The 446,421-nt window shown below is 52.2% G+C and carries 410 protein-coding genes, 9 tRNA genes, 2 other RNA genes, 6 pseudogenes and 1 riboswitch; of the genes and pseudogenes, 173 read left to right on the top strand and 254 right to left on the bottom strand.

Annotated elements, in window-relative coordinates:
• Both E2L00_RS10395 and E2L00_RS10390 read right to left on the bottom strand, forming a co-directional pair.
• The coding region (locus tag E2L00_RS10395) for a transposase (RefSeq protein WP_167610749.1) at nt 1-262 on the bottom strand (262 nt) is incomplete at its 3' end.
• 44 nt (nt 263-306) lie between these two features.
• The gene (locus tag E2L00_RS10390) at nt 307-693 is read right to left on the bottom strand and encodes a hypothetical protein (RefSeq protein ID WP_236127717.1); all 387 of its coding nucleotides are present in this window, start codon (nt 691-693) and stop codon (nt 307-309) included.
• An 82-nt stretch (nt 694-775) separates the two neighbouring features.
• Here E2L00_RS10390 and E2L00_RS10385 point away from each other — a divergent pair, with 82 nt between their 5' ends.
• Together E2L00_RS10385 and E2L00_RS10380 are read left to right on the top strand one after the other, a co-directional pair.
• Nucleotides 776-1,237 (top strand): PAAR domain-containing protein, encoded by a 462-nt coding sequence (locus tag E2L00_RS10385; RefSeq protein WP_167610746.1) that lies wholly within the window; start codon nt 776-778, stop codon nt 1,235-1,237.
• Between the two features lie 10 nt (nt 1,238-1,247).
• Nucleotides 1,248-2,384 (top strand): PAAR domain-containing protein, encoded by a 1,137-nt coding sequence (locus tag E2L00_RS10380; RefSeq protein WP_167610743.1) that lies wholly within the window; start codon nt 1,248-1,250, stop codon nt 2,382-2,384.
• 793 nt (nt 2,385-3,177) lie between these two features.
• Here the strand turns inward: E2L00_RS10380 and E2L00_RS10375 are convergent.
• The 7 genes from E2L00_RS10375 to xerD all read right to left on the bottom strand — a co-directional run bounded on the left by E2L00_RS10375 (nt 3,178) and on the right by xerD (nt 10,268).
• Nucleotides 3,178-3,251: transfer RNA gene (locus E2L00_RS10375), tRNA-Gly, on the bottom strand.
• 95 nt (nt 3,252-3,346) lie between these two features.
• Nucleotides 3,347-4,108, bottom strand: coding sequence for an amidase activator ActS (gene actS / locus E2L00_RS10370; protein ID WP_167610740.1), 762 nt, complete (start codon nt 4,106-4,108; stop codon nt 3,347-3,349).
• A gap of 64 nt (nt 4,109-4,172) precedes the next feature.
• Nucleotides 4,173-5,690, bottom strand: a complete 1,518-nt coding sequence (gene lysS, locus E2L00_RS10365; RefSeq protein ID WP_167610737.1) for a lysine--tRNA ligase — start codon at nt 5,688-5,690, stop codon at nt 4,173-4,175.
• Between the two features lie 9 nt (nt 5,691-5,699).
• Nucleotides 5,700-6,798 (bottom strand): peptide chain release factor 2 gene (gene prfB / locus E2L00_RS10360; protein WP_167610734.1). Its coding sequence is split into 2 segments (ribosomal slippage): nt 5,700-6,722 and nt 6,724-6,798, totalling 1,098 coding nucleotides; the frame shifts between segments, so codons are not numbered across the junction.
• 94 nt (nt 6,799-6,892) lie between these two features.
• The gene (gene recJ / locus E2L00_RS10355; RefSeq protein WP_167610731.1) at nt 6,893-8,626 is read right to left on the bottom strand and encodes a single-stranded-DNA-specific exonuclease RecJ; all 1,734 of its coding nucleotides are present in this window, start codon (nt 8,624-8,626) and stop codon (nt 6,893-6,895) included.
• 6 nt (nt 8,627-8,632) lie between these two features.
• Nucleotides 8,633-9,349 carry a bifunctional protein-disulfide isomerase/oxidoreductase DsbC gene (gene dsbC, locus E2L00_RS10350; RefSeq protein ID WP_167610728.1) on the bottom strand — a complete coding sequence of 239 codons (717 nt, stop codon included), beginning with the start codon at nt 9,347-9,349 and terminating at the stop codon, nt 8,633-8,635.
• Nucleotides 9,350-9,371: 22 nt separating this feature from the next.
• Nucleotides 9,372-10,268: a site-specific tyrosine recombinase XerD gene (xerD, locus tag E2L00_RS10345; protein WP_167610807.1), complete on the bottom strand. Its 897-nt coding sequence runs from the start codon at nt 10,266-10,268 to the stop codon at nt 9,372-9,374.
• A 101-nt stretch (nt 10,269-10,369) separates the two neighbouring features.
• Here xerD and fldB point away from each other — a divergent pair, with 101 nt between their 5' ends.
• The gene (gene fldB / locus E2L00_RS10340; protein ID WP_167610724.1) at nt 10,370-10,891 is read left to right on the top strand and encodes a flavodoxin FldB; all 522 of its coding nucleotides are present in this window, start codon (nt 10,370-10,372) and stop codon (nt 10,889-10,891) included.
• A 7-nt stretch (nt 10,892-10,898) separates the two neighbouring features.
• Here fldB and E2L00_RS10335 read toward each other — a convergent pair whose 3' ends face one another.
• Nucleotides 10,899-11,321 carry a protein YgfX gene (locus E2L00_RS10335; protein ID WP_167610721.1) on the bottom strand — a complete coding sequence of 141 codons (423 nt, stop codon included), beginning with the start codon at nt 11,319-11,321 and terminating at the stop codon, nt 10,899-10,901.
• The gene (sdhE, locus tag E2L00_RS10330) at nt 11,302-11,568 is read right to left on the bottom strand and encodes an FAD assembly factor SdhE (RefSeq protein WP_167610718.1); all 267 of its coding nucleotides are present in this window, start codon (nt 11,566-11,568) and stop codon (nt 11,302-11,304) included. The genes E2L00_RS10335 and sdhE overlap by 20 nt, the downstream gene beginning before the upstream one ends.
• A 247-nt stretch (nt 11,569-11,815) precedes the next feature.
• On the opposite strand from sdhE, the gene ygfZ reads away from it, so the two are divergent.
• Nucleotides 11,816-12,802 (top strand): tRNA-modifying protein YgfZ, encoded by a 987-nt coding sequence (ygfZ, locus tag E2L00_RS10325; protein WP_167610716.1) that lies wholly within the window; start codon nt 11,816-11,818, stop codon nt 12,800-12,802.
• Between the two features lie 40 nt (nt 12,803-12,842).
• Here ygfZ and trhA read toward each other — a convergent pair whose 3' ends face one another.
• Nucleotides 12,843-13,496: a PAQR family membrane homeostasis protein TrhA gene (trhA, locus tag E2L00_RS10320; protein WP_167610714.1), complete on the bottom strand. Its 654-nt coding sequence runs from the start codon at nt 13,494-13,496 to the stop codon at nt 12,843-12,845.
• A gap of 158 nt (nt 13,497-13,654) precedes the next feature.
• Here trhA and E2L00_RS10315 point away from each other — a divergent pair, with 158 nt between their 5' ends.
• The 3 genes from E2L00_RS10315 to E2L00_RS10305 all read left to right on the top strand — a co-directional run bounded on the left by E2L00_RS10315 (nt 13,655) and on the right by E2L00_RS10305 (nt 16,621).
• Entirely contained in the window at nt 13,655-14,251 is a 597-nt protein-coding gene (locus E2L00_RS10315; RefSeq protein WP_167610711.1) for an HD domain-containing protein, read from the top strand.
• Nucleotides 14,252-14,294: 43 nt separating this feature from the next.
• On the top strand, nt 14,295-15,023 hold the full coding sequence (locus E2L00_RS10310; RefSeq protein WP_167610708.1) for a MurR/RpiR family transcriptional regulator: 729 nt from the start codon (nt 14,295-14,297) through the stop codon (nt 15,021-15,023).
• Nucleotides 15,024-15,187: 164 nt separating this feature from the next.
• Entirely contained in the window at nt 15,188-16,621 is a 1,434-nt protein-coding gene (locus E2L00_RS10305; RefSeq protein ID WP_167610705.1) for a 6-phospho-beta-glucosidase, read from the top strand.
• Between the two features lie 166 nt (nt 16,622-16,787).
• Here E2L00_RS10305 and E2L00_RS10300 read toward each other — a convergent pair whose 3' ends face one another.
• Complete coding sequence (locus E2L00_RS10300) at nt 16,788-18,254, bottom strand: HAMP domain-containing sensor histidine kinase (RefSeq protein ID WP_167610702.1); 1,467 nt, start codon at nt 18,252-18,254, stop codon at nt 16,788-16,790.
• Between the two features lie 3 nt (nt 18,255-18,257).
• Nucleotides 18,258-18,971 carry a winged helix-turn-helix domain-containing protein gene (locus tag E2L00_RS10295; RefSeq protein WP_167610699.1) on the bottom strand — a complete coding sequence of 238 codons (714 nt, stop codon included), beginning with the start codon at nt 18,969-18,971 and terminating at the stop codon, nt 18,258-18,260.
• A gap of 252 nt (nt 18,972-19,223) precedes the next feature.
• Between E2L00_RS10295 and E2L00_RS10290 the strand changes: the two genes are divergently transcribed.
• Entirely contained in the window at nt 19,224-19,466 is a 243-nt protein-coding gene (locus E2L00_RS10290; protein WP_167610696.1) for a pentapeptide MXKDX repeat protein, read from the top strand.
• A 59-nt stretch (nt 19,467-19,525) separates the two neighbouring features.
• Here E2L00_RS10290 and E2L00_RS10285 read toward each other — a convergent pair whose 3' ends face one another.
• The 8 genes from E2L00_RS10285 to E2L00_RS10250 all read right to left on the bottom strand — a co-directional run bounded on the left by E2L00_RS10285 (nt 19,526) and on the right by E2L00_RS10250 (nt 29,755).
• Nucleotides 19,526-20,269 carry an SDR family oxidoreductase gene (locus E2L00_RS10285; RefSeq protein WP_167610693.1) on the bottom strand — a complete coding sequence of 248 codons (744 nt, stop codon included), beginning with the start codon at nt 20,267-20,269 and terminating at the stop codon, nt 19,526-19,528.
• A gap of 229 nt (nt 20,270-20,498) precedes the next feature.
• Nucleotides 20,499-23,372: an aminomethyl-transferring glycine dehydrogenase gene (gene gcvP, locus E2L00_RS10280; protein ID WP_167610690.1), complete on the bottom strand. Its 2,874-nt coding sequence runs from the start codon at nt 23,370-23,372 to the stop codon at nt 20,499-20,501.
• Between the two features lie 128 nt (nt 23,373-23,500).
• The gene (gcvH, locus tag E2L00_RS10275; RefSeq protein ID WP_167610687.1) at nt 23,501-23,890 is read right to left on the bottom strand and encodes a glycine cleavage system protein GcvH; all 390 of its coding nucleotides are present in this window, start codon (nt 23,888-23,890) and stop codon (nt 23,501-23,503) included.
• 22 nt (nt 23,891-23,912) lie between these two features.
• Nucleotides 23,913-25,010 carry a glycine cleavage system aminomethyltransferase GcvT gene (gcvT, locus tag E2L00_RS10270; RefSeq protein WP_167610684.1) on the bottom strand — a complete coding sequence of 366 codons (1,098 nt, stop codon included), beginning with the start codon at nt 25,008-25,010 and terminating at the stop codon, nt 23,913-23,915.
• A gap of 435 nt (nt 25,011-25,445) precedes the next feature.
• Complete coding sequence (ubiI, locus tag E2L00_RS10265; protein WP_167610681.1) at nt 25,446-26,648, bottom strand: FAD-dependent 2-octaprenylphenol hydroxylase; 1,203 nt, start codon at nt 26,646-26,648, stop codon at nt 25,446-25,448.
• A gap of 12 nt (nt 26,649-26,660) precedes the next feature.
• Nucleotides 26,661-27,839: a 2-octaprenyl-6-methoxyphenyl hydroxylase gene (gene ubiH, locus E2L00_RS10260; protein ID WP_167610678.1), complete on the bottom strand. Its 1,179-nt coding sequence runs from the start codon at nt 27,837-27,839 to the stop codon at nt 26,661-26,663.
• Nucleotides 27,836-29,152 carry a Xaa-Pro aminopeptidase gene (gene pepP, locus E2L00_RS10255; protein WP_167610675.1) on the bottom strand — a complete coding sequence of 439 codons (1,317 nt, stop codon included), beginning with the start codon at nt 29,150-29,152 and terminating at the stop codon, nt 27,836-27,838. The genes ubiH and pepP overlap by 4 nt, the downstream gene beginning before the upstream one ends.
• Before the next feature lie 24 nt (nt 29,153-29,176).
• A complete protein-coding gene (locus E2L00_RS10250) occupies nt 29,177-29,755 on the bottom strand; it encodes a YecA/YgfB family protein (protein WP_167610673.1) in 579 nt (192 codons plus the stop codon).
• Between the two features lie 168 nt (nt 29,756-29,923).
• On the opposite strand from E2L00_RS10250, the gene zapA reads away from it, so the two are divergent.
• The 3 genes from zapA to E2L00_RS10235 all read left to right on the top strand — a co-directional run bounded on the left by zapA (nt 29,924) and on the right by E2L00_RS10235 (nt 31,116).
• Complete coding sequence (gene zapA, locus E2L00_RS10245; RefSeq protein ID WP_121263887.1) at nt 29,924-30,253, top strand: cell division protein ZapA; 330 nt, start codon at nt 29,924-29,926, stop codon at nt 30,251-30,253.
• Nucleotides 30,254-30,294: 41 nt separating this feature from the next.
• A non-coding RNA gene (ssrS, locus tag E2L00_RS10240) (6S RNA) lies at nt 30,295-30,478 on the top strand.
• A gap of 23 nt (nt 30,479-30,501) precedes the next feature.
• Nucleotides 30,502-31,116: a 5-formyltetrahydrofolate cyclo-ligase gene (locus tag E2L00_RS10235; protein WP_167610670.1), complete on the top strand. Its 615-nt coding sequence runs from the start codon at nt 30,502-30,504 to the stop codon at nt 31,114-31,116.
• 87 nt (nt 31,117-31,203) lie between these two features.
• On the opposite strand, the gene serA is transcribed toward E2L00_RS10235, so the two are convergent.
• On the bottom strand, nt 31,204-32,442 hold the full coding sequence (serA, locus tag E2L00_RS10230; RefSeq protein WP_167610667.1) for a phosphoglycerate dehydrogenase: 1,239 nt from the start codon (nt 32,440-32,442) through the stop codon (nt 31,204-31,206).
• 282 nt (nt 32,443-32,724) lie between these two features.
• Nucleotides 32,725-33,384, bottom strand: a complete 660-nt coding sequence (rpiA, locus tag E2L00_RS10225; RefSeq protein WP_167610664.1) for a ribose-5-phosphate isomerase RpiA — start codon at nt 33,382-33,384, stop codon at nt 32,725-32,727.
• Nucleotides 33,385-33,549: 165 nt separating this feature from the next.
• Between rpiA and argP the strand changes: the two genes are divergently transcribed.
• Nucleotides 33,550-34,449, top strand: coding sequence for a DNA-binding transcriptional regulator ArgP (gene argP, locus E2L00_RS10220; protein ID WP_167610661.1), 900 nt, complete (start codon nt 33,550-33,552; stop codon nt 34,447-34,449).
• 129 nt (nt 34,450-34,578) lie between these two features.
• Here argP and E2L00_RS10215 read toward each other — a convergent pair whose 3' ends face one another.
• The 7 genes from E2L00_RS10215 to tkt form a co-directional block, all read right to left on the bottom strand.
• The gene (locus tag E2L00_RS10215) at nt 34,579-35,316 is read right to left on the bottom strand and encodes an oxidative stress defense protein (RefSeq protein WP_167610658.1); all 738 of its coding nucleotides are present in this window, start codon (nt 35,314-35,316) and stop codon (nt 34,579-34,581) included.
• A 110-nt stretch (nt 35,317-35,426) separates the two neighbouring features.
• The gene (gene argO / locus E2L00_RS10210; protein ID WP_167610655.1) at nt 35,427-36,062 is read right to left on the bottom strand and encodes an arginine exporter ArgO; all 636 of its coding nucleotides are present in this window, start codon (nt 36,060-36,062) and stop codon (nt 35,427-35,429) included.
• Between the two features lie 134 nt (nt 36,063-36,196).
• Nucleotides 36,197-37,057, bottom strand: a complete 861-nt coding sequence (gene mscS / locus E2L00_RS10205; protein ID WP_167610652.1) for a small-conductance mechanosensitive channel MscS — start codon at nt 37,055-37,057, stop codon at nt 36,197-36,199.
• Between the two features lie 177 nt (nt 37,058-37,234).
• Nucleotides 37,235-38,314: a class II fructose-bisphosphate aldolase gene (gene fbaA, locus E2L00_RS10200; protein WP_167610649.1), complete on the bottom strand. Its 1,080-nt coding sequence runs from the start codon at nt 38,312-38,314 to the stop codon at nt 37,235-37,237.
• Between the two features lie 91 nt (nt 38,315-38,405).
• Nucleotides 38,406-39,569 carry a phosphoglycerate kinase gene (gene pgk / locus E2L00_RS10195; RefSeq protein ID WP_167610647.1) on the bottom strand — a complete coding sequence of 388 codons (1,164 nt, stop codon included), beginning with the start codon at nt 39,567-39,569 and terminating at the stop codon, nt 38,406-38,408.
• 48 nt (nt 39,570-39,617) lie between these two features.
• Nucleotides 39,618-40,637: an erythrose-4-phosphate dehydrogenase gene (epd, locus tag E2L00_RS10190; RefSeq protein WP_167610644.1), complete on the bottom strand. Its 1,020-nt coding sequence runs from the start codon at nt 40,635-40,637 to the stop codon at nt 39,618-39,620.
• Between the two features lie 303 nt (nt 40,638-40,940).
• Complete coding sequence (gene tkt / locus E2L00_RS10185; protein ID WP_167610641.1) at nt 40,941-42,932, bottom strand: transketolase; 1,992 nt, start codon at nt 42,930-42,932, stop codon at nt 40,941-40,943.
• A gap of 281 nt (nt 42,933-43,213) precedes the next feature.
• Between tkt and loiP the strand changes: the two genes are divergently transcribed.
• Both loiP and E2L00_RS10175 read left to right on the top strand, forming a co-directional pair.
• Nucleotides 43,214-43,972 carry a metalloprotease LoiP gene (loiP, locus tag E2L00_RS10180; RefSeq protein WP_167610638.1) on the top strand — a complete coding sequence of 253 codons (759 nt, stop codon included), beginning with the start codon at nt 43,214-43,216 and terminating at the stop codon, nt 43,970-43,972.
• A gap of 348 nt (nt 43,973-44,320) precedes the next feature.
• The gene (locus E2L00_RS10175) at nt 44,321-45,589 is read left to right on the top strand and encodes an OprD family outer membrane porin (RefSeq protein WP_167610635.1); all 1,269 of its coding nucleotides are present in this window, start codon (nt 44,321-44,323) and stop codon (nt 45,587-45,589) included.
• A 72-nt stretch (nt 45,590-45,661) separates the two neighbouring features.
• Here E2L00_RS10175 and speB read toward each other — a convergent pair whose 3' ends face one another.
• From speB to E2L00_RS21955, 4 genes are all read right to left on the bottom strand, one after another.
• On the bottom strand, nt 45,662-46,582 hold the full coding sequence (gene speB, locus E2L00_RS10170; protein WP_167610632.1) for an agmatinase: 921 nt from the start codon (nt 46,580-46,582) through the stop codon (nt 45,662-45,664).
• 179 nt (nt 46,583-46,761) lie between these two features.
• Nucleotides 46,762-48,738: a biosynthetic arginine decarboxylase gene (speA, locus tag E2L00_RS10165; protein WP_167610629.1), complete on the bottom strand. Its 1,977-nt coding sequence runs from the start codon at nt 48,736-48,738 to the stop codon at nt 46,762-46,764.
• Nucleotides 48,731-48,877, bottom strand: a complete 147-nt coding sequence (gene yqgB, locus E2L00_RS10160; RefSeq protein WP_167610804.1) for an acid stress response protein YqgB — start codon at nt 48,875-48,877, stop codon at nt 48,731-48,733. The genes speA and yqgB overlap by 8 nt, the downstream gene beginning before the upstream one ends.
• A 93-nt stretch (nt 48,878-48,970) precedes the next feature.
• Nucleotides 48,971-49,117: a hypothetical protein gene (locus E2L00_RS21955; RefSeq protein ID WP_420808843.1), complete on the bottom strand. Its 147-nt coding sequence runs from the start codon at nt 49,115-49,117 to the stop codon at nt 48,971-48,973.
• Nucleotides 49,118-49,697: 580 nt separating this feature from the next.
• Here E2L00_RS21955 and metK point away from each other — a divergent pair.
• The 8 genes from metK to ruvX all read left to right on the top strand — a co-directional run bounded on the left by metK (nt 49,698) and on the right by ruvX (nt 56,965).
• Nucleotides 49,698-50,852: a methionine adenosyltransferase gene (gene metK / locus E2L00_RS10150; protein ID WP_167610623.1), complete on the top strand. Its 1,155-nt coding sequence runs from the start codon at nt 49,698-49,700 to the stop codon at nt 50,850-50,852.
• A gap of 403 nt (nt 50,853-51,255) precedes the next feature.
• Complete coding sequence (locus E2L00_RS10145; protein ID WP_167610620.1) at nt 51,256-52,650, top strand: sugar porter family MFS transporter; 1,395 nt, start codon at nt 51,256-51,258, stop codon at nt 52,648-52,650.
• Nucleotides 52,651-52,720: 70 nt separating this feature from the next.
• Nucleotides 52,721-53,236, top strand: a complete 516-nt coding sequence (locus E2L00_RS10140) for a SprT family zinc-dependent metalloprotease (protein WP_167610617.1) — start codon at nt 52,721-52,723, stop codon at nt 53,234-53,236.
• Between the two features lie 91 nt (nt 53,237-53,327).
• Nucleotides 53,328-54,035 carry a deoxyribonuclease I gene (endA, locus tag E2L00_RS10135; protein ID WP_167610614.1) on the top strand — a complete coding sequence of 236 codons (708 nt, stop codon included), beginning with the start codon at nt 53,328-53,330 and terminating at the stop codon, nt 54,033-54,035.
• 154 nt (nt 54,036-54,189) lie between these two features.
• Nucleotides 54,190-54,921, top strand: coding sequence for a 16S rRNA (uracil(1498)-N(3))-methyltransferase (gene rsmE / locus E2L00_RS10130; RefSeq protein WP_167610611.1), 732 nt, complete (start codon nt 54,190-54,192; stop codon nt 54,919-54,921).
• A gap of 12 nt (nt 54,922-54,933) precedes the next feature.
• Entirely contained in the window at nt 54,934-55,881 is a 948-nt protein-coding gene (gene gshB / locus E2L00_RS10125; RefSeq protein WP_167610608.1) for a glutathione synthase, read from the top strand.
• A 101-nt stretch (nt 55,882-55,982) separates the two neighbouring features.
• The gene (locus tag E2L00_RS10120; RefSeq protein ID WP_167610606.1) at nt 55,983-56,546 is read left to right on the top strand and encodes a YqgE/AlgH family protein; all 564 of its coding nucleotides are present in this window, start codon (nt 55,983-55,985) and stop codon (nt 56,544-56,546) included.
• Nucleotides 56,546-56,965, top strand: a complete 420-nt coding sequence (gene ruvX / locus E2L00_RS10115) for a Holliday junction resolvase RuvX (protein ID WP_167610604.1) — start codon at nt 56,546-56,548, stop codon at nt 56,963-56,965. Before E2L00_RS10120 ends, ruvX begins: the two co-directional genes overlap by 1 nt.
• Here the strand turns inward: ruvX and E2L00_RS10110 are convergent.
• The 3 genes and pseudogenes from E2L00_RS10110 to E2L00_RS10100 form a co-directional block, all read right to left on the bottom strand.
• Nucleotides 56,956-57,426 (bottom strand): type II toxin-antitoxin system HicB family antitoxin, encoded by a 471-nt coding sequence (locus E2L00_RS10110; RefSeq protein ID WP_167610601.1) that lies wholly within the window; start codon nt 57,424-57,426, stop codon nt 56,956-56,958. The genes ruvX and E2L00_RS10110 overlap by 10 nt on opposite strands.
• Before the next feature lie 23 nt (nt 57,427-57,449).
• Nucleotides 57,450-57,631, bottom strand: a pseudogene (locus E2L00_RS10105) (type II toxin-antitoxin system HicA family toxin).
• 60 nt (nt 57,632-57,691) lie between these two features.
• Nucleotides 57,692-58,717, bottom strand: a complete 1,026-nt coding sequence (locus E2L00_RS10100) for a type IV pilus twitching motility protein PilT (RefSeq protein ID WP_167610598.1) — start codon at nt 58,715-58,717, stop codon at nt 57,692-57,694.
• 15 nt (nt 58,718-58,732) lie between these two features.
• On the opposite strand from E2L00_RS10100, the gene E2L00_RS10095 reads away from it, so the two are divergent.
• From E2L00_RS10095 to hemW, 5 genes are read left to right on the top strand one after another with little or no spacing between them, the layout of a single operon-like run.
• Nucleotides 58,733-59,437, top strand: a complete 705-nt coding sequence (locus E2L00_RS10095; RefSeq protein WP_167610801.1) for a YggS family pyridoxal phosphate-dependent enzyme — start codon at nt 58,733-58,735, stop codon at nt 59,435-59,437.
• Between the two features lie 22 nt (nt 59,438-59,459).
• A complete protein-coding gene (locus E2L00_RS10090) occupies nt 59,460-60,026 on the top strand; it encodes a YggT family protein (RefSeq protein WP_167610595.1) in 567 nt (188 codons plus the stop codon).
• On the top strand, nt 60,023-60,313 hold the full coding sequence (gene yggU / locus E2L00_RS10085; protein WP_201279366.1) for a DUF167 family protein YggU: 291 nt from the start codon (nt 60,023-60,025) through the stop codon (nt 60,311-60,313). Before E2L00_RS10090 ends, yggU begins: the two co-directional genes overlap by 4 nt.
• A 26-nt stretch (nt 60,314-60,339) precedes the next feature.
• Entirely contained in the window at nt 60,340-60,933 is a 594-nt protein-coding gene (locus tag E2L00_RS10080; RefSeq protein ID WP_167610589.1) for an XTP/dITP diphosphatase, read from the top strand.
• Nucleotides 60,926-62,062 carry a radical SAM family heme chaperone HemW gene (hemW, locus tag E2L00_RS10075; protein ID WP_167610586.1) on the top strand — a complete coding sequence of 379 codons (1,137 nt, stop codon included), beginning with the start codon at nt 60,926-60,928 and terminating at the stop codon, nt 62,060-62,062. Before E2L00_RS10080 ends, hemW begins: the two co-directional genes overlap by 8 nt.
• Nucleotides 62,063-62,157: 95 nt before the next feature.
• Here hemW and E2L00_RS10070 read toward each other — a convergent pair whose 3' ends face one another.
• Genes E2L00_RS10070 through trmB form a run of 3 tightly spaced genes read right to left on the bottom strand, consistent with a single transcriptional unit; the run spans nt 62,158 to nt 63,970 of the window.
• Complete coding sequence (locus E2L00_RS10070) at nt 62,158-62,874, bottom strand: YggN family protein (protein ID WP_167610583.1); 717 nt, start codon at nt 62,872-62,874, stop codon at nt 62,158-62,160.
• Nucleotides 62,875-62,924: 50 nt separating this feature from the next.
• The gene (locus E2L00_RS10065; protein ID WP_167610580.1) at nt 62,925-63,251 is read right to left on the bottom strand and encodes a YggL family protein; all 327 of its coding nucleotides are present in this window, start codon (nt 63,249-63,251) and stop codon (nt 62,925-62,927) included.
• Nucleotides 63,251-63,970 (bottom strand): tRNA (guanosine(46)-N7)-methyltransferase TrmB, encoded by a 720-nt coding sequence (gene trmB, locus E2L00_RS10060; protein WP_167610577.1) that lies wholly within the window; start codon nt 63,968-63,970, stop codon nt 63,251-63,253. The genes E2L00_RS10065 and trmB overlap by 1 nt, the downstream gene beginning before the upstream one ends.
• Before the next feature lie 154 nt (nt 63,971-64,124).
• Between trmB and mutY the strand changes: the two genes are divergently transcribed.
• The 3 genes from mutY (at nt 64,125) to mltC (ending at nt 66,770) form a co-directional block, all read left to right on the top strand.
• Nucleotides 64,125-65,213, top strand: coding sequence for an A/G-specific adenine glycosylase (gene mutY, locus E2L00_RS10055; protein WP_167610574.1), 1,089 nt, complete (start codon nt 64,125-64,127; stop codon nt 65,211-65,213).
• Nucleotides 65,214-65,215: 2 nt separating this feature from the next.
• Nucleotides 65,216-65,488 (top strand): oxidative damage protection protein, encoded by a 273-nt coding sequence (locus E2L00_RS10050; RefSeq protein WP_167610571.1) that lies wholly within the window; start codon nt 65,216-65,218, stop codon nt 65,486-65,488.
• Nucleotides 65,489-65,693: 205 nt separating this feature from the next.
• Complete coding sequence (gene mltC / locus E2L00_RS10045) at nt 65,694-66,770, top strand: membrane-bound lytic murein transglycosylase MltC (RefSeq protein ID WP_167610568.1); 1,077 nt, start codon at nt 65,694-65,696, stop codon at nt 66,768-66,770.
• Nucleotides 66,771-66,805: 35 nt separating this feature from the next.
• Here mltC and E2L00_RS10040 read toward each other — a convergent pair whose 3' ends face one another.
• A complete protein-coding gene (locus E2L00_RS10040) occupies nt 66,806-68,941 on the bottom strand; it encodes an ornithine decarboxylase (protein WP_167610564.1) in 2,136 nt (711 codons plus the stop codon).
• A 447-nt stretch (nt 68,942-69,388) separates the two neighbouring features.
• On the opposite strand from E2L00_RS10040, the gene E2L00_RS10035 reads away from it, so the two are divergent.
• From E2L00_RS10035 to E2L00_RS10025, 3 genes are all read left to right on the top strand, one after another.
• A tRNA-Phe gene (locus E2L00_RS10035) sits at nt 69,389-69,464 on the top strand.
• Between the two features lie 163 nt (nt 69,465-69,627).
• Nucleotides 69,628-70,887 (top strand): tyrosine-type recombinase/integrase, encoded by a 1,260-nt coding sequence (locus tag E2L00_RS10030; protein ID WP_167610561.1) that lies wholly within the window; start codon nt 69,628-69,630, stop codon nt 70,885-70,887.
• A 207-nt stretch (nt 70,888-71,094) separates the two neighbouring features.
• Nucleotides 71,095-71,652 (top strand): AAA family ATPase, encoded by a 558-nt coding sequence (locus E2L00_RS10025; protein WP_167610558.1) that lies wholly within the window; start codon nt 71,095-71,097, stop codon nt 71,650-71,652.
• 222 nt (nt 71,653-71,874) lie between these two features.
• Here the strand turns inward: E2L00_RS10025 and E2L00_RS10020 are convergent, their stop codons facing one another.
• The 10 genes and pseudogenes from E2L00_RS10020 to E2L00_RS09975 form a co-directional block, all read right to left on the bottom strand.
• Nucleotides 71,875-72,756: an integrase domain-containing protein gene (locus E2L00_RS10020; protein ID WP_167610555.1), complete on the bottom strand. Its 882-nt coding sequence runs from the start codon at nt 72,754-72,756 to the stop codon at nt 71,875-71,877.
• Nucleotides 72,757-73,693: 937 nt separating this feature from the next.
• A complete protein-coding gene (locus E2L00_RS10015; protein ID WP_167610552.1) occupies nt 73,694-73,909 on the bottom strand; it encodes a helix-turn-helix domain-containing protein in 216 nt (71 codons plus the stop codon).
• The gene (locus tag E2L00_RS10010) at nt 73,906-74,367 is read right to left on the bottom strand and encodes a hypothetical protein (RefSeq protein ID WP_167610549.1); all 462 of its coding nucleotides are present in this window, start codon (nt 74,365-74,367) and stop codon (nt 73,906-73,908) included. The genes E2L00_RS10015 and E2L00_RS10010 overlap by 4 nt, the downstream gene beginning before the upstream one ends.
• 288 nt (nt 74,368-74,655) lie before the next feature.
• Nucleotides 74,656-78,849, bottom strand: a complete 4,194-nt coding sequence (locus tag E2L00_RS10000; protein ID WP_167610546.1) for an NACHT domain-containing protein — start codon at nt 78,847-78,849, stop codon at nt 74,656-74,658.
• A gap of 77 nt (nt 78,850-78,926) precedes the next feature.
• Entirely contained in the window at nt 78,927-80,957 is a 2,031-nt protein-coding gene (locus E2L00_RS09995) for an RNA-binding domain-containing protein (protein WP_167610543.1), read from the bottom strand.
• 98 nt (nt 80,958-81,055) lie between these two features.
• The gene (locus E2L00_RS09990) at nt 81,056-82,204 is read right to left on the bottom strand and encodes a DUF3322 domain-containing protein (RefSeq protein WP_167610539.1); all 1,149 of its coding nucleotides are present in this window, start codon (nt 82,202-82,204) and stop codon (nt 81,056-81,058) included.
• Between the two features lies 1 nt (nt 82,205).
• Nucleotides 82,206-83,552: an SbcC/MukB-like Walker B domain-containing protein gene (locus E2L00_RS21870; protein ID WP_316280376.1), complete on the bottom strand. Its 1,347-nt coding sequence runs from the start codon at nt 83,550-83,552 to the stop codon at nt 82,206-82,208.
• A gap of 1,737 nt (nt 83,553-85,289) precedes the next feature.
• A pseudogene (locus tag E2L00_RS21865) lies at nt 85,290-85,484 on the bottom strand (ATP-binding protein); the annotation flags it as partial.
• A 5-nt stretch (nt 85,485-85,489) separates the two neighbouring features.
• Nucleotides 85,490-86,239, bottom strand: coding sequence for a DUF4194 domain-containing protein (locus E2L00_RS09980; RefSeq protein ID WP_182929615.1), 750 nt, complete (start codon nt 86,237-86,239; stop codon nt 85,490-85,492).
• 5 nt (nt 86,240-86,244) lie between these two features.
• Nucleotides 86,245-87,741, bottom strand: a complete 1,497-nt coding sequence (locus E2L00_RS09975; RefSeq protein WP_167610533.1) for a DUF3375 domain-containing protein — start codon at nt 87,739-87,741, stop codon at nt 86,245-86,247.
• A 692-nt stretch (nt 87,742-88,433) separates the two neighbouring features.
• Between E2L00_RS09975 and E2L00_RS09970 the strand changes: the two genes are divergently transcribed.
• Nucleotides 88,434-88,805 (top strand): Arm DNA-binding domain-containing protein, encoded by a 372-nt coding sequence (locus tag E2L00_RS09970; RefSeq protein ID WP_236127716.1) that lies wholly within the window; start codon nt 88,434-88,436, stop codon nt 88,803-88,805.
• Nucleotides 88,757-89,014: a phage integrase central domain-containing protein gene (locus E2L00_RS21950; protein WP_420808842.1), complete on the top strand. Its 258-nt coding sequence runs from the start codon at nt 88,757-88,759 to the stop codon at nt 89,012-89,014. Before E2L00_RS09970 ends, E2L00_RS21950 begins: the two co-directional genes overlap by 49 nt.
• Before the next feature lie 240 nt (nt 89,015-89,254).
• Here E2L00_RS21950 and E2L00_RS09965 read toward each other — a convergent pair whose 3' ends face one another.
• The 3 genes from E2L00_RS09965 to E2L00_RS09955 are packed head-to-tail and all read right to left on the bottom strand — an operon-like array spanning nt 89,255 to nt 90,566.
• Entirely contained in the window at nt 89,255-89,740 is a 486-nt protein-coding gene (locus tag E2L00_RS09965; RefSeq protein ID WP_167610530.1) for an Hcp family type VI secretion system effector, read from the bottom strand.
• Between the two features lie 18 nt (nt 89,741-89,758).
• Nucleotides 89,759-90,196 (bottom strand): hypothetical protein, encoded by a 438-nt coding sequence (locus tag E2L00_RS09960; RefSeq protein WP_167610519.1) that lies wholly within the window; start codon nt 90,194-90,196, stop codon nt 89,759-89,761.
• Entirely contained in the window at nt 90,174-90,566 is a 393-nt protein-coding gene (locus tag E2L00_RS09955) for a polymorphic toxin type 44 domain-containing protein (RefSeq protein ID WP_167610516.1), read from the bottom strand. The genes E2L00_RS09960 and E2L00_RS09955 overlap by 23 nt, the downstream gene beginning before the upstream one ends.
• Nucleotides 90,567-90,947: 381 nt before the next feature.
• Here E2L00_RS09955 and E2L00_RS21590 point away from each other — a divergent pair, with 381 nt between their 5' ends.
• Nucleotides 90,948-91,487, top strand: coding sequence for a replication initiation protein (locus tag E2L00_RS21590; protein WP_236127715.1), 540 nt, complete (start codon nt 90,948-90,950; stop codon nt 91,485-91,487).
• Between the two features lie 572 nt (nt 91,488-92,059).
• On the opposite strand, the gene E2L00_RS09945 is transcribed toward E2L00_RS21590, so the two are convergent.
• From E2L00_RS09945 to E2L00_RS09930, 4 genes are all read right to left on the bottom strand, one after another.
• A complete protein-coding gene (locus E2L00_RS09945) occupies nt 92,060-92,977 on the bottom strand; it encodes a LysR substrate-binding domain-containing protein (RefSeq protein ID WP_167610512.1) in 918 nt (305 codons plus the stop codon).
• Between the two features lie 59 nt (nt 92,978-93,036).
• Entirely contained in the window at nt 93,037-94,140 is a 1,104-nt protein-coding gene (locus E2L00_RS09940; RefSeq protein ID WP_167610509.1) for a porin, read from the bottom strand.
• 128 nt (nt 94,141-94,268) lie between these two features.
• Nucleotides 94,269-95,582 (bottom strand): anaerobic C4-dicarboxylate transporter family protein, encoded by a 1,314-nt coding sequence (locus tag E2L00_RS09935; protein ID WP_167610506.1) that lies wholly within the window; start codon nt 95,580-95,582, stop codon nt 94,269-94,271.
• A gap of 16 nt (nt 95,583-95,598) precedes the next feature.
• Nucleotides 95,599-96,756, bottom strand: coding sequence for an amidohydrolase (locus E2L00_RS09930; protein ID WP_167610505.1), 1,158 nt, complete (start codon nt 96,754-96,756; stop codon nt 95,599-95,601).
• A 590-nt stretch (nt 96,757-97,346) separates the two neighbouring features.
• On the opposite strand from E2L00_RS09930, the pseudogene E2L00_RS09925 reads away from it, so the two are divergent.
• Nucleotides 97,347-97,696, top strand: a pseudogene (locus E2L00_RS09925) (tyrosine-type recombinase/integrase); the annotation flags it as partial.
• A 253-nt stretch (nt 97,697-97,949) separates the two neighbouring features.
• On the opposite strand, the gene E2L00_RS09920 reads toward E2L00_RS09925, so the two are convergent.
• Nucleotides 97,950-98,258, bottom strand: a complete 309-nt coding sequence (locus E2L00_RS09920; protein ID WP_167610503.1) for an ArsR/SmtB family transcription factor — start codon at nt 98,256-98,258, stop codon at nt 97,950-97,952.
• A gap of 213 nt (nt 98,259-98,471) precedes the next feature.
• Here E2L00_RS09920 and E2L00_RS09915 point away from each other — a divergent pair, with 213 nt between their 5' ends.
• From E2L00_RS09915 to E2L00_RS09905, 3 genes are read left to right on the top strand one after another with little or no spacing between them, the layout of a single operon-like run.
• Nucleotides 98,472-100,115 (top strand): HAD-IA family hydrolase, encoded by a 1,644-nt coding sequence (locus E2L00_RS09915; protein ID WP_167610502.1) that lies wholly within the window; start codon nt 98,472-98,474, stop codon nt 100,113-100,115.
• A 2-nt stretch (nt 100,116-100,117) separates the two neighbouring features.
• Nucleotides 100,118-101,314 (top strand): cytochrome P450, encoded by a 1,197-nt coding sequence (locus tag E2L00_RS09910; protein ID WP_167610500.1) that lies wholly within the window; start codon nt 100,118-100,120, stop codon nt 101,312-101,314.
• Between the two features lie 15 nt (nt 101,315-101,329).
• Nucleotides 101,330-102,850, top strand: coding sequence for an MFS transporter (locus E2L00_RS09905; RefSeq protein WP_167610498.1), 1,521 nt, complete (start codon nt 101,330-101,332; stop codon nt 102,848-102,850).
• 183 nt (nt 102,851-103,033) lie between these two features.
• On the opposite strand, the pseudogene E2L00_RS09900 reads toward E2L00_RS09905, so the two are convergent.
• The 3 genes and pseudogenes from E2L00_RS09900 to E2L00_RS09890 all read right to left on the bottom strand — a co-directional run.
• Nucleotides 103,034-103,392: pseudogene (locus E2L00_RS09900) on the bottom strand (integrase domain-containing protein); the annotation flags it as partial.
• A 926-nt stretch (nt 103,393-104,318) separates the two neighbouring features.
• Entirely contained in the window at nt 104,319-104,786 is a 468-nt protein-coding gene (locus tag E2L00_RS09895; RefSeq protein ID WP_167610497.1) for a hypothetical protein, read from the bottom strand.
• 1 nt (nt 104,787) lies between these two features.
• The gene (locus E2L00_RS09890; RefSeq protein WP_167610495.1) at nt 104,788-105,663 is read right to left on the bottom strand and encodes a transcriptional regulator; all 876 of its coding nucleotides are present in this window, start codon (nt 105,661-105,663) and stop codon (nt 104,788-104,790) included.
• Nucleotides 105,664-106,648: 985 nt separating this feature from the next.
• Between E2L00_RS09890 and E2L00_RS09885 the strand changes: the two genes are divergently transcribed.
• Nucleotides 106,649-107,248 (top strand): helix-turn-helix domain-containing protein, encoded by a 600-nt coding sequence (locus E2L00_RS09885; RefSeq protein ID WP_167610493.1) that lies wholly within the window; start codon nt 106,649-106,651, stop codon nt 107,246-107,248.
• A gap of 300 nt (nt 107,249-107,548) precedes the next feature.
• On the opposite strand, the gene E2L00_RS09880 is transcribed toward E2L00_RS09885, so the two are convergent.
• Together E2L00_RS09880 and E2L00_RS09875 are read right to left on the bottom strand one after the other, a co-directional pair.
• The gene (locus E2L00_RS09880; RefSeq protein ID WP_167610490.1) at nt 107,549-108,040 is read right to left on the bottom strand and encodes a hypothetical protein; all 492 of its coding nucleotides are present in this window, start codon (nt 108,038-108,040) and stop codon (nt 107,549-107,551) included.
• 4 nt (nt 108,041-108,044) lie between these two features.
• Nucleotides 108,045-108,905 carry a winged helix-turn-helix domain-containing protein gene (locus E2L00_RS09875; RefSeq protein WP_167610487.1) on the bottom strand — a complete coding sequence of 287 codons (861 nt, stop codon included), beginning with the start codon at nt 108,903-108,905 and terminating at the stop codon, nt 108,045-108,047.
• A 592-nt stretch (nt 108,906-109,497) separates the two neighbouring features.
• On the opposite strand from E2L00_RS09875, the gene E2L00_RS09870 reads away from it, so the two are divergent.
• The 9 genes from E2L00_RS09870 to yjeJ all read left to right on the top strand — a co-directional run bounded on the left by E2L00_RS09870 (nt 109,498) and on the right by yjeJ (nt 120,406).
• On the top strand, nt 109,498-110,091 hold the full coding sequence (locus E2L00_RS09870) for a LuxR C-terminal-related transcriptional regulator (RefSeq protein WP_167610484.1): 594 nt from the start codon (nt 109,498-109,500) through the stop codon (nt 110,089-110,091).
• A 545-nt stretch (nt 110,092-110,636) separates the two neighbouring features.
• Nucleotides 110,637-111,194 (top strand): fimbrial protein, encoded by a 558-nt coding sequence (locus tag E2L00_RS09865; RefSeq protein ID WP_167610481.1) that lies wholly within the window; start codon nt 110,637-110,639, stop codon nt 111,192-111,194.
• Between the two features lie 55 nt (nt 111,195-111,249).
• Nucleotides 111,250-111,921 (top strand): fimbrial biogenesis chaperone, encoded by a 672-nt coding sequence (locus E2L00_RS09860; protein ID WP_167610478.1) that lies wholly within the window; start codon nt 111,250-111,252, stop codon nt 111,919-111,921.
• A 19-nt stretch (nt 111,922-111,940) separates the two neighbouring features.
• Nucleotides 111,941-114,520, top strand: coding sequence for a fimbria/pilus outer membrane usher protein (locus E2L00_RS09855; protein ID WP_167610475.1), 2,580 nt, complete (start codon nt 111,941-111,943; stop codon nt 114,518-114,520).
• Nucleotides 114,521-114,541: 21 nt separating this feature from the next.
• Nucleotides 114,542-115,507 carry a fimbrial protein gene (locus E2L00_RS09850; protein ID WP_167610472.1) on the top strand — a complete coding sequence of 322 codons (966 nt, stop codon included), beginning with the start codon at nt 114,542-114,544 and terminating at the stop codon, nt 115,505-115,507.
• Between the two features lie 238 nt (nt 115,508-115,745).
• Nucleotides 115,746-116,087, top strand: coding sequence for a hypothetical protein (locus E2L00_RS09845; RefSeq protein ID WP_167610469.1), 342 nt, complete (start codon nt 115,746-115,748; stop codon nt 116,085-116,087).
• A 65-nt stretch (nt 116,088-116,152) separates the two neighbouring features.
• Complete coding sequence (locus tag E2L00_RS09840; protein ID WP_167610466.1) at nt 116,153-117,436, top strand: HlyD family secretion protein; 1,284 nt, start codon at nt 116,153-116,155, stop codon at nt 117,434-117,436.
• Nucleotides 117,429-119,570 (top strand): peptidase domain-containing ABC transporter, encoded by a 2,142-nt coding sequence (locus E2L00_RS09835; RefSeq protein ID WP_167610795.1) that lies wholly within the window; start codon nt 117,429-117,431, stop codon nt 119,568-119,570. The genes E2L00_RS09840 and E2L00_RS09835 overlap by 8 nt, the downstream gene beginning before the upstream one ends.
• Nucleotides 119,570-120,406 (top strand): YjeJ family protein, encoded by an 837-nt coding sequence (gene yjeJ, locus E2L00_RS09830; RefSeq protein ID WP_167610463.1) that lies wholly within the window; start codon nt 119,570-119,572, stop codon nt 120,404-120,406. The genes E2L00_RS09835 and yjeJ overlap by 1 nt, the downstream gene beginning before the upstream one ends.
• Nucleotides 120,407-120,763: 357 nt before the next feature.
• Here the strand turns inward: yjeJ and E2L00_RS09825 are convergent, their stop codons facing one another.
• Together E2L00_RS09825 and uxaC are read right to left on the bottom strand one after the other, a co-directional pair.
• Nucleotides 120,764-122,308, bottom strand: coding sequence for an MFS transporter (locus tag E2L00_RS09825; protein WP_167610460.1), 1,545 nt, complete (start codon nt 122,306-122,308; stop codon nt 120,764-120,766).
• Between the two features lie 23 nt (nt 122,309-122,331).
• Nucleotides 122,332-123,738 (bottom strand): glucuronate isomerase, encoded by a 1,407-nt coding sequence (gene uxaC, locus E2L00_RS09820; protein ID WP_167610457.1) that lies wholly within the window; start codon nt 123,736-123,738, stop codon nt 122,332-122,334.
• A gap of 473 nt (nt 123,739-124,211) precedes the next feature.
• Between uxaC and uxuA the strand changes: the two genes are divergently transcribed.
• Nucleotides 124,212-125,282, top strand: coding sequence for a mannonate dehydratase (gene uxuA, locus E2L00_RS09815; protein WP_167610454.1), 1,071 nt, complete (start codon nt 124,212-124,214; stop codon nt 125,280-125,282).
• 245 nt (nt 125,283-125,527) lie between these two features.
• Here uxuA and E2L00_RS09810 read toward each other — a convergent pair whose 3' ends face one another.
• The gene (locus E2L00_RS09810) at nt 125,528-125,884 is read right to left on the bottom strand and encodes a TehB family protein (protein WP_167610451.1); all 357 of its coding nucleotides are present in this window, start codon (nt 125,882-125,884) and stop codon (nt 125,528-125,530) included.
• Between the two features lie 418 nt (nt 125,885-126,302).
• Here E2L00_RS09810 and E2L00_RS09805 point away from each other — a divergent pair, with 418 nt between their 5' ends.
• Nucleotides 126,303-127,343 carry an aldo/keto reductase gene (locus tag E2L00_RS09805; protein ID WP_167610448.1) on the top strand — a complete coding sequence of 347 codons (1,041 nt, stop codon included), beginning with the start codon at nt 126,303-126,305 and terminating at the stop codon, nt 127,341-127,343.
• Nucleotides 127,344-127,394: 51 nt separating this feature from the next.
• Here the strand turns inward: E2L00_RS09805 and E2L00_RS09800 are convergent, their stop codons facing one another.
• Nucleotides 127,395-127,898 (bottom strand): ESA_00282 family adhesion-associated protein, encoded by a 504-nt coding sequence (locus tag E2L00_RS09800; RefSeq protein ID WP_167610445.1) that lies wholly within the window; start codon nt 127,896-127,898, stop codon nt 127,395-127,397.
• A 102-nt stretch (nt 127,899-128,000) separates the two neighbouring features.
• Between E2L00_RS09800 and E2L00_RS09795 the strand changes: the two genes are divergently transcribed.
• Together E2L00_RS09795 and E2L00_RS09790 are read left to right on the top strand one after the other, a co-directional pair.
• A complete protein-coding gene (locus E2L00_RS09795) occupies nt 128,001-128,402 on the top strand; it encodes a hypothetical protein (protein WP_167610442.1) in 402 nt (133 codons plus the stop codon).
• Nucleotides 128,403-128,407: 5 nt separating this feature from the next.
• Nucleotides 128,408-128,794 (top strand): cytoplasmic protein, encoded by a 387-nt coding sequence (locus E2L00_RS09790; protein ID WP_167610439.1) that lies wholly within the window; start codon nt 128,408-128,410, stop codon nt 128,792-128,794.
• Nucleotides 128,795-128,809: 15 nt separating this feature from the next.
• On the opposite strand, the gene fucR is transcribed toward E2L00_RS09790, so the two are convergent.
• Nucleotides 128,810-129,526, bottom strand: coding sequence for an L-fucose operon activator (gene fucR / locus E2L00_RS09785; RefSeq protein ID WP_167610436.1), 717 nt, complete (start codon nt 129,524-129,526; stop codon nt 128,810-128,812).
• 229 nt (nt 129,527-129,755) lie between these two features.
• Between fucR and E2L00_RS09780 the strand changes: the two genes are divergently transcribed.
• Nucleotides 129,756-130,652 carry an SDR family oxidoreductase gene (locus E2L00_RS09780; protein ID WP_167610433.1) on the top strand — a complete coding sequence of 299 codons (897 nt, stop codon included), beginning with the start codon at nt 129,756-129,758 and terminating at the stop codon, nt 130,650-130,652.
• Between the two features lie 46 nt (nt 130,653-130,698).
• Here E2L00_RS09780 and exbD read toward each other — a convergent pair whose 3' ends face one another.
• Both exbD and exbB read right to left on the bottom strand, forming a co-directional pair.
• Complete coding sequence (gene exbD, locus E2L00_RS09775) at nt 130,699-131,124, bottom strand: TonB system transport protein ExbD (RefSeq protein ID WP_167610430.1); 426 nt, start codon at nt 131,122-131,124, stop codon at nt 130,699-130,701.
• 6 nt (nt 131,125-131,130) lie between these two features.
• A complete protein-coding gene (gene exbB, locus E2L00_RS09770) occupies nt 131,131-131,865 on the bottom strand; it encodes a tol-pal system-associated acyl-CoA thioesterase (RefSeq protein ID WP_167610427.1) in 735 nt (244 codons plus the stop codon).
• A 256-nt stretch (nt 131,866-132,121) separates the two neighbouring features.
• Between exbB and metC the strand changes: the two genes are divergently transcribed.
• Nucleotides 132,122-133,309, top strand: coding sequence for a cystathionine beta-lyase (gene metC / locus E2L00_RS09765; protein WP_167610424.1), 1,188 nt, complete (start codon nt 132,122-132,124; stop codon nt 133,307-133,309).
• A 162-nt stretch (nt 133,310-133,471) separates the two neighbouring features.
• A complete protein-coding gene (locus E2L00_RS09760) occupies nt 133,472-134,131 on the top strand; it encodes a DedA family protein (RefSeq protein WP_167610421.1) in 660 nt (219 codons plus the stop codon).
• Between the two features lie 36 nt (nt 134,132-134,167).
• On the opposite strand, the gene E2L00_RS09755 is transcribed toward E2L00_RS09760, so the two are convergent.
• Nucleotides 134,168-135,058 carry an AraC family transcriptional regulator gene (locus tag E2L00_RS09755; RefSeq protein ID WP_167610418.1) on the bottom strand — a complete coding sequence of 297 codons (891 nt, stop codon included), beginning with the start codon at nt 135,056-135,058 and terminating at the stop codon, nt 134,168-134,170.
• A 193-nt stretch (nt 135,059-135,251) separates the two neighbouring features.
• Between E2L00_RS09755 and yqhD the strand changes: the two genes are divergently transcribed.
• Both yqhD and dkgA read left to right on the top strand, forming a co-directional pair.
• Entirely contained in the window at nt 135,252-136,415 is a 1,164-nt protein-coding gene (yqhD, locus tag E2L00_RS09750; protein ID WP_167610415.1) for an alcohol dehydrogenase, read from the top strand.
• Between the two features lie 106 nt (nt 136,416-136,521).
• Complete coding sequence (gene dkgA / locus E2L00_RS09745; protein WP_167610412.1) at nt 136,522-137,349, top strand: 2,5-didehydrogluconate reductase DkgA; 828 nt, start codon at nt 136,522-136,524, stop codon at nt 137,347-137,349.
• A gap of 134 nt (nt 137,350-137,483) precedes the next feature.
• Here dkgA and E2L00_RS09740 read toward each other — a convergent pair whose 3' ends face one another.
• From E2L00_RS09740 to E2L00_RS09720, 5 genes are all read right to left on the bottom strand, one after another.
• On the bottom strand, nt 137,484-139,700 hold the full coding sequence (locus tag E2L00_RS09740; protein WP_167610409.1) for a YgiQ family radical SAM protein: 2,217 nt from the start codon (nt 139,698-139,700) through the stop codon (nt 137,484-137,486).
• Between the two features lie 128 nt (nt 139,701-139,828).
• Complete coding sequence (gene ftsP / locus E2L00_RS09735) at nt 139,829-141,241, bottom strand: cell division protein FtsP (RefSeq protein WP_167610406.1); 1,413 nt, start codon at nt 141,239-141,241, stop codon at nt 139,829-139,831.
• A 77-nt stretch (nt 141,242-141,318) separates the two neighbouring features.
• Complete coding sequence (locus E2L00_RS09730; protein WP_167610403.1) at nt 141,319-142,074, bottom strand: 1-acylglycerol-3-phosphate O-acyltransferase; 756 nt, start codon at nt 142,072-142,074, stop codon at nt 141,319-141,321.
• Nucleotides 142,075-142,165: 91 nt separating this feature from the next.
• Entirely contained in the window at nt 142,166-144,436 is a 2,271-nt protein-coding gene (gene parC, locus E2L00_RS09725; protein WP_167610400.1) for a DNA topoisomerase IV subunit A, read from the bottom strand.
• A 336-nt stretch (nt 144,437-144,772) separates the two neighbouring features.
• Nucleotides 144,773-145,177: a YgiW/YdeI family stress tolerance OB fold protein gene (locus E2L00_RS09720; RefSeq protein WP_167610397.1), complete on the bottom strand. Its 405-nt coding sequence runs from the start codon at nt 145,175-145,177 to the stop codon at nt 144,773-144,775.
• Nucleotides 145,178-145,426: 249 nt separating this feature from the next.
• On the opposite strand from E2L00_RS09720, the gene E2L00_RS09715 reads away from it, so the two are divergent.
• A complete protein-coding gene (locus tag E2L00_RS09715) occupies nt 145,427-146,008 on the top strand; it encodes an NAD(P)H-dependent oxidoreductase (RefSeq protein ID WP_167610395.1) in 582 nt (193 codons plus the stop codon).
• Nucleotides 146,009-146,039: 31 nt separating this feature from the next.
• Nucleotides 146,040-146,357 carry a putative quinol monooxygenase gene (locus E2L00_RS09710; protein ID WP_167610392.1) on the top strand — a complete coding sequence of 106 codons (318 nt, stop codon included), beginning with the start codon at nt 146,040-146,042 and terminating at the stop codon, nt 146,355-146,357.
• 216 nt (nt 146,358-146,573) lie between these two features.
• Here the strand turns inward: E2L00_RS09710 and parE are convergent, their stop codons facing one another.
• From parE to nudF, 5 genes are read right to left on the bottom strand one after another with little or no spacing between them, the layout of a single operon-like run.
• Nucleotides 146,574-148,469 (bottom strand): DNA topoisomerase IV subunit B, encoded by a 1,896-nt coding sequence (gene parE, locus E2L00_RS09705; RefSeq protein ID WP_167610389.1) that lies wholly within the window; start codon nt 148,467-148,469, stop codon nt 146,574-146,576.
• 46 nt (nt 148,470-148,515) lie between these two features.
• On the bottom strand, nt 148,516-149,091 hold the full coding sequence (yqiA, locus tag E2L00_RS09700; RefSeq protein ID WP_167610386.1) for an esterase YqiA: 576 nt from the start codon (nt 149,089-149,091) through the stop codon (nt 148,516-148,518).
• Complete coding sequence (cpdA, locus tag E2L00_RS09695; protein WP_167610383.1) at nt 149,091-149,918, bottom strand: 3',5'-cyclic-AMP phosphodiesterase; 828 nt, start codon at nt 149,916-149,918, stop codon at nt 149,091-149,093. The genes yqiA and cpdA overlap by 1 nt, the downstream gene beginning before the upstream one ends.
• 25 nt (nt 149,919-149,943) lie before the next feature.
• Complete coding sequence (locus E2L00_RS09690; protein ID WP_167610381.1) at nt 149,944-150,366, bottom strand: DUF1249 family protein; 423 nt, start codon at nt 150,364-150,366, stop codon at nt 149,944-149,946.
• Nucleotides 150,367-150,368: 2 nt separating this feature from the next.
• On the bottom strand, nt 150,369-151,001 hold the full coding sequence (gene nudF / locus E2L00_RS09685) for an ADP-ribose diphosphatase (RefSeq protein WP_167610378.1): 633 nt from the start codon (nt 150,999-151,001) through the stop codon (nt 150,369-150,371).
• Nucleotides 151,002-151,206: 205 nt separating this feature from the next.
• Between nudF and tolC the strand changes: the two genes are divergently transcribed.
• The 3 genes from tolC (at nt 151,207) to E2L00_RS09670 (ending at nt 154,720) form a co-directional block, all read left to right on the top strand.
• Complete coding sequence (gene tolC, locus E2L00_RS09680; protein ID WP_167610375.1) at nt 151,207-152,709, top strand: outer membrane channel protein TolC; 1,503 nt, start codon at nt 151,207-151,209, stop codon at nt 152,707-152,709.
• 176 nt (nt 152,710-152,885) lie between these two features.
• Entirely contained in the window at nt 152,886-153,554 is a 669-nt protein-coding gene (locus tag E2L00_RS09675) for a DUF1190 family protein (protein WP_167610373.1), read from the top strand.
• 5 nt (nt 153,555-153,559) lie between these two features.
• On the top strand, nt 153,560-154,720 hold the full coding sequence (locus tag E2L00_RS09670; protein WP_167610371.1) for a glutathionylspermidine synthase family protein: 1,161 nt from the start codon (nt 153,560-153,562) through the stop codon (nt 154,718-154,720).
• Between the two features lie 191 nt (nt 154,721-154,911).
• Here the strand turns inward: E2L00_RS09670 and ygiD are convergent, their stop codons facing one another.
• The gene (gene ygiD / locus E2L00_RS09665; protein ID WP_167610369.1) at nt 154,912-155,700 is read right to left on the bottom strand and encodes a 4,5-DOPA-extradiol-dioxygenase; all 789 of its coding nucleotides are present in this window, start codon (nt 155,698-155,700) and stop codon (nt 154,912-154,914) included.
• Between the two features lie 123 nt (nt 155,701-155,823).
• Here ygiD and zupT point away from each other — a divergent pair, with 123 nt between their 5' ends.
• Nucleotides 155,824-156,591, top strand: coding sequence for a zinc transporter ZupT (zupT, locus tag E2L00_RS09660; protein WP_167610367.1), 768 nt, complete (start codon nt 155,824-155,826; stop codon nt 156,589-156,591).
• Nucleotides 156,592-156,629: 38 nt separating this feature from the next.
• Here zupT and ribB read toward each other — a convergent pair whose 3' ends face one another.
• Nucleotides 156,630-157,283: a 3,4-dihydroxy-2-butanone-4-phosphate synthase gene (ribB, locus tag E2L00_RS09655; protein WP_167610365.1), complete on the bottom strand. Its 654-nt coding sequence runs from the start codon at nt 157,281-157,283 to the stop codon at nt 156,630-156,632.
• A gap of 94 nt (nt 157,284-157,377) precedes the next feature.
• Nucleotides 157,378-157,525, bottom strand: a riboswitch (FMN riboswitch).
• A 109-nt stretch (nt 157,526-157,634) separates the two neighbouring features.
• Here ribB and ubiK point away from each other — a divergent pair.
• Nucleotides 157,635-157,925, top strand: coding sequence for a ubiquinone biosynthesis accessory factor UbiK (gene ubiK / locus E2L00_RS09650; protein ID WP_167610363.1), 291 nt, complete (start codon nt 157,635-157,637; stop codon nt 157,923-157,925).
• 188 nt (nt 157,926-158,113) lie between these two features.
• Here ubiK and hldE read toward each other — a convergent pair whose 3' ends face one another.
• From hldE to E2L00_RS09635, 3 genes are read right to left on the bottom strand one after another with little or no spacing between them, the layout of a single operon-like run.
• On the bottom strand, nt 158,114-159,544 hold the full coding sequence (hldE, locus tag E2L00_RS09645) for a bifunctional D-glycero-beta-D-manno-heptose-7-phosphate kinase/D-glycero-beta-D-manno-heptose 1-phosphate adenylyltransferase HldE (RefSeq protein WP_167610361.1): 1,431 nt from the start codon (nt 159,542-159,544) through the stop codon (nt 158,114-158,116).
• Between the two features lie 49 nt (nt 159,545-159,593).
• On the bottom strand, nt 159,594-162,449 hold the full coding sequence (glnE, locus tag E2L00_RS09640; protein ID WP_167610793.1) for a bifunctional [glutamate--ammonia ligase]-adenylyl-L-tyrosine phosphorylase/[glutamate--ammonia-ligase] adenylyltransferase: 2,856 nt from the start codon (nt 162,447-162,449) through the stop codon (nt 159,594-159,596).
• Nucleotides 162,450-162,470: 21 nt separating this feature from the next.
• Nucleotides 162,471-163,769, bottom strand: coding sequence for a CYTH domain-containing protein (locus tag E2L00_RS09635; protein ID WP_167610359.1), 1,299 nt, complete (start codon nt 163,767-163,769; stop codon nt 162,471-162,473).
• A gap of 265 nt (nt 163,770-164,034) precedes the next feature.
• Between E2L00_RS09635 and E2L00_RS09630 the strand changes: the two genes are divergently transcribed.
• Together E2L00_RS09630 and E2L00_RS09625 are read left to right on the top strand one after the other, a co-directional pair.
• Nucleotides 164,035-164,655: a TIGR04211 family SH3 domain-containing protein gene (locus tag E2L00_RS09630; protein ID WP_167610357.1), complete on the top strand. Its 621-nt coding sequence runs from the start codon at nt 164,035-164,037 to the stop codon at nt 164,653-164,655.
• 66 nt (nt 164,656-164,721) lie between these two features.
• Nucleotides 164,722-165,963 (top strand): multifunctional CCA addition/repair protein, encoded by a 1,242-nt coding sequence (locus E2L00_RS09625; RefSeq protein WP_167610355.1) that lies wholly within the window; start codon nt 164,722-164,724, stop codon nt 165,961-165,963.
• A gap of 11 nt (nt 165,964-165,974) precedes the next feature.
• On the opposite strand, the gene bacA is transcribed toward E2L00_RS09625, so the two are convergent.
• Both bacA and folB read right to left on the bottom strand, forming a co-directional pair.
• Nucleotides 165,975-166,793, bottom strand: a complete 819-nt coding sequence (gene bacA / locus E2L00_RS09620) for an undecaprenyl-diphosphate phosphatase (RefSeq protein ID WP_167610353.1) — start codon at nt 166,791-166,793, stop codon at nt 165,975-165,977.
• Between the two features lie 109 nt (nt 166,794-166,902).
• On the bottom strand, nt 166,903-167,280 hold the full coding sequence (gene folB / locus E2L00_RS09615) for a bifunctional dihydroneopterin aldolase/7,8-dihydroneopterin epimerase (RefSeq protein ID WP_167610790.1): 378 nt from the start codon (nt 167,278-167,280) through the stop codon (nt 166,903-166,905).
• A gap of 107 nt (nt 167,281-167,387) precedes the next feature.
• Here folB and plsY point away from each other — a divergent pair, with 107 nt between their 5' ends.
• Nucleotides 167,388-168,005 (top strand): glycerol-3-phosphate 1-O-acyltransferase PlsY, encoded by a 618-nt coding sequence (gene plsY, locus E2L00_RS09610; protein ID WP_167610351.1) that lies wholly within the window; start codon nt 167,388-167,390, stop codon nt 168,003-168,005.
• A gap of 31 nt (nt 168,006-168,036) precedes the next feature.
• On the opposite strand, the gene tsaD is transcribed toward plsY, so the two are convergent.
• Nucleotides 168,037-169,050, bottom strand: coding sequence for a tRNA (adenosine(37)-N6)-threonylcarbamoyltransferase complex transferase subunit TsaD (gene tsaD, locus E2L00_RS09605; RefSeq protein WP_167610349.1), 1,014 nt, complete (start codon nt 169,048-169,050; stop codon nt 168,037-168,039).
• A 373-nt stretch (nt 169,051-169,423) separates the two neighbouring features.
• On the opposite strand from tsaD, the gene rpsU reads away from it, so the two are divergent.
• From rpsU to rpoD, 3 genes are all read left to right on the top strand, one after another.
• Nucleotides 169,424-169,639: a 30S ribosomal protein S21 gene (gene rpsU, locus E2L00_RS09600; RefSeq protein WP_001144069.1), complete on the top strand. Its 216-nt coding sequence runs from the start codon at nt 169,424-169,426 to the stop codon at nt 169,637-169,639.
• Nucleotides 169,640-169,802: 163 nt separating this feature from the next.
• On the top strand, nt 169,803-171,548 hold the full coding sequence (dnaG, locus tag E2L00_RS09595) for a DNA primase (protein ID WP_167610347.1): 1,746 nt from the start codon (nt 169,803-169,805) through the stop codon (nt 171,546-171,548).
• Between the two features lie 154 nt (nt 171,549-171,702).
• A complete protein-coding gene (gene rpoD / locus E2L00_RS09590; RefSeq protein WP_167610345.1) occupies nt 171,703-173,541 on the top strand; it encodes an RNA polymerase sigma factor RpoD in 1,839 nt (612 codons plus the stop codon).
• 51 nt (nt 173,542-173,592) lie between these two features.
• On the opposite strand, the gene mug is transcribed toward rpoD, so the two are convergent.
• The gene (mug, locus tag E2L00_RS09585) at nt 173,593-174,099 is read right to left on the bottom strand and encodes a G/U mismatch-specific DNA glycosylase (RefSeq protein WP_167610342.1); all 507 of its coding nucleotides are present in this window, start codon (nt 174,097-174,099) and stop codon (nt 173,593-173,595) included.
• Between the two features lie 126 nt (nt 174,100-174,225).
• On the opposite strand from mug, the gene E2L00_RS09580 reads away from it, so the two are divergent.
• Nucleotides 174,226-174,301: transfer RNA gene (locus E2L00_RS09580), tRNA-Ile, on the top strand.
• A gap of 102 nt (nt 174,302-174,403) precedes the next feature.
• Here E2L00_RS09580 and E2L00_RS09575 read toward each other — a convergent pair.
• The 13 genes from E2L00_RS09575 to E2L00_RS09515 all read right to left on the bottom strand — a co-directional run bounded on the left by E2L00_RS09575 (nt 174,404) and on the right by E2L00_RS09515 (nt 183,549).
• Nucleotides 174,404-175,237 (bottom strand): DUF4942 domain-containing protein, encoded by an 834-nt coding sequence (locus E2L00_RS09575; RefSeq protein ID WP_167610339.1) that lies wholly within the window; start codon nt 175,235-175,237, stop codon nt 174,404-174,406.
• Nucleotides 175,238-175,352: 115 nt separating this feature from the next.
• On the bottom strand, nt 175,353-175,694 hold the full coding sequence (locus E2L00_RS09570) for a TA system toxin CbtA family protein (RefSeq protein WP_167610336.1): 342 nt from the start codon (nt 175,692-175,694) through the stop codon (nt 175,353-175,355).
• A 20-nt stretch (nt 175,695-175,714) separates the two neighbouring features.
• Entirely contained in the window at nt 175,715-176,032 is a 318-nt protein-coding gene (locus E2L00_RS09565; RefSeq protein ID WP_063163856.1) for a type IV toxin-antitoxin system YeeU family antitoxin, read from the bottom strand.
• Nucleotides 176,033-176,050: 18 nt separating this feature from the next.
• The gene (locus E2L00_RS09560; protein WP_000691995.1) at nt 176,051-176,272 is read right to left on the bottom strand and encodes a DUF987 domain-containing protein; all 222 of its coding nucleotides are present in this window, start codon (nt 176,270-176,272) and stop codon (nt 176,051-176,053) included.
• An 8-nt stretch (nt 176,273-176,280) separates the two neighbouring features.
• On the bottom strand, nt 176,281-176,757 hold the full coding sequence (radC, locus tag E2L00_RS09555) for a RadC family protein (protein ID WP_167610333.1): 477 nt from the start codon (nt 176,755-176,757) through the stop codon (nt 176,281-176,283).
• Nucleotides 176,758-176,772: 15 nt separating this feature from the next.
• A complete protein-coding gene (locus E2L00_RS09550; RefSeq protein WP_050150730.1) occupies nt 176,773-177,231 on the bottom strand; it encodes an antirestriction protein in 459 nt (152 codons plus the stop codon).
• 51 nt (nt 177,232-177,282) lie between these two features.
• Nucleotides 177,283-177,570 (bottom strand): DUF905 family protein, encoded by a 288-nt coding sequence (locus tag E2L00_RS09545; RefSeq protein ID WP_394766041.1) that lies wholly within the window; start codon nt 177,568-177,570, stop codon nt 177,283-177,285.
• A 77-nt stretch (nt 177,571-177,647) separates the two neighbouring features.
• Entirely contained in the window at nt 177,648-178,121 is a 474-nt protein-coding gene (locus E2L00_RS09540) for a hypothetical protein (protein WP_167610330.1), read from the bottom strand.
• 21 nt (nt 178,122-178,142) lie between these two features.
• Nucleotides 178,143-178,838 (bottom strand): hypothetical protein, encoded by a 696-nt coding sequence (locus E2L00_RS09535; protein WP_167610326.1) that lies wholly within the window; start codon nt 178,836-178,838, stop codon nt 178,143-178,145.
• 182 nt (nt 178,839-179,020) lie between these two features.
• A complete protein-coding gene (locus tag E2L00_RS09530; protein ID WP_167610323.1) occupies nt 179,021-179,722 on the bottom strand; it encodes a DeoR family transcriptional regulator in 702 nt (233 codons plus the stop codon).
• A gap of 216 nt (nt 179,723-179,938) precedes the next feature.
• A complete protein-coding gene (locus E2L00_RS09525; RefSeq protein WP_167610320.1) occupies nt 179,939-180,760 on the bottom strand; it encodes a DUF932 domain-containing protein in 822 nt (273 codons plus the stop codon).
• 93 nt (nt 180,761-180,853) lie between these two features.
• A complete protein-coding gene (locus E2L00_RS09520) occupies nt 180,854-181,717 on the bottom strand; it encodes a GTPase family protein (protein ID WP_167610317.1) in 864 nt (287 codons plus the stop codon).
• A 188-nt stretch (nt 181,718-181,905) separates the two neighbouring features.
• Entirely contained in the window at nt 181,906-183,549 is a 1,644-nt protein-coding gene (locus tag E2L00_RS09515) for a UvrD-helicase domain-containing protein (RefSeq protein WP_236127714.1), read from the bottom strand.
• A 25-nt stretch (nt 183,550-183,574) separates the two neighbouring features.
• Between E2L00_RS09515 and E2L00_RS09510 the strand changes: the two genes are divergently transcribed.
• From E2L00_RS09510 to arsC, 7 genes are all read left to right on the top strand, one after another.
• The gene (locus E2L00_RS09510; RefSeq protein WP_020899206.1) at nt 183,575-184,555 is read left to right on the top strand and encodes an IS5-like element ISKpn26 family transposase; all 981 of its coding nucleotides are present in this window, start codon (nt 183,575-183,577) and stop codon (nt 184,553-184,555) included.
• A gap of 224 nt (nt 184,556-184,779) precedes the next feature.
• Nucleotides 184,780-186,330 (top strand): methyl-accepting chemotaxis protein, encoded by a 1,551-nt coding sequence (locus E2L00_RS09505; RefSeq protein WP_049041500.1) that lies wholly within the window; start codon nt 184,780-184,782, stop codon nt 186,328-186,330.
• Between the two features lie 356 nt (nt 186,331-186,686).
• Nucleotides 186,687-187,040 carry an As(III)-sensing metalloregulatory transcriptional repressor ArsR gene (gene arsR, locus E2L00_RS09500; RefSeq protein WP_025376942.1) on the top strand — a complete coding sequence of 118 codons (354 nt, stop codon included), beginning with the start codon at nt 186,687-186,689 and terminating at the stop codon, nt 187,038-187,040.
• Nucleotides 187,041-187,087: 47 nt separating this feature from the next.
• Nucleotides 187,088-187,450 (top strand): arsenite efflux transporter metallochaperone ArsD, encoded by a 363-nt coding sequence (arsD, locus tag E2L00_RS09495; protein WP_049015829.1) that lies wholly within the window; start codon nt 187,088-187,090, stop codon nt 187,448-187,450.
• 16 nt (nt 187,451-187,466) lie between these two features.
• Nucleotides 187,467-189,218, top strand: coding sequence for an arsenical pump-driving ATPase (gene arsA, locus E2L00_RS09490; protein WP_031591994.1), 1,752 nt, complete (start codon nt 187,467-187,469; stop codon nt 189,216-189,218).
• 46 nt (nt 189,219-189,264) lie between these two features.
• Complete coding sequence (locus E2L00_RS09485) at nt 189,265-190,554, top strand: arsenic transporter (protein WP_031591992.1); 1,290 nt, start codon at nt 189,265-189,267, stop codon at nt 190,552-190,554.
• A gap of 12 nt (nt 190,555-190,566) precedes the next feature.
• The gene (arsC, locus tag E2L00_RS09480) at nt 190,567-190,992 is read left to right on the top strand and encodes a glutaredoxin-dependent arsenate reductase (protein WP_031591991.1); all 426 of its coding nucleotides are present in this window, start codon (nt 190,567-190,569) and stop codon (nt 190,990-190,992) included.
• Between the two features lie 159 nt (nt 190,993-191,151).
• On the opposite strand, the gene E2L00_RS09475 is transcribed toward arsC, so the two are convergent.
• The 5 genes from E2L00_RS09475 to E2L00_RS09455 are packed head-to-tail and all read right to left on the bottom strand — an operon-like array spanning nt 191,152 to nt 196,153.
• On the bottom strand, nt 191,152-192,690 hold the full coding sequence (locus tag E2L00_RS09475; protein WP_004201219.1) for an IS66-like element ISKpn24 family transposase: 1,539 nt from the start codon (nt 192,688-192,690) through the stop codon (nt 191,152-191,154).
• A 48-nt stretch (nt 192,691-192,738) separates the two neighbouring features.
• On the bottom strand, nt 192,739-193,086 hold the full coding sequence (gene tnpB, locus E2L00_RS09470; RefSeq protein ID WP_021563201.1) for an IS66 family insertion sequence element accessory protein TnpB: 348 nt from the start codon (nt 193,084-193,086) through the stop codon (nt 192,739-192,741).
• Nucleotides 193,083-193,487, bottom strand: coding sequence for an IS66-like element accessory protein TnpA (gene tnpA / locus E2L00_RS09465; RefSeq protein ID WP_003031976.1), 405 nt, complete (start codon nt 193,485-193,487; stop codon nt 193,083-193,085). The genes tnpB and tnpA overlap by 4 nt, the downstream gene beginning before the upstream one ends.
• A gap of 45 nt (nt 193,488-193,532) precedes the next feature.
• Entirely contained in the window at nt 193,533-193,841 is a 309-nt protein-coding gene (locus E2L00_RS09460; RefSeq protein WP_236127713.1) for a UvrD-helicase domain-containing protein, read from the bottom strand.
• The gene (locus E2L00_RS09455; protein WP_167610314.1) at nt 193,838-196,153 is read right to left on the bottom strand and encodes an ATP-dependent nuclease; all 2,316 of its coding nucleotides are present in this window, start codon (nt 196,151-196,153) and stop codon (nt 193,838-193,840) included. The genes E2L00_RS09460 and E2L00_RS09455 overlap by 4 nt, the downstream gene beginning before the upstream one ends.
• Nucleotides 196,154-196,445: 292 nt before the next feature.
• Between E2L00_RS09455 and E2L00_RS09450 the strand changes: the two genes are divergently transcribed.
• From E2L00_RS09450 to E2L00_RS09415, 8 genes are all read left to right on the top strand, one after another.
• Complete coding sequence (locus E2L00_RS09450) at nt 196,446-197,018, top strand: restriction endonuclease subunit S domain-containing protein (protein WP_050150707.1); 573 nt, start codon at nt 196,446-196,448, stop codon at nt 197,016-197,018.
• A 47-nt stretch (nt 197,019-197,065) separates the two neighbouring features.
• A complete protein-coding gene (locus E2L00_RS09445) occupies nt 197,066-198,673 on the top strand; it encodes a type I restriction-modification system subunit M (protein ID WP_167610311.1) in 1,608 nt (535 codons plus the stop codon).
• Nucleotides 198,673-199,893, top strand: a complete 1,221-nt coding sequence (locus tag E2L00_RS09440; protein ID WP_167610308.1) for a restriction endonuclease subunit S — start codon at nt 198,673-198,675, stop codon at nt 199,891-199,893. The genes E2L00_RS09445 and E2L00_RS09440 overlap by 1 nt, the downstream gene beginning before the upstream one ends.
• Before the next feature lie 58 nt (nt 199,894-199,951).
• A complete protein-coding gene (locus tag E2L00_RS09435; protein WP_167610305.1) occupies nt 199,952-202,867 on the top strand; it encodes a type I restriction endonuclease subunit R in 2,916 nt (971 codons plus the stop codon).
• A gap of 54 nt (nt 202,868-202,921) precedes the next feature.
• Nucleotides 202,922-204,358 (top strand): DUF262 domain-containing protein, encoded by a 1,437-nt coding sequence (locus E2L00_RS09430; protein ID WP_145550633.1) that lies wholly within the window; start codon nt 202,922-202,924, stop codon nt 204,356-204,358.
• Nucleotides 204,359-204,363: 5 nt separating this feature from the next.
• Entirely contained in the window at nt 204,364-206,307 is a 1,944-nt protein-coding gene (locus E2L00_RS09425; protein WP_167610303.1) for a DUF262 domain-containing protein, read from the top strand.
• A 94-nt stretch (nt 206,308-206,401) separates the two neighbouring features.
• The gene (locus E2L00_RS09420; RefSeq protein ID WP_167610300.1) at nt 206,402-208,609 is read left to right on the top strand and encodes an ATP-binding domain-containing protein; all 2,208 of its coding nucleotides are present in this window, start codon (nt 206,402-206,404) and stop codon (nt 208,607-208,609) included.
• Nucleotides 208,602-210,008: a tetratricopeptide repeat protein gene (locus tag E2L00_RS09415; RefSeq protein WP_145550668.1), complete on the top strand. Its 1,407-nt coding sequence runs from the start codon at nt 208,602-208,604 to the stop codon at nt 210,006-210,008. Before E2L00_RS09420 ends, E2L00_RS09415 begins: the two co-directional genes overlap by 8 nt.
• Before the next feature lie 71 nt (nt 210,009-210,079).
• Here the strand turns inward: E2L00_RS09415 and E2L00_RS09410 are convergent, their stop codons facing one another.
• From E2L00_RS09410 to E2L00_RS09395, 4 genes are all read right to left on the bottom strand, one after another.
• Nucleotides 210,080-210,700 carry an inovirus Gp2 family protein gene (locus E2L00_RS09410; RefSeq protein WP_167610297.1) on the bottom strand — a complete coding sequence of 207 codons (621 nt, stop codon included), beginning with the start codon at nt 210,698-210,700 and terminating at the stop codon, nt 210,080-210,082.
• Nucleotides 210,701-210,897: 197 nt separating this feature from the next.
• Nucleotides 210,898-212,322: a YfjI family protein gene (locus E2L00_RS09405; RefSeq protein ID WP_167610294.1), complete on the bottom strand. Its 1,425-nt coding sequence runs from the start codon at nt 212,320-212,322 to the stop codon at nt 210,898-210,900.
• Nucleotides 212,323-212,445: 123 nt separating this feature from the next.
• The gene (locus E2L00_RS09400) at nt 212,446-212,682 is read right to left on the bottom strand and encodes a helix-turn-helix transcriptional regulator (RefSeq protein ID WP_046694510.1); all 237 of its coding nucleotides are present in this window, start codon (nt 212,680-212,682) and stop codon (nt 212,446-212,448) included.
• 536 nt (nt 212,683-213,218) lie between these two features.
• Nucleotides 213,219-214,103: a hypothetical protein gene (locus E2L00_RS09395; RefSeq protein WP_167610290.1), complete on the bottom strand. Its 885-nt coding sequence runs from the start codon at nt 214,101-214,103 to the stop codon at nt 213,219-213,221.
• A gap of 378 nt (nt 214,104-214,481) precedes the next feature.
• Here E2L00_RS09395 and E2L00_RS09390 point away from each other — a divergent pair, with 378 nt between their 5' ends.
• Nucleotides 214,482-214,640, top strand: coding sequence for a hypothetical protein (locus tag E2L00_RS09390; RefSeq protein ID WP_103161909.1), 159 nt, complete (start codon nt 214,482-214,484; stop codon nt 214,638-214,640).
• On the opposite strand, the gene E2L00_RS09385 is transcribed toward E2L00_RS09390, so the two are convergent.
• The 10 genes from E2L00_RS09385 to E2L00_RS09340 form a co-directional block, all read right to left on the bottom strand.
• On the bottom strand, nt 214,637-215,251 hold the full coding sequence (locus E2L00_RS09385) for a Fic/DOC family protein (protein WP_172665411.1): 615 nt from the start codon (nt 215,249-215,251) through the stop codon (nt 214,637-214,639). The genes E2L00_RS09390 and E2L00_RS09385 overlap by 4 nt on opposite strands.
• A gap of 4 nt (nt 215,252-215,255) precedes the next feature.
• Nucleotides 215,256-216,572, bottom strand: a complete 1,317-nt coding sequence (locus E2L00_RS09380) for a tyrosine-type recombinase/integrase (protein ID WP_167610287.1) — start codon at nt 216,570-216,572, stop codon at nt 215,256-215,258.
• Nucleotides 216,573-217,262: 690 nt separating this feature from the next.
• A complete protein-coding gene (gene wecA / locus E2L00_RS09375; protein WP_167610284.1) occupies nt 217,263-218,273 on the bottom strand; it encodes a UDP-N-acetylglucosamine--undecaprenyl-phosphate N-acetylglucosaminephosphotransferase in 1,011 nt (336 codons plus the stop codon).
• Nucleotides 218,274-218,379: 106 nt separating this feature from the next.
• Nucleotides 218,380-220,560, bottom strand: a complete 2,181-nt coding sequence (etk, locus tag E2L00_RS09370; RefSeq protein ID WP_167610281.1) for a tyrosine-protein kinase — start codon at nt 220,558-220,560, stop codon at nt 218,380-218,382.
• Nucleotides 220,561-220,578: 18 nt separating this feature from the next.
• Nucleotides 220,579-221,028, bottom strand: coding sequence for an arsenate reductase/protein-tyrosine-phosphatase family protein (locus tag E2L00_RS09365; RefSeq protein WP_167610787.1), 450 nt, complete (start codon nt 221,026-221,028; stop codon nt 220,579-220,581).
• Nucleotides 221,016-222,155 (bottom strand): polysaccharide export protein, encoded by a 1,140-nt coding sequence (locus tag E2L00_RS09360; RefSeq protein ID WP_167610278.1) that lies wholly within the window; start codon nt 222,153-222,155, stop codon nt 221,016-221,018. Before E2L00_RS09360 ends, E2L00_RS09365 begins: the two co-directional genes overlap by 13 nt.
• A 120-nt stretch (nt 222,156-222,275) precedes the next feature.
• Entirely contained in the window at nt 222,276-224,369 is a 2,094-nt protein-coding gene (locus E2L00_RS09355; RefSeq protein ID WP_420808841.1) for a YjbH domain-containing protein, read from the bottom strand.
• On the bottom strand, nt 224,369-225,115 hold the full coding sequence (locus E2L00_RS09350) for a capsule biosynthesis GfcC family protein (RefSeq protein WP_236127712.1): 747 nt from the start codon (nt 225,113-225,115) through the stop codon (nt 224,369-224,371). The genes E2L00_RS09355 and E2L00_RS09350 overlap by 1 nt, the downstream gene beginning before the upstream one ends.
• Nucleotides 225,112-225,774, bottom strand: a complete 663-nt coding sequence (locus E2L00_RS09345) for a YjbF family lipoprotein (protein WP_275940755.1) — start codon at nt 225,772-225,774, stop codon at nt 225,112-225,114. Before E2L00_RS09345 ends, E2L00_RS09350 begins: the two co-directional genes overlap by 4 nt.
• A gap of 150 nt (nt 225,775-225,924) precedes the next feature.
• Nucleotides 225,925-226,185 (bottom strand): hypothetical protein, encoded by a 261-nt coding sequence (locus E2L00_RS09340; RefSeq protein WP_167610275.1) that lies wholly within the window; start codon nt 226,183-226,185, stop codon nt 225,925-225,927.
• Nucleotides 226,186-227,630: 1,445 nt separating this feature from the next.
• Here E2L00_RS09340 and E2L00_RS09335 point away from each other — a divergent pair.
• Complete coding sequence (locus tag E2L00_RS09335) at nt 227,631-228,689, top strand: adenosylhomocysteinase (RefSeq protein WP_201279375.1); 1,059 nt, start codon at nt 227,631-227,633, stop codon at nt 228,687-228,689.
• A 315-nt stretch (nt 228,690-229,004) separates the two neighbouring features.
• Here E2L00_RS09335 and E2L00_RS09330 read toward each other — a convergent pair whose 3' ends face one another.
• Nucleotides 229,005-230,435, bottom strand: coding sequence for a 6-phospho-beta-glucosidase (locus E2L00_RS09330; RefSeq protein WP_167610272.1), 1,431 nt, complete (start codon nt 230,433-230,435; stop codon nt 229,005-229,007).
• A gap of 13 nt (nt 230,436-230,448) precedes the next feature.
• Nucleotides 230,449-231,897 (bottom strand): PTS cellobiose/arbutin/salicin transporter subunit IIBC, encoded by a 1,449-nt coding sequence (gene ascF, locus E2L00_RS09325; protein WP_167610269.1) that lies wholly within the window; start codon nt 231,895-231,897, stop codon nt 230,449-230,451.
• A gap of 192 nt (nt 231,898-232,089) precedes the next feature.
• Here ascF and E2L00_RS09320 point away from each other — a divergent pair, with 192 nt between their 5' ends.
• The gene (locus E2L00_RS09320; protein WP_167610266.1) at nt 232,090-233,103 is read left to right on the top strand and encodes a LacI family DNA-binding transcriptional regulator; all 1,014 of its coding nucleotides are present in this window, start codon (nt 232,090-232,092) and stop codon (nt 233,101-233,103) included.
• A 21-nt stretch (nt 233,104-233,124) separates the two neighbouring features.
• Here E2L00_RS09320 and E2L00_RS09315 read toward each other — a convergent pair whose 3' ends face one another.
• The 9 genes from E2L00_RS09315 to E2L00_RS09275 all read right to left on the bottom strand — a co-directional run bounded on the left by E2L00_RS09315 (nt 233,125) and on the right by E2L00_RS09275 (nt 241,725).
• Nucleotides 233,125-234,156 (bottom strand): NADP-dependent oxidoreductase, encoded by a 1,032-nt coding sequence (locus E2L00_RS09315; protein ID WP_167610263.1) that lies wholly within the window; start codon nt 234,154-234,156, stop codon nt 233,125-233,127.
• A gap of 172 nt (nt 234,157-234,328) precedes the next feature.
• Entirely contained in the window at nt 234,329-235,174 is an 846-nt protein-coding gene (gene citG, locus E2L00_RS09310; protein WP_167610260.1) for a triphosphoribosyl-dephospho-CoA synthase CitG, read from the bottom strand.
• Nucleotides 235,152-235,691, bottom strand: a complete 540-nt coding sequence (gene citX / locus E2L00_RS09305; RefSeq protein ID WP_167610257.1) for a citrate lyase holo-[acyl-carrier protein] synthase — start codon at nt 235,689-235,691, stop codon at nt 235,152-235,154. Before citX ends, citG begins: the two co-directional genes overlap by 23 nt.
• 6 nt (nt 235,692-235,697) lie before the next feature.
• Nucleotides 235,698-237,221 carry a citrate lyase subunit alpha gene (citF, locus tag E2L00_RS09300; RefSeq protein WP_167610254.1) on the bottom strand — a complete coding sequence of 508 codons (1,524 nt, stop codon included), beginning with the start codon at nt 237,219-237,221 and terminating at the stop codon, nt 235,698-235,700.
• Nucleotides 237,222-237,231: 10 nt separating this feature from the next.
• Entirely contained in the window at nt 237,232-238,107 is an 876-nt protein-coding gene (citE, locus tag E2L00_RS09295; RefSeq protein WP_167610251.1) for a citrate (pro-3S)-lyase subunit beta, read from the bottom strand.
• Nucleotides 238,104-238,397 carry a citrate lyase acyl carrier protein gene (citD, locus tag E2L00_RS09290; protein WP_167610248.1) on the bottom strand — a complete coding sequence of 98 codons (294 nt, stop codon included), beginning with the start codon at nt 238,395-238,397 and terminating at the stop codon, nt 238,104-238,106. The genes citE and citD overlap by 4 nt, the downstream gene beginning before the upstream one ends.
• Before the next feature lie 22 nt (nt 238,398-238,419).
• The gene (gene citC, locus E2L00_RS09285; RefSeq protein WP_167610245.1) at nt 238,420-239,463 is read right to left on the bottom strand and encodes a [citrate (pro-3S)-lyase] ligase; all 1,044 of its coding nucleotides are present in this window, start codon (nt 239,461-239,463) and stop codon (nt 238,420-238,422) included.
• Nucleotides 239,464-239,467: 4 nt separating this feature from the next.
• Entirely contained in the window at nt 239,468-240,337 is an 870-nt protein-coding gene (locus E2L00_RS09280) for a fumarylacetoacetate hydrolase family protein (protein WP_167610242.1), read from the bottom strand.
• 23 nt (nt 240,338-240,360) lie between these two features.
• The gene (locus tag E2L00_RS09275; protein WP_167610239.1) at nt 240,361-241,725 is read right to left on the bottom strand and encodes a 2-hydroxycarboxylate transporter family protein; all 1,365 of its coding nucleotides are present in this window, start codon (nt 241,723-241,725) and stop codon (nt 240,361-240,363) included.
• Between the two features lie 295 nt (nt 241,726-242,020).
• Here E2L00_RS09275 and E2L00_RS09270 point away from each other — a divergent pair, with 295 nt between their 5' ends.
• Both E2L00_RS09270 and E2L00_RS09265 read left to right on the top strand, forming a co-directional pair.
• Nucleotides 242,021-243,658: an ATP-binding protein gene (locus E2L00_RS09270; RefSeq protein ID WP_167610236.1), complete on the top strand. Its 1,638-nt coding sequence runs from the start codon at nt 242,021-242,023 to the stop codon at nt 243,656-243,658.
• Nucleotides 243,648-244,337 (top strand): response regulator, encoded by a 690-nt coding sequence (locus E2L00_RS09265; RefSeq protein WP_167610233.1) that lies wholly within the window; start codon nt 243,648-243,650, stop codon nt 244,335-244,337. The genes E2L00_RS09270 and E2L00_RS09265 overlap by 11 nt, the downstream gene beginning before the upstream one ends.
• Nucleotides 244,338-244,381: 44 nt before the next feature.
• Here the strand turns inward: E2L00_RS09265 and E2L00_RS09260 are convergent, their stop codons facing one another.
• Nucleotides 244,382-245,902, bottom strand: a complete 1,521-nt coding sequence (locus tag E2L00_RS09260; protein ID WP_167610230.1) for a methyl-accepting chemotaxis protein — start codon at nt 245,900-245,902, stop codon at nt 244,382-244,384.
• A 292-nt stretch (nt 245,903-246,194) separates the two neighbouring features.
• On the opposite strand from E2L00_RS09260, the gene proP reads away from it, so the two are divergent.
• From proP to ygjG, 7 genes are all read left to right on the top strand, one after another.
• Nucleotides 246,195-247,700 carry a glycine betaine/L-proline transporter ProP gene (gene proP, locus E2L00_RS09255; protein WP_167610227.1) on the top strand — a complete coding sequence of 502 codons (1,506 nt, stop codon included), beginning with the start codon at nt 246,195-246,197 and terminating at the stop codon, nt 247,698-247,700.
• 190 nt (nt 247,701-247,890) lie between these two features.
• The gene (locus tag E2L00_RS09250; protein ID WP_167610225.1) at nt 247,891-249,459 is read left to right on the top strand and encodes an ABC transporter substrate-binding protein; all 1,569 of its coding nucleotides are present in this window, start codon (nt 247,891-247,893) and stop codon (nt 249,457-249,459) included.
• A 147-nt stretch (nt 249,460-249,606) separates the two neighbouring features.
• Nucleotides 249,607-250,656: an ABC transporter permease gene (locus tag E2L00_RS09245; protein WP_167610224.1), complete on the top strand. Its 1,050-nt coding sequence runs from the start codon at nt 249,607-249,609 to the stop codon at nt 250,654-250,656.
• Nucleotides 250,656-251,489: an ABC transporter permease gene (locus E2L00_RS09240; protein WP_167610221.1), complete on the top strand. Its 834-nt coding sequence runs from the start codon at nt 250,656-250,658 to the stop codon at nt 251,487-251,489. Before E2L00_RS09245 ends, E2L00_RS09240 begins: the two co-directional genes overlap by 1 nt.
• On the top strand, nt 251,482-252,318 hold the full coding sequence (locus E2L00_RS09235; RefSeq protein WP_167610218.1) for an ABC transporter ATP-binding protein: 837 nt from the start codon (nt 251,482-251,484) through the stop codon (nt 252,316-252,318). The genes E2L00_RS09240 and E2L00_RS09235 overlap by 8 nt, the downstream gene beginning before the upstream one ends.
• Nucleotides 252,305-253,027, top strand: coding sequence for an ABC transporter ATP-binding protein (locus E2L00_RS09230; RefSeq protein WP_167610215.1), 723 nt, complete (start codon nt 252,305-252,307; stop codon nt 253,025-253,027). Before E2L00_RS09235 ends, E2L00_RS09230 begins: the two co-directional genes overlap by 14 nt.
• Before the next feature lie 241 nt (nt 253,028-253,268).
• Nucleotides 253,269-254,663: a putrescine aminotransferase gene (gene ygjG / locus E2L00_RS09225; protein ID WP_201279365.1), complete on the top strand. Its 1,395-nt coding sequence runs from the start codon at nt 253,269-253,271 to the stop codon at nt 254,661-254,663.
• A gap of 150 nt (nt 254,664-254,813) precedes the next feature.
• Here ygjG and lsrG read toward each other — a convergent pair whose 3' ends face one another.
• Genes lsrG through lsrA form a run of 6 tightly spaced genes read right to left on the bottom strand, consistent with a single transcriptional unit; the run spans nt 254,814 to nt 260,560 of the window.
• Nucleotides 254,814-255,107, bottom strand: coding sequence for a (4S)-4-hydroxy-5-phosphonooxypentane-2,3-dione isomerase (gene lsrG / locus E2L00_RS09220; RefSeq protein WP_167610212.1), 294 nt, complete (start codon nt 255,105-255,107; stop codon nt 254,814-254,816).
• On the bottom strand, nt 255,104-255,994 hold the full coding sequence (gene lsrF, locus E2L00_RS09215; RefSeq protein WP_167610209.1) for a 3-hydroxy-5-phosphonooxypentane-2,4-dione thiolase: 891 nt from the start codon (nt 255,992-255,994) through the stop codon (nt 255,104-255,106). The genes lsrG and lsrF overlap by 4 nt, the downstream gene beginning before the upstream one ends.
• A gap of 11 nt (nt 255,995-256,005) precedes the next feature.
• Nucleotides 256,006-257,025 carry an autoinducer 2 ABC transporter substrate-binding protein LsrB gene (lsrB, locus tag E2L00_RS09210; protein WP_167610206.1) on the bottom strand — a complete coding sequence of 340 codons (1,020 nt, stop codon included), beginning with the start codon at nt 257,023-257,025 and terminating at the stop codon, nt 256,006-256,008.
• Entirely contained in the window at nt 257,022-258,032 is a 1,011-nt protein-coding gene (gene lsrD / locus E2L00_RS09205; RefSeq protein WP_236127711.1) for an autoinducer 2 ABC transporter permease LsrD, read from the bottom strand. Before lsrD ends, lsrB begins: the two co-directional genes overlap by 4 nt.
• Nucleotides 258,033-259,064 carry an autoinducer 2 ABC transporter permease LsrC gene (gene lsrC / locus E2L00_RS09200; protein WP_167610203.1) on the bottom strand — a complete coding sequence of 344 codons (1,032 nt, stop codon included), beginning with the start codon at nt 259,062-259,064 and terminating at the stop codon, nt 258,033-258,035.
• Nucleotides 259,061-260,560 (bottom strand): autoinducer 2 ABC transporter ATP-binding protein LsrA, encoded by a 1,500-nt coding sequence (gene lsrA, locus E2L00_RS09195; RefSeq protein ID WP_167610200.1) that lies wholly within the window; start codon nt 260,558-260,560, stop codon nt 259,061-259,063. The genes lsrC and lsrA overlap by 4 nt, the downstream gene beginning before the upstream one ends.
• 213 nt (nt 260,561-260,773) lie before the next feature.
• On the opposite strand from lsrA, the gene lsrR reads away from it, so the two are divergent.
• The gene (lsrR, locus tag E2L00_RS09190) at nt 260,774-261,742 is read left to right on the top strand and encodes a transcriptional regulator LsrR (RefSeq protein ID WP_167610197.1); all 969 of its coding nucleotides are present in this window, start codon (nt 260,774-260,776) and stop codon (nt 261,740-261,742) included.
• Between the two features lie 30 nt (nt 261,743-261,772).
• A complete protein-coding gene (lsrK, locus tag E2L00_RS09185) occupies nt 261,773-263,365 on the top strand; it encodes an autoinducer-2 kinase (protein WP_167610194.1) in 1,593 nt (530 codons plus the stop codon).
• Between the two features lie 182 nt (nt 263,366-263,547).
• Here the strand turns inward: lsrK and lptG are convergent, their stop codons facing one another.
• A complete protein-coding gene (lptG, locus tag E2L00_RS09180) occupies nt 263,548-264,627 on the bottom strand; it encodes an LPS export ABC transporter permease LptG (protein WP_167610191.1) in 1,080 nt (359 codons plus the stop codon).
• Complete coding sequence (gene lptF / locus E2L00_RS09175) at nt 264,628-265,728, bottom strand: LPS export ABC transporter permease LptF (protein WP_167610188.1); 1,101 nt, start codon at nt 265,726-265,728, stop codon at nt 264,628-264,630.
• A 277-nt stretch (nt 265,729-266,005) separates the two neighbouring features.
• Between lptF and pepA the strand changes: the two genes are divergently transcribed.
• From pepA to E2L00_RS09155, 4 genes are all read left to right on the top strand, one after another.
• Nucleotides 266,006-267,517, top strand: coding sequence for a leucyl aminopeptidase (gene pepA / locus E2L00_RS09170; RefSeq protein WP_167610186.1), 1,512 nt, complete (start codon nt 266,006-266,008; stop codon nt 267,515-267,517).
• 123 nt (nt 267,518-267,640) lie between these two features.
• The gene (locus E2L00_RS09165) at nt 267,641-268,099 is read left to right on the top strand and encodes a DNA polymerase III subunit chi (RefSeq protein ID WP_167610183.1); all 459 of its coding nucleotides are present in this window, start codon (nt 267,641-267,643) and stop codon (nt 268,097-268,099) included.
• A 6-nt stretch (nt 268,100-268,105) separates the two neighbouring features.
• Nucleotides 268,106-270,961 carry a valine--tRNA ligase gene (locus tag E2L00_RS09160; protein WP_167610180.1) on the top strand — a complete coding sequence of 952 codons (2,856 nt, stop codon included), beginning with the start codon at nt 268,106-268,108 and terminating at the stop codon, nt 270,959-270,961.
• A gap of 130 nt (nt 270,962-271,091) precedes the next feature.
• Nucleotides 271,092-271,598 (top strand): GNAT family N-acetyltransferase, encoded by a 507-nt coding sequence (locus tag E2L00_RS09155; RefSeq protein ID WP_167610176.1) that lies wholly within the window; start codon nt 271,092-271,094, stop codon nt 271,596-271,598.
• A gap of 41 nt (nt 271,599-271,639) precedes the next feature.
• On the opposite strand, the gene E2L00_RS09150 is transcribed toward E2L00_RS09155, so the two are convergent.
• The 3 genes from E2L00_RS09150 to rraB are packed head-to-tail and all read right to left on the bottom strand — an operon-like array spanning nt 271,640 to nt 273,725.
• The gene (locus E2L00_RS09150; protein WP_167610172.1) at nt 271,640-272,464 is read right to left on the bottom strand and encodes a topoisomerase II; all 825 of its coding nucleotides are present in this window, start codon (nt 272,462-272,464) and stop codon (nt 271,640-271,642) included.
• A 12-nt stretch (nt 272,465-272,476) separates the two neighbouring features.
• Nucleotides 272,477-273,241, bottom strand: coding sequence for a tRNA isopentenyl-2-thiomethyl-A-37 hydroxylase MiaE (miaE, locus tag E2L00_RS09145; RefSeq protein ID WP_167610169.1), 765 nt, complete (start codon nt 273,239-273,241; stop codon nt 272,477-272,479).
• A 58-nt stretch (nt 273,242-273,299) separates the two neighbouring features.
• Entirely contained in the window at nt 273,300-273,725 is a 426-nt protein-coding gene (rraB, locus tag E2L00_RS09140) for a ribonuclease E inhibitor RraB (protein WP_167610166.1), read from the bottom strand.
• A 99-nt stretch (nt 273,726-273,824) separates the two neighbouring features.
• Between rraB and argL the strand changes: the two genes are divergently transcribed.
• Together argL and argF are read left to right on the top strand one after the other, a co-directional pair.
• Nucleotides 273,825-273,893, top strand: a complete 69-nt coding sequence (gene argL / locus E2L00_RS21945) for a putative translational regulatory protein ArgL (RefSeq protein WP_420808845.1) — start codon at nt 273,825-273,827, stop codon at nt 273,891-273,893.
• A complete protein-coding gene (gene argF, locus E2L00_RS09135; RefSeq protein WP_167610163.1) occupies nt 273,890-274,894 on the top strand; it encodes an ornithine carbamoyltransferase in 1,005 nt (334 codons plus the stop codon). The genes argL and argF overlap by 4 nt, the downstream gene beginning before the upstream one ends.
• 185 nt (nt 274,895-275,079) lie before the next feature.
• Here the strand turns inward: argF and E2L00_RS09130 are convergent, their stop codons facing one another.
• Nucleotides 275,080-275,532, bottom strand: coding sequence for a NanQ anomerase/TabA/YiaL family protein (locus E2L00_RS09130; protein WP_167610160.1), 453 nt, complete (start codon nt 275,530-275,532; stop codon nt 275,080-275,082).
• Between the two features lie 358 nt (nt 275,533-275,890).
• Here E2L00_RS09130 and pyrB point away from each other — a divergent pair, with 358 nt between their 5' ends.
• The 3 genes from pyrB (at nt 275,891) to ridA (ending at nt 277,831) form a co-directional block, all read left to right on the top strand.
• Nucleotides 275,891-276,823, top strand: coding sequence for an aspartate carbamoyltransferase (gene pyrB / locus E2L00_RS09125; RefSeq protein ID WP_167610156.1), 933 nt, complete (start codon nt 275,891-275,893; stop codon nt 276,821-276,823).
• A 16-nt stretch (nt 276,824-276,839) separates the two neighbouring features.
• Nucleotides 276,840-277,301 carry an aspartate carbamoyltransferase regulatory subunit gene (pyrI, locus tag E2L00_RS09120; protein WP_167610154.1) on the top strand — a complete coding sequence of 154 codons (462 nt, stop codon included), beginning with the start codon at nt 276,840-276,842 and terminating at the stop codon, nt 277,299-277,301.
• A 140-nt stretch (nt 277,302-277,441) separates the two neighbouring features.
• Nucleotides 277,442-277,831, top strand: coding sequence for a 2-iminobutanoate/2-iminopropanoate deaminase (gene ridA / locus E2L00_RS09115; RefSeq protein WP_167610152.1), 390 nt, complete (start codon nt 277,442-277,444; stop codon nt 277,829-277,831).
• A gap of 69 nt (nt 277,832-277,900) precedes the next feature.
• Here the strand turns inward: ridA and E2L00_RS09110 are convergent, their stop codons facing one another.
• Nucleotides 277,901-280,291 carry a beta-N-acetylhexosaminidase gene (locus tag E2L00_RS09110; RefSeq protein ID WP_167610150.1) on the bottom strand — a complete coding sequence of 797 codons (2,391 nt, stop codon included), beginning with the start codon at nt 280,289-280,291 and terminating at the stop codon, nt 277,901-277,903.
• A 296-nt stretch (nt 280,292-280,587) separates the two neighbouring features.
• Between E2L00_RS09110 and treR the strand changes: the two genes are divergently transcribed.
• From treR to nrdG, 5 genes are all read left to right on the top strand, one after another.
• Nucleotides 280,588-281,535, top strand: a complete 948-nt coding sequence (treR, locus tag E2L00_RS09105; RefSeq protein ID WP_167610148.1) for a trehalose operon repressor TreR — start codon at nt 280,588-280,590, stop codon at nt 281,533-281,535.
• Nucleotides 281,536-281,654: 119 nt separating this feature from the next.
• A complete protein-coding gene (gene treB, locus E2L00_RS09100; protein ID WP_167610145.1) occupies nt 281,655-283,073 on the top strand; it encodes a PTS trehalose transporter subunit IIBC in 1,419 nt (472 codons plus the stop codon).
• A gap of 72 nt (nt 283,074-283,145) precedes the next feature.
• The gene (gene treC / locus E2L00_RS09095) at nt 283,146-284,804 is read left to right on the top strand and encodes an alpha,alpha-phosphotrehalase (RefSeq protein WP_167610142.1); all 1,659 of its coding nucleotides are present in this window, start codon (nt 283,146-283,148) and stop codon (nt 284,802-284,804) included.
• Between the two features lie 337 nt (nt 284,805-285,141).
• The gene (gene nrdD, locus E2L00_RS09090; RefSeq protein ID WP_167610139.1) at nt 285,142-287,280 is read left to right on the top strand and encodes an anaerobic ribonucleoside-triphosphate reductase; all 2,139 of its coding nucleotides are present in this window, start codon (nt 285,142-285,144) and stop codon (nt 287,278-287,280) included.
• Entirely contained in the window at nt 287,281-287,745 is a 465-nt protein-coding gene (gene nrdG / locus E2L00_RS09085) for an anaerobic ribonucleoside-triphosphate reductase-activating protein (protein ID WP_167610136.1), read from the top strand.
• Nucleotides 287,746-287,881: 136 nt separating this feature from the next.
• Here the strand turns inward: nrdG and E2L00_RS09080 are convergent, their stop codons facing one another.
• Together E2L00_RS09080 and E2L00_RS09075 are read right to left on the bottom strand one after the other, a co-directional pair.
• Nucleotides 287,882-288,925: a permease gene (locus E2L00_RS09080; protein ID WP_167610133.1), complete on the bottom strand. Its 1,044-nt coding sequence runs from the start codon at nt 288,923-288,925 to the stop codon at nt 287,882-287,884.
• A gap of 85 nt (nt 288,926-289,010) precedes the next feature.
• Nucleotides 289,011-289,661, bottom strand: a complete 651-nt coding sequence (locus E2L00_RS09075) for an NAD(P)H-binding protein (RefSeq protein WP_167610130.1) — start codon at nt 289,659-289,661, stop codon at nt 289,011-289,013.
• Nucleotides 289,662-289,761: 100 nt separating this feature from the next.
• Here E2L00_RS09075 and E2L00_RS09070 point away from each other — a divergent pair, with 100 nt between their 5' ends.
• On the top strand, nt 289,762-290,280 hold the full coding sequence (locus tag E2L00_RS09070; RefSeq protein WP_167610127.1) for a type 1 glutamine amidotransferase domain-containing protein: 519 nt from the start codon (nt 289,762-289,764) through the stop codon (nt 290,278-290,280).
• Here the strand turns inward: E2L00_RS09070 and E2L00_RS09065 are convergent.
• The gene (locus E2L00_RS09065) at nt 290,277-290,705 is read right to left on the bottom strand and encodes a YhbP family protein (RefSeq protein ID WP_167610124.1); all 429 of its coding nucleotides are present in this window, start codon (nt 290,703-290,705) and stop codon (nt 290,277-290,279) included. The two genes, E2L00_RS09070 and E2L00_RS09065, sit on opposite strands and share 4 nt — an antisense overlap.
• A 53-nt stretch (nt 290,706-290,758) precedes the next feature.
• Between E2L00_RS09065 and E2L00_RS09060 the strand changes: the two genes are divergently transcribed.
• Entirely contained in the window at nt 290,759-291,058 is a 300-nt protein-coding gene (locus E2L00_RS09060) for a GIY-YIG nuclease family protein (RefSeq protein ID WP_167610121.1), read from the top strand.
• 45 nt (nt 291,059-291,103) lie between these two features.
• Here E2L00_RS09060 and E2L00_RS09055 read toward each other — a convergent pair whose 3' ends face one another.
• Both E2L00_RS09055 and ubiT read right to left on the bottom strand, forming a co-directional pair.
• Nucleotides 291,104-291,610, bottom strand: coding sequence for a GNAT family N-acetyltransferase (locus E2L00_RS09055; RefSeq protein ID WP_167610119.1), 507 nt, complete (start codon nt 291,608-291,610; stop codon nt 291,104-291,106).
• A complete protein-coding gene (gene ubiT / locus E2L00_RS09050) occupies nt 291,604-292,128 on the bottom strand; it encodes a ubiquinone anaerobic biosynthesis accessory factor UbiT (protein WP_167610116.1) in 525 nt (174 codons plus the stop codon). The genes E2L00_RS09055 and ubiT overlap by 7 nt, the downstream gene beginning before the upstream one ends.
• 245 nt (nt 292,129-292,373) lie before the next feature.
• On the opposite strand from ubiT, the gene ubiU reads away from it, so the two are divergent.
• From ubiU to E2L00_RS09035, 3 genes are all read left to right on the top strand, one after another.
• Nucleotides 292,374-293,369 carry a ubiquinone anaerobic biosynthesis protein UbiU gene (gene ubiU / locus E2L00_RS09045; RefSeq protein WP_167610113.1) on the top strand — a complete coding sequence of 332 codons (996 nt, stop codon included), beginning with the start codon at nt 292,374-292,376 and terminating at the stop codon, nt 293,367-293,369.
• Nucleotides 293,370-293,377: 8 nt separating this feature from the next.
• Nucleotides 293,378-294,262, top strand: coding sequence for a U32 family peptidase (locus tag E2L00_RS09040; RefSeq protein ID WP_167610110.1), 885 nt, complete (start codon nt 293,378-293,380; stop codon nt 294,260-294,262).
• A gap of 102 nt (nt 294,263-294,364) precedes the next feature.
• Nucleotides 294,365-295,369 (top strand): luciferase-like monooxygenase, encoded by a 1,005-nt coding sequence (locus E2L00_RS09035; protein ID WP_167610107.1) that lies wholly within the window; start codon nt 294,365-294,367, stop codon nt 295,367-295,369.
• Between the two features lie 31 nt (nt 295,370-295,400).
• On the opposite strand, the gene mtr is transcribed toward E2L00_RS09035, so the two are convergent.
• The 18 genes from mtr to rlmE form a co-directional block, all read right to left on the bottom strand.
• Nucleotides 295,401-296,645, bottom strand: coding sequence for a tryptophan permease (gene mtr / locus E2L00_RS09030; RefSeq protein ID WP_167610103.1), 1,245 nt, complete (start codon nt 296,643-296,645; stop codon nt 295,401-295,403).
• Between the two features lie 161 nt (nt 296,646-296,806).
• Complete coding sequence (locus tag E2L00_RS09025; RefSeq protein WP_167610767.1) at nt 296,807-298,726, bottom strand: DEAD/DEAH family ATP-dependent RNA helicase; 1,920 nt, start codon at nt 298,724-298,726, stop codon at nt 296,807-296,809.
• A complete protein-coding gene (gene yrbN / locus E2L00_RS09020) occupies nt 298,719-298,796 on the bottom strand; it encodes a protein YrbN (RefSeq protein WP_099458804.1) in 78 nt (25 codons plus the stop codon). The genes E2L00_RS09025 and yrbN overlap by 8 nt, the downstream gene beginning before the upstream one ends.
• A 111-nt stretch (nt 298,797-298,907) precedes the next feature.
• A complete protein-coding gene (gene nlpI, locus E2L00_RS09015) occupies nt 298,908-299,792 on the bottom strand; it encodes a lipoprotein NlpI (protein ID WP_167610100.1) in 885 nt (294 codons plus the stop codon).
• Nucleotides 299,793-299,913: 121 nt separating this feature from the next.
• A complete protein-coding gene (gene pnp, locus E2L00_RS09010; protein WP_167610097.1) occupies nt 299,914-302,046 on the bottom strand; it encodes a polyribonucleotide nucleotidyltransferase in 2,133 nt (710 codons plus the stop codon).
• 247 nt (nt 302,047-302,293) lie between these two features.
• Nucleotides 302,294-302,563 (bottom strand): 30S ribosomal protein S15, encoded by a 270-nt coding sequence (gene rpsO / locus E2L00_RS09005; RefSeq protein ID WP_167610094.1) that lies wholly within the window; start codon nt 302,561-302,563, stop codon nt 302,294-302,296.
• A gap of 152 nt (nt 302,564-302,715) precedes the next feature.
• Nucleotides 302,716-303,660 carry a tRNA pseudouridine(55) synthase TruB gene (gene truB, locus E2L00_RS09000; RefSeq protein ID WP_167610091.1) on the bottom strand — a complete coding sequence of 315 codons (945 nt, stop codon included), beginning with the start codon at nt 303,658-303,660 and terminating at the stop codon, nt 302,716-302,718.
• Nucleotides 303,660-304,064, bottom strand: a complete 405-nt coding sequence (gene rbfA, locus E2L00_RS08995; protein ID WP_167610088.1) for a 30S ribosome-binding factor RbfA — start codon at nt 304,062-304,064, stop codon at nt 303,660-303,662. The genes truB and rbfA overlap by 1 nt, the downstream gene beginning before the upstream one ends.
• Nucleotides 304,065-304,133: 69 nt before the next feature.
• Entirely contained in the window at nt 304,134-306,821 is a 2,688-nt protein-coding gene (gene infB / locus E2L00_RS08990) for a translation initiation factor IF-2 (RefSeq protein WP_167610085.1), read from the bottom strand.
• Between the two features lie 24 nt (nt 306,822-306,845).
• A complete protein-coding gene (nusA, locus tag E2L00_RS08985; protein ID WP_167610082.1) occupies nt 306,846-308,351 on the bottom strand; it encodes a transcription termination factor NusA in 1,506 nt (501 codons plus the stop codon).
• A 27-nt stretch (nt 308,352-308,378) separates the two neighbouring features.
• Complete coding sequence (rimP, locus tag E2L00_RS08980; protein ID WP_167610079.1) at nt 308,379-308,831, bottom strand: ribosome maturation factor RimP; 453 nt, start codon at nt 308,829-308,831, stop codon at nt 308,379-308,381.
• A 207-nt stretch (nt 308,832-309,038) separates the two neighbouring features.
• A tRNA-Met gene (locus tag E2L00_RS08975) sits at nt 309,039-309,115 on the bottom strand.
• Between the two features lie 59 nt (nt 309,116-309,174).
• A tRNA-Leu gene (locus tag E2L00_RS08970) sits at nt 309,175-309,261 on the bottom strand.
• Nucleotides 309,262-309,309: 48 nt separating this feature from the next.
• Nucleotides 309,310-309,642 (bottom strand): preprotein translocase subunit SecG, encoded by a 333-nt coding sequence (gene secG, locus E2L00_RS08965; RefSeq protein ID WP_167610076.1) that lies wholly within the window; start codon nt 309,640-309,642, stop codon nt 309,310-309,312.
• A 231-nt stretch (nt 309,643-309,873) separates the two neighbouring features.
• The gene (gene glmM / locus E2L00_RS08960; protein ID WP_167610073.1) at nt 309,874-311,211 is read right to left on the bottom strand and encodes a phosphoglucosamine mutase; all 1,338 of its coding nucleotides are present in this window, start codon (nt 311,209-311,211) and stop codon (nt 309,874-309,876) included.
• The gene (gene folP, locus E2L00_RS08955; protein ID WP_167610070.1) at nt 311,204-312,052 is read right to left on the bottom strand and encodes a dihydropteroate synthase; all 849 of its coding nucleotides are present in this window, start codon (nt 312,050-312,052) and stop codon (nt 311,204-311,206) included. Before folP ends, glmM begins: the two co-directional genes overlap by 8 nt.
• Nucleotides 312,053-312,153: 101 nt before the next feature.
• Complete coding sequence (gene ftsH / locus E2L00_RS08950; RefSeq protein ID WP_167610067.1) at nt 312,154-314,091, bottom strand: ATP-dependent zinc metalloprotease FtsH; 1,938 nt, start codon at nt 314,089-314,091, stop codon at nt 312,154-312,156.
• 56 nt (nt 314,092-314,147) lie between these two features.
• Nucleotides 314,148-314,777: a 23S rRNA (uridine(2552)-2'-O)-methyltransferase RlmE gene (rlmE, locus tag E2L00_RS08945; RefSeq protein WP_167610764.1), complete on the bottom strand. Its 630-nt coding sequence runs from the start codon at nt 314,775-314,777 to the stop codon at nt 314,148-314,150.
• A gap of 125 nt (nt 314,778-314,902) precedes the next feature.
• Here rlmE and yhbY point away from each other — a divergent pair, with 125 nt between their 5' ends.
• A complete protein-coding gene (gene yhbY / locus E2L00_RS08940; RefSeq protein ID WP_167610064.1) occupies nt 314,903-315,196 on the top strand; it encodes a ribosome assembly RNA-binding protein YhbY in 294 nt (97 codons plus the stop codon).
• Between the two features lie 106 nt (nt 315,197-315,302).
• On the opposite strand, the gene greA is transcribed toward yhbY, so the two are convergent.
• Nucleotides 315,303-315,779 (bottom strand): transcription elongation factor GreA, encoded by a 477-nt coding sequence (greA, locus tag E2L00_RS08935; RefSeq protein ID WP_167610061.1) that lies wholly within the window; start codon nt 315,777-315,779, stop codon nt 315,303-315,305.
• Nucleotides 315,780-316,023: 244 nt separating this feature from the next.
• Here greA and dacB point away from each other — a divergent pair, with 244 nt between their 5' ends.
• From dacB to pmrB, 3 genes are read left to right on the top strand one after another with little or no spacing between them, the layout of a single operon-like run.
• On the top strand, nt 316,024-317,457 hold the full coding sequence (gene dacB, locus E2L00_RS08930) for a serine-type D-Ala-D-Ala carboxypeptidase (protein ID WP_167610058.1): 1,434 nt from the start codon (nt 316,024-316,026) through the stop codon (nt 317,455-317,457).
• 2 nt (nt 317,458-317,459) lie between these two features.
• Nucleotides 317,460-318,122, top strand: a complete 663-nt coding sequence (gene pmrA / locus E2L00_RS08925) for a two-component system response regulator PmrA (protein WP_167610055.1) — start codon at nt 317,460-317,462, stop codon at nt 318,120-318,122.
• Nucleotides 318,119-319,177 (top strand): two-component system sensor histidine kinase PmrB, encoded by a 1,059-nt coding sequence (gene pmrB / locus E2L00_RS08920; protein WP_167610052.1) that lies wholly within the window; start codon nt 318,119-318,121, stop codon nt 319,175-319,177. The genes pmrA and pmrB overlap by 4 nt, the downstream gene beginning before the upstream one ends.
• Before the next feature lie 51 nt (nt 319,178-319,228).
• Here the strand turns inward: pmrB and cgtA are convergent, their stop codons facing one another.
• From cgtA to rplU, 4 genes are all read right to left on the bottom strand, one after another.
• Nucleotides 319,229-320,401 carry an Obg family GTPase CgtA gene (gene cgtA, locus E2L00_RS08915; RefSeq protein ID WP_167610049.1) on the bottom strand — a complete coding sequence of 391 codons (1,173 nt, stop codon included), beginning with the start codon at nt 320,399-320,401 and terminating at the stop codon, nt 319,229-319,231.
• Between the two features lie 16 nt (nt 320,402-320,417).
• The gene (locus E2L00_RS08910) at nt 320,418-321,383 is read right to left on the bottom strand and encodes a DMT family transporter (RefSeq protein ID WP_167610035.1); all 966 of its coding nucleotides are present in this window, start codon (nt 321,381-321,383) and stop codon (nt 320,418-320,420) included.
• 100 nt (nt 321,384-321,483) lie between these two features.
• Nucleotides 321,484-321,741 (bottom strand): 50S ribosomal protein L27, encoded by a 258-nt coding sequence (gene rpmA, locus E2L00_RS08905; RefSeq protein WP_121267728.1) that lies wholly within the window; start codon nt 321,739-321,741, stop codon nt 321,484-321,486.
• 18 nt (nt 321,742-321,759) lie between these two features.
• Nucleotides 321,760-322,071 (bottom strand): 50S ribosomal protein L21, encoded by a 312-nt coding sequence (rplU, locus tag E2L00_RS08900; RefSeq protein WP_121267729.1) that lies wholly within the window; start codon nt 322,069-322,071, stop codon nt 321,760-321,762.
• Between the two features lie 261 nt (nt 322,072-322,332).
• Between rplU and ispB the strand changes: the two genes are divergently transcribed.
• Nucleotides 322,333-323,304, top strand: coding sequence for an octaprenyl diphosphate synthase (gene ispB / locus E2L00_RS08895; RefSeq protein ID WP_167610032.1), 972 nt, complete (start codon nt 322,333-322,335; stop codon nt 323,302-323,304).
• A 231-nt stretch (nt 323,305-323,535) separates the two neighbouring features.
• Entirely contained in the window at nt 323,536-323,799 is a 264-nt protein-coding gene (gene sfsB / locus E2L00_RS08890) for a DNA-binding transcriptional regulator SfsB (protein WP_167610029.1), read from the top strand.
• Nucleotides 323,800-324,266: 467 nt separating this feature from the next.
• On the opposite strand, the gene rnpB is transcribed toward sfsB, so the two are convergent.
• From rnpB to garL, 4 genes are all read right to left on the bottom strand, one after another.
• An RNA gene (gene rnpB, locus E2L00_RS08885) (RNase P RNA component class A) lies at nt 324,267-324,645 on the bottom strand.
• Between the two features lie 42 nt (nt 324,646-324,687).
• Nucleotides 324,688-325,833, bottom strand: a complete 1,146-nt coding sequence (gene garK, locus E2L00_RS08880; RefSeq protein WP_167610026.1) for a glycerate 2-kinase — start codon at nt 325,831-325,833, stop codon at nt 324,688-324,690.
• Nucleotides 325,834-325,886: 53 nt separating this feature from the next.
• Nucleotides 325,887-326,780 (bottom strand): 2-hydroxy-3-oxopropionate reductase, encoded by an 894-nt coding sequence (gene garR, locus E2L00_RS08875; protein ID WP_167610023.1) that lies wholly within the window; start codon nt 326,778-326,780, stop codon nt 325,887-325,889.
• A 32-nt stretch (nt 326,781-326,812) separates the two neighbouring features.
• Complete coding sequence (gene garL / locus E2L00_RS08870; protein WP_167610021.1) at nt 326,813-327,583, bottom strand: 2-dehydro-3-deoxyglucarate aldolase; 771 nt, start codon at nt 327,581-327,583, stop codon at nt 326,813-326,815.
• A gap of 521 nt (nt 327,584-328,104) precedes the next feature.
• On the opposite strand from garL, the gene garD reads away from it, so the two are divergent.
• Nucleotides 328,105-329,676: a galactarate dehydratase gene (gene garD, locus E2L00_RS08865; RefSeq protein WP_167610019.1), complete on the top strand. Its 1,572-nt coding sequence runs from the start codon at nt 328,105-328,107 to the stop codon at nt 329,674-329,676.
• Between the two features lie 72 nt (nt 329,677-329,748).
• On the opposite strand, the gene E2L00_RS08860 is transcribed toward garD, so the two are convergent.
• Nucleotides 329,749-330,003, bottom strand: a complete 255-nt coding sequence (locus E2L00_RS08860) for a biofilm development regulator YmgB/AriR family protein (protein WP_167610016.1) — start codon at nt 330,001-330,003, stop codon at nt 329,749-329,751.
• A gap of 641 nt (nt 330,004-330,644) precedes the next feature.
• Between E2L00_RS08860 and iraM the strand changes: the two genes are divergently transcribed.
• Nucleotides 330,645-331,001, top strand: coding sequence for an anti-adapter protein IraM (gene iraM / locus E2L00_RS08855; RefSeq protein ID WP_167610013.1), 357 nt, complete (start codon nt 330,645-330,647; stop codon nt 330,999-331,001).
• A 133-nt stretch (nt 331,002-331,134) separates the two neighbouring features.
• Here iraM and rsmI read toward each other — a convergent pair whose 3' ends face one another.
• A complete protein-coding gene (rsmI, locus tag E2L00_RS08850; RefSeq protein WP_167610010.1) occupies nt 331,135-332,010 on the bottom strand; it encodes a 16S rRNA (cytidine(1402)-2'-O)-methyltransferase in 876 nt (291 codons plus the stop codon).
• A 62-nt stretch (nt 332,011-332,072) separates the two neighbouring features.
• Between rsmI and E2L00_RS08845 the strand changes: the two genes are divergently transcribed.
• Genes E2L00_RS08845 through dolP form a run of 4 tightly spaced genes read left to right on the top strand, consistent with a single transcriptional unit; the run spans nt 332,073 to nt 335,672 of the window.
• Entirely contained in the window at nt 332,073-334,124 is a 2,052-nt protein-coding gene (locus E2L00_RS08845; RefSeq protein ID WP_167610007.1) for a penicillin-binding protein activator, read from the top strand.
• Entirely contained in the window at nt 334,082-334,477 is a 396-nt protein-coding gene (locus tag E2L00_RS08840) for a YraN family protein (RefSeq protein ID WP_167610004.1), read from the top strand. Before E2L00_RS08845 ends, E2L00_RS08840 begins: the two co-directional genes overlap by 43 nt.
• Nucleotides 334,478-334,496: 19 nt before the next feature.
• Nucleotides 334,497-335,087, top strand: a complete 591-nt coding sequence (diaA, locus tag E2L00_RS08835; RefSeq protein WP_167610001.1) for a DnaA initiator-associating protein DiaA — start codon at nt 334,497-334,499, stop codon at nt 335,085-335,087.
• A 9-nt stretch (nt 335,088-335,096) separates the two neighbouring features.
• A complete protein-coding gene (gene dolP / locus E2L00_RS08830) occupies nt 335,097-335,672 on the top strand; it encodes a division/outer membrane stress-associated lipid-binding lipoprotein (protein WP_167609999.1) in 576 nt (191 codons plus the stop codon).
• A 41-nt stretch (nt 335,673-335,713) separates the two neighbouring features.
• Here dolP and E2L00_RS08825 read toward each other — a convergent pair whose 3' ends face one another.
• The 12 genes from E2L00_RS08825 to pmbA form a co-directional block, all read right to left on the bottom strand.
• Entirely contained in the window at nt 335,714-337,624 is a 1,911-nt protein-coding gene (locus tag E2L00_RS08825; RefSeq protein WP_167609996.1) for a PRD domain-containing protein, read from the bottom strand.
• Between the two features lie 46 nt (nt 337,625-337,670).
• Complete coding sequence (locus tag E2L00_RS08820; RefSeq protein ID WP_167609993.1) at nt 337,671-338,819, bottom strand: lactonase family protein; 1,149 nt, start codon at nt 338,817-338,819, stop codon at nt 337,671-337,673.
• Nucleotides 338,820-338,877: 58 nt separating this feature from the next.
• Entirely contained in the window at nt 338,878-339,618 is a 741-nt protein-coding gene (dagF, locus tag E2L00_RS08815) for a 2-dehydro-3-deoxy-phosphogluconate aldolase (protein ID WP_167609991.1), read from the bottom strand.
• The gene (locus tag E2L00_RS08810; protein ID WP_167609987.1) at nt 339,615-340,733 is read right to left on the bottom strand and encodes a DgaE family pyridoxal phosphate-dependent ammonia lyase; all 1,119 of its coding nucleotides are present in this window, start codon (nt 340,731-340,733) and stop codon (nt 339,615-339,617) included. The genes dagF and E2L00_RS08810 overlap by 4 nt, the downstream gene beginning before the upstream one ends.
• Nucleotides 340,717-341,850, bottom strand: coding sequence for an amidohydrolase/deacetylase family metallohydrolase (locus tag E2L00_RS08805; RefSeq protein WP_167609984.1), 1,134 nt, complete (start codon nt 341,848-341,850; stop codon nt 340,717-340,719). The genes E2L00_RS08810 and E2L00_RS08805 overlap by 17 nt, the downstream gene beginning before the upstream one ends.
• A gap of 97 nt (nt 341,851-341,947) precedes the next feature.
• Nucleotides 341,948-342,589, bottom strand: a complete 642-nt coding sequence (locus E2L00_RS08800; protein ID WP_167609981.1) for a DUF4310 family protein — start codon at nt 342,587-342,589, stop codon at nt 341,948-341,950.
• Nucleotides 342,590-342,600: 11 nt separating this feature from the next.
• Nucleotides 342,601-343,377 carry a DUF4311 domain-containing protein gene (locus E2L00_RS08795; RefSeq protein ID WP_167609979.1) on the bottom strand — a complete coding sequence of 259 codons (777 nt, stop codon included), beginning with the start codon at nt 343,375-343,377 and terminating at the stop codon, nt 342,601-342,603.
• Between the two features lie 23 nt (nt 343,378-343,400).
• Nucleotides 343,401-343,697 (bottom strand): DUF4312 family protein, encoded by a 297-nt coding sequence (locus tag E2L00_RS08790; RefSeq protein ID WP_167610761.1) that lies wholly within the window; start codon nt 343,695-343,697, stop codon nt 343,401-343,403.
• 2 nt (nt 343,698-343,699) lie between these two features.
• Nucleotides 343,700-344,062, bottom strand: coding sequence for an SFCGS family glycine-rich protein (locus tag E2L00_RS08785; protein WP_121267746.1), 363 nt, complete (start codon nt 344,060-344,062; stop codon nt 343,700-343,702).
• A 17-nt stretch (nt 344,063-344,079) separates the two neighbouring features.
• Nucleotides 344,080-344,415 (bottom strand): glycine dehydrogenase, encoded by a 336-nt coding sequence (locus E2L00_RS08780; RefSeq protein ID WP_167609976.1) that lies wholly within the window; start codon nt 344,413-344,415, stop codon nt 344,080-344,082.
• A 531-nt stretch (nt 344,416-344,946) separates the two neighbouring features.
• Nucleotides 344,947-345,333: a cytochrome b562 gene (cybC, locus tag E2L00_RS08775; RefSeq protein WP_167609973.1), complete on the bottom strand. Its 387-nt coding sequence runs from the start codon at nt 345,331-345,333 to the stop codon at nt 344,947-344,949.
• 55 nt (nt 345,334-345,388) lie between these two features.
• Entirely contained in the window at nt 345,389-346,741 is a 1,353-nt protein-coding gene (gene pmbA, locus E2L00_RS08770; protein ID WP_167609970.1) for a metalloprotease PmbA, read from the bottom strand.
• Nucleotides 346,742-346,839: 98 nt separating this feature from the next.
• Between pmbA and yjgA the strand changes: the two genes are divergently transcribed.
• A complete protein-coding gene (yjgA, locus tag E2L00_RS08765) occupies nt 346,840-347,391 on the top strand; it encodes a ribosome biogenesis factor YjgA (RefSeq protein ID WP_167609967.1) in 552 nt (183 codons plus the stop codon).
• A gap of 199 nt (nt 347,392-347,590) precedes the next feature.
• Here yjgA and mpl read toward each other — a convergent pair whose 3' ends face one another.
• Entirely contained in the window at nt 347,591-348,964 is a 1,374-nt protein-coding gene (gene mpl, locus E2L00_RS08760; protein ID WP_167609964.1) for a UDP-N-acetylmuramate:L-alanyl-gamma-D-glutamyl-meso-diaminopimelate ligase, read from the bottom strand.
• A gap of 177 nt (nt 348,965-349,141) precedes the next feature.
• Here mpl and fbp point away from each other — a divergent pair, with 177 nt between their 5' ends.
• Nucleotides 349,142-350,140, top strand: a complete 999-nt coding sequence (gene fbp / locus E2L00_RS08755; protein ID WP_167609961.1) for a class 1 fructose-bisphosphatase — start codon at nt 349,142-349,144, stop codon at nt 350,138-350,140.
• An 89-nt stretch (nt 350,141-350,229) separates the two neighbouring features.
• Here fbp and E2L00_RS08750 read toward each other — a convergent pair whose 3' ends face one another.
• The 5 genes from E2L00_RS08750 to ytfQ all read right to left on the bottom strand — a co-directional run bounded on the left by E2L00_RS08750 (nt 350,230) and on the right by ytfQ (nt 356,526).
• The gene (locus E2L00_RS08750) at nt 350,230-351,783 is read right to left on the bottom strand and encodes a methyl-accepting chemotaxis protein (protein ID WP_167609958.1); all 1,554 of its coding nucleotides are present in this window, start codon (nt 351,781-351,783) and stop codon (nt 350,230-350,232) included.
• A 97-nt stretch (nt 351,784-351,880) separates the two neighbouring features.
• Entirely contained in the window at nt 351,881-352,882 is a 1,002-nt protein-coding gene (gene yjfF, locus E2L00_RS08745) for a galactofuranose ABC transporter, permease protein YjfF (RefSeq protein WP_167609955.1), read from the bottom strand.
• Entirely contained in the window at nt 352,869-353,900 is a 1,032-nt protein-coding gene (gene ytfT / locus E2L00_RS08740) for a galactofuranose ABC transporter, ATP-binding protein YtfT (protein ID WP_167609952.1), read from the bottom strand. The genes yjfF and ytfT overlap by 14 nt, the downstream gene beginning before the upstream one ends.
• 10 nt (nt 353,901-353,910) lie before the next feature.
• Nucleotides 353,911-355,410, bottom strand: coding sequence for a galactofuranose ABC transporter, ATP-binding protein YtfR (gene ytfR, locus E2L00_RS08735; protein WP_167609949.1), 1,500 nt, complete (start codon nt 355,408-355,410; stop codon nt 353,911-353,913).
• Between the two features lie 159 nt (nt 355,411-355,569).
• Nucleotides 355,570-356,526 carry a galactofuranose ABC transporter, galactofuranose-binding protein YtfQ gene (ytfQ, locus tag E2L00_RS08730; protein ID WP_167609946.1) on the bottom strand — a complete coding sequence of 319 codons (957 nt, stop codon included), beginning with the start codon at nt 356,524-356,526 and terminating at the stop codon, nt 355,570-355,572.
• A 401-nt stretch (nt 356,527-356,927) separates the two neighbouring features.
• Here ytfQ and ppa point away from each other — a divergent pair, with 401 nt between their 5' ends.
• Nucleotides 356,928-357,458, top strand: a complete 531-nt coding sequence (gene ppa, locus E2L00_RS08725; RefSeq protein WP_167609943.1) for an inorganic diphosphatase — start codon at nt 356,928-356,930, stop codon at nt 357,456-357,458.
• A gap of 80 nt (nt 357,459-357,538) precedes the next feature.
• On the opposite strand, the gene E2L00_RS08720 is transcribed toward ppa, so the two are convergent.
• The 3 genes from E2L00_RS08720 to tamA are packed head-to-tail and all read right to left on the bottom strand — an operon-like array spanning nt 357,539 to nt 363,395.
• Nucleotides 357,539-357,883, bottom strand: a complete 345-nt coding sequence (locus E2L00_RS08720; RefSeq protein WP_167609940.1) for a gamma-glutamylcyclotransferase family protein — start codon at nt 357,881-357,883, stop codon at nt 357,539-357,541.
• A 2-nt stretch (nt 357,884-357,885) separates the two neighbouring features.
• Nucleotides 357,886-361,665 carry an autotransporter assembly complex protein TamB gene (gene tamB / locus E2L00_RS08715; RefSeq protein ID WP_167609937.1) on the bottom strand — a complete coding sequence of 1,260 codons (3,780 nt, stop codon included), beginning with the start codon at nt 361,663-361,665 and terminating at the stop codon, nt 357,886-357,888.
• Nucleotides 361,662-363,395 (bottom strand): autotransporter assembly complex protein TamA, encoded by a 1,734-nt coding sequence (gene tamA, locus E2L00_RS08710; RefSeq protein ID WP_167609934.1) that lies wholly within the window; start codon nt 363,393-363,395, stop codon nt 361,662-361,664. Before tamA ends, tamB begins: the two co-directional genes overlap by 4 nt.
• Nucleotides 363,396-363,620: 225 nt before the next feature.
• Between tamA and msrA the strand changes: the two genes are divergently transcribed.
• Nucleotides 363,621-364,259: a peptide-methionine (S)-S-oxide reductase MsrA gene (msrA, locus tag E2L00_RS08705; RefSeq protein ID WP_167609927.1), complete on the top strand. Its 639-nt coding sequence runs from the start codon at nt 363,621-363,623 to the stop codon at nt 364,257-364,259.
• Nucleotides 364,260-364,568: 309 nt separating this feature from the next.
• Nucleotides 364,569-365,906: a polyamine export protein PaeA gene (gene paeA / locus E2L00_RS08700; protein WP_167609924.1), complete on the top strand. Its 1,338-nt coding sequence runs from the start codon at nt 364,569-364,571 to the stop codon at nt 365,904-365,906.
• A 37-nt stretch (nt 365,907-365,943) separates the two neighbouring features.
• Here the strand turns inward: paeA and E2L00_RS08695 are convergent, their stop codons facing one another.
• Nucleotides 365,944-366,849 (bottom strand): carbamate kinase, encoded by a 906-nt coding sequence (locus tag E2L00_RS08695; protein ID WP_167609921.1) that lies wholly within the window; start codon nt 366,847-366,849, stop codon nt 365,944-365,946.
• Nucleotides 366,850-367,177: 328 nt separating this feature from the next.
• Here E2L00_RS08695 and E2L00_RS08690 point away from each other — a divergent pair, with 328 nt between their 5' ends.
• The 5 genes from E2L00_RS08690 (at nt 367,178) to allS (ending at nt 373,168) form a co-directional block, all read left to right on the top strand.
• A complete protein-coding gene (locus E2L00_RS08690) occupies nt 367,178-368,401 on the top strand; it encodes an MFS transporter (RefSeq protein WP_167609918.1) in 1,224 nt (407 codons plus the stop codon).
• A 14-nt stretch (nt 368,402-368,415) separates the two neighbouring features.
• Complete coding sequence (gene fdrA / locus E2L00_RS08685; RefSeq protein ID WP_167609915.1) at nt 368,416-370,083, top strand: acyl-CoA synthetase FdrA; 1,668 nt, start codon at nt 368,416-368,418, stop codon at nt 370,081-370,083.
• Nucleotides 370,084-370,096: 13 nt separating this feature from the next.
• Nucleotides 370,097-371,359 (top strand): YlbE family protein, encoded by a 1,263-nt coding sequence (locus tag E2L00_RS08680; protein WP_167609912.1) that lies wholly within the window; start codon nt 370,097-370,099, stop codon nt 371,357-371,359.
• Nucleotides 371,360-371,423: 64 nt separating this feature from the next.
• Nucleotides 371,424-372,218 (top strand): oxamate carbamoyltransferase subunit AllH family protein, encoded by a 795-nt coding sequence (locus E2L00_RS08675; RefSeq protein ID WP_167609909.1) that lies wholly within the window; start codon nt 371,424-371,426, stop codon nt 372,216-372,218.
• Between the two features lie 11 nt (nt 372,219-372,229).
• On the top strand, nt 372,230-373,168 hold the full coding sequence (gene allS / locus E2L00_RS08670; protein ID WP_167609906.1) for an HTH-type transcriptional activator AllS: 939 nt from the start codon (nt 372,230-372,232) through the stop codon (nt 373,166-373,168).
• 55 nt (nt 373,169-373,223) lie between these two features.
• Here the strand turns inward: allS and E2L00_RS08665 are convergent, their stop codons facing one another.
• Entirely contained in the window at nt 373,224-373,430 is a 207-nt protein-coding gene (locus tag E2L00_RS08665; protein WP_121266826.1) for a DUF1107 domain-containing protein, read from the bottom strand.
• 338 nt (nt 373,431-373,768) lie between these two features.
• On the opposite strand from E2L00_RS08665, the gene E2L00_RS08660 reads away from it, so the two are divergent.
• Nucleotides 373,769-374,326: a YtfJ family protein gene (locus E2L00_RS08660; RefSeq protein ID WP_167609903.1), complete on the top strand. Its 558-nt coding sequence runs from the start codon at nt 373,769-373,771 to the stop codon at nt 374,324-374,326.
• On the opposite strand, the gene cysQ is transcribed toward E2L00_RS08660, so the two are convergent.
• Nucleotides 374,316-375,062: a 3'(2'),5'-bisphosphate nucleotidase CysQ gene (gene cysQ, locus E2L00_RS08655; RefSeq protein WP_167609900.1), complete on the bottom strand. Its 747-nt coding sequence runs from the start codon at nt 375,060-375,062 to the stop codon at nt 374,316-374,318. The two genes, E2L00_RS08660 and cysQ, sit on opposite strands and share 11 nt — an antisense overlap.
• A gap of 202 nt (nt 375,063-375,264) precedes the next feature.
• Here cysQ and E2L00_RS08650 point away from each other — a divergent pair, with 202 nt between their 5' ends.
• Complete coding sequence (locus E2L00_RS08650) at nt 375,265-377,196, top strand: bifunctional 2',3'-cyclic-nucleotide 2'-phosphodiesterase/3'-nucleotidase (protein ID WP_167609897.1); 1,932 nt, start codon at nt 375,265-375,267, stop codon at nt 377,194-377,196.
• Between the two features lie 137 nt (nt 377,197-377,333).
• Here E2L00_RS08650 and E2L00_RS08645 read toward each other — a convergent pair whose 3' ends face one another.
• A complete protein-coding gene (locus E2L00_RS08645; RefSeq protein WP_167609894.1) occupies nt 377,334-377,738 on the bottom strand; it encodes a winged helix-turn-helix transcriptional regulator in 405 nt (134 codons plus the stop codon).
• Nucleotides 377,739-377,826: 88 nt separating this feature from the next.
• On the opposite strand from E2L00_RS08645, the gene E2L00_RS08640 reads away from it, so the two are divergent.
• The 4 genes from E2L00_RS08640 (at nt 377,827) to ytfE (ending at nt 381,369) form a co-directional block, all read left to right on the top strand.
• Complete coding sequence (locus tag E2L00_RS08640) at nt 377,827-378,675, top strand: SDR family oxidoreductase (RefSeq protein ID WP_167610758.1); 849 nt, start codon at nt 377,827-377,829, stop codon at nt 378,673-378,675.
• A 64-nt stretch (nt 378,676-378,739) separates the two neighbouring features.
• Nucleotides 378,740-379,570, top strand: coding sequence for an AraC family ligand binding domain-containing protein (locus E2L00_RS08635; RefSeq protein ID WP_167609892.1), 831 nt, complete (start codon nt 378,740-378,742; stop codon nt 379,568-379,570).
• Nucleotides 379,571-379,647: 77 nt separating this feature from the next.
• Complete coding sequence (locus E2L00_RS08630) at nt 379,648-380,622, top strand: DMT family transporter (RefSeq protein WP_167609889.1); 975 nt, start codon at nt 379,648-379,650, stop codon at nt 380,620-380,622.
• A gap of 84 nt (nt 380,623-380,706) precedes the next feature.
• Entirely contained in the window at nt 380,707-381,369 is a 663-nt protein-coding gene (gene ytfE, locus E2L00_RS08625; protein ID WP_167609886.1) for an iron-sulfur cluster repair protein YtfE, read from the top strand.
• Nucleotides 381,370-381,417: 48 nt separating this feature from the next.
• Here ytfE and cycA read toward each other — a convergent pair whose 3' ends face one another.
• Together cycA and fklB are read right to left on the bottom strand one after the other, a co-directional pair.
• Entirely contained in the window at nt 381,418-382,830 is a 1,413-nt protein-coding gene (gene cycA, locus E2L00_RS08620; RefSeq protein ID WP_167609883.1) for a D-serine/D-alanine/glycine transporter, read from the bottom strand.
• A 435-nt stretch (nt 382,831-383,265) separates the two neighbouring features.
• Nucleotides 383,266-383,886 (bottom strand): BamJ family beta-barrel-assembly machinery protein, encoded by a 621-nt coding sequence (gene fklB / locus E2L00_RS08615; RefSeq protein WP_167609880.1) that lies wholly within the window; start codon nt 383,884-383,886, stop codon nt 383,266-383,268.
• Nucleotides 383,887-384,123: 237 nt separating this feature from the next.
• Between fklB and E2L00_RS08610 the strand changes: the two genes are divergently transcribed.
• Nucleotides 384,124-384,723: an OapA family protein gene (locus E2L00_RS08610; protein WP_167609877.1), complete on the top strand. Its 600-nt coding sequence runs from the start codon at nt 384,124-384,126 to the stop codon at nt 384,721-384,723.
• Nucleotides 384,724-384,789: 66 nt separating this feature from the next.
• Here the strand turns inward: E2L00_RS08610 and rplI are convergent, their stop codons facing one another.
• From rplI to rpsF, 4 genes are read right to left on the bottom strand one after another with little or no spacing between them, the layout of a single operon-like run.
• Complete coding sequence (gene rplI, locus E2L00_RS08605; RefSeq protein ID WP_167609874.1) at nt 384,790-385,242, bottom strand: 50S ribosomal protein L9; 453 nt, start codon at nt 385,240-385,242, stop codon at nt 384,790-384,792.
• A 41-nt stretch (nt 385,243-385,283) separates the two neighbouring features.
• On the bottom strand, nt 385,284-385,511 hold the full coding sequence (gene rpsR / locus E2L00_RS08600) for a 30S ribosomal protein S18 (protein WP_000135199.1): 228 nt from the start codon (nt 385,509-385,511) through the stop codon (nt 385,284-385,286).
• Between the two features lie 4 nt (nt 385,512-385,515).
• On the bottom strand, nt 385,516-385,833 hold the full coding sequence (gene priB / locus E2L00_RS08595; RefSeq protein WP_167609871.1) for a primosomal replication protein N: 318 nt from the start codon (nt 385,831-385,833) through the stop codon (nt 385,516-385,518).
• A gap of 6 nt (nt 385,834-385,839) precedes the next feature.
• Nucleotides 385,840-386,235 (bottom strand): 30S ribosomal protein S6, encoded by a 396-nt coding sequence (gene rpsF, locus E2L00_RS08590; RefSeq protein WP_121266840.1) that lies wholly within the window; start codon nt 386,233-386,235, stop codon nt 385,840-385,842.
• Between the two features lie 357 nt (nt 386,236-386,592).
• Between rpsF and yjfY the strand changes: the two genes are divergently transcribed.
• Complete coding sequence (gene yjfY / locus E2L00_RS08585) at nt 386,593-386,868, top strand: DUF1471 family protein YjfY (protein ID WP_167609868.1); 276 nt, start codon at nt 386,593-386,595, stop codon at nt 386,866-386,868.
• Between the two features lie 112 nt (nt 386,869-386,980).
• Here yjfY and yjfP read toward each other — a convergent pair whose 3' ends face one another.
• Nucleotides 386,981-387,709 (bottom strand): esterase, encoded by a 729-nt coding sequence (gene yjfP / locus E2L00_RS08580; RefSeq protein WP_167609866.1) that lies wholly within the window; start codon nt 387,707-387,709, stop codon nt 386,981-386,983.
• A 191-nt stretch (nt 387,710-387,900) separates the two neighbouring features.
• On the opposite strand from yjfP, the gene bsmA reads away from it, so the two are divergent.
• The 3 genes from bsmA to E2L00_RS08565 all read left to right on the top strand — a co-directional run bounded on the left by bsmA (nt 387,901) and on the right by E2L00_RS08565 (nt 390,774).
• Complete coding sequence (gene bsmA / locus E2L00_RS08575) at nt 387,901-388,230, top strand: biofilm peroxide resistance protein BsmA (RefSeq protein WP_167609863.1); 330 nt, start codon at nt 387,901-387,903, stop codon at nt 388,228-388,230.
• A 158-nt stretch (nt 388,231-388,388) separates the two neighbouring features.
• Nucleotides 388,389-388,664 (top strand): YdgH/BhsA/McbA family protein, encoded by a 276-nt coding sequence (locus E2L00_RS08570; protein WP_167609860.1) that lies wholly within the window; start codon nt 388,389-388,391, stop codon nt 388,662-388,664.
• Between the two features lie 178 nt (nt 388,665-388,842).
• Complete coding sequence (locus E2L00_RS08565) at nt 388,843-390,774, top strand: methyl-accepting chemotaxis protein (RefSeq protein WP_167609857.1); 1,932 nt, start codon at nt 388,843-388,845, stop codon at nt 390,772-390,774.
• A 7-nt stretch (nt 390,775-390,781) separates the two neighbouring features.
• Here the strand turns inward: E2L00_RS08565 and E2L00_RS08560 are convergent, their stop codons facing one another.
• The 15 genes from E2L00_RS08560 to nnr all read right to left on the bottom strand — a co-directional run bounded on the left by E2L00_RS08560 (nt 390,782) and on the right by nnr (nt 408,598).
• Nucleotides 390,782-392,416, bottom strand: coding sequence for an isovaleryl-CoA dehydrogenase (locus tag E2L00_RS08560; protein ID WP_167609854.1), 1,635 nt, complete (start codon nt 392,414-392,416; stop codon nt 390,782-390,784).
• A 102-nt stretch (nt 392,417-392,518) separates the two neighbouring features.
• Complete coding sequence (gene rlmB, locus E2L00_RS08555; protein ID WP_167609851.1) at nt 392,519-393,253, bottom strand: 23S rRNA (guanosine(2251)-2'-O)-methyltransferase RlmB; 735 nt, start codon at nt 393,251-393,253, stop codon at nt 392,519-392,521.
• A gap of 94 nt (nt 393,254-393,347) precedes the next feature.
• Nucleotides 393,348-395,792 (bottom strand): ribonuclease R, encoded by a 2,445-nt coding sequence (gene rnr, locus E2L00_RS08550; RefSeq protein ID WP_167609848.1) that lies wholly within the window; start codon nt 395,790-395,792, stop codon nt 393,348-393,350.
• Between the two features lie 38 nt (nt 395,793-395,830).
• Nucleotides 395,831-396,256 (bottom strand): nitric oxide-sensing transcriptional repressor NsrR, encoded by a 426-nt coding sequence (gene nsrR / locus E2L00_RS08545; protein ID WP_167609845.1) that lies wholly within the window; start codon nt 396,254-396,256, stop codon nt 395,831-395,833.
• Nucleotides 396,257-396,543: 287 nt separating this feature from the next.
• Complete coding sequence (locus E2L00_RS08540; RefSeq protein WP_167609842.1) at nt 396,544-397,842, bottom strand: adenylosuccinate synthase; 1,299 nt, start codon at nt 397,840-397,842, stop codon at nt 396,544-396,546.
• Between the two features lie 102 nt (nt 397,843-397,944).
• Complete coding sequence (locus tag E2L00_RS08535) at nt 397,945-398,142, bottom strand: DUF2065 domain-containing protein (protein ID WP_167609839.1); 198 nt, start codon at nt 398,140-398,142, stop codon at nt 397,945-397,947.
• 228 nt (nt 398,143-398,370) lie between these two features.
• Nucleotides 398,371-399,375 (bottom strand): protease modulator HflC, encoded by a 1,005-nt coding sequence (gene hflC / locus E2L00_RS08530; RefSeq protein ID WP_167609836.1) that lies wholly within the window; start codon nt 399,373-399,375, stop codon nt 398,371-398,373.
• Between the two features lie 2 nt (nt 399,376-399,377).
• The gene (gene hflK, locus E2L00_RS08525) at nt 399,378-400,634 is read right to left on the bottom strand and encodes an FtsH protease activity modulator HflK (protein WP_167609833.1); all 1,257 of its coding nucleotides are present in this window, start codon (nt 400,632-400,634) and stop codon (nt 399,378-399,380) included.
• A 73-nt stretch (nt 400,635-400,707) separates the two neighbouring features.
• A complete protein-coding gene (gene hflX / locus E2L00_RS08520) occupies nt 400,708-401,988 on the bottom strand; it encodes a ribosome rescue GTPase HflX (protein WP_167609831.1) in 1,281 nt (426 codons plus the stop codon).
• A gap of 74 nt (nt 401,989-402,062) precedes the next feature.
• The gene (gene hfq / locus E2L00_RS08515; protein WP_167609828.1) at nt 402,063-402,371 is read right to left on the bottom strand and encodes an RNA chaperone Hfq; all 309 of its coding nucleotides are present in this window, start codon (nt 402,369-402,371) and stop codon (nt 402,063-402,065) included.
• A 102-nt stretch (nt 402,372-402,473) separates the two neighbouring features.
• Nucleotides 402,474-403,421 (bottom strand): tRNA (adenosine(37)-N6)-dimethylallyltransferase MiaA, encoded by a 948-nt coding sequence (gene miaA, locus E2L00_RS08510; protein WP_167609826.1) that lies wholly within the window; start codon nt 403,419-403,421, stop codon nt 402,474-402,476.
• Nucleotides 403,414-405,273: a DNA mismatch repair endonuclease MutL gene (gene mutL, locus E2L00_RS08505; RefSeq protein ID WP_167609824.1), complete on the bottom strand. Its 1,860-nt coding sequence runs from the start codon at nt 405,271-405,273 to the stop codon at nt 403,414-403,416. The genes miaA and mutL overlap by 8 nt, the downstream gene beginning before the upstream one ends.
• An 8-nt stretch (nt 405,274-405,281) precedes the next feature.
• Complete coding sequence (gene amiB, locus E2L00_RS08500) at nt 405,282-406,604, bottom strand: N-acetylmuramoyl-L-alanine amidase AmiB (protein ID WP_167609821.1); 1,323 nt, start codon at nt 406,602-406,604, stop codon at nt 405,282-405,284.
• A 13-nt stretch (nt 406,605-406,617) separates the two neighbouring features.
• Nucleotides 406,618-407,079: a tRNA (adenosine(37)-N6)-threonylcarbamoyltransferase complex ATPase subunit type 1 TsaE gene (gene tsaE / locus E2L00_RS08495; protein WP_167609818.1), complete on the bottom strand. Its 462-nt coding sequence runs from the start codon at nt 407,077-407,079 to the stop codon at nt 406,618-406,620.
• Nucleotides 407,072-408,598 (bottom strand): bifunctional ADP-dependent NAD(P)H-hydrate dehydratase/NAD(P)H-hydrate epimerase, encoded by a 1,527-nt coding sequence (nnr, locus tag E2L00_RS08490; RefSeq protein WP_167609815.1) that lies wholly within the window; start codon nt 408,596-408,598, stop codon nt 407,072-407,074. The genes tsaE and nnr overlap by 8 nt, the downstream gene beginning before the upstream one ends.
• Between nnr and queG the strand changes: the two genes are divergently transcribed.
• The gene (gene queG / locus E2L00_RS08485; RefSeq protein ID WP_167609812.1) at nt 408,597-409,736 is read left to right on the top strand and encodes a tRNA epoxyqueuosine(34) reductase QueG; all 1,140 of its coding nucleotides are present in this window, start codon (nt 408,597-408,599) and stop codon (nt 409,734-409,736) included. The two genes, nnr and queG, sit on opposite strands and share 2 nt — an antisense overlap.
• A gap of 271 nt (nt 409,737-410,007) precedes the next feature.
• Here the strand turns inward: queG and E2L00_RS08480 are convergent.
• The 4 genes from E2L00_RS08480 to orn form a co-directional block, all read right to left on the bottom strand.
• A tRNA-Gly gene (locus E2L00_RS08480) sits at nt 410,008-410,083 on the bottom strand.
• Between the two features lie 36 nt (nt 410,084-410,119).
• Nucleotides 410,120-410,195 (bottom strand) — tRNA-Gly (locus tag E2L00_RS08475).
• Nucleotides 410,196-410,232: 37 nt separating this feature from the next.
• Nucleotides 410,233-410,308, bottom strand: a tRNA-Gly gene (locus tag E2L00_RS08470).
• A gap of 209 nt (nt 410,309-410,517) precedes the next feature.
• On the bottom strand, nt 410,518-411,063 hold the full coding sequence (gene orn / locus E2L00_RS08465) for an oligoribonuclease (protein WP_167609809.1): 546 nt from the start codon (nt 411,061-411,063) through the stop codon (nt 410,518-410,520).
• Nucleotides 411,064-411,175: 112 nt separating this feature from the next.
• On the opposite strand from orn, the gene rsgA reads away from it, so the two are divergent.
• The 3 genes from rsgA to mscM all read left to right on the top strand — a co-directional run bounded on the left by rsgA (nt 411,176) and on the right by mscM (nt 416,668).
• Complete coding sequence (rsgA, locus tag E2L00_RS08460) at nt 411,176-412,231, top strand: small ribosomal subunit biogenesis GTPase RsgA (RefSeq protein WP_201279361.1); 1,056 nt, start codon at nt 411,176-411,178, stop codon at nt 412,229-412,231.
• A 78-nt stretch (nt 412,232-412,309) separates the two neighbouring features.
• On the top strand, nt 412,310-413,275 hold the full coding sequence (gene asd / locus E2L00_RS08455) for an archaetidylserine decarboxylase (RefSeq protein ID WP_167609803.1): 966 nt from the start codon (nt 412,310-412,312) through the stop codon (nt 413,273-413,275).
• 57 nt (nt 413,276-413,332) lie between these two features.
• Entirely contained in the window at nt 413,333-416,668 is a 3,336-nt protein-coding gene (mscM, locus tag E2L00_RS08450) for a miniconductance mechanosensitive channel MscM (RefSeq protein ID WP_167609800.1), read from the top strand.
• Nucleotides 416,669-416,707: 39 nt separating this feature from the next.
• On the opposite strand, the gene epmA is transcribed toward mscM, so the two are convergent.
• Entirely contained in the window at nt 416,708-417,685 is a 978-nt protein-coding gene (gene epmA, locus E2L00_RS08445) for an elongation factor P--(R)-beta-lysine ligase (RefSeq protein WP_167609797.1), read from the bottom strand.
• Between the two features lie 328 nt (nt 417,686-418,013).
• On the opposite strand from epmA, the gene frdA reads away from it, so the two are divergent.
• The 5 genes from frdA (at nt 418,014) to E2L00_RS08420 (ending at nt 422,095) form a co-directional block, all read left to right on the top strand.
• Nucleotides 418,014-419,804 (top strand): fumarate reductase (quinol) flavoprotein subunit, encoded by a 1,791-nt coding sequence (gene frdA / locus E2L00_RS08440; RefSeq protein ID WP_167609794.1) that lies wholly within the window; start codon nt 418,014-418,016, stop codon nt 419,802-419,804.
• Between the two features lie 4 nt (nt 419,805-419,808).
• Entirely contained in the window at nt 419,809-420,534 is a 726-nt protein-coding gene (locus tag E2L00_RS08435; protein WP_420808844.1) for a succinate dehydrogenase/fumarate reductase iron-sulfur subunit, read from the top strand.
• Nucleotides 420,535-420,544: 10 nt separating this feature from the next.
• Nucleotides 420,545-420,940: a fumarate reductase subunit FrdC gene (gene frdC, locus E2L00_RS08430; protein ID WP_167609788.1), complete on the top strand. Its 396-nt coding sequence runs from the start codon at nt 420,545-420,547 to the stop codon at nt 420,938-420,940.
• Between the two features lie 10 nt (nt 420,941-420,950).
• On the top strand, nt 420,951-421,310 hold the full coding sequence (frdD, locus tag E2L00_RS08425; RefSeq protein WP_167609785.1) for a fumarate reductase subunit FrdD: 360 nt from the start codon (nt 420,951-420,953) through the stop codon (nt 421,308-421,310).
• 254 nt (nt 421,311-421,564) lie between these two features.
• The gene (locus E2L00_RS08420) at nt 421,565-422,095 is read left to right on the top strand and encodes a lipocalin family protein (RefSeq protein WP_167609782.1); all 531 of its coding nucleotides are present in this window, start codon (nt 421,565-421,567) and stop codon (nt 422,093-422,095) included.
• Here the strand turns inward: E2L00_RS08420 and sugE are convergent.
• Nucleotides 422,092-422,409 (bottom strand): quaternary ammonium compound efflux SMR transporter SugE, encoded by a 318-nt coding sequence (gene sugE / locus E2L00_RS08415; protein ID WP_167609779.1) that lies wholly within the window; start codon nt 422,407-422,409, stop codon nt 422,092-422,094. The two genes, E2L00_RS08420 and sugE, sit on opposite strands and share 4 nt — an antisense overlap.
• A 303-nt stretch (nt 422,410-422,712) precedes the next feature.
• On the opposite strand from sugE, the gene E2L00_RS08410 reads away from it, so the two are divergent.
• The gene (locus E2L00_RS08410; protein ID WP_167609776.1) at nt 422,713-423,309 is read left to right on the top strand and encodes a LuxR C-terminal-related transcriptional regulator; all 597 of its coding nucleotides are present in this window, start codon (nt 422,713-422,715) and stop codon (nt 423,307-423,309) included.
• Between the two features lie 39 nt (nt 423,310-423,348).
• Here E2L00_RS08410 and ecnB read toward each other — a convergent pair whose 3' ends face one another.
• The 3 genes from ecnB to efp form a co-directional block, all read right to left on the bottom strand.
• Nucleotides 423,349-423,495 (bottom strand): lipoprotein toxin entericidin B, encoded by a 147-nt coding sequence (ecnB, locus tag E2L00_RS08405; protein ID WP_167609773.1) that lies wholly within the window; start codon nt 423,493-423,495, stop codon nt 423,349-423,351.
• Between the two features lie 102 nt (nt 423,496-423,597).
• Entirely contained in the window at nt 423,598-423,732 is a 135-nt protein-coding gene (locus E2L00_RS08400) for an entericidin A/B family lipoprotein (protein WP_167609770.1), read from the bottom strand.
• Between the two features lie 88 nt (nt 423,733-423,820).
• Complete coding sequence (efp, locus tag E2L00_RS08395) at nt 423,821-424,387, bottom strand: elongation factor P (protein ID WP_167609767.1); 567 nt, start codon at nt 424,385-424,387, stop codon at nt 423,821-423,823.
• 40 nt (nt 424,388-424,427) lie between these two features.
• On the opposite strand from efp, the gene epmB reads away from it, so the two are divergent.
• Nucleotides 424,428-425,456 carry an EF-P beta-lysylation protein EpmB gene (gene epmB / locus E2L00_RS08390; protein WP_167609764.1) on the top strand — a complete coding sequence of 343 codons (1,029 nt, stop codon included), beginning with the start codon at nt 424,428-424,430 and terminating at the stop codon, nt 425,454-425,456.
• Nucleotides 425,457-425,500: 44 nt separating this feature from the next.
• Here the strand turns inward: epmB and E2L00_RS08385 are convergent, their stop codons facing one another.
• The 4 genes from E2L00_RS08385 to E2L00_RS08370 all read right to left on the bottom strand — a co-directional run bounded on the left by E2L00_RS08385 (nt 425,501) and on the right by E2L00_RS08370 (nt 428,617).
• A complete protein-coding gene (locus tag E2L00_RS08385; RefSeq protein ID WP_167609761.1) occupies nt 425,501-425,854 on the bottom strand; it encodes a DUF4156 domain-containing protein in 354 nt (117 codons plus the stop codon).
• 141 nt (nt 425,855-425,995) lie between these two features.
• On the bottom strand, nt 425,996-427,642 hold the full coding sequence (groL, locus tag E2L00_RS08380; protein WP_167609758.1) for a chaperonin GroEL: 1,647 nt from the start codon (nt 427,640-427,642) through the stop codon (nt 425,996-425,998).
• Between the two features lie 48 nt (nt 427,643-427,690).
• Nucleotides 427,691-427,984 carry a co-chaperone GroES gene (locus tag E2L00_RS08375; RefSeq protein ID WP_043081801.1) on the bottom strand — a complete coding sequence of 98 codons (294 nt, stop codon included), beginning with the start codon at nt 427,982-427,984 and terminating at the stop codon, nt 427,691-427,693.
• A gap of 135 nt (nt 427,985-428,119) precedes the next feature.
• Nucleotides 428,120-428,617, bottom strand: a complete 498-nt coding sequence (locus tag E2L00_RS08370) for an FxsA family protein (RefSeq protein ID WP_167609755.1) — start codon at nt 428,615-428,617, stop codon at nt 428,120-428,122.
• A 344-nt stretch (nt 428,618-428,961) separates the two neighbouring features.
• Between E2L00_RS08370 and aspA the strand changes: the two genes are divergently transcribed.
• From aspA to E2L00_RS08345, 5 genes are all read left to right on the top strand, one after another.
• Nucleotides 428,962-430,398: an aspartate ammonia-lyase gene (gene aspA / locus E2L00_RS08365; RefSeq protein WP_167609752.1), complete on the top strand. Its 1,437-nt coding sequence runs from the start codon at nt 428,962-428,964 to the stop codon at nt 430,396-430,398.
• Nucleotides 430,399-430,517: 119 nt separating this feature from the next.
• The gene (locus tag E2L00_RS08360) at nt 430,518-431,819 is read left to right on the top strand and encodes an anaerobic C4-dicarboxylate transporter (RefSeq protein WP_167609749.1); all 1,302 of its coding nucleotides are present in this window, start codon (nt 430,518-430,520) and stop codon (nt 431,817-431,819) included.
• Between the two features lie 99 nt (nt 431,820-431,918).
• On the top strand, nt 431,919-432,242 hold the full coding sequence (cutA, locus tag E2L00_RS08355) for a divalent cation tolerance protein CutA (RefSeq protein ID WP_167609746.1): 324 nt from the start codon (nt 431,919-431,921) through the stop codon (nt 432,240-432,242).
• On the top strand, nt 432,218-433,957 hold the full coding sequence (locus E2L00_RS08350) for a protein-disulfide reductase DsbD (RefSeq protein ID WP_167609743.1): 1,740 nt from the start codon (nt 432,218-432,220) through the stop codon (nt 433,955-433,957). The genes cutA and E2L00_RS08350 overlap by 25 nt, the downstream gene beginning before the upstream one ends.
• Before the next feature lie 46 nt (nt 433,958-434,003).
• Entirely contained in the window at nt 434,004-434,579 is a 576-nt protein-coding gene (locus tag E2L00_RS08345; protein WP_167609740.1) for a transcriptional regulator, read from the top strand.
• Here the strand turns inward: E2L00_RS08345 and E2L00_RS08340 are convergent.
• From E2L00_RS08340 to E2L00_RS08295, 10 genes and pseudogenes are all read right to left on the bottom strand, one after another.
• A complete protein-coding gene (locus E2L00_RS08340; protein ID WP_167609738.1) occupies nt 434,576-435,178 on the bottom strand; it encodes a LysE family transporter in 603 nt (200 codons plus the stop codon). The two genes, E2L00_RS08345 and E2L00_RS08340, sit on opposite strands and share 4 nt — an antisense overlap.
• A 48-nt stretch (nt 435,179-435,226) precedes the next feature.
• Nucleotides 435,227-436,066 carry an AraC family transcriptional regulator gene (locus tag E2L00_RS08335; RefSeq protein WP_167609735.1) on the bottom strand — a complete coding sequence of 280 codons (840 nt, stop codon included), beginning with the start codon at nt 436,064-436,066 and terminating at the stop codon, nt 435,227-435,229.
• Between the two features lie 287 nt (nt 436,067-436,353).
• Nucleotides 436,354-437,147: pseudogene (locus E2L00_RS08330) on the bottom strand (IS256 family transposase).
• 131 nt (nt 437,148-437,278) lie between these two features.
• Complete coding sequence (locus tag E2L00_RS08325; protein WP_338031909.1) at nt 437,279-437,656, bottom strand: hypothetical protein; 378 nt, start codon at nt 437,654-437,656, stop codon at nt 437,279-437,281.
• 20 nt (nt 437,657-437,676) lie between these two features.
• On the bottom strand, nt 437,677-438,495 hold the full coding sequence (locus E2L00_RS08320) for a hypothetical protein (protein WP_167609714.1): 819 nt from the start codon (nt 438,493-438,495) through the stop codon (nt 437,677-437,679).
• An 83-nt stretch (nt 438,496-438,578) separates the two neighbouring features.
• Nucleotides 438,579-438,965 (bottom strand): annotated as a pseudogene (locus E2L00_RS08315) (transposase); the annotation flags it as partial.
• A gap of 131 nt (nt 438,966-439,096) precedes the next feature.
• Complete coding sequence (locus tag E2L00_RS08310; RefSeq protein ID WP_167609729.1) at nt 439,097-439,498, bottom strand: hypothetical protein; 402 nt, start codon at nt 439,496-439,498, stop codon at nt 439,097-439,099.
• 1 nt (nt 439,499) lies between these two features.
• On the bottom strand, nt 439,500-440,684 hold the full coding sequence (locus E2L00_RS08305) for a hypothetical protein (protein WP_167609726.1): 1,185 nt from the start codon (nt 440,682-440,684) through the stop codon (nt 439,500-439,502).
• Between the two features lie 2 nt (nt 440,685-440,686).
• Entirely contained in the window at nt 440,687-441,217 is a 531-nt protein-coding gene (locus E2L00_RS08300; protein ID WP_167609723.1) for a PAAR domain-containing protein, read from the bottom strand.
• A 9-nt stretch (nt 441,218-441,226) separates the two neighbouring features.
• Nucleotides 441,227-441,751, bottom strand: a complete 525-nt coding sequence (locus tag E2L00_RS08295; RefSeq protein ID WP_236127710.1) for a PAAR domain-containing protein — start codon at nt 441,749-441,751, stop codon at nt 441,227-441,229.
• Between the two features lie 327 nt (nt 441,752-442,078).
• Here E2L00_RS08295 and E2L00_RS08290 point away from each other — a divergent pair.
• From E2L00_RS08290 to E2L00_RS08280, 3 genes are all read left to right on the top strand, one after another.
• Nucleotides 442,079-442,154, top strand: a tRNA-Phe gene (locus tag E2L00_RS08290).
• A gap of 649 nt (nt 442,155-442,803) precedes the next feature.
• On the top strand, nt 442,804-444,828 hold the full coding sequence (locus E2L00_RS08285; protein ID WP_167609720.1) for a lipase family protein: 2,025 nt from the start codon (nt 442,804-442,806) through the stop codon (nt 444,826-444,828).
• Nucleotides 444,812-445,582: a hypothetical protein gene (locus E2L00_RS08280; RefSeq protein WP_201279359.1), complete on the top strand. Its 771-nt coding sequence runs from the start codon at nt 444,812-444,814 to the stop codon at nt 445,580-445,582. The genes E2L00_RS08285 and E2L00_RS08280 overlap by 17 nt, the downstream gene beginning before the upstream one ends.
• A gap of 560 nt (nt 445,583-446,142) precedes the next feature.
• Here E2L00_RS08280 and E2L00_RS08275 read toward each other — a convergent pair.
• Nucleotides 446,143-446,421: IS3 family transposase (locus E2L00_RS08275; protein ID WP_167609717.1), on the bottom strand; the 279-nt coding region annotated here is incomplete at its 5' end.

Below are 446,421 nucleotides of genomic sequence, written 5' to 3'. Positions count from 1 at the left end.
CGAAGTACGCCGCGGCTTTTTTTAATATATCCCGTTCGTCAGTAACCCGCTTCAGTTCCTTCTGGAGTCGGCGGATCTCAGCCTGAGCATCTGACTGTTCTTTGTGGATGGAAGAGTCCGGCCCGTACTTCTTTATCCAGGCGTAAAGACTGTGGGTAGTGATATCGAGACGTGTTGCAACGCTGGAAACAGAATGGCCACGCTCAATAACCTGTTTGACTGCTTCAATTTTAAACGCTTCAGGATAACGCTTACTGCTCATGTCCACCTCTTTTTAAGCCATTTTAAATGACTCAGAGGTGTCTGTTAAACCCGTGGCGATTCAATTTCATCTCCTTCTTTCCAATACAACGGCGACTTAAAAACGAATGTTGATTTATCTATCAACTGCGCTTCAAGCTGCTTATTTTTCTGTTCAGAATCAAACAGCAACGTCTGCATTGTCACGGCTTCTATCTTGGCGTTAGCAAGTTCAACCATCAGATTAGCCAACTCAAGTTTGAGCGTAGCCTTGTCCAGTTCATCACTGTTATTCGCCAGCTTCTGAGTGATACTCACCGCTTTATCAAGGATTCCAACCGCAGCCGCCGTACTTGCCAATACACCTGCCATAACATCCCCTAACTGAAATTTACCGAAGACCAATTCCCACAATTTTACCGGATAACCTTCTGTTACGAAACGAAGTTTCACTTAGGTCTAATACTTGTTGCTCATGTGGTCATTGTTTGTAAAATAGCCACAGAAATTATTTCCATATCAAGTAGAGGGACTTATGAAGCAGTACACCAACGAACTTACACCAGAAATGCTGGCAGCTTTTGACGAATCACCATTTACAGCCGAACAACTCGCCGGAATGAACGATGAAGCCCGTTCTCTCATCGAAAAACAAAACGCCTACAATCTCGCTCATCCAGTTACAGCAGCTTATCTGATCGCTACAGAGGGCAGCTTGACACGTAATGGTGGGAAAGTTTTCAGTGAATATAACGGACGGCAGATCAAACTTGATGAGGGCACAGTGCTAAACGTGTCTCGTGTTGGCGATGAAGTGCGTTACCCAGATGGAACGTCCGCGAAGATCACCAATGGTGCGGGAAACACACCAGGCGAATCTATCGCCCTTGTTGGTAGCTCGCTTGATAACGGCGATGAAATTATTAGCTGCCCACAAAATGCCGGAAGAAGAGTAGTCCGGGCAGGGGAATCGTTGCCAGAAAACTTTCTGAAATAAGGCGGTCACTATGGCATCGGTTAACAGAGGCTGCACAGTTCACGGTAAGAACGTTGGTCTACACGGAGATAAAACATCTACAGGCGCACAATGTATTGCCGCCCGCCCCGGTATGTCTGTCATGGGCAAGTGGAAACTCTATATCGGCGATAAGACCACCCCTTGCCCTAAATGCGGGGAAGGGGGGGTGATAGTGAGCGGTGATCCTCGCTGCTCAAATAGCGCCGCAGTCGCGGTGGACGGTGCAGAAATCCACTGCGGTTGTCCACAGGGTACTAATTTTCTTATCGCGCCTGGCACAGTTGAGGTGAATACCCCTTCTTGGGCGATAGCGCCTGTAGAGCCAGTGCAGCACGCACAGGCAGCGAAGAAGCAAAACAGCTTTGCTGACACCTGCAAGCCAGAAGATAACCAGTTATTGAACGGCGTTTACATCTGGACAGAAATCACCGATGCAGGACACGCTTTCGTTTCAGTGCATGAAAATAACTCGATCTACGTATACACCTACGGGCGCTTTGGTAGGAAAGGCCCCGCTACATTAACGGGCGATGGGATTCTTAACTTCCTAACTGGCGATGATGCTCGTCTTTACTACCGCGAAGAACTCTACAAATACCAAGCGAGAGTATTCCAGATCGAAGACGTCACACCTGAGGAAACCCGCAGGATTTTTGAATCTCTATGGAACTCCGGTAAAACACCAGTTTTCACGGATGCGATGGGAGATCGTACTAAACGACGCGGAAAGGTGATCGACGTTTACGATCTGACTGGCAGCAACTGCACAACTCACACAGTGCAAGTGATCAGAGAGGCAGGGACTAAAATCTTCGATACCAGTTACACATCAACAACAACGCAACTTCGTATCGAAAATGAAGAAGATTTCACTATTCCCGTATCTTTACAGCGTTATTTGACGGAGAAGAGTGGCGCTCTGTCCTCAATGAACGTTTTGGAGGTAACCAGCGCGTTTAGAGAACAGTATCCGAACATCGAACACTTCAAACCAAGCTCTGAAAGCCTCACAGGGCAAGTGGAGGAAGGGCTTGCTAACAGTGCGTCAGCGGTTGGATCATCTTCGGGTTATTCTGGTGGCACAATTGGCGGCGTTTTAGGTGGTTCGTATGACATTGACGAATAAAGCAAAGGCTATCCTTCGATGGGGAGGCATTGCTTTAGTATTCGCCATCTACTCTATCGCCTTGATGATACCAGTGCTTGATTTTGGGCTAACCCGGAAATACAACGGCCCCCCTTCAACAGGTCAGATGGAAGCCCGTTTATGTGAAGCGATCATAGATGACTTATCGCGGTCAATGGATAACCTCTTAATCATTGCATTTGTCGGGAGCGCCATTTGCCTTGTTTTGGCCTTGCTTATCTTCAAGAAAGTGAGATGACCGCCAAAGGCTGGAGAGATCCAGCCTTCCCCCTTTTCCCTGATTTTAGACAATAGAAGCCATAAAGCCCCGTTGGTGATACAGCAACAAGCGGAGCGTAGCGACTTCATCAGATTGTCAGAGGGATCACACCTTATCAGGATAACCGTGTACCCTTGCGGGAGCGTGGCTGAAACGCTGATAGAGCCTACATGTCGTTTGTAGGTACGTTATCGCCATAAACCTGTTTACGTGGCTCACAGAGCCGCACATCGGGCTTGAATGCGTGTGATCAGTCTGCTGTAAGAGACAATGCCCGGATCAGGCTTTTCCTTCACGTTGTGCTATCGCGGTGTGAGGGCTATAACTGCCGCCGCCGAATAGTTATACTCTTACTTCCATAGTAACTATCCGTGACAACTAACAGTGTACCTCTTGTTGGTAAATTGTCGTTCAATGGTAGAACGATCACAGACAACTTATGTTAAGTAACTTGTTGATAGCGAAACACATTAAGCCAGTAACTGGCGGTGTTTTGCAACAAGGGGAGAGATCTGGAGCGGGTGAAGGGAATCGAACCCTCGTATGCAGCTTGGGAAGCTGCCGTTCTACCATTGAACTACACCCGCTTTTTGAGAAGCACCGGCATTATAACCCTCCGGCGTAAGGTGACAAGAGGGAATGCCGCTAAGTGATGGTATTTTAAACGGTTGTCTGGCTGTCGCTAGCAGGATGGCCTGCTGCCCTGCGGCGGTAAATATCGCTGCGGATCCAGTGCCGTAGCGCGGTAACGGATCTGGAAATGCAGATTCACCAAATCTGAGCCGCTGCTGCCCATCGTGGCAATTTTCTGCCCTGCACTCACCTTTTGCCCGTTATTCACAAGCGTGGTGTCGTTATGGGCATAAGCGGTGATGTAGTCTTCGCTGTGTTTAATCATCACCAGGTTGCCGTAGCCCCTTAGCTGATTGCCAACGTAAACCACCGTACCTGCTGCGGATGCATAGATCGGTTGCCCGCGAGCGCCGGCAATATCAATCCCTTTGTTCCCACCATCGCTGCTGGAGAACGGCTCGATAATTTTGCCGCTGGCTGGCCAGCGCCAGCATCTTGCACCTACCGGAGGAGCCGCGACTTTTGCCACGCTTGTGTTGCTGGACGAAGAACGAGGTTTTGCGGATTTCGCAACGGCTGTTTTTTTCTTTGCGGTGCTGCCGCCGCTGCGTTTTACACGGATTTTTTGGCCGATCTCAAGCGTATAAGGCGCGGATATACCGTTAAGACTTGCCAGTGCGCCGACGCTTGAGCCGGTCATACGCGAGATGCGATAAAGCGTGTCACCCCGTTTAACGGTATAAACCGATCCGCTGTAGCTGCCTGCTTTAGAAGTGCTGGCTTTATTGGATGAGCAGGCGGCAAGTAACAGGCCCAGAAGCAGGACGATGACATTACGTTTCCATTTACTGACGATGCTTTCCTTGCGCAAACCAGGCCTCTGAAACAAACACACAGGAGATATATTCCTCCCCGAAGGGAGGAACAAAAGCAGCTTACTTAACCGGACGCAGCGCAGGGAACAGGATAACGTCACGGATGGTGTGGCTGTTGGTGAACAGCATAACCATGCGGTCGATTCCTATGCCCAGACCGGCCGTAGGCGGCAGGCCGTGCTCCAGCGCAGTCACGTAATCTTCGTCGAAGAACATCGCTTCGTCGTCGCCTGCGTCTTTTGCAGAAACCTGGTCAGCAAAGCGCTGCGCCTGGTCTTCCGCATCATTCAGCTCCGAGAAGCCGTTACCGATTTCACGGCCGCCGATAAAGAACTCGAAGCGATCGGTGATCTCTGGGTTCTCGTCGTTACGACGCGCCAGCGGAGATACTTCTGCCGGATATTCAGTAATAAAGGTCGGCTGAATCAGATGGCTTTCTGCCACTTCTTCGAAGATTTCGGTCACTACGCGGCCCAGGCCCCAGCTTTTCTCAACTTTGATGCCGATGGAAGCCGCGATCTCCAGCGCTTTGCCCATATCATCCAGATCCGCAATGTCGGTTTCCGGACGGTATTTTTTGATTGCTTCGCGCATGGTGAGCTTCGCGAACGGCTGGTCGAAGTCAAAAATCTCTTCGCCGTATTGCACCTGCGCGGTACCAAGCACTTCATGCGCGAGCGTACGGAACAGGGATTCGGTCAGCTCAATCAGATCTTTGTAATCCGCATACGCCATATAGAGTTCCATCATGGTGAACTCTGGGTTATGACGCGGGGAAATACCTTCGTTACGGAAGTTACGGTTAATTTCGAATACGCGCTCGAAGCCGCCCACAACCAGGCGCTTAAGATAGAGCTCTGGCGCGATACGCAGGTACATGTCGATATCCAGCGCATTGTGATGGGTGATGAAAGGGCGAGCGGACGCGCCGCCTGGGATCACCTGCATCATTGGCGTTTCGACTTCCATAAAGCCGCGTTCAACCATGAAGTTACGAATGCCCGACATGATCCGCGAACGCACTTTAAAGGTGTTACGGGATTCGTCGTTGGAGATCAAATCCAGATAACGCTGGCGATAACGAGCTTCCTGATCCTGCAGGCCGTGGAATTTATCTGGCAGCGGACGCAGGGCTTTGGTCAGCAGGCGCAGCTCGGTACAGTGAACAGACAGCTCGCCGGTTTTAGTTTTAAACAGCTTGCCGCGCGCGCCGAGGATATCGCCGAGATCCCATTTTTTGAACTGCTCGTTGTAGATGCCTTCTGGCAAATCGTCACGGGCAACGTACAGTTGAATACGACCGCCAACGTCCTGCAACGTCACGAAAGATGCTTTACCCATGATACGACGAGTCATCATACGGCCAGCAACGGTCACTTCGATGTTGAGATCTTCGAGTTCTTCGTTTTCTTTACCGTCAAAGTCTGCATGCAGAAGGTCAGAGGTATGTTCACGACGGAAGTCGTTCGGGAAGGCAATGCCCTGCTCGCGCAGGCCAGCCAGCTTCTCGCGGCGAGCTTTGAGTTCATTATTAAGATCGACTGCCGCTTCGGTGCCCTGTGCTTGTTGTTCAGACATGTTGGTTCCTCATAACCCTGCTTTCAAACTTGCTTCGATAAATTTGTCCAGATCGCCATCCAGTACCGCCTGCGTGTTGCGGGTTTCAACCCCGGTACGCAAGTCTTTGATACGGGAGTCGTCAAGGACGTAAGAACGAATCTGGCTGCCCCAGCCGATATCCGATTTGTTATCTTCCGCCGCCTGCTTCTCAGCATTTTTCTTCTGCATTTCCAGCTCGTATAGCTTCGCTTTCATCTGCTTCATGGCCTGATCTTTGTTCTTATGCTGCGAACGGTCGTTCTGGCACTGGGTCACGGTGTTGGTCGGAATGTGGGTAATACGCACCGCAGATTCTGTACGGTTAACGTGCTGACCGCCCGCACCTGACGCACGGTATACGTCGATGCGCAGGTCGGCCGGGTTGATTTCGATATCAATGTCGTCATCCACTTCCGGATAGACAAAGGCGGAGCTAAAGGAGGTATGGCGACGGCCGCCGGAGTCAAACGGACTCTTACGCACCAGACGGTGCACCCCGGTTTCGGTACGCAGCCAGCCAAAAGCGTATTCGCCCTGAATACGAATAGTCACGGACTTGATGCCCGCGACTTCGCCTTCGGACTCTTCGATGATTTCGGTCTTAAACCCGCGCGCTTCGGCCCAGCGTAGGTACATACGCATAAGCATGCTTGCCCAGTCCTGCGCTTCGGTACCGCCGGAGCCTGCCTGGATATCGATATAGCAGTCGGCGCTGTCGTAATCGCCTGAGAACATGCGACGAAACTCAAGCTGCGCCAGTTTGGCTTCTAACTGATCCAGCTCGACAACGGCTTCGTTAAAGGTTTCTTCGTCGTCGGCTTCAATGGCCAGCTCCAGCAAACCGGAAACGTCATCCAGCCCCTGGGTCATTTGATCTAAGGTTTCGACAATCGCTTCCAGTGCAGAACGCTCTTTACCCAGCGCCTGCGCGCGTTCAGGTTCGTTCCACACATCAGGCTGTTCCAGCTCTGCGTTTACTTCTTCCAGGCGCTCTTTCTTGGCATCGTAGTCAAAGATACCCCCTAAGAACGTCGCTGCGCTCGGTGAGATCCTGGATGCGGTTTTTTACCGGGTTAATTTCAAACATGCTTAATTTCTTATGTTGATGTCAGAAGACGGAATGCGATCGTAAACCGGAAAGTTTACCGGAATTACGCTGCACTTTGTAGCACTGGTTGGCGTTAAATCGGCCAGAGGTGGTCTATCAAAAGCTGCACTGTTCTGTTGCCGCGAAACTCATTTACATCGAGCTTATAGGCCAGTTCCACTTCGCGCACGCTGTTGTCCGGCCAGCAGGTGGTATCGACGTTAAACGCGATGCCGTCCAGCAGCGGACCGCCGCCCAAAGGTTCAACCATCACCTTAAGGTGACGTTCCCCTACCAGGCGCTGCTGCAACAGACGGAATTTACCGTCGAATAACGGTTCCGGGAACATCTGTCCCCATGGCCCGGCATCGCGCAGCATTTCGGCAACGTCAAGCGTCATCTCCTGTGGCGCAAGCGACCCGTCGGACCAGATTTCACCCTGCAGCAGGGCAGGATCGAGCCATTCGCCCACCAGCTCACCGAAGCGCTGGCTGAACGCTTCGAAGTGCTTTTCTTCCAGCGATAATCCCGCAGCCATGGCATGACCGCCGAATTTTAATATCAGGCCGGGATTCAGCGTATCCAGCCGCTCCAGGGCATCGCGCATATGCAGCCCCTGAATCGAGCGTCCGGACCCTTTAAGGGTGCCGTCGCCAGCCGGTGCAAAAGCGATAACGGGACGGTGGAAACGTTCTTTAATACGCGATGCGAGAATACCAACCACGCCCTGATGCCATTCGGGATGATACATCGCGAGGCCATAGGGCAGCGCTTCATTGCTGCGCTCAAGCTTTTCACACAGGGTCAACGCTTCAATCTGCATGCCCTGCTCTATCTCTTTGCGCGTCTGATTGAGCGCATCAAGTTCGTTAGCGAGCATGCGCGCCTCGCCGATGTTGTCGCTTAGCAGAAGCGCCACGCCAACGGACATATCGTCCAGACGCCCCGCCGCGTTCAGGCGCGGCCCCAGGGCAAAGCCCAGATCGCTGGCCGCCAGTTTATGCGGCTCACGATTGGCAACTTCGAGCAGCGCCTTAATGCCCGGACGGCAAATTCCTGCGCGGATACGGCTCAGACCTTGCCAGGTGAGGATACGGTTGTTGGCGTCCAGCGGAACCACGTCAGCCACGGTGCCAAGCGCGACGAGATCGAGAAACTCAGCCAGGTTGGGCATTGCCAGCCTCTGCTGCTCAAACCAGCCGCAGCCGCGCAAATGTGCACGCAGCGCGAGCATCAAATAAAACGCAACGCCTACGCCCGCGAGTGATTTGGACGGAAATTCGCAGTCAACCAGGTTCGGGTTAATGATGGCTTCCGCTGCCGGGAGCTCCGTGCCGGGCAGGTGATGATCGGTTACGATCACCGGAATGCCCAGCTCGTGCGCACGTTCAACGCCGCTATGGGATGAAATGCCGTTATCAACCGTCAGAATCAATTGCGCGCCGCGGGCATGGGCCTGATCCACCACTTCCGGGCTTAAACCATAGCCATCATCAAAACGGTTCGGCACCAGATAGCCCACGTTTGTACCGCCGAGGCTACGTAATGCCAGCACGCTTAACGCCGTGCTGGTTGCGCCATCCGCATCGAAATCACCAACGACGATAATGCGCCGCCCTTCACGGAAAGCGTTGTGCAGGATTTCAACGGCCTGTTCCATGCCGTTGAGCTGCTGCCAGGGCAGCATTCCTTTTACGCTGCGTTCCAGGTCCTGTTCGCCACGCACTCCGCGGCTGGCGTAGAGGCGTTTTAACAGCGGAGGTAAACCCGCCGGTAAGACCGCCGTGTCATCCACGACCCGGCGGCGAAGTTGCGTTTGTTTTTTCACCAGTTATTAACCACTTACTTTGCTCAACTGCTGGTGCGCATCCAGCATTTGTTTCATCTCTTTCGGTCCCTGATAACCGGGAATCACCGTTCCGTTGCTCAGCACGATAGCTGGCGTACCCTGCACGCCAAACTGCACGCCGAGGTTGTAGTGATTAGCGATGTTGGTTGCACAGCTCGCAGCAGGCACCGCATCGCCTTTCATCGCGGCATCAAACGCTTTATTGCGGTCTTTTGCACACCAGATGGATTTCATGTCGCTTTCGGCCTGGCTTTGCAGCCCCTGGCGCGGGAAGGCGAGATAACGCACGGTAATGCCCAGCGCGTTATAGTCTTTCATCTCTTCATGCAGCTTGTGGCAATAGCCGCAGGTGATGTCGGTGAATACGGTGATAACGTGTTTTTCCTGCGGCGCCTTATAAACGATCATCTCTTTTTCAAGCGAGTTCAGTTTGCCTGTCAGCAGTTGATTGGTGACGTTTACCGGCTGTGCGCCGCTGACATCGTAAAGCGGGCCCTGAATAATATGCTTGCCGTCTTCTGTCACGTACAGCACGCCGCTGTCGGTCAATACAGTTTTCATTCCGCCAACGGGAGCAGCCTGAATATCCGCGCTCTGCACGCCCAACTTCGCCAGCGATTGTTTGATTGCCGCATCGTCAGCGTGAGCAAAACCGGAGACAGACGCCGCCAACAGCGAGAGCAGCAAGAGACTTTTTTTCATCATGATTCCTTTATCCTGGCACTCACGCCCGCGGGTGGTGCTGTTGATGTAGCTGACGTAAACGTTCGGTCGCTACATGAGTATAAATCTGTGTAGTGGACAAATCGCTGTGTCCAAGAAGCATCTGTACGACACGTAAATCCGCGCCGTGGTTCAGCAAATGCGTGGCAAAAGCGTGGCGCAGGACATGAGGAGAAAGCTTTTCGCTATCAATTCCTGCAATTACCGCGTAATGCTTGATGCGGTGCCAGAACGTTTGTCTGGTCATCTGCTGCGCCCGCTGGCTGGGGAACAGAACGTCGAGAGATTGCCCATTTAACAGCCACGGACGTCCGTGTTCAAGATAGCTTTCCAGCCAGTAGACCGCCTCTTCGCCCAGCGGCACCAGACGTTCTTTATTCCCTTTACCAATAACCCGCACCACGCCCTGACGCAGGCTGATATCGCTCATCGACAGGCCCACCAGCTCAGACACGCGCAGGCCGGTAGCATACAATAATTCCAGCATCGCTTTATCGCGTAACTCGATGGGCTGGTCGAGGCAAGGTGCCTGAAGCAGACGTTCAACCTGTGCTTCGCTGAGATCTTTCGGTAAACGCTGCGGTAATTTAGGTGAAGAAAGCAAAGCGCTCGGATCGTCATCGCGTGCTTTTTCACGGTAGAGATACTGAAACAAACGCCGAATAGCGCTTAACATACGTGCAGAGCTTGTGGCTTTATAGCCCCCTTCCAGACGCTCGGCAAACAGGGACTGGAGATCGCCCGCCTGCACCGACAACAACGTTAAGCTATGGCGCTCTAACCATTCCGCAACCATTTTCAAATCGCGGCGATACGAGGTTAGCGTGTTCTCAGCCAGATTTTTTTCGAGCCAAAGCGCATCAAGAAATTGTTCAATACGGGCCAGATCCTGTTCCACTGGAGCCTCACTTAAGCCTGAGTTGCGTCCATTATGCATGATGCGTAATGGGATCTGGTACACTTGCCAGCCTGCACGTTATTAAATGAGTTGTTATCGCTATGAACATTGGCCTTTTTTATGGCTCCAGCACCTGCTATACCGAAATGGCTGCCGAAAAGATTCGTGACATCATCGGCCCGGAGCTGGTGACGCTGCATAATTTAAAAGATGACTCCCCCGCGCAAATGGAACAGTACGATGTGCTGATCCTCGGCATCCCGACCTGGGATTTCGGCGAGCTGCAGGAAGACTGGGAAGCCGTCTGGGCGCAGTTAGATAACCTGAATCTGGCAGGCAAACTCGTCGCCCTGTACGGAATGGGCGACCAGCTAGGCTACGGCGAATGGTTCCTCGACGCGCTGGGTATGCTGCATGACAAACTGCTTCCCCGTGGCGCGCAGTTTATCGGTTACTGGCCAACCGAAGGCTATGAATTTACAAGCGCTAAACCTGTTATCGCCGACGGGCAACTGTTTGTTGGCCTCGCACTGGATGAAACCAACCAGTACGATCTGAGCGATGAACGCATTCAGAGCTGGTGCGAGCAAATTTTAAGTGAAATGGCTGACAGATTCGCCTGACGGAGGCCTAAGCCTGGCCGCTGCCGCTCGCCTGCTGTTGCAAAAGCAGGCGGCGTAAATCCCGCCACTCACCGCTATCCATGCTGTCGGCTGCCAGCCACAAATGCTGGCAACGGGTTTTGCGCGTCTGGCGGATTCGCAACATCATGCCGCTGCGTAACATCCACGGCGTGCCGACGATTTCCCACTCTTTATCCTGCCACTTCAGGTGATAATTGGTCAGCAGTTTGATCTCGCCCTGAGTCGCATGAATCCGACGCTGGCTGCGCACGCTGTCAAAAACAACCAGAGAAAGTAAAAGCATCCAGATAAGCGTATAGCTCATCGGCCACGGCAGAAGCAGCACAACCAGCGCCAGCAGCCCGTGGGCTAACAGGGATAACCACTGCGCCCGCCAGGAGACACGAAGATCAGATTGCCACAGGACCACGTTCTCTATTCCGTGTTTGGATAAGCTTCACCATACGCTGCAACGCTGAGTCTGCCGGTTCACCATAATTCATCAACCAGTTGAAAAGGTCAGGATCGTCGCATTCCAGAAGACGGATAAATAGCTGCTTATCCTCGTCGCTTAACGTGTCATATTCATGCTCAAAGAACGGCATAATCGAAATATCGAGCTCGCGCATTCCGCGGCGGCATGCCCAGTGAATGCGGGCTTTGTTATTGATATCCATCTGCTCTTTCCTGCTTAGACTTATGTGTAAAATACGAGTGATAGTGTAACGTGTTTTCTTCACGCGTATTACCTGAATGTTGCCATCTGCGCACTTTCTCTGAAGAAATAACCGCAACCGGCTCTCGTTACATTTACACTGCGAGCCAGCCCGAAACGGCACAATTCGCGCCATCAAACCGCTTGCATTAGCGGGCGGCTCTTTTACCATTAAACTCAAACATCTGTTGATTAACCCAGGAAAAATTATGGCTTTCAACCCGTTTCCTCCCCGTCAGCCCACGGCCGCGGCTCGCCTGCCGCTGACGCTGATGACCCTTGATGACTGGGCGCTCGTAAACGTGACTGGCGCAGATGCTGAAAAGTACCTGCAGGGACAGGTCACCGCCGACGTAGCAAACCTGGGCTCCAGCCAGCATCTGCTTTGCGCCCATTGCGACGCCAAAGGCAAAATGTGGAGCAACCTGCGCCTGTTCCATCGCGGCGAAGGTTTCGCCTTTATCGAACGTCGTAACCTTCAGGAAGCACAGCTGGCGGAACTGAAAAAATACGCCGTGTTCTCAAAGGTGACGATGACGCCAGACAACGAAAGCGTACTGCTGGGGCTTGCTGGTTTCCAGGCTCGCGCAGCGCTGGCGAATCTTTTTGCAGCCCTGCCGGATAAAGAAAATCCTGTCGTCCAGGACGGCGTTACTACCCTGCTGTGGTTCAACCTGCCTGCCGAACGGTTCATGTTGGTCACAGATGCCGCCACAGCGCAGACGCTAGTCGAAAAACTACGCGGCGAAGCACAGCTTAATGACAGCCAACAGTGGCTGGCGCTGGATATTGAAGGCGGTCTGGCGGTGATTGATAGCGCCAACAGCGCGCAGTTTATCCCACAGGCGACAAACCTTCAGGCGCTGGGCGGCATCAGCTTTAAAAAAGGGTGTTATACCGGCCAGGAAATGGTAGCACGCGCGAAGTTTCGCGGGGCTAACAAACGAGCGCTTTGGTATCTCGCAGGCAGCGCTTCCCGCCAGCCGGAAGCTGGCGAAGATCTGGAGATGAAAATGGGCGATAACTGGCGTCGTACCGGCACAGTGCTTGCTGCAAGCCAGCTGGACGATGGCCGCGTGCTTATTCAGGCCGTTATGAATAACGATCTCGAACCGGACACCGTTTTCCGCGTACGGGAAGACAACGGCAGCGAACTGGCTATTGAGCCGCTGCCTTATTCACTGGAAGAGCGTTAAAATCCTGGCCAATGCCCCTGTATCCCAGGGGCATTACGTATCAGCGAAGGTATAAATAGATAGCGAGGAAGTGGCATAGGCTGCCGCCCAGCACGAAACCGTGCCAGATAGCGTGATTGTAAGGGATACGCTTGCAGACATAGAAAATAACGCCCAGCGAGTAAATCACCCCGCCCGCGGCCAGCAACGTTACGCTGCCTGCATCAAGCTTCATCGCCAGTTGATAAACCACCGCAAGCGACAGCCAGCCCATCAGCAAATAGGTCACCAGCGACAGCATCTTGAAGCGGTGCGCAATGGTCAGCTTGAAGAGAATACCTGCCAGCGCGAGCCCCCAGATAACCACCATCATGCCGTGGGCAAAAGGTGAATCCAGCCCGACGAGCAAGAACGGGGTATAGGTACCGGCGATAAGCAGGTAGATGGCGCAATGGTCAAATTTCTTAAGCCAGCGTTTCGCACGCTGATGGGGAACGGCATGATAAAGCGTGGAGGCGAGGAACAGCAAAACCATGCTGCCGCCGTAAAGGCTATAGCTGGTGATTGCCATGGCGCTGGCGTTAGCGGCGATAGCCTGAACCAGCAACAGCACCAGCCCGACAATTCCGAACACCAGCCCGATACCGTGAGTGACACTGTTGGCTATTTCCTCAGCCAGTGAATATCCAGGTGCTTTGATTGGTTTGTCAGCCATAAGGCTACTCCAGGTGAGACTTAAGATGAAAAATGCAGCACGGCCAGCATAGCTGAGAATGATTCCAGTAAACACGTGTACGCTAAAATAAATCTGTCAGCGGCGTGAGGCACACCTGTACAATTGCCCTGGCTGCTTAAAATATCTGGAGAATAGCTATGTCCCCTCTCACCTTTGGCACGATGAGCGATGTTATTGCTTTTCTGATGGAAATCGACAAGCTCAAGCTTGTTGAGCGTCGGACAAAAATTATCGGCCATCGCCGTCAGGAAAATTCCGCCGAGCATAGCTGGCATTTTGCCGTTGCGGCGATGAGCCTTGCTCCTTTTGCGCCTGCGGAAGTCAATATTTCGCGGGTGGTACAAATGGCGCTGTTGCATGACATTGTGGAAATCGATGTGGGTGATGTTCTGGTTTATGATGTGGCCGCACGCGCAGCCGTAGCCGAAAAGGAAGCGGCGGCAGCGACGCGCCTGTTTGGTTTATTACCCGAGCCGCAAAGCCGTGAATTTCTCACGCTCTGGCTGGAATACGAGGCGGGTATAAGTGCCGATGCCCGCTTTGCCGGCGCGCTGGATCGCATTTTGCCTGTATTACAGAATCTGTATAATGAGGGGCAAAGCTGGCGCGAAAATAATATCTCTCTTGAGCAGGTGTTAACCCGTAATGCACAGGTGGGCGAAAGCTGGCCGGAATTATGGCAACATGTCGTCAGCCATTTATATGTTGCGCAGAAAAAAGGCTGGCTGCGCTAAACTTTCTTACCGGCTCACGGCTGTAACTTCAGGAAGATGTACGATGTTTACTCACGCGGCGATTGCTAATCTCAACGGCCTGGAAATGATGGTCTACAACTATGTCATTAAAAATCGTGACAAAGTAATGTACATGACCATTCGCGAACTGGCCGACGGCGCGGGCGTTTCCACCACTACCGTGCTGCGCTTTTGCCGTAAGCTGAACTGTGACGGTTATTCCGAGTTTCGCGTACGCTTTAAATTATATCTGGAACAAAACGATGAGCCGTTGACGAATTTTGGCCCCAGCGAAATAATTAGCTTTTTCAAAAGTACCAATAATGAAGAATTCGATAATTTAATCGCCCTTGCGGTTGATATTATTTGCTCATCTGAAAGGATTATATTTGTCGGCGCGGGGACCTCCGGTGCTTTAGCCAAATATGGCGCACGTTTCTTTTCAAACGTGGGTAAATTCAGCAACCATATTGACGATCCTTATTTCCCGGTCACCAATGATATGGCAAAAAATGCGCTGGCGATCGTGCTTTCTGTTTCAGGCGAGACGGAAGAGATCCTGCGCTTTGCCAGCCAGTTCAGCCTTCACAACTGTAAGGTGATGTCGATTACCAGCCACGAAAACTCAGCGCTGGCGAAGCTCGCTGATTTTAATATCTCCTGGCATATTCCGCTGACGCGAGTCGCTGGCGTCTATGACATTACCACGCAGATCCCCGTTATTTATATCTTAGAGACCATTGGCCGTAAACTGGCGAAAAAAATGGCGTAAAAAAACAGGCTGTTTTTTATATGTAACAAATCACGAAACGGATAATTTGTTATATCGTGACAATTACCTCTCCTTTGTTAGACTCCAGAGCAGGATTTATTAACGTAACGCCAGCTTGTGATGTATCGCACATTATTATTGGCGCTAACAACGGGATAAAAAATATGAAAAAATTGACCTTGCCAAAAGACTTTTTGTGGGGCGGCGCGGTTGCCGCGCATCAGGTAGAAGGCGGCTGGAATAAAGAAGGTAAAGGCCCAAGCATTTGTGACGTGCTGACAGGCGGCGCGCACGGGGTTCCTCGCGAAATCACACAGGAAGTTATTCCCGGTAAATATTACCCGAACCATGAAGCTATCGACTTCCACGGGCGTTACAAAGAAGACATTAAACTGTTTGCCGAAATGGGCTTTAAGTGTTTTCGTACCTCCATTGCCTGGACGCGTATTTTCCCTAAAGGCGACGAGCAGCAGCCAAACGAAGAGGGCCTGAAATTCTACGACGATATGTTTGACGAGCTGTTAAAGCACAATATCGAGCCGGTGATCACCCTCTCCCACTTCGAGATGCCTCATCACCTGGTCACGGAATACGGCGGCTGGACCAACCGTAAAGTCGTTGATTTCTTTGTTCGCTTTGCTGAGGCGGTGTTCGAGCGCTACAGGAGCAAAGTGAAATACTGGATGACCTTTAACGAGATCAATAACCAGCGTAACTGGCGCGCTCCCCTGTTCGGCTACTGCTGCTCCGGCGTGGTTTATACCGAACACGACAATCCGGAAGAGGTGATGTATCAGGTTCTGCATCACCAGTTCGTGGCAAGCGCCATGGCGGTGAAAATCGGCCATCGCATTAACCCGGAGATGCAAATCGGCTGCATGCTGGCGATGGTGCCGCTATACCCATTCTCCTGCAAGCCAGAAGATGTGATGTACGCCCAGGAATCCATGCGCGAGCGTTATGTCTTTACCGACGTTCAGCTGCGCGGCTACTACCCGTCTTACGTACTGAACGAGTGGGAACGCCGCGAGTTCAACATCAAAATGGAAGCGGGCGATGAGCAAATCCTGCGTGAAGGCGTGTGCGATTATCTCGGTTTCAGCTATTACATGACTAACGCCGTGAAGGCAGAAGGCGGGTCGGGCGATGCGCTGTCTGGTTTCCAGGGGAGCGTACCAAACCCGCACGTTAAAGCCTCCGACTGGGGCTGGCAGATTGACCCGGTTGGCCTGCGTTACGCGCTGTGTGAACTGTACGAACGCTACCAGAAGCCGCTGTTTATCGTCGAGAACGGCTTCGGCGCTTACGATAAAGTCGAGGAAGACGGTGCTATCAACGACGATTACCGCATCGATTATCTGAAAGCGCACGTTGCAGAGATGATAAAAGCGGTCACTTATGACGGCGTTGATCTGATGGGCTACACCCCGTGGGGCTGCATCGACTGCGTTTCTTTCACCACCGGCCAGTACAGCAAACGCTACGGCTTTATTTATGTTAACAAGCACGACGATGGCACCGGCGATATGTCCCGCTCGCGTAAGAAAAGCTTTAACTGGTACAAAGAAGTCATCGCCAGCAACGGCGAGAATCTGTAGGCAAGATGTAGCAGATCGCACCGCCACGTTGGCGAGCGGAGTAAACGGTGGATGGCGCCTGCGCCTATCCACCCTACGCAATCTTTCCTGATGCCTGGAAAGCGTCTCCACAACTTGCTAATCAGTTCGTAGGTCGGGTAGTACGCGCCAGCGCCGCCCGATCGACTCAAACCGGCAGCGCAAAGCGGAAACAGGCACCGTTATCTGGTTTCTCTACCAGCGTAATGTCGCTGCCGTGAAGCTGCAGCATCTGGCGCACAATCATCAACCCCAGCCCACCGACCCGCAACCGTGACTGGCTGGCGATAGACGGGCGAACGAAAAGCCCATCTTTTAATTCCTGCGGAATGCCGGGCCCGTTATCACTCACCTGCACCAGCACTTTCCCGCCCTCTTTCCACAAACGCACAGCTATGATGCCGCCTTCCGGCGCGTGGCGAATAGCATTGTCCAGCAGGTTGGTCAGCACGCGTTCGATCATCGCCAGATCGGCATCTATCAGCGGCAGAGCGGGCTGAATGTCGGCCAGCAGTTGCTGCCGCCGGGTTTGCGCCGCCAGTTCAAATTTTTGAAACACGTCCTGTAAAAGCTCGCCCAGAGAAAAATGTTCTTTTTGCGGTTTCACCACGCCATATTCCAGGCGCGCCAGTTCAAACAGCGACTGCGCAAGCGCCCCGACTTTCTGGCTCTGCCCAAGCGCGATGTCCAGATAGCGTTTTTTATCCGCTTCGGAAAGCGTCGCCGACATTACGGATAAACTTTCCAGATAGCCGTGCAGGGAAGTGAGCGGCGTACGTAAGTCATGGGAAATATTGGCGATAAACTCACGGCGCAGTTGATCCTGTTGCGATAAACGATGCCACTGTTCGGCAATGCGCCGTGCCATGGTGATAACACCCTGGCGCAGAAGGCTAATCTCATCGTTGCCTTTTCCTTGATGCAGCGGCAGCGCAGCCATCGTCCGCATCTCTTCCATGCCGCCGGTTTCCAGGGCGCGGACCTGATGAGAAAGCTCGCGCAGCGGACGGGTTATCCACCGAAAAGCCAGCCCGCCCACAATCAGCCCCAGCAGGGCAACCAGGCTGATGGAAAGCAGAACAATTTTCAGCAGGGCGGTAAATTGCGCATCGCTGTTTAACGCGCTGTAATTCTCACCCAGCAGAATAACGTACAGATAACCTTTGACCTGCCCGTTCTGGCGCATCGGTGCCACGCTAAAAACTTTCCTGCCTTCAAGGCTGCGCGGATCGTCGCCGTAAATGGGATACTGACGGCTGCTTAACGCCGTTTGTATCGGCTGTAAATCGACACGCTCGCGCTTCAGGTGCCCAACCGGCGCGCCGTCGCCAACGATATTACCTTGATTATCCAGCAGGTAAACTTCAACGCTGGGGTTTACGGCCATCAGGTGATCGAACAGTCTGCGCACTGATTCCTTATTAAGTCCATCCTGTCCGAGCAGCGGATAACTTTGGTTGATGTGCTGCGCCAGATCGCCAGAAAGCTGCTGGATAACCGCCTGGCTGTACTGCGTGCTGGTACGCACCTGTAACCAGCCCAGCAGCGCGCACGACGTCAGGAGCAAAAGCGCAAAAATCAGCGTCAGGCGTTGTGAAAGGGTAAGAGTTCGCATGGTTTACTCGTGCGGCTGTGCGGTGAATTTATAGCCTTTTCCCCAGACGGTACGAATAAAACTCGGCTCCGCCGGGTTGTCTTCAATCTTGATGCGCAGGCGATTGATATGCGTATTAACCGTATGTTCGTAACCTTCGTGTTCATATCCCCACACCTGGTTAAGCAAGTTGAGGCGGGAGAAAACTTTGTCCGGATTTCTGGCAAAGAAATAAAGAAGATCGAATTCGCGTGGCGTAAGTTCAACCGAAAGATGGTTAAGCTGCACGTCACGGGCCAGCGGATCGATAGTGAGCGCGCCGAAAGTGAGCGTGCCCGCATCAAGGCGCAGGTTGTGGCTCATGGCTTCCTGGCGGCGAAACAGCGCTTTGACACGCGCCACCAGTTCCAGCATGGAAAAGGGCTTAGCAAGGTAGTCATCCGCGCCAAGTTCAAGGCCGAGCACCCTGTGCGTTTCGCTGGAGCGGGCGCTGATCATAATGATTGGCGTATAGCGCGTCATGGTGCGGGCGTAGCGGCAAATTTCCAGACCATCCACGCCGGGCAGCATCAGGTCGAGGATTAACGCGTCCCATCCTCCCTGCTTAAGCTTTTCCAGACCGACATTACCGTCTGCGGCATGGGTTATTTCAAAACCCTCTTCCCGCAGATGCAATTGCAAAAGCTCAGCAATGTTCTCATCGTCTTCCACGATAAGTAGCTTTTTGTCCTGCTTCACTTATTAACTCCCACACGCGCCGCATAGTGAAAGTCTACACAACAAGCAGCCGGGAAGTTGTCACATTTTATTTAACTTTGCGTGAGGCATTGGGGAATAAATCTGGCCAATACTGGCTTCATCGCATCGTCAGCAAGCAGCGCGATAAGCCTGTATTGCATATTCGACCGGCCGTTATCCGCCTGCTATGGCTGCGCTTAACGCCCGGCTGAGTGGTAGTTAAAATTCCTCACCCATCAAAAGGTAAATAACATGAAAAAACTCTACGCTGTTTTTATGTGCTCCACGCTGGCTTTGGGAATGGCGGGCGCAAATGCTGCCGACACAATGAGCAAAGATAATATGTCGAAAGACAAAATGGGTATGTCCCACGATTGCAATAAAGACGGCATGAAAAAAGATTGTATGAAGAAAGGGTCAGTGCCGGAGCAGGACATGCATAAAGGCAGTATGTCGAAGGACGCCATGTCTAAAGATACTATGAAGAAAAACTAATATAACAGCAGCCTGGACAACGCTCCCCTGGCTTTGCTGGCGCTATCCAGGCTGTTTCTTTATTTTCCACCGGCCAAATCGATAAAGCTGCCGGTGACATAAGAGGCTTTTTGGCTGAGCAACCAGGCAATGGCCTCGGCAACTTCTTCCGGCTGCCCGCCACGCTGCATCGGCAGGGAAAACTTCACGCGATCGACCCGCCCGGCTTCGCCGCCCGATGCGTGCATATCGGTATAGATAAACCCAGGACGCACGCCGTTAACGCGAATGCCCTGCGCCGCAACTTCCAGCGAAAGCCCGGTGGTCAGCGTGTCTATCGCCCCTTTTGAGGCAGCGTAATCGACGTATTCGCCCGGCGAACCCAGGCGTGCCGCAGCGGAAGAAACGTTAACAATTGCACCGCCTTCTCCGCCGTGGCGATAAGCCATGCGCTTGACCGCTTCACGGCAACAAAGAAAATAGCCCGTAACGTTAGTTGCCAGCACGCGGTTGATACGATCCGCCGTCAGGCTTTCGATGGTGGATTGCTGGAAGAGAATGCCCGCGTTATTGACCAGGGCGGTGAGCGGGCCAAAAGCATGGTCGATTTCAGCAAACATCGCCAGCACCTGCAGTTCATCGGCGATATCGGCTTTGATAGCCATCGCTTCGCCGCCCGCATCGCGAATAGCATTGACTACTTCATCTGCGGCCTGCTTGTTACGCAGATAGTTAACGACGACCTTATAGCCGGAGCGCGCCAGCAGGATAGCGGTTGCTCTGCCGATGCCGCGGCTGCCGCCGGTGACGAGTGCGATTTGCATATTTCCCCCAGTTCACCAGATAAAACAAAGGGCACCGACGTGCCCTTAGATTGCTGACAAAGAAGGAAAAAGCGTGGTTTTTCCTTCTTTGTGGTTATCAGACGAAAATCAATCCATTGATTTTCCTTATTTTTTATTCGGTGGTATATGTTCAACCTGTGCTGGTTGAGAGTTTGTCATCAGTCTGAGGGCACCGACGTGCCCCTTATTTATATCTTATTGATAGCCTTTACTGATATTCGCTCATCGGCACGCAGGAGCAGAACAGGTTACGGTCGCCATACACATCGTCCAGACGCTTAACGGTCGGCCAGTATTTATTGCTGTGGCCCGTCGGGAAAACGGCCAGTTCGCGGGTGTATGGGTGCGCCCACTCAGAGACAATTTCATCCTGCGTGTGCGGTGCATTCACCAGCGGATTGTCTTCCAGCGGCCATTCTCCACGCGCTACGCGGTCGATTTCGGTACGAATAGTTAACATCGCGTCGATAAAGCGGTCCAGCTCCAGCTTGCTTTCAGATTCTGTTGGCTCAACCATCAGCGTCCCCGCAACCGGGAAGGACATGGTCGGCGCATGGAATCCGAAATCAATCAGGCGCTTAGCAATATCCAACTCGCTAATGCCGGTTTCTTCTTTCAGCGGACGAATATCGAGAATACATTCGTGCGCCACGCGGCCATTCGCGCCAGCGTAGAGAATCGGGAAGGCGGACTGCAGGCGGCTGGCGATGTAGTTGGCGTTCAGAATCGCCACCTGACTTGCTTTCTTCAGGCCTTCCGCGCCCATCATACGAATGTACATCCAGCTGATTGGCAGGATCGAAGCGCTGCCGAACGGTGCGGCAGAAACCGCGCCCTGCTGGGTCAGCATCTCTTCAATTTGCACCACGCTGTGGCCCGGCACAAACGGCGCCAGATGCGCTTTCACGCCGATTGGCCCCATGCCCGGCCCGCCGCCGCCGTGTGGAATGCAGAAAGTTTTGTGCAGGTTGAGGTGTGAAACGTCCGCGCCGATATGGCCCGGCGAAGTAATGCCCACCTGAGCGTTCATGTTCGCGCCGTCCAGGTAAACCTGGCCGCCTGCCTGGTGAACAATCTCGCAGACTTCGCGGATGGTTTCTTCGTAAACGCCATGGGTGGACGGATAAGTCACCATGATGCAGGAAAGCGCAGCGCCCGCCTGCTCCGCTTTCGCACGCAGATCCTGAAGATCGATGTTGCCCTGCTTGTCGCAGGCGACAACGATCACTTCCATGCCCGCCATTTGTGCAGAGGCCGGATTGGTGCCGTGTGCAGAGCTGGGGATCAGGCAGATATTACGCCCGGCTTCGTTGCGGCTTTCGTGGTAACGGCGAATCGCCAGCAGGCCAGCATATTCACCCTGCGCGCCAGAGTTTGGCTGCATGCAAAGCGCGTCGTAACCGGTCAGTTTCACCAGCCAGTCAGACAGCTGGGAAATCATCTGGTGATAGCCTTCCGCCTGGTTTGCCGGGCAGAACGGATGCAGTTCGGCAAATTCCGGCCAGGTGATGGGGATCATTTCCGCCGCGGCGTTAAGCTTCATGGTGCAGGAGCCGAGCGGGATCATCGCCTGGTTGAGCGCCAGATCTTTGCGCTCCAGAGAGTGCATGTAGCGCATCATCTCGGTTTCGCTGTGGTAGCGATTGAATACCGGATGAGCCAGAATTTCGTCTTCGCGCAGCATTGCCGCCGGGATAGACAGGCTGTCGCCAGCCACGTCCTGGTCCAGTTTGTCGATATCCAGACCGTGGTTATCGCCCAGCAGCACGTTGAACAGCGCCTGCACGTCTTCGCGAGTGGTCGCTTCGTCAAGCGTAATGCCTACCGCGCCCAGAATGTCGCTGCGCAGGTTGATTTCGTTTGCTTCGGCACGCGCCAGGACGGCGACTTTATCTGCCACTTCCACGCACAGCGTGTCGAACCAGTGTTTGTGGCGCAGCACCAGGCCTTTCTTTTGCAGGCCAGCGGCAAGGATATCGGTCAGGCGGTGAATGCGGCCTGCAATGCGCTTAAGCCCGGCCGGACCGTGGAACACCGCGTACAGGCTGGCGATATTGGCCAGCAGCACCTGAGAAGTACAGATGTTGGAGTTCGCTTTCTCGCGGCGGATATGCTGCTCACGAGTCTGCATCGCCATACGCAGCGCGGTGCGGCCCGAAGCGTCGCGAGAAACGCCGATAATACGGCCTGGCATGGAGCGTTTAAATTCATCACGCGCGGCGAAGAATGCCGCATGCGGGCCGCCGTAGCCCATCGGCACGCCAAAGCGCTGTGCGGAGCCGAAGACGATGTCTGCGCCCTGCTTACCCGGCGCGGTCAGCAGCACCAGCGACATAAAATCAGCGGCGACGCTTACCACAACTTTGCGTTGTTTTAATGCTTCAATGAGCGCGCTGTAATCGTGCACTTCTCCCGTGGTGCCAACCTGTTGCAGCAGCACGCCGAATACGTCCTGATGATCCAGCACTTTTGCTGCCTCATCGACGATCACGTCAAAACCAAAGGTTTCCGCGCGGGTACGCACCACGTCCAGCGTCTGCGGATGGATGTCAGCCGCCACGAAGAAACGGTTGGCGTTCTTCAGTTTGCTTACGCGCTTTGCCATCGCCATTGCTTCTGCGGCGGCGGTTGCTTCATCAAGCAGCGAGGCGGAGGCGATATCCAGACCGGTCAGGTCCAGCGTTACCTGCTGGAAGTTCAGCAGCGCTTCGAGACGGCCCTGAGAAACTTCTGGCTGATAAGGCGTATACGCGGTGTACCAGCCCGGGTTTTCCAGCATGTTACGCAGAATTACCGGCGGCGTTTGTACCGCGGTGTAGCCCATCCCAATGTAGGTTTTGAAGCGCTTATTGCGGCCAGCAATGGCTTTGAGTTCAGCCAGTGCGGCAAATTCTGTTGCCGCTTCGCCCACCTGCGGCGGCTGTGCGAGCTGAATATCAGCCGGAACAATGGTGGAAATCAGTTCATTTAAAGAACCCGCGCCCACGGTTTCCAGCATTTCGTGCTGCTGCCGGGCGCAGGGGCCAATGTGGCGGTCAATAAACGCTTCGTGGTTCTCAAGGCTACGTAAGGACTGGGTCATGAGCGGTGATTCCTGAAAAACATGCAGAACTTTAGCGGTGGATGGCGCGACGCTTATCCACCCTACAAAACAAGTCTTGGTGAACATCGTAGGGCGGGTAAGCAGAGCGTCACCCGCCAGATACAGTATTACTCGTTTTCCAACAGGGCTTCGTACGCGGCGGCGTCCAGCAGAGCGTCTAACTCAGATTCGTCGCTGGCTTTGATTTTAAAGATCCAGCCGCCGGTGTACGGCTCGCTGTTTACCAGCTCCGGCGCGCCTTCCAGTTCGTTGTTCACGGCGAGGATTTCGCCGCTGACTGGCGCATAAATATCGGATGCGGCTTTCACGGATTCCGCAACGGCGCAGTCGTCACCGGCGCTGACGGCGGTGCCCACTTCTGGCAGATCCACGAACACCATATCGCCCAGCAGCTCTTGCGCATGCTCGGTGATGCCTACGGTCCAGGAGCCATCCGCTTCTTTACGCAGCCATTCATGTTCTTTGCTGTATTTCAGTTCATTAGGCACATTGCTCATCGTTCTTTCCCTCTATCAAAATTTACTGTGCGACGGGCTTACCGGCGCGAACAAAAACAGGTTTAGTGACTTTTACCGGCATTTCGCGGTTGCGGATCTGGACGATGGCGGTGTCGCCGATGCCTGCCGGTACGCGCGCCAGAGCAATGCTGTAGCCAAGCGTTGGCGAGAAGGTGCCGCTGGTGATAATCCCTTCGCAGACGTTGCCGGATTCGTCGGTGAAACGAACGGGCAGCTCGTTACGTAATACGCCTTTCTCGGTCATGATCAAGCCGACCAGCTTCCCGGTGCCTTTTGCGCGCTGTGCTTCAAGCGCTTCGCGGCCGATAAAATCGCGGTCGGCAGGTTCCCAGGCCACGGTCCAGCCCATGTTTGCCGCCAGCGGAGAAACGCCTTCGTCCATTTCCTGGCCGTAGAGGTTCATGCCCGCTTCCAGACGCAGCGTATCGCGCGCGCCGAGGCCGCAGGGCTTAACGCCCGCTTCAACAAGCTGCGCCCAGAATTCTGCGGCTTTCTCGTTTGGCATGGCAATTTCATAGCCTGCTTCGCCGGTGTAGCCGGTGGTGGCGATAAACAAATCTCCCGCCTGCACGCCAAAGAATGGCTTCATGCCTGCTACCGCGTTGCGTTGCTCTTCGGTAAACAGTTTGGCGGCTTTTGCCTGGGCATTGGGGCCCTGCACGGCAATCAGAGCCAGATCGTCCCGCACGGTCAATTCAACGGCGAACGGCTCCGCGTGCTGGCTGATCCACTCAAGGTCTTTTTCACGGGTGGCGGAGTTCACCACCAGGCGGAAATAGTCTTCAGTAAAGAAATAGATAATGAGATCGTCGATAACGCCGCCGGACGCGTTCAGCATGCCGGTATAAAGGGCTTTGCCCGGCTGGGTCAGTTTGGCAACGTCGTTGGCGACCAGGTAGCGCAGAAATTCACGGGTGCGGCTGCCGTGTAAATCGACAATGGTCATGTGGGAAACGTCGAACATGCCCGCATCGGTACGTACCGCGTGGTGTTCGTCAATCTGCGAGCCGTAGTGCAGCGGCATCATCCAGCCATGGAAATCCACCATGCGCGCGCCGCAGAGATTATGTTGTTCAAACAAAGGAGTCTGTTGAGCCATCTTTTCCTCTTTAACCGACTGGTTAGCAGGCGTTTTTACGCTTTGCTTTTCGTCAGACGAAACCCGGCATCGCCACCGTTCCCGATAGCGACGCAAACGTTACCTTTACTCTGAACTTACCACCGAAAGGCGACGTAAACCATAAGGGTAAAACGGCCATTACATTAGCTTATGGCTAAAACGGGCGAGGCAACATGCAGAGTATTCGTCTGCAAAAATGCGAGGAAGCACGCATAAATCGGAAGCATTAAGCGCAGAAGTTAGAGTTAGCTAACATTTACGACCATTTCAGAAACCATTTCACTGCATCCCTGAAAAGGCCGCATTAAAAAATGTAATCCGAAATTGGCGGTGAGATTAGAATATTTCAAATGAGGGAGAGGTTCCCCTTCCCGGCTGGCGGAAAGGGAAGTGTGACGGAGTTAACGTTATGCTTTAACGTAGCCAGGAAGGTAAATCTTGCAGACCCATCGCCTGGCGGATCAATTTCTGCTTCACGCCGGGCAGCCTGTCCGCAAGCTTCAGGCCGATATCACGCAGCAGTTTTTTCGCCGGATTGCTGCCTGCGAATAAATCGCGGAAGCCCTGCATGCTCGCCAGCATCATTGCCGCGCTGTGCTTGCGGCTACGCTCGTAGCGCCGCAGATATAAATATTGCCCGATATCTTTGCCCTGGCGATGCGCACGACGAATTTCATCGATCAGTTCTGCGGCATCCATAAAGCCAAGGTTGACACCCTGCCCGGCCAGCGGATGGATGGTATGCGCCGCATCACCCACCAGCGCGAGGCGATGAGCCGCGAAATTACGCGCGTAGCGGCCCGTTAGCGGGAAGACCTGGCGCTCGCTTTCGAGGCTGCATAGCCCCAGCCGCATATCAAAGGCCACGGAAAGCGCCTGATTAAACGCTTCGGGCGTGGCATTTTGCATACGCTCCGCTTCCCGTTGCGGCAGCGACCAGACAATCGAGCACAGATGCGGATCGGAAAGCGGCAGGAAAGCCAGAATGCCCTCGCCGTGGAAAACCTGCCGTGCAACGGCCTGATGCGGCCGTGCGGTACGGATGGTGGCGACAAGCGCGTGCTGGTGATAATCCCAGAACGTGAGCGGGATATCGGCCTGATTCCGCAGCCAGGAGTTTGCGCCGTCAGCTCCCACGACCAGGCGGGCCGTCAGCATCGCGCCATCTTTCAGGGTGATAAACGCTTCGTTTTCTCCCCAGGCGACCTGTTGCAGTTCAGCCGGGGCCATAAGCGTAATATCCGGGTTCTGCTCCGCGCGCTGCCAGAGCGCATGATGGATTACCGTATTTTCGATGATGTGTCCCAGGTGGCTGAAACCATAGGTTTTATCATCAAAGGTAATTCGCCCGAAGCTGTCGCGATCCCAGACTTCCATGCCGTGATAGATGCTGGCGCGCCGGGCGATGATAGTTGGCCAGACGCCAAGATGAGCCAGCAGCTTTTCGCTGGCAGCGTTTATGGCCGAAACCCGCAGCGCCGGAGGAGCATCAGGAGCCTGCGGCTGCGGAGGCTGACTCTCCAGCACCGCCACGCGAAGACCGCTCCCCTGCAGGCCACAGGCGACCGCCAGACCCACCATGCCGCCACCAACAATCGCCACATCAACGCTTTGCAAATTGACTCTCCTTTAACGCGCCACCCAACCAAGGGTGCGCTGTGCCAGCACATCGCGTGCCGGAGTAAAATGTTCCATCGCCATCAGACCAAGGTTGCGCCCTGCCACCAGCGGCGCCCAGCGGTTGGCAAATAAATGCACCAGACCATCTGTTACGCCAATGGTGGCGGCTTTATCCATCGCCCGACGTTGTTGATATGCTGCCAGTACCGGATAACTGCCCGGATCCTGCTGCGCCTGCCAGGCGGCCGTCAGCGATTCCGCAAGCGATATAACGTCGCGCAAACCGAGGTTAAAACCCTGCCCGGCAATCGGATGCAGGGTTTGCGCCGCATTACCAACGAGCGCCACGCGGTGCGAAATCGTCTGTGAAGCGGTAGTCAGCGCCAGCGGGTAGATATTACGGGCGCCTGCCTGGGTAATACGCCCAAGCCGCCAGCCAAAAGCACGCTGCAATTCATTGCAGAATCGCGCCTCATCCCAGCTTTTCACCTCTGCCAGCGCATCCTGCGGATGACACCAGACCAGCGAACAGCGTCCGCCGGACATTGGTAACATCGCCAGCGGGCCATACTGAGTGAAACGCTCGAACGCACGGCCGTTGTGCGGCAGCGCGGTAGTAACGTTCGCAATGGCGCCGATCTGCCGGTAATCCTCTTGCTGCCAGGTAATACCGCACTGCGCCGCAAGCTGCGAGCGTGAACCATCTGCCGCGATCAGCAGCTTGCCTTCCAGCACGGAGCCGTTATCAAGCGTAACGCTAACGCGATTTTCTTCACGAGTGAAGGAAGCTACGCGCTGCGGGCAATGTAATGTGACGCCAGGGGCTTTACGCAACAGCGCAAACAGCCGCTGGCCGACATCATGCAGCTCAACCACCTGCCCCAACGCGCTAATTTGATAATCTTCCGCCTGCAGAGTGACAAAACCGGCGTGGCCTCGATCGCTCACGTGCACGGAAGTGATTGCGGTTGCGCAAGGCGAAATCGCAGGCCAGACGCCGATGTTAGTCAGCTGCTGGCAGGTGCCCTGCGCCAGCGCAATCGCACGCGCGTCAAAGCCGGGATGCGCAGCCGTCTCGGGCGCGGTCGCTTCTACCAGATGTACCGGCAGCTTGCCGCCCGTCATATGCGAGATGGCCAGCGCAAGCGTTGCGCCAGTCATGCCGCCACCGACAATTATCACGCTCATAGCTGACGCGCCGCGGTCATTAAGGCTTCGATTTCATCGGCAGATTTCACCACGCTCGCCGTCAGGTTTTCATTGCCTTCGGCAGTTATCACAATATCGTCTTCGATACGAATACCGATGCCCCGATACTCCGCAGGAACATCTGCATCCGGGGCGATGTACAAACCCGGTTCAACGGTGATAACCATGCCCGGCTCAAGCAGCCGGGAACGATCCGGACCATACGCGCCGACGTCGTGTACATCCAGCCCCAGCCAGTGGCTCAGGCCATGCATGAAGAATGAGCGATGCGCGTTATCGGCGATCAGTTGGTCAACGTCGCCATTGAGAATGCCGAGTTTCACCAGCCCGCTAACCATAATGCGAATAACCTCACCGGTGACGTCCTGCACGGAAGTACCGGGGCGATAAAGCTTCAGCGCGGTTTCCAGAGATTCGAGAACGATGTCATAAATCGCCCGCTGCGGCGCGGTAAATTTACCGTTCACCGGGAAAGTGCGGGTAATGTCGCCTGCATAACCTTTGTATTCGCAACCTGCGTCAATCAACACCAGATCGCCGTCGCGCATTTCGCTTTCGTTTTCGGTGTAATGCAAAATACAGCCGTTTTCACCGCTGCCAACGATAGTATTGTAGGACGGGAAGCGTGCGCCGTGGCGGTTAAACTCATGCAGAATTTCGCCCTCAAGCTGATATTCGAACATACCCGGGCAACATTTTATCATGGCACGCGTATGGGCCAGCGCGGTGATTTCCCCTGCGCGGCGCAGTACGGCAATCTCTTCTTCGGATTTGAATAGCCGCATCTCATGCAACCACGGACGCCAGTCGGTAAGCGTTGCCGGAGCGCAGAGATTCTGGCGAGAACCGCGACGCAGTTTATCCAGCGCGGTAAAGAGGATGCTGTCCGCATAAGCGTATTCACCCTGAGCGTGATAGACGACATCCAGACCGTTCAATAACTGATACAACTGCTCGTCGATTTCAGAAAAAGCTAAGGCCCTGTCCACCGCCAGTTTTTCCGGCGCGGCTTCCTGCCCCAGACGACGGCCAAACCAGATTTCGGCGGTTTTATCGCGCAGCCGGTTGAACAGCACGCTGTGGTTGTGATGTTCATCGCTTTTGATAAGAACCAGCACGGCTTCAGGTTCGTTGAAACCGGTGAGATACCAGAAGTCGCTGTTCTGGCGGTACGGGTATTCGCTATCCGCACTGCGCGTGGCCTCGGGAGCCGCAAAAATTAGCGCGGCGCTGGCCGGGGCCATTTTCGCCAGTAACGCCTGGCGGCGACGGAGAAATTCCTGCTGGGTCATTACACCTCCTGAAGCTTATTATCCTTAGTGAAGCGTAGGCTTACGCACTTCCGGCGCGGTTGGCACCGGGCGAGTAAAGGTGTCGTGGCAGAGCAACGCGGCAACGCGCACATACTCAACGATCTCTTCCAGCGACATTTCGAGCTCTTCCTGATCTTCGTCTTCGTCATAGCCAAGCTGGGCGATATTGCGCAGGTCGTCAATCGCCTCGCCGGTTTCGCCGGTGACTTTATCAAGCTTAGGCTGGGTGACGCCGAGACCAAGCAGGAAGTGATTCACCCAACCGGCCAGCGCGTCCGCACGGTCGAATACCGTGGTTTCGTCGCCGTCTGGCAGATAAAGCTGGAACAGGAAGCCGTCGTCTTCCAGCGCATCGCCGGTTGCAGCATGCATATCGCGCAGGGTATCGGCCAGGTTCTGGCTAAACGCCAGACCTTCATTCGTCAGGTCATGCAGCAGCGGTTGCCAGCTGCTGTCTTGATTACCGCCGCACAGCATGCCGCTGATTAATCCGTGCATTTCCGCAGGAGTAAGCCCCACGCCCTGTTCGTTCAAAAGTTGGCTTACGGCGTCGTAGCCTGGCATAGCGTTCTGTATAGACATGCGCATTCGTCATCGTTGGCAGGGATAGTTCATGTTATGCTACCACCAGGGACTCCGGGGCACCAGAAAAGGGCTTGTATCTTCATAACGGGGTAGCTATAGTGACGCCCCTTTCGTGACCTGCTAAAGGGTTACGACAGGCAGGCGAGTTAACAGCAGGAAGGTGGCATGTCTGCACAACCAGTCGATATCCAAATTTTCGGTCGTTCATTGCGCGTGAATTGTCCGCCTGAACAACAGGATGCGCTGAATCAGGCTGCGGTTGAGCTGGATCAGCGGTTGCAAGATTTAAAAGTTCGCACTAGAGTCACAAATACTGAGCAGTTAGTTTTCATCGCAGCACTGAATATTTGCTACGAATTAGCTCAGGAAAAATCGAAAACCCGTGACTACGCTGCTAACATGGAGCAGCGGATCAAAATGTTACAGCAGACCATTGAACAGGCACTCCTTGAACAAGGTCGCATAACAGACAGACAGGGTCCAAACTTTGAATAACGCTTCACAGTTGTCTATGGTAGAGTAACTGCGAAGGACAAATTTCTCTGAGATGTTTGCAAGCGGGCCAGTCCCCTGAGCCGATATTTCATACCACAAGAATGTGGCGCTCCACCGTCGGTGAGCATGCTCGGTCCGTCCGAGAAGCCTGAAGACAGTGACGCTGCATTCACCTTGAACCAAGGGTTCAAGGGTTACAGCCTGCGGCGGCATCTCGGAGATTCCCTCTTTCTACCCGGTCATCATGCATGACACACATATCGCAAATTCCACCCCCACATATTGTTTCAACGCTGCGCACAGAAATCCGCCAGACCATTCGGCAACGACGCCGCTCCCTCACCGATACCGAACAGCAAATCTTTGCCCAACAGGCTGCCGTGCGCATGCTGGCTTATCCGCCGGTGATGGATGCTGTCAGCGTCGCGGTGTTTTTGTCTTTCGATGGCGAGCTGGATACGCGTCCGCTGATTCGCGCGCTATGGCAGGCGGGAAAGGCCGTTTATCTTCCGGTGCTTCATCCTTTCAGTAAAGGCAGCCTGCTATTTTTACGCTACGACAAAAACAGCCATCTGGTCATGAACCGCCTGAAGATCCTTGAACCTAAGCTCGACGTGCGCAACGTTTTAGCGCTGGATAATCTGGATGTGTTGATTACGCCGCTGGTTGCCTTTGATGAGCAAGGACAACGTCTGGGCATGGGCGGTGGATTCTACGACCGTACTTTGCAAAACTGGCGGCAGCATGGTTTGCAGCCCGTTGGGCTGGCGCATGATTGCCAGCTAGTGCCGACATTGCCTGCCGAACAGTGGGATATTCCATTGCCCGCGGTGGTAACGCCCTCGCGGCTTTGGCAGTGGTAACGCCGGTGGATGGCGCATTCGCTTATCCACCCTGCGAAACGCAAATTGTAGGGCGGGTAAGCGTCGCGCCACCCGCCGTAAACCAACCTAGTAAAGCAGACGGGCGCGGATAGTGCCTGGAATGGCCTTCATTGATTTTAATGCGGCCTCAGCGACATCTTCCTCAGCATCAATATCTATCACCACATAACCCATTTTCGATGTTGTTTGCAGATACTGTGCGGCGATGTTGATCCCCTCCTCGGCAAAAATTTGGTTCAGCGCGGTCAGAATGCCAGGACGGTTTTCATGGATATGCAGCAGGCGGCTCGTGGTGCCGCTGTGCAGCGGCAGGGAAACTTCCGGGAAGTTCACCGCAGAAAGCGTTGAGCCGTTATCGGAATATTTAGCCAGTTTACCCGCTACTTCGAGGCCGATATTTTCCTGCGCTTCCTGGGTCGAACCGCCGATATGCGGGGTCAGGATCACGTTATCGAATTCGCACAGCGGAGAAGTGAACGGATCGCTGTTGGTTGCGGGCTCGGTCGGGAATACGTCGATTGCCGCACCGGCCAGATGCTTGCGGGCCAGCGCATCGCACAGCGCAGGGATATCGACCACGGTTCCGCGAGCATCGTTAATTAACAGCGCGCCCGGCTTCATCAGCGCCAGTTCGTTGGCGCCAATCATATTCTTAGTGGAGGCGTTCTCCGGTACGTGCAGGCTGACCACATCGCTCATATTGAGCAGATCTGACAGATGCTGCACCTGCGTGGCGTTACCCAGCGGCAGCTTGCTTTCAATATCGTAGAAAAAGACGTTCATGCCCAGCGCTTCTGCCAGAATACCAAGCTGAGTCCCGATGTGGCCGTAACCGATAATACCGAGCTTTTTGCCACGGGCCTCAAAGGAGCCCACGGCCAGTTTATTCCACACGCCACGGTGCGCCTTCGCGTTCGCTTCCGGTATGCCGCGCAGCAGAAGTAATAGCTGGCCAATAACCAGTTCGGCCACCGAGCGAGTGTTGGAAAAAGGCGCGTTAAAGACCGGAACGCCGCGTTTTGCCGCCGCATCCAGATCGACCTGGTTAGTACCGATACAGAAGCAGCCGATCGCGACCAGTTTTTCTGCCGCAGCCAGAACGTCTTCAGTTAAATGAGTGCGGGAACGTAAACCGATGAAATGGGCATCACGGATGGAGGCTTTGAGCGCATCGCTATCAAGCGCGCCTTTGTGATACTCGATGTTGGTATAGCCTGCCGCACGAAGGTTCTCGACCGCTTTCTGGTGTACACCTTCCACCAGCAGGAATTTAATTTTGTCTTTCTCCAGTGATACTTTTGCCATTTCCCGACCCTATTTTTCTGTGCTGTTGTGGTACTGCCTGTAAGTTACCCTGCCGTCAAAATATCAAAATCTACGCCTTCGGCAATATAAACGATTGCGTTGGGAGGATGTCGAAAAGGAATAAGAGGCGAGGAGTTAGCACAAAATGCTGGTCGTGAAGGCGTTCCAGGAAGGAATCACAGGTGTTTGGCAAAGATGTGACATATGTCACTAAATTTGCCGTTAAAATAATTTGTCATTTTTTATACGGATTGTTGGGACGCATGATGCGCCCCGGTCCGATCATTTTACGATGGTTTTCACGCCGTCAGCCGTACCGATCAGTGCGACATCGGCGCCACGGTTGGCAAACAGACCAACGGTTACCACGCCCGGCAGGCCGTTAATCGCGTTTTCCAGCGCCACAGGATCGATAATGCTCAGGCCGTAGACATCAAGGATGATGTTGCCGTTATCCGTTACCACGCCCTGACGGTACTCAGGGCGGCCGCCCAGCTTGACCAGCTTGCGAGCCACGCAGCTACGCGCCATTGGGATCACTTCTACCGGCAGAGGGAAATCCCCCAGGATATCGACCTGCTTGGATGCATCCGCAATACAGATAAACTTATCGGCCACCGACGCAATGATCTTCTCGCGGGTAAGCGCTGCGCCGCCGCCTTTGATCATCTGCATTTGTCCGTTGATCTCATCTGCGCCGTCAACGTAGATCCCAAGGGAATCCACTTCGTTCAGATCGTATACGGTAATACCGAGACTTTTCAGTTTGGCGGTGGAAGCGTCGGAGCTGGATACCGCGCCATCAATCTGGTGTTTGATGGTGCCCAGCGCATCAATAAAGTGCGCGGCAGTGGAGCCTGTACCCACGCCAACGATAGTGCCCGGCTGCACGTACTGGAGCGCTGCCCATCCGACTGCTTTTTTCAGTTCATCCTGCGTCATGGTTATTTGCCTGTGCTGTGAAAACTGACGCGCATTATAGAGCAAGCGCCGGGAGATTGTCCTTGCGAATGGCCGAACTCATCCGATCTTTGTGGATTTGGTCTGGATCGGTCACAAATTTATGTCATAGTGCTGGCACAACGAAAACAGGAGTCAGCTACAACAATGAAACGTCCGGACTACAGAACGCTACAGGCGCTGGATGCGGTTATTCGTGAACGCGGATTTGAGCGCGCGGCGCAGAAGCTCTGCATTACTCAATCAGCGGTTTCACAACGTATCAAGCAACTGGAAAATATGTTCGGCCAGCCATTGTTAGTGCGCACCGTGCCACCACGTCCCACAGAGCAGGGACAGAAACTGCTGGCGCTGTTGCGTCAGGTAGAGCTGCTGGAAGAAGAGTGGCTGGGCGATGAGCAAACCGGTTCAACGCCGCTGCTGCTTTCGCTGGCGGTAAATGCCGACAGCCTGGCAACCTGGTTACTACCGGCGCTTGCCCCGGTGCTGGCCGACTCCCCTATTCGCCTGAATCTTCAGGTAGAAGATGAAACCCGAACTCAGGAACGCCTGCGTCGTGGCGAGGTTGTTGGCGCGGTATCAATTCAGCCGCAGCCGCTGCCAAGCTGCCTGGTCGATCGTTTAGGCGCGCTGGACTATCTGTTTGTCGGCTCCAGAGACTTTGCCGCACGCTATTTCCCGAACGGCGTTACGCGCTCTGCGCTGCTGAAAGCGCCCGCGGTGGCGTTTGACCATCTGGATGATATGCACCAGGCTTTTTTGCAGCAGAACTTCGATCTTTCGCCCGGTAGCGTGCCGTGCCATATCGTTAACTCGTCAGAAGCCTTCGTGCAGCTGGCGCGCCAGGGCACTACGTGCTGCATGATCCCGCATCTGCAAATCGAAAGAGAAATAAACAGCGGCGAGCTAATCGATCTGACGCCAGGCCTGATGCAAAGACGCATGCTGTACTGGCACAGGTTTGCGCCGGAAAGCCGTATGATGCGCAACGTGACGGACGCCCTGCTGGAATATGGACATCGTGTACTGCGTCAGGATGCTGAATAAAAAAAATCCCGCTGTCAAAGGCGGGATTTTTTGTCCTGTCGGATGATGCTGGCGCTTATCCGACCTGCGATTTTGCAGTTTAACGGTTTTGTAGGATGGATAAGCGCAGGCGCCATCCACCACTCATTATCACTGCTGTTGCGCAGGCTGGCTCTGGGCGCGTTCCAGCTCAAACACCACGTCTACCTGATCGTCGAACTGAATGGTTTGCCGATCGTAAGTGTCTTGTGCAGAAACCGGTGCCGCAGCATCGGCTTTCATCATTCGCACCATAGGCGCTGGCTGATAATTCGAAACATGATAACGCACGCTGTACACCGGCCCCAGCTTGCTCTCAAAGCCTTCGGCTAACAGCTTCGCCTGATGGATTGCATCGTCGATGGCCGCCTTACGCGCTTTGTCTTTGTAGGCTTCCGGATGCGCTACGCCCAGCGAGACAGAACGAATTTCATTGAGGCCAGCTTTCAACGCGCCGTCCAGCAGCTCGTTCATTTTGTCGAGCTTACGCAGGGTCACTTCAACCTGGCGCACGGCACGATAGCCTTTCAGCTGGGTTTTGCCGTCTTTCAGGTAGTCATACTCAGGCTGCGTGCGCAAATTCGCGGCGTTAATGTCTTTTTTCTCAACGCCGCTTTGCTGCAGGAACGTCAGATATTGCGCAACGCGATCGTCAGCCTGCTTTTTGGCCGATGCCGCATCTTTAGCAGAGACGTTTACTTCAATGGCGAGCGTGGCAATATCAGGAACGGCGTCCACGCTTGCGGTGCCGGAAGTCACGACGTGCGGGCCATTTGGCAACTCATCCGCCAGCGCCGGAACCGAACCAAGCCCTACTAATGCAGCTAATGCCAGGGTTTTAAACTTCACTGTAATTCCTCCATGCTACGTTCCACTGTCATCACGTCTGGCTAAGAACGTGGACATCTTGGCAGCAAGCTTAGCCTGGAATGAAAACTTGTCTATCGGATAAAGGTGAATTAACCCGCCAGCGCTTTGAGGTGCTCAACGCCATCCCACGCCAGCTGCGAGGCGATAAACCACATCACCAGCCCTACCACAGCGTTAATGATCCGCTGGGCTTTCGCGGTCCGCAAACGCGGCGCCAGCCATGCGGCGAGGATCGCCAGGCCGTAGAACCACAGAATCGAAGCGCTGATGGTGCCCAGCGCAAACCAGCGTTTTGGTTCTTCAGCAAGCTGTCCGCCCAGGCTGCCCAGCACGACAAAGGTATCCAGGTAGACGTGTGGATTGAGCCAGGTCACGGCCAGCATGGTGGCGATGATGCGCCAGCGCCCCTGCTTCATAACTTCCGCCGAAGCCAGCTCCACGCTGCTGCTCATCGCCGTACGCAGCGCGCCCCAGCCGTACCACAGCAGAAACGCCACGCCGCCCCAGGTTACCATCGCCAGCAGCCAGGGCGATTTCATCAGGACAGCGCTGCCACCAAATATTCCGCCGCAAATCAGCACCAGATCGCTTAGCGCACAAAGCGAGGCAATCATCAGGTGATACTGGCGACGAATCCCCTGATTCATAACAAAGGCATTTTGCGGGCCAAGCGGAAGGATCATGGCGGCGCCTAAAGCAAGCCCTTGAAAATAGTAAAGTATCATGATGATGACTCTTCAATATGCGGTTACTGAAGAGCAGTGTACCCGGGAAGGAATATTAGCGGAAATGGATAATTTTAATGATTAATCAGTGGAGCTAATGATAAAAAAGGCCAGCCGGAGCCGGCCATAAGTCGTCACTGCTGCTCAGGCTCTTTAACACGCTTGAAGTTCACGTCCATCTGCGGATACGGAATGCCGATACCCTCGGCATCCAGCGCCTTCTTGACGCGCTCCAGCACGTCCCAATAGACGTTTTGCAGATCGCCGCTGTTGCTCCAGACGCGGATTACGAAGTTAACCGAAGAGGGGCCCAGCTCGTTCATGCGCACGGCCATCTCACGATCTTTCAGGATACGGTCGTCGCTGTTAATGATATCGGTAAGGATCTGACGCACCCTGTCGATATCTGCGTCGTAGGGCACGCCAATGATGAACTCGTTACGACGCACCGGCTCACGAGAAAAGTTCGTGATATTCCCGTCGATAATTTTCTTATTGGGCACCACGACAATTTTGCCGTCCGCGGAGCGCAGCGTGGTGGAGAAAATCTGCACGCTAACTACGGTACCGGCGGTGCCTCCGAGATCAACATACTCACCGGCACGGAAAGGACGGAAGGTTACCAGCAGGACGCCTGCTGCCAGGTTCGAAAGCGAGCCCTGTAGCGCCAGACCAATTGCTAAACCCGCAGCACCCAGTACGGCAATCACCGATGCGGTTTGTACGCCAACCCGGCCAAGAGCGGCAATCAGCGTGAAGGCGATAATGCCGTAGCGTACCAGGGCGGAAAGAAAGCCGGCTACCGTGGCGTCGATATGGCGCTTCAACATCAGGCGATTCACCGTGCCGGAAACGGCGCGGGCAACGATCATACCTACAATAATGATGGCAATAGCCGCGACAATGTTGACCGCATAGCTCAGCAGTAACGCCTGGTTGCGCACCAGCCAACCTCCGGCATTATGCACGCGCTCTACTACGTTGAGATCTTCCATTTACGGTTCCTTGTTCTTACCGAAAAATTGCGCCCGACAGGCACAGCTAAGACTTTAAAGGGTAAGTAAAAAGCGGTAAATGTGCCAGGTTGGTCACAAAAATGGCCGTTCAACGCAAAAAAATCGACAAAAAAGCCCGCTCGAGGCGGGCTTGATACAGCTATAAAGCGCTTTAAATTACAGAACGTCGACCGCGTTCAGCTCTTTGAAAGCCTGCTCCAGACGAACGATCATCGAAGACTGCGCAGCGCGCAGCCATACGCGTGGATCGTAGTATTTCTTGTTCGGCTGGTCAGCGCCTTTCGGGTTGCCCAACTGGCCCTGCAGGTAAGCTTCGTTTTCTTTGTAATAGTTCAGGATACCTTCCCATGTCGCCCACTGGGTGTCGGTATCGATATTCATTTTGATAACGCCGTAGCTCACGGAATCTTTAATTTCCTGAGCAGAAGAACCGGAACCGCCGTGGAAAACGAAGTTCAGGGAGTTGTGCGGCAGGTTGTGTTTCTTAGAAACGTATTCCTGTGAATCGCGCAGAATAGTCGGGGTCAGGACTACGTTGCCTGGCTTGTAAACGCCGTGCACGTTACCGAAAGAAGCAGCAATGGTGAAGCGCGGGCTGATTGCGTTCAGTTTGGTGTAAGCGTAATCAACGTCTTCTGGCTGGGTGTACAGCGCAGATGCGTCCATATGGCTGTTATCTACGCCATCTTCTTCACCGCCGGTGCAGCCCAGTTCGATTTCCAGGGTCATGCCGATTTTGGACATGCGGGCCAGGTACTTAGAACTGATCTCGATGTTTTCTTCCAGAGGCTCTTCAGACAGGTCAATCATATGGGAAGAGAACAGAGGTTTGCCGGTCGCTGCGAAGTGTTTTTCACCCGCGTCTAACAGGCCATCGATCCACGGCAGCAGTTTTTTGGCACAGTGGTCGGTGTGCAGGATTACCGGCACGCCATAATGTTCAGCCATCTGGTGCACGTGATGCGCGCCAGAGATTGCGCCCAGGATTGCTGCACCCTGAGGAACGTCAGTTTTCACGCCTTTACCCGCGATGAAAGCAGCGCCGCCGTTAGAGAACTGAACGATTACCGGTGCTTTAACTTTCGCAGCGGTTTCCAGTACGGCGTTGATAGAGTCGGTGCCTACGCAGTTAACCGCTGGCAGAGCAAAATTATTCTCTTTTGCTACCTGGAAAACTTTCTGTACGTCATCACCCGTGATAACGCCTGGTTTTACGAAGTCAAAAATCTTAGACATGGTTGTTTGTCCTGTATCGTCGAAACGTTTATGCCGCCTGAAATCTACGGGCGACAAGAAATCAACGGGCAGGATACCCTGCCCGTAATCATTACTTCTTAGCGCGCTCTTCGAGCATGGCTACCGCTGGCAGAACCTTGCCTTCCACGAATTCGAGGAATGCGCCGCCGCCGGTAGAGATGTAGGAGATTTTGTCTGAAATACCGAACAGGTCGATAGCAGCCAGCGTATCGCCGCCGCCTGCGATGGAGAACGCTTCGCTGTCGGCGATAGCGTTAGCAACGATTTCAGTGCCTTTACGGAAGTTCGGAAATTCGAATACGCCAACCGGGCCGTTCCACAGAATGGTTTTCGCGTTTTTCAGAATATCAGCCAGTTTCTGTGCAGAAACGTCACCCAGGTCCAGAATCTGCTCTTCATCTTTGATGTCGTTTACGGATTTCAGCGTAGCCGGTGCGGTTTCAGAGAATTCGGTCGCTACGCGCACGTCGGTTGGCACCGGGATATCGCAGGTCGTCAGCAGGCGTTTTGCTTCATCAACCAGATCTGCTTCGTACAGGGATTTGCCAACGTTGTGGCCTTGAGCGGCAACGAAGGTGTTGGCGATACCGCCGCCAACGATCAGCTGGTCAGCGATTTTGGAGAGAGAATCCAGCACGGTCAGTTTAGTGGAAACTTTAGAACCACCAACGATGGCAACCATCGGGCGAGCCGGATTGCCCAGGGCTTTGCCCAGCGCGTCCAGTTCTGCTGCCAGCAGCGGGCCTGCGCAGGCGATGTCGGCAAATTTGCCAACGCCGTGGGTGGAAGCCTGCGCGCGGTGAGCGGTACCAAACGCATCCATTACGAATACGTCACACAGCGCGGCATATTTTTTAGACAGCGTTTCGTCGTCTTTCTTTTCGCCTTTGTTGAAGCGAACGTTTTCCAGCACGACCAGTTCACCGTCGGCAACTTCAACGCCGTCCAGATAATCTTTAGCCAGACGAACATTCGCACCCAGCTTGTCTTTCAGGTAGTTAACAACCGGCAACAGAGAGAATTCTTCGTTGTACTCGCCTTCGGTCGGACGACCCAGGTGAGAAGTCACCATCACTTTCGCACCCTGTTTCAGCGCCAGTTCGATGGTCGGCAGAGATGCACGGATACGTGCGTCAGATGTCACTTTCCCTTCTTTAACCGGTACGTTCAAATCTGCACGGATCAGAACACGCTTACCAGCCAGATCCAGATCGGTCATCTTAATTACAGACATGGTGAATCCTCTCGTTGATTCTTAAAGTTTTGCGAACGCTTACGCGCCTTACCTGAAATCACTTGCGGCCATGACTAACGTCGTGTCGAGCATTCGGTTAGCAAAGCCCCATTCGTTATCGCACCAGACTAAAGTTTTAATCAGATGTTGCCCACTGACCCGGGTTTGCGTGCCGTCAACAATGGCGCTGTGCGGATCGTGGTTAAAATCAGTCGAGACCAACGGTAATTCCGTATAGTCAACTATACCATGAAATGTATCCTGTGCCGCTTTTTGCAGCAACAGGTTGACTTCACTGGCATTTACTGCATCCCTCACCGTCACGCTTAAATCGATGGCGGTGACGTTTATCGTTGGCACACGAACCGCAATCGCCTCAAAACGGTCATTAAATTGCGGGAAAATACGTGTGATGCCAGCGGCAAGGCGCGTATCAACCGGAATGATCGATTGACTGGCGGCGCGAGTACGCCTGAGGTCAGGATGATAGGCGTCAATAACCTGCTGATCGTGCATGGCGGAATGGATGGTGGTCACGGTGCCCCACTCAATGCCGAATGCATCATCAAGCAATTTAATAATTGGAATTATGCAATTCGTGGTGCAGGAAGCGTTCGAGACGATGCGATGTTCGGCTTTCACCTCTTTATGATTAACACCGAAAACTACGGTCGCGTCGAGATCGTTGCCGCCGGGATGGGAGAAGAGAACCTTTTTGGCGCCCGCTGCCAGATGGGCTTCGCCGTCTGCGCGAGTTCCAAAGACGCCGGTACAGTCCAGCACAATATCTACGTCCAGTTCGCGCCACGGCAGTGCTGCAATGGCAGGCTCATGAAGCAGGCGGATGGCGTCGCCCCCGACCCACAGCACATCGCGTTCCTGACGCACATCCCAGGCAAAACGCCCGTGGCTGGTGTCGTATTTCAACAGATGCGCCATTCCCGCAGCATCAGCCAGTTCGTTGATTGCTACAACGGTGATTTCCGCACGGCGACCGGATTCGTACAAAGCACGTACCACGTTGCGCCCAATGCGACCGAAGCCATTAATTGCGATGCGAACGGTCATATCTCTCCTGCCAGAATCCCTGAAACTAAGTGGCTGACAGAGTAATCCAGCAACAGCCTGAGGGGAATCCTCGCGCTCATGAAACTGCGAATGATTGCTTAATTGTCGAACGCTTAATCGACTGAAACGCTTCAGCTATGGTAAGCGAAACGCGGAATAAAAGGAACGCTGACGCGGAGCAGGCAGCCGTTCTTCTGACACAGGTCACATTTTTGGTGGAATAAATGAAACGGATAAGGGGACAGGGACGAATAATGAGCAAAAAAAACGGGCCGCCTGGGCGACCCGTTTACAGAGCATGCCTTACAGTACGGCTTTAGCCTGTTTCACCACGTTTTCAACGGTGAAGCCGAACGCTTCGAACAGAAGCTCTGCCGGAGCAGATTCACCGAAGGTGGTCATGCCCACAACCGCGCCGTTCAGGCCAACGTATTTGTACCAGTAGTCAGCGATGCTGGCTTCGATAGCAACGCGTGCCGCAACGGCTTTTGGCAGCACGGCTTCACGGTAAGCCGCGTCCTGCTTGTCGAACGCATCGGTAGACGGCATGGAAACCACGCGCGCTTTAATACCTTCGGCAGACAGTTGATCCCAGGCCGCCACGGCCAGCTCAACTTCGGAACCGGTGGCGATCAGAATCAGTTCAGGCTGGCCTGCACAATCTTTCAGGATGTACGCGCCGCGGGCGATATCCGCCAGCTGCTGCTCATTACGATCCTGCTGCGCCAGATTCTGGCGAGAGAAGATCAGCGCGGTCGGACCGTCATGACGTTCAACCGCGTATTTCCACGCAACCGCAGATTCAACCTGGTCACACGGACGCCATGTGCTCATATTTGGCGTCACGCGCAGGGCGGCAAGCTGCTCTACCGGCTGGTGAGTCGGGCCATCTTCGCCCAGACCGATGGAGTCGTGGGTGTAGACCATCACCTGGCGTTGCTTCATCAGCGCCGCCATACGCACCGCGTTACGGGCATATTCCACGAACATCAGGAAGGTGGAGGTGTACGGCAGGAAACCGCCGTGCAGCGCGATACCGTTGGCAATCGCGGTCATACCGAATTCACGTACGCCGTAATGGATGTAGTTACCGGCCTGGTCTTCGTTGATTGCTTTAGAGCCGGACCAGATGGTCAGGTTGGATGGCGCCAGGTCAGCGGAACCACCGAGGAATTCCGGCAGCAGATGTCCGAAAGCTTCGATAGTATTCTGGGATGCTTTACGGCTGGCGATTTTCGCCGGATTAGCCTGCAGACTGGCGATGAATTCCTGCGCCTTCGCAGCAAACTCAGCGGGCATATCACCTTTCATACGGCGGGTAAATTCAGCGGCTTCCTGCGGGAAGGCTTTGGCGTAGGCGGCGAATTTTTCGTTCCAGGCGGATTCTTTTGCCAGGCCAACTTCTTTCGCATCCCACTGCGCGTAAATTTCAGACGGGATTTCAAACGGCGCGTGGTTCCAGCCTAACTGCTCACGGGTCAGGGCGATTTCTGCGTCGCCCAGAGGAGCTCCGTGGGAATCGTGCGTGCCCGCTTTGTTTGGCGAACCGAAACCGATGATGGTTTTGCACATCAGCAGGGAAGGTTTGTCGCTAACCGCTTTGGCTTCTTCAACAGCGCGTTTGATGGCGTCGGCATCGTGACCGTCCACGCCGCGCACGACGTGCCAGCCGTAGGCTTCAAAGCGTTTTGCGGTGTCGTCGGTGAACCAGCCTTCAACGTGGCCGTCAATGGAGATGCCGTTGTCGTCGTAAAACGCCACCAGTTTACCCAGACCCAGCGTACCCGCCAGCGAGCAGACTTCGTGAGAGATGCCTTCCATCATGCAGCCGTCACCCATAAATACATAGGTGAAGTGGTCGACAATGTCGTGACCTGGACGGTTGAACTGCGCCGCCATAGTACGTTCAGCAATCGCCATACCTACCGCGTTCGCCACGCCCTGTCCCAGCGGACCGGTAGTGGTTTCCACACCGGCGGTGTAGCCCACTTCCGGGTGGCCCGGCGTTTTAGAATGTAGCTGACGGAAGTTTTTCAGCTCTTCAATCGGCAGATCGTAACCGCTGAGGTGCAGCAGGCTGTAAATCAGCATGGAGCCGTGGCCGTTAGAAAGGACGAAACGGTCGCGGTCAGCCCAGGCCGGGTTCTGCGGGTTATGGTTCAGGAAATCACGCCACAGGACTTCGGCAATATCGGCCATCCCCATAGGGGCACCCGGGTGACCGGATTTGGCTTTCTGTACTGCGTCCATGCTGAGCGCACGAATAGCGTTGGCAAGCTCTTTACGAGAGGACATTTTCACTCCAGATCGGATGGTTGAAGGTCACGCCTTGTTTTACGACTTGACTACTAAGCGTTATGGGCTACGCCCGAAAAGTGCCAACAATGTACCGCAAGCCGTGGGCCATGTACATGGAGCATCCTTTTGTCCCGGTAAGAAATCTCCGGGAAATGCTTGCATGTTGCGCAAGCGGCTGCGCTCGGTTAATTTTCTTCTTTATACTGTGCTTTCTCCACCGCCAGAACAGGCGTTGAGTTTGCCCCTGGGCCTAAGAAACTAATAAAGGAAGACCGGCCATGAAGATGCGCCCTATTTTGCTAAGCCTGTCGCTCGCCACCGCGCTGAGCGGCTGTCAGAACATGGACTCCAACGGTTTATTAACCTCCGGTGCCGAAGCCTTTCAGGCCTACACGCTCAGCGATGCGCAGGTAAAAGAGCTAAGCGATAAGTCTTGTACGGAACTGGACAGCAAAGCCACTCTTGCCCCCGCGGGCAGCGACTATGCCAACCGCCTGACAAAAATTGCCGGCGCGCTGGGCGATAACATCAACGGCATGCCGGTGAACTACAAGGTTTACGTCACTAAAGACATCAATGCATTTGCCATGGCGAACGGCTGTATCCGCGTTTACAGCGGCCTGCTGGACATGATGAACGATAACGAAGTCGAAGCGGTTATCGGCCACGAAATGGGCCACGTCGCGCTTGGCCACGTGAAGAAAGGGATGCAGGTTGCGCTGGGCACTAATGCCGCGCGGGTTGCGGCAGCGTCAGCCGGCGGCATGATTGGCAGCCTGTCGCAATCGCAGCTGGGCGATTTGGGAGAGAAACTGGTGAACGCGCAGTTCTCCCAGCGCCAGGAATCTGAAGCCGATGATTACTCCTACGACCTGCTGACAAAACGCGGAATTAACCCGATTGGCCTTGCGACAAGCTTTGAGAAGCTGGCCAAACAGGAAGAAGGTCGTCAGAGCTCAATGCTTGACGACCACCCCGCCTCCGCCGAACGTGCTCAGCATATTCGCGATCGCATGAGTGCGGATGGAATTAAATAATTAACTAACAGGAGGTGATATGGCCTCCTTTTTATCAACGCTTATACCGCACCAATTGTTAATTTAAGCGCACGGAACGTTAATTTATTACGCTTAGCGCAAAACCGCTATTTGCTCTTTTAATTAGCGGCAGACGAATGTTTTATTTTTATATTTTTCTCTATATTAAAACCTTTCATAGGTTAACTTCCCCGAATAATCCATAACGCCCTACGGCAACACCTCCGCGCACAGGTTGCGCCGCCTGAAATGTTCGGACGCATAATGTTTGCAATCAATAATAATTCAGGTAACTATCAATGGCGCAGTAATACAATTTAATATAATCCAGACAGAGATGCTCCCTCAGTGAAAAAAGAATATTCGTTAATTGCTTTAAGCCTGCTCATCGCAACACCTGCCTTCGCCAGTCAACAATACGACAGCAACGGTTTTATCGACGATAGTCATTTAAATCTCTTTTTACGCAATGCCTATATTAACCGCGACTATCGTGGCGGTGCGCAGGATAAAGCCGAATGGGGACAGGGTATTATCGCGACCTTTGAATCTGGTTTTACCGAAGGGCCGGTCGGTTTCGGCATTGATGGCATTGCCCAGTATGGTATACGCCTGGATGGCGGACGTGGTCGCAGCGGTGCGGGCGGTATCGACTTTTTCAAACAAGATGATGATGGTCGTGCGAAATCCGATCTGGCGAAATTTGGCGCTACCGCCAAAATGCGTATTTCGCATACCGTCCTGAGCTACGGTAATCAGCGTCCGGCACTGCCGATTGTTTACGCCGATGATTCACGGCTGCTGTATGAAAGCTTCACCGGCACGATGCTGACCTCAAAAGAGATCGACGGGCTGGAAATCAATGCGGGCTATCTGACCGATGAACAGCGCAAAAGCGACGATCGCCACGACAGCGGCCTGAAGAGTCTCTCTTTTGGTGGCGCGAGCTACCGGTTTAATGACCAGTTTAGCGGGGCACTGTACGCCTCTCACGTCGAAGAGGTTCTGAATAAACAGTACCTTGGATTTAACTTTAAACAGCCTTTCAGTAACGGACAGCAACTGGCGCTGGACTTCAACGGCTACAACTCCCGTCTGGACTCTGGCTATGCCGAGAGCCTTGATACCGGGCGCAGCAACACAATCTGGAGCCTGGCGGCAAGCTACGTCCGGGATATTCATACCTTTAAAGTGGCATATCAACAAAGCAGCGGCAGTACGAGCTATCAATACGGAAGCTATCGCGATCGGGGTGGTGTCGGAGATGGCGGTAACACAATCTGGCTGGCGAACTCATACTGGTCAGATTTTGACGGCGAAGACGAACGTTCCTGGCAGGCCTCTTACGGGCTAGATTTTTCCGGCCTTGGTCTACCGGGTCTGAGCTGGACTACCGCTTATGTCCGGGGCGATAACATCAAAACGTCGGCGTCCAGCAATGGAAAAGAACACGAGTGGTTCAACCAGGTGCAGTACCAGGTTCAGAGTGGCCCGGCAAAAGATCTGAAAATGAGGCTGCGTTACTCGGTATTGCGTGTTTCCGACAACGCCAGCGACTATAACGTCGGCGGCAACGAAATCCGCGCTTACGTAGAATATCCGCTTAATGTGTTCTGACAAAGCGAGCGATAGCTGACAGAAATAATGCTGCTGCGCATGCATCGCGCAGCAGCAGTGGACATATAAGGCTTACTCGCCTTTTTTCGCCGCCTGGATGTAGAGCATTTCCAGCGCAAGCGTAGCGCCGGCAAGCGCGGTGATTTCAGACTGGTCGTAGGCCGGAGCGACTTCAACCAGGTCCATCCCAACGATGTTCAGATCCTTCAGGCCGCGTACCAGCTTCAGGGCGCGATCAGAAGTCAGGCCGCCGATAACCGGTGTGCCGGTGCCCGGTGCAAAAGCAGGATCCAGACAGTCGATATCGAAGGTCAGATAAACCGGCATATCGCCAACAATCTGCTTAACCTGCGCCAGCACGTCATCAACGGTACGGTCGTTAACCTGGCCCGCATCCAGCACGGTAAAACCGTTATCTTTGTCAAACTCGGTGCGAATACCAATCTGCACCGAATGGTTAGGATCGATCAGGCCCTCAAGCGGTGCAGTATAGAACATGGTGCCGTGGTCGAACTCGCAGCCGTTAGAGTAGGTGTCGGTATGCGCATCGAAATGCACCAGCGCCATTTTGCCGAAGTGCTTAGCGTGCGCGCGCAGCAGCGGCAGAGTCACAAAGTGATCGCCGCCGAAAGAGAGCATACGCTTGCCTGCGGCCAGCAGTTTCTCAGCATGAGCCTGTAGGCGCTCGCTCATATCACGCGAATCGCCAAAGGCATACACCAGATCGCCACAGTCCACGACGTTCAGGCGCTCGCGCATATCGAAATTCCATGGGAAGCGGTTGCCTTCCCAGGCAAGGTTTGTGGAAACCTGACGGATAGCCGCAGGGCCATGACGACCACCCGCGCGACCAGAGGTAGCCGCATCAAAAGGAACGCCGGTGATCACCCAGTCGGCATCGCTGTCGTACGGCTGGAAGTTTAACGGGAAACGTAAAAAACCAAAGGCGTTAGAGACAAGGGAATTATCGTATTGATGGCCCAGGGTGTTCATTGTCTGACCTCTCGGTGAGTGAATTTATGTCAAAAAAAAGTCCCCTCCGCGTCGTTAAACCCGACGAGGAAGGGACTGGATACGTTTCGAAACTGCTTGTTGGCGCGGATTATCGCCGTAATTTCATCCGGGTTCAATAGTGCGTAATTCATACGCACAGTATAGAACAGACTTCGGGATTACTCGTCTTCCAGGTAAGTGTACCCGTACAGGCCCGCCTCGAACTCTTCCAGGAACTGCTGCTGCAAAGCGGCATCCAGATCGGTCTGTTTCACCTGATCGCGGAAGTGGGTCAGCAGGGTATTCGGGTCAAGCTGCACGTATTGCAGCATGTCCGCCACGGTATCCCCTTCATCAGAAAGCTCGACTTCCACGTTGCCGTCAGGGAACACGAATACGTCCACCGCTTCAGTATCACCGAAGAGGTTATGCATATTGCCCAGGATCTCCTGATATGCGCCAACCATAAAGAAGCCCAGCGGCGGCGGACTCTCCGGGTCGTATTCCGGCATCGGCATGGTGGTGGCTATACCGTCGCCATCGATGTAATGATCGATAGCGCCATCAGAGTCACAGGTAATGTCCAGCAGCACAGCGCGACGTTCAGGCGCCTGGTTTAGGCCTTCAAGCGGCAGCACCGGGAACAGTTGATCGATACCCCAGGCGTCCGGCATGGACTGGAACAGCGAGAAGTTGACGTAAATCTTGTCCGCCATACGCTCCTGCAGTTCGTCGATGATCGGGCGGTGCGCGCGGTTGCTCGGATCCAGCAGGCGCTGGATTTCATGGCACATGCTCAGATAAAGCTGCTCCGCCCAGGCACGCTCCTGCAAAGAATAGCTTCCCGCCGCGTAACCGGTGTGGATATCGTGCAGATCCATCTGGCTGTCGTGCAGCCATTCACGCAGCGAGCGGCGGTTGTTCGGCTCGTGCATTTCGCCCCAGGTTTCCCACATGCTTTGCAGCGCGCGCGGGGCGTCTGCCGCAGGCGCGGTTGGCGTAGTGTATTCGTTACGCTCGACGCCGATAATGTTCGACACCAGCACGGTATGGTGCGCGGTAACCGCACGGCCGGATTCGGTAATTACCGTAGGATGTGGCAGGCCGTGTTCTTCGCACGCGTCGCCAATCGCCCAGATAATGTTATTGGCATATTCGTTCAGGCCGTAGTTAACCGAACAATCCGACTGCGAACGCGTCCCTTCGTAGTCCACGCCCAGACCGCCGCCCACGTCGAAGCACTCGATGTTCACGCCCATCTTATGCAGCTCAACGTAGAAGCGCGCAGATTCACGCACGCCGGTAGCGATATCGCGAATGTTCGCCATCTGCGAACCGAGGTGGAAGTGCAACAGCTGCAGGCTGTCGATACGACCGGCTTCACGCAACATTTCAACCAGTTGCAGAACCTGCGTCGCCGCCAGACCAAATTTGGATTTTTCACCGCCGGAAGACTGCCATTTGCCGGAGCCTTGCGATGCCAGACGCGCACGCACGCCAAGGCGCGGCACCACGTTCAGACGTTCGGCTTCTTCCAGCACGATACGGATCTCTGACATCTTCTCGATAACCAGATAAACCTTGTGGCCCATTTTCTCGCCGATCAGCGCCAGGCGAATATATTCGCGGTCTTTATAGCCGTTGCAGACAATCACCGAACGCGTCATACCGGCGTGCGCCAGAACCGCCATCAGCTCGGCTTTAGAGCCCGCTTCCAGACCCAGCGGCTCGCCGGAATGTATCAATGATTCAATAACGCGACGGTGCTGGTTTACCTTGATTGGGTAAACGAGAAAATAGTTGCCGTTATAGCCGTAAGATTCGCGCGCACGTTTGAACGCCGCATTAATAGAGCGCAGGCGATGCTGTAGGATCTGCGGGAAACAGAACAGTGCAGGCAGGCGCTGCCCTTGCGCTTCACGGGCCTTGACCAGCTCAGCCAGATCGACTCGTGCCTCAGGGACATCCGGGTCCGGGCATACGGTAATATGACCCAGTTCGTTGACGTCGTAATAGTTATTGCCCCACCAGGCAATATTGTAAGTACGCAGCATCTTGCTGGCTTCCTGGGAACTCATGGCAACCTCCTGCATGGAGCGGTGTACATTCTGCTCGCCCACTGACGAACCCAAAACAGAAGAGATTTTGTCAGACATGGCGAACCTCAAATTTAAACGAATGTGCAAAACAGTTAACTACTATCGCAGGGGTATCCTGCAATAACAACCCATTAACAGCGCGTAACGGCAGCATAAGACGCTGACAGAAAAACTGTGCGACCGGTTTCTTTTTCATATCATTGTAAAACACGTAACCGAACTCCGTGGCACGGGTCGGCGAAACCAAGAGAAAACCCTTATCAAAGACAAGAGCGCCCAGGTACTGAAATTACAGGCGTGCGTTACCTGCCCTGGCGTCCTGAGAAGCACCGGGTCTGGTATAACATCGGCTGGGATGGAGCAAAGAAATGCAGTTTGCGAGGGGCAGTTGCACACAAGGGTTGTGCGTCAGATTCTGCGAATTACAGCGGTTCATCAATCGTATCACCTCCACGCATACGGTTTGGGTATGCGACAAGCCAAAGCTAAGAAAATTGCTCAGACTGATGACAACTCTCATCTGGGTAAGGCCCTGAAAGATGTCACCCCAAAAATTAACAGGAAAATCAATTTATTGATTTTCGCCTGATAACCATAAACAAGGAAAAACCACGCTTTTCCCTTGTTTATCAGCAATCTCAGCTAAGAAAATTGCTCAACCCGGCTGGAAGTGGGCAACACAAAACATGTGTGCTTATGAATGAGCCGCGCGCGCCGCTTTATACCCACAACGGGTGGAAAAAGCAAAAGATAAATCTATGCTTTGCCGGCGCCGTCAGGAAAAATTGCCGGGCCGTTTTATCCATAAGTGTGCTGAGTGAGAAAAATCACTGGCAATATGATTAAGGGTTAACCTAAAATGGCCGTCCAGATGTTAATCCATCTATACTGATTAACTGTTAGACTGCCTGTCGTTCAATCTGCGGCAATCCTCCCTAACATCAGCATATCGCACTGATGCGGGCGCCATTCAGCAGCAGTCTGTACTATACGAATTATTTTAGGGTGAAGAAAACATGGCTAAACACCTTTTTACGTCCGAGTCTGTATCAGAAGGGCATCCCGACAAAATCGCTGACCAAATCTCCGACGCGGTACTTGATGCGATCCTGGAACAGGATCCGAAAGCGCGCGTAGCCTGTGAGACGTACGTGAAGACCGGCATGGTGCTGGTTGGCGGCGAAATTACTACCAGTGCATGGGTTGATATCGAAGAGATCACCCGTAAAACGGTTCGTGAAATCGGCTACGTGCATTCTGATATGGGCTTTGATGCCAATTCCTGTGCCGTGCTGAGCGCCATCGGCAAACAGTCTCCGGATATCAACCAGGGCGTTGACCGTACCGATCCGCTGGAACAGGGCGCGGGCGACCAGGGCCTGATGTTTGGCTATGCAACCAACGAAACCGACGTGTTGATGCCAGCGCCTATCACTTACGCACACCGTCTGGTTCAGCGCCAGGCTGAAGTACGTAAAAACGGCATGCTGCCATGGCTGCGTCCGGACGCGAAAAGCCAGATAACCTTCCAGTATGACGACGGCAAAATTGTCGGTATCGATGCGGTCGTGCTCTCCACCCAGCATTCCGAAGATATTGAGCTGAAAACCCTGCAAGAAGCGGTGATGGAAGAGATTATCAAGCCGGTACTGCCTGCGGAATGGCTTAATGCATCCACCAAATATCATATCAACCCAACCGGTCGTTTTGTTATCGGCGGCCCAATGGGTGACTGCGGCCTGACCGGCCGTAAAATTATCGTTGATACCTACGGCGGCATGGCTCGTCACGGTGGCGGCGCGTTCTCCGGTAAAGATCCTTCTAAAGTGGACCGTTCTGCTGCGTACGCCGCGCGTTACGTGGCAAAAAACATCGTGGCCGCGGGTCTTGCAGACCGTTGTGAGATTCAGGTTTCTTACGCCATCGGCGTTGCTGAACCGACTTCCATCATGGTTGAAACCTTCGGCACCGAGAAAATCTCCACCGAGCAATTGACCCTGCTGGTGCGCGAGTTCTTCGACCTGCGTCCATACGGTCTGATCCAGATGCTGGATCTGCTGCACCCAATCTACAAAGAAACCGCTGCATACGGTCACTTTGGTCGTGAACATTTCCCGTGGGAAAAAACCGACAAAGCCGCCCTACTGCGTGAAGCCGCTGGCCTGAAATAATCCGCCACGGTTTTTCCTCTCAAAGGCCAGCTCCGCTGGCCTTTTGTTTTTGCACCTGCCGAAAAGCCCGTTTTTACCTGCCTCGTCTATACTTTCTTTCCAACGGACAAAACAGACTCAATGAAAGCGATTACATCGCGATAGCTAAGCTTTTCAATCGGATTACTCCCTCTAATTTTATCGGCTGCTGCATTTGTTACAACTCGTTTCGGTTTAGTCTGAAAAGGCAGCAAACAGCTTGCCGACAGCCTCCTTAATGCTATGTTTTAACTAGCTAAATAATACATACGGTTCTTGACGCTAGTGTAACCGATTACACTAGCGTGATTAGCATCACACTATTTTGCGCGACACTCGCCTACCCTTAACCACGAAAAAATTGATAATTCAACCGGAGGGCTTTATGCCTGACACTAAAAAACACGGGCGCTCTAATAAGAGCATGACGTTTTTCGTCTGCTTTCTTGCGGCGCTGGCAGGTTTACTGTTTGGCCTGGATATCGGCGTTATCGCAGGTGCCTTGCCGTTTATTGCTAACGATTTCCAGATAAGCTCACACACGCAAGAATGGGTTGTTAGCTCCATGATGTTTGGTGCCGCAGTAGGCGCCGTCGGCAGCGGCTGGCTTTCCTTCCGTCTTGGGCGTAAATACAGCCTGATGATCGGCGCCGTGCTGTTTGTGGCCGGTTCGCTGTGTTCCGCTTTTGCGCCGAACGTGGAAGTGTTAATTATCTCCCGCGTGCTGCTGGGTCTGGCCGTAGGCGTGGCGTCTTATACCGCTCCGCTTTACCTGTCTGAGATTGCCCCGGAAAAAATTCGCGGCAGTATGATTTCGATGTATCAGTTGATGATCACCATCGGTATTCTGGGTGCGTATCTTTCCGATACCGCCTTTAGCTACTCAGGTTCGTGGCGCTGGATGCTCGGCATCATCACCCTCCCGGCCCTGTTGCTGCTGGTTGGCGTGTTCTTCCTGCCGGACAGCCCGCGCTGGTTCGCCGCTAAACGCCGCTTCCACGACGCCGAACGCGTGCTGTTACGCCTGCGTGATACCAGCGCCGAAGCAAAACGTGAACTCGAAGAAATTCGTGAAAGCCTGCAGGTAAAACAAAGCGGCTGGTCGCTGTTCAAAGACAACAGCAACTTCCGTCGTGCGGTATTCCTTGGCGTTCTGCTTCAGGTCATGCAGCAGTTCACCGGTATGAACGTCATTATGTATTACGCGCCAAAAATCTTCGAAATCGCTGGCTTCACCAATACCACGCAGCAAATGTGGGGTACGGTTATCGTCGGCCTGATTAACGTGCTGGCGACCTTTATCGCCATCGGCCTCGTGGATCGCTGGGGACGCAAACCAACGCTGGTGCTGGGCTTCCTGGTTATGGCAACGGGTATGGGCGTGCTGGGCACCATGCTGCATGTCGGCATCCATTCCCAGGGCGCGCAGTACTTCGCCGTGGCTATGCTGTTGATGTTTATTATTGGTTTTGCAATGAGCGCCGGGCCGCTGATTTGGGTGCTGTGTTCTGAAATCCAGCCGCTGAAAGGCCGTGATTTTGGTATCACCTGCTCCACCGCCACTAACTGGATAGCCAACATGATCGTCGGAGCAACCTTCCTGACCATGCTCAACACGCTGGGCAACGCGAACACCTTCTGGGTCTATGCCGGTCTGAATATCTTCTTTATCGTTCTGACGCTGTGGCTGGTTCCGGAAACCAAACACGTATCGCTGGAACATATCGAACGTAACCTGATGAAAGGCCGTCCGTTACGTGAGATTGGCGCTCACGACTAAGCGAAAATAGCCCTTCTCCGTAAGGAGAGGGGCTTGCGCCTCGCCCCGCCCCATTTTATTCTCTGCCGTTATGAAATCCCCACGACTCCCTATTGCTGTCCAGCAGGCCGTTATGCGTTGCCTGCGGGAAAAACTACAGCAGGCAAATCTGCACTTAGGCCATGCCTACCCGGAACCGAAACTGGTGTATCAGCAACGAGGCACCGCCGCGGGCACCGCGTGGATGGAAAGCTATGAAATCCGTTTGAATCCCGTATTGCTGATGGAAAATCAGCAGGCTTTTATCGACGAGGTAGTGCCGCACGAGCTGGCCCATCTTCTGGTCTGGAAACATTTTGGCCGCGTGGCTCCCCACGGCAAAGAATGGAAATGGATGATGGAAACCGTGCTCGGCGTTCCCGCGCGCCGAACGCACCAGTTTGAAGTGCAGTCCGTTCGCAAGAATACCTTCCCCTATCGCTGCCGCTGCCAGCTGCATCAGCTTACCGTGCGCCGCCACAATAAAGTGCTGCGCGGCGAATCTGAATACCGCTGCGTGCAGTGCGGCGACCTGTTAAAACCAGAGCTTACGCCTCCCCGTAATTAAAAAATTAAGCGGAAAGTTTCCCAATCCTGCTGATTGAAACCGGATAAATCCTCAGGTAGGGTGCGGGCAGGTTTTAGTAAGGATTCTGGAAATGTCTCGCAAATATTTTTGGGCTGTTGCAGCTGTTGCAGCCCTTTCCTCTTTTTCCGCCTTCAGCACCGGTATTAACAGTTTCTCGCAGGCCAAAACCGCTGGCGTCAAAGTGAATGCCGACGCACCGGGCGATTTTTACTGCGGGTGCAAAATTAACTGGCACGGAAAGAAAGGCATTCCCGATCTCAAATCGTGCGGCTATAAGGTACGTAAAAACGAAAACCGCGCCACACGCATCGAATGGGAACACGTGGTTCCGGCCTGGCAGTTCGGCCACCAGCGTCAGTGCTGGCAGAATGGTGGAAGAAAAAACTGCGGCAAAGATCCTCTCTATCGCAAAATAGAGAGCGATATGCACAACCTGCAGCCCGCGGTCGGAGAAGTGAATGCCGACCGCAATAACTTTATGTATAGCCAGTGGAACGGTGGCGAAGGTCAGTACGGCCAGTGCGCAATGAAGGTCGACTTTAAAGATAAGATTGCGGAGCCGCCTGCCCGCGCACGCGGCGCCATCGCGCGCACTTACTTCTATATGCGCGATCGGTATCAACTGAAGCTATCCCGCCAGCAAACACAGCTTTTCGAAGCCTGGAACAAGCTATACCCGGTAAGCGCCTGGGAGTGCGAGCGAGACGAACGTATCGCTAAAGTTCAGGGCAATCATAACCCTTATGTGCTGCGGGCTTGCCAGGCACAAAACAGCTAACCTACACTAGCGGCAATTGTTAATTCTGTGTCGTGCTTTTACTCCTTCCTGAGGAGAGGATTAGGTTGAGGGTGTCAATATTGCCCCCAACCCGGCCCTCTTTCCGGCGAGAAGGGGAAAAGAGCCAGACCTTCTTAATCGGACTTAAATTTCCATGCGCATACCCCGCATTCATCACCCTGATCTACTTACTCCCGGCCAGGACGTGGCGCTCAGCGAAGATGCCGCAAACCACGTGGGCCGCGTATTACGCATGGGCGCCGGACAGGCGCTGCAGCTTTTTGACGGCAGCAACCAGGTCTTTGAGGCTGAAATTGTGCAGGCTGATAAGAAAAGCGTGCGGGTCAGAGTGCTTAGTGCAACCGCCGATGATCGGGAATCACCGCTGCACCTGCATCTTGGCCAGGTAATGTCACGCGGTGAAAAAATGGAATTTACTATTCAAAAAGCCGTTGAGCTGGGCGTGAACGTGATTACGCCGCTGTTTTCCGAGCGCTGTGGCGTGAAACTGGACGCCGAACGCCTGAATAAAAAGCTCGCCCAGTGGCGCAAAATCGCCGTTGCCGCTTGCGAACAATGTGGCCGCAACCGGGTACCGGAAATTCGCCCGGCGATAGATCTCGAAGCCTGGTGCGCGGAGCTTGATGAAAGCCTGAAGCTCAACCTTCATCCTCGTGCCAGCGCCAGCATTAATACCTTGCCGCAGCCAGTCGAACGCGTGCGTTTGTTGATTGGTCCGGAAGGTGGTTTAACGGCGGACGAAATTGCCATGACCGCACGTCACCAGTTTACTGATATCTTGTTAGGACCACGCGTTCTGCGCACTGAGACTACCGCGCTCACCGCCATCACCGCGCTTCAGGTGCGTTTTGGCGATCTGGGCTAAAGGAGAAGAAAAATGATCAAGCTCGGCATCGTGATGGACCCCATCGCACACATCAATATCAAGAAAGACTCAAGCTTTGCCATGCTGCTCGAAGCGCAACGCCGCGGTTATGAGATCCATTACATGGAAATGGCGGATCTATACCTGATTAACGGCGAAGCGCGCGCGCGTACCCGTCTGGTTTCCGTCGCGCAGAACTACGACAAATGGTATGACTTTGGCAGCGAGCAGGATATTGCGCTGGCCGACCTTAACGTCGTGCTGATGCGTAAAGATCCGCCGTTTGATACCGAATTCATCTACGCCACCTATATCCTTGAACGCGTCGAAGAACTAGGCACGCTAATCGTCAACAAACCGCAGAGCCTGCGCGACTGTAACGAGAAGCTGTTCACCGCCTGGTTTGCGGACTTAACGCCGGAGACGCTGGTGACGCGCAACAAAGCGCAGCTTAAAGCGTTCTGGCAAAAGCATGGCGATATCATTATGAAGCCGCTGGACGGCATGGGCGGCACATCCATTTTCCGCGTTAAGGAAGGCGATCCTAACCTCGGCGTGATTGCAGAAACCCTGACCCTGCTCGGCAACCGCTACTGCATGGCGCAAAACTATCTGCCTGCTATCGTCGATGGCGACAAGCGTGTGCTGATCGTTGACGGCGAGCCGGTTCCGTACTGCCTGGCTCGCATTCCACAGGGCGGCGAAACGCGTGGTAACCTGGCTGCCGGTGGCCGTGGCGAACCGCGCCCGCTGACTGAAAGCGACTGGGAAATTGCACGCCGCGTGGGCCCAACGCTGAAAGCCAAAGGGCTGATTTTCGTAGGCCTCGATATTATCGGCGATCGCCTGACCGAGATTAACGTCACCAGCCCTACCTGCATCCGCGAAATCGAAGCCGCGTTCCCGATTTCTATCACCGGTATGCTGTTTGACGCCATCGAAAAGCGCATCGCTGAGTGATTTTTAAACGGCGGTAGGGAAACCGCCAGTAGTGACAGCTAGCCGCTTTCCCCGCATACTGGACGCTGTCGCTTTTTCAACCGGGATCAGAACCTCTGACAATGAATTTACAGCATCACTTTCTTATTGCCATGCCGGCTCTCCAGGACCCTCTTTTTAAGCGCGCCGTAGTTTATATCTGCGAATACAACGAAGATGGCGCGATGGGGATCATTATCAATAAACCTCTCGAAAATCTTCAGGTTGATGGCGTACTGGAAAAGTTAAAGATCGTACCCGATCCTCGCGACCCTGCTATTCGTCTTGATAAGCCGGTGTTTATCGGCGGCCCGCTGGCCGAAGATCGTGGTTTTATCCTGCACAGCCCACCGGATCTGTTCGCTTCGAGTATTCGTATTTCTGACGACACGGTAATTACCACTTCCAGGGACGTGCTGGAAACCATCGGAACCCCAAACCAGCCGAAAGAGGTGATGGTGGCGCTGGGCTACTCCTCTTGGGAAAAAGGCCAGCTCGAACAGGAGATCCTCGAAAACGCATGGCTTACCGCTCCGGCAGATGCCGCCATTCTGTTTAATACGCCGATTGCCGAACGCTGGCGCGAAGCGGCGAAGCTGATTGGCGTTGATATCCATACTATGCCAGGCGAAGCGGGGCACGCGTAATGAGCAGTGGAACACTTTTAGCGTTTGATTTTGGCACCAAAAGCATTGGCGTAGCGATTGGCCAACGCATTACCGGCACCGCCCGCCCGCTCACCGCGCTAAAGGCGCAGGAAGGTTCGCCGGACTGGAACGCCGTGGAAAAAATTCTTAAAGAGTGGCAGCCAGACGAAGTCATCGTTGGCCTGCCGCTGAACATGGACGGCACGGAACAACCGCTGACCGCCCGCGCCCGTAAATTTGCTAACCGTCTGCACGGCCGCTTTGGTGTGAAGGTTTCCTTACAGGACGAGCGCCTCAGCACCGTTGAAGCCCGTGCAGGCCTGTTTGAACATGGTGGTTTCCGGGCGCTTAACAAAGGCAGCATTGATTCCGCTTCTGCCGTCGTTATCCTGGAAAGCTGGTTTGAATATCATCCCTGACTGGTTTTGCCGCAGGGCGTATCGGTAGCTGCGCTCTGCAGCTCATGCCTTGCCGCTACGGCCAAAAAGTGGCTGCGGTCCCGGTAACCTGATGCAGGTTTTTTCACTCGGAAATCAATGCGCTGTAACAGGGCATCCGGAAGCGTTATATTTATCCGCTGCTGCTTTCCTTCAAGGGCAGACAAGTCTACATCGACCATTAGCCATTGATTACAGTGGGCATATTCAGGGCTTGCTGCATAAGTAAATGACCCGGCATCTTTAAGCCGGGTGATATCCTTTCCACGTTCAACCATCAGATCGACAATCGACAAAATCGCTTCCTGAACCATAGATGCAATCTCATCCTGGTTATCTGCCGCAGAAACACAGCCAAAATCATCACTGCACAGCGCAGGCACAATCAGGCCATACGCTTCATTCTCATGTGCGGGCATTTCCACAGCAACAGAAAAAAACATGTTCAATCTCCGGTAACTGCGAATTAAATTCCCGCTATTTTACGAATGGGTCTGACCGTACCGATGGACAGATCTTTTCTCGGATGCGTTACCGGGAAAGTTTCCCTGTGTTTGGCGGCCCCGATATCCAGTGGCTGCCTCCAGAACTGCGGGCGGGTTCGCATCCTGCGGCCTTCAGTTCCTTTATTAAGTCAGCGGATGTCATAGACTCCTCCTGACCAACCCACAAAATGCGCATGTATACACACGAAAACAATAACCCTGATCATAATGTATCCTCCCTGAGCGTATCGGCAGCCTCTTCGCCTCCATCGATTTTCCCTTCACGTACCCGCAGAGCCTCACTCTGTTCAAAATTTTGCATCCCATGCTGTTGCCCCGTCTGTAGCAGACCGGGCAACTGATGCGTCTTGCCTTCGCGAATCAGATTCGCTACCGCCGTGGTGTTCACCAGCAGTTCATACAGCGCCACTCGTCCGCCTTTCTTTGCCGGCAACAGCTTTTGTGCCAGCACGGCTTTCAGACTGCCTGCAAGCTGGCTACGAATGTGGCTTTTTTCTTCTGCCGGAAACACATCCACCAGCCTTTCCACCGCCTGCGCCGCGCCGCGTGTATGCAGCGTCGCCAGAACCAGATGACCTGTTTCCGCCGCGGTTAACGCCAGGCGTATGGTTTCGCTGTCTCGTAACTCGCCCAGCAGGATCACATCAGGATCTTCACGCAGCGCGGCTTTTAGCCCGGCGGCGAATGAATGACAATGCACGCCCGGCTCCCTTTGCTGAATCAGGCATCGCCCGGAGTGGTGCACAAACTCCACAGGATCTTCAAGGGTAAGGATATGCCCATCCAGATGATGATTGAGATGATCGACCATTGCCGCAAGCGTGGTGGTTTTACCGCTGCCGGTAGCGCCCGTTATCAGAATCAGGCCATCGGGCATTTGCAGCAACGACGGTATTATCGGCGGAGCGCCTAATGCCTCTAACTTCGGGCAGTGCGATGCAAGCAAACGTAACGCGAGAGAATAGCCCCGGCGCTGACGAAAAGCGTTGACGCGCAGCCGAATATCAGCTGCAAGCGTCACGGCAAAATCTACCTGCCCTTTGTTTTCCAGCTCTTCTCGTTGCTCCTCCGCAAGCCAGCCCGCAAGCAGGAATTCGGGTTCTGGCCCCGTTTCAGGAAAGGGCTCAAGCCGCCCTTGCCTGCGCCAACGTATAGATTGCCCCGTGCACAGGTGTAGATCGGAAGCGTTATGCTTTACACTAAGGGCCACAATTTCTTCGATATCCATATCACTTTCCAACGTATGAACGAGATAGCACACAATCTGGCACAGGTTCACCACAAAATCTCAGCGGCTGCATTACGCTGCGGGCGTGCTTCCGAAGAAGTTACTTTGCTTGCGGTCAGCAAAACAAAACCTGCGAGCGCCATCGAAGAAGCGGTTGCCGCCGGGCAGCGCGCTTTCGGTGAGAACTACGTCCAGGAAGGCGTGGATAAAATTCGCTACTTCGCCGAAAACGGCGTTGAGCACCTTGAATGGCACTTTATTGGTCCTTTGCAGTCGAACAAAAGTCGTCTGGTTGCCGGGCATTTTGACTGGTGCCATACGGTAGACAGGCTGCGCATCGCCACTCGTCTGAGCGAGCAGCGTCCGGCAGATATGCCGCCGCTTAACGTTTTGATTCAGGTTAATATTAGCGATGAACATAGCAAATCCGGGATCGCGCTTAGCGAGCTTGAAACCCTGGCGTCTGAAGTCGCCGCGCTGCCGGGTTTGCTGTTACGGGGTTTAATGGCGATTCCTGCGCCTGAACCCGATTATCAGCGTCAGTTCGCCGTTTGCAGCCAGATGGCTGCGGCATTCGAGACGCTTAAAAACCGTTATTCGACGGTTGATACATTATCTCTGGGCATGACCGATGACATGGACGCCGCGATTGCCGCAGGCAGCACCATGGTGCGCATTGGAACCGCTATTTTTGGCGCGCGGAACTATCCCGCTCGCTAATCACTAAATTTTGAGGAACACCATGCAGATGTTGACCTTCCTGATTTCCACCGTCATTGAACTGTATGTCATGGTGCTGTTATTGCGCATCTGGATGCAGTGGGCGCGTACGGATTTCTACAACCCGTTTTCGCAGTTTGTAGTGAAAGCGACCCAGCCGGTAATCAGCCCTTTACGACGCTTTATTCCGTCGATGGGGCCTGTCGACAGCGCTTCGCTGCTTGTCGCTTTTCTGCTGTGTCTACTGAAAGCGATGGTGCTTTTCCAGGCTGTCAGCTTCGCGCCGATCATCTGGATTGCCGCCCTGCTGGTGCTGCTGAAAACCTCCGGCCTGCTGTTCTTCTGGGTGATGATTATTCGATCGCTGATGAGCTGGGTAAGCCAGGGACGCAGCCCGGTTGAATTCGTGCTGATGCAGCTAACCGAACCCTTTATGGCTCCGGTGCGCCGCATTTTGCCCGCGATGGGCGGCATCGACTTCTCCGGTATGATCGTGATTCTGGCGCTTTACGCGCTGAATATCGGCGTTGCCGAGCTGCTGGCGCTTTCCGGCAACATGCTGTTACCGGGCCTGTGGATGGCGCTTTGAGCGCAGCAAGTCAAACCTCCGACGGGCTGGTTTTACGGCTGTATATTCAGCCTAAAGCCAGCCGGGATTGTATTATCGGGCCGCATGGCGATGAGCTAAAAGTCGCCATCACCGCCCCGCCGGTAGACGGCAAGGCCAACGCCCATCTGATAAAATATCTGGCTAAACGGTTCCGCGTCGCCAAAGGCCAGGTGCTGGTCGAGAAAGGTGAACTGGGCCGCCATAAACAAATTAAGATTATCGACCCGCAACAAATCCCGACGGAAGTCGCGGCATTGCTCGAATAATTACCCAAAACTCACAGGATCCCGATATGCAAAAAGTTGTCCTCGCTACCGGTAACGCCGGTAAAGTGCGTGAGCTCGCCGATTTACTGCGCGACTTTGGTCTGGACGTGGTGGCGCAAACCGAGCTGGGCGTTGAGTCCGCCGAAGAAACCGGGCTGACTTTTATCGAGAACGCCATTCTCAAAGCCCGCCACGCGGCGCAGATAACGGGCCTGCCGGCGATTGCCGATGATTCTGGCCTCGCGGTTGACGTTCTTGGCGGCGCACCGGGAATTTATTCCGCGCGTTACGCCGGTGAAGATGCTACCGACCAACAAAACCTTGAGAAGCTGCTTGCTACGCTCAAAGATGTGCCTGATGAGCAGCGCAAAGCCCAGTTCCACTGTGTGCTGGTCTATATGCGCCATGCAGAAGATCCCACCCCGCTTGTATTCCACGGCAGCTGGGCAGGCGAAATCACCCGCGAGGCTGCGGGCGCTGGTGGTTTTGGCTACGATCCAATATTCTTTGTTCCGGGCGAAGGCAAAACCGCCGCGGAGCTGACCCGCGACGAAAAACGCGCTATCTCCCATCGTGGACAGGCTTTGAAACTGTTACTGGAAGCAATGAAAAATGGCTAACCTGCCACCCCTGAGTCTTTATATTCACATTCCATGGTGCGTGCAGAAGTGCCCCTACTGTGACTTCAACTCTCATGCACTCAAAGGCGACGTACCGCACGACGAGTACGTCAGCCATCTGCTGCGCGATCTGGATAACGATGCGCCAATGGCACAAGGACGTGAAATAAAGACCATCTTTATTGGTGGCGGTACGCCAAGCTTGCTTTCAAGCGAGGCGATGCAAAATCTACTCGACGGCGTGCGCGCGCGCCTGCCGCTGGCAGCAGATGCAGAAATTACCATGGAAGCGAACCCCGGCACGGTCGAGGCCGATCGTTTCAAAGGTTACCAGCGCGCCGGCGTGAACCGTATTTCAATCGGCGTGCAGAGCTTCAGCGAGCCAAAGCTAAAGCGCCTGGGCCGTATTCACGATGCTGGCGAAGCGAAACGTGCGGCGAATCTGGCAAGCGGCCTTGGGCTTCGCAGCTTTAATCTCGACCTGATGCACGGCTTACCGGACCAGTCGCTGGAAGAAGCGCTGGACGATTTGCGCCAGGCAATCGCGCTTAACCCACCGCACCTTTCCTGGTATCAACTGACTATTGAGCCCAACACGCTGTTTGCTTCTCGTCCGCCAAAGCTGCCGGATGACGACGCGCTGTGGGATATTTTCGAACAGGGCGACAAGCTGCTCACCGCCGCAGGTTATCAGCAGTACGAAACGTCCGCCTACGCCAGACCAGGCTACCAGTGCCAGCACAATCTGAACTACTGGCGCTTTGGAGATTATCTGGGTATCGGCTGTGGCGCACACGGCAAAATCACGTTTGCGGACGGGCGTATTTTGCGAACCGCCAAAACACGTCACCCGCGCGGCTATATGGAAGGGAAATACCTCGACCGCCAGCACGATGTGGAGCAGGCCGATAAACCGTTCGAGTTCTTTATGAACCGCTTCCGCCTGCTGGAAGCCGCGCCGCGCAATGAATTCGAGCTATATACCGGGCTTGATGAAGCCGTTATCCGTCCGCAGTTAAATGAAGCCATTGCGAAAGATTACCTGGTGGAGACAGCGGAACACTGGCAGATAACCGAGCACGGCAAGCTGTTTTTAAATTCACTGCTGGAGATTTTTCTGGCGGAGTGATCGGAATCTGGCGGATGGCGCGTTGCTTATCCGCCCTACAATTTTTTATCGTGTTTCGTAGGGCGGATAAGCGTAGCGCCATCCGCCGTTTACAGCTACTTCAGCGTCTCAACCAGCCCTTTACGCTGGCCTTCCAGCGTTACCACTTTGCTGCATACATCGCGGCCAAACTGTTCGAAATCTTTTTCCTGATTTTTCCACTCGTTCTGAATCGAGGTTTGCAGGCCGCCCAGGCTACCCAGTACGCCCTGTAATGGATTACCGCCGCCTTTGAGCACCGCTTTTGCACCCATCTCGTTGATGCTGTCCTGCAGGATACCGCCCATCGCCTGATTCACCAGGGTCTGGCCGTCGGCGCGTACCTGATCGATAGCTTTATAATGGAAGGTTAATCCGTCCTGACGATGTTCAATGATGCGGTTCATCTGCTCTTTAAGCTGCGCGTCCAGTTTGGTCAGGCGACCACGCATATTGCTGCTCTCGCCCACTTCCTGCGCGATGATTTTATCCAGCGCTACGCGGCCTTTTTCAACGCGGCTACGTGCGCCTGCGTCAACCCACGGCAGATCGATACGCAATGCCTGCTGGTAGTTAATCGCCAGCTGGCGCTGCGTTGCATTTAAGGTGTGCGGTTTGCCGTTAAACTGCAGGCTGCCGTCCGGTGCGATAACTAAATTGCCGTTCTCGCCAACCACCTGCACAGACTGCGGGTTAATGACCACGTCATCGCGCGGGTTCACGCTGCACTTATAATCGGCCTGCGCCTGCATAGCGGTAAGCAACAGAACGCCCGTCAAAGCCTTACGAATCATAGCTACTCCTGAAAAAAAGGCCGGTTTACACCGGCCTGTTTCTGTAACAATCAATCCCACCAGACGTCGAACAGATCGCTTGTGCGAACGTCTTCGAGCTTGTGCTCTTCAAGCCATTTACGCACCAGAGCCTGATGCTCTTCGGTGCATTTGCCGATTTCCTGCATGCAGATGAGACCATCCCATGTCAGATGACCACCGCCGTCAAAAGCGAGGCCGTTTTTATCGATGACGTCATTAATAAACGCATCAACGGTTTTATCAATATGTTCTTCCGAGGTGCCTTCCGGGAAACGCCATGCAACGGAGAACCCCAGCTCCTGGAATTCGTCGATATGCATTTTTTTACGCAGACGACGGCTACGATTTTTTGCCATTATTTTACCCTCTCGAACATTAAGTCCCATACGCCGTGGCCAAGACGATGGCCACGCTGTTCAAATTTGGTTACCGGACGTGAATCCGGGCGCGGTACGTAGTCGTTACTCTCCGACAGGTTCTGATAACCGTCGATAGAAGACATCACTTCGAGCATGTGTTCAGCATAAGGTTCCCAGTCGGTTGCCATATGGAACACGCCGCCCAGTTTCAGTTTGCGCTTCACCAGCTCCGCAAAAGGAACCTGAACGATACGGCGTTTATTATGACGCGCTTTATGCCATGGATCAGGGAAAAAGAGCTGAACCATGTTTAAGGAATTGTCAGGAATCATGTTTTCCAGCACTTCTACCGCGTCGTGGCACATGACGCGCAGGTTATCGACGCCTGCTTCATGTGCGGTGCCCAGACAGGCACCCACGCCCGGCGAATGTACTTCGATGCCAAGAAAGTTCTGCTCAGGCAAAGCCTGCGCCATAGCCACAAGCGATGAGCCCATTCCAAAACCGATTTCCAGCGTGACCGGCGCTTCACGGCCAAACAGTGCGGCAAAATCGGCAGGCGCGCCTTCATATTCAACGCCCATCACCGGCCAGTAATTTTCCAGCGCATGCTGCTGGCCTTTGGTCAGGCGGCCCTGGCGGCGGACAAAGCTGCGAATCCGGCGCAGCGCGCGACCTTCTTCATTAAATTCCGGTGAGATGACGTCATTCTTCATGGGTTTTAGCTACGCGTTAGTGTTCGGGAAACGGGCATTATCCAAAGTTAGTGGTCAGTTGCAAGAACAAGCACCGGAAAGTTCCGGTTTACAGCCCTCCGTGGTCTGTGCTGGAATCGGCACCCTGATTTAACCCTTTGCCGGATGCCCCGCGTTGACGATACAAGCGCCCCAATTCGCCCGCCAGGTCCTTGACTGGTACCACTTATACGGGCGTAAAACCCTGCCCTGGCAGCAAGAGAAGACGCCTTACAAAGTATGGCTCTCAGAAGTGATGTTGCAACAAACGCAGGTCACGACCGTTATTCCTTATTTTGAACGCTTCATGGCGCGCTTCCCCACCGTGACGGATCTCGCCAATGCGCCGCTCGATGAGGTTCTGCATCTGTGGACCGGCCTTGGTTACTATGCGCGTGCGCGCAATCTTCATAAAGCTGCGCAGATGGTCGCAAACCAGCACGGCGGCGTCTTCCCGGAAACTTTTGCAGAGGTTGCGGCGTTGCCAGGCGTCGGGCGTTCTACGGCTGGCGCGATTTTGTCGCTGTCGCTCGGCAAACACTTCCCAATCCTGGACGGAAACGTAAAACGTGTTCTTGCGCGTTGCTACGCGGTTGGAGGCTGGCCGGGCAAAAAAGACGTGGAAAAGCGCCTGTGGGCCATAGCCGAACAGGTTACGCCCGCGGAGGGCGTTAGCCAGTTTAACCAGGCGATGATGGACCTGGGCGCAATGGTTTGTACCCGTTCGAAGCCTAAATGCGAGCTCTGTCCGTTAAACAACGGCTGTGTGGCTTACGCCAGCCACAGTTGGGCAAGCTATCCGGGGAAAAAACCGAAGGTCACGCTTCCGCAACGCACAGGCTACATGCTGATGATGCAGCAGGCCGATGAGGTGTTTCTCGCACAGCGTCCCGCCGTTGGCTTATGGGGAGGCTTATACTGTTTCCCACAGTTCACCACCGAAGCAGAACTACGCGAGTGGCTGGCGCAACGACACATAACGGCCGATAATCTCACTCAATTAACCGCCTTCCGCCATACATTTAGCCATTTCCACCTGGATATTGTGCCAATGTGGCTTCCCGTGCATTCATTCGCGGGGTGCATGGATGAAGGAACCGCTCTCTGGTATAACTTAGCGCAGCCGCCTTCCGTTGGACTGGCCGCTCCCGTGGAGCGCCTGTTACAACAATTACATGCAGAGCCGGTAGTGATTAACGCTGCCCGGGCTCTTGAAGAGGAATGATTATGAGCAGAACCATTTTTTGTACCTACCTGCAACGCGAGGCCGAAGGCCAGGACTTTCAGCTCTATCCTGGCGAACTGGGCAAGCGCATCTATAACGAGATTTCCAAAGAAGCCTGGGCGCAGTGGCAGACCAAACAAACCATGCTTATTAACGAACGCAAAATGAGCATGATGAACCCGGAACACCGCAAAGAGCTGGAAGCCGAAATGGTGAATTTCCTGTTCGAAGGCAAAGAAGTCCACATTGAAGGCTTCACGCCGCCAGAAAAATAATAAAAAGGCCATTGCCCTTTAAGTCTGCTGACAAGGTCCTGAGATGTTAAAAGTTGCTTTGCCGATGCTTTTAAAAACAAAGGATGAGGCCTTCTGATTTGCCTCAAACATCCGAAAGTCGCGCTTTTTGGGTGTTTGTCATCACTCTGAAAGGGCCGTTGGCCCTTTTTTGCTAACCACAACACGCCGACACATACATGGAATGATGAAAAAATTTCTCGCGCTAGCTTTGGTCGTCCCGCTGCTCATCTCATGTTCGAGCAAAAAAGAAGACGCCTATAACGAAGCTTTTGTTAAGGACACTAACGGATTTGATATTTTGATGGGGCAATTTGCCCATAACATCGAAAATATCTGGGGCATGAAAGAGGTTCTGATCGCCGGTCCTAAGGACTACGTCAAATATACCGATCGGTATCTGACCCGCAGCCACATCAACTTTGACGACGGTACTATTACCGTTGAAACCATCGCTGGCACCGATCCCGCCGCGCACCTGCGCCAGGCGATCATCACTACGTTGTTGATGGGTGACGATCCCGGTTCAATCGATCTCTATTCCGATACCAACGACGTGCTGATTTCGAAGATGCCGTTCCTGTATGGGCAGGTCGTCGATAACACCGGCCAGCCGATCCGCTGGGAAGGCCGCGCTGCAAAATTCGCGGACTATTTGCTGCAAACGCACCTGAAAAGCCGTAAAACAGGGTTAAAAATCGTTTACAGCGTGACGATTAACCTTGTGCCGAACCACCTTGATAAACGTGCTCATAAGTACATCGGTATGGTGCGGAAAGCCTCGAAAAAATATGGCGTGGACGAGTCGTTGATCCTGGCGATTATGCAAACCGAATCGAGCTTTAACCCCTACGCGGTAAGCCATGCGGATGCGCTCGGCCTGATGCAGGTTGTGCAACACAGCGCGGGCGTGGACGTGTTTAAAGCCCAGGGGAAATGGGGCAAACCAAGCCGCAGCTACCTGTTCGACCCGGAAAGCAATATCGATACCGGCACCGCATATCTGGCGATTTTGCAGGACAGCTATCTGGGCGGCATTGATAACCCAACCTCACGTCGCTATGCCGTCATTACCGCGTACAACGGCGGTGCGGGCAGCGTGCTACGCGTGTTTAACAGCGATAAACAACGCGCCTTCAGCATTATTAATAGCATGGGTGCGGACGATGTTTATCAGACGTTAACCACGCGCCATCCTTCTTCTGAATCGCGCCGTTATCTGTATAAAGTGAATACCGCGCAGAAGAGCTATCGGCGGCGGTAAAGCTAATCGCCCCTCGCAGGAGGGGCGATATTTATTCATTTCACCATATACCCGTACAAACGCTTAATCCCGTCCGCATCCGTTTCGCTGTAAACCCCCTGCAACTCCGGTGAGAAACCCGGCAGCATATTCACGCCCTCTTCAAGCGCCAGGAAATAACGCAGCGCTGCGCTTCCCCAGACTTCACCCGGCACCACGCAAAGCACGCCCGGTGGATAGGGCAGCGCGCCTTCGGCGGCAATGCGCCCTTCCGCCTGGCTTAAGCGCACCAGCTCCACGTTGCCACGAATAAACTCGCTATGAGCATCCTGCGGGTTCATCGCCGCCACGGGCAGGCTGGCTTTGCGGAACATCGATTTTTGCAGATCTTTGACTTCAAAGCTGACGTACAGATCGTGCATCTCCTGGCAGAGTTGACGCAGCGTGTAGCCTTTATAGCGTACGGAATATTTCTGATAGATAGTCGGCAGCACGTCGGCAAGCGGCGTATCGTCTTCAATATGCTGTTCAAACTGCGCAAGCCACGCCACCAGTTGCGCCATTTTTTCCGCGCTTTCCGCAGGCGTCAGCAGGAACAAAATCGAGTTGAGATCCGCTTTTTCCGGCACCACACCGTTTTCACGCAGGTAATTTGCCAGGATCGCAGCCGGAATACCGAATTCAGCGTAACGACCAGTTTGTGGATCGATACCCGGCGTGGTCAACAGCAGCTTGCAGGGATCGACAAAATATTCATCTTTTTCATAGCCTTCAAAGCCGTGCCAGTTTTCACCGGGTTCAAAACTAAAGAAACGACGTTCCTGAGCGATGATATCGGTAGGATGATCCTGCCACGGCCTGCCCGCTACAACCGGCGGGATAAACGGTTTGATCATTTTGCAATTGGCGACGATCGCTTTGCGCGCTTCGATCCCCAGCGCCACGCAGTCTGCCCACAGGCGGCGACCGCTTTCCCCTTCATGGATTTTGGCGTTTACGTCCAGCGCCGCAAAAAGTGGGTAAAACGGACTGGTAGAAGCGTGCAGCATGAAAGCATTGTTCAGACGCTTATGCGGGCAAAAACGCGCCTGGCCGCGGATATGGTTATCTTTTTTGTGGATCTGCGAAGTCTGCGAAAATCCGGCCTGCTGTTTATGAACCGATTGTGTAACAAAAATCCCCGGATCGTTTTCATTAAGATCCAGCAGCAACGGCGAACAGTCTGCCATCATCGGGATGAACTGTTCGTAGCCGACCCAGGCGGAGTCAAAAAGGATGTAATCGCAAAGATGGCCGATCTTATCCACTACCTGACGTGCGTTATAAATAGTGCCGTCGTAGGTGCCGAGCTGGATCACCGCCAGGCGGAACGGACGTTTATCCTGCGCACGATCCGGCGCCACCTCGCGGATTAAATCCCGCAAATATGCATCGTCAAAACAGTGCGCATCAATACCGCCGATAAAGCCAAAGGGATTGCGCGCCGCTTCAAGATAGACCGGCGTAGCGCCAGCCTGAATCAACGCGCCGTGGTGGTTTGATTTATGGTTATTACGGTCGAACAGCACGAGGTCGCCGCGAGTCAGCAGCGCATTAGTAACCACTTTATTAGCGGCAGATGTGCCGTTCAGTACGAAATAAGTTTTGTCCGCATGGAATACTTTAGCGGCAAACTTCTGGGCATGCTTTGCCGATCCTTCATGGATCAGCAAATCGCCGAGCTTTACGTCCGCATTGCACATATCAGCGCGGAAGACGTTCTCGCCGAAGAAATCATAGAACTGACGCCCGGCAGGATGCTTCCTGAAGAACTCGCCGTGCTGATGGCCCGGACATGCAAAGGTACTGTTCTCCATCGCGACATATCTGGTCAGCGTGTCGAAGAAAGGCGGCAGCAGGCATTCCTCATATTCGACAGCAGCAGTTTCCAGCTCCAGATAATCCTGCGCTTTGCCGGTGATAATTCCCGTAAAATCAGCCTGTTCGTCCGGCTGGATTGGGGAAACTAAAAAGACCGGGAGGTTAAAGCCCGTGCGTTTGAGTAACGCCAGAATGCCGCTGCGGCTGTCTGCAACAGACAGCACGACTGCCGCAACGTCGGTAAAATCGGTAGCGTCGAGCGCGACCACTTCACGATAGGTGGAAAGCGTGGCAACCACGTCGTGGCTGGCGGCAATTTTCAATGATTTCATGTGCACAAATCCCAACAGCTTAAGGATGAGTGAGTGCCAGAAGGCACGGCAAAGGGATCAACTCCCCGGCGAATGCGTCTTGCGGAACTTTTGGAGGTAACCACTCCGGCCGCCAGACATCAGTAAAACCAGGCAGGCCACCTGATTTTACTGTTGTCCTGCAGTGAGCGAACGTTGCCTTCACCGCATAATAGGCGAGGGTCTTCGGGAGAGTGCGGAAAGGTGAACGAGCGCCATCAAGAGATGTCGGTGAGTACTGATTATGAACATCAATAAGCGCCCCGTAATGCATAAAATTTCGCGCAATCATGGCACCTTCTTCCCCGGGGTTCAAGGCGCACGGCGTAACGTGGATACAACATAGCGCACATTATTCATGCAAACACATGCCCTTCCCCTACAAAATCATTGACGAAGAAAAGGGTTTACGGTTTAATGCGCCCCGTTGCCCGGATAGCTCAGTCGGTAGAGCAGGGGATTGAAAATCCCCGTGTCCTTGGTTCGATTCCGAGTCCGGGCACCAAAATTTAGTTTCATGATGTCCCTATACGTCCTGAAACGTTATAAAATCAGGCAGTTAAAGAAACCTGATGGTGCTGAAAAGTTCCGTCAGGTTTTTTGACATCCAGATTTTTTGGGGGCTTAATTGGGGGCCTGTTGGTTCGATAAACTCTGGAGCCCCCGCTATGCCACTCACCGATACCGCCATCCGTAACGCCAAACCCATCGACAAATCTTACAAACTCAGCGATGCGCAGGGCCTGTACCTGCTGATTAAACCCAACGGTTCTAAACTCTGGCAACTCAAGTACCGCTTTGGCGGCAAGGAGAAGAAGCTGGCGTTTGGCGCTTACCCGACCGTGACGCTGGCGAATGCGCGTAAGCTGCGTGAAGAAGCCAGAGCCGTACTCAGCGCGGGCGACGATCCGGGGGTGAAAAAGCAGCAGGAGAAGCAGGCGAAGAAAAGCGGCAATACGTTTGAAGAGGTAGCCCGTAAGTGGCTGGCAGGCAATATCCGCTGGACGGAGCATCATGCGGCGAAAATCCTGCGTTCGCTGGAGCTGCACGTTTTCCCGCTGATCGGCAAATTCCCCGTCGCTGACCTGAAAACCGCCGATCTGCTGATCCCGCTGCGGGTAGCGGAGAGAAAAGGTAATCTGGAGACCGCCGCACGCATTCAGCAGCGCACCACGGCGATCATGCGCTATGCGGTGCAGGAGAGTCTGATCGCCAGCAATCCGGCCAACGATCTTACCGGAGCCATCGCACCGCCGCCGAAAAACCACTACCCCGCCCTGCCACTGGAAAAGATGCCGGAGCTACTGGAGAGGCTGGAAAGCTATTCCGGCAGATTACTGACCCGTCTGGCGGTACAGCTTAACCTGCTGATCTTCATTCGCTCCAGTGAACTGCGCTTTGCCCGCTGGACGGAGATCGATCTGGATGGCGCAATGTGGACTATCCCCGCACAGCGTGAACCGATCCCCGGCGTGCGCTATTCAGAGCGCGGAGCGAAGATGAAAACGCCACATCTGGTGCCGCTGTCAAAACAGGCGGTGACGGTGCTGAAACAGCTAAAGCTGCTGTCCGGCAACAGTGAGCTGCTGTTTCCCGGCGACCACGATCCGCGCAAGCCGATGAGCGAAAACACCATCGACAAGGCGCTGCGGGTGATGGGCTACGACACGCAGGTAGACGTCTGCGGTCACGGCTTTCGCACGATGGCCTGTAGCGCGCTGATTGAATCCGGGCGCTGGGCGAAAGACGCCGTGGAGCGGCAAATGAGCCATCAGGAGCGTAACAACGTTCGCGCCGCCTATATCCACAAGGCAGAGCACCTCGACGAGCGCACGCAGATGATGCAGTGGTGGTCGGATTATCTCGATTCCTGTCGGCAGAAATTTGTTGCGCCGTATCGCTATGACAGGCAGGTTCAGGTGGCCTGAGCCAGTTAACGCGCCACGCCGGAAAGCAGATCTCGCGGATCTGCTTTTTATTTGCACTTACTTTGGTCCTTTTCAATCTGATGTGATTCAGCGCTTCCCCTTTTATGGTGGCGACTGATAACATGCTCAGCGTCACTCTACCTGCTTTTTACTTCCTGTTTTTCCTTTCTAACAAAACTTCTTATTCTATTTTTATTGGAGAATTTTATGTCAAACCTCCAGCAGCGTATTGTTATTACCGGCGGACCAGGTTCCGGTAAAAGCACACTCATTGACGCTTTAATTACTAAAGGTTATATGTGCTTGCCTGAAGCTGGCAGAGGCGTTATTCAGGCTCAGGTTTCCATCAATGGAAATGCGCTTCCATGGAGCGACAGAATGGCTTTTGCAGAATGGATGCTATGCTGGGAAATGCGTTCATGGCATGCCGTTGAAGGATGCAATGAGATCTGTTTTTTTGATCGAGGAATTCCTGATATTGCAGGCTATCTCAACTTATGTCATTTGCCTGCACCAGCCCATTTAGATAAAGCCATTCAGACATTTCGTTACAGTAAACAAGTTTTTATTGCGCCTCCATGGCCAGAAATTTACACACAGGATTCGGAGCGAAAACAGTCGATTGAGGAGGCCGAACTGACATATCTCGCAATGGTGACCACTTATCAAAAATACGGTTACCAGCTACTTGAATTACCTCGTACCTCAGTGGAGAAACGGGCTGAGTTTGTCATTTCTAATATAGCCAATAAGGGAAAAAACTGAACCAACATATTTTGCAGGTTTTTAAAAGTTGCTGCGGTTCTGCTTTTTATTTGCACCAGTATCAAAATCCATTTCGCTGCGCCAGATCCCCCCAGTTAAATGTCGAACTGCGCCAGTTCCGGCCTTTTAAGCCCTTTGGCCTTTTCCGGTCTGGCGCTGTTACCCTTAGCTTTCCTTTACCCTTCGGCCTTTTGCTTTTCATGATTGCACCAGAACAGGAAGTTATTCCTCTTCATGCCGCCCGTAGACCTGCACCACATATCGCCCTCGCCCGTCGCCGTGGCCCAAATCCATTGAGGTCAGCGCCAGCGCTTCTTTGTCGCTGAATCCCTGCGCCAGATAATGGTGCATCGCATCCTGCGCCCACGCATAGCGCAGTGAGTGCGGGGTATAATTCCCCGTCAGTCCGGCTTCAGCGAGCGCTCCCCGCCAGTAATTCATGGCTTTCTGGAGATTCGGCTGTTCGATCAGCCTACCGTCACGTTGCTCTGCGACAGATAAGGCATTATCCAGCGCTTTTTTGACTGCGCCAGCATCAAGAATAACGGTTTCGCGCGGACGATGGCCTTTGGTGCCAAACACCACGGTTAAGCGGGTTTCGCCGCGCTCCAGCGCCTGTTTCCACATTTTCAGTGACTGACAGCACTGAACCGCTTCCTGCGAGCGCAACCCCATCAGCCTTGCCAGTTCCAGCGTTGCCGACAGCCCGACGTCTTTGTCGCGCACGGCTGCCAGCACCTGCTGATAATGCTCCGACGTGATAGCCCGGTTGGTGCCGTTGCGGGATGCGCCAGCCAGCCCTAATGCCTTATTGGTCAGTCGGTCATGCTGCGCCACCTGCTTACGTCCGGCATGTTGCAGCACAGCACGCAGCGCGGACATTTCATTTTGCAACGTCCGTTTGCCGATTTGCTGCGCCAGACGCGCCTGAATGTAGCATTCAATATGACGTACCTTGATCTGCTCCACCCGCTGGATCTGGATATTCAGCGAGCGTAAATAGCGACCGAACCGCTGCACAATGTGAATGCGGTCATCCACCGTTTTGAAACTGCCGCCGGCTTTTTTCGCCAGCGCCTTCATTTCACCACCTAATTTGCCCATAGCTACCCCTTGCCGCTCAATAAAAAGCACAATCTGGCCCCGGCGTATGCTGTGTGGCTGCGCCAGAACGATACCTTCACGCCAGGGTGGCAGGTTGTTGAGGTGTAGGGAGTTTCAGACTGTACGCGGTACAGGCTGCCTGCGTGAGCAGGAAATTCTCCGGGGCGTCATGCCCCCCGCGGTATCGATCTTTTTCTCCTTTTCTGAACCGACAGCGGCCTGAAATCGGCGTGTCAGTGTGGGGGATTGAGGGCGCAAGCCAGATTTTCCGTGGCCTGCGTCGGCGTGGTGGAACGGCGTCACTTGCGCCCGTAATACGGAACTCAAGTAACGCCCGGTCAGGTTTCGTGCTTTGAAAGAACACATTCTGGTGCAGGTTTACGGTCACGCGGCAGCAAATGCCTTACGGCAATGCAGGCCGCAGCCCGTAATGTAAAGGGCGCTGGTGTGGCAGCAGGTGCAGGATTTACCGGAAAGTTTCCGGCACGGTGAAGCATCGACCAGAGATCTGGCGCAGGTAAAAGGCGCTGAAATTCAGCAGGTGTAAGTGAGGCGTGAAATCGGGTGATTTCCGGTTGTGTGGAATGACAGCCGATGAACTGGCGCAGTTAAAGAATGCATCGTGTATGAACTTCGGGCCTCCGCCGCGATGTTCTGCGACCCGGTGTTTGCAGAGGTCTGCACCGGTAAAGGGATTAACCGTCCTGATAACAGGTGCTTCTTTCAGGTTGTGAAGCAAAGGGCGCTGTCGACGACAGCATAGTGCAGGAGGGAGATTACACCCGGTTTTCGCGGATGAAAAGGGGAAACCTTTTTTCTGGGAATTGAGTTGTTTGTGGATTTTTTCGTTATTTTGTGAATGGCGATCTGCCGCGCTTCGCTTGCCTTCTCCCGATCTTCTGACAGCAAAGCCATCAGAAGACCGGGAGAGTCTGTTTTAACGTGGTCTGAGGTAACGGGAAGGCCAGATTTGCTCTGGTGCAACGCCCAGCGCTTCGGCAATCAGTCTTTCACCTTTGGGCCAGTGCCTTATTAGCGCGTTTGCCAGCGTGGAGGACGCCAGACCTGAGTCGCGGGAAACGGCGGACAGCGACGTTCCGCGCTTTTTCAGCGCCGCGATGATGTCGGCAGAATGCCAGTCCGGTTGCATCATGCCGCCACCCCGTCAATAAACTTTACGCCATCAGGAGTGCGCAGCCAGCGCGGGGCTTTCATTTCCGCTGCGAAGTAATTGATCAGGTCATACAGCAGCCAGCTAAGGAATTTCTCCGTTTCAGAGGAAAATCCCTGCCCCGCCAGCGTCTGCGTCAGGGCAAGGCAGTAGTTGCAAAGTTCGGTACATTCCGGCCCAAACTGAGGGGTATTTGCCGGGAGGGTATCAACGGTCAGGCTTTCAACAAGATGGGGCGGGACAGGTTCTAACAGAGTGGGCTGGAGCAGTGTCAGAGCGGCGTTGAGTCTGCCACAGAGCGCCATTTTTAACGCGATATCTTTACTTTCAATCAGGGTTTCGGCGAAGTTTTCGCAGTGGCTGGCAAGGACGGTAAAGTCCGTGGCGGCATTGAAGGGAACAGCAAGTAACGGGTGTGTTTGGATTGGGGTAGTAGCCATAAGGCAACCTCCGGTATGTGAATTTAAATTCCACCACCGAAGAGACCAATCTTCCGGGTGGTGGACTGAACGGAGTTGGTCTTACCGGCCATACCTACACCGGCGCACCTTGCGGTGCCCCCGCCCAGCCCACCATAGAGGTATAGCCGAACGCACGACATAAAAAAGACGCTAACGCGCCATATGTCGCAGGTATGATATTCGGGAGACCAATCCCGGCACCTGAATTTGCAGGCGCCGGGAAAAGATACCGCTATTGGTAACAGACGGCAAGAAATTTTTAGCCCCTTATTTAATTATTCTCCACCCGCCTACATTATTATTCTTTAAAGTATAAATCCCATATATCTCCAGCCATTTATCGCCATCGAGATCAATAGGACGCATTGAGTGAATATTCTTTTCACCGGTAACAACCCAAACTATATTCAATTCATTTTTTAATAAAAATTGCTCTAGTTTATCTTTATCAACAATGAGTGCTGATTTATTTTCATAGTGAATAGACGGATCCAAAAATGTAACATCTCCATCACTATCCAACCATTCCCCTGTATTTTCAGAATAATTCAACTTCATACCATGATACATAAATTCGCAAGGTGCCAGATATGATAGTTCATTATCACCGGACGAATCAGACTCCCAATGATGACTTTCAGATGTCAGACAAATCGTCGCAATGGGTTTTCCCTGTTTTTGCCAATCAGTATAAATATTCTGCCATCCCTTATCTCCGTAGTGCGGGTCGTCAAAATATTGATATGCAGGCGACCAGTAATACTCTCGGCTAAAGACTCGGTATTGATCATGCGATTCTGGTAAATTTCGGATTAATGACAGATCTTTATTCAAATTGGATATTAGCGTTGGTAATTCACCTTCTTTTACTAAATAACTTCTAATATGATACCAAAGGTGTTTTTTTGCATAGCCATATTCGTCCTCACCAAGAGGAAGTGGCTCATCCCATGTAAAAAAGCCATCAAGTAATAAATATTTTTTATCATCGGCAGACAGAACTGATATCAGTTCAAGTGGATCAGGTAAATTAGCCTCTCTCTTCAACCAATCATTAATAGTGCCATCCCAGTCATTATATGGATTTTCATTATTCCAGAAGCTTTTTTGTCTTATAATCTCTTTGCTATAAGATGGCGTGGTTGGATCTATTTTTCTGACAAACAACTCCCAGGGTCCCTGAAACCAGACATAATTTTTCGACTCTGACCAGCGACTGCCCCCTTCGGCCACCTGATGATTGTCCGCAATACGCGCCAAAACCTCATACAATGCAATCCATTGGTATTTTTTACCTATTCTTTCTTTTTTGTTCCTGCTTCTATCCCCCTCACTGGCGTATCGATCAAACTGTCCATGCTTCTCAACATCATAGCCATATTTCTCAAAAATCAGTTTACAGGCATAGTTACTTAGTTCATTAGGGTCAAAATCACACCATCCAGATAATGCACTCTGAAAAGTATAACGCCCGAAATCACCATAGCTACAGATCCCCCGTCCATACTCAGTAACCATTGAGCTTAATATTGCATTTTGTCCCCAATAGTAATCTTTAAAATCCGCAGCATTATAATCATATTTATACGCATCAATTTCCTCATTGGTTGGGAAAGTCGTTGGAAAATCACTTCGATATGGAGGCCGAATAATATCAACATTATCCATTTGATATACTTTTTTATATAAAGCATATTCTATTATATTTCTGGCATAATCCCTGACAAGAACATTAGGATATACTTCTTCAGCTTCAAAAATAGTGGCAACAATATTTTCAGACAGTTTATCTAAATCATCCAGAGTAACAGAATTTAAAACCGCGCCATAAGAGGCCGCCAGGACCCGATCTAGTACGTAAGGATCATTAACATCTTTAAAGCTGTCTATGAGCGCCGTAATCGTTTTAATACTATTTTCCAATAAATTGGCTAACGATTTCGTTGCGCTATCTCGTAATTTGATATTCGTGCTCGTCAGTAGCCATGACAGCGCCTTAGCAGCCAGTAATCTTGAGTCATCCGATAAATAAAACTTATCCTCTTCCGCGCCAGCCCAGTCAATTAAACGCTGCATCGAAGAAGTTTCGTAATAATCTAAATTATGGAGATACTTCGTCCAGAATGAATCTCTGATTGCCATTGAATGTTTTGAAAGAAATTTGTGTAACTTGTCTGCGTTATAAATATGTTCGGGGTCGGAGGATACGGTATAAACCATTTGCATAAAGGCATCAAAGCCGTTATCAAATGGAATGATATATTTATTAATATATTCAAGCGTCTTTTCCTCAATATTATCAGGCTTACGCCAGATAAGACTTGAGATAAATGCACGAATAATACCATCATGTTTTTTATACTCAACTTCAACCAATTCATAAAGCTCTTTGCCAAATTTCTCAGGCAACTGAATAGAAAGTGATTCAATTATACCCTGATAAAAATAGCTCGATTTTATATATTTATATAACTCACCATTCTCTTTAAAAAAAGAATCTAGTGCATCATTATTATTTATTGAATATTTATCTAAAAGAAAAGATACTGTCAGATGGTCTTCAAATCGTTCATAAGCCAGATATACCCCTTCATCATAATTATCTTTCGAATTCCAATAGATATTCTTTGACAATATCCCTTCTGAAATTAATTCATCGAGAAAACGACGTCGATCACTATATCGACCAATGATTTTCTCTGCAATATCAAATGCCGCTTCATACGGAATAAAACTCAAGTCATTATTTAGCTTATATTCTATTAATTCATTAATGGTTTTCTCTATAAGCTTAAAATTTTCAGGGTAATTGAAAGAGGAAGGTCTCGATAACTTAGCCTCAATACTGTTTATGAAAAATGAAATGATATTACTTATCCCAGAATATCCTTTCGGAATTTTATTTAATCCAGAACGATATAGACCTTCGCAAAAAATTTTAAGAAAAAGTGGATTACTGAATTCAGGATGTAATATCGGGACTCCCGGTTGCTCTATACCATATTGAGAAAAGAAGAACTTAGATGCCTGATATTCGACACTCCCAAAACCAGAATGAGCAATTCGTGTTATTTTATTTTCATCGAAAAAGTCTTTGGGGACAATTAATTTTTCATATGAGCTTCTGATACTCAAAACAAGCCCAAGCCAAGGATATTTAGAGAACTGATTTATCATGCCGACTATATAATCGGGCCAAAAATACCGTCCTTTCCCTTCATTGATTGCATCAATAATAAATAGCAGACGTTCTCCCTGAGCCTCAGCTCTGGCATTCAATGCCCCTAATAAGACATTTTCCTTACCATCAACACGCAGAATATTTCTTAGTATTTGTGTCCATGGTGACTCTTCTGATACAAAGTTTTGCCCCAGAAGTAATAGGCAAGGAATCCTACTTTTTATTCGATGGTTTGCTATATCCGCTAATAAATGAGATTTTCCAATCCCGGCCTCCCCTGACAGAATCATTAGAGGGCTATTTGCCAATTTCAACATTGGGCCCTTGATAAAGTCTGAAAAGTCAGAAATTGCCTGCCATGCATTATTAACCTGATACCTCAGATCGTCATTTTTCTTTTCACTATTATCAATAAATTCATGTTCAAAATCAGATAAGTACTTACTAATATTATCTATGTGGCTCAACAATAAATTTATATCAAACTGTTCCAATGCACGGTCTTCGGGAACAAAGCTGTCTTTAACATCAGAAATCCAGCGTTTAAATTGTTCGGATGTGTTATTACCAGAATAATGAATGGCTCTATCTGTAAACTTGTTAAGTTTTGCAATAAAATCATGAAAATATTTATGTGTTACCTTATAAAAACCACTATTTCTGCTAATTGCATCAAAATTTCTGGCAATATCCAGTTCGACATTCAGTTCTGGAGTATATCGCTTGCCAAGGTTTTTAGTACTCTCTTCTATCTGTTCGCTAAACCAACGAGTGGTAAACTCTTCCGCTGAGAACCAAAAATGTAACCGGCCAGCATTATTCTCTTGTGATAACCGATGGGTTAGTTCCGAGCTTCCCCAATACTCAATACTGATATTTCTTCCTAGCCCCTTAGCGTATTGCGTCCATTCTGCAACCTTTTTATTCCATTTATCCATAAACCAATCCTGATCCTTTCTACGAGGATCCTGTCGATCTAACGGAATACAGATATAATATTTGGTAAGATTTGGATGTGTTTTTAAAGCAGTTTCAAATGATTCTTTTAACTGTTTCCACTGAGCATCACCCATACTAAAAAAATACTTTGCCTGCCAGCCATATTCAGTTCCATCATCAAGTACACAATAGGCTTCGACGCCACCATCTGGCGCTGCCACACGGCGAAAATCTATTTTGTTAATAATAGGTTCTTCTCTTGCTAACTGACAAATCAGTTCTTCAAAAGCATTATTTTGAGAATTGTTGAACGTCCTGATGCTTTCCCATCTTATCGACATATTATTTCCTTACGATGTGCGTTCAAACCAAACGACACGAGGCGCACGTTTATTGAATATCGCAACCAGATATAGCATTAAACAGCACTATACCCCTGCTTCGGGTCATTCTTATACTGCGGAAACGCCAGCTTCAGTTCCCCTTGCTCTACCAGCGGTTTTAAGTACTGCTGACGCAGCGCATTAGGGTTACGGCTAAGGATCTGCCCCAGCGCTGCAACGGAAATATACTGCCCCTGGCACACATTCAGGATCACACTCTTCATCAGCGCTTTATCCCCCAGACGCAGCCTTTCACGTGGAACCGCAGCCAAAGCAAATAGCGAATCCCGGAAAGCATCAGTAAGATTTTCAACATCATCAATATAAGGTCTGTCGATAAAGCGATTAAGCAAACGTCCATACTCATCCCGGGACGCAGGTTGATCGTCCCCGGCGTTATGTGTGGACCTCTTCTCGTTATATGTGGAGTTCCCCTCGTTATGTGTGGACCTCTGCTCGTTATGTGTGGACCTCTGCTCGTTATATGTGGAGTTCCCCTCGTTATGTGTGGAGCTCACAACCGCGCCTAACGAGAAAACCTCATCCGGTGTCATGACCGATACGCCGGGCAAGGTGTAATATTTGCTTTTCTGCTCCCCCCCTGCGACCAGAAAACCTTTACTTTCCAGACGAGGAAGCGTCAACGTGACTTCGCGGGAATGACGGGTTGTTAACTGGCAGGCGCGTTCATGATTGACCCAACCTTCAATCGCTGCGGTTGCAACAATCACCTGTTCAAAATCATCAAGCTGATCGAAAGTCTCGCCAAATCGTTGATGCAAATCATCCAGAACATGCTGCGGGATCAGGCTGGCGGTTGGTAACTCCAGTATTGTCTGTGCCGGGAAGGGATTTTCTCTCAGTCTCGGCATGCGCCAGTTGGTCGTTCGCCAGCCGCTAAAAATCTTCGGCATTCCTGAACCTGCACGTTCACCCAAACCAATCAGCAAAAACATCTGGTGTAGCAACCTGTTGCGGCAATCACTGACGCCGCCTGCAATCACATCCTCCAACGGCAGGCGCATCAAGCCGGGATTGCGAAAGCCAAACATATCGGGGCGTTTGACGATCAGAATAGAAACCCGGTCGGTAAAATCAGCATGGACCAGCGTGTTAACCAGCGCTTCACGCAGCGCGATATGTACTGGCGTATCCGTTTTGCGCTGACCCTCTTCAAGGGTAAACGGGACTTTCAGATCGGCGACCAGCTTTTGGTATACCTTGCGATAAAAATCAAACAAGTTCCCTGACCATGTACCGTCCGGACATACCCGATCCACCCAACGTAGCTCCGTTTTAGCCTCGGGCCGTTCCTGATAGTCCACCATGTAGTTGGGCGCTGCGGCAATAATTGCATCCCATTGACCAAACATGAGAACGCCAGCCAGCGTTATGCCCTCTTTTCCGGTTTCCCTGTCTTTACGCCATCCACCAACCATTTTAAATAGTTCAAACGGCTCACAGGCCAGATAAGGATGTTGCGGGTTATTTGCCGATAACAGATTGCGATAGACTTTCAGGCTGTCCAGATCGATATCGTCCTGAAAGGTATAGTGTTCGGAAAGAACTTCATTATCGCGGCTGTCGTGGATCTGCTCTGCAAGCATCCGCTTGACGGTCATATCATCACAAACGCGATCGCCTTCGTGCAGACGTTGATAGGTGTTACCAAATGGAGACTTTTTCAGGTGCACCGGCTTTTGTTTGCGCATTGCCTGTGGAATATGGATCGCCAGAACGTCCATTCCCTGCAAAGAGACCTGTTGCACATCATTTTCTGATCTCAGCACATTCGCACTGACCCGATCGCGATCGTTTAACTGATTAAACAGATCGGTCTTAATCTTTTCGGGATCAGCAATACCAACTGGTGTAAATTTTCCAGCCTGTTCTTTTACACCGAGAACTACCCAACCGCCCCGACCATTTGCCATTGCGGAATAGGTGGGCCAGAAGTCTTTCGGTAACTCGCCTTTGCCGTCTTTTCCCCCTGCCAGCTTGAACTCTACCTGTTCCGATTCAACAAGGGTTTGCAGATCTATAATGTCTTTTATTTGCAAAGGCATAGAGGTTCCTCTGGCTGAAAAATATTCGGCTATATGATACCGCATCTACCGAATATCCGGTAGGTTGCTAAGGGTACTGACGGATCTTTCAACCTTATTTATAATCCTTTCCGCCACATGACCAGCGCCTCTTCAACTATCCCCGCAGGCAAAAATTCCTGCTCCAGACGACCACGCGGTAAGCAGGTTAAGTAGCGATAAAAATCGATCTCTTCATTAAGCAAGCCATCAGGGATTGCTTGCTGCGCTTTTACCGGTTCAGAAACGGCGCTATGGCTGGCATAGTGCTCAAACAACCCACGGTTCATAAGCAGAACATCAAGCGTCGGGCGACAGCGCCTGGCTCTCGCCAACATCAGTAGCCCCCAGCTATCCATGTCCCCCCAATAGGCAACGCGTTTTTCATCCAGAACAGAGCTGGATAACCATTGCACATCAAGGCCACACCCTAAAATCGCGATAGTGTCAGATAACGCTGGAAGTTGATGCAGACACTGTTCATTTTCAATCACCAGAATACGCGACGCGGGCAATGTCGTTTCCGCCAGTTCCGCCGTCGTCACCCGGCATTTTTTAAAAGGGAGCAATCCGGGCGATAATGGCACAACCAGAACCCAGTGGCTGGACTCATCGAAAGCGTCAAGAAAGGTGGTTAATCCCTGCTCGCTGGCTTCGCCGGAAAAACGCACATCCAGCAGTCGGGTTAATAACGAAATATTATTCTCGATAAATTTAGTATCCACCCCTTGCCCGGAAAGCAGCCTTAACGGTAGCCCTTTTGCGCAGCCTGGCTCTAATCGGCAGGCCAGCCTGGCTGCGCTGATGATGTCTTGTGGGTCTTTGTGCCGCCAGAGAGAACGATGGCTGACCAACAGCGGATGAAAAATGGCATCAACCTGCTCAATAATTCTCTCCAGCAAGCGAAATTCCCGACTCACCACCGGATCCGCCGCTGCGTTGATCCAGTCAGAAGGGCCATTCAGTATCCAGCGTAACGGCATTAATACTGGCGTGCCGCTAGCCCGATAACTCACCTCTTCCCAATCCACACGCCCAACCGTTACTTGCCGCCATAACTGTACGTGCTGCAAAACGTACTGCGTTTGCTCTGCGAACATTCTGGCGGAAGGTTTGCCAATGGGCAGGCAGAGCGGCCAGCTACCTGGGGGAAGTAAGCGCTCAGCCCGAAGCTTTGCATTATCCCACTGCCGGGCTAGTTTTTTACGCAGTTCCTCAGGAGAATACATTTTACGCGTTCTCCCGCCGCTGGTAGTGTTGTTCCAGTTCTTCCCAGCTCAGCGAGGCCATATTCGAATCCTGACCGCGCCGGTGGACGACAATCGCCGAGCGAGTATGGTCGCGCAACAGGCGCATCTCTTTATTTGGGGTGATAAATACCGCATGTAAACCAAACTCTCTAAGCGCGGCAATGATCCTGCCCGCCACGGCATGAGAGCTACGGGAGAAAGCTTCATCAAGGACAATAGTGCCAAACAGCGGATAACGACTCCCCGCAGGGCATAGCGCGTAGCTAAGTGATGCGGTCAGCACGTAAGACGCGATAATCTCTTTTTCTCCGCCGCTACCGCCCTGCGAGCCGGTACGTGACTCAATCACATTACCACTCTGGCGATCCATCACCGATACGGCGAACTCCAGACGAAAACGGGGATCCAGCAGCGCCTTCGCCCCCAGGGTACGGTTTCGTTCACAGGCATCCCGCAGTTGCGCCACCAGCACCTGTAAGGCCTTATAATGGCTCTCGCCATTATCATCAACAAACCGGGCGGCATTTAGCTGACGCTGCGCTTTTTCAAGCGTGCGCAGGCTTTCATGAACAACTTTTTTGGTATCCAGACGCAGGTAGCGATCCGGCTGAAAATCAACCCTGAACATGGTTTCATTGAGTTCGCTGAGTCGCGCTTCAATCACCAGCACCTCATGATCGATATGGCTGAGCAGTTGCGTTACGCCGTCGTCAGATGAACGATTCAGATAGTCAAGAAAGCGATTGAGCTTTTCCGGCAGGGCTTCTTCGGTCAGTTCCTGCAAACGCTGTAAATAGACAGGAATATCGTCTAAATCAGCCCCTGCCTCAACGAGCGCCCCGGTATCCACACGTTTGGCTTCAGACATACGTTTGGTCAGTTCAATGTTCAGTCGATGCAGTTCACCTTTAACACCCTCAATTTCTTGCTGAATTCCCCGCTCATGTTGACGTTCCAGATCGCGAATGTCGGGCAGCTGCTCCAGAGTCACCGCAGGAAAATGTAACGCGCACAACTCTCGCTCTTCATCCTGCATAGCTTGTTGCGCGGTTTGCTGGGCCTTACGTTCTGCGGCCCGGGCTGAGGTGAGTTCTGTATCCAGCCCGTTAGTGACTTTATTGGCGGCTCTGAGCTGCGTATCAAGTTCAGATTCAACCGTTTGAGCTTCATCAAGCTTTGCTTTCGCTACGCTGGCGTCAGAATCCGGGCGGATTAGATTCTCCAGCCGTTCCTTGAGCGCTTCCAGTTGGCCCTTTGCGCCGGGAACATCGATGCTATCGTAATCAATTTGTTGTATTTTCTGGAATGAAATGGCCTGATTTTGCAAAAGCCCCACCTCGCCTTTCGCAAACTCAAGTGCCTTGTTTGCGGCTTTAACCTGCTCCTGAAGCGCGGCAATTTCTTTTGCAAGGAAATTCAGGCGATCGCGGTTATCGAATCCCGTTAGCCAGTCTTCATCAAGGCGTTTCTGATCCTGCTTGTCATAAAAACGCTGTTTACCGGACATTAATCCCTGCATCGTCATGGCATGAGGCATGTCGCGCAACTGTTCAGGGCTGTCAACACAATGCCTGTCGCTTTCCGCCAGTAAGGCTTTGACGGCTTCCCGCCACGGATGCTCTTTCCACAACAGCTTGCGGGTAAAGCCATCGTCGAAAAACCGGGCGGGAGAGTGCGGCAATTTGACTTCCAGCAGCCGCACATGCAGACGGTTGTTGCGCTGATTTACCCAGCGCAGCGCTTCCGGTGCAGATTCTGGTGAAACCAGAATACGCAGCCGGTTACTGCCAACGGCACGTTCAATCGCACCGCGCCATTGCGCCTCTTCCGGTTTAACCTGAATCAGTTCGGCGACGAAAGGCAGTTCAGACTCTTCAACGTTCAGCGCTTTTGCCAGCTCGCTGCGAAACGCCTGATAATGTACGGGAAGGTTAGAATCCGGACGACGCGCGATCTCGGCGCGTTCAGTTTCCCGCTCACGCAGTTCTTCGGTAATGCGATGACTGAGCGCGCCTTTTTGATACGCCTCCTCCTGTTTTAACTTTATATCATCGGCGAGCTGTTCACGTCGGGCCTCGGCTTCATGCTGATTCGCTTCCAGCTGTGGCTGGCTCAGGTCAGGCGGCAATCCAAGATTGCGGGTCAGCTGTTGATACTGGTGCGCCAGAGTTTCTCGACTACCGAGCGTTTTTTGCCAGTCATTGATGCGCTCGTTCAGTTCATCAATATTGGCGCCGCCGACCTGGAGATAGCGCTGCATACAGTCGCTAACCACCTTTTTTTGCAGTTCGAGCCGTGACTGGATCTGTTCTTCGTGAGTTTGTGCCTCACCAAGCTCAGCGTTAAGGAGGCTAATCTTTTCCCGCCAGAGCTGACTCGCCTGTTGGGCAAACCAGATAGGTAACAACGATTCCTGCATCTTCCTGTCAGCAAGTTGTCGCTCTTGCTTCTGGTACTTGTCCCAACTCAGAGCAACAGGTTGCAAGGACTGCTGCTGTTTACGCGCCGTTTCGAGTTCCTGATGAATCTCAGTCAGACCATCAAAACTATTGGCCACTTCTGTTGCGCGATCGAAGGCGGAATGGTCGTCCAGCACCAGCTCGCGGAAAATCTCATCAATACTGTTGAGCTGTTTTAACCCTGCCGCCCGGTTTAACAACGTAAACGCGTTTTCCCCCACTTCGAAGAAATCCCGCAGGCGAGCCAAGTACTGCTTTTTATTCGGGTATGTCCAGATGCCGGTCGCTTCCTTTTCCATTTGCCGCAGCAAACGTGTGCCGCCGTCATGGTAAACGTTCAACCAGTGCTCCAGTGTCTGCCCGGGGTTATCGCTGAACAGCCAAAGCCTTTTCATATCCGTCACGCTGGAGCTGGTGGAATCAAACCACAACAGCGCCCCCAGACGTACCTGTTGTCCTTCGCGCTCCAGCGTAGCGGCAATACCGGTCACGGTTTTACCCGGTCTGGCAATATGCGATTGGCCTTCTCCTCCATCACCGGGGCCGGATACGCCGCGCACGTAGGAGATAAGATCTCTGTCACTTTCATGACCGCCGGTTGAGGCCAGGTTGTAACGGGGATTGGCGCAGAGTAGCGTCATCAGGGCATCGACCAGCGTGGTTTTTCCGCTCCCGGTTGGGCCAATAACGGCAGTGCCTTCATGATGGATTGCGGCCTGATGCAATCCATGAAAACCGCCCCAGTTGAACAACTCGATGTGGGTAAGAATGAAAGATTCCTTCCCAGTCAGACGAACCATCTGATTCATACGTCCTCCTCACTGCTATCCTTTTCTGACGCGTTATCCGGGGAGGTTTGCCGGGCAATCTGTTCCCGCAGCCATGCCAGTAATGCCTGAAGATTCATCGGATCGGCAAGATGAGCAATAATCGGACGAATCACGATCCGCTCATGCGCATCCGGCGACGTGACCAGCCCATGACCCTTTAATTGATCCAACAGGGTAAGCAACCGGGTACGTTCTTTTGATTCACTCCCCGGATCGCCAAGGTAAATCTGGAGCTGAGGGAGAAGATCGTCGATAGCGATCTGCGCCTGGCTGGCGCCGGTTCCACTTTCTTGCTCCCAGGCAACAAAATGCTGACGCAATATGGCGACCAATAATGATTGTTCCAGATTAAGCCGTTGCCGTCTCACCAGAGGGTGTGACCATTCATCCTGTTCTGGCGTTTCGTCAAGCCTGACTTTGACATACAGCAGACCGCGGATCTCATCAATGCCAATATCCAGATCGAGAGGTTCCAGAATGCGAGTAACCTCTTCAGGGTGAGTCAGTACCACGCGGTACAGATTGGGTTTACTGGCCTCTTCCAGCAGGCCATATTTGAGCAATTCCTGAGTCGCTTCGCGTATTTTTTTCAGTGTTCGCGTTTCGCTACTGGTTGCATTTTCCTCAACCAATGCTTCGGCAACTTCTTCATCCAACGATTCTGATTCACTGCCTGTATTTGCAGTAACGCTCCGGTTAATCAGTTTGTCAAAAAAGCCCGCCATGCCAACTACTCCCAATCAATATCCATTAATGCCTGACTTTCCAGACCGGTAATGGGCAGATTAAATCGCCAGCGACGATCTTCCCCATCACTAAGTTCAGCAAATTCGCGCTGTGAATCAATAACCTCAATGCCCGCTTCTCTCGCCATGCCAATCCAGACGGCGAACGTTTCGAGATCGTGAGCCGGGGGCAACAATGCCGCCAACTCAGCCAGACCAACGGGACGATTTTCTTTTGCCAGAAGCTGCAACGTTTGCTGAATCAACGCCTCACGATCGAGACCGTTGAAAGCATCCCAGAAATCATCACCAATCTGCGTTAAATCCGCCGCATGATTACTGAGATCCAACGTTTGTTCCGCTTCATCGTCCACTTCTTTAAAACGCAAGCGCTCAATAGCAGGGACACCCGTTACTGCCACACCAATGGCAGGAAGCGGAACCTCTTGTTTGCGAATAACCTGGCGCTGCCAGTCGAGTTTTAATGCCAGATTCAGAAATTCGTTAAGCAGATGGCCAACACGGTGATGTTCAGCCGCAAGACCCGTTTTCATAAAACCGCGAACATCGCGCTCGCTACGGGCGCGAGCCTGAAGTACGGTTTGCGATTCATCGACCAGGCGTTTAACCAGCCAGCGCAAATCATGACGCTGTAGACGGTTGAGCGCATCAGAAGCAGAAGGATGGCCAAGGATTACGCGCAGTCGCTCGCTCATTGCAGTCAGTTCAGCTGACTGGCGTAGCTGTTGCTGAAAACTGTCGAAGACTCTTCCCTCCGGCGTATTAAGCAGCGCGTCCTGATCGTTTAACAGGCGTTCTACTATATCGCCACGGTGATATTGCTCACCGATAATGGATTGCCGAAGCGCACGGTCTGCCTCACGCCAGGAATCTTCAACGCGACGAAAGTCAGCCCTCAGGCTGGAAGCTAAATTGAAGACCTCACGAATATGTTCGACCGCCTGATACGTTTCCAGTACCTCAATATGTCCGGCTTCTGCCTCCTGTAATTCACGTTCCAGCTCGGCAATACGACGACGTAAGGTTGAAACCCGGTTTGCCGGGTTAGGATTAAGCCGGGTTTCCAGATTTTCAATTTCTCGCTGTACGGTGGACAGACGGGAAGCCGTAGAGGTCATGAAACGATTATCCAACGACTCAACAAACGTAATCGCGACCTCAAGCGCATCGGTGGCGAAGATACGCCCATCCCGTTCGACAATTAAACGCCGTTTTATCCATTCTCGTAGTTCACGGCTGGCCTGAAAAGACGGATTTTCCTGATTAATATCATACTGTTCCTGACTCACACGCTCGACAAGAATACCGGTAAGGGACTGAATCGCGTCCTCAAGAGAGATACCATCATTTGATTTTTCAAACAGCGTTTTCAGGCAACTCAGTATCAGCGGGGAACGACGGGTAGCAAGAAGTATCCAGGCAGGATGCTGGTTTTTTGCTGAAATATAATTTTCCGTACGCTGCCTTGTGTTTTCTTCCATGTAGCAGAGCCTTCAAAATACTGGTTGAGGTACACAGACTACGATAATTCGCCGTTGCAGATTTTTTCTCCAGTAGCCTGCCTTACTTTGTGATTTTTATCACAATATTTTCCCCAGTGACTTTTCTCCATTATCAGAAAAAATCCCGGAATCTGTATGCGATAAGTTCGGGCTAACGCATGAACTGATAACGTCTAGTAATAACTTTACAAGACAGGATGCTGAAAGGCGTGGTGGAAAAATGCGGAAATGGTGTTAACTCCCTACGATAAAAAACAACAACTCTGCTTCATAACAATGGTGAGTTTTATGGTATGGAACAAATCGCGTGTCGTAAGAGTGGGAGTAGGGAGTGGGTCAATTAAACACCAATTTTTCGTGACAACCCTCACAAAAACAAAGTGATTTTTTATGGGGGCCTTAGTGGGGGCGCTATTTACGAGAAATACCAACAAAACCAATAACAAACAGCACCTTAATCGTGGATATGATTCCGAGTCCGGCACCACTCATTCAGAAACGGACGCCCTTTGGCGTCCGCTTTGCTTTATAAAGTCAACATATTACCCGTTCTTCATGTTCACTACTGTTCATTAAAATACACTGGCAGCCACCCCTTTTTGTTGGTAAAAAAGTTGGTAAACTCAGTTCGATGAGTTTTTTACCAACATTTACCGCACTGGAGGCTCGCCATGCGCTTAACTGATATTGCAGTAAAAAACGCCAAGCCTTCCGAAAAACCAACCAAAATTTCCGATGGCAAAGGGCTGTATCTGCTTGTGCATCCGAATGGGTCAAAGTATTGGCAAGCGGCTTATCGTTTCGATGGTAAGCAAAAAGTCTACTCAATTGGCCCCTACCCTGCTGTATCACTCGCAGAAGCTCGTACAAGCCTCTTGGAGATGAAATTTCTGTTAGCCAGTGGTATCGACCCACTTCAACAGAAAAAAGCTGTAAAGGCAGAAGAGCATGGAGATTTTACGTTTGAAGCCGTAGCGCGTGATTGGCACAAAAAATGTCTGTTAGCGAGCGGTGGATACCTCAACACAGCGAACGGATTCTAAACAGTCTCATCAATCATCTTTTCCCGGCTCTTGGTTCAAAAGATATTACGAAACTAACCACTCGTGATCTATTTCTTCCTCTGCGTAAAATTGAGGCCAAAGGCCAGCACGAAACAGCTTCACGTCTGAAACAGCGTATTACCGCTATCATGCGTTATGCTGTTCAGGAAGATATGATTGCTCAAAACTCAGCTAATGATACCTTATGACTATCGCAAATTACATAATGATCGATTAAAGCAATTGATTGGACGATCGATAACGCGCCATTGATATATTTTAACTATCAAGTTGATGATATCGATCTATATAACCAATTAAAAAAGGGGGGTATAAAATACCTGATATTTATAAATATTTTCTGTTAGGCTTGATACCCACTTATTAGTTGATAAAAAAGCCCTCGATGAACGAGGGCAATGTTTATCAGTTGGTGTTGAAATATGTGATTAGGCTGTCGGTCGTTCGTTCCATGCATCGGTATATTGGATGTTTCCATCCTTATACAGCCACGTAATTTTTTCATAGCGCAGTTGCACGTTTTCCATATGTCCCGTCCCCGGACAGTCTCTTGTATCATGCATAACAGGAGTTACTGAAATTACCTTCACCCCCTCCATTAGAATATTGAAATACTCAACCTCTTGCCCTGCATCATTAATATGGTAGAACTTTAGTTCAGCACTCTGCAATGTTTGTCCTGTGGCAACGGCTTTATAGAGATATGGGGATGATGAATCAATAGCCTTTGTCAAACTAAAAGCTGAATGTTTACGCGTCCCCGTTAATTTTCCTGTAGCCCCGTCTGTAGGAATGCTAAGATTATGAATTAAGTCTCTAAGTTCAATACTTCCTTCACGGTCTTGAACATCACTACCACCACGGATAACGGCTCCGCCATCATCTTTCAAAAATAAGTGTACTGGTACAGCCATTTTTTAAGCTCCTTGCTGTTAGTCTCTGGTGCCATTGGCAATGAGATTGATGACGGGCATAATTGCTATCCCGTCTGAATAGAATAGATCTGAGTTGGTAAAGCTGTAAATCTTGCCCGTCACTTTTATGTTTACAGTGTTCCCATAAGCTGTAGCAATAACATCTTTAGTCTTAGCTTCCATAAAAGGATTCCGGTGCTTGAGAGCTTCCATAACATCACCGGAGCCATCATCTTTATCAAGATAGAAGCGGTAGAAATCAGCAACTGTAGCATTACCTTCGTCATACTTCGTGACATACAACCAAACGGTATTAGATAATTTTTGTTTGCTAACAAAAACATCATTAGGTTGTGTGTTAAAAAAGTATTGATAAAAGCAATAACCACCTACTAGTAAAAGCAGGACGGCTGTAAGCATACCGTGAAGGATTTTAATAACCGACTTTCTTCGCATAATCTATGCCTTGTTTAATCCAAAATTGGTCGTGTGGATCATCACCGTAGGGCGGTAGTTGATACCAATGACCCCACTGTTTTTCACTTGTTCCAGCATGTTCCTGAGCAAATCCAGCACCCATTAGCAATATTTTTTCTGGTATTCCGGCTGCATAGCCGATAGCGCCGTAGTGAAAATTACCGAAATTTTGCAATCCTGGATGATGTTGTTTGTAATCCCACGGGCCACGATTTCTAACTTTATAGTAGAACCATGTGTAAGTAAGAGGTGTTGCCATGTCTCTGGACATGCCGTGAGCACGAGCAATCCTCATGTGGTCTAAAACAAGTGATATTCCCTGCGAGGGAAGTAAAGGTATAACTGCCATGTCAATCCCTTCTTATCTATTTGGTTAACAATCATACACCTATAATCACCTATTATGGGAAGTGATGTTTCCGGGAATACTCCTAAAATAAACGGGTAGTTAACAATTACTTTAGAGTGATAATACTCACAACTTTTTATTCCATGGTATTTCACTGCCTTTTATCAAAAAGCATAGAAAAGATTTAAGTTATATACAACTGTTTTTCTTCCATATAAAAACACCAAATAAGCACACAATATCTGATATGGTTAATTAAGTCACTTAACAAAAATATAAAATATATTATTGATTTGTTTATGGGCATAAATATAAAAACAAAGCTCCTGTTTTGATAGTCGGCAAACCATTACAAAAAGGAATATTTAAAGGAAGGTGAAAATGTTGTTTGAAGATAAAATATATAATATGGAAAACTATAAAAGTCAAATGCATAAATACGTATTATGCTGCGATGACTTCAATGATGGTGTGTATAGAAGCCCAAAAGAAAGGGCCTTATTAAAAAAATACATAGGGTTTAATAACAGATCGTTTGTGAATGGTTTTGTTTTCGACATAGAGCATGATAATGGCGCGATTGCATGGGATCTTATAAGCTTACCGAAGCCTAACACGATAATACAGAATACAAAAAATGGTCATGCACACTTGCTCTATGCCCTAAAGAGTCCAGTTCTGAAAACAGATTCGGCAAGAATAAAACCTTTAAAGCTGGTATCTATTATTCAAAGCGGGTTTACGGAAAGGTTAAATGCTGACAAATCCTATGCTGATATTCTAACGAAGACCCCATTAAATATTAACGAATGGCGTACAACGTGGACAGATACCACAGCATATGACTTAAGCTATTTAGCTGATTTTGTTCCTGATATTGTTAAGATAAAAATCTCAAAAAAGATCAGTTATATGGATTAGGCCGTAATATTAATTTATTTGAAGATCTGAGAAAATAGCATACAAAGATGTTTTGAAATACAAAGCGATTAAAACATACAATGATTTTTATCACGCGATGTTTTCAACGGCTATCATGTTAAACAATCATTGTAATCAAGTTAACCCATTACCTTCTGGCGTTGATATGCACAGGTCTATTCATTTTCATTTTCTTCCGCACCAGCGTATCAATGCTGCGAGCGTGGATTTCAATTGTTATAGGGTCATTGATAGACGTACAGTGGAAAGCGGGGAGTTTTCGATCAACGGTAAGGCAGAACTGAATGTCGTATTACCCAAGATGAGCCCCTGAACCCACAATACCTGACCAAAAAAAACGCGTTTTTCAGAAAATCGCCGCGTTCGTTGAAAATTTTAAAGGTGTTGGCGAATACATATAATTTCTTGATCTCACTGGCGCTTCCATAAATTTCGTACCACTGGTTTCCTGCCCACGAAGCCTGGTCCGGCATCGCCGTGCGGCAGGTTTTCCCCTGCTTCTTTATCAGTTTCCGGCCCTGCCCGTTATGTATTTATCCTTAACTATTTTTTCAGTCATCAAGATAGCTATCCGTAATCAGCTCTTTAATCTGCGTTTTTATAACTGTGATTGCCTGCTTTGCCAGCATCGGAAGAGGTTCATTTTTACGATAAGACAGATAATACGTTGCCATCGGTAACAAAAAATCCACTTTCATCTGTGCCAGTTTATTATTCCAGCCAGAATTTTCAATAAATGATACCGGTAAAATGCCCAGTAAATCAGTTTTATCAAGTATCGCCGGCACACCAAACATATTATTAATATGAACAGGGATGAAAGGGTTCATATTATTAGCCTTAAGAAAATCGGTAATAACGCTGTGATAACCTGCTCTCACCGGAGGCATGATCCAGCGCTGGTTATGCAATTCCCGTACGGAGGTGGAATGTCGCAACGGATTATTTCCTGACATAAAAATACCAAACCGGAGTTTGAGTAGTTCTTCTGTCATGAACCTGGGGTCCGTCATATGCGGTGATACGGTTGTAATACAAAAATCCAGCTCCCGCTCCAGAAGTTTCTGCATCAGAATATCAGTCTGTTCTTCACAGACATTCAGCGTGATATTATGGCGGCAAAGTGAATTAATCACTTCAGGCAAAAGCATATTCAGGCTGCAGCCAGTCCCGACAGAAATACCGTCCGCTTCATGTTTTGAAAGTAAATCCTCTTCCATTTCATCAAACGCGCTGAGGATATTTTTTGCATGTCCAAAAAAATGTTTTCCTGCATCCGTCAGCGAAACCCCGTCATTAGCACGGATAACCAGAGGCAGTCCCGTGATTGTTTCCAGCTCTTTCAGTGTCCGGCTGAGTGACGGCTGAGATAATCCCAGAACCTTACCGGCTGCCCGAATTTTCCTCAGTTCAGCTATACGGACAAAGGCAACCAGGTGATGTCTTTTTATTTTTTTAGTATCCACCATTCATTCCCCTGTATAAATACCCGACTCCGTAATACCACCGGAGCCGGGACGTCAAATAATCAGAACTGGTAAATCATGCCCGCAGCCAGGACATTATCAGTGCTGATCCCGGTTGCTTTAATGACACGACTGTCGTCATCCAGCAGGTTGATTTTCCAGTCTGCATGAGCAGAAAAATTCTTGTTAAAGAAGTAACGTATGGAAATATCAGCATATTTAACGATATTGCCTGAAATCCCGTTATAATCCATTCTTGACTGCAGATAAGCAACGGACGGGCGGAAACCGTTATCAAACTGATAATGAGCCGCCACTTCAATGTTTCGGGTACGATCCGTTACTGCTCCCCATTTTCCATAGCCCGCGTCACCCAGCGTCCAGTCACTTCCGCCAGCCCAGATCATATTACGGGTTTCCGCATATACCGACCCAATCAGGAATTTACCGGTATCATACTTAATCCCGGCATTCAAAGATTCTGCCCGCCCCGCATTATTCCCTGATTTTTGCTGTTGCGCATCCGTGCGATTGGACCCCGCATAGGCTGTTCCCAGACTCAGACCATAGTCACTTTGCCAGACAAGAGAAGCCCCCACACCATCGCCATTCTGGTTACGGACGGCTCTGGAAGAATCCTCGTTTTTTCCCTGGTACTGGATCGCAAGATTAAGTCCTTCAACAAGCCCAAAAAAATCATAGCCGCGCCACGTCAGAACCCCTCCGGCCCGTAGCTGCATAAATGTATCCGGGCGGGTATAGGTATCGGCACCAAACACGGGCAGAATATCAGTAAACGACTCCACATCATAAATCACACCATAATTACGCCCGTAATCCAGACTTCCCAGCGAAGCATGTTTCAGTCCGGCAAATGCCAGTCGGGTGCGCGAATGATTCCCTTCCTGGCCTTCAGCGACGTTACCCGAAATCTGGTATTCCCACTGACCAAATCCCTGGAGCGTATCATTAATGGTCGTCAGTCCTTTAAACCCGATTCGGGCATATGTTTTATCACCGTCAGCCGAAACTGTGTCGCTGAACTGATGACGGGCAACAAGGCGACCATAAAAATCCAGTTTATTGCTGTCTTTATTATAAATCTCGGCGGCTTGAGTGAAGCCATAAAAAGGGACCAGAAGCAAAGGCATATATTTTAATTTCATCACAATTTCCCTATTAATATTTCAGCATTTCCGACAGTGAATAAGTCCTATAAAGGAATGATGTGAACCATCCCCTGAATCTGGAAAAATAAAAGACACACACCGGTTATGAGTTTTTTATGTCTGGATTAAATAAACCCGGTAATAATTACTCCAACCACGACAGATACGCTGAGTGAGACCACGCCCGGCAGCCAGAAACGGTATTTTCGGGTTGTCCCGGTGGTGTCAATCTCTTCAGCAAATAACAGCGTCGGTTGTGCCGGAATGAAATAGTTTACGTTGACAGCCTGAACCATCGCCGCCATGAAAGCAGGCGGAACCCCGAGCCCCAGTGCCAGTGGATAGACAATAGTGATAATGGCGGTCTGGGACATCACGAAAGTCGCCACAAGGCCACAAACAATCACCACAATCCACGGCCACGCAGTGATAATGTCTCCCAGCCCTTCCTTCAGTGCGGCCGCATTTTCCGGAGCCATAAAAATAGTATTTCCCAGCCAGCCCGGACCAAGCACCGCAACGGCCGCAGAGATTGCCGCAGTAAAAATGCGGGTTTTAAATACCGTATTCGCGCTGATTCGGGTCGCAATGAGAATAGCGCCAGCAGCCACAAACATGAAAAGGATCACCAGCTGTGCCGGTGGGATATATTTACCGTTTGCCAGTGGCGTGGTGATGGCCTGCAATAGCGGCTCACATAACCCCAGCGTAAGAATACAGGCAATCGCCCCCATAAATACGCTGACGGATGCGACCTGCTGACGGGTGAATTCTGGTTTTTTCTCATCAGAAGTACCGTCATTCAGTTCACCGGAAGCCAGCAGTTCCTGGAATTTCGGTTCGTCTTCCAGTTTTTTGCCCCTGAAACACATGAACAAGGAGAGGGCCACAGTGGCAATCAGACCAGAGGGGAGCACCACCGCCATATACTGACCGATGGAGAAATCATGCCCCCCAAGGATGGCGATAGCGGTCAACGCAGAGCTTGCTGCCGGAGAGGCCAGCAGCCCCATATTGGCCGCAGTTACCGCCGCAACCAGTGGACGTTCAGGACGGACGCGGGCACGTAGCGCTGTCCGGGCAATGACGGGCTCCAGCGCCAGCGCGATATTGGCTGTACCGACACCAAACACGAAAAAGAAAATCACCAGAGGGGCAACGAACGTGATGGCAGCGGGTTTTGCCTGAATGAGACGCCCGGCATAATATACCAGCCAGTCCAGACCACCGGATGCTTCAAGCAACCCTCCGGCAATACCGATAGCAAGGATAATGATGATGGCCGTCCACGGAATACCACCGGCAGGAAGACCGAAAACAAAAATCATCACGGCCAGCGCCAGCATGGAGAAAATTCCCACCCCCATTGCGCCACCTATTTTTAGCCCGTAAATAACGAACACGGCCATAATTGCGACCTGAATTAACAGCATCAGCATAACAAACGTCCTTATTTTATTTGAGATACAACTCTGTCAGAGCCGTCCAGTAACTGGCCCCATGAATAATCAGTTCATCATTAAAGTCATAAGCCGGGTTATGGCAGTTCGGCGTGTCTCCGTTATTCAGGAAACAGTAGGCAGAAGGCACACGAGAGGAGAATTCGGTAAAATCCTCGCTGTTCATCAGCGGCTGATAAGAAGACGGGCACATTTCTTCCCCGAAAACACTGATGGCAGCGGTACGCGCAAGCGTCGCGGCCCGTGCATCATTGATGACCGCGGCCGCCAGTGCCTGATGCGCTATCTCAGCGGTCGCGCCATAGGCCCGGCAGACATCTTCAGTAATTCGGTGGATATTATTGACCGTGGTTTCCCGTACAGCAGGATCCATTGTGCGTACACTCAGTAACAGTTTCGCTGTTTGCGGGATGATGTTATAGGAGCCTTCACCACCGGCAATGAAAGAGGCGACCGTCACCACTGCACGATCTTTGGGGTGGATATTACGGGCAACAATGCTCTGAAGTGCCTGCACCACGGCACTGCCGGCGATGACCGGATCGATTGTGTTCTGGGGTTCAGCGCCGTGACCACCGCGCCCTTTGACAACAATCGTAAAACGGTCTGATGAGGCAAGCTGCGGGCCTGGCTGGCAGTAATACAGTTTGTTGCCTTCGGTGTTTGGAATACTGTGCGCCGCAAAGAGATAGTCACAGGGAAAACGCTCAATGACACCCTCTTTCACCATCGCGGCAGCACCGCCCTGACCTTCTTCCGCTGGCTGGAAAATCAGGTTCAGCGTGCCATTAAAGTTTTTACGATGTGCAATGAGGCGGGCGGCGGCAAGCAGCATGGTTGTATTGCCATCGTGTCCACACGCATGCGCCTTTCCTTCCACAGTACTTTTATACGGCCGCTCTCCCAGCTCCTGCATAGGTAACGCATCCATGTCCGCACGGATCCCCATGCTTTTTTTGCTGTCCCCCAATTTGAGCTGTGCCACAAGGCCGGTTTTGCCAATATTGCGGGTAACCTGATAACCGTAACGAATGAGCTGGTCAGCAACAATATCGCTGGTTCTGTGAACATCAAATCCAACTTCCGGGTGAGCATGAAGATCATGCCTCACATCACAAAAATCCCCAAACCATGTCTTTAATTCCGGGTACATAAATGACTCCTCCTGTTATCAAATAAACAGGAGAATTCTTAACAAACGCGTGCGCATTATAAAGCCGTCAAAAAAAACATCACGATACCTTTATCTGATAGCCGAATATTTTTAATCCCCTATAAAACAACAACTCACCTATAAATGATTATCACTATCATGAAAAGATGCCTGATTCAGTGAGATAACACCAACCGTTAAACTTATTTCATGTTGTATAAGATTGATTAAAATCAACTTCCACATTCCCCTGACGCCCGTTTCTGTGAACTCTGACAGACAGACGTGCACATTCCTTTTTATTCTGAAAAACCAGAGGCGCGGTGGAACTGAAGCATACAGACCACAGAAATAAAAAAATTTAAGCAATATTTTTTTGCTTACCGGAAGCTGATACGGAAGATAAAACAGAGAAAATACGCGGGGAGAAAATAACGAAGGGTATACACGGGCTTAGCACTTCGACAATTACAGCGGTGAAACCGCCTTTACCTATTAGTGAGGTAAAAGCATTTTTTTAAAAAGAGGAAAAACGCATGATAGGAGGTATCAACATTGTGTAATATGAATCAGGCGTTTTATGGTCGCCAGTTTATACAGGCGGCCACGATCCGCGTAAGCTGCTGAGCGAAAACACAATCAACAAAGCACTGGATACGATGGACTATGACACGAAGGCGGACTTTTGCGGACACGGCTTCCGCACAATTGCCTGTAGTGTGCTGATCGAGTCCGGGCGCAGATCAAAAATGCGGTTGAGCGGCAGATGAGCCATCAGGAGCGTAACAACGTGCGGGCAGCGTATATCCACAAAGCGGAGCACCCCGATAAACGCACGCAGATGATGCAGTGGCGATCGGATTATCTCGACGCCTGTTGGCAGAAGTTTATTTCACCTTATCGTCATGAGCAGCAATTCAGAGCGATCGGAGTCTATTAATGAATGACGCTAAAATGCAGCGCTTCCGATATGAAGCAGATCTGCTTTTTTATTGCTCCACTGTCGAGAGCTGCCCACCAGCATTAATTTCACGTAGCCGAAAATCTCAACGTCATATCAGGCCATTTGCCCTTTAGGGTAAGACTTTTGCCCTTACCCTTTAGCCCATCAGCAGAAATCTGACGCCTTCAGTAATAGCGCATAATATTCAGCATCAGGCATCGCTGCCCGGCAGGTGATGATGGATATTACTTTAGCCACGGGCAAGAATGTTGAGTAAACCAGGGAAAGCCTTTTCGATTTCATCCCGCCTCAGCCGGGCTAACAGCAGATTTCCCCGGTCAACCAGAGAGACAAGGCCCGCTTCACGCAGGACTTTAAAATGATGCGATCTTGTCGCCCGGGCTACGTCAGCCAGACCGCTGAACGATGTACAGTGCCTTTCTGCTCCGATCTCATCATTGATTAGTTCCTGGATGATTCTTAACCGTGTCGGGTCGTTTAAAGCTTTCAGTACAGTAGCCAAAACCAAGGGATGATCCTGTCTTAGCACACCATTCATTTCGTCGCTCCCAGTTTAAGCCATTGATAAAATAGTAAATATTCTCTACAGAGAAAAGATGACTTGCATTAAATTGACATTTAGTTACTTTTTGCACATAGTGTGTTCGATAAACATCGAACGTTCGGTTTAAATGATACGTTCGATGCTTATCGAATATACCATTACAGCCAGAATGTGTCACTCACTACACATGCAATGGAGAATGTACATATGGATTATGTATATCAGTCTCAGGAAAATAAGTTATCTTTTGATGGCTCGCTTGACAGAAGATATGTTCACCGACAGGCTATCAATGAGGTTTTCATTACAGACTCACAACAGGTAGATAGTAACCATTTTATCTTTTCCGCCATGTTGCCAAAGTCGCATATGTATTTTAATGATCTCCCCGAACTCACTGATGGGCATCGATGTTATGACGCAATGCTACTGTTAGAAGTTTTCCGCCAGATATCTATTTACGTGACACATAAATACTATGACGTTCCCCTCAGTGCAAAATTTATTTTTAATAATGCCGAGTTTAAAATCCTTAATTACCCTCTTCTGGAAGTAATGCAGAAGCCATTACAGCCGGTAATCAAGGTCACAATCACCAACCGCAAATATCGTAAAAAGATCCTCGCAGGTTATACATTAGAAATGACCCTTCTGATTAATAATGCCGCCTGCGCTCAGAAAAAAATGGGTATTGGCTGGATGGATGATACCGTCTGGAAAAAAATAAGAGCAAAAAATGAGAGCCAGCCATCATTAAATTATAACGATATTAAACCAGCAGATTGTGCATCTGTTGGGCGGATCTTTCCACGTAATGTCGTTATTGGTGATGCGCGGGCAAAAGATAACATTTTCTCAGCCACGCTAATTGTCGATCAATCTTATTCATCCATTTTTGACCACCCGTTAGACCATATTCCGGGTATGTTTATTATCGAGGCCTGCCGACAAACGGCCCTGCTGGCCGTCAGGGCATGTAAAGCTTTACCGGCAAACCAACTGCTACTCTATAATTGCAATATGTCTTTCCAGCAATTTTGTGAATTAAGCAGCCCAGCTAAATGCATCGTCAGTCTGCGTGAAATCACGCTCACTGGCACTCTGATTCATGTACCAATTTCTGTTTTACAAAACGATATTATAAATACCGTTGGTACTATTACGCTTAAAGTCGTAAATGCTACTGAGCGCGGCCATAAAGAAAAAACTGACTTCTACTGGTTCGACTTTGGCGGTGTATTATCCCCGCCTATTTCTTCGTTATTCGATCTTTATTATGAAAAAACCGGTATTCCGGTTAGTCAGCTACAGGCCGCAATGAAGTCTGTCGCTGATGATATGAACCTGCCCATGCTGGCCCCTATTGAAAATGCCATATTAACCGAGCAGGAATGGGGTTCGCGTCTTCGGGAAACAATGGCGCGCCTTTTTCCTGAAACAGATACCCGCCGGGCACAATTAGAACATTTCGGGCAGCAATGGTTTGCGCATGTTACCGCCAACGCGGCAATGGTAAAGCAGATCACAGATATGCGGGACGCTGGTTATCGGGTTGGCATCCTCACGAACAATGTGATCGAGTGGCGATCTTACTGGCAGTCCATGGTTGGTCTCAACGACGTAGTCGAACATATTGTTGATTCCTGTGAAGCCCGCTGTCGGAAACCGGACCCTTCGTTTTTTGCGCTTGCGGAACAGGTTGCCGGGGTTACGCCTGAGCAGTGTGTACTCATTGATGATCTGGCCGAAAACTGCCTCGCTGCTGAAAAACGTGGCTGGCGGGCGATCCAGTTTCTCAACAATGACGACTGTTTAAACAAACTACACGCCTTAACCTACGGAGAGGAATAATAATGGACAACAGAACATATCGTATAACGGATATACCTCATTACGATCCCCGGATGGGCTATGAAGTTATAAAGGCCGCCACTTATAAGGAGATGGGAATTATTCGTCTGTTGAGTGGGCACGAGGCGTTTCATGTCATCAATTATCAGGACGTCAAAAGAATCCTGATGGATAAAACCTGCATCCGTCGCCCCTCTAACGAAGTGGGCGGGCCCAGCGTGCTGCCAACGTTAACGCCAAAAGAATTATTGCTAAATCTGGATTTTCCCGACCACACCCGCGTAAAACAATTTGTCGCCCGAGACTACAGCAGAAGCAGGTTGAAATGGTTGGAGCCCGTGATTACGCGCCTGGTACAGGAATATGCGGAAAAGATGGCGCAAAAAAAACAGCCTGACCTGTTTACTGACCTGCTGGATCACGTTGCAGCTGACACAAACTGTATCCTGCTGGGGCTTCCCTTTGAAGATCAGCACTATTTTCGTCCGCTGAGCCATATTGTGCAGGTGGCGGATCCTGATGATGTCGAAGAGCTGGTTCATCGATTTGAATCACTTTACGGCTATGTCATGGAGCATGTTCAGGGCAAAAGGCACCATGACAAAGACGGCCTGATTGCCAGATTTGTGCAAAACAGGGAGAACTGCCAGCCACCACTTAATGATGCAGAGTTAACGGCCATCCTGCTGGGTTCAGTACTGGGAGGCGATCAAAACACGCTGACTGTTATGACCAAAATCATCTATGGCCTGCTTTGTATGCCTGGAGTATGGCGGCAGTTACACGACGAACCGACGCTCATTCCTGCGATGATTGAAGAAATGCTGCGGTTAACCAACCTGGGAAGCACGTCGACCTTTCCCCGCATTGCCACACAGGATCTCCAACTAGACACCGGCGTTATCCCGGAAGGCGCAGCGATTCATGCCGATGTATTTCTGGCAAACCGTGACCCTGCGGTGTATGACGACCCTGTGTTAATAAACCCTTATCGCGAAAATAACCAGCACTTGCAGTTCGGTTACGGTATGCATCACTGCATGGGGCAAGAGCTTGCTCGCCTGGAAATCAACGCTGTCATTACCCTGCTGACCCGCCAGTATCCGCAAATGAGACTACATCATGACAAACTAAACGACCTGCCATGGTGTGAAGGTATCGTGCTACGCCGTCCTAATGCACTGCCCGTTATTTTTTAATCATCAGGAGCCACTATGTCTCACACTACGTCTCAGCCAGGCAGCAGGTTACTTTTATTTGTGATTTTGCTGGCGGTCTTTGTTGTTCCTGGCTCAATTTCCGGAACGGCAATTGCGTTGCCATTCATTAGCGCAGATATGAACGCCAGCCTGTCGGCGTTACAGTGGGTGGTCAACGCCTTTAACTTAACGTTTGCCTGTTTTACCTTATTCTGGGGAACGCTGGCTGATGCCTGTGGGCGGAAGAAAGCCTTTTTATCCGGAACCGCAATTTATGCCGTGGCTTCGGTGATGTCGGCACTCTCTCCCGGTACCCTGTATCTTGACATTGCCCGTGCTCTGGCCGGGATCGGAGGTGCCGCCATTTTTTCGTGTGGCAGCGCTATTCTGATCGCTCAGTTTGAAGGCAGTCAGCGGACTCAGGCTTTTGCCCTCTTCGGCACGACTGCCGGGATCGGTATTACTTTTGGCCCGACAATTTCAGGCTTTATTCTTGATCTTATCAACTGGCGCGCCATTTTTGCCGTTCACGCCATCGCGCTGGCCGTTGTTTTGATTCTGGCTAAAGCCATTCCCGGGGATATCGCGACTGATAAACGGTTCCGTTTTGATATTGCCGGAACCATGCTCTTTATCGCCGCCCTCCTGCTGTTCATGCTGGCTATGGTGCAGGGTGCTCAGTGGGGCTGGACAGACATCAGAACGCTGTCATTACTGGCGCTGGCCGCCGTGATAACTATCGGCTTTTATCTCTATGAAAACCGTATTGATAATCCAATGCTGAATTTTAACCTGCTGAAGAATCGCACCTTCGTCGGACTGATCCTGATCCCGGTGGTTGCCAGCGTCATCTTTGTTACGCTGCTGACGTATTACCCCAGCTATTTGACCGGTGTGATACAGCTAACACCGTCAAAAGCAGGACTCATGATGATCGCGCTCACCCTACCCGTTCTCTTCTGCCCGGTAATCGCAGGCAGGCTGGTTTCAGGTGGAGCGTCAGCCCGCCTGATTCTGTATATCAGTCTGGCTGCATTTATCGCTGGCGGCATTACTTTAACCCTTTTCAGCCAGCCAGGCCGTGAACTATGGCTACTGGCCATACCATTATTGTTGATTGGTACGGGGATGGGATTATCTGCCGGACTGGTCGATGGCTTAGCATTGGGTTGCGTGGATCCTGTGCAGGCTGGTATGGCCGCCGGATTGCTTAATACGCTCAGGCTGGGTAGTGAAGCGCTGGCGGTTGCATTATATGCTTCATTACTGACCTCTCATCTGACAGGATCTTTGCCCGGCATTTTTATGCAGTTCAGTCTCTCAACGAACCAGTTGACGGAGTGGATTAACGCTGTCGCCTCAGGCAATCTTACAGCCCCGCTGAAACACGCTTCTGACAGCAATCTGTTAACATTGATGATTGCCCAGTATCATGCTGCATTTATTTACGTTGTAGATATCCTTAATATCATGACCGTTGTTCTGAGCCTCTGTATCCTCAGGTTACTGATGAATAAGCGGGCCACGATCGGATAAAAAATACAGCTGAAAGAATAGGCGTTTCTGGCTGAGTATAATTAACGATCTGCGGAGTCATACTCAGCCTTTATTGTATGGAAATAATCATTCCCGGACAGATAGATTACCTGGCGTTGTAGCGGGATTCGGTAACGTTATCCCGCAGGCCATAACGGTCCTGTCTGTATTAGGCTGAAAACATTATTGTACTCTTCCCTGGGCATACGCCAGACGGATACGCTGCTCGCGATTGTTTCCATGCCCCACGTCCATTGCCGTCTGCGCCAGGACTTCCTTCTCGCTGAAGCCCTGCGTCAGATAATGTTGCGCCCAGGCGTAGCGCAGGGAGCGCGGAAAATATGCGCCAGTTAACCCGATACGTAATGCCTGGCCGTGCCGGTATTTCATGGCCGTTTTCAGGTCATGTTTATTAATCAGCCTGCCGTTACGGCTTTCTGCCACCGCAATGGCAATATCCAGCGCCTTTCTGACTGCGCCAGTATGCAGAATCCGAGTTTCCTGGGCCTTCCATCTTTGGTAACGAAAATAACGTGATTCCGGGGTTCGTCCTTTAAAAAACCCAGCCTTATGGCCGGATTTTTACTTTTATTTCCTCGCTATAATCTGCACGTTACTAACGTTTCAGTTCCACAACCTCCATACCACAGCGGCAATCTGAATCCTCTTCGGCCTTAAGACATTTATCCCCTGAAGTGCTGTAATAAGCCGCCGTTTAACAGACCAATGACAATCGCCAGACGCCAGGCCTAACGCAATCTTGCGCTGTTGATAAATTTACGGGTGGTTTTGCCAAATTCCGCGTTGAATAGCCGATTCAACTGGCTTCTGCCAATTCAGTAATAGCGCATAAATTTTCACCGTAATAAATGGATAAACGATGGCTGGCTACAGCAGCGATTTAAACGCCTGAGCGCAGGTGAACAGGCATCGTTGCGAGCGAGATCGGCACTTCTCCTTCGCCAATAAAACGTAGCCTTATTCAGCATAAACCTGCGGAACACGTTCCTGAATTCGTCACGATGAACAGAGGCCCGGCGCACATTGAGCATTTCCACCGTAGCCAGCACAAAACTACCGGAACCTATGCCAATTAACGGGATCCGAGCCCGGCTTGCATGCTTAAGGTAATCTCTGACACCGCAGTAGTCTCGATTCAGGTAGTGTAAATTTTCTCCGGGCACGGCAATATAATTAAAAGGTTGCGGAACAAAACGCCATGCTTGATGAATAACGTTCATATCGGCGCTGTTGATTAGCGGAATATCAGATTTTCGCTTATCAGGCTGAGCCTGTAGGATATTTTTCGGCTTCGTTTCTGTGTTTTTATCGCGTAATTAAGGACTTCTATCAGACAAATAGCATCAAACGTAACCATAAATAGCAAAGCTTTCAATTACAAGGCCGTCTTAAAATATGCGAAGGAGTTAATTAACTTACCGCATCGCTTCAATTTTTTATTTTTACACTAACGACTACATACATAGGCTGGCAGAGTGGCAAATGTAAAGTGATAGTTACCTTTCTGCTGCTCGCCAATACGAATATAGATACTTTTGTCTGGGTAAACAAAAAAATCAGGTTCGTATTTTTCCAGCCAGCTATCATTCACATTATCATCAGGAAACCTTATGTTTTTCTGCGAATGAAAATGATAAATGCTGTTATGTTTCCGCACGCTAAAAAATATTTTCCTGTTAATTTTTTTGCTCGGATCATTCTGCACGTGACCATTCATACTGAGCATCCCACGCCCTCCGCTAACACTATAATTCAGCCAGAGATTAAGCGTTTCATTCGGATGATGCTGTACTAAAGTCGCATGACAAGAAAATTCACGGGCGTAAAAACGCTGCCACAAAAAATAACCAGCCAGCGCCGCGATCAGGGCCAGACCAAAACAGAGCATAGAGAACAGCGGGTAATGACGCGTCATGCTAACGATCCTCAATAAAATAATCAGAAATACAATGATTGCGTTCTGCCATCTCCCGGTCACAGCGTATGACTGAAGCCCTTGGCAACATGGCGTATCTGTTGATATATACCCACGGGTAATTTTTGCAGTTGGCTTTAAATCGCTTTCCATAGCTCAGCGCCTCAGCTTGTTCATCGTCTGTTTGAATATTCGTGCTTACAAAAAAACGACAATCATCTGCGGTCATCACAAAGCGATAGCGGTCAAGATATCGATCGTCGCGGGCAGCCTGTGGACTCATAATCCCCATGCCAGCAAGCAAAACAGCGGCGAGGACGGCCATCAGCAGAAACCAGCGCTTGTGGCCATTTACAACGGGAGCTTTCTGGTCAGAGCACTCGACGATATCCAGCGGCGCTGAGCTCGTATCATCAACATCACAAGGAGACTGTATGCTATCTGATTGCGGTTCTGGTACGGGCTCAGGCATTAATAGCGGACCGTTATCCTCTGTCGCATCGTCAACGATTTTCGCTAATGATATGCAGGGAATTTCATTGGTCTTTATCCGCGTGTTGCTTGCCAGGGTTAAACCAATACGCGGAATGGTAACAATCGGGTCATTAATAAAACCAATTCTTCTCAATCCCTTTCGGAGGATGGAAATGTTCTGGTAGTAAGTATTGGGTGAAACCAGCATTCCGCGTTGCTGCCAGACGATATCCATAAATTCTTGTTGGGTAACGATGGTGCCAGCCCTTTCAATTAATAACAATAAACAACGACCTGCGGGAGAGTTTAATACCACTACATGCTCTGGGTTGTTAAGATTGCGCAACTTGCTGGTAACGGGATGAAATTCGACAATCCCGTTAATAACGTAATGTTTATGCATAAGGCCTGCTAAAAACCTCCGAGATAAAAGCCTGTATATGAGTTTCCCTTCCCATCCAGGCAGCGATGAAAGCAAAGATATTTAAATAACTGCCATTTAATGTGACCGATCTCGTTAACGCTGTACATGTCGGCAGGTAGCGAAAATTCTTATTTTCTCTCATCTCCTTGTAACTTAGCAGTAGAGGAGTAATTAATTGTCAGCAGGACGTCCGAACCTGCTTCTATCCACAACGGTATTCCCCTTTAACTTTCTTGCCCTTTTTATACAGAGCCTGATTTTGTGTCTAAGGTCACATAAATCATATAAAAATTATAAAAAAATTTAAGTATTAGTAAGTCATGATAATTACCTTCTCTGGCCTTACTTCTTGCTTACAAAAATCGACACATACAGCATCGAATACCATGGCCAGACGTGTCTGAAACGTACTGGACACTTAATAATCAATCGCCTGTCGTTATCACAGCGGAATAGAGCTACATTCTGGATGTACCAGCTACCTGCTAAAGAAGCGATCGGCAAGAAGTAAACTTAACCATGCGGAAAATGTTAACCCTTATCAGCTCCCGGTAACGTCTGCAGGCATAACCTGACCGGCTTCTGTAAAAGCTTCCTTAAAAATTCATCCATGAAGAAAACGCTGCTTATTTACAGAAAAATAAGCAGCGTTAACGGCTAAAGCAATTATTTAAAAACCGTCGATAGAATAATGGGGCTTCTTCCGGTAATAAGCTGCAAAAGAAATCTTTTCGTAACTTTCCCAAATGGTGGTACAAACTACCCGTAGAGCGCCAATGCGCAGCGCTTGAGTAACGTGCCTATATGTAGGGTTAATATAACTTAAGATTATTTCACATTACCGATCTATTGCCGCGTGTATAGTGATTCAACGCAACACCTTACTTAATTACTTCGTGCATACTGATTGATATCGTTAATTTTTTCAAAACTTCTATATACCACTATGGAATAAGGGATTTAAATGGCTAACGGACTTGCGATTAAAACTTATTTAGATATTGCGTTGACGGGCACCAATCATTATGCCCGACAGGGTATAGCTTCATTATTAGCATTAATAGACCCCACTATAAATATAAAGATATCGGTAAGCGACTGCCAACGTCTTGATACGGCTTCTGGTGAGAAAATAGACATTTTATTTCTGTCAGCAACGGAAAGATACACCACAAGTTTAGACTGCTTAGAATTGATTACCAAAATTAAAAACAATCACCCAGAATTGGTTATCTGCATGTATTCAACACATGCCAACTCATTGTTGTGGGTGCGGGGCGATATTGATGCCTACGTATCCTTGCAGGAGCCAATTTACTACTGGCGCGCCAGTTTATTGAAAATGGTAGATAGCCGCTACCGGCCAAAGAAGAAGCCGTTGGCATTATCGCTAACGCCAAGCGAATGGAGGGTATTGAAGGAATTGAAGAAAGGGCTGAATATAAAGTATATCGCTGAAATTGAACATCTTTCCTATCGCCGCGTCAGCGCTTTAAAAAACTCAGCGACCAGAAAGCTAGGGCTCAGGAACAAGACCGACTTGCTGGTTTTTTTAACCAGCTAAGCCTGCCGGTTACCGGTAAACGCACCATATCAAATAGACGGCATTAATAGTATTCCCTTTACGTTATGGACTTTCGCCCTCAAGGTGGAGGGCGATCGAATCTCTACATCGCTACGTCAGTTAAACCGCCCAGCATACAGATTTAATCTTAATAATTTTTTCCATGCACCCGGCCCTCTGCCAGCCTGATACGATTCATTACTGATAGACTTTTCGCGGTAATAGTAGGTGCTGTTGTATCAAATGCTATTGTTATACAGCAGCGAAATCCAGATTTAAACGAGTTAACAATGACTATAATTAATGGCCAGCCATGTCGATTTCTTTACATGAAAAAAAGGGTATGGTTTCAATAAAAAAAAGATCGTTGCCATTTTTCTGGCGAATGATATTTACATACAGTTCTTGACCGACCTTTGTATAAAACTCTGATAGATTTTCCTCAACCTCCTCCTCGGATACATTATCGCCAGGATATTTTAAAAGCTTTTGATTCATCAGCGGATAAAACCCTCCGTCATGATGATAAGTAAAATATATTTTCCTGTTGAAAACGCTAACCGAGCCGCCGGGCATTTTCGACTGTCCGTTCAGGGCAACGGTTCCATAATTATTTTTAAACATAAAGTTAAAGGCTAACTTTAAGGAGTGACCATTTTTATATTGTGTCAAAGTAGCTCGGCATGAAAACGGTTGATGGGTTCTTTTTTGGTAAACTGATTGCCATGCAATACTAAGAGCAAACGCTATAAGTACGACACATGCACTAATTCCTGCGATTTTTAATTTCATGATGTTACTCGATAAAATATTCTGAAATGCAAGATGTAGAATGCTCAAAGGGTTTGTCGCATCGGATAACCGATGTACGAGAAAGATGTGGGATCTTCGTAACATAGATCCAGGGATAGTCCTGGCAGTCTTCTATAAAACGCTCACCGAAGCCCTGAGCATATTCCTGATATGACCTGGCAGGAAGCGGCTGTGACAATAATATTTTACAGCCTTTTATCGACTTAACGGCTACATAATCAGAAAAAAAATTAGATGTCGTTTTAGTGGCGTACCAGGCGATAAAAATGATTGCTATTATAACAACGGCCAAAATCAATGAGTATCGACTAAGTTTTGTCGCTAGCGATTTTTTATCATCGATTAATATCTTTTTTTGCGGGTGCTCTTCATTGGCAAGCGATATCTCAACGGATCTTCCAGCGGTCAGTTCGCTGGAGTCGCTCTTCGGCTCTTCAGGCGTAAGGGCATTAACGTCAATAAAATGTGCATTTTCATGGTCGATTTCAACTAGGGGTTCAGTAGTGAGTTTCCTGATACGCGTTCCTGTCGCCAATGTCAGACCAATTCGGGGAATAGTCACAATAATATCTTCTCCCAAACCTATACGTTTCAACCCCTTACGCAACACAGATATGTTTTGATAATAAGCGTTAGATGTCACCCTCATACCGCTCTGTTTCCAGACAATATCCATAAACTCCTGTTGCGTTACGATGGCTCCCACTCGGGAGATTAACAAAAGTAAGCAACGCCCGGCAGGAGAGTTGAGTGCTACCACTACGTCTGGATTATGAAGATCATGTAATGTGCTGGTCGCAGGATGAAACTCCACGGCTTCGTTAATAATATAATGGTTGTGCATAACTTTTTTTGGTAAACCCCGGTTTTAAATTTTATATTATGATGTGAAAATTTACTTCACAGCATAGTTAATTCTGTGCGGATAACTTATGTTACGAATGGCACGTTATCCGATCAGGCTGATTATACATAAGGCATTAAAAGGGAAAAATCTTAAAACCCAGTTATACGCCTGAATAAACAACTAGCCAAGATATCCCAGATAAAGATCAGGAAATTAGATAAAAGATCATATATTTTTATTTTATGAAAGATACAGAGCAGATAAAACAATACAATATGTGCCCCGTATATATTTCTTCCCTCACGCTTCGCATAACGCCTTTGCTCGTCTGTAAATATGCTTGCGCTCTATTTTTGGCACAACGGAAAAATAAACTCCTAAGTTAATCGTAATAACGCATCTTATTTTTTATAAAATTTCTGGTTATCCTTCAGCTTACCTCGCTCAAAAAAATGATTTTAAATCAGATGAAAACTCCCGCTAATAGTTTACTGTTTATGCCGTAAAGCAAGAAATATTTTGTGGCAATGCTCAAATCGAAGCAAACATCAGGGATACATTACGTTAATAACAAAAAGGAGTGAGGAGGATGAAATATAAAGATAGCCAAAAGGTTGCCTTACTGAGTCGCAATTATTTTGCGCGTTTGGGTGTAGAAATACTAATAAAACAAACTCACGATCGGGTTAACGTTGCCGCTTCTGTTAGCAATTATATCGATCTGGATCGGGTTCTTAAAACTCAAGCAATTGAATTGGTTATCCTGGTCGAATGCAATCAGGATATGGCTGGGGTGAACTGGTTCAGATATATTACCGCGCTAAAGAAAAAGTACCCTCGCCTGCGCTTATGTATGTGTTCTGCTCAGGCAACCTCGTTACCGTTGATCAAAGGTTATATAGATGCATACCTTTGCCTTGATCAGTCAATGATGAACTGGCAGTTACATATTAATCAGCTCCTGGCTTCTGACAGCAGGCCGCCGGAGACCAGCAAACAATATTTAGACCTGTCGGAGATTGAATGGATGATATTGAAGGAGCTAAAGGAAGGTAAAAAAATGCAGCACATTGCCGAAAGAAACCATCTCACCTATCGGAAAGTGAGCGCACTGAAGAATGCGGCGATAAGAAAACTTGGCCTGCGGAATAAAACAGACCTGTTGGTCTTTCTGACCAGATAGTCCCCTTATAGCTACCCTGTGGCCCAGTAGCGGCTAAGTATTCACTGCTGGCCCTCCCATCAAAGATAGCCAACGCTACCGATACCGTAGCAACCTGCTCCCTGAGCTTTCCCGGCTCGCTAACCCCGCTGAAAACCCGCAACTGCCGCATCAAGGAAACCCATACCTTCAGGTAAATTTCTGCCTGCATTATTTTTACCTGTAACGTACAAAAATTACTTCAAAATTTATCAGCAACAGGAAAATTATATTACCGGCAGCGGCCACTATTGTCGTCAATACAGCCCACCAGCAAATAAATCGGCAATTAGAAAAATTAAAGTTTAATAAAAATAACTGAGAGAACGTGAGTTTGCATAATATGTCATTGGCGTTACAGTTTTCCTCGCTGACAAGGAAGTAATTTTGCAATGACACTATTGTATTTCACATTATATCTCTGTACGCATCTGCGTATCAGAGATAGTGATAATGGCTAATAGATATAAGGATGTTTATGTCCTTGCAAATATTCGGAAAACTTTATTAATCATCAAGGATAAAATATGAAGACGTTAAACTTTAGCACGCTGGGTTGTGTAATTGCGCTGGCATTCTCTTCGGTATCTGCCGCGCACGCAGCAGACGGTACTGTTAATTTTACAGGTACTATTACCGATGCGGGCTGCAATGCTTTTGTCAATGGTTCTGGTGCAAAGACCGCTGATGTTAATCTGGGTAAGGTATTAAAAAGCGCCTTTAAAGGTGTGGGTTCAACTGTAGATGGCGCCGCCAGCACCACCGGATTTACTATTGAACTGAACGATTGTCCAACCACCGTCACTTCTGCCACCTTTAAGTTCGACGGCGAAAACGTTAACGGCGATGATAAAATCCTTGCCTTAACCGCTGCTGAAGGCGCTGCAACTGGCGTAGGCATTCAGCTTTATGATAAAAATCGCTCCATCCTCCAGTTAGCTAAAGCTTCTGCTGCTTACCCTATCGTTAATAAAGGTACAGGCACCAGTAACGTCCTGCCATTCTATGCCAAATATATTCAGACGCTGGGAACCGTGACCACGGGCCCGGCTAATGCAGTAGCAACCTTTACTGTTAACTACTAATTGTTTGCGGCCCAATCCCGTACGGGAATGGGCCTCTTTCATAAAGGCTGTAAACATGATCAGGAAATTTTTAGTCGTATTCACCTTTCTTTTCTGGTGCATATCTGCTGAGGCTGGCGTCGTACTGGGAGGCACTCGCGTTATTTACGAAGAGGGAAAAAAAGAAGCTTCTATTAGCATCGAAAATAAAGGCGATGTGCCCTATCTCATTCAGTCATGGATTGAGAATGACCGGGCCGGAAAAAGTAACGCCTTCTTAATCACGCCTCCCCTGTTCCGTCTGGATGGCGATAAAAAAAATGCGCTCCGCATTTTTAAATTAGAGGATGTATTACCAGGCGATCGAGAGTCCTTATTCTTCCTCAACGTAAAATCAATTCCAGGCGGCACGCTCGACAGCAATACATTACAAATTGCTATTCGTAATCGTTTAAAACTTATCTATCGCCCCACGCTTTTGCAAAAAAATTCCCCGGAGTCACAGACTCAACAATTGAAATGGGTTCTGTCGGGCAGCCAGTTACAGGTTAAAAACCCCACGCCATATTATCAAAACTTTATGTTCGTTAATCTCGATGGGAAAGACGTTGACTTAAAAGAAAAAAATTTCGTTGCTCCTTTTTCAAACGCTCACTTTGACGTGCCCGCCGCTAGCGGAAAGAAAGTTAGCTGGAAAATTATCAGTGATTACGGATCTATCGGCCCTCTACATACGGTTAATTTTTGATTGGAAACAGGAGGTTAATATGAAAAAGATTGGCTATTTTTCCCACGCCAACCGCAAGCGTGGGTTGAGGCTGTTAAAGTATTTCACGATTCTTTCGTTTTTTTTTTCCGAAAGCGCGGCGGCTAAGAGTTTTTTTAACCCGGCATTTTTGAAAAATAGCGACGAGCAAAATAAAGTTAGCGATCTTTCTTACTTCGATGCTGGTTTGCTGCAGATGCCGGGCATCTACCGCGTTGATTTATGGCTGAACGGCAAATCATTTGAAACCGTCGATATAGAGTTCAAAGCCGAAAAGCAGCGGGACAATGACGAACTTAAATTAGTACCCTGCTTCAGTCTGGAAAAGGTCCTTTCCCTGGGGTTAAAAGAAAGCTATATAAAACAGCCTACTGCATTAACCGAAGAACAAAAACGCTGTAACATCCTTTCTTTTATCCCGGACGCTTCCGCCCAATATGATATTGAACTACAGCGGCTTGACGTAAGCATTCCACAGGCCGCACTGGTCCATAAAAACAGCAGTTTTGTTTCTCCGGAAGCCTTTAATCAGGGGGTTTCGGCTTTTTTGCTGAACTACAAATTTTTGGGCAGCCATACAGCCTATGACCAAAGCTCCGCGCAGCAGGAGAGCTATAATTTAAACCTGCGTCCTGGAATAAACCTCGGCCCCTGGCGGTTACGCCATTACTCGAACTGGTCTAAAACAGCGGGCAGAGACGGTCATAACGAATCCTGGGACAATATTTATACCTACCTGCAACGCGATATTATTCCGCTGCGCAGCTTTCTCCTCATCGGCCAGGGCTCCTCTACCGGCGATATCTTTGATAGCGTCGGTTTTAGCGGCGCGCAGCTCGCTTCTGAAGAGATGATGGCACCTGAGAATGCTACCGGCTACGCCCCGGTAGTTCGCGGTATAGCCAAAAGCAACGCAAAAGTTATCATCATGCAGAATGGCTATCAAATCTATGAAAGCTATGTCTCCCCGGGGGCGTTTGAAATTACCGATTTATATCAAACGGGATCTAACGGAGATTTAAAAGTCATAGTAAAGGAATCAGATGGCAGCGAGCAGCAGTTCATTGTGCCCTATGCCTCTCTTCCGGTGCTGCGTCGTGAAGGTAGTCTGAAATACAGCCTCACTTCCGGGCTGTATCGCACCTATGACAAACATATCGATAAAACACCTTTTTCTCAGCTTAGCGCCAGTTACGGTTTGCCTTTTAATTCGACCCTCTATGGCGGCACGCAGTTAGCGTCAAAATACCAGGCCATTGCTACCGGTATTGGTAAAAATATGGGCTGGATTGGCGCAGTGTCGGCAGATGTGACCCAAGCCTGGTCGAAACAGCAAGGCGACAAAAAGACCGATGGCCGCTCTTATCGTATTCGTTACAGCAAAAATGTTACCCAGACGGGAACTAACTTTGCGATCGCAGGTTATCGCTACTCGACATCGGGTTTTTACACCATGTCGGATGTGCTTAATAGCTACCGCGATGATAAGCAACGGCACGAATCTTATCGCGTCAGAAACCGTACCGAAATGAATCTGAGTCAGAATATTGGCGATCGCCTGGGCAACCTTTCGCTGGGCGGAATGATTGAGGATTATTGGGATAACCACAGGCGAAATAAAACTATTAGCGCCAGTTACAGTAATAGCTGGCAGGGCATAAGTTACAGCATGGGTTACAGCTATGTAAAAACTATCCAGAACAGTGGTCGCGCCAAAAGTAGCGAGAACGACCAGCTATTCAGCCTGATGGTGAGCGTTCCGTTCGATCGCTGGATGAAGTCGAACAGCTCCGTGCATGGTTTTTACAATATGAATACCGCAAGGCCCGGCGAGACGAATCACATGGCAGGATTAACGGGTTCCACTCTGGAACACAATAATCTGAACTGGAGCGTTCAGCAGGGCTACGGAACTCAATCAAAAGCAAGCGGAAACGTCGATCTTGACTATCAGGGCACCTATGGCGAGCTGATGACTTCCTATGGTTATAACAAGCACTCGCGCAGGGTGAGTTATGGAATATCGGGCGGGGCAGTCATTCATGAGAACGGCCTGACGTTGAGCCAGCCGTTAGGTGAAAGTATCGCCCTGGTCGAAACGCCTGCCGCGAAAGGAACCAGCGTGATGAATCATGCCGGTGTGCGAGCCGATTTTCGCGGTTATACCGTTGTTCCTTATGTAACACCGTATCGTCTGAATGACATTGTACTGAACAGTGAAACCTTGCCTGATAACGTTGAGCTGGAAAGCAATACCGTCACCGTCGTGCCGACGCGTGGCGCCGTGGTACGTTCCGTATTTAATGGCAAAGTGGGTATTAAAGGGTTTATCCGGCTTATCGATAAATCAGGCAAAGCGCTACCTTTTGGCACCACGGTCACCCTTGTGGAGGAGCAGCCTGCTTCATCAAACTTCATAGGGGAGGACGGCAGAGTTTATTTAACCGGACTTAAGGATAACGGTTCGCTCCTTGCAAAGTGGGGGAATGAGCATGATAAACAATGCAAGGCCGCCTATGACTTCAGCAATATTCCTGCGCCATCAACGGGTATTCGCCAAATTCAGGCTCGATGCCTGTAAAAACTTCAGAAAGGTTAAGAAATGAAGAATTATATTTTTACAGCATCAGTCCTGTTCATGTCGGTTTTTTATACGGCTACGGTCCATGCTGCGGGATGCGCGGCGCTGGCTTCAGGCAGCGGCGTAGAGGGCAATAAATTAGATTATCAACTGCGAAGCCCAATAGTCGCTATTGACCTTGATGCGCCTATAGGGAGTATCTTATGGACCCGAAATATTAATACCGCCGGGATGAAGTGGATATGTCAATCCACCGCTCAACGTCAATACCGATCGACTATAGGGCCGGCATTTTCAAAAATCACCGGTTCCAATTTGCGCGGCAATATTTATGCGACCGGTATTGAAGGGCTGGGGATACAAATTACTGATTTATATCAACCGAATAAGGCAGTGCCAAATATCGCCTACCCTACGGCTCAGCAAACGTTCACCTGGTCAAATACGGGGTATACACGTATCGACTTCATTAAAGTGGGCCCGATAGGAGCGGGGAATTTGAATAATGGCCTGCTTGCCACCTATTCATTTGATGGTGTGACGGTCATGACGGTTTCAATCCTTGGTTCAAGGCTGAAGCATAAAAGTTGCACCATCGATGGTCAGCATAATCGCACCATCCCGTTAGGAACATTTAAAACCACTGACATTGTAAATAAGTCCAAAGACGTTCCCTTCGAATTAAAATTAAAATGCCAGGCTGATGCCGTACCGGTTTACGTTCAGTTTGACGCGCTGAACGGAAGCAGCGGCGATGGTTTATTGAATCTGGATACCACCGTCGAAGATCCTGCCAGCGGTGTAGCTGTCGAAATTATTGACGTCAGCGATAACATGCCGTTAAAACTGGGCAGGGAAATAAAATACCATATGAATCAGGAAACTTTAGTCAGCATTCCGCTTATTGCGCACTATAAAAAAACGGGTGCGGTAATTACCGGGGGCAAGGCAAACGCTGGAATGACGGTGACTATAAACGAGCGCTAATAACATGTACCACATATGCTTTGGCGCTTAAAAGCACGCGATTACTTCTATTTAATTAGAATCTTAATTTTTATTTACTTGTGAATCAGAGGAATTTCACAAAACTAAAGTTGTTTTTCACGCCCGTAGTCCTGAAAATGCCGATCCATCAGCACACACGCTGCTGATGATTCAATTTTTCGCAATATATAGTCGTACCAATGTTAAAATGTAACTTACAGCTTATTAAGGAATGATGATGAAAGTACTTTCTTTTGAAGAAATGAATAACGTCTCTGGTGCTTATTCCTGGGGAAACACATGGGATATCTTCAGTAACATTGGCGAGGCCATTGCTAGTGCGGCGCTTGGCGCCTCTCTGGGCTTTATGGGCGGTGCTATCATTGGCGGTAAACATGGCGGTGACGGTGGCGGTTTACTTGGCATTGGTTCTATTGGGCAAGGTGTTGGCATGATTGGCGCCGGCATAATCGGCGCAATCGGCTGCGGCGTTGCCGCAACTGTAGTCGGTTTCGACAGCTCCTGGGAATATGCACGGAAAGCAATGGATGGCATTTTCAACGGCACCTGGGTTTTGTAAGCGGGATTTAACATGACTACTGGCCCGACAAGTCGGGCCTTTTTATAAATCCAGGTAAGATACCAATGAGTCAAAGATTATTCAGACAGGAAGCCGTAGATCATCAGAGAAGCTACTGGAAAGGAAAGGTCATTTTACTAAGAGGCGTCTCGCCCCTGATAGTATCTGCATGTTGTGTCGCTTTCCTGATTCTCATCATTATCATGCTTTACTTCTTTAAATTTACACAACGAATCGATGTCACCGGAGAAGTTATTACTCTGCCTCACCCGTTAAATATTTCTTCGCCGCAGGCAGGCTCGGTATCACAACAGTTTGTACGAGTTGGCGATAAAGTTAAAAAGGGCAGCGTGCTGTTTGAACTCGACGTATCAAAAAATACCAACACGGGCAACGTTACCGATACAAATATTTCAATAATAAAAGCTAAAATCGCTAATGCTGAAGAAATTATCAATAAGCTAAAAAAGAATAAAGAAGATTTTATTGCGACGACACGCCGCCAGATACAGCGTTATGAGCACTCACTCGATGAAACGGATGGCCTGCTTGCCACAGCGAAGCAGGGGCTCTTAAGGATGGGGAAATCGCTGCAAAACTATAATAATTATCTGGATCGCGGATTGATAAATAAAGATCAACACAATAATCAACATTCGCTTTTTGTACAACAACAGAACGCTTTTCAGTCGCTCTCAACGCAAAAGATGCAAATAGAATTACAGCTGACGCAGGCGCGAAGTGATTTAACGGTAAAGCCAGCAGAAATCGATAATCAGATAACATCACAATATAACCAGCTTAGTGATTACCAGACTCAGCTTATTGAGAATAACGCTAACGGTAAGATTTTAATAAAATCAACCATAGACGGCAGAGTAGAATCGATCGCCGTGACTCGCGGTCAAATGATTGAGGCGGGTAGCAGCTTAGCACAGATAAAGCAGACGGAAGAGGTGGATTATTATTTATTACTGTGGTTACCCGACAGGAGCTTGCCGTATGTCAAAATCGGCGACACGGTAAATATACGGTACGATGCCTTTCCTTCGGATAAATTTGGTCAGTTTTCTGGCAAGTTAATGTCTATATCATCAATGCCCGTGACGCGTAGAGAGTTAGCTGATTATAACAATAGCGCAGCAGGTTCTGCTTCACCGCCCACTTTATATAAAGCCATTATTAATATTAAAGACAAAGAAATCATTTATAAAAACAAAAAATTATTATTATCGAACGGTCTTAAGGCAAAAAGCATTGTGTTTATGGAAGAAAGACCGCTTTATCAGTGGCTGTTCTCGCCAGCATATAAGATAGTACAGAGCCTTAAAGGACCGAATGATGAATAAAGAAGTTCTTGATAGTATTTTTAAAAGAATCAACTTTTCAATTAGAAACAAAGTACCGGTGATTATTCAGTCTGAATCAACTGAGTGCGGTAATGCATGCTTATCAATGATCTGTGGATTCTATGGTAAAGACATCGATCTGTTCAATTTTCGCAACCTTTATGGATCGTCTTCCCAGGGAGCCACATTAAATGTTCTGAACACCATCGCCCAGAAAGCAGGCCTAAAAACCCGCGCCCTGTCACTCGATATTGACGAAATAAAAGAGCTGCGCTTGCCTTGCATAATGCATTGGTCAATGAATCATTTTGTTGTCCTTGTGGCCATCAAGCGCAACCGCTTTGTTATTAACGATCCAGCGCTGGGCAGACGCACTGTTCATAAGAAAGAGTTGTCAGAAAACTTTAGCGGCATTGCGCTTGAAGTCTGGCCCGATAGCGATTTCAGGCAAGAAAAACGGCGCTCCCGTCTCAGGCTGTTGGATTTGATGCGCAATATCGTTGGCCTGAAGTCAGCGCTGACCAAAATTTTCATGTTATCCATCGTGATTGAAATGGTGAATCTTCTTTTGCCTATGGGAACCCAACTTGTTACCGATCACGTCATAGCGGCACATGATGAAAACTTGTTATTGGTAATCTGCGCAGGTTTAACTTTTTTTACCATCTTTAAAACCTATGTCAGCATGATCCGCGCGTGGGTGTCTCTTAAGCTGAATACTCTGACCGATGTTCAATGGAAAACCAGCTTTTTTGACCACTTGCTTAGCCTGCCGCTGGCCTTTTTTGAGAAGCGGCAATTGGGAGACATACAATCACGGTTTTCCTCATTAGACACTATCCGCTCGACGTTCACTAACAGCATTGTAATGGGCATTATTGACTCGATAATGATTGTGGGCCTGCTCATCATGTTGAGCCTGTACGGTAGCTGGCTAGTTTGGGTCGTGCTGGGATTCACCCTCTGCTACGCAGCGATGCGAATCGTTACCTATAAGTTTTATCGCACCATTAGCGAGGAATTGATTGTTAAACGCGCACGTTCAGGTTCCCACTTTATGGAGTCCTTGTACGGTATCGCAACAATAAAATCGCTTAACTTAAAAAGCCGACGTTCGCAGCACTGGCTTAACACTAATATTGATGTCAGCAACGCCGGTCTGAAACAGACGCGTTTTGATATGTTATTCGGCGGCATCAATACCTTTATTAACTCACTCGACCAGGTCGTAATTTTGTGGCTGGGTGCGTTGATGGTGATCGATAATAACATGACTATCGGTATGTTTATGGCGTTCAACGCCTACCGCGGGCAATTCGCGCAACGCGCCACATCGCTTATCGATCTGGCGATGCAGCTGAAAATGCTGTCACTGCATAACGAGCGTATCTCAGAGATTGTCTACAGCGAACCAGAAACGGAGTTGCCCGCCAGAAAGATCTTTGAAGATAACGTTGGCGTTTCCTTGCAGGTTCAGGATTTGGCATACCGGTATGATGCGCTTGCCAGGCCCATCTTCTCAAATGTGAATATTACCATTGCGGCAGGCGAATCCGTAGCCCTGGTTGGCGCATCCGGGATCGGCAAAACCACCTTATTAAAGGTTATGTCAGGCCTGCTAACGCCGGAGCGCGGCGAGATTTTCATCGGCGGGTTCGATAGCAAAAAAATCGGCGTTAATAATTTCAGGAGCAGTACCGCCTGCGTATTACAGGAGGACCGCCTGTTTTCCGGTTCCATTGCGGATAATATTTCTGGCTTTGACGACAACGTTGATCAACAGCTGATTATTGAATGCGCGATGAAATGCAATATTCATGAAGAGATTCTACGCATGCCGATGGGTTATGAAACCCTTATCGGCGAGTTAGGCTCGGGCATTTCAGGTGGCCAGAAACAGCGTTTGCTGATCGCGCGGGCTTTATATCAAAAACCCAATATTTTGTTTATGGATGAAGCAACAAGCCACCTTGATGTCAACAACGAAAAAATGATTAATGCATCGATCGAGTCATTAAATATAACCCGAATTATTGTGGCCCACCGCCCTTCAACCATTGCCTGTGCGGACCGGGTAATTGATTTATCACAAATTCCTTCTTCACCATCTTCGATTATTAAGGAGACTTTTTGATGGGTGTATTAACAGGGATCAACACCGGGATTATTAAATCGCCAAAAGGCGTGCTGGCGATTGTGCTTAAGGCTTCGAGCACGCCAGCTATTGAACATCTGCTGTATTTGCCGCCCGATCGATTGCAAGAGCTGATGTTTGCGACCTGTAGTTGTTACAGGTCGCTGCAAATGATGCATCAGCATGAACCTGAGCGTATAAAAAATAAGGTTGTGGCCGATACGCAGGCGTTGAGTAATAATATTCCTGGCGTCACGCTTGATGAGATACACAATCCGCTAATTGAACGTCGCGTAACGAGCTTTATAATGAAGCATCGACAGGATAACGTGCGCTTCTTATTCTTCTTGCAGAACGATGAAGTAGTCACTCTGGAATTGACATTAACCCAGATGGAATATGTACTAACCATGCTATTAAGCACGGTGCGGAATGCGGAGGATGCCTGGTTGACTTCCGTATGTTTAGACGCTAATGATTTCACGCCTTTTTATACCGTAGATTTCAGTAATGCACAGCATGCAGGAATTAAGTACCAGCAGTTTGACGTGCCAGACTGGAAATCCGCGGTTTTTGAGCATTATTATTCTATCATTGCTACCCAGCACGACGGTAATATAACATGCGGTGCAATTATCAAAGCCGGACCCGCACTCGATAACAGCCGTGCCGGGAAGATTGGTCAATTTTTATTACAAAACAATTCATTATTATTGCCATATCAAAAAGAAATAGCAAAGTTTGATTGTATGATGCTTAACGTGCCCGGAAACGAAGGAGATCTGGATCGTTTACTACGCGCGCATCTGGAGCACCGAACCATGAAGCTGAATTAAACTTCTTTATTTATCGAATGATTAACGGCCCAGGCAAGAAATAAATAGTATTTGCAAACAGACCGCTTTGAAAAATTCAAATGACAGCGGGCTACTCCATCACCGTCTTTCCAGAAAATAGTTCAGGGATGACGGTAAATAAAAAAACAAATGCCGCCTCTGTTGGCGGCATTTCTCAGACTGATGATAAGCTCTTAACCAGCACAGGTTGAACCTATACCACCGAATGAAAAAATAAGTAAAATCAACGGGTTGATTTTCGTCTGATAGCCACAAAGAAGAAAGAATCACGCTTTTTCCTTCTTTGTCAGCAAGCGAATAAATGCCGCCTCTGTTGGCGGCATTTGTTTTCAAGTATCAACTCAAGGTTGAAGACGGCGTAGTCAATTTTTCGCTTTTTGGCGCTGCCGCGCACCACAGTTCATCATAGTTGTAACCGGTAAGGTCCTCCACGATATGGCGCGTTTCTGGCGTCACATCCTGCTTAAGTCCATCTGCTTTCAGCCGCTCAATCTCGCTCACAAAAATCATATGTGTACGCTTATTCAGATGGAAGGTCAGCGCCTGCCAAAGCGCAATCAGCAGCAGCCCTGCGGTACCAACAAACAACAGCATCGCAATAGTGGTAATCGCTTCCTGCGGCTGAACCTGGCTGCCCTTAACGAAGCCACCGCTTTGCAGCAGCAGACCGACAGCAAAGGTTGCAATAGCTACCGTTGTTTTCCGGGAGAACGTCATAACCGCAGCAAACAGCCCTTCGCGGCGCTGGCGGGTAATCATTTCGTCGATATCCGGAATAAACGGGAAGACGTTCCATGGGGTAAATTCCAGAACGCAGCGCCCAACCTGATATATCCCGGCGAGGATCACCAGCAGCATTATTTTGTTGTCTGTCGGGAACTGGTAAACCAGGAAGAAGCCGCCCAGGCAAAGCATCATTAAACTATAAGCGAATATATAGAGGCGGGACGGGCCAAACTTAATGATCGCCATCCCTGCCAGCAGCGTCACCGGCAGTCCGACAATACTCATCGACAGCAGCGTTCCCGCAAGCGAAGATGAAACGTTCAGGCAGTAAACGCAGAAGAAGACGAATACTGTGTTGTAGACATCCTTTGCGGTGAAGGAGAAAAGATAGATTGCCAGGTGCTTGCGGAATGCACGAACTTTCAGCGTAGAAGCGTACTCCTTAAACAGGTTGCCGACGGCTACAAGCTTCTCGCCGGCGCTCGTGTTTGTGCGTTCTTTTTCTATCTCAGCCAACATTTCCGGCGTCAGCTCCCGCTCCCAGGTCACTTTCCAGGAAATAAAGACACAGAGCATGAACATCACGGCAAAAACCACGCCGTTGATCAGATAAGCATCGGCATTATTTTCACCGAGCTGGCCGATCAGCACGCCCGGAATAAAGGTAGCGAGGAACGTGCCGGAAGCAGAAAGGAACATGCGGCAGGTTGACAGTTTGGTACGGTCATTGAAGTTTTTCGTCATCTCAGAAGGTAAAGTTTCCCAGGGAATCAATACCACTGCGGCGATAATCTCAAACGCCAGATAGACGGAAAGATAGAACCAGAAGTTCATGCCGTTTAGCCACAGCAGGATATAAACCAGCATTAGCGGCGCACCGATCAACAGGAAGAAACGGCGGCGGCCAAACTTCTTGCCCAGGTAATTCTTATAAAAATGGTCGGTGATGCTGCCCATAAACAGGCTAACCACCGCATCAACAATACGGGCGACGGCAACGATGGATGCAGCTTCAACCGGCGATAAGCCAACGAAAGTGGTGTAAAAGAAAAGCAGCCATGCACCAATAACGGTAAATGCTCCGCCGCCCATTATGTCCGTCATACCGTAACCGATACTGACGGGAATTGTGACTTTTCTGCTCTTACGGGTCATAGTTTATCCCTGTATCAGGCCTGTCAAAAACGAAAGTAGCGGCGGGCGTTTTCCACGCAAATGCCGCGAATCATGGATTCAAGGATCCCGTTATCTTCCGGCACTTCCCCTCTTTCCACCCAGCCGCCGATCAGATCGCAGAGGATGCGGCGGAAATAATCGTGTCGGGTATAGGAAACAAAGCTGCGTGAATCGGTGAGCATGCCAATAAAGTTTGCCAGTAAGCCCTGATCGGCAAGCGTATTGAGCTGATTAACCATGCCGCGTCGCGTATCGTTAAACCACCAGCCGGATCCGAATTGCAGCGGGGATTTCACCCCGTCTTCACCGCTCTGGAAGTTTGCAATAGCGGAAGCGATAACGTCGTTATAGCTGGCGTTGAGGTTATAAAGAATGGTTTTTGGCAAACCGCCATTTCCGGCCATCGCGCTCAGCAATGCATTCAAACTTGCCGCCAGATGCGTTTGATCGCCAATGGAATCGAAACCGCTATTTATCCCGACCTGGGCGAACATTAGCGCGTTATTGTTGCGAATGGCGCCAAAGTGGATCTGCATCGCCCAGCCGCGCTGTTTGTACATTTTGGCTAAGGCGACAAAAATAGCGCTGTCCCAGGCCCGCAGCTCATCATCATTCAGCGCTTCACCCGTCAGACGTCGCTGAAACAGTGCAGTCTGCCCTGCTTCATCAAGCTTGTGGAAACGTAGTTCCAGCGGGCCGTGATCGGAAATCCGACAGCCGATACCGTGGAAAAAATCCACGCGCGCTTCGAGCGCTGCCAGCAATTCGCGGTGAGACGTAATCGCTATGCCGGTTTTCTGTGACAGGCGGGAAATAAAGGTAAGGAAACGATCCGGATTGGTTTCGAACAGTTCATCCGGCCGGAAGGTTGGCAGCACGCGAGTCGAAAAGTCTGCTTTCTTTGCCAATAACTGATGGTATTCCAGATCGTCCAGCGGGCCATCCGTTGTGCAGAGCGTCTCCACGTTTGAACGTTGAATCAATGCCTGAGGTAAAAAATCATCGCGGCGCAGTTGTTCATTGCAACGTTCCATAATGCTACGCCAGTTTTTGCTGCTTAACGTTTCGTCGATATGAAAGTAATTTTTTAGCTCAAGGTGAGTCCAGTGATATAACGGGTTGCCAAAACTGGCCTCAACGGTTTGCGCCCATGCCTCAAACTTCTCTTCTGCCGGAGCGTTCCCGGTGATCTTCCGCTCCGGGATCCCGTTTGCGCGCATAGCGCGCCATTTGTAGTGGTCGCCTTCCAGCCAGAGTTGGGTAATGTCCTTAAACGTTTTGTTTTCCCAGATGGCTTTGGCTTCCAGATGGCAGTGGTAATCAATAACAGGCAGCGCTTTTGCCACTTCAGAATACAACCGCCGTCCCGGTTCGTTATTTATCATGAAACAGTTATTAATCAGCGTCATCTTAACTCCACATGAGGATTATTTTTCGGTAAACCATGCCCTTCTGGTGCTGAAATTTTTATGCAAAAGTTTTTTGTGGCGCTCACGTTACACCGGTCATTCTTTTTAAGTCTACTACCATACAAGAATGAATAGAGAAATTGTGACTCAAGTCATACTATCCTGCCGAGGGTAAAAATAAGGAATTACCTTAAAGCAAATTAATATAATTCGAAGCGCTAAAGGCGTTGAATCAAAGCTGGAAAATTAATTAAAACAAAAAATTCGATATATTTTAACAATTTTAGAAAATGGCAAATAAATTATCTGGCTATAAAATTTTGCGTCGAAAAAAGGACGCTTTTTTCAGCTTTATTTCACTAATTTTTCACAAGAGGGTTGATCGAAGCGTAATTACTGCATACCCTAGAAAAAAGATACTAGTATGGTACTGTTTCAGCAGAACATAACGTGATGAATAAGGTGGATGCAAGATGCAGATGACAATGCGCTGGTTTGGACCACAGGAAGATAAAATCCCTCTGGAGCACATCCGGCAGGTTCCGGGGGTGGAAGGCGTTGTGGGGGCGCTGTATGACGTCCCGCCAGGAGAAGTCTGGCCGGTTGAAAAAATTAAAGCGCTGGTCGAGCAGGCGCATGCCGCTGGCCTGAAAATGGAAGTCATTGAAAGCGTCAATATTCACGACGATATCAAGATTGGCACGCCAGAACGCGACCGCTACATTGAAAACTATAAACAAACCATCCGTAATCTCGCCGGCTTCGGCATAAAAGTCATTTGTTATAATTTCATGCCGGTATTTGACTGGATGAAAACGGATATGAACTACGTTCTGCCAGATGGTTCGTTGACCATGGCTTTTGAAAAGCACGGGATTGATAAGTCGCTGGAAGAAGTTGTAAAAGAAGTGCTGGATAACGCTAATGGCTTCGCATTACCGGGCTGGGAACCTGAGCGTCTGGCAAAAGTGCAGGAATTATTCGCCCGCTATAGCGATGTGGATGACGATAAGCTACGGGAAAATCTGTTTTATTTCCTGCGTGAAGTTATTCCCGTCTGTGAAGAAGTCGGTGTGAAGATGGCGATTCATCCGGACGATCCGCCGTATTCTATTTTCGGGCTTCCGCGTATTGTAAAAAATCATGCCGATCTGACAATGATTTGCGATACCGTAGATTCGCCCGCTAACGGCATCACGCTATGTACAGGATCTATTGCTGAGGATCCGAACAACAATGTGTATGAGATCCTTGCCGAATTTACCCGCCGTAAGCGTATTCACTTTGCCCACGTCCGCAATATTAAGCTGATTAAGGATAAAGACTTCTACGAATCAGCGCACCCGTCACAGTACGGTTCTCTGGATATGTATCGCGTTATGCAGGCCCTTTATGACAACGGCTTTGACGGCTATATTCGCCCGGATCATGGTCGTTTCATTTGGGGCGAAACGGGTCGCCCGGGATACGGTCTTTACGATCGCGCTTTGGGCGCAACCTATTTACTGGGGCTCTGGGAAGCGCTGAGCAAAAAAGAACGGTAATAAACGCGACAGGATGTTGCCCTGCTTCTACTAAAAAACCAGCCATGCTGGCTGGTTTCAGACTGATGGCAAACTTTTAACCAGCGCAGGTTGAACCTATACCGCCGAATAAAAATAAGGAAAATCAACGGATTGATTTTCGGCTGATAACCACAAAGAAGGAAAAACCACGCTTTTTCCTTCTTTGTCAGCAACCTAAAAGCAGCCATGCTGGCTGGTTTTAATCTTATCCAGATACGTGAATGTTAACTCTTAGCCGTATTCACCACCTGCCCAAAACCTTTGCCATCCAGCTGCGCTTCCGGTGCGGCAAAGAAATCGATATTGAAATAGGTGTCATCGGTCAGTAACTCAATGCGATGCCAGTACTGCGGCGGACTTACGCCAAAACAGCCTTCGTTAATCACTATCTCAATTTCTGGCGTGGTGTCATTTTCGTTTTTAAAACCGATGTATTTTACCGCCCCAACCATAACGGACAGGCGGCCATACACATCTTTTTTAGTGTTGTGATGAGTTAGCAGCGCTTTCGGTACGGAGTCTTTATTCCAGAAAGGCGTGGAACGAGTGTGTTGATAATCTGCCGGGATGCGATGTGCCATGAGGTTCTCCACAGTGTAAATGAAATCTATTCTTATCTAAGCAATACACATGCCAGAAATTCAACTCTTTGTTTATTATTAGAATAAAGCTAATTTCATTCAGCGGATAAGTCATAACGACTCTATTAAAATAGTCGGATTGACTCAATGATGTCATTTTGACTCTGTGCTGAGAAGTAGGATACAGCATGCTCTGCTGGCGGATGTGCTACGCCTGTGAAGGGGCAGCTTGCGCAGCCTTAAGCGTAGCTCATGGTAATACAGGCAACCAGCAAAGAGGCTCGCCAGCATTAGGCTTTCTTTTTTATCACAATGTGATCCACATTCATCATTGAGCCTCTTCGCCTGGGGTTAATCGGCTGAACGGAGTAAAGTGGAACAATGTTTCAAACTCCCCTTAATTCGCTAAGGAGTCATCATGCCTTATCAGGCTTCCCCTTCCCGTTATGAAACCATGCAGTATCGCCGTTGCGGCCTCAGCGGTCTGAAATTGCCCGCCCTTTCCCTTGGCCTGTGGCACAATTTTGGTCATATCAGCAACCTGGAATCACAGCGTGCGCTGCTGCAAAAAGCGTTTGATTCAGGCATTACCCATTTCGATTTAGCCAATAATTACGGACCTCCTCCCGGTTCGGCTGAAGAAAACTTTGGCCGCCTGCTGCGCCAGGATTTTGCGGCTTATCGCGATGAACTCATTATCTCGACCAAGGCCGGTTACGATATGTGGCCGGGCCCGTATGGCTCAGGCGGCTCGCGTAAATATCTGCTGGCAAGCCTCGATCAAAGCCTGCAACGCATGGGGCTCGACTATGTCGATATCTTCTATTCGCACCGCGTTGATGAAAATACGCCGATGGAAGAAACCGCTTCGGCGTTAGCTCAGGCCGTACAAAGCGGTAAGGCGCTATATGTCGGCATATCTTCTTACTCACCAGAACGCACTCAGCAAATAACCGGGATGCTACGCGAGTGGAAAATTCCGTTACTTATTCACCAGCCCTCCTACAACCTGTTAAACCGCTGGGTTGATAAGAGCGGCCTGCTGGATACGCTTGAGCAAAACGGTACGGGCTGTATTGCCTTTACGCCGCTGGCCCAGGGCCTGTTGACCGGGAAATACCTGAACGGTATTCCAGACGGCTCGCGTATGCAGGCCGAAGGAAAAAAAGCACGCGGGCTGACGGAAACTATGCTTTCCGAGGCAAATCTTAATAGCCTGCGCTTGCTTAATGAAATGGCGCAACAACGCGGGCAAACCATGGCGCAAATGGCGCTTAGCTGGCTGCTGAAAGATGAAAGGGTGACGTCAGTATTGATTGGCGCAAGCCGTCCGGAGCAGCTGGAAGAGAACGTGAAGGCTCTGGAAAACCTGCATTTCAGCGCCGAAGAACTCAGCGCTATAGACAGACATGTGGTGGATGGCGAGCTGAATCTCTGGCAGGCCTCTTCAGATAAGTAACCTCCCGGCGGGTAAGGCTTTGCTTATCCGCCTCCGCATCTCAGCGCTTCGCTATACGTCGGCCAGGTCTATGGCAGGACGCTGGTAGTGCGGCCAGACCAGAGCCACCAGAGCGGGATACGCCTCGTGGCTTAATTCATTAAAGCACTGCCGTAAATTGAGCACTTCTATATCTGCGAGAGAAACATGCTCTCCCTCAGCACAGCGCTTTTTGATATTGTCGTAATATTTATAGACTGCTGAATTCAAATCGCTGCAGCGACGCTGTGCATTAAATAATTCTGGCCGGGTAGTCAGTTCATCAATGCGCATTCTTTTTATCGTCGCATAGGTAAAATCGATATATTCGCTATTCACGCGCCAGAAGTAATCCGGCGTAATGCGGGACATCAGCATTGAGAAATAGTCTTCACGCTCTTCCGCGCTGCTGGTAGAAAACGCTTTTAATTTCCCCGAAGGCGTGCTTTCCTGCTCGGGCGACATTTCTTTCATTAACAGCAGTACGATACATAACAACATCAGCAAGGTCACAATGAAATAAAAAACGCTGTGCATCAGAAACTCCTGTTTTTTTATTATGGAATTGAGGCATCATAATATTGACATTCCGCCCCGATACGCGTCCAGCAGTCTATTGATATTAAAGGACACTACTCAATGTTGCCCAACAGTTTTCTACCGTGGCGCTTTCAGGCTTTTGCCGTGAAAGATGACAGCGACAGCGCAAGAAATAATGAGTTGCACGGCCACGTTCAGGCGAAACTTTCAGCGCTTGAAAAAACCATACTTAGCGGCAAACATTATGCCGGAGTTGCAAAAAACTCGCTACTGGAAGAAACGGATAAGCATATTAAAGAGCGTCTGCTTTGTGCCGCAAAAATTGCAGCCCTGACCGCCGTCATCAACGAAATATGCGAGCAAGAAAAGCTCAGCCCGGCCGATCTGCACATGTTAATAGAGGACAAAACGTCCGCTATCCGGCTAAAAGAAGATCGGATCTGGCTAAACCAACTCACCCAGGAAAAAAACTGGCCGTTATTTTATTCTTTCGAGGATTAACGGATATGTCAGAAGAAAACCAATCCCCGCGGCCAGAAAGTAATACTGAGGATAGTGAAAACAGCGCTGAATTTGCCTTAAATGAAAATATCAACGCGCTGGTTGCTTTAAGGAATGAAAATATTGCCCGCTACACCCAGGAAAATACGGATATCACTGCCGCGCTGGTGGATCTTAAGTGGAAAAACCGCCGCGAGATGTATCCGATGAGGTGTAAAGAAGAAATTTACGGCGCGGTATTAAGTGAAATTATCGCCAGCCAACCGCATTTAAAGCAGACGATAATAGCGCGGCTGGAGGAAAAGTATCAGCAGATCCGGGCTGACGAAGCACAGACTTTATCTATCACGCGCGGGTTGATTGAAGGGACTTACAAGACACCGAATCTATAGCGGATGAGCTATCGCTTATCCGCTCTGCAGCGCGGAATCACTGATAATTTCAGTGACTTCCGCCATCTCGCCAATTCTGACCTCACCCGCCCGCTCAAGTTTGCTTTTGTCGATTAGCAGTAAGGACTGGGCGGCCCGCCGAAGCAGGATCGTTTTGTACTCCGCGTTCCAGCTTCGCGTGTCCCATAGCGTGCCGTTAACATCCACCCCTTCGCAGGAAAAGACGAACAGATCGATATCCATATTTTTAAGCAGCGGGGCCAGCGGAGCATCAACATAACAGGCGTATTTACGCTGCAATATGCCGCCGGTGCTGACGAGCTGAATATGCTTGCGCTTCGCCAAAAGCTGGCAAATACGCTCGCTATTGGTAAACACGGTGAGAGGTATATCCGGCAGTAAGCGGGCCAGATACCAGCAGGTCGAGCTGGCGTCCAGCGCTATTACCATACCCTCACTCACCCAGGCTAGCGCGTGGCGGGCAATAGTAGCTTTACTGTGGAGATGGCTTTTCTGACGCTCGATAAACGGGTCGCCGCTGTCGCCGGTACCACGGCTAATATGCCTGGCTCGCCCGTGCTGACGGATAATTTTACCTTGTTTTTGCAGGCAATCCAGATCGCGCCGTACCGTTTCAAGACTTACTTCCAGGAGGCGCGCCAGTTGCTGTGTGGTCAGATTTTCGTATTGTTCAAGGAGTTGAATCAGCTCCTCGTGACGTGCGGTTTTCATTCATCTTCCTCTGCGTGGCGAACGCCGCCGCTTTTACCATAGGGGAATTCTAACCGGCCAGTAAACGTTTTAATGCCTTGTCATCAACTCACGTATTTAATTTGAGTTGAACCAGCAAGCCGCCCATCTTTCCCCTGAACCGTCCGCGCCGGGAATAAACGGGAACGGTTAGACATTTCAGCAAAAACAACCAGGCTTTAAGGATGTGAAACAAAACGGAGAACGACTAATGGCAAATCACCAGTCTGAAATACAGGATCCGCGCAACCAATACCACACCGGCGAGTATCCGCAGCAGAAGCAACCGGCTCCGGGAGTGCAGTCGAAAATGGACCCGGTCCCCGACTGTGGCGAAAGCAGCTATGTCGGAAGCGGGCGACTGAAGGGACGCAAAGCGCTGGTGACCGGCGGTGATTCAGGCATTGGCCGTGCAGCCGCCATTGCTTACGCGCGTGAAGGTGCGGACGTTGTGATTAACTACCTTCCCGCTGAGCAGGAAGATGCCGAGCAGGTGAAAGTTTTAATCGAAGAGGCGGGCCGCAAAGCGGTGCTGATCCCGGGCGATTTGAGCGATGAAAAATTCGCCCGTTCCCTGGTGCAGCAGGCCATTAAGGAACTTGGCGGGCTGGATATTCTGGCGCTCGTGGCAGGCAGGCAAACGGCGGTGGAAAAGATTGCCGAACTGACCAGCGAGCAGTTCCAGAAGACTTATGCGGTGAACGTTTTTGCTCTTTTCTGGATAACTCAGGAAGCCCTGCCCCATCTGCAACCCGGTGCGAGCATCATTACCACATCGTCAATCCAGGCTTATCAGCCAAGCCCGCATCTGCTGGACTACGCATCAACCAAGGCTGCAATCCTGACCTACAGCCGTGGACTGGCCAAACAGGTTGCGGAGAAAGGTATACGCGTAAACGTCGTGGCGCCGGGGCCAATCTGGACCGCATTACAAATTTCCGGCGGCCAGACGCAGGAGAAAATACCGAAGTTCGGCCAGCAGACGCCGATGAAACGCGCAGGGCAGCCAGCAGAGCTTGCGCCAGTGTATGTTTATCTGGCAAGTCAGGAGTCGAGCTATGTGACTGCGGAAGTGCACGGCGTGTGCGGCGGCGAACATTTAAGCTAAAAAAATGGCGTGGTTTTTACCACGCCATTTTTTATGCAGCGCGTTTTTACTGAGCTTTTGTAACTTCCTGCCCAACCAGCCCAATCTTCAGATACCCTGCCTGATGCAGCGTATCCATCACGCTCATCATCGTCTCGTAATCAACCGTTTTATCCGCGCGGAAGAAAATCGTGGTGTCTTTCTTACCCGCAGTGGCGGCGGTAAGCACGTTGATCATGCTGTCTTTCGTCACTTCGTCATTACCCACAAACATAGTGTTATCGGCTTTAACGGAGAGATAAACAGGTTTTTCCGGACGCGGCTGCGGCTGGCTGGAAGAAGCCGGAAGGTTTACCTTCACGTCCACGGTCGCCAGCGGCGCTGCCACCATAAAGATGATCAGCAGAACCAGCATTACGTCGATAAACGGCGTAACGTTGATTTCATGCATTTCACCATTATCGTCGAGATTTTCGTTAAGTCGCATCGCCATCGAGGATTAACCTACACGCAGTTTCTGAGCCGGACGAACAGGACGCGCCTGTGAGCTGGCTTCCAGGTCCAGATCGCGGCTTTGTAGCAGCAGAACCTGTGCCGCAACGTCACCCAGCGACGCTTTGTGACCGCCGATCATACGAGCAAAAATATTATAAATAACAACCGCAGGGATAGCCGCAATCAGGCCAATCGCCGTCGCCAGCAGAGCTTCTGCGATGCCGGGCGCCACGACCGCGAGGTTAGTCGTTTGCGTCTGCGCAATGCCGATAAAGCTGTTCATGATGCCCCATACCGTACCAAACAGGCCGACGAACGGGGAGATAGCGCCGATGGTGGCAAGGAAACCATTACCGCGGCCCATATGACGACCAAAGGCGGCGACGCGGCGTTCCAGACGGAACCCCGTACGCTCCTTAATACCTTCGTTGTCTTCGCTGCCTGCGGAAAGTTCCAGTTCATTGCGGGCTTCGTTAATTAACACCGTGCTGAGGCTTTTAGGGCCGAAAGCCGTTGCCATTTCGCAGGCTTCATCCAGCGAGCGGGCGTTTGCTAACTGCTGCTGTTCACGCTTGATGCGGCGCTTTTGCGCTAACAGCTCAACGCTTTTGCTAAAGAAGATAGCCCAGGTGACGACGGAGGCCAGAATCAGGCCGATCATCACAATTTTTACCACGATGTCAGCATGCTGATACATGCCCCAGACGGAAAGGTCCGTCTGCATCAAATTATTCGTCACACTAATCTCCACCGCGAAAATAATACAAAATCTGAGCGTAATAATATCAAAACGACATCGAATTGATAGTAGTTCTCATTAGTATTTGCAGAGTGCCTGAAATTGTCTATGCATTCCTTGCGTTTACGCAGTAAAACCGGGCAGCCGCCGGATTTTTAGCTTTTTTTGTCAACTTTAAGGAACGGTATGAGATGTGCCTTGTAAAGCATGATAAGTTATGTTTAGACATCCAGACGGTTAAACGGAGTAGCAGAAAATGGCAGCGAAGCACATTGAAACGGCGTTGATAAATGCCGGACGCGATAAAAAATTCACCCAGGGTTCGGTCAACAGCGTCATTCAGCGCGCTTCATCTTTAGTCTTTGAAACTGTGGAAGCCAAAAGGCAGGCCACGGCTAATCGGGCAAAGGGCGAGTTATTTTACGGGCGTCGCGGCACCCTCACCCATTTTTCTTTACAGGAAGCGATGTGCGAACTGGAAGGCGGCGCAGGCTGTGCGCTTTACCCTTGCGGTGCCGCCGCCGTGGCAAACGCTATTCTGGCCTTCGTGGAACAAGGCGATAACGTGCTGATGACCGGCACGGCCTACGAACCAAGCCAGGATTTCTGCACTAAAATCCTCGCCAGGCTTGGCGTGACCACGACCTGGTTCGATCCTTTAATTGGCGCAGGCATCGCGGAGTTGGTGCAGCCCACTACCAAAGTCGTTTTCCTTGAATCCCCGGGCTCCATCACCATGGAAGTTCACGACATACCGGCGATGGTGAAGGCGGTTCGCAGCGTAGCGCCTGAAGCCGTCATCATGATAGATAACACCTGGTCGGCGGGCATTTTATTTAAAGCGCTGGATTTCGGTATCGATATTTCTATCCAGGCGGGCACCAAATACCTGATTGGGCATTCCGACGCGATGGTTGGCACCGCGGTTTCCAACGCCCGCTGTTGGGATCGGCTGCGTGAGAACTCTTATCTGATGGGCCAGATGCTGGATGCCGACACGGCGTATATGACCAGCCGCGGCCTGCGTACGCTGAGCGTGCGTTTACGCCAGCACCAGGAAAGCAGTTTAAAAATCGCCGCATGGCTGGCTGAACATCCGTTAGTCGAACGCGTGAATCATCCGGCGCTCCCCGGCAGCAGAGGCCACGAGTTCTGGAAACGTGACTTTACAGGCAGCAGCGGACTGTTCTCATTCGTGCTGAAAAAGCGCTTAAACGATCGACAGCTTCAGCGGTATCTCGACCATTTCCGCTATTTCAGCATGGCTTATTCCTGGGGAGGCTACGAATCGCTTATTCTTGCCAGTCAGCCGGAGGAAGTGGCGGAAATTCGCCCGGCAGGCGGGATAGATTTTTCAGGAACGCTAGTTCGTGTCCATATCGGACTGGAAAACGTAGCGGATCTTCAGGCCGATCTGGATGCGGGTTTCCAGCGCATAGCCTGAAATTGCCAGATTTGGACACCTGAAAAGACAAGAAATTGATTGCCGCTGTGATTTGTTGAGCCCGCGATCAAGGTGCGGCGGGCTTTTTAGCGTTACACTGTATTTAAAATAAGGCTCGCCTTACTACAGGCGAACTGTCTAAGCGGTTCCACAGGATTTTCCATGGCTGTAATACAAAATATCGTCCAGGCGCTTTGGCAACATGATTTTGCCGCCCTGACAAACCCTCATGTAATCGGTGTTGTCTATTGCGTTATGTTTGCGACGCTGTTTCTGGAAAATGGGTTGCTGCCGGCCTCTTTCCTGCCGGGAGACAGCCTGCTGCTGCTGGCGGGCGCGCTGGTGGCCAAAGGGGTAATGGATTTCGTGCCGACAATGTTGATTCTGACCACGGCGGCGAGCCTCGGCTGCTGGCTGAGCTATTTGCAGGGCCGCTGGCTGGGTAACACCAAAACGGTGAGAAACTGGCTGGGACAGCTACCCATCCAGTATCACCAGAAAGCCACGCATATGTTCGACAAACATGGGCTACTGGCGCTGCTTGCCGGGCGTTTCCTGGCGTTTGTGCGTACCCTGCTGCCAACCATGGCGGGTATTTCCGGCCTCAGCAACCGCCGTTTCCAGTTCTTTAACTGGCTAAGCGCGCTGCTGTGGGTTGGCGTGGTGACAAGTTTTGGCTATGCGCTGAGCATGATCCCTTTTGTGAAACGCCATGAAGATCAGGTGATGACCTTCCTGATGATCCTGCCTGTCGCCCTGCTGGTCGCCGGTTTGATCGGCACGTTGTTCATCGTGCTCAAAAAAAAAGTTAGGCTCGCGTAGATAGTTTCCCGGCCCCGGCCATTCGTGCCGGGGTTTTTACATCGTGCGCATACGCGCCACATCCTCGCCCGGCGTTACGCCAAAGTAGCGCTTAAACTCGCGGCTAAACTGCGAGGCGCTTTCATATCCCACCCGCACCGCTGCGGTGCTGGCTTTCAGCCCGTCGTGTAAAATCAGCATTCGCGCCTTATGCAGTCGATAGCTTTTCAGGTATTGCAGCGGCGAAGTGCTGGTTACCGATTTAAAGTTATGGTGAAACGCCGAGACGCTCATGTTTGCCTCAGCGGCAAGCTGGTCAACGGACAGGTTCTCGGTGTACTGCGTTTCGATGCGCCGGAGCACGCGGCTTATCAGGCTGAAGTGCGTCTGACGGCTGACCAGCGCCAGCAACGCCCCGCCTCGTGGTCCGGTGAGAATATGATAGAGAATTTCGCGAATAATTTGTTTGCCAAGAATACGCGCATCCAGCGGACGTTCGAGCACATCCAGCAGGCGCTCTACCGCACAAAGAATTTCCTCCGAAAGTTTGGCGGAGTTAATCCCCGTAGAGCAAGCCTGCGGATGGAAGAGATCGTCTTCGCCAATATCCATCAGCAGATCCTGAAGCTGCAAAATATCGACGTTAATACGCATTCCAGCCAGCGGTACCTCCGGCGTCGCGAAAGTTTCACATTCGAAGGGTAAAGGTACGGTGAGCAGAAGATATTCATTGGCGTCGTAGCGAAACACGCGATCGTTTATATATCCCGTTTTATGGCCGGAAAAGAGAATTACGATCCCCGGCTCGTACATGACCGGCGTTCTGGCACCGGGCTTTGTGCCGTACAGCAGCCGTACACCAGGCAGTGCCTGAAGCGCATCATTTTCATTTTGTATCAAACAATTAATTTTTTGCGTCAGCTGCTGGCAAATCGTTTTCCGGTTCATCTTCATCCGCTCCACAAGGATTTTTAGCGATGACAGTGTGCGACGAGTGAGCTTTTTTCTCCAGTCTTCTGGAGAAATGGGCAAGACAAAGACAGGAATATGTATTGAGCGATAGCGCCCGTAAGTCGACAATGAACGTCATCAAAAAGCGACAGACAGTATCTTTTTTCATCCACTTAACGGGAATCTGATAATGAACAACTTTACTCTACATACTCCAACCCGCATCCTGTTCGGTAAAGGCGCAATCGCTGAATTACGCGACCAGATCCCTGCGAAAGCCCGCGTGCTTATCACCTACGGCGGCGGCAGCGTAAAGAAAAATGGCGTGCTGGATCAGGTCTATGCCGCGCTTGAAGGCCTGGACGTGCTGGCGTTCAGCGGCATTGAGCCAAACCCAACCTACGAAACGCTGATGAAAGCGGTAGAAATAGTGCGTAAAGAGAACGTGACCTTTCTGCTGGCGGTAGGCGGCGGTTCCGTTCTGGACGGCACCAAATTCATTGCCGCTGCGGCGAACTACCCGCAGGAAAAAGATCCGTGGAATATCCTGCTGACTCACGGTAAAGACGTTGAAAGCGCCATCCCTATGGGCTCAGTGCTGACGCTGCCGGCAACAGGTTCTGAATCGAATAAAGGCGCCGTGGTTTCTCGCCGTGCTACCGGTGACAAACAGGCGTTTATGTCTGAACACGTTCAGCCCGTCTTCGCTGTTCTCGATCCGGTTTACACCTATACCCTGCCTCCACGTCAGGTTGCAAACGGCGTAGTAGATGCGTTCGTGCACACCGTTGAGCAGTACATTACCCGGCCGGTAAACGCTAAAATCCAGGACCGCTTTGCAGAAGGCATCTTATTAACGCTGATTGAAGATGGCCCGATTGCGCTCAAGGAGCCAGAAAACTACGACGCGCGTGCCAACGTCATGTGGGCCGCAACGATGGCGCTGAACGGTCTGATTGGGGCAGGCGTACCGCAGGACTGGGCGACACACATGCTGGGTCATGAGCTGACCGCAATGCACGGCCTGGATCACGCGCAAACGCTGGCGGTTGTGTTACCTTCCCTGCTGAACGAAAAACGTGCCCAGAAGCACGCCAAACTGCTGCAGTATGCGCAGCGCGTATGGAACATTACCAACGGTTGCGAAGAAGAACGTATCGACGCGGCCATCGAAGCAACGCGTAATTTCTTCGAGCAAATGGGCGCGCCAACGCGGCTTTCCGCTTACGATCTGGACGGCAGCACTATCCCGGCGCTGCTGGTCAAACTTGAAGAGAAAGGCATGACGCAGCTCGGTGAGAACCAGGATATTACCCTTGACGTGAGCCGTCGTATCTACGAAGCGGCACGCTAAGTAATTTAGCCATTTGGTTTTCGTTTTCGGGTATTTGGTCCAGAATTAAATGCAATTGTTACACCGGAGCCTGGCCCCGGTGTTATCGCTCATTAAGGAGAAACGCATGGCAAGTTCAACAGTAATCAAGCTCCAGGACGGGAACGTGATGCCTCAGTTGGGCCTCGGCGTATGGCAAGCCAGCAACGATCAGGTTCTGCTCGCCATTGATAAGGCTCTGGAGGTCGGTTATCGCTCAATTGATACTGCCGCAGCGTACAAAAATGAAGACGGCGTGGGCAATGCCCTGAAAAATGCAGGCCTGCCGCGCGATGAGTTATTCATCACCACAAAACTGTGGAATGAAGATCAGCAGCGTCCGCGCCAGGCGCTGGAAGAGAGCCTGCAAAAACTGCAGCTTGATAGCGTCGATCTCTACCTGATGCACTGGCCCGTACCGAGTAAAGACCACTATGTTGAAGCCTGGAAAGGGATGATTGAACTGCAAAAGCAGGGGCTGGCGAAAAGCATCGGCGTCTGTAATTTCCAGGTTAACCATCTGCAAAGGCTGATTGATGAAACAGGCGTTACGCCGGTTATCAACCAGATTGAACTGCATCCCCTGCTGCAGCAACGTCAGCTTCACTCCTGGAACGCTACCCACAAGATTCAGACCGAGTCATGGAGCCCGCTGGCGCAGGGCGGTGAAGGCGTTTTCGATCAAAAAGTCATTCGCGATCTGGCGGATAAATATGGCAAAACGCCCGCGCAGATTGTTATTCGCTGGCACCTGGACAGCGGCCTGGTGGTGATCCCGAAATCGGTTACGCCGTCGCGCATCGTTGAGAACTTTAACGTGTTTGATTTCCGTCTCGATAAAGATGAACTAGGAGAGATTGCGAAGCTGGACAGCAACAAGCGTCTGGGGCCTGACCCGGATGTGTTTGGGGACTAAGCAAAACCATCCTCGCCCCGGCCCTCTTCCTGAGGGAGAAGAAGAAAAGAAAAATGCCCTCTCAAGGAGGGCTCGGGTCTTAGCCTTATTCCCTCTCCCGGCGGAGAGGGTTAGGGTAAAGGCGTACCTTGCTTTCAGCGTGCGCTAACCGGCTTTTTCTTCGCACCAGTTTTAACGCCAGCCTTTTGAGCAGTCACGGGCTTAGCGCCACTGGCTGCTGGACGACGCTGGTGCGCAATCGGCGTGTGTTTCGTCAGCGCCGGCTTTGAATTACGGTTATAACGACGCGCTTCACGCATCTCTTCTAACGTTGGCGACGGTACCAGGCACTCGCGACGGCCACCAATCAGGTGTTTTTTACCCATCGCTTCCAGCGCCTCACGGATCATCGGCCAGTTCGCCGGATCGTGATAGCGCAGCAACGCCTTGTGCAGACGACGCTGGCGATCGCCCTTCGGCACCACGACCTCTTCACTTTTGTAGCTTATCTTGCCCAGCGGGTTCTTACCGGTGTAATACATGGTGGTAGAGTTCGCGAGCGGAGACGGATAAAAGTTCTGCACCTGATCCAGACGGAAACGATTCTTCTTCAGCCACAGCGCAAGGTTCACCATATCCTCATCACGCGTACCCGGATGCGCGGAGATGAAATAGGGGATCAGATATTGCTCTTTCCCTGCCTGCTTCGAATAGGTGTCAAAGAGCTCTTTAAAGCGCTGATAGCTGCCCATTCCCGGCTTCATCATCTTCGACAACGGCCCTTCTTCGGTATGTTCCGGGGCAATTTTCAGATAGCCACCCACGTGGTGCGTCGCCAGCTCTTTGATATAACGTGGATCTTCTACCGCGATGTCATAACGCACACCGGATGCGATAAGAATTTTTTTAATCCCCGGCAGCTCACGGGCACGACGGTAAAGATTGATGGTCGGCTCGTGGTCGGTGTCCATGTGCGGACAAATGTCCGGGTAAACGCAGGACAAACGGCGACAGGTTTGCTCAGCACGCGGCGATTTACAGCGCAGCATATACATGTTTGCCGTCGGGCCGCCAAGGTCGGAAACCACGCCGGTAAAGCCCGGAACCGTGTCGCGCATCGCTTCGATTTCATTGATGATCGAATCTTCGGAACGACTCTGAATGATGCGCCCTTCGTGCTCGGTGATTGAGCAGAATGAACAGCCGCCGAAGCAGCCGCGCATGATATTGACCGAGAAGCGAATCATTTCATAGGCGGGAATACGGGCTTTGCCATAAGACGGATGCGGCACGCGCTTATACGGCAGAGCAAACACGCCGTCCATCTCTTCGGTGGAAAGCGGAATGGCCGGTGGGTTAATCCAGATATAGCGATCGCCATGCTTTTGCATCAGCGCACGCGCGCAGCCCGGGTTGGTTTCATGGTGCAAAATACGCGAGGCGTGTGCATAGAGCACTTTGTCGTTTTTCACTTTTTCAAACGACGGCAGCAGCACGTAAGTTTTTTCCCACGGCTTAGGACGCGGCGGCTGAACGACAACGGCTTTTGGCTCCTGTACAAGCGGGCCATCAGGTTTGCCCGTTTCAGCACAGGGTAAATCTTCGCCGTACGGATGGGGAATAGGATCGATGCGCCCCGGCGTATCCAGACGCGTGGAATCCACGCCGGTCCAGCCCGGCATTGCTTCTTTACGCATCATCGCGGTGTTGCGCACATCGCTTATCGCTTCAATTTTCTCACCCATCGCCAGACGATGAGCCACCTCCACCAGCGGACGCTCGCCGTTGCCGAAGATCAGCATGTCGGCTTTGGCATCCACCAGAATGGAGCGACGAACGGTGTCGGACCAGTAGTCGTAGTGCGCGGTGCGCCTGAGGCTCGCTTCGATCCCGCCAAGGATCACCGGCACATCGCGCCAGGCTTCTTTACAGCGCTGGGTGTAGACCAGCGACGCACGGTCAGGACGCTTGCCCGCGACGTTACCCGCCGTATAAGCGTCGTCGTGGCGCAGTTTGCGGTCGGCGGTGTAGCGGTTGATCATGGAATCCATGTTGCCTGCGGTCACGCCGAAGAACAGGTTCGGCTTGCCCAGCTGCATAAAGTCTTCTTTGCTGTTCCAGTCCGGCTGGGCGATTATTCCCACGCGGAAGCCCTGAGCCTCCAGCATGCGGCCACAGATCGCCATGCCAAAGCTTGGATGGTCAACGTACGCATCCCCGGTGACCAGAATGATGTCGCAGCTGTCCCAGCCTAATTCATCCATCTCCTTGCGCGACATGGGTAAAAACGGTGCCGGGCCGAAACAGGCCGCCCAGTACTGAGGCCACGAAAAGAGTCCGCGATCGGGCTGGATCAGGCTTATAGAGCTCATAGTGCTTTCCGAAAAATGATGTAAAAGTAGCCAAAGCCGGCGATTATACGCAGGTTCCAGCTAATAAATGAAGGGTTAATGTAATGTTATATTTGCCCTCACGATAAAGTAAGGGCCAGCGTGACATATTAAGGCGCAGGGTTTACCAGAAGCTGGCCAATCGAGCCCCTGTCCGCCATTTCCAGCGTCTGGCTGGAATAAAGAAACGGGAAGTGTTCCCAGGATGGCTGGCCGAAATAAACCAGTAGCTCAACCTGACCATCGACCCAGACCGTATCCTTCCAGCCGCGATCTTCGCCAAAAGGTGCTGCGCCATTAACATTTTTAATCAGGAAGCTCACGCCTTCAATATGGAAGGACTGCGGCATATCCGAACGCACGGTCCAGCGCTCCCATGTGCCCTGCTGTGTCTGAATATCGATACGTTTGATATCCCATAGCTGGCCGTTAATACCGGGTTCATCGCCAAGCGTAATATCCCGGCTGCGTGCCGGGCTGCCGTTGATAATTTCATCCGGCAGCAGGCGCATAGGCAGGCTATCCGTAACCAGCGGCAACAGGCCAGTTGGACGCAGCGTTAACACCAGCGTAGAAATAAGAATGCCGGAAGGCTCAAAGAAGCCGCGAATGCGATCCATAATGCCCGCCGCTTCACCGCAGGTAATGGAAACCTCTTTTCCTTCGGTCATATCAACCAGAATTTCGCGTCGCTCGCCGGGCGCCAGGGAAAGCTGTTTGACCGAAACGGGAGCCGGTAAAAAACCCTGATCGCCTGATATAACGTGCATCGGGCGGTTATCGCTCATTTGCAGCAAATAGCGACGCGCGTTAGATGCGTTGAGCAAACGCAGGCGCACCCAGCCACGAGAAACTTCAACATACGGCCCCTGCACGCCGTTAACCAGCAGGGTATCGCCAACAAAGCCGCCGCTGCCCGGTTCGACGTACTCTGGCGTGCCGAAGTTGTCCAGGCGCTTGTCCTGAATAATGACCGGAAAATCATCAACGCCATAATGGCTGGGGATGGGCAAGGATTTGCTGACTTCATCTTCAATAAGCCACATGCCTGCCAGGCCGTTATACACCTGCTGGGCGGAACGGTTTGGCGTGTTCGCGCGATACCAAAGCGTGGCGGCCTGCTGGCGAATTGGCAGCACGGGCGCCCAGTCAACGTTCGGCGACATCATGCGCGGCGCACCGCCCATTAAAGGCCCCGGCACCTGAAGGCCGGCGATCGTCATGCCGATATTTTCCTGCAGGCGATTGCTGTAAATCATCTTCACATCGTCGCCGTTCCAGACGCGGATAGTCGGCCCCAGATAGCGGCCGTTTAGCCCCCAGACCTGCGCCTTCGCGCCGCCGGTAAATGACCAGTGCGCCCGTTGCAGCGTCAGAAAAAGAGGCTGACCACGGCGGGATTCAAGCAAAGGGGGAACGGGTAAAGGTAACTGCTGCCCTGCCGCATTTGCCCTCAGTGGCAACGCACCCGCACAAAGTGCAACTCCCGATGCCTGCATAAACTGACGCCGACTGAGTGACATAATTGCTCCATGTAAGATAAAACGTGGGGGGCGGTACAAACCGTACCGTCAGAGGGAAAACCCCCGTCATAAAGCGATCAGTTCGCCTGTTTTTTTTCTACCGTGTCGGATGCTTCGCGCTCCGCCACTTCTTTATTTAACGCTTCGATTTTCGCCATCATAATTTCGCGGCAGTGCGTTGCCAGTTTACGCACCTGCTCTTTACCATACTGGCTGGTATCTATCGGCGGCAGCATTTCGACAATCACCAGGCCGTTATTCCACCGGTTTAATTTAATTTTATTACTGGTGTTGGAAACGCACACCGGAATTACCGGTACGCCGGCAGCAATAGCGGCATGAAAGGCGCCGGTTTTAAACGGCAGCAATCCGCGCCCACGACTGCGGGTTCCCTCCGGGAACATCCACACGGATATGTTGCGTTTCTGCATTTGCGACACAACCTGTGAGATAGTGCTGTGCGCTTTGGCTCGGTTATCCCTGTCGATCAACAGGTTGCCGGCTAACCAGTATAACTGCCCAAAGAAAGGGATCCACAGCAGGCTTTTCTTGCCCACGGTGACCGTTGGCGGCTGCACAATGTTCGCAGCGGTAACCATATCGAAATTATTCTGGTGGTTACCGATATAAATTGCGGTCGGGTGGTTTTCAGCGCCTGCGGGTAAACGGGTTTCTACCTTCAGGCCAAATACCGGCGCAAGACGCCCAAAGAGATGGCCGAAAGTCGCCACATGGCGCGGATTACGCGGGCTAAATAAGCAGTAGATGCAGCCTAAAATGCATACCAGGATGCAATAAATCACAACAATAATAAAACGAACGATGGATAGCATAACGACCTCTGAAACCTGAACCGCTAACAAGTATGACCTGCTTTAGCGCAAAACACACCGTTCGGGCGACAATACTGCCGCCCGACATCGGCTACTCTTCGCTGTCGCCAACGCCTGCGCGAACCGGCGAATCAACTTCCACACGATCAATGCGTTGCAGGCCGCGCATCAGCGTACCGCGACGTCCACGCTCGCCGGTAATTTTCTGAAGTTCTTCCGGACGCAGTTTAATCTTACGTTTGCCCACGTGCAGCGTAACGGTGCTGAGTGGCGGCAGAATAAACAGATGCGCCAGCTTATCTTCCCCTTTCGCCGCTTCTGCGGATGGAATGGAGATAATTTTATTGCCTTTCCCCTTCGACAGCTGCGGCAGATCGCTCACCGGGAACATCAGCATACGCCCAACGGCGGTGATCGCCATCAGCATATCGTCTTCACTGGTGATTTCCATTGGCGGCAACACCCGTGCGTTCTCCGGCAAGGAAATCAGCAGCTTACCTGCACGGTTACGCGAAACCAGATCGTTGAAAGTACAAACGAAGCCATAGCCCGCGTCGGAAGCCATCAGCAGTTTCTGCTCGTCCGGGGCCATCATCACATGCTCTACGGTAGCGCCCGGCGGCGGCGTGAGCTTGCCTGTTAACGGTTCGCCCTGCCCACGCGCCGAAGGCAGCGTGATCGGGTCAAGCGCATAGCTGCGCCCTGTTGAATCGATAAACGCTACCGGCTGGTTGCTCTTGCCCTTCGCGGAAGCCAGATAGCTATCGCCCGCTTTGTAGTTAAGCCCCTGCGCGTCAATGTCATGCCCTTTGGCGCTGCGCACCCAGCCCATTTGCGATAACACAATCGTCACCGGCTCGGATGGCGTCATATCATGTTCGCTCATCGCTTTAGCTTCTCCGCGCTCGTGCAGCGGGGAACGACGATCGTCGCCATAGGCATCGGAATCGGCCTGTAGCTCTTTCTTCAGCAGCGTGTTCATTTTGCGCTCGGAGGCCAGGATGCTCTGCAGCTGGTCGCGCTCTTTTTCCAGCTCGCTCTGCTCGCCGCGGATTTTCATCTCTTCGAGCCTGGCAAGATGGCGTAATTTCAACTCAAGGATAGATTCAGCCTGCGTTTCGCTCAGCGCAAACCGCTCTATCAGCACCGGCTTCGGCTCATCCTCGGTACGGATGATATGAATCACTTCATCAATATTGAGGAATGCCTTCAGCAAACCTTCAAGGATATGCAGGCGCTTGAGCACTTTTTCGAGACGGTAATTCAGGCGACGACGCACCGTATCGCGACGGTAAACCAGCCACTCGCTGAGAATTTCGAGCAGATTTTTCACCGACGGACGATTATCCAGACCGATCATATTGAGGTTAACGCGATAGCTCTTCTCAAGGTCGGTGGTGGCGAACAGGTGGTTCATCACCTGATCCATGTCCACGCGGTTTGAACGCGGCACAATCACCAGACGCGTCGGGTTTTCATGATCGGATTCGTCGCGCAGGTCTTCAACCATCGGCAACTTTTTGGCGCGCATCTGGCTGGCGATTTGCTCCAGCACGCGAGCGCCAGAAACCTGATGCGGCAGCGCGCTGATCACCACGTCGCCTTCTTCTTTTTTCCATACGGCGCGCATACGCACAGAACCACGGCCGTTCTGGTAAATTTTACGGATTTCAGCACGCGGCGTGATGATTTCGGCTTCGGTCGGGTAATCCGGGCCATGAACGATATCCAGCAGCTCATCGAGAGTTGTTTTTGGCCGATCGATAAGCGTAATGGCGGCTTTCGCCACTTCCCGCAGGTTGTGCGGTGGAATATCCGTCGCCATCCCGACCGCAATACCGGTGGTGCCGTTCAGCAGAATGTTTGGCAGACGCGCAGGCAGCGTTTTTGGCTCCTGGAGCGTGCCGTCAAAGTTCGGCGTATAGTCAACGGTGCCCTGGCCCAGCTCACCCAGCAGCACTTCTGCGTATTTAGACAGGCGCGATTCGGTATAACGCATCGCCGCGAAGGATTTCGGGTCGTCCGGCGCGCCCCAGTTCCCCTGCCCGTCCACCAGCGGATAGCGATAAGAGAAAGGCTGCGCCATCAGCACCATTGCTTCGTAGCAGGCACTGTCGCCGTGCGGATGGTATTTACCCAGCACGTCGCCTACGGTGCGGGCAGATTTTTTGAATTTAGCGCTGGCGCTGAGTCCCAACTCCGACATGGCATAGACGATACGGCGCTGCACGGGCTTAAGCCCATCGCCAATAAACGGCAACGCGCGGTCCATGATGACGTACATGGAATAGTTGAGATAGGCATTTTCCGTGAATTCGTGCAGCGCAAGGCGCTCTGCACCATCATGAGTTAAATCACTCATTAATTATTCATCCTCAAACTGACGAGCCGAGTGTGGCCACAAACGGCATAATTGCCGCCGATAGTACCTTATCTGGCCTGCCGAGTCACAGGAAGGAATAGCTTTGCACGGAGGTTTAACGCCGGTGAATAAAAGAGAGCGAGCCGCACCAGACGGCTCGTTGCAGACTGATGATAAACGCTCAACCAGCACAGGTTGAACCTATACCACCGAATAAAAAATAAGGAAAATCAACGGATTGATTTTCGGCTGATAACCACAAAGAAGGAAAAACCACGCTTTTTCCTTCTTTGTCAGCCATCTAAAGCGAGCCGCATCAGACGGCTCGTTGCGACTTTACTTCATTATGGTGATTTGCTTGACGTCAATTTCAACAGAATTCTGGTCTTTGTCCACTTCGCCCTGGATCTCCACGGTATCCTTTGGAGTAATGGTCTGCCCGTTCCAGCGCTTGTTATCGATGTCCACATTTACCGTGCCGGAAGCATCCCGGAAGACGTAGTGATCCCCGCCTATACGCTGTTCAATCTTGCCGCGCAGCGTAACCCGGGTGTCGTCAGAAAACGTTTTGGCTTTTTCTGCCGTGGTTACCGTACCCGTTGGGCCAACAAACCCACCAGATGCAGGCGCCTGCTGCGCTGTAGCTGGCGCGTTCGGATCCACAAAACCACCTTGGTTCGCAGCTATTGCAGGTGCGGCGGAAATAGCGAGTACGGTCAGTATAGCGGCTATTTTTTTCATCCTTTATTTCCCTCATCGGTATGTCGTAAAACACAAAGATCTTAATACGATCTTAACCTCGATACGTAAAAACGCTTTTTTTATTGAATCGCACCAGGCACGTTGAAGCGCTCTGGCAGCGGCTGCGGATAACCCAGCAGTCGGAAGATTATTGCTCGTCTGGCAAAAGACTTTGCACATTCTGACCATTCTAAGGTGATGACGTTCGCGTTAGACTCCGAGCCAAACGCAATGATTCGAGGAACGACGATGAGCAATATCCTGATTATCAACGGCGCGAAAAAATTCGCCCACTCTAACGGCCAGCTAAACGATACCCTGACCGAAGTCGCGGAAAGCTATTTGCGCGATCTCGGACACGACGTTCAGGTTACCCGCACGGACGGCGAGTACGACGCAAAAGCCGAGGTCGAAAAATACCTTTGGGCCGACACCGTAATTTACCAGATGCCCGGCTGGTGGATGGGCGCCCCCTGGACCATGAAGAAGTACATTGATGATGTCTTCACCGAAGGTCACGGCTCGCTGTATGCCAGCGATGGCCGCACCCGCTCTGATGCTGAAAAGAAATACGGTTCCGGCGGCCTGATTCAGGGCAAAACCTATCTGCTTTCCCTGACCTGGAACGCGCCGCTACAGGCCTTTGAAGATAAAGAGCAATTTTTCCACGGCGTCGGCGTTGACGGTGTGTACCTGCCGTTCCATAAAGCCAACGAATTTCTGGGTATGAAAGGCCTGCCAACCTTTATTGCTAACGACGTCATGAAGGTGCCGGACGTTCCACGCTTTGTTGCAGAATATCGCAAGCATCTCGGCGAAATTTTTGCTTAACTGTTGGCCTGCTTACAAAAAGGAGTTAGCCATGTTGACAGTGATAGCTGAAATTCGTACCCGCCCGGGCCAGCACCATCGTAAGAACGTTGTGGATGCGTTTGCGAAAATTATTCCGACCGTGCTCGAAGAAGAAGGTTGCTACGGCTATGCGCCCCTGGTCGATCATAATGCACAGGTCGCGTTCCAGACTACCGCCCCGGATTCCATCTTTATGCTGGAGAAGTGGGAAAGCGTTGCCCATCTGGAAGCGCATCTCGCCACGCCGCACATGAAAAACCACAGTGCCGCAGTGAAAGATGACGTGCTGGATACCCACATCCACATTCTGCAAGACGCGATAAAGTAATATTGCGCTTCGCAAACAAAAAGGGAGAAGACAGATGACAAACCTCATAGCTTACGAAGTTCTGAAAAATGTCACCCTTAAATTAACAGCAAAATCAATTCGTTGATTTTCGGCAAATAACTACAAAGAAGGAGAAACCACGCTTTTTCCTTCTTTGTCAGCAATCTGAAGGGAGCCGGTTTTTATACCGACTTCCTTGTTCTGATTCGCGTATCGCTACACGTCCAGCTCGGCCATATCGCCTTTTTCCTGTAACCAGTTACGCCGGTCTTCGGAACGTTTTTTGGCGAGCAGCATATCCATTATTGCCAACGTCTTATCGCTGTCTTCGTCGTTGATGGTGAGCTGCACCAGACGACGCGTATTCGGATCGAGCGTGGTTTCGCGCAGCTGCAGCGGGTTCATTTCACCCAAACCTTTAAAGCGCTGTACGTTCGGCTTGCCCTTCTTACGCTTAAGCTGTTCCAGCACACCAGCTTTCTCTTCTTCATCGAGCGCGTAGTACACTTCTTTACCCAGATCGATACGGTACAACGGCGGCATCGCCACGTAAACGTGACCGTCTCTGACCAGCGAGCGAAAGTGGCGCACAAACAGCGCGCACAGCAGCGTAGCGATATGCAGGCCATCGGAGTCCGCATCCGCGAGGATACAGATCTTACCGTAGCGTAGCTGGCTTAAATCTTCGCTGTCAGGATCGATACCGATCGCCACAGAAATGTCGTGCACCTCCTGCGAGGCCAGCACTTCATCAGAAGAGACTTCCCACGTGTTCAGGATCTTACCTTTCAGCGGCATGATCGCCTGATATTCACGATCGCGTGCCTGTTTTGCCGAGCCGCCTGCGGAATCCCCTTCGACAAGAAAGAGTTCGGTGCGGCTGAGATCCTGCGCGGTACAGTCGGCCAGTTTGCCGGGCAACGCCGGGCCGCTGGTTAACTTTTTACGCACCACTTTTTTGGCCGCGCGCATACGACGCTGGGCGCTGGAAATCGCCAGCTCCGCCAGCTGCTCCGCAGCCTGAACGTTCTGGTTCAGCCACAGGCTAAATGCATCTTTCACCACGCCGGAGACAAAAGCGGCGCACTGGCGGGATGAGAGGCGTTCCTTGGTCTGGCCGGCAAACTGCGGATCCTGCATTTTTACAGAAAGCACGTAGGCGCAGCGTTCCCAGATATCATCCGCCGAGAGTTTGACCCCACGCGGCAGGATATTGCGGTATTCGCAAAATTCACGCATCGCGTCAAGCAGGCCCTGGCGCAGGCCGTTGACGTGCGTACCGCCCTGCATGGTTGGGATCAGGTTAACGTAGCTTTCGGTCAGCAGTTCACCGCCTTCCGGCAGCCACAGCAGCGCCCAGTCAACTTCTTCAGTATCGCCTGCAAAGTTGCCGATAAACGGCGCCTCCGGCAGCGTAATAAGCCCGTTTACCGCTTCGCTCAGATAATCCTTCAGCCCGGCTTCGTAGCACCAGCGCTGTTCGGTATTATTAACTTTATCGGTAAAGGTAATTTCAACGCCCGGACAGAGCACCGCTTTAGCTTTCAACAGGTGGCTTAAGCGTGAAACGGAGAAGCGCGGGCTGTCGAAGAATTTTTCATCCGGCCAGAAGTGAACGCTGGTGCCGGTATTGCGTTTGCCGCAGGTGCCGACAACTTTCAAATCCTGCACTTTGTCGCCGTTTTCAAAGGCGATACTGTAGACCTGGGCATCGCGGCGCACGGTAACTTCCACACGTCTGGACAGGGCGTTAACGACGGAAATCCCTACCCCGTGCAGACCGCCGGAGAACTGATAGTTTTTGTTGGAGAATTTTCCCCCCGCGTGCAGGCGGCAGAGGATCAGTTCGACCGCGGGCACGCCTTCTTCGGGGTGAATATCCACCGGCATACCGCGTCCGTCATCGATAACCTCTAATGACTGGTCAGCATGAAGAATGACATCAACACGCTTAGCATGGCCTGCCAGCGCTTCATCCACGCTGTTATCAATGACTTCCTGGCCCAAATGGTTTGGACGTGAGGTGTCGGTGTACATCCCCGGACGGCGGCGAACCGGCTCAAGCCCGGTGAGAACCTCAATGGCATCGGCGTTATAACTGGATTGCGTCATGGTTTATTCGTTCAGATAGCGAAACAGGGAATCGGCCGACCCGGCCTCAATGCAGACCGAGGAAGTCGACAAGCTGTGTGAAATAATCTTCGAAGCCCACAAAGGCGTGATTGCCGCCGGATTCAACCGTCTGGCGACAGGAGGTGTAGTAAGCCACCGCCTGGCGGTAATCAAGCACTTCGTCACCCGTCTGTTGCAGCAGCCAGATGAGATCGGGCGCTTCAAGCGGGTCAACCTGCATGACTTTAAGATCGTAAATATGGCGAGACTCTAGCACATATTGCTGGCCGGTGTAGGGGTTCTCGTTGGTGCCGAGATAATCCGCCAGCAGTTCAAAGGGCCTTACCGCCGGGTTTACCACTACGGCGGGCAGCATAAAACATTGCGACAGCCAGGTGGCGTAGTACCCGCCTAATGAAGAACCTACCACGCCAAGCGGCTCGCCGCCGTGCTCAAGCACCAGCGATTCCAGCAGATCTGCCGCATCGGCAGGGTATGGCGGTAGCTGAGGCACTATCATCTCTATATGCGGATAGCAGTCCGCAAGCCACGCCTGCAGGCTGGTCGCCTTTGCTGAACGCGGAGAACTGTTGAAGCCGTGCAGGTAGAGTAATGCTGACATCAGTACCCTTCTGAAGCGGTATCAGGGTTAAATACTGCGCCTTTCAGACGGCATACCTCGGTGGTAACGACGCCGTCCGGATGCAGTTCCACCCAGCGCCAGCCTGGCTCAATGGTGTCCAGCATGAAGTTGGCGCTGTGGGGCTTAAACTGCACGCAGGTAGAAGGCGTGGCCAGCATACGACGACCGTTCCAGTCGAGGTCTAATTCCTGATGAATGTGCCCGCACAGCAAGGTCTTAACCCGAGGGAAATTGACCAGCACGTTATCCAGCTCTTGCGCGTTACGCAGGCTGTGTTGATCGAGCCAGCTACATCCAGCCGGCACCGGATGATGATGAAGCAATAAGAGCGTGTGACGTTCAGGCGCGGCGGCTAGTTTACGTTCCAGCCATTCAAGCTGATAATCGCTCAGCTCGCCATGAGGTACGCCAAAGACCTGGCTGTCCAACAGGACGACTTGCCAGCTATCGCCGATATAGACAAGTTTCGAGGGAGAGATCCCCGCATCCTGTAGCGCGCCGTACATGGCCGGTTGAAAGTCATGATTGCCCGGCAGCCAGACGCAGGGCGCAGCGATTCGTGCAACTCCCTCAGCAAAGTGCTGATAGGCTTGCGCGCTATGATCCTGGGCAAGATCCCCGGTGGCGACAATCAGATCGCAATGCTGCGCCTGCTCGAGGATAGCGGCGAGCACCGCCTGATAACTCTCCCAGGTGTTGATGCCAAGCAGCGTTTCATCCTTTCCAGAGAATAGGTGGGTATCGGTAATTTGCAGTATCCTGATACGGCCCCCACCGGCCACAGGAAGATTTAACAGGCTTTCCAAATGGTGTCCTTAGGTTTCACTCTCTCTAACAAACCGGAACCGCCATCGCTCCATGCGCTAAACAGTAGCGCAGCCAATCAGCAAGAAACTGGTTAATTTGATGCTTTTCGTCGCGCTGATGCAACTTTTTATTAGGATAATCATAACGTGCTTTGAAGCGGAAGATCTGCTGGCTTGAACACACTTCCGCGACCATCGCGTCATGGTAAAGCCTAACGGACATGGATGGCAGGCTCCAGTAGCTCACGCTGGGCGCGGTCTGTTCTATTTCAACAAGCGTAGTGTAGCGGGTGGACTCAAGGACGGTCAGCCGATATCGGGCGCTATTAACCTGATAGGTTACGTTTTCACCTGGCGCATCGTTACGCGGCAGCAGGCGGCGCAGCTGGGCGAAATTGGTTTCGCACAGGCGCATCATTTCAGGAAAGTCAGGCGTATAGCGCTTCATAGTTAGTCGTTCCACTCATTTCGCAGTTTCTCATAATGCAGTTGCAGCCATTGCAAAGCGATGACTGAAGCAGCATTGTCAATGTACCCCTCTTCTACTAGCTGGTAAGCCTTTTCCCGGCTCACCACATGAACACGAATATCTTCGTTTTCATCCACCAGACCGTGAATACCTTCAGCGGTGGTGGCATCCACTTCGCCCACGAGTATGGAGGAGCGCTCGCTGGTTCCTCCGGGGCTTGCCAGGTAGCTGAGCACGGCTTTTGTGCGCCCAACCAGTAATCCTGCTTCTTCTACGGCTTCCCGTCGCGCCACATCCTCGACGCTTTCGCCTTCTTCAATCATGCCGGCAATTAACTCAAGCAGCCATGGCGTGTCGCTTGTGTCGTAAGCGGCAATGCGAATCTGCTCGATCAGCACCACTTCATCACGCACAGGGTCATAGGGTAGCAGCACTGCGGCGTGCCCGCGTTCAAAAATTTCACGCCGAACTTCACCGCTCATTTCGCCGTTGAATAAACGATGACGGAACCGATAAAGATCCAGTGAAAAAAAGCCGCGATAAAGCGTTTCCCGTGCAATAATTTCCACATCGTTTTTGGCTAACGTGACCAGCTTATTTTTAGGCTTACACATAATGGTGTCCTGATGGCTTATGGTAACGAAATGAGCAATTTCAACCCCGATTAACTACCGTTTCCTTATCGATGTGATAGATTGTTGGAAATTCCGGACGGATGGCACTTTACGCCAACCAACCCCGTTGGCGGACTCTGCTAGAATCGGCAAATATTTCGCCTCAAACAGCGCTAACAAAAACAATTTTGCTTCACAACAAGGAATGCACATGAAGAAACTGCTCCCAATCCTTATCGGTCTGAGCCTAACGGGTTTCAGCGCCATGAGCCAGGCGGAAAACCTGATGCAGGTTTATCAGCAGGCGCGTCTTAGCAACCCGGACTTACGTAGATCCGCTGCAGACCGTGACGCCGCATTCGAAAAAATTAACGAAGCACGCAGCCCGTTATTACCGCAGCTCGGCCTTGGTGCAGATTATACCTACAGCAACGGCTATCGCGATGCGAATGGCGTAAACTCCAACGCCACCAGCGCCTCTTTGTCTTTGTCACAAACCATTTTTGATATGTCGAAATGGCGTGCGCTGACCCTGCAGGAAAAATCTGCTGGTATCCAGGATGTCACCTACCAGACCGACCAGCAAACGCTGATCCTGAACACCGCGACGGCCTATTTTAACGTGCTGAGCGCCATTGATGCACTCTCCTATACCGAAGCGCAGAAACAGGCGATTTACCGTCAGTTAGATCAGACGACCCAGCGCTTTAACGTAGGCCTTGTAGCCATTACCGATGTACAGAACGCCCGCTCGCAGTACGATAACGTGCTGGCAAACGAAGTGACCGCGCGTAACAACCTGGATAACGCGGTAGAAAATCTGCGTCAGGTTACCGGCAACTACTATCCTTCCCTGGCTTCTTTGAACGTTGATGGTTTTAAAACCAACAAGCCGGATGCGGTAAATAACCTGCTGCAGGAAGCTGAAAAACGTAACCTGTCGCTGCTGCAGGCCCGCCTTTCTCAGGATCTGGCTCGTGAACAAATTCGCTATGCGCAAACAGGCCATATGCCAACCGTCGGTCTGACCGCGTCCACCGGTGTGTCTGACACCAGCTACAGCGGCTCAAGAACCAATGGCACCCAATACGACGACAGCAATATGGGCCAGAATAAAATCGGCCTGAACTTCTCCCTGCCGTTGTACAGCGGTGGCTCGGTGACCTCACAGGTTAAACAAGCGCAGTACAGCTTTGTCGGCGCCAGCGAGCAGCTTGAAAGCGCGCACCGTAGCGTTGTGCAAACCGTTCGATCTTCCTTTAACAACGTGAACGCCTCTATCAGCACCATCAATGCTTACAAACAGGCCGTTGTGTCTGCGCAAAGCTCTTTCGATGCGATGGAAGCAGGTTATTCCGTGGGCACGCGCACCATTGTTGATGTGCTGGACGCCACCACGACGCTGTATAATGCGAAGCAACAGCTTTCCAGCGCACGCTATAACTACCTGATCAACCAGCTTAATATTAAGCAAGCTCTGGGTACGCTTAACGAGCAAGACCTGGTTGCGCTTAACGCTACGCTGGGTCAGCCAGTGCCCACCACGCCAGAAAGCGTGGCGCCAGAAACGCCGGAACAGAATGCCCGCGTGGATAATTTCAGTGCGGATAACGCTGCAACCGGTACTGAAGCATCCGCTCAGTCCGCTCCTGCTGCGCAGCCTGTAAAAGCGACCGGCAGCAATTCTCGTAATCCATTCGGGAAGTAGTCACACTAAAAGGGGTATGCCAGCATACCCCTGTCACAACTTGCGCTCCTGAACGTAAGGCAACGTAAAGATCCCCCCGCAATCGCTCGCAATCATCCGCCATCGCTTTAATTTCAACCATTCATCCCCTATCCTAAGCACAACATTCGCTATTCCTTTGGGCTCAGGACTGATAAATGAAACGGACAAAAACTATAAACCACGCGTCGTTCCGTAAAAGCTGGAACGCCAGACATTTAACGCCGGTTGCGCTAGCCGTTACCGCCGTATTTATGCTTGCGGGCTGTGAACAGAACGACGAAACAGTCTCCATGTACCAGAACGCGGATGACTGTGCCCAGGCAAACCCTGGCAAGAGCGCGGAATGCACCACCTCCTACAATAACGCCTTAAAAGAAGCAGAGCGCACCGCGCCTAAATACGCTTCCCGTGAAGAATGTATCGCTGAGTTTGGTGAAGGACAGTGCCAGCCGGCACCTGCCCAGGCCAGTATGGCGGGTGAAAATCAGGCGCAGACTCAACAGAGCGGCAGCTTCTGGATGCCGTTGATGGCCGGTTACATGATGGGCCGTCTGATGGGCGGTGGCGCGGGCTTTGCCCAGCAGCCTCTGTTCTCGTCCAAAAACCCGGCCAGCCCGGCTTACGGTAAATATGCCGATGCCAGCGGTAAGAGCTACGGCGCGGCAACGCCTGGCCGTACCGCTACCGTTCCGAAAACCGCGCTGGCGCCGAAACCTGCCACCACCAGCACGGTCACGCGCGGCGGCTTTGGCGAATCTGTCGCGAAGCAGACTTCAATGCAGCGCAGCAGCGCTACCGGTTCCTCCCGTTCAATGGGCGGCTAAGGATTATGGAAAGAATCACCATTAGCGAACGCCCGGACTGGCGCGAAAAAGCCACGGAATATGGTTTTAACTTCCATACCATGTACGGCGAGCCGTACTGGTGTGAAGACGCTTATTACAAACTAACGCTCCCGCAGGTCGAACGCCTGGAAGATGTCACGGCAGAGCTGCACCAGATGTGTCTGCAGGTTGTTGAAAAAGTGGTAAGCAGCGACGAGCTGTTGGCTAAGTTCCGCATCCCGAAACACACCTGGGAGTTTGTGCGTCAGTCCTGGCGTACCCAGCAGCCTTCGCTTTATTCCCGCCTCGATCTGGCGTGGGATGGCGTGGGTGAACCTAAGCTGCTGGAAAACAATGCCGACACGCCAACTTCCCTTTACGAAGCCGCGTTCTTCCAGTGGATCTGGCTCGAGGATCAGACGCAGGCAGGAAATCTGCCAGCGGATAGCGATCAGTTCAACAGCCTGCAAGAAAAGATCATCGAACGCTTTGCCGAGTTGAAACAGCTGCACGGCTTCAACCTGGTGCATTTCGCCTGCTGCCAGGACACGGTAGAAGATCGCGGTACCGTACAGTACCTGCAGGATTGCGCCGCTGAAGCCGATGTAGCCAGCGAGTTCGTCTATATGGAGGAGATAGGCCTGGGCGAAAAAGGCCAGTTTACCGACCTGCAGGATCGGGTTATCAGCAATCTCTTCAAGCTCTATCCGTGGGAATACATGCTGCGCGAGATGTTCTCCACCAAGCTTGAAGATGCTGGCGTACGCTGGCTGGAACCTGCCTGGAAAAGCATTATCTCCAACAAAGCGCTGCTGCCGATGCTGTGGGAAATGTTCCCGGATCACCCTAATCTGCTGCCAGCTTACTTTGCAGAAGATGACTATCCGGCAATGGATAAATACGTCGTTAAACCTATTTTCTCCCGCGAAGGGGCAAACGTGAAAATCATCGAGAACGGTCAGGAAGTTGCCCGCGTCGATGGCCCTTACGGCGAAGAAGGTATGATCGTCCAGCAATTTTACCAACTGCCAAAATTTGGCGATAGCTACACGCTTATCGGTAGCTGGCTTATCAACGATCAACCTGCCGGGATCGGCATTCGTGAAGACCGCGAGCTTATCACGCAGGATCTTTCACGCTTCTACCCGCATGTGTTTGTAGAGTAAGAAAAAGGCGCGTTTATCCGCGCCTTCAGATTGCTGACAAAGAAGGAAAAGCGTGGTTTTCCCTCCTTTGTGGTTATCAGCCGAAAATCAATGAATTGATTTTGCTTATTTTTAAATGACGACACCCTTTAGTCTTGTGAACCTGGAAGGTTCGTCATCAGTCTCAAGGCGCGTTTATCGCGCCTTTTTTATCAACCAATCTGCACCGAAAGCATACTCAACGATCCCATATCAATGCCGTCCACCGGGATCGTAACAGGCTCTTCCCCGTCCCACGCGCCAAGCACATACAGCAAAGGCAGGTAATGTTCTGGCGTCGGGTTCGATAGCGATCCACCCTCATGTTGCAGATAGTTCACCAGCGGATGCTCTGCCGCTGGCCCCTGCCAGGTGAGATTATCTTTCACATACTGATTGAAAGCGCTGGCCCACGGATAAGGCGTGTTTTCACCATGCCAGCGAGCGGTACGCAGGTTATGCACCACGTTGCCGCTGGCAACCAGCATCACTCCCTGCTCACGCAGCGCAGCCAGTTTTCGACCAGCCTCATAATGCCAGACAACCGGCTTCGTGCTGTCGATACTTAACTGCACCATCGGGATATCCGCTTTCGGGTACATTTTTATCAGCACGCCCCATGAGCCATGGTCGAATCCCCAGGCTCCTTTATCCAGCGTGACAGGATTCGGTGCCAGCAGATCGACAAGCTGCTGCGCCAGTTCCGGAGAACCCGGCGCCGGATAATGCGTGTCATACAACGCCTGCGGGAACCCGCCAAAATCATGGATGGTTTTTGGCGCTTCCATCGCGGTTACGCCGGTACCACGCGTGAACCAGTGTGCAGATATCACCACAATCGCTTTCGGACGTGGCAGTGTTTCTCCCAAATGACGCCAGGTCTGGGTATAGTGGTTATCTTCCAGCACGTTCATCGGGCTTCCGTGACCAAGGAATAGCGCGGGCATACGTTGGGCAGTCATCGTCGTGTCCTTAAGCGGATAAAATCTGATGGCACAACATTACGCCCAATCGGCATGGGAAGAACTCAGATAAGCATGATGAAGATCGTCAGAAAATTTGAATGTTGCGATGAGGAACCGTAAATGTCCGTACCCTTGATCCTGACCCTGTTAGCCGGAGGGGCCACTTTTATCGGCGCCGTTTTGGGTGTAATCGGCCAGAAGCCGTCGAATCGGGTACTGGCTTTTTCGCTCGGATTTGCCGCCGGAATTATGCTGCTTATTTCACTAATGGAAATGCTGCCGGCGGCGCTGCATACCGCAGGCATGTCCCCCGTGTTGGGTTACGGCATGTTTGTTCTCGGGCTAATGGGCTATTTTGCGCTCGACCGTAGCCTGCCCCACGCACATCCACAGGATCTGGCGGACGGCACGTTACAGACAGGTAATCTGCGCCGCACCGCGCTTCTGCTAACGCTCGGTATTAGCTTGCACAACTTCCCGGAAGGTATTGCGACCTTTGTAACAGCCAGTTCCAATCTCGAACTCGGGATGGGGATTGCCCTCGCTGTCGCATTACATAACATTCCTGAAGGCCTGGCGGTCGCAGGTCCGGTTTATGCCGCTACGGGGTCGAAGCATAAAGCGATTATCTGGGCGGGCGTTTCAGGGCTTGCGGAAATTTTTGGCGGCGTGCTGGCCTGGCTGGTTCTTGGCACGATGATCTCGCCGGTAGTAATGGCCTCAATCATGGCGGCCGTCGCAGGGATTATGGTGGCGCTGTCGGTGGATGAACTGATGCCGCTGGCAAAAGAGATCGATCCGCATAACAACCCAAGCTACGGCGTGCTTTGCGGTATGGCGGTGATGGGGCTGAGCCTGACCTTACTGCAAACGAGCGGAATAGGTTAATAAAAAACCCGGCAGTTAACCGGGTTTTTTTATGTCATTTAGCTGGCTTTACGCTCGTGCGTCTGGCGGTATGCCACCAGATCCTCAATGGTCACGACGGCCATGTTATGCTGACGGGCAAAGGTGATGCATTCTGGCGCTCGCGCCATGGTGCCATCGTCGTTGGTCAGCTCACACAGCACGCCGGCTGGTTTGAAACCTGCAAGCGTAACCAAATCAATGGTCGCTTCAGTATGACCGCCACGGGTTAACACGCCGCCTGGCTGAGCACGCAGTGGGAATACATGTCCCGGGCGGTTCAAATCGCCTGGTTTAGCGTTGTCGGCGATAGCGGCACGCACGGTTGTCAAACGGTCAGCCGCAGAAACGCCGGTAGTTACGCCGTGCGCCGCTTCAATGGTGACGGTAAAACCGGTGCCGTAAGCGCTGGTGTTATTATCAACCATCATCGGCAGATCGAGCTGTTTACGACGTTCATCGGTCAGGCACAGGCAGACAATGCCGCTGCCGTGACGAATGGTCAGCGCCATTTGCTCAACGGTCATGGTTTCGGCAGGGAAAATCATGTCACCTTCGTTCTCGCGATCTTCATCATCGAGAACCATCACGCCGCGGCCTTCGCGCAATGCAGCAAGTGCATGTTCTACGCGCTGAGTCGGGGTGCCAAATGCAGAAAGTAGCGTCTGATTCATGGTAAAAAAACCTCATTAAAATTATGGTTACCAGAATCAGGGCAGTCTTAGGAGCTATAAAAAATAACGTGGGCAGGCCGGGGCCTGTCTTTGTCGTTACTCTCTCCCATCCGGACTTTAACCGTCGGCCCCGGAATTACACCGGATCTGCTGACCTCCGAAGCGTTTCGGAGCGCTCGCGGGCTTTCAGCGTACGCTGATTTACCGCCGGTGGGGAGTTTCACCCCGCCCTGAGAATAAGCAGACTTACTATAGCGCCGATGATTTTCTCTGGCAACGCCATTTGAGGTTTATCACCCGGCAATCAGGTATTACAATTAAGCTATTCACGCAGGTTAAATGGAAACCATTATGATTGACCCGAAAAAAATTGAGCAGATCGCCCGTCAGGTTCATGAATCGATGCCGAAAGGGATTCGTGAGTTCGGGGATGATGTCGAAAAGAAAATTCGTCAGGTTTTGCAGGCACAGTTAACGCGCCTGGATCTGGTGAGCCGTGAAGAGTTTGACGTGCAGACGCAGGTGCTGCTGCGTACCCGGGAAAAAATGGCGTTGCTGGAGCAGCGTTTAAGCGAGCTGGAAAATCGCCCGGCAGCCGCACCGGTGCCGGCTGTAGTTCCACCAACAGAACCACAGATGTAAAAATCGCCCCGCCAGGGGCGTTTAGGTTGCTGACAAAGAAGGAAAAAGCGTGCTTTTTCCTTCTTTGTGGTTATCAGCCGGAAATCAATCCGTTGATTTTCCTTATTTTTTTACTCTTCGGTAGACGTTCAACCTGTGTTGGTTGAGAGTTTGTCATCAGTCTGAACGCCCCCGCCAGGGGCGTTTTTTTATGCTTCATGGCTTTGGATTTTTTTAATGATATTGGTGGTTGAACACCCGTCTTCAAAATTCAGAACCATGACTTCGCCGCCGTTCGCCCACACTTCTTTACTGCCGGCGATATCGTCAGGCTTGTAGTCGCCGCCTTTCACCAGCAGATCCGGCAGGATCTCACCGATCAGGCGCTGCGGGGTATCTTCCTCAAACAGCACAACCCAGTCCACCGCTTCCAGCGCGGACAGCACGATCATACGCTGATCCTGCGGATTTACCGGGCGGGTTTCCCCTTTCAGACGTTTGGTTGAAGCATCGCTGTTTACGGCCACAATCAGACGGTCGCCAAGTTTGCGCGCGTTCGCCAGATAAGAAACGTGGCCCGCATGCAGAATGTCGAACACGCCATTGGTCATGACGACTTTCTCGCCGCGTTTACGCGCGCTGGCAACGGCAACTTTCAGTTCTGCTTCGGTCATCACGCCAAAACCGGTATCAGCCCGGCCACGTACCGCGTTTTCCAGTTCAATCGGGGAAACGGTCGACGTACCGAGTTTGCCGACGACCACACCCGCCGCCGCATTAGCAAAGTAGCAGGCTTCTTCCAGAGAGTTACCCGCCGCAAGCGTTGCCGCCAGTACGCCGATTACCGTATCGCCTGCACCGGTCACATCGTATACTTCCTGCGCCAGAGTCGGCAGATGAACCGGCTCAAGGCCGGGCTGCAACAGCGTCATACCCTGCTCTGAACGCGTCACCAGCAGCGCGGACAGATCGTAATCCGTAATTAACTGCATGCCGCGCTCCACCAGTTCAGCTTCGCTTTTGCATTTACCCACCACCGCTTCAAACTCAGAAAGATTAGGTGTCAAAAGCGTTGCGCCGCGGTAGCGCTCGAAATCGGTCCCTTTGGGATCGATAAGCACCGGTACGTTGGCCGCGCGAGCAAGGCTAATCATCTGGCGAATACTTGCCAGCGCCCCTTTCGCGTAATCAGAAAGCACCAGCGCGCCAATGTGCGGCAAGGCCTGATTAATGCGTTCGTGCAGCGGCTCAGGATCAACGCCTTCAAAACCTTCTTCAAAGTCCAGACGGATCAGCTGCTGGTTGCGGGAAAGCACGCGCAGCTTGGTAATCGTGGGATGAGTCGGAACTGAAACAAAGTCGCATTTGACGTTCACACCCGCCAGCGTCTGGCTTAACGCGCGCGCGGCGTCATCGATGCCGGTCAGCCCAACCAGGCGGGAATTCGCGCCGAGCGAAGCGATATTCATCGCCACGTTGGCAGCGCCGCCAGGGCGTTCTTCAATGGTTTCCACTTTCACCACCGGCACCGGGGCTTCCGGGGAAATACGGCTGGTTGGGCCATACCAGTAGCGATCGAGCATTACATCACCAACCACCATGACGCCTGCACGGCTGTATTCGGGCAGCGTTACTTTCATTCCTGACTCTCCAGAGAGGGAAAAAATTTTGCGCGAGATAATATCACAATTACGTCTGCGCGCGCGTTTGCGCCTCGTCCAGCCACGCTTGCCAGCTGCGCTCAACCTGCTCGCGCTCGGCGGTAAACGCATCTGGCGCCACATTACCCGGCAGTTCCTGCAAGGCCAGATGGTGTAGCTCATCGCGCAACGTGACGTAAGCATGGGTCAGCGCTCGCGCTTCGTCATCACTCATAATGTCGTTTTGCGCCATTAATTCCAGAATGCGTACGTTATCGGACCAGCGCGTTAACTTTGGAGCCTGTGCCGCATAACGCAAAACCAGATACTGCGTGATAAATTCAATGTCGGTGATCCCACCCCGATCCGCTTTAATATCAAAGCGTCCACGGTGTTTATCCCCCAGGTGGGCGCGCATTTTTTCGCGCATTTCACGCACTTCTGTTTGTAGTTTTTCACCTTCACGCGGGCGGGACAAAATTTCACGGCGGATGGCATCAAACTCACGGTTCAAAAGCGGATCGCCGTAAACGATACGGGCGCGAACCAGAGCCTGATGCTCCCACGTCCAGGCCTCATGTTGCTGATAGTCAGCAAAGGCCTCCGCCGTTGTGACAAGCATCCCTGCCGCGCCAGATGGACGAAGGCGGGCATCCACCTCATACAGAATGCCGGACGAGGTGCGGGTACTGAATAAGTGGATAACGCGCTGGGCCAGACGGAGATAAAACTGGCGTCCGTCGATTTCGCGCTCGCCGTCGGTCATCACATCTGCCGGGCAGTCGTGCAGGAAAACTAAATCCAGATCGGAACTGTAGCCAAGCTCCCAGCCGCCAAGCTTGCCGTAGCCGATGACGGCAAACCCGCGCCCTTCCCGCTCACGCAGATGTTTTGGCTGGCCGAAGCGCGCCACCATTTGCGCCCACGCCTGCTGAACTACCGCATCGATAATCGCCTCGGCAAGCCACGTCAGATGATCGCTAACCTTCATGACCGGCAGCGTTCCGGTGATATCGGCCGCAGCCACGCGCAAAAGCTGAGCCTGTTTAAACTGGCGCAACGCTTCAAGCTGCTGCTCTTCGTCATCATCCGGAACGCGCAGGAGATACTGGCGTAGCTCGTCTTTATAAGCATCCGTCGCCGTTGGCTGATAGAGCGTGTTCGGATCAAGCAGTTCGTCCAGCAGCAGCGGATAACGCGCCAGCTGCCCCGCAATCATTGGCGACGCGGCACAGAGCGTTATCAGATGTTTAAGCGCGCCCGAATATTCCGTCAGCAGTTCGAGATAGGTTGTACGGGTAACAATGCCCAGCAGCAGCGGGAGCAGTCGCGATAGCGGTAGCGAAGCATCGCTGCGTGAACAGGCCTCGCTCAGCAGCCGCGGCATAAGCTGATCCAGCACCTGACGGCCACGCGGACCGATAGTACGTTTATCCGTATCCTGACGAAACTCGCCGACCAGCCGCAGCACTTCGCCACGCGCTTCCGGCGTCAGGTGGCTGAGTACGGCTGTGGTATCGTCCGCATCGAGCGCATCCTGCCACAGCTCACGCCAGGCCTCGGCAATTTTATCTTCGCCCGCCTCTGGCTCATCATCACCGATCAAATCGTTGAATACCTGACGCACGTCATCCATATGCGCCTGCAACGTTTGTTGTAGCGCATCCCAGCCATCTTCATTCATCGCCCAGGCAAGACGAGCACGGTTAAGCTCATCGCCAGGCAGCGTCTGGGTCTGTTCATCGTTGATACTTTGCAGCAGATTCTCCAGGCGACGCAGGTAGAGATAGGCTTCGCGCAGTCGCTGTGCGTTGCCTTCCGGCAGCAGATGCAACTGCTGGATAGCCTCAAGCGTAGGCAGCAGCGAGCGGGACTGGAGCGACGGCTCGCGGCCGCCGCGAATAAGCTGGAAGACCTGCACGATAAACTCGGTTTCGCGAATGCCGCCGGCGCCAAGTTTGATATTGTCCTTCAGGCCACGGCGGCGCACTTCACGGGCGATCATGCCTTTCATGTTACGCAGCGACTGAATGACGCTGAAATCAATGTAGCGGCGGAAGACGAACGGACGCAGCATCTTGCGCAGGTCCTGGCTCCATGCGTCGTCTGTGTCGCCCATAATCCGCGCCTTGACCATCGCGTAGCGCTCCCAGTCGCGTCCCTGTTCCTGATAATAATCTTCCAGCGCAGCAAAGCTCAGCACCAGCGGGCCGCTGTCGCCAAACGGGCGCAGACGCATATCCACGCGGTAGACAAAACCGTCCTGCGTAGGCTGGTCGAGCACTTTGATAAGTTTCTGTCCCAGACGCGTAAAGAACTGCGCGTTATCTAATTCGCGCCGCCCGCCCTGGGTCGAGCCATTTTCAGGCCAGGCAAAAATAAGGTCGATGTCGGAGGAAAAATTCAGCTCGCCGCCGCCGAGTTTCCCCATACCGAGGATCATCAGCGGCTGTGGAACGCCATCCCGATTACACGGCGTTCCCCATTCTCGGCAACATGCGGCATAAAGCCAGTCACGTGCGGCGATAATTAGCGTTTCCGCCAGCACGCTCAACTGTTGCAGTGAGGTTTCCGTAGGCACCTGTTGCAGCGTTTGCGCCCAGGCGATACGGACCATGATGCGACGGCGAAACAGACGTAGCGCTTTCATCAACGCCGCCTCGTCTTGTACGTCCTGCAGCTTACTTTGCAGCCAGGCGGCATAATGCTGCCACTCTTTTGCCTCAGGAGGACGCTGCTCCAGCTCCAGCAGCCAGGCCGGGTGCGCCACCATGCTGTCGCAGACAAAATCACTGAATGTCAGTACGGCCTGCGCCTGGGCGCTTAACCCTGGGCTATCGATCTCTTGTGGCAGACGCGGTAATACCGCCTGCAGGTGCTGCTGTAAAAGGAGCGAGTGCGGCATCATGTTATCCCGACAGTATGGTTATTTCCCGCTGTGCAGCCAGAATGGCGCCTGCGAGATGGCTTCATTACGATAGTGTTCGATTTCCACCTGCTGGCGCGTGGTGATGGCATGGCGCAGCCCCTGCCAGTTATCAAGCCAGGGCAGCGTTACCGCATCGTCATAAACGCCGGCTAACAGGCGGACAGAATCAGTTTCGCGCACAAGGCGTGGGAGCCGATCGCCATAGGCGTCGCCAAGCGGACGCTGGAAAGTATTGCGCAGTTCCGCCGCGTGACGAGAAAGATGCGTATCGGCAAAACGCTTAAAGGAGCCCGCCAGTCTGGCGCGGTCTTTTTCATCGACAAACTTTTGCCACTGGCGATTCACCAGCCAGTCGGTCAGCGCAAGTTTCGCCTGGCTGCTTTCCGGGCTGTAAGCCAGTTCTTCTGCCTGCAGGTTCTGTGCCAGCAGCGCTTCATAGGTCATCAACAACTCACGTAAGTGAGTGCTCGCTTTACGCGGTACGATGCCGCCAAATAACGCCAGCGCATGGCGAACAAGCCCAACGCCGTTCAACACGGCGTTTTTCGCCGCTTTGCTGCCGCGGACCCAAAGTTCTTCATGGTATTGCCAGTGCGCCAGCGCCATTTCCAGCGCGCCTTCCAGGCCCTGCTCAACCGTTGCTTTTGGCGCAACGTGCAGTACGCCCAGCGGCTTGATTTCACGAGGCGCATCTCCTGCCGCCAGGTGATAGCCGCGAGCGGCTTTACTCAGATTTCCCTGACGCAGTCCCGGCTGCGTCACCAGCTGTTGCGCCAGTTCAAGCACCGCAGCCGTTTCGCCTGCCAGCAGCTCAAGCTCCAGCTCGCACAGCGGCTCGCTGACTTCACCGGCTTTCACTTCACCCAGGTCCAGCGCAAGCTCAATCTTGCTGCCACGGTAAGTAACCACCCACTTTTCACGGGAGAAGTCCGTGCTGAACAACGGTTTCAATTGGTCCTGCAATACCGCAGGCGTTACGCCTTCCGGCCAGACTTCAGCGGGCAGCAACGCAAGTTCAAGCTCCGGCTTGCTGAGGTCAACGTTGTATTCAGGACGCTGATGAAGCCCGCCCGTCACACGACCGGCCACCTTCATGGTCATTTCATAGCGGCCATCTGCGCCGCGAATACGCAACCCCATATCGTGTCTACGCAGCGTATTATCCGCTGTTTCGTAATAAATATTAAGCAGTTGGCGAGCTTCGCTATGTTCGCTTTCAAGGGAATTCAGGACATTGCGCAGGTCATCCAGCGCCGCTGGGTTAACGATAAATTTGAGTTCGATTTCTTGAGGCATCGTCTTTTTACTTTTGGTTGCGGTCACACGGGATAACATCCCGGCGAACTAAATAGCTGGTTGCTGGTCAGTAGATAATATTTTGCCGTAAATTGCCACGCATCGCGCGCAATTTGACGAGCGGATTTTCATCTGAAAAAGGGCTAATGCCTTGTACAAGTAGCGGAATTCACACCAGGATGATTCCCATTCAGGTTTACGAATTGCACCGTCAGACTGATGCCACTACTATCGTTCCACACTTTATGACAATAATGACGAAATAATGCAGAAATTACGCCTGATTTGCCTTACTTTGCTCTCTCTTAGCGTTACCGTTGTGGCTCATGCCGATGAAAAACGTTATGTCTCCGATGAATTAAACACCTGGGTTCGTAGCGGCCCGGGTGATAACTATCGCCTGCTGGGTACGGTAAACGCCGGCGAAGAAGTTACCCTTCTGCAAAGTAACGAAGAAACCAAATACGGCCAGGTGCGCGACAGCAACGGCCGCACCTCCTGGATCCCTCTGTCGCAGTTGAGCACCAATCCAAGCCTGCGTACTCGCGTGCCCGCTCTGGAACAACAGGTCAAAGACCTGACGGATAAGCTCACCAATATCGATACCACATGGAATCAGCGCACGGCAGAAATGCAGCAAAAGGTCGCCCAGAGTGACGGCGTGATAAGCGGCCTTAAAGAAGAAAATCAGCAGCTTAAAAATCAGCTTATCGTTGCGCAGAAGAAAGTAAATGCCGCCAACGTCCAGCTTGATGACAAGCAGCGCGCCATTATCATGCAGTGGTTTATGTATGGCGGCGGCGTGCTGGGCGTCGGCCTGCTGTTTGGCCTGCTGCTGCCGCATATGATCCCAAGCCGCAAGAAGAAAGACCGCTGGATGAATTGATCCGCAACCCTGTATCCTACAATTACGTATTATTCGTAATTTTTAGCAGATGCAGGGGTGTAAAGAGTGAAGATTTATCTGGTCGGTGGCGCCGTTCGTGATGGGTTGTTAAAACTACCGGTCAAAGATAAAGATTGGGTCGTGATCGGCGCTACCCCGCAAGAGATGCTGGACGCTGGTTTCCAGCAGGTCGGGAAAGATTTCCCGGTATTTCTGCATCCAAAATCTCGCGAAGAATATGCGCTAGCGCGCACCGAGCGTAAAGCCGGGCAGGGTTATACAGGCTTCACCTGTTATGCCGCGCCGGACGTTACGCTTGAACAGGATTTAATGCGCCGCGATCTCACTATTAACGCTATCGCGCAAGACGAACGCGGCAAGCTTGTCGATCCGTACAACGGGCTGGCCGACATAGAAAAACGCCTGCTGCGCCACGTCTCCCCGGCATTTAATGAAGATCCCCTACGTGTTCTGCGCGTGGCGCGATTTGCCGCACGTTACGCCCATCTCAATTTCCAGATAGCCCCGGAAACCATGACGCTGATGCAAAACATGACCGCAGGCGGCGAGCTGACGCATCTGACACCCGAGCGCGTCTGGAAAGAAACTGAAAATGCGCTGACCAGCCGGAATCCTCAGGTTTACTTTGATGTGCTGCGTAAATGCGGGGCGCTGGCCGTGCTTTTCCCGGAAATCGACGCGCTGTTTGGCGTACCTGCCCCGGCTAAATGGCACCCGGAGATCGACACCGGCATTCATGTGTTGATGACGCTCGCTATTGCAGCCCAGCTCAGCCCCGAAGTGGACGTGCGGTTTGCGACGCTGTGCCACGATCTTGGCAAGGGGCTAACCCCGAAAGCGCTCTGGCCCCGACACCACGGCCACGGCCCGGCGGGCGTTAAGCTGGTGGAGAATATCTGCCAGAGAATGCGCGTGCCAAACGAGATCCGCGATCTGGCGAAGCTGGTGGCGGAGTATCACGACCTTATCCACACCTTCCCTGGTCTGCAGCCGAAAACGGTGGTGAAGCTGTTTGACGCTATCGACGCCTGGCGCAAGCCGCACCGCGTTGAACAAATCGCATTAACCAGCGAGGCTGATGCACGCGGGCGCACGGGTTTTGAAGGCAGCGATTATCCACAGGGAAGATTGCTGCGCGCAGCCTGGGAGGCGGCTCAGCGGGTGACCAATAAAGAAGTGATTGAAGCAGGTTTCAGCGGTCCGGCGATTCGGGAGGAGCTGACTAAACGCCGGGTTGCGGCCGTTGCAAAGTGGAAAGAAGAACATTGCCCCCAGCCGCAAGGCTGAGGGCGCGGTATTTACATGAAGACAAAATAAACCGCTGCCGCTACAAAGAGGCGGTAGATAGCAAACGGGATAAACGATATGCGTTTGATAACCTGCAGGAAGGTTTTGATCGCAAGCAGGGCGACGACAAACGCGGTGACGAAGCCTACGGCAAACATCGGCAGATCGGCCATGGTCAGGAAGCCGATGCTCTTATAAACGTCCAGCGCCGTTGCGCCCAACATCATAGGTACCGCCAGCAGGAAAGAAAATTCAGACGCGGCATAGCGGCTCACGCCCATCAACATGCCGCCGGAGATGGTAGCCCCGGAACGAGAGAAACCCGGCCAGAGCGCCAGACACTGGAAGCAGCCAATAATGAAAGCCTGACGCCAGGTCATATCGTCCACCCCAACGGCGCGCGGCTCCTTTGGTTTTAGCAGCTCAGCGGCAATCAGCAACACGCCGCCAACAACCAGGGCATACATAACGTTAATCGGGTTAAACAGCGATTTAATCGTGTCGTGGAAGATAAGTCCCAGCACCACGGCTGGGAACATACCCAACAGAATATGAATTAACGACAGGCGACCTTTGCCCGCGCCTTCATGAGGCGGATGACCAAAGTGAATGCCAATCAGACCAAACAGGCGACGCCAGAACATCACTACCACAGCGAGGATCGAACCGAGCTGAATCACCACTTCAAATGTTTCGGCGGTATCACCATCAAATCCCAGCAGGTGTCCGACAATAATCATATGCCCGGTGGATGAGACAGGTAAAAACTCCGTTAGCCCCTCAACAACACCGAGAATCGCGGCAATCGCCAGCGAGTGAATATCGCTCATTAATAAATCCTCATGCCCCTAAAAAAAATCATAAAAAAACGACGGGCGAGATGCGACCGCCGTAAAAGGTTACTGGCTATGACCAGCTTAGACACGTTTGGTTTAACAATTATGCACTTATTTTGTTTGTTTTCAGATTATTGCCACGCTCAATGATGACCCCGACATTGGCTGCCTGCGCAACGGCTCCAGGCTTGCTGACTTTCAGGCGTACCCAGGGTGAATTAAAACGCGCCAGCAGCAGCTGGGCCACCTCTTCCGCCACGCGTTCAACCAGTGCGAAACGGCCGCCGGAAACATGCGTGATAACCGCTTCGCTGACATCCGCATAGCTCAGACAATCGTTTACATCGTCGCTAGCGGCGGCGGCGTGGTTGTCCCACGCCATTTCGATATCGAATATCAGCTTCTGATCGATGGTCTGTTCCCAGTCGTACACACCAATGGTGGTGATTACCGTAAGTTGCTCTATAAATACAATGTCCATCATGCCCTGCCTGGTTTTTAGTTGCGCCAGATACCACTTCCGGCGAAATATGCGTATTATCCACAGATGCGAAGAATACAACGACATTTTCAACATGGAACAGCGTTATGAGTGCAATCGCGCCTGGCATGATTCTCCTCGCGTATCTTTGCGGCTCAATTTCCAGCGCCATTCTGGTTTGCCGACTCGCGGGTCTCCCGGACCCAAGAGAGAACGGTTCAGGTAATCCAGGAGCGACAAACGTCTTACGTATTGGCGGCAAAGGCGCAGCCGTAGCGGTACTTATTTTTGATATCTTAAAAGGCATGCTGCCGGTCTGGGCGGCCTATGCATTAGGCGTAACGCCATTCTGGCTCGGGCTAATTGCTATTGCCGCCTGCCTGGGGCATATCTGGCCCGTCTTCTTCAGATTTCGCGGTGGTAAAGGCGTGGCAACCGCGTTCGGCGCCATTGCGCCTATCGGCTTTGATTTAACCGGCGTTATGGCCGGCACCTGGCTGTTAAGCGTGCTGCTTAGCGGCTATTCGTCGCTGGGGGCGATTATCAGCGCTTTGATAGCGCCCTTCTACGTCTGGTGGTTCAAGCCGCAGTTCACTTTCCCGGTCGCCATGCTCTCCTGCCTGATTCTGATGCGCCATCATGACAATATTCAACGTTTATGGCGCGGGCAGGAAACCAAAATCTGGAAGAAGCTGCGCAGAAATAAGGACAAAAAAAAGGAGTGATTTCTCACTCCTTTTCTCTTACAGCCAGCTTTTACGCCGCAGGTAATTCTGCCAGCGGCCAGCGCGGACGAACGGTCACGCTCAGTTCACCCGCCGTTCCCGCTTGCAGACGAATCATGCCCGCATAGGCAATCATCGCGCCGTTATCAGTGCAGAATTCCGGACGGGCGTAGAACACTTCGCCGCGGCGTTTGGTCATCAGCTCTTCCATACGGGCTCGCAGCGTGCGGTTGGCGCTTACGCCACCGGCCATCACCAGGCGTTTGAAACCGGTCTGATCCAACGCGCGTTTGCATTTAATCATCAGCGTATCAACAACCGCATCTTCAAATGCACGGGCGATATCGGCGCGGGTCCGATCGTCTGATTCATTACCGCGAATGGTGTTTGCGGCAAAAGTTTTCAGGCCGGAAAAGCTGAAATCAAGGCCGGGACGGTCGGTCATGGGACGAGGGAAAACAAAGCGCCCTTCCGTTCCCTGCGCCGCCATTTTTGACAACATCGGACCGCCCGGATAATCCAGACCCAGCAGTTTGGCCGTTTTATCAAAGGCTTCGCCTGCGGCATCGTCAATGGACTCACCAAGCAACTCATATTGGCCAATGCCCGTAACGCTAATGAGCTGCGTGTGACCGCCGGAAACCAGCAACGCGACAAACGGAAACGCCGGAGGATTATCTTCAAGCATTGGCGCCAGTAAATGCCCTTCCATATGATGCACCGGTACGGCAGGCACGTCCCAGGCAAACGCCAGCGCGCGGCCGATCGTTGCGCCCACCAGCAGCGCGCCAACCAGGCCAGGACCGGCGGTATAGGCCACGCCATCGATATCCTGAGCGGTTAAACCTGCCTCTTTCAGTGCGGCCTGAATCAACGGCACGGTTTTACGCACGTGGTCGCGGGAAGCCAGCTCCGGCACCACGCCGCCGTAGTCAGCGTGCAATTTCACCTGACTATACAATTGATTGGCTAACAGCCCTTTCTCATCGTCATAAATGGCGATGCCGGTTTCATCACAGGAAGTCTCTATACCCAGTACACGCATGGCTTTCTCTACCTCAAAGTCTTGGGGCGAAGTTTATGCTGCCGGGCTTGCGTTGTATACCCTATAGCATTTGAGTTACAGCAAGGCGGCAAGGGAGTGAATCCTCGGGAGCTTACTAAAGTAAGTGACTGAGGTGAGGGAGCGCAGTCAACGCCGCTGTAGCTCAAAGGATGACGGGTATTAAAACTTTGCTCACCTATTGTGCTCAGGTGGTGTATAATCCGCACCCCTGGAAGATTCCGGCCTTAAAAGCCAGGTTTCTGGTTGTCCGGTGCTTTACAAAGCAGCAAGAGTTGCAGTAAAATTCCGCACCATTTTGAAATAGCTGGCGCATCAGTCAGCGGCAAACCGAATTTATCAAAGGTGAGAGTTAATGCCGGTAATTAAAGTACGTGAAAACGAGCCATTCGACGTAGCACTGCGTCGCTTCAAGCGTTCTTGTGAGAAAGCAGGTGTTCTGGCGGAAGTTCGTCGTCGTGAGTTCTATGAAAAACCGACTACCGAACGCAAACGCGCTAAAGCTTCTGCTGTAAAACGTCACGCGAAGAAACTGGCTCGCGAAAACGCACGCCGCACTCGTCTGTACTAATTTCTTGAGGATTCAGTCCTCAAACTCAGACAAGTAGTAGTTGTAAAGGCCGTGCTTCCGAAAGGAATGCGCGGCTTATTTTCGTTTATGAACTGACCTGCCCTACAGGTTTCTGGCGCCGCTTTTAGCCCGACAGATAAACTTACGGGGTCAAACGGGGCCTATGGCTGGACGAATCCCACGCGTTTTCATCAATGACTTGCTGGCTCGCACCGACATCATCGATCTTGTCGATGCGCGCGTGAAGCTCAAAAAGCAGGGCAAGAACTACCATGCGTGCTGTCCGTTCCATAACGAAAAAACCCCTTCTTTCACCGTAAACGGTGATAAACAGTTTTACCACTGCTTCGGTTGTGGCGCGCACGGCAACGCGCTGGATTTTTTAATGAACTACGACAAGCTTGAGTTTGTCGAAAGCGTTGAAGAATTAGCGGCCATGCACAACCTTGAAGTGCCGTACGAAGCGGGTAACGGGCCAAGCCAGATCGAGCGCCATCAGCGGCAGAATCTTTATCAGTTGATGGATGGCCTGAACGCCTTTTATCAGCAATCCCTGGCGCAACACAACGCGGAACCTGCCCGTCAGTATCTGGCAAGCCGCGGATTAAGCGCAGAAGTCATCAAGCATTTTGCTATAGGTTACGCGCCTCCCGGTTGGGATAACGCGTTAAAGCGTTTTGGCGGCAATGCCGAAAACCGTCAGTCTCTGACGGACGCGGGCATGCTGGTGACGAACGACAAGGGTCGCAGTTACGATCGCTTTCGTGAACGGGTGATGTTCCCCATCCGCGACAAGCGAGGCCGGGTAATTGGTTTTGGTGGCCGCGTGTTGGGCGATGCCCTGCCGAAGTACCTGAACTCCCCGGAAACCGATATTTTTCATAAAGGCCGCCAGCTCTATGGCCTGTATGAAGCCCAGCAGAGCCAGGCTGAACCGGCGCGCCTGCTGGTGGTTGAAGGCTATATGGATGTGGTGGCCCTGGCGCAGTACGGCATTTCTTACGCCGTCGCCTCGCTTGGCACCTCAACCACCGCCGATCATATCCAGCTGCTGTTTCGGGTCACCGATAACGTTGTCTGCTGTTATGACGGCGATCGCGCCGGAAGGGACGCCGCATGGCGCGCGTTGGAAACTGCGCTACCTTATATGACGGACGGCCGTCAGCTACGCTTTATGTTCCTGCCGGACGGTGAAGATCCGGATACGCTAGTCCGTAAAGAAGGAAAAGAAGCTTTTGAAGCGCGCATGGAACATGCTCAGCCGCTTTCGACGTTTCTGTTTAACAGCCTGATGCCACAGGTTGATTTAAGTTCGCCGGATGGCCGTGCACGGCTTAGCACACTGGCATTACCCCTGATTAGTCAGGTGCCTGGTGAGACATTACGCATTTATTTGCGCCAGGAACTGGGCAACAAACTCGGTATTCTTGACGACAGCCAGCTTGAAAAGCTCATGCCAAAGCTCGTGCAAAGCGGTACGCCGCGTCCGGCGCCTCAGCTAAAACGCACAACCATGCGTATACTGATAGGATTGCTGGTCCAGAATCCGGAGCTGGCACCTTCTGTTCCACCTCTGAGCGGTCTGGAGCAGGCTAAGCTGCCGGGGCTGAACTTATTTATCGATCTGGTCAACACCTGTCTGGCCCAGCCAGGACTGACTACAGGGCAGCTTTTAGAGCTGTATCGCGGCACGAATGAGGCCGCCACCCTTGAAAAACTGTCAGCCTGGGACGATATAGCTGATAAGGATATTGCAGAAAAAACGTTCACCGACGCGCTCGAACATATGTTTGATTCCGTGCTGGAGCTGAGATTTGAAGAATTAATGGCACGCTCCAGAACGGAAGGGTTAACGCCGGCGGAGCGTGAAGAAGTGCGCGTGATAACAGAATCACGCACGAAAAAATAAATAATTGCGGCTTAACTGCCGAACATTGATCGGGTCAAACCCGAACGCCGCACGGACGGGCTGCGGCATAAAAAATAAGTCAGCCCTCGTTACGTTATTGTTGGCGGCAACGCCTACCGACACAACCCTAATACTGAAGTGTGGATACCGTCTTATGGAGCAAAACCCGCAGTCACAGCTTAAACTTCTTGTCCAACGTGGTAAGGAGCAAGGCTATCTGACCTATGCTGAGGTCAATGACCATCTGCCGGAAGATATCGTCGACTCCGATCAGATCGAAGACATCATCCAAATGATCAATGACATGGGCATTCAGGTGATGGAAGAAGCACCTGACGCCGATGACCTGTTGCTTGCTGAAAACTCAAACAACACGGATGAAGATGCGGAGGAAGCCGCCGCTCAGGTTCTCTCCAGCGTAGAATCTGAAATCGGGCGCACCACCGATCCGGTGCGCATGTACATGCGTGAAATGGGAACCGTTGAACTGTTAACCCGCGAGGGTGAAATCGATATCGCTAAGCGTATCGAAGACGGTATCAATCAGGTTCAGTGCTCCGTTGCTGAATATCCGGAAGCTATCACTTACCTGCTCGAACAGTACGATCGCGTTGAAGCAGAAGAAGTACGTCTGACGGATCTGATCACCGGTTTCGTTGATCCCAACGCAGAAGAAGATCTTGCCCCTACCGCCACCCACATCGGTTCTGAGCTGACCAGCGAAGAAAACAGTGATGATGACGATGAGGAAGAAGATGACGACGATGCGGAAGATGACAACAGCATCGATCCGGAGCTGGCGCGTGAGAAATTTGGTGAGCTGCGTACCCAATACGAGATCACCCGCGACACCATCAAAGCGAAAGGTCGTGCTCACGCTGACTCCGCCGCTGAGATCCTGCAGCTGTCTGAAGTCTTCAAACAGTTCCGCCTGGTGCCGAAGCAGTTCGACTACCTGGTAAACAGCATGCGCGTCATGATGGACCGCGTTCGTACGCAAGAACGTATCATCATGAAGCTGTGCGTAGAGCTGTGCAAGATGCCGAAGAAAAACTTCATCACGCTGTTCACCGGCAACGAAACCAGCGAAACCTGGTTCAACGCCGCTATCGCGATGAATAAGCCATGGTCTGAAAAACTGCGTGACGTGTCTGAAGATGTGCATCGCAGCCTGCAGAAACTGCAGCAGATTGAAGAAGAGACCGGCCTGACCATCGAGCAGGTTAAGGACATCAACCGTCGTATGTCTATCGGTGAAGCGAAAGCCCGCCGTGCGAAGAAAGAGATGGTGGAAGCGAACCTGCGTCTGGTTATTTCTATCGCCAAGAAATACACCAACCGCGGTCTGCAATTCCTTGATTTGATTCAGGAAGGCAACATCGGCCTAATGAAAGCCGTTGATAAGTTTGAATATCGCCGTGGCTATAAGTTTTCAACTTATGCGACCTGGTGGATCCGTCAGGCTATCACCCGCTCCATCGCCGACCAGGCGCGCACTATCCGTATTCCGGTGCATATGATTGAGACCATCAACAAACTCAACCGTATTTCGCGCCAGATGCTGCAGGAGATGGGCCGCGAGCCAACGCCGGAAGAGCTGGCTGAACGCATGCTGATGCCGGAAGACAAAATCCGCAAGGTATTGAAAATTGCTAAAGAGCCAATCTCCATGGAAACGCCAATCGGCGACGATGAAGATTCGCATCTGGGCGATTTCATCGAGGATACCACCCTCGAGCTGCCGCTGGATTCCGCAACCTCTGAAAGCCTGCGCTCTGCCACCCACGATGTACTGGCTGGCCTGACCGCGCGTGAAGCGAAAGTGCTACGTATGCGTTTCGGTATCGATATGAACACCGACCACACGCTGGAGGAAGTGGGTAAACAGTTTGACGTTACCCGCGAACGTATCCGCCAGATTGAAGCGAAGGCCCTGCGTAAACTGCGCCATCCAAGCCGCTCTGAAGTACTGCGTAGCTTCCTGGACGATTAATTTTATTACGCTTTCAAAAACCCTCCTTGCGAGGGTTTTTTTATTGCCTGGCTAGCGGCCTCGCGCCATTAACGACTGTTCCAGCTCGCGGTAAGACTCGACAAGCTTATCCAGCGTCGCACGGTTCAGACCGCTGGGATTTGGCAAAATCCATACTTCGGTATCCCCAATGGTCATATTCTGCCTGCCCCACTTCGCCCCACGCTGGCTAAACGCCTGTTCAAAAGCCTGCTTGCCCAGTACGGCCAGCGCCATCGGCTGGTAATCCTGCATTTTTGTCACCAGTTCGCGCCCGCCTGCACGTAGCTCATGCAGAGCAATCTCGCTTGCCTGGACCGTTGGCCGTTCAACCAGCATGGTAATCCCGCAGCGGGTATCCAGCAGGTGTCGCTCCTCTTCGGGCTTCAGTTGACGTTCGGTAAAGCCTGCGAGATGAATAACCTTCCAGAAGCGATTGCCAGGATGCGCAAAATGAAAACCGGTATGCGCCGAAGACTTGCCGGGATTAATACCGCAGAACGCCACCCGCAGCCCGGGCTGTAGAATATCGCTAATCATGACCCTTCCCGTCGTTATAGGTGTTGAGCTAAGTATAAGAGATTGATAAGGCATTGATTATAAAACCAGCATACGTCACGCAACTACTGGATTGACGCCCCAAGTTCCATTATAATCCAGCGCCACGGCCCCTTAGCTCAGTGGTTAGAGCAGGCGACTCATAATCGCTTGGTCGTTGGTTCAAACCCAACAGGGGCCACCAGATAAAACAAGGAGTTAGATGAGAAATCATCTGACTCCTTTTTCGTTTTATACGAATCGGGTCAGGTAATGGGTCAGGTAAGGAATTGCCTCCCTGCCCTCTTCATCTCGCTGCCAGCATCCCCGGATAGTGCTTCGCCACGATATCATTCATCTTTTCTGTCAGGTCGATACGTTTAAAAGTGATGTGCGCGGTTCCTTTCTGGAAGTAACGTATACTGAAAAAATCATCTTCGTAAACATCCTTCGAAGGGTTATCCCGAATATGTTCCATCAATCGAGTAGTAACATCACCACGGTTATCGGGTATCGGTTTACCATCCAGCAGAAATAACATTCGTTCCAGGTCCGCTAGTTGATCCCGTCGCCAACCCCAGTTCAAACTAAATCCCCAGCGGTTATGCGTCACCAAATTGTTGACGATGATCTTTTTACCAAAGCTGCAGGGACTATTGGTTTTGTAATCCCACGACAGCCCTTTGAAGACATTGATAATGCCACGCTCAAATACATCCATTTTGTTCAGATGTAGCTGCTCAAAAGTACTCAGGATATTCGCCTCGCTGATGGCAGGCAGATCCCCCTCCTCCAGGTTCTTATGCCACTGGTCACGGGCCTGAGCATCCATCAAGGCCATCATGCCAGACTTCAACATCAAATCGCGCCAGATACTACGGTCAATATTGCGGGTAACGGCAGGCAGTGCTTTATCGACCTTTTCGGTCATCCAGCTATCGTAACGATGCCCGGCTTTCATCGCCCAGTCTTGCGCTGTACCACCGCCAATTTCTGAGGTTAGCTGTGAAATGGCATCAAGTTGCTGGATGAGTTGCTCGATCTGTTTTAGTGCTGTATCGCGGCCTGTCACTATGCGTTCAATACTGGTCGAGCAAATTAGCTCGCTATGATCGGTTAATACTTCAGCTTTAGTTTGCATGACATTTTGTCCTTAAAAAGCAAACGCGCCCGCCGGGTAATGGCAGGCGCATTATGCAATATGTAAACAAGGGAGAAAGCTCAGAAATTTAAATCAGGAAGGTTGTACGCAATATTCACCGTACTACGTTGTTACGGCTTTGCCGCAACAAGCCAGTTGCCTGCCGTGCTCGCAGAATATCTACAGCCCGAAGATAAGGTGATTGTTCCTGCCAACTAAACCTTCTGCGATCGATACGAACAAACTCGTATTTTTCCACCAGAAAGTTAACGGCATTGGCCAGCGTGATACCTGCATCGATATGTTCCTGTATAACGGATTCATCCCTGAACGGCGTGTCGTTCAGAGTCAAGCCATAGTGTTGTTCCAGCAGGCGTGTCAGTAGAATTTGCCAGATAGCCACGGGGGACAGGCAGGGTTTTACCGCCCGCGAAGTTGCTGCAGATTGAGGTTTCATGCTTGCTCTCGTGAAAGTAATTAGCGCTTAGTGGGATAAATGGCGATGTATACGTAGCCGCAACTGCCGAGGGTGTCGGCTTCGCAGGTAAAACCGGTGTGGTACAGGGTGACGCAATGGACGTGTAGGGGATTCAGTTCACCGGTGGTCAGCATCGATTCCATCTGGCTGATAAAGTGCGGGAATGTTTCATCCAGCTTCTGGCATTCGGCGTCACTGAACTTACCGGTGATACTGGCCCGGTCAGCTAGGTAGTGCAGCCGGTTGCCCTCCTGCACCAGACGTGTTCCCAGGCGCGGCATGATATCGCGCTGCAAGCCCCAAGTGATGTTGCTCATTACAGTTCTCCACTATTGTCAGTTCAGGGTGATGCTCATCAGGCAGGCATAAGGCCCGTTGCGGTCCTGGCGGCGTTCGGCGTACACAGCCAGGACTCCTGTGATATCCGGAACGTCCCTGCCGGTGTAATGGCAGACGCTACCGTGCCACTGATATTTTCCGGTGCAGTAGCGAAAGATTCGGGACTCCGGATGCTGGCGGTATATCGTCATTGCCCGGCGCTTACTGATAATTTTCATGTAATTCCTCACAGCAGACCGTGTTCTGCGAACGAATAGATTTGTCTGCCGCCGACAATCAGATGGTCAGGGACGCGGATATCCATCAGCTGAAGTGTCTGTATCAGGCGCTGCGTGAGAGCTTTATCAGCCTGGCTGGGCGTCGTCTCGCCGGAAGGATGGTTATGCGCCAGTATCACCGCTGCGGCATTGAAATAAAGGGCGCGCTTGACGACCTCCCGGGGATACACCTCGGTACGGTTAATCGTGCCGCTAAAGAGCGTCTCATGGGCAATAAGCTGATTCTGGTTGTCCAGATACAACACCCGGAACTCTTCCCGCTCAAGCGCGGCCATATGCAGTCGCAGCCATTTACGTACGGCGTGTGTGGAGGTGAAGGCTACCCCGGGCTCATGCAGATGCCGGTCCAGAATCCTGAGGGCGCGCTGGATGAGACGCCGGTCCTGTGGCGTTATCTCGCCGGGTAAAAAGGAAAGCTGTTTCATCCGTTGTTCCTCCAGTCAGTCGATGATACGCAGAATGGCGTGGGCTTCTGGATGCTGCAGGGCATAGTCCCGCAGGCGGTAATAGTGCTCCGTCATGACATCGCATTCGTTACGACAGGCATGATGGCTGTATTCAATCAGGCTGACAGCGATACCGGCAGCTTCTGCACTCATATCAGCATCATTACCGTTCATACTGTTGAACAGACGCCATTTATCGTCACTGTCAGCATCAGGGGCCATAAACGCGCCGCCATTGCTGAGCGTGTAAAAGGACCAGATACCACCGCTGTACTCATCACAGAAGCGATCCATCCAGGCGAAAATGCGGGGTTCCAGCGTTATCCATTGTGGGATAGAGCCAAAGTGCTGTGGCCAGAAATCGAGACGCTGTTCGTCGGGAACCTGCGTTACTGTGAGTTTGAAATCGGATTCGTTAGCGGGTACAAGGTCGTACTGTGTCGCTGTTGTCATGTAAATGTCTCCGTCAATAAAAAGTGCCAGCCGCGATGGCTGGCGTGTGGGTTAATAAAGGATGGTCCGGGAGATGTGTCTGTCGGGAATGGGGTTTGTCAGTCGGTGAGTAACGACCTGCGGATGCCATAAGCGCCGGATATATGGGGTAAGTTCTGCACCGGCATCGGGCTCAAAATTCCAGGCACGCCAGACCATGCCGCCATCATCGTCGCGCACAACCAGACGAAAATGCGTGGTCTGGTCATCTTCGATGGTGACGTTGTGGTAACGACTGATAATGGCTTCGGCCTGCTGCCGGGTGAAAGAACCGGGCGGTAGTAACGGGGATTCAGGCATGATGATGACCTCAAAAAGCAAAAAACCCTGTTGCACATGTGCAACAGGGCTGGTCGAATGACTTAAGTGAAAAGGCGTCAGGGTTGATCGAGACAATCCTGCCAGGTGATATCTTTCAGCGCGTCGTGAAGACCACGGGCACTGAACGGTTTCGATTCCCCTGACTGAAAGGCGGTGAAAGCCAGTATGTCTTTTGCTCCTGTGTGCTTCAGTGCTTCAAAAGCCACCTGAGCCGGAACAGCCTCACCCGGAAGCAGAGTTTCATTCTCAAGCGAGTATTTTTCATCGTTTATCAGAAGATACACTTCGCTCATTCCTTCATCAGAGGTGGCGCGGTAATCCTCCTTCGGGAGCTGCCAGGCCACAACCATCTTTTTATTGCTGCAACTGATGGTCAGCTTCTCTCCGGCCCGATTGTCGCTGCTGAGTGCAAACTCCATACCGCCCGTATTGCCGTACCATTCACCCCACTGCTGTTCGGTCACTGTTGCATGAGTGAAGGCAGGGGCCAGAAGAGACAGCAGGACAGGTAAACAGGGTTTAATTTTCATACTGTTATCCTTTTCAGTTCATTAGCGCTGGTTTAGTTTTTCTTTATACGCGTCTATCTGTGCCTTTAGTTGTGCCAGCGCAGCTGGTGCTATATCGGCGTCAATACGGATAAAATCCTCCTGAATCACTCTGAACGTCACCGGGAGCTTAAATTTGCTCGCACCTGGCCCGCGCAGAATGGCTGTTCCTGTTTGAGTGCTATCACTGACCGGCTGTGCATTCTCAATCATCAGGCACGACACATCTTCATGAATGGAATCCCATACTTTTTGACCAATGGCCCTGCAGGCGGCTGAGTGATATTGAGTAAGATTCAGATGTGCCTTTTTCGCTTTGTCGAACCCGCTCTCTTTCTGTGGGTGGGCTTTATAATAATCGAGCTTTTTCTGTAACTGCTCTTCCCGGCGCTTTTGCGCCTGCTGCTGATTGAGCTTATCAATCTCATCCGTGTCCGGACGTGCCGTAATGACACCGTCACTGAGGGTCATGCGGACCGGGTAGATATTGCCATTAGTCAGGTTAGCAATCGCCAGATAACGGCCTTCAGATAAGGTACTGGTGATATCGACTGAAACACAGGACTCCCGCGAATTGAGGTTCTCAAGCATATCGTTTACCGCCAGACAGCCTGATGCTTTGACCGTACTCTCCGGTGATGCAGCAAAGCTGGAGCCAGCAACCATTGCCAGCAGAGGTAATAATTTAATCAGTTTCATTTTTTTCCTTACTGAAGTCAGATGAATAGTTTTTGTGAATACATAAATGCCCCGGATGATACCCACCGGTACATCAGTGGGCAGTGTCAGGGTAAGGAGTCGGCTGAATACCCCGATTTTTGACGATACTGGCGATAACAGCATCGGGCTCCTCTTTGCTGCCTGGTGGATAAAAAACTGCACTATTCCGGCCTGTTATCAGCCGGAACGAACGCAAGCAGTGACTGCTGAATAAATCGAAAATGGGGTAAGGCCTGAATGAATACCGGGGCTTCAGCCAGACGACATAAACTATCGTTACGCCGGAAAGACTCCTGCAGGGGTTGAACCAGATGAATTTCATCCAGCGTGAACACGGCAAGATGTCCGTTATGCTCGGCAATCAGATACCAGGTCTGCTGGTGGATGAGTAACCGGCACGGAGCCAGTCGTTCGCAGCTCTGCCCGTCAGCAAGCAGCGTGACTTTTCTGCAGTCAGTAATTGCCTGAACCAGTCGCCAGAATGATAGAGGCACTGACGTTGAGGATGCCGGACTGGCAGGTGGTATAACGCAGGGGGCTTCATCACACATCAACAACGCATTCACCAGTCGGCGGTCAAGGCCCGGAAAAAGCCCGGCCAGCCCGCTGCGGTGAGCAAAGATAAGCACATCCGGCACCATCTGCATCTCACTGCCAGCGGTGCGCAGGCGGCAGTAGCCGGACTGATACTCAAGGTCCAGGTACATCAGACGCTCACGAAAATCACGCCGCAGCGTGCGTACCGATACGCCAAACTCTGCCGCCAGTTTACGCACGCTCAGCGTTTCCCCGGCAACCAGGCGGCTGATTATCAGCGACAGCCTGACCGCCAGCCGGTCATGGCGGCGTTCTGCCTGTGTCATGAGAGGTTCTCCAGGAAAGTTAACTGACTGAAAATGATGTGATTACTTTAAAGAGGGGGGCGGACAGGGTATGGACAACGCAGAAACTATTTTTTATTTTCGCAAAAGCCAGATGTAACGGGGGTTACAGGCTATTACCGGGAGATTGAGGCACACGAGCACGTAGCAATTCGGACAGGTGGTGTCCGATAATAACAATGTGGCAACATGAAACGTCTACTGCAGTTGCGTGAGCAGTGTTTCCGCCATCACCCACAGTGCCCGGTTGAGCTTCACGTCCCCGTCAATGCCACGCACAGCACGGGTATGCGACCGTCCGCCTTTGGCATTACGGGCACTAAGCCCACCTTTAATCAGGTTTTCCTGAATCCGCTGATAGGTTGTCCACAGGTCGTTGCTTTCATCCTGCCAGCGGCGCGGGGAGAGTATCTGCGATTCAGTAACTGGCTGGTGGTCCTCACCAAAGCGATATATAAGCGCGGCTTTTGCCAGTGCCTGCTGCGCAGGTGGCGGTAACAGCAACGACTGCATGGCATCCCGCTTTTCTTCCACATGGTCAAAAATCCCCAGTACTTCATACGCTCCCTCAATCACCTGACTCACCACATCTCCTTTGTGTGGCACCCGCACCTCGCCAAACGACTCACCGCAGACAAGGCCGTTTTGACACACAGCCCTGAACAGGCCAGGTAACATCTGGTACGAGCTGGTGCCATCATGGGAGTTGAGCAGGATAATTTCCGGCACCTGTTTACCGGTAATCTGTCCCTCCCGGCGCAGGCGTAGCATGTGCTTCGTATGTTCCCGACGACCAGGATCACGCACTCGGGTCTGACAGGCAAAGAACGGCTGGAAACCTTCCCGCTGCAGACTGTCGAGCAGGGAGATAGTGGGTATATACGTGTAGCGGTCACTACGGGATTCGTGTTTGTCCTCGCTGAATACGCTGGGTACCACGCGAAACAGCTCTTCACGGGTTAACGGACGGTCACGACGGATAAGATTTGCAGCGCCAAAGCGCGAAGCCAGACGGGTCATAAACAAACTCCTCATAATGGGGAAAACAAATAAAAGAAAGCCCTGTCGCATGAAGGCGACAGGGCTCGGAAAACTACTGGCAGGATTAAATATTCAGAAGAAGAAGTTCCAGACGGTACGGGCAACCGACACCACGGTATCGCGCACCGCGCGTATGACTGCCCTCACCGGAGCCGGTATCAACGGCAGGGCACTTACCGCATCCAGCGCCGTGCCGATCGTTTCACCAAAATCGTCACGCGCTTTTTTCTGGACTGTCGGTGTGCGAAAGGAGGGCTTCAGTTGCGACACCACCGGGCTGCTGGCCTCACGCGGCAGGCACTTAATCATCCGCTCGGCCATCACCCGCAGTCCCCACTTAGCCCGAACTGAAATGGCACATACCGGATGTACAGGTTGGAACAGCTCATGCAGCAGACAGATTTTGCGGCCGATGTTTTGTTTCTGCTCTATAGACAGCTTTTCACCACCGCAGGTGGGTTCAACCTTGTCCGACTGGCTAATAACAAATAGCACCTTATGCCGGTATGACTCACCAATTACCTGATGATAAAAATGCTCATCCACCGCCAGCGCCCGATCATCGGCCTTGATCAGCCACAATACCAGGTCAAGTCGGGGAAGTTGCTGACGGTAAAGTGCAGTGTATTCAGCATCGCGTGAACTACTTTCCCCCACACCGGGCAGGTCCACCAATGTCATATAGTGCTCTCCCACCTGCAGGCGAAAACGCAGCGGATTACGGGTGCAGGCCGCTACGTCGCTGACCGGTGAGACTTCTCCGGTGAACAAGGCATTGCACAGCGACGATTTTCCGGCACCGGTTTTGCCCATAATGCCGATCACTGGTTCGTAGTTTGTTAGTTGATGAATTTTTTGCATGACTCGTTCTGATACCCATTCTGGTAAGCCTGTGAGTGAGCTCTGCAACGAATACATACCTTCCTGATTTCTCATGACATCTCCTGGGATAATGAAAACAAAAACGGCGAACCTTTATGGATTCGCCGTAATGATGTTGCGTTCAGGAAAATGATATATGTCTGAAAAATCTTAGAATGCAGGTGTCTTATTAACAAAGTTAGTGCTGAAACCGACCATGAGCGTAGTACTTTTCGTCAATTACTGTCCGTATAAAATTTATGCTAATCCAGATCGTGCGCTCCTAAAATTACCGACGCTGGGAATAAATTTTGCCCAACGATTGCCGATTGAGCTACGGCAACATCGGGAACAAAGATGACAACAGCCAAGTCTTTCAGTGCACGAGAGCAACATACATAAAAAAGGCGACGAGTGCGGTCGAGAACTGACTCTTTACCCTCTTCAAGATTGGCTAGATCATTGTCGGATATGGGAATGTACTGAAAATATTTCCCATACGAATATTGGCTGAAGCGAGCCTCTTCATCATCAATAACAACCAATACACGCTCGAATTGTGCGCCTTTTACACCATGGTGAGTGGCAAAAGGTGATTCCTCTGAAAGGTAGCGTCGGTACGCCCAAAGTTCGTGGGCATTGCATCTTAGATAGTTCTGAACATTTTCGAAGTCATCATTACCATCATTCACAGGTTCATCACTTAAATGATTATCAAAACGATCATCAAGACGTAGCAGTTCACAGTCTCTAATGTGTAGCAATATATCCCGAACTGTTGCTTGCGATCCTTCTTCCAACAGTGCAAGCAGGCCATTGATGCCTTGTTGTAGTTCATTTAAAACTGCCACTATAGCTTGACCATGCAGTCGTGATGGCTCCAGCTTTGGGCACTCGTTACGCATAATCGACATAATCTGAAATTGATCGCTTGCCTGAGCCGCAGCAAAAATTGGAAGGATATGCTGGACAAATGGGCGAAGCGGCCAAGCTGACCCATCGTTCACCCCTTCACTCAAGCTCATCGGTGCTTTATCAGTGAGAGCAGCAAATAAATTAGGGAATCCCAGTCGATTAGCTGCCATACGATGTACCAAAACAAGAAGACGAACATCACTTTCGCGTGTATCACTTAGCCATTGTTCATCGCTAGTTTCATTTGCAAGGTAACGTCTGACAGATGTGAGATAGGCACTTCGTTCCACATTTGAAGGTAAGATGAAAAGATTCACTGTGCCTGATACCGTCTGTTCAACACCATCTACGGTAGTTGTTCGACCACGAATTTGTTGGAGGCCATCCCCAGAAGCACGAATCGAATTGATAACACCAAGTACAGACGTCGGACATCTGAAATTTTCTGGTTTTGTAATTTCAGACCATCCATCACTTAATGGAATGGCACCAGCTCCGCTCATATAGATTTTCTGCATCGGATCACCAAAAAATCCTATGCACATGTCAGGATTGTCATTAGCAATAGTTCGAAGCGCAGAGATCACATCAGGATCGGTATCCTGACTTTCATCGACAAAAACAAATGGAAAGCGCTTGGCTACAATCCTTCTCAAAAGTGGATGAGCCTTAATACAAGTGGGTACGAGTTTAAGAATATCATCGTGCCCTAAAATACCCTTTGCATAGTTACTTCCTGTCCCGTAGATAAATTTATCAACATCATCAATGCACTCAAGTTGAGCAGAGAGATAGGCAATTTCATCTTCAAGGCGGGATTTTGTTTTAGCTTGTGTTCTGGGTCTATCATAACGGGCTTGCTTTTCAGCTATTTTTTCATGTATTCGCGCTACGACCCACTTTGCGATATCTAAATGAAAAGGGCGGATGACCGACCAAAGAAAGCTATGGAAGGTGCGAACAAGTTCCTGATATGAGATCATCATATTCATCCGGAGCGCATCCCAGAGGGACATCATGAGCCATCAACTCACCTTCGCCGATAGTGAATTCAGCACTAAGCGCCGTCAGACCCGAAAAGAGATTTTCCTCTCCCGCATGGAGCAGATTCTGCCATGGCAGAATATGACCGCTGTCATCGAGCCGTTTTATCCCAAGGCGGGCAATGGCCGACGGCCCTATCCGCTGGAGACCATGCTGCGTATTCACTGCATGCAGCATTGGTACAACCTGAGCGACGGTGCCATGGAAGATGCCCTGTACGAAATCGCCTCCATGCGCCTGTTTGCCCGATTATCCCTGGATAGCGCCCTGCCGGATCGCACCACCATCATGAATTTCCGCCACCTGCTCGAGCAGCATCAACTGGCCCGTCAATTGTTCAAGACCATCAATCGCTGGCTGGCCGAAGCAGGCGTCATGATGACCCAAGGCACTTTGGTGGATGCCACCATCATTGAGGCACCCAGCTCTACCAAGAACAAAGAGCAGCAACGCGATCCGGAGATGCATCAGACCAAGAAAGGCAATCAGTGGCACTTTGGCATGAAGGCCCACATTGGTGTCGATGCCAAGAGTGGCCTGACCCACAGCCTAGTCACCACCGCGGCCAACGAGCATGACCTCAATCAGCTGGGTAATCTGCTTCATGGAGAGGAGCAATTTGTCTCAGCCGATGCCGGCTACCAAGGAGCGCCACAGCGCGAGGAGCTGGCCGAGGTGGATGTGGACTGGCTGATCGCCGAGCGTCCCGGCAGGGTAAAAACCTTGAAGCAGCATCCGCGCAAGAACAAAACGGCCATCAACATCGAATACATGAAAGCCAGCATCCGTGCCAGGGGGGAGCACCCGTTTCGCATCATCAAGCGGCAGTTCGGCTTCGTGAAAGCCAGATACAAGGGGCTGCTGAAAAACGATAACCAACTGGCGATGTTATTCACCCTGGCCAACCTGTTTCGGGTGGACCAAATGATACGTCAGTGGGAGAGATCTCAGTAAAAACCGGAAATAACGCCAGAAATGGTGGAAAAAATAGCCTAAATAGGCTGATTCGATGTGTTTGCGGGAAAAAAATCGGCCCAGATCCGCGAAATTTTAATCAGCGAGTCAGCTTGGGAAGAAATGACCTGCTTATTCGCACCTTCCCTAAATAAATAACTTTAATTCAATATTAAGGGGCGGATGCCGATAACACTTTAGACCGTTTTATATCTGAGGTAGTTATGTCGTTGAAAAAGTCGTCCCTTGCCATTCTGCTCGCTTTGCTGTTTTTCTTTGTTGCCAGTGCCGCAACCAATGTCTGGCTGGCCATTAAAAGCAATGATTCACTGGATAACGTGAATAAAGAGATCCAGGTGGTGTTATCCATTATCGATCCCATTAACCACAGCCGTACCCTGCGCGTGCGGGTCATGGAGTACATGAAGCAGGCGGAGAGCGGAGATACCGCCGGTCTTGCGGAGAAGCTGGACTCGGTAAAGCTGGCGCTGACCAAGGCCGATGGCGCGTTTGCCGCCTTTAATGCCGCGCCGCGTCTGGCGGATGAAGCTCCGTTAGTGAAAAATTACGACGACGCCTGGCTTGCCTACCGTAATCAGGGACTGGCACCGCTGATTGATGCGGCCTCGGCGCATGACGCGGCAAAATTTGATGCCCTGATCCCGCAGATCTCCCGTCTCGACCGCCAGTACGAAATCGTCCTCGACCAGGTGCTCTCCGTGCACCAGAAATACGCGAAACAGCTGAATGACGATGCGCGATCCCACTTTGCCTCTGGCTTAACCATTATTGCCGCCTTTGCTGCGCTGTTTGTGGTGGTGATTATCGGCGTGAGCGTACTGATGAAGCGGTTTGTCTTTGCCCCGATTAACCTGGCGCGGGCGCACTGCAGCCAGATCGCTGCCGGTCAGCTGACGGAAGCGGTGCCGCAAAAAGCGGGCTCGAACAACGAAATCGATCTGCTGATGGGCTCGATGGAGCAGATGCGTCTGGCCCTGCTGGAGACTATCTCTCAGGTGCGTGAAGCCTGCCGTACCGTCAATTACGCTTCGCAGGAAATTGCCTCCGGCAACATCGATCTGGCCTCGCGTACCGAGCAGCAGGCGTCAGCCCTGACGGAAACCGCCGCCAGCATGGAGCAGCTGAGCGCTACCGTCGCCAATAATACCGACAATGTGTATCAGGCCGGGAAGCTGGTGCAGGATGCGGTGAATAACGCCCGCACGGGGGAGGCCGTGACCCGCGAGGTGATCGAGACCATGAACACCATCGCCGCTAACTCCCAGCGTATCGAAGATATTACCAGCGTGATTAACAGCATCGCCTTCCAGACCAATATTCTGGCGTTGAACGCCGCGGTTGAAGCCGCCCGCGCCGGCACCCAGGGACGGGGATTTGCGGTGGTGGCAACGGAAGTCCGTACCCTGGCGCAGAAGAGCGCCGTGGCGGCGAAGGATATCGAAAACCTGATCGCCCAGTCGGTCTCCAGCGTGAAAAACGGTTCTCAGCTGGTGAATCGCTCGGGGGAGGTGATCCATGCCATTATCAATTCGGTCAATAAGGTGAACGCGCTGATGGAGCAGATCTCGGTGGCGTCGGAAGAGCAGAGCCGTGGCATCGGCCAGGTCGGCCAGGCGGTAACCGAGATGGACGGCGTCACCCAGCAAAACGCCGCCCTGGTGCAGGAGTCCGCGGCCGCGGCCGCCTCGCTGGAAGAGCAGGCGAAACACCTGACCCAGAGCATCGCCAGCTTCAGACTGCCGGAACCGGCATAATTCCTCCCTGTAGCCCTTAATGCCCGGCGGCGCTGCGCTTGCACGGGCCTACGTTTCTGTAGGCCGGGTAAGGCGTAGCCGCTACCCGGTAATAGGGGTCCGCTTGGAAAACGGAAAAAATCCCACGCTAAGGTGATTTATTGTTCATTGTATGGTGCTGCCTTACTTATCAGTACCCTATCGTTAAACTTTTTCTTTTCACAACAAAGATGAAATTTTGCCCGTATTGCTCCGACTCCGTTGTTCCTGTTATCTACCAATGAAGAATTAACACTAAACGAATTCGATATAACATATATGTTTTTGACTTCCTGGTTTAGAAGCGCGACACTATTCATTCAACGCAGGAGGTCACGATGTCATCAATTTCACCCCTACAACTCTTTAAAAGCCTGTCCGATGAAACCCGTCTGGGTATCGTCCTTCTCCTCAAAGAGATGGGTGAACTATGCGTATGCGATCTCTGCACGGCGCTGGAACAGTCGCAGCCTAAGATCTCCCGTCATCTGGCAATGCTACGTGAAAGCGGATTGTTGCTGGATCGCAAGAATGGGAAATGGGTTCACTACCGCTTATCTCCGCATATTCCTTCATGGGCTGCTCAGGTTATTGAGCAGGCCTGGTTAAGCCAACAGGACGACGTACAGGCTATCGCCCATAAGCTGGCATCAGCTAACTGCTCTGGTAGCGGCAAGGCTGTCTGCATCTAAAAAATTTGCCTGAACATATATGATTTTTCAAATGTGAGGTGTTCATGATGAAAACGTTAACGGTGTTTGACCCGGCTATGTGTTGCAGTACCGGCGTCTGCGGTACAGATATTGATCAGGTTCTGGTTGATTTTTCTGCGGATGTACAGTGGCTAAAACAGCGTGAAATTCAGGTTGATCGTTATAACCTGGCACAGCAACCCATGAGCTTTGTACAGAACGAAAAAGCCAAAGCATTCCTTGAGGCATCCGGGGCTGAAGGGCTTCCATTGTTGTTGCTGGACGGCGAAATGGTGATGGCGGGGCGTTATCCGAAACGTGCAGAGCTGGCCCGCTGGTTCGGAATACCGCTGGATAAAGTAGGATTAGCATCTAAAAGCTGCTGCGGTGGTAATACTTCTTGTTGCTGAAATGTCAGGAGGACATATGAAATTCTTACAGAATATCCCACCTTACCTGTTTTTTACCGGTAAAGGGGGCGTCGGTAAAACCTCTATTTCCTGTGCCACCGCTATCAGCCTGGCGGAACAAGGCAAGCGGGTTTTGCTTGTCAGCACCGATCCGGCTTCAAACGTAGGCCAGGTGTTCAGCCAGACTATTGGCAATACCATTCTGCCGGTGGCCTCTGTACCGGGTCTTTCAGCGCTGGAAATTGATCCTCAGGCCGCCGCCCAGGAATATCGGGCCAGAATCGTTGATCCTATCAAAGGCATTCTGCCGGATGATGTCGTTAACAGTATTAACGAACAGCTCTCTGGTGCATGTACCACCGAAATTGCAGCTTTTGATGAATTTACCGGTCTGTTGACTGACGCATCATTATTGACCCGCTTTGACCATATTATCTTTGATACCGCGCCAACCGGTCACACTATTCGTCTTCTCCAGTTGCCCGGTGCGTGGAGTAGCTTCATTGAGAGCAATCCTGATGGTGCTTCCTGTCTTGGCCCGATGGCAGGGCTGGAGAAACAGCGTGAGCAGTATTCACACGCCGTCCAGGCATTGTCTGATCCGGATCGTACGAGGCTGGTTTTAGTGGCTCGACTGCAAAAATCAACGCTTCAGGAAGTCGCCCGTACTCATGATGAGCTTGCGGCGATAGGTCTCAAAAATCAGTATCTGGTCATCAACGGCGTGTTACCTGAGACAGAAGCAGTCAACGATACTCTGGCGGCTGCAATATGGGGCCGGGAGCAGGAGGCGCTGGCAAGTCTTCCCGCTGGTCTGGACGCTCTCCCTACTGACACATTATTCCTTCAACCAGTGAATATGGTCGGTGTGTCTGCTTTAAGGGGACTTCTCACCTCCCAACCTGAGACGGCTTCATTTGCTGAAGTGTCCGCCCTGCAAAAACCAGCGATATCGTCGTTGTCTGCTCTGGTTGATGAGATTGCCCTTAATGAACACGGCCTGATTATGCTGATGGGTAAAGGTGGCGTGGGTAAAACAACCATGGCTGCGGCCATTGCAGTCAGACTGGCCGAAATGGGATTTGATGTGCATCTCACGACGTCAGATCCTGCTGCACACCTGAGCACAACCCTCAATGGAAGCCTCAATAACCTGCAGGTCAGCAGAATCGACCCTCATGATGAAACAGAACGTTATCGCCAGCATGTCCTTGAAACGAAAGGACGTGACCTGGATGAAGCAGGGAAACATCTGCTGGAAGAGGATTTACGCTCTCCGTGTACCGAAGAGATTGCTGTGTTCCAGGCCTTCTCACGGGTGATCCGTGAAGCGGGTAAACGGTTTGTCGTCATGGATACGGCACCGACAGGACATACATTGTTGCTGCTTGATGCTACCGGGGCATACCACCGGGAGATAGCAAAGAAAATGGGAGATAAAGGCCATTTCTCTACGCCAATGATGCAGCTTCAGGATCCGGAAAGAACAAAAGTATTACTGGTCACTCTGCCGGAAACGACCCCCGTTCTTGAGGCTGCAAATTTACAAGCCGATCTTGAACGTGCCGGGATTCATCCATGGGGCTGGATTATCAATAACAGTCTTTCCATCGCTGAAACCCGTTCACCGCTGCTTCGTCAGCGCTCGCAGCAGGAACTGCCTCAAATCGAGGCTGTAAAGAACCAGCATGCTACCCGTGTTGCACTGGTTCCTGTTCTTGCGGCAGAGCCAACCGGTATAGACAAACTCAAACAGCTCGCAGGTTAATTTTTACTATATACAGGGCAGTCATGCTGCCCTGTCAGGAGGTTTTATGTTACTGGCAGGAGCAATTTTCATCCTGACCATCGTGTTGGTTATCTGGCAGCCGAAGGGGTTAGGGATTGGCTGGAGCGCCATATTTGGCGCAATACTGGCACTCATATCTGGTGTAGTACACATTACCGACATTCTGGTGGTATGGAATATCGTCTGGAACGCCACAGCAACCTTTATTGCCGTGATTATCATCAGTTTGCTGCTGGATGAGTCTGGCTTTTTTGAATGGGCAGCATTGCATGTTTCCCGCTGGGGAAATGGCCGGGGTCGCCTGCTGTTTACTTATATCGTTCTGCTCGGTGCTGCGGTAGCAGCGCTATTTGCCAATGATGGTGCAGCTCTCATCCTGACGCCGATCGTTATTGCCATGTTGCTGGCTCTGGGATTCAGTAAAAGCGCTACGCTGGCATTTGTAATGGCTGCAGGGTTTATTGCCGATACCGCCAGCCTGCCGCTGATTGTGTCGAACCTGGTCAATATTGTTTCTGCTGACTTCTTCCATCTGGGATTCACGGAATATGCCTCCGTGATGGTGCCTGTGGATATTGCCGCCATTATTGCCACGCTGGTGATGCTGCATCTGTTTTTCCGCAAAGATATCCCACCGACCTATGATCTGAACCGACTGAAAGAACCGGCTCTTGCTATCAAAGACCCGGCGACGTTCAGAACTGGCTGGATTGTATTAATCCTTCTGCTGGTAGGTTTTTTTGTGCTTGAGCCGCTGGGTATTCCTGTCAGCGCTATTGCGGCTGTGGGTGCTGCTATCCTCTTTTTCGTGGCTAAAAAAGGTCATGCCATTAACACCGGTAAAGTCCTGCGTGGTGCACCGTGGCAGATTGTGATTTTCTCACTGGGAATGTATCTGGTTGTTTATGGGTTGCGTAATGCCGGGCTGACAGAATACCTCTCTGGCGTATTGAATTTATTTGCAGACAAAGGACTTTGGGCTGCCACATTTGGCACGGGATTCCTGACAGCATTCCTGTCATCCATCATGAACAACATGCCTACTGTATTGATTGGCGCATTGTCGATCGATGGCAGCACCGCATCGGGTGTCATCAAAGAAGCAATGATTTATGCCAATGTCATCGGTTGCGATCTGGGACCTAAAATTACGCCTATTGGTAGCCTGGCAACGCTACTCTGGCTGCATGTACTTTCACAGAAGAACATGACAATCACCTGGGGATACTATTTCCGCACCGGGATTATCATGACTCTGCCTGTGCTGTTTGTAACGCTGGCCGCGCTGGCGCTACGTCTCTCTTTCACTTTGTAATTAGATACTGATATGAGCAACATTACCATTTATCACAACCCAGCCTGCGGCACCTCTCGCAACACGCTTGAGATGATCCGTAACAGCGGTACAGAGCCGACCGTTATTCATTATCTTGAGACACCACCATCACGCGATGAACTGGTTAAACTTATTGCGGATATGGGGATCACAGTACGAGCGCTGCTGCGTAAGAATGTCGAGCCTTTTGAAGCATTAGGGCTGGCGGAAGATCGCTTTACTGACGATCAGTTAATCGACTTTATGTTACAGCATCCTATTCTGATTAACCGCCCGATTGTGGTGACGCCACTGGGGACCCGGCTGTGTCGTCCTTCAGAAGTGGTGCTGGATATTCTTCCGGATGCACAAAAACACGCGTTCACCAAAGAAGATGGTGAAAAAGTCGTTGATGATGCAGGTAAACGACTGAAATAAATCCTAAGGGGCATTTGCCCCTTTATATTTTACTTTGCCAGCCACCCTTGATGATGCTTTCCATAGCGACATTATTCTGCTTTTTATGAGTCACGTGCAAAAAGGAATGATGCCTGCACAGGGTAAGCGTGCAGCGAGAACCGTATTGACGGGGATGTGTTATTCAGTTGGCAGTGCTACGCGCCAGGGGAGTAGTTCGCTGACCCGGTTTATCGGCCAGTCAGCTATAACATCAAGCACATGGCGAAGGTAGCTTTCTGGCTCCACTCCGTTCAGTTTGCATGTCCCGATCAGGCTGTACAGCAGCGCTCCCCGCTCTCCTCCATGATCCGAACCGAAGAACAGGTAGTTTTTGCGGCCCAGGCTGACCATCCGTAGCGCATTCTCAGCTATGTTGTTATCTGCCTCGGCCCAGCCGTCGTCAGTATAGTAAGCCAGCGCCGGCCACTGGTTCAGTACGTACGTGAACGCTTTCGCCAGTTCTGAGTGTCGCGACAGCGTTTTCACCTTTTCACGCAGCCAGCTTTCCAGGGATTTCAGCCGCGGTTTAGCTTTTTGCTGACGTTCTGCAAGGCGTCGCTTCGCCGGCATCCCCCTTATTTCCGCCTCGATGGCATATAACTCACCGATCCGTTTCAGGGCTTCCTCCGTCAGCGCTGACGGGGTGCGAACGTGCACATCGTGGATCTTGCGGCGGGCATGAGCCCAGCAGGCAGCTTCCGTTATCTGTCCATTGCGGTACAGTTCGTTGAACCCGGCGTACGCATCCGCCTGCAGAACACCGCTGAAGCCAGCGAGATGGCTCTGCGGGTGGATACCTTTTCTGTCCGGGCTGTAAGCGAACCACACTGCCGGCGCCAGCTCTGACCCGGCGTTACGGTCGTCACGAACGTACGTCCACAACCGCCCGGTCTTCGTTTTCTTATTACCTGGCAACAGCACCGGGACAGGCGTGTCATCAGCATGGAGCTTACCGTCAGTCAGCACATAGTCCTGAAGCGCCCCTTCCAGCGGTGACAGTAGCCGGCAACACGCATCCACCCAGCCCGACAGCAGTGAGCGGCTCAGCTCCACACCCTGGCGGCCGTATATTTCAGACTGGCGGTACAGCGGGGTGTGCTCTGCATACTTTGAACTCAGCACGCGGGCCAGCAGCCCCGGTCCTGCGATACCCCGCTCGATGGGCCGTGAAGGCGCGGGGGCCTGCACGATGGCATCGCACTGAGTACAGGCATGCTTTTCACGTACTGTCCGGATAACCCGGAAGGCGCTGCGCATCAGCTCCAGCTGTTCGGCGGCATCTTCACCCAGGTAACTCAGCGCACCACCACATTCCGGGCAGCATGACGCTGCCGGCAGCAGCCGTTTTTCGTCACGGGGAAGTGATTCAGGGAACGGTTTGCGGGTACGGGTCTGCCGCAGCGGGCGCTGCACGGCCGGGTCATCCACCCGGCCGGTAAGGGTATCGCTTTCTTTCTGCAACTGCTTAAGGTCGGCTTCCATCTTCGCGATACGGCGGGAGACTTTTTCGGAGCGGCTGCCGAAGTTCATCCGGCGCAGCTTATCCAGTTGCGCCTGCAGGTGATCTATTTCGCGTTCACGCTCGTTCAGCTTTTCCAGAAGGGCACGGTTCAGCGCCTCCTGTTCGGCAAGGAGACGTTTCAGTTCATCGATATCGTCAGGAAGTAAGCTGTTCATACCGGGTATATTACCAGGCTCATTCAGCGTCGACCAGGATAAAGAGGCCTACAACATAGTCAGTGACGTAAGCAGTCTTTTAGGCTGCCGCCAGTCGATACCTTCAAGGAGCATCGCCAGCTGTGCCGGTGTGAGGAACACTTTGCCATCCCGGGCTGACGGCCAGGCGAAGCGGCCGCGCTCCAGCCGTTTGGTCAGCAGACACAGTCCATCGCCGGTAGACCAGAGGAGCTTTACCTGACTGCCATTACGCCCACGGAAGATAAAAACGTGACCTGACATCGGATCGTCTTTCAGCATCGTCTGCACCTTTGCCGCCAGGCCGTTGAAGCCGTTTCTCATATCGGTGATGCCAGCGACCAGCCAGATCTTTGTCCCTGATGGTAATGGGATCAACGTTTGAGCTCCCGTATCAGCAGGTTCAGGATATTTTCGCTGATGGCACCATTCAGACGGAGTGATCCGTGCCGGAACGTCACTTCACAGCTGATATTGAGTGATTCAGGTGCCGCAGCAGCTACAGGTTGTGACCGGGGGGAGGTTGCAGGGACAACATCTTCGGCATCAAGTGTTATCGGGAGCAGCTCAGGCACGTTGTTTTCTGTTGTTGAAGGAGGACGTAGTTTTCCTTCGCGCCAGTACTGGCGCCACTTGAACAGCAAATTATCGTTGATCCCATGCTCACGAGCGAGTTGCGCTACGGAGATTTCTGGTCGATGCGAGAGTTCAACCATTTTGATTTTGAACTCAACGGGATAATTAGGGCTTTTTTTACGCACTGCGGTTAATGATTTCATGGATAGCGTCCACCATATTTGGTGTCCATTATCCTCTCAGGAATTTCAGGATCTGCCAGACGGTGCTGAGACGACGCTTACGGTTGAAATATGAAATAACTGTGAGTTACCAACGTCAGCGGCAATCTCACCAACAGCTACTTCTGTATACGTTATACAGGATATTTTTTGCCCGGCACGACGTAAAGCAGAACCACGGGTATCAGCCAAATGTGCCAGGGCTTTAATGAGAGATGTTGTTTTACCTGAACCAGCACCAGCCACCATGACAAATGAACGTGGTGGCGAGCTATCCAGGCAAGTACGAACATCAATATCTGCCTGTGTATCAGGGCTGCCAATGCGACTGGTCATGCAACCCTCCCACCATCTGTTTCAGCCAGAACTACGGACATATCTTCAACATCCTCTTCCTGACCTTCTGCAACTTCTAGTTCCGGCGGGGCTATTTCAGCTTCGAGCCATTTTAATCCTTCAGCAATGTATGTTGGGACAGACCATTCATCCGGTTTTTTAAGAAGTAAATTCAGGGCAAAATCAGTTTTACTGAAGCTTTTTGATTGCACGCGCTTGTGAATGCGCTGGGCCAGTTGCAGTAGATCCATACTTACAGCTCTGGCAATGCGTAGCTTGAGTGGCTTACAGCTCACATCCTGACACCAGGACAGATTTTCAAGTGCAAAAGCCTCCTCTAAAGTACGACCAGCAAGCGCCAGTGTTTCCTCTTTCCATGTAACATCTGTCTGGCACTGGTAAGCAACACGAACCAAAGCGTCGCACTCAGCTGTGCGGCTTTGTATTTTCATTTCCTCAGTTGCTTCCCATAAAGCGGCAACGGTGTCACATTTCGGTAACCACTGCCGAAGTGTTTGATTAGAGGTCATAGCTCCAGGATGACTGGCAATACAAGCCTTTCCTGGTGTTTCTGTATTGGCCTGTTCTTCCTCATCATCATCAGGTTCCTCGCCATCATCATTTGCAGCCGGATTTTCTGCAAGAGCATCTAACTCATCTGCTCGAGCTTCTGTTGCATCTTGTACCGGAGGGGTACAGTACACACTATCCAGATCAGTAATAATGAGTGTAGTAAGCCCAAGATATTCAATTAGTTTTTGGAATCGATAGCCAAAAGCACCGCCAATCTCAAGGACTGTTAGGTAAGAGGATTTTAATCTAGGTGCGGCGGTAGCAATCATTTGCGGGAGCAGTAGCCGCTCAACATTGCCTTCTACAAGTACAGCCCCGTCGGCAAAAAACAAGTCACAATGGGTCAGCTTCAAGTAACGCTCAAGAAAGTCTCGAATTTCAGGATCAGTATTATCATAAAAAACAGAGAGATTGAGCACATCTGTTGCCGACATATTTGATGAACGCTTCCGCCGAAAGTAACGGATCGGCCGAAAACCACGTTCGTAAAGAATATGAGTTGAATGAGAAGTCACCACCACTTGAGTGGTGTAGTGCATAAGCTCCTGACTCTCCATGGCAAGAAGGTCCATTATCTTGCGTATAAAAGCCTGCTGTAACTGTGCGTGGAGATGAGCTTCCGGCTCTTCAATAAAAATCAGGTGAACCGGTGGTCGATTCTCTTCTATTGCTAACCATTGGTTGTGGATGTCGAGTAATTCAACAACCATAAAGATCAGATTCTTAAATCCAAGCCCGTTATAACTATCGGGTAGTGTTGGTGGGGTAGGATTACCGTCATCCTCCCCCAGCGCGTAATGTATTACGGCCCCATTTTGGTTGTTCATGATCTGCGCCGGGTCTAAGGCCGAACGAATCATCATGCGTGGGTTTGAAAGTCCGGGGTATCCGAGTTTCGCCAGACTTTTCAGCGTAGGTGCAAAAACACGTTCAAGATGCTGATTGAAAGCTGATTCAGACGCAGCTAAAGCAATTAATGCTTCGTAATCTTCACCTTTTTGTTCAAGATTTCGTCCGTAAAAACGGCTGAGAACACGAGAAAGATCTTCCGAACGGGAACCTCCGGAACCATCTGAAAGATGACGCTGAGCATTCAAAAAGTTGATTTGGATAAGGCTGTTCAGTATTTCGCGACCACTTCGATCACGCCCTGTGAGCGGAGTAGGCTCATAGCCTTCCTCGGATATCATTTCCGCATTGAAACGTGCGGGATCAAGAACAAAATAGCGAAGTTCATATTCGTCATTGAGTCTATCGCGAAGATATTCCCAAAGATTACGAGGTGAAGGATCGTATTTGGGAGTTCCATTTTCATCTTTAGGTGTGGCATCGATAGCAAGCTGACGTACTGCGAGGAAACGCGAACGGATTTCTTCAGGATTGATGGGGGAAAAAGCAACGCGCATTCCAACCAGAGAACCTGACCACGATAGGCTGGGGAGAAGATCGACTACACGATGAACATCATTCGGTGTTACTTCAAACCAAATATCAAGTTCCAGTGAAGGTAGCGACGCAGCATCCGTCCCTTCTCCAAATGTGACAATGTCAGTCCAACATTCAGCATTGAAGTCATGAATATTGAATCGGCTTTTACCGGTGAATAGTTGAAGTGCATGACCGACAGAAGTCTTACCACTGTTATTCGCCCCTACGAAAATTGAAATGTCTGACGCAAGATCGATAACAACATCGTGCAGCCTTCTGAAATTACGGACTGCCAGCTTTCTCAAATGCATTCTCATTATCCTTTAATGAAAGACTGCCTTGCCAATAAAAATCATTAATTTCAATAACATTTACATTTGACATCAGCAAGCCATTTAAGGTTCTCATGCTTTAAAACTTGAAGTTATGAATGATTTTTTTAGTGTTCAACCTGATATCTGAGCACTATATAACGCTATTCTTACCAGAAAAAATTTGATCACGAGCACATGTAATAAATTTAAATTACTTGATTTAATCTATTCGGCATGAGTATGCTACACCGCACAAAGCACATGTAATTTATCTTTATTCGGAGTTTGAATGCTGCTCACCTACAAGGAAATAGCTACGTTTACGGCAGGCTCGCACATCAGCCGTATCCAGCAAAGTGCAGATGGGCTCGCATTTCGTTTCTATGCAACCGAGCAGTTTCTGGTAGATGACTGGCAGTCAGGTCTTGTGTCCGCGGAGAAAGAGCAGTGGGTTAAAACACATCAGGATGTTGTGATTACGCAGAAAGGAGATGTTGTCATCAGCCTGATTCATGGCAAGGTTGTTCGTGTGAGTGCCGACAATGCCGGGCGTATTTTAGGTAATAACTACGTCAAAGTGGATGTTGATACCAGTCGGATTGATGCCGCGTGGTTCCTCTGGCATTTCAATGAAAGCCCGGAGGGACGACGTCAGCGGATTCAGACCACCCAGGGTTCTACCGTCGTACAGCGTATCGCGGTTAATGAACTGAAAAATTTTACCGTTACCCTCCCGCCACTCGCACAGCAAAAAGCGATGGGAGGGCTCTATCTGGCGGCGCGAGAAAAACGCTTTTATCAGCAGCGAATTGCCGCCCTGAGTGAACAACAGATCCTGAGCCTGCTCAGTGGTATGATTTGACTCATTACGTCATCCCTTTGTGACGAAGAAAAACAACAGGAAGAACTATGTCTCCCCAGATTGAAGCGCAAAATTTAAGTGAACTGCAAGGCCGCCTGTGGAATATCGCCGATACCCTGCGCGGTAAAATGAATGCCGATGAATTCCGCGACTACTGCCTAGGTTTTATCTTCTACAAATACCTGTCAGAAAAATTTGTCGCGTATGCGAACAAAATTCTGGCGGAAGATGGCATTCAGTACAATGAACTGACTGCGGAACATCCGGCGTATCAGGATATCGTTGATGCGGTAAAAGAGGACAGTATCCAAACTTTAGGCTATTTCCTACCGCCAACGGATTTGTTCCACACCATGGCAGAACGTGTGGCTAAAGACCCCAAAGGCACAGGTACTGGCTTTATTCTGGAAGACCTCGCCACTACCTTACGCAACATTGAACAGAGCACGCTGGGTACCGACTCTGCGGATGACTTCAGCAACCTGTTTGAAGATCTCGATTTAGGTTCCAGCAAGCTCGGCAACACTGCGAAAGCAAAAAACGAATTGATTGGCAAAGTCGTCACTGAACTTGACAAACTGAGCTTTAACCTGAGCGAAGCAAGTTCAGACATTCTGGGTGATGCCTACGAGTATCTGATCGGCCAGTTCGCCTCAGGCGCAGGTAAGAAAGCCGGGGAGTTCTATACCCCGCAGCCGGTTTCCACTCTGTTGGCTAAAATCGTCACCACCCACAAGCTGAAGCTCAAAAATGTGTATGACCCGACCTGTGGCTCTGGCTCATTATTATTGCGCGTGAAACGTGAAGCCTCGTCGGTGGGTAAAATCTACGGTCAGGAGATGAACCGTACCACCTATAACCTGGCGCGTATGAACATGATCCTGCACGGGGTTCACTATGCAGATTTTGAGATCGTTCAGGAAGATACGCTGGAGCACCCGCAGCATACGCATCTGAAATTTGATGCCATCGTCGCCAACCCACCGTTTTCTGCCAAGTGGAGCGCCAGCCCGCTATTTATGAACGATGACCGCTTTGCCCAGTACGGCAAACTGGCACCTTCCAGCAAAGCAGATATGGCGTTTGTGCAGCATATGTTCCACCATCTGGAAGATGACGGCACGATGGCGGTGGTTTTGCCTCATGGAGTCTTGTTCCGTGGTGCAGCGGAAGGCCATATCCGTCAGTTTATGATTGAGAAGCTGAACTGCATTGATGCGGTGATCGGCCTACCTGCCAATATCTTCTACGGCACCAGCATTCCGACCTGTGTGTTGGTACTGCGTAAATGCCGCAAGCACAACGACAGCATTCTGTTTATCGACGCCAGCAATGACTTTGAAAAGGTGAAAACTCAGAACCGCCTGTTGCCGGAACATATCGATAAGATTGCCGATACTTATAACGACTGGAAAGCGATTGAGAAATACAGTCATATCGCAACGCTGGAAGAGATCCGTAACAACGATTACAACCTCAATATCCCGCGCTATGTCGATACTTTTGAAGCTGAAGAAGAGATTGATCTCAACGCTGTGGCGCAGGAAATTCGCGATCTGGAAGAGAAAGTGGCAGAGATTGATAAGACCATTGCCGGGTTCTGTAAGGAGCTGGGGATTGACACGCCGTTTGCAGTGGTGGAGGGAGATAAGTGATGGTGCCGAAGCTACGTTTCGAAGGATTCAATAAAAACTGGGCGGTAAAAAAATTAGATAGTATTTTTTCATTTAAGAATGGACTTAATGCCAGCAAGGAAATGTATGGTAAAGGTGTTAAGTTTATCAATGTACTGGATATTATCAATAACGATAAAATAACTTATGATGTTATTAATGAAAGCGTGGGCGCAACTGATGATCAAATATCATCTTATCAAGTAATGCAAGGGGACATTCTTTTTCAAAGAAGTTCAGAAACTAGAGATGAAGTTGGGCAAACTAACGTCTACGCTGACTCCAAAACTGTTTTGTTTGGAGGTTTTGTGATAAGAGGCAGACCGTTAATTAACATAAATAGCACTTTTTTAAATTTTCAGTTGAAGACTGATGCGTTAAGAAAAGATATAACTCAGAGAAGTGGTGGTAGTACAAGGTATAACATTGGACAGGATTCTCTTGGGAAGGTCACTGCATTTTTTCCTGAGATTAGAGAGCAAGAAAAAATTGCTAATTTCTTATCCTCTGTTGATGAAAAAATGGCGCTACTGAACAAGCAGTACAACCTGCTATGCCAGTACAAAAAAGCAATGATGCAGAAGATTTTTAGTCAGGAAGTGCGGTTTAAGGATGAAAATGGGGAGGGTTACCCAGAATGGAAATATGTAGATTTAAAAGAAATAGCTTCTAAAGTTAATATTAAAAATAGAGAGGGTTTGGTCAACGTAGTACTAACTAACTCTGCGACACAAGGCATAGTTAGACAAGATAGTTACTTTGAAAGAGAGATTGTAACTGAAAGCAACTTACAAGGATATTATGTAGTTAGTGTTGGTGATTTTATATACAACCCAAGAATATCTGCAACAGCTCCGGTTGGCCCTATAAAAATGAATGAATTAATCCAGGGCGTGATGTCTCCTTTGTATACGGTATTTCGTTTTAAAAAAGGATTATTGAAGTTTTACCAATATTTTTTTGAAAGTTCAGTTTGGCATGACTATATGAAAAGTGTCGCTAATAGTGGTGCCAGACATGACCGTATGAATATTTCTGGAGCAGACTTTTTTGCCCTTCCAGTATCTCAACCTATTGAGGCAGAACAAAGCAAAATAGCCAACTTCCTTTCTGCTATCGATGAAAAAATATCCGCAAAAAAAGCGGAACTAGATAAATTAAAAAATTGGAAGCAAGGCTTGCTCCAGCAAATGTTTATATAATAATCGTGCAGCCCGACCGACTCCGGGCCTGCACAATAACTAAAGGCACTACACACTGATGGCAACGCAAAACGAATACGAGTTAGAAACGCAGCTGGTGGAACAGCTGGTAGGCATGCACTACGAACGGGTGAATGTCACTGACGAAACCAGTATGAAAGCCAACCTGCGCAAGCAGATTGAAATCCATAACCGACTGGAATCAGCCCCACTAACGGACAGCGAATTTAACCGTATTTTCTTGCACCTGACAAAAGGTAATGAAGTCATCGATCGCGCCAAAATTCTGCGTGATCGCTACCAGTTATTGCGTGATGACGGCACCGAGAAGTGGCTCAGCTTTATCAATAAAGAGGAGTGGTGCCAGAACGAATTTCAGGTGGCGAGCCAGGTGAAGCAGTTCAACGCCGAGCAAAACACGCGTAAAACCCGCTTCGACGTCACGCTGCTGATCAACGGCCTGCCGCTGGTGCAGATCGAACTTAAGCGTCGCGGTCTGGGACTGAAAGAGGCCTTCAACCAGATCGATCGCTACCATCGGGATGCGTTCTGGGTCGGCAGCGGCCTGTTCCAGTATGTGCAGATCTTTATTATCAGCAATGGCGTGGATACCAAATACTACGCTAACAATCGTGCTAACCACTTCGAACAGACCTTCTTCTGGAGCGATGAAAAGAATAACCCGCTCAAAGCGCTGGAAAAATTCACAGATGCATTTCTGAAGGTCTGTCACATCGCAAAAATGATCACCCACTACACGGTGCTGAACGAAACCCGTAAGTGCCTGATGGTGATGCGCCCGTACCAGTTTTATGCCTGTGAGGCGATGATCCGCCATGTGAAAGAGAATCTCCACAAGCAAGGGCGGCCGGAGAACGGCTATATCTGGCATACCACCGGCTCCGGTAAAACGCTGACATCATTTAAAGCCAGCCAAGTGATCATGGAGATGCCGGAAGTGGATCGGGTCATTTTTGTGGTCGATCGCCGGGATCTGGATTATCAGACGGCGAAAGAGTTCAACGGCTTTGCGAAAGACAGCGTGGATACCACCAACAACACCAGTACGCTGATAAAACATCTCAAGCAAAGCAGCACCAAACTGACGCTGACCACCATTCAGAAGCTGAATAATGCCATCACCCATGAAGGGTATAAAGCGCAGCTTGCACATCTGCGAAAAGAACGCATCGTTTTTATCTTCGATGAATGCCACCGCAGCCAGTTCGGTGATACGCATAAAGCGATCGTGAACTTCTTCGAGAACGCACAGCTGTTTGGTTTTACCGGGACGCCAATCTTTGCCGATAACGTCAATATCACCAACGGTGTCAAACAGACCACCGAACTGTTGTTCGATAAATGCTTGCATAAATACGTGATTGTCGACGCCATCCGGGATGAAAACGTACTGCGCTTTGCCGTGGAATATGTCGGTACTTACAAGCGTAAAGAGAGCAGCAATGAGATCGATATTGATGTTGAGGATATCGACACCAAAGAGGTGATGGAAAGCGATATCCGGTTGGGCAAAATCACTGACTATATCCTTGCTCATCATAACGCCAAGACCCGCAATCGCGAGTTCACCGCGATGTTCTGCGTCGGGTCAGTCGATATGCTGATCACCTACTACAAACTCTTTAAAGACAAGCAGGCCGCACTGCAGGCGGCGGATGCTAACTACAAGCCGTTAAAAATTGCCACTATCTTCACATACGCCGCCAATGAAGCGGACAAAAGTGATAAAGAGGCGGTAAACGGTCTGCTGGATGAAGAGGATATTAGCCTGCCGCAAGGGGCTAAAGTTGACACCTCAAGTCGTGATCATCTGGATAGTTTTATCGAGGATTATAACGAGCTGTATGGCACCAGCTACTCGGCCAATGACTCAAAAAGCTTTTACAATTACTACAAAAATATTGCCCAGCGCACCAAAGAGAAAGGCATCGATATTCTGCTGGTGGTGAATATGTTCCTCACCGGTTTCGACAGCCCGGCGCTGAACACGCTGTACGTCGATAAAAACCTGCGTTTTCACGGCCTGGTACAGGCGTTTTCCCGCACCAACCGCATTCTCAACGAGAAGAAAAGCCACGGGAATATCGTCTGCTTCCGCAATCTGAAGAAAGCCACCGACGATGCTATTGCCTTGTTCTCGAATAAAGATGCCTCTTCTACGGTGCTGGTCAAACCCTTTGAGGAGTACTTCGGGGATTATCAGAACGCTGTCGATCGCTTGTTAACGCTGACGCCAACGGTGGAAAGCGTGGACGATTTGCCAGATGAGGAAGCACAGCTGGCATTTGTAACGGCATTCCGTGATGTGATGCGTTTGAAAAACATCCTCGAAAGCTTTGCCGATTTTGACGATGCGGCTAAACCGCTGTCGGACCAGACGCTGGCCGATTTCACCAGTAAATACCTCGATATCCACGACAAGGTGAAAAAGCACTCCAGCAAAGAGAAAGTCTCGATTCTTGAAGACGTAGATTTTGAAGTCTCGCTGATTCATCGCGACGAAATTAACGTCGGCTACATTCTGCGTCTGCTGGCGGGCATCCAGGCGATGCCGCCAAAAGAGCAGCAGGAGCAGAAGAAAAAGATCATGGATATTGTCGACAGCGACGTCACGCTGCGTAGTAAACGCGAGCTTATTGATAACTTTATCGAAAAAAGCCTGCTGCATGCCGAGCATGACGAAGATATTACTCAGGTATTTGAAGCCTATGTCGAACAGGAAAAAGGTAAGGCGCTGGCTACGCTGTGCAGCGAAGAGCGACTTGATTCCATTAAGCTGAATGGCTTACTGGACAACTACCTCTTTACCGACGTGATGCCGCGAGAAGATGAAGTGGCGGAAACGCTGACCTGGACACCAAAGATTCTGGAACGTAAAAGCGTGCGAGCTCGGGTATACGACCGTGTTCAGAATGTGATTGAAACGTTTATTAATGGAATGCGCGGGTTTTAAAAACTGTATGGCCTCTAACGGGGCCTTTAGCATAATTTTTATGAGGTATGTTTTATGTCGGTGGTGGTAGCAAGTTGTAATTTAGCCCAGCTGTTATCTGGCGAGGTGATTACACCAACGGAAGGAGAACTAATTACAGGGAGCTTAGCTATTCCAGAATACCAGCGCCCCTATTGTTGGGGAGAGTTACAACTGGATAAGTTGTGGAAAGACTATCTTCATTATAAAAAAAATCATCAAGAGAATGCCTGGTATCTTGGCAGTCTAATACTGCATAAAGATCCTTCCGGAATATTAAATATTATTGATGGCCAGCAACGACTAACCTCATTAACACTGATTAATGCGATATTGAACCCCCACCAAATATCAAAATATGTAAATAATGTATCCTACCATTCTCCACAGTCTCAACATCAAATCAGAAGCAATTTTAAATGGTTGTTGAAAACTCTTAAACAGTCATCAGAGCCAACATTTTCAGCCACTGACGTAAACTTTACTCTGGTAGTGACTGATTCAGAAGATGAGGCATATCGATTTTTTGAGACGCAGAATACCGGAGGGGTTCGCCTTACAGGCTCAGATATTATAAAAGCACATCATTTACGTAGTATTGAACGCCAACAACAAAATCATTACGCCCGGCGCTGGGAAATATTGGGAGATCTCAACCCTATAATTAACTCCTTACTTCGGGGAAGATTTTGTAATACGTTGCACAAGCGTGATGTACCAAGCCATCGAAAACCTTTGCTTGTGCGAAATGCGGTAGTAACAGAATTTGGGGAAATGACAACTATAGGGCCAGATATTGCATATGGACGTTCTGTAAGTCATCGAAAAAATAAGCATAGCCAAGGCCGCTATTTAGTTGAACAAACACTAGAAGGTTATGAATTACGGCAACCCCTAAACACAGGGATTAATACTATTCACTACCTAGCCTACTTTCAGGGGATTCAAAACCATTTTATGTCTCCTGAGATGGATCCAGAACTTGCCATTACACCAGAGCATCAAAATTTCCTTCAATGCTACCAGGAACTAATTATACCTCTCGAAGGCTGCCAATACTTAAAAGAGTTACTTGATACTGCCTTAATGTTATACATCAGCCAATTTGGCGAAAAAAATTTAACCACGGCATTAAAGAAATTATTTATGGTGATATATTCACCACGAGTAACCAATGAAAAAACAGTTAAAGAGTCAACATTAAACACATTATTAGATAGGGCCCCTGTACTGGACTGGATTGCTACTAGCTATACCCCTGAGATGTGTTTTCAATGGTTGAATAACTATACTTTTGACATTGACATTAAGAATATAGGGCCTGATGATAATAGTGTCAAAAAACGATTTATTTACCAAGTGTTGCGTTACTTTGATATTAAAGTAAGTCATGACGCCCCCGCACAATCATTGGCTAATGAATATCAATATACTCTGCAAAATAAAATAATAAACTTGTCACATCAGGATTGAGAAAAATGACAAATCTACAAAAAGTTAACTCTGAATTGATGACATTACAAAATATAGCAGACAAGAATTATCAGTTTGTTATCCCTAGCTATCAACGACCGTATGTCTGGCCAGACAGCGATGTACTCAAACTATTTGAGGATATTGAGAAAGCCTGGCAAGCAAAGGAGCGGTTATACTTTATTGGCACTATATTGACCGCCGAGCAAAACCCCACAGAAAACACCCGAATCCTTGAGTTAATTGATGGGCAGCAAAGAACCACCACACTGGTACTAATTGCTTTGGCATTCCGTAAAGTTGGTATCAATGCTCCATTAAGTAATATAGCAGTACTTGGTAAACAACCACGTCTACAGTTTACTATCCGACACCAGGTTCAGAACCTTTTAGGGGGACTTGCAGGCTTAGAACAGTATCAACTCCCTTCAGCTAACGACATAAAGAATGATCCCTATCTAACCCATTTGGATGCAGCCTTATCTGTTCTTATAAAAAAAGTCGATGCGTTAAAATGCCAAGTAACTGAACTTGCTGATTATATATTCAATAATGTTCAGTGGGTTAATAACTGCGTCCCTCGGACAATGGATTTAAATCTCCTTTTTTCGACAATGAACACGGCGGGTGTTCAGTTGGAAGCATCTGATATTTTAAAATCACGGCTTTTAAAAAAAATAAAATCTAACAAAAGTTTTTATGATGCTATCTGGCAAACCTGCCAGCACCTAGAAAATTTTTTTGAGAGAAACGCCAGGCAGACTTTCACTGAAGCTGACTGGGATTCCATCACGGATGAACAATTGGCAGTTGTACCACCTACGCTAAACGTTTACGCAAAAGAAGAAACTCACTCAGTTGTAGCGGTGAATATCAGCGAACTATTTTCTCAGGTCCATGAAGAGTTCGAAACAGAAAAACAGGAGTTATCTCTTCAAAACAAGGATGGTGTGTATTGCCGTTCAATAATTTCATTTCCGTTATTGCTGATCCATGTCTATCGAATTCATCTTGCCAGGCATGGACAATCCGATATTTCTACCCGGCTACATACCGATAAGCTGTTAGAAATTTTCTCTCATCTCTGCTCTGCCGAAGAACAAGAAATTAAGAGCTTTTTTGAGTTGTTGTGGAAAACTCGTTATCAGTTCGACCGCTGGGTCATCAAGTGGATGGAGCAAGATAAGGAAAATGAAGAGCTTCGACTAACATATGTGTCACGTAGCCGTTCCGGTAATCATTGGTATATCAATCGCTCTCAGAAAGAGATAAATGCATTAACTCTGCTACAGAGTGTACGCCTGTTTACCGGTGAGCGAAGCGCGCAATATTGGCTAACTCCCTTCCTCGGGAAGCTATTAGAACAACCCGGTGATAACGAACAACAGGTTCTAGCCCTTTTAGAAAGGATTGACAACGAGTTGTCTATGGCCGCTGATAATGAAACGCAGAAAAGTGTAAGTTTTAAACAGGCAAAATCGGAAAATGCGTCACTGAGAAAATGGGCAGAAATACGCATGTATTTTTCTGAAAATCATGGCACGCGTTTTGAACATTATTGGTTCCAAAAATTAGAGTTTCTTCTATGGAAAAAATACCAATCAGTGTGGAAAGATAATCCCAAGTTTAAAAAATACCGTATTACCGCAAAAAATTCGGTTGAGCATGTTTATCCGCAGCAAGAAGAGTACCAGCGCTATTTAGATAAAGAGAGTCTGGATAGTTTTGGAAATCTTGTGCTTTTAAGCCCAGGTGAAAACTCTGCTTACAGTAACCAAGCTGTCGGCAAGAAAAAAATCGATTTTGATGCTAAGCCGGTGTTTGATTCACTGAAGCTCAAAGCTATTTTTGAGGCTCGCCAGGCTGCCGACGAAGCTTGGGGAGAAGAACAAATATCTCAACACCAGCAAGAGATGTTAAAGGTATTCGATGCACATTACATCGAGTAGAGGGGTTGTTAAACTTCCACAAGCTAGTTTGACACTATGCCCACTATCGTGGATTCTTTTTGCATATCTGATAATCTGATGGAGCATCCAACCAATGGATTTCCCTGGCTATATTTGCACAAACTCGCTATCAATATCGCTCAATATAGAGCAGAGTAAGGCGCTCACAGCGATCAATGAATGGTTCTGTGATAGCGCCTGTCCGGTCTTCGCCCTTACAGGCGCATATAGCACAGGAAAAAGTAAGGTGCTGCAGGCGCTGCTGAAGCAAATGCCGAAAACTATAACCACTCGGCGTTATTTGGCTCCTAACGCTCGAACTGCCAGACTGCACGTTACCGGTCAGATAGAAGAAGTTACTAGTATCTATAGCTGGCTCTACAGCCAACACCCTCAGGATATAAAAGAAGATAAGCCGTGGTACCCGATAAACTGTCAGGATCATGAAGTTTTTAACGCACCACAAGAGTCTTTGTTAGTCATTTTCGATGCACATTTGCTCGGTAATGATTTTTTTGCCTCAGATACTGCACTTTACGGTAGTGGTTATATTCTCAGCGATTTTTTGTTGCTGCTGAAAGGCAAAATGCAGGATGCTCAGCCGCAATCACTACCTAAAATTCTGTTACTTGGCGACCCTTATCAGCTAAGGCGTGGTGCCAAAGAGAAAAGTCTGCTGGAAGGCCTGATATTCCAACAGCAACAGATCCCTTTCCTTACAGTTGAGTTGAATTCACAGGATCGTGATTTGGAATCACGGAATGAACAGCTCGATTTTCAGCGCGAATTGGTTGGTCAACTCGCTACACAAAAATTCATTCAATTACCCATCTGCCAGCAGCTAGCGCTCCGTACTATAACCAAGGGAGAACAAACAGCTCAGATTGCCGAAGACCTTATCTCTCCGGGCTGTGAGTGTATTTATCTCTGTGCAACTAACGAACGGGCTCAAGCAGTAAACTTTGGTATCCGAAGCAGGTATTTACAAGCACGAGTGCCGGGTCATTTAGTAGAAGGTGACCGTATTGAAATTTACAACAAAACCTATAGTTTTGAACATGATGGTGATGCGCTGAATGAACATATACCGCTACATGCGGGACAATTCGTAAGAGTCACTCAGGCGGCCAGAGGTTTCTTCAGTAAGAGTATTGAGCTTAAAGGTCGAGATAAACCCACAACCGTTGAGTTTGCCCATGTCACTCTCAAAAGTATTGATACCTGTGTCACCATACTCTACCTCCCGGAATTTCTGACTTCACTTAAACCTGAACTTGATACTGAAAAGCTGCTCGCACTACGTATTTGGGCACGTGAAGAAGCAGATGAGCAGCTTAGGGACTGGAAATCCTCCCTGGAAGGGATGGATAAAAAAAGCTCGGAATACAAGGCAGCACGCGAAGAGTATCAAAAGAAACATAGTCAGTTGATTCTCAATAGTAAATTTACCTACGCCGCTCGACTTCGCTACGCCTGGGCACTCACTGTGCATCGGGCGCAGTCACATCCTCCATTTAACAGGGTGATTCTGGACGCGAGTGCTGCCCACGATACTGACAACCCGGCTACCGATAGTTATTTCCGTTGGCTTTATACCGCCACAACACGAACCATGCATACGCTGGATATACTTAACTATCCTACGCTTAACCCGCTATCAAAAACTGAATGGCATTTATCCTCTCTCAGAACAGTGCCATTGGTTGTAAAGCAGCGTTTTCACTTTGCTAAAAACAGAATACCTACAGAGAGTGAATTAAATTTAGTACTACCTACTGGGTTCAACCCCGAGACACCTGCGTTATTTGCGCTGCTGTTGACGATAAGTGACGCACTTCATCATAGTGCGTGGCGTATCAGTTCAATACACCAGCATCCCTATAAAGAACGCTATTTCCTTAATAACGAATGCGTTGAAGCAACACTAGACTTCGATTATAACGGTAAATTTGAGGTAACTATTGGGAAATGTCAGGGGCTAAGTGGCAATGCTCAACTGGAACAAGAGTTAAGACAACTGCTCAATACACCAGTAGTTTGGCTCGATGATAACATCCGTATAGCTATGCATTTTATCGATACCCTAATTGCCAAAAAAGGATGGCGAATAATTGACATCGATGAGAAACCATACAAGGTTTTCGCTATTGCAGAGCATTCCACAGGCAAATTAAAACTGGATATTAATATACCTTCCGCGAGTAGCATTTCTCGAAAAGGCGTTATCAGTAGTATTCATCTGGTCCAAGCTGATTCTAAAGCTGTAAGCACACAATTTAAGGTGGATTTCATCAATGGCTGAGCAAGTTTTCCAACAAATCAACCGTTTGAGGAAAAGTGGTGAACTGGATGCAGCCTGGGAACTAGGTTGTACAACAGTGCAGCAAAACCCAAGTGATAGCTTTCTTAAAGGGGCTTTCTTCTGGGTATGTTATGCATATTTAAAAGATGTACGGGATACTATTAAAGCGCGAGCCGCAGCAGGGAAAAGTGAGTTTACACCTACGCGACAAGAAGCCGAACGAATCGACTTTTTATTGGACTGGATAATCTGGCTTGATTTACCGGACAGTGGTTTCGAGTATCGCAGCCTGCTACTTATCTTTCAGGCTAATTTGGAGCACTTCCCCAAATTGATGCTGCTACTGGCCAAACATGCGAAAACCCTATTCAGTCCGGAAGACAAACAGCCGTTTATTACGGAGAAAGGCGAATCTCCTAGCTTGATGCTGAAATTTACCCGCAAGCTTGCGAAAACCTGGAGTAGCCAGACTACATTGCGTCATCTATCTGTGGATGACCTGATCACTTTGCTGACACTAACGCGCCATGAAGTTAAAGATACCCAACAATTAATCTGGCTTGATTATGACGAAGCGCGATGCCTTATTGTTGCAAAACGCTACGAAGAGGCGCGAAAACGAATACTGGCAGTGCTGCGTAAAAAACAGAATGAAGCCTGGGCGTGGGGGGCACTAGCGACCACTTACCGCCAGAAAGATCCTCAAGCTGCTATTACCTTGTTTGCTAAAGCTTTGAGTTGTGCCCACGATGATGCTCTGGCGCTTCCGACTCTAAAGGGATTCGCTGTACTGTTAGCAGCTGAAGGTCTTCATAACGAAGCATCAATCTGTGTGCATAGGGCTGTTAATTGTTATTTGCATAACGGTTGGCAGATAAAAACTGATCTTGAACAACTACTCAACCAACCCTGGTATAATCACCAGGTAAATACTGAGCTACTTACCTCATTTATACTGCAGCGTTCTCAGAATGCGGCAGATTATCTTTTTGGTGAACGCGTCCAGAAGCTGGCTTTAGTTCAGAATATCCATGCTGGTAATCGTGGTTTCCATGCTTGGGTGAGCAGAAATCAAAGTCTGTCAGTCAGAATGAAACTTTGGTCTGATAAATTACCACTCTCACCTGGTGATTACGTTCAACTGACAATTGCTGAAGAGGATCAGTCAGTTGTTGCCGTCGCGCCGGCTCAAGCGCAGCCTCTTACAGACGCCGGTGAAATAGAAGATATACTACGTGTGACAGAAAAAGGTTTTGCTTTTGTGGGTGATACTTTTGTTCCAAAAGATCTCGTGCCTGCGGGAATGGATGGCCAAAAAGTACACGTTGTACGTGTTGTTGAACTCGATAAAACCAAAAATCGTTATGGCTGGAGAGCATTAAAAGTAATCATTTCCTGATGATTACATATTGAACACTGAAAAATCAGGCCTTTCCATTCATAAGAAAGGCCATTGCCGTAAAAAAATAATCACCCTCGACTACAACCGAAGTTCCGATCTCCATCGCCAAATATCTTAGTATCAAGCTTGGCTAAGTAATCCAAACGATTTAGTAAATTGTTAAACTCCCCTTTAAAGTTAAGATCATTGACATCTAATATATAACGACAGTTTTCAGGATAATGAACTAATCCCGGATAATCATCCAGTTCCAACCCCAGTGCACTGTACCATGCCCTTACAATCATCATCCGTAAATTGCTTTCAGCCTCATAATCACCTAAATGGTAATAAGCATCTTTGTTAAAAAAAAGACCAAGATGAAAGTGGCATTTTCCCTCTTCGGAAAACTCACGTACCCAAACGTGACGAACACGGTTTGGATAGATTCGTTTACCATTAGCTGCTCTGGCTTTCTCATTGGCCTCCAGCATTGCATTTAACGCATTACGGAAACGGGATATCGCTCCAGGCTCCAGATTTGGGAAACAGCAAACTGTATCTCCTCTATCTAAAATAGGGGGATAATGGGCATCAATACGTAATGCCATTGTTCTAGGGAATTCACTTACAGCATCATTGACGACTCGTTCAATATGCTTTTTATAGGCGAGTACATGCTCACCATGCGATCCTGGGTATGAATTCATAGATTAAATCCTTATGTATATTCCTACAATAATATTTACTTTTAATGATTTAAATAGATACAAGCATTACTTGATTGTAGGATAGATGTAATATTAAAGATGATAGCAATATAATATATTACCTATCCAACACTAAATTCATCAAAAAAGTTACATTGCGTAACGCCAATGCTTTACCAATCCACTCTGCAATTAATTTAACTATAAATATTAAATTCTATATTAGCGGGTGCTATAAATACTGTTTTTCCTTTTTTAGCAGCGAGTATCCTTTTTTGAGAATATAGTGCACCTAACAACTCATTCACTTTATTACGATTTCGAAACCTACTGGGTCCATATTGCAGTATAGTGTTTTTCCTGATGTAGGGCACAAAGCACCGACAGCAATACTCTTTAATCCAGAAGTAAAGTTCATCCGCTTCTGAATTAACCAGTGTAAATCTCGGGGGATTAGAAACAAGTCGAATATACTCATCTACATACCAGGTACTGATCTCCACAGCCGCCTCCGTAGTCAGAAGAGATATATCACCTTCATCACCATTAAAGTAATGCAATAATGCCGCAATTCTTGCCATATTTTCAGCCATTTTAGAGGCATAATCTTTAAAATTAGACAGTGCTCCAAGAATCCCCATTTCCGACTCAACTTTATTATAAAATTCGAGCCAGCGTTTTTCAGCCTCAGGGGAGAAGTACATACACTGACGTTCATTTTCATCATTTCTGGTAATACTCTCGTTAACGATCCCCATCAGTCGTAGATGAAATACCGGTAGATGCTCGCTTGAGACAACCGGGCTGGTAATTTGCCGGTAGCCCTGTGTTGAACCAGGCTGACACATCAAGCACCGTGCGAAGAATCCGATCCCTTTCGCTGTATCGCCTTTTCGTTCCAGATATCCTTTTTTAAGCACATCAGGCTGGACCATCAGTGCCAGCGTCATTCTGGCATCTTTGATTAATTTATCTGGTTCGCTTTTTCTTTCCACGGGAAACATTGCGCCATCCCACATTTTATTGATGAAAGGCAGTTCATTCAGCGCATAGCCGTTAAAAATGGTGCCAGCTTCATCAGACATAAGACCGATAGACCGCCAGCGCCCACTGAGATAGTCTTTTATCGCCGCAGGTGTGGCATCATTGAATATCTGTCTGAACCTGACCGGTGCTTTCGGGTATGTTGCCAACAGCGCTTTCAGTCGTTCATTCGTTGTGGAATGTTCTTTGTTACGGGAAATCTCTGATTTTAGTTTTGACATCAAGGCTTTCTTTTCAACATTAAAAGCCGTTTCCTCATTCCGCCAGATAATCAGATCCTGGGTATATTTTTCAAACCATTCATCTTCCAGCTGATACAATGGCTTCATTAGCAGTTTGTCCACCGTACTTTTGCGTTCACCCGATTCCGCCAGTGTCAGTAAAAAAAGCGATACCGGGCTGCGCAGATTATTCAGTCTGCACACATCAATCCGGTTCTGGCAGGCAAGAGAAATAACCCCTAGTACTGATGCGGCAATCAAAGCCTGAGGAGCCTGCGTATGCTGTTCTACTTCGTAAACTGCATTTCTGATGATCTGTGGGAACACATGTACAGGAAAAGGACGACCACACAGCATAGATACCTCTCATTCAGTTAACGTTTAAAACGATTTCACTCATATTGCTATTCCGCTATTAATAGTAGAAATAGCAGGATGAACTCGGGTCATCCAAAAAATAAATGCAAAAAACACCTGATGTTAACGCTCACTGATCCAATACAGCAGGTCACTTAACAGCCACCCGCAGGATTTCAGACCAATAGACTTACGCAGTGGAAACTGACCGACTTGCTCTAGTTTCCAGGCCGTTGAACGGGATACAGATGTAATGTGCTGACGCTCTTTTTCACGTACAAGGCGATCATGAGGTTCGCCATTGTTGCGTAATACCTGTAAGCGTTCTTCTGATGTTGGACTGTTGAATTTTGCTTTCATACTGCCTCCTTTGTTTCGATGGATGCAGCATGGCTCAAGCAGGCGTTAATATAAAAGAAGTTGACGGCTTATTAAGGTGCACATTGCTTATTGTGGTGCTTACAGTGGCTTGATGTGGTTTTTACGGTGGCTTAATGTGGTTTTTACGGTGGCTTAATGTGGGAGTTTTAAGATACATTTGAGGCTTCTTAAATAGAATATTCGATGTGTTTACCGTTTTTCCTTTGCGTCATTACGTTTCTAGTAAAACCTGAAACATAAATATTGAAAAGGTTAAAAGGGATATTCATTAAGAGATATGTATTAATCATGCAACTCACAATAATGAAAAAATCTCATAAATACATTTTTCTCAATATTAACTTTTCCATTTATGGCTATACTCTATATTAGCTTTGCATAATTAAGGATTAGTCAACAAAAAAATTTATTATAACTTTCCCAACATAGATTGCTGAGAATGATAAATATTAGAACTTATGAATAATGCTAACAAGTTTTTATATTTGCCATAAAATAATAAATTACTTGAAGTATCATTGAATTGATTTCAACCAGCGGCGAATAGTTTCCGGGCTGAATTCTCGTCCAGGTAATATATCCTTGGCATCCGAATTCAACATATTCGCGATTGGTGCAGCCTCAAGTTTACCATTTTTACTTTTATAGTGCTTACTTAACATTATAAATATAGCATCCCGTTCTGCCTTAGATACCCTTTCTTTAGCCCCTTTAACAATTTCTTTAGCGTTCACATTTTGATCAACGTTACTTTCTGCTCCGGGAACTACTGACTTTATATTTTGAGGTGAAACCTCAACTGTACCTTCGGTAAATAAAGACTCATCTAAAACAGCTTCAATGTCAGGTCCAACAAAGAAGTCTTCTTTGAAAATCACAAAAGAATGATTAAAAAATAAAATATGATCACTTACATTGCCATTAATAATTACTGCCCCGGGAGTATTAATAATAGCATTACGTGAGGTTCCATTTGCAATATGATACCCTTCATTTGCAAAACGAGTTATTTTAGTTGGTTTTACTTCCCAAAAGCCATATGCCAGACCTTGGTAAGAAATATAAGATGAAACAATTTCATTTTGATCTTTATTTTTTTCAATTTCACATTCTTGTGGATTTAGAGGAATAAAGACCCTGTAAGCCGTTGAACCAAAAACGCTTTGGTACTCATCAGAACCTGAAGTAATATTTTCTATTTCCGAATTGTCATCCCCTTCGAATGTTCTTTTCAAGCAACATGGAACAGCATCTAATTTTACAAATAGCTTCCTCGAAAAATTCAACCAATCGCTTATAACTTTCGTAATAGATATATTTTCCCGTTCACATATGTCAGTGATTGAAAGGAAAATGCCAGTCTCGACTGCATTATTATTTTTGTTATCTAAAGTAAACAAACATCCCCCCACTAATTATATAATAAAGATAGCGCTTTTAACTATTACGTTTATCATACATGATTTCTATTAAGAGAAACATAAAAATACATCGTTTTTAGAATCAAAAAAAACAAATTCATTAATGTGAATTAAATCACAAACTGTATAAATTAATCTAAAAAAAATAGACGTGTATCATATGGTGGCAATTCAAGAATCACGCAACAGTCAAAAAATTCAGATGACTAGAAAACTCTTTGCCTTCTGCAGCGAATGGAGAATAAAGAACCAGAATTTTGGGCAAGACAAGCATACGCCGCCCTTCTATCTATTAATGATAACCTTGCTAGCATTCTCCTTCCGAACTAGAATCAGTGCAGTAAAAAGGGATCTCACATGACAAAAAAAACATCACATACTCAGATCACCAGGACTCAAATCTACCGTGCCGTCGCCAGCTCAACCGCGATCGAAACCGGTGTCTCTGTGCAAAAAATTGAGCAGCAACTCAAACAAAATCAGGCACAGGCAAAAGCCGTTGGCCTCGCCCGTTAATCTGGCAAGATGTCGCTCACCAGTTGCATCATAGGGCTGTAGTTCCCTGAGACACCCGCCTGTATTGCCTTGAAGTAAAACGCCTTGTGCTCATCCCACAGGCTGTAATCAAGTAAGCCCTTCCCTGCCAGAACCGACAGCACATCGCAAAGTAGCCGCGACAGACGCCCGTTACCTTCTCTGAATGGGTGGATCAAAATAAACTCCACATGGCATTCAGCCAGATAACTTACCAGCTCCAGACGAGCCAGGGATTTGAGTTCACCAGACCGAGAAAGAAACTGCTTCTCGAAGCCATCAAGCAGCAGCGGAATCCTGTCGGCAGCCGCAAACTGAAAGCCATCCTTAGTTAGGTTGGCATTACGCAGCCTCCCCGCCCAGTCGTACACATTCCCCAGCCATTGGCGATGCCACCTGCTGATGTGCTCAAAAGCCAGCGCCTCAGGCGGCTGGCCCTCAATAAATAGCTGCTCATACAGCATCAGCAGCAAGCCAGACTCCAGCGCCTCCATTTCCTGTTCATCAATAAATCCCAGCTTATTAGCCAGCACTAAGTCTCCAGAGCCCGGCTGATAGCGTTCCTCTGCAGAATTAAGCTCATATTTTGACAAGCTTTTACCTCCGCCCAAACAAGTTCACAACGTTGTTTTCCTGCTGCCGTTGATAGTTATTAACTCGGTCTTCCCAGATCTCAAGCGCCCTGCGCTTTTCAGTCAGGTAATCATAACGGTCATAGTGTTTCGAGCTGACATCATTCAGAGCATGATTCTGAATACGGTCGCGGATCTCTTTGCTGATCCCCGCCTCCCCCATCAGAGTCTTACAGGTCCTACGTAAATCTCGCGCTGTGAAAACTTTAAACTCAGGATTAAAAGCCCGGAAATACATGATGGAACGCGCCAGACTATCAGTACGTACCGGTCGATCTCCATTGGTCGAGAGTGGGAAGATATAGGGACTGTTGCTTTCCTTAGTCAGTTCTTTCACTGAGGCTAATTCACTCAATGCCGATTCAGTCAGCGGGATCAGATGTTCACGTTTGTTTTTCGATACATCGGCAATGACTAGTAACGTCTTTTGCTGCCAGTCAATCGCGCTCCACTGGCTGGCAATCATTTCGAAAGGACGTTGCCCACCAGCATAAACGCAGAAGCGGATTAAATGCTGCATCAGCGGCCCAACGTTGGTTGCCTCTGCGAATTGCTCTATGACAACATGCAGCTCTTCCAACGTTAACCATGTATCACCCACTTTTTCCGCCGAAGACTGCTTCGGTATGGCCGATACCGGGTTAACTTCAAGGCCGAACGTAATACCCACGCTGGTATTCATCGGATCGTTATCAGCCTTCAGACCGTAGTTAAATGCCGCCATCAGGTAGGAACGAATTCGGTTCGCATGGACCACCGCATCACGCTGGATAATGCCTGAGAGAATGGTTTTGATCTGCAGAGACGTCACGTCCTTCGCTTTGGTATCACGAGGAATAACCGAGTAGCACTCTCTTTCCATGCGCTTCAATACATCAGCCCACGTCCGCTTATTGTCGAGCTTCATCTTGTTAACGTAGCCATGCACCAGTTCTTCAAATGATCCTTGAGAACGATGGATCTGCATGATGTGCTGTTCGGCCAGGCGCTGTTGCTCAAGCTCTTGCTGGGGCTCTTTTCCTTCAACAAGCCAGGCACCATACTTTTTCGCCAGCTCATTGGCCTTCACCAGTTTCATCTCAGGCCAGATGCCCAATTGGATGAACTTCTCTTTTTTCCCTTTATCAACGTAGTAACGGAAATAAAAAACCTTGCTGCCTGAAGGCTGAACCTTAACGCCAAGCCTGCCGGTACCACGTTGAGCACTGTTGCTCCACACGTAGTACGCCGTGCTTTTTGTCTTCAATCCACGTATAGCAGTCTCGGTAAGATTAGCGGCCATGAGTTTACCTTTATGAGAATAAGCGTTACCTGACCCGATGCCCATTTCGGGTCAGGTAATGGGTCAGGTAAGGATAGTACAATGAGGAAATAAGAGAACCAATCAGAAACAAAAATAACTTCATAACCGATTGATTATAGACAATTAAAAATACAAACAGAGACAATGGCGAACATTTAAAAACATGCCGATTTTATGACTCATAATCGCTTGGTCGCTGGTTCAAGTCCAGCAGGGGCCACCAAATTTTAGCTTTAAAATCAAACAATTAAGCCACTCTAGCGAGTGGCTTTTTTGTTGTCTCGTTTTTGAGTGGCGATAAAATGGCAGCAGTGGATCAACGAAAAAACCACCGAAGCGGGCTATTTTAGAAATGCATATGCCCTTCATCTTCCCTGTCAGCATTCCCGGATAGCTTTCGCCACAATATGATCCATCTTTTCTCCGCTTAAAAGTGGTTTGCACGGTTCCCAATGGATTACATTCTGTTTTATAACGGCTGGCGACGTCATTCCCGTCGAGGAAGTATCAGTCCGGATGAATATGAATATTGCCTGACAGGTGATTCAGAAAAGTTGTCAGGTTTTGTTTGACCGTTACACCTGTTGGCGGCGGACATCACATAGTGTTTGGAAAATAAAATGATCAGACGGGAGAAAAATCGGCGACGGCAGTACAGTCGCCGGAGGATCAGCGGCGATATACTCTGATGGAAAAGAGTAGCCAGGTCATAAAGACCACCAGGAAAGCCAGTAGACTCATTGATTCCGGCAAACGGGCATGGTCAAACAGTACGCCAACGGCCGCACATAATATCGCCACGCCCAGTAAGATCAGCAGTGTCTGACGGTGGCTGAAGCCGCATTTCATGACGATGTGGTGAATATGTCCGCGATCCGGGCGGAACGGACTCGCGCCACTGAGTATCCGGCGCAACGAGACCGCACATAGATCGGTCAGTGGAAGAGCAATCAGCCACAGCGCGGTTACCGGAGCAACCACGGCATCATCGGACTGGGTCGCAACCACCAGCAGCCAGATAGCGGCAAAACCGATAACCGTGCTGCCCGCATCACCCATGAACACTTTGCGTTTACTGCCACCGAAAAAGCCAAGATTCGCGGCCATGTATGGCAATATCGACAGCACCAGCGCCAGGCACCATTGCCAGGCGCCGCTGTTGTCGTGCAGATAAAAAAGTAACCCCAGCGCGCCAAATGTGACGCAAGAAATAGCACCGAGTAATCCATCAATACCATCAATCATATTAAAGGCATTAATTGAGGCCCAAATGGCAATCAGCGTGAGCAGATACCCTATGACACCTAACGTCACTACATAACCGGGAATAATTTCCCCCAGCGAATCCAGCCACAGTCCCGATCGCATCATGATGACCGCCGCGATAGCCTGCGCAACCACGCGCGGCAGCACCGGCAGATTGAAGCGGTCATCCAGCACGCCGATAATCAGCAGCATGGAGATACAGAACCAGAATTCGCTTTGATGCGGCAACCAGCCGGGATTAATGAATTGCAAGGCGCTCATGGCTACCCACAGTGAAATGCCGCCTACCAGCGGAATATGGCCTTCATGTGTTTTACGAGCGTCAGGTTTATCAACCAGACCGAACACCGGTGCCCCAAAACGGGCAATTGCTAGCCCGCCCAACGCACAAAGCAAAACTATCAAAAAATCCATCTTAGCTTCCTGTTGTTACATGTCAGCCAGGCGGGAGATCGGTTCCGGTTATGCGCCAGCGACATCGTTATAAGAGAAGTCCCCCGCGTCGCCGCGGAGGATAAGACTAGTTTTTCTCAGAGTAGCTGTAGCCGTAATGGTGGTAGCCGTAGCCATAGTAGCTGCTGGCGCGTTTGATAACGCCGTTGAGGATAGCCCCTTTGATATTAACGCCCGCTAGCTCCAGGCGCTGGACGCACACTGTCATTTCTTTCACGCTGTTCATACCAAACCGCGCTACCACAAGACTAGTGCCAGCGCTGCGTCCGATCACAGCCGCATCGGTCACGGCCAGAATAGGCGGTGTATCGATGATCACCATATCGTAATGCTCGCTCGCCCACTCCATCAGCTGGCGGAAGCGATCGTGCATTAACAGTTCTGCCGGGTTTGGCGGCACTTGCCCACGAGTAATGACATCCAGGCCCGCTTTCTTGTAAGTCTGAATGACTTCAGTAACGATTTTCTTACCGGACAACACTGAGGACAACCCATCGTTGTTGCTGATGTTAAACAAGTCGTGAACATAACCGCGACGCATATCGGCATCGATAAACAACACCTTCTGATCTCCCTGCCTTACGATCGCCGCCAGCATGCTGCTGATGAAAGTTTTACCGCTGTCTGGCGTCGCGCCGGAAATCATCAGAATATTATTAGACGACTCCATCATTGCGAAATGCAGGCTGGTACGCAGACCGCGAATCGCTTCTACCGCCAGGTCTATTGGATTATCAACGGCCAGGAACGGCACATCTTTGGTTTTATGTCGCAGCTGCGACGAGAAGAGTTTTTTGCCACGCAGGTAAGTTTTTTTCACCAGCCATTCCGACATCGGCACCGTGGCATACACATTGATACCCTGCTCTTCCAGCTGTTCCGGCGATTCAATGCCTTTACGCAATATCGTACGCATCAGCACCAGGCCGACAGCCGCAAACAACCCGAGGAACAGGCCTAACGCTACTATCAGCGCTTTCTTCGGTTTGATCGGCTTCGGCTGCGTCACCGCCGGGTCGATAATGCGCACGTTACCGATAGCGCTCGATTGAGCAATGCCCAACTCCTGCTGCCGGTTCAGTAATTGCAAATAAACCACACGACCAGACTCCACGTCACGGCTTAACCGTAATACTTCTTGTTGGGTGGTCGGCATAGACGAAACGCGCTTATTCAAACGCGATTTTTCCTGCTCAAGCGTCTGGCGTTTTTCGATCAACGCCCGGTACGTTGGATGATCCTTTTTATACAGCTGCGAGATCTCCGCTTCGCGGAAGGTCAGTTCGTTTAACTGATTATCCGCATTCACAATTTGATCCAGCACCGCTTTCGCTTCGAGATTCAGATCCACAGAGTTGCGCTGTTTGCGATAGACGTTCAGCTTGTCTTCTGCCTGATCCAGCTCGCTGCGCACCTGCGGTAACTGCCGGTTGAGGAATTCCAGACTTTTAGAATCCTGCGCCGCCTGGCGTGCGATGTTCTGCTGTAAGTAGTTGTCGGCGATGCTGGTGAGCACGCGGGCAATTTCCTCGGGCTCGTCACCGGTCATGGCCAATGCCAGCATGCCGCTGTCTTTACCTTTTTCCGTGACGCTAAAGCGCGTCTGCAAATCGTTGATGGCTTCCAGTTCCGTCAGCTTTTTTAGCTTAAAACGCGTACCCGGCGCGGCGGCGATATCGCTGACTTTCAGCACGATACCGTTTTTCTCCAGCGTTTCACCGACTCGACCTTCAGCAGTCAGCGCCTCACCTTCTATCTGATACTGTCCGTTTTCGCCCACCGTGAGGGTCAGCACCGGATCTTCCCCTACGCGACGCGGGATATTGAGCAACGAGACCGCGAGAGTTGGCCTCGCCTGGCCCTTCAATCGTGCCCAGCCACGGCCCAGCAGCGGGAAATATTCTGGCTCCGTGACGTTACGCAGCCCCAGATCGTCAATAGTTTTCCCGAGTATCATACGAGATTGTAGTAACTGGATTTCCGGCGCAGACTCCAGTGACGTAGTCGGCATTATCTGGCTTAAACTGCTGAGGAGCGCGTTACCCTGCTTCTGCTCCACCTGAACCAGCGCATCGGCCTGGTACACCGGCGTGGTAAACAGGGCATAAATCAGTGCCGCGCCCGTGAACAGTGCTGTCACGCCTAAAATCAGCTTTCGATGATCAATCAGATTGCCCAGCAGGCGGCCTAAATCCAGTTCCATGTCGCCCGCCGGGGCGCCCGAAGCCTGAGTGATTTTTGTCGACATAAAGAATCAATACCCTGTTTATGATTTTCTGAGCCGCTTGGCCCATTCCTGACTGGATTGCTCCAGCAGGCGATAAATATGTTCAAACGCTTCCGGACTTTTACGGTACGGGTCAGGGATCTCTTTTTTCCCTAACCACTGTCCGAAAAGCATGGTTTTGCCTCTTGCTTCCGGCGCGATGGCCGTGACTTGTTCGATATGTTCCGGCTCCATCACCATGAGCAGGTCATATTCCCGCGCCATGGCAGGTGTTAATTTGCGCGCCAGGTGATTGTCCAGCGACAGGCCATGCGCCGCAGCCACTTCCGCCGCCGTAACGTCCGCAGGATGGCCGGCCAACCCGTAGGTACCGGCAGAATCAATTTTCATGTCCGGGATGATCTTTCGCAGCAGTCGTTCTCCGGTCGGCGAACGGCAAATGTTTCCGGTACAAATAACCAGGATTGAATTAAACATTAGTTTGGCCAGTTGTTGATATAACGTGCGGTTTCAGTAAGGTCATGTATGCCGGTAATGGTCGGCACCAGTTGCGAGATAACGCGGTTCCAGCGCACCAGCGGCGCGGTAGTGACATAAACGATATCGTACGGCTCCAGCTGGAACTCAGTACCCAGCACCATCGCAGTGGCGTCATTCGCATTGAGCTGATAGACGTTGGCGATCTTGCCGTTTTGTTTGTTTTTCATCGCCCGGATAACGAAGATCCCGGTGGCATCGGACATCTCCTGCTTAAGCCCTTCGGCGGTGCCCAGCGCTTCGGCAAGCGTCATGCCGCTGCGGTCCATTTTCAGGGTGCTTTGCTTGCCGACTTCGCCCATGACGAAAATTTTCAGATCGTCATTGCGCGGCACGAACAGGATGTCACCTGGATATAACAGTTTGTTCTGGGTCAGATCACCGCGCTGCATCAGCGCGTACAGGGAAATGCGGGAATCTTTGCCGTTGTGCGTTAGCACCACGTTGCGCCAGTCCGCGTCGGCCGATAAGCCGCCTGCGGTATTGATCGCATCCATCACAGTCAGCGGGATGTTGGTGATCGGCTGCTGCCCTGATTTCTCCACTTCGCCGGTGACATAGGCTTTTTGAGAGCGGAATGCCGCAATGCTGACATCCACCTGTGGACTTTCAATGACCGAATCGAGGCGCGCGGTGATATCTTCACGCACCTGAGCTATCGTTTTCCCGGCCACTTTCAGCTTCCCGATATACGGATAGAAAATGGTCCCGTCAGAATTGACCCAGTTCCCCGTATCGCTGGCGCTGCGGTACTGCCCGGCCGGAGTTGTCAGCTCCGGATGATCCCATACCGTGACCATCAGGACATCGCCAATACCAATACGGTATTCGTAATTATTGAGTTGGGCGTCCAGTTCCGGGTTGGCGCGCGATGCCGCCACATGCGGGCTTAACTGGTCAATCAGCCCCGGCGTGACCGGGAAAACGTTGACCATTTTGTCGATGTCATAATTGCTGTCAGGTAATTCAATGACATCTTTTCCACGGGTGCTTAATCCCTGGCCCGGTACGATCGTACAACCGGTTAACATCCCGATCGTTAACGCCACAACAGAAAATTTAAAGATACGCTTTTTCATTGGGTGGTCATCATCAAGTTATTCAAAAAAGTAAGCCAACTCACGGTCGTTACTGGCCGACGCGTCCGTTGTCGGGGCGTCGGCGCAGCATGGCGCCGTGGACTCAGGCTAAAAGGAGCATTACTGCCCAACCGGCATTTCGCGCTCGGCGGTCATGCCATACAATTGGTATTTACGGCCCAGCATCTGGCCGCCGTCACGGGTCAGCGGCGACCAGGTAATCAACGAATGATTGCGGTTGGGCGAAATGGTCATCAGATCGAATGGAATCGAAATATAGAACCCTTTACTGAAGCCGCCTTCACCGTAATCGTCTTTAGATACGTTAGTAACGGCCGCCCAGATCCCAACGGTCATACCGCTGTCAAAGCGTTTCGCCACATCAAGGGTCGCCCCCTTGTCTTTTGCGAGGTACTGCCCGACGCTAAGTTTCATCAACACGCTATTTAGCTGCGGTGGATTCCAGTACGCCGTCAGGAAGCCGGTCGGCGCGGAATAGTCGGTAAAGCGCATCATGTTGTTCCAGTCGCGCTGTTTGACGTAGTTCGCATCCACGCCGAGCGCCCAACTGGCATCCAGCGGGCGATACAGCACTTCAGCACCCACACCGCCGTACATCGTTTCAAGGTAACCGCCATACATTTGACCGTAGAACCCGTTGCCGAGATAGCCGACGTAGTTCCCCTGTAAGTTGTTGACGTAGTTGTCGTTCTCAACGTAATCCCGCACATGCGTGCGCACGCGCGGCAGCGTGGAGTCCGCCGGCAACGCCGACGATTTAAACTTGTCGTAATTGTTCTTCACATTGAAAAACAGGCCGCCATCCAACAGCAGGTTGTCGGTCAGCCAGTAGTTGGCGCTTGCCAGCACACCCAGTTGATACATGTAGAAATCTTCCGGACCGCCCAGCGACTGGGCGAGGGTCGGCGAAAACGAGTAGCTGAAACGGTCAGGCCGGATGCGGTAACCGTGGCCCCATCCGGACGTATCGACCGGATCGACGCGGCGCTGGATCACAGTCGCCGTCTGCCCCAGCGGCACACCTTCCTGCTCGCGGCGCAGGCTAGCCACATCGGTTTCGGTCGTCACCTGTGGCAGGTGATTGCGGATTTGGGTAACGCTGAGGGTATCAATATTGTCCGGCAGCGCATTTAACAGAATTGTATTCGCACGAGTTACCCCTTCGCGTGAATCGCGATAACGGTACTGCTCGCCGTGCATGTATAGCGTGCGGCCACGCTGCTGGATTTCCGGCTCGGCAAATCCGGCGTTGTATTTCAGTTCGGTCAGGGCGGTAGCGGCGGCGGTGTATTGCAGCGTATCGCCTTTCGCCGATCCGCGGTACGCCGGGCGCGGATTGTCACGCAGCGCCGGACGCAAATCATTAAAGTTGGTGCGCAGAGTCACGCCGAACATCAGGGTATTGCCACGTTCGTAGCTCAGGTTCACATCCGCCCAGTCGGCTGCACGGTAAATCGCGCCCACATTCACGTGGCTGGACTGCGTAACGGGCCCGGAAAATTCATCTTGGTAATCGTTGCCGTCATACTCAATCTTCAGGCGCAGCGGCTGCCATGGCGTCTGGTATTCCATTCCGGCATACAGTGCCGCTGGGCCGCGGAACATATCGGAAAAACTGATATCCCCGGCATCGTGCGACTGCGCGCGGGTACAGTATTTATCGCTGGCACGGCAGAACGGGTTGGTGACGTTTCCGCTGTTGCCTGAGTAACCCCAGGCCATCCCGACCGTGAAATCAAGAGGTCCTGTTTGTTTACTGGCGGCCAGATATTCGCTGTCAAATAGCCCGGTTCCGGCAATGTCCCGTTTACCGAACGCCACCTGCGGCAGCCAGTAGCCTTCTTCCCAGAGCCGGACTTTAAAATCGAAGGATTTGTCTTTGTAGGTCTGGTCACCGCTGAAATCGGTGTTTCCACTGTATTTGCGGGTGCGAACATCAGTGTAACGAATCGTCCCTTCCAGCCATGGAAATAATGCAATAGAAGTGGAGTAAAAACGATACTGATCGTTGTCGCGGTAGTTGAGGCTGAACTCCCCTTCACGAGCGATACGGGCTGTCGGCATCTGCAGCAGCCCGGTACCACCGAAGTCAGACTGCGACGGACCAATCGGATCCGGGTACGTCAGCACGTCGGCGTGACAGACGCTGGAAATCGCGGCAGCGAGGCAGCTTAAAATAAAGGTTTTACGCATCAGTCAGGGATCCGGCGGGTCAAAACAGAAATCAGATGTTCATTGAGTGACGCAAATTCACGCGGCAACGCCCAGGAGGAAAAACCCACCCAGATAAGGCTGCCGGGTTCAGCCTCGATATGGCGCGAGTTCCAGTACGCGACCGGAGCTGTCTGCGTGCTGCCGTCCGGACGAATCACCACCGCAACGTTCTTATCTGCGCCCGCCAGCCGCGCATGACCTTGCAAATACTGTCGTATTGATTTACCCGCTTGCCACGGTTGCGGTCCGGCACCGTCCAGCGCGCCCATCACGGTGACGGTATCGGGACGCCCGCCGACCCACAGCGTGTAATCACCCGTCAGTTGCAGATTATGAGCGGCGTTCAGCCGGACGACATCGGGGTCAAGACTGACAAACTGCCGCCCCGCTACACGCACCGTGCGCATCTGCGCTTCCACCGCCGCAATAGTGGCGGCCTGCTGCGGAACGGCCTGAGCTTTCCACGCCGCCAGCTGCTTCATCGCCGCCTGATATTGCGCCTGGGCCTGCATCGATGCCGACGGCATCGCAATCAGAGCTCCAGGCCACCAGACACTGTCTATTAGCGACGGTTCGGTGACGAGCTGCGCCAGCGTCTGCGCTTGCTTAATGAACCGTTCATGGCCGTTGCGGGTGTCGTGTACGGTGACTATGCTGTCCGCCAGGGCATGGCCACTGAACGCAAGCATAACGGCGCTCAGCAGAATATATTTCAGGCTTTTCATGGGGCTGGTTTCAGGGTTGTGAATTCCACAGGAAAGACTCCTGCTCCAAGCATTTGTTGGCTCTGCCTTACCTGGCTGGTGCGGGTATCGATCCAAAAGGTGTTACGCCAGGATCTTGCCGGAGCGGTGCTTTCAACGTTTTCATGCCACACCTGGCAGGGTACTGCCTGTCCGGCGATGTTCAGCACCTCGCTGCCTGCCGGTTCAAAGCTTGACTTCAGCGTAGCGGCGCGGTAGTGACCCTCTTCGGTCCATTGAATTACCCGCTGCCAGGTCGTTCCTGCCGTCAGGGAATTTGCGTGCAGTAAGGGATCCGGTGTCGTCGCAGTTATGTTCAGCAGGTTGTAATGAAGGTTGACGGTTTTCATCAAACGTCCGTTACGGGTTACCACCATCGCACCGTCCTGGGACAACCATTTGCTTTGGTCCTGCCCGATGTAGCCCAGCACGACGAAAATTCGCTGGCCGCCGTTCAGACGCAAATACATCGTCGAGTACGGTAGCGCCGCAATCTGCGCATCTGGCACCGTAATGTCCCGATCGCCGGTAACGACCGTGCTGAAGGTATCCACCATACTCTGCTGGCCTGGAGTACACCCTTGCAGGAGCAGGCCGGCCAACATCGCGATCGCGGTACGCGTCAGAAATCCCTTACGCATAATCAACTTACCACTGAAATAAAGTCATTGCGGCGACGTCAGGTCAGGCCGCGATTTCAAAATCTAAATACCCGGGGCAAACATCGCCACCGGGTTTGAACTACTTCGCCCTGTAGGGCAGCATGCCTGAGACGGCGTCCCGGCCAGACATTAGCGGGTCACTGTGGTGGTTGTGGTACCGGTTCCACTTTTAGAACCATCGCCATTATCGTTAGCAGCAGCTACCGCCAGAGCAGCGAGGCCGGCAACCGCCGCCACGCTGACTACAGTAGCGGCACCAATCGCACCCGTTGCTGCACCACCGGTAGTAATGGCGCTGGCGCCGGTACCGGTTGCTGCCGGTGCGGCGAAAGCCGGATTAATTCCGACCAACGTCAGCGCAGCGAGAACTGCACAAAGCGTCTTTTTCATTTACGTTCCTCATTCAATGAATGGACTAGAAGATCACCTGTAATACAGGTAATGACAGTGGGCGTTATGCCCTGGCTGAATCCCGGGCCAGAGCCCGGGAAATCATCGCGCTACCGCAGCTTCATCGTCTTTCAGAAAGGCGCGCCGACCCGTCTGGCCCCGCCCCCGCGTAAAACGCGCCGTCTCATTAACGGTGATTGAAAGTACGCGACGGGTATTCAGTCACAAACAGCGAATATTACTGCTGTTACCGCCTTTGTATGATGCAGTCAATTCGCTGCTGAATGACGGATTATTCAAAATGATTCACGTTAATAATGCCGGGCTTATTAATATGTGATGGTAATTTAGCCAGACAAAAAGGATATAAAGAGGACGCGTAAAATACACGTCTGGCAAGAATTACATATCCCTATGTACAACGCTGGCATAACCATTCTTTGCGGGGTAGGATAAATCCTAAAAGCAGAAAAGACAACGTTATTTAACTAAAAACGACACAATTTTTAACCATAAAACCCATAAGGATAATAGGCCAATTTAATTCGTAACTCATTGATATAAATATATTAATATAAAGAAACAGATTATAAACGCTTATTTTTTGTCCAAATGTGGATAAAAAAAGTACACGCATGATATAAGCGGATAGCGAGATGGGAAAGCACAAGGTAGAGAATATCCATGGATATTGTTCCTAAGAACGTTACTGGTCCCAACATACTTTTTTAGCATTTCGTGGCATTTCCGATAATATTGCTTTTATCCCTTCTGTTCTGCTTCTGACTCTGCTATTCGTAACGGGAAAAGAGAGTGGGGTCGTCTGTTAACAACGGTCGGTTATCTGAATTCGGAATACCATGACAGATATAGTTCATGTGGCAAGAAGAAATATAACAATCTCCATTTCATGCTAACAGCCGTAGCCATTAAATGCGCATGTTCGTTTCTGCATTAAGCATTATTTATTGCTATTTCAATACAAAATGCTTTCTTCAACCGAAGGCACTTTTAACAGATTAAAAAACAACCAGAGAGGCGAAATAATTAACGCAAATAGAGAGAGGAACAAAATGACGATGAGAGACGGCGACAGCATCCGCCTGGTTAACCTTGCTCGGTGCTAATCACCAATGACGATCAATTAAAAGCATGCCATTTTATGACCCGTAATCGCCTGGCCCTGGTTCAAGCCCAGCAGGGACCGCCAAATTTTAGCTTTAAGATCGTATGATTAAGCCACTTTTAACGAAGTGGCTTTTTTGGTTTCAGCTCCTCAGTATCTCTGCTGGGTCGGTTAACAATCTCACCTCATTTTGCTATTCTCAGGCACCATTAAAAGATTCTTCTTTTCATAAAAATACATATAAAACAAAGGATAAGGTAAGCCTGTGACTATCCAGAATGAAACGTTTAAAAAACAGATTGCGTGGTCCTGCCGCCATATGGTTCGTACTTTGAAGCAGATTGAGGCACTCCCCGACCTGAGCCACGTGCGTCTGGCCTGCAACATGCACCTCGATCTGAAGATGATTCCTCTGGTGGAAGGCCTGCTGAAGAAAAATGCCAAAGTCTTTCTCACCACCTGTAATCCGACTACCGTGCAGGATGATGTTGTCACTTACCTGATCGCGGCGGGAGCCGAAGCCTGCGCATGGCGCAATATGGGCGATGCCGACTGGCGAGATTCATGGGAACAAGCGATTGCCTGGCGTCCCACGCACCTGTGTGAAATGGGGGCAGATATCACCACTTTGTTGCATCAGCGCGGTGAGTTCGGTGATGTCGTTGCCTGCCTCGAAGCAACCGGTTCTGGCGTAAATCGTCTTGCCGATCTGCGCCCTGGCTACCCTATTTTTAACTGGGATGATTTGCCGGTAAAAGAAGGGCTACACAACCGCCATATGGTAGGGCTGACCGCCTGGCAGACCTTCTTCCAGACCACTCACCTGACGCTGCATGAAAAGAAAGTGCTGGTGATTGGCTACGGCCTGGTAGGCCAGGGCGTTGCCGCTGCGGCAAAAGCCTATGGCGGACAGGTAATGGTTGCGGAACTCGATCCCGCTCGCCGCCTGCAGGCCGCCTACGATGGCTGGCACCTGGTCGATATTCATGAAGCCATTGCCACGACGGATGTTATCGCTACCGCAACCGGCGCGAAGAAAGTTGTTAGCGCGGCCGTGCTGGATAACGCGAAGGACGGTGTGTTTGTGCTCAACGTAGGCCATGTCGCTGAAGAGATCGACTGTGAATACCTGAAGCAATATCCGCATGAAGAAGTAATGCCGTTTATTAACGCCTACCGGCTAAATGGCAAGACTCTTTATTTGATGGCAAACGGCTCCATGCTGAATCTGACCGCCGGATTCGGCGACAGCCTGAACGCCTTTGATGTCACCCTGGCCGTAATGGCAAGCGGTATCAAACATATTGTGACCGCCGGGCAGGAAGCAGAGAAAGCCGTCTATTTATTGCCGAAACACGTCTGGGAAAAGGCGCTGTAAACTCCCGGACTTACAATATGCCGGCGGGACGCATGACTGGTCCTGATACAGGTTGACACTTTTCAGGACGGGCCATTGCGGAATAACGTTTTTACCTGAACCCATACGGCAGCCTGCCTGCCGTATGCTATGTTTCACCGGCCGCAGCGAGAGCGTCGTTAATCCGCAGGCAGCCATGATAACGGGTCGGCTGTCGCTATCCTCGTCGGCCCGGATGCCGGATACAACGCGGGCGTCGTTCTGGATATAAGCGCTGGCTGGCAATGGTGTCGGTGCAAATACCGCTTTCATTACCAGCTGTGTTGCTGCTACTTCTTACCCTAAATCCGCCCCGTTACTTGCAATAACCTTCTTATACCACCAGAACGATTTCTTACGGGTGCGCTCCAGCGAGCCATTCCCCTGGTCGTCGCGGTCAACGTAGACAAAACCGTAGCGCTTGCTCATCTCGCCAGTCGAAGCGGAAACCAGATCGATACAGCCCCACGAGGTATAGCCGATAACCGGAACACCGTCTTCTATTGCTTCACTCATCGCTAAAATATGTTCGCGCAGGTAGCTGATACGGTAATCATCTTCAATTTCGCCCTGCTCGTTAATTTCGTCTTTCGCGCCCAGGCCATTTTCCACAAGGAACAGCGGCTTCTGGTAGCGGTCGTACATCATATTCATGGTGATGCGCAACCCCAGCGGATCGATGCCCCAGCCCCATTCGCTAGCCTGAATGTGTGGGTTTTTCAGGGATTTCACGATATTCGCCGCGTTGCTGTTCTGCTCGTTCATTTCCGCTGACGCACAGCGCGAGGCGTAATAGCTGAAGGAGACAAAGTCGACGGTGTTTTTCAGGATTTCCGCATCGCCCGGCAGCATCTCAACGGTAATGCCCTTCTCTTTAAACAAACGTCTGGTATAAGACGGATAGTTGCCGCGCGCCTGTACGTCGATAAAGAACAGGTTCTCGCGATCTTTTTCCAGCGCGGCCCACACGTCTTCCGGCTTGCACGACCACGGATAGAAATTCCCGCCCGCCAGCATGCAGCCCACCTGATTTTCCGGATTGATTTCATGGGCGATTTTAGTGGCCAGCGCGCTTGCGACAAGCTCGTGATGCGCAGCCTGGTACTTCACCTGCTCCTGATTATCGTCCTTCTCAAACACCAGGCCAGCACCGGAGAACGGGCTATGCAGCAGGATGTTGATTTCATTAAACGTCAGCCAGTATTTCACCAGCCCGTCAAAGGCTTCAAAACAGGTGCGGGCATAATGAGTGAAAAACTCAACCACTTTACGGTTGCGCCAGGAGCCATATTCACGCACCAGATGCATCGGCACATCGAAGTGGCACAGCGTGACCAGCGGCTCAATACCGTGTTTTTTACATTCGCTGAATACATCACGATAAAACGCGATGCCTTCTGCGTTTGGCACCGTCTCGTCCCCGTTGGGGAAGATGCGGCTCCAGGCAATAGAAGTACGGAAGACGGTAAAGCCCATTTCCGCCATCAGGGCGATATCATCTTTATAACGATGGTAAAAATCGATAGCCTGGTGGCTGGGATAAAATTCATCGTCACGCAGCGCAAAGCGCTTTTCCTGGCCCAGTTTTACCGCCAGGCGCGCTTTGCCGTGAGGGATCATATCCACCGTCGTCATGCCTTTACCGCCTTCCAGCCAGGCCCCTTCGGCCTGGTTTGCCGCAAGCGCCCCACCCCATAAAAAGTCGGCGGGGAAAATTGATTCGGCCATGAAATACCTCTTTTTAATTAACTTGTACGTTCTGTTGCACGTCGGTAACGGGCACCCGTTCTTTTTCCTGATTTTCCAGCGGGATATCTTCAAATCCCAGCACCAGCGTGAGGATGAAGGAGAGCACGACGGCAAGCGCCATCACGCCAAATACCCAGACGATGGTCATCGGATTGGATGGATCAAAAAACTGCACGCTGGTAAACAGCCCTGGCGCCGCCATTGAATGGCTCGCAAGGCCAGCAACGCCAGCGACGCCGCCGCAGACAAAACCGCTGATTAATGCCGCCACGAGCGGACGTTTCAGACGTATAGCCACGCCATAAAGCGCAGGTTCTGAAATCCCGGCAACGATAGCTGACGCCGCTGCCGCAAGCGCGGTCTGGCGCAGCTCCGGGTTTTTAGTTTTCCAGGCCACCGCCAGAGATGAACCGCCCAGCGACAGGTTGGCGCCAATTTCCGAGGGCATAACCATGCCTTCTTTGCCAGTTTCAGCGATGGTCTGAATAATAGTCGGGGTAAAGACGCGGTGCATGCCGGTCATCACCAGCAGCGGCCACAGCCCGCCCATAATCGCCACGGACAGCCAGCCAAGATAGCTGTGAACGGTGTAAACCAGCGCGGAGATACCGCTGCCGATCCAGATCCCCAGCGGGCCAATTAATAAGATAGCGATCGGCGCGGAAATCAGCACGATCAGCATTGGCTTAAGGAAATTTTTCGTCACCGCCGGAGTGATTTTATCGACCCAGCGCTCTATGTACGAAAGCAGCCACGTCATCACCAGCGCAGGGATCACCGTATAGGTGTATTTGACCGCCGTAACGGAAAGGCCCATAAATTCAACGGGCTGGCCCTGCGCAGCCTTAGCCATTAAATCAACAAAGTTCGGATGAACCAGCACCCCGGCAATGGCGATAGCCAGCGACATGTTAGTTTTGAATTTAAGAGCTGCGGAAGCCGCAACCATCACCGGCAGGAAGAAGAAAGCCCCGTCGCCAATCAGGTTAAGGATGACAAGTGTGGAGGAACCCTTTTCAAAGACGCCGGTCATGTCCAGCATCATGGCGAGCAATTTAACCATTGACCCGCCAATGATCGCCGGGATCAGCGGCGACATGGTGCCGATCAGCGCGTCCAGAATGCCTGCGCCGATACGCTTTAGCGTGATCTTTCCTTTTTCAGGAACGGGTTTTTCGCCTACCGCGCTTTCCGGCAGCAGCTTCAGCACTTCGGCGTAAGCCTGTGAAACCGTGTTACCGATAATCACCTGGCACTGTTTTTCATTTCTGACTACGCCCAGCACGCCGCTGATGGACTTCAGTTTTGCGGCATCAACGACGGCATCATCATTCAGGACAAAGCGTAAACGCGTCATGCAGTGCGTGACGGCCGCAATGTTACTGCCTCCACCGAGGGCATCGACTATCGATCGTGATACTGCCGTATAATCTTTAGACATATTTAACAGTTCTCAAGTGTAGGTAACCGGTTCCACACAAGAGTGTTAATATTGAATAAACATAGCAATCAAAAAAAAATCATTATTAAATTTTTGTGATGAAGATCGCCATAAGCGGACGAATAACGCGATGTTGCCGCATCAAGCCCTGCGTGTAAAATAAGGCCAATTTTAAGGAACCAGGAATTCTCTATGTCGACAATGCTGGAAGTGGCAAGGAAAGCAGGCGTTTCAAAAGCTACCGTATCAAGAGTATTGTCCGGTAAAGGATACGTTAGCGAAGCGACGAAAAAGCAGGTATATCAGGCAATTGAAGAAACCGGCTACCGTCCAAATCTGCTGGCAAGGAAACTGGCGAGCAATGCATCCCAGTGCATTGGCCTGGTCGTCACCAATACGCTTTATAACGGCAACTATTTCAGTGAAATTCTGACCCAGGCGGCAAAAAAATTAGAAGCCAACGGCCGCCAGCTTATTCTGATGGACGGCAAACACAGCGCCCGGGAAGAGCGGGAAGCCATAGAGTTTCTGCTGGATTTACAATGCGATGCGATAATTATTTATCCGCGATTTTTAACCCCGGATGAAATGGACGATATTATCGAACAGCACAAGCAGCCTATTATGGTGGTGAACAGAAAACTCAGGAAGCACCACAGCCACTGTATTTGCTGCGATCACCAAGGCGCCAGTTTTAACGCCACAAAATATCTTATTCAACGTGGCCACCGGGAAATCGCTTTTATTACCGGTTCGATGGACTCGCCGACGGCGATTGAGCGTCTTTCGGGCTATAAAGACGCGTTGCGGACATTCGGCATTGCCTTGCAGGATAATCTTATCGTGCCGGGAAAATGGACGCCAGCCAGCGGATTTTCTGCTGTGGAATCACTGATTAATAATCAGATAAGTTACAGCGCCATCGTTGCCAGCAATGATGATATGGCCATCGGTGCGATGAAAAAATTAAACGAGTCCGCTATACAGATACCTGAAGCCGTGTCCGTTATTGGTTTTGATAATATACCTACCGCATCTTATCTGACCCCGTCCCTTGCAAGCGTAAAAGATCCGGTAAGCGAGATGATGGGTGAAGTGATTAACCGTTTAATTTCCATGTTAGACGGCGGCTATATATCTAAAGAGAATATTTTTACGTCAGATTTGCTGGTGCGTGATTCCATCGACGATGGGCCTTTTAAATAAAAGCCCATCGTTTTTAACAGGTTATTCGGCGACTTTTATTATCAGCTTGCCGAAGTTTTTGCCGCTCAGCAGCCCACGGAACGCCTCAACGACGTTTTCCAGGCCATCGACAACATCCTCGCGGAACTGGATTTTACCTTCACTAAGCCACCGGCTCATCTGCTCATAGAATTCTGGATAACGATCGCCGTAGTCCTGAGAGATGATGAAACCCTGCACGCGCAGGCGTTTTTTGAGGATTTTACCCATCAACAGCGGCAAGCGGTCCTCGGTAAAAGCGCTGTTCTGCCCGTTGTACTGGCTGATCATGCCGCACACCGGAACGCGCGCTTTGGTATTCAGCAAAGGCAGCACCGCATCAAACACCGCCCCGCCAACGCTTTCAAAATAGACGTCGATGCCCTGCGGGCAGGCCTTTTTAAGCTGTTCTGCAAATTCCGGCGCTTTATGATCGATACAGGCGTCGAACTTAAGCGTCTCAGTCACATAGCGGCATTTATCCTCGCCACCGGCAATCCCCACAATTCTGGCGCCGCGTAATTTCGCCACCTGGCCCACGACGGAGCCCACCGCCCCGCTGGCTGCTGCCACGACAACGGTTTCCCCTTTCTGCGGGTTCCCAATGTCCGTCAGCCCCATATAGCCGGTAAATCCAGGCATCCCCAGCAGACCAAGCGCATAAGAAGGATGGCTCATATTAGCGTCCAGCTTTTGCAGCCCTTCGCCGTCAGAGAGCGCATAATCCTGCCAGCCGGTGTAAGCCAGCACCAGATCGCCCTGCTTATAATCAGGATGTTCGGATGTCTCAACCCGGCAGACGGTGCCGCCAACCATCGTATCGCCGATGCCTAACGGCGCAGAGTAAGATTCTGCATCATCCATGCGTCCGCGCATATACGGGTCGAGGGAAAGATAAAGCGTGCGCAACAGCATCTGGCCCTTCGCAGGCTGCGGGACATCTTCTTCCCGCAGCACGATATCTTCACTGGTTGGCATACCCTCAGGGCGCTTCGCCAGCACAAAGCGGCGGTTAATCCGGGACGACTGCGTCATAACGAACTCCTTAATCTTAAGGTGTTAAACTCCCAGACTAGACAAAAAATTCGCGATGGAAGATAAAATTTGTGCGGAATACGCCCATGTTTAAGCTTGTCGGCAAGGTATGCCGATTCAGAGCCCGCGTTTTATGGGGCGGGGGGAAGAATCTACCGACGCCGAAAACAGATTATCCTTCCACCCCGGTCAGAATGCAGCTCACCGCCAGCAAATCTGCGCTTCCGCCGGGACTGAGATTACGGGCAATCAGATTAGCATCCATTTCGCGCATATCCTCCACGGTCCAGCCTTGTTTCAGTAACCGCGCGGCGTAGCGCTGAACGTAGCGCAACCCTGTTAGCCCACCACGCGAAACCAGATTGGTGTCCGGGTTGTGCGCCATCAGCCGCAGCAGAGCAGTCAGTAAACGGCGCTGCGGATCGGTTTCTTCAAACCAGTAAGGCAGCACATGCTGACGCACAGTCAGAAAACCGCTTTCAGCTTCGCCTCTCGCCCCGGTCAGGCCAAATTGTTGATAGAGCCTTTCGCCAACGGTTGATGCCCTGCGGGCGCCTGTCAACTCTCTTTCTACTAGCCCGTTGCAAATTTTACCGACTGCCGCGCACAGCGTTGAGGTATTAATAACCTTTCCCTGCCCCTTCAGACGCCCGGCGGCGGTGCACAACAGACTGAGCGAGAAAATGCCGCCCTTATGGGTATTCACTCCGCCGGTTGCCTGATACATCGCCTGTTCGCAGGCAATGCCTGCCGGACGAATCAGGCGCAGCAGTTCGCTCGTCCCGCGTTCCACATGTTCCAGTCCCAGCGCATGAAAAACGCTAAACCAGGGTGAAATGGCGGCAATGCTTTTCTGAAACAGTGCCAAATTCATATCGCGATGCGAGCCGTTATTGGCGCTGTCTACCAGCCCCGGCTTCGGCGTCAGCCAAACTTCTTCCCACAGCGCCTGCTGCGCCAGCTCCGGTACGCTTAAAGAGGAGACAGCAGCAAAGCTAATCCCTGGCAAACCAGCCATCGATCAGACCCTCCACGCGTTGGATAACCTCATCCAGCGGATGGCGACGCGAACGAGCGCAGGCGTGAGCCGGTTCGTCGCACAATAGACAGCGTCGCCCGGGCCGATCCAGCGAATGTCGCCCCACAGGTCCACGATCCGGGCAAACCACATCCATATCCCACAGTCGTCCGAGCGGATGCTTTTGCTCCAGCGCGACCGTCGCTGCTTTTATTTCAGCGGCAGAATGCGCCACGCTCCATAGCGCCTCCGCGCCGGTTGGCAGCCACAGCACCTGGCGTTCCAGCACCGGCCAGCAACGTTGCCAGAGCAACTGGTCGCAGGCCTGTATAGCCACCGCCATGCAGTTACGGTAGCGAATACTGTCTTTCACCGGGCCGGGCGTTACTAGCGTCAGAGAGATGACCGGCTGCTGATGCTTCATCAGCCAGCTATTCTGCCGGCAGGCCCGACGCTCTTTCGCCTCCAGCAAGGTTTCCAGCATAATACCTTCAACGTCCACCAGCGCTTCGCTCATCGTGACCTACTCCTCTTTTATCTGACGCACCACATCAATTACGCTACCGTCGCGGTAGCGAATCACCCCGACAATGCGCCGGGTGAATTCAATAGGTTTTGGCTCCCCGCTAAGGGCAATCGCCCGCTGATACAGTACTTCAATATCCATCACATTCAGTCCAGCCGTTAGTAGGCGTTCGCGGATCTCCGGGCGTGCTGGATTAACCGCAATACCGTGGTCGGTTACCAGCACGTCTATGCTTTCTCCCGGCGTCACGCGGGTCGTAACCTGTTTCACTACCGTTGGGATCCGGGTGCGCAGCAACGGCGCGACCACAATCGTCAGGTTGGCCGCACTCGCCACATCGCAATGTCCACCAGAAGCGCCGCGTATCACGCCATCCGAGCCGGTGATCACATTGACGTTAAAATCGAGATCGATCTCCAGCGCGCTGAGGATCACCACATCGAGCCGATCGCAGCTTGTACCTTTAGCTACAGGGTTGGCATAAACGTTAGTGGAAATCTCTATATGATTAGGGTTACGCGCCAGCGAAGCCGCTGCCTGACCATCGAAGCTCTGAGTATCGAGCAGCTTTTCGATCAGCCCCTTTTCATGCAGATCTACCAGGCTGCCGGTAATGCCGCCGAGGGCGAAGCGAGCAATAACGCCGTTGCGTTCCATCTTCTCTTCCATAAATCGCGTGCAGGCGGTAGCTGCGGCTCCCGATCCGGTCTGCATGGAGAAGCCGTTACGAAAGTAACCAGAATGTTCAATCACTTCGGCCGCCGCCCGGGCAATCATCAGTTCACGCGGGTTGCTGGTAACGCGCGCGGCGCCAACGCTGATTTTTGTCGGATCGCCGACGGTATCGACTTTCACGATATAGTCCACTTCGTCCTGTATCAGGCTGGCGGGCATATTGGGAAAAGGCACCAGCTCTTCGGTCAGCAACACTACTTTACGGGCAAAATGGGCGTCTACTTTAGCGTAACCCAGCGACCCACAGCAGGATTTACCTTGCGTACCATTGGCGTTACCGAATTCATCGCTGCACGGCACGCCGAGGAACGAGACATCAATAGTTAATTCGCCATCTTGCAGCAGCTTGACGCGTCCGCCGTGGGAGTGGATTTGCACCGGCTCTTCCATCAGGCCGTGCGAGATAGCATCCGCCAGCCTGCCACGCATTCCTGAAGTATAAATGCGGGTAATCACGCCTGAACGGATGTGCTCGATCAGCGCATCGTTGCAGGTCATCAGCGAACTGGAAGCGAGAGTAAGATTTTTAAACCCAAGGTCTGCCAGTGTCGTTACCACATGGTTAATCACCCGATCGCCTTCGCGAAACGCATGATGAAAAGAAATAGTCATACCATCCCGTAAACCGCAGCGGGCAATGGCCTGCTCCAGGGTTTCGCACAGCTTGCGATTTTTCTTCTCCTCAACGTCCGCCAGCCAGGGTGTGAGATGATGAGCGCTTTCAAAGACCTGTAAATGAGCAAGGTGTGGATAGTCGAGATGTAAAATTTCAGTCATGTTATTCATTGCGTTATCCTTAGCGACGCACGCCTGAAGCCGCAGCGCGTACAAGCACCACCTGCGCATGGTTAATGATCGGCGCGTCGATCATTTTGCCGTTGAGTGACACCACACCCAGTCCGTTGCGTTCGCCTTCTTCAGCAGCGATAATCACGCTTTGGGCGTAGTCCACTTCTTCCTGGGTTGGTGCATAAGCGTTGTGCAGCAACTCAATCTGCCGCGGATTGATCAAAGATTTTCCGTTGAACCCCATCTTGCGGATCAGCTCCACTTCGCGCAGGAATCCCGTTTCGTTGTTAACGTCCGACCACACCACGTCAAAAGCGTCGATTCCAACAGCGCGGGCAGCGTGCAGTACGGCACAGCGGGCATAGAAAAGTTCAGTGCCATCGCCGCGCTCGGTTTGCATATCCATCACATAATCGAAGGCCGCCAGGGCGATACCAATCAGGCGTGGAGAAGAGCGGGCAATCGCTACCGCGTTAATTACCCCGACGGCAGACTCAATCGCGGCCATCAATTTGGTGGAGCCCGGCTCGCGGCCACACTCTTTTTCAATACGCTCCAGATGGGTCTCAAGCAGATAAATATCTTCCGGCGTATCGGTTTTCGGCAGGCGTACCACATCCACACCGGCACGCACGACGGCTTCAAGATCTGCCAGACCAAACGGCGTATTTAGCGGGTTGATGCGCACTACGGTTTCGATATCGCGATACATCGGATGCTGTAGCGCATGGAATACCAGTACGCGGGCGCTATCCTTCTCGCGTAGGGCAACCGCGTCCTCCAGATCGAACATGATGGAGTCGGGGCGATAGATAAAAGCGGTTGAGAGCATGGCGGCATTCGCGCCAGGCAGGAATAACATGCTGCGACGGAGTTTTTTCATTGTAGTTTTTCCCAGTCAATCTGTTCGACGCTGGCGGCTCGCAAAACGGCGCTTTGCAGACGGGCGCGGATCACACAATCCAGGGCCCCTTTATCTTCAAGCACGAAAATTCCTTCCTTCACATCAAGCTGTTGTAGAGTTTGCTGTGCCACGCGGCGAATCTGCTCGCCGAACTGCTTTTGTACTTCGCTATGAATAACAAGGCTAAATTCACCTTCAGCGGGCGAGATCCTTACCAGCAGATCGCTGGATTCGACCGTGCCGGCTAAAGCTTCCTTAACGATTCTCATAAGGCGTTGTCCTGGTCAAAAATTATGCCATCTCCAGCGCATAGTGCTGTTGCAGATGGCTGAAAGTACTTTCGGGAACAATTTCCCGGATACGAGCCATTTGCCGGCTCTTGAGTAACGCGCGCACTTCGGAGGCGGAAATCGCTCTTCCGGCTTCGTGGCATTTACGCGGTAGCTCCACTACCTGTAGCGAGGCAGCGCAGTGGTAGTGCTGTGCCTCCAGCCAGTAGCGCATTGCCTGGTTGTATTGCCGCGTGACGGCGCAGAATGGTTCGCTGCCGACAAAGCGATGGGTGATGCCAAGCGCCGGGCCGACATAGTCACGAAAAATCATTAAATCCATAGCGATCCAGGTCCGATCGATAATCCCGCTATCTTTCAGGAAATAGCCCGGAAAGGTGGCCCGAGAAATCAGATAGTCGGAACCAGGATGTACGATAACGTTCGGTAAATGCGCCACTCCCTGGCGGACCATCTGCCACCGTTCCTCGAAGGGAAAAAATGAAGCGTCTTCGTGCACCACAAACAGATGCAGCCAGTCACAGCGTTCCGCCGCCTGTTCCACCAGCCAGCGATGACCGTGTGTAAACGGATTAGCGTTCATCACCACCGAACCAATACGATTGCCGGGCTTGCGCAGTTTTTCCAGCCCGGCGCAGTAGCGGCTGATACCGATAGGGGTGTTCTCCATTAGCACCGCCGTTTCATCCACCTGCACCAGCGGCCAAAAACCGCTCTGTCGGAAGCGTTCGAGATTGTACGGACGGGTAAACAAAAACAGATGCGCATGCCCGCGCTCCAGCGCAATGTGCTGTATTTCTTCAAGCAACCGGGCGCTAAGGTTTTCACCGCGCCATGTCTCGTCCACCGCTACGCACTTGACGGTGCGCCACGCCAGTCCTGCACATCCCACGATCTTTCTTCCTACCCGACCGGCCACAAATAGCTGTATATCAGTATCCGTACCGAGCTGGTTGCGACCCAGCAAACTGCGGATCTCCGCCAGGTCTTCCGGCTGACGTACGGGATCGATCGTAATAAAGTCGATGGGATTGTGCTGATACATAGAATTAATGCGCCGCCGCGTGAATCGTTTGCGGCGCTCGCGCCTCGACGATCACATTACTAAGGTGACCAATGCGTTCGATCTCCACTTCAATGCGATCCCCCGGCTTCATAAACAGCGGCGGGGTGCGTTTCTTACCGACCCCTCCCGGCGATCCGGTGATGATCACATCGCCCGCGTTCAGCGAGGTGAAAGTGCTGATGTATTCGATCAGATCCGCAACTTTATGGATCATGCTGCTGGTGTTGTCTTCCTGTACCATGCGTCCATTCAGCCACGTGCGTATCGCCAGATTATGCGGATCGCTAATCTCGTCGGCGGTGGTCATCCAGGGGCCGAATGCTCCGGTTTGCGGCCAGTTTTTCCCGGCGGTGAACCAGGTGTGCTGCCAGTCGCGCACCGAACCGTCCATGTAGCAGCTATAACCGGCTACGTGGCTCAGGGCATCAGCGGCAGCGATATTTACCCCGCCTTTGCCGATAATTACCGCCAGTTCTCCTTCATAATCAAATTCACAGGAATGCTGCGGTTTGATGACCGGGCTGTTGTGTCCGGTCTGAGAATCTGCGAAGCGCACAAACAGCGTTGGGGCCGGGTTGTGCTGATCGAATTCTTTACGCTTGTCGGCATAGTTCATGCCGACGCAAAGAATCTTCTCCGGGGATTCGATCACCGGCAGATACGTCACCCGATGAATATCGTGATCCACGCCGAATTTGAGAAACGGTTTAACTTCATCCAACGCATCCGCCGCTAACAGCGCTTTTAAATCCGCATAGCGGGAGCCTAATCGGCGACCGAGGTCTATGATGCCTTCCGGCATGACCACGCCGTAGCTGCGTTGACCCTGTAATAAATAACTCGCGAGTTTCATAACACGTCCTGATTAATCAAAAGTCAGACAAGAAAGTTGCCGAGAACCAGCAGCGCGACCGAGACGTTGATCGCTCCGCCGATGCGGGTGGCAATCTGGGCGAAAGGCATCAGCGCCATACGGTTACCGGCGGTGAGAATGGCGACGTCGCCAGTGCCGCCCTGCCCACTCTGGCAGCAAGAGACAATAGCCACGTCAATCGGATGCATGCCTATCTTTTTCCCGACGAAGAAGCCGGTAGCGACCAGCGTGCCCACGGTGCTGACGATCACCGCAAGGTTGGTGAAGGTGAAAGCATTAACCAGTTCTTCCCACGGCGTGATGGCGACGCCTACGGCAAACAAAATCGGGTAGGTCACAGAGGTCTGGAAGAATTTATAAACCACCTGCGAGCCTTCCAGCATGCGTGGGGAAACGCCGTGGCACAGCTTAATAAGTACGGCAATGAACAGCATGCCAACCGGAGCAGGCAGGCCAATCAGCTTGTGCAACAGCATGCCGACCATGTACAACAGCACCGCCAAAAGTGCGCCAGCAGCAATGGTGGTGACATCCGCTTTACCGCTAAAGACAGAAGAGGACGACGTTTTTTCGGCGCCGTTGGCCTTGCCCGGCATGAGTTCGCCTTCACCGGTCAGGTGCGGGAAGCGTTTTCCCAATTGGTTGAGGCAGCCGGAGATAACAATTGCCGTCAGGCTGCCAAGCATCACGACAGGCAAAATGCGCCCCAGCGCCACGCCTTGCTCCATATGCAGCAGCGTGGCGTAACCTATGGATAGCGGGATCGCTCCTTCTCCCACGCCGCCAGCCATGATCGGCAGGATCAGAAAGAAGAAGATCTGGAACGGCTCAAGGCCCAACGCCAGACCAACGCCCATGCCCACCAGCATCCCCACCACTTCGCCACACAGCATCGGAAAGAAGATGCGCAGAAAGCCCTGTATAAGCGTGGTGCGGTTCATGCTCATGATGCTGCCAACGATAATGCAGCAGATATAGAGATAGAGAATATTGGTGGATTTGTAGAATTTTGTGGTGGAATCCACCACTACGTCCGGTAACCAACCGTAGTAAACCAGCGCGGAAGGGATAAAGGTGGCGCAGATGGCGGCCGCACCCATTTTTCCAATAATTGGCAAGCGCTTGCCGAATTCGCCGCAGGCAAAACCGAAGAACGCCAGCGTGGCCACCATCACCACGATGTCACTTGGCAGTTTGCCGCTCAGGCAGTCTATAACAATCAGAGCTCCTGCTAATATAAACAGCGGCAGCGGAATAATGCCCACCTTCCAGGTATCAAGAATATTCCACCAGCGCTCTTTAAGTGGTGGTTTATTTATATTTATTGCGTTGGGAACTACAGAGTAAGAATCATCGGTCGTGCTCATAATCAAGCCCCTTATTTTAATTTACAGGACCAGACTAAGAGATTAAATCCACGGGTAGTGTGAGGGATAGCAGATTAAAACCGTTAATTTAAAGGTCTCTATGGTTTTAATGGTTTTTATTCCCGCCGTGGTTTTTATGGTTTTTATTGCCTAACTTAAAAAAGCCTTAAACATACCCGCCGCCGGATGAAAATCTCCGTTGCGTGAGATCGTTCAAAGTTTTGGCTAAAGCCACGCAACCTGCGGTGCATCAGTGTTAAGCTGGCATTTGGTTTCTCTGAATAATGCCTGGCCCATGAAAGTTTCCTTTCAAATACGTTTATTTATTTATCTGGTAATATTTTTCTCAGTGTTACTTACCCTTCTGGGAACATATTACTATTTCGACGTCGGCCGTCAGCTCTACCAGGAAATGAGCATCCGCGCAAAAATTCAGGCAGAAGATATCGCCTTAATTCCTTCTCTGCAGCAATCAGTTGAAAGAAAAGATATCCCGGCGATTGATAAGTTTATGAAGCAGATAGTTAGCTATAGCGACGCCAGCTTTATCGTGATTGGCGATAACCGTGGTATTCATCTGTTTCATTCCGTGTTTAAAGACCGGGTGGGAAAGACACTGGTGGGCGGCGATAACGAAGAGGTGTTACAGGGTAAAAGCATCACCACTATCCGCAAAGGCGGATTGGGACTTTCCCTGCGCAGCAAAGCGCCAATTTTTAATCACGACGGTAAGGTGATCGGTATCGTCTCCGTCGGTTATCTGAAGAGCTATCTCGACGATGTAACTTCCAGCAAAGTAATTAATATTCTACTGGCGGCGGCGATCTTGCTGCTGGCGCTGTTTGTTTTTTCATGGTTTTTCACTCGCAGCATTAAAAAGCAGATGTTCTGGCTTGAACCGCGACAAATCAGCCTGCTGGTGCGCCAGCAGAAAGCGATGATGGAGTCTATCTACGAAGGGGTAATCGCCATTGACGATCGCTCGCGTATCGAAGTAATCAACAAGGCGGCGAAAAAGCTGCTGGGGTTGAAGCAGCCTTCACGTGAGATCCGTGGCCGCCACCTGACTGACGTCATTAATCCGATGGCTTTTTTTGATTCCAGTATCATGCTGGCGCGTGATACTCACGACGAGATCTGTACATTCAACGAGTTAAGCGTGATCGCAAGCAGAGTGCGCATCGAACTTGAAGGGAAGCTCCAGGGCTGGGTAATCACTTTCCGCGATCGCAAAGATATCGACAGTCTCAGCTTCCAGCTTAGTCAGGTAAAACGCTACGTGGACAACTTGCGCATCATGCGCCACGAACAGCTAAACCGCATGGCGACGCTGGCTGGTTTACTTCACATGGCACGCTACGACGAGGCGATTCACTATATTAAAGCCCAATCTGAACACGCGCAGGAAGCGCTGGATTTCGTCTCGGCGCGTTTCTGCTCCGCTACGCTGTGCGGCCTGCTATTAGGTAAATATGCCAGAGCGCGGGAAAAGGGCGTAACGCTGGCCTTCGATCCGGCCTGTAGTATGCCACGCATGCCTTCCGCACTACCGGAGTCGGAGCTGATTTCAGTTATCGGCAATCTGCTGGATAACGCCATCGAAGCGACTCAGCGCTCGGAAGGCGATCATGAACCGGTGGAGGTATATATCGTAATGAACGATCGCGAACTGATTATTGAAGTCGCAGACAAAGGCGTGGGAATTGCCCCAGAACTGCGGGAGCATATCTTCACCCCTGGCGTAACTACCAAAACCCACGGCGATCACGGCCTCGGCCTGCATCTTATCGCCAGCTATGTCGCGCTGGCTAAAGGCACAATAGAGGTATCCGACAATCTGCCGCGCGGCACGATTTTCTCAGTATTTATTCCAGACGTTGTTGTTCCGGAGTCCCCCCTTAACCCGACGGAAGCCGTTGATTATGCAACCTGAAATGATAAACGTTCTGATCGTGGAGGATGAGAGCGAACTTGCTCAGCTCCATGCTGAACTGATTGAAAAGCACCCGCATCTAAATCTGGTGGGTATCGCCAGCAGCCTGGCCGACGCCCAACGCCAGCTACGTGACAAACAGCCGCAGCTAATCCTGTTGGATAATTATCTGCCGGACGGCAAAGGTATTACGCTGATTGGCAGCGGTCTGTTGAAGCAGCTCGCCTGCTCGGTGATTTTTATCACCGCCGCCAGCGACATGGATACCTGCAGCCAGGCTATTCGCAACGGCGCTTTCGACTACATCCTCAAGCCCGTATCGTGGAAGCGGCTAAGCCACTCGCTTGAACGCTATGTTAAATTTAACCAGCAGCAACGGGTGTGGAAAGTGGTGGATCAGCAAAATGTCGATAAACTCTACGAATTGCAGGCCAGAAACGCTCCGCTCGATGCGGGGAGTAAGGGGATCGAAGAAAATACCTTAGATCTGGTACAGCGGCTGTTCAGGGAGGATGAGGAGCACCGCCACTTTTCTGTTGATGATGTAGTGAGCGAAACCAGGCTTAGCAAAACCACCGCTCGGCGCTACCTGGAGCACTGCGTGGAGAAGGGTTTTCTCAGCGTGGAGATGCTTTACGGAAAGATTGGCCACCCCCGACGGTTATATAAGCGGAGCTAATAACGTCTGAAGCTGGCGGGATTATCGTTCCCGCCAACCATCGTTTATCCCAATACCGTCACAGCATCCTCAAGGCGTGCAGCCCGATGTTTCACCATCGCGGAGACATGCGCCCCTTCCTCCACCAGCGCAGCATTTTTTCGGGTTACTGCGTCCAGCTCCGCCACCGCGCGGGTTAAGTCTGCCAGCCCATCCGCCTGTTCAGACGTCGCGTTGCTGATCTGTCCCAGAAGCTGGGTGACGTTCTGCACCTGGGAGACGATATCCTGCATGGTGCGTCCCGCCTCGTGAACCCGGACGGTGCCGGACTGCACCTTGCTGGCGCTGGCATCGATTAGCTTGCGGATATCGTTGGCCGCCGCCGCACTGCGGCTTGCCAGGTTTCTGACTTCCCCGGCCACTACGGCAAAACCTTTACCCTGCTCCCCGGCGCGCGCCGCTTCTACCGCAGCGTTAAGCGCCAGGATGTTCGTCTGGAAAGCGATATCGTTAATCAGAGTGGTGATGGAGCCGATGCGCTGGGTACTGTCGGCAATATCATCCATCGTGGTGACGACGGTTTCCATCGCCCGCCCGCCGTGGGCCGCAGCATCGCTGGCTGAGCTGGAAAGCTTATCTGCCGCAGCGGCAGTTTCGGAATTATTCTGCACCGAGGCGGCCATTTGATTCATCGTGGCAACCGTCTGCTGCACGTTGTCTACCGACTGGCGCGTGCGCTCGTTTAACTCGTCGTTACCTTTTGCCAGCGTTTCGCTACCGCTGCGCACGCTTTCGGCCTGATGACTGACATCGTTTACCAACCAGCGACACATCAAACCAAGCTGGCCGATGGCGCGTAGCGTCATACCAATCTCATCGACACGTGCGAGATGATCGATTTTATGACGATCCCCCGTTGCCACCGCCAGCGCCTGGCGAGCGACATTTTCCAGCGGTCGAGCGATTTGCCACTCAAGCAGACCACAGACCAGCGCGGTCGCCAGTGCGCTAATCAGCAGCTGCAGCGTGCTTTGCCCCATCGTTACCGCAGCAATCATCAATACGGCAAACAGCCCTGCCATCATCGTCCGAATGCGCCAGCGCAGGGAAATCGTCGGTAATTTGCCAAACCAGTTTTTACGCAGCACTAATCCTTTAAACAAACGGCGGTTCGCCCGCCCCTCATTCAGAGCCTTATACAACGGTTCCACCGCAGCCACTTCCTCTGGCGTCGCATTAGTACGAATCGACATATAGCCTGTGGTTTTACCCTTGCGAACCACCGGGATAGCGTTGGCGCGAACCCAGTAATGGTCACCATTTTTCCGCCGGTTTTTAATGATGCCGGTCCACGGCTCGCCCTGCTGCAGGGTAAACCACATGTCGGCAAAGGCCGCTTTCGGCATATCCGGATGGCGAACAAGGTTATGTGGAGTACCGGTAAGCTCGTGCAATTCATAGCCGCTGACCTGCACGAAGGAGTCGTTAGCGTGGGTCATGTAGCTTTGTAAATCGGTGGTGGACATCAGGGTGGTATCGTCCTTGAGCAAATATTCTTGCTGTGTGACGGTGGCGCGGGCAGACATAGCAACTCCGTTGTGCAGGTTATCCAGATGTTAATTTTTCTTTATTGATGTTATTTCGGCGCTGCACAAATTTACTTTAGCGGTTAAACTTGACGAAGATCACACTTTTCAACTTAGCCATAGTCTTTATAATGGCTTGCTCGTTGAACGTATTCACTAATAATTTCCTCGGGTTATTAATAAAGATTCGTAATGTGGCTAAGTGCTACAGTTTAGCCATCGAATCGTGACTGGCCCACTACACTTAGTGAGAAGACAGTCTCGCCCCGCAAGGAAAATAAAGAGGATAAGCATGTTAAAAAGGAAAAAGAAAGTCAGGCCTATTAAGGTCAGTGACGTTACCATTATTGACGATAGCCGTCTGAAGAAAGCCATTACCGCAGCCTCGCTGGGCAATGCGATGGAATGGTTTGATTTTGGCGTCTATGGCTTCGTTGCCTACGCGCTCGGTAAGGTTTTCTTCCCGGACGCCAGCCCAAGCGTGCAGATGATTGCCGCCCTCGGGACCTTCTCCGTACCCTTCCTGATTCGTCCTCTCGGCGGTTTGTTCTTCGGCATGCTGGGCGATAAATACGGTCGTCAGAAAATCCTGTCGATAACCATCATCATTATGTCGTTGAGCACCTTCTGCATTGGCCTTATTCCGTCGTACGAGACTATCGGTATCTGGGCGCCAATCCTGTTGTTGCTTGCAAAAATGGCGCAGGGTTTCTCGGTGGGCGGTGAATACACCGGGGCTTCTATCTTCGTCGCTGAATACTCCCCGGACCGTAAACGTGGGTTCATGGGAAGCTGGCTCGACTTTGGCTCCATTGCCGGTTTCGTCTGTGGTGCGGGCGTGGTGGTGTTGATTAGCGCTATCGTCGGGGAAGCGAACTTCCTTTCCTGGGGCTGGCGTTTACCGTTCTTCCTGGCGCTGCCGCTGGGGATTATCGGCCTGTATTTGCGTCATGCTTTAGAAGAAACGCCGGCGTTCCAGCAGCATATCGATAAGCTGGAACAGGGCGATAAAGAAGGCCTGGCCGAAGGGCCTAAAGTCTCCTTTAAAGAGATTGCCACCAAACACTGGCGCAGCCTGCTGACCTGTATCGGGATCGTTATCTCTACCAACGTGACCTATTACATGCTGCTTACCTATATGCCAAGCTATCTCTCCCACAATCTGCATTATTCCGAAGAACATGGCGTGCTGATAATCATCGCCATTATGATCGGGATGCTGTTCGTGCAGCCGATGATTGGCCTGCTGAGCGACCGTTATGGCCGCCGTCCGTTTATTATTTTCGGCAGCATAGCGCTGCTGTTATTTGCTATTCCCGCCTTTACGCTGATTAACAGCAACGTGCTGGGGCTGATATTTGCCGGTCTGCTGATTCTGGCGGTTATTCTTAACTCCTTTACCGGCGTTATGGCATCTACCCTGCCCGCGATGTTCCCTACGCATATTCGTTACAGCGCGCTGGCCAGCGCGTTTAACATTTCCGTGCTGGTTGCCGGGCTGACGCCTACGCTTGCGGCCTGGCTTGTGGAATCTACCGAAAACCTGATGATGCCGGCTTATTATCTGATGGTTATCGCCGTTATCGGCCTGGTGACCGGGCTTATGATGAAAGAGACCGCTAACAAGCCGCTTAAAGGCGCAACGCCTGCTGCTTCTGATATTGAGGAAGCACGTGAAATCGTGCAGGAGCATCACGATAATATCGAGCAGAAGATCGAAGACCTGGATCGTGAAATTGAAGCTTTGCAGGCGAAACGTAGTAATCTCGTGCAGCAACACCCGCACATCAACGAATAATTTCTTGAGCGTTATCAACGCCGGGCCATTGCCCGGCGTTTTTGTTTGCATATGGCGGAACATTTTTGGTTATATCTTATTTTTATAAGAAAAGACATTTTTGGACTTTGTGAATAGTTCTGCGTCACCTAACGTAAACAGGCCAAAAATAACAACCCATAATAATCCTTCCTTTTATGCAGGGTGCATCATGCAAAGAAAAGTTCTGCCGTTACTGTTGCTGGCTGCCTTATCCGCAAGCAGCTTTGCCGCTACACCGCCAAATACTTTAGTTGTTGCCCAGGGCCTGGACGATATCGTCAGCCTCGATCCGGCTGAAGCTAATGAACTTTCCAGTATTCAAACCGTGCCAAGCCTGTATCAGCGCCTGGTGCAGGCCGATCGTGAAGACCCGGCGAAAGTTGTCCCGGTGCTGGCAGAAAGCTGGCAGGGTGATGCCGCGAATAAAAAGCTGACAATTAAACTGCGGCCGGACGCTAAATTTTCCTCCGGCAATCCATTGCGCCCGGAAGATGTGATCTTCTCTTATACCCGCGCGGTTACGTTGAATAAGTCGCCAGCCTTTATCCTTAACGTGCTGGGCTGGCAGCCGGACAACATCGCAGGCCAGCTAAAAAAAGTGGATGACCACACGCTGGAGCTGCACTGGACGGCAGACGTCAGCCCGGCCGTCGCACTGAACATTCTTTCCACGCCGATTGCCTCTATCGTGGATGAAAAAGCCGTTGCGCCGAATGCCAAAGCCGATGATTTTGGCAACGAGTGGCTGAAGATGCACTCCGCGGGCAGCGGCCCGTTTAAAATGCGCGTTTACCAGCCGCATCAGGCCATCGTGCTGGACGCTAACCCAACATCTCCGGGCGATGCGCCGAAAGTTAAAAACATCATTATTAAAAACGTGCCCGATCCTGCGGCTCGTCGGCTGCTTATCCAGCAAGGCGACGCGGACATTGCCCGTGACCTGGGTGCGGATCAGACCAGCGCGCTGGCAGGCAAACCCGGCGTTAAGGTGCTTAGCATTCCTTCCGCCGAACAAAACTATATGGTGTTCAACGTGGGTAACAACGCCAATCCACTGCTGAAAAATCCGGCCTTGTGGGAAGCGGCGCGTTATCTGGTGGATTACGAAGGTATTACCAAAGACCTGCTGAAAGGCCAGTATTTTGTCCATCAAAGCTTCCTGCCGGTCGGTTTTGCCGGGGCGCTCGATAACAACCCGTTCAAATTCGATCCGGCCAAAGCGAAAGAAATTCTCGCCAAAGCGGGGATTAAAGACGCGCACTTCACCCTTGATGTGGAAAACAAACCGCCGTTTATCACCATCGCTCAGTCCATGCAGGCAAGCTTTGCCCAGGGCGGCGTGAAGATCGATCTGCTGCCGGCAGCGGGCAGCCAGGTATACGCGCGCGTTCGTGCTAAACAGCATCAGGCGGCAATCCGTCTGTGGATCCCGGACTATTTTGATGCTCACTCTAACGCCAGCGCCTTTGCCTTTAACGACGGTAAAGCGAGCACCGTTGCGGGCCTGAACGGCTGGCAGATCCCGGCGCTAAATAAACAAACGCTGGCGGCAGTTGCAGAAGCCGACCCGGCCAAACGCCTGGATATCTATAAGCAAATCCAGCAAGAATTGCAGCGTAGTTCCCCGTATGTGTTTGTCGATCAGGGGAAAACCCAAATTGTAGTGCGGGAAAATGTGAAGGGCTATCAGCAGGGGCTGAATGCGGATATGGTGTATTACGATCGCGTGAGTAAGTAACTTATTCCCCTCGCCCTCTCCCCAAAAGGGAGAGGGATCTGGATCGAATTTTTCCTCCCCAAACGAACGAAAGGTTTCCTTTCTCCCTCTTCCTTTCAGAGAGGGCCGGGTGAGGGTAAAAACTCACTACAACAACAAGAGCTTCACATGTCAGACGTCTCTCTTTTACCAGCAGCGGGGCGATTACGCCGCCCGCTTCTGACCTTATTGCAGGGCCTGATTACCCTGGCGCTTACGCTTATCGGCCTGCTGCTTATCACCTTTGCTCTTTCAGCGCTTTCGCCAGTCGATCGCGTGCTGCAAATCGTAGGCGATCATGCAAGCCAGGCCACGTACGATCAGGTGAGCCATCAGCTAGGGCTGGACAGGCCTCTGCCCGTGCAGTTCTGGCACTATCTGACTCGTCTCGCGCATGGCGATTTAGGCACCGCCAGCGCCACCGGCCAGCCCGTACTGCGGGACCTGCTCTCAACCTTTCCCGCCACGCTTGAACTCGCTACTCTCGCGCTGATTATCGGCAGCGTGCTGGGCGTGATTTTTGGCGTGCTCTGCGCGCGGTTCGTCGGCTCGGCATGGGATCTGGCGGTGCGTACATTTACCCTGCTCGGTAACTCTGTGCCGATCTTCTGGCTGGGCCTGCTGATGCTGGCGCTGTTTTACGCGCGCCTGCAATGGAGCGCTGGGCCCGGGCGACTCGACGATATTTATCAGTACAGCGTGGAAGCCAAAACCGGCTTTGTGCTGATTGATACCTGGCTTTCCGATGACCGCGACGCGTTCTTCAATGCCATCAATCATCTTGTGCTGCCGGTGCTTCTCCTCGCCTATTACTCGCTGGCAAGCATCACCCGCCTGACGCGCACCGCCTGCCTGAGCGAGATGAACAAAGAATATATTACCCTCGCCAGAGCCAAGGGCGCGGGTGAAATGACAATTCTGCTACGACACGTGCTGCCCAACATTCGCGGCACGCTGTTCACGGTCATTGCGCTGGCCTACACCTCAATGCTGGAAGGCGCGGTGCTAACGGAAACCGTCTTTTCCTGGCCGGGCATCGGGCGTTATTTAACAACCGCGCTTTTTGCCGGGGATACCACCGCCATTATGGGCGGCACGCTGGTTATTGGCGTGTCGTTTGTCATCATCAATAATCTGACTGACGTGCTGGTGCGTGTCACCGATCCGAGGGTGCGCTAATGCCGTCTTATCTCTTTTTACGCCGAATGCTGCGCTCGCCTGCGGCACTTTGTGGCCTGCTGATTATCGCGCTGCTGATGCTGATTGCCCTGCTTGCCCCGCTGCTCGCGCCGTTCGATCCTAACTGGCAGGATGCTGCCGCCCGTCTGCAATCGCCAAACGCGCAGCACTGGCTCGGGACTGACAGTTACGGCCGCGATTTGCTGTCGCGCCTGCTGTACGGCTCGCGCCCCGCTCTCGGCCTGGTCCTGCTGGTGACGGTGATAACTTTGCCGGTTGGGTTGCTGGTCGGCATTCTTTCCGGTTATTACGGCGGCTGGCCGGAGCGCGTGCTGATGCGTTTTACCGATGTTGTAATGTCGATGCCGCGCCTGATTCTGGCGTTCGCTTTTGTAGCGATGCTCGGGCCAGGGCTTGTGAATGGCGCTCTGGCACTGGCGCTGACAACCTGGCCTGCCTACGCGCGCCAGGCCCGCAGTGAAATTCAGCGCCTGCGTCACAGCGACTATCTTGCCGCGGCAGAAATGATGGGCATTCGCGGCCTGCGTTTGCTTGCCGGACATATCCTCCCCCTGTGTCTGCCTTCAGCGATCGTGCGCCTTGCGCTCGATCTGGCGGGCATTATTCTGGCGGCTGCGGGCTTAGGATTTCTGGGTCTTGGCGCAAGGCCGCCAATGGCGGAATGGGGGGCGATGATCGCCGACGGCATGCAGGTCATTTTCGATCAATGGTGGATCGCGGCTATTCCCGGCACCGCCATTCTGATAGCAAGCCTTGCATTTAATCTGCTGGGCGATGGATTACGCGACGTGCTGGAGCCAGGCCATGACTGAGAATCGTATTGAAGTCTGTAACTTAAACATCGATTATCCCGGCGCGCGCGTGGTAAATGGCCTCTCGTTTACGCTTGGCAATGAACGCCTGGCGCTGGTGGGTGAGTCCGGCTCGGGTAAATCCATGACGGCACGCGCGCTGATGGGGCTGGTGCGCAGGCCGGGCAAAGTAAGCGCCGGGCAGCTTAACGTTCTGGGCAATAATCTACTAACTATGAAAAACCGTCACTGGCAAAAACTGCGCGGCAATGACATCGCCATGGTTTTACAGGACCCACGCTACGCGCTAAATCCGGTGAAAACCGTCGCCCAGCAGATTGATGAGGCTTTGCACCTGCATCAAAAACTCTCGTCCAGCCAGCGCCGGGAAAGGATTGGTGAAGTAGTTAACGCCGTAGGCTTGCAGAACAACGTGCTGGCCCGCTACCCGGCGGAGCTTTCTGGCGGTATGGGACAGCGCGTGATGATCGCCATCGCGCTGGTTAACAATCCAAAAGTGCTGATTGCTGACGAACCAACCTCGGCGCTGGACGCGCGCCTGCGTAACCAAATTCTTGAACTGCTGGTGGAGCAGTGCGAACAACGCCAGATGGCGATGCTGCTGATCAGCCACGATCTGCCGCTGGTGGCAGAACATTGCCAGCGCGTGCTGGTGATGTATCAGGGGCAAAAAGTCGACGAAATGGCAGCAAATTCCCTTTCCACCGCGGTTCATCCATACACCCGTACGTTGTGGACCTGCCGTCCGAATGCCGCCACTTACGGCACGATGCTGCCAACGCTTGACCGCACTCAGAACCTGCAAGGAGAAAACCATGGCAATCGTTGAGGTAAAAAATCTTTGCGTACGGTTTGCCGCAAAAGGCCTGGTCAAGACGGCCGTCAGCAACGCGAGCTTTGTCATTAATGAAGGTGAGACGTTCAGTTTAATTGGCGCGTCCGGCTGCGGAAAATCCACTATTCTACGTGTCCTGGCAGGCTTGTTGCGTGAATGGCAAGGCGAAGTAAAACTTTTGGACGGTGCCATTCAGCCCGGCGTGCGTTTTCAGGGGGAGTTACGTCGCAACGTGCAAATGGTGTTTCAGGACCCTTACGCGTCGTTGCACCCCAACCACACGCTTTACCGCACGCTGGCGGAACCGCTGGCTATTCACCGGGAAACACAAATTGCCGCTCGCGTTGAAGAGGCGCTGGTTCAGGTTGGATTACCGGCAGACGCGGCAAAGCGCTACCCGCACCAGCTTTCTGGTGGTCAACGCCAGCGCGTTGCCATTGCTCGCGCGCTGCTGCTGCGACCCAAAATCCTGCTGCTGGACGAACCAACCTCTGCGCTGGATATGTCCGTCCAGGCTGAAATACTCAATCTTCTTAATCGCCTGAAACAGCAATTCGGTATGACCTATCTGCTGGTCAGCCACGACGCGGACGTGATAGCCCATATGTCTGACCGTGCGGCTTACATGTCAGGCGGCAGCATTCAGCATGAGTACGACCGCGCGGCTCTGGTTCGTGGCGACCATCGAATGGACGCGGCGTAAAAAAACGCACGGCTATCGAGCATCACGCACAGCAGTAGTGCGATAACCCCCGCTGGCACTTTTCTGGTGCCAGAATCCCAGCATTAAATTACGCAAAACCTTTCAGGATGTGATTAATTATTGAGCTATCCGCGTTTCGTCCGGTGGTTTATCCTGATTTCGCCGCCGGACGGCGAAATGGCGTATTCCCTGCAATACTTATTTCGTGTATCGCGTGATACGCCATTCCCAGGAGCATATTTTGAACAGGTTACCTTCCAGCGCCTCGGCGCTTGCCTGCACGGCGCATGCACTTAACATTATCGAAAAGAAGTCACTTAACCATGAGGAGATGAAAGCACTAAACCGAGAGGTTATCGACAGTTTCCAGCAGCATGTTAATCCGGGTTTTCTTGAGTATCGTAAGTCTGTAACCGCCGGCGGGGATTACGGAGCCGTAGAGTGGCAAGCGCGCAGTCTGAATACGCTTGTCGACACCCAGGGGACGGAGTACCTCGATTGCCTGGGCGGGTTCGGCATCTTTAACGTGGGGCACCGTAATCCAACAGTGGTTTCCGCCGTACAGCATCAGCTCGAAAAACAACCCCTGCATAGCCAGGAACTGCTCGACCCGCTACGGGCGATGCTGGCCAAAACTCTCGCAACGCTTACGCCAGGTAAACTGAAGTACAGCTTCTTTAGTAACAGCGGAACAGAATCGGTCGAAGCGGCGATTAAGCTCGCTAAGGCATACCAGTCACCGCGAGGGAAATTTACCTTTATCGCCGCCAGCGGCGCGTTTCATGGCAAATCTCTCGGCGCATTGTCTGCTACGGCAAAATCTGCCTTCCGCAAACCTTTTATGCCTTTGCTGCCGGGCTTCCGTCACGTGCCTTTTGGCAATATCGACGCGTTACGTACAATGCTCAGCGAATGTCATAAAACTGGCGATGATGTCGCAGCCGTTATTCTGGAACCTATCCAGGGTGAAGGCGGCGTAATTCTGCCGCCGACAGGTTATCTGCCTGCCGTTCGTAAGCTTTGTGATGAGTTTGGCGCGCTGCTGATTTTCGACGAAGTGCAAACCGGCATGGGCCGCACCGGCAAAATGTTCGCCTGCGAACATGAAAACGTGCAGCCGGATATTTTATGCCTCGCCAAAGCGCTCGGCGGCGGCGTGATGCCGATTGGCGCGACGGTTGCTACAGAAGAAGTCTTCTCGGTGCTGTTTGCTAATCCTTTCCTGCATACCACCACCTTTGGCGGCAACCCGCTGGCCTGTGCCGCAGCGTTAGCCACCATCCATGTTCTGCTTGAGCAAAATCTCCCCGCTCAGGCCGCGCAAAAAGGACAGCTTTTAGTGGATGGTTTCCAGGCCCTCGCCCGCGAGTTCCCGGAAATGGTTGTGGAAGCGCGGGGACAAGGCTTGCTGATAGCCATCGAGTTTAGCGACAACGAAACCGGCTATAACTTTGCCAGCGAAATGTTCCGCCAGCAGGTGCTGGTCGCCGGAACGCTCAACAACTCGAAAACGATTCGAGTAGAGCCTCCGCTAACCATCACGCCTGAGCAGTGCGAACATGTGTTGAGCTGCGCGAGGAAAGCGCTGCAAGGACTGCGCGTAGCACAGCGCGAAATGCTCGAAGCTGAGGAGTAATTCCTTCTAACCCTCTCCCTTAAGCCCTTAAGGGAGAGGGATCGGACCGGGCGACGTTCTTCCTCAAGGGAGAGGTTCCGGACCTTTTAATTTCTCCCGCTCCTGGGGAAGAGAGCCGGGATAAGGGCGTCCCGGCCCGCAAACCATCGCCTACTCCGGCAGCAGCCCGACAAAACTCCGCTTCTTACGCGGCTCCGACATCATCTCGTCCAGCTTTTCAACGCATGCCAGGTAATGCGGCGTTTGCTTGTGCGCCAGCACTGCCTCATCATTTTGATAAGCCTCGTAGATAAAAAATCGCGTGGGGACTTGCGGGTCCTGCAAAACGTCAAACCGCAGGTTGCCAGGCTCTTTGATTGAGCCTTCGTGGTTGGCGCGGAACACGTCCAGAAACGCGTTTACCCTCTCCGGCTTGATATTGATCTCGACCAGCGTGACGTTCATGCCCTGCCTCCGTGATGTTTTTCATCCAGCCAGAACTGGTAGGCAAGGCGTGCGGACATATTCTCATGCACGACTTTTTTCACCGCTTTTAGCATAGCGAGCGGCGCTTCAGACTGGAAAATATTACGTCCCATATCCACGCCGGATGCGCCCTGATCGATGGCCCGGAAGCACATCTCCAGCGCTTCCTGTTCCGGCAATTTTTTCCCGCCGGCGATAACAATCGGCACCGGACAGCTGGCGGCCACTTTCTCGAAGCCTTCTTCCACAAAATAGGTTTTCACAAACTGCGCGCCAATTTCGGCAGCGATGCGGCTGGCCAGCGAAAAATAACGCGCGTCACGTGCCATCTCTTTACCCACGCCGGTTACGGCAAGGGTTGGAATGCCATAGCGCGTGCCTTCATCCACCAGCTTGATGATATTGTTGATTGACTGGTGCTCGTACTCGCTGCCGATATAAATTTGCGCCGCTACCGCGCAGGCGTTAAGCCGCAAGGCGTCTTCCATCGTCACCGCCACGCTTTCACGCGAGAGTTCGCTGAGGATAGAGTTCCCGCCGGATGCGCGCAGCACCACGGGTTTATTAGTCGCAGGCGGCACAACGCTGCGTAGAATGCCGCGTGTACACATCAACACGTCGGTTTCTTCGAACAGCGGCGCGATGGATAAATCGATACGTTCAAGGCCCGTGGTCGGCCCCTGAAAATAGCCATGGTCGAACGCCAGCATCACGGTGCGGCCGGTATCAGGATTGAAGATGCGCGCCAGACGTGACTGCATGCCCCAGTCCAGCGCGCCGCTGCCCTTCAGGTAAAACGCTTTGTTTTCCTGCGGGCGGCCAATGCCGTAATCTTTTCCTTCCCGGATATCGTCAAGATCTGCCATTATTTTCTCCCTCAGAAGTCGTATTTGCCGATATTTTCTTTCGTGAACACCACGCGTTCCGGCAGCAGCACGATGCCGTTGCCTTTTGCTTCATACTGGTATCCCTGAACGCTGTTCGGCTCCACTTTCAGCGTGCCGATTTTCGCCACTTCAACGCTGTCGCCGACGTTAAGATCGCCCTTTTTCAGCATCGTATTTGCGACGTTCACCGCAATTTCACCCTGCTGAACCACGTCCCACAGGCCAAAGGCTTTTACCGTGCCGCGCTCAACGTAAGGCCGCATGACGTTCGGCGTGCTGAAACCAACGATGGCGACGTCGGTCCGTTTGAGGTTTTCCGCCGCTTGCGCCGCGGCGGGCAGCGCGTTGGCATCCGGCGCAATAATCGCATCAAGATCCGGGTACGCCTTCAGGATCCCTTCTGCCGTTTGCAGGGATTTCGTGGCATCGTTATAGCCAAACTGCGTGGTGACAATCTCCCACTGCGGGTGATCTTTGGCGATCTTCGCTTTCGCCTCTTTCACCCACTGGTTTTGATCGGTCACGGTTGGGCTTGAGTAGAAGAACGCTACTTTGGCGGCAGGTTTCGTCACCTGTTTTGTCGCCATATCCACCAGCATGCCGCCGAGCTGCTGCGGCGTACCCTGGTCGATATAAATGCTGCGGCATTCCGGTTTGGTATCCGAATCCCACGTCAGCACTTTTACGCCGCGCTGCATGGCGCGTTTAAGCGCCGGACACAGGCCGTCTGGCGAAACCGCTGACAGGATAATCGCGTTGTAGCCCTGGTTGACGAAGTTATTGATGAGCTGCACCTGCCCGGAGACGCTCGGCTCGGTCGGCCCGTCGTAGGTGACCGGCACGCCAAGATCTTTACCCGCCTGCATTGCACCGTTGCCGCCGCTGGTAAAGAAGCCCACGCCGACCAGTTTCGGGATAAAGGCAATACGATCGGCGGCCTGCGCGGCGATCGCCCCAAAGGCTAAAGCCAGCGCACTGAGTTGCAGGGCGCGTTTTGCTGTCTGCTTCATATCAAACTCCCGTTAGTTTTCCTGTGACCGCGCAGGCGACGCCATGCCGCCTGGAGATAATCGCGGTGCAAACTCACCGAACGACCAATGACTACCACAATCAACAGCGCACCGGACAACGCGCTCGATACCTGATTAGGCACGCCAATCATCTGTAAACCCTGTTGCAGATAACCCACCAGCAGCGCCGCCAGCGCGGTGCCCAGAATCGATCCGGAACCGCCGTAAATATTCGCCCCGCCAAGCACGGCTGCGGTCAGCGCAGGCATCAACAGATCGCGCCCTAAATCCGAGCGCGCCGAACCGAAATAAGACACCAGCACGATGGCCGCAATGGCTGAGGCCAGGCCAACCATGCCGTATACACCGTACAGCGAACCGTTTACCGGCAGCGCCGCATAGCGCGCCGCACGCGGATTTTGCCCAATCAAAAAGATGTGGCGGCCAAAACGAGCGCGATGGGTAAGCAGCCAGAACAGCAGGGTAATAACCGCAAACGTCACCAGCGGAATCGGCAGGCCGAACAGCGTGAGGTTAGCGAAATTGGTAAAAGCATCCGGGAAGCCGCCAATGCCTTCGTATCCTGTCGCCCCTGCCATACCGGAGAGCAAAAGCGCGCCGCCGCCGAACAGATACAGCGTGCCGAGCGTGATAACCAGCGGGCTGATACCGGTGTAGTGAATGAGCGCGGCGTTAAACAATCCGCACAGCAGACCGACGGCGAGCGTAAGAATAACCGCCAGCGTTATGGGAAATCCCGCCTGTAACATCACGCCCAGCGCGATGGCGCACAGGCCGATGGTGGAGCCGAGCGATATGTCGATACCGCCGCTGATAATCACCAGCGTCAGCGGCAGAGCAACAATGCCGATGCAGATAAAATCACTGGTGCTGAACAGCAGCATATTGATATCCAGCATACGAGGATTTACCGCGCCAAACAGCAGGATCTCCGCAACCAGAATCAGCAGCAGCGCGACTTCCCAGTTAAGTTTCATTTTCGTCATTTACGCCACATCCTTCTTCTTACGGGGAAAAGCGCGAACGTTCTTTGCGCCGGGTAAAGGCGGCACAAACCGGCTGTATTTCTGCGCCCGCTGATGGCGAGCCAGCGCCTGACGCAGGCGGCCATCCAGCACCAGTACGCCGAGCAACACCAGGCCCGCGATAAAGTCGTTCCACCATGCCGGGAGCTTGAAGAGCACCAAAACGGTATCGATTTGCGTCAGGAAGAACGCGCCGAGAAAGGCGCCAATTACCGTACCGGTGCCGCCCAGCAGTGAAATACCGCCGAGCACGCAGGCGGCAATGGCTTTCATCTCCAGCCCGCTGCCGGTCTGGTTTGGCACAAAGCCAATTTGCGAGGCGAAGATAATTCCGCCGATCGCCGCGAGCATGCCGTTGAAGGTAAAAGCTAAAAGTCGCGTGCGGTTTACCGCAACACCCAGCTGACGGGCGGCAGCGAGGTTATCGCCTACCGCGTAAAAATCTCGTCCGAAAGCCGTTCTTGCCAGTATCCAGGCGGCGACAGCGACCAGGAGCAGCACCAGCATGCCAAGAGGGGACACGCCCAGCGCGACGGGTTCCGACAGCAATTTAAGGCTGGCCGGCAGCCCTTCAATCCATTTCCCGCCCGTCCACAGCAGCATGCCGCCGCGATAAAGCCCGAGCGTGCCAAGCGTGGCGACAATCGCCGGAATGCGCAGCCAGACAACCAGCACGCCGTTGAAGAAACCCGCCAGCGCGCCCGTCGCCAGCGCAAATAGCATCGCCACCGGCAGGCTGTAACCGTTGTTTAGCGCCATCCCAACGGCAATGGCACACAGGCCAACGGTTGAACCCACGGACACGTCAATATTGCGCGTCAGCATTACCATCGTGGCGCCTACGGCCAGCAGGATCAGGATCTGCGCGCTGGTGAAGATCATGCTTAGCGTTTGCAGGCTGAAGTAGCTGTGGTTCAACGCGACCAGCACCGCAAATAAAGCGAGGATCGCAAGTAGCGCGCTCAGCTCGCGGTTTTTCAGCAGTTTTTTCATGCTCTACCTCCGCCAAATGCCATGCTCATCATGCGATCGACGTTAATTGAGGGCTTACGTAACTCGCCGTTCATCGCTCCCTGATGCATCACCAGCACGCGATCCGCCAGACCAACAAACTCATCAAGATCGCTGGAAATCATCAGCACCGCCACGTTCTGTGCCGCCACGCTTTTAATAAGCTGATAGATATCGGCCCGGGCCGCCACGTCCACGCCTCGCGTAGGTTCATCGACGATAAGCAATAAGGGATTAGCCTCCAGACAGCGCGCCAGCAGAACTTTTTGCTGATTGCCGCCGGAGAGCGTGCGCACCGTCTGTTCGGCATTATTGAATTTGATGCCCAAAGCCCGGTGATAGCGTTCGACAACCGCCGCTTCCCGCTGATCCTGCTGCCAGACGCTCGGCTCATTAAGCGCCACGGTATTCCAGCGGATCGGCGCATCAAGAAACAGCCCGGAGACCTGGCGATCTTCCGGCAGATAGATAAGCCCGCGATCGAGCCGGGATTTTGTGCTATCGCCGCTAATTTGACGATTTTCGAGATAGATCTGGCCGCCGCGCACGGGCCGCAGGCCGTAAAGCGTTTCCGCAAGCTCGGTACGGCCCGAACCCACCAGCCCCGCAAGGCCAACGATCTCTCCCGCGTAGAGTTCAAAACTCAGGTCGATAAAACCTTCGCCGGTCAGCTCTTCCACACGCAGCACCGGAAAATCCTGTGGTTCGGTACGACGATTGCCCGGCAGCGCCAGCCACAGTTTTTGCGTGTCGCTCAGCGCGTGCTGGCGGTTAATCGGCGTCATGGCGTTGATCAGTTGCTCATCCAGCAGTTGCGCCGTTTCGCCATGCAGCACAACCGCGCCGTCGCGCATCACGGAAATATGGCTGGAGATTTTGCGGATCTCCGGCAGCTTGTGGGAGATAAAAACAATGCCGACTGCGAGATCCTGTAAAGCGCGAATCTGACGGAATAGCCGTTCGGTTTCGCCCGGCGTTAGCGATGCGGTGGGTTCATCAAGGATCAGGATTTTCGCTTCGCGCATCAGACCGCGCAGGATCTCCACCATCTGCTGATCGGCCACCTCCAGCGTGCTGGCTGGCGCATGCAGCGGGATCTGGCATTCAAGCTGGCGCATCTTTTCCCGTAAACGGCTGTCTGCATCGCGGCTGGCCGGCAGGCGAAACAGGATGTTTTCCCGCACCGTCAGGTTCGGAAAGAGCATCGGCTCCTGCGGCACCAGATAGATACCCAGATCGTGCGCCTGCCCCGGCGTAAGTCGGCCAAAGGCTTTGCCGCGCACTTTCAGTTCACCGCGATCCGGCGTCTCCACGCCCGCGATGATCTTCATTAATGTCGACTTCCCTGCCCCGTTGCCGCCGAGCAATGCATGAACCTGTCCCGCATAAAGCGCAAAATCGATGCCCTTCAGGACGCTCACGCCCGAGAACTGCTTGCTGATCTTGCAGGCTTCCAGTACGGCGGTGGTATTGTGCATTTTCACTCCACAATTGAACAAAAGAGAAATCGCATTAATAATGTTCAAAAGCGTAGACGCCGATATATGTTTACAACCGGGCAGAGATCACAAAATATTTAAATAGATCGGCTAAACCCTGTGCATTACAAAATGATCTTTTTGCCGCACGCTTCACATTTTCTCACCCGGCATCTTCGAACATATGATCTAAATTTGAATAAGAGTTCACCTATGAGCGACAAACGAGCTGAAGAAGGACGCCAGGCCAGCCTGCCCATGGCGGAAGAGGAACTGCTGGCGCGGGTAGCCTGGTCTTACTACCACGACGGATTAACGCAGAACGATATCGGTGAACGGCTCGGCCTGCCGCGCCTGAAGATTTCTCGGCTGCTGGAAAAGGGCCGTCAGTCAGGCGTGATACGCGTACAAATTAACTCGCGTTACGAGGGCTGTCTTGCCCTGGAAACGGCGTTGCAGCAGCGGTTCAGTCTCAACATTGCCCGCGTGCTGCCTGCGCAGAGCACGCCTTTGATGAGCACGCGTTTAGGCATCGGCGCTGCGCAATCGCTGATGGGCGTGCTGGAACCTGGACAGCTGCTGGCCGTAGGTTTCGGCGAAACCACCATGAGCTGTTTGCAGCATTTGAGCGGGTTTATCGGCTCGCAGCAGATTCGCCTGGTGACGCTTTCCGGCGGCGTTGGGCCGTATATGACAGGTATCGGGCAGCTTGATGCGGCCTGTAGCGTCAGCATGATCCCGGCCCCGCTGCGCGTTTCTTCTCCGCAGGTGGCGGAAATTTTACGCATGGAGTCAAGCGTGCGGGATGTGATCCTCGCGGCAATGGCCGCGGACGTGGCGGTCGTCGGCATTGGCGCGGTTAACCAAAAGCGCGATGCCACTATTCTGCGCTCGGGTTATATCAGCGAAGGGGAACAACTGATGTACGCCCGCAAAGGGGCGGTGGGCGATATCCTCGGTTATTTCCTGCAAGCGGATGGCGAACTGGTGGAAGGTCTGGAAATCCACCGCGAGTTACTGGGCGTGACGCTTGATGACCTCTCGCAACTGCCGACGATTGTCGGCGTGGCGGGCGGGTACGATAAAGCGGACGCCATTTATGCCGCGCTCCTTGGTCGCCGTATCAATGGCCTGGTGACGGAAGAAGAGACCGCGCGGGCGGTATTAGCTCTGGCTGATTAACCCCGCGCAAAACAATTGCGGGGTCAACCGATGAGTTATCTGTTAGCGCTGGACGCCGGAACGGGCAGTATCCGCGCCGTTATCTTCGACATTTCAGGCCACCAAATCGCCGTCGGCCAGGCCGAATGGAAGCACCTGAGCGTGGCCGACGTGCCCGGCTCAATGGAGTTTGACCTCGCGAATAACTGGCAGCTTGCCTGTCAATGCATCCGTGAAGCGCTGCAAAAAGCGCATCTTCCCCCCGGTGCGATTAGCGCTATTTCCTGCTGCTCGATGCGCGAGGGCATCGTGCTTTATGACCGTAATGGCGATCCGATTTGGGCGTGTGCCAACGTGGACGCCCGCGCCAGCCGTGAAGTTAGCGAGCTAAAAGAGATTCATGATTTCCAGTTTGAATCCGAGGTGTACCACGTTTCCGGGCAGACGCTGGCGTTAAGCGCCATGCCGCGCCTGCTATGGCTTGCGCACCACCGTCCGGATATTTATCGCGAGGCGGCGACCATCACGATGATCGGCGACTGGCTGGCGGCGAAGCTTAGCGGCGAGCTGGCGGTCGATCCCTCCAACGCGGGCACAACGGGCATGCTTGATTTGGCAACCCGCGACTGGCGGCCTGCGCTGCTGGATATGGCCGGGCTGCGGGCGGATATCCTCTCGCCGGTCAAGGAAACCGGTACGGTGCTCGGCGGCGTCACGCAGGAGGCCGCACAGCAAAGCGGGTTACTCGCAGGAACGCCAGTGGTGATGGGCGGCGGCGATGTGCAGCTGGGTTGCCTGGGGCTTGGCGTGGTGCGGGCCGGGCAAACGGCGGTGCTGGGCGGCACCTTCTGGCAGCAGGTGGTGAATCTTCCGGCCATTAAGACCGATCCGGAGATGAATATCCGCATTAACCCGCACGTCATCGGCAATATGGTGCAGGCGGAATCCATCAGCTTCTTTACCGGCCTGACGATGCGCTGGTTCCGGGATGCCTTCTGCGCCGAAGAAAAACTGCTGGCCGAAAGGCTTGGCGTCGACGCTTATGCCCTGCTTGAAGATATGGCGGCGCGGGTGCCGGCGGGCTCCCACGGCGTGATGCCAATCTTCTCCGACGCGATGCATTTCAAGCAGTGGTATCACGCCGCGCCGTCGTTTATTAACCTCTCCATCGACCCGGAGATTTGTAATAAAGCGACGCTGTTCCGCGCGCTGGAGGAAAACGCAGCGATCGTCTCGGCGTGTAATCTTGAACAGATCTCCGGCTTCTCCGGCGTGGAATTTGAATCTTTGGTCTTTGCAGGCGGTGGTTCGAAAGGCGCGCTGTGGAGCCAGATTTTAAGCGACGTGACCGGCTTGCCGGTGCGCGTGCCGGTGGTTAAAGAGTCCACGGCGCTGGGCTGCGCAATTGCCGCAGGCGTAGGCGCCGGGCTGTTTAACAATATGGCTGATACCGGCGAAAGGCTGGTTAAATGGCAGCGCGAATTCACACCTAATCAGCAGCATCGCGAACTGTATGACGAGATGAAAAGCAAATGGATGAAGGTGTATGCGGATCAGCTTACGCTTGTGGACAGCGGGCTGACGACTTCGATGTGGCAGGCGCCAGGGCTAATTAAACAACCCTCATCCCGGCCCTCTCCCTGAGAGAGAGGGAGAAATCTGGGCGGCGCCCATCCTGGGAGAGAGAGAAAACTTAGCGAATATTTCTCCTGAAGGAGTGAGGGAAAACCGGCGGCTCGACGTACCCTTATCCTGAAAAAAGCATCCTCGCGCGTTCCCTCTCCCTGCCAGGGAGAGGGTTAAGGCAAGGGTAAAAATATCGAAAATTACCCCGAACGCTTCAACATCAGCCAGAGGCTAATCAGGAAGAAGCTGGCGCTTGGTAATAGCGCGCCAAGGATCGGCGGAATGTTATACACCAGGCTCAGCGGCCCGAAGATTTGGTCAAGCACATAGAATACAAAGCCAAAGCTGATGCCGGTGACCACGCGCACGCCCATCGGTACGCTACGCAGCGGCCCAAAGATGAACGACAGCGCCATTAACATCATTACCGCCACCGACAGCGGGGCAAATATTTTGCTCCACATATTGAGCTGATAACGCCCTGCATCCTGGCCGCTCGACTTCAGGTACTTCACGTAGTTACGCAGGCCGCTTATCGACAGCGCGTCCGGATCCAGCGCCACCACGCCAAGCTTGTCCGGCGTGAGGTTGGTTTTCCACTCGCCGCTGACCGTCTGGGAACCGGTGATTTGTTTCGGGTTGGTCAGGTTCGATTCATCCACCTGGGAGAGCCGCCACACCTTGTGCTCCGCGTCGTATTGTGCAGAAGCGGCATAGCGCACGGATTGCAGGCGGCGCTCTTTGTTAAAGGAGTAAATGCTGATTCCAGCGATTTGGCTGTTGTCCTTTACGCGATTAATGTAGACAAAGTTTTGCCCATCTTTGGCCCACAGGCCATTCTGAGTCGAAAGCAATGACCCGCCGAGTATCTGCTGTGCGCGATAGTTACGCGCCATCTGCTCGCCCTGCGGAGCAACCCATTCGCCGATTGCCATCGTCAGCAATACCAACGGAATCGCCGTTTTCATCACCGACAAAGCAATTTGTAAACGCGTAAAGCCGGAGGCCTGCATCACCACCAGTTCGCTACGCTGAGCGAGCATCCCCAGCCCCAGCAGCGCACCTAACAGCGCCGCCATCGGGAAGAAGATCTGGATATCCTTCGGCACGCTAAGAATGGTGTAGAGCCCGGCGCCCAACGCGGTGTAATCGCCCTGCCCGGCTTTTTTTAGCTGATCGACAAACTTGATAATTCCCGACAGCGACACCAGCATGAACAGCGTCATCATGATGGTGTTAAAGATAGTTTTACCGATATAACGGTCGAGTACGCCAAACATTTATGCCGCTCCTTTTTTGCCGAAGCGCGCGCGTATCTGGCGCATCGTGACCGTATCCCAGACGTTCAGCACCAATGCGATGCCAAAGTAGATAATGTTCACCAGCCACATCCAAATCATCGGATCGATTTTGCCCTTCGCCGCATTCGACTTAAGGGACGTCTGCAGCAGGAAGAAGACCAGATAGAGCAGCATCGCCGGAAGCATGGACAGCACGCGGCCCTGGCGCGGGTTTACCACGCTAAGCGGCACAACCATCAGCGCCATAATAAAGACGGTGAGCACCAGCGTGATTCGCCAGTGCAGCTCGGCCCGGGCGTTCGGCTTGTCGTTTTGCCACAGCGTTCGCATGTCCATCTGGCTGGCATCGTCCGGGTCCAGCGCCACCGCCTGGTGCCCGATAATGGCCACGTAATCCTGGAAGTCCGTAATACGGAAATCGCGCAGCAGCGCCGTGCCTTCAAAACGCGTCCCGGTATTGAGCGTAACCACCTGGGAGCCATCGGCACGTTGGGACAGATGCCCGGAATCAGCTACGACGACCGACGGGCGAGCGTTGCCCTTAGAACGCAGCTGCGCGAGGAACACATCTTTAAAGTTGGCGCCTGCGACGCTTTCAATAAACAGCACTGAATTACCGTCGGTGGCCTGCTGGAATTGCCCCTGCGCCAGTGCCGCCATACCGGGGTTCGCTTTGGCTTCCGCCAGCACTTCATCCTGATGGCGCGAAGACCACGGGCCAAGCCACATTACGTTAACCATCGCCACCACGCCGGTGAAGAGTGCGAGGATCATCGCGGCTTTGATCAACACTGCTTTACTCAGACCGCAGGCATGCATTACCGTGATTTCGCTTTCGGTATATAACCGGCCAAGCGTCATCAAAAGCCCTAAAAACAGGCTTAAAGGCAGAATAAGCTGCGCCATTTCCGGCACGCCCAGCCCTAAAAGAGAAAGAACGAGGTTTGTTGGAATATCGCCATCAACCGCCGCACCAAGGATCCTGACCAGCTTCTGACAAAAGAAGATCAGAAGGAGGATGAAGAGGATCGCAAGCTGGCTTTTGAACGTCTCCCGAACCAGATATCTTATGATAATCACATTAAGTACGCCTGTGAAAACGAGTCTTTTTGCAGGAAAATCGCTTGTTTCATCGCTTATACGTCATTTATTCTCTTGAGTCGTCGAAAACATCGCTAAGATTAAACTTACCCGGCGAAGTGATGCCACAGGGTGATTTAACTGACGTTGCCGAAACCGTAAAAATACATTCGTTAAGATTAACACGAAGTCATCGCAACAGCGGATATGAGTTACGAAAGCTTGCAATTCTAGCTGTAGCCACCGCCGTTGTCTTTAAGATTCAGGAGCGTAGTGCATGGAGTTCAGTGTAAAAAGCGGTAGCCCCGAGAAACAGCGTAGTGCCTGCATCGTTGTGGGAGTTTTTGAACCGCGTCGCCTGTCCCCGGTCGCCGAACAACTCGATAAAATCAGCGATGGCTACATCAGCGCGCTTTTGCGCCGTGGTGAGCTTGAGGGAAAACCAGGTCAGACTTTATTGCTTCACCACGTTCCGAATGTGCTTTCTGAGCGTATTCTGCTGATTGGGTGCGGGAAAGAGCGCGAACTGGACGAACGTCAGTATAAGCAGGTTATTCAGAAAACTATTAATACCCTGAACGACACCGGTTCGATGGAAGCCGTCTGTTTTCTGACCGAACTGCACGTTAAGGGCCGTAATACTTACTGGAAGGTCCGCCAGGCGGTAGAAACTGCAAAAGAGTCGCTTTACAGCTTTGACCAACTGAAAACCAACAAAAGCGAGCCACGCCGCCCGCTGCGGAAAATGGTTTTTAATGTACCGACTCGTCGTGAACTGACCAGCGGCGAACGTGCGATTCAGCACGGTCTGGCTATCGCCGCCGGTATCAAAGCGGCAAAAGATCTTGGCAATATGCCGCCGAATATCTGTAATGCGGCCTATCTGGCTTCTCAGGCTCGTCAACTGGCCGATTCTTACAGCAAAAACGTCGTCACCCGCGTTATTGGCGAACAGCAGATGAAAGAGCTGGGCATGCACTCCTACCTTGCGGTGGGCGACGGCTCCCGCAACGAATCGCTGATGTCCGTTATTGAATACAAAGGTAACGACACGCCGGACGCGCGCCCGATTGTGCTGGTTGGTAAAGGCCTGACGTTTGACTCCGGCGGCATCTCCATCAAGCCTGCCGAAGGCATGGATGAAATGAAGTACGATATGTGCGGCGCAGCGTCCGTATATGGCGTAATGCGTATGGTTGCAGAGCTGAACCTGCCGATTAACGTTATCGGCGTGCTGGCCGGGTGTGAAAACATGCCGGGTGGGCGAGCATATCGTCCGGGCGACGTATTGACCACCATGTCCGGGCAAACCGTTGAAGTGTTGAATACCGATGCGGAAGGCCGTCTGGTGCTGTGTGACGTGCTGACCTACGTGGAACGCTTTGAGCCGGAAGTGGTTATCGATGTGGCAACGCTGACCGGCGCGTGCGTGATAGCCCTGGGCCATCACATCACCGGCCTGCTGTCTAATCACAATCCGCTGGCGCATGAGCTGATTAGCGCGTCTGAGCAAGCGGGCGACCGCGCATGGCGTCTGCCGATCGGCGACGAGTATCAGGATCAGCTGGAATCCAATTTTGCCGATATGGCGAATATTGGCGGCCGTCCTGGCGGCGCGATTACCGCCGCCTGCTTCCTGTCCCGCTTTACCCGTAAGTATAACTGGGCGCACCTGGATATCGCAGGAACGGCCTGGCGCTCAGGCAAAGCAAAAGGTGCTACCGGTCGTCCGGTTGCGCTGCTGTCGCAATTCCTGTTGAATCGTTCAGGTTTTAACGGCGAAGAGTAACAGAGACTTATTAGCTCTGGATCTATGTCGGGCAAATAAGCCCGCGCCATTCGCCATCGTCGGTGGATGGCGCGTCGTTTATTCACCCTACAACTGCCAATGACTCAATAAAATGCGAGCAAAATGAAAAACGCGACGTTCTACCTGCTCGACAACGACACGCCATCCGGCGAACTGAGTGCCGTTGAAGCGTTGGTGTGTGAGCTTGCAGCAGAAACTTTTCGGGCAGGCAAGCGCCTGCTCATCGCCTGTGTTGATGAACAACAGGCCATCCGCCTGGATGAAGCGCTCTGGCAGCGCGATGCCCACGCGTTTGTGCCGCACAATCTCGCCGGAGAAGGGCCGCGCTATGGCGCGCCGGTTGAACTTGCCTGGCCTGCGCGTCGCGGTAGCTCGCCGCGCGATGTGCTGATAAGCCTGTTGCCGCAGTTCGCAGATTTTGCCACCGCTTTCCATGAAGTGATAGACTTCGTACCTTACGAAGACACGCAAAAACAACTGGCCCGCGAGCGCTATAAGGCGTATCGCGTTGCTGGTTTCCACTTGACTACGGCGACTCATGCCGCGCCGGGAACGACATAGCAGACAATGGAAAAGACATATAACCCGCAAGATATCGAACAGCCGCTTTACGAGCACTGGGAACAGCAGGGCTACTTTAAGCCAAATGGCGACACCAGCCAGCAAAGCTTCTGCATCATGATCCCACCGCCGAACGTCACCGGCAGCTTGCATATGGGTCACGCCTTCCAGCAGACGATCATGGACACCATGATTCGCTACCAGCGTATGCAGGGTAAAAACACGCTGTGGCAGGCGGGGACCGACCACGCCGGCATCGCGACCCAGATGGTCGTCGAGCGCAAAATTGCCGCCGAAGAAGGAAAAACGCGCCACGATTACGGCCGTGACGCCTTTATCGACAAAATCTGGCAGTGGAAGGCGGAGTCCGGTGGCACCATTACCCGTCAGATGCGTCGTCTTGGCAACTCGGTAGACTGGGAGCGCGAGCGCTTCACCATGGATGAAGGCCTGTCCAACGCGGTGAAAGAAGTGTTCGTGCGCCTGTACAAAGAAGATCTAATTTATCGCGGCAAACGCCTGGTAAACTGGGACCCAAAACTGCGTACCGCTATTTCCGATCTGGAAGTAGAAAACCGCGAGTCCAAAGGTTCCATGTGGCACCTGCGTTATCCGCTGGCTGACGGCGCAAAAACCGCCGACGGCAAAGATTACCTGATTGTCGCTACCACGCGCCCGGAAACCGTGCTGGGTGATACCGGCGTGGCCGTAAACCCGGAAGATCCGCGCTATAAAGATTTGATCGGTAAGTTCGTGGTGCTGCCGCTGGTTAACCGCCGCATTCCAGTCGTGGGCGATGAACATGCCGACATGGAAAAAGGCACCGGCTGCGTGAAAATCACTCCGGCACACGACTTTAACGATTACGAAGTCGGTCGTCGTCACGCGCTGCCTATGATCAATATCCTGACCTTTGACGGCGATATCCGTGAATCGGCAGAAGTGTTTGATACCAACGGCGAAGAATCCACCGTCTACAGCAGCGACATTCCGGCGGAATTCCAGAAGCTGGAACGTTTTGCCGCGCGTAAAGCCGTCGTCGCTAAGTTCGACGAAATGGGCCTGCTTGACGAAATCAAACCACACGATCTGACCGTTCCTTACGGCGACCGTGGCGGCGTGGTTATCGAACCGATGCTGACCGACCAGTGGTACGTGCGCACGGCGCCGCTGGCAAAAGTCGCGGTAGAAGCCGTTGAACAGGGCGAGATCCAGTTCGTGCCTAAGCAGTACGAAAACATGTACTTCTCCTGGATGCGCGATATTCAGGACTGGTGTATCTCCCGTCAGCTCTGGTGGGGCCACCGCATTCCGGCCTGGTACGACGCCGAAGGCAATGTATACGTTGGCCGTAACGAAGCGGAAGTTCGCGCTGAAAACAACCTGGACGCCGGGGTTGCGCTTAACCAGGACGAAGACGTGCTGGATACCTGGTTCTCCTCCGGCCTGTGGACGTTCTCCACTTTAGGCTGGCCTGAGAACACCGAAGCGTTGCGCACCTTCCACCCGACCAGCGTGATGGTCAGCGGCTTCGACATCATCTTCTTCTGGATTGCGCGCATGATCATGCTGACCATGCACTTCATCAAGGATGAAGACGGCAAGCCGCAGGTTCCGTTTAAAACCGTCTATATGACCGGGCTTATCCGCGATGACGAAGGGCAAAAAATGTCCAAGTCCAAGGGTAACGTTATCGATCCGCTGGATATGGTTGACGGTATTTCTCTTGAGGATCTGCTTGAAAAGCGCACCGGCAACATGATGCAGCCGCAGCTGGCGGAGAAAATCCGCAAGCGCACCGAGAAGCAGTTCCCGAACGGCATCGAGCCGCACGGCACCGATGCGCTGCGCTTTACGCTGGCGGCTCTCGCGTCCACCGGTCGTGATATCAACTGGGACATGAAGCGCCTGGAAGGTTACCGTAACTTCTGTAACAAGCTGTGGAACGCCAGCCGCTTTGTGCTGATGAACACCGAAGAGCAGGACTGCGGCTTTAACGGTGGTGAGCTGGTGCTGTCGCTGGCGGACAGGTGGATTCTGGCCGAGTTTAACCGCACCGTGAAGGCGTACCGTGAAGCGCTGGACAGCTATCGCTTTGATATCGCTGCCAACATCCTGTACGAATTCACCTGGAATCAGTTCTGTGACTGGTATCTGGAGCTGACCAAACCGGTAATGAACAGCGGAACTGAGGCGGAACTGCGCGGCACGCGTAATACGCTGATTAACGTGCTGGAAGGTTTGCTGCGCCTTGCGCACCCAATCATTCCATTCATCACCGAAACCATCTGGCAGCGCGTGAAAGTCTTCAAAGGCATCACCGCAGATACCATCATGCTACAGCCGTTCCCGGCGTATAACAGCGCTCAGGACGATGAAGCCGCGTTTGCGGACACCGAGTGGCTGAAAGATGTGATCACCGCGGTACGTAATATTCGTGCCGAAATGAACATCGCGCCGAGTAAACGTCTGGAAGTGCTGCTGCGTAACGTAAGCGCCGAAGCGGAGCGCCGCGTAAATGCGAACCGTCCTTTCCTGCAAAACCTGGCGCGTCTGGAAAGCATTACCCTGCTTACCGGCGACGATAAAGGTCCGGTTTCCGTGACCAAAATTATCGACGGCGCAGAGCTGCTGATTCCAATGGCGGGCCTGGTTGATAAAGCCGCTGAGATCGATCGTCTGGCAAAAGAAGTGGCTAAAGTCGAAATCGAAATCGGTAAAATCGCAGGCAAGCTTTCCAACGAAGGCTTTGTGGCACGTGCGCCGGCAGAGGTTGTGGCGAAAGAACGTGAACGTCTGGCTGGTTTCGCCGATGCGAAGGCGAAGCTGATTGAACAGCAGGCGGTTATCGCTGCGCTGTAATCGAGCCGCTGCTCCTGACAAGCCGGGAATACTCCCGGCTTTTTTATGAATGCTTGAAAGATCCTCGCTTGCACCCTTTTCCATGGAGTGCTATTAACTCGCCCTATGTCCCCAAAGAATCATGAGTCAAATGATGAACATTGCTGCTCCGGTTGATCTTGCCCTGCGCAGGATTTCCGCCCATGACAATCCTGCGATCGCCTGCGTGATCCGCGAAGTATCCGCTGAATACGGCTTAACCGCCGATAAAGGCTATACCGTGGCGGATCCTAATCTGGATGAGCTTTATCAGCTCTACAGCAAACCTGGTCACGCTTATTGGATTGTTGAGCTGGAAGGTAAAGTCGTTGGCGGCGGCGGCGTGGCGCCTTTGTCCTGTAGCGAACCCGATATCTGCGAACTGCAGAAGATGTATTTCCTGCCGGTGGTGCGCGGAAAAGGTCTGGCGAAGCGTCTGGCGCTCCAGGCAATGGACTTTGCCCGCGAGCAGGGGTTTACACGTTGCTACCTGGAGACAACCGCTTTTCTGACCGAAGCCATCGCGCTGTATGAGCGCCTGGGCTTCGAGCACATTTCAGAGCCTCTCGGCTGTACCGGGCATGTGGACTGCGAAGTCAGGATGCTGAAAGCGCTTTAATACGCTGGCGGATAAGCGCAACGCTATCCGCCTGATATAACCTATTGAGTCGCCACCGACAGACGAATAATTGCAGCGGCTTTCTGCGGCGGCAACAGCATGACATTTCGCCATAAATCCTGCACCAGATTGCACGCCACGGCTTCTTTGCCCACGGCTTTGTGCGGATCTGCCATCAGCTGCATATCCTGTCCGTATTGTTTAACCAGTTGCTGAACAATCGGCTGGATATCGCGCCGGGCCTGCTCACGCTCTTCGGTAGTCACGGTATGTTTGTCCGCGCTAAAAGCCGAGCGCAGCATTTCTGTATCGACTTCTATACGACGTAAAGTTACTTCTCGCGGAATAATACGCGCCGCATTAACGCCGCCCTTCACCGCCGGGAACAGGAAACGGAAGCATTCGTCATCACTGGCTTTTTGCACCATTGCGGTTTGTTGCATATTGATTTGCATATAGGCCACTACGTTTGCATCGGATGCATGCTGCAACTGCTTCGCCTGGAACTCAAGGATCTGCGGCTGAACGGCATCGATGACCTCCTGCTCCGTTTTCCCTTCTTGATACAGCGTTAGCGCCCGCTGGCGAACAGACGCAAAGAGCGCGGGCTGGTGTTCTTTCATCACCTGATAAACCGGCATCTTATCGAAAGCTTCATCAAGCTGACCGATTTGCGTCTGTATCGCGTTCTTACTGTCGCGCGGAATGAGATAGTTAACATCAATTATATTCCACGCCACGATGGCAACAGCCGCGATAACCAATGCGGCCACTTTGCCGATCCAACCTTTTTTACGGGCAACGCCCACCACGGCGGCAATCACCGCGCCGATATAGCCTGCAAGAATTACGTGAGTCCAGTTCATTAATTATCCTTCTTAAATAGCGTTGGGTACCCCGCTGTGAAAACGGAATTCTTCATCGGGCCCTGAAATTAACGCCGCTTCTACTTCACCAAAAAAGCGCACCCGGTCGCTGATATCCCCGCCCGCGATAAGTTCTGCCAGCGCTAAATAGTCCTGATAGTGGCGCGCTTCTGAGCGCAGCAGCGATAAATAAAACTTCTGCAGTTCGCAATCCAGATGCGGAGCTAAAGCAGCAAACCGCTCGCATGAGCGGGCCTCGATATAAGCGCCGCAGATAAGCTTGTCGACGAGCGTTACCGGTTCATGGGTCCGCACTTCGCTCAGCATGCCTTTGGCATAGCGGCTGGCGGTAATTTTCACATAGGGGATGTTACGGGCAATCATTAGCTCGCGCACCTGCCAGAAATGATGCAGCTCTTCTTTGATAAGCAAAACCATGCTGTCGATCAGCGCCTGTCCCCAGACCGTGCGCGTTTTTGGCATCACGCTTTTGCTCAGGCCTTTATGCAGCGCGATAAAGTCCGGCTCAGCGCCCTCGCGGAAAGCAAAATCTTCATAGGGTCTTAGCCAGGCCAGCAACGCCTGAGCGCTGGACTTATCGGCGACGTATTTACGGATCAGCAGCATGGCCGTTTGTGCCGCTTTGAGTTCGCAAACCATATGATCGGTGAGCAACAAAGGCAGATATTCCGGCGCGCGGGCTTTGACAATCCACGCCTCGGGCGTCGGGCAGTGCAGAAAATTCAGGACCGGGGAAAGCAGTTCGGGGTAATTCATGATTGAGTATTCGCGGCTGACAGAAATGCAGCGGCGGGGAGCCGCTGCACGGGAAGGATCAGTGACGCACGCCGTCGTCGTCTTCGTCCACGTAATCTTCTTCTTCGTCGTCTTCGCCTTCTTCGCCGTTCGGATCTTCGTAGTAGGTGCCCCAGCCGTCGTATTCCACGCCAAATTTCTCGGCGAGGTTCAGCAGCTGTTCAACCTGCTCGTCCAGCAGTTCCGCTTTCAGGGCGCATTCGCTCAGCACGTCGCAGCAGATGACGGTATCACCCTCTTCCACCTCAAGCTCTTCCGGGTCGGTGACTTCATAACCCATTTTGAAGGCTTCAACCGCTGCTTTTTCCAGGGTTTCGAAGTCGTCTGCAGAAAGGTGATGTTCGATGGTGTACAGCGCATCCGGATCGCTGCCATCTTCCAGTAATTCTTCAATAATCAAACGCGTTTCTTCGCGTTGCTCTTCCAGCAGTTCTGGATTTGCCATGGCCCTTTCCTCAATGTGTCGGCAGATACTTCTATTTTCACACACGCATCGGTTTGCCTCCACCTTTCCCGCGAAAGATTTGCGGCGCGGGGGTTGCAAATGAATATTCATACATATAAATTGAATTTTAATTCAATAAGTGGCATGAGCCATGTGAGGAAAAGATGAGTCACCTTTATCAAAAGCACTTTCTTAAATTACTGGATTTTACCCCTGCGCAGCTGCATGAATTATTAGCCCTTTCCGCAAAGCTCAAGGCCGATAAGAAAAAAGACATGGAAACTCAGCTACTTGCCGGTAAAAACATCGCGCTCATCTTCGAAAAAGACTCAACCCGTACAAGATGCTCTTTCGAAGTTGCCGCTTATGACCAGGGCGCTCGCGTCACGTATCTCGGCCCAAGCGGTAGCCAGATTGGGCATAAAGAATCAATTAAGGATACCGCCCGCGTGCTGGGCAGAATGTACGACGGCATTCAGTATCGCGGTTACGGCCAGCAAATTGTCGAAACCCTGGCTGAATTTGCCGGTGTGCCGGTATGGAACGGTCTGACTAATGAATTCCATCCCACGCAGTTGCTGGCCGATTTGCTGACCATGCAGGAACATCTGCCCGGCAAAGCATTAAACGAGATGACGCTGGTCTATACCGGCGATGCCCGTAACAACATGGGTAACTCCATGCTGGAAGCCGCCGCGCTGGCCGGGCTGGATCTCCGCCTTGTCGCGCCAAAAGCCTGCTGGCCGGATGAAAAACTGGTAGCCGAATGCCAGTCGCTGGCTGCACAAACCGGCGGCAAAATCACCCTGACCGAAGATGTTGCTGTCGGCGTGAAAGGCGCGGACTTTATTTATACCGACGTGTGGGTATCTATGGGCGAGGCCAAAGAAAAATGGGCTGAACGCATCGCGCTGCTGCGCGCTTATCAGGTGAACAGCGCCATGCTGAAGCTTACGGGTAATCCGCAGGTCAAATTCCTGCATTGTCTACCGGCTTTCCACGATGACCAGACGACGCTCGGCAAACAGATGGCGGAACAGTATGGCTTGCAGGGCGGAATGGAAGTCACGGATGAGGTGTTTGAATCGCCATGCAGCGCGGTATTCGATCAGGCGGAAAACCGCATGCACACCATTAAGGCGGTAATGGTAGCGACGCTGGTTAAATAATGCTTCTCACTCCGGCCCTCTCCCCACAGGGGCGAGGGAGAAATAAGTCTCTCAGGCTGGTTCCTGCTCAGAAGAAATAAGTATCTCAGGCTGGCTCCTGTCCCTCCGGGACGAGGATGAAACAAGCGTTTCCGGTCAGTTCCCTCTCCTTTTGAGGAAAGGGCCAGGATGAGGGTAATGCCGGCTTACCCAACCAGCATTTTCACAACTACCTTGCGCACGGTTTCCGGTTTACCCACTGCGCACAGCGGCTTATGCACCTCGCCTGGATAGAACACCACAAAATCCCCTTCGCTTAACACAACCGTTTTTTCCTGCTCGCCTTCCGGCAGGAACGCGATGTCCTTATCTTCCAGCCAGTCGGTATCGGGTTTGCCGGCAGGCAGGCTGCTGAACGTCATGCCCTCCTGTCCGCGCATCACGATTTGAATATCCAGGTAGCGCCGATGGAACTCGGCCTTACGTTCGTCGACGGGCCGCGTAGCGTCTTCAGAGACCAGCATAAACAGCCGGTTTCCGTCGATATCATGCTTGCCGACCGGCGTTTGCGCAGTAATGTGCTGTTTGACGTGTTCAATCGCCTGGCGCAGCTCTTCTGGCAGCCAGCTTTGCAAAGAATAGATGTTGCCGATAATCATGATGCTCAATCTCATTTTGAAACAATGTTTTATTAATGCCTTTTATACGAAACTTCGCTTTTCATCGCCACGGCTTTTTCACCGAAACCTGTGCTAACGCATATTTATCGCCAAAGAAGGTTCAACCTCGCCTGATTGCATAGCTGTGGAAATTTACCGCTTGAAGTGTGCATACACGCGAGTATAATGCGCCACAATTTGCCGGGAGGAAGCATGGTTCAGTGTGTTGAAAAAACTGCCACACTTCGTCGTCTGAAAGACGACGCGCCTCGTTTTTCTTTCCGTTGCTGCAATCAATTCCAAAGGCCCCTCGTTGAGGGGCCTTTTTTTGCCCGACGCCCGAGAACAGGAGATAAACATGGCTAACCCGCTATATCAAAAACATATCATTTCCATAAACGATCTCAGCCGTGAAGAGCTTGAACTGGTGCTGTCTACCGCGGCAAAACTGAAAGCGAACCCGCAGCCCGAGCTGTTAAAGCACAAAGTTATCGCCAGCTGTTTCTTTGAGGCTTCTACGCGCACCCGTCTCTCGTTCGAAACGTCCATTCACCGCCTGGGCGCATCCGTTGTAGGCTTCTCCGATAGCAGCAACACCTCGCTTGGCAAAAAAGGCGAAACGCTGGCGGATACCATTTCCGTTATCAGCACCTACGTCGACGCCATTGTGATGCGTCACCCGCAGGAAGGTGCGGCTCGTCTGGCGACTGAATTTTCCGGCAGCGTGCCGATTTTGAACGCGGGCGACGGTGCGAACCAGCATCCAACCCAAACGCTGCTCGACCTGTTTACTATCCAGGAAACGCAGGGGCGCCTGGAAAACCTGCATATCGCGATGGTTGGCGATCTGAAGTACGGCCGCACCGTGCATTCCCTGGCGCAGGCGCTGGCGAAATTCAGCGGCAACCGTTTCTACTTTATCGCGCCGAATGCATTAGCCATGCCGAAGTACATTCTCGATATGCTGGATGAGAAAGGGATTGAGTGGAGCTGCCACGAAGCCATCGACGACGTGGTGACCGGGCTGGATATTCTGTACATGACCCGCGTGCAGAAAGAGCGCCTCGACCCGTCTGAATACGCCAACGTAAAAGCCCAGTTTGTGCTGCGTGCGGCAGACCTGGCAGGCGCCCGCGAAAATATGAAAGTCCTGCACCCGCTGCCGCGCGTGGATGAAATCACCACCGATGTGGATAAAACGCCTCACGCCTGGTATTTCCAGCAGGCAGGCAACGGCATTTTTGCTCGCCAGGCGCTGCTGGCGCTGGTGTTGAATCGCGAACTGGCTTAAGTGAGAGGAAAAAGAGATGACGCACGATAACAAATTACAGGTTGAAGCCATTAAGCGCGGCACGGTTATCGACCATATCCCGGCGCAGGTAGGCTTTAAGCTGCTGACGCTGTTTCAGCTGACCGAAACCGAGCAACGTATCACCATCGGCCTGAACCTGCCCTCCCGCGAGCAGGGCCGCAAGGACCTGATTAAAATTGAGAACACTTTCCTCACCGACGAGCAGGTAAACCAGCTGGCGCTGTACGCGCCGCACGCCACCGTTAACCGTATCGACGAATATGAAGTGGTCGGCAAAAGCCGTCCTGCTTTGCCTGAACGCATCGAAAAAGTGCTGGTTTGTCCGAACAGCAACTGCATCAGCCGCAGCGAGCCGGTTTACTCCTCATTCGCGGTGAAAAAGCGCGGCGAAAATATTAGCCTGAAGTGTAAGTATTGCGAGAAGGAATTCGCTCACCATGTGGTGCTGGCGGATTAACCATTGCCGCCTAAGCTCTCGTCCCTATAATGGGCTGGAGCTGTTTTATTTGTAGGCTGGATAAGCGTCTGCGTCATCCACCGCTCAAATAGTGGCGGGTGACGCGCAGCTTATCCGCCGAAATTAGATAAGGAATGAAAATGTCTTCTCGTACCATCAGCACTGAAAACGCACCAGCAGCCATCGGTCCATACGTTCAGGGCGTTGACCTGGGCAGCATGATTATCACTTCCGGTCAGATCCCGGTCGACCCGAAAACCGGCACCGTGCCGGATGACGTAGCCGCTCAGGCGCGTCAGTCTCTTGAAAACGTGCAGGCTATCGTTGAAGCAGCGGGCCTGAAGGTTGGCGATATCGTGAAAACCACGGTTTTCGTAAAAGACCTCAATGACTTCGCCACGGTAAACGCCACCTATGAAGCCTTCTTCACCGAGCACAAAGCAACGTTCCCGGCGCGTTCCTGTGTGGAAGTGGCTCGTCTGCCGAAAGATGTGAAAATTGAAATTGAAGCGATTGCTATTCGTCGCTAATCTTTTACGCAGAAGATGAAACAAGAAAGGCCGCTGATGCGGCCTTTCTTGTTGCAGAGCGGCTTTCAATTACTTAATACTCGCCCGCAATAATTTCTGTAGCGGATAAACAGCAGCAATAACCACTTCATCCTGGGTTTGCGCCGCCTCATCGAACTGTTTCTGAATATCCGCCAGCTCACCGCCGCTTAGCGTACCCTGCCTGGCCACCAAATCGGTTAAACGCAGCCCTATTCCCGCCAGCTTATCAACGCCTTCCGCCACCGGTTTTAGCGCTTTGAGTTGATAATTGCCGTCGATCAGCGCCAGCACATCAGGCGTATTGCTCTGCCAGCGCGCAAAGATATGGCGCAGGGATTCCGCACTGCTGTTGTCTTCCGGATCGGCAATAAGCTTATCCACCCAGCTGTCGACGGAGCGCACCTGGCTACTTTCCGCGCCTAACGCATCCGCAAAGCGATTCAGCGGTTCGAAGTAGTGATAATTTCCGGCCTGAAACTTCAGATGCTGGCGCGTGTAATACTGCGCGGGTTCTACGGCCTGAGCGAGGATCTGCAGCGGCATAATGTCCGTCGTACCGGCAAGACGCGTCATCTGCTGTGCGGCAGCGGTATGCTGGCGCAGGCCAACGGAGACGGTCGTCCAGGCATCAATCGCCTGTAAGCGCTGATACATATTATCGATGTCTTTCACCTCTTCCGTAGACCACAGGCGCTCCGCCACGGCGAACGCGCGCGGCCAGAGTTTGATATCAATCAGCCCGGAGGAAACGTTTTCCGCCCACAGCGCGACTTCGCCACCCAGGATATTCTTCATCTGTTCCGGCGTCGGCACCACAGGCCGCACGCCGTCCGGCACGTTATCCAGCTTTTGCCCGGTTGCCGGGTAGCGTACATTGCCCACCAGGAAATAACCGCTCAGCTTGTCACTTTCTACCGTGACCACCGGACGAGTCTCGCCCATCCAGGTATCCACCGTGAAGGTTACCTGACGATCGCTCAGCCATTCGATATCACGTACCGCACGACGGGATTTTCCTTTAAAGTCGATAAACCCTCGCCAGCCGCTTTTGTTATTCACCAGCGTAAAGCTGCCCTCAACGGGGCTGCCTTTCAGGCGCGGCATGGTAAAGAACCAGCTTTGCGCGCTATCAGCAGGAGTTATTTGATCGATCCCGTTTAACCCCTGCGGCAGGATCTCATTGCGATAGTGATAAGCCGTGGACTGAGGTTGATCGAGGTAAAAGCCCGTCGAGAGAATGCCTTTATAGCCATTCGCGGCCACCGCGCCCAACGCATCCTGTCCTTGCCAGGACTGGATCAGAATGCTTTTTGGCAGATCGGGATGGTAAATCTCATCCCAGCCCATCATCTGCCGATGGTGCTTTTCGAGGATTTTCTCCAGCCGTTGATTAAAGTAAGTTTGCAGCGCGTGGGTATCCGCAATATTGTGCTGTTGCATAAACGACTGAATCGAAGCGGATTCTTTCCAGTGGCTGTCGTCTACCTCATCGCCGCCAATATGTAGGTAGGCATCAGGGAAGATGGCCGTCAGTTCGCCGATCAGCGTATCGACAAATTTGTAGGCGGCTTCGTTAGTGGGGTTCAGCAATGGTTTCAACACGCCCCAGTGACGCTCCATCTGATACGGCCCAGGTGCGCTCATCAGTTCCGGATAGGCCACCGCAATGGCCGAAGCGTGGCCCGGCAGATCTATTTCCGGCACCACGCGAATGCCAAGTTTTGTCGCGTAACGCACCACTTCTTTCATCTGTGTCCGGGTATAAAACTGCCCGTCGCTGGCAAGCTGCTGCAGTTTTGGGTATTTCGTTGAGGCGAAGCGCCAGCCCTGATCGTCGGTCAGATGCCAGTGGAAAACGTTAAACTTGGCGCTCGACATACCGTCCAGTTGACGCAGGATGTCCGCAACCGGCACAAAGTGACGCGCCGAATCCAGCAGCATGCCGCGCCACGGAAAGCGCGGCGTGTCTTTAATCGCGACGAAAGGAATGGAAGTATTTTGCGGTCCGATCTGGATAAGCTGCAGCAACGTTTCCATGCCGCGCATCGCACCGAAACGCGTGTTGGCGGTTAGCCTGACCCCATCGGCGGTCACGCTTAGCTCATAGCTCTCATCGCTGCCGAGCCTGGGTAGCGGATCGACAGCTTTATTAATATGAATATCAATGGTTGGGCTGGAGGGACTGGCCTGCGCGGGTTGAAGCTGCCAGCCGGTTTGCTGCGCGATACGCGTGCGCCAGCTTTCTATGGCGCCTTCGAGCCTGTCGCCGCTGATTTTTATCGATACCGCATTATCCAGCACCAGGCTGCCTTCCGCCGCCGGGCGGCTGACCTGCTGCGGCCAGGGCATCAACGGCAGATCCCCTGCCGGGGCCGCGTTTGCCTGACAGGCCACGGCGATGCAGCCAGCTAATAAGCCAAAACGTATTGATTTAAACATGAATATTCCTTTCACATGACGGGCCAGAAAAGGCAAAAATACTCTGGTAACACGTGAAGAAAAATTCATCAAGAACGTGGCGCGATGCAGATCACATCCCGCCTGTTTTAAGATTACTGCCAGCCATAGCGGCGGATAGAAAAGTCTTTTACCGTCTGGCGCAACAAAGGTGCGGGTATAATACACTTGAGAAACTAACCCCCTTGTAAACCAGATTTTGCCCATTGCCGTTTGTTGGCCGGTACTACTTTAATGTATAAAACCCACGCAAATTATTTCAGGGAATAACAAGAACGATGCAAAACCGTCTTACCATCAAAGATATCGCGCGACTCAGCGGCGTGGGCAAGTCCACCGTCTCTCGTGTTCTGAACAATGAAAGCGGTGTCAGCGCGCGCACGCGTGAACGGGTGGAAGCGGTGATGCAGCAGGAAGATTTTTCTCCTTCCCGTTCGGCACGCGCGATGCGTGGGCAAAGCGATAAAGTGGTGGCGATTATCGTAACGCGTCTGGATTCGCTCTCCGAAAACCTGGCGGTGCAGACCATGCTGCCGGGCCTCTATGAGCAGGGCTACGATCCGATAATGATGGAAAGCCAGTTCGATCCGCAGCTGGTGGAAGTGCATCTGGGTATGCTTAAGCGCCGCAACGTTGACGGCGTAATTTTATTTGGCTTTACCGGCATTACCGAAAAAATGCTGCATCCCTGGCAGTCCACGATGGTGTTGATGGCGCGCGAAGCCAAAGGGTTCGCCTCCGTATGTTATGACGATGAAGGAGCCATAGAGATTCTTATGTCGGCGCTTTATGAGCAGGGGCATCGCCATATCAGTTTCCTTGGCGTTCCCCACAGCGATGTGACCACCGGTTTGCGCCGCCACGAGGCCTATCTCGCCTTCTGCAAAAAACACAGGCTAACCCCGAACGTGGCGCTACCGGGCCTGGCGATGAAACAGGGCTACGAGCATGTCGCTGAAGTGCTGCTGCCTGAAACCACGGCCCTGCTGTGCGCGACCGACACGCTCGCGCTGGGCGCCAGTAAATATCTTCAGGAACATCAACGCACCACGCTACAACTCGCCAGCGTCGGCAACACGCCGCTGATGAAATTCCTTCATCCGGAGATAATCACCGTCGATCCCGGTTATGCGCAAGCCGGTCGGCAGGCGGCTTTACAGCTTGTTGGCCAGATAACTCAGACCCTCAATATTCGCCAACTCGTTATCCCAGGCGCCCTTCAGTAACGTCCCGATCGCCGGTTTATTGTGATCGCCGCCCGATAACGGGAACGTTCCCATTTTCGCCGGGACGATTAATCGATACCCTTGCAGGCAGGTCATTACTCCTTATGCGGGACTATAAAATGAGTAAAGTAAAACAACAGGATATCGACAGGCTGATAGAGCTGGTAGGCGGGCGCGAGAACATCGCTACCGTCAGCCACTGTATTACCCGGCTGCGTTTTGTGCTGAACAATCCGGCGATTGCCAATCCGAAAGAGATCGAAAATTTGCCGATGGTAAAAGGCTGCTTTACCAACGCTGGGCAGTTCCAGGTGGTTATCGGCACCAATGTCGGCGATTACTATCAGGCGCTGATTTCCACCAGCGGCCACAGCAGCGCGAATAAAGAACAGGCGAAGCTTGCCGCGCGCCAGAACATGAAGTGGCACGAGCGTTTGATCTCGCATTTCGCGGAGATCTTCTTTCCGCTATTGCCCGCGCTGATTAGCGGTGGTCTGATTCTGGGCTTCCGCAACGTCATTGGCGATCTGCCAATGAGCAACGGCCAGACGCTGGCGCAGATGTACCCGTCGCTGCAAAGCATTTATAACTTCCTGTGGCTGCCTGGCGAAGCAATTTTCTTCTATCTGCCGGTAGGGATTTGCTGGTCCGCCGTGCGCAAAATGGGCGGAACGCCTATCCTTGGTATCGTGCTTGGCGTAACGCTTGTCTCGCCACAGCTAATGAACGCCTATGATTTAGGGACGAAAATTCCGCAAGTGTGGGACTTTGGCCTGTTTACCATCGCGAAGGTGGGCTATCAGGCACAGGTCATCCCGGCATTGCTGGCGGGCCTCGCTCTTGGCCTTATTGAGACGCGTCTGAAACGCATAGTGCCAGATTACCTCTATCTTGTAATAGTGCCCGTGTGTTCGCTGATTCTGGCGGTGTTTCTCGCCCACGCGTTTATCGGGCCGTTCGGGCGCTGGATTGGCGACGGCGTAGCCTTCGCGGTTCGCCATCTGATGACCGGCAGTTTTGCACCGGTTGGTGCGGCGCTCTTTGGCTTCCTGTATGCGCCGCTGGTGATAACCGGCGTTCATCAGACCACGCTCGCCATCGATATGCAGATGATTCAGAGCATGGGCGGCACGCCGGTCTGGCCGCTGATTGCGCTCTCTAACATCGCTCAGGCTTCGGCGGTTGTGGGCGTCATTATTTGCAGCCGTAAAAACAACGAGCGTGAAATTTCAGTCCCGGCGGCGATCTCGGCTTATCTGGGCGTCACCGAACCGGCGATGTACGGGATTAACCTGAAGTATCGCTTCCCGATGCTGTGCGCCATGATCGGCTCTGGTATCGCAGGCCTGCTGTGTGGTCTGAGCGGCGTGATGGCGAACGGTATCGGCGTAGGCGGCCTGCCCGGCATCCTGTCGATACAGCCGCGTTACTGGGAGGTTTACTCTATCGCTATGCTAATTGCAGTGGTCTTACCGATTGTGCTGACCACCGCGGTGTATAAACGTAAATTTGCTCAGGGCACCCTGCTACCGGTGTAGGACGCAGCCCCAGATAGTTTTAGTTTGATTTTACCGGGGCCAGCAATGGCCCCTTAGCTTCAGGAAAGCGCTATGAATACAACGCCTCCATGGTGGCAACATGGTGTCATCTACCAGATCTACCCGAAGAGTTTCCAGGATACGACCGGCAACGGAACCGGCGATTTAATCGGCGTCATCAAACGCCTCGACTACCTTAAATTGCTGGGCGTGGATGCTATCTGGCTGACACCGTTTTATGTCTCCCCACAGGTGGATAACGGTTATGACGTGGCCAATTACTGCGCCATTGACCATAACTACGGCACGCTGGATGATTTTGATCTGCTGGTCGCCGAAGCGCATGAGCGAGGGATCCGCATCATCCTTGATATGGTGTTCAACCATACCTCCACCCAACACGCCTGGTTTCATGAGTCGCTGAATCCTGCAAGTTCGTTTCGTGAGTTCTACATCTGGCGCGACGGTACGCCGGATATTTTACCCAATAACTGGCGTTCCAAATTTGGCGGTAACGCCTGGCGCTGGCATGCGGAAAGCGGCCAGTATTATCTGCACCTGTTCGCCCCTGAGCAGGCGGATCTCAACTGGGAGAATCCGCAGGTGCGCGCCGAGCTGAAAAAGGTTTGTGAGTTCTGGGCCGATCGCGGCGTGGACGGTTTGCGTCTGGATGTGATCAACCTGATTTCTAAAGATCAGGACTTCCCGAACGATATCGAAGGAGGAGACGGCCGCCGTTTTTACACCGACGGGCCGCGCATTCATGAGTATTTGCAGGAGTTCAGCCGCGATGTGTTTGTCCCACGCGGCCTGATGACGGTGGGCGAAATGTCCTCCACTACGCTCGACAACTGCCAGCAATACGCCGCGCTGGACGGCAAAGAGCTGTCGATGACGTTTAACTTCCACCATCTCAAAGTGGATTATCCCGGCGGGCACAAATGGGCGCTGGCGGAGCCGGATTTTGTGGCGCTGAAGGCTATCTTCAACCACTGGCAGCAAGGGATGCACAACGTGGCCTGGAACGCGCTGTTCTGGTGTAACCACGATCAGCCGCGCATCGTTTCCCGTTTCGGCGACGAAGGCGAGCTGCGGGTGCCGGCGGCGAAAATGCTGGCGATGGTGCTTCACGGCATGCAGGGCACGCCGTATATCTACCAGGGCGAAGAGTTAGGCATGACGAATCCCCACTTCACCCGCATCATCGACTATCGGGATGTAGAAAGTCACAATATGTATGCCGAACTACGTGCTCAGGGCCGCGACAGCGATAACCTGCTGGCAATCCTCGCGAGTAAATCCCGCGATAACAGCCGCACGCCGATGCAGTGGGATAACGGAGAAAACGCAGGCTTTACCAAAGGTACGCCGTGGATAGGCCTGTGCGATAACTATCAAACCATTAACGCCAGCGCGGCGGTGGACGAGCCTGATTCCGTATTTTACGCCTACCAGAAACTGATTAAGCTGCGCAAAGCACAGCCGGTCTTTATTTGGGGCAATTATCAGGATCTGCTGCCGGAGCATCCGTATCTGTGGTGTTACCGCCGCGAATGGCAGGGCCAGACGCTGGTAGTGGCAACCAACCTCAGCCGCAATAATCAGTGGTGGATGCCGGAAGCTTTCGAAGGCGACTGGCAAGTATTGATGAGCAACTACGACGGGGCGGCAGGCAAACCCGGGCAGATCAGCTTGCGGCCTTATGAGGCCGTTTACTGGTTGCAAAATTAAACAGCGCACGCCCTCGCCCGTCTGATTATCTCCCTCTTATGAGGGAGAATTCACTTCGCTAACCCCCATCCTTCCTGCAACGGCCGGTTTACTTTGACCTGTATCAATAAAATCGCAAACATCTTTGGTGCAAGCACTATATATAGACTTTAAAATGCACCCAACCCCCATATCTTGTATTTATCGACTATTCTGGAAACAAACGCCTCAGCATAAATCTGGGGATTAGCTGTGGATAAAACGGGACTGAATCCGCAAGCCCCTGGCAGAAGCTGCCTGTGTGCGCTTCCGGAATCCGCCATCCCTTTGTGGATAACCTTATTTAAACGGAGAGATCATGACACCGCATGTGATGAAAAGAGACGGCTGCAAAGTGCCTTTCACTTCAGAGCGCATTAAAGAAGCTATTCTTCGTGCGGCTAAAGCAGCGGGAGTCGATGACGCAGATTATTGCGGCCGCGTCGCAGACATTGTACGTGCTCAGATGGAAGGCCGCAGCCAGGTAGATATCGGCGAGATCCAGACCGCGGTTGAAAACCAGTTGATGGCGGGAAACTATAAGCAGCTGGCCCGCGCCTATATCGAATATCGCCACGACCGTGATATTGCACGTGAAAAACGTGGCCGTCTGAACCAGGAAATTCGTGGTCTGGTTGAACAAACCAATTCTGCGCTGCTGAACGAAAACGCGAATAAAGACAGTAAAGTAATCCCGACCCAGCGTGATCTGCTGGCAGGCATCGTTGCCAAACACTACGCCAGGCAGTACCTGCTGCCTCGCGATGTGGTGCAGGCGCACGAACGTGGCGATATCCACTATCACGATCTCGATTATTCTCCGTTCTTCCCGATGTTTAACTGCATGCTTATCGATCTGAAAGGCATGCTGACGCACGGCTTTAAGATGGGCAACGCGGAAATTGAGCCACCAAAATCTATCTCCACGGCCACTGCCGTTACCGCCCAGATTATCGCGCAGGTCGCCAGCCATATTTACGGCGGGACCACCATCAACCGTATCGATGAAGTGCTTGCTCCGTTTGTGGCGGCAAGCTTCGCAAAACACCGCCAAACGGCGGAAGAGTGGCAAATCCCGGATGTCGAAGGCTACGCGCATTCCCGCACCGAAAAAGAGTGCTACGACGCCTTCCAGTCGCTGGAGTATGAAGTCAACACGCTGCACACCGCCAACGGCCAGACGCCGTTTGTCACCTTCGGTTTCGGGCTGGGGACAAGCTGGGAATCGCGCCTGATCCAGACTTCTATCCTGCGCAACCGCATTGCGGGCCTCGGCAAAAATCGCAAAACCGCCGTGTTCCCGAAACTGGTATTCGCCATCAAAGACGGCCTCAACCACAAGTTCGGCGATGCCAACTACGACATCAAGCAGCTGGCGCTCGAGTGCGCCAGCAAGCGTATGTATCCGGATATTCTGAATTACGATCGGGTGGTGAAGGTCACCGGCTCTTTCAAAACGCCAATGGGCTGCCGCAGCTTCCTCGGCGTCTGGGAGAACGAGAACGGCGAGCAGGTCCACGATGGCCGTAACAACCTCGGCGTTATCAGCCTGAACCTGCCGCGCATCGCGCTGGAAGCAAAAGGGGATGAAGCACGCTTCTGGGAGCTGTTAGACAGCCGCCTGATGCTGGCGCGTAAAGCGCTGATGACGCGTATCGCCCGTCTGGAAGGTGTGAAAGCGCGCGTGGCGCCAATTTTGTATATGGAAGGAGCATGCGGCGTGCGCCTGAAAGCTGACGATGACGTCGCCGAAATCTTCAAAAACGGTCGCGCTTCTATTTCGCTTGGCTACATCGGCATTCATGAAACGGTGAACGCGCTGTTTGGTAACCAACATATTTATGACAGCGAAGCGCTGCGCGAAAAAGCCGTGGCGATTGTTACGCGCCTGCGTGAGGCCACCGAGAGCTGGAAAAATGAAACGGGCTATGGATTCAGCCTGTACAGCACGCCAAGTGAAAATCTGTGCGACCGCTTCTGCCGCCTTGATACCGCTGAATTTGGCGTGGTGCCCGGCGTGACCGACAAAGGCTATTACACCAACAGCTTCCACCTGGACGTCGAGAAAAAGGTCAATCCGTACGACAAAATCGACTTTGAAGCGCCTTATCCACCGCTGGCAAACGGGGGTTTCATCTGTTACGGCGAGTACCCGAATATTCAGCACAACCTGCGCGCGCTGGAAGATGTCTGGGATTACAGCTACCAGCACGTTCCGTATTACGGCACCAATACGCCAATCGATGAGTGCTACGAATGCGGCTTTACCGGCGAGTTTGAGTGCACCAGCAAAGGCTTTACCTGTCCGAAATGCGGGAACCACGACGCAGCGCGCGTCTCGGTTACCCGCCGCGTTTGCGGGTATCTGGGCAGCCCGGATGCGCGTCCGTTTAACGCCGGTAAGCAAGAAGAAGTGAAGCGCCGCGTGAAGCACCTTGGCAACGGGCAGATTGGCTAAGTGAACATGCATCAGTACTATCCGGTCGATATCGTTAACGGGCCGGGTACTCGCTGCACGCTGTTTGTTTCCGGCTGTGTGCATGAATGTCCGGGCTGCTACAACAAAAGCACCTGGCGAGTTAATTCAGGCGTGGCGTTCACGCGGAAAATGGAAGATCGCATCATCAGCGATCTGAACGATACGCGCATACGCCGCCAGGGTTTATCGCTGTCGGGAGGCGATCCGCTGCATCCGCAAAACGTAGCGGATATTCTGCACCTGGTGCAGCGCGTGCGGGCGGAGTGCCCCGGCAAAGATATCTGGATGTGGACAGGTTATAAGATGGATGAGCTGAACGCCGCCCAGCGCGAAGTAGTCGAGTTGATCAACGTGCTGGTCGACGGCAAGTTTGTGCAGGATTTGAAAGACCCGGCGCTTATCTGGCGCGGCAGCAGCAACCAGGTCGTTCATTATCTGCGTTAAAGCCCCGTAATGAACTGCACCACAAAGTATGAGCACCACGCTTTTCTTTCTTTGTGAGCAATCTCAAACCTCGCTTCGGCGAGGTTTCAATCTGATGACAAATCTTATGCTGAAAAAGTTCAGAAAGGGGGCTTTCTTACAGCAGCGCCAGCGTGCCAACAAGGATACCGCTTAGTGTCACCAGCCCACCGGTAAGCCACAGCGCTTTCGCCGGGAAGGCCTTATGCAGCATGATAAGCGACGGAAGACTAACGGCGGGCAGCGTTATCAGCAGCGCCAGCGCGGGCGCTGTGCCCATGCCCGCCAGCATCATGGTTTGAATAATCGGAATTTCGGCGGCGGTTGGGATGACAAACAGGCAGCCGGCAACCGCCATCACAATCACCCAGAACAGCGTGTTACCCACCGCGCCATCGGCATGCGGGAACAGCCATACCCGCGCTGCGCCAAGCGCCAGCACAGCAATGATATAAACCGGAATGGTGCTCCAGAACAGGCTCCACAGCGCTTTCATCCAGCGTTGCAGGAAATTACCCTGCGGCGGTATCGCTTGCGCTATCGGGGGAATGTCCGTGGCCTGAGGTTGGTCTTTCACCCAAAGCTGCACAAGCGTTGCCACGCCCAGCACCGTCATAATTCCAACGACCAGGCGAATCAGGGCAAAATGCCAGCCCAGAACGAAGCCCATAAAAATGAGCGTGGCCGGGTTGAGCAGCGGATTGCCTAACCAAAATGCCAGCGCTCCGCCCATTGAAACCGACTGGCGGCGCATACCGGCGGCAACGGGGGCCGCACAGCAGGTGCACATCATACCCGGCAGAGAAAAGAGCGTGCCGAACAGCGTGCCGCTAAAACGCGGCTGGCCGAGGGTGCGCATCAGCCAGTCCCCTGGGATCAGCACCTGAACCAGCGAGCCTAACATCACGCCCAGCACCGCAGCTTTCCAGACCGCGATGAAATAAACCATCGCGTAATCCCAGGCGGCTTTGAGCGGATTTACCTCCTGCTGCGCAATAATTGATTTTCCGATGCTGTGCGTCTCGGCGGCGATAAATGCCTTGCCGTAATACGGCTGCCATTTCACGAGCCACAGTCCGATAATAACAACGGTGAAAAACAGCACCGGCTTCCACCAGGCGAACGAGGATTTGACCGCCCGGTGAGGAGTTTGAGTAAGCATGAAAAGTACCCTGCCAATCGTAAGCGTGGTTTATATTTATTGGCGCTAATACTACGCTTCTTGTAAGGGTATTGGAAAGCCGTGGTTAATAAACCGCCGAATGCGCCGCAATCTCTCGTAGCTGCCGGGAATCCAGGATCGCCACGCTATCACGAGAAGGTGAAAGCGCCTCATGCAGCATCGCCCGGGCGACATCTCTTGCTTCGATGGACTTCCATTTCCCAGGCATGATTTTAAACAGCGGCGCAAAGAACGATTCGTTAAAGCGTTGTGATTCACGATGGCCCAGTAACATAGACGGCCGGCCGATGGTTAAACGCGGCCAGTTCTGGGCTATCAGCGCCTCCTCCATTTTTCCTTTGACGCGATTGTAGAAGAACGGCGATTTGCTGTTTGCGCCAATCGCGCTGACCGCCAGCATATGTCTGGCGCCCAGGCGCTGGCCCGTCAGCGCGGTATCTACCACCAGCGTATAATCCGCCAGCACGAAGGCTTCTTTACTGCCGGCCTCCCTCATCGTCGTCCCAAGACAGCAGAAAACGATATCCACCGGCTCGGTGAGCTGCGCCAGCGCATCGCTAAGCTGCGGATCGTGAGGATTGAACATTTTACGCATCGGAGGCAGCGGACGACGCGTAGCGGCCACAATGTTTGTGACCCGCGGCTCGTCGTTAAGCAGGCGTAATAAATGCCCGCCGACCAGACCTGTCGCTCCCGTAATCAATACCCGGCTCATAGGCGCTCCTTTATCAGATGAATCTAAGTCTAGTCCGTTCGCTTGCAAAGTCTGCCCTGTGGTCCAGGCTTAAGCACTGGAAACAGATAATGGAGGAGCTATGAGCAAGAAGATTGCAGTCTTGATCACCGACGAATTCGAGGATTCAGAATTTACTTCACCCGCAGAGGCGTTCCGAAAAGCGGGGCACGACGTTATCACCATTGAGAAGCAGGCCGGTAAAACCGTAACCGGTAAAAAAGGCGAGGCAAAGGTCACCATCGATAAAGCCATTGATGAGGTGCGCCCGGCCGATTTCGATGCGCTTCTGCTACCCGGCGGGCACTCCCCGGACAGCCTGCGTGGCGATGAACGCTTCGTCACTTTTACGCGCGATTTTATGAACAGCGGCAAGCCCGTTTTTGCTATCTGCCACGGCCCACAGCTTTTAATCAGCGCCGATGTCGTTCGCGGACGCAAGCTGACCGCAGTGAAGCCTATCGTAATTGACGTGAAAAATGCCGGCGCCGACTTCTATGACAGAGAGGTGGTCGTTGATAATAATCAGCTGGTTACCAGCCGTACTCCGGAAGACCTGCCGGCCTTTAACCGCGAGGCGCTGCGTCTGTTAGGAGCCTAGTTTTCCCGCAGCCAGCGTAGTTTTTTGCCAAAACCGAGCGTGTTGTCCGTCATTTTTAGCTCGTCGAGCTGAATTTCCCAGACGGGGGCCGCCATCACTCTCGCCACCGGGAAGCGTTTGCAGTAAAGATGGCGAATGCTTCCCGCCTCGCTGTCGTCCAGCATATGAATCTTGCCGCGAAACTGAACGCCGCGAATCAGCGCGACGGTTTTGGGCTGCCCGTTTACCGTGCCGGCGACGAACGAACCTTTGCCAATGAGTTCCCCGTGTCGGGAAGTGGCCTCGGTCAGCAAATAAAACGCTACGCGCGCGCGATCGTAATAATAAAAGGCGTTGGCGCACCATAAATCTTCGTTACCGCCAACGCAGTAGGTAAGAACGTGCTGTTTGTTCAGCCAGCGGCTGATGGCATCAAGTGTTTCCATGGGCGACCTGAACGGTGTTATTCTGCAAATAATGTCAACTATGCGCTTGCCCTATGTCATCCTGGTATCTCTATTTAGTCCGCACCCTCGATAACCGCTTATATACCGGCATCACGACGGATGTGGAACGCCGCTTCGGGCAACACCAGGCCGGAAAAGGCGCGAAAGCTTTACGGGGCAAAGGTAAGCTATCGCTGGCATTTAGTCGCCCGGTGGGCGATCGTTCGTGCGCGTTGCGCCTGGAATATCGCATCAAGCAGCTAACTAAAACGCAAAAAGAACGCCTGGTGAACGGCAGCTTGCCTTTTGAAGACCTGCTGGCAGATCTTCAAAACCATACCAATCCCCAATAAGTTTCGCGTTGCAGCCAACGCCTCTGCGGCGCGAAAGATGATGGCTCAGAACTCGCGGTTAAAATGCTCGTGATATTCCACCAGCCCGCTGACGCCGTTTAGCGCATCCTCCGCCAGAGGATAGATCTGGAAGGCGGCTTCGGTATCAGGCCAGGTGCTGCGCAAACCAAACCGGGCGGCAGGCACAAAGCCAAAGCGGTGGTACATTTCAGGCTGACCCAGCGCCACAACCGCGGCGTAGCCGAATTCATTAAGGGAATCAAGCCCTTCGTAAACCAGCTTTTTCGCCAGCCCCTGGCCGCGATACGCTTCTTCTACCGCTAAAGGCGCAAGCCCCACCCACTGTAGCTCCTCACCTTCTACGGCAACCGGGCTGAATGCGACATAGCCCACCACCTGACCTTCGTCATCCGTAGCGACCAGACCAAGCGTTAACAGGCCGTCCTCTCGCAAATCTTTTACCAGATCCGCTTCACCGTTACCGTTAAAGGCATGGCGCAATAAGGCGTCGATACCGGGAGCATCGATGGGTATTTCTACTCGAATTAACATGGCTCACCTTCCGGGTTACTTTCTGGAACAGGCTTATATTGCATACCCGCTTCAACAAAATTAGCCAGCTGCAGCAGCGCAATGCGTAAAGGTGCGGGCATTGCGTTCAGCTCAATAGCATCCATCAAATTTTTGACGTACAGACCGAGTTCGGTATCGCCTTCAATGACCAGGCGACGCTGGAAGAATAACGTGTCCGGGTCCTGTTTGCGCGCGGCGATCATCAGCAAATCGTTAGCGCTGGCGCTGAAGCTGACGTCAGCCGACGCGTCTTCACGAACGACCAGCTTATTACCTTGTACCGAGGTAAACCACTTCAGAGCAAGATCGCGAACTTCAATGCTCAGCCAGCGACCCTGTAAAAACTCAAGTTCACCATCCGCAAGCGCCTGACGGAACTGCCAGCCCAGCAGCTGCTCGAGGAGCTGACGCTTCAGAGCAAAGGGCGTCAGTTTGACCGGGGTCCGCAATAAAGATGGGCCAACCTGTACCAGGCGAGAACGCAGCTTATCCAACACGAGCTTTACTCCTTGAGAAAATTTTTTGCTATTTTGCCATACCCGCCGAACGCCATAGCGGTGCAAATCAACAATTGCGTTAGTTTTAACTACCCCCAATGGTTGCCATCAATACGCCATTAGCTGCCTTAAATCAAAATTTGTCGCCGACAGGTTAATTAAAATCCCAGTTCGTTAACAATTTTGCAGCCCACGCCGGGCTGCGCGGGTCACCTTTCAGGATACCCGATGATGCAGGATACATTATGGAGTTGCTTTGCCCTGCCGGAAATTTACCGGCGTTAAAAGCGGCCATCGATAACGGTGCCGACGCGGTCTATATCGGTCTGAAAGATGACACTAACGCCCGTCATTTTGCCGGACTGAATTTTACGGAAAAGAAACTACAGGAAGCGGTCAGCTACGTGCATCAGCGTGGCCGTAAGCTGCACATCGCCATCAATACTTTCGCGCATCCGGACGGCTACGTACGCTGGCAGCGAGCGGTAGATATGGCCGCACAGATTGGCGCCGATGCCCTGATTCTGGCGGACCTGGCGATGCTGGAGTATGCAGCGCAACGTTATCCGCATATTGAGCGTCACGTGTCGGTGCAGGCCTCCGCGACCAACGAAGAGGCCATTCGCTTCTATCAGCGTAACTTTGACGTGTCTCGCGTCGTGCTGCCGCGCGTGCTGTCGATTCATCAGGTGAAGCAATTGGCGCGCGTCACTCCTGTTCCGCTGGAGGTTTTTGCCTTTGGCAGCCTGTGTATTATGGCCGAAGGCCGCTGCTATCTTTCTTCTTATCTGACCGGCGAATCCCCGAATACCGTCGGTGCCTGTTCTCCGGCGCGCTTTGTTCGCTGGCAGCAAACGCCGCAGGGGCTGGAATCCCGCCTTAACGACGTGCTGATCGACAGATATCAGGACGGCGAAAACGCCGGTTATCCAACGCTGTGTAAAGGCCGTTATCTGGTAGACAAGCAGAAATATCACGCGCTTGAAGAACCGACCAGTCTCAATACCCTCGAACTGCTGCCCGAGCTCTATGCCGCCAATATTGCGTCGGTGAAAATTGAAGGCCGCCAGCGTAGCCCGGCGTATGTCAGCCAGGTCGCCAAAGTCTGGCGTCAGGCAATAGATCGCTGTATGGCCGCCCCGGAAAGCTATCGCGCACAGCCGGCCTGGATGGACGCGCTTGGCGCGATGGCGGAAGGCACGCAAACCACCCTCGGCGCATATCATCGCAAATGGCAGTAGGAAATCAGATGAAATATTCATTAGGACCGGTGCTGTATTACTGGTCAAAAGAGACGCTGGAAAGCTTTTACCAGGCGGCGGCTAAAAGCCGCGCCGATGTGGTTTATCTCGGAGAAACCGTATGCAGTAAACGCCGCGCAACGAAAGTAGGCGACTGGCTGGATATGGCAAAGATGCTGGCCGGTGAGGGAAAGCAAGTCGTGCTTTCAACGCTTGCGCTGGTGCAGGCGCCTTCCGAGCTAAACGAGCTGAAACGCTACGTCGATAACGGCGAATTTCTGATTGAAGCCAGCGACCTTGGCGCCGTGAACGTTGCTGCCGAGCGCAAACTGCCGTTTGTCGCAGGCCATGCGCTTAACTGCTACAACGCGGTGACGCTGCGCCTGCTCCTTAAGCAAGGGATGACGCGCTGGTGTATGCCGGTAGAACTTTCCCGCGACTGGCTGGAGAATTTGCTAAACCAGTGCGATGAGCTGGGTATCCGTCACCAGTTTGAAGTTGAAGTACTGAGCTACGGACATTTGCCGCTCGCTTACTCTGCCCGCTGCTTTACCGCCCGCTCTGAAGACCGGGCAAAAGACGAGTGTGAAACCTGCTGCAGCAAATATCCAACCGGGCGCAATATGCTGTCGCAGGAAAATCAGCAGGTTTTTGTGCTTAACGGCATTCAGACAATGAGCGGCTACGTCTATAACCTTGGTAACGAACTGGTCTCGATGAAAGGCCTGGTGGATATGGTTCGCCTGTCGCCCATGGGCGTGGACACCCTGCAAGTGCTGGAAACCTTCCGCGCCAACGAAAACGGCTCAGCGCCGCTGAAACTCACTTCGCAAAGCGATTGCAACGGCTACTGGCATCGCGTCGCCGGGCTGGAACTGATTAACCCCGCCTGAGAAAAGGCTCACTTTGTTACTTAATTGCTGATGATTTTGCGCAATACTGAAGTTAACTATCAGCAAACGAAGTAACCACTTCGTCTAACAAAGTGAGCCGTTATGTCTGACATTACCCACGTTCCTTTTTCGCTGCTGGACCTGTCGCCGGTCCCGCAAGGATCGCAGGTCGCTGATGCGTTCCATCGCTCTCTCGATCTCGCACGCCTGGCTGAAAAACGCGGCTATCACCGCTACTGGCTGGCGGAACACCACAATATGACCGGCATTGCCAGCGCGGCAACGTCCGTCCTGATTGGCTACCTTGCAGCCAATACCCAAACGCTGCGTCTGGGTTCCGGCGGCGTGATGCTGCCCAACCACTCGCCGTTAGTGATTGCCGAGCAGTTTGGTACGCTGGAGACGCTCTATCCGGGGCGTATCGATCTTGGGCTGGGCCGCGCGCCGGGAAGCGATCAGCGTACGATGATGGCGCTGCGTCGTCATATGAGCGGCGATATCGATAATTTCCCGCGGGATGTGAACGAGCTGGTGTCGTGGTTTGATGCAGCCGATCCAAACCCGGCCGTGCGCCCGGTTCCCGGTTACAACACCAGAATTCCGGTCTGGCTGCTGGGATCCAGCCTTTACAGCGCGCAGCTTGCGGCACAGCTTGGTCTGCCGTTTGCCTTTGCCTCGCACTTCGCGCCGGATATGCTTTTCCAGGCATTGCAGCTTTATCGCGCCCAGTTCAAACCGTCCGAACGGCTGGAAAAACCGTACGCCATGGTCTGCATCAATATCATCGCCGCAGACAGCAATCGCGATGCGGAATTCCTGTTTACGTCTATGCAGCAGGCTTTCGTCAAACTGCGTCGCGGCGAAACCGGGCTGCTGCCGGCGCCAATCGAGAATATGGACAGCTTCTGGAGCGCGGGCGAGCAGTACGGCGTGCAGCAGGCGCTGAGCATGTCGCTGGTTGGCGATAAGGCGAAAGTGCGTCATGGATTGATTTCGCTGCTGCGCGAAACTCAGGCGGATGAAATCATGGTCAACGGGCAGATTTTTGATAGCCAGGCCCGGCTGCATTCGTTCGATCTGGCAATGGATGTACACGAGAGTTTATAAGGATTTCGCCCCTCGGTTGAGGGGCGAAATTTTAATGATAGACCGGCAGCAGATTGAAGCTCGACAGAATATGTATCACCGCATTGCCCACCCCGAAGATGATAATCAGCGCGATCATTTTATTCCCGCCCCATACGCGGTAAAGCGGGCTGCCAAACTTACGGCGTGACGCTCTCGCCAATAGCGCAGGCACGATTGCAGCCCAGATTGTGGCCGCGAGCCCGGCAAAACCAATGGCGTAAATAAAGCCGTCCGGCCAGATAGCGCCGCCAAGCATCGGTGGAATAAACGTGACCAGCGCGGTTTTCAGACGCCCGGACGGGCTGTCGTCAAACTTAAACAGATCGGCCAGGTAATCGAACAGGCCGAGCGTCACGCCCAGAAACGAGCTGGCAACGGCAAAGTTAGAGAAGACGATCAGCAGCAAATCCAGCGTGCGGCTGTTCAGAACGCCGCTCAGCGCCTGCACCAGCACATCGATATTCCCGCCTTTATCAGCAATGGCAATAAAATCGCCGCGTGGGATATTGCCCATGCTGCCAACCAGCCAGATGACATACAGCACCAGCGCCATCACCGTGCCCCACATCAGACAGCGCTTAATGGTTTGCGGGTTTTTGCCGTAGTATTTCATCAGGCTTGGCACGTTGCCATGGTAGCCAAAAGAGGCCAGGCAGAATGGCAGCGTCATAAAAAGGTACGGAAAATAGCTGGGATTAATCGCCTGCTTGTCGAGCAAGATTTGCGGTTCGACATGCCACATTAATCCGCCAAAGGTCATAAAGAAGGTCAGGATTTTTGCGCCGAGGACGATCGTCGTCATGCGGCTTACGGCTCGCGTGCTCAGCCAGACAATAAACGCCACTATAAGGGCGAAAATCAGCCCGGCAAACCTGGCAGGCAAGTCGACTGACATCTCGCTTAACGTGTGATGAATAACCGAACCGCTTGCCGAAATGTAGGCGTAGGTCAGGATATACAGCACGAAAGCGATGGAAAGTCCGTTGATCAGATTCCAGCCTTTACCCAGCAGATCTTTTGTGACCGTATCAAAGCTTGCGCCAACGCGGTAGTTGAGGTTGGCTTCCAGAATCATCAGCCCGGAATGCAGCATGCAAAACCAGGTGAACACCAGCGCGGCTAGCGACCAGAAAAACCAGCTTCCAGCCATCACCACCGGCAGTGAGAACATGCCCGCACCAATAATTGTGCCACCAATTATCATCACGCCGCCGAGAATAGAGGGCGAGGCTTTGGTGGTCGATAAGATTGACATATGAATTCCTGAAAACAATAAACCGCTGTCGATGCGACAGGTTTGACTGCGGATTATTGTACCAGTACATGAGTACATTTTGGATAAAAAAAATCCCGGTTTTATCAACCAGGACTTTTATGACTGCCTGCGACACAATCGCAGGCATAAACTTCGGCTAATTAAGCTTCGGTTGAACGACGACGAGCAGGTGCTGCGCCATCATCACGACGTGGGCCACGACCGCCTTCACGGCGTTCACCGCTAAAGCTACGACCTGCGCCTGCCGGGCCATCGCGACGTGGACCGCGACCGCCCTCACGACGCTCGCCGCCGAATCCGCGACCCGCACCGCCGCCACGGCGTTCGCCACCGCGGTCAGTACGCGGCTGCGCATCACCCATCAGCTGCATATTCATCGGCTTGTTCAGAATACGAGTACGGGTAAAGTGCTGCAGAACTTCACCAGGCATGCCTTTTGGCAGTTCGATGGTGGAGTGCGTACCAAACAGCTTGATGTTACCGATGTAACGGCTGCTGATGTCGCCTTCGTTAGCGATCGCGCCAACGATATGACGAACTTCAACGCCGTCATCACGGCCAACTTCGATACGGTACAGTTCCATATCGCCAACGTCACGACGTTCGCGACGAGCCGGTGCTTCGCCATCACGCTGTGGACGATCTGAACGTGGGCCACGATCGTTACGATCTGAACGACGCTCGAAACGATCGTCACGTTCTTTGAACTCACGACGTGGACGCATCGGCGCATCCGGTGGCAGGATCAGAGGACGTTCGCCCTGCGCCATTTTCAGCAGCGCTGCTGCCAGCGTTTCGATATCCAGCTCTTCTTCAGCGGAAGGCTGAATTTTTGCCAGCAGGCCACGGTAGAGATCCAGATCGCTGCTTTCCAGCTGCTGCTGAACTTTAGCAGCAAACTTAGCCAGGCGGCGCTCGCTCAGCAGTTCACGGTTTGGCAGCTCAACTTCTGGAATCGTCAACTTCATGGTGCGTTCAATGTTGCGCAGCAGACGACGCTCGCGGTTCTCAACGAACAGCAGCGCACGGCCAGCACGACCCGCGCGGCCGGTACGACCGATACGGTGAACGTAGGATTCGGAGTCCATCGGGATGTCATAGTTAACAACCAGGCTGATGCGCTCAACGTCCAGGCCACGGGCCGCAACGTCGGTGGCGATCAGGATATCCAGACGACCATCTTTCAGGCGCTCCAGAGTCTGCTCACGCAGGGCCTGGTTCATGTCACCGTTCAGCGCGGCGCTGTTATAACCGCTACGCTCCAGCGCTTCAGCCACTTCCAGGGTCGCATTTTTGGTACGAACGAAGATAATCGCCGCATCAAAATCTTCTGCTTCCAGGAAACGCACCAGCGCTTCGTTTTTACGCATACCGTGCACGGTCCAGTAGCTCTGGCTGATATCAGGACGTGTGGTAACGCTTGACTGAATGCGTACTTCCTGCGGCTCTTTCATAAAGCGACGGGTAATACGACGAATGGCTTCCGGCATGGTTGCAGAGAACAGCGCGGTCTGATGACCTTCCGGGATCTGCGCCATAATGGTTTCAACGTCTTCGATGAAGCCCATACGCAGCATTTCATCCGCTTCATCCAGCACCAGACCTTTCAGGCTGGACAGGTTCAGCGTGCCGCGTTTTAAGTGATCGAGCAGGCGACCCGGGGTACCAACAACAATTTGTGGTCCCTGACGCAGGGCGCGCAGCTGCACGTCATAACGCTGGCCGCCGTAAAGGGCCACAACGTTTACGCCATGCATATGTTTAGAGAAATCTGTCATGGCTTCTGCAACCTGAACCGCCAGTTCGCGGGTCGGCGCCAGCACCAGGATTTGCGGTGCTTTAAGCTCAGGATCGAGATTATGCAGCAGCGGTAAAGAGAACGCTGCGGTTTTGCCGCTGCCTGTCTGGGCCATACCCAGTACATCGCGGCCACCCAACAGATGTGGAATACACTCTGCCTGGATTGGAGATGGCTTTTCGTAACCCAGATCGCTCAGGGCTTTAAGGATGGAGGCGTTCAGCCCCAGATCGGTAAAAGTGGTTTCGATGATATCAGTCATGTAGTACATGTGCCTCGTTGATGGCGGCCAGTCTACGTAACTCATCGTGAAATTGATCTGCAATTTTCATTGAAAAGTGTGAACCGGCTCAAATTTAGTTGATTAACGAACAAAAACGCCCTCACCCGTTAAGGCGATGACTTTAAAGATTAAAGTTTATGGGCTGATCGTTGTTCGTCAGCTATTGCTGGTCCGATTCTGCCAGGTCATCTTGCTCCTGGCCCAAGAGCGCTAATTCCAACAATGCATAACGATGCTCAACGTAGTTGTGTACGTTGTTAGCGACCGCTAACTTGAACAGTGCCGTAGCGCTGTCCTTTTCCCCCAGACTTAGGTAGTACTTACCTAAATAGAAGTTGGTTTCACTGAGATGCTCAGCGAGCGAGGTGTTATCCGTTGCGTCCGCCTTGAGGCGTTCCATTAGCGTTTTTTCGCTAATGTTCCCCAGGTAGAACTCGACAATGTTCCATCCCCATTGTTCTTTATCCGCTTTATCGAGGCGCTGTTGTAACGCCACTTTGGCCTGTTTAGCATCCAGATTGCTTTCGGCAATATAGAGCCACAGACTGCGGAACGGATCATTGGGATCGTCTTGATAAAACGCTAGCAGATCATCTTGCGCTAAACGATAACGACCACCGTAATAGAGGGCGATACCGCGATTTAAATGCGCGTAGTTGTAAGTTGGATCAAGCTCAAGTACAGAATCAAACGCTTCATAGGCAGCATCAAAATTGCCTGCCTGCGTTAAATATATGCCTAAGTAATTGAATACTTCAGGCATATCGGGGCGGATTGCCAGCGCTTGTGAAAAATCATTTCGCGCCAGAGCCCGCAAGCCGAGGCTATCATACAACACTCCGCGCTCATATAAAAGCTGTGCGCGTTCATCATCGGTTAAAGCCCGACTGGCAAGTATTTGTTCCATGCGTGCCAGGATGACTTCTTGCTGCAAAGTCGGTTGCAATGGCACCGCCAGGACTTCGCTTTTACGCCAGGCAGAGTTGCTGCATCCTGCCAGCGTGAGAGCTGTCGCAACGAAACACCAGCGCAAAAAAGGCTTCATTTCCCACTCCCGAAGACAACAATTGAATGAACGTCCTCTGTTCGCCGGCTGCTAAAACGGAGCATCCTGCTCCGTAATAAACAGCTCTCCATGTCGCCATGGAGAGCTCAATCGGTAAAGCTTACTCAGCTGCTTCTGGGGCAGAGGGTGCTGCACCTTCAGCCGGGGACTGCTCGGTTGCTTCTTTGATGCTTAAACGGACGCGGCCCTGACGGTCAACTTCCAGTACCTTAACCGGTACTTCCTGACCCATCTGCAGGTAGTCGGTCACTTTCTCTACGCGCTTGTCAGCGATTTGAGAGATGTGCACCAGACCTTCTTTGCCGCCGCCGATAGCAACGAACGCACCGAAATCAACGATACGAGTGACTTTACCCTGATAGATACGGCCAACTTCGATTTCAGCGGTAATTTCTTCGATACGACGAATAGCGTGTTTCGCTTTGTCGCCATCGGTCGCTGCAATTTTTACGGTGCCATCATCTTCGATTTCGATGGTGGTGCCGGTTTCTTCGGTCAGCGCACGAATAACAGAGCCGCCCTTACCGATCACGTCTTTGATCTTGTCCGGGTTGATCTTAATGGTGTGAATACGTGGAGCAAACTCGGAGATATCGCCGCGTGGCGCGTTGATAGCCTGTTCCATGACGCCAAGGATATGCAGACGCGCACCTTTAGCCTGGTTCAGAGCCACCTGCATGATTTCGCGGGTGATGCCTTCGATTTTGATATCCATCTGCAGAGCAGAGATACCTTCACGGCTGCCGGCAACCTTAAAGTCCATGTCGCCCAGGTGGTCTTCATCACCCAGGATGTCAGACAGAACGACGAAGTTGTCGCCTTCTTTTACCAGGCCCATCGCGATGCCCGCTACTGCGGCTTTGATAGGCACGCCTGCGTCCATCAGCGCCAGAGAAGCGCCACACACGGAAGCCATGGAAGAAGAACCATTGGATTCAGTGATTTCAGACACTACACGTACGGTGTATGGGAAACGATCGGCTTCTGGCATAACGGCCAGTACGCCACGCTTAGCCAGACGACCATGACCAATCTCACGACGCTTAGGAGAACCGACCATGCCTGTTTCGCCCACGGAGTACGGAGGGAAGTTGTAGTGGAACAGGAAGTTGTCGGTACGTTCGCCCATCAACTCGTCCAGGTTCTGTGCGTCACGAGCGGTGCCCAGAGTCGCGGTTACCAGCGCCTGAGTTTCACCACGGGTGAACAGCGCGGAACCGTGAGTACGCGGCAGAACGCCAGTACGCACGTCCAGGCCACGGATCATGTCTTTTTCACGGCCGTCGATGCGCAGTTCGCCAGCCAGGATACGGCTACGTACAACGTTTTTCTCGATAGCGTGCAGCAGGTCAGACAGCTCGCCCGCATCCAGAGATTCGTCTTCTGCAGTCAGCGTAGCGATAACGTCAGCTTTAATGGCATCAACCTGAGCGTAACGTTCTTGTTTCTCAGTGATACGGTAAGCGTCGCTCAGGCGGGATTCTGCCAGAGAGGCAACGCGTGCGTTCAACGCGGCATCAACAGCTTCTGGCTGCCAGTCCCAACGTGGTTTGCCGGCTTCGGCAACCAGGGAGTTGATGTTCTGGATAACAACCTGCTGTTGTTCGTGGCCGAATACCACCGCGCCCAGCATCTGGTCTTCGCTCAGCAGTTCTGCTTCGGACTCAACCATCAGCACAGCACCTTCTGTACCGGCGACAACCAGATCCAGCTTGCTGGTTTTCAGTTCGTCTGCAGTTGGGTTCAGAACGTACTGGTCGTTGATGTAGCCCACACGAGCGGCACCAATTGGACCATTAAATGGTATACCAGACAGGCTCAGCGCGGCAGAAGCGCCGATCATGGCAACGATGTCAGGGTGAACCTGTGGGTTTACGGAAACTACGGTAGCAATAACCTGCACTTCGTTAACGAAACCTTCCGGGAACAGCGGACGCACCGGGCGGTCAATCAGACGCGCAATCAGCGTTTCGCCTTCGCTTGGACGGCCTTCACGACGGAAGAAGCTGCCCGGGATACGGCCAGCAGCGTAAGTACGCTCCTGATAGTTAACGGTCAGCGGGAAGAAGTCCTGACCTGCTTTAGCTTTTTTCTGCCCTACTACGGTTACGAATACCGCAGTATCGTCCATGCTTACCATTACTGCTGCGGTAGCCTGGCGCGCCATCATACCGGTCTCTAATGTGACCGTATGCTGACCGTACTGAAATTTACGAACGATCGGATTTAGCAAGATAATATCCTTTAGATTCTTAGGCTTCCGGTGACTTCACGCGGTGCCGTTATGACCCGATCTCTATAGCATCCTCGCGACTAATGACAACCCTGACCCGCCCTTGCGGATAAAGCCTCTCATTAGCCGCGCGAACCTCTGCAATAAAGATCACACACAGCAACAATACATTAGTTTCCATAGAATTGCTGCCGTCAGATTGAAAAAAGGGGCCTTAACAGGCCCCCTTTTCTGAAACTCGCAAGACTTAGCGACGCAGGCCCAGACGCTCGATCAGGCTGGTGTAACGTGCTACATCTTTACGCTTCAGGTAGTCGAGCAGTTTACGACGCTGAGAAACCATACGCAGCAGACCACGACGGCTGTGGTGATCTTTTTTGTGCTCTGCAAAGTGACCCTGCAGGTGGTTAATCTGTGCAGTCAGCAGTGCAACCTGAACTTCGGTAGAACCGCTGTCGTTATTATCACGACCAAACTCAGAAACGATTTTAGCTTTAGCTTCAACGCTTAGAGACATTTTCAACTCCAGAATTATAGATAAAAAAACAGGGTGCCGATCTCTAATTCAGCAACCCCAGTACACACCCGAAACTATTGTCAGACAATGTTCGAATGCTAAGCCGCCTATTTTACCTGTAGCAACCTATTATCGCAAGATAACTACGGAGGTCAGGCGGGATACTCCACTACCAGACGACGAGGCGCTACGCGTCCATCATCATCAATTTCACCCATGCCGATGAACTTTGCTTCCTCACCTTCGGTGACGCGCACCAGGCCTTCGGCAGGAACGCCCGCAACCTGCACCGGCTGCCCATTCCTGAAATAGCCTGCCACAGCAGGTAATAAGTTCACGACAGGGAAATCTGAAGCCGGGCTGTCCATTGGCATCAGCAACGGATCTAACAGCACGGCGGGATCGATTTCCTGTTGCTGAGCCTGTTCAAGAAGCGCATTCAGATGTTCAAGCGTCACCATACGTTCAACGGGATATTTGCTCACGGCCAGGCGACGCAGGAAAGTCACGTGCGCACCGCAGCCCAGCTTTTCACCCAGATCGTCAGTGATGGTACGGATGTAAGTGCCCTTTGAACAATGGATCTCAAGTTCCAGCTCATCGCCTTCATGGCGAATAAACAGCAGCTCGTAAACGGTAACTGGACGTGCTTCACGCTCAACTTCAATTCCCTGGCGGGCATATTCGTACAGCGGCTTACCCTGGTGTTTAAGCGCCGAATACATTGACGGCACCTGCATAGTCTCACCACGGAAGCTTTCCAGCGCAGCCATAAGCTCCTGCTCGCTAAACGTAACCGGGCGTTCCTGAACAACCGTGCCGTCGGCATCAGAGGTATCAGTACGCTGCCCAAGGCGGGCAATGACGCGGTAACGCTTATCTGAATCCAGCAAATAGCGCGAAAACTTGGTTGCTTCACCCAGGCAAATCGGCAGCATGCCGGTAGCCAGTGGATCCAGCGCCCCGGTATGACCGGCGCGGTTCGCGTTATAGATGCGCTTTACTTTTTGCAGTGCATCGTTGGAAGACAAGCCCTGCGGCTTGTCCAACAGCAGCACGCCATGGATATCACGACCACGACGACGAGGACGACTCATCAATCCTCCTTGCTGTCATCCGAATCGTTTACGCGACGCTCGTCATCATTACGAATGACATTGGAGACCAGATTGGACATGCGCATCCCTTCAACCAGTGAGTTATCGTAGAAGAAGGTCAGTTCAGGGACGATACGCAGGCGCATCGCTTTACCAATCAGGGTACGAATATAGCCGGAAGCATCCTGCAAGACTTTGATGCCTTCTTTGATGGCATCTTCATCTTTGTCGTTCAGGAAGGTGACAAAAACTTTGGCATAGGCCAGATCGCGTGACACTTCGACACCGGAAACGGTGGTCATCATGCCCAGACGCGGATCTTTGATTTCGCGCTGCAGGATAATTGCGATTTCTTTCTGCAATTCCTGAGATACGCGCTGCGGGCGACCGAATTCTTTCGCCATAATAAATTCTCCATACAAATCGGGGGGCGCTCGGCCCCCCTTAAGATATTACCGGTTTCCCGGACTCTATCAGGCGATCGTACGCTGGATTTCGATGATTTCGAAGACTTCGATAACATCGCCAACGCGCACATCGTTGTAGTTCTTAACGCCGATACCACATTCCATGCCGTTACGCACTTCGTTGGCATCATCTTTGAAGCGGCGCAGGGATTCCAGCTCGCCTTCATAGATAACCACGTTGTCGCGCAGTACACGGATTGGGTTGTGACGTTTGACCACGCCCTCGGTAACCATACAACCTGCGATGGCACCAAACTTCGGTGATTTGAACACATCGCGCACTTCGGCCAAGCCGAGGATTTGTTGTTTGAGTTCCGGAGAAAGCATGCCGCTCATCGCCGCTTTCACTTCGTCGATCAGATTGTAGATGACGGAGTAGTAACGCAGATCCAGGCTTTCCGCTTCGATAACGCGGCGAGCAGAAGCATCGGCACGCACGTTGAAGCCAACCAGAATAGCGTTAGAAGCCGCAGCAAGCGTTGCGTCAGTCTCGGTGATACCGCCCACGCCGGAACCGATGATTTTCACTTTCACTTCATCGGTAGAGAGCTTCAGCAGGGAATCGCTGATCGCTTCCACAGAACCCTGAACGTCTGCTTTCAGCACGATGTTCACTTCGGACACTTCGCCTTCGGTCATGTTGGCGAACATGTTTTCCAGTTTAGATTTCTGCTGGCGAGCCAGTTTCACTTCGCGGAATTTACCCTGACGGTACAAAGCAACTTCACGCGCTTTTTTCTCATCACGAACAACGGTAACTTCATCACCCGCTACCGGAACACCGGACAGGCCAAGGATCTCAACGGGGATAGAAGGACCAGCCTCGGCCACTTCACGACCAAGTTCGTCACGCATTGCACGCACACGGCCATATTCAAAGCCGCACAGCACGATATCGCCTTTGTTCAGCGAGCCTTCGCGAACCAGAACGCTTGCTACCGGACCACGACCTTTATCCAGGAAGGATTCGATAACCACGCCGCTTGCCATGCCTGTACGCATCGCTTTCAGTTCCAGAACTTCGGCCTGCAGCAGAATGGCGTCCAGCAGTTCGTCGATACCGGTACCGGCTTTCGCTGACACGTGGATGAACTGGCTTTCACCGCCCCACTCTTCCGGCATGATGCCGTACTGGGACAGTTCTTGCTTAACGCGATCTGGATCGGCTTCTGGCTTATCGATTTTGTTCACTGCAACCACTACCGGCACCTGCGCCGCTTTCGCGTGCTGGATTGCTTCGATAGTTTGTGGCATTACGCCATCGTCCGCTGCAACAACCAGCACTACGATATCCGTTGCCTGAGCACCACGAGCACGCATAGAAGTAAAGGCTGCGTGGCCCGGGGTATCCAGGAAGGTGATCATGCCGTTGTCGGTTTCTACGTGATATGCACCGATGTGCTGGGTAATACCACCCGCTTCGCCGGACGCCACTTTAGTAGAACGAATGTAGTCAAGCAGAGAGGTTTTACCGTGGTCAACGTGACCCATGATGGTAACAACCGGCGCGCGGGACTCAGCCACTGCGTCGGTATCACGGTCGCTCATCAGCGCCTCTTCCAGCTCGTTTTCACGACGCAGGATGACTTTGTGGCCCATCTCTTCGGCAACCAGCTGTGCGGTTTCCTGATCGATGACCTGGTTAATGGTCGCCATCGCGCCCAGCTTCATCATCGCTTTGATGACCTGGGAGCCTTTGACGGCCATTTTATTAGCCAGCTCTGCAACGGTAACGGTTTCGCCGATGACAACGTCGCGGTTAACCGCCTGCGCAGGCTTATTGAAGCCCTGTTGCAGGGTGCTAGGTTTACGCTTGCCTTTGCCGCCGCGAACCGCTGCACGCGCTTCTTCGCGGTCAGCTTTGGATTCGCCGTGCTTGCCGCCTTTCTTCTGGCGTGGAGCTTTGGTAGCAGTAGTACGAGCACGAGTACGGCCGCCTTCTACTTCACGGTCGTTTTCGTCTTCTGCCTGGCGGGCATGCTGAGAAGTGGTTACGTGGTAATCAGTTTTGTCGTCTTCCACTTTCTCTTCTTCCGTCCAGACGCCGGCGTTAGCTTCAGCCATTTTACGGGCTTCTTCCGCTACACGACGGGCATCTTCTTCTAGTTTGCGACGGGCTTCTTCTTCCGCTTTACGCTTAAGCTCAGCAGCTTCTGCTTCGCGGCGGGCTTTATCGGCCTGGGCGGTTTTCGTCATATCGTCAGATTGTTGATTGCTCACTTTGTCTTTTTCCGCAGCTTCACGTTTCGCTTTATCAGCGGCTTCACGCTTAGCTTTTTCTTCAGCTTCACGCTTAGCTTTTTCTTGCGCCTGACGATTGGCAGCTTCCTGCGCCTCACGTTGGGCTTGCTCTTCCGCTTCACGCTGCGCCTGTTCTTCCGCTGCGAGACGTTCAGCCTCTTGCGGATCACGTTTCACAAAGGTGCGCTTCTTGCGGACTTCGATTTGTACCGATTTACTTTTCCCACCGGTACCTGGAATGTTTAAAGTACTGCGCGTTTTGCGCTGTAATGTCAACTTGTCTGGTGCTGAACCGTGTTCACGGTTCAGGTGCGCCAGCAGGGTTTGCTTCTCTTGCGCGGAAACAGAATCATCAGCAGACTTCGGGATCCCTGCATCAGCAAATTGCTGTACCAGGCGGTCCACGGAGGTCTGAATCTCTGCGGCCAGCGCTTTTACGGTTACATCTGTCATGCTGTTCCTTCCTGCTACAGTTTATTACGCTTCGCCGCCAAACCAACAAATATTGCGAGCTGCCATGATCAATTCACCGGCTTTCTCGTTGGTTAACCCTTCAATATCTGACAGGTCGTCGACACCTTGCTCAGCCAGATCTTCCAGCGAGCTCACTCCATGCGATGCCAGTTTAAAGGCCAGCGTGCGATCCATACCTTCAAGATTCAGCAGATCTTCCTGAGGTTTTTTGTCGCCAAGGCTCTCTTCCTGAGCAAGCGCCAGAGTGGTGAGGGCGTTTTTAGCACGATCGCGTAATGCTTCCACGGTGTCTTCATCAAGGCCGTCTACTTCCAGCAGCTCTTTCATTGGCACGTAAGCCAGTTCTTCAAGCGTTGAGAAACCTTCTTCAACCAACACGGTGGCGAAATCCTCGTCAATGTCGAGGTATTTGGTAAAGGTATCAATGGCCGCATGTGCTTCAGCCTGGTGCTTAGCTTGTAGATCGTCAACGGTCATCACGTTGAGTTCCCAGCCGCTTAGCTGTGCAGCCAGACGCACGTTTTGACCGTTACGGCCAATCGCCTGCGCCAGATTGCCTGCCTCTACCGCGATATCCATCGTGTGTTTGTCTTCATCAACCACAATGGAAGCCACATCAGCAGGGGCCATCGCGTTGATAACAAACTGCGCCGGGTTGTCGTCCCACAGCACGATATCAATACGTTCGCCGCCCAGTTCAGTGGAAACTGCCTGTACGCGCGCACCGCGCATACCGACGCAAGCGCCAACCGGATCGATACGTTTGTCATTAGTCTTCACGGCAATTTTCGCACGAGAACCCGGATCGCGGGCGGCAGCCTTAATTTCAATGACTTCTTCGCCGATTTCTGGCACTTCAATACGGAACAGTTCAATCAGCATTTCCGGTTTGGAACGGCTAACGAACAGCTGTGCGCCACGAGCTTCAGGACGGACAGCATAAAGCACGCCGCGAATACGATCGCCCGGACGGAAGTTTTCGCGTGGCAGCATATCTTCACGAATGATGACGGCTTCAGCGCTGGTATTAGAACCATCGACTGGACGAACTTCGAGCGAAATATTATCACGGTTAACCTTCTTCACTACACCGGTAATAATCTCGCCTTCCTGCTCACGGAACTGGTCCACAACCATCGCACGTTCAGCTTCACGAACTTTTTGAACGATAACTTGCTTAGCCGTTTGCGTCGTAATGCGGTCGAAGGTTACAGATTCAATCTGGTCTTCAACGTATTCGCCTACGTTCAGCTCAGGGTTTTCGAATTGAGCGGCATCAAGGGTGATTTCACGCGTCGGCTGGGTGACTTCTTCTACAATGACCCAGCGGCGGAAAGTATCAAAGTCACCACTTTTACGATCGATGCTTACACGGACATCGATCTCTTGCTCATATTTTTTCTTCGTCGCCGTTGCCAGCGCACTTTCCAGTGCTTCAAAAATCTTCTCGCGTGGGAGGGATTTTTCGTTGGAAACTGCTTCTACAACAGCCAAAATTTCTTTGTTCATCCTGGGTTTTCACCTCAATCCAAACTATTAAAAGTGGGGTACCAGGTTCGCTTTCTGGATGTTGCTCAGTGCGAACACTTCGTCTTTGCCTTCGACCGTGACCGTGATCATCTCACCCTCAACGGCTTTGATAATACCCTGCCATTTGCGACGGTTTTGCACGGCCATACGCAACACAATGCTCACTTCTTCGCCAGTATAGCGAACGTAATGTTGGCTAATAAACATTGGTCGATCGAGGCCAGGTGAGGAAACTTCAAGGTTGTAGGCCACAGTGATAGGATCTTCGACGTCTAACACTGCACTGACCTGGTGACTGACATCAGCGCAATCATCAACATTGATGCCGTCTTCACTATCAATATAGATGCGCAGCGTAGATTGGCGACCACGAATGAATTCGATACCCACCAGTTCGTAGCCCAGTGCTTCGACGGGTGCTGTAATCATCTCTGTTAATTTTTGCTCTAATGTGGACAAGCCCACCCCCAAGACATAAAAAAAGGGCATATAGCCCAGTTATTCTGAAGTCAGATAACAAAAAACCCCGATAAATCGGGGCTTTATATAACTGAACCCTGTATGCCGCAATTGCGGCCCGGACACCGTCCAGAGAATTTTTTTCTAAATTCTTCGCGAGGCACCGAATGGCTCACAGTATCTTTGAAAAAGAACTCTCAGGGAAAGTGGTTGCGGGGGCCGGATTTGAACCGACGACCTTCGGGTTATGAGCCCGACGAGCTACCAGGCTGCTCCACCCCGCGTCCGAAAACGTGGCAAATACTACGCCAGAATTGCAATAAATGCAAGAATTGCTGGGATTTGGTACCGAGGACGGGACTTGAACCCGTAAGCCCAATCGGGCACTACCACCTCAAGGTAGCGTGTCTACCAATTCCACCACCTCGGCACTTTGCGCACGGTAATCACATCTTACCGCACAGAAGCTTACTGCTTATTACTGTGGGATATCGCTGGCAGGCCTGGTAGGTGCCGCTGGCGTTGTCTGCTCAGATTTCGCTGGCTGACTTAAATTATCCCACTCACTTCCTTTACTGGTTTTGTTGCTGTTGATATTCCCCAGCACCAAGCTGATGATGAAGAACAGCGTCGCCAACACAGCGGTCATGCGGGTCATGAAGTTACCTGAACCACTTGAGCCGAATAAGGTTCCGGAGGCGCCTGCACCGAAGGAGGCTCCCATATCAGCGCCTTTACCTTGTTGCAGCATGATAAGACCTACAAGGCCCAGGGCTACAATAAGGAAAACTACCAAAAGAGCTTCGTACATAATCAACCTGTTCCTTGCGGGGTTACCGCATACCTTGAGCTTCAAACCAGTAAGCAGGCAAATTTGCGTTTACCCACTGAAGCGGGTGAGAATACTAACCAAAGCAGCGGTGGTGCGCAAGGGCAATTTCTTAACATTGCACCGATTGCAGAAAAAAACAGCAACGGCCCAATTTTTGCTTACAAAACAGGCGGTGGGCGCCGCCTTTTTGTTCGCTTTGGCGCTATGTTATTAAACGGATTTGACCGCATCTGCGATGCGATTGGCGTATTCCGTTACCAGAGTATTATCTTCGCCTTCCACCATCACACGAATTAATGGCTCCGTACCAGATTTACGCAGCAGAACGCGCCCACGATTACCCAGCGCCTCTTCTACTTCAGCGGTCACTTTTTTCACGCTGTCATGTTCCAGCGGATCGCCACTGCCGGCTTTAAACCGCACGTTCACCAGAATTTGCGGGAATAATTTCATTCCGCTGCAAAGGTCGTGCAGGCTCATATGATTGCGGACCATTGCGGTAAGCACTTGCAAACCTGCAACAATACCGTCACCGGTTGTGGTTTTATCAAGCAGAATGATATGACCGGAGTTTTCCGCGCCAATTCTCCAGCCTTTTTCCTGCAATTTTTCCAGCACGTAGCGGTCGCCCACTTTCGCACGGGCAAACGGGATACCAAGCTGTTTGAGCGCCAGCTCAAGGCCCATATTGCTCATCAAGGTGCCAACCGCACCGCCGCGCAGCTGGCCCTGACGCAGCCCCTCGCGGGCGATAATGTAAAGGATCTGGTCGCCGTCTACTTTAAGACCCTGGTTATCAACCATGATGACGCGATCGCCGTCGCCGTCAAATGCGATACCGAGGTCGGCCTTTTCCGCCAGCACCCTTTCCTGCAACATGCGAACGTCTGTTGCACCGCATTTTTCGTTGATATTAACGCCGTCAGGCTCACAGCCAACGGCAATAACGGTTGCGCCCAGCTCACGCAGTACGTTCGGCGCGATGTGGTAGGTTGCCCCGTTGGCGCAGTCCACCACAATTTTTAACCCGTTCAGGCTCAGCTCGTTCGGGAAAGTGCCTTTGCAAAATTCGATATAGCGTCCTGCGGCATCAACGATGCGGCTGGCTTTACCCAGTTCGGCGGAATCTACGCAGGTGATCTCTTTTTCCATTTCAGCTTCAATGGCTTCTTCCACTTCGTCAGGCAGTTTGGTGCCGTCGATGGAAAAGAATTTAATGCCGTTATCGTAAAAAGGATTATGGGAAGCAGAAATAACGATGCCAGCTTCAGCGCGGAACGCTCGCGTCAAATACGCTACAGCAGGCGTTGGCATCGGGCCGGTAAAAGATGCCGACAGCCCGGCCGCGGCCAGCCCGGCCTCAAGGGCAGACTCCAGCATATAGCCGGAAATACGCGTGTCTTTTCCGATGATGATTTTACGCGAGCCGTGACGAGCCAGAACTTTACCCGCCGCCCAACCCAGCTTCAGAACGAAATCAGGCGTGATTGGACTATCGCCGACACGTCCACGAATGCCATCGGTGCCAAAATATTTACGGTTACTCATAGCGTTTGTTTTCCTTCGCTGAAAGTGTGGCTTCAACCACGCGCATAGCTTCTACGGTTTCTTTCACGTCGTGAACTCGGATGATATGCGCCCCCTGCATTGCCGCAACGACGGCACAAGCAAGACTGCCGCTCAGGCGCTGATCCGGCCCGACGTTAAGCAGCTGGCCAACCATTGATTTACGCGACATTCCGACCAACAGCGGCAAGCCAAAGTGATGGAATTCTGAAAGTCGGGCAAGAAGTTGGTAATTATGGCTAAGATTTTTACCGAAACCGAAGCCCGGGTCGAGTAACAATTTTTCTTTTGCGATGCCTGCCGCTTCACAACGGGCGATATGCTCAATAAAGAAGCGGTTAACCTCTTCAAAAACATCGACATAGTGCGGCGCCTGCTGCATATTTTTAGGGTTGCCCTGCATATGCATCAGGCAAACCGGCAATCCTGTTTCGGCGGCGGCTTCCAGCGCCCCCGGTTCCGTTAGCGAACGGATGTCATTAATGATGTGCGCCCCGACGCGCGCCGATTCGCGGATCACTTCAGGTTTGGACGTATCAATAGAGATCCATACTTCGAACCGCTGCGCAATCGCCTCAACGACTGGAATCACTCTCGCCAGTTCATCCTCCACGCTCACCTCAGCCGCTCCCGGCCGCGTAGATTCACCACCGATATCAATAATTGTCGCCCCGGCGTTAATCATCGCATTAGCGTGCTTTACCGCCTCAACCAGCGAGTTGTGTTTTCCCCCATCGGAAAACGAATCCGGAGTAACGTTTAAAATTCCCATAACGTGAGGATGAGCGAGATCGAGCGCGGTGCCCTGGGCGGTGAGTTTCATCAAAGTTCCTCTGAATCGGCTTTGGTTAAGACAAAAACAAAAACCCCGGGACCAGCCCGGGGTTTGGATTACTTACTGCAAAAACATAGATCGGACTCGGCTTACTTATCGCCCAACTGTTCTGACATGGTGTTACCAGGATTCGGCGTACGCGGCTCATCGACCGGACGCGGTGCACGTGGTTTCCCGTTGTTATCAGAATTGTTGTTGCCGTTATTCGATTCATCCCAACCCGCTGGCGGACGCACATCGCGGCGAGCCATCAGATCGTCAATCTGTGGCGCATCGATGGTTTCATACTTCATCAGTGCGTCTTTCATAGTGTGAAGGATATCCATGTTCTCATTCAGGAGCTGGCGAGCACGAGCATAGTTACGCTCAATCAGCAGCTTCACTTCCTGATCGATGATACGCGCGGTCTCATCGGACATGTGTTTTGCTTTCGCTACGGAACGACCCAGGAATACTTCGCCCTCTTCTTCCGCGTACAGCAGCGGACCAAGTTTTTCGGAGAAGCCCCACTGAGTGACCATATTACGCGCCAGGTTAGTCGCGACTTTAATGTCGTTAGACGCCCCGGTAGAAACATGCTCCGCACCGTAAATAATCTCTTCCGCCAGACGGCCGCCGTACAGCGTAGAAATCTGGCTTTCCAGCTTCTGACGGCTGGCGCTGATTGCATCGCCCTCGGGCAGGAAGAAGGTTACCCCCAGCGCACGGCCGCGCGGAATAATCGTTACTTTGTGCACCGGATCGTGTTCCGGCACCAGGCGACCGATAATGGCGTGACCTGCTTCGTGATACGCGGTGGATTCTTTCTGCGCTTCCGTCATCACCATGGAGCGACGTTCCGCACCCATCATGATTTTGTCTTTCGCTTTTTCGAATTCAACCATCGAAACGACACGTTTGTTGCCGCGGGCGGCAAACAGCGCAGCTTCGTTCACGAGGTTTGCAAGGTCCGCACCGGAGAAACCTGGCGTACCGCGGGCAATGATTGCCGCATCGATATCGGGTGCCAGTGGCACACGGCGCATATGCACCTTCAGGATTTGCTCGCGACCACGCACGTCTGGCAGACCGACCACAACCTGACGGTCGAAACGGCCAGGACGCAGCAATGCCGGGTCAAGAACGTCCGGACGGTTAGTCGCGGCGATAACGATGATACCTTCGTTGCCTTCAAAACCATCCATCTCAACCAGCATCTGGTTCAGCGTCTGCTCACGTTCATCGTGACCACCGCCTAAACCTGCGCCACGCTGGCGGCCGACGGCGTCGATTTCATCGATAAAGATGATGCACGGTGCCGCTTTCTTGGCCTGTTCGAACATATCACGCACGCGGGATGCGCCTACGCCGACGAACATTTCCACGAAGTCAGAACCGGAGATAGTAAAGAATGGCACTTTCGCTTCACCCGCGATGGCTTTCGCCAGCAGGGTTTTACCGGTACCCGGAGGGCCAACCATCAGCACGCCTTTCGGGATTTTGCCGCCCAGTTTCTGGAAACGGCTCGGCTCACGAAGGTACTCAACCAGCTCAGCCACCTCTTCTTTTGCTTCGTCACAGCCTGCGACATCGGCAAAAGTGGTTTTGATTTGGTCTTCGGTGAGCATACGCGCCTTGCTCTTACCGAACGACATGGCACCTTTGCCACCGCCGCCCTGCATCTGGCGCATAAAGAAGATCCAGACCCCAATCAACAACAGCATTGGGAACCAGGAAATAAAGATAGAAGCCAGCAAGCTCGGCTCTTCAGGCGGCTCGCCTACCACTTTAACGTTCTTGGTCAGCAGATTATCAAGCAGCTTGGGATCGTTAACGGGGATGTACGTCGTGTATCGGTTACTATCTTTCTTGGTAACGTTGATTTCACGTCCATTGATACGCGCTTCGCGAACCTGGTCCTGATTCACTTCAGACAGGAAAGTGGAATAATCCACCCTACGGCCGTTTGACTCGCTGGGCCCAAAGCTCTGGAACACAGACATCAGCACAACCGCGATGACCAGCCAGAGTATTAGGTTTTTCGCCATGTCACTCAAGGGATTAACCTCATATTACAACTGTGTTAACAAACAGCGTCAGGGTACTATACTTTGCGCCCGGTCGCTACAATGTACACTTCACGTGAGCGGGCACGAGAAGAGTCCGGTTTACGAACTTTAACCTTCGTAAACAGGGAGCGAATTTCTCGCAGGTATTCATCGAAACCTTCGCCTTGAAACACTTTCACTACAAAACTTCCGCCCGGCGCCAGAACGTCGCGGCACATTTCCAGTGCCAGTTCTACCAGATACATAGCGCGCGGAATATCTACTGCCGGTGTCCCGCTCATGTTTGGTGCCATATCTGACATGACAACCTGAACTTTACTGTCACCAACACGCTCCAGCAGGGCCTTGACGACTAATTCATCACGAAAATCGCCCTGAAGGAAGTCCACACCAACGATAGGATCCATTGGTAAAAGATCGCAAGCAATGATTCGCCCTTGATTCCCGATTTCTGTCACAACGTACTGTGACCAGCCTCCGGGAGCAGCGCCAAGATCGACAACCGTCATTCCTGGCTTAAAAAGTTTGTCACTTTGCTGTATTTCATCAAGTTTAAACCAGGCACGGGAACGCAACCCCTTTTTCTGTGCCTGAAGTACATATTTATCGCTAAAGTGTTCCTGCAGCCAGCGACTGGAGCTGGCAGAACGCTTCTTACCTGTCATCTCAATTTCCAACTTTGTTCATCGTGAGTGGCAGACTGTTAAAAATCAGCACAGCCGATTTGGCGATACACTGGAGATGGCGGTAGAATGAACCGTTTTCAATCCCAACGTAAGCAAATAATACGATGAATCTGAGTACTAAACAAAAACAGCACCTGAAAGGTCTTGCTCATCCACTCAAGCCGGTAGTCATGCTTGGCAATAATGGTTTGACCGAAGGGGTACTGGCCGAGATTGAACAAGCACTTGGGCACCATGAGTTAATCAAGGTCAAAGTCGCAACGGAAGATCGTGAGACAAAAACCCTGATAGTGGATGCCATCGTGCGGGAAACCGGCGCCTGTAATGTACAGGTCATCGGTAAAACGCTGGTGCTATATCGCCCGTCTAAAGAGCGTAAAATTTCTCTGCCAAAATAAGCGCAGAGTGAGCAAAATGCCACGCTCTGTTAGCTGATAAAAGGCCGCTATGCGGCCTTTTTCCTTTCTTTACAATACGCCACGTCGGCAATCAGCTTAGCAGAAATTATAAATATTCCACTTTGACGATCTCGAACTCGACATCGCCGCCCGGCGTGCGGATAACGACAACGTCATCCTGCTCTTTCCCCACCAGACCGCGTGCGATAGGTGAATTAACGGAAATAAGATTCTGTTTAAAATCAGCCTCATCATCGCCAACAATGCGATAAGCCTGCTCTTCATCGTTCTCAAGATTCAGCACGGTCACCGTGGCACCAAAAATCACACGGCCATTGTTAGGCATTTTGGTGACATCGATAACCTGGGCGTTAGATAACTTGGCTTCAATATCCTGAATACGGCCTTCACAGAAACCCTGCTGCTCGCGCGCCGCGTGGTATTCAGCATTTTCTTTCAGGTCGCCGTGCTCACGAGCATCGGCAATTGCGGCAATGATTTCCGGGCGGCGAACCGACTTCAGGAAGTCGAGCTCTTCGCGTAATCTTTCAGCACCTCGTAAGGTCATCGGAATAGGTTGCATTTGTTATACCTCTTAAAAACTGTCCTGTTCAGCACGGCCTTCAGTTGTGCTGACTTAAGAGCATAGCCAGAGCATTCGCCTGACAACAAATAAAAGAAAACTGACCCGGAGCAAAACCCCAGGTCAGGAACGGTTTTCAATTTGATACGTATTTTACCCTGGAGTTCCACAAGGGTCATCGTTTACTTTGCACCGCGATGCACCGTAGTATGGCTGCACGTTTCCAGGCTGTTACCGCGAGATTATGCGATTTTTTAGATTTGTCATTGGATTGACCAGTGCAGTGGTATTGAACGTTCAGGCCGCCAACGTTGAAGAGTACACCTCCCAGTTACCTGACGGGGCAAACCTGGCGCTGATAGTGCAGAAGGTGGGTGCGCAGGCTCCAACGATTGACTATCACAGTCAGCAGATGGCCCTGCCTGCCAGTACACAAAAAGTGATTACCGCGCTGGCGGCGCTGCTACAGCTCGGGCCAGATTTTCGCTTTACTACGACCCTTGAAAGCCAGGCTCAGGTAAGCAATGGCGTGCTAAATGGCGATCTTGTGGCGCGATTTGGCGGCGATCCGACGCTAAAACGTCAGGATATTCGCAATATGGTAGCCGTGCTGAAAAAGTCCGGCGTCCAGCAGATTCAGGGAAATGTGCTGATCGACACCTCCGTGTTTGCCAGCCACGATAAAGCGCCAGGCTGGCCGTGGAATGACATGACCCAGTGTTTCAGCGCGCCGCCAGCGGCAGCCATCGTTGACCGCAACTGCTTCTCCATATCGCTCTATAGCGCTCCGAAGCCTGACGACCTGGCATATGTTCGTATCGCATCCTGGTATCCGGTGCTGATGAACAGTCAGGTAAGGACTCTCGCCAAAGGTTCGCCGGATGCGCAGTATTGCGAGCTGGATGTCGTACCGGGCGATCTTAACCGCTTTACTCTTACGGGCTGCATGACGCAACGCGCGGATCCGCTTCCGCTGGCGTTTGCCATTCAGGACGGTGCCAGCTACGCAGGCGCAATCCTGAAGGCCGAGCTAAAAGAGGCGGGAATCACCTATAGCGGCACCTTGTTACGTCAGACACTGGTGAAGACGCCGGGCACCGTTATCGCCAGTAAAGAATCTGCCCCATTGCATGATCTGCTAAAAATCATGCTCAAAAAATCGGACAATATGATTGCCGATACCGTTTTCCGCACCATTGGCCATAATCGGTTTGGCGTGCCGGGCACCTGGCGTGCAGGCGCAGATGCAGTACGTCAGATCTTAAGCCAGAAGGCCGGCGTTAATTTAGGCAATACTATTCTGGTGGACGGTTCGGGTTTATCCCGTCATAACTTAATTTCGCCAGCCACCATGATGCAGGTGCTGCAATACATCGCGCAGAACGACACTCAGCTAAACTTTATCTCAATGCTGCCCTTAGCCGGTTACGATGGTTCACTTCAGTATCGCGCTGGCCTGCATGCCGCAGGCGTGGATGGCAAAGTGTCTGCAAAAACAGGTTCGCTGCAAGGGGTATATAACCTGGCAGGTTTCATCACTACGGCCAGCGGTCAGCGGATGGCCTTTGTGCAGTATTTATCCGGTTATGCCGTAGAGCCTGCCGATCAACGTAACCGTCGTATCCCGTTAGTGCGCTTCGAAAGTCGACTCTATAAGGATATCTATCAGAATAACTGAACATGAAACTGTTAATTGTTGAAGATGATTTACTGTTACAGAAAGGCCTGGCGCAAGCGCTGGGTAATGAGGGCTATGCGCTGGATTGTGCCGCTACAGCCGCTGAAGCTGACGCGTTAATACAAAGCGGTGAATACAGCCTGGTTATTCTGGATCTCGGTCTGCCGGACAAAGACGGCGCCGCCCTGCTCAGCCAGTGGCGCCGCCGTGGCGTACGCAATCCCGTACTGATCCTGACCGCACGCGATGCGCTTGAAGACCGGGTTAAAGGGCTGGATTCCGGCGCTGACGACTATCTGATTAAACCCTTCGCGCTGGTGGAACTTCAGGCCCGTGCACGGGCGCTGATCCGCCGCTACCAGGGACACAGCGATAATCTTTTACAGCAGGCTGACTTAACGCTCAACTTACAAACGCAGCAGGTTTTGCTGCAAGAACAGCCGCTGGAAGTTACCCCGAAAGAATTCGCCCTTCTCACTCGTTTAATGATGCGCATCGGGCAGACGGTTCATCGCGAAACGTTGCAGCAGGATATCTATAGCTGGCAGGACGATCCCGGTTCGAACACGCTTGAGGTGCACATCCACAATCTGCGCCGCAAATTAGGCAAAGAGCGAATCAAAACCGTGCGCGGCGTTGGCTATCGTCTGGAAAGCCGAATATGAATAGCATGCGTCGGCGGTTAATGCTTCTGCTTGCGATAATTCTTTTATTTTTTCAGGTGGTTAGCGCTCTCTGGCTCTGGCATGAAAGCCAGGAGCAAATCGGTTTTCTGGTAAACGAAACGCTTTCAGCCAAATCACGTAACCAGCACGTTGAGAAAGAGATCCACGAAGCCATCGCCTCGCTGTTGGTGCCTTCGCTGGTGATGATTGGTTTTACGCTGTTCTTCTCTTTTTGGGCGATCACCTGGATTACGCGTCCTTTAAACCGTCTGCGCACGAGCCTTGCCAACCGGTCTGCGGATAACCTTTCTCCCGTGCCGATGTATTCGGATATGGAAGAGGTGATGGCGGTGACCAGCTCGTTAAACCAGTTGCTGGGGCGTCTGGACCAGTCAATTCAACAGGAACGCCTGTTTACCGCCGATGCAGCTCATGAACTGCGCACGCCGCTGGCAGGCCTCAGATTGCATCTGGAACTGATGGCAAACTCGGGTAATCCGCAGGCGCCAATGCTTCTGGATCGCATCGATCAATTAATGCACACCATCGAACAACTACTGATGTTATCGAGAGCTGGCCAGGCGCTGGCCAGCGGGCACTACAGCACGCTGACATGGACCCGTGACATAATTGCGCCGCTGAAAATGGAAATGGATGAGATGATGGCGCTGCGGCAACAAACTATCGAATGGCCGCAGGAAAGCGCCGGTTCGGTACAGGGAGATGCAGTATTGTTACGCCTGATGCTGCGCAACCTGTTAGAAAATGCATCCCGTTACGGTCCGGAGAAAAGCGTGGTTACCGTCTCCCTGACGCCTGAGGATACGGGAACAGCGCTGACCGTATCAGATCAGGGTCCCGGCATTGACGAAAAGCATCGCCAGACGCTCACCGAGCCTTTCCGACGTATGGATCAGCGCTACGGCGGCAGCGGGCTTGGTTTAAACATTGTCCTGCGCATCATTCAGCTGCATCACGGAAAGCTTACGCTGGATAATCGCAGCGAATGCTCTGGTCTGAATGCCTGCTGCTGGCTGCCGACAAATATCCAATAAAAAAGGGCCAGCGATACCGGCCCTACAGACTACCGACAAAGCTTGTGCTGATTACTTCTGATAAATGATTTCGACGCCTTCGTCGTCATCTTCATCCCAGTCGTCATCCCAGTCATCGTCTTCTTCAGCTTCCGCAGCGTCGAGCTGTTGCTGGTGGTAGTCGTCCCACATGAACTCAACCTTCTCAGGCGCCACCGGTACGACTTCGCTAACCTTCGGATTAGCGATGATAAAGTCCATCACGTCCCAGCACAGCGCGTTGACGCCTTCGCGATTAACCGCAGAGATAAGATAGAACTTATCTTCCCAGCCCATCGCCGCCGCAATTTCTTTAGCGCGCGCTTCGGCTTCTTCCTGGCTCATCAAATCGACTTTGTTGAACACCAGCCAACGCGGTTTCTCTGCCAGTTTAGCGCTGTATTTTTCCAGCTCGCCAATAATAATACGGGCGTTTTCCACCGGATCGGATTCGTCGATCGGAGCGATATCAATAAGGTGAAGCAGCACGCGGCAACGCTCAAGGTGCTTCAGGAAGCGAATCCCCAGGCCCGCACCTTCGGCTGCGCCTTCGATCAAACCAGGAATGTCGGCCACCACAAAGCTTTTCTCGTTATCCATACGCACCACACCGAGGCTTGGCACCAGCGTGGTAAACGGATAATCAGCAACTTTTGGTTTTGCAGCAGAAACGGAACGGATAAAGGTAGATTTACCCGCATTCGGCAGACCCAGCATGCCAACATCAGCCAGCAGCATCAGTTCAAGCTGCAAATCACGCTTTTCACCCGGCGTACCCATGGTTTTTTGACGCGGGGTACGGTTAACGGACGATTTGAAACGGGTATTGCCCAGGCCGTGCCAGCCGCCTTTAGCGACCATTAATTTCTGGCCGTGCTGCGTCATGTCCCCCATGGTCTCGCCGGTACCGCCATCGATAACACGCGTCCCGACAGGTACTTTAACCGTTACGTCTTTACCACGCTTGCCGGTACAGTCACGGCTCTGGCCGTTCTGGCCGCGTTCCGCGCGGAAAGATTTCTCGAAGCGATAATCGATCAGGGTATTGAGATTTTCATCGGCTTCCAGCCAGACATCACCGCCATCACCGCCATCACCGCCGTCCGGGCCACCCCTTGGGATATATTTTTCACGACGGAAGCTAACGCAGCCGTTACCGCCATCACCTGCTACGACCAGGATCGTTGCTTCATCAACAAACTTCATTTCACTTCTCCGTAAATCATTCGCCCGAACGTTGTACTGGAATGACAGCTTCGGTTTTGTGCCAGCGTCCCCAAAGACGGTGACCAATGGCGGAATACATAGCGCCCGCAACCACGACAAACGCGCCGGCATAACCCACGAGGTTAAGCAACGGCATGGCGAAGAAATCGGGCCAGGCTAACGCTAATAAATCTGAAAACAGCAAGGTAAACAGCGGCGTCAGCGTAATAAGCGCGCTGACCTGCGCCGCCTGCCACCGGGCCATTGCTTCTGCCAGCGCCCCATACCCAACCAGCGTATTCAGGCCGCAGAAAATTAAACATGCCAGTTGCCACCCGCTAAGCTGAAAAATCATATTCAACTGCGCTAAAGGCAACAACGCAACAGTACACAAAGTGTACAGCAAAAAGAGGATCTGTTGCGAGGCCAGACGGCGTAATAATACCTTCTGCGCCACGCCATAGGTGACCCACACCGTCGCCGCCAGAACGCCAAAAATCACCCCAAGAGTGTAATCCGTCAGGCGGGTAAAAATTTCTATCAGACTGGTATTAAAGAACATCACCAGCCCGCAAAGCAGCATTATGGCTCCAATGACCTGCGTGCCGCGCATTTTCTCTTTCAGCACAACCACGCTTGCCACCATCATCCCCACGGGAGAAAGCTGGCCAATAACCTGAGAAGCCGTTGGGCTCAGGTACTGCAGGGAAGAACTAAACAGCAGAAAGTTACCGAACAGGCCGCCCGTGGCGATCGCCAGCAACACCAGCCAACGCGGCTTGCGGAAAATACGCATCGGAGGCAGCTTACCGCGCAGGGCGAGAATGGAGCCCAGGCCAAGGCTGGCCATCAGGAAGCGGTAAAAAACCACGGTCGGCGGCTCCATGACCGTCAGCACCTGCTTCATTGCTATTGGCAAAGCTCCCCAGCAAACAGCCGTGGTTAATGCCAAAAGAATGCCGATCCCCGCCTGCTGTTTCATACTGAAGTTCCCTGGTACTGCATTAATTTACCGGGCGCAGAATGTAAAAAGCCCCGCAACGTGTTGCGGGGCTTCAATCCGTTACCGGGACGCGAAAAACTTATTCAGCAACGATGCTGATGAACTTACGGTTTTTCGGGCCTTTAACTTCGAACTTAACTTTACCGTCAGTCAAAGCGAACAGAGTATGATCTTTGCCGCAACCTACGTTGCTGCCAGCGTGGAATTTAGTACCACGTTGACGAACGATAATGCTGCCTGCCAGAACTGCTTCACCGCCGAAACGTTTTACGCCCAGACGTTTAGCTTCGGAATCGCGACCGTTACGAGTTGAGCCGCCAGCCTTTTTATGTGCCATTTAATCTGCTCCTCTGTATTAAGCGCTGATGCCAGTGATTTTCACATCAGTGAACCACTGACGATGACCTTGCTGCTTACGGTAGTGTTTACGACGACGAAACTTAACAATTTTAATTTTCTCGCCACGACCGTGAGCAACAACTTCAGCTTTGATTACGCCGCCATCAACGAAAGGAACGCCGATTTTGATTTCTTCGCCATTAGCGATCATCAGAACTTCTGCGAACTCAACAGACTCGCCAGTTGCGATGTCCAGCTTTTCCAGGCGAACGGTCTGACCTTCGCTTACTCGGTGTTGTTTACCACCACTTTGGAAAACCGCGTACATATAAAACTCCGCTTTCCGCACACACCTTACATTGGTTTCAGGTGGCGCTATAAATATTCACAATAGGGCGCGAATATTACGCAAACACGGAGCATTTGACAAGCCCGATTGTGCATACTCGTAGAAAAAAAACGCAACATCACAGACAACGTTTATCTGCCTCGTTTTTTCAGTACAATCTGTACTACATTATCACTTCTCTACCTCCACGTTATTCCATAACAACATGTGGTAAACAGGACTGTAAGCCAGACTTCTGCGATGAATTTAGAAAAAATTAATGAGTTAACCGCGCAAGATATGGCGGGTGTCAACGCGGTCATCCTTGAACAGTTAAATTCGGATGTTCAACTGATCAACCAGTTAGGCTATTACATCGTTAGCGGCGGCGGGAAACGCATACGCCCAACGATCGCGGTACTTGCCGCACGAGCGCTCGGCTATCAGGGCCGCGCGCATATCAACATTGCCGCTTTGATCGAGTTTATCCACACCGCCACGCTGCTTCACGACGATGTGGTAGACGAATCAGACATGCGTCGCGGCAAAGCAACGGCCAACGCGGCATTTGGTAACGCGGCAAGCGTTCTGGTGGGGGACTTTATCTACACCCGCGCCTTCCAGATGATGACGCAACTGGGCTCGCTGAAGGTTCTTGAAGTCATGTCCGAAGCAGTCAACGTGATTGCAGAAGGAGAAGTGCTGCAGTTGATGAACTGTAACGACCCGGACATCACCGAAGAAAGCTATATGCGTGTGATTTACAGCAAAACCGCGCGATTGTTCGAAGCGGCAGCGCAATGCTCCGGAATTTTGGCCGAAGCTACTGCCGAACAGGAGCAGGCTTTACAGGATTATGGACGCTATCTTGGCACTGCCTTCCAGCTTATCGACGATTTACTGGACTACAGTGCGGATGGCCAAACGCTGGGTAAAAATGTGGGAGATGACCTTAACGAAGGCAAACCGACGCTTCCTTTACTGCACGCCATGCGAAATGGTACGCCAGAACAGACCCGGATGATCCGTGAAGCCATCGAGCAGGGTAACGGCCGTCATTTGCTACAGCCTGTTCTGGAGGCAATGGCCGCTTGCGGTTCGCTGGAGTGGACCCGCCTTCGTGCAGAACAAGAGGCGGATAAAGCCATCGAAGCCCTCAGCGCCTTGCCGGAAAACGAGCATAAAGAAGCTTTAATTGCTCTGGCACATATGGCTGTTCAACGCGATCGATAATCTATCTTGCGCGTCATTAACTGGCGCGCAAAGTTTCCAATAAAAACAGTTTATCCTCTTCAGACGCTCTTCCTCTGCAACGCTTATGCATAAGTTTTCACATGGTTTTGTGTTTTAAAACACAGATCTGAGCATTGTTATTTTTTATTGGAAATTATTAAATCAACATGTGTTATAAATTCCAAATGAAGCATAAATGCACAGGAAAGAAGATTGTTATAGGAAGGAACAATGGATAAAGAACAGACGGACTGGCATCCTGCGGACATTATCGCAGGCCTTCGCAAACGGGGAACATCCCTTGCGGCAGAATCGCGCAAAGCTGGGTTAAATTCGGCCACCTTAGCTAATGCTTTAACTCGTCCCTGGCCCAAAGGTGAATATATTATTGCGAAGGCGCTGGGAACGGAGCCATGGCTAATCTGGCCTTCACGTTATTACGATCCGGTGACGCATGAGTTTATCGATCGTTCTTTATTAATACGTAAAAAGTAATGCCAGACGCCTTATGAACCGTCATTCATCCTGATGCCGCATCCACAGCAAAACGCCCGGTACAATTTTCACTGTACGGGACATCTTTGAATGGCTGAAGCTGACCGTTAAGCCGCTTCCTTTTATGAAGAGCGTCGTGGACAGGCATTCATCCTGATGCCTCATCCACAGCAAAACGCCCGATACACTTTTCACTGTACCGGGCGTTTCCCTGAATGGCTGAAGCTGATCGTTAAGCCGCTTTCTTTTATGAAGAGCGTCGTGAGCAGTCGCTCATCTTTACGCCGCATCCACAGCAAAACGCCCGGTACAATTTTCACTGTACCGGGCGTTTCCTTGAATGGTTGAAGCTGATCGTTAAGCCGCTTTCTTTTATGAAGAGCGTCGTGAGCAGTCGCTCATCTTTACGCCGCATCCACAGCAAAACGCCCGGTACAATTTTCACTGTACCGGGCGTTTCCTTGAATGGTTGAAGCTGACCGTTAAGCCGGGTTCTGTCGTGGACAGTCATTCATCTAGGCCAGCAATCGCTCACTGGCTCAAGCAGCCTACCCGGGTTCAGTACGGGCCGTACCTTATGAACCCCTATTTGGCCTTGCTCCGGGTGGAGTTTACCGTGCCGCGAACTGTTACCAGACGCGCGGTGCGCTCTTACCGCACCCTTTCACCCTTACCTGATCCCGCTTGCGCGGGCCATCGGCGGTTTGCTCTCTGTTGCACTGGTCGTAGGCTTGCGCCTCCCAGGCGTTACCTGGCACCCTGCCCTATGGAGCCCGGACTTTCCTCCCCTCCGCCCGTCTCCCCCTAAGAGGACGACGACGAAGCGGCGACTGCCTGGTCAGCTTCGGCGCGAAGTATAGAGGGTTTACGCGCCCATGTCACGCTGACTTAGCCGGTAGTTTTCATGCCAATAGCAACCGTTGCGGCGATATTACGCGAGGCGCGATAAATGTTTTCGAAGGCGTTTTTCAGCGCTTCATCCAGCGTATCAACGCTATTGAGTACGCTGAACACCGCATCAATACCGTGCTGATGCACCACCGCAACATCGTAGGCCAGGGAGCCGGCAATGCCAATCACCGGCTTACGATACCTTTTTGCTACTGCCGCAACGCCTACGGGAACTTTTCCACGAATACTTTGGCTATCCATGCGCCCTTCACCTGTCACCACCAGCGAGCAGTTATGTATATGCTCCTCCAGGTTCAGGGCTTCGGTAACAATCTCAATACCGCTGCGTAAATCAGCGCCAAGGAAGGCCATTAACGCGGCTCCCATGCCGCCTGCTGCGCCCGCCCCCGGTGTGTTTTCCACATCTATACGCAGATATTTTTTTATCACTTGCGCAAAATGCGCCAGATTGCGATCCAGCTCGACAATCATGGCCTCGTTGGCGCCTTTCTGCGGCCCAAAAATTCGGGATGCGCCGTTACCGCCAGTCAATGGATTAGTCACATCGCATGCCACGTTAATCGCGCAGCTTTCCAGACGCTTATCCAGCCCGGAAATATCAATGCTGTTCAGACTCAGCAAACCGCCGCCGCCCGGGCTGACCGCTTTGCCAGCCGCATCAACCAATTTTGCGCCCAGCGCCTGCATCATCCCGGCGCCGCCATCGTTAGTGGCGCTGCCGCCAATACCGATAATGATATTGCGCACGCCGCTATCCAGCGCACGCAATATCAATTCTCCGGTACCGCGCGAGGTGGTCACAAGCGGGTTGCGTTTCTCAATCGGCACTAGCGCAAGACCGCTGGCTTCCGCCATCTCGATAAATGCAGTTTTACCGTCACCAGACATACCCCAGCAGGCTTTCACGGTCTCGCCCAGCGGCCCGGTGACCAACGAGACAACTTTAGAACCCTGCGTTGCACTAATCATTGCATCGACAGTACCCTCGCCGCCATCCGCGACCGGGACAGAAACGTATTGGGCATCAGGGAATATTTCACGAAACCCCTTTTCGATAGCCTGTGCCACTTCAATAGCGGAAAGGCTTTCTTTATAAGAGTCGGGGGCAATAACGATTTTCATAATAATCCATGCCTGATTCGGCCTGAGAAAAGCAGGGTGCGCCAGGCGTCCTCTCAATTCTTTGTGACTTCAACTTTCGCCAGTTTTTCGTAGTAGCAGGCAATTGCGCTGTGGTCGTCGTTACCGTGGCCGTCAGCACGCAGCGCCTGCATCATCTCCATAACGGCAGCGGTCAAAGGAAGCTGCGCGCCCACGCCATGAGAAGTATCCAGCGCATTCGCGAGATCTTTAATATGCAGATCGATACGGAAACCGGGTTTGAAGTTACGGTCCATCACCATCGGCGCTTTCGCTTCCAGAACGGTGCTGCCCGCAAGGCCGCCACGAATCGCCTGGAATACCAGCTCAGGATTCACGCCGGCCTTGGTTGCCAGCACTAAGGCTTCAGACATTGCAGCAATATTCAGCGCCACAATCACCTGATTCGCCAGTTTGGTCACGTTGCCCGCCCCGATATCTCCGGTATGCACCACGGAACCTGCCATGGTTTTGAGCAGATCGTAATACCGATCGAAAATCGCTTTATCGCCACCCACCATTACGGACAGCGTGCCGTCGATAGCTTTTGGTTCGCCGCCGCTGACCGGCGCGTCCAGCATATTGATGCCTTTGGCTTGCAACGCCTCACTGATTTCACGGCTCGCCAGCGGCGCGATGGAGCTCATGTCGATAACCACGGTGCCCGGTTTCGCCCCTTCAATAATGCCATTTTCACCCAGCGCAACCTCTTTCACATGTGGGGAATTAGGCAGCATAGTGATTACCACATCGCACTGCTCAGCAATTTCTTTTGGGGTGGTGGCAGTTTCTGCACCAGCGGCAATCACTTCAGCAATCGCCTCTGCATTATGGTCGGTGACCACCAGCGAATAACCGGCTTTAATAAGGTTTTTACTCATTGGCTTGCCCATGATGCCAAGGCCGATAAACCCAACTTTCATTGTCATAGCTTTACTCTCTCGTTATTAACGGATGGAAGTTATTTTTTAAACTGGTCGCACAGCTTCTGCGTAGCAGAGCGGAAAACGCCCAAATCGCTGCCAACCGCTACAAAAGTCGCTCCCCATTCCAGGTAACGTTTAGCGTCTGCTTCAACGGGCGCCAGAATCCCTGCTGGTTTGTCGAACGCTTTGGCACGGGCGAAAATGTGCTGGATACAACGCTGCACTTCCGGGTGGGATGCGTTGCCCAGATGGCCTAATGCCGCCGCCAGATCGCCTGGCCCGACGAAGATGCCGTCCACACCGTTGGTGCCCGCAATCGCATCCACGTTATCCACGCCCTGCTGGCTTTCGATCTGCACAAGAACGGTGATATTTTTGTTCGACTGAGCGAAATAGTCCGGCACGGTGCCAAACATATTGGCGCGATGCGAAACGGACACGCCGCGAATACCTTCCGGTGGGTAACGCGTAGAAGAAACCGCCAGCGCCGCTTCTTCCTGAGTTTCTACAAAGGGAATCAGGAAGTTATAGAAGCCGATATCCAGTAGACGCTTAATTATCACTGGATCGTTAGTGGGCGCACGAACGACCGGGGCGCTCTGGCTGCCGGTGAGCGCCATCAGTTGTGGAATAAACGTAGTGATATCGTTTGGAGCGTGTTCTCCATCCAGCACAATCCAGTCGAATCCGGCAAGTCCCAGTACTTCGGTGCTGATGGGGTTAGCTAGTGCCGACCAGCAGCCGATTTGTACCTGGTGGGCCGCCAACGCAGCCTTAAATTTATTCGGGAATACGTTGTTATTCATGAGGTTTACCTTAATGTTTCATGGCTTGCTGCTGCAATTCCATACGTTTGATTATTATCTGACACGATCGGTATCGATATATAAAAAGTGCGGCACGGTCAGCATAGTTAATCTTCGGCGCGATAAAGATAATTAATAATATTAAACATTAGCTCCATTCCCCTTTTTTGATTCAGGTTTTGTTCTGTTTATTCTGATGAGCGTTGCTAACGGTAACTAATTCAGCGTTTATGACACGCAACAAAGTATAATCAGCACGGGACGCGCGTGCATTAGGCAATTGCACAAGAAAGCAGTGCTATAAGATGATTATTATAAGCATATGTACATATTGATGGGGCGTATTGCACATATTTTTATATTATGCTGCGGTCAGGAAAGACGTGGTGGCGTTAGGTGATCTGCATCACACCCTTATATTTATCGGCCTGACATTATTTAGGTAGCGAGCGATCCTGAGTCGACAATTAATCTAAGGCCGCGACTTTATAAATATATTTATACCTGGAGAAGCGTGAAACATGTCAGAGATCGAAATTAGAAAGCAACCGCCTACGGCCTTTTATATTAAGGTTCATGAAGCCGATAACGTAGCCATTATTGTTAACGACAACGGCCTGAAAACAGGTGCTCAGTTTGCGAATGGACTGACGTTAATTGAGCATATCCCGCAGGGCCATAAAGTTGCGCTGGTCGATATTCCTGCCCGTGGCGCAATTATTCGCTACGGTGAAACGATCGGCTATGCGGTGCGTGACATTAAGCAAGGCAGCTGGATCGATGAATCATTGGTGGCTCTGCCTGAAGCGCCGCCGCTGCATACGTTGCCATTGGCCACAAAAGTCCCGCAGCCGTTGCCAAAACTTGAAGGTTACACTTTTGAAGGCTATCGCAACGCAGACGGCAGCGTCGGCACTAAAAATCTCCTCGGCATCACTACCAGCGTGCACTGCGTCGCAGGCGTTGTGGACTATGTTATCAAAATCATTGAACGTGATTTACTGCCCCGCTATCCGAACGTTGACGGCGTGGTGGGACTGAATCATCTTTATGGCTGCGGCGTGGCCATTAACGCCCCGGCCGCGGTGATTCCTGTTCGCACCATTCATAATATTGCTCTGAACCCAAACTTCGGCGGCGAAGTGATGGTGATTGGCCTCGGCTGTGAAAAACTTCAGCCAGAACGCCTGCTGGAAGGTACCGACGACGTCCAGCCCATTTCACCAGCCGACGCCAGCATCGTCCGTCTGCAGGATGAACATCACGTCGGCTTCAAATCAATGGTGGAGGATATTCTGGCCGTTGCAGAGCGCCACTTACAAAAACTTAACCAGCGTCAGCGGGAAACCTGCCCGGCCTCAGAGCTGGTAGTCGGTATGCAGTGCGGCGGCAGCGATGCGTTCTCAGGCGTGACGGCTAATCCGGCCGTTGGCTATGCCGCCGATCTTTTAGTGCGCTGCGGTGCAACGGTAATGTTCTCTGAAGTCACTGAGGTCCGTGACGCCATTCACCTGTTAACTCCGCGAGCCATCAATGAAGAAGTAGGAAAACGCCTGCTCGAAGAGATGGAATGGTACGACAACTACCTGGACATGGGTAAAACCGATCGCAGCGCCAACCCGTCACCGGGAAACAAAAAAGGCGGACTGGCAAACGTGGTGGAAAAAGCCCTTGGCTCCATCGCTAAATCAGGCCAGAGCGCGATTGTGGAAGTGCTTTCACCGGGTCAGCGTCCAACCAAACGCGGTCTTATCTATGCGGCCACCCCAGCGAGTGATTTTGTCTGCGGCACGCAACAGGTAGCATCCGGCATTACCGTGCAGGTCTTCACTACCGGACGCGGCACGCCATACGGCCTGTTGGCAGTACCGGTTATTAAAATGGCGACCCGCACCGCGCTGGCCAACCGTTGGTACGATCTGATGGATATCAACGCGGGCACCATCGCCACCGGCGAGGCCACCATTGAAGATGTGGGTTGGGAACTGTTTAAATTAATTCTTGATGTCGCAAGCGGCCGCAAGAAAACCTTTTCGGATCAATGGGGATTACACAACGCGCTGGCGGTATTTAACCCTGCCCCGGTAACCTGATCTTTGTAAAAATAACAATCTGGCGGGTAGCGCAGGCCTACCCGCCTTACAGACGTCACCCTGCGTACTGACTCAACTTTCCCCGACCGTCTGATAAACCACGTACTCAAGGAGCTGGCGATAGGTATCCAGCGTCAGGACATCATCTTCCCGCTCAAGGCGATTAATCAGGGTCGCCATCACCTCTTTATTCGACAGCGGCTTTCCCGCTATCAATATCTCCAGCACTACGCTGCCCATCTGCCAGGAGGCGTCCGCGGCGGAAAACTTCTCTGCCAGCATGCTCTTTTCTTGCTGTTGATCATTTTTTACAGGCTCCTGAGACATTCTACCTCTCCTTGATTGACATTATTTATCAGACGCAAATGCGGATTTAAAAATATCCAATGGAAAAAGTAGAAGGTCTTTAATAAAGATCAAGCTGAAAGGATTATGTCTGATTCTCTTACTTTACATTCATTAGCAAAACAATCATCGAAGAGAAATCATAAGGCGCTAATTTTTGCCCAAAATACTTAATCGTTTGATTTCAGCCGGTAAAGTTCACGGAACGTTGAACAATAATTAATCGTCACCCTTAGCATTGCCGTTCTCATTATCATGATAATTATTAAGAATAATTCAAGTTTTTGAATAAATTACACACATTTTACATGGAAAATTTTTTTTGGTTTAATTTTCACCAAAATGAATAAGTTCAGAAAAACATAGGTAAATATCTTTTTGAAAAATAAGAATTTTATTAAAATAATTAAAGTTTTTTCACATTTTCAATAGCCTGCAAAATTAGGATAGTCTACGCTATAGGTTACCACTTACTAAGCATAAGGATATCGTCTGAAAAGATTCGTTGACGCATAAGCATTTTGAATTTATCTACTGTCATCACCCTTCGCTTACAAGATTTTATATCTTGCGACGTCTTTCGCGTTAAATATCTGCCAATTAGTTTCGCCCTGGAGAAGTATATGAAATGGACTGTAATTGATTCTTTAATAAGCCCGACAACGGGAACCGCTTTCTCTTGTATTGTTTCCTGTCGGGAATTAAAACTTATGCTTTGGTATAAAGCATCACATTTTATGATGCCGGGCGATGAAATAGTGACCAGTAATTTAGGAGTGTTTATTAACGGACAGATAAGTCAATTAACGATGTGCAACGTCATCCCTTTCAATGCCACACTCTGGCGCACCATGCTTGCACAGTCTGACTGTCCCGGAAACGCCGAAGTTAAGCCGGCCCTATGTGACTTTAAGGGAAAATGCCATTTAAAAACATGCCCTTTCGGACTTGATAAAGTGCCTCCTCAGTTATCCCCATAGGAAAGACGGGCGCCCAGGGAAGGATGGGAGGCGCTCAGCAGCTTTCGACGGCCGAGCGTAAGCCGGGATTATTCCCCAACTACCACATCAATTTCATCCTGACGAACCCATCCAGCTTTTTACCGGAAGGCTGTTAAAGGCGCTCCTGACCCTGCTGCTCTAAAGCATATTTATAAAGCGCATTCTTCTTTACGCCATGAATTTCGGCAGCAAGCGCAGCGGCTTTTTTCAGCGGGAGTTCGGTTTGCAGCAGCGCGAGTGTACGTAACGCATCGGCTGGCAGCGCGTCATCGCTTTGAACCCTGAAGCCTTCGACGATCAGCACCATCTCGCCTTTGCGACGGTTCTCGTCTTCTTTAACCCATGCCGCCAGTTCGCCAACTGGCGCGCCATGAATCGACTCCCAGGTTTTGGTCAGTTCGCGCGCCAGCACCACGTAACGGGTTTCACCGAGCACGGCGCAAATATCGTCTAAACTGTCGAGCAAACGATGGGTTGATTCGTAGAAAATCAGCGTACGCGGCTCTTGCTCAATGGCTTTTAGCGCATCGCGACGCCCTTTGGATTTGGCGGGCAGGAAGCCTTCATAACAGAAGCGATCCGATGGCAGCCCGGCCGCGCTTAACGCTGCAATGGCGGCACAAGGACCGGGCAGCGGCACGACGCGAATACCCGCTTCACGGCAGGTACGCACCAGGTGATAGCCCGGATCGTTAATCAACGGCGTACCGGCGTCTGAAACCAGCGCGATACTCTGCCCTTCCTGAAGCTTCGCCAGTAATGTTTCTGATTTTTGTTGTTCATTATGATCGTGCAATGCGAACAATCGCGCATTAATGGCAAAATGCTGCAGCAATAAACCGGTATGACGAGTATCTTCGGCAGCAATCAGGTCAACGCTTTGCAACACGGATAACGCCCGCTGTGTGATATCGCCGAGGTTACCGATGGGAGTCGGAACGATGTAGAGCGTGCTGGCAGAAATCGCCGCCGTTTCGAGTTGTTTCATTGTTTCATCCGTATTGCCGATTTAATATTGAACGCTGAGAAGAAAAATTCACTGGATACAACATGCTACCGTCTAAACTTACTCATTCTAAAGCCGGGCGTTGTCTGCCTGTCGTGCTTGCAGCCCTGATCTTTGCGGGTTGTACCACGAAAGCACCGGACCAGTCCGCCGCTCACGTGCAGGGCGAAGCCACTGCGGATTCTGCGTATTACCTGCAACAGATGCAGCAAAGCGCAGATGATAGCAAGACCACATGGCAATTACTCGCCATTCATGCGCTGCTGGGCGAAGGCAAAACTCAACGGGCGGTAGACCTCTACAATCAGTTGCCGCAGGAAATGGACGATGTCCAGCGTCGGGAGCAGTCGCTTCTGGTGCCAGAAATTAAAATCGCCCAGCAAGATTATGCCGCAGCAAATGCGCTGCTTGTTAAGCTCAACCCTTCCTCATTTAATAAAAAGCAGCAGGCGCGATATTATCAGGCGGTGATTGATGCCAGCCAGAATCGTCCATCGCTGGAGCTGCTGCGCGCCTATATAGCCCAGGAACCAATGCTCAAGGGCGAGGCGCATCAAAAAAATATCGATGGTACCTGGCAGGCATTGTCTCAGTTTACGCCTGCACAAATGAGCGCCATGGTTATCAATGCGAACGAAAATACTCTGCAAGGATGGCTGGATCTACAGCGCGTCTGGAACGACAACCGCAACGACCCGAATATGCTGAAAGCTGGCATCAAAGACTGGCAAACCCGCTACCCGCAGAACCCGGGCGCAAAAACGCTGCCGACTCAGTTAAGCAATATGCAAAATTACCAGCAGGCTTCCGTTGGTAAAATTGCTCTGCTGCTGCCGTTGAACGGCCAGGCTGCGGTATTTGGCCGCGCTATTCAGCAGGGTTTTGAAGCGGCGAAAAATAATGGTTCCGCACCTGCTGAGACGGCTAGCGCTCCTGCGCCCGCGCCGGATGCCAGCGTGCAGCCAGCGGCAGAACAAACTACGGCTGACACCGATGCTGTAGCCAGCCCGTCAGACGTCTCCGTTAGCGATCTGACCGATGAGCAGGCGGCGGCACAGTCGGCTCCGCAACCGGCGCAACCAGCGGTACAAAGCGCTGCGGTAACGCCGGCTAACCCTTCTGCGGAAGTAAAAATCTACGATACCAGTTCGCAGCCGTTAGATCAGGTGCTCGCTCAGGCGCAGCAGGATGGCGCTACGCTTGTCGTAGGCCCGCTGCTCAAAAACAACGTCGATCGGCTCGCCAGCAGCAATACCCCGCTGAATATTCTGGCGCTGAACCAGCCGGAGAACGTGCAAAACCGCCCGAACATCTGTTACTTCGCCCTCTCTCCGGAAGACGAAGCACGAGACGCAGCGGACCATATCTGGCAGCAGGGCCATCGTGCACCGCTGTTACTGGTGCCACGTAGTGCATTAGGCGATCGTGTAACCAGCGCCTTTAGCGCTGAGTGGCAAAAACTGGGCGGCGGCATCGTGCTGCAGCAGCAATTTGGCTCTGTGGGCGAACTCAAACAGGGCATTAACAGCGGGTCTGGCATTGCGCTAACCGGTTCTCCTGTGGCCGCATCCGCACCACAGCAGGAAGCCGTCACCCTCGGCGGCCTGACGATTCCTGCACCGCCAACCGATGCGCAAATTACCGCAGGTTCCGCCGAGGGCGTAGATGCAGCCTATATCTTGGCCACGCCGGACGAAGTGGCGCTTATCAAACCGATGATCGCCATGCGCACCGGCAGCCGCAGCAGCGCGCAGCTTTATGCCAGCTCCCGCAGCTCCCAGGGCGTAAACGGCCCGGACTTCCGTCTGGAGATGGAAGGCCTGCAGTTTAGTGAAATCCCAATGCTCTCCGGCGGCAATCCGGCACTACAACAGCAGGCGCTGGCCGCTGTGCGCAACGACTACTCACTGGCGCGTCTGTACGCCATGGGAGCTGACGCCTGGTCGCTGGCAAACCATTTCTCCCAAATCCGTCAGGTGCCGGGCTATCAGGTGAGCGGCAACACCGGCACGCTCTCCGCCAGCCAGGACTGCGTCATTAACAGGAAGTTAAATTGGCTGAAATTCTCTCAGGGTCAAATCATCCCGGCCAACTGAGTCGTCAACAGGCAGGCGCGCACTATGAACTACAGGCGCGCCGCTTTCTTGAGCGTAAAGGACTACGCTTTATCGCCGCCAACGTTCACATACGCGGCGGCGAAATCGACCTCATTATGCAACAGCACGATGTGATTGTGTTTGTCGAAGTGCGTTACCGTCGCAGCCATTGCTTTGGCGGTGCTGCGGCAAGCGTCACCCGAAGCAAACAGCAAAAGTTGCTGCATACCGCGCGGAACTGGCTTGCCCGCACATCAGGAAGTTTTGATACTGTGGATTGCCGTTTCGATGTGTTAGCCTTCACCGGCAATGAAATAGAGTGGTTAACCAACGCGTTTACCGCAGATGTTTAAAGTAACCAGGTAGAACAACGTGCTCGAAAGAATCAAAGCCTGCTTCACGGAAAGTATTCAAACCCAGATTGCCGCAGCGGAAGCTCTGCCAGATGCTATCTCCCGTGCAGCCATGACGCTGGTTCAGTCGCTGCTTAACGGCAACAAAATTCTGTGTTGTGGCAACGGCACCTCTGCTGCCAACGCACAGCATTTTGCTGCCAGTATGATCAATCGCTTCGAAACTGAGCGACCAAGCTTACCTGCCATCGCACTTAATGCCGATAATGTGGTCTTAACCGCTATTGCAAATGACCGTTTGCATGAAGAAGTGTATGCCAAACAGGTACGTGCGCTGGGGCATGCCGGAGACGTACTGCTGGCTATCTCAACGCGTGGCAACAGCCGTGATATCGTTAAAGCGGTTGAAGCGGCGGTCACTCGCGACATGACCATTGTTGCGCTCACGGGCCACGACGGCGGTGAGCTTGCCGGGCTGTTAGGGCCGCAGGATGTGGAAATCCGCATCCCTTCACATCGCAGCGCGCGCATTCAGGAAATGCACATGCTAACGGTCAACTGCTTATGTGATTTGATTGATAATACGTTATTCCCTCACCAGGACGATTAAGGAGTACAGATGAAGGCATTTAAGCCACTTGCAGTCCTTATCACCGCGCTTGCGCTACAGGGCTGTGTTGCCGCCGCGGTTGTCGGCACTGCTGCCGTCGCGACGAAAACCGCAACGGACCCGCGTACCGTAGGTACTCAGGTTGATGACGGCACGCTGGAACTTCGCGTTAACAGCGCGCTGGGCAAAGACGAACAGCTGAAGAAAGACGCCCGCATCAACGTCACCGCCTATCAGGGAAAAGTGCTGCTGACAGGGCAAACGCTGAATACCGAACTGGCCTCACGTGCGAAACAAATCGCGCTGGGCGTGGATGGCGCAACCGAGGTCTATAACGAAATTCGCAACAAGGCGCCGGTTGGACTGGGTACTGCGTCAACGGATACCTGGATAACGACCAAAGTTCGCTCGCAGTTGCTGGCAAGCGACCAGGTTAAGTCTTCTAACGTGAAGGTCACGACCGAGGATGGAGAAGTCTTCCTGTTAGGTCTGGTGACCGACAGAGAAGGAAAAGCTGCTGCGGATACCGCCAGCCGTGTAAGCGGCGTGAAACACGTTACGACTGCTTTCACCATTCTGAATTAACTTTTCGCTGCCCTTCACCTGAAGGGCATTTTCTTATCCGCTCAAAAACGACTTAAGCAGTCCATCGCCACCGTTTTAAATCCCTGAAAAGTTTTGCTTTCTCTGAGCCTTGGCGTTGCCCTTTCGCGCAGGAAGGTGACGAATAAATCATAGATCGCCATCGCTTCTTCGTATTCACGTTTACTGATCGCCAGCAGGAAAATTACGTGCGCCGTCTCCTCGCCCCAGCTAATTCCCTTTGGTGCCAGCACGGTGTAGACGACGGTTTTATCGGCCATTAAACCCAGCGAGTGAGGAAGCGCTATGCCCTCGCCCAGCATAGTGCTGACAATCGCCTCTCGCTCCATAACCGACGGATAAAAATCCTTGCCAACATAGCCTTCCCGCTCAAGCTGCTCACAAAGGGAGCTAAATAGCTGCTGCTGGGATATAGGCTCATCAACCACCATAAAATGGCTTTCATCGAAATATTTCGCCAGCATGTAAGGGCGGGTACGGTCTACCAGCACCAGCTTTCCAAGCTGTTCGAGCTGATATTCCGTCGGGAAGGGCGCCATCGTTACGACTGGCTTTTCTTTCTCGTTTACCCGCGCGGTGGAGATAACAAAATCCTCGTCGATGCTTTCAAGCTGTTCATAGTCACGCAGCGAAATAATGCGCTTCACCTCGATTTGCGGGTACTTGCGCAGCAACATCGCCTGAATCATCCGTACCGTGGAGTTGCCGGTATCGCAGACCAGCAACGCTCGCGGATGGCGCTGATAGCCGATGTTGTAATGTCTTTCCAGCCCCACGCCAATATGCAGCACCAGGAAACCAATTTCGTTTTCACTGATTGCATACGGAGTATATTTCCCCCAGCTTGATACCGCCGCCAGCGTCATATCGTAGGCCATCGGGTAGTGTTGTTTAATGTTGGAAAGCAGCGGGTTAGGAATATTTATCTGATAGCGCACGCGGGTGATCATCGTTTTGATATGCGTGAGCAGGTCGGCATGCAGCTGGCTATCCGTCAGCAAATTGTAATTATAGTGCTTATTGATATAGCGCAGAATGTAGTTCACCAGCGCTTCGTCATCGTCGGCGCTGATGGCGCTGGGCGCCACTTCCTGAACCTGACGCGCGGCAATATGCACCTGCAGCCACAGCTCCTCCGCTTCGGAAAGCGGTTTGCCTGCAAACTTTTGAAGCAGCGCGGTAATCTGGCGTGCGGCTTCGCGTATGGCATCATCCACGTCGGCTGCGTTAAACTCCGCCAGGGGATAGCCTTCGCTGATACGTCGTACCGCCACGGCGCAATACAGATGAATAAACTGTTCGCCCTCGTCCGTCAGACGAATGCGGCAGCGGGTAAAACAGTCGTGCAGATCCGTCGCTAACTGTTCCCGGACGTCTCCATTAAGCGCTTCTTCGCTCAGCAGAGGATTGTCACTGTCTTCCTGCATAAGCTGCCAGAGTAAATCTGTCAGGCATGCCCGTATTGCCGTTTCGCTGCCAAATAGCTTCATACCGTGGCGGGGACGGGTTTCTATCGTCAGGTTATAACGGTTAAACCATTCGCGGACCTCCGCCATATCGCTTTGTAACGTTGCCCGGCTGACAAACCACTCTTCAGCCAGGTCTTCCAGCTTGAGCGAAAAGGCGGAAGTCAGAAAACGCACCACCAGATAATGCACTCGTTCTGGCGAAGTACGCGGAACGCGCAACTGGCGAGACGGCAGCAGTACAAATTCCTGATAGCGAGCCGCGTCATCGATCCTGAGCTGATAACCCGCGCCGCGATTCAAAATAAACTGTGCGCCATACCCGGCTATTAAAGCATTCAACGCGGTGATATCGGTCCGCACAGTGCGTGTAGAAACCGATAAACGCCGCGCCAGTTCATCCTGGGGCAGCGTCTCGTTTTGCAGCATCTCAAAAAGCTGGGCCAGACGAAGGTTTGGGAATCTCACAGCTGTTTCCTTTCATTAAGCGGGCGCACAGAGGTGCCCGCCACGGCTATTTCGCAGGCGTAAAAATTAATTGCGATGGGCTTCCTACCGCCACGTAATCCTCAATAAAGGTCAGCTTACCGTCCTGCGGCGCAACGCTAAAACGGGTGATGTTGTCGCTGCGCTGATTCATGGCGTAAAGATATTTGCCATTGCTGTCGAGCGTTAACGTGCGCGGGTAATCACCCCGTGTCCAGATATCGTCCTGATGCGTCAGCGTGCCGTTTGCCGACACGGTGAAGTGCGCGATGCTGTTGTGCAAACGGTTAGCGACGTAAAGCTGCTTACCGTCGTGGCTCAGTACTAAGCCCGCCGCAAAGCTTGTTCCTTTGTAACCTTTCGGCAACGCGGAAACGGTTTTGCCTGCGGTTAAAGTACCTTTGGCCGTATCAAGTTGATAATGAGTAAGCGTAGAGGACTCTTCGTTAATCAACCACAAGCCGTCACCTGCGGGCGTAAACACAAAGTGACGCGGGCCCGCGCCTTGAGAGGAAGCGGTGATAAACGGCGGATCGTTTGGCGTAAGTTTGCCGGTCTCATTATCTAAACGGTACTGATAGATGCGATCCAGACCGAGATCCGTGGAAAAGACGAACTTCCCGCTCGGATCGGTGCCGATCATATGCGCATGCGGGCCGTTATGATCGCTTACCGCAAAGCTGCCTTCGACGGCGGCCTCCGGTTTCGCAGCACCTGGCTGGCCTTCATCCTGTCTGGTGTCGCTGGCTTCGCCCAGGCTGCCGTCTTCTTTCACCGGTAATATAGCGATGGTGCCGCTGATATAGTTGGCAACCAGCAGATGGCGGCCATCTGGCGTAAGCGACAAATAAACGGGCCCTGCGCCGCCGGAGGAAACCTGGTTTAGTTCCGTGAGGTTGCCATTCTCTTCAACGCGCAAGGCCGCAATAACGCCTTTCTCCGCTTCACTCGCCACATACAACGTTTTTCCATCTTTTGAAGCGGTTAACTGCGCAGCGTTCGGCAGTTCATTAACCAGCGTTTTGCTGCTCAACGCCCCGGTTTTCGCATCGACCTGAAAGCGGTATACGCCCTCGCCGTTCGGATTGTAGGTGCTAACCCAGGCGAACTGCTGGGCGGCGGCCGTTCCGGCAACCATCGCCAGTGAAGCAATAAGGAGATTACGTGTTACAGGCATTGAAGATCCTCATTGTTGTTTGACCCCTCCCTTTCAGAAGGGGGATAAAGGCAGAATATTACCCGACCAGTTTCTTCGTCATTTGCAGCAGCGTACGTACATCTTCCGGACGCGTATTGCCGGTCGCTTTATCAATAATTGAACTGTAAATGTGCGGGATAACTTTACTCACGCCCGCATCCAACGCAATCTGCAAAATTTCTTCGTAATTATCCAGATCGATACCGCCGGTCGGTTCCAGCCAGAAATCATGCTTCGCGCAGGCCTCGGCTACCGCTTTAAATTCATCACGGCATTTCAGTCCGCCCATCGGGAAATATTTGATGGAGCTACCACCCATATCTTTCAGCAACTTAATGGCGGTTTCAACCGGTACGATACCGTCGGGCGCCGCTGAACTCAGCGGCCCGGTGGAGATTTTTACCATACCGACGGTACCCGTAGGGGAAACCAGGCCGTTAACCACGGTTTCGTTTTGCCCCAGCAGCGCGCGGGAAGTACCCACGCCGGTAAAGACCTGGTTTACGTGCTGCGGCTGTACCTGACGGGAGATTTCGCTCACCATTGCCGACTGATTTGGATCGCCCGCGCCAAGGCCTACGGAAAGCGCATTTTCGATAAGCGCCGCATAATCACGCATATCTGCAACCGCGCTTGCCACATCCGGATAATTTTTAGAAAGCACGCCTACCAGCACATGGCCCTGCGCCGCGGCGTAAATCTCTTTGGCATTCTCTTTCGAACCGGCCAGCACGTTCAGACACACGCGATCGCGGTAAAAGTTTGGGGTCAGTTTCATGCCTGCTTCTCCTTGCTGATATTTGCTTTGATGCAGCGATAAATAATCTCAAGCTGCTGCGGGCTGACGCTACGCACGTCGGCTTCGATAATTCCTTCGTTAGCCTTGTAGCCACGGAAATAGATCGCGTATTCGCCCTGTTTAAGCGCGCTCACCAGTTCGCCTGTGCTGGTGCCGATGGTGGCTTCATCAAACTTAATTTCAGTGCGGGCAATGTCACGGCCTGCCGCATCCCATACTACGCGGGCGCTTACGCCATTCAGCGTGTTGAGACTGTCGATAAACGGCGTCATTTTCTGCACCATCTGCTCACCCGTCTCTTTTTCAGCGGTGAGATAGCGTTCAATGGCGCAGGTCAGGCCAAGAATGCCCTCTTTGCCTACTTTCATCGCGCGGCCAATACCGCCGGTTTGCAACTTCACCCACTCCACATACTGCTCTTTGCCGATAACCAACCCGCTGGTTGGACCTTCTATGGCCTTCGCGCCGCTGTAAATCACCAGATCCGCGCCTGCGCGGTAGTAGCACTGCAAATCTTCTTCGGCTGCGGCATCAACAATCAGCGGCAGGTTGTATTTACGCGCCACAACGACCGCCTGCTCAACGCTGAGCATGCTTTTCTGCACCGAGTGGTGGGATTTGATATACAAAATCGCGGCCGTGCGCGGGGAAATCGCCGCTGCGAGCTGGTCTGCGGAACATTCGTTCGCATATCCCGCCTCCACAACTTTGCCGCCGCCAAGGTTCACCATCGTGCCAACCGGGGCGCCAAAGTTCACGTTATGGCCTTTTGGCAATACGATTTCGTTGTTATCAAGCGGCGCTGCGTGCAGGTTTTCAATCAGCCAGGCGTTGTCTTTTACCAGCACCGCCGCAACGGATTGGGCAATACCGGAAGACGCGCAGGACACCACGGTCGCCGCTTCCACCTCCAGCAGTCTGGCGATGTACTCACCGGTCTTGTTCACCAGATCTTTCATTTCAAAATAGTGATTCATGCCGGTAGTGACCGCGTCCACGACTTCCGGACGAGGCGTGGAAACACCCAGCGCGGTCATGCGGCCTGAGGCGTTAATCACCTGTTTTAAATTGTATTTCTCATAAATCGAAGACATGTTCTGCTTTTCCTTGTTCGGTAGTAAACCACTTTCCGGCGCGTACGGCGGCAAGCGGCGCCAGCAACAGCTCGCCCGTGAGCGTTTGCTGTTCGGAATCCGTGAACACCGTCGGCTGGCGGCGTAATTCAAAAATAGTCAGATCGGCATCCAGCCCAACGGACAAACGCCCCTTGTGTTTCAGGCGCAGGCCGTCTGCCGCATTAGCGGTAACGCAGTCAATCACCTGCGGCAGAGAAAGCCCGATGGAGAGGAATTTAGACATCACCGCCCCCAGGCTGTGCACCGGCCCGTTAATGCGGTTGCGGCAGTAAATATCCGAGCTGATGGTGTGCGGGAAAATGCCCTGTTTGATGGCGATTTTTGCGACTTCAAAGCTGAAGCTGGCAGTACCGTGGCCTACATCAAGGCGCACGCCGCGCTGAATAGCGCTGGCAATAGAAGTACGCAGTTCGCCCGCAGGCGTGAGAATGCGGTTCGGTTTGCCGTTGTAGCAGTGAGTGATGATATCGCCGCTGGTCAGCAAATCGGCAATTTCATCCAGATTAGGTGGGTTATTACCAATGTGCACCATCAAGGGTAACTCGCCGTTTTCGCGCTGTATTTCTTTAGCGCGCTCAAGAGGTTTGATGCCGTTGGCACCCACCACGCTGCTGCTCATGCGCGCTTTAATTCCAACGATAAAACCGGGGTTGCGCTTCACCGCATCGCGCACGGCGACTTTGTCGATATTCGCCATATCCGACAGTTCGTTCTGGGCGATAAGCCCCACGCGGGAAATGTTCAGCAACGCATAAACATCCGTTGCCGCCTTGCGGGTTATCTCGTAAAACTCATCGATATCATCCGCGCCGGTGCTCCCCGCATCCACAACGGTTGTTACGCCGGTATTGATGCCAATGCTGTCTGGCTCATCGTGATAAATCGGGGATTTTGGATAACAGTGAACGTGGGAATCAATCCAGCCTGCGCTGAGGTAATACTTGCCGTTTAGCGCCCGTACCTCATGCGCCTCGCCGGTTACCTCGCCCAGCGCGGCAATTTTGCCGTCTTTGAGTGCGATATCGATAACCGTACCGTCCACCAGGCGCGCCTGGCGCAGGATTAAATCGAACATGGTTTACTCCTTTGTTGGTGGATAGCGCTTCGCATACCCGCCCTACGTATCGATTCGTAGGGCGGATAAGCAACGCGCCATCCGCCGCCGTTTAGTCTTACAAAGCGACCGGGAAAATGGCCCCTAAAATCATCGCCCCCAGAATCGCGCCGCCGGTAATTGGTTTGCCCCAGAGGTAAAACAGCAAAGCACCAACCAGTGAGCCAACGCCAATCGGTATCGAAGCGGTCATGGCGCTCAGAATAATCAACGGCCCAAGGAAGCGGCCCGAAGCGTTACCCGCGCCCATCATCACGTCCGCACCGTAGGTGGAGTCGCTCTGGTTGATGGTGAATTTACGCGCAAGGATAATCAGGTAGCCAATGGCCAGGCCAAGCACCAGCCCCGTCGCCAGAGAGGCGGCAAAGTTGGCAACCGGGAAGACGAAGCCCGCACCTAACAGCAGGGCAGGAACGCCCAGCCCGACGCCGGTTTGAATCGCGCCGCCGATGTCCAGAATCCCCACCAACGAACCTTCAATAATACGGGCAAACAGGAAGCTGGCACCGAATGCCGCTACCGCGCCATAAACACCGGTATCAATCCCGGCGCGCAGCATGGAGACAAATGCTACTTCGTTAAACGCCCCGATACCGTACAGGTAATACATATGTGTCCCGGCGAACACGCCGGAAGAAAGCAGGCCAACAAAAATCGGGAACGACCAGTCGGCATACCAAAACCCTTTATTCTCTTCCATTGCAGGCTCCGTTATTTTCCGCTCAGGGAGTTATGAATCAGATCCAGCCAGTTCGGCACGGTCAGATGGAAGGATTCGATCATTTTCATGTCGAAACCGCGGAAGAAGGCGCTCAGCACGAACAGCGCGACGATGGCGGTCATCATCACTTTGGTGACGCGGTGCCAGCCGCTCTCTTCCACGCCTTTACCAATCAGGATGCCCAGCACCAGTCCCGGTACGGCGTTACCCATAATCAACTGCGCGCAGCCGCCAAAAATGGTGGCCCAGAAGCCTGATTTCTTACCGGCATCAATCGCCGCCAGCCAGAAGATAACCGGCATGACGGTGTTCACCAGCAGGTTTGCGGCAGGGACCAGTACCTTAACGGCGGTAACCTGCAGCGCTGCCGGTACGGCGGAAGCGGTACTGTTAAGAAACGCAACGACGACCATGCCGATAAGACCACAAGCGATGGCCATCTTTTTCGGATCGTGCAGGGTTTCAGCGACGTTGCGATTTTTCACCATCAGCGCGGCAGCACCCCAGTTCGGGATAATGCGGTGATCGACGTCCTGAGTAAAAGCACCCGCCGCAACGGAGGAAGCCCATGCGTTGAAGAAGAACCCTAATCCAAAGGAGAAGTGCGAAGCCGGATCACCTTCACAGGAGTTAAGCTCGCCGAGTGTACGAAAAGCGCCCATTCCCTGAGTGGTTGGCGCGTGAAGCATGCGTGCAGCTCCGGCGCCAACACCTACGCCGACGAGCCCCCCGATGATGAGCGATTTTATTAATATTATTAAGAACATCAGTCTGTCCTTTCTGTGTGATTTTAATGCGCGACGAAATCCACTTTATCGAGATTGATTGCCGTCACGTTAACGATGACATCCAGCTCCACGCTGAACGTCCGACGCTCCCGGCGCAGAAAGAAGAACAAAAAGGCTTCTTTCTTCACCTTTACCTGCGCCTGAACAACCTGTACATCCTGTGGCTCAATACGCAGTAATATGTAAGGTGAGGATTTAAGCACCGTACCCTGAACCTGGTTCAGGGCGTCGGCAAAGGCTTTGGCTTTGGTATCGCCGCGCCCGCTTACTCTCACCGTATCGGAGAAGTGTTCTTTCATACTCAACTGCCGTACTTCTTGTTCCAGGCCTGCACCAGGCGTTCGCCCAGCTCTTCTTTATCCATAAAGCCAAAACCTAAAACGTTGTTGCCTTCGTTGATTGCGGTAACGCCTTCATCCACAGAGCGCATACCATATTTGGCTTTGTAACCATGTTTAGTCTGCGCGGTGATGGCACCTGCCCCGCCGCTGCCGCAAAAGGAAATCCCAAAGGCGGCATTTTCAGCCTTCATTACGTCGCCCAGCTTCATGTCGGCGGCCACACCAGGAATGACCACCGCGCGGCCACCCGCTTTTTCGATCCCTGCCGCGACTTTCTGGCCTTTGCCCAGGCGGTCGCCAATTACTACGGTAATTTGTTCCATTTGAATCTCCTGATTGTTCAAAGATTGTCTTTCGCTACTTCGAAATGCACCGATAACAGCCACGCTTCCTCAATCGGCAGGTTGCCAAACTGCTCTACCACCTGTTTCGCCATTTCCAGTGAGTCGGCAGAGATCTCATCAAACAGGCTCTCCTCGACTTCTGGCAGCGGTTCACCGGTCAACGAACGATGCGCCATGGCGCGAACGTGGGAAGTCAGCATTTGCTCCTGCACCGCGTTCGGCGTGATATTGCGGGTCTTCAGCAGCGCATTGATAAACGCCTGCACCTTTTCCGTCAGCTCCGTGGCTTCAGTACTCCCGACTTCATTAACCTTTACCGCTCCGTTATTCACCCTACGTACCTCGTTTACTGATATGGCTTTAAGGTAGCGGGCGGGGATAGCAGTTTGTAGCGAGTAGTTTTCCACTTCGAAGTGGAAATAGCGGCGGCATTAGCGATCTGTTCCACAAAAAGCGACCGGATCGTGATAATTCACCATGTTAATGTGATACGTGTCACGTGATTGGCAAACCAGTGCCGCACCGGGCAGCGAGAGTTTTTAACCAAAATTGTGAAGCAAGGACGGTTTAGGGGAAGTTACTGACGGGACTTATGGGTGTTTTGAGAAGATAAAGCTTGCTGCTAAAAATTTAATCAGCCCGCACGAGTCAGGCAGAAGATATGGCTTTCGGGGTGATTTTTTAACTTCTATATACAAACATATCTGTGGCGAGACGTCCCGCAAAGTAGCGCTATGTTGCAGGTCTGGGCGGCAAAAACCGTATTGATGTTACTCTTGCTGGAGGGCGGCGGATGGTGTTTAAACCGCGATCGTTTTGCATATATGGCGGATAAACTCGCGGCATCCGCCATATACATCTACTTAGCGATACTTCTTATGGTAGGTATTGCGTGTGCCTTTAAACGCTTCGGCAGCAGTCTGCGCTTCTTTTACCCTGCCTTCATTTGCAAGCTTCAGCGCACCGTCGATTTGCCCAACCAGAATATCCAGACCGTGGCGATAATCTTTCATCTCTGCGCTGTCTGCCGCTTTGTCTTCAAGCTTTGGCGGCGTGCCTTTCTGCGCATCAAGCGCTGCGGTACGCATGTTATTTAATGCGGTTTTTAACTCCGCCGCGTCATCGGTTTTCATCACGGTTTTGTAGTTTTCCGCGATGGTATCCATATCGTCGCCGACGTCAGCCGCCAGGCTTGCGGTAGTAAATAACACGGACGATACTGCCAACATTGCAATCAATTGCTTACGCATAAATCACCTTATTATTTTATTAAATTGGGTGCGGCAGAACGCACCCATAATCGCCTTATTGACCGGCGATTTTCATCTCCGGTAACAGTACAGAACCACACTGAATATTACTGCGCTTCTCAATATCGCTGCCTACGGTGACAATATCACGCCACATATCTTTTAAGTTTCCGGCGATGGTGATTTCGCTCACCGGATACTGAATCTCACCGTTTTCGACCCAGAAGCCGGACGCGCCGCGAGAATAATCTCCGGTAATGCCGCTGACGCCCTGACCCATCAGCTCGGTAACGACCAGACCGGTGCCCATTTCTTTGAGCATGCCGTCAAAGTCCAGGCCACGCCCTTCAATGCGCCAGTTATGGATGCCGCCCGCATGACCGGTGCTTTGCAGGCCCAGTTTGCGTGCGGAATAGTTGGTCAGCAGCCACTGTTGCAGAATGCCGTCTTTGATGATGTCACGGCGCTCCGTACGCACGCCTTCGCTGTCAAACGGCGTTGAAGCCAGGCCTTTTAGCAGGTGCGGATGCTCCTCAATGGTCAGCCATTCCGGCAGAACCTGTTTGCCAAGGTAGTCGAGCAGGAAGGTAGATTTGCGATAAACCGCACCGCCCGCGATAGCACCGACCAGGTGCCCAAACAGGCCCGTCGCCACTTCGGCGGCAAAGATGACCGGCGCTTTCATGGTGGAAAGTTTACGTGGAGAAAGGCGCGCTAAGGTGCGACGCGCGCACTCGGCACCGACCCACTCAGGGCTTTCAAGATCTTCAATTGCGCGGCCGATGGTATAAGCGTAATCGCGCTCCATTTCACCGTTAACTTCGGCGATAACGCAGCTGGATAGCGAGTGGCGCGTCGAACAGTAACTTTGCAGCATGCCGTGGCTGTTGCCAAAAACTTTGATGCCGTAATGGCTGTTGAAGCTGCCGCCTTCGGTATTAGTGATACGTTTGTCCACGTTCAGCGAGGCATTTTCCGCACGCGCGGCCAGTTCAATGGCGCGATCGGCGTCCATTTCAACCGGGTGGTAAAGGTCTAAATCCGGCGCGCTAAAGGCCAGCAATTCTTTTTCTGCCACGCCCGCAAACGGATCGGGAGAGGTGTAACGGGCGATATCCAGCGCCGCCTGAACGGTACGCGCGACGGCGTCCGGACTTAAATCAGTCGTTGAAGCGCTGCCTTTGCGTTGTTGATGATAAACGGTGATGCCTAGCGCACCATCGCTATTAAATTCAACGTTTTCTACCTCACCGTAGCGGGTGCTGACGCCGATACCCGTGGTTTTGCTGACGGCGACTTCTGCACCATCGGATAGCGCGGAAGCCAGCTCCAGCGCCTGAGAAACCGCCTGCTCGAGGATCTTACGTTGTTGTGCTACCTGCGTGTTTACTTTCATCGCGACTGCCATAATGTCTGCTGAGTTAATTCAGTCTAACAGGATCAGAACAATTTCGCAGTGCACAGGCTTTACTGGTAGAATTAGCCACTTTTTTTAAGGAGCCTACTATGACTAAGCAGCCCGATGACTGGCTCGATGACGTACCCGATAACGAAAATGAAGACGAAGATGATGAGATTATCTGGGTCAGTAAAAGCGAAATTAAACGTGATGCCGAAGAGCTAAAACGCCTCGGCATGGAGCTGATGGAGTTGGGCAAAAACGCGCTCGACAAAATCCCGCTGGATGACGATTTGCGCGCCGCCGTTGAACTTGCGCAGAAAATCAAAAAAGAAGGCCGCCGCCGTCAGGTGCAGTTGATTGGTAAAATGATGCGTTCGCGCGACATGGACCCTATCCGCCAGGCGCTGGATAAGCTGAAAAACCGCCACAACCAGCAGGTTGCGCTGTTCCATAAGCTTGAAGCGCTGCGCGACCGTCTGGTTGAAGAAGGCGACGAGGCGATGAGCGAAGTGCTGAGGCTTTATCCGGATGCAGACCGCCAGCAGCTACGCGTGCTGATCCGTAATGCTCAGAAAGAAAAAGCGGCCAACAAGCCGCCGAAATCTTACCGGCAGATTTTTTCTTATCTGCGTGAGCTGGCCGAAAACCAGGAGTAATAAATTAAGGCCCGCAAGCGGGCCCGGAAATGCTGATAAGGCCCCGTGGCGTTAAAGGAATTTACCCGGTGCTTTTAAAAGCAATGAATAAGAACTTCTGGTGTGCCTCAAAGATCCGAAAACCACCTTTTTCGGAACTTTGTCGCCAATAATTAAGGCCCGCTTGCGGGCCTTAATTATTGGCGGATAGCACTTACATTTATTCGCCCTGCCCGGCTTTTTTTGCCAGCGCGTCAAGCAGCTTCTGATGAATTCCACCGAAACCACCGTTGCTCATCACCAGGATGTGATCGCCCGGCTGCGCGGTTTTGACAATCATGTCCACCAGCGTATCCACGTCCGCGCTACAATGAGCGGGCTGTACGCAGGCCTCCGCCACTTCCACAACCTGCCACGGAATATGCGGCGGTTGCAGCAGGAAAACTTCGTCCGCCCGGCCTAAAGACGGTGCGAGATCGTCTTTACTGTGGCCCATTTTCATGGTGTTGGAGCGCGGTTCAAGCACGGCAAGAATGCGTGCGGTGCCGCCCACTTTGCCGCGCAGCGCCGCAAGCGTCGCCAGGATCGCGGTTGGATGATGGGCGAAATCGTCGTAAACCGTTACGCCATTCGCTTCACCGCGCAGTTCCAGGCGTCGGCGGGCATTGATGAAACTATCCAGCGCCTGAGCTGCATCTGCCGGAGCAACACCCACATGACGAGCGGCGGCTATCGCCATCAGGCCGTTATGCATGTTGTGTTCGCCCACCAGTTGCCAGTTCACTTCCCCGACGCGCTCACCATCCAGATAAACCTCCCAATGAGAGGCGTCCTGACTGAGCTTTTTCGCCTGCCAGTGGCCCTGCTCGCCCACCAGCTCCTGTTCACTCCAGCAGCCCATCGCCATGGTTTGTTTAATGTTGGCGTCGTTTTCAGGCCAGATGATTTTGCCCTGTCCCGGTACGATGCGCACCAGATGGTGGAATTGTTTCTGAATCGCTTTCAGATCGTCGAAAATATCCGCGTGATCGAACTCAAGGTTATTGAGGATCAGCGTGCGCGGGCAGTAATGCACGAATTTGGAACGCTTGTCGAAGAACGCACAGTCATATTCGTCGGCTTCAATCACGAAGAACGGGCTGTCGCCCAGGCGCGCGGAAACGTCGAAGTTCCCCGGTACGCCGCCAATCACAAAACCGGGCCTGTAGCCACAGGCTTCAAGGATCCACGTTACCATTCCGGCGGTGGTGGTTTTACCGTGTGTACCTGCCACTGCGATAACCCAGCGGTCGCGCAGGACGAAATCATGCAGCCACTGCGGGCCGGACATGTACGGAATGTTTTTTTCAAGCACCGCTTCCACGCATGGATTGCCTCGGGTCATGGCATTGCCAACGATCGCTAAATCCGGCGGCGGATCGAGCTGGCCTGCGTCATAGCCCTGAATCAGGGAGATGCCCTGTTCTTCGAGCAAGGTGCTCATCGGCGGGTAGACATTGGCGTCCGAGCCGGTTACTTCGTGGCCAAGCGATCGGGCAAGCATAGCCAGACCGCCCATAAAAGTGCCACAAATCCCTAGAATATGAATGCGCATACAAAACTATCCTTTCTCTGTTTGGCGCACATTCTACCCGCATGTACCGCGGTGAATAAACGCAATTCAGGAAATTCCGTATTTTGCTGGCGCGATTCACCTGTGCGCTAAGATTTGAAAGTTTGTTAAGATTGTTGCAACCGCTTTATCCAACTGAAACATGCAGGGAAAGTGTTTATGAAAACGTTAGGTGAATTTATTGTCGAGAAGCAGCACGAGTTTCCCCACGCAACCGGCGAGCTCACTGCTTTACTGTCGGCGATAAAGCTGGGCGCCAAGATCATCCACCGCGATATCAATAAGGCCGGACTGGTCGATATCCTGGGGGCCAGCGGCGCTGAAAACGTGCAGGGCGAGGTGCAGCAAAAGCTCGATCTGTTCGCGAATGAAAAACTGAAAGCAGCACTGAAGGCCCGGGGAATGGTAGCGGGTATCGCCTCCGAAGAAGAAGATGAGATTGTCGTTTTCGAAGGAGAAGAGCATGCCAAATACGTCGTGTTAATGGACCCGCTCGATGGCTCATCTAACATTGATGTCAACGTCTCCGTCGGCACTATTTTCTCTATCTATCGTCGCATCACGCCGGTTGGCTCCCCTGTTACCGAGGCGGATTTCCTTCAGCCGGGTAACAAGCAGGTTGCCGCAGGTTACGTGGTTTACGGTTCCTCCACCATGCTGGTTTATACCACCGGCTGCGGGGTTCACGCTTTTACTTACGACCCGTCGCTGGGCGTGTTCTGCCTGTGTCAGGAGCGCATGCGTTTCCCGGAAAAGGGCAATACCTATTCCATTAACGAAGGCAATTACATTCGTTTCCCGAACGGCGTGAAAAAATACATTAAGTTCTGTCAGGAAGAAGACAACTCAACGCAGCGCCCTTACACCTCGCGCTACATTGGCTCGCTGGTCGCGGATTTCCACCGCAACCTGCTCAAAGGCGGGATTTATCTGTATCCAAGCACCGCCAGCCACCCGGAAGGAAAACTGCGTCTGCTGTATGAAGGCAATCCCATGGCCTTCCTGGCCGAGCAGGCAGGCGGTAAAGCAAGCGATGGTAAAGAGCGCATCCTGGATATTATTCCGGAATCTCTGCACCAGCGCCGCCCGTTCTTTGTTGGCAACGAGCATATGGTAGAAGACGTGGAACGCTTTATTCGCGAGTTCCCGGACGCTTAACTATTTTCGCTACGGTGGCGGGCGCGCTGCCCGTCCGCCCTACAGATCGATGAGTTTGTAGGGCGGATAAGCGCAGCGTCATCCGCCATTTAGCATCTGAACGACGCCATTGCCGCAACGAGCTGCTGAGACTGCTCCTCCAGCGAACGAGTCGCAGCCGAGGACTGCTGCACCAGGGCCGCATTCTGCTGTGCTGCTTCATCCATCTGGCTTACCGCAATATTCACCTGTTCAATACCGTGACTCTGCTCGTTAGACGCGCTGGCAATCTGGCGCATCAGTTTAGTCATGCGCGTCACTTCTTCGGCAATCTCATCCATGGTTTCGCCCGCCTGCTGGGCAAGATCACGGCCTTCGCCGACGTGATTTTGTGAATCAGATATCAAGGTACGGATTTCTTTTGCCGCGTCGGCGCTGCGGCTTGCCAGAATACGCACCTCGCCGGCCACAACAGCAAAGCCGCGGCCCTGTTCACCGGCACGCGCGGCTTCTACCGAGGCGTTCAACGCCAGGATATTGGTCTGGAAAGCGATGCCGTCAATAGCGCTTAAAATATCGGCGATACGATCGGAGCTGGTGGCGATATCACGCATTTTTTCGATAACGTAGCACACCATTTCGCTGCCGCGATCGGCGGTATCGGAGACATCCTTCGCAAGCTTGTGCGCCTGTTCGGCGTTGTCGGCGTTTTGTTTCACCGTCGCGGTGATCTGCTCCATGCTGGCGGCGGTTTGCTCGAGGGAAGTGGCGGTCGATTCGGTACGCTGAGAGAGATTCTGATTACCCGCCGCCAGCTCCCGGCTGCCGGTATCAATCTGTGAACTGGCGTCACGAACGCGGCCCACCGACTCGGTCAGAGAGTTGCGCATCGCGGCAATGGCGCTAGCCAGGCGGCCAAACTCATTGTTACCCGCAACCTGCAGCTCACGCGTTAAATCACCTTCCGCCACATACTCCAGCTGTTCGATGGATTCATTAAGCGGTTTCAGCAGCAGATGGCGCAGGGCAAGCCACACCAGCACGATAATGCCCGCCGTCAATAGCGCCGCAATAACGATAAGCGTGAGGACAATTTTCTTCTGCTTCTGGATAGCAGCCACTTCGTCGTTGCCGCGCTGTTCGCCCCACAGGTGGAAGATCTGTACGTCGGTATCAAACTTCTGCGACAGCGGGATCAGGCCATTTTCCAGCAAATCGTAATAGTCATCCGGGCTTTGCTTGTTCAGCGCAGCCACCATCGGCGTAATGCCTTTGGCAAGATAATCGGCATAAGTCTGCGCCAGGTTTTTGACAAGCTGGTTACCCTCTTCATTGTCCACGCCGCTGTCAATGAAGGCTTTAATTTCCTGCTGACCGTGAGTGGCTTCGCCGATAACGGTGCTGGTCGACTTCGCCGCATCTTCCAGCATGCCGATTTCCATCTGGCGTACCGCCTGTCCGGCTTCGTTGCGGGCGCGCAGCAGGGAGGTATAGCCGTCGGTCAGACGCACCATCTGTTCACCCTGCAGACGGTTTACTTTTTCGAGCGAACTGGAGCTTTGTTGCAACGCAAAAATACCAATACCGCTGACGACCAACAGCAGAAATGTCATCACTGCCAGTAACGTTAGCAGACCCGTACGAATCGACAGATTTCTTAACATGCTTCTCTTCCCGGTGACTTAAGTCATTTAATAACTCGTGCGGAGGTTATCGGCAGTCACCGGGGAAAGTTTAGACGTTTTTTGTTAATTCAATATGTTACGGCCGGGTTGCAGTAACGCTAATACGTTTAACAGGCGAGCTCTGGCGATTTTCCCACAGCACCGTTAGCCCACGCTGTAAGGCGATAAAAATAAACAACAAAATGCCGATGGCGATTTTTGTCCACCAGGAGCTGAGCGTGCCATCGAAATTGATATAGGTCTGGATCAGCCCCTGAATCGCCACGCCAAACAACGTGCCCAGCACGGTGCCCACCCCGCCGCTCAGCAGCGTACCGCCGATAACCACGGAAGCAATGGCATCCAGCTCAACGCCCATACCCGCCAGCGCGTAGCCTGCGGAGGTGTAGAGCGAGAAGACAATACCCGCGAGCGTTGCAAGCCCGGTGGAAAGCATATAGATGCGCACGGTTGTGCTGCGCGTCGAGATACCCATCAGGTTAGCCGAGGTTGCGCTGCCGCCGATGGCGTAAACCTGATTCCCGAAACGGGTACGATGGGCAAGGAAGATACCAATCACCACCACGGCCAGCATCAGCAGCCCCATGGCGCTCAGGCGTCCACCGCCGGGAATATGCCAGGCGAGGCTGGAAAGCGTTTCGTAGATCGGATGGTTAATGGGAATCGACTCCTCAGAAACCAGATAGCTGACGCCGCGCAGGAAGAACATGCCGGCAAGCGTAATGATAAAGGCCGGAATTTTCAGCGCGTCGATAAGCCAGCCCATAAACGCGCCAAACGCACAGCCCATCGCCAGCACCAGCGGGAAAGCGACGAGCGGCGACAATCCCCAAAAGCCGATTGCTTTGGCGAGGAACACGCCGGTAAAGGCGATCACCGAGCCAACCGAGAGATCGATGCCGCCGGAAAGAATAACGAAGGTCATGCCGACGGCGATAATTCCCAGGAAAGCATTATCGGTCAGGATATTGCAAATCACCCTTGTTGAGGCGAAGCCGGGAAACTGCGTCAGGCAATACAGATAACCCAGCACGAATACCGCCAGGGTTATCATCAACGGGAGGTTACGTTTGATCATCGCGGCGAAGTCCTTTGAGCAAAGCAATAAAACGCGGCGACTGCACGATCAGCACGCACATCACCACGACGGCTTTCACAACCTGGTTAAGTTCAGGCGGAAAACCGGAGAGCAGAATGCCGGTATTCATCCCCTGGATAATCAGCGCGCCAACCACGGACAGCGCAATATTAAAACGCCCGCCCATCAGCGAACCGCCGCCGATAACCACCGCGAGAATGGCGTCCAGCTCCAGCCACAGCCCGGCGTTATTCGCATCGGCCCCGCGTATATCTGCCGTGACGATGATCCCGGCAATTGCCGCGCACACGCCGCTCAGTACATAGGTCAGCATCACAACGATACGTGTATTCACCCCAGCGTTTTTGGCGGCGCGAATATTAATCCCTACGGATTCGATAAACAGGCCAAGCGCCGTTTTGCGGGTAAACAACCAGAAAACAATCAGCGTAGCGATGGCAATAATGACCGGCGTCGGGAAGAAGAACAGCGAGCCGCTGCCGAGAAACGACAGGCTGGGTGAGTTAAAGGTGACGATTTGCCCGGTTGTAATAAGCTGCGCCACGCCGCGCCCGGCCACCATCAGGATCAAAGTCGCCACGAAGGGCTGGATTTTCAGAATGGCGACCAGGATGCCGTTCCACAATCCTGCCAGGATGCCAACGCCGAGCGAAGCCAGCAGCACAACGCTCAGGCTGTGGCCCTCCACCGTGAGCGTGGCGGCCGTCGCCCCGGCAATCGCCATCACTGCACCCACGGACAGATCGATGCCACCGGTTGCGATGACCAGCGTCATGCCGATGGCCAGCAGCGCGACCGGCGCCGCGCGGTTCAGGATGTCGATTGGGCTGCCGAACAGACGCCCGTCCTGCACGACGATATTAAAGAAATGGTTGGCGACCAGGCTGTCGACCAGCAAGACCAGCACCAGCGCGATTAACTGCGGAATACCGGGCGGCCAGCGGAAGCTGCGCTTTGGCTTCGGCACCTCGGTTTGCGGCAATGAACGAGACATCACGTGTTACTCCTTATGCCGCAATGGCATTCATAATGGCCGAAACGGAGAGCTCTTCGAGCGGGATCTCCGCTACCTGCTGTCGGTCGCGCATGATCACCACGCGATCCGCGTAACCTACCAGTTCCTCCAGTTCAGAGGAGATAACCAGCAGCGCCAGACCGTCGGCGCAGAGCGTTTCTATCAGGCGGATAATTTCCGCGTGCGCGCCTACGTCGATGCCTCGCGTTGGCTCATCGAGGATCAGGAACTGCGGTTTAGTCAGCAGCCAGCGCGAAAGCAGGACTTTTTGCTGATTGCCGCCGGAGAGAAATTCAATCGGCTGGTCGGGACCCGGCGTGCGGATACCAAGCTGGCGGATAAACCGCTCGGCTATCTGATACTGCTCACGCTTAGGAATAGGCCGCAGCCAGCCGCGTTGCGCCTGTAATGCCAGGATAATATTTTCACGTACCGAAGCGGCGGCAATAATCCCGTCGGTTTTGCGATCTTCCGGGCAGAAGCCGATGCCCAGAGACGAGGCTTTATGCGGCGAACGCAGCGTTTGCGGTTTGCCTTTGATCGTCGCGCTGCCGCTGTCGGCGGGCTTAATGCCAAAAATTACTTCTGCGGTTTCGGTTCTTCCCGATCCCAGCAATCCGGCAAGCCCGACGATTTCGCCTGGCCGCACCTCAAGATCGAACGGATTGATAACGCCCTTCTTGCCAAAATTTTTAAACGCTGCGACAGGTTTTTCACTCAGCAACGTACGTCCGGCGCGCTGCAACGCATCCGTGTCCAGCTCGCGGCCCAGCATCATCTTCACCAGATCGATCTGCGGCAGCTCTTTTGTCTCACGGGTGCCCACAAATGTCCCGTTACGCAGCACCGTGATCCTGTCGCTTACCTCATAAACCTGATCGAGGAAATGGGTGACGAAGATCAAACTGACGCCCTGATCGCGCAGTTGCCGCATCAGGGTAAAGAGCATTTCAACTTCTTTGGTGTCGAGGCTGGCGGTAGGCTCATCAAGGATCAGCACCTTAGCTGACAGATCGATGGCGCGGCAGATGGCGACAATCTGCTGCATCGCCACGGAATAACGGTTGAGCGGTTCGGCTACGTCCAGCGAGAAGCCATAAGATTCCATCAGCGCAGCGGCGCGCTTTTCCATTTCTTTACGGCGCAGCAGGCCAAAACGGCGCGGCTCGCGGCCAATAAACAGATTGTCCGCCACTGACATATTGGGCAGTAAATTCACTTCCTGGTAAACCGTACCGATGCCGAGCCGCTGGGCATCGGCGGTATTTTTTGGCGAAACAGACTCGCCTTCCAGATAAATATTGCCGCTGTCACGCTGGTAAACGCCGGTCAGCGCTTTGATTAACGTTGATTTCCCGGCGCCGTTTTCACCGAGCAGCGCCATGATTTCTCCGCGCCGTAAGCTAAAGTCCACTTTATCGAGCGCCTTAACCCCCGGAAAAAACTTACTCAGGCCCTCCGTGCGCAGAATTTCCTGATTGTTTGTGTTCATCGACGAACTCCCGCCAAAGTACAGCTGTAGGGTGGATAGGCAACAGCGCCATCCACCTGTGCCATTCACGGTGGAGTGCGCTCTGAATGGCGGATGACGCTACGCTTATCCGCCCTACATACAGCACGCCTCCCATAAGAGAGGCGCAATCAATACAGCTTAATAACCCATTGATTTTTTCTTCTCTAACTCTTCTTTAGCCGTATCCGGCAGGTAAAGGGTAGATTTGGTGATGGTTACTTTTTCCGGCATGGTGCCGTCTTTTTTGAATTTCTCAAGCGCGTCAAACGCAGGCCCTGCCATGTTTGGCGTCAGTTCTACGCTGGCGTTTGCTTCGCCGTCCATCATCGCTTTGTAGATATCCGGCACGCCGTCAATGGAACCGGTGAGGATATCTTTACCCGGCTTCAGACCCGCCTCTTTAATGGCCTGGATGGCGCCGATCACCATGTCGTCGTTATGCGCGTAAACCATGCAGATATTTTTGCCGTTGTTCTCAGCTTTGATAAAGCTTTCCATGACTTCTTTACCTTTACTGCGGGTAAAATCGCCGGACTGAGAACGAATGATTTTCACGTTAGAAGCTTTGGAGATAGCATCGGCAAAGCCTTTCTTACGATCGATAGCCACGCTCGCGCCTACCGTGCCCTGCAGCTCAACCACGTTACATTGTTTGCCGTTCAGCTCTTTTAGCAGCCATTCGCCAATCAACTGACCTTCCAGCACGTTGTTGGCGGTGACAACGGTCATGTAGAGCGATTTATCCTTAACGTCGATATTACGGTCGAGCAGGAAGACCGGAATTTTGGCTTCTTTTGCTTCCTGGAGCACCGGCTCCCAGCCCGTGGCGACGATTGGCGCAATAAAGATAGCGTCCACGCCCTGGGCGATAAACGAGCGTACGGCTTTAATCTGGTTTTCCTGTTTTTGCTGTCCGTCAGCGATTTTCAGCGTGATACCACGTTTCTCGGCCTCGCTCTTTGCAACTGAAGTTTCTGCCGCGCGCCAGCCGGATTCAGAACCTACCTGCGAAAAGCCAACGGTTAATGGAGCAGCAATGGCCATAGACGACATTGCTGCGGAGACTGCAGAGACCAAAAGTAAGCGCTTCCACATAGGTGCATCCTCGTAGGGTTATTGTTGGTTAAAATCTGGCCTTCGCGGGAAACTATAGCCGACCTGAGATGTAACATAATGAGTTACATCACAATTCGAAGAAGTAACGAAAATGTTAATGCCCTTGTCAGAGCTGATACCGCTGAAAGGCTATTGATGCGGAGATTACATCAGGCGTGAAACATAAAGATTTTTTTATATCCGAAAAGCATCGGTTCCCTGAGTTGTAACCGGTTACACTAATTTATAAATAAAGCACCTGCCTTTATGGATAATCTTACCGCCGGAGCGTTCTGAAAATGGGCCAGATGGGTGATCCGCAAGAAAAGATTTCAGGACATTTAAAGCCAGTTGGCTATAATACCGGGCACTTGAATGACACCAGTTTAAAGGAAACAGACATGAGCTTACTCAACGTCCCTGCGGGCAAAGATCTGCCAGAAGACATCTACGTTGTTATCGAAATCCCGGCGAACGCTGACCCTATCAAATATGAAATTGATAAAGACACCGGCGCGCTGTTCGTTGACCGTTTCATGTCTACCGCAATGTTCTATCCGTGCAACTACGGTTACATCAACCACACCCTGTCTTTAGACGGTGACCCGGTTGACGTGCTAGTCCCAACGCCGTACCCGCTTCAGCCAGGTTCTGTGATTCGTTGCCGCCCGGTGGGCGTACTGAAAATGACCGACGAAGCCGGTGAAGATGCCAAGCTGGTTGCGGTTCCGCACACCAAACTGAGCAAAGAATACGATCACATCAAAGATGTGAACGACCTGCCAGAGCTGCTGAAAGCGCAGATTTCCCACTTCTTCGAGCAGTATAAGGCGCTTGAGAAAGGCAAATGGGTGAAAGTTGAAGGCTGGGACAACGCCGAAGCTGCGAAAGCGGAAATCGTTGCTTCCTTCGAGCGCGCGCAAAAGAAATAATGCTGCTTTAACTTCGCAGTATGTGAAAACACCGCCTGAGAGCGGTGTTTTTTTATGTTTTTTTCAGCCTCAAAGAGTGCTTAATAGCGATCTTTATCCAGCCAGTTACCGCTATCGATACGGGTTAATTTCTCCACCGGACGCTGATATACGTACATCCAGGCGCTGCCGTAATCTGTCTGAATGAGCTGACGCTTATACTCGCCGCCTTTGGTGCGCAGGGCATCCAGTTCAGCAAGTGTAGAGGCATCAATACGGTAGACTTCGCCTTGTACGTTTCCCTCACCCGGCACTGCACCCGGATAATGGCCGAGACTGTAGAGCACATAGTCAACCTGTGTATGGTAGCCCAGCCACTGGGCGTTAGTCATCCAGTGGCTGTTACCTTGCTTGCGTCGTAAACTGCCGTAAACAAATATTCGCATTGCTAAAACTCAAACTGATAGAGCACATCAAGTGCCTGATCTATGCCAGACACCGCTTCCAGATATAGCTTAGGCATCAGGCGATAACGCAGTGTCAGAGTCGCCAACGAGTCAAAAATACCCACGCCATATTTCACCTGGAGACCCGGCAGTACATAACCACTGACCACCACCTGGGAAGAATCGCCTACCCCTGCGGTATCCAGCGCCAGATTGCTTACGCCAAACGTCTCGCCGATTTTACCCACAACCTGCCCACTCTGTGCAACCCCCAGACCGACAAGCGCGGAGGTTAATGCGTTACCGTCATCGCCCGTAGAGTCCAGCCCCTGTCCGCGAAGCAGGTAGGATAAGGCTTCCTGCTGTGACATCGCGGGGTCAGAAAATATCTCAGCTTTTGGTTCATCGGCCATCCCCGTGACGCGAACACCGGCAATAACGTCGTCTTCGGTCGCTTCAGGATTACGAATCGCCTCGATATTCAGCAGCGGCTGATCCGGCGGACCAGAGAATAACAGCTCGCCTTTCCGTACGATCAAATCCTGGCCATAGGCATGATAACGCCCTTCCGGGATATTAATCTGGCCGTTAAGACCCAGACCCTGACGATCCTGTACCATTTTCAGGTCGCCGTTGAGTCGCGCCTTGAGTCCAAACGCGTCCATACGCACATTATTGCCGACATGGATAATCAGATTACTGTTGATTGGAATGCCCGCGGTTTGCGGCTTCTCCGGCCTGAGTGTTTTATCCAGCATCACTTCATCGCCGGAGACGCCCACCGAGCTTTCCGGCACTTCCTGAACGACGATACGCGCCCAGGGAATATCGACGCTGCCGTCCAGCGTGAACAGACTTGGCGTGGCAACGAATACAATGTCCGGTGAGACGTCCAGGCGCACCATTGGCGGTACGGTAATGCGCACTTTGCTGCCCTTCGCCGCCACGCGCGCGCGCCAGTTGTCGAGCTGCGCCCAGTCCGCATCGCCGCTCAGGGCAATATCTCCCTGTTTGGTGCGCACCGTGCCGACTAACGTTGAACTCATGCCGTTGAAGTTCATGGCAACCTGGCTTGGCTGCATATCAAACGGCATAAAATTGGCATCAATATCCACGCCGTTTAGCTGCAGTTGCCCGTACATCTGCGGCCGTGCCAGGTTGCCGCCCAGACGCAGATTCGCGTTGAGCTTACCGGCAGCCTTTTCACCACGAGAGAAAATAGCGTTGGCAATAGCGAGATCGAAACCGCGCATGTTGACGTTGCCGGCAAGGTTACGACGGCCTTCTGGATCGGTAATTTGCAGCTGTCCGTCGAACTGGCCGTTGTTCGCCACGCGTATCAGCCAGCCAAGCTGGGCGCGGTTATTTTTCAGCTCTGCGCTGAGGTTTAACGTGTCGAATGAAACCGGCAGCGGACTGTCATTCACATCCTGAATCACCTTCACGCCGCGTCCGTTCAGCGTTATCTGCCCCTGCGGCAGACCACCGGCTTCGCTGTCCCAGCTTACGTCAGCACGCCCGCTGAACGTTCCGCTCGCCTGCGTGGTTTCGGGCATAAACGGTTTTAGCATGGCGAGGTCGAAGCGGTTGAGGTTAACGACCGCACGGCCCTTCGCACCGGCATCAATAGTTTGCGGGACGCACAGCTCAGCGTTCGGGTTAGTCCAGCAGTGTGGCCCGATGCTGATTTTCTGCTCTTTGTTGCGGTAATCCAGCGCAATGGCGCGGTTCAGGCGCCACGGGCCAACCGGCGTTTCAAAACGAGTATCCGAGAGGCTGCCGCGCCAGCGTTGTTCAGCGCGATCGAATCCGCCGCTGAGGCTAAGCTGTCCGGAAACCGGTTCGCCCTGAATGCGCAACTGGAGCTGATGCTGCTTCTCGCTGCCTTTCGCCTCCAGCGTGACGAGGCTGATGTTCACGTCAGGCTGCGCGATGCGTTCCACGCGAAGATTCAGGTTACCGCCGATTTGGTCGGTGGATTTCACATCCCCTTTCAACAGCACGCGAGCGATGGAAAGTTCCTGCCAGCGCAGGCCATTCGCGGTGAAATCGGCAAGCAGCTGCGGGGCTTTTACATCGCCGCGGGCTTTAATCGTGCCCTTCGCCGTGCCGCCCAGCCCCGGAAGCGCGTTGTCCAGGTTCGGCGCATCGATGCTGGCATCCAGCGCCAGCTCTTTCGGCCCCAGCTCTCCTTTCACATCGGCACTGTTGCGGCCAAGTTCCAGATGCAGACCGGGGATGTTCCACTGCATGTAGCTATTGCCTTTCAGCTTCCCGGCAATGCTCACTTTGTTTTGCTTCACATTTCCGGCGAGCTTCAGTTCCGGCACGTCCATCTGCCAGGTTCCGCCGTAAAGGCTGCCGCTGGTTTTCGCGAAGCCGTCAAGCTTCGCAGGCCAGTCCGGGTACTGTTTCGCGGTGTTGATGCCGTCGAGTTTCAGCTCGCCGCGCCAGCTAATCGCTTTGCTCCAGTCGAGCACGGCTTTCAGGTCGGTATGGCCCTGAAGCGCCGCAATGCTTAGCTTATCAAGATTGAGCTGCTGCTCGTTGCCTTTGCCGTCCAGCGTAATAGTGGCGGGCGGGATCTGCGCGCCTTTTACTGCGGTGCGGAACGAGAGCGCATAATCCGTCATTTTGCCGCTAAACTTCAGCTTCACATCATCGGCCTGGTACGCTTTCTCGCCGCTAAACGGCCAGTAAAGCTGTTTGCTGACAATCTCGAGATTCAGCGGCAGGCCCGCCTCGGCAAGCTGAGTTTGCGCAGTGAGTTCCATATCCACCGGCCCTGAGAGATTCATGCCCACTTTCAGCACGTCCCGCAGCTCCCCGCCGATCTTTATTTTTACCTTCTCGCCTTTAACGGGATCGATATTCAACGTGGTGTTAAGCGTCAGATCGACCGGCCATTTATCGCGCAGTACCGCGCTGCCCGAGGCATTAACCAGGCCCTGAGAAGAATCCACGTCCAGCGCGTCCAGCTTCACGTTGCCGTCGATGCTGCTGACTTTAAGAAGCAGACTGCTGACCAGCAGATCCGTATCGCCCGTCAGACGAAGGTTAGCGCCGCGAAATTCCTGAATATTCAGGTTTAACGGCAGGTGAACATCCGTCATTTCCGGCAGGACAGGGTTTTCAAACAGCTTCTTAAGCGTCTCACCCAGCGGCAGTTCTTCCGGCTGCGGATTAGTTATTTTCGGTTCAACCACCTCTTCCTGAGCGACTTTCGCCACCTTTGGCAGCGCAATCAGCAAGCCTTCCAGGTTCGTTGGCGTAAGCGTCAGGTTGCGCTCCTGCCAGTTCAGACCAGAAGTGAACGCCATCACCGACACGGTGGTATTGTCGATTTTGATATTGACGTTATTAAGCGCAACGCGGCTAAGCGTTATGGGATACGGCGTGGTGAGATTGAGCGGGCCGCTGTCTTCTTCTTCTTCGGCAGGCGCGGAAGGCGGCATTTTTTTAGTGTCCACCACCACATCAATATCTTTGAGCGAGAAGTTATTTACGCAGATGCTGCTGTCGCGCAGGCAGGCGAGCTTCACGGCAAGATTAACTTCCCCTGCGTTAACATCCACACCCGGCTGCTGGTAGCGCAGATTTTTAATGGTCAGATTGCGCCAGCCGCCCGTGACGCTGCCAATTTCCAGCCCCGGCACCCAGCGATTTGCCGCATTAAACAGCAGGTGCAGTCCGGTGGTTGTCCCCACCAGGAAGCCCACCGCCCCAATCAGGAGTAAAACAACAATCAGCACCGCGAGGCTTATTTTCTTCCAACGACTCATAGTTCAGGCCCCAGACCGATGTAAAACTGTAATCCATGCTCGTCTTTATCCCCCACCGGGACTGCAAAATCGAGCTTGATGGGCCCGACAGGCGATTGCCAGCGCACGCCCACGCCGGCACCGGTTTTAAAGTTGCTCTGTTTGATATCGTTTACCGCCTCGCCCGAATCTACGAAAGCCGCCCCCCACCATTTGCCGCTGACGTTGTACTGATATTCCAGCGAGCCGGTGGCGAGTTTTGACGCGCCGGTCAGCTTGCCCTCTTCATTTTCAGGCGAGATAGATTTGTAGGAGTAGCCGCGGATACTGCGGTCGCCGCCCGCGAAGAAGCGCAGATCGGGCGGAACGCGTTCAAAGTCATTGGTTTCGATCCAGCCCAGATTGCCACGCACCACAAAGCGATGTTTTTCGAACAGGCTACGGATCCAGACGTTCTGCGCCTGGAGCACAACGAAGTCGACATCTGATCCCCACAGCGTATCGGAGTAATCAATGGAATAGCGCTGCGAATCGCCCCAGGTCGGCATCAGGCCACCGCGAGAACGGGTGCGGCTGAGGCTTAAGCCCGGATAAAGGAGCATGGTGGTGTCGGTGACGTCTGCCTGGGTAAAGTGATCGAAGCTCCAGCGCAGATTAATCGCGCGCTGCCAGCCGCTTGACAGATCCCAGTAACGCGAAACGGCGAGCGTTGTGGAGTCTGCTTCGGTATCGTTCAGGTCGGTACGTTTAAAGCCGCCCTGCAACAGATAGTATTGCTCCAGCGGGCTTTTAAGCAGCGGAACCTTATAGCTGAAATCCAGCACCTGTTCAGGCGCTGAAAGGCTGGTACTGGTGGTAAAGCTGTGGCCGTAAGAGTTGACCCAGGGCTTTTTCCAGGTGGCTTTCACTCGCGGGCCAACGTCCGTGGAATAACCCACGCCGGTTTCGATGGTGTTTTCGATACGCGGCGAGACAACGCCGTGCAGCGGTAATATTTTAGTTTTGCGGGCCTTATCAAATTCTGGCGCCACAACCACGGACTTAAACCAGCCCGTTGCGGATAAACGACGGTTCAGTTCAGCCAGGTCACGCGACTGGTAATAATCACCTTCTTTAAACGGCAGCAGATTTTGCAGATATTCGTCGCGGATCTGTGAACCTTCGAAGGTGACATCGCCAAAACGGTAGCGCTGCCCGCTGTCGTAATCGATATCCCAGAATGCCTGACGGCGCTCAAGCGAAACGCCAAGCTGGTGCTTTTTGAACTCGCTGTCGAAATACCCTTTGCGCAGTGAGACGTTAGTCAGGCTCTTTTTAAACTTTTCGTAATCACCATGATTAAGAATGGTGCCGTTTTTTGGACGATTGCGCAGCAGGCTGAGGAAGTCATGGTCGTCGCGCGCGCCGCCCCGAAGAATGACATCCGTGCCGCCTATCAGCACCGGCGGGCCAGCTTCAACCTCTGCCTTCAGCACCTGGCGGCCTTTTGGCGGCGGTGGAAGCAGGTCGAAGTTGATGGTTGGCTCATAGTAGCCAAGCGCCTTAAGCCCATCGCGGATGGCTTCATCCACGCGGGCCTGAAAGCGCCGGTCCGGCGTTACTTCGTCACTCTGGATTGTAGAAAGCTGCGCACGGACGTTTTTCTGTAGCTCTCCCGTTAATCCTTCGACCTGTAATCGCACGCTGGCAGCGCCAGTATACGTGCTCGCCAGGCATAAACTCGCCAGACATAATTTACGGATTTTTGGCACGTTTTCTCCTGAATATCCTTGTCCCCACCCCGACCGGTAACTTCTGTACCGCTCCGCGGTTTAACAAAACCCCAACATTCGGGGTTGAAAACTGCTCAAAGACCCAAATAATTCTTCTATGTACTGTAGTCTCATAAAGCGTGGATATTGTCTGCAATTACACGCCTCGTTACAACCGCCTGACGGTTGTAGCCTCTTTTGCCGATATCGGGAGATCAAAAACTGATGAAATTATTCGAGAAAACCCATCCCGTTGCGCAATCCGAAGCCTTACCAGGCCGTAACACCCCGATGCCGGTTGCAACCCTGCATGCCGTTAACGAACATTCCATGACCAATGTACCAGATGGTATGGAGATCGCTTATTTTGCGATGGGCTGTTTCTGGGGCGTTGAACGCTTGTTCTGGCAGGTTCCCGGCGTTTACAGCACGGCGGCTGGCTATACAGCAGGATATACGCCAAATCCTACCTACCGTGAAGTCTGCACCGGCCAGACCGGCCATACCGAAGCGGTGCGCGTGGTCTACGACCCAAAAGCCGTGAGCTACGAGCAGCTTTTGCAGGTGTTCTGGGAGAATCACGATCCGGCTCAGGGCATGCGCCAGGGCGGCGATGTGGGCACGCAATATCGCTCCGGCATTTATCCGTTAACGCCGGAGCAGGATGCAGCAGCACGCGCAAGCCTGCGGCGTTTCCAGGATGCCATGGCGCAGGCGGGCGATAAACGCCAGGTCACCACCGAAATCGCCAACGCCGGGCCGTTCTACTACGCCGAGGACGATCACCAGCAATATCTGCATAAGAACCCGTACGGCTACTGCGGTATCGGCGGGATTGGGGTTTGCTTGCCGCCTCAGGGCTAAAACAGAAGCTTATGGCGGATGGCGCAGGCTTATCCGCCCTACTGGCTGAAAGTAAAATCCTGCCATTTTTTGAGCGTATGTAAGAACAAACCTGCCGGAGATGCCCGCTGGCGCAAATCAAAATCACGGAAGATTAAATAGCCTTTCAGGGGTTAAATTTTGCCCTCTGGCAGCCCGTCCCGCCCTTAAGCTATACTAGCCGTTGAAATTGCAGGCTTGCTCACGAGAGCAGCCCGCATTTTTTACGTATGACCCCATAGATTTTCAACTTTCCCTTCCGAGGCTCTGGTCTTAATGGCCGGATAAATTATGTTAAACAGTATTTTAGTGATACTTCTTCTTATCTCCGTCAGTGCTTTCTTCTCTATTTCCGAGATTTCGCTGGCCGCTTCCCGCAAAATCAAACTCAAGCTGCTGGCCGATGAGGGCAACGTTAACGCGCAACGCGTGCTGAAGATGCAGGAAAGCCCCGGCATGTTCTTTACCGTAGTGCAGATTGGCCTGAATGCGGTTGCGATTCTTGGCGGTATTGTCGGTGACGCGGCGTTCTCCCCGGCGTTTAAAAATATTCTGGAGCGCTTCTTCTCGCCGGAAATGGCCGACCAGCTTAGTTTTATTATCTCCTTTACCCTTGTGACAAGCCTGTTCATCCTGTTTGCCGACCTCACCCCGAAACGCATCGGTATGATTTCGCCTGAATCTGTTGCTTTGCGAATCATCAACCCGATGCGCTTCTGCCTGTTTATTTTCCGCCCGCTGGTGTGGTTCTTCAACGGCCTGGCAAACGTCATATTCCGCATTTTCAAACTGCCGATGGTCCGTAACGACGACATCACCTCCGACGATGTTTACGCGGTATTTGAAGCCGGTGCGCTGGCAGGCGTGCTGCGTAAGCAAGAACACGAGCTGATTGAAAACGTGTTTGAGCTGGAATCCCGTACCGTGCCGTCATCTATGACGTCGCGTGAAAACATCATCTGGTTCGATCTACACGAAGAAGAACAGAGCCTGAAGAACAAAATCGCCGAGCATCCGCACTCCAAGTTCCTGGTGTGTAACGGCGATATCGACCATATCGTCGGCTATGTGGATTCCAAAGAGTTGCTTAATCGCGTGCTGGGCAATCAAAGCATGGCGCTGAACAGCGGCGTGCATCTGCGCAATACGCTGATTGTCCCGGATACGCTGACCCTTTCCGAAGCGCTGGAAAGCTTCAAAACGGCGGGCGAAGACTTTGCGGTGATCATGAACGAGTACGCGCTGGTGGTCGGCATCATCACGCTAAACGACGTGATGACCACGCTGATGGGCGATCTGGTAGGCCAGGGTATGGAAGAGCAGATCGTCGCACGTGACGAGAACTCATGGCTGGTTGAAGGCGGTACGCCGATTGACGACGTGATGCGCGTGCTGGATATCGACGAGTTCCCGCAGTCCGGCAACTACGAAACCATCGGCGGTTTTATGATGTTTATGCTGCGCAAAATCCCGAAACGTACCGACTCGGTGAAGTTCTCCGGCTATAAGTTTGAGGTAGTGGATATCGATAACTACCGTATCGATCAGCTACTGGTGACCCGTATCGACAACAAGCCGAATCCGCTGGCACCAAAACTGCCGGATGCTGAAGAACAAAACGTGGCTTAACACAGCACATAGCGCCGCCCTCAAGGGCGGCGTTTTTTTATAGATGAATTCGGGTTCCTTTTCTTCCAGCCATAATCTCCGGCGCATCCCTTAACGCCCCTATCCATGCCACGTTACCCGTCTGTTCAACAAACTTAATCACCGCTTCGGCTTTCGGCCCCATCGCTCCATCCGGCGCGGCGAACGGGCGTAACTGCTCCGGCGTAACATCTCGCAACGCCTTCGCCTGTGGCGTTCCCCACGCCTGATAGACCGCGTCAGCGTCGGTGAGGATCATCAGATGTTCGGCATTGAGCTCTACTGCAAGGCGTGCTGCCGTGAGATCTTTGTCGATAACAGCCTCTACCCCGCTAAATCCTTCGGCCTCACGTACTACCGGCATGCCGCCTCCTCCGGCGCAGACCACCACGTGTTCCAGCGCCAGTAGGGCTTTGATCCCTTTGAGTTCCAGGACCCGCTGCGGTCTGGGTGAGGCCACCACGCGGCGAAGATACTGTCCGTCGGCCTTTAACTGCCAGCCGTATTTCTCCCTCAGCACGGCCTCTTCTTCCGGTGCATAAACCGGCCCAATGAACTTTTCTGGCGACTGAAACGCCGGGTCGTCAGCATGAACTTCAATGCGCGTCAGTAAGGTGCTGACCGGCGACGTACAGGGCTGTTGGTCGAGACGCTGGGCAATCATGTAGCCGACCATACCCTGGGTTTCCGCAACCAGCACATCCAGAGGATAAGCAGGTGCGACATCACAGGCCAGATTTTGCAACGCCAGCAGCCCGACCTGCGGGCCGTTACCGTGAACTATCACCACCCGGTAGTCCTGGCTCAATACCGCAACAACTTCAGCAACCAGGCTAACATTTTTATATTGATTTTCAGCCGACATTATTTCGCCACGCTGTAATAAGGCGTTGCCACCTAAAGCAATAACTACGATTTTTTTCATTTCTTCCTCAACTGACAATTAATTAATCGTCATAAAATCACCTACCGGGAGAAATAAAAATGTGAAGGTTATAACAGGCTAGTTATTAGAAAGGTTATCCACTTAATAGAGATTATAAATGGCAGTTTTATACAAACGGTTTTAATAATGGATTATTTAAATATTTTTTATAATAAATCGATATTCTTCTCATCACTCCATAGAAAATTATAACAATCGATCAAATGTGATAGTGCTCAAAAGAAAGCACCGCTAACCCGATTAAGGTGGCAACAGAAAGTCATCGCGCTGGCGCCAGTTTCACAGGAAATTTATAAGGATTATTACTATGTCTGACTCCCCAAGCACTATTGCGGAATCGAAAAAACATGGCATCCCCGCCTGGTGGGTGACCATATTCCTCTTTTGGCTCGGCTGGATATTTATGTATGCCGACCGTACCATCCTTAATCCGGTAATGGGAGAATTAGAAAAAGAATTTTCGCTAAGCGGTACGCAACTCGGCATCCTTAACTCCGTATTTTATTTCTCCTATGCTTTATTACAGGTTCCGGCAGGTATTCTTGGCGATAAAATCGGTAAGAAAAAAGTATTGGTCCCCGGATTTATTTTATTTGGCGTGTTTACCGCAGTTACCGGCTGGGCAAAAAGCTGGTATATGCTGCTCTTTTCCCGCGTGGTCACTGGCGCTGGCGAAGGCACCTACTATGGCCCACAGTACGGTCTCTCTTCAGAACAAATACCTAAAAAATATCGCTCGTTAGGTAGCGCGATTATTAATAGCGGGATGGCCTTCGGTATCGCCCTGGGATTAATGAGTTCAAGCTGGCTGGTATATGAACAGGGCTATAGCTGGCGGATGCCGTTTTACGCCATGGCCTTCCCCTCTGTGCTGATAGGCCTGGCGATATGGTTCTTTGTGAAAGAGAAGAAACGCGTCCCGGTTACCGCTGGCGGACAGGCTGTGAAAAAGAGTAAGTTCAGCGATCTGCTGAAAAACCGCAACCTGCTGCTAACTTATCTGATGGTGTTCTGTAGCCTGTTCGGTTTCTTCGTCATCCTTACCTGGCTGCCCTATTACCTGCAAAGCGAGCGCGGTATTCCCGGCAGTGAAACCGGCTTTATTTCCTCACTGGTGGCATGGATTTCTATTCCTGGCGCTCTACTGTTCTCATCGGTTTCTGACCGCCTCGGCAAGCGTAAGCCGCTAATCATCATTCTGGTTCCTGTCGCCATTATCAGCATGTTGTCGATTATCTGGATGCCGAGCATGACCGGTGTAATCGTCGCGCTCTGCGTCTACGGTCTGGTGGGCAAACTGGCGCTGGATCCGGTATTGGTGGCGCTGGTCGCCGACAGCGTAGACGAGAATAACTACAGCACCGCCTTCGGCCTGTTCAACTTTATCGGTATGAGCTCCTCCATTCTGGCACCGATCATTGCCGGTGCCGCTCGTGATATTACCGGCAGTCTGGCCTCCAGCTTCTATGTTTCCGCCGCGTTGCTGGCCGTCGGTCTGTTCGGCATTTTATTCCTGAAAGAGAAGAAATAATCAGAGGTAAGACCATGATTTATGCGTTTGTTAAAAAAGGAAGTTTTCAGGATTCTGTCAGCCTGATGCTCGTTTCACGCAGGCTAAGCGCCAGTGATGAGGTGGAGCAGGTTTCGGTGATGATGGGTACGCCAGCCAATAAGGATTTGCTGGAAACCACCGGCTTCTGGCATCCGAATTTCGAACAGGCGACGCCGAACGATATCTGTGTAGCGGTGCGCACTGCGCAGCCGAATCCAGAAGTTCTTGAGCTAATGAAAAGCCTGTTGGAAACCGAACTGGAAGTAATAACCCATGCCGCCAGCCAGGGAGTACGGCTACAAAAAGCACGCCGCTGGCAGAGTGCGCAGGACAAGCTGCCGGACGCCAATTTACTCCTGATTTCCGTAGCAGGGGAATACGCCGCAGGCGTTGCCGAACTGGGTTTGCTGAGCGGCAAAAACGTGATGCTGTTTTCTGATAACGTGCCGCTTGATGAAGAGATCGCCCTGAAAAAACTGGCGCAGGAGCGCGGGCTGATTGTTATGGGGCCGGACTGTGGCACGGCGATGGTAGCCAGTGCGCCACTGGCCTTCGCCAACGTGTTACCCAAGGGCAGTATCGGAATTATCGGGGCGTCGGGTACTGGCATTCAGGAACTGGCATCACAGATTGCTTTACACCACCACGGCGTAAGCCATGCCATTGGTCTTGGCGGTCGCGATTTAAGCGCCGAAGTGGGCGGCATCAGCGCCCTCACCGCCCTGAGCTGGCTCGCCGCCGACGCACAGAGCAAAGTCCTGGCATTTGTCTCCAAGCCCCCTGCCGAAGCCGTACGACAGAAAGTGATTGCCGCTATGCAGGCAATAGCTAAGCCGGTAGTGGCGCTGTTTTTGGGCGCGAAGGTTGAGAAGCGCCAGGAGGGTAACGTCTGGCTGGCCAGCTCACTGACAGAAGCCGCACAGCTGGCGGTAACGCTGGCAAGCGTCGCGGAAGTCAGCGAGACCCAACCCGATCTGAGCGGGAAAAGTATTGCCGGGCTCTACGCTGGCGGAACGCTCGCGGCAGAAGCGGCCGCGCTGCTCGCCGCACAAATCGGCGTGGAAGTGGATAATCACCATCCGAACGGCGTGATGCTCGAAGCCTGCGGCCACCGCATTGTTGACCTGGGAGATGACGTTTATACCCGCGGTCGCCCGCACCCAATGATCGATCCCACAACTCGCTCCCTTGAGATTGAGAAGCTCGTTCAGCAACCGGACGTGGGCGTACTACTGCTCGACGTAGTGCTGGGTTTTGGGGCCTGTGGCGATCCGGCTGGCGCTGTGGTTGAAGCCGTACGGCACGTTCGCGAGATGCGTGATTCCGGACACCCGCTAACGGTTATCGCGACGTTAACCGGTACCGAGCAGGACCCACAGTGCCGTTCTGCCCAGCAGGACACCTTACTTAACGCTGACATCGTAGTGGTGAACACGCTCCAGGAAGCGGTGCTGCTCGCCAGCCATCTCACCGCACGCCGACCCGCTCCTGTAGCCATTGAGCGACCAGCGCTACTCAATGGCGTCAAGGTTATCAACGCCGGGCTGCGCAGCTTTGCCAGCGATCTGCAAAGCACCGGCACCCCCGTTGTTCACTATCAATGGGCGCCCGTGGCCGGCGGCAATGCCAGACTCGCCAGTTTGTTAAAACAATTACATTAAGAGGGCTATAGCCATGTATTCATCTATTTCAGAAGCCAACGCGGCAATCATCGAACGTATTAAAGCCGCTCGTCCGCACTGGGTTGGTGTCCGCCTGGCACACCAGGCTATTCCGGCCCTGGCCGAAGGGAAAAAACTACTCCACGCCGGGCCGCCTATTATCTGGCAGCAGATGACCGGCCCAATGCGCGGAGCCTGCCTCGGTGCCTGTCTGTTTGAAGGTTGGGCGCAGAACGAGCAAGAAGCAGAAGTGCTGCTGGAATCAGGCGAGATTGACTTTATTCCCTGCCACCACGTCAGCGCCGTCGGTCCTATGGGCGGTATCACTTCAGCCCATATGCCGGTACTGGAAGTAGAAAACGTCGTGAATGCCAACCGCGCCTGCTGCAACCTCAATGAAGGGATTGGCAAGGTTATGCGCTTTGGCGCATACGGTCCGGATGTGCAGCAGCGCCTACGCTGGATGCGGGATACCCTCACGCCGGTACTCCAGGAGGCTCTGCAAAAAATAGAAGGCGGCATCGATTTGACAGCCCTGATGGCCCAGGCCATCACGATGGGGGATGAATTTCACCAGCGTAACATCGCCGCCTCGGCTCTGCTGATGCGTACTCTTGCCCCGCATATTGTCAAACTGGATCGCCCGAAATCCGAACTGGGCGAAGTGATGCAGTTCCTGAGCGTTACCGATCAGTTCTTCCTGAATCTGGCAATGGCCTACAGTAAAGCGGTGATGGATGCGGCCGCCCAGATTAAAGCGGGTTCGATTGTAACGGCAATGACGAGAAACGGCCGCGAATTTGGCATTCGCGTAAGCGGCCTGGGCGATCGCTGGTTTACCGCACCGGTCAACACGCCGCAGGGGCTGTTCTTTACCGGTTTCAGCCAGGATGATGCCAACCCGGACATCGGTGACAGCGCAATTACCGAAACGCTCGGCATCGGCGGCGCAGCGATGATTGCCGCTCCAGGCGTGACGCGCTTTGTTGGCACAGGTGGTATGGATGCGGCGCTGGAAACCTCAGAAGAGATGACAGAAATCTACCTCGACCATAACCCGATGCTGCAAATTCCCATCTGGAACTTCAAAGGGGCATGTCTGGGGCTGGATATCCGCCGCGTAGTAGAGACCGGGATCACGCCGCTTATCAATACCGGGATTGCTCATTGCGAGGCGGGTGTCGGCCAGGTTGGCGCAGGGACCGTACGCGCGCCGCTTTCTTGTTTTGAACAGGCTTTAGAAGCTCTGGCTCTGGCTCATCATATAAACGCCTGAGTGGTCGGTTCTGAGGCTGGTTGAGCTTCGCTTTACCATCCGACAAGCTCACGGGAGGGTAACAATGAATACCGTTTTAGCACTGGCAGGTTGTGCCCTTCCGTTTACCAATGGTTGTTTATTACGGCTTCATAGCCGCTTTATACATGCCATCAATTTCATTGATGAACACGACGTTCTGTTTACGCTGCATCGCTACGGTAAAGGGTGCAGCCCTTTTGGCTGGGTTATTCGCGAGCGGGATTTTGCCAGTCTGCGCGATATTACTTCTCTGCAGGTAGAACACGGAAAACTTCACGGCGCGAAGCTGAACATCGGCAATCGACGGCAGATCACCTTCGCTGCGCCCGTCGGAGCTTTGCCGCCGCTTGACGTCAGGACTTTTACGCAAATGACCGGCTTACTGGGGCCGTTAAACCAGATAGCGGAAGGGATGACATTTCCCGTGCTGGAAAGAGTAATATGTGGTTTATCGAAATGGTCTGCGGGTGATACACCCGACTGGAGCAACCTGATCGGCCTCGGTCCGGGGTTGACACCAAGCGGCGATGATATGCTTTGCGGCGCGCTGGCCGCACTTTATTGTCATCCGCGCTACCGCAACAAGCTCAGGCAGCATCTTTTTTTACCGACTTACCGCCAGGTTATGACGCTGACAACGTTAGTCAGTTGCAGTTATCTGGATAATGCGGCCAGAGGACAATTCTCCACACAGGTATTGCGCCTTCTGTATGCGCTGAATAAAGGACAGTGCGTTTTACCCGCCGCCCGGGCACTATTGAATCATGGTCATACCTCCGGAGCCGATACGCTACTGGGGTTTGTCACTGCTCAAGAATGGCTGGAGGATAACGCTTAAGGAACAGAGATATGCTTGACCATGAGACCATCCGCTCGTTTATCAAAGTTGCCGAAACCGGTAGCTTTTCTCAGGCAGCCAGCTCGCTGCACAAAACGCCCGCCGCCATCAGCTATCGTATTAAATCGCTGGAAGAACATATAGGTACACTGCTTTTTATGCGCACTACACGTACCGTAAAACTAACGCTGGCAGGAGAGCATTTACTGGAACAGTGTCGGGAGTGGATAAGCTGGGTTGAAGCGATGCCCAATGAGCTGCAGCAGATAAACGCCGGCGTCGAACGCCAGATCAATATTGTCGTCAATAACCTGCTCTACCGACCGGAAGCAGCGGCCAAATTTCTGACCGGACTACATCAGCGCTTCCCCTTCACCCAGTTTCAGCTCTCACGCCAGGTTTATATGGGCGTGTGGGATACGCTGCTGTATGACGATTTTCATCTGGCGATTGGCGTCACAGGCTCAGAATCCCTTTCAAATAATATCTCTTTGCATCCGCTCGGCGAGATCAGTTGGGTATTCGTTATCGCTCCCGATCACCCGCTGGCGCAGCACAGGACTGATTTGCCCATTAGCGAAGACCGCCTGCGCCACTACCCTGCGATTAATATCGACGATACTTCCCACACGCTGACGCGTCGGATCGCGTGGCTGTTACCGGGGCAAAAAGAGATTAAGGTGCCAGATATCAGCGCTAAGCTTGAGTGCCACCTGAGCGGATTAGGGATCGGTTTTTTACCCCAAAATCTCTGCCAACAATGGCTAGACAGCGGACATCTGATTAGCCGAAAAGTAGCGCATGCCCGCCAGCCTTCACAGCTATCGCTGGCGTGGAAATCAGCCAGCGTTGGCAAAGTTATACGTGAGATTGTCGCGCAATTTCAGCGCAATGATGTGGGGATACGCGGCTTCCTGGAATATGTTGACCGGCGCGCTGGGTTGTCTTAGAAACATCAACGGCACCCTCAGGTGCCGTTTTTTTACTTCGTACTGCTTCGAGGCTTTACGCCATCTCCGCCTGCATGCGTAGAACCTGGCGGTTTACTTCGGACATAACAGATAAATGCTGCTTATCTTTCACTTTTGGGATAAGGATTTTCCCCTTATCAAATTCAAAAGCGCCAACGTCCTTGATGTACAACCGTCCACGGAACAGGATTTTTACGTACTTCGCCACCTGAAGGGGGTTGTAACGTTGGAAAATTTTCATTCTTTTTTCTCTCCTGCAGTGTTAACGCCCCTGCGGTTCCACATTTGGTCCGACAAAACGAGGCGAAAAAATTTGGTGCCCGAAAACTATAGTCCATATACAAACTGACACCTAGCTTGCATAAGCTTATTTACCGTTTCATGACAATTTCTCAGAATATTCTTTTCAAATGTGACTAAAAATTAGTTTAAGCCTTCAAAAAACGACGATATGTGCGTTCGCCCGCAAACTGGCATTTAAGCTACGGGACAGATGCGTATTTCGCATTTATGCTTAAAACGTCAGGGCCAGGTGGTCCGATCAGCTGCAAATATTCTGTATAAAACAAGGAGTCAACTATGGCCCTGCGAGCTACGCTTGCGCTTACTGCCCTGCTGCTGCCTTTGCTGGCTTCAGCACATAATTTTGAGAAAAATCAACGTGTCGCTCCGCTTGGCATTGCCGACAAGGGAGAGCTGATGCTTAGTAACGATAAGTTTAGCTATAAAAACTGGAATAGCTCGCAACTCGTTGGAAAAGTGCGAGTGCTGCAACATATTGCCGGACGCTCCAGCGCAAAAGAGAAAAATGCCGGGCTGATTGAAGCCATCAAAGCCGCGAAGTTCCCGCACGATCGCTACCAGACTACGACAATCGTCAATACTGACGATGCTATCGTCGGAACCGGCATGTTTGTGCGCAGCAGCATTGAAAGCAATAAAAAGCAGTATCCGTGGTCACAGTTTGTGGTGGACAGCAACGGCGTAGCGAAAAAAGCCTGGCAGCTGGAAGACGGCGGTTCGGCGATTGTGGTGCTGGATAAAGAAGGACGTATTCGGTACGCCAAAGATGGTTCGCTGACGCAGGCAGAAGTGCAGCAGGTAATGAACCTGCTGCAGCAATTGCTCAGTAAATAGAAACCCGGAAGCCGGGATTTAAGAAAGACTCACGCGGGGTATAGTCGAGCGGCCTGCCCTGCCAGTCATGAACATGCGCTCCGGCAGCCACCGCAACGGCGTGGCCTGCTGCCGTATCCCAGATATTAGTTGGCCCAAAACGTGGATAAAGCTGCGCCTGGCCGTCTGCCACCAGGCAGAACTTCAGCGAGGATCCGATGGCGGTAGTCTGATGTTCGCCCATCTGCTGGAGATACTCTTTCAGTTCGCCGTCGCTGCTGGCGTGGGAACGGCTGATAACGACCAACGGAGGGCGCGCATCACGCACGTGGATCTGATTTCGTACGTCGCACTCTTCCTTCCACGCTTTACCTTCGGCTGCGCTGTACATAATCTTCAGCACCGGTGCGTAAACCACGCCCAGCACGGCTTTACCTTTCTCAATCAATGCAATGTTCACGGTGAACTCGCCGTTACGTTTGAGAAATTCCTTCGTGCCATCCAGCGGATCCACCAGCCAGTAACGATCCCAACCCTGACGGATCTCCCAGCTTTGGGGATCTTCTTCCGACAGTACGGGGATATCCGGCGTTAAAGTTTGTAGCCCGTTGATGATGATGGTATGGGCTGCAATATCCGCTGCGGTCACCGGCGAGTCATCCAGTTTTTGGGTGGCCTCCAGCGGCTTTTTCCCTTCATAAACCTGCATGATGGCGGCTCCCGCCTCCCGCGCCAGTTGGCAAATTTGCTCTAACATTCTCCACCTCGTAGTTTGTCGCCACACGCTGCATCGCGCGAATAACTTATTGTTTTACTTATATCCTATTGCGTCATGATGCGCTATCTGTGAAGCGATTCCGGTTTCATCGCCCTTATTTCTGGCAGACTTCACGCTTTTGTAAGCAACGATCTGTAACTTCACCGCCTTTTGTGGCGTACCTCGAAAAAGGAACTTTATCATGATTAAGTTTAGCGCAACCCTGCTTGCCACGCTGATTGCAGCCAGCGTGAACGCGGCAACGGTCGATCTGCGTATTCTCGAAACCACCGATCTGCACAGCAATATGATGGACTTCGACTACTACAAAGATACGCCGACTGAGAAATTCGGTCTGGTACGTACAGCGAGTCTAATCAATGCCGCACGCGGTGAAGCCGTGAACAGCGTGCTGGTCGATAACGGTGACCTGATTCAGGGCAGTCCACTCGGCGACTACATAGCGGCCAGGGGGCTGAAAGACAAAGAGATCCATCCCGTCTACAAAGCGCTAAACACGCTGGATTATGCCGTCGGCAACCTGGGTAACCACGAATTTAACTATGGGCTGGAATACCTGCACAAGGCGCTGGCCGGGGCAAAATTCCCTTACGTAAACGCCAATATCATCGATGTGAAAACGAATAAGCCATTGTTTACGCCTTACTTAATCAAAGAAACCGACGTCAAAGATAAGGACGGTAAAACGCAAACGTTGCGCATTGGCTATATCGGCTTTGTGCCGCCACAGATTATGACGTGGGATAAAGCGAACCTGGACGGCAAGGTGACGGTGCAGGACATCACCGAAACCGCGAAACACTACGTGCCGGAGATGCGAAAACAGGGTGCGGATTTAGTGGTAATCGTTGCTCACTCCGGCCTTTCCAGCGATCCATATCACGCTATGGCCGAAAACTCCGTTTATTACCTGAGTGAAGTTCCGGGCGTCGATGCCATCCTGTTTGGGCACGCTCATGCCGTCTTCCCGGGTAAAGATTTCGCTAATCTCAAAGGCGTTGATATCAAAAAAGGTACGCTTAACGGCATTCCCGCCGTGATGCCGGGTATGTGGGGCGACCACCTTGGCGTTGTAGATTTGGTGCTTAATAACGACAGCGGGAGCTGGAAAGTTATCGGCAGCAAAGCGGAAGCTCGTCCGATTTACGATAACGTGGCGAAAAAATCGTTGGCTGCGGAAGACAAAAAACTGGTGAAAGTGCTCGAGCACGATCATAACGGCACGCGCGAATTTGTGGGCAAACCGATCGGCAAATCAGCGGATAACATGTACAGCTATCTGGCGCTGGTACAGGATGATCCAACGGTACAGGTGGTAAATAACGCCCAGCGGGCTTACGTCGAGAAATTCATTCAGGGCGATCCCGATCTGGCCAATCTGCCTGTTCTCTCCGCTGCCGCGCCGTTCAAAGTTGGCGGCCGCAAAAACGATCCGGCCAGTTTTGTGGAGGTCGAAAAAGGCCAGCTCACCTTCCGTAATGCCGCTGATTTATATCTTTATCCAAACACGCTGGTCGTCGTGAAAGCGAGTGGCAAAGAAGTTAAAGAGTGGCTGGAGTGTTCCGCCGGGCAGTTTAATCAGGTTGATGTGAACAGCAACAAGCCGCAGTCGCTCATCAACTGGGACGGCTTCCGCACCTATAACTTCGATGTAATTGACGGCGTGGATTATCAAATTGATGTGTCACAGCCGGCGCGTTACGACGGTGAATGCCAGATGGTGAACCCAAAAGCCGAGCGCATTAAGGGACTGACGTTTAAAGGTAAGCCAATCGATCCAAACGCCACTTTCCTGGTCGCGACCAATAACTATCGCGCATACGGCGGTAAGTTTGCCGGTACCGGCGACAGCCATATCGCTTTTGCTTCACCAGATGAAAACCGCTCGGTGCTGGCTAACTGGATAAGCGCGCAGAAAGAGATCCATCCGGTGGCGGATAATAACTGGCGCCTTGCGCCAATCCAGAGCACGCAAAAATTGGATATCCGCTTTGAAACGTCCCCTGGCGAGAAAGCGGCGGCATTTATCAAAGACAAAGCGCAGTACCCGATGCAAAACGTTGGCACCGACGATATTGGCTTTGCCCTTTATCAGCTTGATTTAAGGAAATAACTTATCGGGAGAAGGATGACAAACCTCATGGCGTGCGAAATGCTGAAAGATTCCACCCAAAAATGAACAGGAAAATCAATTCATTGATTTTCGGCCGATCGCCACAAAGAAGGAAAAACCACGCTTTTCCTTCTTTGTCAGCAATCTGATCGGGCGTCCCGTTCGCGGGACGCCATTATCTGCGGCAAACGTCCCTCTATCCAGTCGGCCAGCGCAGCAACTTTCTCTGCAACTTCATGCCCCAGCGGCGTCAGGCTGTATTCCACATGCGGCGGGACGACCGGGTAAGATTTGCGATTCACAAAGCCATCGGCCTCCAGCCATTGCAGCGTTTGTGCGAGCATTTTTTCACTCACGCCCCCCATCTTACGGCGCAAATCACTGAAGCGATGCGTTCCCTCCTGTAGGGCAACCAGAATCAGCACGCCCCAGCGGCTGGTGACGTGTTTTAGCACGTCCCGCGACGGACATTTCTCCGCAAACAGGTTGCCGCTGCGCATCTGTTCGGTTAAGGACAGCGCGCTTTCCAGGGTGTCACTCATTTCATACTTACCTTTTTGTACGTACTTACTTAAAGTTAGTTAGGATGCTAGTGTGGCACGACTTACCCAAAACACTAAGGCGTTTATCATGATGGCGATTACCGGCGTCTCCGGCCTGCTGGGCCGTCTTGTTATAGAAGATTTGTTGCAGCGCATAGAGGCTAAAAACCTGATAGCGATCGTTCGCATGCCGTCAAAAGTGAGCGATCTCTCTGAGCGTGGCGTGCAGGTGCGCGCTGCAAATTACAACGATCAAGCTGCTATGCAGCAGGCGCTGACAGGTGTAAAAAAACTGCTGCTGATCTCTTCAAGTGAAGTGGGCCAGCGCGCTGTGCAGCATCGTAACGTTATTGCAGCCGCCAAAGCGGCGGGCGTGAATCTTATCGCTTATACCAGCGTGCTGCATGCGGATACGTCCCCGCTGGGTCTGGCGGAAGAACATATAGCTACGGAAAAAATGCTGAAAGATTCAGGTATTCCTTTCGTCTTGCTGCGCAACGGCTGGTATACCGAGAACTATATCGCCAGCGTGCCGCCAGCTCTGCAACACGGCGTATTTATTGGCAGCGCCGGAGAAGGCAAAATCGCCTCTGCTTCCCGTGCAGATTATGCTGCCGCTGCGGCTAAAGTGATGACGCTCGATAATCAGGCTGGCAAAGTATATGAACTGGCGGGCGATCGCGGCTGGACGCTGGCGGAACTGGCCGCGGAAGTCAGCAAACAAAGCGGAAAAACCGTAGTGTATCAGAACCTTGCCGAGGCCGATTTTAAAGCCGCTTTGCTGGAGGCCGGTTTGCCGGAAGGCCTGGCGGCAATGCTTGCAAACTCTGATATCGGTGCGTCAGAAGGTGGCCTATTCGACGACGGCCGTCAGCTCAGCCAACTGATTGGTCGCCCAACCACTCCGCTTGAAGAGAGCGTCCTCCTCGCGCTGTAATTGTTAACTATACGCTAAACACGAGCATCCCTATACTCACAGGATGTTCGTACGGAGGGTTAACGTGCAGGGCATTCCTGAGCAATTTCAATTTAGCGATGACAAAGACTGCGCCCAGTTCCGGCACCTGCCGCAACTGCCCGGCGTGGAGCTTTATCATGCTTATATCTCACGCTATGCCTTTGAACCTCATACGCATGAAGCCTTTGGTATTGGCACCGTAACACGGGGCGCTGAGCGGTTCCGCTATCGCGGCGCGCAGTATGTCGCCGCTCCTGGTTCGCTGGTATTGATGAATCCTGACGAGCTGCATACCGGGGAAGCGGCTACCGCTGACGGCTGGCAGTACCGCATGATTTATCTCGAACCTGAAATGCTCGAAGCGATTACCGGCGAGCACAACTGGTGGTTTAGCGAGGCGCTGAATCACGATCCGCTGCGTTCACAGCAGATTTCACAACTGATTAACCGCCTGTGGAGCGCGGAGGACTCGCTCGCGCAACAAGGTTTACTGCTCAATCTCATCGACACGTTTCGGCCTTATGCGCACCATCACCCTTCCGGGCCGCAGGAGGCAGCGCATCGCTTTGAACGGATACGCGAATATTTACATGAAAACTATATGCACCCGGTGACGCTTGATGCGCTGGCGGCCGTAGCGTCGCTCAGCCCCTGGCACTTCCAGCGCCAGTTCAAAGCGCATTTCCACGTTACGCCGCATCAGATGTTGATGGCTATCCGGCTGTGGTACGCCAAGCGGTTCCTGGCCCGCGGCATACCCGCCGCGCAGGTGGCAATGATGAGCGGCCTGACCGATCAGGCGCATCTGACGCGGGCTTTCGTCCGGCGTTATGGCATCACGCCCGTTCGCTATCAAAAACAGGTCAACCGTTAGCTAAACCGCAAGCTGGTACAATACTCGCCGCGTTCTTCCTCTTACACTTCACGCAAAAAACTAACCGGATGGTAAAGATGTTAACTGGCGTGCTGTATGCCCTGATAGCAGGGCTAATGTGGGGATTGATTTTCGTGGGTCCGATTATCGTGCCGGATTATCCCGCGGCGTTACAGTCCACCGGACGTTATCTGGCGCTTGGTCTGATTACGGTCCCACTGGCCTGGCTTGGGCGGCAGCGCCTGCAACAGCTTAGCGGCCAGGACTGGTTCACAGCACTCAAGCTCTCAAGCGTCGGGAATCTGATTTATTACGTGTGCCTTGCCAGCGCTATTCAGCGTACCGGCGCGCCCATTTCGACGATGATTATCGGTACGCTGCCGGTTGTTATTCCCGTTTTTGCCAACCTGCTTTACAGCAGGCGCGACGGTAAGCTGCCGTGGCGACGGCTGGCTCCTGCGCTGGTAATTATCGCGATTGGTCTGGTGATGGTAAATACCGCTGAATTACGCAGCGGCCAGTTTGGGTTTAGCTGGTGGCGCTATACCAGCGGTATCTGTCTGGCGTTTGTTTCGGTTGCCTGTTGGGCGTGGTACGCGCTACGCAACGCACGCTGGCTACGGGAAAATCCTGATAAAAACCCGCTGATGTGGGCTACCGCGCAGGGATTATCGACGCTGCCTTTTTCATTGCTGGGCTATATCGCCGTTTGCTTATTTATGGCGCAAAGAGGCGCTGGTTTCGCGCTGCCTTTCGGGCCGCGTCCGGAAGTTTTTATCACGCTGATGCTCGCCATCGCTCTGCTTTGCTCCTGGCTTGGCAACCTGTGCTGGAACATCGCCTGCCAGCGCCTGCCGACCGTCATTGTCGGCCCGCTCATCGTCTTTGAAACCCTGGCCGGGCTTGCCTATACCTTTATGCTGCGCCATAGCTGGCCGCCGATGCTAACGCTGCTGGGCATCCTTTGTCTGATCGTCGGCGTTGTGCTGGCGGTGCTGACCAGACCGCAAAAACAGGAAGTGACCGAAGTAACAATTTCGCCGGATAAATAACGCGCTACCTCATAAGAGTCATAGCCTTCCCTTAAAGATGCATTTAATATGCATCTTATATTTTCTATGATGAGGTATTCATCCATGGCCTTCCGCGATCAACCCTTAGGTGAACTGGCTTTAACCATCCCGCGCGCTTCTGCGCTGTTCCGTAAACTGGATCTGGATTTTTGCTGTGGCGGCAAACAAACGCTTGAGCGCGCAGCGACCCGCAAAGAGTTAGACCTGGAGGCCATTGAAACCGAACTGGCCGCGCTTGCTGAAGAGCCCGTTGAGAAAGAGTGGCGTACCGCGCCGCTGGCCGAAATCATCGACCATATCATCGTGCGCTACCACGACAGGCACCGCGAACAACTGCCGGAATTAATCCTCCAGGCAACCAAAGTCGAACGCGTACATGCCGATAAACCAAACGTGCCGAAAGGGCTTGCGAAATATCTCACCATGCTGCATCAGGAACTGAGCAGCCACATGATGAAAGAAGAGCAGATCCTGTTCCCAATGATCAAACAGGGTATGGGTTCACAGGCGATGGGCCCGATTAGCGTGATGGAAAGCGAGCATGACGATGCAGGCGAACTGCTGGAAGTCATCAAACATACCACCAACAACGTGACGCCGCCGCCGGAAGCCTGCACGACCTGGAAAGCGATGTATAACGGGATTAATGAAATGATTGACGATCTGATGAATCACATTAGCCTGGAGAACAACGTGCTGTTTCCGCGGGCTTTAGCCGGGGAGTAGTCGCGCTTTTGCTCCTTCCCCAGCGGAGAAGGAGCAAATCATCTTTAGTTACTTGCGCATTGCCGCTACGCGTTTTTTACCGATAAACATCCAGCCCAATCCTAACACCACAAACCACAGCGGCGTAACGATCAGCGCCTGACGGGTATCTTCTTCCAGCGTCAGCAGCACAATCACAAAGACAAAGAACGCCATGCAAACCCAGCACATCAGCTTGCCAAGCGGCATCTTATAGACAGATTTCTGATGCAGTTCAGGACGCTGTTTGCGGTACACCAGGTACGAGCAAAGAATAATCGTCCAGACGAACATAAACAGAATCGCCGACACGGTAGTGATCATAGTAAAGGCTGAAATCACGTCCGGGTTGACGTACAGCATTACCACGCCGCCCAGCAAACAGATGCAGGAGAAGGTCAGTCCCTTCGCCGGAACGGCGCGTTTAGAAAGCTTAGCGAAAGCTTTGGGCGCCGCGCCGTCCTGCGCCAGACCGAACAACATACGGCTGGTTGAAAACACGCCGCTGTTAGCCGAGGAAGCTGCTGAGGTCAGCACCACGAAATTAATGATGCCCGCTGCGGCAGGCAGGCCCACCAGCACAAACAGTTCAACGAACGGGCTCTTATCCGCCACCACCGAACCCCATGGCGTGACCGACATAATCACAATCAGCGCAAATACATAAAACATAATGATACGAATCGGGATCGAGTTGATCGCGCGCGGCAGAGATTTTTCCGGATCCTTAGTTTCCGCCGCCGTGGTACCTACCAGCTCGATACCCACGAAGGCAAAGACCGCTATCTGGAAGCCGGCAAAGAAGCCGCTCAGTCCTTTCGGGAACCAGCCGCCGTTATTCCATAAGTTATTGAAAGAGGCCTCTACGCCGGTCGGCGACTGGAAGTGGGTCAGCACCATCACCAGGCCAATAATAATCAGGGAAACGATGGCGACGATTTTGATCATCGCGAACCAGAACTCCATCTCGCCGAACATTTTTACGGTAGCGAGGTTGAGGCTCAGCAGCACTACCACCACGGCAAGAGAAGCAACCCAATCCGAAAGGCCGGGGAACCAGAACTGCGCGTAGGCGGTTATCGCCACCACGTCCGCCATGCCGGTAACCACCCAGCAGAACCAGTACGTCCAGCCGGTGAAGTATCCGGCCCACGGGCCTAACAGGTCGGCGGCGAAATCGCTAAACGACTTATATTCGAGATTGGAAAGCAGCAGCTCGCCCATGGCGCGCATCACGAAGAACAGCATGAAGCCGATAATCATATAAACGAAGATTATCGACGGGCCGGCGAGGCTGATAGTTTTACCCGACCCCATAAACAGGCCGGTTCCGATAGCCCCACCGATGGCGATAAGCTGGATATGTCGATTTGTTAAATTACGCCGCAGCGATTGCTCAGCCGGAGCCTCAGCGACGCCAGTAACTTTTATCTGATCTACCATGTTTTATTTTCCTGTACCGGTCTGTTGTGTTCAGGCTCTGCTGGCCTTTAATACGTTATGTTTGATGTGATGCTTTTCATAAAGCACATTGATACCAGGTAAGAATCGGTGGGTTGAATATTTATGACAAGCAACATGTTAATTTTTTGTTTAATTTGAGTGCGAAATCACTCTCGCAACGCGAAGCACCTCACAAAAACACCCGGAACGTGGGCATATGCCAGATAAAATCACGTTTATTTATTAACCGCCAAATGAAAACCCCGCCGCAGCGGGGTAAGACTTTCCACATAAATTTTTATGTATGAAACGCCGTACACGGCGCTGATAATAACAAAGAATTATGTGTTCTGGTTTATCCCAGACATCCGGAAACCACGTTTTCGGATGTTTGTCACTACGCTAACCCCGCCGCAGCGGGAGTTATCAACTCGCTTATAAAATTTCCAGCAGTTCTACTTCGAAGACCAGCGTGCTGAATGGCGGAATAGACGCACCAGCGCCACGCTCGCCGTAGGCCAGGTTGTGCGGAATAGTCAGTTCCCATTTAGAGCCAACCGGCATCAGGGTCAGCGCTTCAATCCAGCCAGCGATAACGCCGCTTACCGGGAACTCAGCCGGTTCGCCACGCTGTACGGAACTGTCGAAAACGGTGCCGTCGATCAGTTTGCCGGTGTAGTGAACGCGAACATGATCTTTACGCGCGGGGATTGGGCCAGTGCCTTGCGTCAGAACGCGGAACTGCAGACCAGATTCGGTGCTGCTTACGCCCTCTTTCTTGATATTTTCTCCAAGGTATTTTACGCCTTCAACGGCCATTTCTTTCTGGCGTTCCTGACGAACGGCATCGGCACGTTCGTGCACTTCGCGCAGCGCGCGGTGAACGACATCAACCGGAACTGACGGGGCATTCCCTTCCAGCGCATCACGCAGACCTGCAACCAGCGCTTCTGGCAGCAGACCTTGCAGACCAGATTCACGCAGTTGTTGACCAACCTGTAAACCAATACCGTAACTTGCTTGCGCTTCTGTGCTGTCAAAAGAAGGGGTTGTCATGAATTTTCCTTTAAGGTGTTTAAAAGCAAGCCTGCAGCATAGCAGCGTCAACCAGCAGGGTAAAATGCAAAAACCCTAAAGGTGACAAATGCAAACGAAACGGGAACAATGGTTGCGCGGAGCGTTAAATTGCGGTTGGGCGTCACGTAAAGCTGGATTGCTCAGGGCATCAAACAGTTAGCGTTCTATAATGGAGGTGGGAAATGTGCATTGCACATTATATGACTATGAGGAGGGTTGCCGATGCGATTCGCTGTTAAAACCTGGCTGGCGCGGATTTGGCACGCACCCGATCGTTTCCGGCTAATGGATCCGCTCCCGCCCCTGCATCGCCGGGGCATTATTATTGCCGCCCTTATCATGGTTGCTGGTTTTTTGTGGCCAGCCGCAGACGTAACCACTCATCCGGTCACCCGGGATGCGCAACTGTCGGTTGAATCACAGACCCCTTTACAGGCCGAGCTGGTAAATCCTGCTAATAATACCGCACCCGCAGCGCCAGCCGAACCGGCGCAGGTTGCAGAGCAGCCAAAAAGCCAGGCTCCTGTCCCACATGCCAATAATGATATCGAGGGACAATGGCGTTCTTATCGCGTGGAATCGGGCCAGACTATGGCGCAGCTTTTCCGGGATAACAATTTACCGCCGGCCGATGTTTATTCCATGGCGCAGGTTGAGGGCGACAACAAGCCGCTGAGTAATTTACAGACCGGGCAGATGGTGCAGATCCGCCAGAATGCGAACGGAGTGGTGACGGGCTTAACGATTGAGGTCGGCAACGATCGGCAGGTTCTGTTTACTCGCCAGCCGGATGGCAGTTTCCTGCGCGCCCGCTAATAAGCGCTTTGCAAAATGCAAAACGCCGGCACGAGGCCGGCGTTTTAACGTATACGTCAGCGTAAATTACGCTTCAGCAACTACGTTTACAGTCAGTTTAGCGAAGACTTCGCTATGAACCTGGAAGTTCACTTCGTGCTCGCCGGTGGTACGCAGAACGCCGTTCGGTAAACGAACTTCGCTCTTAGCCACGTCAACGCCTGCTGCTGTTACAGCGTCAGCGATGTCGCGAGTACCGATGGAACCGAACAGTTTACCTTCGTCGCCTGCTTTAGACGCGATAGTAACGGTTTCCAGGGCGTTGATCTTCGCAGCGCGATCTTCAGCAGCGGTCAGAACGTCAGCCAGTTTAGCTTCCAGTTCAGCACGGCGTGCTTCGAAGAATTCAACGTTTTTCTTGGTAGCAGGAACAGCTTTACCCTGTGGTACCAGGAAGTTACGAGCGTAGCCCGCTTTCACATTAACCTGATCACCCAGGCTACCCAGGTTTGCTACTTTATCAAGCAGAATAACTTGCATTACCTTATCCTCTCAAAGTCGTATTAATGGACCGTGCCCGATTACTGATGACGATCAGTGTACGGCAGCAGGGACAGGTAGCGAGCGCGTTTGATAGCGCGAGCCAGCTGACGCTGGTATTTTGCACGGGTACCGGTGATACGGCTTGGGACAATCTTACCGCTTTCGGTGATGTAGTTTTTCAGCGTAGCGATGTCTTTATAGTCAATCTCTTGAACGCCTTCCGCGGTGAAACGGCAGAACTTGCGACGACGGAAATAACGTGCCATATGGCTAGTCTCCAGAATCTATCAATTCAATCTGCTCGGCATGCAATACCACTTTGTTCAGCCCATTTTTTGCCTGATGGCAAGTGATGAAGCCCTGAACCGTAAGTACCGTGCCGACCGTTATACTGTGAGTAATGGCCTGGTGTGCGTGCCCGCTAATAATAACTGGCATTCTGCACCATGCCTGCCGGTTAAAACCGGCCTCCTCTTGCACAGAACGATGCTCAAGCACGAACTGGCAGTGAGGAATTCCTGACGGGCTGACCTTGCGAAGGGGCGTCTTGCACACTGTGCCAGACAACACCAGGCGGTTTGCCGTCATCAGAAATTACTCTTCAGAATCCCCAGCATCTGCATCGTCAGCGGTTTCAGAAGCGAAATCATCGCGACGCTCACGGCGTTCGTCTTTCGCTTTAACCATTGGAGATGCTTCGGTAACCGCGTGCTTAACGCGCATAACCATGCTACGGATAACGGCGTCGTTGAAGCGGAAGTTTGTTTCCAGCTCATCAATCACTTCCTGCGGAGCTTCAACGTTCAGCAGAACGTAGTGAGCTTTGTGCAGTTTGTTGATTGGGTAAGCCAGCTGACGGCGGCCCCAGTCTTCCAGACGGTGGATCGTACCTTCTGCTGCAGTGATTGCACCAGTGTAACGTTCGATCATACCCGGAACCTGTTCGCTCTGGTCAGGATGGACCATAAAAACGATTTCGTAATGACGCATCGAATTGCTCCTTACGGATTATTCAGCCTCCTGATAGGGTCAGCCGCGGCCCATGAAGGCAAGGAACGTGTTTGTGTGCGGCTGAAAATTTGACGCGCCATAATACAAGCGGGACCCGATAAACTCAAGGCTAAGGGCAAATTAATTCTTTTGCATGGTGGTTAATAAATAAACGTCCTGCTAACGCCGTGAAATTTATAGCAATAGCTTGGGTTACTAAAAATTTTTGACGAAGACCATCAGAAATGGTCGCTTTTTATTCAACGCTATCGGTTTACACTTAATGTCATAGGCCGCCACTAATCACTAACAGGAGCGACGACCACTGATAACACACCGGCTGTAGTGGAGCGCATTATGAAAACCATCGCCTATGTCCTTGCCGCTGCATTTTTGCTTTGTGCAAATGCGACGGCGGCTATCAAGATAGACAGCAAAGTCGCCAGGAATATGGATGATGTACAGAGCCTTGGCGTTATTTACATCAACCATAATTTTGCAACCGAGCAGGAAGCCGAGCTGGCTATTAATGAGGAAGCGGACCAGCATGGCGCAAAGTACTACCGCACTATATTAATGAGAGAACCCGGTAGTAACGGCAACATGCACGTCAGCGCGGATATATACAGGTAGCACAATCATCTACAGAGCGTTAACACCAGGAATACCACAACGACATAGAAAGCCAACGTTATACTTGCCCCCGGAAACGGGGGCTTTTTTGTGGATGAAAACCAGGGCTCGCTTATAAATGCTGAGTAAAGAAACGTGCCGTAGCGTCGAGCGCGCCAGGCGTGATGCGATGTTTTACGCCAGCCTCCCACAGGCAGGTAAGATGCTTATCCAGCCCCTGCTGCATAAGCGCCTGCTGTAATCGCCAGGTTTCCATCGCGGGCACCACATCATCTTCTTCACCGTGCCACAGCAGCAGCGGGCGGTCTGCGAGGCGTGTAAGCCGTTTACTGACGTCATACTCAGCAAGCATGGCGAGCGTCTCATTAAGCTGCTGCTCCTGCGGTGGGAAGAGCGTCCTGGCAAGCGTTGCAAAGTAGCCGGAGCCCATCAGACAGGCCACGCAACTTACTTCCGGATGGCGAGCCATAATCCCCAGCGCCGTCATGCCGCCCATTGATGCACCGCCCACGGCAAGCCTCCCCTCTTCTATAAGATTCCGATCCGCCAGCGCCTGTCGCAGCTGGCTGAACTCATCAATGTTTGACTTGAGGATGGGCCAAAACTGCCGCAGACGTGATTCATCATCGCCGTTAAAACGTGCACCGTGGCCCTGGGCATCCGGCATTACGACGCGCATCCCCGCCTGCGCCAGCGCAACAGCAAAATAGCTATAAACCAGCTTCGACGAGGTAAAGCCGTGATAGAACAAAACGGTGGGAAGAACATTTTGTTTCTGTCCCGTGGGGGCTGCATGTAAAACCTCGATCCCGGCAAGTTGTTCCGTATAAATTTCTATCATTACTTTTCCCCGATTCGCTGTGAATGCCTGTTGTAAGGCAAGGTATTACGAGTAGCAAGGAAATCACGCGAATGGGTTATTGCAATGGTGAGATCCAGCCTGCGATTTTCATTCGAAAGTGATTCAAAAGCGCGGTGAAGGTAACAGAACAGGAACATTACCCCTTCACAGAGTTGACCCGGAACTACACTATGACTATTAAGAAACGAGAAAACACCATGCGATTTTTACCGGCTTTATTACTGGCAACGACGCTCAGCGCCTGTAGCGTGCTGCAAGGAACACCGCAACCTGCGCCGCCGGTTGCGGACCACCCGCAGGAAATTCAGCGTTCGCAAACGCAGGGGTTGACGAAGATCGGCACGGTCACCGCAATGGAACGCGGTTCTCCAATGGATACGGAAACCGCGATTAAAGCAAAAGCTGTAGCAGCAAAGGCTGATTATTATCTCATCGTTCTGAACGCCGAAACCATCGTGGCGGGACAATGGTATGCGCAGGCTATTTTGTATCGAAAATGAGATCCTGATGCTGCTTATTTATTGATATTTACACAGCTTTTCGGCGTTTTATTGTTTCTTATACACAATAGACCTTGTCCCCGGCAACAGGGATGGGGGTTCAGTTAAGCGAAGGAATGCCCTGTTGTTAACCAGGATCTGTTTATAAGGAGCTGACAATGAAACGATCTCTTGCCTTAACCTCATTACTGCTGTCTGTGGGGCTTATCACCACCGCTGCTCAGTCGGCGGAAGATGTCGCTGCGGACCGCGTTACCGGGTTGAATGAAATTGGCTTGATTTCGGTCAATGGCGTTGCCGGTAGCGTACAGGATGTGGAGAAAATGATTGCCCTGAAGGCAGATGAACAGGGTGCGTCTTATTACCGCATTATTCAGATGCAGGAAAACTCTCAGGCAGATAGCTGGCGTGCCCAGGCAATTCTTTACGCATGAATTGGCCTGCGTCCGATCCGCTACAAAGCCGCGCCGGACGCGGCTTTGTAGCTTATAAAACGATCTTTTCATGATCCATATCACGAAATTTATTCATATTTGGTTACATTTGATGCTTAAATGTTAACGCCAGCCTGCCGTAGAAGGTGCACCATAATCCCTTCATCAGACGTTATCTATGATAAAAACCTTAAGGCATCCCGGACTTGGCGCGAAACTTTCGCTGTTGACCGGTTTTAGCGTTGCACTTCTTTTTCTCCTGTTTACTTTTGCGCTCAGCCAGCGCGCCAGCCAGCAGCTTCAATCCCTGGCGCTTGAAGATCTGCACAACCAGGTCAGCGGCGTTAGTGATATGGCGCAGATGTTTGACAGTAGCCTGAGCGCTGAGGTTGAAAGCTATACGCGCCTTTTCGACAGCTTCCTGCCACAGCCCCTTTCCAGCGATGAGAGCCAGCCGCAGACAATCAACGGCCTGAACGTGCCGTTGTTAAAAGGCGGCGAGCAGCCGCTGCATGAAAACAACACCATTCCAGACGATTTTCTGCGTCGAACGTCGGCGATATCTACGCTGTTTGTACACAGTGGCGAAGATTTTGTGCGTATCGCCACTTCACTGCGCAAAGAAGACGGCAGCCGCGCCATTGGCACGGTTCTGGACAGGACGAGTCCCGCCTGGCAGAAAGTCAGCCATGGAGAAACCTATCGCGGCCTCGCGCTATTATTCGGTAAACGTTACATCACCCAGTATCAGCCCGTTAAAGACAGCGCTGGCAATATCATTGCCGTCCTGTTCGTCGGGGTTGATATCACCGCCTCCTGGCAGGTGATACGTGAAAAAATCCTTAACCGTCGCCTGGGCAGCAGCGGCCATCTCTATGTGCTGGATGGCTCCGCAGGTAAAAATTACGGCAACTATCTCTTCCATAACAGCGAGGAAGGCAAGCGTCCGGCATGGGATGACGCTACGCAAAAACAGTTACTGACGGCCACAAAAGGTACGCTTGAACGCATAACGGCTGACGGCAGCACCTCTATCATGGCGTTCAGCCGCTTACCGGGCTGGCACTGGACGATTGTAGGTGAAGTGGATAAACCTACGCTGTTAAACGCCGTGACCACCATGCGTAATCAATTTTTGGCTCTGGGTGCCGCACTCGCTCTCGCTTTTGCAATCTTCTTCGTCATGATTATTCGCCGCTGGCTGAGCCGTCCGCTGCGAGAGGTGATTAACGTTGCGGAACATTACGCTGCCGGCAACTTACAGGTCACGCTGCATACCGATCGCCAGGACGAAGTTGGGCAACTGATGCAGGCGATTAACGGTATCGGCAAGGGAATTGAGAAAATTGTTATGCAGGTACGTCAGGCTGCCGGCGATATCAGCCAGGGAACCGATGCGCTGGCGGCAGATAGCGAGGAAATGAGCGCCCAAATCAACAAGCAGGCGGGCAGCGTGGAAGAAACTTCCGCCAGCATGGAGCAGATCGCCGCCACCGTTTTACAAAATGCAGGGAATATTTCACAGGCAAAACAGCTGGTAAACAGCACCGCAGAAGCCGTGCATCACGGTGGCAGCACCGTCATTCACGCCGTGGCGACTATGAACAATATCAAATCGGCGTCGCAGCGCATCGCCGATATCACGCACGTTATCGAGTCCATCGCCTTCCAGACCAATATTCTGGCTTTGAACGCGGCCGTTGAAGCAGCGCGCGCGGGCGAACACGGCAAAGGTTTTGCGGTTGTCGCACAGGAAGTGCGTGCTCTGGCAGCCCGCAGCGCCAACGCCGTCAAAGAAATCGACGGGCTGATTGTCGATACGCTTGATAAAGTCACCGAAGGCCATCAGCTTTCTGAGCAAACCCGGCTGGCGATGGAATCCATTATCACGCACATTGACCGGATCAACCTGCTGATTACCGAAATTAACAGCGCCTCGCATGAGCAATCGGCGGGCATTGGTCAGGTCAATATCGCCATGGTGCAAATTGGTGAGGCCACGCATATCAATGCCGACCGCGTTTCACGCACCGAGCAAACGGCTCACGATCTGCGTAGCAAAGGCCATTATCTGAACGAGCTGGTCAGCATTTTCAGGCTTAATTCCTGAGTTGTGATTAGGCTGTGCGTCCCGTGGCGCGCAGCAGTACATTGATTATCACCTGTTCAGGCAGCACCGATTCTCCTCGCTCGTCCAGCGTCATGCGGCACCAGGCTTCAGCCAGCGGCGGTGAGGAATGCGTTAACAGTTGCGCCCCGGTCGCAAGGTTAGCCAGCTGCCGGGTGATATTTCTTCCCCATTCCTCCTGCGGCTTGCGAATGCGCTGCTGCAACTGCCGCCAGCTTCGGTCGAAGTGGCGGTTTTGCCCTTTCACTTCATCAAATTCGGCATGCAGCGTGTCCAGCACGCCAGGCTGACGGGCAAGCACCCGCAGCACATCGAGACTCATAATATTGCCGGAACCTTCCCAGATGCTGTTGACGGGCATTTCACGATAGAGCCGTGGCAGCTCGCTCTCTTCGCAGTAACCTGCGCCGCCCAGCACTTCCATCGCTTCCGCCACGAACGGCATCCCCGCCTTGCAGACGCTGAATTTTGCGGCTGGCGTAAACAAGCGGCTATAGGCCAGCTCAAGCGGATCTGTCGGTGATTCCCAGGCCCGGGCCAGACGGAAAAGAAAGGCCGTTTGTCCTTCCAGCCGTAGCGCCATGCGGCCCAATACCTGCCGCATAATAGGCTGCTCGATAAGATTCTTACCAAACGCCTGGCGCTGATGAGCATGGTAGAGAGCGACCGACAAAGCGCGGCGCATGAGACCATGGCTGCCAAGCGCACAGTCAAAACGGGTAAAGCCGCCCATTTTGAGAATGGATCGCACGCCCTCGCCTTCTTCGCCGATTAGCCAGCCGATGGCGTCACAAAATTCCACCTCGCTGCTGGCGTTGGAGCGGTTGCCGAGCTTGTCCTTGAGGCGCTCAAGCCTGACCTGATTACGCTGCCCGTCGGGCAAAAATCGCGGCAGAAAGAAGCAGGACAGCCCTCCTTTCGCCTGCGCCAGTACCAGATGCGCATCGCTTTGCGGTACGGAGAAGAACCATTTGTGTCCCACCAGGCGATACATTTCACCCGGCCCGCGATTATCTATCGCTTCCGCACGCGTGGTATTGCTGAGCACGTCTGACCCGCCCTGCTTTTCGGTCATACCCATGCCGATGAGCAAACCGCGCTTCTGGCTACCGGGCAGCAGGTGCGCGTCGTAGCGATCGCTTAGCAGCGGTTTTAACCAGGAGTGAAACGCTTTTGGCAGATAGTTTTGCAGCAGCGGGATCGCGCCAAACGTCATCGTCACCGGGCACAGCGTACCGGCTTCAACCTGCGCATGCTGAACAAAACGCGCCGCTCGCGCCACGAACGAACCCTGGCGGGCATCCTCCTGCCACGGAAAATTGTGGACGCGATTGGCACACAAGCCCTGCATCAGCAGATGCCAGGCGGGATGAAAGCGTACGTCATCAAGCCGTTCACCGCTGGGATCGTAACGCAGCAGTTCAGGAGGATTGGCATTCGCCAGCCGCCCCAGCTCCAGCGATTCTGCTGAACCGAGCTGCTGCCCGATGCTGGCTAAAAGTTCAGCATCCCAGCCGGCACCTTCGCGGGTAACGGCCTCGCACAGCGAGATATCAGAGAGGAAAAGGTTACTGTTATTGAGGGGTATGGGTTGATTAAAAACGGTATGGGTTTGCCAGCGCATCCTGTTCCCTCCAGTTATGGCATTGCCGTTAAGTATGGACGGTAACGACGCTTATGCCTGGAGAGGGATCACAAAGCGGGGTGTAAACCACCCCGTGAAGATTTATTTGCTGCGTTGACGCACCGCTTCGAACAGGCAGATACCGGTGGCGACGGAAACGTTTAATGACGATACGGTGCCCGCCATTGGAATGCTGATGAGCTCATCGCAATGTTCGCGGGTCAGACGGCGCATGCCTTCGCCTTCCGCGCCCATCACCAGCGCCATTGGGCCGGTCATTTTGCTCTGGAACAGCGTATGGTCCGCTTCACCTGCCGTACCGACAATCCAGATATTCTCTTCCTGCAGCATACGCATGGTGCGTGCGAGGTTGGTTACGCGGATAAGAGGGACGTGCTCCGCTGCGCCACAGGCCACTTTTTTGGCCGTTGCATTCAGCATGGCTGAGCGATCTTTCGGCACGATAACAGCATGCACGCCCGCCGCATCGGCGCTGCGCAGGCAGGCGCCCAGGTTATGGGGATCGGTAACGCCATCAAGGATCAGCAGGAAAGGTTGATCGACGCTGGCGATAAGCTCCGGCAGATCGTTTTCCTGATACTGACGACCCGGCTTCACGCGCGCAATAATGCCCTGATGCACGGCACCTTCGGACTTTTCATCCAGCCACTGACGGTTTGCCATTTGCACAGGCACACCCTGAGCTTCCAGCGCATGGATTAAAGGCAGCAGACGTTTGTCTTCCCGGCCTTTAAGGATAAAGACTTCCTGAAAACGCTGGGGTGCATTCTCAAGAAGAGCCTGGACGGCGTGAATGCCGTAAATCATTTCACTCATTGATGTCACTCGTTGCAGACGATCGATCGCCTGTTGTTGATCCAGATGTTATTAGCCCCTCATCCTGTAAGGCGAGGGGCAAAGCGAGCTTGAATCAGCTCGGCTGCTTCTTAGCTGCGCGCTTCGCTTTAGTTGCGGCGGCTATCTTACGTGTTTTGTCCGAAGGCGTTTTTGCTTTCTTCTCCTTCTTCTCGGTTTTCGCTTTCTTCGGCTTAGCAGGTCCTTTCTCTTTACGGAAAGCGCTGTCCGGCTCGAAGTTTACGCGTTTACCGCCCTGACGACGTTTCGGCCCCGTGCCGTTAGCGCCTTTTTTAGCTTTGTCTTTCGCCGTCTTACCTTCGCCACGCGGCGCGCGCTGGCTTGAAATCAGAGCGAAATCAATTTTGCGTTCGTCCATATGCACGGCCTCAACGCGTACTTCTACGCGGTCGCCCAGGCGATACGTCTGCCCGCCGGATTCGCCAATCAGGCGCTGCCCGATCTGGTCAAAGCGGTAGTAGTCATTATCAAGCGAGGAGACATGCACCAGGCCATCGATAAACAGATCGACAAGACGCACAAAGAAGCCGAAGCCGGTAACGCTTGCGATAATCCCGTTGAATACCTGGCCTACCTGATCCTGCATAAAGTCGCACTTCAGCCAGTCCGCAACGTCGCGTGTTGCTTCGTCGGCACGGCGTTCCGCCATAGAACAATGCTGGCCAAGCTGCAGCATCTCTTCCATGTCGTAGTGCCAGCCGCCGGACGCCGTGCTGTTGCCTTTATGCCCCTGCTCTTTGGCCAGCAGATATTTAATGGCGCGATGCAGCAGCAGATCCGGGTAGCGGCGAATCGGCGAGGTAAAGTGCGCGTAGGATTGCAGCGCAAGGCCGAAATGCCCACGGTTTTCCGGATCGTACACCGCCTGTTTCATGGAGCGCAGCAGCATGGTTTGCAGCATTTCATGATCGGGACGGTCGGCGATGGAGGTCAGCAGTTCTGCATAATCGCGCGGTTCCGGCTTCTGCCCGCCAGGCAGCTCCAGCCCAAGCTCCGCCAGCACCGTACGGAACGAAGTAATCGCATCGTTGGTTGGCCTGTCGTGATCGCGGAACAACGACGGTTCGTTGTGTTTTTCAACAAAGCGCGCCGCCGAGATATTGGCGAGGATCATGCATTCTTCGATGAGCTTGTGCGCATCGTTACGGACGGTTTGCTCAACGCGTTCAATACGCCGCTCGGCGTTAAAGATGAACTTCGCTTCTTCGCTTTCGAACGAGATACCGCCGCGCTGAGCACGAGACACTTCCAGCACTTTGTAGAGGTTATGCAACTCTTCAATATGCTTAACCAGCGGCGCATATTGCTCGCGCAGCTCCCGATCGCCCTGCAGCATATGCCATACTTTGGTGTAGGTCAGACGCGCATGGGAGCTCATTACCGCTTCGTAGAACTTCGAACCGGTGAGACGGCCCGCAGCAGAGATGGTCATCTCGCAGACCATACACAGGCGGTCTACCTGCGGATTTAACGAGCACAGGCCGTTAGAAAGCACTTCCGGCAGCATCGGTATCACCTGCGAAGGGAAGTAAACGGAGGTGCCGCGGTTGCGGGCTTCTTTATCCAGTGCGGTTGGGGGACGGACATAATAACTTACGTCAGCGATCGCCACCCACAGGCGCCAGCCGCCGCCGCGTTTTTTCTCACAGAATACGGCATCATCAAAGTCGCGGGCATCTTCCCCATCGATGGTGACGAGCGGCAGGTCGCGTAAATCTACGCGGCCCACTTTAGCGTCTTCCGGCACTTCTTCTTGCAGTGAAGCCACCTGGGCTTCAACTTCTGGCGGCCAGACATAAGGGATTTCATGGGTGCGCAGCGCCATATCAACGGCCATGCCGGTGCCCATGTTATCGCCGAGTACCTCAACGATTTTACCCACCGCTTTGGTGCGGCGAGTCGGGCGCTGGGTGAGTTCAACCACCACCACAAAGCCCATGCGCGCGCCCATCAGCTCTTCTGGCGGGATGAGGATATCGAAGCTCAGGCGGCTGTCGTCCGGCACCACAAAACCAATGCCTGCGTCGGTAAAGTAGCGGCCGACGATTTGTCCGGTTCTTGGCTCAAGCACGCGTACGATACGCGCTTCGCGGCGGCCTTTACGATCCGCGCCCAGCGGCTGCGCCAGCACGATATCGCCGTGCATGCACATTTTCATCTGCTCAGATGAAAGATAGAGATCGTCTTTACGCCCTTCTACGCGCAGAAAGCCGAAGCCATCACGGTGGCCGATAACTTTGCCCTTGAGCAAATCAAGGCGTTCTGGCAAGGCGTAACACTGGCGGCGGGTAAAGACTAACTGCCCGTCGCGCTCCATGGCTCGCAGCCGGCGGCGCAGCGCTTCAAGCTGTTCTTCGCCGCTGATATTCAGCTCTTCTGCCAGTTCGTCACGATTGGCAGGTTTTTCACGTTTAGAGAGGTGGGCGAGAATAAATTCCCGGCTTGGGATCGGGTTTTCGTATTTTTCGGCTTCTCGTTCCTGAAAAGGATCTTTTGACATTGCGGTTCCTCCGAAGTCATCCACAGATGGAGTAAGGATTACTCCACCAGCAGTAATTTGTAGAGCGATTGGTTTTGGTCCACCAGTTCGGCCAGCGTGTGCTTATCCAGTTCTGCCAGAAAGCTTTGCACCGCCTGGGCCAGCGCCTCTTTCAGTCGGCATGCGGGGGTAATATGACAAAACTCACTGCTACAGTTTACCAGGGAAATAGGTTCCAGCTCGCGCACCACGTCACCCACGCGAATCAGTTGCGCAGGCCTGCCGAGGCGAATGCCGCCGTTTTTTCCGCGTACTGCCGTCACGAAGCCAGCACGACTGAGTTGATTGATGATTTTCACCATGTGATTACGGGATACGCCATATACCTGCGTTACCTCAGAAATACTCGTCATTTTACCTTCCGGCAAAGACGCCATATAAATCAAAGCACGTAAACCGTAATCAGTAAAACTCGTTAACTGCACATCAACCTCTTGGGTGGAAGGGGAAACGCTCATTGCCGTTGTGGCGATATATTGATGATAAACCAGCCATATCTTCGGCGGCTAATTTATTTGTACGGGAAGGTAAAAAAGCGGCTTAAAACAAAGTTTATACTCATCAGCATTCGAGTTGTCGCCGGGCGGCAGGGGAGCTTATCCCGATGAGCTTACTTCAGTAACTGATTAGGGTAAGTGAATGCAGCCAACGCCGCTGCAGCTTGCGGGGTAATAGGTATAACGGGGTGTGATGACCACACCCCGTAGCAAGATTATGCGTCGAACGGATCGCGCAGAATCATGGTTTCAGAACGATCCGGACCGGTAGAAATAATATCTACTGGTACGTCGGTCAGTTCTTCAATGCGTTTGATGTAGTTCAGCGCTGCCTGCGGCAAACCGCTACGCTCTTTCACGCCGAAAGTGGTTTCGGACCAGCCCGGCATGGTTTCGTAGATTGGCTCGATGCCTTCCCAGTCATCCGCCGCCATTGGGGTGGTGGTAACTTCGCGGCCATCCGGCATACGGTAAGCGACGCAGATTTTCACCTCTTTCAGGCCGTCCAGCACGTCCAGCTTGGTCAGACAGAAGCCTGAGAGCGAGTTGATCTGCACTGCACGACGCACGGCAACCGCATCCAGCCAGCCGGTACGACGACGACGACCGGTGGTCGCACCAAACTCGTTGCCCTGTTTGCACAGGAACTCGCCGATGTCATCAAACAGTTCGGTTGGGAATGGACCTGCGCCAACGCGAGTGGAATAAGCTTTGATGATACCCAGCACGTAATCCACATAGCGCGGGCCGAGGCCGGAACCCGTCGCAACGCCACCCGCGGTGGTGTTCGAGGAAGTCACGTACGGATAAGTGCCGTGATCGATGTCCAGCAGGGTGCCCTGTGCCCCTTCGAACATGATGAAGTCGCCGCGTTTCCGCGCCTGATCCAGCAGATCGGACACGTCCACTACCATCGCGGTCAGGATGTCGGCGATTGCCATAACATCGTCCAGCACTTTCTGGTAGTCAACCGCTTCAGCTTTGTAGAAGTTAACCAGCTGGAAGTTATGGTATTCCATTACTTCTTTCAGCTTGGTGGCAAAGGTGGCTTTGTCGAACAGGTCGCCAACGCGCAGACCACGACGGGCCACTTTGTCTTCATACGCAGGACCGATACCACGACCGGTAGTACCGATAGCTTTGGCACCGCGCGCTTTTTCGCGTGCAACGTCCAGAGCCACATGGTAATCGAGGATCAGCGGGCACGCTTCAGACAGCAGCAGGCGCTCACGTACTGGAACACCGCGGTCTTCCAGGCCTTTCATCTCTTTCATCAGCGCTGCTGGAGACAGCACAACGCCGTTACCAATGATACTGGTGACGTTATCGCGCAGAATACCTGATGGAATAAGATGGAGGACGGTTTTTTCACCGTTGATTACGAGAGTATGGCCTGCGTTGTGACCGCCCTGGTAGCGTACAACATATTTAGCCCGTTCAGTCAGAAGATCGACGATCTTTCCTTTACCTTCGTCACCCCATTGGGTGCCCAGTACGACGACGTTGTTACCCATTTTTCAAAATCACCGTTTGCTTAAAAAAGGATTCTACCATCGGTTTCCCCGATGATCAGCCCTTTTAGTCTACAAAATGGTAATCAGCCAGCTGAATCTTATTTAGCCAGCCGCGCGACTCAACATATAGTAGATAACAACGCCTGCAACCACTAGTCCGCCGCCAAAACGACGTAGCGTGTTGTCAGGCAGCTGGGTCATCGCGGCAATCATGCGGCGCCACGTGCGCGGATAAAGCATCGGACCCAGGCCTTCAAGAACCAGAACGAGCGCCAGCGCTATCCAGATTGTAGAGTTCATAGCATTCCCTGAAACGGATAAAAAAAGAGCCGGTCAAACCGGCTCTCAGACTGATGACAAACCTCATGCTGGCGACGTTCTGAAATATGCTTCCAGAAAAATTAACAGCAAAATCAATTTATTGATTTTCAGCTGATAACCACAAAGAAAGAAAAACCACGCTTTTTTCTTCTTTGTCTACAAACTAAGAGCCGGTCAAACCGGCTCCTGGTAACGTCGCTTACGAAATTAGCGTGAGCTGTTGGCAGGCGTTTTCATATAGCGGAAGAAATCGCTGTCCGGGCTCATCACCATCACATCCTGACCGGACTTGAAGCTTGCCTCATAGGCACGCAGGCTGCGGATAAAGGCATAGAAGTCGGGATCCTGGCTGAATGCATCCGCAAACAGTTTGGCCGCTTCCGCATCGCCTTCACCACGGCTAATACGCCCCTGACGCTCGGCTTCTGCCAGCGTGCGGGTTACTTCGTAGTCGGCGGTTGCACGCAGTTTTTCAGCTTCTTCCTGACCCTGTGAACGGTGGCGACGGGCTACCGCTTCACGCTCGGCGCGCATACGGTTGTAAATCGCTTCGGATACTTCAGCAGGCAGGTTGATCTGCTTGATGCGCACGTCCACAACTTCAATACCCAACGCCGCCATACTGTTCGGGTTGACCACGGCCACTTTACCCTTAGTTTCCTCGGTAATACGAGCCGCTGCGGAAGCGATAGCATCGTCTGCTGCAGGCGTAGCCACTTCATCATCCGTGCCTGCAGAACCGGAGTTCAGCGCGTCACGGACATCCAGGGTTAAGCGACCGCGTGAATCGGTCACGATATCTTTCACATCCAGACGACCAATTTCAGAACGCAGACGGTCGCTGAACTTACGTTTCAACAGCACTTCTGCCTGCGACACATCGCCACCACCGGTTGCCAGGTAGTAACGGCTGAAGTCGCTGATACGCCATTTGATGTAGGAGTCGACAATCAGGTCTTTTTTCTCTTTGGTCACAAAGCGGTCGGCCTGGTTGTCCATAGTCTGAATACGGGCATCAAGCGTTTTAACCGACTCGATAAAAGGCACTTTGAAATGCAGGCCCGGCTCGTAAACCACTGGCTTATTCTCATCATCACGCAGCACTTTACCAAAGCGTAATGTGATCCCACGTTCCCCTTCGTGTACCACGAAGATCGAGGTGAAAAGCACCACCAGCACGATGATAATTAAAGCAATGACTGACTTACGCATCGTTATTCACTCCCTACGCGCTGGTTATCAGTGCGCTGTGCATCCGCACGACGCTGATCCATGATATCGCCTCTGTTGGCAGAGGACGAAGTGCTGGCGCTACCGCTACTTGAGCTGGAAGCCGGCGGCAGGCGCAGTAAGTTGTTTGCACCGCTGTTATCGCCCTTGGCTGCAGGCTGCGCCCCACCTTTGAGCATCTGATCGAGCGGCAGAACCATCAGGTTGCTACCTTTATCATTGACCAGCACTTTACGGGTTTGGCTAAGCACTTTTTCCATGGTTTCGATATACAGACGCTCACGAGTGATTTCCGGAGCAGCTTTATATTCCGGCAGCATTTTCGCAAAGCGGGCGACTTCACCCTGTGCTTCTAACACGGTCTGTGTTTTATAAGCACGCGCTTCTTCAAGGATACGCTGTGCCTGGCCGTTAGCGCGCGGCTGAACTTCGTTGGTGTAGGCTTCAGCTTCACGAATGTACTGCTGTTCGTTTTCACGCGCGGCAATGGCATCATCAAACGCGGCTTTCACCTCTTCAGGCGGACGGGCGGCCTGGAAGTTAACGTCCAGCAGGGTAATACCCATGTTGTACGGGCGAATGGTTTCTTCCAGTTCGCGCTGGGTATCGCTACGAATAATAGTACGACCCTCGGTGAGGATCTTATCCATTGTGTATTTGCCGATGACGCCACGCAGCGCGCTGTCAGTTGCCTGACGCAGACTGTCGTCCGCGCTAGTCACGCTGTACAGGTATCTTTGCGGATCGGTTACGCGGTACTGTACGTTCATTTCCACGCGCACGACGTTTTCATCAGACGTTAGCATGACGCCAGAAGCGGCGAGTTCACGCACGGATTCCACGTTAACGGCGCGCACGCTGTCAATGAAGGTCGGCTTCCAGTTCAGGCCCGGCTCAACCAGATGACTGAATTTACCAAAACGCGTCACAACGCCACGTTCGGCTTCTTTAATGGTATAGAACCCGGTTGCCGCCCAAATAATGACCGCAGCAACAGCCACAATACCCACCACACGACCACCGATATGTGGACGCGGAGCCTGGGAAGAACCACCGCCGGTACCGCCGCTTTTGCCGCCGCCTAAGCCGCCAAGTTTTTTACTTAATTTACGGAAGATATCATCCAGATCGGGTGGTCCCCGATCGCGCCCTCCTTTGTTACCCCCAGAGTCGCCGCCAGGTTTGCTGCTTCCCCACGGGTCGCGGTCCTGTCCGTTATTACCGGGCTGATTCCACGCCATGTTTATGCTCCATATTTGTTGTGCGGTGATATCCCCCGTAGGGGAAAAAGTCTTCAGGACAAACGCGCTCCGGTCAAACAATGTAATCCATCAGTGCCGGTTCTTGTTTACAGAGGCGACGCCAGTCGACGATAGGCATACGAACCTGTAAGCCAAGGCTGCCGTCATCCTCCATCCACTCTTTTTCTATTGCCTGAAGCTGATAAAACCGGCTCCGAAGTCGCCCAGCCTGGGGGGGTAAGCACAACGTATGCTGCGCAATTTCACCAGATAAACGTTCAGTCAAAGCCTGGAAAAGCAGTGGAATACCGGCACCCGTCTGGGCTGAAAGCCAGACGCGTATCGGTACATTCTCGTCGTTTCTGTCGATACGCGGCTCAAACTCATCGAGCATATCGACTTTGTTCATCACCAGCAGAACGGGGATTTCATCGGCTTCGATCTCTTCTAAAACAGTATCGACCGCGGCGATGTTCTCCTGAACCCTGAGATCCGACGCATCAATCACGTGTAACAATAACGTGGCCTGACGGGTCTCCTGCAAGGTTGCTTTAAACGCTGCCACAAGGTCATGGGGCAGATGTCGAATAAAGCCCACCGTATCTGCCAGCACGGTCTCTCCCACGTCTGCAACGTCAATACGACGCAGCGTAGGATCGAGCGTGGCGAACAGCTGATCTGCGGCATACACTTCAGCCGCTGTAATTTGGTTAAAGAGGGTGGATTTACCGGCGTTGGTGTAGCCCACCAATGAGACTGTCGGCACATCGGCTTTCGCTCGCGATCGCCGCCCTTGTTCGCGCTGTTTTTCAACTCGTTCTAAGCGTCCAAGGATCTGCATGATGCGGTTACGCAGCAGGCGGCGGTCCGTTTCAAGCTGCGTTTCGCCAGGACCGCGTAAACCGATCCCACCTTTTTGACGCTCAAGGTGGGTCCAGCCACGGACCAGACGCGTTGCCAGATGGCGCAACTGTGCCAGCTCAACCTGCAACTTACCTTCGTGGGTACGCGCACGCTGGGCAAAAATATCTAAAATAAGCCCCGTTCTATCGATAACCCGACATGCGCACAGGGCTTCAAGGTTACGTTCTTGCGCCGGGGACAATGCATGATCGAATAGCACGACCGAAGCCCCAGTGGCTTTAACTGCATCGGCGATTTCTACGGCTTTGCCTTCACCAACAAAATACTTTGGATGCGGCGCTTTGCGGCTACCGGTAACCACCTGCAGCGCTTCGACGCCGGCTGAAGAGACCAGGGATTCAAACTCCGCGAGGTCCTCCATGTCTTTGTCTTGCGAAAAATAGATGTGTACCAGTACCGCCTGCTCACCTGCGTCATAACGGTCAAACAAGCGTATAACCTCTCAAAAAGACCAGCGGGGAACACAGCTGTCCTGGTTCCCCGGTCTGGAAAACAACAAATGCCTTATTCGGCGTCTTCGCTGTCTTGTTGTGGCGCAGAACTCTGCGCACTTCCACCATGGTGGTAGCTGCCAGAACCGCTAGTACCCGTGTTATTACTGTGATGAGATACCGGACGAGACGGAACAACAGTTGAAATCGCGTGCTTATAGACCATCTGGCTGACCGTGTTTTTCAACAGGATCACAAACTGATCGAAAGACTCAATCTGACCTTGCAGCTTAATACCATTCACCAAATAAATAGAAACTGGAACACGTTCCCGACGCAATGCGTTCAGGAACGGATCTTGTAATGATTGCCCCTTAGCCATTCTATCTTTTCCTTATATGCTTGTTGTTTGTAACTCAAAAACCCGGAGGCTCTGAAAAACTGCGTAAAAATTTGCGCACGATATCGATTCAATTGTACACATTCATTGGTGCTTCGCACTAACAACCTGTAATACTTCATCGCGGGCCAGTTCAGGGTTTTCGCTGTCTAACCAGCGAACATCTTCCCAGCCTCGCAACCAGGTCATCTGGCGTTTAGCCAATTGTCTCGTCGCGCAAATACCTCGATAAACCATTTCCTCGTGTGATACTTCACCCGCCAGATAAGACCACATCTGTCGGTAACCCACACAACGAATGGAAGGCATCTCCGTATGCAAATCTCCGCGGGCAAAAAGAGCCCGCACTTCTGCTTCAAAACCTGAAGCTAACATCTGATGAAAACGCTGCTCAATGCGCTGATGGAGCAGTTCACGGCTCGCCGGGGCGATGGCGAACTGATGCACCTGGTAAGGCAGAGCTTCTCCTGACGTTTGCGTCAGTTCCGTTAAAGTTTTACCCGAAATGAAAAAAACTTCCAGTGCCCGGGAAAGCCTTTGCGGATCATTTGGATGAATCCGTGCCCCGGCAACCGGATCGACGTCGACCAGTTGACGATGCAACGCATCCCATCCCTGCTCTGCTGCCTGTTGTTCAATCCTCGCGCGAACGTCCGGATCGGCCGCAGGTAACGGTGAAAGCCCCTCTAACAACGCCTTGAAGTAAAGCATCGTGCCCCCAACTAACAAAGGGATACGTCCGCTTGCGGTAATTTCAGCCATCTGCGCCAGCGCATCGCGACGGAAATCCGCGGCTGAGTACGCCTGTGCCGGATCGAGGATGTCGAGTAACCGGTGCGGTGCCAGGGCCTGTTCTTGCGCCGTCGGCTTCGCCGTTCCGATGTCCATCCCCTGATAGATAAGGGCCGAATCGACGCTTATCAACTCTACCGGTAACGATTTACGCAAATTAATGGCTAATGCCGTCTTACCTGAGGCCGTCGGCCCCATCAAAAAAATTGCCTTTGGCAGGTTTTTGCTTACTTCAGTCATGTTTCAGGGCGTTCATCGCCAGCGTTAAATCAACAGGTTGTAACAAACCGCCAGGTGGATTTCTCACCAGTTGCGGGCAAAGGCGCTCAATATCAGCAAGCAAAGCAATAGCTTGCGCCTGATTCCACCGTTCGTGCTCGCAGGTCAAATGACGAGCGAACCAGTGGGCAATTTGCGTTGCGTTCACCTCTGCCTGTTGCGCCAGGTATCCTGGCAGTTCATGAATCAAGATTTGTAAATTTTGTTTACGTAAAGGTAAAGGTACGGTGCGAATCGTTATCTGCCTGGCCTCTGCGGCAAATTCAATCCCCATGCTCAGTAATAGCGGTTGGTAACGCATCAACACGTCCAGTTCTTCCTTAGCGACTTTCATGCGCACGGGAATCAACAATGGCTGCGCGCGAACGCCTTCGCTACCCGGAACAAGCTGCGCCTGCTTCAGCCAGCGGTCCGCCACGGTGAGCGATAAAAGCACCAGGCCGTCGTCACGATCCAGAAGCGCGTATTCCGGCGGAATAATCGTCAGCACCCGACCAAAACTCTGAGTATGCCCTGCCAGCGCGCTCGGTTCCTCAGCGTGATTAGCCGCTGACGGAACCGTTGGAGTATCCAGTAGCTGGCGATAAAGCTCGCCTTGCTGCTTCTGGTAACCGGGCGCCGCATTGGGCCATGCAGGCTGACGCTGCCCACCGGAATGACTTTCGGATGCGCGGGGTGGCGCTTCACGAGGCGCTGAAGGCGTTTGAGGTGGAGTAGAAAACTGATTACGCCCCGAAGCCACACGGTTTTCAGGCTGCCAGCGTTCCTGCGTAACGCCGGCTGGGGTTTCCTCCTGCAGCAGACGATTTTCATTTTGCTGCTGCAGCACGCTCAACACGCCCTGATAAATAAAGTCATGCACCAGGCGCGACTGATGAAAACGGACCTCATGCTTGGCGGGATGCACGTTCACGTCAACCTGATGCGGATCGATGTCCAGATAGAGCACGAAAGCTGGCTGCCGATCGGCGCCCAGCTTATCTTCACAGGCCTGGCGAATCGCATGAACGATCAGACGATCGCGCATCATGCGGCCATTCACATAGCAATACTGAATTTCCGCCAGCGTCGAGGTCGCGGCAGAAGGTTCGGCGACCCATCCCCGCAGCGCCAGATCGCCATGCTGCCATTCGATTGCCAGCGCCCGCTCTAAAAACGGCGTGCCGCAAATCGCCCCGAGACGGCGTTCACGTGGCGCACCTACCTGCACAGCACGGTACTGACGCACCATCTTGCCGTTGTGATTGAGATTTATCGATACGTCAAAGCGCGCCAGCGCAATGCGGCGCACGATCTCATCGATATGGTTGAATTCGGTTTTTTCCGTGCGCATGAATTTGCGCCGGGCTGGCGTATTGTAGAACAGATCCAAGACCTCAAGCGTGGTGCCAACCGGATGCGCGGCGGGTTTTACCGTCACATTCTGATCGCGCCCTTCTGCATAGGCCTGCCACGCTTCGCTTTGCTCCGCGGTGCGGGAAGTCAGCGTGAGGCGGGCAACAGAGCTGATACTTGCCAGCGCTTCGCCACGAAAACCGAGGCTGATAATCGCCTCAAGATCATCAAGTGAAGCAATTTTGCTGGTAGCGTGACGAGCCAGCGCCAGAGCCAGTTCGTCCTTGTTGATACCGCAGCCATTATCGCGGATGCGGATTAGCTTCGCGCCGCCGCGTTCAATATCAATATCGATACGCGTCGCGCCGGCATCAAGGCTGTTTTCTATCAGCTCTTTTACCACCGACGCAGGGCGTTCAACCACTTCGCCTGCGGCAATCTGGTTCGCAAGCTGGGGAGGCAGAACCTGAATCGGCATAAAATTCCTTATTGAGTAATGGCGACTTTGTCTACGTCAGCGCCCTGTGCTTTTGCGGTTTGTCCCGCCGCAGGCGCTGACTGTAACGGGTGCGCCAGGAAGTAATTTCGCAGCCCTTCGTAGATAGCTTTTGCGATCTGCTGCTGGTAGTCATCGCTATCCAGCAGGCGCTCTTCGCCGTTATTGCTGATAAACCCGGTTTCCACCAGCACGGAGGGGATATCCGGGGAACGCAGCACGCCAAGGCTCGCATGTTCCGGGCGGCGCTTATGCAGTGAACCGACCTGCCCAAGCTGCGCCAGCATTTTCGTCGCCACATCATACCCGACACGCTGGGAATGACCGAACTGCAAATCCAGCACGGCCTGGCTGAGGTACGGATCCGCCTGGCTGTTTGCCAGCACATCGCCCGCGCCGCCCAGCAGTTCCGACTGCTTCTCGTGCTGCTCCAGCCAGCCCGCCATTTCGCTGTTCGCGCGGCGGTTTGACAGCACCCACACGGAAGCGCCGGTTGCATCGCGGTTCGGTGCAGCGTCCGCATGAATCGAAACCAGAATATTGGCGTTCTGCTTACGCGCCACGTCCGAACGGCCCATCACCGAGATAAAGTAATCGCCGTCGCGGGTCAGCACGCCCTTAAACATCGGATCGTCATTAAGCAGCGCGCGCAATTTGCGGGCAATGGAAATAGTGACGTTTTTCTCTTTCGTACCGCCAGGACCGATGGCGCCGGGGTCCTGGCCGCCGTGTCCTGCATCGATAGCGACGACAACGGTATCTGAACTTACGTTGGTTTTCCTGGTGCGAGCTGGACGAGTTACGGTATTAGAGCCGATAACGCCCGTTACCTGCTGCGTTTTAAAAGGATTTTTAGCTGGTTCCGAAGGCCGGAGCACCGGCTCTGCGCGCTTAGCCACAGCCAGAGGCGGTGGAGGCGGCGGCACATCCGCATTAATGGTGAACACCACGGTATAGCCCGCACCATTTTTCTGTTTCACCGCGCGCGTTTTTCCCGGCTGGGTAAGATCCACCACAAGGCGCAAAGAGCCGGTATCTTTCGGCTGCCCGGAGCGGATACTTTTGACGAGATTATTGCCGCTGAATTGCAGTGGCAGGCCCTGAATCACGCCGGTTTGCCTGATATCCAGCGCGACGCTTTTTTTATCATCCTGCACAAACGAATATTCCGGATCGCCCATAAAACTAAAGGTAATACGCGCCTGGTTATCACCGTTAGACACCTGAATATCCGCAAGGCTCGCCGCCCCGACCTGAGCACAAATCACCAGCAGCAAGGCTGCCATCAACCAACCCTTAACGCGATAGATCATCCCGTCATCCTTGTTATTTGGCTAACCGCGCCAGTAACGAATCACCAGATGAGGAAACTGCTGTTATGCGTGCCTCACGCCCTTGCGCCTCGTAGCTTAAGTGCAGCTCGATATCAGGTTCCGGCAAAACGCCTTTTCCCTGCTGCGGCCACTCTACAAGGCAAATTGCATCGTTGGCAAAATAGTCACGAATCCCCATGAACTCTAGTTCTTCCGGGTCCGCCAGACGGTACAGATCGAAATGGTACACCATCAAATTGTCGAGACTGTAAGGCTCAACCAGGGTGTAAGTTGGGCTTTTCACGTTCCCTTTATGGCCCAACGCCTGCATGAATCCCCGGCTAAACGTGGTTTTTCCCGCGCCGAGGTCGCCGTAAAGATAAATGACGGTTGCACCTTTGCAGGCTGCCGCTACGCGCGCGCCCAGCGCAAGCGTTGCGGCTTCATCAGGTAATGCGATAACACGATTAATCATGGTTTCTGGTTTTCAAATCCGGGTTAACAAAACGGTACAACGTCGAAAAAAGATCGCCTGCGAGCATGCCGCGCGTGCCATATTTATCGGCAAGAACGTCGGCTGCGGCGCCGTGCGCAACACAGCCGGCGCAGGCTGCATCATACGGGCTAAGCTTCTGAGCCAGCAATGCCCCAATTATGCCTGAGAGCACATCCCCCATTCCACCGCTGCCCATGCCCGCGTTGCCGACATCGATCAGCCCACATTCGCCATCATCGCTTGCCACAACCGTACCCGCACCTTTTAAGACCACACAACCGCCATAACGTTTTACCAGACGGTCGGCTGCAAGTAAGCGGTCACTCTCAATTTGTGACACCGCGCAGTTTAACAGGCGTGCGGCTTCACCGGGATGAGGAGTAATAATGCGATTCTGACGTTTATCGGGATTGATTGCCAGAAGGTTAAGCGCATCTGCATCCCACAGCATAGGTTTGCGGCTGTTCTCAACTTTTTGCAGGGCTTTTTTACCCCATTCCTGCTGGCCCAGCCCTGGCCCAATGACAATAACGTCCGCCCATTCCAGGCTCTCTTCAAGCGATGTGGCCGTGAGCTCATGAACCATTAATTCTGGACGAGCGGTTAGTAACGGGGCGATATTTTCCATGCGGGTCAGAACACGAACTAATCCTGCTCCGGCGCGCAGTGCGGCCTCTCCCGCCATACGAATCGCACCCGCCGTACCGCGATCGCCGCCGATAATCACCAGCCGACCGTTGCTTCCTTTGTGCGACGCAGGTTTGCGCGGTTTAAGCCAGCGCGATAAATCCTTGCTGTCGAAACGTGAAATCGGTGCATTCTGTTCGTGCAGCCAGGATTCCAGCCCGAGGGCGTGATAATGCACCTCCCCGACGACATCCCTCGCTTGTCCCGTAAGCAATCCGGGCTTGAGGGTGATAAACGTCAGCGTGTGGCTGGCATGAATGACTGCGCCCGGCGTAGCACCGGTATCGGCCAGTAAACCCGAAGGAATATCCAGCGCCACAATCGGCGCACAATGTTGGTTTGCTTTATCGATTAGCTGGGCAATGTTTTCCCGCGGGGCGCTGGTAAGCCCGGTACCGAGCAATCCATCAACGATAAGATCGACAGCTTCCGGCCAGATAATCTCGGACGCGTGGATCTTTCCACCGGCGTTTAACCAGGCTTCGCGCGCCTGCTCCGCCTCTTCCGGGAGCGGCTTATCGCTTTCCTGCGCAAGCAGGGTCACAGTGATACCGGCAGCCTGCGCCAGACGAGCGACAACGTAACCATCGCCGCCGTTATTGCCGTGGCCGCATATTATCAGCCAGTGATGGGTATCAGGATAATGCTCGCGAGCAAGAGTAAACGACGCCGCGCCCGCCCTTAGCATCAATTCGTACAGCGTCAGCCCCAGACTGTCTGCGGCCTGTTTTTCTGTTTTGCGCAGCCAGTCCGCCAGCCAGACGGAGTGTGGTATACTTTTGGCGGTTAATTTCTCGTTATGGTCCGTCATGTCACAGCCCCTCGATCTCAATCAGTTAGCGCAAAATATCAAACGGTGGGGCAATGAGCTCGGCTTCCAGCAGGTGGGTATTGCCGATACCGATCTCACCGCCAGCGAGCCAAAGCTCCAGGCATGGCTGGATAAACAATACCACGGCGAGATGGAATGGATGGCGCGCCACGGCATGATGCGCGCGCGGCCTCACGAACTGCTTCCCGGCACGCTGCGTGTGGTTAGCGTGAGGATGAATTATCTCCCGGCTAACGCCGCGTTTGCCTCAACCCTGAAAAACCCCAGTCTCGGATACGTCAGCCGTTACGCTCTCGGGCGCGACTACCATAAGCTGCTGCGTAACCGGCTGAAAAAACTGGGCGAGTTAATTCAGTCCCACTGCTCTACGCTGAATTTTAGACCTTTTGTGGATTCCGCGCCCATTCTTGAACGCCCGCTGGCCGAAAAAGCCGGGCTTGGCTGGACAGGTAAGCACTCACTTATTCTCAGCCGCGACGCGGGCTCGTTCTTCTTCCTTGGCGAACTGCTGGTTGATATTCCATTGCCGGTAGACCAGCCGGTGGAAGAAGAGTGCGGACGCTGCGTGGCCTGCATGACCATCTGCCCCACCGGGGCGATTGTGGAACCTTATACCGTCGATGCGCGCCGCTGCATTTCCTACCTGACGATTGAGCTGGAAGGAGCAATCCCGGAAGAGTTCAGGCCGCTGATTGGCAACCGCATTTACGGCTGTGATGACTGTCAGCTCATTTGCCCGTGGAATCGTTTTTCGCAGTTAACCAACGAAGATGATTTCAGCCCAAGACGCGCATTACACGCTCCGCCGCTGGTTGAACTGTTCGCCTGGAGCGAAGCGCATTTTCTGAAAGTGACGGAAGGGTCGGCCATTCGCCGCATTGGCCATTTACGCTGGCTGCGTAACATCGCCGTGGCGCTGGGGAATGCTCCCTGGCATGAAGCGCATCTTAACGCGTTACAGCAGCGCAAAGGCGAACACCCGCTGCTTGATGAGCATATTGACTGGGCGATTGCGCAACAATTAACCAGGCGAAGCGCGAACGAAGTGGAGGTACAGCTACCTCAAAAACAAAGGCTGGTTCGCGTCATTGAAAAGGGATTAAAGCGGGATGCCTGATATGTCCACAGGCTGTGGATAAAAATAAAAAGTCCTTGTCATTCAACTGTAAGAAAAGCTTCCGGCGACGATATTAACATTTTGGCATGAAAATAGTTCGCGCTTAATCAATCAGTTAACATAATCCTGTAATACTTATTCATCTCTTAACCGACAAAGGGAAACCATGCCGCTTGTGGATAACTCTGTTTACAGGAGTTTGTCAGCAACGCAGAAAACCACCACTGCCGCCCTTTGGCGCTGTGGATAATTTGTACTGGAGATAAGAATCTGGAGCGGGAAACGAGACTCGAACTCGCGACCCCGACCTTGGCAAGGTCGTGCTCTACCAACTGAGCTATTCCCGCTTGGGTGGTGCGTGGCTGTGAAAGCCAATCAAATTTTGGAGCGGGAAACGAGACTCGAACTCGCGACCCCGACCTTGGCAAGGTCGTGCTCTACCAACTGAGCTATTCCCGCTTGGGTGGTGCATGGCTGTGAAAGCCAGATCAAATTTTGGAGCGGGAAACGAGACTCGAACTCGCGACCCCGACCTTGGCAAGGTCGTGCTCTACCAACTGAGCTATTCCCGCTAAGCGTAACGCTGCAAATTCTGCATCGGTACGGGAGGCGCATTATACGAGAAATCGTTTTTGTCGCAAGCCCTGCAAACCGTTTTTTTCATAAATTAAGTTTGAATGGCGATTTAAGCGGCAAGATGATTATTTTATGCTCTTTTCGTTTAAAATCCACCCATTATGACCTCCTTGTGCAGAGAAGGTCATAATGGGTCGCGTTGAGTTTAAAGCTTAATAAAATTCTCGCGATAATATGCCAGCTCCGCCACCGACTCGCGGATATCGTCCATCGCCTGATGCGTACCCTGCTTTTTGAAATTGAGAAGAATTTCAGGCTTCCAGCGCCTGGCCAGCTCTTTAAGCGTGCTGACATCGAGGTAACGGTAATGGAAGTAAGCTTCCAGCTCCGGCATATATTTAAACAAGAAGCGGCGATCCTGGCCGATGCTGTTACCGCAAATAGGCGACGTGCCCGCCGGTACCCACTGCTGCAAAAATGCGATGGTCGCCAGTTCTGCCGCCCGATCGTCCAGCTTGCTTGCCTTAACGCGCTCAACCAGGCCACTCCCGGTATGGGTACGAACGTTCCAGTCATCCATCAACGCAAGCTGCTCGTCTGACTGATGAACCGCAATCGTCGGTCCTTCAGCGAGAATATTCAGCCTGGCGTCGGTCACCAGAGTGGCAATTTCAATTATGCGATCCCGCTCGGGATCCAGGCCGGTCATTTCTAAATCAATCCAAATCAGATTGTTTTCGTTTCCACTCATGCTATTTTCCACCCTTCTCGCACGTCGCCCATCCGACAGATGAGTTAATTCGTATAAAATAGTGTGTATCATAGAGGTTTTGCCCATCAGGGGCGACCAGGAGCCAGTAAGATTGAGCAAAAATAAACTCTCCAAAGGACAGCAGCGCCGGGTTAAAGCAAACCACCAGCGTCGGCTTAAACAGACCGTGGAGAAAGCCGATCCCGATGACTCTCAGTTTGGCGAACCCCGCGATGGCCGCGTAATCAGCCGCTTTGGCCAGCATGCGGATGTCGAATCGCCTGAAGGCGAAGTGCACCGCTGCAACATCCGCCGCACCATACGCTCGCTGGTAACAGGCGACCGCGTAGTCTGGCGCCCGGCAAAAGAGGCGGCCGTTGGCGTCACGATTAAAGGCATTGTCGATGCGGTACACGAACGTACTTCCGTCCTGACGCGCCCGGACTTCTACGACGGTGTAAAACCTATCGCCGCCAATATTGACCAAATCATTATTGTTTCCGCGATTTTACCGGAACTCTCTTTAAATATTATTGACCGTTATTTAGTGGCCTGCGAAACGCTGGACGTTGAGCCGCTGCTGGTGCTCAACAAAACCGATCTGCTGGATGAAGAAGGTCTGGCATTCGTTAATGAGCAAATGGATATCTACCGTAAAATCGGCTATCGCGTTTTGCTGGTGTCCAGCCATAAAGCGGAAGGGTTAAAAGAGCTGGAAGAAGCGCTCGTTGGCCGCGTCAGCATCTTTGCCGGACAGTCGGGCGTGGGCAAATCCAGCCTGCTGAACAACCTGCTTGGTTTTAAAGACGAGCAGATACTCGTGAACGATGTCTCTGATAACTCAGGCCTGGGCCAGCATACGACCACCGCTTCGCGCCTGTATCACTTTCCGGGCGGCGGCGATGTTATCGACTCCCCGGGCGTGCGCGAATTTGGCCTGTGGCATTTAGAGCCGGAACAAATCACCCATGGCTTTGTCGAATTCCATGACTATTTAGGCCGTTGCAAATATCGTGACTGCCGCCACGACAACGATCCGGGTTGTGCGCTGCGCGAAGCGGTAGAGCGCGGGGAAATTGCCGAGTCCCGCTTCGAAAACTACCATCGCATTCTGGAAAGCATGGCGCAGGTAAAAACGCGCAAAAACTTTTCTGAAACGGATAACTGACATTTAAGCCGGGCATCGCTAGAATCGCCCCCCTTTGTGTATAGGCCCTCAGTGGGAATATTTAGCCAGGAGGCTACTTTGTTAGATAACATCAAACTTTCGCTGCAATATATTCTGCCGAAACTCTGGCTGACCCGCCTCGCGGGCTGGGGCGCAAGTAAACGTGCAGGCTGGTTGACCAAACTGGTAATCGACCTGTTCGTGAAGTACTACAAGGTCAACATGGCAGAAGCACAGAAGCCGGATACCGCAAGCTATCGTACCTTCAACGATTTTTTCGTACGTCCGCTGCGTGACGAGGTTCGCCCGGTCAATACCGACCCGAATATCCTTGTGATGCCCGCCGATGGCGTAATCAGCCAGCTTGGCCGCATTGAAGAAGATAAAATTCTGCAGGCCAAAGGACATAACTACAGTCTGGAAGCGCTGCTGGCGGGTAACTACCTGATGGCAGATCTGTTCCGTAACGGCAGCTTTGTTACCACTTACCTGTCGCCACGTGACTACCACCGCGTACATATGCCGTGCAACGGTATCCTGCGCGAAATGATCTACGTTCCGGGCGATCTGTTCTCTGTAAACCACCTGACTGCACAAAACGTTCCTAACCTGTTTGCGCGTAACGAACGCGTGATCTGCCTGTTCGATACCGAGTTTGGCCCAATGGCGCAAATTCTGGTGGGCGCAACCATTGTAGGTAGCATTGAAACCGTATGGGCGGGCACCATAACGCCACCGCGTGAGGGCGTCATCAAGCGCTGGACGTGGCCTGCTGGCGAAAGCGAAGGCTCCATTGCGCTGCTTAAAGGCCAGGAAATGGGCCGCTTTAAGCTGGGCTCAACCGTTATTAACCTGTTCGCACCAGGGAAAGTTAAGCTGGCCGAACAGCTACAAAGCCTGTCGGTAACCAAAATTGGCGAGCCGCTGGCCGTTTCCACTGAAACTATGGTCGAGCCAGAGGTGCCGGCAAGCGTTATTCCGCAGGCGGAAATCGAAGCCGAACTGGAAGCCAGCCCGCTGGTGGAAGACAAACCCGAAAGTTAATGCGTTATTCCCAGGCCGCAGCCGCCACTGCGGCCTGGTTCAAATAAAGGTACTGACGTGCGCCTGATAATCACTTTTCTGATGGCCTGGTGCCTCAGCATGGGCGCGTATGCCGCCACGCTCCCTGACGCGAAACAGATAACTCAGGAACTTGAGCAAGCCAAATCCGCGAAGGACCAGCCCAACCAGGCTGAAACTGTGGAAACGCTCACGGCCGCCCTCAATGCGCTTGAAGAGCACAAAGCCTCTCTTGAGCGAACAAAACAATATCAACAGGTTATTGATAACTTCCCCAGGCTGTCGCAAAGCCTGCGCCAGCAGCTTGCCAGCCTGCGTGATGAGCCGCAGAAAGTGCCGGAAGGCCTGTCCACCGATGAGCTAAACCAGGAAATCCTCCAGGTCAGCAGCCAGCTGCTGGATAAGAGCCGCCTCGCGCAGCAGGAGCAGGAACGCACGCGGGAAATTACCGACTCGCTTAGCCAGCTCCCTCAACAGCAAACCGATGCCCGTCGTCAGCTCAGCGAAATGGAGCGCCGTGCCGGGACACAGCCAACGTCAGGCACGCCCTTAATTCAGGCACAAAATCTGTCATTACAGGCCGAGTCGGCGCGTCTGAAGGCGCAGGTAGACGAACTGGAACTGGCGCAGCTCTCCGCCAGCAACCGTCAGGAGCTTTCCCGCCTGCAAGCCGAACTGGCGCAGAAACAGAGCGCCCGGCTGGACGCTTATCTTCAGAGTCTGCGTAACCAGCTCAACAGCCAGCGTCAGCGAGAGGCCGAACGCGCGCTGGAAAGCACCGAATTGCTGGCTGAAAACAGCGCGAACCTGCCGCCAGCGTTAGTCGCGCAGTTTAAGAATAACCGTGAACTTTCCCAGGCGCTTAATCAGCAGGCACAGCGTATGGATCTGGTAGCTTCGCAGCAGCGCCAGGCTACCAGCCAGACGCTTCAGGTGCGTCAGGCCCTCAATACATTGCGCGAGCAATCCCAATGGCTGGGCGTCTCCAACGTGCTGGGCGAAGCATTACGCGCTCAGGTCGCCCGGCTGCCGGAAATGCCAAAACCGCAGCAGTTGGATACCGAACTCGCCCAGCTACGCGTCCAGCGCCTGCATTACGAAGATCTGTTGAATAAACAGCAGCAGCTACGCCAGCTTCGTCAGGCAGACGGCAACGAGCTGACTAGCGAACAAAATCATATTCTGGAAGCGCAGCTTCGCACCCAGCGTGAACTGCTTAGCTCGCTTTTGCAGGGCGGCGATACGCTGATTCTCGAACTCACCAAGCTAAAAGTGGCAAACAGCCAGCTTGAAGATGCGCTGAAAGAGGTCAACGAGGCTACGCACCGTTATCTGTTCTGGACTTCCGATGTGAGCACAATGGGGATCTCCTGGCCGGTTGAAATCCTTCAGGACCTGCGGCGCCTGGTTTCGCTCGATACCGTTAGCCAGCTCGGTAGCGCCACTCTTATGATGCTGACCAGCCGGGCTACGCTGCTGCCGCTGTTTGCCGCGCTGATTCTCGTCGGCTTTAGCATCAGTTCACGCCGTCACTTCACCGCCTTCCTTGAGCGCTCCAGCGCCAAAGTGGGCAAAGTGACCCAGGATCATTTCACCTTAACGTTGCGTACCTTGTTCTGGTCAATCCTGGTCGCCTCCCCGCTTCCCGTTCTTTGGGCTACGCTGGGGTATGGCTTGCAGGAGGCGTGGCCTTACCCTATCGCCGTCGCTTTCGGAGATGGCGTCACCGCCACCGTGCCGCTGCTTTGGGCGGTGATGATTTGCGCCACCTTTGCGCGCCCAACGGGCTTGTTTGTCGTGCACTTTGGTTGGCCACGCGAACGGGTTGCCCGCGCCATGCGCTATTACCTGATGAGCATCGGTTTTATCGTGCCGCTGATCATGGCGCTAATCATGTTCGACAATCTCAACGATCGTGAATTTTCCGGCTCGCTGGGGCGGCTGTGTTTCATTCTGATCTGCGGCGCGCTGGCGCTGGTCACGCTTAGCCTGAAGCGAGCGGGTATCCCGCTGTATCTGGATAAGCAGGGCAACGGCGATAATGTCGTCAACAGGATCCTCTGGAATCTGATGCTCTGCGCGCCGCTGTCGGCCATCCTGGCCGCCGCCGTGGGGTATCTGGCAACGGCGCAGGCCCTGCTGGCACGCCTGGAAACGTCGGTCGCCATCTGGTTCCTGCTGCTGGTGATTTATCACGTGATACGCCGTTGGATGCTTATCCAGCGTCGCCGTCTGGCCTTCGATCGCGCCAAACAGCGCCGTGCCGAGATCCTGGCCCAGCGCGCACGCGGCGAAGACGAGCCAGCGTATGTCCACAGCACGGAAGGGTCGGCAGAAGCGGTGGAAGAAGCAGAAATCGATCTCGACACTATCAGCGCCCAGTCCTTACGCCTGGTGCGCTCGATTCTGATGCTGATTGCGCTGCTGTCGGTCATCGTGCTGTGGTCGGAGATTCATTCTGCGTTTGGCTTCCTTGAGAACATCACGCTGTGGGATGTCACCTCAACCGTGCAGGGCGTCGAAAGCCTTGAACCGATTACACTCGGTGCCGTGCTGATAGCCATTCTGGTGTTTATCATCACCATGCAACTGGTGCGTAACCTGCCCGCGCTGCTGGAACTGGCGCTGTTACAGCATCTGGATTTAACGCCCGGCACGGGTTACGCCATCACCACTATTACTAAATATCTGCTGCTGCTGATTGGCGGGCTGGTCGGCTTCTCGATGATTGGTATCGAATGGTCGAAGCTGCAATGGCTGGTCGCAGCGCTCGGTGTCGGGCTTGGTTTTGGTTTGCAGGAGATCTTCGCCAACTTTATCTCCGGCCTGATTATTCTGTTCGAAAAACCGATTCGTATTGGCGATACCGTGACGATTCGCGATCTCACCGGCAGCGTCACAAAGATAAACACGCGTGCGACCACCATCAGCGACTGGGACCGCAAAGAGATTATCGTGCCGAACAAAGCCTTTATCACCGAGCAGTTTATCAACTGGTCGCTGTCGGATTCCGTAACGCGTGTGGTGCTCACCGTTCCTGCGCCGTCGGACGCAAACAGCGAAGAAGTGACGAAAATACTGCTGCAGGCCGCCAGACGCTGTTCGCTGGTCATCGATAATCCGCAGCCGGAAGCGTTCCTGGTGGATTTACAGGCGGGGGTGCAGATTTTTGAATTGCGAATTTATGCCGCGGAGATGGGGCACCGTATGCCGCTGCGCCACGAGATTCATCAGCTGATTCTGCAGGGCTTCCGCGAGCATGATATCGAACTGCCGTTCCCACCGTTCCAGATGCGTCTGGAAAATATGGGCGGTGCACGCAGCAGAACGATTAAGTCGGCGGGAACCTCTGGCCGGACACCGGGAAGTTTGTAAGAGTATGCCGCCCTCTTCTGAGCGGGCGGCATTAAAACCTCAGGCCCTGTCTACAGGAAAAGCCAGCACGTCAGCAAGGCTTTCAGCCCCCAGCGCCAGCATAATCAGACGATCCACGCCCAGCGCCACGCCGGAACAGTCCGGCAGACCCGCCGTCAATGCCGCCAGTAAATTCACATCGATTGGCTGCTGCATTAAGCCGCGCGCCGCGCGCTTGCGATTATCCTGCTCGAAACGTTGCTGCTGTTCGCGGGCGTCGGTCAGTTCATGGAACCCATTCGCCAGTTCAATGCCTTTGAAGTAAACCTCAAAGCGCTCCGCCACGCGGTGATCTTCGGTGCTGATTTGCGCAAGCGCCGCCTGGCTTGCCGGGAAGTGATAGATAAACGCGGGCTTATCTTTTCCGATGTGCGGTTCAACGCCCATGGTAAACAGCAGTTGCAGCAGCGTATCGCGATCTTCTTCCTCATCGGCAACGTTACTCAAATCGAGTTTTGCCGCCGCTTCACGCAGCAGCGTTTTATCTGCCGATAATGGATCGATTTCCAGGTGGCGCTGGAAAGCCTGCTGGTAAGAAAGCGACTCCGCGGCCCCGCATTCCAGAACCTGTTGCAGCAGATCGTCCACCTCATTCATCAGGCGGTACATGTCATAGTGCGGGCGATACCACTCCAGCATGGTGAATTCTGGATTGTGATGGCGTCCCATTTCTTCATTACGGAAACTACGGCAAAGCTGGAACACCGGGCCAACGCCCGCCGCCAGCAGGCGCTTCATATGGTATTCCGGGCTGGTCATCAGGTACAGATTGATGCCCTGAGAATGGCCGGGACCAACAAAACGGGTTTCAAACGGGACCAGATGAATATCGGTTACCGTCGCCTGGCTCATGCAGGGGGTTTCCACCTCCAGTACGCCGCGGTCGGCAAAAAAGCGCCGAATTTCCGCCATAATAGCGGCGCGTTTCAACAGGTTGGGGATGGATGCGCTCGGCTGCCAGGTGGCCGTTTCGCTCATGAGTTAATCTCCGTAGTCAAACAAGGCGAGGAAGTCTACTCGCATCCCTGAAAGGAGACAAATTTTGCGCAGCAAAAAGGAAGAGAATGCTAAAACCTTGCGCATAAACGGCCATCGTTTCGTGATGTGACTCATTACTCCAGGTAATTAATTGCGGCGCAGAGCAGCAAAAAATCGACCGCATCAAATTTCCTTAAAATCCCTCCGGGTATAATCCGTTACCCACAAAGGAGCAGGGAAAAATTCTTTCGCAATAGCCCCTACCGTTTCAGTGGACCACCTTTGGTGAAATAAGCATTGCGAAATAACTAAAAACTGGAGGAATGTCGTGCAAATCTTTCAAGCCGATCTTGCCATTATTGGCGCTGGCGGAGCGGGATTACGAGCGGCCATTGCGGCAGCCCAGGCCAATCCACAGGCCAAAATCGCTCTGATTTCCAAAGTCTATCCTATGCGTAGCCATACGGTAGCCGCAGAAGGTGGTTCTGCCGCCGTCGCGCAGGATCACGACAGTTTTGCGTACCATTTCCACGACACGGTTGCCGGCGGCGACTGGCTATGCGAGCAGGACGTGGTGGATTACTTCGTGCATCAATGCCCAACTGAAATGACGCAGCTTGAACAGTGGGGCTGTCCGTGGAGCCGCCGTGCGGATGGTTCGGTCAACGTGCGTCGCTTCGGCGGCATGAAAATCGAGCGAACCTGGTTTGCCGCAGACAAAACCGGCTTCCATATGCTCCACACGCTTTTCCAGACCTCATTACAGTTCCCACAAATCCAACGCTTCGATGAGCATTTCGTTCTCGATATTTTGGTAGACGACGGCCAGGCTCGCGGCCTGGTTGCCATGAACATGATGGAAGGCTCGCTGGTGCAAATCCGCGCTAACGCAGTCGTGATGGCAACCGGCGGCGCGGGGCGCGTTTATCGCTATAACACCAACGGCGGCATCGTCACCGGCGACGGTATGGGCATGGCGTTAAGCCATGGCGTGCCGCTGCGCGATATGGAGTTTGTTCAGTATCACCCAACCGGCCTCCCCGGCTCCGGCATTTTGATGACGGAAGGCTGTCGCGGTGAAGGCGGCATTCTGGTGAATAAAGATGGCTATCGCTATTTGCAGGATTACGGCATGGGGCCAGAAACCCCGCTGGGCGAACCGAAGAATAAGTACATGGAACTGGGGCCGCGCGACAAAGTTTCCCAGGCCTTCTGGCACGAATGGCGTGCTGGCCGCACTATTCCTGGGCCACGCGGCGATGTGGTTTATCTCGATTTGCGCCATCTCGGCGAGAAAAAACTCCTCGAACGGCTGCCTTTTATCTGCGAGCTGGCCAAAGCTTACGTTGGCGTTGATCCGGTCAAAGAGCCGATTCCGGTACGTCCAACGGCGCACTACACGATGGGCGGTATCGAAACCGACGTCCGGTGCGAAACGCGGATCAAAGGGCTGTTTGCGGTGGGCGAGTGTTCTTCCGTGGGACTGCACGGCGCGAACCGTTTAGGCTCCAATTCGCTGGCAGAACTGGTGGTCTTTGGTCGCCTGGCGGGCGAACAGGCCATGCAGCGAGCCAATGGTGCACGGCCTGCGAACGATGCGGCGCTGCACGCCCAGGCGGCGGATGTAGAAAGCCGCCTGCAGCAGCTGGTGAATCAGGAAGGTAACGAAAACTGGTCGAAAATCCGCGACGAAATGGGCCTCGCCATGGAAGAAGGCTGCGGCATTTATCGCACGTCGGAGCTGATGCAGAAAACCATCGATAAGCTGGCGGAGCTGCAGGAACGCTTTAAGCGCGTGCGTATTACCGACAGCTCCAGCGTGTTTAACACCGACCTGCTCTACACCATCGAGCTGGGCCACGGACTGAACGTTGCGGAATGCATGGCGCACTCGGCCATGGCGCGTAAGGAGTCTCGTGGAGCGCACCAGCGCCTGGACGAAGGCTGCGCCGAACGCGACGACGTCAACTTCCTGAAGCACACTCTCGCCTTCCGCGATGCCGACGGCAACACGCGTCTGGACTACAGCGAAGTGAAAATCACCACCCTACCGCCGGCAAAACGCGTCTACGGTGCGGAAGCAGAAGCGGCCGATAAGAAGGAGGCGACGAATGGCTGATGTAATGAAAACCCTGGCGATTGAAGTGGTGCGCTACAACCCGGAAACGGACAGCGAACCGCACAGCGTCATTTATGAAGTTCCTTACGATGAGCAAACCTCGCTGCTGGATGCGCTGGGTTACATTAAGGACAATCTGGCGCCGGATCTGAGCTATCGCTGGTCGTGTCGTATGGCGATTTGCGGCTCCTGCGGCATGATGGTTAACCGCGTGCCAAAGCTGGCCTGCAAAACTTTCCTGCGCGAATACGTCCAGGGCATGAAGGTTGAGGCGCTGGCGAACTTCCCCATCGAGCGCGATCTGGTGGTCGATATGACCCACTTTATCGAAAGCCTGGAAGCGATTAAGCCGTACATCATCGGCAATCCACGCACGCCGGAGCAGGGTCCGAACCTCCAGACGCCCGCACAGATGGCGAAATACCACCAGTTCTCCGGCTGCATCAACTGCGGCCTGTGCTACGCGGCCTGCCCGCAGTTCGGTTTGAATCCTGAGTTTATTGGCCCGGCGGCGATTACGCTTGCTCACCGCTACAACCTGGACAGCCGCGATCGTGGCAAAAAGCAGCGTATGGCGCAGCTAAACGGCCAGAACGGCGTCTGGACCTGTACTTTCGTGGGCTATTGCTCAGAAGTCTGTCCAAAACACGTCGACCCGGCCGCCGCTATCCAGCAGGGCAAAGTCGAAAGCTCGAAAGACTTTTTGCTAGCCACCCTGAAACCACGCTAAGGAGTGCACAATGACCACGAAACGTAAGCCATACGTCCGGAAAATGGCACCCACCTGGTGGCAGAAGCTGGGCTTTTACCGTTTTTATATGCTGCGTGAAGGCACCTCGGTGCCAACCGTCTGGTTCAGCATCCTGCTGATCTTTGGGCTGTTTGCCCTGAAAGGCGGGCCGGAAAGCTGGGAGAATTTTGTCGGCTTCCTGCGCAACCCGATTGTGGCGATCCTGAATGTGATAACTCTTGCCGCCGCGCTGCTGCACACCAAAACCTGGTTTGAGCTGGCACCGAAGGCCGCTAACTTTATCGTCAAGGGTGAAAAAATGGGGCCAGCGCCGGTGATTAAAGGGCTGTGGGCGGTAACCGCGGTTGTCACGGTCGTTATTCTGTTTGTTGCTCTGTTCTGGTAAGGAGGACGTTATGATCAATCCCAATCCGAAGCGCTCCGACGAGCCGGTATTCTGGGGTCTGTTTGGGGCTGGCGGCATGTGGGGAGCGATTATCGCTCCCGTTATCGTACTACTGGTGGGCATTATGCTGCCGCTCGGCCTGTTTCCCGGTGACGCGCTGGGCTATGACCGGGTTTATGCCTTCGCGCACAGCCTGATTGGCCGCCTGTTCATCTTCCTGATGATTGTGCTGCCGCTGTGGTGCGGTCTGCACCGCATTCATCACGCCATGCACGATCTGAAGATCCAGGTGCCTTCCGGCAAATGGGTGTTCTACGGGCTTGCAGCGATACTGACCGTAGTGACGTTTATCGGGGCTTGTGCCCTTTAAGCGCACAAGTCATCTCAAATGTCTGCCACCGGCAGGCATTTGAGACCGGTGACAAATCTCGTAACTTAAGAAGTTCAGAAAGATATCATCCTAAAATTAATAGCAAAATCAATTGATTGATTTTCGGCAGATAACCACAAAGAAGGAAAAACCACGCTTTTTCCTTCTGTGTCAGCAACCTGAAATGCCTGCCGCCGGCGGGCATTTTTCCCGGCACAATCTACACTTAGCAAAAAGCTGCTAAGGAATAAGCTATGCGCATCTGGCCGATAGTCTCTGCTGTAACGGTGGCGTTTTTGGTTGTTGCCTGTAGTTCCCCCGCCCCGCCGCCGAACGTGACGGTGGTAAATCATTTCGATACCAAACGCTATCTTGGGCAGTGGTATGAAATTGCCCGTTTTGACCACAAATTTGAACGCGGCCTGCAAAAGGTCACGGCGACCTACAGCCTGATGGACGATGGCGGCCTACGGGTGGTGAATCGCGGATTTAACCCTGACCGCAAGATGTGGCAGCAAAGCATCGGTAAGGCTTATTTCACCGGTTCGACGGACCGTGCGGCGCTGAAAGTTTCTTTCTTCGGCCCGTTCTATGGCGGTTATAACATCATTGCGCTCGACAAAGATTATCGACACGCGCTGGTGTGCGGGCCGAACCGTGATTATCTGTGGATCCTCTCCCGCACGCCGACAATCACCGATGAAGTAAAACAGCAAATGCTGGAAACCGCGACCCGCCAGGGCTTCCCGGTTGAGAAGCTCCTGTGGATCAAACAAGCGGGCTAATGGGTGCTGAGCTTCAGCCCGATAATACCGATAACAATCAAAGCCAGGCTCGCCAGACGGGCCGGGCTTGCTGATTCCCCTAATAGCAGAATACCGGCTGTGGCCGCACCCACGGCGCCAATCCCCGTCCAGACGGCGTAAGCGGTGCCGCCAGGCAGCGTTTTCATCGCCCAGGACAGCAGCGCCACGCTGGCCACCATCGCCACAAGAGTCATCACGCTCGGCCACAGGCGGCTAAAACCCTGCGTGTATTTCAGCCCTACGGCCCAAACCACTTCCAGCAGACCGGCAATAACAAGAATAAACCAGGACATAATAGCTCCATTAAAGGGGCCGTCCCCGTTGAAAAAGAAGCGGCTACGGGTCGTCCCGCAGCGCTGGTGTAAAGACAGGTAGTGTATCACTTAGAAAAAGGCAAAACAGAGCAAGAGAATTTTCCCGTCGCAGAAGGCGGCACGCCAGCTTTCCAGCGCTTTCATCTAAAAAAGCTAAGCCTGGAAATAGCCTGGATTTGTTGCGCAGTTCAGCAATTCACTTTGCTTAAAAAATTTATATGATTAAAACGTTTCCCTGGGATCCTGGAAAGGCTGTAATAATGAAATTCGCGAACGTTAAAAATGTATAAAATATTACTGGTTGACCGGTGTTACTATAGCCTTCTGGGTCTTAGAAAGTTAATTAACAAAAATAATACTTTTTGTATCGCCGATACCGATAATTTGCTTATCGCCCGCGAAAAAATCATACAGTGGCAGCCTAATATGGTTATTGCTGATTTTTCTGGCTTTTCAAACGCGTTGCATAATATTCAACAGCTCTCCGCGATTTATTCTGCCTGTGGTAAATCGACTCGTCTGATGGTAATACAAAGCGGGGATCATCCGCAAATTGAAGCGTATTGCCGGAATCAAGGCACGGAGGACATTTTCAGCAAAACGCTTCCTTTGCCCGAGCTTCATTCCCTTATTGAACAGACGTTAAATACGCGCCCGCCTTTCAGATACCGTCAACAGCATACGGCCTCACTGCTTACTTTACGCGAGGAGCGAGTCTTAAAATTATGGACGGAGGCGGCGAGTAACGAATTGATTGCGAAAATAATGGGTATCAGTCCTAAAACGGTCTATACCTATAAGCGAAATATCCGTATGAAATTAGGGGTTGATAACCGCTTCTCTTTATTTTTATCCAACCCGCTGGAAGCGGCAGAATAACGGTACGGTATCAACTACCGTACCGTCGTGGATTTACGATTAATTCTGTGCTTTTGTTGCTGCACCAGAAATCGCGCTACCGCCATCTGAAATATCTTCACCAACACCACGCGTTGTATTACAGGCCGTCAGCAATGAGGTGAGCACGACGAGTGAAAAGAACGCTGCAATAGTTTTCTTAATCATGAAATTTTCCTTTTTTGCCCATGTGTTTGTGTATAGCTACTTAAGCATAGCCAAAAAATGGAAAGCTGACGCAGATGGAGAATTTTTTAGGAGTTATGGAGGTTATTTGTGGGTTGCGCGCTCGATTGCGCCGCCGAGATGCTGTAGATCTTCGCCAAAACCACGGGTCGTATTGCATCCGTTCAGAAGCATCGCCAGAAAAGCGATAAAGAGGAGCTGCTTAGCCAGTCGATTCATCTTCCTTACCTTCTTCCCGGTCTTCTTCCCTGCCTTCAAAAGCTGCGGCGTGATAAGAAAACAAGCCCACGCCGCCAATCTTCACGTATTACTTAACGCGAGAAACGTATTCGCCAGAGCGAGTATCAACTTTGATCACTTCGCCAATCTGTACGAACAACGGAACTTTAACCACCGCGCCGGTAGACAGCCGGGCAGGTTTACCGCCGGTGCCTGCGGTATCGCCTTTCAGACCTGGATCGGTTTCAACAATTTCCAGCTCCACGAAGTTCGGTGGCGTTACCTGGATTGGACGACCGTTCCACAGAGTCACGATGCATTCAGCCTGGTCGAGCAGCCATTTAGCGTTATCGCCAATCGCTTTTTCGTCGGCAGCCAGCTGCTCGAAGGTTTCGTTATTCATGAAGTGGTAGAACTCACCGTCGTTGTACAGGTAAGTCAGGTTCATATCGATAACGTCTGCGCCTTCTGCGGAGTCGGTAGATTTGAAGGTTTTCTCAACGCGGGTGCCGGTCAGCAGGCGACGCATTTTAACGCGTGCAAAGGCCTGGCCTTTACCTGGCTTCACAAACTCGCTGGATTCGACTGCGTAAGGCTCGCCTTCGAACATGATTTTAAGACCGGCACGGAAATCGTTGCTAGAATAAGTCGCCATAAGGCCCTCTGAAATTGTTAACTGGTAGCTTAGCCAAAAAATGGCACACATTGTAACCCTAAATCCCCCCCGCAGAGAAGATTGGTTAACGCAACTTGCCGATGTTATAACCGATCCCGACGAACTGCTGCATATTTTAAATATAAACGCTGACGAAGCCTTGCTGGCAGGGCGTGATGCACGTCGTCTTTTTGCGCTACGAGTGCCACGCGCCTTTGTCGCCCGCATGGAAAAAGGCAATCCGCACGACCCGCTTCTGCGTCAGGTCCTCACCGCAAAGCAGGAGTTTGTAACAGCGCCGGGTTTCAGTACCGACCCTCTGGAAGAACAGCACAGCGTCGTGCCGGGGCTGCTGCATAAGTACCGCAACCGCGCTTTATTGCTGGTGAAAGGTGGCTGCGCCGTGAACTGCCGCTACTGCTTCCGCCGCCATTTCCCGTATGCCGATAATCAGGGCAACAAGCGAAACTGGCAGGCCGCGCTCGCCTACATCAGTGAACATCCCGAGCTGGACGAAATTATTTTCTCCGGCGGCGACCCATTGATGGCCAAAGATCATGAGCTGGAGTGGCTGCTGAGCGAGCTGGAAGCTATCCCGCATATTAAGCGTCTGCGCATTCACAGCCGCCTGCCAATTGTTATACCGGCACGTATCACCGATGCACTGGTCGGGCGCATAGCACGCTCGCGCCTGCAAACGTTGCTGGTCAACCATATCAATCACGCACAGGAAATTGGCGATGAGTTCAGGGCGGCGATGGCGAGCTTGCGCCAGGCGGGCGTTACGCTCCTTAACCAAAGCGTGCTGCTGCGCGGCGTTAACGATAATGCCCAAACGCTGGCGGATTTAAGCAATGCGCTCTTTGATGCGGGAGTGATGCCGTATTATCTGCACGTACTGGATAAAGTGCAGGGCGCGGCGCATTTCATGGTAAGCGACGATGAAGCGAGGAAGATTATGCGCGAGCTGCTGACGCTGGTTTCCGGCTATATGGTGCCGAAGCTTGCCCGTGAGATTGGCGGCGAGCCGAGCAAAACGCCGTTGGATTTGCAGCTGCGTCAGTCATAAAAATATCTGGTGGACGGCGCTAGCGCTTATCCACCAGCAATTAATCAGTTCGGGCACTTATAAACCTGGCCGGTCATTTTACTGGCGGTCGGCGCAAAGCTCGACAGCAGGTTCTGGCTCGGGCTGCTGACGCCATATATCACGTTGCCGCCCATTGCTGCCGCATTATTACGCAGGGCATTTGCCGCACCGCGCATGGAGCCGCCTTCATCGCCGTGCTGCCCGGATAGCCAGTTGCTCTGCTCACCCGTAGCGCTGCCTAACAGTTGGCAGTTGCTGGCCGGCTTATCCTCAACAAAACGAACGCTCTGCCCGGCCGTACTCAGTTCATTGCTGGTACTGCATCCCGCCAGCAGCAACGCTGCCACAGCCATTCCTGCTGAAACTTTTATGCGCATGTTGTTCCCCGTAATCAATGCCGTATTGAATGTAGCGGGCCATCATTGCCCGGTAAGACCTTATACCAGACTGCGACCCAAAAGAAAAAACCCTCAGGCATTTCTGCCTGAGGGTTTCTTTAACACAAGGTGCTAAGGCAATTACATCATGCCGCCCATGCCACCCATGCCGCCCATACCACCAGCAGCACCTAAATCAGGCGCGTCGCTTTTTGGCAGGTCGGTAACCATGCACTCGGTGGTGATCATCAGACCCGCCACGGATGCCGCGTACTGCAGAGCAGAACGGGTTACTTTGGTTGGGTCCAGGATACCCATGTCGATCATGTTGCCGTATTCTTCAGTTGCTGCGTTGTAACCGTAGTTACCGTCGCCCGCTTTCACGGTATTCGCAACAACGGATGGCTCTTCGCCGCAGTTCAGAACGATCTGACGCAGAGGCGCTTCCATCGCGCGCAGCGCAACTTTGATACCCACGTTCTGATCTTCGTTTACGCCGCGCAGTTCGCCCAGTTTAGACGCTACGCGAATCAGCGCAACGCCACCGCCGGCAACCACGCCTTCTTCTACCGCAGCACGGGTCGCGTGCAGGGCATCTTCAACGCGTGCTTTCTTCTCTTTCATTTCAACTTCGGTAGCCGCACCGACTTTGATTACCGCAACGCCGCCTGCCAGTTTCGCCACGCGCTCCTGCAGTTTTTCACGGTCGTAGTCAGAAGTTGCTTCTTCGATCTGCTGACGAATCTGGCTTACACGGCCAGCAATCGCCGCTTCTTCACCGGTACCATCGATGATAGTGGTGGTGTCTTTATTGATAACGATGCGCTTAGCGGAACCCAGATCTTCCAGAGTCGCTTTTTCCAGCTCCATACCGATCTCTTCAGAGATAACGGTACCGCCGGTCAGGATAGCGATATCCTGCAGCATTGCTTTACGACGGTCGCCGAAGCCAGGTGCTTTAACCGCAGCTACTTTCACGATACCGCGCATGGTGTTCACCACCAGGGTTGCCAGCGCTTCGCCTTCAACATCTTCAGCGATGATCAGCAGTGGCTTACCGGCTTTCGCAACGGCTTCCAGCACCGGCAGCATTTCACGGATGTTGGAGATTTTTTTGTCCGCCAGCAGGATGAACGGGCTTTCCAGCTCGATAGAACCGGTTTCTGGCTTGTTGATGAAGTACGGGGACAGGTAGCCGCGGTCAAACTGCATACCTTCTACTACGTCCAGCTCGTCCTGCAGACCGGTGCCTTCTTCAACGGTGATAACGCCTTCTTTGCCTACTTTCTCCATCGCTTCTGCGATCAGTTTACCCACGGTTTCGTCGGAGTTAGCGGAGATAGTACCGACCTGAGCGATAGCTTTAGAGTCGGAGCAAGGTACAGACAGATTTTTCAGTTCTTCAACGGCGGCGATAACAGCTTTGTCGATACCGCGCTTCAGATCCATTGGGTTCATACCCGCCGCAACGGCTTTCAGACCTTCGGTGATGATAGACTGAGCCAGCACGGTTGCGGTGGTAGTACCGTCGCCCGCAGCGTCGTTCGCTTTAGAGGCAACTTCTTTCACCATCTGCGCGCCCATGTTTTCGAACTTGTCTTCCAGCTCGATTTCACGCGCTACGGAAACACCATCTTTAGTGATGGTCGGTGCACCGAAAGATTTATCCAGCACCACGTTACGGCCTTTAGGACCGAGGGTAACTTTCACTGCATCTGCCAGTACGTTTACGCCACGCAGCATTTTCACACGGGCGTCGTTACCGAATTTTACGTCTTTAGCTGCCATTGTTCTTTTCCCTTAAATTCGTATGTTCAGTTTGCGTTTGCGCGCGGATTACGCTTCAACAATTGCCAGGATGTCGCTTTCGGACATGATCAACACTTCTTCATTGTCGATCTTCTCAGACTTCACACCGTAACCATCGTTGAAAATCACGATGTCGCCGACTTTCACGTCCAGCGGTTGCACGTTACCGTTTTCCAGAATGCGGCCTTTACCGACAGCGATGATTTCGCCACGAGTTGATTTACCCGCTGCACTCCCGGTCAGCACGATGCCGCCTGCAGATTTGGATTCAACTTCTTTACGTTTGACGATGACACGATCATGTAATGGACGAATACTCATTGATAGCTCTCCTTTGAGAAAGTCAGTATCAGTTGTTTAGGTAACGCCGGCCCAAATGGGTTATCGGCTGGTGACGAGAGAGATGGGGATGAGCTTTCCCCCCTTCAAGGGGGAAAACAAAAAAATTTCGCATTTTTAACGATTGGGGCGATTGTCGCTATCACGGCGATCGTCGCGGTCTTCAAGCTGCTTAGGGCCATCGTCCTTACGCTGATATTCTCCGTCGAAGGTCTGGCCACCGTCATTGCCCGCGCTAAAACCGCCGCCGGGCGTACGCGAAAAGCGCAAATGCGGCATCAGTTTTAAGGTCAGGTGCTTTTGTACCGGCGGCAGCAACAGCAGCAGGCCGAGCAAATCAGTAAAGAAGCCTGGCAGTAACAGTAAGAAACCGGCCAGCACGATTGAAACGCTTTTGATCATTTCGGCTGCGGGGCTTTCGCCTGCGGCCATCTTCTGCTGCATCAGCATGAAGTTTTTAAAGCCCTGGTTACGCACCAGCGACATACCAATAACCGAGGTGAATATGACCAGCACCAGCGTCAGGAAGACGCCCAGCACATGGGCTACCTGAATAAACAACGAAATCTCGATGTAAACATAGAGAAAAATAGCAATTAACGGTATCCAGCGCACCGTACTCTCCTGTAGTTGGACAACAAGCCCCTTCTGGCGCTTGTGAAAAATGGGTTAGCAATAAAGCATTGCTAACAGATGGCGACGCAATAGCCAAAGATCAATCTAAGCACCAGGTTATTTTTCTGGAAGTTTCCATCTGTTGATCGATATCACATATTAATAATAGTTATGTGATGAGAGTTTTAATAAGTGATCCAGATTGCTGCTTTTCGCTATGATCAGCATATCATCACGGCATGGTGACCGAATATGGGAATAATCGTCGGTCTATTCATCTCACGACCACACATCGTGTGCGTGAAAACGGTGCATTTATTGGCAGCTTGAAAAAGAAGGTTCACATGTTAAATAACATTCGTATCGAAGAAGACTTGTTGGGTACCAGGGAAGTGCCAGCGGATGCCTACTACGGTGTGCATACTCTGAGAGCGATTGAAAACTTCTACATCAGTAACAACAAAATCAGCGATATTCCTGAATTTGTGCGTGGCATGGTGATGGTAAAAAAAGCGGCGGCGATGGCGAACAAGGAGTTGCAAACCATCCCGAAAAGCATCGCCAATACCATTATCCAGGCCTGTGACGAAGTGCTGAATAACGGCAAGTGTATGGACCAGTTCCCGGTAGATGTATACCAGGGCGGCGCGGGCACCTCCGTTAACATGAATACCAACGAAGTGCTTGCCAATATCGGGCTGGAGCTAATGGGCCACCAGAAAGGTGAATACCAGTACCTCAACCCGAACGATCACGTCAACAAATGCCAGTCCACCAACGATGCCTACCCAACCGGTTTCCGCATCGCGGTTTACGCCTCCATCATCAAACTGATTGATGCCATTAACCAACTGGGTGAAGGCTTCCAGCGTAAAGCCGTCGAATTTGAAAACATCCTGAAAATGGGCCGTACCCAGTTGCAGGATGCGGTGCCGATGACGCTGGGGCAGGAATTCCATGCCTTCAACGTCCTGCTAAACGAAGAGACCAAAAACCTGCTGCGTACCGCAGAGCTGCTGCTGGAAGTTAACCTTGGCGCCACGGCAATAGGTACACGCCTGAACACGCCTGAAGGCTACCAGCAGCTTGCCGTGCAAAAACTGGCGGAAGTCAGCAACCTGCCGTGCGTACCGGCCGAAGATCTGATTGAAGCAACGTCTGACTGCGGCGCCTACGTGATGGTTCACAGCTCACTCAAGCGTCTGGCGGTAAAAATGTCGAAGATCTGTAACGACCTTCGCCTGCTTTCCTCCGGGCCGCGCTCGGGCCTGAACGAAATCAATCTGCCAGAACTGCAGGCCGGTTCTTCCATTATGCCAGCCAAAGTGAACCCGGTTGTGCCAGAGGTGGTGAATCAGGTGTGCTTCAAAGTCATCGGTAACGACACTACCGTAACCATGGCCTCCGAAGCGGGACAGCTACAGTTGAACGTGATGGAGCCGGTTATCGGCCAGGCGATGTTTGAATCCATCCACATCCTGACCAACGCCTGCTATAACCTGCTGGAAAAATGCATCAACGGCATTACCGCGAATAAAGAAATCTGTGAAAGCTATGTCTACAACTCAATTGGCATCGTGACCTATCTGAATCCGTTTATTGGGCACCACAACGGCGATATCGTCGGCAAGATTTGTGCGGAAACCGGTAAGAGCGTGCGGGAGGTCGTTCTGGAGCGCGGCCTGCTGACAGAAGCCGAATTAGACGATATATTCTCGATTCATAATCTGATGCACCCGGTCTACAAAGCAAAACGCTATACGGATGAAAACGAACAATGATAATTCCGACCAGCTAGCAAAGCCAAAAGGCACGTCCATCGCGACGTGCCTTTTTCGTTTGGTGCTTACATTCATACAACAACTTATTTTCAACTCATTAAACTTCAAGGAAGCACATTATGTTTGGCGCTGAACTCGTTATCGTCCTGCTGGCGATTTATCTCGGGGCCCGGCTTGGCGGCATAGGCATTGGCTTTGCCGGTGGTCTGGGTGTATTGGTTCTTACTTTACTGTTCCAGATTAAACCCGGGGACATCCCTTTTGACGTCATCGAAATCATCATGGCGGTCATCGCCGCGATTGCCGCTATGCAGGTGGCTGGCGGTATGGATTACCTGGTCAGCCTCGCGGAGCGGCTGCTGCGTCGTCATCCAAAATATATTACCTTTCTCGCCCCGCTCGTCACCTGGTTTATGACCGTTCTGGCAGGCACCGGGCACACGGCGTTTTCCACGCTGCCGGTCATTACCGAGGTGGCAAAAGAGCAGGGAATCCGCCCTTCCCGTCCGCTCTCCATCGCCGTGGTGGCTTCCCAGATAGCTATCACCGCCTCGCCAATTTCTGCGGCCGTCGTTTTCTTTGCGGGACTTATGGAGCCGCTGGGGGTCAGCTACCTGACCCTGCTGTCTATCTGTATTCCGGTTACGCTGGTTGCCGTCATGCTGACCGCAATCGTCTGTAACTTCCTTGGCTGCGAGCTGAAAGACGATCCGGTGTATCAGGAACGGCTTGCCAAAGGCGAAGTGCAACTGCGCGGTAGTCAGGCCTTCAAATTGAAACCGCATGCCAAACGCGCGGTGCTGCTGTTCCTGATAGGTATCGTGGCGGTGATGTTCTACGCCACCGCTATCAGCGATACCGTTGGCCTGATTCAGAACCCGGTGCTGCCGCGTAACGAAGCCATCGTCGTGTTCATGCTGACCATCGCCACGCTTATTTCTCTTACCTGTAAAATCGATACCGGTGAAATTCTCAACGCCAGCACCTTTAAATCCGGCATGAGCGCCTGTGTCTGCGTGCTGGGCGTGGCCTGGCTGGGCGATACCTTCGTCAAAAGCCATATTCAGGATATTCAGGGCTTCGCGGGCGACCTGCTACAAAACTACCCGTGGTTGCTGGCGGTGGTGCTGTTCTTTGCCGCCACCCTGCTTTACTCCCAGGCAGCTACCACCAAGGCGCTGATGCCAGCGGCGCTAATGCTGGGCGTCAGTCCGCTCACCGCTATTGCCTCATTCGCTGCGGTATCGGCGCTCTTCGTTCTGCCAACTTATCCTACGCTTCTGGCAGCGGTAGAAATGGACGACACGGGCTCAACGCGCATCGGTAAATACGTGTTTAACCACGCCTTCTTAATTCCGGGCGTGATTGCCATCACGCTGTGCGTGATCCTCGGCTTTATCGTCGGCGGTCTGGTTCTGTAAATTCTTCAAAACACGGGTCGCTTAGCGGCCCGTTTAGCGTTTTCCTTTCTTCCTCCGTGCTATAGTCTTCCGCTGTTTCCCCCGCAGACGAGAAAAGCTATGTCGACTACTCAGGCCGTTGTCATTCTTTGCACCGCCCCGGACGAGGCCACCGCTCAGGAGCTTGCCGCCCTCGCGCTGGCAGAAAAACTCGCCGCCTGCGTCACCCTGTTGCCGGGCGCGACCTCGCTCTACTACTGGGAAGGAAAAATGGAGCAGGAGTACGAGGTGCAGATGCTGCTTAAAAGCGATATCGCCCACCAGGAAGCGCTGCTGGCCTGCCTGAAAACGCATCATCCATATCAAACCCCTGAATTACTGGTGCTACCGGTTACCCACGGAGATAGTGAATACCTCTCATGGCTTTACGCATCCTTACGCTAATTTTTCTATTCTTCAGCACGCAAACTTTTGCAGGTCTGTTCGACGGCCAGGGCAAAACGCAGTTTGTCCCTGTCGATCGGGCGTTTGCTTTTGATTTCCAGCAGTCTGACAGCCAGCTCAACCTGAACTGGCAGATTAAGCCCGGCTACTATCTTTACCGCCAGCAAATCAAACTCAACCCGGCACAGGCCGAACTGGCACCGCTGAATCTGCCGCAAGGGGCCCTACACGAGGATGAGTTCTACGGCAAAACCGAGGTTTACACCAACAGCCTGAATTTGCCGATAACGGTTAACTCCGCGGACAAAGGCGCGACGGTCAGCGTGACGTATCAGGGCTGCGCCGAGGCGGGTTTCTGTTATCCGCCGGAAACGCGCGTTGTGCCACTGAGCGTGGTTTCCCCTCATTCTAACTCTCTCCCCGAAGGGGCGAGAAAACAAATAGACTCTTCAACTTCTCTCTCCTCCTCCGGGGCGAGAGGTGCAGAAGATGCTAATGCCAGCCAGCTTCCCTTTTCTGCGCTCTGGGCATTCCTGATTGGTATCGGCATCGCCTTCACGCCTTGCGTATTGCCGATGTATCCGCTGATCTCCGGCATTGTGCTGGGCGGTAAACAGCGTTTATCCACCGCGCGCGCTCTGCTGCTGACATTTATCTATGTCCAGGGGATGGCGCTCACCTATACCGCTCTGGGGCTTGTGGTTGCTGCGGCCGGATTACAATTTCAGGCCGCGCTGCAACACCCGTATGTGCTGATCGGGCTGTCAGCGCTGTTTGTCCTGCTCGCAGCCTCTATGTTCGGCCTGTTCACGTTGCAGCTGCCTTCTGCGCTACAAACGCGCCTCACCCTGCTAAGCAATCGCCAGCAGGGCGGTTCGGCTGGCGGCGTCTTTGCCATGGGCGCGCTGGCGGGGCTGATTTGCTCGCCCTGCACTACCGCCCCGCTTAGCGCCATCCTGCTGTATATCGCGCAAAGCGGGAACATGTGGCTCGGCGGCGGCACGCTGTATCTTTACGCGCTGGGCATGGGCCTGCCGCTGATGCTTATCACCGTCTTCGGCAACCGTCTGCTGCCCAAAAGCGGCCCGTGGATGGAAATAGTTAAAACCGCGTTCGGCTTCGTGATCCTCGCCCTGCCTGTATTCCTGCTTGAACGTATATTGGGAGATGTCTGGGGAATGCGCCTGTGGGCGTTGCTGGGCGTCGCATTCTTTGGTTGGGCGTTTATCACCAGCCTGCAAGCCAGTAAATCCTGGATGCGCGTCGCACAGATCATCCTGCTGGGCGCCGCGCTTGTGTGTGCAAAGCCGCTGCAAGATTGGGCTTTCGGCACCGCCGTAAGCGCCAGCCAGCCGCACCTGGATTTTACGCGTATTACCAGCGTCGGGCAGCTTGACCAGGCGCTCAGCGCTGCGAAAGGTAAACCGGTAATGCTCGATCTCTATGCTGACTGGTGCGTAGCCTGTAAAGAGTTCGAAAAATACACTTTCAGCGATTCACAGGTACAAAAGCAGCTCTCAGGTACGGTATTGTTGCAGGCGGACGTTACCGCCAACAACGCGGAAGACGTGGCGCTGTTAAAAAAACTGAACGTGTTAGGCCTGCCGACGATTCTGTTCTTTGATGCCGAAGGAGATGAGCAACCCACGGCACGCGTCACCGGCTTTATGAACGCCAGCGATTTTGGCACGCATTTGCGCAATCAGGCGCAGTAAACAACACTAATGTGGGTTAACCCGTTGAATGACGGAGGAGAAAACCGTGCAACGCGAAGACGTACTCGAACACGCCCTGCACGTCCTTGAACGTGAGGGCATGGCCAACGCTACCCTTGAGATGGTAGCGCATGAAGCAGACTACCCGCTCCAGCAGCTCCAGCAATTCTGGCCAGACAGTGAAGCCCTGCGCTATGACGCTCTGCGCTATCTGAGCCAGCAGGTCGATGCCTGGCGCCGCCAGCTCATGCTCAGCGAGGAGTTATCCCTTGAGCAAAAACTCCTGAAACGCTATCAGGCGCTGACAGAGTGTGTCAGTAATCAGCGCTATCCCGGCTGCTTGTTTATCGCCGCCTGCACGTTTTATCCGGACGCCTCGCATCCCATTCATCAACTGGCGGACCAGCAGAAAAAAGCGGCCTGGGAATACACTCACGAACTGCTCACGCAACTTGAAGTGGACGATCCAGCCATGGTTGCTCATCAAATGGAACTGGTATTAGAAGGCTGTCTGAGCAAGCTGCTGGTGAAACACAGCCAGGCTGATATCGATACTGCTCGCCGTCTGGCAGAGGATATTTTGCGCTTCGCCCAGTGCCGCCAGGGCGGTGCGTTAACCTAACCGAACATGCCCGCCCATGCGGAAATAAACAGGCACAGCGCCATTAACCGCTGAAAACGCACCATCGCCACGGTGGTGCGAAACAGCCTGTTTATCGCCTTTCCAAGCCACGCCCAGCACATCAGGCACGCAGTGGAAATAAGCAAAAACCACAGCGTCATCAGCATGATTTCCCGCATCGCATGTTCGCCTACAGGCGCAAACAGGCTCACAACAGCCAGCGCCATCATCCATGTCTTCGGGTTTATCATCTGTAAAGCTGCCGCCGCACGCGCGGTGAAACGCGTATGCGCTTGGGTGGATAAATTTGCCGCTGGCGCGCTGAACAATTGCCAGCTCATCCAGCTCAGCCACAGCATCCCCGCCAGGCTCATCACCTGCCGCACCAGTGGATACTGGCGTAACAACTCGCCCGCACCGGCTCCGGATACCAGCACAATAGCGCTCGCCGCCACGCAGGCACCGAACAGCGCGGGCAGCGTCGCTTTCACGCCGTAATGCTGGCTATTAGCCAGAATCAGGATATTGGTCGGCCCTGGGGTGATTGATGCGACAAACGCAAAAAGTAAAAACGGTGCGGATGGATAAAATTGGCTCACGGTTCAGAAACTCCCGAATTGGTCTGAACCCTGACTTTCGCTTACGGGCTATGGCAAGTCTGGAAGGTTTGTGCACAATCTGCGGTAATGAGCCGGCGTTAGCTGATATGCGCGCTGGAACCAGCGTCCTAAATGGCTCTGATCGGCAAATCCCAACGCAGCCGCAACGTTTGCAGGCGAATCCCCTTTAGCCAGCAGCGCCCTCGCGCGCGCAAGACGCAGTTGGATAAGCCAGGCGTGGGGCGCCATATGAAATTCTTTTTTAAAACAGCGGGAAAGCGTAAACCTATCCGTTGCCGTTTCGCGTGCCAGATCCGACAAACCGATATTTTCACCGATATGGGCGTGGAGATAATCCCGGGCCCGGTTGGCAATTGCCGTACTCTGTACCCGCGAAGACAGACGCTTTCTCCACTGACAATGCTCTGTAAGCTGGCCTAAAAGATTATCCATCGTGTTTTGCTGTACTATGCGCATTTCTTCGCTGTGCAGAGCGTGAAACGTGCCGGAAATAGCACGAACAAGCTGCGGCTCACGTGCAATAGTACGGGAAAAATGCAGCGAGTAGCTGGAGGAGACGTTTTCATACAGCCCCTGGAGAGTACGGATCAACCATTGCTCTTCAAGATAGAAGGTCAGATAAGTGAATCCTCCCGCAACCGGAGCATCGCCATCATGAATCTCGCCTGGCTCAAGCAGAAAAACGTCTCCTGGCGTACTGTGATGCCTTTCGCGACGGCAGTGAAACTGCTGCGTGCCCGCAAGCGTAATGCCAACCAGATAACTATCATGCCAGTGGGGATCGTACGCATGCCCTTCAAAGTGGGCCCGGATTGTCTCAATGCCCGTATCGCCATGCTGGTGTAGTTCCAGCCAGTCTTCTGCCATATCACCTCCTGCATTCAGCCTGCCAGCATGCACAGCGCTCAATAAAATTTCTGGAAGATTTGTGCAATATCACTTCAAAAAAGGCCTGTTGCGGGTCAGATTGACGTAAGCTTAAGCGATTGAACAGTTTTTCCTGAAACATTATTGGCGCCTAAAGTGGATTTGACCCTATATATCCAGACGCCTTTTCTCTCTTACGGTTGCGATAACTTTCTGCGTATATATTTCCGTGGTGAGCGATATCCCAGGGTGGAGCCTGTCCATAATTCTGTGTAACTGCCACCGTATTAAAGGTGCTCGCTCAGGCGGTCATCGAACCCGATAATAAAGCGACTCATCGCCAGCCGCCAGTTGTGGATCGGCATACTCCATTTTTTGACGCGTTCTTGATCGCCAGATAAATGACCTTCCGCACCGGGTCGTCCACCGGGAACACTTTGCGCTTCTTGATAGCCGCACGGATCTTCGTTTTCGGCCAGCCACATACCCGGCAACGCTTTCTGGCCTTCAGTATTAATGCCGGGTGCGAGGAACACCGCTTTGTTTATCACGCTACCATTTTGACGAACTTTCACCACGATACGGTCAAGGTAAACAATGGGATACAACGTATCCAGAGATCGGTTTTGCCTCTCAGCGACCAGCTCTTTAACCGCATCGGTGACTTCAGATATCAGCGTGGTGACACATCCGCGTCGTATATTTCTTTGAACGTGGCGACGATTTCGCGTGTGGTCATGCCTTTGGCGTACAGGGACAAAATCTGGCTGTCCATCTGCGTGATACGAGTCTGGTTTTTCTTAATGAGCTGGGGCTTAAAGGTGTTTTCGCGGTCACGTGGTGTGTTCAGTTCGATTTCACCGTCATCGCACAGCAGCGTTCTGGGTGAATAGCCGTTGCGGGTATTCGAGCCTGATTTTGGGGCATTTTTCTCGTGCCCGAGGCGATCTGTCAGTTCAGCATTCAGCGCAGTTTCAACGGTTAGCTTCGTTAGCATGCGGGAAAACGCATTAAGGTCGGCTTCGGTTTTAAGGCCTTTAGCCAGTTCTGCCGCAGGGCCCCTAAGTTTCTTTTCGTCCATAATTTGCCTGTCTCCGTTACTGGAGTGAACATAGCAAAAACAGGCAATTACACAATTTTAATTACTGTCTCATGAGACCGCTTCTTAAGCGGCTTCACATGCCCTTGATATCACATGCCAATCAAACAATTTTAAGAAGGCCCTTCTGAGTCTTTGATTGTAATAGTATAGGTTTTATCGAATTCTCCGCCTGTCGCGACATTAGTGCCAAACAATCCGCCAGATACTCGTACGGTGGCGATCCCCGGCTTTACTGGTACTCCCTGAATCCTGACGCAATTATGAGCAGGAGAATCATTACAATACCTTAAAGTTAATCCTGTGTCGGATGGGGTTATTTCACCTACAAATCTTTCTTTCCCATTAGAATCTAAAGATGATACAGCGCCACCACTTATATTTATTTCACTGGTATATAACGTTCCGACTTTTGCATCATTAAGAGAATTATCATATGGAGTAACATCAGCATGTAAAGTACACGCTGATAATAAAGATGAAATATACACAATGTAAATTCTTTTCATAGCTATTTTAATGGCTTAAAAACCATCCCCCCAAACAATCTATTGATAAAAAACTGCAAATCTTTTCTCTGTTTTACCCAGTTAGCTGAACTCCCCCAAGAAAATAATTTCAAATTAACATATCCATTATCATCTTGTGTTACAGAACCATCCCACACAACCCAGTGCGTAGGTAATGTTGTGTTATTTTTACTACCTTCAAGCAGTCCGTCATTTATTAATGTAACGACTTTATAGCCTTGCTCTACATATTTATTTAAATCCCGAATTCCCTGGACACCTGCCTGAGTGATTCCTACATTGCTAAAGACTATTTCATAACCGGCTTTTTCAAACCATTCCGATAGTGTGTGCCACATGGTGACACCCGCGACAGGGGAATCAAGGGTATCAAAGCTCAGAACAGTATTCTCTGAATCCCTTAGCCCAGCCAGCGTCATCCAGTCAAGTCCTAATATCCTTGGCTGCCCTTCACTTGTATAAAACATACCTGAAGGATGTTTACACCCTTTATCTGGGGAGATTGTCAGTCCACCTATTTTAGTCTTTCCATACCGCCATAGTTCCCAAGCGGCTTGTGCATATACATCAGGACGATCCATTTGAATACAGTAAAAAAAAGCAGCAGGGCCACATACACTGGCACTAGCCTGAAATGGAAAAGACCGGTGATAAAATCGCTTATTTATATCAGATTCAATTTTATTTTTTTCAAACGGATCCTGTGATGTTCCTATAGGGTACTCTTTCGCAATAAATAGACGTTCTGGTATGGTGATTTGTATTAGTTTTGTTTCGCCCCCCTGACTTTCAGGCTTCATTGTGCCTTTTGATTCAAAATAACAGGGGTTTTCTCACGCTTCACCGGAGACCAGGCTTTGCCTGATGCAAATTCTTCCAGCGTGTACATTTTAGTAAACGGTACAGGCGTCACACAGTATGTGGTCATGCCTTTGGCGTACAGGGACAAAATCTGGCTGTCCATCTGCGTGATACGAGTCTGGTTTTTCTTAATGAGCTGGGGCTTAAAGGTGTTTTCGCGGTCACGTGGTGTGTTCAGTTCGATTTCACCGTCATCGCACAGCAGCGTTCTGGGTGAATAGCCGTTGCGGGTATTCGAGCCTGATTTTGGGGCATGTTTCTCGTGTCCGAGGCGATCTGTCAGTTCAGCATTCAGCGCAGTTTCAACGGTTAGCTTCGTTAGCATGCGGGAAAATGCATTAAGGTCGGCCTCGGTTTTAAGGCCTTTAGCCAGTTCTGCCGCAGGGGCCCTAAGTTTCTTTTCGTCCATAATTTGCCTGTCTCCGTTACTGGAGTGAACATAGCAAAAACAGGCAATTACACAATTTTAATTACTGTCTCATGAGACCGCTTCTTAATCGGCTTCACATGCCCTTGATGTCACATGCCAATCAAACAATTTTAAGAAGGCCCTTCTGAGTCTTTGATTGTAATAGTATAGGTTTTATCGAACTCGCTAGACTTTTGAAACATTGCCACATTGAAAAAACCCGAAACTCTAACTTTAATTAATCCTGCTTTAGTAGGCACTCCTTTAACTTGAAGGCAATTATTATCATATTTATCATTGTCACAGCGAGTCAAATATAAACCCATATCACTTGGTGAGATATTACCTAATAGTTCCCTATCACCATGAGAGTTGGTCAACGTAGCAACACTCCCACCCAAAATATTTATCTGTGCATAGTAAGATTTACCCATCAATCCATCGTTAAGTTCTTTCTTTTCTGGCGAAAACTCAGCATGTAATGTACATCCTGAAAGGATTAACAAACAAAAAACAGTTAACAATTTCTTCATGCTATTTTAATGGTTTAAAAACCATCCCTCCAAAAAACCTAGAAACAAAGAACGAAATATCTTTCTTATGCTTTATTTGGTCATAAACGTTACCCCATGAGAATAAATTCAAATGCATATATCCGTTGGAATCCTGTGTCGCAGGACTATCCCAAACAACCCAATGTGTTGGTACTGTTAGATTCGAATCACTTCTACCTAGAAGTCCGTCATTAATTAATGTAACGACTTTATATCCATTTTTTGCATACTCATTTAGATCTCGAATTCCTTGAATACCAGCCTGAACAGGGCCGACATTACTGAATACTTTTTCATAACCAGCTTTTTCGAACCACTCCGTCAGCGTTTGCCACATAGTGATCCCCGCAACTGGAGAATCAAGAGTATCAAAACTTAAAACAGTATTCTCCGAATCTCTAAGTCCAGCCAATGTCATCCAGTCAAGCCCTAATATCCTTGGTCTACCATCGTTTGTATAAAAAACACCTGAAGGATGCTTACATCCTTCTCCAGGCAAAATCGTCAATGCACCTATTTTGGTCTTTCCATATCGCCAAAGTTCCCTTGCAGCCTGTGCATATACATCAGGGCGATCCATTTGGACACAGTAAAAAAATGCGGCAGGCCCACAAGTACTTGCCGCATTTTGATCTGGAAAAGCATCGGGATAATGATTATATCTTTTATTTATTTGTTGTTCTATTATACTTTTTTCAAAAGGATCCAGAGGATTACCAACTGGATATTCTTTCGCAATAAATGGACGCTCCGGCACAGTGATTTGTATTAGTTTTGTTTCGCCCCCCCGGCTTTCAGGCTTCATTGTACCTTTTGACTCAAAATAACAGGGGTTCTCACGTTTTACCGGAGACCAGGCTTTACCTGATGCAAATTCTTCCAGCGTGTACATTTTAGTAAACGGTACAGGCGTCACACAGTGTATGTGCAACATGGTGTTACGGTAAAGTTTGACTTCCATAATATAAATAGTGGAGAGAGACTCATTTATATTTCCGGTCATGTGACTTTGCGTTTCGTAATTACTCTGAAAAGGATGTTGCTTCACATCAATCAGGGTATATTTATTTCTTTCGGAATCCATGCGGTAAATACACAAATCGTACAACAAATAATCAGCCGGAACATTGGAATTTATACGGGTACTGAGATGATACACAGCCATAATTAATCCATTAATATATGCAGGTTAATATTTTCAGCAGATTCAGCAAAATGCCATTCTGTCATCCCCTCGTTATCCGTGCTCCCTGTTTCTGTATGACCATCCGGGAACATCAGAACATACTGACAAGCGATCATCAGCCTGCCATCATCATCAGCACACTGAAAACGAAGCGTGTTACGTGAAGAAGATTGCTGTGCAGGTTGGCTCTGCGCACTGACAATTTTGGCCGTTAACGGATTTCCCGCGGCAATGACATAATTCGTTCCGTCGGCACATCCGCACCGTACTGGTGAACCATAGACAACCACCGCTCTCTCCTGTGGATTGGTCTGCCGGGGATCACCTGAAACAATGACACCGGGCTTACCACATCTCGGGCAGGGCGAAGTTTTATCTCCCACATAGAGCTTTCGCCTTCCGTTTACTGACCAGCCCTGACTCCCGGCATAACAGACTGCACCTGTAGATGTTTTATCACCATCCAGCCCGGAGTTTTTGCCATGTACACCGCTCCATCTGTTGTCTGACATACCTTTTCCTCAGTCCGTAAGGATATGCAGACTGATATCGTCTGCCGATTCGGCATAATGCCATCCGGTAACCCCGTGCTCATCGGTAACGCCAGCTTCAGAACGTCCGTCCGGGAACATCAGGGTGTAACGACAGCCAGCCATTAGCTGGTCATCATCACCGGCACACTGAAAGCGAATACAGTTCCGGGCGCTGGAATCCTGTGCCTGCGGCACTGGGACAGACGAGTGACTGGTATTGCGGGAGGTCAGAGAGCCAGTACCTGTGCTGGTAAACTGCGTGGCTGAACCGTAAACATAGTGATCGGGGCAACGGCACAGCACTCTGTCACCTGTGGCAGCATAGGCTTTGCCTTCTTCTGCCCAGTCCTGTGCGGAGGCCAGGATTTCAAAATATCCGTTGCATTTGCTGCATGATGCCTTGTCGCCAGTGCGGGCTATTGCTTTATTCCCCTCAAACCAGGTCGCAGTGGCGGAAATGATTTCTCCATAACTCGTTTTGTCGCCAAGGCAGGCCAGTGCTCTTACCATCATTAATCCCTCAATAAAAAGTAAAGTTTGACTATACCCATCCATTTATCGCGGTAATTGTCTTTTAATTAACCAGCAAAAACAAGCCATCGGCCATCTACACTTCATTGATAAACCCTAAGACTTTCAGTTATCAAACCAAACGCCAGAAATCATATGAAAGTCTTTCAACAGAACCCAAATCTTTACTGTGGTAGAGCTCTGGTAGAAGCATAAAGACTGATATTTGAGCAATGTTATTACCTTTTGCTGAAAAAACACGCACCTAAACGATTAAATGAAGATTTTCCATTGACGAGACCAAGGTAATCCAGTTTAATGCGCCCCGTTGCCCGGATAGCTCAGTCGGTAGAGCAGGGGATTGAAAATCCCCGTGTCCTTGGTTCGATTCCGAGTCCGGGCACCACTATTTAGAGAAACCAGCTTAACGGCTGGTTTTTTTGCTTTCTTGGGTTCCGGTAGATTTCTGGTCGTTTTGACCGCTGATGTCGCTGCTTTACCTCTTCCATCCAGCCTAAACATTTCCTCTAAGTGGCAACCATCCCCTCTGGTCGCGGTGGTCTTGTCTGTCAGACTTCAAATCCTCAATAGACACTATTTCCACATGAGCACCTGGCTAACGGATTCATTACTGCACGGATACATCCGGTCTTTGTCCGGTCTGAAGTAAAACGCATACCACCTGCGTTGGACCCTCCTCACTCCCCCCTACATCAAACCGAACATTTTTCACTCTGATTGATTTAGCTTTAGCCAACTTTTGGGTATTATGCCTACTATATCAATATGATCCATGGGGGATTATGGTCAGAATACTGGTAATACCGAGAGACAGGCTCTCAATCGGAGATAGAACGTTCTGCAAAACGGGGCTTACCGTAAATCCCTAAATGACCTGCAACCTCCAGCCCATTGCATATTAAGATAACAGTGAATATTTTGGTTAAATTACGCCCCGCGCAAGGTGGGAATCAATTTAACAAATTGAATTAAAAGGATTTAACCGCAAAATGGACGCAACAGACAACACGACAGTGACCTGCCTGAGTCACAAAATGAAGTACAAAGAAGTCGCCTGCGGTAAGCAGCGGATGTACTGGCTGGAGCTGCAGTTCGTGGATGAGAACAACAACCCAGTTTCCGGTCTCAACGTGCAGCTGGAGTATCATCCGCTGGCAACGGCGGCAGAGCTGGCTCTGTGGGCCAGAGGCGGACACACTCAGTTTGACCCCACACCGCCGCCGAACCCGCCCGCCGGTGTCACTGACAGTCAGGGTCTGGTACGGTTTGATGATCTGTACTGGATAGCGGTAGATGTGAAAACAGACGGCCAACAACTGGCCGACGAAATGGAGCAGCGCCCGCTAGGCATCAGCCGTAACCCTAACAGCCAGCCGGTGAGTAATAATCTTTTCCGGCCAGAAACCCGTGATCCCATATGGCGCTCAGACGTGCAGGGGAAAGCTGAAGCCGCCGGTTACCGCCATCACTATGTGACCATCGGGGAGCTGTGTGACCGGTTGCCGGAGATGCCGGGATGGACTGAGACTGATCCTCCAATGTTTCATTTTCCGACCGGAAAGGAGATGAAAGGGACGAAAATCGCGCGGGACGCGCTGGAGCAGCGCCATGTGATAGAAATCTGTCCGTTCCGGGCGTGGGTGCTGTCGTTACACGACACGAAAGATTATGACCTCGCCAATGGGCTGAACCTCGGCATCATGGCCGACCTTGTGTATGCCGCAGAGTCTAATAACCCGACTATCGATTATTTTTTCCGGCGGAAGTGTCAGGATTTGTCCTGTATCCCGCAGTTTGCCGAGTATCCGTCGTGGTTCCACACGCTGGCGGTGGATGTGCCGTTCCGCGAGCGCTATCTGCCTCCGGTCTACCTGAACACCGGGGAGGGGCCGACGGGAGAAGGTGATACCCGCCTGTTTACGGTGGAATGTGCTGCACATGTGCTGGTCGCCTGGTGCGGTACCGATAGCCTGCTGAATATCCTGACCGATTTGTCTTTTGCCCCTAAGCGCTGTCTGCCGGAGCTGGCCGTAACGGGAAATGTTCACGGTGGTTTTCTGGACGCCTATCAACTGGCGAAACGGAAATTCGGGGATAAGTTTGATCTTCGGGCTATCAGGACATCTTTAGACAAAGGAAAATCATTATTTATTTGTGGTCACAGTCTGGGTGGTGCTCTAGCGCTGCTTTATGCCGCTGAAATGAAGGATTACCAGCCAGTTCTGTACACCTACGGGATGCCGCGAACTTTCACCCGCTCGGCGATAGCCTCTCTGGGGAATATCAAACACTACCGGCACGTTAACGACAATGACACTATCACGCAGATCCCGCCGGATGCCGATCTCGATAATGAATTTTACAGAACGTGGGGACCTCTGGGCGACAAACTGGGATTTGACTGGTCATTGACCACGGCAGCCGGACTCAGCGTGGCCGTGCGGGACCTGACGTACCAGTCAACAGGGCTTGCAGAGAAAAAAGAACCGTACTGGCATCACGGCAGCACAGTGATATTTTTCCGGGCGCAGCAGTGCGCGATGCGGGCCACCAGTCCGTACCAGAAAAGCCTGGTCGACGGGCAGGCCTACTCCCGGCATTTTGTGGCCACTAAGTTGTATGTGGTGCCGTCCCTGAATGAGGAATGCCTGAAATCCACCGGTGAACATCAGGCCTCGTTTATCCAGTGTCTGAACCCGGCCAGCCTGGCAAAAACCTTTCCGCAGAACACTAACCCGGATCTGAACGGCATCGGAACAGATCCCCGCAGCCACTCGATGGCGCACCGCTACCTGCCCTATATTCACAATCAGTTGCTGGAACTGGCCGATCCGACCCGCAATATGAACCGGAAAGAGATGCGGGTCATGTTCCGGGAAGAGGTTGAGAAAAGCGCAGCCTACAGTAACCCGGATGAGGTTGAACGTAACCGTGAGTTTCTGGCGTTGCAGGACATGCTGCCAGTGGCTCTGAGGCGGACACAGGCCGAAGAAACAGGAAAAAATGCCCTGCTGCGTTTTGCGGCGGTAACGGAGGAAGAAGTTGAACTCTCTCAGTAAAACCGCCGTCATTGCATGCGCTTTGACGCTACTTTTCGGGTGTGATAACCGTCCGGATAAGACTCTTTCTCCCCCGGCAGATGCAAAGTGGGTGGATGTTACTTTCCGGGTTCCGGAAGGGATTACGCTGCAGCCCGCTGAGCTGCTGTATCGTTCGGCGCAGTGTAAGTCAGTCCGCTATAACTCCAGCAATGAGCCGCATGATATTCCGGGCTATAACGATGTTAAACGACCGTTCGATGTGTCGGATAGCAGCAATGTCCGTCATCTGCGCGTCACAGTGGACGGTGGCGGCCCGTGTCAGTGGCAGCTGAACTCGCTGCTGGTAAGTTTCAGGATTGCGGATGATGTTCCCTTGGTGAAGGGGAAAAAGGTTATCGATACCAGTTATATATTCGATTTCGGAGACTATGGTCTCAGTGATGGCTATGGGACTGGGCGGGCTAAAGTGTCCAGCGGAGAGATAATTGAACTAAAAACAGACTTTTTCCCAATGGTTGTTCACCACATTGATAATCAAGTGGATCTGTCTCTTTTCGGTGGTAATACAGGATATGAGCAGTGGCGGAGGAGATATAAAACACTGGATGTAGAAAACATCAATATTGAGCCGAAAATACACCTCAGCAAAGTAGTTGTGTTAACTCCACCAGCTATTCGCCCTGGAAATATAACTGCGACTTACCCAAATGGTTTCAGTGAAGATATCACTCATATCTACCCAGATTATGACAAGTTGCTGTCGATGAAATAATGATGTATTCGTCGATCCGTAAAGGATCTCCTTGAGATCCTTTTTTTGGCGCGTAATTTCTTGCTCCGTAAACGAAAATATCGCCTAGCAAGGTAGTTTGATTGAAGGTTAAGCCAGCTTGCAAGGCTGCTTAACCAAGTAACTGTATTGTGCGAGACGAGTCACCAAAACTGTTCTTTCAGGGTAGCCGTAGTCCGGCCACTCACTTCACGAATTCTCACACATTTCAGTCACTAGTAGCATTTTACCACACCTTTCCGGGTTGGACTCAAGTGAACAGTTACCGGAATCAGTACTACCCACGATCTTCCATCGCAAATAAGCAGGTTGAAGTATTTCAGCAGCCTCCCACGTAACCAACAACTTGAAAATATCTATCTGTCAGCGCTTGATGGCAAAAGCACCAGTGATATTTTGCTTAAAAATCAAAAATATCCAGTAACCATTCTTATCCGTAGAAACCGGTAGAGAGCAGAGTTTGCCCGGTAACTGTAACCTTTCTGAAGTCTTCCCGCCATTTCCCCGCATCTTACCCCGACGTTTGAATCGCCACGGATAATCTAGACACTTCTGAGCCGTTGATAATATTGATTTTCATATTCCGTCGGTGGCATCTGATCACTCGAACCGTGCCGACGCTTGCTGTTATAAAACATTTCGATGTAATCAAAAATATCACTACGGGCTTCTTCCCGTGTTCCGTAGATCTTTTTCTTTATCCGTTCACGCTTCAGTAGCTGGAAAAAACTTTCTGCAACTGCGTTGTCATGGCAGTTACCACGACGGCTCATACTGCCCTCCAGTCCATGTGATTTCAGGAACGACTGCCACTCGTGGCT

The sequence above is a fragment of the Cedecea colo genome (genome assembly GCF_011808225.1).
Taxonomy (GTDB): domain Bacteria; phylum Pseudomonadota; class Gammaproteobacteria; order Enterobacterales; family Enterobacteriaceae; genus Dryocola; species Dryocola colo.
This window is presented reverse-complemented; position numbering and strand designations above follow the sequence as displayed.

Bases quoted from the DNA above. Each gene is read 5' to 3' on its own strand.
- E2L00_RS10385 (WP_167610746.1), top strand. From the start codon at position 776: ATGAAGCAGTACACCAACGAACTTACACCAGAAATGCTGGCAGCTTTT.
- E2L00_RS10380 (WP_167610743.1), top strand. From the start codon at position 1,248: ATGGCATCGGTTAACAGAGGCTGCACAGTTCACGGTAAGAACGTTGGT.
- lysS (WP_167610737.1), bottom strand. From the start codon at position 5,690: ATGTCTGAACAACAAGCACAGGGCACCGAAGCGGCAGTCGATCTTAAT.
- dsbC (WP_167610728.1), bottom strand. From the start codon at position 9,349: ATGAAAAAAAGTCTCTTGCTGCTCTCGCTGTTGGCGGCGTCTGTCTCC.
- fldB (WP_167610724.1), top strand. From the start codon at position 10,370: ATGAACATTGGCCTTTTTTATGGCTCCAGCACCTGCTATACCGAAATG.
- sdhE (WP_167610718.1), bottom strand. From the start codon at position 11,568: ATGGATATCAATAACAAAGCCCGCATTCACTGGGCATGCCGCCGCGGA.
- ygfZ (WP_167610716.1), top strand. From the start codon at position 11,816: ATGGCTTTCAACCCGTTTCCTCCCCGTCAGCCCACGGCCGCGGCTCGC.
- trhA (WP_167610714.1), bottom strand. From the start codon at position 13,496: ATGGCTGACAAACCAATCAAAGCACCTGGATATTCACTGGCTGAGGAA.
- E2L00_RS10315 (WP_167610711.1), top strand. From the start codon at position 13,655: ATGTCCCCTCTCACCTTTGGCACGATGAGCGATGTTATTGCTTTTCTG.
- E2L00_RS10310 (WP_167610708.1), top strand. From the start codon at position 14,295: ATGTTTACTCACGCGGCGATTGCTAATCTCAACGGCCTGGAAATGATG.
- E2L00_RS10305 (WP_167610705.1), top strand. From the start codon at position 15,188: ATGAAAAAATTGACCTTGCCAAAAGACTTTTTGTGGGGCGGCGCGGTT.
- E2L00_RS10300 (WP_167610702.1), bottom strand. From the start codon at position 18,254: ATGCGAACTCTTACCCTTTCACAACGCCTGACGCTGATTTTTGCGCTT.
- E2L00_RS10290 (WP_167610696.1), top strand. From the start codon at position 19,224: ATGAAAAAACTCTACGCTGTTTTTATGTGCTCCACGCTGGCTTTGGGA.
- E2L00_RS10285 (WP_167610693.1), bottom strand. From the start codon at position 20,269: ATGCAAATCGCACTCGTCACCGGCGGCAGCCGCGGCATCGGCAGAGCA.
- gcvP (WP_167610690.1), bottom strand. From the start codon at position 23,372: ATGACCCAGTCCTTACGTAGCCTTGAGAACCACGAAGCGTTTATTGAC.
- gcvH (WP_167610687.1), bottom strand. From the start codon at position 23,890: ATGAGCAATGTGCCTAATGAACTGAAATACAGCAAAGAACATGAATGG.
- gcvT (WP_167610684.1), bottom strand. From the start codon at position 25,010: ATGGCTCAACAGACTCCTTTGTTTGAACAACATAATCTCTGCGGCGCG.
- ubiH (WP_167610678.1), bottom strand. From the start codon at position 27,839: ATGAGCGTGATAATTGTCGGTGGCGGCATGACTGGCGCAACGCTTGCG.
- pepP (WP_167610675.1), bottom strand. From the start codon at position 29,152: ATGACCCAGCAGGAATTTCTCCGTCGCCGCCAGGCGTTACTGGCGAAA.
- E2L00_RS10250 (WP_167610673.1), bottom strand. From the start codon at position 29,755: ATGTCTATACAGAACGCTATGCCAGGCTACGACGCCGTAAGCCAACTT.
- zapA (WP_121263887.1), top strand. From the start codon at position 29,924: ATGTCTGCACAACCAGTCGATATCCAAATTTTCGGTCGTTCATTGCGC.
- E2L00_RS10235 (WP_167610670.1), top strand. From the start codon at position 30,502: ATGACACACATATCGCAAATTCCACCCCCACATATTGTTTCAACGCTG.
- serA (WP_167610667.1), bottom strand. From the start codon at position 32,442: ATGGCAAAAGTATCACTGGAGAAAGACAAAATTAAATTCCTGCTGGTG.
- rpiA (WP_167610664.1), bottom strand. From the start codon at position 33,384: ATGACGCAGGATGAACTGAAAAAAGCAGTCGGATGGGCAGCGCTCCAG.
- argP (WP_167610661.1), top strand. From the start codon at position 33,550: ATGAAACGTCCGGACTACAGAACGCTACAGGCGCTGGATGCGGTTATT.
- argO (WP_167610655.1), bottom strand. From the start codon at position 36,062: ATGATACTTTACTATTTTCAAGGGCTTGCTTTAGGCGCCGCCATGATC.
- mscS (WP_167610652.1), bottom strand. From the start codon at position 37,057: ATGGAAGATCTCAACGTAGTAGAGCGCGTGCATAATGCCGGAGGTTGG.
- fbaA (WP_167610649.1), bottom strand. From the start codon at position 38,314: ATGTCTAAGATTTTTGACTTCGTAAAACCAGGCGTTATCACGGGTGAT.
- pgk (WP_167610647.1), bottom strand. From the start codon at position 39,569: ATGTCTGTAATTAAGATGACCGATCTGGATCTGGCTGGTAAGCGTGTT.
- epd (WP_167610644.1), bottom strand. From the start codon at position 40,637: ATGACCGTTCGCATCGCAATTAATGGCTTCGGTCGCATTGGGCGCAAC.
- tkt (WP_167610641.1), bottom strand. From the start codon at position 42,932: ATGTCCTCTCGTAAAGAGCTTGCCAACGCTATTCGTGCGCTCAGCATG.
- loiP (WP_167610638.1), top strand. From the start codon at position 43,214: ATGAAGATGCGCCCTATTTTGCTAAGCCTGTCGCTCGCCACCGCGCTG.
- speB (WP_167610632.1), bottom strand. From the start codon at position 46,582: ATGAACACCCTGGGCCATCAATACGATAATTCCCTTGTCTCTAACGCC.
- speA (WP_167610629.1), bottom strand. From the start codon at position 48,738: ATGTCTGACAAAATCTCTTCTGTTTTGGGTTCGTCAGTGGGCGAGCAG.
- yqgB (WP_167610804.1), bottom strand. From the start codon at position 48,877: ATGAAAAAGAAACCGGTCGCACAGTTTTTCTGTCAGCGTCTTATGCTG.
- E2L00_RS21955 (WP_420808843.1), bottom strand. From the start codon at position 49,117: ATGAACCGCTGTAATTCGCAGAATCTGACGCACAACCCTTGTGTGCAA.
- metK (WP_167610623.1), top strand. From the start codon at position 49,698: ATGGCTAAACACCTTTTTACGTCCGAGTCTGTATCAGAAGGGCATCCC.
- E2L00_RS10145 (WP_167610620.1), top strand. From the start codon at position 51,256: ATGCCTGACACTAAAAAACACGGGCGCTCTAATAAGAGCATGACGTTT.
- E2L00_RS10140 (WP_167610617.1), top strand. From the start codon at position 52,721: ATGAAATCCCCACGACTCCCTATTGCTGTCCAGCAGGCCGTTATGCGT.
- endA (WP_167610614.1), top strand. From the start codon at position 53,328: ATGTCTCGCAAATATTTTTGGGCTGTTGCAGCTGTTGCAGCCCTTTCC.
- rsmE (WP_167610611.1), top strand. From the start codon at position 54,190: ATGCGCATACCCCGCATTCATCACCCTGATCTACTTACTCCCGGCCAG.
- gshB (WP_167610608.1), top strand. From the start codon at position 54,934: ATGATCAAGCTCGGCATCGTGATGGACCCCATCGCACACATCAATATC.
- E2L00_RS10120 (WP_167610606.1), top strand. From the start codon at position 55,983: ATGAATTTACAGCATCACTTTCTTATTGCCATGCCGGCTCTCCAGGAC.
- ruvX (WP_167610604.1), top strand. From the start codon at position 56,546: ATGAGCAGTGGAACACTTTTAGCGTTTGATTTTGGCACCAAAAGCATT.
- E2L00_RS10110 (WP_167610601.1), bottom strand. From the start codon at position 57,426: ATGTTTTTTTCTGTTGCTGTGGAAATGCCCGCACATGAGAATGAAGCG.
- E2L00_RS10100 (WP_167610598.1), bottom strand. From the start codon at position 58,717: ATGGATATCGAAGAAATTGTGGCCCTTAGTGTAAAGCATAACGCTTCC.
- E2L00_RS10095 (WP_167610801.1), top strand. From the start codon at position 58,733: ATGAACGAGATAGCACACAATCTGGCACAGGTTCACCACAAAATCTCA.
- E2L00_RS10090 (WP_167610595.1), top strand. From the start codon at position 59,460: ATGCAGATGTTGACCTTCCTGATTTCCACCGTCATTGAACTGTATGTC.
- E2L00_RS10080 (WP_167610589.1), top strand. From the start codon at position 60,340: ATGCAAAAAGTTGTCCTCGCTACCGGTAACGCCGGTAAAGTGCGTGAG.
- hemW (WP_167610586.1), top strand. From the start codon at position 60,926: ATGGCTAACCTGCCACCCCTGAGTCTTTATATTCACATTCCATGGTGC.
- E2L00_RS10070 (WP_167610583.1), bottom strand. From the start codon at position 62,874: ATGATTCGTAAGGCTTTGACGGGCGTTCTGTTGCTTACCGCTATGCAG.
- E2L00_RS10065 (WP_167610580.1), bottom strand. From the start codon at position 63,251: ATGGCAAAAAATCGTAGCCGTCGTCTGCGTAAAAAAATGCATATCGAC.
- trmB (WP_167610577.1), bottom strand. From the start codon at position 63,970: ATGAAGAATGACGTCATCTCACCGGAATTTAATGAAGAAGGTCGCGCG.
- E2L00_RS10050 (WP_167610571.1), top strand. From the start codon at position 65,216: ATGAGCAGAACCATTTTTTGTACCTACCTGCAACGCGAGGCCGAAGGC.
- mltC (WP_167610568.1), top strand. From the start codon at position 65,694: ATGAAAAAATTTCTCGCGCTAGCTTTGGTCGTCCCGCTGCTCATCTCA.
- E2L00_RS10040 (WP_167610564.1), bottom strand. From the start codon at position 68,941: ATGAAATCATTGAAAATTGCCGCCAGCCACGACGTGGTTGCCACGCTT.
- E2L00_RS10030 (WP_167610561.1), top strand. From the start codon at position 69,628: ATGCCACTCACCGATACCGCCATCCGTAACGCCAAACCCATCGACAAA.
- E2L00_RS10025 (WP_167610558.1), top strand. From the start codon at position 71,095: ATGTCAAACCTCCAGCAGCGTATTGTTATTACCGGCGGACCAGGTTCC.
- E2L00_RS10020 (WP_167610555.1), bottom strand. From the start codon at position 72,756: ATGGGCAAATTAGGTGGTGAAATGAAGGCGCTGGCGAAAAAAGCCGGC.
- E2L00_RS10015 (WP_167610552.1), bottom strand. From the start codon at position 73,909: ATGATGCAACCGGACTGGCATTCTGCCGACATCATCGCGGCGCTGAAA.
- E2L00_RS10010 (WP_167610549.1), bottom strand. From the start codon at position 74,367: ATGGCTACTACCCCAATCCAAACACACCCGTTACTTGCTGTTCCCTTC.
- E2L00_RS10000 (WP_167610546.1), bottom strand. From the start codon at position 78,849: ATGTCGATAAGATGGGAAAGCATCAGGACGTTCAACAATTCTCAAAAT.
- E2L00_RS09995 (WP_167610543.1), bottom strand. From the start codon at position 80,957: ATGCCTTTGCAAATAAAAGACATTATAGATCTGCAAACCCTTGTTGAA.
- E2L00_RS09990 (WP_167610539.1), bottom strand. From the start codon at position 82,204: ATGTATTCTCCTGAGGAACTGCGTAAAAAACTAGCCCGGCAGTGGGAT.
- E2L00_RS09980 (WP_182929615.1), bottom strand. From the start codon at position 86,239: ATGGCGGGCTTTTTTGACAAACTGATTAACCGGAGCGTTACTGCAAAT.
- E2L00_RS09975 (WP_167610533.1), bottom strand. From the start codon at position 87,741: ATGGAAGAAAACACAAGGCAGCGTACGGAAAATTATATTTCAGCAAAA.
- E2L00_RS09970 (WP_236127716.1), top strand. From the start codon at position 88,434: ATGCGCTTAACTGATATTGCAGTAAAAAACGCCAAGCCTTCCGAAAAA.
- E2L00_RS21950 (WP_420808842.1), top strand. From the start codon at position 88,757: ATGTCTGTTAGCGAGCGGTGGATACCTCAACACAGCGAACGGATTCTA.
- E2L00_RS09965 (WP_167610530.1), bottom strand. From the start codon at position 89,740: ATGGCTGTACCAGTACACTTATTTTTGAAAGATGATGGCGGAGCCGTT.
- E2L00_RS09960 (WP_167610519.1), bottom strand. From the start codon at position 90,196: ATGCGAAGAAAGTCGGTTATTAAAATCCTTCACGGTATGCTTACAGCC.
- E2L00_RS09955 (WP_167610516.1), bottom strand. From the start codon at position 90,566: ATGGCAGTTATACCTTTACTTCCCTCGCAGGGAATATCACTTGTTTTA.
- E2L00_RS21590 (WP_236127715.1), top strand. From the start codon at position 90,948: ATGTTGTTTGAAGATAAAATATATAATATGGAAAACTATAAAAGTCAA.
- E2L00_RS09945 (WP_167610512.1), bottom strand. From the start codon at position 92,977: ATGGTGGATACTAAAAAAATAAAAAGACATCACCTGGTTGCCTTTGTC.
- E2L00_RS09940 (WP_167610509.1), bottom strand. From the start codon at position 94,140: ATGAAATTAAAATATATGCCTTTGCTTCTGGTCCCTTTTTATGGCTTC.
- E2L00_RS09935 (WP_167610506.1), bottom strand. From the start codon at position 95,582: ATGCTGATGCTGTTAATTCAGGTCGCAATTATGGCCGTGTTCGTTATT.
- E2L00_RS09930 (WP_167610505.1), bottom strand. From the start codon at position 96,756: ATGTACCCGGAATTAAAGACATGGTTTGGGGATTTTTGTGATGTGAGG.
- E2L00_RS09920 (WP_167610503.1), bottom strand. From the start codon at position 98,258: ATGAATGGTGTGCTAAGACAGGATCATCCCTTGGTTTTGGCTACTGTA.
- E2L00_RS09915 (WP_167610502.1), top strand. From the start codon at position 98,472: ATGGATTATGTATATCAGTCTCAGGAAAATAAGTTATCTTTTGATGGC.
- E2L00_RS09910 (WP_167610500.1), top strand. From the start codon at position 100,118: ATGGACAACAGAACATATCGTATAACGGATATACCTCATTACGATCCC.
- E2L00_RS09905 (WP_167610498.1), top strand. From the start codon at position 101,330: ATGTCTCACACTACGTCTCAGCCAGGCAGCAGGTTACTTTTATTTGTG.
- E2L00_RS09895 (WP_167610497.1), bottom strand. From the start codon at position 104,786: ATGACGCGTCATTACCCGCTGTTCTCTATGCTCTGTTTTGGTCTGGCC.
- E2L00_RS09890 (WP_167610495.1), bottom strand. From the start codon at position 105,663: ATGCATAAACATTACGTTATTAACGGGATTGTCGAATTTCATCCCGTT.
- E2L00_RS09885 (WP_167610493.1), top strand. From the start codon at position 106,649: ATGGCTAACGGACTTGCGATTAAAACTTATTTAGATATTGCGTTGACG.
- E2L00_RS09880 (WP_167610490.1), bottom strand. From the start codon at position 108,040: ATGAAATTAAAAATCGCAGGAATTAGTGCATGTGTCGTACTTATAGCG.
- E2L00_RS09875 (WP_167610487.1), bottom strand. From the start codon at position 108,905: ATGCACAACCATTATATTATTAACGAAGCCGTGGAGTTTCATCCTGCG.
- E2L00_RS09870 (WP_167610484.1), top strand. From the start codon at position 109,498: ATGAAATATAAAGATAGCCAAAAGGTTGCCTTACTGAGTCGCAATTAT.
- E2L00_RS09865 (WP_167610481.1), top strand. From the start codon at position 110,637: ATGAAGACGTTAAACTTTAGCACGCTGGGTTGTGTAATTGCGCTGGCA.
- E2L00_RS09860 (WP_167610478.1), top strand. From the start codon at position 111,250: ATGATCAGGAAATTTTTAGTCGTATTCACCTTTCTTTTCTGGTGCATA.
- E2L00_RS09855 (WP_167610475.1), top strand. From the start codon at position 111,941: ATGAAAAAGATTGGCTATTTTTCCCACGCCAACCGCAAGCGTGGGTTG.
- E2L00_RS09850 (WP_167610472.1), top strand. From the start codon at position 114,542: ATGAAGAATTATATTTTTACAGCATCAGTCCTGTTCATGTCGGTTTTT.
- E2L00_RS09845 (WP_167610469.1), top strand. From the start codon at position 115,746: ATGAAAGTACTTTCTTTTGAAGAAATGAATAACGTCTCTGGTGCTTAT.
- E2L00_RS09840 (WP_167610466.1), top strand. From the start codon at position 116,153: ATGAGTCAAAGATTATTCAGACAGGAAGCCGTAGATCATCAGAGAAGC.
- E2L00_RS09835 (WP_167610795.1), top strand. From the start codon at position 117,429: ATGAATAAAGAAGTTCTTGATAGTATTTTTAAAAGAATCAACTTTTCA.
- yjeJ (WP_167610463.1), top strand. From the start codon at position 119,570: ATGGGTGTATTAACAGGGATCAACACCGGGATTATTAAATCGCCAAAA.
- E2L00_RS09825 (WP_167610460.1), bottom strand. From the start codon at position 122,308: ATGACCCGTAAGAGCAGAAAAGTCACAATTCCCGTCAGTATCGGTTAC.
- uxaC (WP_167610457.1), bottom strand. From the start codon at position 123,738: ATGACGCTGATTAATAACTGTTTCATGATAAATAACGAACCGGGACGG.
- uxuA (WP_167610454.1), top strand. From the start codon at position 124,212: ATGCAGATGACAATGCGCTGGTTTGGACCACAGGAAGATAAAATCCCT.
- E2L00_RS09810 (WP_167610451.1), bottom strand. From the start codon at position 125,884: ATGGCACATCGCATCCCGGCAGATTATCAACACACTCGTTCCACGCCT.
- E2L00_RS09805 (WP_167610448.1), top strand. From the start codon at position 126,303: ATGCCTTATCAGGCTTCCCCTTCCCGTTATGAAACCATGCAGTATCGC.
- E2L00_RS09800 (WP_167610445.1), bottom strand. From the start codon at position 127,898: ATGCACAGCGTTTTTTATTTCATTGTGACCTTGCTGATGTTGTTATGT.
- E2L00_RS09795 (WP_167610442.1), top strand. From the start codon at position 128,001: ATGTTGCCCAACAGTTTTCTACCGTGGCGCTTTCAGGCTTTTGCCGTG.
- E2L00_RS09790 (WP_167610439.1), top strand. From the start codon at position 128,408: ATGTCAGAAGAAAACCAATCCCCGCGGCCAGAAAGTAATACTGAGGAT.
- fucR (WP_167610436.1), bottom strand. From the start codon at position 129,526: ATGAAAACCGCACGTCACGAGGAGCTGATTCAACTCCTTGAACAATAC.
- E2L00_RS09780 (WP_167610433.1), top strand. From the start codon at position 129,756: ATGGCAAATCACCAGTCTGAAATACAGGATCCGCGCAACCAATACCAC.
- exbD (WP_167610430.1), bottom strand. From the start codon at position 131,124: ATGGCGATGCGACTTAACGAAAATCTCGACGATAATGGTGAAATGCAT.
- metC (WP_167610424.1), top strand. From the start codon at position 132,122: ATGGCAGCGAAGCACATTGAAACGGCGTTGATAAATGCCGGACGCGAT.
- E2L00_RS09760 (WP_167610421.1), top strand. From the start codon at position 133,472: ATGGCTGTAATACAAAATATCGTCCAGGCGCTTTGGCAACATGATTTT.
- E2L00_RS09755 (WP_167610418.1), bottom strand. From the start codon at position 135,058: ATGAACCGGAAAACGATTTGCCAGCAGCTGACGCAAAAAATTAATTGT.
- yqhD (WP_167610415.1), top strand. From the start codon at position 135,252: ATGAACAACTTTACTCTACATACTCCAACCCGCATCCTGTTCGGTAAA.
- dkgA (WP_167610412.1), top strand. From the start codon at position 136,522: ATGGCAAGTTCAACAGTAATCAAGCTCCAGGACGGGAACGTGATGCCT.
- E2L00_RS09740 (WP_167610409.1), bottom strand. From the start codon at position 139,700: ATGAGCTCTATAAGCCTGATCCAGCCCGATCGCGGACTCTTTTCGTGG.
- ftsP (WP_167610406.1), bottom strand. From the start codon at position 141,241: ATGTCACTCAGTCGGCGTCAGTTTATGCAGGCATCGGGAGTTGCACTT.
- E2L00_RS09730 (WP_167610403.1), bottom strand. From the start codon at position 142,074: ATGCTATCCATCGTTCGTTTTATTATTGTTGTGATTTATTGCATCCTG.
- parC (WP_167610400.1), bottom strand. From the start codon at position 144,436: ATGAGTGATTTAACTCATGATGGTGCAGAGCGCCTTGCGCTGCACGAA.
- E2L00_RS09720 (WP_167610397.1), bottom strand. From the start codon at position 145,177: ATGAAAAAAATAGCCGCTATACTGACCGTACTCGCTATTTCCGCCGCA.
- E2L00_RS09715 (WP_167610395.1), top strand. From the start codon at position 145,427: ATGAGCAATATCCTGATTATCAACGGCGCGAAAAAATTCGCCCACTCT.
- E2L00_RS09710 (WP_167610392.1), top strand. From the start codon at position 146,040: ATGTTGACAGTGATAGCTGAAATTCGTACCCGCCCGGGCCAGCACCAT.
- parE (WP_167610389.1), bottom strand. From the start codon at position 148,469: ATGACGCAATCCAGTTATAACGCCGATGCCATTGAGGTTCTCACCGGG.
- yqiA (WP_167610386.1), bottom strand. From the start codon at position 149,091: ATGTCAGCATTACTCTACCTGCACGGCTTCAACAGTTCTCCGCGTTCA.
- E2L00_RS09690 (WP_167610381.1), bottom strand. From the start codon at position 150,366: ATGAAGCGCTATACGCCTGACTTTCCTGAAATGATGCGCCTGTGCGAA.
- nudF (WP_167610378.1), bottom strand. From the start codon at position 151,001: ATGTGTAAGCCTAAAAATAAGCTGGTCACGTTAGCCAAAAACGATGTG.
- tolC (WP_167610375.1), top strand. From the start codon at position 151,207: ATGCACATGAAGAAACTGCTCCCAATCCTTATCGGTCTGAGCCTAACG.
- E2L00_RS09675 (WP_167610373.1), top strand. From the start codon at position 152,886: ATGAAACGGACAAAAACTATAAACCACGCGTCGTTCCGTAAAAGCTGG.
- E2L00_RS09670 (WP_167610371.1), top strand. From the start codon at position 153,560: ATGGAAAGAATCACCATTAGCGAACGCCCGGACTGGCGCGAAAAAGCC.
- ygiD (WP_167610369.1), bottom strand. From the start codon at position 155,700: ATGACTGCCCAACGTATGCCCGCGCTATTCCTTGGTCACGGAAGCCCG.
- zupT (WP_167610367.1), top strand. From the start codon at position 155,824: ATGTCCGTACCCTTGATCCTGACCCTGTTAGCCGGAGGGGCCACTTTT.
- ribB (WP_167610365.1), bottom strand. From the start codon at position 157,283: ATGAATCAGACGCTACTTTCTGCATTTGGCACCCCGACTCAGCGCGTA.
- ubiK (WP_167610363.1), top strand. From the start codon at position 157,635: ATGATTGACCCGAAAAAAATTGAGCAGATCGCCCGTCAGGTTCATGAA.
- hldE (WP_167610361.1), bottom strand. From the start codon at position 159,544: ATGAAAGTAACGCTGCCCGAATACAGCCGTGCAGGCGTCATGGTGGTT.
- glnE (WP_167610793.1), bottom strand. From the start codon at position 162,449: ATGCCGCACTCGCTCCTTTTACAGCAGCACCTGCAGGCGGTATTACCG.
- E2L00_RS09635 (WP_167610359.1), bottom strand. From the start codon at position 163,769: ATGCCTCAAGAAATCGAACTCAAATTTATCGTTAACCCAGCGGCGCTG.
- E2L00_RS09630 (WP_167610357.1), top strand. From the start codon at position 164,035: ATGCAGAAATTACGCCTGATTTGCCTTACTTTGCTCTCTCTTAGCGTT.
- bacA (WP_167610353.1), bottom strand. From the start codon at position 166,793: ATGAGCGATATTCACTCGCTGGCGATTGCCGCGATTCTCGGTGTTGTT.
- folB (WP_167610790.1), bottom strand. From the start codon at position 167,280: ATGGACATTGTATTTATAGAGCAACTTACGGTAATCACCACCATTGGT.
- plsY (WP_167610351.1), top strand. From the start codon at position 167,388: ATGAGTGCAATCGCGCCTGGCATGATTCTCCTCGCGTATCTTTGCGGC.
- tsaD (WP_167610349.1), bottom strand. From the start codon at position 169,050: ATGCGTGTACTGGGTATAGAGACTTCCTGTGATGAAACCGGCATCGCC.
- rpsU (WP_001144069.1), top strand. From the start codon at position 169,424: ATGCCGGTAATTAAAGTACGTGAAAACGAGCCATTCGACGTAGCACTG.
- dnaG (WP_167610347.1), top strand. From the start codon at position 169,803: ATGGCTGGACGAATCCCACGCGTTTTCATCAATGACTTGCTGGCTCGC.
- rpoD (WP_167610345.1), top strand. From the start codon at position 171,703: ATGGAGCAAAACCCGCAGTCACAGCTTAAACTTCTTGTCCAACGTGGT.
- mug (WP_167610342.1), bottom strand. From the start codon at position 174,099: ATGATTAGCGATATTCTACAGCCCGGGCTGCGGGTGGCGTTCTGCGGT.
- E2L00_RS09575 (WP_167610339.1), bottom strand. From the start codon at position 175,237: ATGCAAACTAAAGCTGAAGTATTAACCGATCATAGCGAGCTAATTTGC.
- E2L00_RS09570 (WP_167610336.1), bottom strand. From the start codon at position 175,694: ATGAAACCTCAATCTGCAGCAACTTCGCGGGCGGTAAAACCCTGCCTG.
- E2L00_RS09565 (WP_063163856.1), bottom strand. From the start codon at position 176,032: ATGAGCAACATCACTTGGGGCTTGCAGCGCGATATCATGCCGCGCCTG.
- E2L00_RS09560 (WP_000691995.1), bottom strand. From the start codon at position 176,272: ATGAAAATTATCAGTAAGCGCCGGGCAATGACGATATACCGCCAGCAT.
- radC (WP_167610333.1), bottom strand. From the start codon at position 176,757: ATGAAACAGCTTTCCTTTTTACCCGGCGAGATAACGCCACAGGACCGG.
- E2L00_RS09550 (WP_050150730.1), bottom strand. From the start codon at position 177,231: ATGACAACAGCGACACAGTACGACCTTGTACCCGCTAACGAATCCGAT.
- E2L00_RS09545 (WP_394766041.1), bottom strand. From the start codon at position 177,570: ATGCCTGAATCCCCGTTACTACCGCCCGGTTCTTTCACCCGGCAGCAG.
- E2L00_RS09540 (WP_167610330.1), bottom strand. From the start codon at position 178,121: ATGAAAATTAAACCCTGTTTACCTGTCCTGCTGTCTCTTCTGGCCCCT.
- E2L00_RS09535 (WP_167610326.1), bottom strand. From the start codon at position 178,838: ATGAAACTGATTAAATTATTACCTCTGCTGGCAATGGTTGCTGGCTCC.
- E2L00_RS09530 (WP_167610323.1), bottom strand. From the start codon at position 179,722: ATGACACAGGCAGAACGCCGCCATGACCGGCTGGCGGTCAGGCTGTCG.
- E2L00_RS09525 (WP_167610320.1), bottom strand. From the start codon at position 180,760: ATGACCCGTCTGGCTTCGCGCTTTGGCGCTGCAAATCTTATCCGTCGT.
- E2L00_RS09520 (WP_167610317.1), bottom strand. From the start codon at position 181,717: ATGAGAAATCAGGAAGGTATGTATTCGTTGCAGAGCTCACTCACAGGC.
- E2L00_RS09515 (WP_236127714.1), bottom strand. From the start codon at position 183,549: ATGAATATGATGATCTCATATCAGGAACTTGTTCGCACCTTCCATAGC.
- E2L00_RS09510 (WP_020899206.1), top strand. From the start codon at position 183,575: ATGAGCCATCAACTCACCTTCGCCGATAGTGAATTCAGCACTAAGCGC.
- E2L00_RS09505 (WP_049041500.1), top strand. From the start codon at position 184,780: ATGTCGTTGAAAAAGTCGTCCCTTGCCATTCTGCTCGCTTTGCTGTTT.
- arsR (WP_025376942.1), top strand. From the start codon at position 186,687: ATGTCATCAATTTCACCCCTACAACTCTTTAAAAGCCTGTCCGATGAA.
- arsD (WP_049015829.1), top strand. From the start codon at position 187,088: ATGAAAACGTTAACGGTGTTTGACCCGGCTATGTGTTGCAGTACCGGC.
- arsA (WP_031591994.1), top strand. From the start codon at position 187,467: ATGAAATTCTTACAGAATATCCCACCTTACCTGTTTTTTACCGGTAAA.
- E2L00_RS09485 (WP_031591992.1), top strand. From the start codon at position 189,265: ATGTTACTGGCAGGAGCAATTTTCATCCTGACCATCGTGTTGGTTATC.
- arsC (WP_031591991.1), top strand. From the start codon at position 190,567: ATGAGCAACATTACCATTTATCACAACCCAGCCTGCGGCACCTCTCGC.
- E2L00_RS09475 (WP_004201219.1), bottom strand. From the start codon at position 192,690: ATGAACAGCTTACTTCCTGACGATATCGATGAACTGAAACGTCTCCTT.
- tnpA (WP_003031976.1), bottom strand. From the start codon at position 193,487: ATGAAATCATTAACCGCAGTGCGTAAAAAAAGCCCTAATTATCCCGTT.
- E2L00_RS09460 (WP_236127713.1), bottom strand. From the start codon at position 193,841: ATGACCAGTCGCATTGGCAGCCCTGATACACAGGCAGATATTGATGTT.
- E2L00_RS09455 (WP_167610314.1), bottom strand. From the start codon at position 196,153: ATGCATTTGAGAAAGCTGGCAGTCCGTAATTTCAGAAGGCTGCACGAT.
- E2L00_RS09450 (WP_050150707.1), top strand. From the start codon at position 196,446: ATGCTGCTCACCTACAAGGAAATAGCTACGTTTACGGCAGGCTCGCAC.
- E2L00_RS09445 (WP_167610311.1), top strand. From the start codon at position 197,066: ATGTCTCCCCAGATTGAAGCGCAAAATTTAAGTGAACTGCAAGGCCGC.
- E2L00_RS09440 (WP_167610308.1), top strand. From the start codon at position 198,673: ATGGTGCCGAAGCTACGTTTCGAAGGATTCAATAAAAACTGGGCGGTA.
- E2L00_RS09435 (WP_167610305.1), top strand. From the start codon at position 199,952: ATGGCAACGCAAAACGAATACGAGTTAGAAACGCAGCTGGTGGAACAG.
- E2L00_RS09430 (WP_145550633.1), top strand. From the start codon at position 202,922: ATGTCGGTGGTGGTAGCAAGTTGTAATTTAGCCCAGCTGTTATCTGGC.
- E2L00_RS09425 (WP_167610303.1), top strand. From the start codon at position 204,364: ATGACAAATCTACAAAAAGTTAACTCTGAATTGATGACATTACAAAAT.
- E2L00_RS09420 (WP_167610300.1), top strand. From the start codon at position 206,402: ATGGATTTCCCTGGCTATATTTGCACAAACTCGCTATCAATATCGCTC.
- E2L00_RS09415 (WP_145550668.1), top strand. From the start codon at position 208,602: ATGGCTGAGCAAGTTTTCCAACAAATCAACCGTTTGAGGAAAAGTGGT.
- E2L00_RS09410 (WP_167610297.1), bottom strand. From the start codon at position 210,700: ATGAATTCATACCCAGGATCGCATGGTGAGCATGTACTCGCCTATAAA.
- E2L00_RS09405 (WP_167610294.1), bottom strand. From the start codon at position 212,322: ATGCTGTGTGGTCGTCCTTTTCCTGTACATGTGTTCCCACAGATCATC.
- E2L00_RS09400 (WP_046694510.1), bottom strand. From the start codon at position 212,682: ATGAAAGCAAAATTCAACAGTCCAACATCAGAAGAACGCTTACAGGTA.
- E2L00_RS09390 (WP_103161909.1), top strand. From the start codon at position 214,482: ATGACAAAAAAAACATCACATACTCAGATCACCAGGACTCAAATCTAC.
- E2L00_RS09380 (WP_167610287.1), bottom strand. From the start codon at position 216,572: ATGGCCGCTAATCTTACCGAGACTGCTATACGTGGATTGAAGACAAAA.
- wecA (WP_167610284.1), bottom strand. From the start codon at position 218,273: ATGGATTTTTTGATAGTTTTGCTTTGTGCGTTGGGCGGGCTAGCAATT.
- etk (WP_167610281.1), bottom strand. From the start codon at position 220,560: ATGTCGACAAAAATCACTCAGGCTTCGGGCGCCCCGGCGGGCGACATG.
- E2L00_RS09360 (WP_167610278.1), bottom strand. From the start codon at position 222,155: ATGAAAAAGCGTATCTTTAAATTTTCTGTTGTGGCGTTAACGATCGGG.
- E2L00_RS09355 (WP_420808841.1), bottom strand. From the start codon at position 224,369: ATGCGTAAAACCTTTATTTTAAGCTGCCTCGCTGCCGCGATTTCCAGC.
- E2L00_RS09350 (WP_236127712.1), bottom strand. From the start codon at position 225,115: ATGAAAAGCCTGAAATATATTCTGCTGAGCGCCGTTATGCTTGCGTTC.
- E2L00_RS09345 (WP_275940755.1), bottom strand. From the start codon at position 225,774: ATGCGTAAGGGATTTCTGACGCGTACCGCGATCGCGATGTTGGCCGGC.
- E2L00_RS09340 (WP_167610275.1), bottom strand. From the start codon at position 226,185: ATGAAAAAGACGCTTTGTGCAGTTCTCGCTGCGCTGACGTTGGTCGGA.
- E2L00_RS09335 (WP_201279375.1), top strand. From the start codon at position 227,631: ATGGTTCGTACTTTGAAGCAGATTGAGGCACTCCCCGACCTGAGCCAC.
- E2L00_RS09330 (WP_167610272.1), bottom strand. From the start codon at position 230,435: ATGGCCGAATCAATTTTCCCCGCCGACTTTTTATGGGGTGGGGCGCTT.
- ascF (WP_167610269.1), bottom strand. From the start codon at position 231,897: ATGTCTAAAGATTATACGGCAGTATCACGATCGATAGTCGATGCCCTC.
- E2L00_RS09320 (WP_167610266.1), top strand. From the start codon at position 232,090: ATGTCGACAATGCTGGAAGTGGCAAGGAAAGCAGGCGTTTCAAAAGCT.
- E2L00_RS09315 (WP_167610263.1), bottom strand. From the start codon at position 234,156: ATGACGCAGTCGTCCCGGATTAACCGCCGCTTTGTGCTGGCGAAGCGC.
- citG (WP_167610260.1), bottom strand. From the start codon at position 235,174: ATGGCTGGTTTGCCAGGGATTAGCTTTGCTGCTGTCTCCTCTTTAAGC.
- citX (WP_167610257.1), bottom strand. From the start codon at position 235,691: ATGAGCGAAGCGCTGGTGGACGTTGAAGGTATTATGCTGGAAACCTTG.
- citF (WP_167610254.1), bottom strand. From the start codon at position 237,221: ATGAATAACATGACTGAAATTTTACATCTCGACTATCCACACCTTGCT.
- citE (WP_167610251.1), bottom strand. From the start codon at position 238,107: ATGAAAAAACTCCGTCGCAGCATGTTATTCCTGCCTGGCGCGAATGCC.
- citD (WP_167610248.1), bottom strand. From the start codon at position 238,397: ATGAGAATCGTTAAGGAAGCTTTAGCCGGCACGGTCGAATCCAGCGAT.
- citC (WP_167610245.1), bottom strand. From the start codon at position 239,463: ATGTATCAGCACAATCCCATCGACTTTATTACGATCGATCCCGTACGT.
- E2L00_RS09280 (WP_167610242.1), bottom strand. From the start codon at position 240,337: ATGAAACTCGCGAGTTATTTATTACAGGGTCAACGCAGCTACGGCGTG.
- E2L00_RS09275 (WP_167610239.1), bottom strand. From the start codon at position 241,725: ATGAGCACGACCGATGATTCTTACTCTGTAGTTCCCAACGCAATAAAT.
- E2L00_RS09270 (WP_167610236.1), top strand. From the start codon at position 242,021: ATGAAAGTTTCCTTTCAAATACGTTTATTTATTTATCTGGTAATATTT.
- E2L00_RS09265 (WP_167610233.1), top strand. From the start codon at position 243,648: ATGCAACCTGAAATGATAAACGTTCTGATCGTGGAGGATGAGAGCGAA.
- E2L00_RS09260 (WP_167610230.1), bottom strand. From the start codon at position 245,902: ATGTCTGCCCGCGCCACCGTCACACAGCAAGAATATTTGCTCAAGGAC.
- proP (WP_167610227.1), top strand. From the start codon at position 246,195: ATGTTAAAAAGGAAAAAGAAAGTCAGGCCTATTAAGGTCAGTGACGTT.
- E2L00_RS09250 (WP_167610225.1), top strand. From the start codon at position 247,891: ATGCAAAGAAAAGTTCTGCCGTTACTGTTGCTGGCTGCCTTATCCGCA.
- E2L00_RS09245 (WP_167610224.1), top strand. From the start codon at position 249,607: ATGTCAGACGTCTCTCTTTTACCAGCAGCGGGGCGATTACGCCGCCCG.
- E2L00_RS09240 (WP_167610221.1), top strand. From the start codon at position 250,656: ATGCCGTCTTATCTCTTTTTACGCCGAATGCTGCGCTCGCCTGCGGCA.
- E2L00_RS09235 (WP_167610218.1), top strand. From the start codon at position 251,482: ATGACTGAGAATCGTATTGAAGTCTGTAACTTAAACATCGATTATCCC.
- E2L00_RS09230 (WP_167610215.1), top strand. From the start codon at position 252,305: ATGGCAATCGTTGAGGTAAAAAATCTTTGCGTACGGTTTGCCGCAAAA.
- lsrG (WP_167610212.1), bottom strand. From the start codon at position 255,107: ATGAACGTCACGCTGGTCGAGATCAATATCAAGCCGGAGAGGGTAAAC.
- lsrF (WP_167610209.1), bottom strand. From the start codon at position 255,994: ATGGCAGATCTTGACGATATCCGGGAAGGAAAAGATTACGGCATTGGC.
- lsrB (WP_167610206.1), bottom strand. From the start codon at position 257,025: ATGAAGCAGACAGCAAAACGCGCCCTGCAACTCAGTGCGCTGGCTTTA.
- lsrD (WP_236127711.1), bottom strand. From the start codon at position 258,032: ATGACGAAAATGAAACTTAACTGGGAAGTCGCGCTGCTGCTGATTCTG.
- lsrC (WP_167610203.1), bottom strand. From the start codon at position 259,064: ATGAAAAAACTGCTGAAAAACCGCGAGCTGAGCGCGCTACTTGCGATC.
- lsrA (WP_167610200.1), bottom strand. From the start codon at position 260,560: ATGCACAATACCACCGCCGTACTGGAAGCCTGCAAGATCAGCAAGCAG.
- lsrR (WP_167610197.1), top strand. From the start codon at position 260,774: ATGAGCGACAAACGAGCTGAAGAAGGACGCCAGGCCAGCCTGCCCATG.
- lsrK (WP_167610194.1), top strand. From the start codon at position 261,773: ATGAGTTATCTGTTAGCGCTGGACGCCGGAACGGGCAGTATCCGCGCC.
- lptG (WP_167610191.1), bottom strand. From the start codon at position 264,627: ATGTTTGGCGTACTCGACCGTTATATCGGTAAAACTATCTTTAACACC.
- pepA (WP_167610186.1), top strand. From the start codon at position 266,006: ATGGAGTTCAGTGTAAAAAGCGGTAGCCCCGAGAAACAGCGTAGTGCC.
- E2L00_RS09165 (WP_167610183.1), top strand. From the start codon at position 267,641: ATGAAAAACGCGACGTTCTACCTGCTCGACAACGACACGCCATCCGGC.
- E2L00_RS09160 (WP_167610180.1), top strand. From the start codon at position 268,106: ATGGAAAAGACATATAACCCGCAAGATATCGAACAGCCGCTTTACGAG.
- E2L00_RS09155 (WP_167610176.1), top strand. From the start codon at position 271,092: ATGATGAACATTGCTGCTCCGGTTGATCTTGCCCTGCGCAGGATTTCC.
- E2L00_RS09150 (WP_167610172.1), bottom strand. From the start codon at position 272,464: ATGAACTGGACTCACGTAATTCTTGCAGGCTATATCGGCGCGGTGATT.
- miaE (WP_167610169.1), bottom strand. From the start codon at position 273,241: ATGAATTACCCCGAACTGCTTTCCCCGGTCCTGAATTTTCTGCACTGC.
- rraB (WP_167610166.1), bottom strand. From the start codon at position 273,725: ATGGCAAATCCAGAACTGCTGGAAGAGCAACGCGAAGAAACGCGTTTG.
- argF (WP_167610163.1), top strand. From the start codon at position 273,890: ATGAGTCACCTTTATCAAAAGCACTTTCTTAAATTACTGGATTTTACC.
- E2L00_RS09130 (WP_167610160.1), bottom strand. From the start codon at position 275,532: ATGATTATCGGCAACATCTATTCTTTGCAAAGCTGGCTGCCAGAAGAG.
- pyrB (WP_167610156.1), top strand. From the start codon at position 275,891: ATGGCTAACCCGCTATATCAAAAACATATCATTTCCATAAACGATCTC.
- pyrI (WP_167610154.1), top strand. From the start codon at position 276,840: ATGACGCACGATAACAAATTACAGGTTGAAGCCATTAAGCGCGGCACG.
- ridA (WP_167610152.1), top strand. From the start codon at position 277,442: ATGTCTTCTCGTACCATCAGCACTGAAAACGCACCAGCAGCCATCGGT.
- E2L00_RS09110 (WP_167610150.1), bottom strand. From the start codon at position 280,291: ATGTTTAAATCAATACGTTTTGGCTTATTAGCTGGCTGCATCGCCGTG.
- treR (WP_167610148.1), top strand. From the start codon at position 280,588: ATGCAAAACCGTCTTACCATCAAAGATATCGCGCGACTCAGCGGCGTG.
- treB (WP_167610145.1), top strand. From the start codon at position 281,655: ATGAGTAAAGTAAAACAACAGGATATCGACAGGCTGATAGAGCTGGTA.
- treC (WP_167610142.1), top strand. From the start codon at position 283,146: ATGAATACAACGCCTCCATGGTGGCAACATGGTGTCATCTACCAGATC.
- nrdD (WP_167610139.1), top strand. From the start codon at position 285,142: ATGACACCGCATGTGATGAAAAGAGACGGCTGCAAAGTGCCTTTCACT.
- E2L00_RS09080 (WP_167610133.1), bottom strand. From the start codon at position 288,925: ATGCTTACTCAAACTCCTCACCGGGCGGTCAAATCCTCGTTCGCCTGG.
- E2L00_RS09075 (WP_167610130.1), bottom strand. From the start codon at position 289,661: ATGAGCCGGGTATTGATTACGGGAGCGACAGGTCTGGTCGGCGGGCAT.
- E2L00_RS09070 (WP_167610127.1), top strand. From the start codon at position 289,762: ATGAGCAAGAAGATTGCAGTCTTGATCACCGACGAATTCGAGGATTCA.
- E2L00_RS09065 (WP_167610124.1), bottom strand. From the start codon at position 290,705: ATGGAAACACTTGATGCCATCAGCCGCTGGCTGAACAAACAGCACGTT.
- E2L00_RS09060 (WP_167610121.1), top strand. From the start codon at position 290,759: ATGTCATCCTGGTATCTCTATTTAGTCCGCACCCTCGATAACCGCTTA.
- E2L00_RS09055 (WP_167610119.1), bottom strand. From the start codon at position 291,610: ATGTTAATTCGAGTAGAAATACCCATCGATGCTCCCGGTATCGACGCC.
- ubiU (WP_167610113.1), top strand. From the start codon at position 292,374: ATGGAGTTGCTTTGCCCTGCCGGAAATTTACCGGCGTTAAAAGCGGCC.
- E2L00_RS09040 (WP_167610110.1), top strand. From the start codon at position 293,378: ATGAAATATTCATTAGGACCGGTGCTGTATTACTGGTCAAAAGAGACG.
- E2L00_RS09035 (WP_167610107.1), top strand. From the start codon at position 294,365: ATGTCTGACATTACCCACGTTCCTTTTTCGCTGCTGGACCTGTCGCCG.
- mtr (WP_167610103.1), bottom strand. From the start codon at position 296,645: ATGTCAATCTTATCGACCACCAAAGCCTCGCCCTCTATTCTCGGCGGC.
- E2L00_RS09025 (WP_167610767.1), bottom strand. From the start codon at position 298,726: ATGACTGATATCATCGAAACCACTTTTACCGATCTGGGGCTGAACGCC.
- yrbN (WP_099458804.1), bottom strand. From the start codon at position 298,796: ATGAAAATTGCAGATCAATTTCACGATGAGTTACGTAGACTGGCCGCC.
- nlpI (WP_167610100.1), bottom strand. From the start codon at position 299,792: ATGAAGCCTTTTTTGCGCTGGTGTTTCGTTGCGACAGCTCTCACGCTG.
- rpsO (WP_167610094.1), bottom strand. From the start codon at position 302,563: ATGTCTCTAAGCGTTGAAGCTAAAGCTAAAATCGTTTCTGAGTTTGGT.
- truB (WP_167610091.1), bottom strand. From the start codon at position 303,660: ATGAGTCGTCCTCGTCGTCGTGGTCGTGATATCCATGGCGTGCTGCTG.
- rbfA (WP_167610088.1), bottom strand. From the start codon at position 304,064: ATGGCGAAAGAATTCGGTCGCCCGCAGCGCGTATCTCAGGAATTGCAG.
- infB (WP_167610085.1), bottom strand. From the start codon at position 306,821: ATGACAGATGTAACCGTAAAAGCGCTGGCCGCAGAGATTCAGACCTCC.
- nusA (WP_167610082.1), bottom strand. From the start codon at position 308,351: ATGAACAAAGAAATTTTGGCTGTTGTAGAAGCAGTTTCCAACGAAAAA.
- secG (WP_167610076.1), bottom strand. From the start codon at position 309,642: ATGTACGAAGCTCTTTTGGTAGTTTTCCTTATTGTAGCCCTGGGCCTT.
- glmM (WP_167610073.1), bottom strand. From the start codon at position 311,211: ATGAGTAACCGTAAATATTTTGGCACCGATGGCATTCGTGGACGTGTC.
- folP (WP_167610070.1), bottom strand. From the start codon at position 312,052: ATGAAACTCACCGCCCAGGGCACCGCGCTCGATCTCGCTCATCCTCAC.
- ftsH (WP_167610067.1), bottom strand. From the start codon at position 314,091: ATGGCGAAAAACCTAATACTCTGGCTGGTCATCGCGGTTGTGCTGATG.
- rlmE (WP_167610764.1), bottom strand. From the start codon at position 314,777: ATGACAGGTAAGAAGCGTTCTGCCAGCTCCAGTCGCTGGCTGCAGGAA.
- yhbY (WP_167610064.1), top strand. From the start codon at position 314,903: ATGAATCTGAGTACTAAACAAAAACAGCACCTGAAAGGTCTTGCTCAT.
- greA (WP_167610061.1), bottom strand. From the start codon at position 315,779: ATGCAACCTATTCCGATGACCTTACGAGGTGCTGAAAGATTACGCGAA.
- dacB (WP_167610058.1), top strand. From the start codon at position 316,024: ATGCGATTTTTTAGATTTGTCATTGGATTGACCAGTGCAGTGGTATTG.
- pmrA (WP_167610055.1), top strand. From the start codon at position 317,460: ATGAAACTGTTAATTGTTGAAGATGATTTACTGTTACAGAAAGGCCTG.
- pmrB (WP_167610052.1), top strand. From the start codon at position 318,119: ATGAATAGCATGCGTCGGCGGTTAATGCTTCTGCTTGCGATAATTCTT.
- cgtA (WP_167610049.1), bottom strand. From the start codon at position 320,401: ATGAAGTTTGTTGATGAAGCAACGATCCTGGTCGTAGCAGGTGATGGC.
- E2L00_RS08910 (WP_167610035.1), bottom strand. From the start codon at position 321,383: ATGAAACAGCAGGCGGGGATCGGCATTCTTTTGGCATTAACCACGGCT.
- rpmA (WP_121267728.1), bottom strand. From the start codon at position 321,741: ATGGCACATAAAAAGGCTGGCGGCTCAACTCGTAACGGTCGCGATTCC.
- rplU (WP_121267729.1), bottom strand. From the start codon at position 322,071: ATGTACGCGGTTTTCCAAAGTGGTGGTAAACAACACCGAGTAAGCGAA.
- ispB (WP_167610032.1), top strand. From the start codon at position 322,333: ATGAATTTAGAAAAAATTAATGAGTTAACCGCGCAAGATATGGCGGGT.
- sfsB (WP_167610029.1), top strand. From the start codon at position 323,536: ATGGATAAAGAACAGACGGACTGGCATCCTGCGGACATTATCGCAGGC.
- garK (WP_167610026.1), bottom strand. From the start codon at position 325,833: ATGAAAATCGTTATTGCCCCCGACTCTTATAAAGAAAGCCTTTCCGCT.
- garR (WP_167610023.1), bottom strand. From the start codon at position 326,780: ATGACAATGAAAGTTGGGTTTATCGGCCTTGGCATCATGGGCAAGCCA.
- garL (WP_167610021.1), bottom strand. From the start codon at position 327,583: ATGAATAACAACGTATTCCCGAATAAATTTAAGGCTGCGTTGGCGGCC.
- garD (WP_167610019.1), top strand. From the start codon at position 328,105: ATGTCAGAGATCGAAATTAGAAAGCAACCGCCTACGGCCTTTTATATT.
- E2L00_RS08860 (WP_167610016.1), bottom strand. From the start codon at position 330,003: ATGTCTCAGGAGCCTGTAAAAAATGATCAACAGCAAGAAAAGAGCATG.
- iraM (WP_167610013.1), top strand. From the start codon at position 330,645: ATGAAATGGACTGTAATTGATTCTTTAATAAGCCCGACAACGGGAACC.
- rsmI (WP_167610010.1), bottom strand. From the start codon at position 332,010: ATGAAACAACTCGAAACGGCGGCGATTTCTGCCAGCACGCTCTACATC.
- E2L00_RS08845 (WP_167610007.1), top strand. From the start codon at position 332,073: ATGCTACCGTCTAAACTTACTCATTCTAAAGCCGGGCGTTGTCTGCCT.
- dolP (WP_167609999.1), top strand. From the start codon at position 335,097: ATGAAGGCATTTAAGCCACTTGCAGTCCTTATCACCGCGCTTGCGCTA.
- E2L00_RS08820 (WP_167609993.1), bottom strand. From the start codon at position 338,819: ATGCCTGTAACACGTAATCTCCTTATTGCTTCACTGGCGATGGTTGCC.
- dagF (WP_167609991.1), bottom strand. From the start codon at position 339,618: ATGAAACTGACCCCAAACTTTTACCGCGATCGCGTGTGTCTGAACGTG.
- E2L00_RS08810 (WP_167609987.1), bottom strand. From the start codon at position 340,733: ATGTCTTCGATTTATGAGAAATACAATTTAAAACAGGTGATTAACGCC.
- E2L00_RS08805 (WP_167609984.1), bottom strand. From the start codon at position 341,850: ATGTTCGATTTAATCCTGCGCCAGGCGCGCCTGGTGGACGGTACGGTT.
- E2L00_RS08800 (WP_167609981.1), bottom strand. From the start codon at position 342,589: ATGGAAGAGAATAAAGGGTTTTGGTATGCCGACTGGTCGTTCCCGATT.
- E2L00_RS08795 (WP_167609979.1), bottom strand. From the start codon at position 343,377: ATGTTCTTAATAATATTAATAAAATCGCTCATCATCGGGGGGCTCGTC.
- E2L00_RS08790 (WP_167610761.1), bottom strand. From the start codon at position 343,697: ATGAAAGAACACTTCTCCGATACGGTGAGAGTAAGCGGGCGCGGCGAT.
- E2L00_RS08785 (WP_121267746.1), bottom strand. From the start codon at position 344,062: ATGGAACAAATTACCGTAGTAATTGGCGACCGCCTGGGCAAAGGCCAG.
- cybC (WP_167609973.1), bottom strand. From the start codon at position 345,333: ATGCGTAAGCAATTGATTGCAATGTTGGCAGTATCGTCCGTGTTATTT.
- pmbA (WP_167609970.1), bottom strand. From the start codon at position 346,741: ATGGCAGTCGCGATGAAAGTAAACACGCAGGTAGCACAACAACGTAAG.
- yjgA (WP_167609967.1), top strand. From the start codon at position 346,840: ATGACTAAGCAGCCCGATGACTGGCTCGATGACGTACCCGATAACGAA.
- mpl (WP_167609964.1), bottom strand. From the start codon at position 348,964: ATGCGCATTCATATTCTAGGGATTTGTGGCACTTTTATGGGCGGTCTG.
- fbp (WP_167609961.1), top strand. From the start codon at position 349,142: ATGAAAACGTTAGGTGAATTTATTGTCGAGAAGCAGCACGAGTTTCCC.
- E2L00_RS08750 (WP_167609958.1), bottom strand. From the start codon at position 351,783: ATGTTAAGAAATCTGTCGATTCGTACGGGTCTGCTAACGTTACTGGCA.
- yjfF (WP_167609955.1), bottom strand. From the start codon at position 352,882: ATGATCAAACGTAACCTCCCGTTGATGATAACCCTGGCGGTATTCGTG.
- ytfR (WP_167609949.1), bottom strand. From the start codon at position 355,410: ATGAACACAAACAATCAGGAAATTCTGCGCACGGAGGGCCTGAGTAAG.
- ytfQ (WP_167609946.1), bottom strand. From the start codon at position 356,526: ATGTGGAAGCGCTTACTTTTGGTCTCTGCAGTCTCCGCAGCAATGTCG.
- ppa (WP_167609943.1), top strand. From the start codon at position 356,928: ATGAGCTTACTCAACGTCCCTGCGGGCAAAGATCTGCCAGAAGACATC.
- E2L00_RS08720 (WP_167609940.1), bottom strand. From the start codon at position 357,883: ATGCGAATATTTGTTTACGGCAGTTTACGACGCAAGCAAGGTAACAGC.
- tamB (WP_167609937.1), bottom strand. From the start codon at position 361,665: ATGAGTCGTTGGAAGAAAATAAGCCTCGCGGTGCTGATTGTTGTTTTA.
- msrA (WP_167609927.1), top strand. From the start codon at position 363,621: ATGAAATTATTCGAGAAAACCCATCCCGTTGCGCAATCCGAAGCCTTA.
- paeA (WP_167609924.1), top strand. From the start codon at position 364,569: ATGTTAAACAGTATTTTAGTGATACTTCTTCTTATCTCCGTCAGTGCT.
- E2L00_RS08695 (WP_167609921.1), bottom strand. From the start codon at position 366,849: ATGAAAAAAATCGTAGTTATTGCTTTAGGTGGCAACGCCTTATTACAG.
- E2L00_RS08690 (WP_167609918.1), top strand. From the start codon at position 367,178: ATGTCTGACTCCCCAAGCACTATTGCGGAATCGAAAAAACATGGCATC.
- fdrA (WP_167609915.1), top strand. From the start codon at position 368,416: ATGATTTATGCGTTTGTTAAAAAAGGAAGTTTTCAGGATTCTGTCAGC.
- E2L00_RS08680 (WP_167609912.1), top strand. From the start codon at position 370,097: ATGTATTCATCTATTTCAGAAGCCAACGCGGCAATCATCGAACGTATT.
- E2L00_RS08675 (WP_167609909.1), top strand. From the start codon at position 371,424: ATGAATACCGTTTTAGCACTGGCAGGTTGTGCCCTTCCGTTTACCAAT.
- allS (WP_167609906.1), top strand. From the start codon at position 372,230: ATGCTTGACCATGAGACCATCCGCTCGTTTATCAAAGTTGCCGAAACC.
- E2L00_RS08665 (WP_121266826.1), bottom strand. From the start codon at position 373,430: ATGAAAATTTTCCAACGTTACAACCCCCTTCAGGTGGCGAAGTACGTA.
- E2L00_RS08660 (WP_167609903.1), top strand. From the start codon at position 373,769: ATGGCCCTGCGAGCTACGCTTGCGCTTACTGCCCTGCTGCTGCCTTTG.
- cysQ (WP_167609900.1), bottom strand. From the start codon at position 375,062: ATGTTAGAGCAAATTTGCCAACTGGCGCGGGAGGCGGGAGCCGCCATC.
- E2L00_RS08650 (WP_167609897.1), top strand. From the start codon at position 375,265: ATGATTAAGTTTAGCGCAACCCTGCTTGCCACGCTGATTGCAGCCAGC.
- E2L00_RS08645 (WP_167609894.1), bottom strand. From the start codon at position 377,738: ATGAGTGACACCCTGGAAAGCGCGCTGTCCTTAACCGAACAGATGCGC.
- E2L00_RS08640 (WP_167610758.1), top strand. From the start codon at position 377,827: ATGATGGCGATTACCGGCGTCTCCGGCCTGCTGGGCCGTCTTGTTATA.
- E2L00_RS08630 (WP_167609889.1), top strand. From the start codon at position 379,648: ATGTTAACTGGCGTGCTGTATGCCCTGATAGCAGGGCTAATGTGGGGA.
- ytfE (WP_167609886.1), top strand. From the start codon at position 380,707: ATGGCCTTCCGCGATCAACCCTTAGGTGAACTGGCTTTAACCATCCCG.
- cycA (WP_167609883.1), bottom strand. From the start codon at position 382,830: ATGGTAGATCAGATAAAAGTTACTGGCGTCGCTGAGGCTCCGGCTGAG.
- fklB (WP_167609880.1), bottom strand. From the start codon at position 383,886: ATGACAACCCCTTCTTTTGACAGCACAGAAGCGCAAGCAAGTTACGGT.
- rplI (WP_167609874.1), bottom strand. From the start codon at position 385,242: ATGCAAGTTATTCTGCTTGATAAAGTAGCAAACCTGGGTAGCCTGGGT.
- rpsR (WP_000135199.1), bottom strand. From the start codon at position 385,511: ATGGCACGTTATTTCCGTCGTCGCAAGTTCTGCCGTTTCACCGCGGAA.
- priB (WP_167609871.1), bottom strand. From the start codon at position 385,833: ATGACGGCAAACCGCCTGGTGTTGTCTGGCACAGTGTGCAAGACGCCC.
- rpsF (WP_121266840.1), bottom strand. From the start codon at position 386,235: ATGCGTCATTACGAAATCGTTTTTATGGTCCATCCTGACCAGAGCGAA.
- yjfY (WP_167609868.1), top strand. From the start codon at position 386,593: ATGAAAACCATCGCCTATGTCCTTGCCGCTGCATTTTTGCTTTGTGCA.
- yjfP (WP_167609866.1), bottom strand. From the start codon at position 387,709: ATGATAGAAATTTATACGGAACAACTTGCCGGGATCGAGGTTTTACAT.
- bsmA (WP_167609863.1), top strand. From the start codon at position 387,901: ATGACTATTAAGAAACGAGAAAACACCATGCGATTTTTACCGGCTTTA.
- E2L00_RS08570 (WP_167609860.1), top strand. From the start codon at position 388,389: ATGAAACGATCTCTTGCCTTAACCTCATTACTGCTGTCTGTGGGGCTT.
- E2L00_RS08565 (WP_167609857.1), top strand. From the start codon at position 388,843: ATGATAAAAACCTTAAGGCATCCCGGACTTGGCGCGAAACTTTCGCTG.
- E2L00_RS08560 (WP_167609854.1), bottom strand. From the start codon at position 392,416: ATGCGCTGGCAAACCCATACCGTTTTTAATCAACCCATACCCCTCAAT.
- rlmB (WP_167609851.1), bottom strand. From the start codon at position 393,253: ATGAGTGAAATGATTTACGGCATTCACGCCGTCCAGGCTCTTCTTGAG.
- rnr (WP_167609848.1), bottom strand. From the start codon at position 395,792: ATGTCAAAAGATCCTTTTCAGGAACGAGAAGCCGAAAAATACGAAAAC.
- E2L00_RS08540 (WP_167609842.1), bottom strand. From the start codon at position 397,842: ATGGGTAACAACGTCGTCGTACTGGGCACCCAATGGGGTGACGAAGGT.
- E2L00_RS08535 (WP_167609839.1), bottom strand. From the start codon at position 398,142: ATGAACTCTACAATCTGGATAGCGCTGGCGCTCGTTCTGGTTCTTGAA.
- hflC (WP_167609836.1), bottom strand. From the start codon at position 399,375: ATGCGTAAGTCAGTCATTGCTTTAATTATCATCGTGCTGGTGGTGCTT.
- hflK (WP_167609833.1), bottom strand. From the start codon at position 400,634: ATGGCGTGGAATCAGCCCGGTAATAACGGACAGGACCGCGACCCGTGG.
- hfq (WP_167609828.1), bottom strand. From the start codon at position 402,371: ATGGCTAAGGGGCAATCATTACAAGATCCGTTCCTGAACGCATTGCGT.
- miaA (WP_167609826.1), bottom strand. From the start codon at position 403,421: ATGACTGAAGTAAGCAAAAACCTGCCAAAGGCAATTTTTTTGATGGGG.
- mutL (WP_167609824.1), bottom strand. From the start codon at position 405,273: ATGCCGATTCAGGTTCTGCCTCCCCAGCTTGCGAACCAGATTGCCGCA.
- amiB (WP_167609821.1), bottom strand. From the start codon at position 406,604: ATGATCTATCGCGTTAAGGGTTGGTTGATGGCAGCCTTGCTGCTGGTG.
- tsaE (WP_167609818.1), bottom strand. From the start codon at position 407,079: ATGATTAATCGTGTTATCGCATTACCTGATGAAGCCGCAACGCTTGCG.
- queG (WP_167609812.1), top strand. From the start codon at position 408,597: ATGTCACAGCCCCTCGATCTCAATCAGTTAGCGCAAAATATCAAACGG.
- nnr (WP_167609815.1), bottom strand. From the start codon at position 408,598: ATGACGGACCATAACGAGAAATTAACCGCCAAAAGTATACCACACTCC.
- orn (WP_167609809.1), bottom strand. From the start codon at position 411,063: ATGAGTGGAAACGAAAACAATCTGATTTGGATTGATTTAGAAATGACC.
- epmA (WP_167609797.1), bottom strand. From the start codon at position 417,685: ATGAGCGAAACGGCCACCTGGCAGCCGAGCGCATCCATCCCCAACCTG.
- E2L00_RS08435 (WP_420808844.1), top strand. From the start codon at position 419,809: ATGAAAACCCTGGCGATTGAAGTGGTGCGCTACAACCCGGAAACGGAC.
- frdC (WP_167609788.1), top strand. From the start codon at position 420,545: ATGACCACGAAACGTAAGCCATACGTCCGGAAAATGGCACCCACCTGG.
- frdD (WP_167609785.1), top strand. From the start codon at position 420,951: ATGATCAATCCCAATCCGAAGCGCTCCGACGAGCCGGTATTCTGGGGT.
- E2L00_RS08420 (WP_167609782.1), top strand. From the start codon at position 421,565: ATGCGCATCTGGCCGATAGTCTCTGCTGTAACGGTGGCGTTTTTGGTT.
- sugE (WP_167609779.1), bottom strand. From the start codon at position 422,409: ATGTCCTGGTTTATTCTTGTTATTGCCGGTCTGCTGGAAGTGGTTTGG.
- E2L00_RS08410 (WP_167609776.1), top strand. From the start codon at position 422,713: ATGTATAAAATATTACTGGTTGACCGGTGTTACTATAGCCTTCTGGGT.
- ecnB (WP_167609773.1), bottom strand. From the start codon at position 423,495: ATGATTAAGAAAACTATTGCAGCGTTCTTTTCACTCGTCGTGCTCACC.
- E2L00_RS08400 (WP_167609770.1), bottom strand. From the start codon at position 423,732: ATGAATCGACTGGCTAAGCAGCTCCTCTTTATCGCTTTTCTGGCGATG.
- efp (WP_167609767.1), bottom strand. From the start codon at position 424,387: ATGGCGACTTATTCTAGCAACGATTTCCGTGCCGGTCTTAAAATCATG.
- epmB (WP_167609764.1), top strand. From the start codon at position 424,428: ATGGCACACATTGTAACCCTAAATCCCCCCCGCAGAGAAGATTGGTTA.
- E2L00_RS08385 (WP_167609761.1), bottom strand. From the start codon at position 425,854: ATGCGCATAAAAGTTTCAGCAGGAATGGCTGTGGCAGCGTTGCTGCTG.
- groL (WP_167609758.1), bottom strand. From the start codon at position 427,642: ATGGCAGCTAAAGACGTAAAATTCGGTAACGACGCCCGTGTGAAAATG.
- E2L00_RS08375 (WP_043081801.1), bottom strand. From the start codon at position 427,984: ATGAGTATTCGTCCATTACATGATCGTGTCATCGTCAAACGTAAAGAA.
- aspA (WP_167609752.1), top strand. From the start codon at position 428,962: ATGTTAAATAACATTCGTATCGAAGAAGACTTGTTGGGTACCAGGGAA.
- E2L00_RS08360 (WP_167609749.1), top strand. From the start codon at position 430,518: ATGTTTGGCGCTGAACTCGTTATCGTCCTGCTGGCGATTTATCTCGGG.
- cutA (WP_167609746.1), top strand. From the start codon at position 431,919: ATGTCGACTACTCAGGCCGTTGTCATTCTTTGCACCGCCCCGGACGAG.
- E2L00_RS08350 (WP_167609743.1), top strand. From the start codon at position 432,218: ATGGCTTTACGCATCCTTACGCTAATTTTTCTATTCTTCAGCACGCAA.
- E2L00_RS08335 (WP_167609735.1), bottom strand. From the start codon at position 436,066: ATGGCAGAAGACTGGCTGGAACTACACCAGCATGGCGATACGGGCATT.
- E2L00_RS08320 (WP_167609714.1), bottom strand. From the start codon at position 438,495: ATGAAGCCTGAAAGTCAGGGGGGCGAAACAAAACTAATACAAATCACC.
- E2L00_RS08310 (WP_167609729.1), bottom strand. From the start codon at position 439,498: ATGAAGAAATTGTTAACTGTTTTTTGTTTGTTAATCCTTTCAGGATGT.
- E2L00_RS08305 (WP_167609726.1), bottom strand. From the start codon at position 440,684: ATGGCTGTGTATCATCTCAGTACCCGTATAAATTCCAATGTTCCGGCT.
- E2L00_RS08300 (WP_167609723.1), bottom strand. From the start codon at position 441,217: ATGTCAGACAACAGATGGAGCGGTGTACATGGCAAAAACTCCGGGCTG.
- E2L00_RS08295 (WP_236127710.1), bottom strand. From the start codon at position 441,751: ATGATGGTAAGAGCACTGGCCTGCCTTGGCGACAAAACGAGTTATGGA.
- E2L00_RS08285 (WP_167609720.1), top strand. From the start codon at position 442,804: ATGAAGTACAAAGAAGTCGCCTGCGGTAAGCAGCGGATGTACTGGCTG.